This window comes from Falsiruegeria mediterranea M17 (assembly GCF_900302455.1).
In the GTDB taxonomy this organism is placed as follows: domain Bacteria; phylum Pseudomonadota; class Alphaproteobacteria; order Rhodobacterales; family Rhodobacteraceae; genus Falsiruegeria; species Falsiruegeria mediterranea.
The window spans coordinates 1-457,153 of record NZ_ONZG01000001.1 but is presented as its reverse complement, the minus strand read 5'-3'; the positions used below and the strand labels follow the sequence as shown (position 1 = coordinate 457,153).

Below are 457,153 nucleotides of genomic sequence, written 5' to 3'. Positions count from 1 at the left end.
GATTGATTTGGATTGGTTTGTGTTTGTGTTTGGGGTTTTGTTTGAGTTTGGTTTGGTTGTGGTGGTGCGTGGGTTTATTCTAAGGTGTTGATTGCATTGAGTTTTTCATCTTTTTTGTGATTTTTGTGATTTTTGTGAATTTTTGGGTTGCGGGTGTTTGGTGTTGGGACTAGAACCCCCTTCACCGGCGGCGCTGAGGCGCTACGGGGCGGACGGAACGGACTGGACGGAAGGTTCAGGAAGGGAAGTTCGGAGAGAATTCGAGGCAGTATTGACGCGGTTTGCGCCAAGTAAGATTGGCGCTTCGTGTTGGTTTTTGTCTCTGGGGCTTAGGTTCCGACGCTGTTTGACAATAGAATACACTGAAGAGATATGTGGGCGGTTTGGTTCATTTCGATGGATCAACGTCTGTATATCAACGCTCTTAGGCTTCGGCCGATGATGGAGTGTCAGCTTCACTGTTTGTACGGCTTTCGCTACTTTGTAGCTGAAGCACACAAACAGAGAAAACTCATGTTGGTTTCAGTAATGCCAATATGGGTGATGTGCAGAGGTTCGAACGTCAAGGATAAGCATGTAAGTGCTTTTCAACTTGAGAGTTTGATCCTGGCTCAGAACGAACGCTGGCGGCAGGCCTAACACATGCAAGTCGAGCGCGCCCTTCGGGGTGAGCGGCGGACGGGTTAGTAACGCGTGGGAATATACCCAAAGGTAGGGAATAGCCTCTGGAAACGGAGAGTAATACCCTATGAGCCCTTCGGGGGAGAGATTTATCGCCTTTGGATTAGCCCGCGTTAGATTAGGTAGTTGGTGGGGTAATGGCCTACCAAGCCTACGATCTATAGCTGGTTTTAGAGGATGATCAGCAACACTGGGACTGAGACACGGCCCAGACTCCTACGGGAGGCAGCAGTGGGGAATCTTGGACAATGGGCGCAAGCCTGATCCAGCCATGCCGCGTGAGTGATGAAGGCCTTAGGGTCGTAAAGCTCTTTCGCCAGGGATGATAATGACAGTACCTGGTAAAGAAACCCCGGCTAACTCCGTGCCAGCAGCCGCGGTAATACGGAGGGGGTTAGCGTTGTTCGGAATTACTGGGCGTAAAGCGCGCGTAGGCGGATCAGAAAGTTGGGGGTGAAATCCCGGGGCTCAACCCCGGAACTGCCTCCAAAACTCCTGGTCTTGAGTTCGAGAGAGGTGAGTGGAATTCCGAGTGTAGAGGTGAAATTCGTAGATATTCGGAGGAACACCAGTGGCGAAGGCGGCTCACTGGCTCGATACTGACGCTGAGGTGCGAAAGTGTGGGGAGCAAACAGGATTAGATACCCTGGTAGTCCACACCGTAAACGATGAATGCCAGTCGTCAGCAAGCATGCTTGTTGGTGACACACCTAACGGATTAAGCATTCCGCCTGGGGAGTACGGTCGCAAGATTAAAACTCAAAGGAATTGACGGGGGCCCGCACAAGCGGTGGAGCATGTGGTTTAATTCGAAGCAACGCGCAGAACCTTACCAACCCTTGACATCCTAGGACAACTCCAGAGATGGAGCCTTCCTTCGGGACCTAGTGACAGGTGCTGCATGGCTGTCGTCAGCTCGTGTCGTGAGATGTTCGGTTAAGTCCGGCAACGAGCGCAACCCACATCCTTAGTTGCCAGCAGTTCGGCTGGGCACTCTAGGGAAACTGCCCGTGATAAGCGGGAGGAAGGTGTGGATGACGTCAAGTCCTCATGGCCCTTACGGGTTGGGCTACACACGTGCTACAATGGCAACTACAGTGGGTTAATCCCCAAAAGTTGTCTCAGTTCGGATTGGGGTCTGCAACTCGACCCCATGAAGTCGGAATCGCTAGTAATCGCGTAACAGCATGACGCGGTGAATACGTTCCCGGGCCTTGTACACACCGCCCGTCACACCATGGGAGTTGGGTTTACCCGAAGGCCGTGCGCCAACCTTTCGAGGGGGCAGCGGACCACGGTGAGCTCAGCGACTGGGGTGAAGTCGTAACAAGGTAGCCGTAGGGGAACCTGCGGCTGGATCACCTCCTTTCTAAGGATGTTTCTAGTCATCATAGAGTTCGCTCTTGATCGTGAAACACTTAGCAATGATCAGCAATCAAAGCTGGTCGCATCAATCGGACCAGGCCGTCCTCATATCTCTTCAGTCACCGAGCCCTGAATGCAGGGTTCTTCAAGGGGCCTTAGCTCAGCTGGGAGAGCGCCTGATTTGCATTCAGGAGGTCAGGAGTTCGATCCTCCTAGGCTCCACCAGATATACGGCCCTGGATAACCACGAGGGGCTAAACGCCGATTTTGCAAAGCAAAATCAGCTGGGTCGGTAGCTCAGGTGGTTAGAGCGCACGCCTGATAAGCGTGAGGTCGGAGGTTCAAGTCCTCCTCGACCCACCATATCCCTTCGATTTGATCGTTAAGCACCGTTTTTGGTTTTTAACCGTCCAATCGGACGTCGCTTCTTCGGAAGCATTGACATCGTTTAGAGAGAAATCAATCAACACTGTTTGATCGCGCCGAGTGTGGCGTGGATCTCAGTTCGGTTCCATTCTCGTGCTCAAGTAGCCGCAAGGCGGTAGCACACTAAGAGAGTGGAAGGCATTTGACACGAGTGTTTCCTCGCTCCGTCTTATGTATCCCGGCTGAAACGAACAGAGTTGTCCAAGTCAAGTACACTAACCCGAGTGTTCCGCACGGAACACTCAATGTCCGCTTCACCGACATGAAGCGGGCGGGAAAGTATGCTTTTGGTTCAGGAAGATAAGCTGCAGTTACTTACCAGCTACTGCGGTCGAAAGACGTCAGTTTTTCTCTTTCTGGATCAAATCAAGCGCGAGAAGGGCGTTTGGTGAATGCCTTGGCAGTAAGAGGCGATGAAAGACGTGATACTCTGCGATAAGCCATGGGGAGCTGAGAATAAGCTTTGATCCATGGATCTCTGAATGGGGGAACCCACCTGAAAGTTCATTATTATTACTTCGGTAGTTAATAATGTTCTTAACCAGGTACTTAAGACCTGAATACATAGGGTTTTAAGAGCAAACCCGGGGAACTGAAACATCTAAGTACCCGGAGGAAAGGAAATCAATTGATACTCCCCTAGTAGCGGCGAGCGAACGGGGACCAGCCGAGCCGGATGAGTGATTGGAACATGTTGGGAAGCATGGCCATAGCGGGTGACAGCCCCGTACAAGAAGCTCTGATGGACGTATTAAGTAGGGCGGAACACGTGAAATTCTGTCTGAAGATCGGAGGACCACCTTCGAAGGCTAAGTACTCCTTACTGACCGATAGTGAACCAGTACCGTGAGGGAAAGGTGAAAAGCACCCCGACGAGGGGAGTGAAACAGTACCTGAAACCGAACGCCTACAATCAGTCGGAGGCTCCTTGCGAGCTGACGGCGTACCTTTTGTATAATGGGTCATCGACTTGGTCTCACGTGCAAGCTTAAGCCGTTAGGTGTAGGCGCAGCGAAAGCGAGTCTTAATAGGGCGTCGAGTTCGTGGGATCAGACCCGAAACCGAGTGATCTAGGCATGACCAGGCTGAAGGTAAGGTAACACTTACTGGAGGGCCGAACCCACACCTGTTGAAAAAGGTCGGGATGAGTTGTGCCTAGGGGTGAAAGGCCAATCAAACTCGGAGATAGCTGGTTCTCTGCGAAATCTATTTAGGTAGAGCGTCATCCGAATACCCCGGGGGGTAGAGCACTGGATGGGTAATGGGGCCCCACAGGCTTACTGATCCTAACCAAACTCCGAATACCCGGGAGTACTAGATGGCAGACACACTGCGGATGCTAACGTCCGTAGTGGAGAGGGAAACAACCCTGACCTACAGCTAAGGCCCCCAATTCATGGCTAAGTGGGAAAGCAGGTGGGATGTCCAAAACAACCAGGAGGTTGGCTTAGAAGCAGCCATCCTTTAAAGATAGCGTAACAGCTCACTGGTCTAATTAAGACGTCCTGCGGCGAAGATGTAACGGGGCTCAAGCCATGAGCCGAAGCTTAGGATGCCGTAAGGCATGGTAGCAGAGCGTAGTGTGACATAGTTCCATGCGTCTTTAACCTTCTTCGGAAGGTGTTGGACGCAAGGAGCTTTCGATGAAGCGGGCGCGTGAGCGATCCCGTGGAGAGATCACTAGTGAGAATGATGACATGAGTAGCGACAAAGAGTGTGAGAGACACTCTCGCCGAAAGTCCAAGGGTTCCTGCTTAAAGCTAATCTGAGCAGGGTAAGCCGACCCCTAAGGCGAGGCCGAAAGGCGTAGTCGATGGGAACCAGGTTAATATTCCTGGGCCAGGAAGAGGTGACGGATCTCGAAGGTAGTTCATCCTTATCGGATTGAATGGGCTGCTGAGAGGTCCCTGGAAATAGCCCTTCCATGAGATCGTACCCTAAACCGACACAGGTGGACTGGTAGAGAATACCAAGGCGCTTGAGAGAACGATGTTGAAGGAACTCGGCAAAATACCTCCGTAAGTTCGCGAGAAGGAGGCCCGGTTCCTAGGCAACTAGGGGCTGGGGGCACAAACCAGGGGGTGGCGACTGTTTATTAAAAACACAGGGCTCTGCGAAGTCGCAAGACGACGTATAGGGTCTGACGCCTGCCCGGTGCCTGAAGGTTAAAAGGAGGGGTGAGAGCTCTGAATTGAAGCCCAGGTAAACGGCGGCCGTAACTATAACGGTCCTAAGGTAGCGAAATTCCTTGTCGGGTAAGTTCCGACCTGCACGAATGGCGTAACGACTTCCCCGCTGTCTCCAACATCGACTCAGCGAAATTGAATTGCCTGTCAAGATGCAGGCTTCCCGCGGTTAGACGGAAAGACCCCGTGCACCTTTACTACAGCTTCACATTGGCATCAGGCACAACATGTGCAGAATAGGTGGTAGGCTTTGAAGCAGGGACGCCAGTTCCTGTGGAGCCTCCTTTGAGATACCACCCTTGTTCTGCTTGATGTCTAACCGCGGTCCGTTATCCGGATCCGGGACCCTGTGTGGCGGGTAGTTTGACTGGGGCGGTCGCCTCCTAAAGCGTAACGGAGGCGCGCGAAGGTTGGCTCAGAGCGGTCGGAAATCGCTCGTTGAGTGCAATGGCAGAAGCCAGCCTGACTGCAAGACTGACAAGTCGAGCAGAGTCGAAAGACGGCCATAGTGATCCGGTGGTCCCGAGTGGAAGGGCCATCGCTCAACGGATAAAAGGTACGCCGGGGATAACAGGCTGATACTGCCCAAGAGTCCATATCGACGGCAGTGTTTGGCACCTCGATGTCGGCTCATCTCATCCTGGGGCTGGAGCAGGTCCCAAGGGTACGGCTGTTCGCCGTTTAAAGAGGTACGTGAGCTGGGTTTAGAACGTCGTGAGACAGTTCGGTCCCTATCTGCCGTGGGTGTAGGATACTTGAGAGGAGTTGCCCCTAGTACGAGAGGACCGGGGTGAACGATCCACTGGTGGACCTGTTGTTGCGCCAGCAGCAGTGCAGGGTAGCTATGATCGGACAGGATAACCGCTGAAGGCATCTAAGCGGGAAGCCCCCCTCAAAACAAGGTATCCCTGAGGACCGTGGTAGACCACCACGTCGATAGGCCGGAGATGTAAGCATGGTAACATGTTCAGTTGACCGGTACTAATTGTCCGATAGGCTTGATTTGATCCAGTAAAAGAAAAACTGGAACCAAAACAAAAGCATACAACCCCTACAAAACACAAAACTTGGACAGCCCGAGACATTCCAACATGTGTCTCTGTTGATTGATCTTCTTCGATGAACTGGAACAGCCAGCCTGACATAACTCAGGTGCGGCAACCGGTATTTGCTGCGCAAATGCCCTGCCTGCCGCCAAATCCAGTCATCGAAGATAAATGGATTTTTCTTGGTTTGGTGGTCATAGCGCAAGTGAAACACCCGGTCCCATCCCGAACCCGGAAGTTAAGCACTGCTGCGGCAATGGTACTGCGTCTCAAGGCGTGGGAGAGTAGCTCACCGCCAAACCTAGTAAAATCCAATACTCTAATACGATCAAAAATACCCAGACCAGCACAACACGCTAGGTCAACTGTCGCGGGATGGAGCAGCCCGGTAGCTCGTCAGGCTCATAACCTGAAGGTCGTAGGTTCAAATCCTACTCCCGCAACCAAATCCAAAAAGAAACGTCAACTAAGCAATCTTCTGTGGTGTCAATAAAGATTGTTGGCTTAACTGCAGTATGCCGTTTCCTGATCATACCTTCCGATATACGCCCGCCTTGCGCGGTAAAATTATTCCTCCGGACCAATCTGAAATGCGATTTGGACTGGATCGGTTCGATGAACTGGATATTCAGGCAATCGAGGAAGGTTGGCCAACAGGCTGGCGCATGGATCACGAGAAACGCGAGGCCAATCGGCAAGCGGTTCTTGCGGGTCGTTTGGATCAGGACCTCTGGGTCTTTGCCTATGGGTCGCTGATTTGGGATCCGGCAGTGCAAATCGATGAATATCGATACGGGTCTCTGCCAGGGTGGCACCGGAGATTTTGTATGCGTTTGGATGGGGGGCGTGGAACACATGACCAACCTGGTTTAATGGCGGCCTTGGACCAGGGAGGGCATTGCGACGGTGTAGTTTTTCGAATTCCCTCATCGCTTGCCGACCAGGAAACCCAATTCATGTGGCGGCGCGAAATGTTTTCGGGTTCATACCAGCCAGTGTTTCTGGAAGTAGACACGCCACAGGGCGTTGTCGAGGCCTTGGTTTTCCTCATGGACACGACCAACAATCGGTATCTACCGGACGTTTCATTGGAAACCTCGGCTCAGATGATTGCTGTTGCCGAAGGTAATTTGGGACCGAATTTCACCTATCTCGAGTCGCTTGTGCGCCACCTTGATGAGTTAGGGCTAGAAGATCCGGAAATCCGGAAATTGCACGCGCGCGCTAGTGAAATTCGAACCTCACTTTTTCAGTTCTCCAAGTAGTCACTTCACGTTGATACTTCTTGAGGCATTCCATGCGGCCTTTACGCAGAAATTCTTGCACCTAATGGGCAATGGTCAGCGTTTATCGGAATGATGTATGGTTTCAGACAGCTTACTGTTTCAAAGGTCTAAACATGCATGTTGTAGCGGATACTACTGCACTTGTCGAAGATGGTGTTTTGGCCCCGGAGCAGGCCTTGGAGATCGAAACACGCTCGCGTGACGTGATGATCAAGCTTGCGGTCAACGCGATCCTTTGTTTCGGGATTATCGCGGCCACTGCCGGGTTCATTTTCTGGCTGGCAAATGCTGTCGCCGTCTCGATCACCGGGGTCTTGATGCTGGTGTTGGGTCTATTGATCCTGGCAAAAGGCGCCGAAGCCTATCGAATGTTTGGCAATTCTGCGATCTTGATCGGCGCCGGGATGTTGATGGGCGGCGCTTCGATCGAGCTTGTGGACAAATATGAACAGCTTGCGGGATGGATCATGACACCGGCAGGTGCCTTCGTGACTATTCTAGGCGTCTGGCGGTGGCGATCAGGGGCCTTGTCGGCTGCCTTTGTTCTAGGCGCGGTTATCCTGATGGGATTGTCGATGCATCTGATCGGGATTGAGTTGTTGGTGATGCAGCACCAGATCGGGTCGCCGCTCAGAAACCTGATCCTGCTATATTATGCGATCGCGGTCGCAACGATCGGTTGGATGATCGACGTGCGCCTGGTTACGGCGCTGGCGATTGTTCCCTTTGCCCAGATGCTCGAGACGGGCACCGCCTATTTTCATGCTGCGTATGTATTCTACTCTCCGGAACCAACCCTGACCATCGTCCAGATGATAGCACTGATCACAGCGTGTCTTTGGGGGGCCAGAAAGACGGCCGACCGAGATGCGCGTCACCTGCGCATCCTGGCGGTGCTTGGGTTCATTGTCGCCAATCTTTGCGCCTTGGTGGGTTCTCTGTGGGGCGATGTTGTCGGGGAAACTATCTGGGGACCGGGACGATACAGCGATGGATATCCGGATTGGGAAAGCTACCGCGCAGCCCGCGAGGCCTTTCGTGATCAGGCGCTGACCATTCCTGATGGAGCTTATGCGATTTTATGGGCTGTGGTCTTGGCCGCCGTCATTATTTGGTCTGCGCGCCACAGTCAGCGAGGGCTGTTCAACGCAGGGCTGACCTTTGCTGCCATTCATGGCTACACGCAAATGTTCGAGAGCTTTGCGGACCGGCCGCTGGCCTACTTGCTGGGCGGATTGGCGGCAATCCCATTGGCATGGGGCGTGTGGCGTTTGAACCAGCGGATGAGGGCACATCCCAGCTAGCGACGCAAAGCCCTTGGAGACCGTCCAAATTCGGTGCGAAACGCGCGTGTCATGGCGCTTGGATCATCATAGCCAGAGCGCAACGCAATCTCGGCCACGGGCAAATCGGTTTCCATTACCAACTTGCGGGCCAAGTTCAGGCGCAACCGGCGATAAACCGTTGCAGGGGTGGCCCCAAGATCGGCCCGCATTCGGGACTCAAGCACCTTTTGGGTGCGACCAGCGCGCCTTGCCACTTCGGGAACCGAGAGTGGCTGTTCCAGGTTCTCTTGCATAATGGCCAAGGCCTTGTTCACAAACGTGCTGGCGGGCCCTGCACCACCCGTATGAGAGCGTGCAGATTCACGGGTCATGAACAGCTGTGCAACCTCGAGTGCCAGAGCCTGACCTTGATCGCGCCCAATCATGTGCGTCACCAGATCAAACGCTGCCATGGCGCCTGAACACGTGATCCGATTGCGGTCAATGACATAACGCTCGCGCACCACGTCAATCTCGGGGAACCGCTCGGAGAAACCCGTAAGCTCCTCCCAATGGATGGTTGCACGATGGTGATCCAACAGCCCGGCCTCGGCCAGCAACCAACTGCCAGTGTCCATCCCGATCAGAGACTTGAAACGCCGCTTGGCAGCGCGCAATGCGGATTGTGTTTTCCAGCCGCTATGCTCTTGAAACCCATAAGACGGCATGACAACCAACATGTCTCCCTGCGCCTGACTGAGTGCCTGGTGCGGAGCGACCTGTAACCCCGAAGACGACGTCACGACGCCGGACCCCAAGGCGAGGAATTGCCAGTCATACAACGGCCGACCTGACAGCATATTGGCAGCACGCAAGGGTTCGACCGTGTTGGCCAGGCAATGGTTCGAAAACCCATCGAACAGAAGCACGCCAACTTGCTGCGTTGCGGCGGAAGTTTTTGACCAATCTTGCATGATCGATATCTAATTCTGCACAGTAATCTTCGCAAGCTCGATCAGGATACGCGGGAAATTCCCTCTGTCCGGAGCGCAAGAGATGCAGTTTGGCCTGACCGAAGAACAGTCGATGATCATCGACACCACCCGCGCCTTTGTCGAAAACGAGCTTTACCCGCATGAGGCTGAGGTCGAGCGCACTGGCCAACTGCCGATGGAGATCATCAAAGAGGTGCAGGTCAAGGCGATGGAGGCTGGCCTCTACGCCGCCAACATGCCCGAAGAGGTAGGGGGCGCGGGCCTCGATACGCTGACCTGGCTGATGTACGAAAAGGAACTGGGGCGCGCGAACTATGCGCTGCATTGGACCTGTGTTGCGCGCCCCTCGAACATCCTTATGGCGGGCACCGATGAACAGAAGGAAAAGTATCTTTACCCCTGCATGAAGGGGGAGAAGTGGGATTGTCTGGCCATGACCGAACCAGGGGCTGGGTCGGATCTGCGCGGCATGACGGCAACTGCTCGGGCGGATGGCGATGACTTCATCCTGAACGGCACCAAGCATTTCATCAGTCACGCTGACATCGCAGACTTTTCGATCGTGTTCATGGCAACCGGTGAAGAGGAAACACCGCGCGGGCCAAAAAAGCTGATCACTGCCTTTTTCGTGGACAAGGACACGTCGGGTTTCACCGTCCGCGACGGGTACCGAAATGTCAGCCATCGGGGCTATACCAATGCGGTGCTGGAGTTTGACGATTGCCGCATCCCGAAATCGGCGATGCTGGGCGAGTTGCACAAAGGGTTCGATGTGGCCAACACTTGGCTGGGCGCGACCCGCTTGCAAGTTGCGGCTACTTGCCTGGGCCGGGCTGAGCGGGCGATGCAGCACGCGGTTGAATATTCAGCCGAGCGCAAGCAGTTCGGCCAGCAGATTGGCAAGTTTCAGGGCATCTCTTTCAAACTGGCCGACATGGCGACAGAGTTGAAAGCCGCAAACCTGCTGACATGGGAAGCAGGCTGGAAGTTTGATCAGGGCACCGTCACCGAATCCGACATGTCGATGGCTAAGCTCAAGGCGACCGAGATGCTGGCCATGGTCGCGGACGAGGCGATCCAGATCCATGGTGGCATGGGCTTGATGGACGAGTTGCCCCTGGAACGCATCTGGCGTGACGCGCGTGTCGAGCGCATCTGGGAGGGGACAAGCGAGATTCAGCGGCATATCATCAGCCGAGAACTGCTGAGACCGCTAGGAGGCTGACCCCAATGACAAAACCCGCCATTTCGATCACATACTGCATTGGCTGTAACTGGATGCTCCGCGCCGCCTGGATGGCGCAAGAGCTGCTCTCGACCTTTCAAGAGGATCTTGGGTCGGTGACGCTGGTGCCGGGTGAGACGGGTGGCGTGTTTGAGATCACTTTGGACAATGAGGTGATTTGGGAACGCAAGCGGGACGGTGGCTTTCCGGATGTGAAAGAGCTGAAATCGCGCGTGCGGGACCGGATCGACCCGGAACGCGACCTGGGCCATCTGGACAGGGCGGCAGACACTTCACAGGACTAGATGAACACAACCTTGATTACAGCGGCGTCACCGCCGGGCGCGAACACATCCTCTGTTGAAAGCGATGCTGTCACCCGCGATCTGAAACGGGTTCTCAACCCTTCCTCAATCGCCGTGATTGGTGGTGGGGCCTGGTGTGCCTCAATCATCGAGGCCGCGCAGCGCATTGGTTATCAGGGCCAAATTTTACCGGTGCACCCTTCGGGAAAAGAGATCGCGGGTATTAAGGCGATTGAGAAGCTTGAGGATTGGGATGGCCCAATCGACGCTGCCTTCATCGGGGTGAACCGCTTTGCCACGCTCGAGGTCGTATCGACCTTGCGAGAATTGGGCGCGGGCGGTGCGGTGTGCTTTGCCTCCGGCTTTACCGAGGCCCTGGCCGAGGACGCCAGCGGCGCTGAATTGCAAGCAAGGTTGGTGGCTGCTGCGGGCGAAATGCCAATCTTGGGGCCGAACTGTTATGGTTTCGTCAATGCCTTGGATCGGACCGCGATCTGGCCGGATCAGCATGGGATGCAGCCGGTTGAGCGGGGCGTTGCCATTCTGACCCAAAGCTCGAACATTGCCATCAACCTGACTATGCAGCGCCGGGGATTGCCGATTGCTTATATGGTGACCTGCGGGAACATGGCGCAAACGTCTCAGGCTGCGATTGCGATGCAGTTGCTTGACGATGACCGGCTCACAGCGATTGGCCTGCACATTGAAGGTTTTGGAAACCTGCGCGAGTGGGAGGCTCTGGCCACCAAAGCCCATGACCGGGGCGTACCACTGGTGGCACTCAAGGTCGGTGCGTCCGAGCAGGCACAGGCAGCGGCAGTGTCCCACACCGCCTCGCTTGCCGGCAGTGACGCGGGCGCGCAAGCCTTGTTGGATCGGTTGGGTGTCGTGCGGTTGCAGGGGCTGCCCGCGTTCCTCGAGACGTTGAAGCTGCTCCATGCCAATGGCCCGCTGACCTCGAACAAGATCGCGTCGATCAGTTGCTCAGGGGGCGAGGCGAGCTTGATTGCGGACTTATCTACCAAGCGTGATTTGGTATTTCCCCCTTTGTCAGAGCCGCAAAAACACGATCTGAAGGCTGCCCTTGGTCCAATGGTCGCCCTGGCAAATCCGCTGGACTACCACACCTATATCTGGCGCGACACGCAGGCGATGACGCGCGCGTGGAAAGGGATGACGGGCGAGGGGATCGGCATGACCTTTTCCATCGTCGATTATCCGCACACCGACCACACCGACTGGACCTGCGCCACGCAGGCGGCCTTGGCCGTCCGGGCAGAAACAGGCGCGCCTTTTGCTGTCGTCGCAACACTGCCCGAGTTGATGCCTGAACACGTGGCTGACGAATTGATGGCCGGTGGCGTTGTTCCGATCATGGGGCTGGAAGAGGCGCTTGCTGCTGCCGATGCGGCAAGTCATACGAAAAGCCCCTTATTAGAGCCAGTTTGTATTCCCGGTACAGCCGAACCTGATGCGGTTTTGACCGAAGCTGAAGCCAAAGAGGCCTTGTCAAAACACGGCCTGCCAACTCCTCGTAGCGTTGTGGGTTCTGCATCAGATGCGGAGCAAGCTTGTGCCGCATTGAAGCCGCCTTTCGCGGTCAAGGGCATCGGCCTTGCACACAAGTCCGAACATGGCGCGGTTCGCCTTGGTGTGCAGCTATCAAACCTGGCCGAAGCAGCGCAGGCCGTAGGAACAGAAACCGTCCTCGTCGAAGAAATGGCAAATGGAACTGTGGCCGAACTGTTGATCGGCGTGACCCGCGACCCTGCACATGGCTTTGTTCTGACCATCGGGGCAGGCGGCGTGTTAACCGAGGTGCTGCGGGATACGGTATCCTTGCTGGTTCCCTCCAGTGCAGTTCAAATACAAAAGGCTCTAAACCGGCTAAAATGTGCCCCATTGCTTCACGGCTATCGAGGTAAGCCAGCGGCTGATCTGGGGGGCATCGTTGCGGCTGTGGACGCGGTGCAGGCCTATGTGCTTGCCAATGCCGACACCCTGGCCGAAGTTGAAATCAACCCCTTGATCTGCACCGCCGAGGGCGCGGTTGCGGTCGACGCTCTGATCCGAAAGGCAAGCTCATGAACCCGGTAAAGACAAAACGCGACGGTGCGATCCTTGAGGTGACGCTGGACCGACCCAAGGCCAATGCCATTGACCTGGCCACCAGCCGCGTGATGGGCGAGGTTTTTCGCGACTTTCGCGATGATCCCGAACTGCGCGTGGCGATCCTGACAGGTGGCGGCGAAAAGTTCTTTTGCCCCGGCTGGGATCTGAAGGCAGCTGCCGACGGCGATGCGGTCGATGGCGATTATGGCGTTGGCGGATTTGGTGGCCTGCAAGAGTTGCGAGACATGAACAAGCCGGTGATCGCCGCCGTGAACGGCATCGCCTGTGGTGGTGGTCTGGAGCTTATGATCTCGGCCGACATCATCATTTCCGCCGATCACGCCAGCTTTGCCCTGCCGGAAATTCGCTCAGGGACCATCGCGGATGCGGCCAGTGTCAAACTGCCCAAGCGCATTCCATATCACGTGGCGATGGAACTGCTGCTTACGGGTCGGTGGTTCGATGCCGAAGAGGCCAAGCATTGGGGATTGGTGAATGAAATCGTGCGGGGCGATCAATTGATGGATCGTGCATGGGAGGTGGCACGCCTGCTGGCGAGCGGTCCGCCGCTGGTTTATGCGGCGATTAAAGAGGTTGTGCGCGAGGCCGAAGATGCCAATTTCCGCGATATCATGAACCAGATACAGCGCCGACAGTTGGCCACCATCGACACGCTGTATGGGTCCGAGGATAATTTGGAAGGCGCGCGCGCCTTTGCCGAGAAACGCGATCCGGTGTGGAAGGGCAAATAAACCTCAGGACTTTTCGAACAGGGCGATAAAGGCTGTGTCGTCCTTGTTCTCTCCCGCAGCCAAGTCGCCATAAATACGCACCTGAGGCAGGGACAGGTTGTGAATCTTGTCCCCATCCAGAGCCTTTAACGCGTCGGAGAACCCCTGCGCCTCGAAATGCTTGGCGTTGATCGACAGCGCAAACTGGGCGCCGTGACGGGCCACGCGCAACAGGGCGGGGATCACTTCGGGGCCGACATGCCCGTGTGTAAAGGTGCCCGAGGATACGATGCCGGAATAGCTTTCGCGCGGCACCGGGATGCCGTGGTTCAGGTCAGCCTCGATCGCGTCGCGATAGATGTCCTTGCGCATCGCCTGATCCAACATTGCGGCGCTGATATCGGTGGCATCAATCGGTCCGACGCCCAGTCCTGACAGGACGGCACCACACAGGCCCGTGCCTGCGCCCACGTCCAAAACAGGCCCCTGGCCGCCAGCGCCCACAAACGCCCGCGCGGTGTGGATATGCAGTTGATAGTCTTCGCGCGCAGCAAAGCTGTCATCATAATCACCAGCCCATTCGGCATAGAGCCGTTTGTGGTCGTCCGGTGTTTCAAGTGCGTATGCACTGTGCAGATCGGGTTCTTTTTTACTCATATCTCAATGAAACGCTGATGTAGGGATTCGAATCAAGTGAGACGTCTGGAATGCTTGCATCCCGATCCCGCTCGGACCATCTAGGGGACATGACTAAGACGCTTTTCTGCTTTGGCCTTGGATACACTGCCCGCGCTTTGGTGCGCAGTCTGGATGATGGCTGGCGCTGTATCGGCACCAGCCGTGGTGAAGACAGCGCCAAGGTCCCGCCCGGGGTCGAGATGCATCAATGGCCCGGCAGGCGCCCGAGTTTGGACGGAGTGACCCACCTGCTGATCTCGGCAGGACCCAGCGAAGCGGGTGATCCGGTTTTGGCCGATTTCCGCGAGGAGATAGCGGCGAGGGCGGATAAGTTCGATTGGGTTGGTTACCTGTCCACAACGGCGGTCTATGGGGATCGAAACGGTGGATGGGTGGATGAAAACACCGGGGTCGCACCTTCGTCCGTGAGGGGGGATTTGCGGGTTGCAGCGGAACGCGGTTGGCAGTCCATTCCTGGTCTGCCGCTGCACATCTTTCGACTTGCCGGGATCTATGGTCCGGGGCGGGGGCCGTTTTCCAAAGTGCGCGCGGGCACGGCGCGGCGTATCGTGAAGCCTGGTCAGGTGTTCTCGCGCATCCATGTCGATGATATTGCGCAGGTGTTGCGTGCCTCGATCGCGCAGCTACGGCCCGGTGCAGTCTACAACCTGTGTGATGATGATCCCGCGCCGCCACAGGACGTGATCGGGTTGGCGGCGGAACTGCTGGGGTTGCCCCTACCTGCCGAAGTGCCCTTTGACGAGGCGGGGATGAGCGCCATGGCGCGCAGTTTCTATGGCGAGAACAAACGGGTGCGCAATGACCTGATCAAGTCGGAACTTGGGGTAAAGTTGCTCTACCCCTCGTACCGCGAAGGTCTGCGTGCTTTGCTTAAGGTCGAAACCGAAGCCTTGGAACGGAAATCAGACGCTTGGTTCTAAAGCATGTCGCTCAAAAGTGGGAACTGGTTTTGAGCTTCTCGGACACGCGGCTCGCGTGCTAGGCCCGCTTTTCGCCGATTGAGGCGACACCCAACACGTCTAGTACCTTGGCCTCGATCTGTTCGGCACTCATGCCGGCAACCTCATACATCGCGGCAGGGCTGGCCTGGTCAATGAAGATATCAGGCAGGACCATCGAGCGGTACTTCAGCCCGTCGTCAAACACGCCTTCATCGGCCAAAAGCTGGGCCACATGGCTGCCAAAGCCACCCACTGCACCCTCTTCGATAGTGATCAACGCTTCGTGCTCCGCAGCCAGTTGCAGGATCATGTCGCGGTCCAGCGGCTTGGCAAAGCGGGCGTCGGCGATTGTTGGGGTGATGCCTCTGGCCGACAAAGCTTCGGCCGCTTTTTGTACTTCGGCCAAGCGGGTGCCGAACGACAGCAACGCCACGCGCGCACCTGTCTGAATCATACGGCCCTTGCCGATCTCCAGCACATCGCCCTGTTCGGGCAGGTCGACGCCGACCCCTTCGCCCCGCGGATACCGGAATGCGATGGGGCCATCGTCATGCGCCACTGCCGTGGCCACCATGTGCACCAGTTCGGCCTCATCCGCAGCGGCCATCACGACCATGCCGGGCAAGTTGGCCATGTAGGCGATGTCAAACGAACCCGCGTGGGTTGCGCCGTCTGCGCCCACAAGACCCGCGCGGTCGATGGCAAAGCGCACGGGTAGGCGTTGGATGGCCACATCGTGCACAACTTGGTCGTAACCACGCTGCAGAAAGGTCGAATACATCGTGCAAAAGGGCTTCATCCCGCCCGCAGCCAAGGCTGCTGCAAAGGTCACCCCGTGTTGTTCTGCAATGCCGACGTCGAAACACCGCGAGGGGTAGCGTTCAGCGAATAGGTTCAACCCGGTGCCGTCCGGCATCGCTGCGGTGACGGCCACAACTTTGTCGTCCTTGGCCGCTTGGCTCACCAACGCATTGCCAAAGACCGAGGTATAAGAGGGCGCGTTCGAAGGTGCCTTTTTCTGCTTGCCGGTCAGGACGTCGAACTTTGCCGTTGCATGGCCCTTGTCACGGGCAGCTTCGGCAGGAGCGTAGCCCTTGCCCTTTTTGGTCAGCACGTGGATCAGAATCGGACCGGTTGCGCGCGCTTTGACGGTGCGCAGAACCGGCATCAGCTGGTCCATGTCGTGCCCGTCGATAGGGCCGAGGTAAGAAAACCCGAGCTCTTCGAACAAGGTGCCACCAACGGCCATGCCCTTGAGCATTTCCTTGGCGCGCTTGGCCCCTTCGCGGAAGGGTTCGGGCAGCAGCGAGACCGCGCCTTTGGCAGCGGCCTTGAATTCCTGGAACGGCTCTTCGGCGTAAAGACGTGACAGATAGGACGACAGCGCGCCGACGGGCGGGGCAATGCTCATCTCGTTGTCGTTCAGGATCACGATCAGGCGCTTTTTCAGGTGGCCTGCGTTATTCATCGCCTCAAACGCCATGCCTGCCGACATCGATCCGTCACCGATGACAGCAATTGCGTCCCCCAACCCCTCAGGTGTGACACCGCCCAGATCACGGGCCACGGCAAAACCAAGCGCGGCGCTGATCGAGGTTGAGCTGTGCGCCGCGCCAAACGGGTCATAAGGCGATTCTGAGCGTTTGGTGAAGCCGCTCAGACCGCCCTCTTGCCTCAATGTACGAATGCGATCGCGGCGTTCGGTTAGGATCTTGTGGGGATAACACTGATGGCCCACGTCCCAGATTACCTTATCGCGCGGCGTGTCGAACACCGCATGTAGCGCCACGGTCAGTTCGACCACGCCCAGTCCCGCACCCAAATGGCCGCCGGTCTCAGAGACGGCGGACACGGTTTCGGACCGAAGCTCTCCGGCCAATTGGGTCAGCTGCGCATCGGAAAACTGCTTGAGATCCGCAGGGCGGGTCACAAGGTCCAGAAGTGGTGTATTCGGGCGATCAGACATGGCGTCCTCTAACGGCTAGCTGTCGCGGGCAATAACGAAGCGGGCGGCCTCCTTCAAGGTATCGGCCCGCGACCCGTAAGTCTCAAGCGCGGCACAGCCCTGTTCAATCAGGTCCGCAGCACGCAGTTTGGCGGCGTCCAGTCCCAGCAAGGACACGAATGTCGCCTTTCCCGCATCCGCATCTTTCTGCAGCCGTTTCCCGGCCTTCTGGGCGTCACCCTCAACATCCAAGATGTCGTCTGCGATCTGGAAAGCAAGACCCAAGGCTTGGGCATATTGGCGCAACGGGGTGGTGTCGGCTTGGGCAAGACGCGCACCCGCACAGGCAGACCATTCGATCAAAGCGCCTGTTTTGCCAGCTTGCAAACGGGTGATTTCGTCCAGGTTCAGCGGCTCGGCCGCGGATTCAGCGGCAATGTCCAGCGCCTGACCTAGAACCATGCCTTGCGCACCGCTCGCCTGTGCCAGTGTCAGGGCAAGCCCGGCGCGAACTTCCGCCACACCAACCTCGGGTCGGGTACACAGCTCAAACGCCAGTGTTTGCAACGCATCACCCGCCAGAACGGCGGTGGCCTGGTCCCATTTCATGTGGATGGTTGGCTTGCCGCGCCGCAGGTCGTCGTCGTCCATGCAGGGCAGATCGTCGTGCACCAGCGAATAGGCGTGCAGCGCTTCGATCCCGGTGGCAGGCCAGATCGCCTGATCTTCGGCCACGTCATGAAGGCGCGCGCTTTCCAGCACCAGAAACCCACGCAGACGCTTGCCGCCTTGGGTGGTGTAGGCCATCGCCTGTGTCACATCGAGATCATCAAGACCGCCCAGAACCAGGTCAAACTGGTTCTGAATGCGCGCGGCATCCCGCGCCAACTGTTCGCGAAACATTTACAGACCTTCGACAGGTTTCGTCCCGGTCGGCTGACCGTTGGCATCCAAGGTGATCGCAGCGACTTTTTCTTCGGCCCGCTTCAGCTCATCCTCGCAGCGCTTTTTCAGCGCCGCACCGCGTTCATAGAGCGAGATCGACTCGTCCAGCGCGACATCGCCGCGTTCCAGCTTGCCGACAACGGTCTCAAGCTCTTTCATCGCCTGTTCGAACGTCATCTGGTCGACGGGGGTGTCACTCATGTCGCTGCCTTCATCAATTCTTCAACATGCGCCTTGGTTGCGGCACTCAGCGCGTTCAGATCATACCCGCCTTCAAGAGTCGAGACGATACGACCATCGCAAAGCTCACGAGCCAGCGAGCACAGCTCGGCTGTGACCCAGGCGAAATCGCCGGTGGACCAGTTCAGGTTTGCCAGCGGGTCGTCCTGATGGGCGTCAAACCCGGCCGAGATGATGATCAGCTCTGGCTTAAATGCCCGCAATCTCGGAAAGGCCTGCCCTTCGTACGCGGCGCGCATCTCGGCGCTGCCGGAACCCGGCGCAAGCGGGATGTTCAGGATCTGACCGTGTACGCCATCCTCGTCCGGGCGGCCCGAACCGGGCCAAAGCGGCATTTGTTGGCTTGTGATGACCAGCGCGCGCGCCTCGTCCCACAGTAGGTCCTGCGTGCCGTTGCCGTGGTGCACGTCGAAATCGACGACGGCCACGCGATTCAAACCGTGGTGATCCAGCGCGTGTTTCGCCGCCAAAGCAGCGTTGCCGAACAAACAAAATCCCATGGCGGTGCTGGTTTCGGCATGGTGCCCCGGCGGGCGGATCGCACAAAACGCATTCGGCGCCTCGCCACCCATCACCATGTCGACCGCGTGCACAACGGCGCCAGCCGCGCGAAAGGCTGCATCGACCGAGCCGGAGGACATGAAGGTGTCCCCGTCAATCTGTCTGAATCCCTCCGTCGGGCGGGTCGCACGAATGTCGTGCACATAGTCGGCGGGGTGGATGCGCAGAATGTCATCTTCAGCAGCCATGGGGGCCGTGACCCGGTTCAGGTCCAAAGGTTCCAACGCGTGTAGGATATGCTGCAATCGAGCAACCCGTTCGGGATGCCCCTCAGGGGTGACGTGGCCAAGACAATCGGCGTGTGTGATCAAAGCGGTTTTCATGGCGGGCAAGCTATCAATCCGCACGCCGACAGGCAAACGCTCGTTACATGTCAGTTGATCGGTGCAAGCAGCTCTGGCGCAGTGACCAATTGCCGTACACCGTGGCTGTGATCCTCACCAAACACATTTCCCTTTGCCCCCCATTGCTGGACGGATTGGTACGAGACTTTCATGCATTCAGGACGAACACTCCATGTCACTTGCATGGGCGAGCAGATGGCTTGGGTATAGCTTGGTCCGGTGGTCGATCCGGCGAAAACAACAGGGTCCCCGGTGCCAGATGGCAGAGATTTGGGTTGGTGCAACCCGTTGGAGATATTGCCGTCATATGCGAAGTCGCCAAAGTCGGGCGCACCTTCGTCATTCACGACCAGGAAAACCTGACTTTCAACCCGCAAAGCCGGGTTTACGCAGGCGTCCGAGAAGCACGAATTCAAAGTGGGACCGGGAGTGACGTCGCAGGTTGTATAGACCCAATGTACCTCAATCGTGTCGCCGGGCTTTACTCCGTGAAACGCCTCTGATCCGTCAGGCATAGACAATTCGGCTTCGGTCAGGCTGTCGGTTTGGTTGCATTTCCACCCGCCATGTTCCCCAGTGCCGCCTGAAACCGAGAACCCAGGGCCCTTATGTTCGGCATTTGTGTGGGTGTGAATGTCACACAAATTCATCTGATTTGCTTCGGGTGCGCGCGGGAACGTGACACTGTTTGCACCAGCCGCGAGCGCAATGTCGCGAGGGGTCTGGGGACCAAATCCCTGGCACATCTGCGCCTGCGCGGCAGCAGGGATAAGAAAGGCGGTAAAAAAGGCAATTATGCGCATATCGGCGACTCCAATTGAAATGAATTGGAGTCACTCTACCACAGTTTGCGGAGCACGTTCAGCTTGGCTGCATTCTGTGACGGGCCATATTAACTGGATCGATGGTTCGATCAATCGGTGGCCAGCATATACCCCGCACCCCGAACCGTTTGCAGATAACGGGGCTGTTTGGGGTTCGGCTCGATCTTGCGGCGCAGGCGTGTGATCTGGACATCGACAGCGCGTTCTTGCGCCTGTCCTCGATCGCGACCCAGATCCTCGACCAGCTTTGTGCGGCTGACCGGCTCGCCTGGTTGCGCCGAAAAAATCTTCATCAACTGGCTTTCGGTGGCGGTCAAACGTACCAGTTCCTCGCCCTGCCACATCTCACCGCGTTCGATGTCATAACGGATCGGGCCCAGATGCAGCACCTTTGGTGCGGTGTCCTGCGCGGTGGTTTCCGGCATACGCCGCAGGATTGCGTTGATCCTGAGGAGCAACTCCTTGGGCTCGAACGGTTTGGCCAGATAGTCGTCTGCGCCTGCCTCGAGCCCTGCGATCCGGTTTTCGGTTTCTCCCCGCGCGGTCAGCAGCATGATGGGGGTACTGTGAGTTTGACGCAGGGATTTGGTCAGGCTGACCCCATCCTCGCCCGGCATCATCACATCCAAAACGATCAGATCGAAATCCAGCCCCGACAACACCCGCCGCGCATGCGCCGCATCGCGGGCCGCGGTCACCAGGAATCCGTTGCGCATCAGGAATTTCTTGAGCAGATCGCGGATCCGCTCATCGTCGTCGACGATCAAAAGGTGAGCATCAAGTTCACTCATGAGGTACCATCCCGCAACTTTGAATACGCTCGGCGCATATCTGCATCCATCATCGCCTCGAGCACCAGTTTAAACCCGGCGACCGCCTCGGGTCCTGCTTCCTTGTACGCCGCGCGCATCCGCTTGCGCTGGGCGTCCGACAGCGTTGCCTCAAGCGAACGGCCATCTTCAGTCAGGTACAGGTGACGCTCGCGCTTGTCGATCTTGCCGACGCGGCTTTCCACCAGTCCGTCCGTGATCAACGTGCGCAGAACCCGGTTAAGAGACTGTTTCGTGACACCCAGAATGGCCAGCAGATTGTTCACTGTTGTGCCGGGTGCACGGTTGATAAAGTGGATCGCGCGGTGATGCGCACGACCATAAGCCATCTCGGCCAGAATACGGTCTGGATCAGCGGTAAACCCGCGATAGGCAAAGAACATCGCCTCGATCCCCTGCCTGAGCTGTTCGTCGGTCAGAAACAACAAGCCTTCGCTGCCATAGACCGGGGTCGAGCGTCCATCGGACATCCTGAACCTCTTTCTTGCTTTGGCTCACTTTAAGTCAGTCTTATTGACATTCCAATAGTGAACAGCTATCGAGTCGCAGTTTTGGCGTAATATTATGACCGTTTCGGTCGTAAGTTGCGCAATAAGTGCAAAACGGCTCGCTCAGGAGGATGCAGCATGTCGGGTTATGATGATCGCGATGGAGTGATCTGGATGGATGGGGAACTGGTGGATTGGCGCGAGGCCAAGGTCCATGTTCTGACCCACGCAATGCACTATGCCAGCTCGGTTTTTGAAGGTGAGCGGGCATATAACGGCAAGATTTTCAAAAGCCGCGAACATTCCGAGCGTCTGATCGCCTCGGCCGAGGCGCTGGATATGCCGATGCCCTATTCGGTGGATGAGATTGAAGCCGCCAAGGAAGAAACCCTGAAGGCATCCGGCCTGACCGACGCTTACGTCCGTGCTGTTGTTTGGCGCGGGTCGGGCGAAGACATGGGTGTCGCATCCGCCAAGAACCCGGTCCGCATGGCCATCGCCGTTTGGGGCTGGGGCGCCTATTACGGTGACGCCAAGATGCAGGGCGCCAAGCTGGACATCGCGGAATGGAAACGCCCCTCGCCCGAGACCATTCCGGTTCACGCCAAGGCGGCGGGCCTTTACATGATCTGCACCATCTCCAAGCACAAGGCCGAGGCCAAGGGCTGCTCGGATGCGTTGTTCATGGACTGGCGCGGCTATGTGGCCGAGGCAACCGGTGCCAACGTCTTTTTCGTGAAAGATGGCGAGGTTCATACCCCGCTGGCCGATTGCTTCCTCAACGGCATCACCCGTCAAACTGTGATCCAGATGCTCGAAGACAAAGGCATCACTGTCCACGAACGTCGCATCAAGCCCGAAGAGATGGCTGATTTCGAACAGTGCTGGCTGACCGGCACCGCGGCAGAGGTCACTCCGGTTGGTCAGATCGGCGATTACAAATTCGAGGTCGGCGCGCTGACCCGTGAAATCGCGGAAGACTACGAAAAGCTGGTTCGCGCCTAAATCTGGCAAAGCAATCCGATCAAGCCCCTGCATGTGCGGGGGCTTTTTTCGTCGAGGTACCGATCAAACGAAATTCACCCATACTTCCCGACGATCTGCAATAACTTGGGGACGATCTGGTTTCATAAGTTCGAGCGCGTCTTCCTAGCTTGGGGTCACACCAAGTTTGGAAAGGAATTCAAATGTCTCTTCGTTTTTTACCCGCTCGATTCATGCCTACCTGGACTATCTGGTTGCGTTGGCGTTGATGGGCTTACCGTTTCTGCTGGGATTGGGGCAATCCAACCCGCTGGCTTTGTGGTTGTCGGTTGCCACCGGCATGGCCGCTTTGGTCCTGACGGTTTTGACGGATCATCATTTAGGCGTCTGGCGGTTGCTGCCTTACAAATTTCACCTGGCCGTTGACCTGTTTGTCGGTTTGACATTTCTTTTTGCACCCGGCCTGTTCGGCTTTACCGGGCTGGACGCCCTGTTTTATTGGATGAATGGCGCGGCGGTGGTGGCCGTTATCTCGCTCAGCGCGCCCGAGCAGGGCGTTACCGCCTGAGATGACTCCAATGGATGTCACAGTATCATCGTGATACTGTTAGAAAACTGAGCCGCGCCTTTTACAATTGCGCGGCTTTTATCAGCTCACCAATCCCGCGGTCGCACCAAGATCGCAAGACAGGAGAGCCCTATGACCAAGATCCTTCGCCCCCATCGCCGCGCCTTTCTGGCGGGCAGCACCGCCTTTGCCGCCTCGTTGGCCATGCCCGCCATCAGCCGCGCGGCGTCACGTCCTGTGTTCACGCACGGTGTTCAGTCCGGGGACGTCGACACTTCCTCGGGCATGATCTGGACCCGCACGGACCGCCCCTCGCGCGTGATGATGGAGGTGTCGACCACCGAAAGCTTTGCGGACGCCCGCAAGCTGGCACTGATGGATGCCATCCCCACCAGCGACTTGGCTGTCAAACGGCTGGTGGATGGTCTGCCGTCGGATCAGGATATCTTTTACCGCTTCGTCGCCGCCGACTTGAACGACATCAATGTCACGTCCGAGCCCATCGTGGGCCAGTTCCGCACAGCACCCACGTCGCGCCGCAATGTTCGCTTTGCTTGGTCGGGTGACACCGCTGGCCAGGGTTGGGGCATCGACGACGATGGCATGCGCACCTATGCCACCATGGCGCAGCACAAGCCCGATTTCTTTATCCACTCGGGCGACACGGTCTATGCCGATGGTCCGATGCAGGATGAGGTCGAGAAAGACGGGCAGTTGATCTGGAAGAACACCACCCTGATCGACGAGAAACGCAAAGTGGCCGAGACGCTGGATGAATTCCGCGCCCAGTGGAAATACAATCTGATGGACGAGCACGTGCGGGCGATGAACGCTGTCTGCCCAACCTTTTTTCAGTGGGATGACCATGAAGTGGTCAACAACTGGTCAGACGCCAAGGATCTGATCTCGGATGATCGTTATACCGAAAAGTCGGTGCATGTGCTGCAATCGCGTGCTGGTCGTGCGTTCCACGAGATGACCCCGCTGCGGATCACCCCTGCCGAACCGGGCCGTGTTTATCGCAAGATCTCTTACGGGCCGATGCTTGATGTCTTCTTCCTGGATCTGCGCAGCTATCGCGGGCCGAATGGTCCCTCGATGGAGGATGAGATCACCGATCAGGCCCGCATTCTGGGCGCAGAGCAGCTGACTTGGCTCAAGCGTGAATTGGCCGCGTCGCAGGCGACTTGGAAGGTGATCGCGTCCGACATGCCGATCGGCCTGATTGTCTGGGATAACTGGCGCGAACAGGCGGGCGCCGAGGCAATCGCAAACGGGGACAGCGGTCCGGCCAAGGGGCGCGAGTTGGAGATTGCCGATCTGCTGCGGTTCATCAAGACCGGTGGGATCAAGAACACCGTCTGGTTCACGGCCGACGTGCATTATACCGCCGCGCACCATTACGACCCTAACAAAGCGCAATTCCAGGATTTCGAACCATTCTGGGAGTTCGTCTCGGGTCCGCTGCATGCCGGAACTTTTGGCCCCAACAAGCTGGATGGCACATTCGGGCCGGAGGTGAAATTCGTCAAGGCACCTGCCGAGGGACAGGGTGTGAATCTGCCGCCCAGTGAAGGCCTGCAGTTCTTTGGTCTGGTCGATATCGACGGTGCGACCGAACAGATGACGGTTCGCCTGATGGACCGTGCCGACACTGAGTTGTGGTCTGTTACGCTGGACCCAAAAACCGGCGCGATCTAACGGTCATGAAATGGGCGCCCCGGTTCAATTGGTCTGGGGCGCCTACTTCAGCTTTCGATAAGTTTGCCGTTCTTGCTGGACCAGATCAGCAGCACATTGGGAATAGGCCGCGATTTCATTGAGCCCGGGTGGGTTGTTCGTTTCAGACCGGGCCAGTGCTGCGCGGCGTAGCGTCATAAGTTGCGCCCGCTTGCTGTCCAGAAACACCTCTTGAGGGATTAGCTTCTCCAATGGGCTGTCGATGCGGATCACCTCGAAGTACCCGCCAGCCAAGGCCATCATTGCCATCCCGCACGCCGGGGCTTGCGACCCACATTGCGCATTACATAGATTGGCAATCGGACGCGTTTCAGATGCGGTCATGACCCAACCTTGCACCGGCTTGTACCAGCGGTTTGCAGGGGACGCATCGCCAAAGCCAAACCCCAAGGCCAAGAGCCCGGCCATTCCAAGCGTTTCGGCATCACCCGCGTCAATGCCGTCCGTGCGGCCAATAACATGTCGCAGAGCTGCCAGCCCGTCTCCACGCGGTTCCGGCATATCAGACAGATAAGCGACGTAGGGGGCCAATTCGGACAGCAGATGTGGACTGTTTGCCAGCATCTGCCTGTCTTCTGGCGTGCCATAGAGCGAGACAATCCGGCTGGGGTGGTCTGTGGCCTGATGCTCGCCCAATGCAGCAAGTTGCACGATCACTTCGGGATCGGGGTCAGCACTTCGCGCGCGTAAAAGCGCCGCCGCCAATGGATCACCGCTCTGAGCTTCGACCGTCAGCCAGCTGGTCGCAAAAGGCGAAGTTTCGTCCACCTGCCGAAACAAGTCACGCGCCTGCTGTTTGCTCAACGACAAGCGATAGGGCGAGGGGCCTTTGTCTGTCACCTCGATCTGCGCCAACAGCAGGCGCGCGTCGGTGTCGCCGGATTTGGCAAGTTTCGACAGAATTGGCAGGCTTTCGGCGTCGTCGCCGCTTAGCCATAGGTCCACCGCTTCCTGCAAATCCGAACCGGCAGCGGCAAAACCCACACCAAACAGCAGGGCAAGAGAGGCAATGATCTGTTTCATGGCTTGCTCAAACAGTTAGGTGAGGCGATGCTAAACCGCCTTTACCCACAACCACAAGTGGTATTTCGGATCGTTTTGGTCGGATAACAGACCCTAAACCGCATCAAATGACGCGGGTTAGGTCAGAAATCGACGCCACGCTGCGCCTTGATTCCAGCCTTGAAGGGGTGCTTTACCTCGGTCATTTCGGTGACCAGATCGGCATAGTCGCACAAAGCTTCGGGCGCATCACGACCGGTCAGGATCACGCCGGTTTTCTCGGTACGTTTGTCCAGCGCTTCGATCACTTGTTCGACACTCAGATATTCATACCGCAGGGCGATGTTGATCTCGTCCAGCACCACCAGATCGTAGTCCCCGCTGGCGATCAGATCAGCGGCTTTGCCAAAGGCGGCCTGTGCAGCGGCGATATCGCGCTCCTTGTCCTGGGTGTCCCAAGTGAAGCCTTCGCCCATGGTGTGCCAGGTCACTTGACCGTGCTCTTCAAAAAACCGGCGCTCGCCTGTCTTCCACTTACCCTTGATGAACTGAACCACGGCCACCTTCTGGCCCCAGCCCAAGGCGCGAACGACGACGCCAAACGCAGACGAGGACTTGCCCTTGCCCTTGCCAGTGTGGATCAAAACCAGGCCTTGTTCAGGGTCCTGCAGCTGCGAGACCCGTTCTCGGTGCTTGGCCTGCACCTCTTTCATCTTTTCTTTGTGGTTCTCTTCGTCGCTCATGGGAAACCCTTATGTATTGCGCCGCATACCCTAGGGGCTATGGCGCAAAGGTAAAGTCAACTTTTTGGGTCTGTCACCGACCGCGCCTTGCCCCGTTCCAAGCCCAGCTTGTGTTCCCGCCACACGACCAAGGCGTTCGCGGCAATGACCAGCGTGGCACCGGCAATCATCATCCCCGTCGGCAGCTCGCTGAACCAGAAATAGCCGATCAAAACGGCAAAGAGCATTGAGGTGTAATCATACGGCGCCAGCATCGAGGCCGGACCGAAACGATACGAAGATGTCACCAAAATCTGCGCGCACCCCCCGACCAGACCGGCAAGCACAAGCAGAGCCATTTGTTCAGTGGTCGGCATGACCCAACCAAATGGGAGTGTTAGCAGCGACAGAACGGACGCTGTGGCCGAGAAATAGAAGACGATGGCGGCTGTGTGTTCGGTCTGCACCATCTGACGGATATGGATTTGCACAAAAGCCCGCGCAAAGGTCGCAGCCAGCACACAGAGCGCCCCAACAAGGGCCAGATCTTCAGCCTTGGCGTCTCCTCCCAGCCGGGGCCAGAGCATTATGACAACCCCCAGCAGGCCAACTAGTACCGCACCGATGCGAATCATCCGGATGCGTTCGCCCAGAAAGATGGCGGCCAGAACCAGCGTGAAAATTGGAGTAGCAAAGCCGATGGCCGTCACCTCGGGCAGTGGCAGCAGGCCCAGACCGGTAAAGGTAAGCCCCATGGCAGATGTTCCCAGTACGCCGCGCCAGAAATGGTTCATGGGCTTTTTGGCAATCAGCCCGTTGCGCAACTCTCCGCGTGAAATCAGCCAGACGACGATGACCGGGATGGCGAAGAACGAGCGAAAGAACACGGCCTCACCGGCCGGGATGTCCTCGGACAGGTATTTGACCAGTGCGGCCATTGCCGTGAATAGAAAGATCGCGGTGGTCTTGAGGCCGATGGCCAGCAAAGGCCGATGCGATGTTAAGTTTTTTGCCATGGCGCGAACCTGCGCCTTTGTTTGGGAAAGATCAATTGCTTGATTTTCGCCCGTCGGTTCACTCATTGTGCACCCGCAGAAAGAGGAAGAGGCCATGTACGACCGGAACCACCTGATTTCAAAACTCAAAGAGGCTTCTACAGGGCGCGAGGAGGATGTTTTCGCGCATCTGCCAGGCGGCGAAACGGTAAGTTTTGGTGCCTTGTTTGCCGGGGCCGAGCGGATGGCCGCAGCCTTGGTGTCCTGCGGAGTCGAGCCGGGGGACCGGGTCGCTGTTCAGGTCGCCAAAACCATTCAAGCGATTGAGCTTTACCTGGGCACGGTCATGGCAGGCGGTATCTTTCTGCCGCTCAATACGGCCTATACTGGCCCCGAAGTTGCGTATTTCGTTGGCGATGCCAGCCCGCGCGTCGTCGTCTGCGACCCTGATCGGTTGGACGAGATTTCAACCATATCCGGAGAGGCAAAGGTTCTGACACTGAACGCAGCCGGGCAGGGAAGCTTGCGGGATCTGGCTGATGCGCAAGACGGATTCGACGTGGTCGCGCGGGATTCCGGCGATCTGGCTGCGATCCTCTATACCTCTGGCACTACGGGTCGGTCCAAGGGCGCAATGCTGAGCCACGACAACCTTGCTTCGAACTCCGCCGTGCTGCGTGACTACTGGCGGTTCACTGCGGACGACGTGCTGATCCACGCGCTGCCGATCTTTCACACGCACGGACTGTTTGTGGCGACTAACGTGGCGCTGCTGTCGGGCGCGAAGGTGGTGTTTCTACCCGGCTTTGATGCGGATGCAATTCTTGAGGCGATGCCGACCGCGACCGCGCTAATGGGTGTGCCGACCTTTTACACCCGTCTGCTGGCTGATGAGCGCCTGACGCGCGAGCGGGCGGGCAATATGCGGCTCTTCATCTCGGGGTCCGCTCCGTTGCTGGTTGATACACATGAGCAGTGGGAGGCCCGCACGGGCCATCGCATCTTGGAACGCTACGGCATGACCGAAACCAACATGAGCACCTCGAACCCCTATGACGGCGAGCGTCGCGCGGGCACTGTTGGGTTCCCGCTGCCGGGGATCGAAGCGCGCGTGATGGATGAGGGGGCCGAGGTGCCCACAGGCGAGATCGGCGTGTTGGAAGTGCGCGGTGCCAACGTGTTTCAAGGCTATTGGCAGATGCCCGAAAAGACGGCCGAGGAGTTGAAACCGGATGGTTGGTTCATCACCGGTGACATGGCCAAGATTGACGCTGATGGATACGTTACCATCGTGGGCCGCGAGAAAGACTTGATCATTACCGGTGGCTTCAACGTCTATCCTAAAGAGGTCGAAAGCCTGATCGACGACCTGCCCGGCGTTCTGGAAAGCGCCGTCATCGGCGCGCCACATCCCGACTTTGGCGAGGGTGTCGTGGCTATTGTTGTGCCCGAGGGCGATGGAACCTCGGCCCAAGCCATCAGTGGGGCGTTGCAGGGACAGTTGGCCAAGTTCAAGCAGCCCAAGCGCGTGATCGTGTTGGATGCTTTGCCGCGAAACACCATGGGCAAGGTGCAAAAAAAAGCCCTGCGCGAAACCTATGCCGGGATCTTTGCCGATGGATGCGATTAACAACACCTTTGGAACGTCCCCCGCCCATGTGGTCGGAGAGGGCGCTTGGAAATCCTGTTTTGCCGTGACCGAACTGGCCTGTCAGTCGATGGGTGCTGTTGGTGGCGCTGTTGCAGATTTGGTCGAGGCTCTGAACCTTGGTCCAAAATCCGACGTGGCGGTCGACCGTCGGTTGGCGTCGCTCTGGTTCACCTGGTCGATCCACCCGCAAGGCTGGGAAGTGCCACCGTCGTGGGATGCGATCGCGGGTGACTATCAGACCCGCGATGGTTGGATCAAATTGCACACCAACGCCCCTCATCATCGTGCGGCCGCCTTGTCCGTGCTGGAGTGTAAGGCTGACCGGGATGTGGTTGCACAAGCCGTTTCTGGATGGGACGCAAACGCGTTGGAGGCCGCGATTGTTGAGGTTGGCGGTGCCGCTGCTGCCATGCGCAGCCGTGCGGCGTGGCAGGTGCACCCGCAAGGTGTGGCTGTAGCTGCGGAACCTCTGGTGCATTGGGACCAATGTTCTGGCCTGGTTCGCGGGTGGCAGGCAAAGGCGGATCGACCGTTGGCTGGGTTGCGCGTGCTTGACCTGACGCGTGTGTTGGCAGGCCCGGTGGCCACGCGAACGCTGGCGGGTTTTGGGGCTGATGTGCTGCGCGTGGACCCGGCGAGTTGGGGTGAGCCGGGTGTTGTGCCCGATGTAACTCTTGGCAAGCGCTGTTGTCATCTGGATCTGAAAACAGGCTCTGATAAAGAAGTTTTGCACAAACTTCTGACGCAGGCGGATGTATTGGTACATGGCTACAGGCCCGGCGCATTGGACGCGATGATCGGCTCGGACCGTCCTGATAACCTGATCGAAGTTTGCCTGGATGCTTATGGCTGGACAGGCCCTTGGGCCGGGCGACGCGGGTTTGACTCTTTGGTGCAGATGAGCTGCGGCGTTGCCGAGGCCGGTATGGTATGGGCCGGATCGAACAAGCCTCACCCATTACCGGTTCAGGCGCTGGATCACGCGACAGGATACTTTATGGCGGCAGCCGTTGTGTCGGCTTTGACACGCGCTGTTCGGGGCGATGGCATCCACCGCGCGCGGTTGTCTTTGGCACGCACAGCAGAGGTGTTGGCGAAATTAGAGCCTGTTTCTGAGCCAGAAATAACGGGATCAACACCTGCGGATCTGGATGATTGGATCGAAAACTCACCTTGGGGACCGGCCAAGCGATTGAAGCCGGGGATCGAGGTGGTCGGTGCGCCGATGCGGTGGGATCGTCCATCCGCTGAGCTGGGGTCGTCGCCTGCGTCTTGGGGCTAAGTCAGGACACCCAGAAAAACCGACAGAGTGACAAACCCCAAGGCGGTTGCGATCAGCATGGCGATGGAGGCCATGCCCTCGTGCCCAATTTCCTGCGCCAGAACCGAGTAGATGCCGAACATGGGCATGGCGGCGGACAGGATCACGGCTGCGGTCAGCTCGGGCGATAGTGACAGACCCATCGCGGTGACGGCGAGGGCCGCCAATGCGACCAAGCCGGGATGCAGGATCAGTTTACCCAGTGCCACCTGCGCCGCCTTCCAATGGTTGCCCCGCAGCGACAACCCCGCCAGCGATCCGCCGATCACGACCAGCGACAGCGCCGAGGCCGAAGCGGCAAGCATTTGAAACAACTGCGTGACGGGGTCGGGGATTGGGACGCGCGCCACCGATATGGCCAGCCCAAGCAGAAGACCGATCACCATCGGGCGCTTGATGACGCCCCAAAGGATGCCGGTCACGCGTTTTGAGATTGATACCTGTCCCCAACCGCGCGCCAGATCCATCAGGATCAGACAGATCGGGATCAGCAGGATATTTTCCACCAGCATGTTCAGTGCCAGAATCACGCCAGCCAGGTCCGGGAAGGTCAACAACATCACCGGGTAGCCGATGAAGCCCGAGTTAGGGCAGGTTGTGCCCATAACGGCCACCGCGCGGCGTGGCGGTTCCGTCCGGATGGCGGTGAACCACAGGTAACTGATAAGGATCGTCGCTAGTCCACCAAGGGCAAAGACCAGCATGTAACCGGGGTGAAAGACCTCGGCAAAGTCACGGCTGGCCATGGCGTTGAACAAAAGCGCGGGCAGGGCGATGTCCATGACGTATTTGCCCAGTGTGCGCATGTCCGACTGTCCAAACCATCCCAGTTTCACGACCAAGTAGCCAATTGCGATGGCGGCATAGATCGGAAAGGTTATAGCAAGGATATCGGTGCTCAACTGGTCCAGGCCTTGGGTACGGTTGCGCCAATCTCGTCAGCGAAATCATCCAGGAACCGGATCATTAGTGCGGCTCGGGCTTGTGCCAGTTCGCGGCCATTTTCGGTGATCATGCCCTTGGGCAGCGACAGCAACTTAACCCGCCAATGATCGACCGAAAAGCGGATGTCGTTCAGATCGCGGGTTTCGGCAAAGGGATCGGTCGGGTGATACAGCTCCTGCCCCAGGGCACCTGCCACCGCAAAAGTGCGGGCAACCCCAATAGCGCCAAGCGCGTCCAGCCGGTCGGCATCGCGCAGCACCTGCGCCTCAATGGTTTCGGGCGGGATGCCAGCAGAGAAGCTATGTGCCTCGATTGCGTGCTGTGTTGCTTTGACTTCGCTCTCGGATAGCCCCAGATCAGCCAAAATCGGTCCGGCCTCAGTTGCAGCCATGCGCGAGGCTTTGGAGCGGTCGGGGGAATCCTTGGGGAGGTTCACCAGATCGTGCAGGTAAGCCGCGCCAAGGAGAACGGTTTGGTTCGCCTCGGCCGGAGCGATCTTTTGCACATTCAGCCAGACACGGTCGAGATGAGCCAGATCATGGGCGCTGTCGCGGCTCATTCGCTCGGCGACGATGGCGCGCAGCCTTTCGCGCAGCTCAGCTGATTGCGCCACGGTTCTCTCCGATTTGGCCGCGGTGCAGCAGCAAGTGATCCAGAATCACGCAGGCCATCATCGCCTCGCCCACGGGCACTGCGCGGATGCCGACGCAGGGGTCATGGCGGCCCTTGGTTATGATCTCGGTTTCTTCGCCGGACTTGGTGATGGTTTTGCGGGTGGTCAGGATGGACGAGGTTGGTTTAACCGCAAAGCGGACCACAATGTCCTGCCCCGTCGAGATGCCGCCCAAAATGCCGCCCGCGTGGTTCGAGCTGTATTGCGGGCCGTTCTGCCCCATAAAGATTTCGTCTGCATTGGCTTCGCCGGTCAGTTCGGCGGCGGCCATTCCCTCGCCGATCTCGACGCCTTTGACGGCGTTGATCGACATCATCGCGGCGGCCAGATCAGTGTCTAATTTGGCGTAGATGGGCGCACCAAGGCCTGCGGGCACACCGCGGGCCACAACTTCGACCACAGCGCCGACCGAGTTACCGGACTTGCGCAGGTCGTTGAGGTATTCGGCCCACTCGTCCGCTGCTGTCGCGTCGGGGGTCCAGAACGGGTTCTGCTCGATCTGCGACCAGTTAAAGTTTGCACGGTCGATTTTGTTCGGACCGATCTGTGTCATGTAACCGGTGATTTGCACATTGGGCGCGATCTGCTTGATCGCCTCGCGCGCCAACCCTCCGGCAGCTACACGCGATGCGGTTTCGCGCGCCGAGCTGCGCCCACCACCACGATAGTCGCGGATGCCGTATTTCTGCCAATAGGTGATGTCGGCATGACCAGGGCGGAACTTGTCCATGATGTCGCCATAGTCCTTGCTGCGCTGATCGGTGTTTTCGATCATCAGCTGGACCGGCGTGCCGGTGGTCTGCCCTTCGAAGACGCCGGACAGGATCTTGACCTGATCTGGTTCGCGGCGCTGCGTTGTGAACTTGTTCTGACCCGGTTTGCGTTTGTCTAGCCAGTTCTGGATCATCGCCTCGTCGATCGCAACGCCCGGAGGGCAGCCGTCAACCGTGGCACCCAAGGCGGGGCCGTGGCTTTCACCCCAGGTGGTGACGCGGAAAAGGTGTCCAAAGCTGTTCATCGACATGGGGCGTGCTCCTTTGCGACCCCGTGCTTAGCGGGCTGGGCTTTGGGTCTCAAGAGGATTTGCTTTGACGCGGTCGGGGGAGGGGGCGCTGCCCCCGTCGCTTGCGCGACTCCCCCGGAGTATTTTCAAAAGGGTGAAGTGTCAGGCCGCGTTCGCCAATTTGGCGCGGGTCTGGCCGATCATAAGGGCGGCGTTTGCCGCCTCGCGGCCCTTTTCCACAAAATGCGCGCGGTAGATCGCGTTGTGGTGATCGGTTTCCTGATACTGGTGCGGCGTCAGCGAGACTGACAGCACCGGAACGCCGGTGTCCATGCCTGCGCGCATCAGCCCGTCAACCACGGCCTGCGCCACGAAGTCGTGACGATAGATGCCGCCATCTACAACGAAGGCCGCACAGGCAATGGCGGCATATTGACCGGTCTTGGCCAGCTCCTGAGCCAGCAGGGGCATTTCAAACGCGCCGGGGACATCAAAGACGTCAATTTGATCTGCTGGGATCAATTCCTGAAAACCGTCGAGCGCGCGGTCGACGATATCGGCATGCCATTGTGCCTTGATGAAGGCATAGCGGGTGTGTGTCATCGTAATCTCCTTTGGTTCTGACACGTCACCCAAGGCGATCACGAACAGGGCCGGGCCTATCCCCGTCCTGCACGTTCTCTTTCATCCGGACTATGACCGTCGGCTCTGGCATCTCACCAGATCTGCTGACACCCTTGGAAAAGGGCCGCTCGCGGGCTTACGGGTCATGATGCCCGCATACCGCCGGTGGGGAATTTCGCCCCGCCCTGAGAACGACGCAGACCTTGCCAATGGCGCACGGGTTCTGCAAGACCGATTCTGCAAGCCAGAGGGAAAAGTGATGCATCCAAATCCGGTTTTTCGCACCGCTGAACATGAAACCAACCTGCAATTCACCCGCGAGCGGGGATTCGGTGTTCTTGCGGTTTCAGTCGACGGCGCGCCGTTGCTGTCCCATGTGCCGTTTGTTCTGTCGGATGACGGGGCTTGGGCTGATCTGCACCTTGTGCGATCGAACCCGATTGTCAGGGCGCTCAAGCAGCCGCTGCAAACCCGCCTCGCGGTGAGCGGGCCGGATGCCTATGTCTCGCCCGACTGGTACGGAATACCGGATCAGGTGCCCACGTGGAACTACGTTGCGGTGCATCTGATCGGACGGCTTGAACTGCGACCTCAGGAAGAGCTGCGCAGCTTGCTGGATCGCCAGTCAGCCGTGTTCGAGGCGCGTCTTGCCCCGAAACCAGCTTGGACCGCCGACAAGATGGACCCCGAGGCTTTGGGTCGAATGATGCGTCAGATCGTACCGTGCCGTCTGATGATCGAGGACGTTCAAAGTACCTGGAAGTTGAATCAGAACAAAACCACGGACGCGCGACTTGGTGCGGCCAAGGGCATTGAGGCGTCTGGCGTGGGATCAGAGGTTGACGTCTTGGCGCAATGGATGCGGGACGTCGATCACGCCGGTTGAACCTGATCCAGCTGCGCGGCGCGCGCAACATGCTCTGCCACAAAAGCAGGGTCTTGCATGGGCATGAAATGGGACAGGTCCGGGCGATGAACATCCGTCCCGTTTGGCAAGGCGTCAGCCAGTCCAGGCCAAGTTGGTGAACGGGTGAAGTCCGCCAAGCTCTTCAGGTCCATTGTGTGACTGCGCATGACCGTGACCGGGCAAGCGATCTGATCCAACTGATTCAGGATGAACGCGCCGGTCATAGGCAGCATGTACGAGCTCGCCTCGACCTCGGGTGGGCAGGCGAGCGTTAGCCCGTCATCCGACGGCAAAAGCCCGTGTTCGCAGTAATCTTGCAAAGCCTGCGGTGTGAACAGCGAATAGGGGAGGCGGTCGCGGAAACGGTCGACCATCTCTTGGACCGAGGTAAAGTTCCGCTTGCGTTGTGCCGCAGGGTGCTGGGCACCCTTGGGAAACAGGGCTTGGCCGAGGGCATAAATTTCGGGCGGCATGATGACCGGATCAACAAGCACCAGGGCGCGTACGGTTTTCGGTTTTTTAATCGTTGTTTGCGTCAGAACATGGCCGCCAAGGGAATGTCCTATGCAGACCACGTTGGTCAGGTTCAGAGTTTGGATGAATGTGGACAACTCGTCGCCCAACTCGGACCAGTCGGAAAACGGACCTCCGCTGGAATGCCCGTGCCCGTGCAGGTCCACGCAAATAGAATGTGCAGCAGGTAGGTGGCTGATGACCTGATCCCAAACACGTGCGTGAAACCCCGTGGCATGAGCAAAAAGCAGGGTAGGTCCCTGTCCGCGCTTGTCGACGTGCCGTTCAACATAGCTGAGGTCGACATCGCGGATCTGGCAGGTGCCTCGTTGCAAAGTTGATGTTTCGGGCACGCGGGCACCTCGTCAGGTCGATCTAGAACTAAGCCCAAGAGTAGAAGCCTGCCTATCGTCTGCACAAACGCGACGTTGGGGCACGAATGAGTTTTCCTAGCGTGTGCCGATCTGATCCATCGAGATCTGGCGACCAAAGACACGCTCGGCATTGCGAAAGGCGATCTGCTCGGCAATGTCGCGCGGTAGCTGGGCTAGCCAGGCGCGGTTCGATTGAATGATCTCGTCATAATCATCCCATTGACCATTCACCCAGGTGTCGCTGCCCACCATTAGGCGATCCGGGAACGCGAAGATTACCTTTTCCCAATCCGGGTCCAGACCCCGCCCCCAGCCCAGAATCTCATTTTCCCGCAATGAGGTGTCGGCAAGTAGGTCGGGATAGTTGTTCATCAACTCGTAAACCGCCGTTGCGCTGTCCCCTAGACCGGCATGAGCCCAGATGATCTTGACCTTTGAGTCGAGGGAGTAAAGCCAACGAATGGGGTCGGTGCTGGAATGCACATGCAGGTAGATATCGCGCGCGCGGGCCATTTTGATGACAGAACGAAACAGCGGCTCGTCCGAGGTATCAAGGCGGTGAATGTGAAACTCTCCGATTCCTTGGTGCGGATAGCGGGTCAGGCGGTCGGCCAGATAGGCCTCCATATCCGTGGCCTTGGTCCAATTCGATGACCCCGCATTGCCGTGATAGGGGCGCAGTTCGGGAATGATGCGATTGGGGGCATATTCCCACAACATGATGGTGCCCTCGTCCGGAGTGGAAGACACCAGCCCCATTGCCACACCGTTGCGATCCATCATTTCGATGACGCTTTCGACCGGATAGGCGTCCCAGGCAGGTTCCTTGTAGTGGATGTGAGCGTCAAAGATTGGCAAGTCATGCACTGCGTCGCCGATCGGGGTGCGGTCATCTGCCAACACAGCTGTCGTTAGAAGCGATGCTATTAACAGGGCGCTCAAAAGTGTCGGAAATTTTGCCATTCAGGTGACCTCCAATCATACATTGAGCTTATCATGACCCATTTGGACCGCTTTTTGTGAAAGGAAAGCTCCGACGCGCAGAGACCAAGGGTTGATAACGAAAGAAATTGAAACCTTGGCCGTGATGGCTACACATTTGCGCAAGACAATTGGATGGATCAGGGAGCAATCGCCATGAAACTCTACTACAGCCCGACGTCGCCCTATGTGCGCAAAGTCATGGTGCTTTTGCATGAAACCGGCCAGCTGGATGATGTCGAACTGATTGGTGCCAGCGGCACGCCTCTGGACCCGGCTGATCCCTTGATGGGTAAGAATCCCCTGACCAAAGTGCCCGCGCTCGAGCGTCCAGACGGACCGACTCTGTTCGACAGCCGGGTGATTTGCGCGTTTTTGGATGCGCGCGCCCAAGGTGGTTTTTACCCCGACGGCAATGCCCGGTGGGACACGTTGACGCTGGAGGCCCTGGCGGACGGGATATTGGATGCCGCCCTGCTAATTACTTACGAAGGTCGGCTTCGTCCCGAAGGAATGCAATGGGGCAGTTGGGCTGATGCGCAGTGGTTCAAGATCGAACGGGCTTGTGCTGCGTTGAACCAACGTTGGATGGCGCATTTGGCGGGGCCTTTGGACATGGGTCAAATCGCGGTGGCTTGTGCCCTGGGGTATGTGGATTTCCGCCACGATGCGCGCGGATGGCGCAAGGGAAATGATGCCTTGGCCGCATGGTACGCTGGATTCGAATCGCGGCCCAGTTTGGAAGCGACTCGACCACCCGAAGGATGAGAATCGGCTGGAAATTGGAGTTTCGCAGGTGCTGCTGCTTGAAATTATGTGTCCGCACCGCGACATGAAATGCGAATAACTCACTCCTGCGCGCCTATGACCGCTGGACGAACCAATTTCCTGCCGCTAGACACCCGCGATAAGTCACCGCATTCGTGTGGTGCTGATGCATGTTTGCCCGTTCGCCGGGCGCTGGAATCGGAGAAAACCTCGTGTCCCACGCAGAAGACCACGAAGGCACCCGCAGAGATTTCCTCTACTACGCCACCGCTGGCGCAGGTGCTGTAACCGCAGGGGCTGCCGTTTGGCCTCTGGTCAACCAAATGAACCCGTCGGCGGACGTTCAGGCGCTGTCCTCGATTCGCGTGGACGTGAGCGGTGTCGAGGTTGGCACTCAAATCAGTGTTAAGTTTCTGGGCAAGCCGGTGTTCATTCGCCGCCGCACTCAGGAAGAGATCGACGAGGCACGTGCCGTTGACCTGGCCGACCTGATCGACAACGACGATCGCAACGCCAACAAGCCTGGTCTGGACGCATCGGATGAAAACCGCGCGATGGACGAAGCTGGCGAATGGCTGGTGATGATGGGTGTTTGTACCCACCTGGGCTGTGTGCCTTTGGGTGACGGCGCAGGCGAGTTCCACGGTTGGTTCTGCCCCTGCCACGGTTCGCACTATGACACCTCGGGCCGTATCCGTAAGGGTCCCGCGCCTGAAAACCTGCCGGTTCCGATCGCCGAATTCGTCGACGCAACCACACTCAAGCTCGGTTAAGGAGGCTCTTACATGTCCGGAATTCCGCACGATCATTACGAGCCGAAGAGCAATGGCGAAAAGTGGCTGCACAGCCGCCTGCCCATCGTCGGCCTGATTTACGACACCATCATGATCCCCACCCCCAAGAACCTGAACTGGTGGTGGATCTGGGGCATCGTCCTGGCGTTCTGCCTGGTGCTGCAGATTGTCACCGGTATCGTTCTGGTGATGCACTATACCCCGCACGTTGACCTGGCGTTTGCCAGCGTCGAGCACATCATGCGCAACGTGAATGGTGGTTACATGATCCGCTATATTCACATGAACGGCGCTTCGCTGTTCTTTGTCGCGGTCTACATCCACATGTTCCGTGGCCTGTTCTATGGCTCCTACAAGGCGCCGCGTGAAATCACGTGGATCATCGGCATGCTGATCTTTGTCCTGATGATGGGCACCGGTTTCATGGGCTATGTTTTGCCCTGGGGTCAGATGTCGTTCTGGGGCGCAACCGTGATCACCGGCCTGTTTGGCGCGATCCCGTTCATCGGCGAGCCGATCCAGACCCTGCTGCTGGGTGGTCCGGCCGTGGACAACGCGACTCTGAACCGCTTCTTCTCGCTGCACTATCTGCTGCCGTTCGTGATTGCGGCGCTGGTGATCGTGCACATCTGGGCATTCCACACCACGGGCAACAACAACCCCACCGGTGTTGAAGTGCGCCGCACTTCGAAAGAAGATGTCAAGAAAGACACCCTGCCGTTCTGGCCGTACTTCGTGATCAAGGATTTCCTGGGTCTTGCGGTTGTTCTGGTGATCTTCTGGGCCATCGTCGGCTTCATGCCGAACTACCTGGGTCACCCCGACAACTACATCGAAGCCAACGCTCTGGTGACACCTGCACACATCGTGCCCGAATGGTACTTCCTGCCGTTCTACGCGATCCTGCGCGCGTTTACCGCCGACGTTTGGCTGGTGCAGTTGGTCAGCTTTGTGACCGGTGGCATCATCGACGCCAAGTTCTTTGGTGTGATCGCGATGTTTGGTGCGATTGCCGTGATGGCGCTGGCACCTTGGCTGGACACTTCGAACGTGCGTTCGGGTCAGTATCGCCCGATGTTCAAGTGGTGGTTCTACCTGCTGATCGTGGACTTCTTTGTCCTGATGTGGCTGGGTGCCATGCCCGCCGAAGAACCCTATGCGTCCTTCTCACTGATCGGTTCGGCTTACTGGTTCGCCTACTTCCTGGTCATTCTGCCCTTGCTGGGCGTGATCGAGAAACCGCTGCCGCAGCCGGAAACCATCGAAGAAGACTTCAACGCGCATTATGGCAAGGCTGACGCCGACGCCACGCCAGCCGAATAAGAGGGACCGAAACCCATGTTCAAGAAACTTGTACTAGGTGCCGCTCTGGCCTTTGCCCCTGTCGCAGCAATTGCGGCAGGTGGCGGCGACCAGCACATCGAGGACTTTGCGTTCTCGTTCGAAGGTCCCTTTGGCACATTCGACCAAAACCAACTGCAGCGCGGTCTGCAGATCTACACTGAGGTTTGCGCAGCCTGCCACGGCCTGCAGTACGTCCCCTTGCGGACCCTGTCGGACGAAGACGGCCCCGGCATCCCCGAGGATCAGGTGCGTGCTTACGCGGCTGACAACTTCTCGGTCTACGACGAAGAGCTGGACGATGACCGCCCTGCGATCCCATCGGACCACTTCCCAGCTAACACCAATGCTGGTGCACCTGACCTGAGCCTGATGGCCAAGGCGCGTGCCGGTTTCCACGGCCCCTATGGCCTGGGTATCAACCAGCTGGTCAAAGGTATGGGTGGCGCGGAGTACATCGCCTCGCTGCTGTCCGGTTACACTGGCAAGGAAAAAGAAGAAGCAGGCACCATCCTGTACGAAAACACCGCCTTCCCGGGTGGCTGGATTTCGATGGCGCCGCCGCTGTCGGACGAGCAGGTGGAATTCATCGATGGCCACGCCAACGATGTGGTTGCGATGTCCGAAGACGTCTCGGCCTTCCTGATGTGGACGGCTGAGCCAAAGATGATGGCCCGCAAACAGGCCGGTTTTGTTGGTGTGCTGTTCCTGACCTTGCTGTCGGTTCTGCTCTACCTGACCAACAAGCGCCTGTGGGCTCCGGTCAAAGGCAAGAAGAAAGCCTGATCCGGATCAAAGCTCTGGTAATTGAAACCCCCGGCCCGCAAGGTGCCGGGGGTTTTTTTGTTTTGTGGGGTCTGGAATGCCTCTTGTTGTCCGTGGTTTGTTGAACGTGGTCGTGCAGCTGACCGTGCTGTTCGTCGCCCTGATCGGCACGGCAGCGTCAGTCAGCGGGTCATGGATGTGGCCACGAGGGATCGAACTGATCGTGACCTATGGCGCACTTGTCAGCGCTGCAACGGTGATGTTGGCATGGTGGGCTCCAAAGAGCCTCGAGGCGCGCCTGACGCCCCCTTTCAGCGCGGCCCAGCCAACACAGGACTTCTGGGCGACGGTGGCTATCCTCGTTACCCTACTGGTGTCGGTTGTCTTTGTGCCGATCGATGTGTTTGCCTGGCACCTGTTGCCACCGCCTGTACCGTGGGTTGCGTCAATTGGCGGGTGGGTTGCCTTGGTAGGCTTTGCCTTGATCATTTGGGTGATCTTCGCGAACCAGTTTGCAATCCTGAACGTCGAAGACCAATCAAGTTCAGGGCAAAATGTGGTGGATGTTGGCCCTTACGCCTTCGTTCGCCACCCGATGTATCTGTCGGCGTTGATCATGCAGTCGGGGGCGGGCGTCTGGCTTGGCTCAACGGCCAGCCTGATCATGCTGGGTCCGGTGTTTGCAGCCTTGTCGCTGCGAGTAGCCATCGAAGAGCGTGTGTTGCTGGACACCTTGCCAGGCTATGCGGCGTATTGCGAAACGCGCCGGTTTCGCATCCTGCCGGGTGTCTGGTAGGTCTCAGGCGACTAGCTGCACGCCATCTATGCCAATCACAGGCGCTCGCACGATTTGCCCTTCGATCTGGGCAGTATCAAAGCGGACTTCGGTGAATTGTTCGGTCCGGCCCATGTGAGGGTTTTCCATCAGGATATGGTGGGTTTTACCGACCTGTGCCTGTAGGTGTTGAGCAACCTGAGCGTCCCCGGCAGCGCGCAGGCGGGCTGCACGGTCCTTGATGACCTTGCCATTTACCTGGTTGGGGATCTTGGCCGCAGGCGTGCCTTCGCGCTTGGAATAGGGGAAGACATGCAGCCATGTCAGGTCGCAATCGCTCACCAGTTTCAGCGAGTTCTCGAAATGCGCCTCCGTCTCAGTCGGGAAGCCGGCGATGATGTCGGCGCCAAAGGTCATTTCAGGGCGCAGCTTCTTCGCTTCTTCAGTGAACCGGATCGCATCGTCACGCAAATGACGACGCTTCATTCGCTTCAGAATCAGATCGTCACCATGTTGCAGTGACAGATGCAGATGCGGCATCAGGCGCGGTTCGGTGGCGATGGCTTGCATCAGGTTCTCGTCCACCTCGATCGAATCGATCGAGCTGATCCGCAGGCGTGGCAGATCCGGCACCAGTTTCAGGATGCGCATCACCAGATCACCCAGCTTTGGCTCGGCGGGCAGATCAGCACCCCAAGAGGTCAGGTCAACGCCAGTCAACACAACCTCGTTATAGCCCCGGTCCACCAGCCGCTTGATCTGATCCACCACAACGCCCGCAGGCACGCTGCGTGAGTTACCGCGGCCATACGGGATGATGCAGAAGGTGCAGCGGTGGTCACAGCCGTTCTGGACTTGCACGTAGGCGCGCGAGCGGGTGCCAAAGCCGTCGATCAGGTGACCGGCGGTCTCGGTGACGGACATGATGTCGTCGACCTGAACCGTCTCGGTCTCGCCGATGAAATCAGCGGCCATCCCTTTCCAGGTGTCGGGCTGCATCTTTTCGGTGTTGCCGATGACGGCGTCCACCTCTTCCATCGCAGAAAAAGTCTGAGGCTCGGTTTGCGCCGCGCAGCCGGTGACGATCAGCCGGGCGTCCGGGTTTTCCCGCCGCAGTTTTCGAATCTCTTGGCGCGCTTTGCGCACGGCCTCGGCCGTCACGGCGCAGGTATTCACGATCACCGCATCTTTCAGACCTGCCTGCTGCGACAGCTCTTTCATCGCCTCGGTTTCATAGGCGTTCAGGCGGCAGCCGAGTGTGGTGAATTTGGGCGCGCTCATGCGAGGCTCTCCAGAAATTCACGGGTGAAGGTGCCGGTAAAGACATGCATCGTCGGTCCTGTCATCCAGACCCCGTCGTCCCGCCAGTCGACATGCAGCGTGCCGCCATCCAGGTCAATGCGCACGCTGCGCCCCGTCAGGCCGCGTCGGGCCGCTGCAACAGCCGTGGCACAGGACGACGACCCCGAGGCTAGCGTAATGCCCACCCCGCGCTCCCAGACGCGCATACGGATGTGATCGGGGCCCACGATCTGCGCCACCTGCACGTTGGTGCGTTCGGGGTACAGTGGGTGGTGCTCATGCGCCGAACCAAAGGCGGTCAGATCGACAGCCTCGGCGTCGTCGACAAAAAACGTGCAATGCGGATTGCCCATGCCGGTCGCGGTCGGTTCCCCGTCGATGGGCAGACGAAGGGTGTCCATCTCATGCGCCAACGGCACTTCATGCCACTCCAGCTGCGGATGCCCCATGTTTACGGACGTCAGTCCATCACCAGCTTCACGCGCCCACAGATCGCCGCGATCCGTGGTCAGGTGCAGCTTGGTCTTGCCGCTTTCATCCATCAGGTGTCGCGCGATACAGCGGGTGGCGTTACCACACGCGGCCGAGGTCGAACCATCGGCGTTGTAGAACACCAGATGCGCGTCGCCAGCGCCGTTCTCGATCACCGCAAGTTGGTCGAACCCGACGCCGAACTGACGATGCGCGATTCCTTTTGCCATAGCCGGCGTGATGACGATGTCGCCTGAGCGCGCGTCCACAACGACAAAGTCGTTGCCCAGCCCGTGCATCTTCATAAAGGGCAAATTGCTGTCGGTGTTCTGTTGCATGGCGGGCATATAACTGTGGTCTCCGGATGAATCCAGAGTTGAGGCAAGATTCTGGAAAAAAGGGGTTGACCCCCCCGCGCCCTCTCCCTAATTAGGCCGCCTATCGGGTCGCCGGAAACGCCGGAAACAAAGCGACACGATGCGCAAAATAAGGCCTTGAACCTACCTGGTAAAATGTCTTAGAGAGCGCCACGGATCGAAGAGATCCAGAAGAAAAGAGTGGGCCGTTAGCTCAGTTGGTAGAGCAACTGACTTTTAATCAGTGGGTCGCAGGTTCGAATCCTGCACGGCTCACCACTTCTTTCTCAGCCGAACAACATGGCACTACACTGAACCGCTGATCTAGCGCCATGGTGTTTGTGTGCGGTTTCCCTTTCCACAAGACCAATCGGCTTCTGGCGGCGTTCGCGTTTTCTCTCATTGGGTTTCTGCGCACGGACTGATTCCCGAACGGACATCCATGCATTGGTGGTAAATCGCAGGTATTGGGGGTGAGTTATCGGGGTGTCTGCCTGTGTACAGATCGCAGTGGTTCATGGGTGCGGTAGAAGACGCCGATCAGTATCCGCGTGTATGCGGTTTTCTCTAGTAGTGATTTTGAGAAATGGTGCCCAGGAGAGGACTCGAACCTCCACGTCCATACGGACACTAGCACCTGAAGCTAGCGCGTCTACCAATTCCGCCACCTGGGCCGGTGTCGTGGGGCGGGATTTACGCTTAGCTGCGGGAGGCGTCAACCGGATTTTTGAACTTTGTGAAACTTTTTTGATCGCCCTGCCAAAGAGCATCCGGATGCCGTAGACAACATCGCTGGAATTGCTGGCAACGCGTCCCTTTGCGGCATATTAGAACCTTGTTTGCGAAGGCTTGGGGCGGTACATCGAACTGTGTCTCAGTCAACAGGAGCCTCTCATGTCGAAAATGGTCACCATTTATGGCGGGTCTGGATTCGTCGGTCGTTATATTGCACGGCGCATGGCCAATGAGGGGTGGCGTGTTCGCGTCGCAGTTCGGCGCCCGAATGAAGCGATGTATGTCAAAACCTATGGCGTCGTCGGCCAGGTCGAACCCATTTTGTGCAACATCCGTGATGACGCCTCGGTCGCCTTGGCCATGAAAGGTGCGGATGCGGTCGTCAATTGCGTGGGTGTCTTGAACGAGGTGAGCAAAAACACGTTCGACGCGGTTCAGGCCGACGGGGCCGGGCGAGTGGCCCGTTTGGCTGCAGCCGAAGGGATCGAGCGAATGGTTCATGTTTCGGCCATTGGGGCCGATGCGGAATCGAACAGCGAATATGCGCAGACCAAAGCCGCCGGTGAGGCAGCCGTTCTGGAGCATATGCCCAATGCGATGATTCTGCGTCCATCGGTGGTTTTTGGAACCGAGGATCAGTTCTTTAACCGCTTTGCTGGCATGACGCGTCTGAGCCCGTTTCTGCCGTTGGTCGGCGCTGAGACCAAGTTTCAGCCCGTCTTTGTGGATGATGTGGCTAAGGCCGCAGTCAAGGGTGTGTTGGGTGAAGCTGAAGGCGGTGTTTATGAGCTGGGTGGCCCTGAGGTTGCCAGCTTCCGTGACTTGATGAAGGTGATGCTGGACGTGATCCACCGGCGCCGTGTGATCCTGGGCATGCCGATGTTTGCAGCCCGGATCATGGCCGGTGTGCTGGACATCGTGAAGTTTGTCTCTTTCCAGTTGTTCCCCAATAACATCTTGACCCGTGATCAGGTGCGCAATTTGGGGCGCGACAATGTTGTTGCTGAGGACGCCAAAGGCTTTGAAGATCTGGGGATTGAACCTGCGACCTTGGAATCGGTGTTGCCTGACTACCTGTGGAAATTCCGTCCCTCGGGGCAGTACGACGCCATCAAGGATTCGGCCAAGAACCTGCGGGCCTGATCAGGCGTAGGCGTAGACCAACAACACAATACCCAGGATCACCCTGTAGATGACATACGGGGTGAAACTGATGCTGCGCAGCAATCGCATCATCAGGCTGAGCGCCAGCAAGGCCGAGACAAAAGCCATGGCAGCGGCAATCGCTCCGTCCCGCGCCACGGCAGCGTCGGCTTGAATCGCAACCTCAGTGCCCAGCAGTGTGCCAGAAGCAATGATGGTGGGAATGGACATCAGCATGGCGATGCGGGCACCGTCTTCGCGGTTGTAGCCCAAGCGGCGTGCTCCGGTGATCGTGATACCCGAGCGTGAGGTGCCGGGGATCAGTGCGATGGCTTGCCAGAAGCCCATCAGAATCGCATCCTTTACGCCCCAGTCCTGGGCTGTCTTGGTCTCTTTCCCGGTTTGGTCAGCCCAGTAGAGGACAAGGCCAAAGATCAGCATGGTCCAGCCGATAACGGCGACCGAGCGGAGCGAGGCGCTGAGGCCGGTGACATGCAGGAAAAGGCCAAACAGGACAGTGGGGATTGTCGCGATGATCAGCCCGGCGGCCAAACGCGATCCTTCTGTGTCGATGCGTCCAGTCAGGGCGCGGGGTAAGCCCAGAAGACCCAGTTTTACATCTGACCAGAAGTAGAGAACGACCGCGCCCAAGGTGCCGATGTGGACCGCCACGTCGATCACCTGACCTTGGTCCTCCAGGCCGGTCAGTCCCGGCAAGAGAATCAGGTGACCTGAAGAAGATACAGGCAGGAATTCGGTGATTCCCTGAATCAGCGCGATGAGAAGTAGTTGAAACAGAGGCATTTTTGGAAACTCGTTTCAGGCGACGTTGGTTTGAGAGTGGGTATAAGTTCTTTGGTTCAAAAAGAAAGTCGATAATAAGGTCCGACTCGGACCTAAAGTCTTGCCTTTTTTGTTCTGGAATTCTAAACCGATGCCAGAAATCTAGAAAAAAGGTCAGCATAGTTGACTTTTAATGTCGCCGAGCGTCCTGTAGACAATCGCGACGTAGCCAATTCATGGAGTTTGACCCGTGGCCAAGCAACCGATGCTAAAATTTGTCCAGATCGATCGCGACATGCCTGCAAAGCGTGACGCTACTGTACGCAGGGAAGATTTCGACGAAATTTATGCCGAGTACGCTGCGGCCAAGGCCGAGGAGCAGGCGAGCCGGTGCAGCCAATGTGGTGTTCCCTATTGTCAGTCGCACTGCCCGCTGCACAACAATATCCCCGATTGGCTGCACCTGACCGCAACCGGTCGCCTGGAAGAGGCCTATGCCACCAGCCAGGCCACCAACACCTTCCCCGAGATCTGTGGCCGCATCTGTCCGCAGGACCGTCTGTGCGAAGGCAACTGTGTGATTGAACAGTCCGGCCACGGTACAGTGACCATCGGATCTGTCGAGAAATACATCACCGACACCGCCTGGGACAAAGGCTGGGTTCTACCCAATGCCCCCTCACGGGAACGCAGCGAAAGCGTCGGTATCATCGGCGCTGGCCCCGGCGGTTTGGCAGCGGCGGACATGCTGCGCAAAGCCGGTGTACAGGTCACGGTTTATGACCGCTATGACCGCGCGGGCGGGTTGCTGATGTACGGCATTCCGGGCTTCAAGCTGGAAAAAGATGTGGTTCAGCGCCGCAACGATCTGCTCGCAGATGGTGGCGTGACGTTTGAACTGAACTGCGATGTCGATGCCGCCAAATTTGCCGAGATCCGCGAGCAGCACAACGCAGTGGTTATCGCGACAGGCGTCTATAAATCGCGCGATCTGGCCATGCCGGGCAGGGGTTTGGCAGGGATTGAGAAGGCGATTGATTTCCTGACTGCGTCCAACCGCAAAAGCTTTGGTGACGCGGTTGAAGAGTTCGACAATGGTCGCCTGAATGCTGAAGGTAAGAAGGTTGTTGTGATCGGCGGTGGTGATACCGCGATGGACTGTGTGCGCACCTCGATCCGACAGGGCGCGACGTCTGTTAAGTGTCTCTATCGTCGTGACCGCGCCAACATGCCGGGCTCGATGCGTGAAACGCAGAACGCCGAAGAAGAAGGCGTGATCTTTGAGTGGTTGAGTGCGCCCAAAGGGTTCACCGGCGACGACACAGTCAACGGTGTACTGGTGCAAAAGATGCGCCTGGGTCAGCCGGATGCATCCGGTCGCCAAGCGCCCGAGGTGATCGAAGGCGCGGATTACGTCGAAGAGGCCGATCTGGTCATCAAGGCGCTGGGGTTCGAGCCCGAAGATCTGCCGACCCTCTTTGGTCAGCCCGACCTGCCGGTGACCCGTTGGGGCACTGTCAAGGCGGCGTTCCAGAGCGGCGAGACCGAGATGGAAGGTGTCTATGCCGTGGGCGATATCGTGCGCGGTGCGAGCTTGGTGGTTTGGGCGATCAAGGACGGCCGCGACTGTGCCGAAGCGATCCTGAAAAAGCTGGATGCTGCACCTGCAATCGCCGCCGAATAAGGGCCAAAAATCGCCTGTGACATGCGTGCACCAAGCGTGCACTACCCGTACACCGCCGTCGCATACATCTGATGCGGCACTGCAGCCAAAGGGTCACAATCCGTGACCCATAAGCCGAAGGACAGGAAAATGATTGCACGATGGACTGCTGCTCTGACCCTGAGCGTGTTTGGCGGAATGGCTGTGGCCCAGGAGATTTCCGAAGTGCCGGCGGGTTGCACAGCGCTGGCGACTGTGCACAAGAACGAGTGTCGCACGTCGACCCTGTTGATGTGCGGCAAAGATCGCCAAGTTCTGACGTTTGCCAATGGTCGTCCAGATATCGTGCATTTCTATGACGGTGATTGGGGGTTGGGCGGATTTCTGTATCAGGCCAACGCACAAACCCGGTTTGATCGTGATCCGGATGCGGGTGAGTGGCTGAACCTCGGCGATCTTGTCGCCGACAGTCAGGACATTGAGGATGGTATCCTGCTGTTTTCGACCCGTGTGGTGAAGAACCGCGAGTTCATGGTTCAGGGCGCGTACACCCTGAGCGATGAGGTGGTCGAGTTGAGCGGGCATGCGTTTCGCAAGGGTACGTTGCATCGCGAGTTGCAGCGCGAGGGCATCGACAGCAGCTGGCTGGGGTTCGACATCGACATTTATGTGTCCGACGCGCTGGGCCTGTTTGTTGAGGGCAGCCTGACCAGCCACGCGCGCGACCGCGACTCGTTCACCACCGATCACACCCCGCGTGCGATCCGGTTCGAAGGCGAGCCCGGATTTCTGGCAACGCGGTCCGATTTTGGCTGCGACGGGTAAGGGGCGCGATATGACCGAACTGAACGGACAATGCATGTGTGGCGCCGTAAGTGTCACGGCAACCCCGGCAAAGCCCGCGATTGGTGCGTGCCATTGTGACATGTGCCGCCGCTGGACCAGCTCGGCTTTGATGACGTTTCAGGCCGAGCCGGGCTATGCCGCGCTGGGCCCGGTCAAGACATTTGTGTCGTCCGATTGGGCCGAGCGCGCGTTCTGCGAGGAATGCGGATCGGCGCTGTGGTACCGGATGACCGCGCCGGGGCCGATGCACGGCCAGACCCAGATGGCGGCCGGACTTTTTGAGAATGCAGGCGGCAGCAAGCTGAGCCTGGAACTGTTTATCGACAAGAAACCCGAGGGTTATGCATTTGCAGGGGATCGCAAGCAGATCACCGAGGCCGAGATGATGGCCATGTATGCCCCGTCGGAAGAAGGAGACAACCAATGACCAAATATGATGCCGATTGGGTGCGCGCCGAAGAGGCCAAGCGTCAGTGGATGGCCGAGAATGGCCTGTATTCCGAGGAAGAGGAGCACTCGTCCTGCGGTGTGGGCCTTGTGGTGTCCGTTGATGGCAAGAAAAGCCGCAAGGTGGTTGAGGCCGGGATCGACGCGCTGAAAGCGATCTGGCACCGCGGCGCTGTGGATGCCGATGGCAAGACCGGCGACGGCGCGGGCATTCACGTTCAGATCCCGGTGATGTTCTTTTATGATCAGATCCGCCGCACCGGCCATGAACCCCGCATGGACGAGCTGATGGCCGTGGGTCAGGTGTTCCTGCCGCGTACCGACTTTGGCGCGCAGGAAACCTGCCGGACCATTGTTGAAACCGAAGTTCTGAAGATGGGCTATTATATCTATGGCTGGCGTCATGTGCCGGTGGATGTGACCTGCCTGGGGGAAAAGGCCAACGCGACCCGCCCCGAGATTGAGCAGATCCTAATCTCGAATTCCAAGGGTGTCGATGAAGAGACCTTTGAGCGTGAACTGTATGTGATCCGCCGTCGGATCGAAAAGGCGGCCTCGGCTGCGAGTGTGACGGGGTTGTATATTGCGTCGCTGTCGTGCCGGTCGATCATTTACAAGGGCATGATGCTGGCCGAGCAGGTTGCCGTGTTCTACCCCGACCTGGTGGACGAGCGGTTTGAGTCTGCCTTTGCCCTGTATCACCAGCGCTATTCGACCAACACCTTCCCGCAGTGGTGGCTGGCACAGCCGTTCCGCATGTTGGCGCATAACGGCGAGATCAACACGCTGCGCGGCAACCTCAATTGGATGAAGAGCCACGAGATCCGGATGGCGTCGTCCTTTTTTGGCGAGATGGCCGAGGACATCAAGCCGATCGTTTCAGGCGGGTCGTCGGATTCCGCCGCGCTGGATGCGGTGTTTGAGGTTTTGGTGCGTGCGGGCCGCAATGCGCCGATGGCCAAGACGATGCTGGTGCCAGAATCGTGGTCCAAGCAGGCGGTGGATCTGCCGCAGCCGTGGATCGACATGTATTCCTATTGTAACTCGGTGATGGAGCCGTGGGACGGCCCGGCTGCGCTGGCGATGACCGATGGTCGCTGGGTCTGCGCGGGTCTGGACCGCAACGGTCTGCGCCCGATGCGGTACGTAGTGACCGGTGACGGGCTGCTGATCGCGGGGTCCGAGGCGGGCATGGTGCCGATCAACGAGGCCAATGTTGTGGAAAAAGGCGCGCTGGGTCCGGGGCAGATGATCGCTGTGGATATGGCCGAGGGCAAATTGTTCCACGACACCGAGATCAAGGATACGCTGGCGGGCAGCCGTCCGTTTGGTGAATGGGTCGGCAAGATCGTCAACCTTGAGGACAAGCTGAAGGGCGTGACCGAGGCTGCGATGTTCAGCGGTGAAGAACTGCGCAAGCGGCAGATCGCGGCTGGTTATAGCATCGAAGAGCTGGAGCAGATCCTGGCGCCGATGGCTGAGGACGGCAAAGAGTCTCTAGCCTCGATGGGGGATGACACCCCGTCGGCGGTTCTGTCCAAGATGTACCGCCCGCTGAGCCACTTCTTCCGCCAGAACTTCTCTCAGGTGACGAACCCGCCGATCGACTCGTTGCGCGAGTTCCGGGTGATGTCGTTGAAGACACGGTTCGGGAACCTCAAGAACGTGCTGGACGAAGACAGCAGCCAGACTGAGATCGTGGTGCTGGAAAGCCCGTTCATCGGCAACGCCCAGTGGGAAAACCTGGTCGAAGGGTTTGATGCTGCGCTGGTTGAAATCGACTGTTCGTTCGAAGCCGGTCAAGGCGCGCTGAATGCTGCGCTGGCGCGGATCCGGGCCGAAGCAGAAGAGGCTGTGCGTTCGGGCGCGGGGCACATCGTTCTGACAGATCAGCATTCAAACGCCGAAAAGGTGGCGATGCCGATGATCTTGGCGACATCCGCCGTGCACAGCCACCTGACGCGCAAAGGTTTGCGGACCTTCTGCTCGCTCAATGTGCGCGCAGCCGAATGCATCGACCCGCATTACTTTGCGGTGTTGATCGGCTGCGGTGCGACCGTGGTAAACGCCTATCTGGCCGAAGACTCCATCGCTGACCGCATCGAGCGTGGTTTGCTGGACGGTTCGTTGACCGAGAACATCGCGCGGTATCGTGAAGCCATTGACCAGGGTCTGCTCAAGATCATGGCCAAGATGGGCATTTCGGTGATTTCATCTTATCGCGGTGGCCTGAACTTTGAGGCCGTGGGCCTGTCTCGTGCGATGGTTGCCGAGTTCTTCCCTGGCATGACCAGCCGCATCTCGGGCATCGGTGTGACAGGTATCCAGACCAAGGCAGAAGAGGTTCACGCCAAGGGCTGGGGTGAAGTTGCCAACGTTCTGCCCATCGGTGGCTTCTATAAGGCCCGCAAATCGGGTGAGACGCATGCCTGGGAAGCAACCAGCATGCACATGATGCAGATGGCGTGTAACAAAGCGTCGTTCGAGCTGTGGAAGCAGTATTCGGCCAAGATGCAAAGCAATCCGCCGATCCACCTGCGCGACCTGATGGATTTCAAACCGCTGGGCAAGGCGATTCCGCTGGAAGAGGTTGAGTCCATCACCTCGATCCGTAAGCGGTTTGTGACGCCGGGCATGTCGCTGGGGGCGCTGAGCCCTGAGGCACACAAGACGCTGAACGTGGCGATGAACCGGATTGGGGCCAAGTCGGATTCGGGTGAAGGCGGCGAAGATCCCGCACACTTTGTGCCCGAACCCAATGGCGACAACCCGTCGGCCAAGATCAAACAAGTGGCTTCGGGCCGTTTTGGTGTGACTGCGGAATACCTGAACCAGTGTGAAGAGCTGGAAATCAAGGTGGCCCAGGGTGCGAAACCCGGTGAGGGTGGCCAGTTGCCGGGCATGAAGGTCACCGACCTGATTGCGCGTCTGCGCCATTCGACCAAGGGTGTGACCCTGATCTCGCCGCCGCCGCACCACGATATCTATTCGATCGAGGATCTGGCGCAGCTGATCTATGACCTGAAACAGATCAACCCGCGCTGCAAGGTGACGGTGAAGCTGGTGGCGTCTTCGGGCGTTGGCACGATTGCTGCTGGTGTGGCCAAGGCCAAGGCGGACGTGATCCTGATTTCGGGCCACAACGGGGGCACCGGTGCCTCACCCGCGACCTCAATCAAGTACGCCGGTTTGCCGTGGGAGATGGGCCTGACCGAGGCGCATCAGGTTCTGGCGATGAACAACTTGCGCGAGCGGGTCACGCTGCGAACCGATGGTGGTCTGCGCACAGGGCGCGACATCGTGATTGCGGCAATGCTGGGGGCCGAGGAATACGGTATCGGCACCGCGGCGCTGATCGCGATGGGCTGTATCATGGTGCGTCAGTGCCAGAGCAACACCTGCCCGGTTGGGGTCTGTACGCAGGATGAAAGCCTGCGCGCCAAGTTCACCGGCAACGCGGACAAGGTGGTGAACCTGATCACCTTCTACGCGCAGGAAGTGCGTGAGGTTCTGGCCTCGATCGGCGCGCGGTCGATTGAAGAGGTGATTGGGCGTGCGGATCTGCTGGCGCAGGTCAGCCGTGGTTCGGCGCATCTGGATGACCTGGACCTGAACCCGCTGCTGATCACTGTCGATGGCTCGGCCAACATCGTTTACAACCGCGACAAGGACCGCAATGCGGTGCCGGATACACTGGACGCAGAAATCGTGCGCGACGCGGCACGCTTCTTGCAGGACGGTGAAAAGATGCAGCTGTCGTATGCGATCCAGAACACGGATCGGACCGTGGGCACGCGCACATCCAGCCACATTGTGCGGAACTTTGGCATGCGCAACACGCTGCAAGAGGATCACCTGACGGTGAAGCTGCAAGGCTCGGCCGGGCAGTCGTTGGGGGCTTTTGCGGCGCCTGGGCTGAAGCTGGAAGTGTCGGGTGATGCCAACGACTATGTCGCCAAGGGTCTGTCGGGCGGCACCGTTGTGGTACGTCCGCCGCAGGTGAGCCCGCTGAAGGCATCCGAAAACACCATCATCGGCAACACGGTTCTGTATGGCGCGACCGACGGTCACCTGTTTGCGGCGGGTCGCGCAGGCGAGCGCTTTGCGGTTCGGAACTCGGGCGCCAAAGTGGTGATCGAGGGCTGCGGCGCTTGCGGGTGTGAGTACATGACCGGCGGCGTGGCAGTGATCCTGGGCGACATCGGTGCGAACTTTGGCGCGGGTATGACCGGCGGCATGGCGTATCTGTATGATCCCGAAGGCAAGGCCGAGACGGTGATGAACATGGAAACGCTGGTGACCTGTCCGGTGACCGTGGACCACTGGGAAGCGCAGCTGAAAGGTTTGGTCGAGCGTCATCTGGCCGAGACCGGCAGCCGTAAAGCGGCAGATATCCTGCAACACTGGGATGTGGAGAAGGCGAACTTCCTTCAGGTCTGCCCGAAAGAGATGCTGGTGCATCTGCCCGCGCCCTTGAGCACGGAAGAGCAGGCGGTTCCGGCAGAGTAAGCCTGACCAAATGAACATGAAAAGCCCGCGATCAGGATCTGGTCGCGGGCTTTTGACGTTTTGGGGGAGGTAACCTGACCTTGTCCCCTTTTTTTGAACACAGAATGGGCCCATTTTTAGGTTAGTTTTCGTTACGGCTGCTGCCACGGCCGACTGTTTGTTCGCGTTCAAAGTAGGGGGGATATATGCCTACTGACTATATCGATCAGGTGTTTCTGCTTGATCCTGCCAGCCCGCCTGCGGTGGGAACTCAGATTAATTTTCAACAGGTTACCCTGACTGATCAAAACGACAACGGGTTGATCAACCGCTTTGCGGGCGACAACATCAATGGCGTTGATATTGTCAGTTCGTGGCCGGGTGATACGGTGACGATCGATGTGCCGAATGTCGGGCTTGTGACCTATACGGGAATCACTTTTTACCTCGCGGACGGTGGGCGGATGTTCACGCCGACCGACGGTCAGGCCTTGCAGAACGGGACATTTCAGGGCTCGACCTTTGTGAACACCCAAGGGTCGCTGGATGTGAATGACCTGCCGCCGGTGTGTTTCACTGTGGGCACCAAGATCCTGACTCCCGTCGGCGAGCGCCGGATTGAAGAGCTGGAAGCCGGCGATTTGGTGACGACGCGCGAACACGGAGATCAGCCGGTTTTGTGGATCGGACGGACCACGGTCGACGGGCGTGGCGAGATGGGGCCGATCCGGTTCAAGGCGGGTGTGTTGGGGGCCAAGCGACCATTGTTGGTGTCCCCTCAGCATCGCATGGTGATCGACGACTGGCGCGCGCTCTATTTCTTTGGCCACAAGGAGATTCTGGTGGCGGCCAAGGCGCTGGTGAATGGTGATACTGTCAAACAGGTCAAGCGTGACCAAGTTGAATACATTCATCTGTTGTTCGCCTCGCACGAGGTGGTGTTTGCCAATGGCGTACCGTCTGAAAGCTATTTCCCTGGTCACGCGTTGGAACGCTCGGACCGCGAGGCGCAGGCGGAAATCCTGAGACTGTTCCCCCAGTTGAACCATGTGACGGCCCTGCAGAAGAAGACCGCCTTGCCGGTGGTGCGCGCCCGCGATGCGCGGATGATGACACTTTGATCCTTTGATCCCGTGCATGTTCGTTTTGCCAAACCGGTGCCCGGTTTTGCAGGAGCACGCTTTTTAACGCATGGGCGGCGGGGTGTTTGCGCGGCGCAAGATCAGGTTCAGACGATTGAAGCTGGCCTGTACCGTGTCCGGTTCAGGGCGCGCAAAGAAGCCATCCAGCTCATCAAACACCCGCACCGCTTGATCCAGCACAGGGTCGGCCCCTTCGGCATACAGGCCGGCCTTGATCATCACCTCGGACTGCTCATAGGCGCCGATCAGACGGCGGACGTCGTGGATGGCGTCGTTTTCTTCTGCCGTGGCAGCGTCGGGCAGGCTGCGCGAGACCGAGCGGCTGACGTCGATGGCGGGATAGCGGCCGCGTTCAGCGATGTCTCGGTTCAGGACGATGTGTCCGTCCAGTACGCCGCGCAGGATGTCGGCCACCGGCTCGTCCATGTCGGACCCGGCCACGAGAACGCTGAACACGGCTGTGATGTCGCCCTGTGTGTGTGTTCCCGGTCCCGCGCGTTCGCACAGACCGGTGATCAGCGGTGTCACGGACGGGGGATAGCCACGCAGGGCGGGAGCCTCGCCTTGTGAGACCGAAATTTCGCGGTGGGCCTCGGCAAAGCGGGTGATCGAATCGGCCAGGAACAGCACATTCATCCCCTCGTCCCGCAGGGTTTCGGCCACGCTCATCGCCGCCCAGGCGCAGCGGCGGCGCACCAGTGCAGATTGGTCCGAGGTGGCGGCCACGACCACGGCGCGCTCCATCCCTTCGCGGCCTAGTGTTTTTTCAACAAATTCATTCACTTCCCGCCCCCGTTCGCCGATCAGGGCGACCACGACAGCGTCGGCTTGCATTGACTTGGCCAGCATTGCGAGCAGGCTGGATTTACCCACGCCGGACCCGGCAAAAAGCCCGATCCGCTGCCCCCGCACGATGGGCAAAACGGTGTTGAGTACCGACATCCCGGTCGACATGCGCGCGCCCAGTGGCTTGCGTTCTACGGCAGGCGGTGGCGAGGCCATCAGGTTGCGCTTGCCCTCTCCCCTAAGCAGGGGTCGACCATCCAGCGGACGGCCAAAGGGATCGACGACGCGCCCGATCCAGGACGCGCTGGGCGCGAATTCAGGCATCTTTTGCAGGATCACCCTATTGCCCAAGGCAACCCCGTCTGGCGCGGCGTCAGGCAGCATGTTGATGGCATCGGCGTCGACCTGCAAAACCTCGCCATGCAGGGAGGAGACGGTGTTGCGTTTCAACTCCAGCCGGTCGCCGATCCGGGCCGCGTTTGCCAGCCCCTGAATCCGGATTACGCCCCCCTGTACCCCCATCACGCGCCCGACGTGTCGCGACAGGCTGAGGGCTTGGAATTGTGCTTTCAGGTGGGCCGGGTTTGGGGCGGACATAAGGATTCTCCGTTTTGTTCCTGAAAACGGTTTCTAAACGAATCGGGGTTAAGCCTTGATTGAAATTGATCGAGGGAGAAGCCCCGATGTTCTCTGACTTGAACGTCTTTAAGATGGCGTACGCCATGGCAACACATGCCGGTAAACGACAGGCCATCGTGTCGCAAAACATGGCCAATGCCGATACGCCCGGATACCAGGCCCGCGACATCGAATCCTTTTCCAATGCTTATGTGAAAAACGGCGCGCGCATTGAAATGCACGCCAGTCGTGGTGGGCATTTGAACGGCGTGGAACGGGGTACGCCCGATTGGGCAGTGTTCCATCCTGACCTGCCCAACGATCCCAACCAGAACAATGTCGCCATCGAAGAAGAGATGCTGAAAGCCGTTGAGGTCAAGCGCCAGCACGACCGCGCGATCGCGATCTACAAGTCATCGATGGCGGTGCTGCGCGGCACGCTTGGCCGATCGTAAGGAGTGTCGTTATGAGTGAGTTTTCCAAATCCCTTTCGGTCACCGCCAGCGCCCTGCGCGCCCAAGCCGCGCGTCTGCGCCACGTGTCCGAAAACATCTCGAATGCCGATACGCCCGGGTATCGCCGCAAGGTTGTCCCGTTTGAGGTCAATCGTGCCGAAAACGCCGGTGTCGACATGGTCAAGGTCGGGCGAGTCAACCTGGACCGGTCCGAGTTGAACGAGATCTATGATCCGGCCCATCCACTGGCCAATGAGGCCGGCAATTTCAAGGGTTCGAACGTCGATCTGATGATCGAGATTGCCGACGCGCGCGAAGCGCAGCGCAGTTACGAGGCCAACCTCAAGATGTTTGAACAGGTGCGGCAGATGTCGTCGTCCCTGATGGACCTTCTTCGCAAGTAACTCTTTCCCAAAACAAGGACAGCCAGAATGGATATCCGCTCACTTTCCGCCGCCAGCAGCTATGCCTCGGCCCGACCTGCGACGCAGGCAGACCCCAATCATCAGGGGGCCGGGCAGGGCCTGCGCCAGACATTTTCCGACTTTGCGGCGACGTTGCAGCACAGCGAACAAACCGCCCAGGCGGCGATGATCGGGCAGGCCGACCCACATGCCCTGGTGCAGGCGCTGGCGCAAACTGAACTGGCCGTTGAGACGGCCGTGACCGTGCGCAACAAGGTTGTCGAGGCTTATCAGGAAATCCTGAGGATGCCTGTCTGACATGCTGAGTGAGGGTCTTTTCTTTGACGTAGTGCGGCAGGCGCTGTGGATTTCGGTCATCGTTTCGGTGCCGATCCTGACTGTGGCGCTGATCACCGGTCTGGCCGTGGGGCTGTTCCAGGCGCTGACGTCGATCCAGGAAATGACCCTGACGTTTGTCCCCAAATTGGCCGCCATTGTCGTCGTGTTCTGGATCTCGATGGGGTTCATGACCAAGACGCTGGTGTCCTTCTTCACAGCAACGATCATTCCCCTGATTGCCGGAGGTTTATAATGGAAACAGCAGGTTACGCCACGCTATCGCGTCAATCCGGTCTGATGAATGAGATCCGAGTCATCGCGAACAACATCGCCAATGCGGCCACCACCGGGTACCGGCAAGAGGGGCTGGTGTTTTCCGAGTTCATCAAGGACGGCCCCAACCAACCGTCCCTGTCGATGGCACGGGCGCAGGTGCGCAACACGTCGTTTGCCCAAGGCACCCTGACGCAGACCAACGGCAAGTTTGATGTCGCCATCGAGGGAGAGGGGTTTTTCAAGGTCGAGACCGGCGCAGGAGAGCGTCTGACGCGGGCGGGCAGTTTCACCCCCAACGCCCAGGGCGATCTGGTCAACATGGACGGGCATCTGGTGATGGATGTCAGCGGCACCCCGATCTTTATTCCGCCGGACGTGCAGACCATCAAGATCGCTTCTGATGGCACCATCAGCGGCGATGGTCGGTTGCTGGGGCAGGTGGGTGTTTTCACTCCAGTGAACCCCTCGGGCCTGATCCGTGAAGGCGGGGTAGTGTTCCGTGCCGATGACGGATCGGAGCCCACCGAAGAGGCCAAGGTGATGCAGGGGTTCCTGGAGGGATCAAACGTCAACGCAATTGGCCAGGTGGCCCGGCTGGTGGAGATCCAGCGTGGTTATGAACTGGGTCAGAGCTTTTTGGAAACCGAAGATCAACGCATTCGCAGCGCCGTCAAAGCGTTGTCGCGGTAACTTTTCAGACAGGAGAATCTCATGCGTGCCTTGAAGATTGCGGCAACGGGAATGACGGCTCAGCAACTGCGGGTCGAGACGATTTCCAACAACCTCGCCAACATGAACACCACCGGCTACAACGCCCGCCGGGCCGAGTTCGCAGACCTGCACTATCAGCAGGTGTCCCGCGCGGGCACAGTTAATGCATCCGACGGTACTGTGCTGCCGACCGGCGTACAGTTGGGGTTGGGTGTGCGGCCTGCTGCGGTGTCGATCCATCTGGCGCAGGGCGCGCTGTCGGAAACCGGCAATGATCTGGACGTGGCGATCGAGGGTCGCGGATATCTGGAGGTCACCCTGCCGTCCGGTCAATCTGCCTATACGCGCGATGGTAGTCTGAAACGCTCGGCCGAGGGGCTGATCGTCACGTCGGACGGCTATACGGTGACGCCCGAGATCACCATTCCCACGGATGCGCGCAGCATCTCGATCAATGCGGCGGGCGAGGTGTTCGCCTATTTCGACAACGCGGCCGAGGGGCAGCTTTTAGGGCAATTCACATTGGCCAGTTTCGCCAACGCCAAGGGGCTGGAGGCAATTGGCAGCAACATGTTCAAGGAAACCGAGGCCTCTGGCGCGCCGGTTGTGGCTGAACCGGGTGTCGACGGGTTGGGCACGCTGCGACAGGGATACATCGAGGACAGCTCGGTCGATGCCGTGCGCGAAGTGACCGAGCTGATCGAGGCGCAGCGCGGATATGAAATGAATGCCAAGGTCATCTCGGCTGTCGACCAGATGATGAGCGCAACGACGCAGGTGCGCTGATGCGGGTTCTGACTGTCCTGACGCTGGTGCTGTTTGCCACGCCCACCCTGGCCGAGATCCTGGTGCCCGCCCGTACGATCCGCGCAAAGGAGATTATCAGCGCGCAGGATCTGGTGCCGAAATCGGCTGATGTGCCGGGTGCCGTGTCCCACCTCGACGAGGTCATCGGGCAAGAGGCGCGCGTCGCGCTGTACCCCGGACGCCCGATCCGGTTTTCCGACATCGGCCCGCCCGCCATCGTCGATCGCAATGACATCGTGCCGCTGATCTTCACCTACGGCAGTCTGACGATCACCGCCGAGGGGCGCGCAATGGGGCGGGGTGCCACTGGCGAAATCATTCGCGTGATGAACCTGTCATCGCGCTCTACAATCACCGGCCGCATCCGGCCTGACGGTTCAATCGAGGTTCACTGATGCATTTAATGACGAAGAAATCCCTGCTTGTTGGTCTGATTTTCCTGGGCGCCTGCGGGCGGATGGATCATCTGGGCAAGCCGCCCAGCTTTTCGGAAAGCTCGCAGACGCCGGAACATGTGGCGATGCTGTGGCCGGGGTTGCCGCTCAACTCTGTTCCGCAGCGCAGCGTCGATCAGTCCTCGCTCTGGAGCGGGGGGCGCGCGTCGTTGCTGGGCGATCGTCGGGCGATGCAAAAGGGTGACATCATGACCGTCGTCATCGAGATCGACGAAAAGGCTGAGATTTCCAACGACACCAAACGTTCGCGCACCGGGTCCGAGGATCTGGGCGTTCCGAACCTCTTTGGCTTAACGCAGCGGATTGATGAAAAGTTGCCCGAGGGCGCCAGTATGGCGAATGCGGTTGGTGTGACCTCGTCCAGCAAGACCGACGGCAAGGGCTCGGTCAAGCGCAAGGAGAAGCTGACCTTGCGGGTTGCTGCGACGGTGGTGGACGTGCTGCCCAACGGCGTGTTGGCCATTTCCGGGACCCAGGAACTTCGGGTGAATTTCGAACTGCGTGAGCTGTTGGTCACCGGCTATGTGCGTCCCGAAGATATCTCACGCCAGAATGAGATCACCTATGACAAGATCGCTTCGGCGCGGGTGAGCTATGGCGGGCGCGGCCAGATCACGGATGTGCAGCAGCCACGGTATGGCCAGCAAGTCCTTGATGCTGTTCTGCCATTCTAAGGAGCTTGCGACGTGAAGAAACTGCTACCTATTTTGTTCTTGATCGTTGGCCTTGGCGCCGGTGCAGGTGCCGGTGTGTTCCTCGGGCCGACCGGGGCCAAGGGCGACAAGGCCGAGACCGCCGAGACCGAAAACAAGAAGGACGATAAGGGTAAGTCGGAAGCCAAGGCGAAGCCCGAAAAGGCCAAGGACGAGACCCCAACGGGCAGCGAATACGTCAAGCTGCCCAAGCAGTTTGTCATCCCCATCGTGACCAAGGATCATATTTCGGCCCTGGCCACGGTGTCGCTGAGCCTGGAAACGGTCGAAGGCAGCACCGACGCGGTCTATTCCAAAGAGCCCAAGCTGCGCGACATGTTTCTGCAGGTGCTGTTTGATCACGCCAACATGGGTGGGTTCGACGGGGCGTTTACGCGGCCAGACAACCTTGCACCGCTGCGCAAGGCGCTGAACGATGTGGCCCGCAATGAGCTGGGCGATATCGTCAAGGATGTGCTGATCGTGGATATCGCCCGTCAGGACACCTGAACCCTTTGAAGTGCTGAGGAAAACGCCACGCTGATGCGTGGCATTTTTCGTGTCAGAGCTTGGTGAGTATACCGTCGAGCAGATCGTCCTGACGGCGGGCCTGCTGGCGTTGCAGTCGTTTGGTCCTCTCCCGTTTTTGCAGTTTCTCCATTGCATCCTTGCGGCCAAAGGCTGTGCGCAGTTTTTCCATCGCGCTGAGCTTGCGGGCATGAGCCTGCGCCAGGTGCATGTGCAACTGACGGCGCGTCTTGGACTCCCAACCCCGCCACAGAATGTCAGCACCGACCATGCGAACCGAATGGGTCTGCTGCGGTTGGGCAGCGGCCTGAGCCACCTGCGCATCCAGTCGGGCCAATTGCGCGCGGATCTCAGCCTCTTGCTGCAAGACCTCTTTGATCGCCTCGTGCTCGCGCAGGTAAAGCGCTTCGGTCACTTGCACCGTTTGCTCAAGCGTTTCTCGTTTCATCATACACCTTCCTTGGCTTTCTTGCGCATGGTTTCGGCAAATCGGATCGCGGCGGCGACGGGTTTGTAGTGTTCTTCGAGGATCTCGTCGCCAATCTCGACCGAAGCGTGAATCGCCCGCGCCGTGGGGGGATCGGATTGGATCGGCACACCGTTTTCATTGGCGATCTGGCGGATGGTGCCTGCGACTTCGTCAACACCTTTGGCGACACAGATCGGCGCTGCTCCAGGAAGGCGCGACCACTTCAGAACAACCGCGTAATGAGTCGGGTTCACGATCACCACGTCGGCGTCGGGCACGTCGGCCATCATCTGGTTCATCGCGATCTGCTGCCCTTTTTGGCGGCGCTGCTGTTTCATGTGCGGGTCGCCTTCGGCATCCTTGGTCTCGTCGGTGATTTCCTTTCGGCTCATGCGGTTTTTGCGGATGTGCTCAAAGTACTGCCAGATGTAGTCTACCGAGCCGATCATCAGCGCCACGGCGAGCACGATGAACATGAACTGAAACACCAGATCCATCATCATCGGCACCACGATGCGCGGCGCGACCCCGGTGCTTGAGATGATGTCGCTCATGTTTGCATGCAGAAACACGCCCAGGCAGATTGAATAGAGGATCAGTTTGGTGAAGCTTTTGGAAAATTCGAACAGGCCCCCACGGCCAAACTTGTTCTTGGCATTTGAGATCAGCGAGATGCGCGACAGTTTCGGTTGCAGTTTGCTGGGCGTCACCAGAAAGGCGCGCTGGGCGATCACGGACAGGATGATGGCCGCCATGGGAACCAGGAACCAGGGGCCGATGGCCAAGGCGACTGAACCGATCAGGCCCCCGGCCGGACCGGCCGAGGGGCCGTTGACCAGCAGGGTCGACAGCCCCTCGGGCTGATCGAGAAAGATCATCAGCGTGGTGCCGAGCGAGGTGATCGAGGCGTGACCGATGGCCAGAAACACCAACACCAAACCGGCATATGCGGCGACGACGGACAGGTCAGCCGATTTCGCAACCTCGCCCTTTTCTCGCGCCTTCTGAAGCTTCTGCGGTGTCGGGTCAAAGGACTTTTCGGTATCGTCGTCGGCTGCGCTCATCTGGGGCCGCCAAGCGGGTTCATCAGAAAATCATTCACCGCATCAACCCAGATCGTCAGCAGCAGGGGCGTCGCGGCAAAGAGGATGAACAGCCCGCCAAAGGTGATCACCGGGGCGCCAACAAAGGCCACCATCAGCTGCGGCATGGCGCGGTTGATTGCGCCCATCGCCAGGTTGTAGATCAGCGAGGCGATGACAAAGGGCGCTGCCAATGAAAATGCCAGGGCAAAAACCGTGGCGATTTGGCCGACACCCCAGCGGGTCAGATCGCTGGCGTTGGGCAAGGTGCCGGCAGGAAAGAGCTGATAGCTGAGGATGGCATATTCGGCCGCGCGCACATGCAGCCCCGTCATCACCGCCAGGGTCAGACCCGCCATGACAAGAAGGAAGCCCATGGCCGGGACGGGCTCGACCGCGGCGCCGCCCAGGATTTGCGACAGCGATGTGGCCTGTGCGGCGATCGAGCCCGCGGTTTGCAAGCCCAAAACAAACAAGCGCACCATGATACCAAGGACTAGCCCGACCACGATCTCGGTCATTGCCAGCCGGGCAAAGGCGGCAAAATTAACGGGTTCGAACCGTTCACCAAGTGCAGGTGCGACGATGGCGGTAAAGGCGATGGCGATCCCCATCTTGACGCGTGTGGGCACAGTGCGTTCGCCAAAGGCGGGCATGACCGAGACAAAAGCTGAAATCCTGAGCAGCACGGTGAAGGCGTGCCAGAATTCGGAGGTCAGATACTGGGCCAGTGGCTCACTCATGGGTTACGCAGCCACCAAACCAACAAGCGCCGGGCGGGCCTCAAGCCCGATTTCCTCGAATGACAGGACCGGGTTGGAGATACCGCGCGCGCGCATCACCGTGCGCAGGAATCGCCTGCGCCGGGTCGAGGTGACAACCGCCGGATAAATGCCGTTTTCGGCCGTTTGCCCCACTTGTTCGGACACGCCGTCAGCCAGCCGGTTGAACAGATCGGGCGGCAAGGCGATGTCCAGGCCGCTGGCACCGCCGTCGACCTGATAGGTCACAAAGGCGTCTTCCCATTCGGGTGCCAGTTGGACAAGGGGGATCGAGCCATCGGCGCGTTTCATGTCGGCCACCAGCTGGAACCCCAGGCGATGGCGCACGTGTTCGCAGATCGCCTCGGGCTGGGTGGTAATCAGACGGGCTTCGGCGATGGTTTCAAGGATCAGCGGCATGTTGCGGATCGACACCCGTTCCTCCAGAAGCAGGCGCAGAACACTGTGCAGCGTGTCCATTGGCACCTTGTCTGGGATGAGCTCATCCAGCAGTTTGCGGTTTGCCTCGGCCCGGCCCGGATCGCTGAGGCGTTTCATCTCGTCCAGCAGGCGGCGCAGAGATTTCAGGGTCAGAAGGCGGGCAAAATTCTGTTTGATCACCTCAAGCAGATGCGTCGCCAGGATCTCGGGCGGGGAAACGATCGTGGCCCCGGAAATGGCCGCGCCATCCTGATCCTTGGGCGAAATCCATCGCGCGGGCGCACCATAGACAGGTTCGGTCACATCCTGGCCGTCGGGCAGCGCGGTAAAGCTGTCTGGCACCAGTGCCAGCACCAGATCGGGATGCAGCACGCCACGCACCTGTTCGACGCCCTGGACACGGATGATGTAGGTGCCGGGTGTCAGTTCGGCCTGATCGGTCAGGCGAATGTCGGGCAGGATCAGCCCAAACTCGGACGCCACATGGGTGCGCATGTTGGCGATGCGGGCGTCCAGCCCGGTGCCAGGGTCGAGCACCATGCCGACCAGGTCGGGGGCAAATTCCAGATGTACGTCGTCCAGATCCAGAATGTCGCCCAAGCCCCGGTTCTGGACGGGCTCTTCGGGCATGGCGTTGCTGGCGGCTTCCTCCTCGGCCTCTTTGTGTTGTTGCAGGATCATCCAGTAGGCCGCTGCTCCAAGTGCGCCACTGCCCAGGATGAATGGCAGAAACGGCAAACCCGGTACCAATGCAAACACACCCATCAGTACCGCTACGGTGGCCAGAGCGGCGGGGTGTTTGCCCAGCTGATCCAGCAACGCCAGATCGGTGGCCCCCTGCATGCCGCCGCGTGCCAGCAACAGGGCCGAAGCGATCGAGATGATGACGGCCGGGATTTGCGACACCAGGCCGTCACCAACCGTCAGGATCGCATAGGTTTCGAAGGCGGCCGAAATGGGCATCTGGTGAACAACCACGCCCATCACCAGTCCCATGACCAGATTTAGAAGCGTGATCAGCAGACCGGCAATCGCATCGCCCTTGACGAATTTCGATGCGCCATCGAGCGAGCCAAAAAACGTGGTTTCCTGCTGCTCGCGCTCGCGCCGTTCCTTGGCTTGAGCGTGGTCGATGGCACCTGCCGACATGTCGCTGTCGATGGCAAGCTGTTTGCCGGGCATCCCGTCCAGGGCAAACCGCGCACCAACTTCGGCCATGCGGGCCGCACCCTTGGTGATCACCATGAAGTTCACGATCAGTAGCACGCCGAACACCACCAGGCCCAGGAACACACTGCCGCCCATGATGAATTGGGCAAACCCCTCGATCACGTCGCCGGCGGCGTTGGGACCGGTGTGGCCCTGGCCGATGATGAGTTTCGTGGACGAGATGTTGAGCGACAATCGCAGCATCAGCGAGGCCAGTAGGATGGTCGGGAAGGCCGAGAAATCCAGCGGGCGCTCGATGAAAAGCGTGATCGTGAAGATCAGGATCGCCAGGCCAAACGAGGCGGCAAGGCCCACATCCAGAACCCAGGCGGGCACAGGCAGGATCATCATGATGATGATCGTCATCAGGGCAATCGCGAGCAGGACGGTGGGGCTGAAGAGAGAGTTTAGCTGAACTTTGGGCATATCAATTGAAGGCAATCAGAGAGGAAGAGGTCGTGTTTGCGCCGGTCGGCACCAGGGAACCCATACCGCTGGATCCGGACCCGATCAGCGGCTGGCGTGAGGCGTGCCCCAGAATCGGCAAGGGGCCGGTGTCGGGCGCAGGGGCGCCGTTCAGATTTGCGCGTGTGGAGTCAAATCGGGCGATGTAGACGTCGGCATATTGGCGGGTTCGGGAGTGATAGGCGCCCGCTGCCTTGGACCATTCGCCAAATTCATCGTGCAATGTCCTGAGGAACCGGGCGGCATAGGCGGCGTTCAGGTCCGGGTCGAACATCTCGTCAATCGATTCGAACCCGCTGCTGTGCCACTTGTAGTTGATCTGAAAACAGCCAACATCAAAGCTGCGTGCGCCGTCCTTGAATCGCGAAAAAACAAAGGATCGCGCTTCGTCTTCGGTGGAAAACCAGTGACCGGCCCCTTCCATGTTGACGGTCCAGGGCCAGGGGGATGTTTCACCTTGTGATGTGCGTCCCGTTTCGATGCGGGTAATGGCAAGCATCACATCCTCAGGGATGCCGTGGGTGCGCGCGGCCCTCAGGGCGGCCCGGTCGCACAGGTTGCCGGTGGCTCGGAATTGGGTCAGGGCATGAGTCAGAGATGGGGTAAAACTGACCAGAATGAGGGTCAGGAGAAGGGCAGGTCGCCCTTGGTTTGATCTCGCTGAACAGAGCCAGTTCCAGGGTCTGGATTGAAAGGGTCGGGGCATTCTGCCTATCCACACTATGCGTCAAGCAGAGGCTAGGATCCGAGTATTTAGAATTGGTTAGCCGAACCCAAATGTTTGCTTTCGGCGTTCACGGATCAATTGATGGCGTCCAACAGTTCGCCGATCGCAGCCCGGGCGTTTTCGCTTTCCGAGATCAGATTTCGCGCCTCGGACAAACGGCTTGGGATCTCGATGGTGTCAGGGGGCTGTAGATTGATCGACAGCTCGGCCGCGCGTGTATAGTCGCTGTCGACATCTGGCATCTGTTCCCAGTTTTCGGTCAACCACAGGGCGCGGGCGGCGTCGTCCAATTGACCTGATTCGACTAATTGCTCGGCTGCCGCAGTCAATTCGCCCTTCTGTTCAAGCGCCTCGGCTCGCAGACTTGCGGCCTCAGGACCCTTTGTTCCCAACAGCTCCAACTGTGCCCGGTGTGGCAGGTTCATACCCAATGCCGCACGCGCCAAAAGAAACTTGCGGTTTTTGGCCACACGGCCCTTGAGCGGGTCATCCAGGAGGTCCATCGCCTGCTTGTAAAATCCCAGCTGGATCAGACGCTCGGCCAGCAGATCGACGGTCTCACGTACGAGAATTCCCGGGCGCTGGTCGCTGTGTTCCAGCGCAATCTTCAGAAAAGAGACATCATCGGCGCGTTCCGCCAACAGTGTCAGGATACGGTTGAGCGATGCGGGGCGTTGATCTGTCGCCAATTCACCCAATTCCAAAAACCCCTCGTCGAACTGGCCGTTCAGACCCAATGCCAGAACATATGCGCGTTGCAAGTCGGTGCCGAGTTCGGATTTGCGGAACTCATGCGCATGCGCGGCCAACAGTTCCGTATTGGCCTCGGAGAACCCCTGGCGCAATTCCCAGCGATCTTCGAGCAAGGCGATCAAGGCGCGCGGCGCTTGCTCGGAATCACTGGTGTCCTCGACCACGGTTTCAAGCTTTACCTGATATTCCTCATGGTCCCCTTCCAGGCGTGCGACCTCGGCTTCGACCAGGGACACTTCGGGTTTGGGGGCAGGCAGGTTGCGATTCAGGATGCGCAGGACGGCGCGAGTTGATACCTTGTCCCCGGCGCGCGTCAGAACCATGCCCAGCCTTGGGCCCAGTTGAAACTGTAGATGTTCGGGCAATCTGGCAAAGGCGCTTGTGATGGCTTGTGTGTTTGCGTCCTGCGCCAGATCGTCCTGTGCCAGGACGGACCACAAGGAGATCGGGCCATTGCAATGCTGGAAGCCGGTCAGCTCGTCCGCTCCATCTGGGTCTCCTGTGTCCATGAGCCCCGCGAGAATGGGCAATTCCCACGAGATCTTTGACGGGTCCGGGTGGAGTGCCAGTGTATTCAATGCCTCGGTGCCAAAACCGAAGTAGACGTATTTCCTGGCCAACTCCACAACCACGTCGGGGTCGATGTCGCCTGCTTCGGTCACCACGCGATTTCGCAGATCACCAATAAGTTCTCCAAAGCCATCCGGCTCGCCCCATTGAGCAAGTTGCAAGTTGTCGATGGCAGAGCAAGTGCGTTTGGGGGCACCGCTCGACACGTGATCAGAGAGACCATGGAGATCCCGGTCGATCACCGTTGCAATGCGGATGTTTTCGCTTACCCCGAGGGCTTGCGCGAGTATCGGATTTTCCACCCTGTCGGGGTTTTCCGTGTCAATGGCCACCACATCCAGGGCGATGTCCAGAACGTCCTGATCGACAGCTCGGGTGATCTGGGACAACAGTCGGAATTCCGTGTGTCTTTGACCGGGCAGGAGGTGCGTCAGGTCACTTTGAGTGTTGTGTGATGGGAGGTCGAGCGGCAGGGAAACGGGGGGCGTCGCTGCAACCTCGATGTCGGGAACGGCACCGGTCACCGACTCGTCCGAGGTGGTTGGTAAAACAACAGGTAACTTCAGGGCAATGGGCTCTGAGGCTGTCGATTTTCGGATATCCACAACCAGATAGTCATCAGCTTCGACAAAGGCTGTTGCTTCACAAAAACAGCCAAAGGACAACCGAAGGGGATCACCAGGAGCCTCTTGTTTTAGGTCAGCCAACCGATCGCGGGGGATGCGGGCAAATACACCCGCTGTGTCAAATTCCACATCCGGCAGCGCTAGCTTCAGCACGGCCTCGCTGGTGCCAGTTCTCAACGACCATTCTGCACCCTTGGGCAGCTTCATGACCAACCGGGTGAAGTCCGAGTGCTCGCCCGAGCGTACGACCAGCCGCTCGGCCATGGCCGACGTCGCGCAGATAGTCGCAAAAACGAGGAGCAGAAGTACGCGGGTCATGCGGCGTCCTGTTTGATGGCTTTTAGCGCCTCTTCCAGATCGGCGAATTTGGGCCGGATGTGCGAGGGTGTGTTCTGCCTCCCGACCTCGATACAGATGGCAGCTGCATGATTGTGCAGGTTGGCAACCAGAACCTCGCGGATCAGCTGGTAGAAATGTGCATCTTCTTCGACCACGGCTTTGACCTTGGACGCAAAGGGACCAACCAGGCCATAAGCCAGGAAAACGCCCAGGAAGGTCCCGACCAGAGCACCGCCGATCAACTTGCCCAGGACCTCGGGCGGCTGATCGATCGAGCCCATCGTCTTGATCACACCCAGAACCGCCGCAACAATCCCCAGAGCCGGCAGGCCGTCAGCGACGGTTTGCAAGGCGTGGCTGGAATGCAGCGCGTGATGCAGGTTTGCGTCCATGCGTTTTTCCAGCACCTCTTCGACCTGGTGTGGATCGTCGTAGTTCATCGAGGCCGAGCGCATGGTGTCACAGATCAGATCGACCGCCTCTTTGTCAGACTGAATCTTGGGGTATTTGGAAAAAAGGCTCGAATTTTCGGGGTCTTCGATGTGTTGCTCCACCTCAACCGGGTTTTGGCGCGCGATGCGGATCAGGGCAAACAGCAGGCACAGCAGATCTCGATAGTCGTCCGGTTTCCATTTGGCGCCCTTAAAGACCTTGGCCATGTCTTTGGCCGTATGTTTGACGCCACCCATGTCGTTGCTGATCAGAAACGCACCCACGGCTGCGCCGCCAATCATCATCATTTCAAAAGGGAGCGATTTCAGAATGATGGCCATTTTGCCGCCGGCAGCCAGATAGCCGCCGAAAACCATCGCGAAAATGCACACAATCCCGATGATTCCGATCATGTCAGTACTCCGAGTTCAGCTGTTGGGGTGAAAGGATCAAGCAAACGGTCATAACGGTCAGTCGTCCGGCACATTGGCGTTGCGGCCCGCCAGAACCACGCTGATGGTATAAGCCGCGGTTGGGCTGAGCCCGGCCATGATCCCGGCGGCGGCTTCGGGCCGCATGCGGGCCAGGAAACCGGCGGCAAAGTCAGGATCCATCTCTTCGAACAGGGCGGCCGATTCCTTGGGCTTCATCTGCTCATAGACGTCCGTGAGCCGCGTCAGGTCGTCCTCGGCCGCGACATCGGCCAATGCGATGGTCTCGCGCAACGCTTCTTCGGCTTCGGTCAGGGCCGCGAGTTTCTGTTCGATGGCCTCATCTGCAACGGCCAGGGCCTTCGCCCGCTCTTCGATCTGTGATTCGCGGCGAGCCAGATTTTGCTCGCGTTCTTGCAGGGCGGCCAGGAGTTTTTGATATTCGACAGCTGTCTCTGTCACCTTGGGAAACATCTCGTCCTTCAGCGCCTCGGGCTGTTCGGTGTTGATTTCCCGCGCGATGGCCGGTCCGGCCTCGAACCCCACGCGCAGGACCGCTGAGCCGAGCATGAGGACGGCGATGACAGTCAAGGCGCCATTGCGGGCTGTAATCGGTTTGCTCATGTTTCTGCCCTCGCTGCGCCACGATCACGGCGCATGAACATCAACCCCGGGGCTGGTGGTTCGGATTTGCACTCAACCTCGACCGTACCGTGATTTGCGATTTCGTCGGGTCTGTCAGCCGGTTTAGCTTCGGGAGGTTTCACCTCGGGCGCATCGGCAATCGGCACGTCATGCATTGAGGCCATCAACAGTTCGAGCCGTAGAGCCGCAGCTTCGGCTTTGGCCGTCAGTTCACCCAATGCCTCGTTCGAGGTACCTGACGCGGCGCGCGCAGATTCGAGCGTCTTGTTAAGGTCGTCCACCTGCGCAGACAACACCGCGACGGCGCCGCCGACCCCTTTTTCCAAGTCGTTGAACCGGTTCAGACGCCGGGCCAGAACAAAACAGTAAAGGCCTGCACCCAGGGCGCCGGCAACAAGAAGAATATCTGCCACTAGTTCCAATTTATTCTCCTAGTTCAGTACAAATTCGATCACCAGCAGGTCGCGCACGCGCCCCTTGCCAGCGACAATACCAATGCGGCGCAGCATCTGGCCGCGCAGCCGCGTCAGGGCCAGGGGATCACGCAGATCCGACAGCTCGAGCGCCCTGAGATAGCCGTTGAGAACGTCAAGGATCCGGGGGCGGATTTTCTCGACATCCGAGTGGTACTTTGATTCGACTTCAAGCTGGGCGTGGAACCGCAGCTGATGAATGGTCGTTCCGCCGCTCAGCGTGATCATGATCGGGGTCAGATCCACATATTCGATGTCGGGAAGCGCGGCCGGGTATTCGCCAGTGTCCTTGGCATCTGTTTTTTCGTCCTGCGCCTCGGCGGTTTTCCCAATGGGAATCAACCCCGAGGTCGTCGCATAGAATCCTGCACCCGCACCAACCAGACCCAGAACGAGCCCGATAATCAGCGGGAGTTTCCCGTCTTTTTTCTCTGGTTCCAGTTCGTCTGCCGTCGCATCGGCCATGCCGTACCCTCTTCGAAGTTCGAGGACATTCATAGCCGGTCAGGAACTAACCGATTGTTAAGGCCAATCGACCAAAACAGGTGATGTGCCGAACAGAATGTCGGTGAGACGGAGGTTAGCGTGCAGCAGATTAGAAGTGTCTGGGCAAGTTTTGACAAAAGAAAACAGATTATCGTGGTGGGCGCAGCAGTTGCGGTGTTCATTGCGGTCCTGACCATGTCGCGAATCGCGGCAAACCCAAGCATGCAATTGCTCTATGCGGGGTTGGAAAGTGGCTCGGCCGGCGATGTGGTCCGCTCGCTCGAGCAGCGTGGCATTCCCTATGACGTGCGGGGCGGTTCGATATACGTTCCCGCCGCGCAGCGGGATGAGCTGCGCCTGACATTGGCCAGCGAAGGGCTGCCTGCAAATGGCGGAAAAGGGTACGAACTTCTTGATTCGCTGAGCGGATTTGGCACCACCTCGCAAATGTTCGACGCCGCCTATTGGCGCGCGAAAGAGGGCGAATTGGCGCGCACGATCGTGGCGTCGCCTTTTATCGGCCAAGCGCGGGTTCACATCGCCAACAGCGCGTCGTCGCCCTTTCAACGCAGTGCGGAACCCACCGCCTCGGTCTCGGTCATTCCGACCGGCAGCCCGATCACACCGACCCAGGCCAATGCGATTCGATTTTTGGTTTCCAGCGCAATCAGTGGGTTGTCAGTGGACAACGTGGCGATCATCGATGCTAACGGCACGCTGATCGGTTCGCCCGAGGCCACGGCCGCGGCCAGCACGGCTGATGACCGGGCGCAACAGATGCGCGACCGGGTGTTGCGTCTGGTCGAAGCCCGCGTTGGCAAGGGCAATGCGGTGGTCGAAATCAGTGTTGATACCGTGACGGAAACCGAATCTATCCGCGAACGCCGATTTGACCCCAACGGGCGGGTGGCAATCAGCACAGATGTCGAAGAGCGTTCGGACAATTCCAAAAACCAGTCCGGCGATGTGACTGTGGCGTCGAATCTGCCAGATGGGGATGGCGCGACCGGCGACGAATCGAACTCGTCCACCAGTGCGACGCGGGAACGTGTGAACTATGAAGTCTCTGAAACAGAGTTGGAAATTTTGCGTGTGCCCGGTGCGGTCAAGCGTTTGAGCGTCGCGGTTCTGGTCAACGGAACGCCAGCCGAGGCCGCTGGTGGCGCCTTTGTGCCGCGCCCCGAAGAAGAACTGGGCGCGCTGCGAGAGCTGGTTTCGTCTGCCGTTGGGTACGACGCGGAACGGGGTGACGTCATCACGATCAAATCCATGGAGCTGCCCAGCATCGAACCGCTAGGCACAGCGGTCGGCCCGTCGTTGTTCCAGGGCATGCATCTGGATGCGATGTCGCTGATCCAGATGGCTACGCTGGCGCTTGTTGCGCTTGGGCTGGGTCTGTTTGTCGTCCGTCCGATCCTGAGCAACACCGCCCAGCTTGGAGCACCGTCGCTTGCTCTACCGTCTGCTGCGCCAACAGGTGCAGGTCAATCGTCGGACGCGCAACTGGCACTGACCGGAGAAATAGCCACGCGAGACGGCGAAGGGTTTGAGCCTCTCCAGGCGCCCAATGCAGGTGTCCGGCAAATCGCGGGAGCGGGTGTGACCGAAGACCCAGTGGATCGTTTGCGCTCGATGATCGGGGACAAACAGGAAGAAACAGTCGAAATCCTGCGCAGCTGGTTGCAGGAAAGTGAGGAGAAAGCCTGATGTCGATCGCACATTTGCTGGAAGACTTTGAAAAGAACATCTTTCAAGTCGGGCGTGTCCAGATGATGGATGAGGACGCGCTGGAAGAATACCGGCTGACCGCCTTTGAACAAGGCTATGCCGCCGGCTGGGATGATGCAGTGTCGGCCCAAACCGAAGACACCGGGCGCGTGTCCGAAGCCCTGGGCAAATCGCTTGAGGATCTGTCGTTCACCTACCACGAGGCGCTGTCGCAGATGACCTTGTCGCTTGAGCCGATGTTCAGCAGCCTCATGAATACGGTTCTGCCCGACACCATCGAGAAGACCTATAGCCAGCACATTGTGGATGAGCTGAAAGAAATGGCGCGGGATCAGGCGGCGCAGCCGGTTCTGTTGGTGGTTCCATCGGGGGTGAGCGCAGCGCTCAAACCCTCGCTGGATCGGGAGTTTTCTGTTCCGGTTCAGATGGTTGAAGAATCCAGTCTGCCACCAGGTCAGGCGTATCTTCGGGTCGGAACCGCCGAGCGCGAAGTAGATTGCACAGCACTGATGGCCTCCATCTCCGAGGCCGTCGACGCATTCCTGTATCAGGCAAAAGAGGACATCCAACATGGATAACGAGGCCCCCAACACACGCGAGCAAGGCAACCCGTTCACCTCGGTTCCGATCGAAATCATGGTGTCGGTCGGTCACGCCCGACCGTTGATCAAGGATCTGGTGGGGCTGGGTGAAAATGCTGTGCTGACGTTGGACAAACGGGTCGAGGATCCGGTTGAGCTTTATGTCGGGGGCACACTTGTCGCTCGTGGGCAGCTTGAAGAGATGAATGGCGACCAGGCCGGACAGTTGGCCGTCCGTCTGACGGAAATCACCGATCTGCAAAGCGGATTGGGATGAAACACTGGTCTCAATTGGCTCTGGCTGCGCTCATTGCAGGCGTGATTGTAGCCATGGCCGAACCCGTCAGTGCACAGGAGCTGTCGCTGTCTCTGGGCGAAGGTGGCTCCTTGTCGGGGCGCACGATTCAGCTGATTTTGTTGATCACGGTTCTGAGCCTGGCGCCGGGTTTGGCGATCATGATCACATGTTTTCCGTTTCTGGTGACAGTCTTGTCGATCCTGCGCCAAGGCATCGGGCTTCAGCAATCGCCGCCCAACATGCTGATTGTCAGCCTGGCTCTGTTCCTGACCTATTTCATCATGGAGCCTGTGTTCACCGAGGCCTGGGAAACCGGGATCCAGCCGCTGGTCGAAGAAACGCTTGAGGTTGAACCGGCCCTGCAACAGGCAATCATCCCGTTCAAGGGGTTCATGGCCGCACGCGTCGATCCCGACACGTTTGATGCGATGGCATCCCTGCGGCCGCACACACAAGAGGTGGAGTTGTCGCCCAAAGCACCGATTTCGGTTCTGGTCCCTTCGTTCCTGTTGTCCGAGATTTCGCGCGCGTTTCAGATCGGCTTTCTGGTGTTCCTGCCGTTTCTGGTGATTGATCTGGTGGTTGCGGCGGTTTTGATGTCAATGGGCATGATGATGGTGCCGCCAGCAACGGTTTCCTTGCCGTTCAAGCTGGCGTTTTTTGTGATTGCTGACGGCTGGTCCTTGGTCGCGGGAGCGTTGGTTCGAAGCTATAGCCCTTAGGTATAACGCGTTGGCTCATCGAAGCCGAACCCGGCCTTCTCATGAAGCGCCGGGTTTTTGACGTGATGGCGGCACAGTTCAAGATTGACCTTGCGCTTGGCCAACGTTCGTAAATCCGGTGATCCTCTGCGTGCTGGTGGCCGGGGCTTGGTGACCGGTTTGAAGTCTACGCCGATCCGCAGCCTATCCTGGCATTGGCGTGCCTTTGGCCAAGTTCGCGACAACCTCCTCGATCCTAACCGGCCTTATCGCCGGGCAAAGACACAAAAGAAATGGCCCGGGTTGTCTGCCCGGACCGTATCATGACGTGCAGGGGGATCGCGCTTATTGTACCACGAACTCGGCGTGCAGGGCCCCGGCGGCCTTGATCGTTTTGAGGATGTCGATCATGTCGCGTGGCGACACCCCCAACGCGTTGAGGCCCGCAACGACCTGTGACAGAGACGTCCCCTCTGGCACCTCGGCCAAAGCGATGCCGCCATCCTCATCGATCGCCGCGTTGGTTCGGGGCACAACCACCGACCGGCCATTGGCGAAGGGGTTGGGTTGGACCGCCAGCGGCGTTTCTTCGACGCGCAGGGTCAGATTGCCCTGGGACACGGCCACGCGCGAGATGCGCACGTCGTCGCCCATCACGATCGTGCCCGAACGTTGATCCACCACCACGCGGGCCTTGCGCTCGGGCTCGACCAGGATGTTTTCCATCCGGCCAATTGCATGCGCGGTTGAGGCGGCCCGCGTGGCGGGTATGTCGACCTCGACTGTGCCGGAATCGCGCATGACAGCCACGCGGGCGTTGAAGATGCGGTTGACTGCGGTTTCGATCCGGCCTGCGGTCGTGAAGTCCGGCTCGCGCAGGGCCAGCCGGATCTGGGTCAGGTCGCTCAAGGCAAATTCAATCTCGCGTTCGACACGGGCGCCGGACGGGATCACACCGGATGTTGGAACGCCGCGCACCACAGATGCGGCCTCGCCTTCGGCGACGGCCCCGCCGGCCAGTACCGTGCCTTGGGCAACCGCATAGATCTGACCGTCGGCCGCGTTTAGCGGGGTCATCACCAGCGTGCCGCCCATGAGGCTTTTGGAATCACCAATCGCGGAGACAGTGACGTCGATCTGGCTGCCGACGCGGGAGAACGGCGGCAGATTGGCAGTGACAAAAACTGCAGCCACATTTTTGGGGCGGAATTGTTCGCCGGTCACGTTCACGCCCAAACGTTCTAGGATGTTGGACATGATCTCTTCGGTGAAGGGGGCGTTGCGCAGGCCGTCACCGGTGCCGTTCAGGCCAACCACCAGGCCGTAGCCCACCAGATCGTTGCCGCGCACCCCGTCGAAATCAACAAGGTCCTTGAGGCGCACCGCCCCTGCGGACACCATTGACGGGAAGAGCAGACAGAGAAAAACACAGATCAGCTTTTTCATCTCAGGAAATTCACCAGGTTAAGGGAAGAGGTCCGCGCCGTGACCGTGTAAAGGCTTTGCAGTTGCAACTGGACGCTTTGCAGGCGGGTTGTGACCTCAAACGGGTCGGCACCGATCAGATTGTTGCGGGCAAACTCCAGGCTGCTCTTGGTGGCCGAATTGCGCGCCTCGGCCTGATCGATGCGGGCCTCGGCATGGCCGACGTCCGCACGCAGACCGATGATATCATCCTTGGCCTTGGTCAGACCCGCACCGGTTCTCTTGAACAGTTCGGTTTGCTCGGCGTCGTTCAGTCCAACAGCGCCGTCGGAGGCAAGAGCGGCCAGGGTCGTGTTCAACAGGACCTCTCGGATGGCAGGATTGTCGGCCCTGAGCGTCAGCGAAACCTCGTCATTCTTGCCGACCGAAAGCGGGGCCAGGGATTGGTTGGAGCCTTGGTAGATCACCGACTCGAACCCAGCCGGGTCATTGAACCAATTGCGTGCTGCTGTAATGACGTCGTCAGCAGTTGTACTGCCCGCAATGGCGGTGCGCGCCTCTTGCAGTAACGTGTCGGCGGATCCCAGCGGCACCTGATCGGTGGCGACCCCGGCAAACAGGCTGCGACCCGCGACGGATTGGTTCAGAGATCCAATCATCGCTCCAAGCTCTGATTGCGCCTGCGCACTGGCCTGGGTTCGGTTGATGTCCTGTCCGAAACTCCCAATCGTGGTCAGGCTATGCGCCAGATCGCCGGTGCGTTTGTCCAGGTTCTCCAGGCTGCGTTGCATCGTGGAGGCAAAGAGTCCGGCCTCGGCCGTTGCGGTTGAGAAACTATCCAGCCGTTCGAGCGAATGTTCGATGTCGGCAAGATGTGAGAACTCTCCGTTCAAATGTGCGGAAACGTCGGCTACGCGCCCGGTTGCAAGCTCATCGGTGAGGGAGGCAATTTCGTTTCGGAGTTCGGTGCTTCTGTTTTGAAACATCATTGTTCGGGCGAGATCGCCAATCGAAGACATGTTCATAATTTACAACCTCAACAAAGTGTCCATCAGTTCGTCCACCACTTGGATGACGCGCGCGTTCGCGGCATAGGCCTGTTCAACCAGGATCAGGTTCTGAACCTCGGCGTCGGTATCCACCCCGTTTTCTTGTTCGACGCGTGTCATTTCAGCCTTGTTGGCCGAGGCAAAGCTGAGTGCCCGAGACGAGGTGCTGTTGTCCGATGCCACCTTGGACAGCAGGGCGGCAGAGATGCCTGCCGCTGTCATGTCACCCGTGCCAAAGCGGTTGTCGGGCTGGGCGAGTGTGCTGGTCATGGCCGCCTCAAACGCTTTGAGCTGGCGTGCATCGCCTTGCTCACCCGGGGTGGTGGCCCCAAGACCCGTGCGGAGTTTCCAGGTGTCGCCGCCGCGATCGGGATCAACCACTGAGTTGACTTCGATCCGGCCAGCAAGACCGGCGGGCGCTGTGGCTGAAAAGGGGTCGCCGTCGTCGGTAAAGAGACCCGGCTGACCGGCGCCAACGGTACTGTCAAGGCCAGGGGCCGCGAAGCGTTCGATCAGATCGCGAGCGACGGCATCCAGATCTTCTTGTGCCTGCACCGACAGGACATCGCGCACCTCGAACTGGGCGGCAAGCGTGCCGCCGCGGATGGCCGAGGTGGGACCGCTGGTTCGTACCGCGATGCCGTTGATTTCCAGATCCGAGAGCAGGTTGTTCTGCACCGTCATATGGGGTTTGGTTTCCCCGGTCAGGTTGAAGCTGAGTGTGGCGGCCTTGCCATCTACCAGAACGGCGCCGCCGTCGGTGAACAGGGCAATCTGACCATTGCTGCGTTGCGCGATGTTGACGGGCACGATCTTGTTGATCTCGTCGACTGCCTGCTGACGCTGGTCCAGCAAGGCGTTGACGTTACCCCCGGACCCCGAGACATCCTGAATTTTCTTGTTCAGATCCTCGACAGATTTGAGCGTCGCGTTCAGGCGATCGACCTGGCTGTCGATACTGCGATCCGCTGCCGAGCGGGTTTGGCGTAGCTCTTCGGAGGCGTTTGAAATCGAACTTGCCAGATCCTTGGCGCCGGTGACGGCCAACCCCAGGCGCGTGGCGGATTCCGGCATGCTCGCGGCTTGCAACAGCGCGCTTTCAAAATCGGCGATCCGGGACGTGATCGAGGTTGGATCGTCGGTCGTGCCAACGGCCTTTTCCAAAGCTGCGTGGAAACCGGCGATGGTGTTTGTGTATCCGTGCGTCGCATCCGCGTCGCGCCGGTTTGACAGCAACACAGGGTCCGCATGTCGCGTCACGCCGACGACGCGGACCCCGTTGCCTGTGTACCCGTTTGTGGCGACTTCCAATGACCGCCGCGCATACCCCGGAGTGAGCGCATTGGCGATGTTGTCCGACACGATGCCAGTTGCGCGTCCAGCTGCCGAAAGGCCGCTGAGCGCATTGTTGAATGCCGAAGAAATTGTCATGGATGACGTCCTTTGAACGGGTCAATCAAGCGCGGGTTAGCGCTTGATGTTGGTGGTTTCCTGCAGCATCTCGTCCACGGTCGTGATGACCTTGGCGCTGGATGAATACGAACGCTGCGTTTGAATCATTGCCGTCAACTCGTTGGCGATGTCGGTGGTCGATTCCTCGCGCGAGAACCCGGCGATGCTGCCAGTTGGGCCTTCGCCTGCGTTCCACAGGAAGAAGGTGCCGCTTTCGCGGGAGGGTTCATAAGTCTGGCTGTCGAGCGCGACCAACCCGTTGGGATTTGGCAGGTTCACCAGCGGGATCTGAAAGATCTTGCGGCTGGCACCATTGTCAAAGAAGCCGTGGACAAAGCCGTTTTCGTCCACCTCGACCCGGGTCATCGTACCCACGGCAGAGCCGTCTTTGGTGATCGAAACCGGGGCAAAGGTGTCAGAAAGCTGCGTGATTCCATTCGGGTCGTTCGGACGGCCGATGTTGATTTCCATCGGGCCACCGGCCACGTTGACGATCATCGACCCGGTGGTTGCGTCATAGGCTCCACCGGTGGTGCTGGTCACGCTGGCAAGGGTGCCGCCATCGGTTCGACTGTCGTTGAATGTGAGCGTGTATTCACCAACAACGGTGCCACCAGAGGCGGTGTCGCGCATGATCATGGTCCACTGGTTGCTTTCGCCCGTGGCGGGGACAACGGGGACCAGTTCAACCTGCAGATTTTCTGATTTGCCCAAGTTGTCGTAATACTCGACCGACAGCGGCTGTGAATCTCCGGGGGACCCGGCCTCGGTCGCGGTGGCAGGCAAGTTCATGCGCAGGTTCATCTGCGTGGTTGGCGAACCCGAAAGCTGATTGACGCTGAGCTGAACCGGGGTGAGGCCATCCGACGTGTCGCGTGGCAGGTTGGGGATGGTGCCATCCGGGTTTGCGCGCCAACCCATCAGTGTCAGACCGGATTCGGTCACCAGGTAGCCTTCGTCGTTGGTACGAAACGACCCGGTTGTTGTCAGCAACATGTTCGGAGTGCCGTTACTGTTGGCAATCTCGGACGTCTTCACCACAGGAAGCATGCCGCCGCCCCGCACTGACAGGTCTGTGGCATTCGATGTCGAGACCAGCGACCCGCGCTGGTCGATCATTCGCTGGGTCGTGGAACGCACGCCACCAGCAGAATAATTCCCGCCACTCGTCGAGTTCACCAGGGAATGAAAATCGGTTTCAACGCGCTTGTACCCGTAGGTCGAAGAATTCGCGATGTTGTCTGAAATCGACGCCAATCGGCTGGCATTTGCGGTGAGCGCCGCAATGCCCGCATTCAGCGAGGAGGAAATCGTCATGGATACGCCTTTCTGCTGCATCAAGAAACTAATCTTGACGCAACAGCTACCGCACCAGCACTTAACACCCCGCTAACAGCTAAAAACCGATCTATCTTGTTCTACTGATCGCGCAGATAGATGATTTCTATCCGGTCGTTCCGGGCGCCCATCGGGTTCTTGGCCGTCAGTTTGCGATCGGCGTGACCCGTGACCCGCTTGATGCGTTCCTCGTCCAGGCCATACCCTTCGAACAAAGTTCGGGTGCGGGCCGCGCGGGCCGTCGACAGCTCCCACACGGGGCTGTCAGCCAGAACCACCGGATGGGCACGGATATGCCCGCCGATCGCTATGCCGTTGGACACAAGGCCGGAATGGCGCACGACCAATCGTGCCAGCTCTTTCATCAGCGGCGTTGGCCGGTCGGTGTGCTCTTCGAAAAGAGGTTCGCCCTCGGTTGAAAACAGTTCAACAATCAACCCCTCGTCGGTCACCCGCGTGACGATATGTTTGAGCGCTTCTTTACTGACCAGGCTTTCTCCACCGCGCCCCATGAGGGCGGCTTCGATTGTCTTGAACTCTTCGTTGACGGCATTGTCGCCACCCTGTTTGTCAACGCCGGTTGCACCGCGCGCCTTGTCACCGTCAGACCGATAGCGGGTGCTGGCACCCGACCCATTCATGGCCATGGTTTTTTCCGAGAACATGTTGTCCCCACCAAAAGCACCATTGCCGCCACCGGATACCGGATTCAGCGGGACCGTTGGCGAAAAGTAGTCAGCCAGACCCTTTCGCTGTTTTTCAGTTGTTGCATTCAGCAGCCACATCAACATGAAAAAGGCCATCATCGCCGTCACGAAGTCCGCATAAGCGACCTTCCAGGCTCCGCCATGGTGGCCATCGCCACCAACTACCTTTTTCCGTTTGATGATGACTGGCGCCGCATTGGTTTGCGCACCCATCTCCACCACCTATTTCTATCACCCGAGTTAAGAAATATCAGGGGAGGTGTTAAGCGAAGCCTAACAGGTAAAACTGTTGGGAAATTCGGGCCCCCGACGGTTTGGCAGGGGCCCTGTGTCGATCAGCCAGCGTCCAGGAGGATGTCACCGAATTGATCTCGCAGTTTGTTTTTCAGCACTTTTCCGGTTCCGCCCAAGGGTAGTTCATCGACAAAGATCACCTTGTCGGGGATCTGCCAGGACGCAACCTTGCCTGTGTAATGCGCCAGCAGCGCGGCCTCGTCCAGTTCGGTGCCGCCATGTTTGATCGCGATGATCACGGGTCGTTCGTCCCATTTGGCGTGTTTGGCCGCAATGGCGGCGGCGTTGGCTACGGCGTCGTGCGAAATGGCGATGTCTTCCAACTCAACAGTTGAAATCCATTCACCACCCGACTTGATGATGTCCTTGGATCGGTCGCGGATGATCATGTAGCCGTCACTGTCGATCGTGGCGACGTCGCCGGTGTCGAACCAGCCATCCTCAGTCAGCGCCGTGCCGTCCGCCTTGAAGTAGGTATCTACAATCCAATGGCCGCGGATTTGCAGGTTGCCCTGGGTCTCACCATCCTCGGCCAGACGTGTGCCTTCGTCATCGACCAGACGCAGCTCGACACCATAAGGCGGCCGCCCCTGTCCCTCGCGGATCTTGCCTTTTTCGGCGTCCGACAGGCCTTCGTGCTTTTGCAACAGCTGGTTCAACGTACCCAGCGGGCTGGTTTCGGTCATGCCCCAGGCGTGGATCAGTTCCACGCCATATCGGTCGCGGAAGGTGGGGATCATCACCGTGGGCAGGGCCGAACCACCAACAACCGTGCGTTTCAGGCTTTCCGCTTTGGACCCGGTGGATTCCAGCGCCGCCAGCAGACCCATCCAGATGGTTGGCACGCCGAGCGCGACGGTCACCTGTTCACCGTCGATCAGTTTCACCAGGCTTTCGCCATCCAGGTTCGGCCCCGGCAGCACGATTTTGCAACCGATGGCGGCGGCGATATAGGGCACACCCCAAGCGTTGGCGTGGAACATCGGAACAACGGCCATCACAGTATCCTTGGCCGACAGCGCCATACCATCGGGCTGGTTGCCCGCGATTGAATGCAACACGGTGGTGCGGTGGGTGTACTGCACACCCTTGGGGTTGCCGGTGGTGCCGGACGTGTAACACAGGCTCGAGGGCAGGGTTTCGTCCAGCTCGGGCCAGGTGGCGTCGTCGTATTCGCCCTCGATCAGTTCGTCATAGAACAGCAGCCCGTCGACCATGGCTGCGGCTTCTTCATCCCGCGGCCCCATCAGCACGACGTGTTTGAGCGTCTTCAGATGCTCGCCCAGCTTGGCCACCACCGGCAGAAAGGTCCGGTCCAGGAACAGGATCTGATCCTCGGCGTGGTTGATGATGTAGATCAGCTGTTCCGGGAACAGGCGCGGGTTGATCGTGTGGCAAACCATACCCGCACCCGCGACGCCGAAGTAAATCTCCAGATGCCGACGGTTGTTCCAGGCGATGGTGGCGCAGCGGTCGCCGGTTTTCAGACCCAAACGCGCCAGGGCCGACGCCAGCTTGCGGGCGTTGGCCTCGACCTCTCCCCAGGTGCTGTGGATCACCTCGCCCGAGGTTTCCACCGAAACCACCGTCGTGTCACCATGGTATCGACCAGCGTGTTCGATCAGCGAGCTGATGGTCAGCGGCTGATGCATCATTTTGCCAAGCATTATGTCTCTCTCTTTACTCTGCAGCTTGTGAGGCAGCCTGCGCCGCGCGGATCATGTCGGCGGCTCTTTCTGCAATCATGATTGTGGGGGCGTTGGTGTTGCCGCCGATCAGCCGTGGCATGATCGAGGCATCGACAACACGCAGCCCTTGGAGCCCGTGCACACGCAGTTCCGGATCCACAACAGCCATCTCATCAACACCCATCTTGCAGGTGCCGACCGGGTGATAGATCGTATCCGCACGCGAGCGGATGTGATCTTCGAGCTCGGCGTCCGTGGGTTCGTTGTCGATGAACATCTCGGACTTGATGTACCCCTTCAGCGGCGGCGTCTGCATCAGGTCGCGGGTCATCCGCGTTCCCTTCATCAGCACGGCCAGGTCTTCATCATTGCTCAGGAATTTGGGGTCGATCCGGGGGGCATCCATAGGGTCGGCCGAGTTCAACGTGACGTCGCCTCGCGTCTTGGGGCGCAGCACGCAGACGTGGCAGCTGAAGCCGTGACCCAGGTGCAGTTTGCGGGCATGATCGTCGACCACCGAGATCACGAAATGCAACTGCACGTCGGCGCGGTCGAGGTTGGGGTCGGTCTTGAAGAATGCGCCCCCTTCGGCAAAGGGCGTCGCCAACATGCCAGAGCCATCTTTGCGCCAGGCCGCCATGTGTTTGAGCAGGTTGACCGAAGCTGACAGCCCGATCCCGAAGTTATCCTTGTCCGCCGTTTTGTAGCCCAACACGAAATCCAGGTGGTCTTGCAGGTTCTGACCCACGCCCGGCAGCTCGTGCACCATCTGGATGCCGTGGGGTGTGATGTCTTGCGGCCGTCCTACGCCCGACAGCTGTAGCAGTTGGGGCGAATTGAAGGCGCCGCCACACAGGATCACCTCTTTGCTTGCGCGCACCTCGTGGTCGGCCTTGCCACTGAGATAGGTGACGCCAACGGCACGTTTACCTTCGAACACAATGCGTGTCGCGTGGGCATCGGTGATGACCGTCAGGTTGGGGCGATCCATGACTGGGTGTAGATAAGCCGCCGCCGCTGAACAGCGCTCTCCCGCCTTGGCAGGGTCGTGGAACTGCGTCACCTGATAGAGGCCGATGCCCTCGTTGTCGCCGGTGTTGAAATCCTCAACCCGGCGGATTTGCATCGCTTCGCCCGCCTCGACAAAAGCTTGCGAGATTGGGCGGGGGGATTGCTGGTCCGAGACTTGCAGCGGGCCACCGCCACCGTGCATGTCGCTGGCGCCGTGCTGGTTGTTTTCCGCTTTCAGAAAATAGGGCAACACGTCATCCCATGACCAACCGTCACAGCCCAGGTCAGCCCATTCGTCGTAGTCCTTGGAATGGCCACGCACATAGAGCATGGCGTTGATCGCACTCGACCCGCCAAGCGCCTTGCCACGTGGTTGATAGCCCTGACGGCCCTTGAGACCCTCTTGCGGGATGGTCTCAAACGCCCAGTTGTTGATCTTGGGTTTGCCGGGCAGCATCGCCACCACGGCCGCAGGCGCGCGCACCAAGATGCTGTCGCCTTTGCCGCCTGCCTCAAGCAAGCAAACGCTTGTATTCGGGTCTTCGCTCAGGCGTGCGGCCAGCGTCGATCCGCCGGATCCTCCTCCGACGATCACATAGTCATACGACATAGGTCTCTCCCCCCTGTTGTCGTTGTCTGGCGTCATGAAGCCCTGCAAGGGGTGGAAATGTCCACTTTGACCGGGCGTCAGATTGGGTGACCGGCGGGACTTGGCCGACGTACCGTCGCGGGGTCTGTTTGTGTATCAACAGTTGAAGCAGGGGCGCGTTTCGGCAAGGGTTGTGACAGTTTCCGTAGCCGAGCCGAGAGTTGACCGTGCCCCATTCGCCTACCCGCATCACCGCGCCGCAATCCGAAGACATCGCGTTTCTGGATTTCGGAACTGCCTTTTTCCGGCATGCGAAGGAGCGCCCGGATCAGATCGCGGTTGTGGATGAGGTGGTGTCCCTGACCTGGCGCAGCTTTGATCATCACGCGCGCTGTGTGGCGGCAAGATTGCAGGCCGAAGGTGTCGGTCCCGGCACGCCTGTTGCGGCCTTGGCCGACAATTCCGCGGCCTATCTGACGTTTTATGCAGGCGTGATTCTGGCTGGTGGTGCAATGGTGCCCTTGCCCACCAGCGCCACATCGGATGTGTTGACCAAAATGCTGGATGATTGCGGTGCGCGGCTGCGGTTTGCCTCGGACCGACACAGCGGAATGGCGGTGGCACTTGGGTTTGCCGGCGCGGTGCTGGATCGCGATCTGTTCGACTGGGCCGTTGGAGAACCATTGGAGCATCCCGTTTCCGTCCCACCGGACAGCATGTTCGATCTGATCTACAGCTCGGGCACAACCGGAACGCCCAAGGGGATCATTCACGATCACCTGTTTCGCGGGCGGCAGTTGATGCGGATGCCAGTGTTTGGGTTGGATCAGGACGCGCGCCTGCTGATGTCGACGCCGCTCTATTCCAACACCACGCAGGTCGCGGTGCTGCCCGTTCTGGCGCGCGGCGGCACCGTGGTGAGCATGGCCAAGTTCGACACCCTGCGGTTTCTGGAGCTGTCGCAAAATCACGCGATCACCCATGCTATGCTGGTGCCGGTGCAATACATGCGCCTGATGCGCGAGCCGTCGTTTGATGATCATGACCTGTCGAGCTACCAGACCAAACTCTCAACCTCGGCGCCGCTGCCTGCGCCCTTGATCCGGGACATCCTGAACCGCTGGCCCGGAAAGCTGTTCGAGCTTTATGGCATGACCGAAGGTGGAATCAGCACCGTGCTGGATTGCGCCAGCTTTCCCGAAAAGCTCGACACCGTGGGGCGCCCTGTTCAAGGCTGCGATGCGCGGATCATCGATGAGGATAGTCGCGAATTGCCCCCCGGAGAGTTTGGCGAGGTCGTCGGGCGCGCGGGCGCCATGATGCAAGGCTATCTGAACGCCGACGCAAAGACGCAAGAGGCCACATGGCGCAGTCCCGAAGGAGAGGACTTCATCCGGACCGGCGACATGGGCCGGTTTGATGCGGATGGCTTCCTGACGCTGATGGACCGAAAAAAGGACATGATCCTGTCGGGTGGGTTCAACATCTATGCCGCTGATCTGGAACGGGTGCTGCGAGATCATCCCGATGTATCGGATGTCGCCGTGATCGCGGTTCCGTCCGAGGCATGGGGTGAGACGCCCTTGGGTTTGGTGGTGCTAAAACCTGAAGGGCAGGCAACGGGCGCCGAGATCATGGACTGGGCCAACGCTCGGCTTGGCAAGACGCAGCGCCTGTCACGGGTGGAGCTGCGCGATGACTTGCCGCGCAGTTCCATTGGCAAGATCCTGAAGCGCAAGTTGCGCGCGTCCTTTTGGGAACAGCCCTGATTTCTGCGGCGCATGTCGTTTTCAGCAAAGACTTGGACCACAACGACGCCATGATATCCTCATGACAGGGATCATTCCAAAACGCATGGATCGCCGCGCAACGGGCGCGAACCTGGTGCCGCACTGACGGGGCCTACATCCCGTTTGCGACACCAATCCCTGCTTTTTGGAAGACTTCATGACAGCAACAGACATGCTGCGCCTTGCCATTGATATTGGCGGCACATTTACCGACACGGTTCTGGTGGAGGGCGAGGATACGATCCTGGCCTCGACCAAAACCCTTACCACCCACGGAAACCCTGCAGACGGCGCGATGGAAGGTGCCGCGCGGGTGATGGCCCAATCGGGGCGGTCTTTGGATCAAGTGACCGGCTTCATCCACGGCACTACGCTGGCGACCAACGCGCTGATTGAGCGGCGCGGAGCCACGGTTGCAACCGTTACGACCGAAGGGTTCCGGGATATTCTGGAGATCGCCTATGAGCGGCGGTATTCACAGTATGACATCAACCTGGAAAAGCCTGATCTTCTGGTGCCCCGCGAACGGGCCCTGACCGTACGCGAACGCATGTCAGCCGACGGCACGGTGCTGATCGAGATGGAGGAGGCAGCAATTGACGCGCTGTTGGACGACATCGATGCCAGCGGAGCCGAGGCTGTCGCAATCTGCCTGATGCATTCTTATGCCAACCCCACGCATGAACGTCGGCTGCGTGATGTTCTGATCTCGCAATACCCGAATTTGACCGTGTCGATTTCGTCGGATGTCAGCCCCGAGGCTCGCGAGTTTGACCGGCTCTGCACCACTGTCGCCAACGCTTACATCCAGCCACTGATGGAAAGCTATCTCAATCGGTTTGTGGAGCAGTTTGCGGGCGAAGGCGTGACCTGCCCTATCCTTATGATGACCGCAGGCGGTGGCATGTGCACGGTTGAGACAGCAGCCCGCTTCCCGATCCGACTGGTGGAAAGCGGCCCTGCCGGTGGCGCCATCCTCGCGGCTCGCATTGCCGCACGGGCCGGGATCGATCAGGTGCTGTCGTTTGATGTGGGCGGCACCACGGCCAAGCTATGCCTGATTGACAGCGCCCGCCCCCAGACCTCTCGCCAGTTTGAAATCGCCCGCGCGGCGCGTTTCATCAAAGGCTCTGGTATGCCGGTGCGCATTCCGGTGATCGAGATGATCGAGATTGGCGCTGGTGGTGGCTCCATCGCCGGGGTCGATCGGTTGGGCCGTTTGACTGTGGGGCCAAAGTCCGCAGGTTCGGAACCTGGTCCGGTTGCGTTTGGCCGTGGCGGGACCGAGCCCACCGTGACCGACAGTGACATCACCCTTGGCTATATCGTGCCCGATACCTTTGCCGAGGGGCACATCAGCATCGATCCAGAGGCGTCAAAAGCGGCTCTAACACGGCTGATTGGAGCCAAACTGAACACCGGCGCCATGGGGTCTGCCGATGGGGTCAGTCGCATCGTGGATGAAAGCATGGCCAGCGCTGGGCGGATGCATGCGGTTGAATCGGGCAAGGACCTTGGCCCTCGAACGATGATCGCATTCGGAGGCAATGGCCCGCTTCACGCCACCCGTGTCGCGCGTTCTGCCGGCGTCAGCCGCATCGTCATCCCGCCCAATCCAGGCGTCGGCTCGGCGGTCGGCTTCCTCTTTGCGCCGGTGAGCTTTGAGATCGTGCGCTCGCGCTATTCGGTGCTTGACACGTTGGAACTGGATGGGGTGAACGCCCTGTTTGATGAGATGATCGCCGAAGCCAAAGCGGTGGTTGCCCAAGGGGCTGGGGATCGCGTGACCGAGACCCGCCGCAGCGCGTTCATGCGCTACAACGGACAAGGCCATGAAATCGAGATCGCCCTACCGGATCGTGCGCTTGAGATGGACGATATTCAACCTCTAATAAGGGCATTTGAGGAGGAATACCGCAAACAGTTCTCGCGCCCGGTGCCGGGGATGCAGATCGAAATCCTAAATTGGGCGGTGCAGGTGGCCACGCCGGACGATGCAGTTCCACCGACACCCCAAATGCCGGATTTGAACATCGTGAAACCGGGCGAAACCCGTTCGATCCTGTGCGATGTGGAGGGCACGATGAAGCAGGCCGGTTTTGTGTCGCGCGACAGCCTGTCGCCGGGGCAGTGCATTTCTGGTCCTGCGCTCATCACCGAGCCGCAGACCACCACGCTCGTCTCGGCCGATTTTTCGGCTCATGTGGATGCCATCGGCAATCTTGTCCTGAACAAAAACCCCTCAAGTAGCGAAGCGGTAGGGGGAACTGAAGCTGACCAGAAAGGAGGTGCGGCATGACCCAGACCTCTGCTGCCCGTTTGCAAGTGATGTGGAACCGGCTGCTGGCCGTGGTCGAGGAGCAGGGTCAAACCCTGATCCGCGCGGCGTTCAGCCCAATTGTGCGCGAATGCGGCGACATCTCCGCCGGGGTTTTCGATGTGCAGGGCCGGATGCTGGCGCAGGCCGTGACCGGCACACCAGGTCACATCAATACCATGGCCGAGGCCGTGCTGCATCTACGCGAACGCTTCCCGGTTCAGGACATGAAGCCTGGCGACATCTACATGACCAACGATCCTTGGTTGGCGTCCGGGCATCTGAACGACTTTCTGTTGATGATGCCCGCGTTCAAGGATGGCAGGGTTGTGGGCTTCACCTCCTGCACCTCGCATCTGGTCGACTTGGGTGGCCTTGGCATGGGCCCCGAAGGGTCGGATATCTATGACGAAGGGCTGCTGATCCCGCCCTGCAAGCTGGTTGATCAGGGTGAGTTGAATGCCCTGTTGATGGACATTGTCCGCGCCAACTCCCGCGAACCCATCGCCAATGAGGGCGACATCTATGCGCTGGTCGCTTGTTGCGAGGCGGGGGTGAACCGGCTGGTTGCGATGATGGAAGAGTTCGGGATCGACAATCTGGAAGAGCTTGGCAGCTACATTATCGACACCTCACGCCGCGGCACGCTCGAGGCGATCGCCAAAGTGCCCGAAGGCGTCTACAAGAACGTCCTTCGGATGGATGGGTATGAGAATGAGCTGGAGCTGCACGCCACACTGACAGTCTCTAAATCAGGGCTTCACGTAGATTTCACTGGCACCTCAGGTTGTTCCAGAAAGGGCATCAATGTGCCGCTGAACTATGCCACGGCTTATACTGTTTTTGCCCTGCGCTGCATCGTCGGGCCGGATATCCCGAACAACGCGGGCTCGCTGGAACCCTTTACGGTGGATGGACCCAAGGGCTGCATTCTGAACGCGCAGCGCCCCGTTCCAGTCGCGATGCGCCACACGTTGGGCCAGGTGACGCCAGATCTGGTTTTGGGCTGCCTGCATCAGGCGTTGCCGGACCAAGTGCCCGCCGAGGGCGCGTCGTGCATGTTCGACCTGCCCATGCGCCATGCGCCCGAAGTGGCAGCAAGGGGTGGGCGTCAGTTCGCTATCGAGCCGGTCCACAATGGGGGCACCGGCGCGCGACCACACACGGATGGGCTGTCGGCGACGGCCTATCCATCGGGCGTCTTTGGTTCTCAGGTAGAAATCACCGAAGCGGTTGCTCCCGTCGTTATGTGGCGACGAGAGCTGCGGCCGGACTCGGGTGGGGCTGGCAAGTATCGTGGTGGCCTGGGACAGCGGATCGAAATGACGTCGTCCAACGGCGCACCGTTCATTGTGTTCCTGTCGGTTGAACGGCTCAAGTTCCCCGCCTTGGGGCGGATGGGCGGACAGCCCGGTGCGCCTGGGCGTATTCGGTTCCGGGACAGGGATGGCGATCTGCCGGGCAAGGGAGAGTTGCGGGTCGAAGGCGATGACTACCTGATCTTTGAAACGCCCGGCGGCGGCGGGTTCGGGGACGTGTCCGAGCGGGACCCTGATGCTCTGGCGTTAGATCTCAGACGCGGGTTGGTCAGTGTCGATGGGGCCAATGCATATGGAGGTACATCATGATCAAACCTGTTCCGCATGTCGCGGCCATGGGGGCCTATGCTCTGGCTGATCTGGGAGGGGCCGAGACGATCTCTCTGGCGCAGAACGAAAGCGCTTTCCCAGCCAGTCCCGCAGCGATTGCTGCGGGTCAGGCTGCGATGGCTGAGCTGCCGTTGTACCCTGACCCGGAATGGCCTGATTTGCGGGCTGCAATTTCCAAAATTTACGAGTTAGAGCCTGATATGATCCTATGCGGTGCCGGTTCGATGGAGCTGATCGGGTGTCTGATCCGCGCCTATGCAGGGGTAGGGGATCGGGTGTTGGGGACGGATTATGGTTATGCCTTTGTCTCTTCTGCTGCGGCGCAAGTGCAGGCAGATTATGTCAAGGCGCGCGAGGTTGATCTGACCGTATCTGTAGGTGACATCCTGGCTGCTCTGACACCGGAGACTCGCATTGTTTTTGTCTGCAATCCTGGCAACCCAACGGGCACGTTGATCAGTAATGCCGAGATCATAAGCCTGCGCGAGGCGCTACCTGCCCACATCATGCTGGTGGTGGATCAGGCCTACGCCGAGTTTTCGGATGCCGCGAATGATCCTGCACAGATTTTTGCGCTTGTGGATCGCGGCGATACGGTGGTGATGCGGACGCTGTCCAAGGCCTATGGTCTTGCGGGAGCCCGTGTCGGTTGGGGGTATTTCCCGCCTGCGATTGCGAACGAGGTGCGCAAATTGCTGAACCCCAACAACATCTCAATCGCTTCGCAGGCAGCGGCCGCTGCCGCGATGCGCGATCAGGATCATATGCGGGATGTGGTGGCCAAAACGGCTGTAATCCGAGACCAGTTTGCAAGTGATTGCCGAGCGATGGGGCTGCATGTGCCACACAGCCACACCAACTTTGTGCTATTGCGCTTTGCCTCGACTGAACAGGCCCAGGCGGCGGATCAGGCGTTGCGTGACCAAAACCTGTTGATGCGTGGTATGGGCGGCTATGGCTTGTCCGGTTGCCTGCGCGCCACCATTTGCGAGGCGCAGGTCATGGACCGGGCCCGAGAGGTTCTGAAAGGAGTGTTGACATGACCGAAACACGCACTGCGGCAAAGATTGGGGTGCTTGTTCCTTTCACAAACACTAATTTAGAGCCTGATATGGAATTGATGCGGCCGCCTAACACGACGGTTCATTTCCAGCGCATGGGTGGCTATGACGTCGATGAAATCCCGGGCTCGGACCAGATGGCAGGGTTGGGGGCATCCGATATCAGTCACGACCTACGAATGATCTCGGGTGTTCGGCCAGATGTTGTGCTCTATGGTTGTACATCTGCCACGCTGACTCACGGGCCGTCCTTTGACGCCGATCTGGCAGAGCAGATCAAGAGGGGCTCTGGTGCAAAATCCCTGACTGCCGCCGGGTCGCTGATTGCCGGGATCAAGGCGATTGGTGCGACCAAGGTTGGGTTCTCGTCGCCGTATCTGGGTGAGATCAACGAACAAGCCATGGCCTTTATGGCCGAGAATGGCATCCAGACGGTCAAATGCGCAGATGTGGGTCGCGAGCTGGGTAACTACGGTCAGGGAGAGCTGGCCCCGGATGAGGTGTTTGATCTGGCCTGTCAGGCCGATCATCCTGAAGCGCAGGCCATTGTGCTCAGCTGCACCGACATGCGCTCGGTCGAGGCGATTGAACGCATCGAGGCGGCGTTGGACAAGCCGGTGGTCACGTCCAACCAGGCGATGATGTTCTGTCTGATGCGGGCGATGAACCTGCCGCGCCATGACCGGTTGCCGGGGCGGCTCTTTGACCACCTGTAAAACACCATTGGACCGATCTTGTAGGCAGGGCTAGGCTGCCGATATGCGCAGCTTTCTTGCCATCGCTCTCTCCCCTCAGACAAGATCGGTTCTGACCGGCCTGCAGCGCAATCTGCGGGCCGGTCGCCTTGTCGACCCCGACAATTTGCACGTGACGCTAAGCTTTCTGGATGACCAGCCCGAGGAGACGTTGGAGGTGCTGCACGAAGAACTGTCTCTGCTCAACTCCCCGGCCTTTGAACTGTACCTACGGGGCGTCGGGTGCTTTGGCGGCCAAACCCCACGGATCGTTCAAGCCGAGGTTGAACCTTCGGACGCGCTGACAGCCCTGCACCGGGCCATTGCAAAGGCCACGCGGCGTGTCGGCATCGTGTTGCAACGGCGAAAGTTTCACCCGCATGTGACGTTGGCCCGATTGAAGCCCCATGACGCAAGCGCGGTCGGGCCATTCCTGAGCGATGAGGCCGGGTTTTCACACAAGGCTGGCCTCGTGACCCGTTTTGGCCTCTACGAGTCAATCTTGCGCCCTGAAGGGCCAGTCTATCACGTGTTGGCGGAATACGAACTGCTCGATACCTAAGGCTCACCTCCGCCGATCTCTTCCTTGCGCTTGGCGACATAGGCATCCAGTTCTTCGCGAATGGCCGGGTCCATCGCGGGTTCTTCGTAGTCGCGCAAGGCCTGTTGCCAAACCTCTGTGGCGCGCTCGACGGCATTCTTGGCGCCGGCGGCTTCCCAATTTTCATAGTTCTGCCAATCCGACAGGATGGGGCGATAAAAAGCGGTCTCGTACCGTTCCATCGTGTGTTCAGCGCCAAAGAAATGCCCGCCGGTGGGTACCGATTGAATGGCGTCAAAGCCCAGCTCGGCCTCGTCGAATTTCATCGGTTTCAGGAACTCGATCATGTTCTGGATAATTTCCACATCCATGATGAATTTCTCATAGCTCGCAGTCAGGCCGCCTTCGAGCCAACCAGCCGCGTGATAGACGATGTTTGCCCCGCCCAGCACCGCGCCCCAGGTGGCCATCATCGTCTCATAAGCCGCTTGCAGGTCGACCGCGTTCGAGGCGTTGGCGTTTGAGGTGCGGTAAGGAATGCCATAGCGCCGCGCCAATTGCCCTCCGACGATATTGGCTTTGGCATTCTCGGGTGTCCCGAACGCGGGCGCGCCCGAGCGCATGTCGACGTTAGAGGTGAACGAGCCGTACATGACCGGTGTGCCCGGCTGCACCAGCTGGGTCAGCACCACGCCAAACAGCGCCTCGGCGTTCTGTTGCGCCAGGGCAGCGGGTAGGGTCACGGGGGTCATAGCGCCCATCAGCGTAAAGGGCGTCACCGTCACCGGCTGGCCGTATTCGGCCATTGCGATCAGCCCATCGCCCATAGCGTCGTCGAACAGGCGCGGCGAGTTGACCGAGATGATGGTGATCACGCCGGGGTTATCGCGCATGTCCTCGGGTTTCTGCCCGCGTGTGATGGCCATCATGTTGATGCCATCCATGGCGCGACCCCGGCCAATGGCCGTGCAGTGGAACGACAGGTCGGAATAGGCGAGGTTGGCCAGATAGGTGTCTAGATGCCGGTTGTTGGCGGGCATTTCGATCGGGGCCATCACCTGATTGCCGATCAGGTTCACTGCGTTGAAATGATGCGCCAGTTTGATGAAGTTGCAATAGTCGGTGTAGTTCCCCTGACGCCGCCCATTGATGCGGTCGTGCACATTGGGCGGGCCAGCCACCAGACCAAAGTTCACGTTGTTGCCGCCCATGATGATCCGCTTGTCGCGGTTGCGGGCGGTCAGGGTGAACTGTGATGGCACTGTTTTCAGCGCCTCGGTCACGATGCTTTCGTCGATGCGGATCGTCATCGTGTCGCGGTCGACGATGGCGCCTGCGTTCTCAAAGATGTCCATCACGTTGTCGCCCATCACGCGGATGCCTGCCTCGGACAGGATGCGCATCGATGTCGCATGCAGCTGGTCCATCTGGTCGGGGTTCAGCAGCTCGAACGGGGGATAGTGGTTTTGCACCTGCTGCCAAGGCAGTTGATCAATGCTTCCGCCTGCGCGTGTGGATTTCCCGCGGCGGCCGCCGCTGCGTCTGTCTCGTGCCATAAGTGTTTACGCCTCCGGGGCGTCGTAGAGGTGTTGTGCCAGGTCCGAAAGCTTGCTTTCGGGTCGGGTCAGGCCCAGGGCTGCGTCGCGGATCGCGGCGGCGCGGGTCCCTCCCAGCGAAGGGGTTGCGAATTCCATAAACTTGGCGATGACCTCTTCCCGGCTCATGGGGGCTTCGGGTCCGCCGCGTGCGTGGGTGTCGCCAGAGTCCAATGTTCGGCCGTCAGTTGTGGTGATCTGAACGTCGGCCCAACGGCCCACGGGGAAGCGGGTGCTGTGCTCGTCGGTTTCCGCCACCGAGATACGGGACATCACATCGATGACGGTCGCGTCGCTCAGGCCCGCGCCCGAGATCTGCTCGACCCCGATCCGGCCATGAACGATTTGCGCCGCGACCGCGAAGGGAAGCGAATATTGCGCCTTGGACGTGTTGTCGGGTACCTCGCGGAACAGGCAGGCAGCCTCGTGGAAGCTGTTGACCTGCACATGTTGGATGTCCGCGTGGGACAAGTCATGTTCCAGCATGATTGCCCGCGTCCCGTCGATGGCCGCATGGGCCCATCGGCAGATCGGGTAGGGTTTCACATATTGATGCTCCATCTGCCAGAAGCGCCCCAAGTCTTCCCAATGGTCCAGCACGTCATTGGCTTCGATGGTGATCGCGGGGGCGCCGGTGAATCCCTGTTCTGCCAGCACTACTGCCGACAGGCCCACCATTGCACCCCAGCCTGAGCCGTCGTGGAGCATCGTTGGGTTTGCAATCTCGCGCATCATTTGGCTGCGGGGGCCGTGGTATTCGGCGATGCCAAGGGCTTGGCGCAACTGGTCACGGCTCATGCCTTTCAAACGTGCCGCCATTGCAACGGCACCAAGCGCGTTCCAAGCACCCGAAGTGTGATAGTCACTGACGGTGTCATGCAGCGCCAGACCAGCGCGGCCTGCGATTTCGTATCCGATGGTCACCGCGGTCAGCGCCTCTGGCCCCGAGATGTCGGAGACCACCTCAGCCAAAGCAGCAAGCGTCGGGACAACAACGACCCCGATGTGACCCTTGGTGGGGTTGTACCCGTCGTGTCCGTCCAGATTGTCAGTTTGGGTGGCAGAGGCATAGGCGGCTCCGGCGATGCTGACGGGTCGTCCGTCGAACATCATCCGGGCTGTGACCCTTGGATCGCTTGAGCCATAGAGCAGCGCGGCGGTGTCGCGGGCGATTATGCCTGCCTCCATCGGGCCGGATCCGATGGTTATGCCCAACGTGTCGAGCAGCATCAGCGCGGCTGCGTCCTGTGTGGTCTCAGCCAGATCGACGGGAGCCAAGTCAAACGTAAAGTCGGCGATGCGATCAAATGTTGCGGTCATGGGCGATCCTCCGGACGCGCGGATTGGGTTGGATCAAAGCTAGTGGGGTAAGCGCCGGGCAACACGCAAAGAAGCGTGGGGCATTGGGGTGGATAATTTCGCGCATCACAACCGGCGCTATGTCGCGGTTTTGCGACATTTTCCGGCGCGGACAGGACAGTCGCGCGGCATTGAATTGCGCGATAGGGTGAGCACCATGAAAAACCTGCCCCACCTCACCTTTCTGCGCTCGTTCGAGGCCGCAGCCCGGCATCTGAGTTTCACCAGCGCGTCAGAAGAGCTGAACTGCACCCAGTCGGCGGTCAGCAACCATGTCCGTTCGCTTGAGGAATTCATCGGGCGACCGTTGTTCGTGCGGCTGCCCCGGTCGCTGTCTCTGACCGAGGTCGGCGAAGCCTATCTGCCCTCAGTGCGCCACGCGTTGCAGGAGATCGACACGGCGACTGAGAGTTTGATCTCGCAGAAACGCAAGCGTGAAGTGGTTGTGTCTTGCCCCACCAGCCTGGCGTCGATGTGGCTGGCAGGCGTCTTGCGGGACTTCACTGCCGCGCATCCGGATGTACAGGTCAAGGTGCATGGCACGGTCTGGTCGGACGTGGACGAGGATGTCTCGGACATCTCGATCACGATGAATTACGCCGAAGACATTCCGCATGGGGCGGTGCAGTTGTGGGCAGAGCGGCTGGTGCTGGTCTGTGCGCCGGGGTTCGAAGTTGACGGCGAGCCGCTGTCGCGGCCCGAGCAGCTGAGCCAGGCGCAGCGCATTCAGGTGCTGGGTCGACCGGTCTATTGGGAACTGGTGGCGAAACATTTCGATCTGCCGCCACTGGTGTCTGCGGGGCAACATCAGACAGACGTATCGACCTTGGCGCTGGAACTGGCCGCTGAAGGGATGGGGTGCGTTGCACTCCCCCGTGCGGTTGTCCTGCCCTATCTACAACGCGGACTGGTGGTTGAGCCCATGGCGACCGACATCGTCAACCCTTGGGTCTATTGCGCCAAGTTCAAGGACCGGACGCCCGCACCGGCAGTGAAGCTGTTCAAGTCCTGGCTATTGAACGCTGCAACGCGGTTGGAGGGGTAGAGCACCATCCGGTAGCACTCCCGCCCGTCGTCGATGTTTCTGACGAAACACCTCCTCCCGTTGGGCCGGGCCTCGCTGCGCTCGGCGGTTGGTGCCCGGATGCACCCGACGCCGCACCGGGCTCAACGATCGAGCCAAGTTTGTGCCTTTTTCGAGCCACTGGCATCAAACGCAACCGCGCCGGGCAAAGCCCGGCGCTCGACCCAAGGCCGTTCGGGGTGCTGACGCAGTCAGGACCCCGCGGGGGCGGGAGCGCTCCCGAGTCGGGTTTAGCCGCGCAAACGTTTCCCTTTGGGATCAAACGGCGGCTCGGCCAGGAGCACCGCTTTGTGAGGCTTGCCTAGAATGAACACCTCCAATTCGTCACCAGGCTGAGCCACGGACGGGTCGGCATAGCCAATGGCCAGCGACTTTCCGACCGAGTAGCCATAGGCACCAGAGGTCACCCGACCCACCGACTTGCCGTCCTTGGTAAAGATCGGCTCGCCGCCGCTTGCGTCGGCGTCATGCACGGCATCCACTTCGAACACCGACAAAACCTCGCGCGAGGGGTTGTCCTTGACCGCAAGATAGGCGTCCTTGTTCAGGAAATCCTTGTCGAGCTTGATCAGGCGCTCCAGCGCGACCTCTTGCGGCCAGTACTCGGGGCTGTATTCGCGACCCCAGGAACCATAGCCCTTTTCGATCCGAAGTGAGCCAAGAGCACGTCCACCCACCGGGCCGCCATCAAACTCGCGGGCGCGTTCTACCAGCGCGGTGTAAAGGCGTACTTGATCCTCTTCGGCGCAATGCAGTTCCCAGCCGAGATCGCCGGTGAATGACACGCGGATCGCAAGGCACGTCACGCCCGCCACCTCGATCGTGGCCGAGCGCATGAACCGGAATGCTTCGTTCGTCAGATCTGCATTGGTCATCCGCTGCAGCATGTCGCGCGCCTTGGGTCCTGCCACGTTGAAGCCCGCGATGCGGTTGGTGGCGACCTCGAATGCGGTGTCCTGCGGCAGCTCGATCATATTGAAGAAACGTTGGTGATAGCGCTCGGCCATGCCGGAGCCAACCATCATGTATTCGTCATCTGCCACCTTGGTGATGGTGAAATCACCTGCAATCCCGCCACGCACGCCAATGAGCGGTGTCAGGCACGAGCGGCCCACCTCGGATGGCACGCGGTTGGCAACCAGCTTGTCCAGCCACTCCTGTGCGCCGGGACCCTTGATCACGTAGTTGGCAAAGTTCGAGATGTCGATGACGCCCACGTTTTCGCGCAGCATCCGCACCTCATCGCCCACCGGTGCCCACCAGTTTTGGCGAGTGAAGCTGTTGGTGTCGACGACGCCGGGCTTGTCGGCAAACCATAGGGGATGTTCCCAGCCGCAGTTCATGCCAAACACCGCGCCCATCACTTTCTGCATCTCATAGGCGGGACGCACACGGGCCGGACGGCCAGCGCTGCGTTCCTCGTTGGGGAAGTGGATGGCGAAGCGGTGAGTGTACTGATCTTCGACCCTTGCCTTGGTGAACTTTTTGTCGGCCCAATCGCCAAAGCGTGCCAGATCCCAAGCGAACATGTCGTATTGCGGCTCGCCCTCGATCATCCACTGTGCCGCCAAAAGACCCAGACCACCTGATTGCGAGAAGCCGGGGATGATGCCACCACACATGAAATAGTTCTTCAGCTCCGGCACCGGACCCCAGAGCGCATTGCTGTCTGGCGACCAAATCATCGGGCCGTTGATCACCCGTTTCACACCTGCTGTGGCGGCAACCGGAACACGTTCGGTGGCGCGGATGACGTTCTCCATGATCCGGTCCAGATCATCGGGAAACAGGTCATGGGCAAAATCCAGTGGCGTGCCGTTTTCGGCCCAGAACTTCATGTCCTTTTCATAGGCGCCGATCAGCAGCCCGTTGCCTTCCTGGCGGAAGTAATATTCGCCATCCCGGTCGGCGATCGAGGGTAGGCGACGGCCCAAATTGGCGACCTCATCAATGGTTTCGGTCACGAAATACTGGTGCTCGGTGGGTTGTAGCGGAAGTTCCAGACCAGCAAGCGCCGCCACTTCTCGGCCCCAAAGACCGGACGCATTCACCACCCACTGCGTGTGAACATCGCCCTTCTCGGTGCGCACGATCCATGATCCGTCGGCTTGTTGTTCGGTCCCGATCACGGGGCAAAAGCGTTCGATGGTGGCACCCATCTTGCGCGCACCAGCCGCATAGGCGTGGGTCACGCCCGACGGGTCGACGTTGCCGCCGTCGGGTTCATACATGATACAGCGGATGTCATCGAATTGCGCCAGCGGGTGCAATTCCTTGGCCTGCTCCCGGCTGACTTCGTGAAAGTTCAGACCGTAGAACCGCGCCTTGGCCTCTTGCAGACGCAGCTGGTGCTCGCGCTCTTCGGTTTGCGCCAGATAGAGCGAGCCGGGCTGGAACACGCCGCAACCCTGACCGGTTTCCTGCTCCAGCTCCTTATACAGGTTCATCGTATAGTGCTGGATGCGGGTGATGTTGTTGTTGTCGTGCAGCCCGTGAATGTTGGCCGCCGCGTGCCAAGTGGAACCAGACGTCAGCTCGTCCCGCTCCAGCAGGATGCTGTCCGTCCAGCCGAGCTTGGCCAGGTGGTAGAGGATGGAACAACCGGCAAGGCCGCCACCGATAACAACGGCCTGGGCGTGGGTTTTCATGGCGTGGATTCTCCCTCAATACGCTGCAAGCGAAGCTAGCCGGGTCTGTGGCTCAACACCCGTCAAAAAATTGGGGGGCGAGCCACGGATTTCGTTGTGCGAGCAGTTCTTGAATATCGGTTTTGGGCAAGTGAACGCCTGACGAAACTGACCTTCACATCGTTAACTGACCCAAACTTCGAACTACGGACAAACGTCCTGGGCAGGGTAAAGGTCAATTGTGAGCTCATTTTACAGGACACTGCAACACTGCGAACGGATCTTTTGACTGGCCAGTCGTTAAGTGGCGGCTTTGCCGAAAGAGGCGCGGTTCAAAGCATTCACGGCGAATTTTGCAGAAAGAGTCGTGATACAACAGCAGGTCATTCGTCTCCCTCAGGCATACCGGCCAGTCGTAGTCCTTCATAGTATCGGCGGGTGCCGGGGGTGTCGGCGAAAGCGTTGCGCTTCCAGCCCATCTGGATTGTGTCGCCCGGATTGATCCGCTCGTTTTCTCGCAGAGCGTCATAGGCCTCTTCCATCCGTCCAAGATGGGCAGAGGCTGAGGCGATAACCCGATGCAAGGTTGAGAACTCTGTCGTCAGTTCCAGGCCGCGCTTCGCCTCCAATATCGCCTCTTCGTCCTTGCCTGCCTGAAGCAAGGCAAAGGACAGCCCGGCCGCTGCTGCTGCAACGAACGGGCTAAACCGGATGGCTCGGTCATTTTGACGAAAACAATCAATTGCTGGCTCAGGTTCGCCCATCCAAGCATGCCCCCAGCCGCTGAACAAAACGACCTCGATGGTGAACGGGGCCCGTCGCAACGCCGAGCGGATCGCCCGCCGCAGAGCGGTGACGTCGCCTGCACTCCGGAACATGCCAATTCCAAGAGCGAGTTCGATCATCGGTGATGCTTGGATATGTGCCCCGGCCGCAGCCATCCACTGTCCAAACCGTTCGCCATAGAATTCAACCAGGTCCGCATAGCCGATACTGCTTGCCGCAAAATAGTAGACAATTGCGTCCGAGTAAGCCTCTGTAAACGAAGGATCTTTCTCGATGGCAGCAGCGAGGCACTCCAACGCGTTCGACATCGCGTCCCAATCGACAAGCTCAACGCTCATCAATCCTGAGACATAGCATTCCTTCGCTGACATCTCGTCCAGAGTCTTGCCAGCCAACCGCGCGCGTTCGTGGTCCAGTAGTGCTGTCAACGTTTCCGACGCAATCGCGCTGCCAACTTCGTCCTGCCAATCGAAGCTGTCGGCAAGGCTGCCGTCGTATTTACCCGTCCATAGTTGCGCGCCGTCCGGCGCCAACACGCGTGCCTCGAGGCGCAGTCGGTCTCCGCGAGCCCTAAGGACTGTCTCAAGCACATTGGCACTTGGCGACGGAACCTCCTGAACTCTGGACTTCAACCATCGCGCTCCGCCAAGGAAGTTGGCAAAGTCTGCTGTTAAGGCACTGGCGAGTTCACTGATTTCCTCTCGCACGTCTGAAGAGGAAACGGGAAGGACTGCAAGTTGCGGAAACCCGGTTTGAGAGGATAGCGCATTCCCTGAAACACGATCTGCCGAACCTGATGCGCTCTTACCTCGGCCCCAAACCTGAATAGGTCGGCTAATGTTCTTAAGTTCACGCGTACCTAGATCATCGAACGAAGGTTGTAGCGTTCCATCGAGACTGCTAAACACCGCATCCGAGATCGCCACCGTCCCAGGATCAGCTAGTGCTTCGAGCCGGGCAGCGACATTGACCCCATCACCGAACACATCCTCATCCTCATGCACAATGTCGCCAATGTGGATTCCGATCCTCAATCGAATCTTTTCTTGGCCGGCTACTCTGTCCTGGACCTGCATCGCGCAAGTCACGGCATCAGCGCTAGATCCGAATTCGACCAGCCAGCCGTCACCCATCGACTTGACGACTTTCCCCCGATGCCCCGCTACCGTCGGGCTGAAAACCTCTGACCGCAATGATCGGAGTGCTGCCAATGTCCCTTCCTGATCGGCCCCCATCATGGCCGAATAGCCGACAACGTCAGCGGCAAGGATGGCGGCAAGGTGGCGAGTCATTTCGATCTCCCAGGATTGCAGCACTTTAGCAAAGCCGAACTGCTCGTCCAATGGTCATCGCGAGAACGCCGGACATAACAGGTGGCGCAAGAACTTCAAATGGCTCAAGTCGTGAACGGACCCAATTTCAGCTGTCGAGGTCTCGACCAAATACAGATGATTTCGCAAGGCGGTGGAGAAATCCACGTTGCCGATACTGGGTTAAAGATGCTTGACCTGAGATGCGCGGATATGAGCCCGGCAATTTGCCGGGTCGAAACGAAAGAAAAAAACGTTTCATATCAGCAGGTGGGGAGGGGTGCCGCCTGGTTGCTACGCGCCTCTCCCCTTCGTACTTGGACCAAGAAGAGCGGGGCGTCAGGCGGCGATGGTTTTCATTGCGGCCAGGAATTGTGCCACTTCGTGTTCCGAGTTGTAGTGGCACATCGATACGCGCACGCAGCCGTCCAAACCAAGTGGTGTCAGGATATTGCCTGAGTAATGGTCGGCCTTGCGCAAGTGGGTGCGGATGCCTTGGTCGTTGAGCATCTTGACTACATCAACCGATGGCACGCCTTTGACGGTCAGAGACACCAGACCTTCGCGCGCGGGGTTGTCGACTCCGCCGATGATCTGCACCTTTTCCATATCCTTCAGGCCCGCCAGATTGCCGGTGCCGTGGATCATCGCATCGGTGAGCGCCTTTTCTTGGGCATGGATCGCCTCTCCGGCCGCGACGAATTTGGCGCGGCGGTCGGTTTCGTCGCTTACCTGCTCGCCCAGCCATTCGAAATAGGAAACGACATCGGACATGGTGGCATAAGACCCGGTGTCGCGTGTGCCCATTTCCCAGTTGTCTTCTGGACCGTCAATCAACGAATTGTGCGGCAGATGGGTCAGCCGGTCCGAGATCCAGGCGACGCCATAGCCGTGGCGTGAGAACACTTTGTAGGGCGAAATCACATAGCCATCGACGTCATAGGCAGTCAGGTCGATCCGACCGTGGGCGGCGTGCTGGATGCCGTCGACGATGATAAAACAGTCCGGTGCTACGGCACGGATGGCTTTCACGACGCTCTCGACATCGACTCCCATGCCGGTCACGGGCGAAGTGTGCACGATGGTTGCGACCTTGGTGTCGGGGGTTACCCTGGCGGCATAGCCTTCGGCCGTGACGGTGCCGGTCTCGTCGTCATGCTCGACCAGAACATGGGTCTGCCCGGCGACGCGGGCCCAACGGTCACAGGCGCTGCGGGTTGCGGGGTGTTCCAAAGTGGTGCCCAGAACCTGACCTGCGCCGGTGCCCAGGCAGGCGTTCATGATCAGGCGGAACAGCAGTTCGGTGCCGCTTTCACCAACAAAGAACTGGCCCCCCGGCGCGTTCATGAAGACGGCCATGTCTTCCTTGGCTTTGGTGATCACGCGGACCAACTCGTGACTGCCGGGGTTGTCGCGCCCCTGGTTGTCGGGGATCGCGGCGTAAGCCTGCGATGTACCCACCACCGAATTCAACGTCAGCGCGCCGCCTGCGTTTTCAAAGAAGATACGCTCGCCCTGCTGTGGGCAATGGTCGATCTGGGCAAACCGGCCGCGGATATCGGTCAGCAACTCGGGGGTGATATGTGTCATGAGGGCTCCGTCAGGTTGGCGCAGATGGTCGAGCGCAAGCTACGGTCAGATTTATGCAATGACACGCAAAACTTTCTAGGCCTGACGGTGCGATTTGTTATTGAATATAGTGAGCGGTCATCCATCAAATTGTGATGGATATCCGCTGCACCCTCACGAATTATACGCGCCCGAGGAATAGGTCAGCTCGTAGGAATGGCTGTACAGCTCGAACACGATCCCGAACGGATCCTCGACATAGACCATCCGATAGGGCTTTTCCCCGGGATAGTAGTAGCGGATCGGCATTCGCTGTTTTCCGCCCGCCGCCACGATTTTTTGGACCAATCCTTCGACATCCGGGTCTTGGATGCAGAAATGAAAGGTCCCATTACGGCGAAAGTCCATGTTGTTCTCGGGGGGATAATTTCCGTCGAACTCGAAAAGCTCGATGCCCACGCGGTCGCCGGTCGCCATGTGGGCGATGCGCAGCTTGCGCCATTCTGGCCCGAACACATCCGTGCACATGACGCCGATGTCACTGTCATCTTCGGTGACGTCGGTGGGTGGCATGATCACATAGAATCCCATGACCTTGGAATAGAACTCGACCGCGGCGTCGACGTTCGGGACGGACAGGCCGATGTGGGAAAAGGTGCGGGGATATTGTGTCATGGGGGCTCCTGAAATGTTTGAGTTGAAATATTCACCAAACAAGATTTTAGCACGGCCCGGCACTGAGGCGAGAAAAACAAAAGGCCCGACAGAAATCTGCCGGGCCTTGCATTGATCAGGACTTTGTGGCGCTCAGTAGGGCGCTTCGACGTCGTTCATCGAGACATAGACGGTTTTCATCTCGCTGAAGTGGTTGATTGCCAGTTTTGAATTTTCGCGCCCCACACCCGACATCTTGGAACCGCCAAAGGGTGCTTCAACCGGGGCGAGGTTGTAGGTGTTGATGTAGCAGGTGCCCGCTTCGAACCCGGCCACGATCCGGTGCGCGCGAGTCAGGTCGTTGGTGAACACACCTGCGGCAAGGCCGAATTCGGTGTCATTGGCGCGGGTCAGGACTTCTTCTTCGGTTTCGAAATCCAACACCGACATGACCGGGCCAAAGATTTCTTCGCGCGCGATGGTCATGTCGTCGGTGACATCAGCAAAAACGGTGGGCTGCATATAGAACCCGTCGCCATCAATCTGTTCGCCGCCAAAGACCAGGCGGGCACCCTCGGCCTTGCCCTTTTCGATGTAGCCAAGCGCGATGTTCATCTGGTTTTCGCTGACCATCGGGCCAAAGTTCACATCCTCGTCCAGCGGATCGCCGATCTTGGCGGTGGCAAGGCGTTCGGACAGGCGGTTGAGGAAGGCCTCTTTGATACCTTTCTGTACAAACACACGGGTGCCGTTTGAACAGACTTGGCCCGAGGAATAGAAGTTGCCCAGGATCGCGCCGGACACGGCGTTTTCGATATCGGCGTCATCGAAGACGATCATCGGGGATTTACCGCCCAACTCCATCGTCACGTGTTTCATGCCGTCGGCAGCAGCGGCATAGACCTTGCGGCCGGTTGGCACCGAGCCGGTCAGTGAGACTTTGGCGACGCGGTCGTCGGTGATCAGCGAGGCGCCGACGTTGCCGTAGCCTTGCACCACGTTGTAGACGCCTTTGGGTGCGCCCGCCTCGATCAGGATCTCGGCGACTTTCAGGGCGGACAGGGGCGTGGTTTCAGAGGGTTTGAACACCATCGTGTTGCCGCAGGTCAGAGCGGGTGCGCCTTTCCAGCAGGCGATCTGCGTAGGGTAGTTCCAGGCACCGATCCCAACGCAAACGCCCAGGGCCTCGCGTATGGTATAGACAAAGTCACCACCACCCAGCGGGATGTGCTCGCCCGTCAGCGAGGCGGCCAATCCACCGAAGTATTCCAGCGCATCAGCGCCGCTTGTGGCGTCTGCCACCAGAGTTTCTTGCAATGGTTTGCCGGTGTCGTGGGTTTCCAAGATCGACAGCTCGCGGTTGCGGTCGCGCATGATGTCGGCAGCGCGGCGCAATACACGGCCACGCTCGGTGCCTGACATCGCAGCCCATTCGGCTTGCGCGGCTTTGGCAGCATTCAGTGCCCGGTCGATGATTGCGGGCGTGGCCGAGTGCAGCCTGGCGATCACCTCGCCCGTTGCCGGGTAAATCACGTCAATTTGTTCGCCGGCAGTGTCCTCGACATACTCACCATTGATGAAGTGACTGGCGGTGGGTTGAAATTTCATGCCGGGATTCCTTGATTCGTAGTAAGCGTGAAAAACGCAGGTCGGTTACGCCCGACTTATGGTCGCATGACGACGGGACAGGCTGCTTCATAAACGGCGCTCAGCGCGCCTTGAGCGGCGCACACCTTGAAAAAGTTCCATGAATGTTCTATATTTGTTCCATCTGGAGCGGAGGATCATAATCATGGCCCACCTGCCTAAGGCCACAACGCTGGAGAGCCCCAGCAACGACTATCATATTCTGCCGGTTACGCAGAAGCAGTTGCAGTATGCCCTTGCCATTGCAGAGAAATCATCGGTCGATCTGCCGTCCGAGGCGCGCGCCGATCGCCGGGCCATGTCGGCCTGGATTGATGCGCATCGCCCGCGTCGGGCGCCATCGCGGTTCGACAACTACCCGTCGTCCAAGCAGGTCGCCTTTGCCGAACGGATCGCGCGCAAGAAGCGGCGCGAGGTTCCGCGCGAATGCTTCCGCGACCGGATGATGATGTCGCGCTGGATCGACAGCAACCTGTAGCTTCAGTTCTCTTGCAGCGGTGGGTTGAAGTAGCCCAGAAACGTCGTCAGCCCTGCGATGCTGCCTGTGACTTGCATCTCGCCTGCAACAAGCACCTTGGCCGGATTGCGACGCTGAACGGCAATGGCACGGAACACATCCGTTGTGGTGGTCAAACGTCCCACATTGTCGTCGGCCAGCCCATCTTCCAGATAGGCCACGCCGCGATGGATGCGGATGGTATAGTTCTGCGCGTCGGTGAATTCGAACCCGTAGGACAGGCTTTTGTCTACGACAGCTGGTACGTCAACATTTGTGGTCAGGATGCCCAGAAAACGATCAATCGGTATGCCGTTCAACATTCGGTCCGGTGACGCGGAAATAGATGCAAGCGGCAGGGTAAACCCATCGGCTTCGGCTGCGCTGGTCAGGAAATAGTTCCGCACCGAGGATGCTGTTTCTCGGGCTGCCAGTTCCCGCATGGCCGCCGCACGCAACGCGGCGGCTCTGTCGTCGTCAAGGCGCTGCAACTGGCTTCCCAGGATCAGCGCCCATCCCGCGTCGCCATCGGCAAGCGAAGCCTCTCCTGCCGCGAACAAGGCGTCGTTGCCACCCGCCAGATCGGCCATCAGTTGCGCCTGTCGGCCGGGAGTTGGGGGGCGCAAGTCGGCCGGATCGCCCGAGAACCAACCCAGGGTCCCCGAGAAAACGGCCTTGGCGGCAAAATCAACACGTCCATACAGCTCCTTGAGGTAGGGCGCGTTCGCCAGATGCGGCGGCAATTCGATCCGTTCCGCAATCTCATCCGGGGTGAGGCCCGCGTTGATCATCCGGATCGTCTCATCATAAACGAATTGGATCGCATCACGGTAATCGGTCAAACGCTTGTGGATTTCATCGGCCCCCATCACCGGTTGCGAGTGGTGGGGGATCATCGTTTCCGCACCCAACCCGGACATCATATCCAAGCTATGCGCCCATTTTCGCGGATCGCGATAGGGCGTGCCGCGCACCGTGTAGAGGTTCGGGAAGGCATGGTAATAATTGTCCGCGGGAAGGAGCAGAGACCGGCCCGGCAGGTAGATGGCAAGTTGATCACCGGTTTCACCGGGTGCGTGCATCAGGATCAGGTTTTCCCCGGCCATCGTGACCTCTGCATAGTCGTCGATCACATCTGTCGGCGGGATAAAGTCAAAACCGTCGGAATGATTGCTTAGCAGTCGCGGACCGATCCCGTTGTTTTCGAAATTCTCGTCAGGCAGGTAAGTGCCAAACATCCGCATGGCGCGTTTGAAGGTGATGGGAGAAAGTATGCCCACAACTTCATTCACGCGCGCCTCGGTCTCAGCTTGGGTCCAGATACGGGGGACGTGGTCTTGGCCCTCGAGCAGAACGCCTGCGCCAAAGACATGGTCAGCGTGGTTGTGGGTATAGATCACATCCGTCACCGGCTTTCCGGTATTTTCTCGCATCTTGTCCAGCCAGGGTGCCAACCCCTCGGCCGCGCGGATCGACTCCAAAGTATCGATCAGGATCAACCCCTCGGGCGCGTCGATGACAATGACGTTGGCCAGACCATAGCCGATGGCCACGTGAACACCGGGAATTGGCTCCTCGATGCGCTTTTCAAAGATCTTGTTGTGCGTTTTGACGTCGGGCAGCGCGTCCGATCGTGCGACAGCGGCAAAGGTGGTTTCAGTCGCGGTGTCTGACCCTCCTTCATCGGCAGTAAGCCAGATGTACCCACCAATTCCGGTCACGATTGCGATCATCGCTGTGGCCGTGGCTGCGCCTGCAAGAAAAGCTTTCATGGTTGGGGTCCTGTCATCAGGTGAGAGGGCTGCAGCCTCCCAGTGGATTGAGCGCATCAGATTGCGCACGGCTGTCTGCGTCCGGGGCCAGCCTGCGGATCAGGGCGATGCCTGTTTCATCGCTCAAGCGAACGACCGGCAAATCGGTGTTCGGCAGCGTTTGTTGGTCCTGGGTTGCGACGATGACGCCGCTCAGAGAACCATCGCCGCGCAGCGAGGATGCATGCACGTTGCGGGTGTCGTGGTCAAAGATCGACAGTGACCCGTAGCCAGGCCAGGTCGCGGCGGTCACCTTGACCGGCCCACCTGACAGGTCCAGCAGGCAAACGGTGTAGGCCAGATCAGGTGAGGCGCGCACAACGGGCTGGTTTTCTGGTGTGATGGGTGCGGACGGCAGCCATTGGTTGAACGCGTTGTCTTCGCCCTTCAGCAAGTCGATGGCCCTGACCATGACAAATGTCGGGATGTTGAGCAATACGAACAGATGCACCGCCGCAGCAGTCACAAGCGTTGTGATCAAGAAGAGTACGCGCCCGGACATCAAGCGTTCCCCCTGCAGGTCAGGCGTTGCACCATTGGTGGCGTCAAACGCTCGGTCGGAGCGCCCAGAAAGTCATCATGCGGTTCATAGATTCGCAGGGTCAGGTCGAATGTTCCAGCGTTCTCGTTCGAGATCCAGCTTTGTTCGGGATCAGAGGGTTTGGTCGTGGCGACATCAAAGCTCCAGCTTTTACCATCCGTTACATCAGTTGAATCAAACGACAGATGTCCGCCTTGGTTTGATGGCAGATATCCGTCGGCATCATAGAGCGTCACCGACCACCAGAACCCCGGTAGTTCGCCACCGCTGACCCGGTATGTGCAGCCATCCGACAGCGGTTTACCATCGCTGTCGGTGTCGGCAATGAAATATACAGCCTCAGATTTTCGGAGTGCCAGCAACCCAAAGCGGGCAACCCACGCGCGCAGATATGGTCCCGATGCCTCGGACCCGATAGTCCAATCGCTTTCCCATCCGTCGATCTGAACAGGCTTTGCACGTGAAATTGGGCCTGGCAATAATCCAGCACCCATCAAGGCGCTCACGCCTCCGACAAGGACGCCAACACACAGGCCAGCGACAACAATTAGAACTCTCCCCATGGAGACAGGGAACCCGACAACTGGGTGGTCTGTAAATCCTGCCGTGGCGGAAAGTGACGGTGTGCATTTGCTGATTAAAAAACTCAGGATTGACTTAACTGAGTGATTTTGTCAGTTAAGCGGCAGCCACTTCGCCCGACCAAAGTCATTGCGCAGGGCGACAGGTTAAAATTCAACCAAGGACCCAATCCGATGAAATCCCCTTTTCTCGCGGCGACTGCCCTCAGCCTGTCCATGGGCTCCGCAGCTCTGGCGGCCGATAAAGCCGATGTATTGACCAACTATGCCAACATCGCCGAAGCCAAGTACCAGGACAGCTTGATTACGGCGCAGCGATTGCAGACAGCCGTCGGCGCGTTGGTCGCGAACCCTTCTGCCGAAAACCTGCAAGCCGCCAAAGACGCATGGCTGGCCTCGCGCGTGCCTTACCAGCAGACCGAGGTTTACCGTTTTGGCAACGCAATCGTTGACGAATGGGAAGGCAAAGTGAACGCTTGGCCGCTGGACGAAGGCCTGATTGACTATGTTGATGCCAGCTATGGTGGTCTCTCGGATGAAAACGAATATGCGGCGCTGAACATCGTGGCGAACCCGTCGTTCACGCTGTCGGGCGAAACCATCGACGCGGCCAAGATCACGCCGGAACTGCTGGCCGAGACCCTGCACGAAGCAGACGGGATCGAGGCAAACGTGGCGACCGGCTATCACGCCATCGAATTCCTGCTCTGGGGTCAGGACCTGAATGGTCATGGCACAGGTGCGGGCGACCGCCCCTGGACCGATTTCGCCATGGGCGACGATTGCACGGGCGGCAATTGTGATCGCCGCGGTGAATATCTCAAGGCGGCAACCGACCTGCTGGTCAGCGATCTGGAATGGATGACAGCGCAGTGGGCTGACGGTGGTGCCGCACGCAATGCAGTTCTGGTAGACGAGAACGCAGGCATCGTGACCATCGTGACCGGCATGGGAAGCCTGTCCTACGGCGAGCAGGCGGGTGAGCGGATGCGTCTTGGTCTGATGCTGAACGATCCCGAAGAAGAGCACGATTGCTTTTCGGACAACACCCACAACAGCCATTACTACGATGGTCTTGGCGTCCAGAACTTATACCTGGGCGAATACGTCCGCGTGAACGGCGAATTGGTCTCGGGCCCTGCGTTGGCGGATCTCGTTGCTGCGGTAGACGCCGATCTGGACGCCGAAATGCGCGTCAAACTGGCCACGACCATGATGGCTCTGGGTCGGATCAAAACGGCGGCGGAAAGCGGCTTTGCCTATGACCAGATGCTGGAACGCGGCAACGCAGCGGGCGAAGCGCTGGTGATGGGTGGCGTTAACGGCCTGGTCGACCAGACCCGCAGCATCCAGCGCATCACGGCCACCCTGAAGCTCGACAACATAGACTTCGAAGGCTCGGACTCGCTGGATAACCCGGACGCGGTTTTCCACTGATTTCTGCTATCGAATGGAACCGATCTACGGCGCCTTGGGGCGCCGTTTTTCGTACGGCGGGGTCATCAATGATTCCCTCTCGCCGTTCGGCTTGGAGCGCAAAACCGGCCAATCTTCGACAGGTTGGCGGGAGGGGGTGCAAAAATTTCCTTTTACCTGAGTGTTTTACTGCGAAAATCCGCCGAATGAGGAATTTCCGACTGGTTAGATCAATAATACCCGACTATTACACTTGGAAAAGAACGCTTCGCCTCGGACCTCAAACGATGATCGTCTGTCACTGCACCAACATTTCGGACCACGAGATCCGAGCCGCCATCGATTGGATGCGTGCGTCCGATCCAGAGGCAATCATCACCCCCGGCAAGATCTACCACGCTCTTGGAAAAGCGGCGGATTGTGGCGGGTGCATGCCATTGTTCCTCGACACAATGCGGTCGAGTGATAACCTTGAAGTCCCAATGCAACTGCGACGTTTGCGCGTCGCGGCAACACAGGAGAGTGGTTATGAAGGGCGACGCAAAGGTTATCGAGTATCTCAATAAATCCCTGCGACATGAGTTGACGGCCGTCAGTCAGTATTGGTTGCACTACCGGCTGCAAGAGGATTGGGGATTGGCCCATATGGCCAAGAAAAGCCGCGAAGAATCCATCGAAGAGATGGAGCACGCGGACAGCCTGATCGAACGGATCATTTTCCTTGAAGGTCACCCGAATCTTCAAAAACTGGACCCACTGCGCATTGGACAGAACCCACGAGAAACTTTGGAGTGCGATCTGGCCGCTGAGATCGACGCCCGTGCTCTGTATGCCGAGGCCCGCGACTATTGTCGCGAAGCGGGTGACTATGTCTCGATGTCGCTGTTCGAAGGTTTGCTCAAGGATGAAGAGAGCCATATTGACTTCCTTGAAACCCAGCTGGACCTCTACGATCGAATTGGCGCCGAAAACTATGCCATGCTCAACGCAGCAAAAATGGACGAAGGCGAGTAAATCGCTCATCGGGGTTGCCGTTTTGGCGGCGACCCCTGGATTGGCCGATATCCAGTCCGATCCACATCTCAACACCCTTCCACGCACAGAAGAAGAGGTTCGCCGCATTCAAGCGGTAACCGCGCCTGCTCTAGATTTCACCGCGGCAGAGAGGTTCGAGGCACGCCCCGGCGGCGCGGCTTCGGTGTCTGCACGAGCGGACGCGGACGCGTTTTCACAGCCCTCTGGCAATATGGAGTTCGAGCGCGAACTGGATTTCCGGCTGGGCAACGGTCTGTTCAAAAAGCTTTGGGTCTCGTCGCCGTCATCAACGCTGGCGTCCGATGGGTTGGGGCCGCTGTACAACGCCCGCTCGTGTCAGCGCTGCCACGTCAAGGATGGGCGCGGGCATCCACCCAACGGGCCGGAGGACAAGTCGGTGTCGATGTTCCTGCGGATCTCTATCCCTGGCGGCGTGGCACCTGACGGGATTTTGGATTACCTCGCGACACAACCTGACCCGACCTACGGTCAGCAGCTGCAGGATTTTTCACTGCCCGGGCACCGGGCGGAATACAAACTGCAGGTGCGCTACTCTGAGGTTCCGGTTGAGTTGTCGGGTGGAGAAGTGGTCACTTTGCGCAAGCCGGACTACACCGCCGCCAATCTCGGCTATGGGCCGTTGCACCCGGATGCAATGCTCAGCCCTCGTGTCGCGCCGCAGATGATTGGCCTCGGCCTGCTTGAAGCGATCCCGGCCAGTGACATTCTGGCCGGTGTCGACGAGGCTGACGCAGATGGCGACGGCATTTCGGGGCGGGCCAATGTCGTGTGGTCGGCCGAGTTTGATCAGCCGATGTTGGGGCGCTTTGGGCTCAAGGCTGGGTCGCCCACGGTCAATGAACAGTCCTCGGCCGCGTTTTCCGGTGACATCGGCATTTCGACGCCCCTGTTTCCTGATCCGTGGGGTGAATGTACCAAGGCGCAGGCAGCCTGCCGCGCCGCACCGCATGGGGACAACGATGTGCGTGGTCACGAGATTGACCTGGACGCGATGAATCTGGTGACCTTTTACAGCCGCAACCTGGCGGTACCCGAGCGCCGGGATGAGGGCGATCCAAAGGTGTTGCGTGGCAAGCAGGTGTTCTATGACACCGGCTGCATCGCTTGCCACATGCCCAAATTCGTGACCCACCGTTTGACAGATCAGCCCGAACAGAGCTTTCAACTGATTTGGCCCTATTCCGACCTTTTGCTGCACGATATGGGCCCCGGATTGGCCGACAACCGGCCCGAGGCGCGCGCAACCGGTTCGGAATGGCGCACGGCCCCGCTTTGGGGGTTTGGCCTGACCGAGCAAGTCAGCGGTCACACACAATTTTTGCATGACGGGCGCGCGCGGTCGCTGCTGGAGGCCATTTTGTGGCACGGCGGTGAAGCCCAGGCCCAACGTGATGCCGTGGTTGCCATGCCCAAACCCGACCGCGATGCCCTTGTTCGATTTCTGGAGAGCCTTTGATGTTTCGCACCCTTGCCCTGTCGCTCGCCTTTGCCCTTCCCGTCCCGGTTCTGGCGGATCAGACAGGCAAGATCCTGAATGACCACGTTTTGTCGGGATTCGATGAGCTGGCGGTGTCCAGCGCAGCACTGTCCAACGCGGCGCAGGAAAGTTGCGTGGCATCGTCCGAGCCCCTGCGTGCTGCCTATGCGACGGCCTTTGACGCCTGGACCGGCGTCAGTCACTTGCGCTTTGGCCCGACCGAGACCGACAACCGTGGCTTTGCTCTGGCGTTCTGGCCTGACAGCCGCGGCAGCACGCCCAAGACATTGAGCGGATTGATCGCGGATCAGGATCCCGTCGTGGATGACCCCGAGGCGTTTCAATCGGTGTCGATCGCAGGGCGCGGGTTCTACGCGCTGGAGTATCTGCTTTTTGATGACCGGTTAAGCGCATTGGGCGACGCAGATTATCGCTGCGCACTGGTTCAGGCCATCGCACGGGACATTGCAGGCACCAGTCGAGCCATAAATCAAGACTGGCAGACGCACTATGCCGAGCTGATGCAATCGCCGCACAAGGGCGGGGTTTATCAAACGCAGGCAGAGGTGCTGCAAGAGTTCTACAAGGCGCTTGATACAGGGTTGCAGATCAATGCCGACCTACGGTTGGGCCGCCCCTTGGGCACATTCGACAAACCCCGCCCCAAACGGGCCGAGGCGTGGCGATCCGGCCGATCCCTCCGGCATGTGCAGGTGTCGTTGGAGCACCTGCGCACGTTGGCCGCCTTGCTGGCTGCTGGGGATGCCGAGCTGGCCCAATCCTTGGACATTAAATTCGAAGCGGCACTGACCAAGGCTGCCGCGTTGGACGATCCCGATTTCTCGGGTGTGGCGACGCCTGCGGGGCGGTTCCGGGTCGAGACGTTGCAGCAAACGATCAACGACATTCGAACCGAAGTGACCCAATTGCTGGGGCCGACTTTGGGCGTGTCTGTCGGGTTCAACTCCTTGGACGGTGACTAAGATGGCGACACGGCGTGGATTTCTGGCAGGCCTGGCGGCCAGCAGCTTCGCTCCGGTTGCGGGCTGGGCCAAAGTTGGCGCGCCCGAGTTTCTGTCGGCGGCTCGGTCATCCGACGACTCGTATCACCTTTTCGGGTTGACCGGGCAGGGGGCACCCGTTTTTCAGATCCCCCTCCCGGCGCGGGGCCATGCGGCAGCCGCGAACCCCCTGCGGGCCGAAGCGGTGGCCTTTGCCCGCAGGCCAGGGCGTTTTGCCATCGTTCTAAGCTGCGAGACTGGTGTCATTCTGGCCGAGCTTGATGCGCCAGAGGGGCGGCATTTCTATGGGCATGGTGCCTTTTCTTCGGATGGCGCGCTGCTGTTCACTACCGAGAATGACTATGACGCTGCCCGAGGGATCGTTGGCGTTTGGGAGGCGCGGACTTATCAAAGGCTGGGTGAGTTTTCTTCTGGCGGGATTGGGCCTCATGACATCCGTCTCATGCCGGATGGGGGCACGTTGGTCGTTGCCAACGGCGGTATCGAAACGCATCCCGACAGCGGCCGCGCCAAGTTGAACCTACCGTTCATGCAGCCGAACCTGACCTATCTGTCGGTCGAGGGGGATGTGTTGGAGCAGGCGGAATTGGCGCCCGAGATGCATATGAATTCAATCCGCCATCTGGATGTGAGAACAGACGGCTTGGTGGGCTTTGCCACCCAATGGCAGGGCAGCACGGCTGACAGCCCCTCGGTCATCGGCCTGCACCGTCGTGGAGAGGCGCCACAGCTTTTGAGCGCCGCGCGGGCTCAGGCGCGAGCGATGGATGGATATGGCGGCAGCGTCGCGTTTTATGATGAGGGAACACGCATCGCGGTGTCGTCACCGCGCGGCGGGTTGGTGCAACTGGGGGATGTTGCGGCGGGCGCTGTAGTCGGCCAGTTGGATATGCCAGACGTTTGCGGTTTGGGTGTGTCGGGTGGCGCTTTGCGGGCGTCGACCGGAACAGGTGCGTTCTGGGCGGCGACGGCCACGCCCAGGGTCCTGACCCAGCAGCCTGTGGCGTGGGACAACCACCTGGTGCGGGTCAGTTGCGGTTGAAACGGCGCTCTGCACGGTGGGAATAAATCCCTACAGCGGCGGACACAAACAGGCCCAGTAGGATGTAACCTGTCACGGCCTCTGCCACGGCGATCCCGCGGCAAATGCCCGTTGGATGAAGATCTCCGAACCCGACCGTCGTGAAGGTGACGTAAGAGAAGTAGAGCACATCGGCCGCGTTTTCTGCGCCTACGACGCAGAGGTCGTAGTACCCGAAAGAGCCAAAGACGGCGGCAAACAGAAATGGCACCACCTGGATGAACGACACACCCATCAACAGCAATTGATGGTGCGGGGACTTGATTCGTGTGGCGTAGATCCAGATCTGCGAGATCATCCATACCGTGAGCCCGATTGTTGCCCACGTGCCGATGGTATTTCCTGCCGTATCTTCGTGCAGATGGGACAGCGCATAGAAGGCAGCCGAACTGACAACCACCAACCCGGCGGACCCGACCAAGGTCGAGCGCCACCATTCCAGGTTCATTTCCGGTTCAGTCATTGTGCACCCCGTCGTGTAACGCGACTTTCGTACTGAAACATAACGGTTTTGTCCGGTCGAGAGAACGTCAGAATTGTCGATGACCATTTGCCTGATGGCAGGAGGCACTCCCGCCCGTCGTTGATGCCCCTTACGGGACATCGCCTCCCGTTGGGCCGGGCGCCTCGCTACGCTCGGCGGTCTGCGCCAAAGGTGAAACAGATACCCCAAGCGGGACCGCGCTGAGCGATAAGCGAGGCAACTGGCCCAAGGCCGCTAGTGGTGCTGGCGAAGCCAGGATCGCTCGGGTGCGGGAGCGCCCCGTCAACCACCGTACTCTGCAGAGAGTGGTTTAATTCGGGTGCGGTGTCGCGCCCAGGTGCTCTTCGCCGCGTTTGCGAGACAGCGAGATCTGTTTTTGCCGCTCTCGGAACCGGTTCTTGTCCGCTTCGGATGTTTCATCCACACAACGATGGCAGGACACCCCATGTTCGTATTCGGAGCGCTTCATGTCCTCGGGCAGGATCGGGCGTCGACAGCCGTGGCATAGGGCATGAGGCCCCTCAACCAGCCCGTGACCGACCGATACGCGATTGTCGAAGACAAAGCACTCACCCTCCCAGGTGCTGTCTTCGGAGGGCATCTCTTCCAGATATCGCAGGATACCGCCCTTGAGATGGTAGACATCATCGACCCCCTGCCCCAGCAGGTAGTTGGTCGATTTCTCGCAGCGGATGCCGCCGGTACAGAACATTGCCACGCGCTTGTTGTGAAAACGATCCTTGTTTTCTTCCCACCAAGCGGGAAACTCACCAAAGCTTGTCGTCCTGGGGTCGATGGCGCCTTCGAATGTGCCGATCTCAACCTCATAGTCATTGCGCGTGTCGATCACCACCACATCGTCCGAGCGGATCAGGTCGTTCCACGCCTCGGGCTCGACATAATTGCCAACGCGCGCCACCGGGTCGACATCCGGCTGGCCCATGGTCACGATCTCTTTCTTCAGGCGCACCTTCATCTTGCCAAATGGTGGATGGTCGCTGGTGGCTTCCTTCCACTCCAGATCGTCACAACCCGGCAAGGCGCGTACATGTGCGAGAACCGCATCAATGCCTGCGCGCGGCCCTGCGATGGTGCCGTTGATCCCCTCTTGCGCCAACAAGAGCGTGCCTTTGACGTCATTGGCTTGGCACAGCTCAAGGAGAGCAGGCTTGATGACCTCGGGATCGGGGAATCGGGTGAAGTGATAGAGTGCTGCAATCGTGTACATAACAGGGCCTTAGAATCATGTTCCCGTGTGCGCAAGGGGCCCAAACGCCTTATTTCCTTGGCCAAAACCTACAAATTGCAGATATGTTTCCCGGTTTTCAGCAAGCGACCTGTGGTTTGCAAAGCGCTGTCAGCGGGTTACACCAATGATCAGAGAGCAAGGGAGAGAGCGAATGAGCAACGCGCTGATCGTCATTGATGTGCAAATCGACTTTTGCCCGGGCGGCGCGCTGGCCGTGGCCGGGGGGGATCAGATCGTGCCGGGCGTCAACGCCATGATGGTAGATTTCGATGCAGTGATCCTGACGCAGGATTGGCACCCGGCGGGGCATTCGTCCTTTGCCAGCTCGCATCAGGACAAATCCCCGTTTGAGATGATTGAAATGCCCTATGGCCCGCAGGTTCTGTGGCCGGATCACTGCGTTCAAGGCGCAGAGGGAGCCGCGTTTTACCCGGGCCTGGACACGTCCGGAGACCTGATCATCCGCAAGGGGTTTCGCTCTGGCGTCGACAGCTATTCCGCGTTTTTTGAGAATGATCAAACCACGCCAACAGGGCTCGAAGGGTACCTGAGGACACGCGGGATCACGCAGCTTACCATGGTGGGGTTGGCGCTGGATTTCTGTGTGCATTTCTCGGCAGTTGATGCCGCGCGCCTTGGGTTTCAGGTCACGGTGGATCGTACCCAGTGCCGGGCCATCGACATGGATGGATCCTTGGCCGCCGCCGAAGCGGCGATGCGGGATGCGGGGGTGACGCTGATCTGAGAGAACGGTTGCACTTTCTTAACTGACGGGCCGTTAAGCTTGGGTCAATGGTGATCATTATTCCAAGGGCCGGTCATGCCTGAAAATGCCACGTCTGACGTGGGCCGTTTGGCCGCGTACGAACGACAGTTCAGCCGCAGGGGACTGCTGATGCGCTATGCGCGTGGGCGGGTGACGAATTTTTCGTCGCGCCAGATCATGACGTTGATCGGCGGGGTTGTTCTGGGCACCATGAACAGCCCGACGCAAGGCGCGATTGCCATATGTATTGCGCTCTTTGGAGAGGCGGTAGATTGCCTCTATTTGCGAAACGCTGATGGGTTGATCGCCAAGGGGGTTTCGTTTCCCAGAATTCGCTTTGTCAGCACGCTCACAGCGGCTTTTCAGGCTGCGACCATTTCTGTCTGCGTGATCATGGCGTGGTTGGGGCCTGTGACCGGCTTGTCCCCTTTGTTTTCCGCGGCTTTCCTGGCAGGCGCCGCGATCAATGCCGGGTTGGTTTTGCCCTTTCATCGCCCTGCGGCAATTGCACGGCTCACCATCTATGCTGCGACCGGCTTTGCTCTGTTCGCTCATGATGCAATCACCAGTGAAGTGCACAGCTCTGCCTTGGTGATGAACACGTCCGGCGCAATCATGTTGACCTATATGGTCGTGCTGTTTCTGCAGTTCGTCGTCCGCGGTTTTCACCGGCACAAGCATTCGATGTTCGAATTGACGGAAAAAGGGCGCGAGCTGCTCAACAGCCGGAAAGAGGCTGAAAGGCTGTCGTTGGTTGCCCGGAACGCAAACGACAGTGTGATTGTCTCGGGCCCCAAGGGGGAAATCCTGTGGGTAAATGACGCGTTCAGTCGGATCACCGGCTACTCAGCCAAAGAGGCGGTGGGTCGCAGCCCGGGTGAGCTGCTCAACAGTCCGGACACCGACCCAAAGGCGGTTGATGATATTCGCGATGCCATTCTGAGCGGGCAGCCCTACCGGGGCGAGATCTTGAACAGAACGAAAGACGGTCGAGCAATCTGGGTTGAAACCAATCTGGTCCCGGTTCTGGATGACCATGGTCGCGTCGAGGTTGCAGTAGCCGTTGAACGCGACGTCACACAGGCCAAGGTTTATGAGCGTGAGATGGCCGCGGCACGCGAAGCGGCCGTTGAAGGGGCGCGGGCCAAGGCAGAATTCCTTGCGACCATGAGCCATGAGATTCGCACCCCAATGAATGGCGTCATCGGTATGACCGAGGTGCTGTTGGATACGCCTCTGACGCCAGAGCAAAGGGAATACACGGACACGATCCGAAGCTCGGCCCGGTCATTGCTGACCATTATCAACGACATTCTGGATTTGTCGAAACTTGACGCCCAAAAGGTTGTGCTCAGCCTGATCGATTTTGATCTCGAGCGCTGTTTCGAGGAAACGCTCAGGCTGATGCGCCCGCAGGCCAAAAGCAAAGGGCTGACGCTCACCTTGGATGTGTCAGGCGCACTGCCGACGAAGGTCCACTCGGATGACGGGCGATTGCGGCAAATCTTGATCAACTTGATCGGCAACGCAATCAAGTTCACCGAAACAGGTGGGGTCACGGTAACACTGTCGGCGGATCGATGGGGGGACGGGTATCTGCTGCACATTGATGTGATCGACACGGGGATCGGCATCCCGCCAGAGAAGATTCAACAAATATTCGAGCGGTTTTCGCAAGCGGACGCCGCAACCACGCGCCTGTATGGGGGCACGGGGTTGGGGCTGACGATTTCACAAGAGCTGGTACATATCATGGGTGGACAGATCCGGGCCGAATCCACCGATGGGTCTGGCTCGCGCTTTTGTGTCGAACTGCCCGTGGGAGCGTCCGAAGACGTTCAAAGCGGCAACGCCAACGGTGACGACGAGCCTGCGTTGGAGTTAAATCGACTGGCCGGGAAACGAATACTTGTGGCCGAAGACAATCGGGTCAATCGGATGTTGATGCGCAAGTTTCTGGCTGAAACACCCGTTGAGCTGATATTTGCCCATGACGGGCAACAGGCGATCGACTGTGTTCAGGAAGATCCACCCGACCTGATTTTCATGGATATGTCGATGCCATTGATGGGGGGGATCGAAGCAACGCAGAAAATTCGCGAAATGGCGTGCAAGCAACCGGCCATCGTAGCGCTGACCGCCAATGCATTTGACAGCGACAAGGTGGCTTGTCGTCAGGCGGGCATGAATGATTTTCTGAGCAAACCAGTCCGCCGAGCCGACCTGTTGGCCTGCATGATGGCGCAGCTTGCCAGAGACGAAGGGGCAACGTAATCAAATTGCGTTGCCGATGAACGTGGCGTATCCATGCTGGAGTCAAAGGACGAGGACTACCCGTGGACATTGCTACACGCGTCTATAATCACAAGTGGAAAATCGACCCGATTGTCCGCTCGTTGATCGACACTGATTTCTACAAACTGTTGATGTGCCAATCGGTGTTCCGCAACCGCCCGGACACGGATGTCACCTTTTCGCTGATCAACCGTTCGACCCATATCCCGCTGGCGGATCTGATCGACGAGGGGGAGCTGCGCGAGCAGTTGGACCACATCCGGTCTCTGCGTCTGAGCCGGGGTGAAAGCACTTGGCTGCGCGGCAACACCTTTTACGGCAAGCGTCAGATGTTCCGCCCCGATTTCATGGAATGGTTTGAGGGGCTGCAATTGCCGCCCTACCATCTCGAGCGCAAGGGCGATCAGTATGAGCTGACGTTCGAGGGCAAATGGCACGAGGTGATGCTATGGGAAATCCCGGCGCTAGCCGTGCTGATGGAATTGCGCTCGCGTGCTGTCATCAACGACATGCGCCGGTTCGAATTACAGGTGCTCTATGCCCGCGCGATGACCCGCGTCTGGGAAAAGATCGAGCGTTTGCGTGGCGTCCAGGGCCTGAGCATCGCCGACTTCGGCACTCGCCGTCGCCACAGCTTTTTGTGGCAGGACTGGTGTGTCCAGGCCATGATGGAGGGGCTGGGCAGTAGTTTTACAGGCACCTCGAACTGCCTGATCGCCATGCGGCGCGAGGTCGAGGCGATTGGTACAAACGCGCACGAGCTGCCGATGGTCTATTCTGCGCTCGCCAAGGGTGACGCAGCGCTTGCGCAGGCGCCTTATGACGTGCTCAGCGACTGGCATGACGAGCACGAGGGCAATCTGCGCATCATTCTGCCGGACACCTACGGGACCAAGGGTTTCCTGGATCACGCGCCCGATTGGTTGGCGGGCTGGACCGGCATTCGCATCGACAGCGGTGATCCCGCGTCTGGGGCCGAAGTGGCCATTAATTGGTGGAATGACCGTGGCGAAGACCCCAAGACCAAGCGTGTGATCTTCTCGGACGGGCTGGACGTAAACAAAATCGCCGAGCTGCACACGCAGTTTGCCGACCGCGTCAACGTCTCGTTTGGTTGGGGCACGCTGCTCACCAATGACTTTCGCGGTCTGGTGCCCGACGACGGCTTGGCGCCGTTTTCACTGGTCTGCAAGGCAGTGTCGGCCAACGGTAACCCGACGGTCAAACTGTCTGACAACCCGGAAAAAGCGATGGGTCCAAAGGATCAGATCGAGCGCTACAAACGTGTCTTTGGCGTTGGCAGGCAAGAGGCGATCGAGGTGGTGGTTTAACGCCTTAACCGCCGCTCGCGCCAAATCACCAAAAGCCCACCAGCGACAATCAAGAGCGCGCCCGGGAATAGGTCGCTCCATGGTGCCTCGTCGAACACCAACCAGCCGGCAACAAAAGCGATCGGGATGCCGAAATAGCTGAACGGGGCCAGGTTGCTTTGTTCGGTCATCCGGTAGGACACGACCAGGCACAGCACTGCCGTGCCACCAAACATTCCCATAGCCACGATCCAAAGCAGGTCCTTGGTGCTGGCGATTGGGGAAAATCCACCAGCAAAATAGGCCAACGCAAAGGCCCCGAACAGGGCGGCTACCACCGAATAGAGGTTGATCAGGGGCGACGGCACATCCGGGTCCATCTGACGGGCTGTGACACCGGTCAAAGCGTAGAAAAACGCCGCTGCCACTGGCGCCATCGCGTCCAACCCGAACCCATCACCGGTGGGGTTCATGACCAAAACCACGCCGACAAACCCCAAGAGCACGGCAAACCACCGGATCATGCCTACTTTTTCGCCCAGCATCGGTACGGCCAGCGCCGTCATGAAGATGGCGTTTGAGTAGGAGATCGTCGTGGCCGTGGCAAAAGCCATGACGCCAAGCGAATAGTAGAAACAGAACTGGGCAAAGGTCACAATCACGCCGCGCATCAACCCCAGCTTCCATTGGCGCATGCGCCAGGGCCGCCCGCTCTTGTGCCAATTGGGCGAGGACCAGAGGGCGATCACGCTGGGAATGATGCCAAAGAAGTTGCGATAGGCGGACAGCTCGGCTGCCGAATAGCGCGGCGACAGATATTTGATGATCAATCCCATGATGTCGAACAGGGTCAGCGCCAACAGCGACAAGGCAATCGCAAGGATCAGATTGTCCTGATGTTTTGATGTAGCCGACGGCGTGGCCGCATGCTCAGCCATGATAGGCCGCGACGGTTTTCAGTTGTGAAAATCCATACAGTGCCTCGAACCCTTTTTCGCGCCCGTGCCCAGACTTGCCGACGCCACCAAAGGGCAATTCGACCCCGCCGCCCGCGCCGTAGTTGTTGATGAACACCTGGCCGGCATGCAGCTTTTTGGCCAGCCGCATCTGACGGGCTCCATCGCGAGACCAGACGCTGGCGACCAGGCCGTAGTCGGTGGAATTGGCGATGCGCACGGCCTCTTCTTCGGTTTCAAAGGGGATCAACACCTGCACAGGGCCAAATATTTCATCTCGCGCCAGCGTGTGGTCGGCGGGCACATCAGCAAAGAGCGTGGGACGGACATAGGCGCCAGTGTCGGGTGTATGGTCGGCAAGGATACCCTGACCCGCGATGGTCAGATCAGCGCCTTTGTTGAGGAAACCGGTCACGATTTCTTTCTGCCGGTTCGAAATCAGCGGGCCAACCCGCAGGTCATCGCGCGCAGGGCCAACGGTAAGAGCGCCATACGCCTCGGCCATGCGGGATTTGACAGTCTCATACACGCCGCGCTGTACCAGAATACGGGATGAGGCGGAGCATGTCTGACCGGCGTTCTGAATGCCTGCGTTGACCAGAAACGGCAGGGCCGCGTCCAGATCGGCGTCGTCAAACACAAGCTGTGGGGACTTGCCACCCAATTCCAGCGTCACAGGCACCACGTTCTTGCCCGCCGCTTGTTGCACCAGCGCACCCGTCGCCACTGACCCGGTGAACGAGATGTGGTGGATGCCGGGATGCGCTGACAGTGCGGCACCGGCCTCGGCTCCTATGCCGGGCACCACGTTGAGCGCTCCGGCGGGCAGACCGGCCTGCACCGCCAGATCGGCAAAGGCCAATGCTGTCAGGCAGGCCTCTTCTGCCGGTTTCAAAACGGCGGCGTTGCCCATGGTCAAGGCCGCCCCGACCGAACGCCCGATGATCTGCATTGGGTAGTTCCATGGCACGATATGACCGGTCACACCGTGCGGTTCGCGCAAGGAATAGACGGTATAACCATCAAGATAAGGGATCGTCTCGCCATGGATCTTGTCTGCCGCCCCCCCGTAGAACTCGCAGTACCGCGCAAGCGCCAGGGCATCGGCACGGGCTTGGGTCAGCGGCTTTCCTACATCGGCGGCCTCGATCGCGGCCAATTCATCGACCTTGTCCAGAACCAGTCGTCCCAGCCGGGTCAGAAGACGGCCGCGCTCGAATGCGGGCATTCGCCCCCACTCACCGTCCAACGCGGCCTGCGCCGCCGTAACTGCTGCATCGATATCTGCGGCCCCGCCTCGTGCGATCTGGCAGATCTCGGACCCGTCCGAGGGGTTGATCAAGGGCAACGTCCGCCCCGAGGTTGCAGGGCGCCACGTGCCGCCAACCAGGCACTGTGTCGGATCAAACCAGAGATCGGTCGTCATGGCGGGCTCCAATTGTTTTGAAATATGTCGTGCGCGAGTAGGACGCGAGTTGCGCGATCATGCAACCCCTTGCGTGAACTTGGGAAGGCGTGGGGCGGCAGCTAAAAGCGCCTCGGTATATGGATGCTGAGGATCGGAAAACACCTGCTCGGTGTCGCCCTGTTCGACAATCTTGCCTGCTTGCATGACCATCACCCGGTCCGTGATCGTGCGCACCACATTCAGGTCGTGGCTGATGAACAGATAGGTCAAATCATAGGCGTCACAGAGTTCGGCCAACAGATCGAGGATTTGCGCCCGGACCGAGACATCCAAAGCCGAGACCGCCTCGTCAAACAGGATCAGCTCAGGCCTGATGATCAAGGCGCGTGCGATGGCGATACGCTGGCGTTGACCGCCGGAAAACTCGTGGATGTATTTGCCTGCGTCATCTGGGGACAGGCCGACGGCAGTCAGCATCTCGGCGATGCGATCCGCGCGGTCCGTCCCTGTGGGTGGGGTGTCGAGCAGGTGGAACGGTTCGGTGATCAACCGGTCCACCTTGTGGCGGGGGTTGAAGCTGCCGAATGGGTCCTGGAACACGACCTGCATATTGCGCCGCACGGATCGGTCGGGGGTATGCCCGGAAAACACCGGGGTTCCATCCAACAGGATATGCCCACGCTGAACCTTTTCCAGGCCCAAAATAGCCCGCGTCAGGGTCGATTTCCCGCAACCCGATTCCCCCACCAACCCGAGGCGTTCTCCACGATGAAGAGTGAAGCTGACGCCATCGACGGCGCGGTGAAACTCTGGCTTGGAAAAGAGCCGTGTGCGGGGCTTGCGATAGTCGCGCACCACATCGGCAACAGCCAGCAGCGGTTGCAAATCCGGTACCGGGGGCAGTGTAACCTGGTGATCCGAGGCTTCGAACAACATCCGGGTGTAGGGGTGTTGCATGTGGCGCAGCAGGTGCCTGGTGTGCCCGGTTTCGACCACTTCGCCATGGCGCATGACCACGATGTGATCGGCCAGATCGGCGACAACGGCCAGATCATGGGTGATCATCAACATCCCCATGCCGTATTCGGTCACCAGCCCCTGAAGCAGATCGAGGATCTGCGCCTGCGTGGTGACATCAAGTGCCGTAGTTGGCTCATCCGCGATCAACAAGCGCGGGCGCAAGGCGATGGCCATGGCGATGACGACGCGTTGGCGTTGTCCACCCGACAGCTCATGCGGGAACCGTGAGAGGGGGAAGCGTTCAGGGGGCAGGCCGACGCGGGTCAGAACCTCGCGCGCGCGCTCTTCTGCTTGGGCCGGTGGCATGGCCTTGTGTATCAGAATGGTTTCCATCACCTGATCGCCAATGGATTTGACCGGGTTTAGGGCGGTCATCGGCTCCTGAAACACCATACCAATGGATTGTCCGCGCAGGGTGCACTTCTGGCCTTCGGACAGGGTCAACAGCTCTTGCCCCGCAAGCTGGATCGAGCCGGATAGGTGTGCGGATTCGGGCAACAGCTGCATCACCGAAAGCGCAGTCATGGACTTGCCGGATCCGCTCTCGCCAGTCACAGCCACGATTTCACCCGGTCCAAGTGTCAGGTCGACACCCTTGAGGATGTCATGCGCGCCGATCGACAGTGACAGGTTCCGGATCTCAAGCAGGCTCATGTGCGGGCCACCCGGATGCGCGGATCGAGCCAATCGCGCAGCCCGTCGCCCATAAGGTTCAGACCCAACACCGTCAGGATGATCGCACAGCCGGGGATCAGGGCCAGATGTGGCGCAAAGCTGACCATTGTTTGAGCATCCGCCAGCATGCGGCCCCAACTGGGCGTGGGGGGCTGTGCGCCCAGGCCGACGTAGCTGAGGCCTGCCTCGGCCAGAATGCCCAGGCTGAACTGGATAGTGCCTTGCACGATCAGCAAGTTGGCAATGTTTGGCAGGATGTGCTCGGCTGAAATGCGTGCGGTTCCCTTACCTGCAACGCGGGCGGCCATAATGAACTCCCGCTCCCACAAGGACAGCGCAGCGCCGCGGGTGATGCGGGCAAAAACAGGGATGTTGAAGATTCCGATGGCAATGATGGCGTTGATGGCACCTGCGCCAAAAATGGCAGTAATCAGGATCGCGATGACAAGCGAGGGAAAAGCAAAGACCAGATCGTTGCCGCGCATGATCAACTCATCCAGCCAGGAGCCCTTGCGCGCAGCGGCGGTCAGGCCAAGCGGGATGCCAGCGGCCATGCCGATGCCAACGGCGACCAAAGCGACGGCGATAGAGGTACGGGCGCCCACCATGATCATCGACAACATATCGCGGCCAAAATGATCAGTGCCCAACCAGTGGGTCGCGTTTGGCGGTTTCAGTTTGTTGGGGATATCTAAGGCGGCGTGATCGTAAGGCGTCCAAAGGAACGACACCACGGCGGCCAACACGACGATCGACGACAAGGCTGTACCAAGGATCAGATTGCGGCTCATGACGACGCTCCGAGCGGGGAGGTGGCGCCGGGGGCGAGGCCGTATGGGCGCAGCGCGACCATACGGCCTCGCCCCCGGCGCGGTCCCGCGATATGGATAGGGCATCGCATGGCGTAATTGGTCACGTCCGGCTCCTGAGGCGAGGATCGACGGCTGCATAGGCCAGATCGACGACAAAATTCACCATGATCACGGCAAAGACCAAGAGCATCACCACCGATTCCACCACGATCAAGTCGCGAGATGAGATGGCTTGAAACACCAGTCGCCCCAACCCCGGCAGATAAAACACCTGCTCGATGATGATCGATCCGGCCAGCAGGAATGAAAACTGAAGCCCGATGATCGTTAGCACTGGAATGAGCGCATTGCGCAGCCCGTGGCGCCACAGTGCCTGGCGGTGGCTGAGGCCCTTGGCGCGGGCGGTGCGCATGAAGTCCTCTCCCAACACATCCAGCAGGGCCGATCGCATGACACGCGCGAGAATGGCGGCCTGCGGCAGGGCCAATGCGATGGCAGGCAAGGTCAGTGATTGCATTGCTGCGCCAAATCCCTTGTCCCAACCCGCAAAGCCACCGGCGTTGAACCAGCGCAAGTTGATGGCAAAGATCAGCACCAGCATCATCGCAAACCAGAAGTTCGGCACCGCCACGCCCAGCTGTGTGGCCCCCATCACAGCGATATCCCCAGGCTTGCCCCGACGCGAGGCGGCGTAGATGCCCGCAGGAAAGGCAATCAGCGTCGATAGGGTCAGCGCATAAAGCGCCAATGGCAGCGACACCCACATCCGGTCCGCGATCATCTGCGACACCGGCGTGCGATAGGTGTAGGAGGTGCCGAAATCCCCCGTCAACATGCCGCCGACCCAAGTCAGATAGCGTTCGGTTTTAGGTACGTCCAACCCCAGCTCGGCCCGCAAGGCGGCCAGCGTGTCGGGTTGCGCATTTACACCCAACATGAAGGACGCGGGGTCACCCGGCGCTACTTCGATCACGGCAAAGATCACCAGTGAGGCGATCGCTAGGCTGAGGGTCAGCGACAACAGGCGTTTGAGGGCATATCGTAGCATCGGCGCAGGGTCAGGCCACAACCAGATAGTTCATGATGGCAAAGCCAACGATGGCGGCATACCCCAGCGGGTAGATCCATTTGATCGCATAATTGTCGAGCTTGCGTGCCACCTCTTCCCGGCCCGAGGTCTTGAGCCGCCTAAGCAGGACGCTGAATATGATGATCGCCCCTGTGACGACAAACATCCATTGCAGGATGAAATCCAGGAAGGTCAGATACCCCAGCTTCGGCAAGTCATCCGAGATCACCCAGTTGAAGGCCACAAAAACCAGCAGGTTCGCGCCCGCAATCTCGATCCGTTTGCGGTATTCGTCCAGAAAGAACAGCGCCCAACTGCAGGCGATCAGCACCAGCATCGGCATGAAGATGCGGATGGCATAATACATGATATGTCGCCGTCCTTCGAACGCCAAGGCAACCTTGGCACTTGGGGCGCCGGATAGGCCGGTGGTGGTGCTCAGCACCATGTTGGGACGCTCAAGGATCCATTCTTCCTCACCCAACAAATTGCCAAGGCCCGAAAACTCCTCGAGCGCGGTGTATTGTACGACATCTGCCGGAAAGACCGAGACGATTTCGAAAAAGAACTGCTGCTGGTCGAAGGGGTATTTCTTGAAATTGAAATACGGCGCCTGCAGCGTGAGCGAGGATTTTTCGAAATATGTGACCTGCCCGGTGTGCTCGATGGCGACGACGGATTGATGAATCCAGCGGTTTGATTGCTGGTTTTGGATGACAAAGGCCGGTACAATCGTCGGCAGGCTGGAGGCATACTCCACAAAAGCCTCGGGCTTTACGATGCGCGCGTCACGGCCGATCTCGTCGCGATCAAAAGCGAGCGCCGGATCGTGCCATCGCGCACGGATGGTGGCCACGGCACCGTAGTTTTCAGACTTTTGATCCACGAACGAAATCTGGTCGATGTGGATACCGATCCCTACCTGCAGTGGGTTTTCAGGTGTACCAACGGGCCTGTCCATGTCGGACCGAAACAGACCCTGTGCCAAGGCTTGCACAGGCATCAGCAGGATCGTTGCAAGCAGCAAACTGACCAGCAGTGCAAATCGCTTTGAAGGACGTAAGATATTCATATCATGCAAAAAGTAATGAGATCTCCCCACCGGGCCCTGTAGCGGGCACGGCGGGGTGTTGATCATTCGGCCCAGCTAACGGCGGTCAGATCGTTGGCCGCGGTCGGAGCATTGACCCAAAGGCCCTGAACGCCTGCCTTGGCGACGCTCAAAGCGGCCAACTGGAACAGGTAGCCGTTCACGTAATCCTCAGAGATCATGGTCTGCGCCTGACCCAAAAGCTTGGTCCGCTCTTCTGGGTCGGTGGTCGAATTCAGCGTTGTCATCAGCTCTTGGAACGCTGGGTTGTCGTACTGAAAGTAGTATTCGGGTCGGGCATAGATGCCGATGTCCATCGGCTCGGTATGGCTGACGATGGTCAGGCCAAAGTTCTTGCCGCGGAACACAGTTTCCAGCCACTGTGCCCATTCGACGTTGGTAATCTCGGCCTTGATGCCGACCTGGGCCAGTTGCGCAGCGATGATTTCGCCCCCGCGACGGGCATAAGAAGGCGGCGGCAGGTGCAGGGTGGTCTCAAAGCCATCTGCAAAACCAGCTTCGGCCAGCAACGCCTTGGCTTTCTCAGGGTCATAGGCCGAGTTAGCCGTCAGATCGACATAGGCTGGGTGATGTGGGGCAAAGTGGGTTCCAATTGGCGTCCCATATCCGAACATCGCGCCATCCACGATGGCCTGACGGTCGATGGCATGGGCCAGCGCCTGACGCACGCGCACGTCATCAAACGGCGGTTGCTTGTTGTTGGTGGACAGGATGGTCTCACCTTCGGTTGAACCGACCAGAACCTGGAAACGCGGATCCGCTTCGAACTGTGGCAGGTTCTCGGGGGCAGGGAAGCCGCTGAAGACATCCACATCCTCGGCCATCACTGCCGCAAAGGCGGCGGTGGGGTCCGAGATGAACTTGAACGTGGCCTTTTCCAGCGCGGGTTGCTTGCCCCAGTAGTCGGCGTTGCGTTCCAGATCAATCTTGTCGCCCTGCACCCAGCCCGAGAATTTGAAGGCGCCAGTGCCAATGGGGTTGGTCTTGATATTGTCGATGCTCTCGGGCGCGACGATGACCGCATCCCCCCACGCCATGTTAAACAGGAAATTGCCGTTGGGCTCGCTCAAGGTGACTTTGACGGTCAGCGGATCGACCACCTCGACGTCGGTGATCCCGGCAAACAGGGCCTTTTGCGCATTGGCGCTGTCTTCGGCCCGCGCACGGTCCAGGCTGAACTTGACGTCTTCGGCATCCATCGAGGTGCCATCGTGAAAGGTTACGCCGTCATGCAACTTGAAGGTATAGACTGTTCCATCATCCGAGATTTCCCAGCTTTCAGCCAGGCCCGGAACAATGGCGCCATCGCCCATGAAACGGGTCAGCCCCTCGAACACATTGGTATAAACGACCGAGTCGATAGCCTGTGCTGCAGCGCTGGTCGGGTCGAGGTGAGGCGGCTCCAATTGCATTGCGACGGTGATGTCAGACTTGGCAAACGCCTGTGTCGCCAACAGGCTGACGCTTAGCGCCAAAGCCGTTCGAAATGTGTGTTTGAATGCATGTCCCATTATGTTCTCCCCAACAATATGTCGCTTGCCTGATCCGGGAATCTGGCTGCCTAATCAACACTGTTTCCTTAAACCTTGGGTCAATCAAGGAAATGTTGGCGCAACCGGTCTTTATGTGTGCGGTGCAGAAATGCTATGCCGCGCCGCAACATAATACGCCCGCAGGAGGGAACCATGAGTGCCACCGCCCGCAAGCAAGCGCCAAATGCCGAAGATATACGTGCCCGAAAAGGGGGCGAACCGCTGGTCAGTCTGACCGCTTATACTACCCCCATGGCCAAATTCATGGACGCGCATTGCGACTTTGTTCTTGTGGGCGACAGTGTTGGCATGGTGCTGCATGGGCTGACTTCGACCCTGGGTGTGACGATGGACATGATGATCATGCATGGCCAGGCCGTGGCGCGTGGGCTGTCCAGCGCGATGATGGTCATCGACATGCCGTTCGCGTCCTATGAAGAGGGGCCAAGCCAGGCTTTTCGCAACGCTGCACGCCTGATGGCTGAAACAGGTGCCGGGGCCGTAAAGCTCGAAGGCGGGGTCGAGATGGCCGAGACCATCCGCTTTCTGGTCAAACGCGGCATCCCGGTGATGGCGCATGTCGGCCTGACGCCACAGTCGATCAACACCCTTGGTGGATACAAGGTCCAAGGCCGCGATGCGCAGGCCGAGGCGGTATTGGCCGATGCGCATGCCGTAGCGGATGCAGGAGCTTTTTCGGTCGTACTGGAAAAGGTGCCGCAAAAGCTGGCGGATCAGATCACGGGTGAGATTGCTATTCCAACAATTGGCATCGGTGCTTCCGCAGGCTGTGACGGTCAGATTTTGGTGGTTGACGACATGCTGGGCTTTTTCACCGCCTTCAAACCGAAGTTCGTCAAACGCTATGCCGATCTGGGCGACCAGGCCGAGGCCGCCATCGCCGAATACGCCGCCGAGGTGCGCGCGCGCAGCTTTCCAGCTGCAGAACATGTGTTTGCTGACCAGGCACCCGCAAAAGGAAAGACCTGATGACTGCCCCAATTCTGCGCTCTCTGGCCGAGTTGCGTAACTTGACGGCCACTTGGAAACGCGCGGGCGAAAGCATTGGTGTGGTGCCCACCATGGGGGCATTGCATGCAGGCCATCTGTCCCTCGCGCAGGCCGCGCGCACTGGTTGCGATCGGGTGATCGTCACGATCTTTGTGAACCCCAAGCAGTTCAACAACTCCGAAGATCTGGAGAACTATCCCCGGACCGAGCATGAAGACGCGGAGAAGCTCGCGCCTTTGGGTGTCGATGTTATCTATGTGCCTGGCCCGGAAGAGGTTTATCCCAGCGGCTTTGCCACCAATGTCTCTGTCTCGGGCCTGACAGATGTGATGGAGGGCGAGTTTCGACCCGGTCACTTCGACGGCGTGGCGACCGTGGTGGCGAAACTGTTCCTGCAGACCTCCGCCGATCGGGCTTATTTCGGGCAGAAGGATTATCAGCAACTGATGCTGGTCAGCCGCATGGCCCGCGATCTGGATATCCCCACCGAAGTCATCGGCTGCCCAACCGTACGCGAGCCTTCGGGTCTTGCCATGTCCTCGCGCAATCTGCGCCTGTCGGACGAGGGGCTGACCAAGGCCGCGCAACTGAACCCATTCATGCAAGACGTGGCTCAGGCTCTGGCGCAAGGCGCGTCCTTTGCCCCGTTGGCGAAACAGGCGCGGGACCGGTTGGAGCAGGCCGGTTTCACTGGTATCGAATACTTCGATCTGCGTTGCGCAACCTCGTTGGAGGCTCTGGACACCCCTACGCGTCCCGCGCGGATGCTGGCGGCGGCCTGGATGGAGGGCGTGCGCCTGATCGACAACATCGAAGTGCCAAAGGTCTAAATTCTGGGCTGGAACGTCTCCCCGTGCTCGGGCTAACCTCGCCGAAAATAAGGCGGGGAGCACGCGACAATGACTTACATTCTGGCAATCGATCAGGGCACCACCTCTAGTCGGGCGATCCTGTTTGATGGTGACATGACGCGCGTGGGCACTGCGCAGCAGGAGTTCACGCAGCATTTCCCGCGAGCCGGATGGGTAGAGCATGATGCCGAAGAGATTTGGTCGACCACGCTGGCTGTTTGCCAAGAGGTCTTGACCAATCACGGTATCGGTCCGGACCAGATCGCCGGGATTGGCATCACCAACCAGCGCGAAACCACCGTTTTGTGGGACCGCGAAACTGGCAAGCCCCTGCACAATGCCATCGTCTGGCAGGACCGGCGCACCGCGTCGATCTGCGATGCGTTCCGCAGCGAGGGGTGCGAGGATGATATCGTCGCCCAAACCGGCTTGCTGCTGGACCCTTATTTCTCGGGGACCAAAGTCAAATGGGTGCTTGATACAATCCCTGGTGCGCGAGAGCGGGCGGAGCAGGGCGGGGTGCTGTTCGGTACCATCGACAGTTTCCTTATCTGGCGGCTGACCGGGGGCAAGGTGCATGCCACCGATGCCACCAACGCGGCGCGGACCTTGCTGTTCAACATTCACACCGGTGAGTGGAGCCCCGAGATCTGCGATCTGTTGCACGTGCCCATGGCCATGTTGCCCGAAGTGCGCGATTGTGCGGCGAACTTTGGCTCGACCGAACTGTTTGGCGGATCAATCCCCATACTGGGCGTGGCTGGCGATCAGCAGGCGGCGACCATGGGGCAGGCTTGTTTCCAGCCGGGCATGATGAAATCCACCTATGGCACGGGCTGTTTCGCGCTGCTCAACACCGGGCCGGACCCGGTGGCGTCGAACAACCGGCTGCTCACCACCATTGCCTATCAACTGGGTGGGCAGAGGACCTATGCGCTTGAAGGGTCGATCTTTATTGCAGGCGCGGCCGTGCAATGGTTGCGCGATGGCTTGGGTATCATCGAAAGCGCCGCGCAAAGTGGCGAGTTGGCAGCCCAAGCTGATCCGGCACAGAACGTCGTTCTGGTGCCGGCCTTCACCGGGCTGGGTGCGCCCTACTGGAAACCTGATTGCCGGGGCGCTGTCTTTGGCCTGACCCGCAACTCTGGCCCAGCCGAGTTCTCCAAAGCTGCTTTGGAAAGCATCGCCTACCAGACCCGCGATTTGTGGGAGGCGATGCAAGGCGACTGGGGCAGCGACGCAGACGTGACCTTGCGCGTGGACGGGGGCATGAGCGCGTCCAATTGGGCGATGCAGGGGTTGTCGAACCTGCTGGGAGCGTCAGTGGATCGTCCGGTGATGCAGGAAACCACGGCCCTTGGCGCGGCCTGGCTTGCTGGGATGCAGGCAGGGGTTTACCCCGATCAGGCAGGTTTTGCCGAAACCTGGGCGCTGGATCAGCGGTTCGATCCCAGTATGGCAGAGGCAGAACGTGAAGCATCTTACGCCCGCTGGAAGTCTGCAGTGGCAGCGGCCATGGCGTTTTGAGGTTTTCACATCTCAACATCGTGGCGCGCGATGTTGACAGGCTGGCGGAGTTCTATCGGCAGGTCTTTGGTTGCCGCGACTTGCGTGCCCCTCGAACCTTGTCTGGTCAGGACGTCGATCGTGGGATCGAGTTGAGCGGCGTGGAAATCCGTTCGGTCTGGTTGTCCGCGCCAGGGCGTGATGAGGTGTTTCTGGAGCTCTTTCAGTTTGCCTCACCCAGTGATGGGGCCGTCGGTTTCGCCAATACACCGGGCTACGCGCACATGGCGTTTGACGTTTGCGACCTGGAGGCGACGTGCGATGTGATCACCTGGGCCGGAGGGTCCGCCTTGGGCGAGATCACCAACCTTGGTACAGATGAAAATCCCCATCTGGCGGTCTACATGCGCGACCCCGAAGGCAACATCATTGAGCTCGGGCAGCATTGATCAGGGATATTTCGGAAAAAGGGGCGCTCCCGCCTGTCGTCAGTGTTTCTTGCGAAACACATCCTCCCGTTGGGCCAGGCCTCGCTGCGCTCGGCGGTTGGCGCTTTCGGCAAACCAGATGCCCCAAGCGGGATCGCGCCGAGCCGAAGGCGAGGCGCCCGGCCCAAGGCCGTTAGCGGTGCTGACGCAGTCAGGATCGCTCGGGTGCGGGAGTGCTTCCGCCGACGCGTGCGCTTTCGGGAATGACACGAGGTTTGGCGTTCAATGCCTCGATCGAGAAGCCTGCGGTGGTTTTGTATTTCTCTGAATGCGCTGCCAGATCGGCAACGGGAATCACGTCATCAATCTCGTCGAAGTCACCACCACACAAATCCTCGACCCGTTGCAGCACCGCGTCCGGTCCACCGCCTGCGCGGTTGGCCAACCCCACGCCTGTCGTGACCGGGCGGACTTGCGCCTCATAAGCCCCCAGTGCTTGCGCGGTTACCCCGTGTTCGAGCAGACAAGCTCCGATCACACGGGCATCAACGATAGCTTGGCTCGCCCCGTTTGATCCGATGGGATAGGTTGGGTGCGCGGCGTCCCCCATCAGGGTCACGGTACCTTGGGTCCATTTCGGCAATGGATCGCGGTCCACCATCGGGTATTCATACACCACCTGGGCGCCCTTGATCAGAGCAGGCACATCGACCCAGTCGAACCGCCAGTCCTGGAAATCGGGCAAAAAGTCGGTGATGTCGGCGGGACGGTTCCAATCCTCTTTCTTCCAGGCCGCATCCAAAGGAAAGCGCTTTTCTGCGATCCAGTTGATGGTGGCCATTCCGCTGCCCGCGTCGGGCGCCGAAATCGGATATGCCACAATGCGCAAGTCATCGTGACCGATCATCACCATTGCGGCCCCACCGCGGAACTCGGGCGCTTGCGTTGTCGCGCGCCACAACACGCGCCCGTTCCAAATCGGTTCGCCTTCATCCGGGTACATCTGTGCGCGTAGGGCCGAATGGATGCCATCTGCGGCCACGATCAAGGATCCGGTCTCGGCTCGTCCACCTTCCAGCATCAGAGTCGGCGCGCCCGAGAACCCTACGGCCCGCGCACCGGTTTCGATGCAGTCCGGCCCAGCCCTGTCGACCAGAGCGCGATAGAGCATCATCTGCAATTCGCCGCGATGGACCGAGTATTGCGGCCAGGTGTAGCCAGCCCAGGTGCCGCGCGGCTCTTCCCAGATGGTTTTGCCCAGTTTGGAATAGAACCCATACTGCTTTGTTCGCACGCCGATGGCATCCAGCTCGTGCTCCAGCCCCATCTCGAACAGCTCACGCACCGCGTTGGGTTGCAGGTTGATGCCCACGCCCATCGGGCGGATTTCTTGAGTGGCTTCAAAGATACGAAAGGGCACACCGATCTGGTGCAATGTTAGCCCAAGGCTCAGGCCGGCAATACCCCCGCCTGCAATCAAAATGGTCAAAGTCTCTCTCCCTTAATCAGGGCCAGAGAACCAAGTTCAGATGTAACTGACAAGAGGTCGGTGAAAGTCTCAGGCCTTGGCCGAGATAATCAGGTCGGGCCCAAAAATGGTATCGGCATGATGCTGCAGATAGATCTTGAGCCAGGGCGTGAAGCGTTCGGGGTGGCGGCGCACCTCGGCCAGCAGGTCATGATAATCGATCCAGCGGGTCTCCATCACTTCGTCCGGGTTTGGTTCCATCGCCAGATCGCCGCGCGCGTGCGCAAGGAAGACATCTACCACTTCATTCTCGACCATGCCGTTGCCGACGTCCGCGTGATACTCCAGCCGATGCCGGTATTCGGGATACAAGCCGGTAATCCCAAGCTCTTCATTCAGGCGGCGCACGGCGCATGTGCTGGATGTCTCGTCCCAATCGGGATGGGTGCAGCAGGTGTTCGCCCACAGGCCCGGTGTGTGGTATTTGTTCATCGCCCGCCGCTGGATCAGGATATCCATCCCGCGCACGACAAAAACCGACACCGCCTTGTGCTTGAGACCTTTTTCATGAGCCTCCAGCTTGTCGACGGGTGTCAACTCTCCATCCACCCAGGCAGGGATCAGGATACCCATGTCGAAACTCCCAGAATGTGGTGCTGTGTGCTGGTCATGATGGGCCGGTTGGTAATACGTTTGTTTGTCTCGACGGGTGGCGAAGATCGCAATGCGAACGTTCTGACATCAAAGGTGGCGTCGAACGTCAAGCCGATCAATCGCACGAAAGGCCGCAGGGGCTGCGGCCTTTTGTTCCTCATGGCGCAATCCGGGCGAAACTACTGGGCCGCGACGCTTTCCAGATAAGCATAGATGTCTTCCGAGCCCTTCTTGAGCTTGAACGACATCTTGGATTTGGCCGATGTGCTGTCGAGATAGGTTTTCAGGAAGCTCTTGGGATCCTTGGTGTATTCGGCAAAGTTCTCTGCATCCCAGACCAAGCCCTTTTCACCGGCTTCAACCAGGCTTTCGCCATATTTGAACCCGTCGACGGTGCCTGCGGTGCGGCCAACGATGCCATAAAGGTTCGGACCGGTTTTGCCGCCCTTCAGAATGGTTTCACCGTCATCCGACACGATGGTGTGGCAGGCTTTGCATTTGTTGAAGGCCTTCTTGCCTTTCTCGGCGTCGCCCTCGGCCAGGGCAGGCACGGCCAGCAGGCCGACAATCATCGTCGCAACAAGACGTTTCATGGCTATTCTCCATTAAATTGGCTGCCCCTAATGAGAGGTCGCGAGGCCAAAGAGTCAAAACGGCACTTTGACGCGCACCGGCACTGTGTCGCAGTCCCTGAGTTTATTTACTGTTTGCTTGCGACCATGTCGGCAAAAGATCGCCTTTGGCCGGAGTGGCCAGATATACGGCACGCGCAATGGCGCGCGACAGGCAAAGAGCGGCGGCATGACCGATCATTGTCAGATCGCGTTCCGGGTTTGTCATCGGCCGCGCGCCTGTTGACACTGAAAACACCAGATCTCCATCCCCCGGCGAATGCGCAGGCACAGTTGCCCGTGCAATGCCATCGTGGGCGGCAATGGCCATGCGCTGACATTGTGCCTTGGACAGGTCCGCATCGGTTGCCACGATGGCGATGGTTGTATTGGCGCGGTCTTGTGAATGCTGGCGCATCGCCATGAGCTTCCGGCTTTCCTGACTGCGGCCAAGCCCCCCGTTAGGATCAGGGCCCGCGCCGCCGAATTCGCCCTCAATCTCAAAGTTTGCGGCCCAGAAATGCCAATCTCCCGGCGTGGTGACGCTGCCCATCGGATTGACGCCTACCAGCGCGCCGACGGTCGTGCCATCGACCAACACCAGCGACGCAGACCCCAAACCGCCTTTGAGCATCGAGGTCAGCGCGCCCGTGCCCGCACCGGCGGTGCCTAGGTCAAACTCTTCGCCTGCGGCCTCAAACGCCGCACGGCCCAATGCGCGATAAGGATTCTCGGTCCAATCCTTTTGCCCGCCATTGAGCAGGTCAAACAGGATCGCACCCGGCACCAGGGGAATGATCGCCTGGCCAACCTGAAACCCGCGCCCCTGTGTGCGCAACCCGTCCACAACGCCAGAACAGGCGTCCAGCCCATAGGCGGATCCGCCCGACAGCACCAGTGCCTCAACCTTGGCCACGGATTTGTCTGGGGCCAACAGATCGGTCTCGCGCGTGCCGGGCGCGCCACCCATCACATGGACCGAAGCCGTGAAGGGCTCGGCTGACGTCAGGACCGTTGTGCCGGATTTCAGGACGTCGTCTTGGGCGTTGCCGACCATTAGGCCGGACACATCGGTAATCAGGTTTTTGGGACCGGGCTGCATGGCATCAGATCCTGGGTTTCGGGGCCGCCGTGGCGGGATCGCCGGTATTTGGCTCGCCCTTCGGTTCGATCAGCAGAACCTTGCATTCGGCATCAGCACGGGGGCGATGAGTTACACCCTTGGGCACGATATAGAGTTCACCGGCGCGCACAATTTCGGGCGATTGACCTTCGATGTCCATCACCATCTCGCCTTCCAGCACAAGGAAGAAGTCATCGGTGTCATCATGATGGTGATAGGGAAACTCGCCCTGAAACTTGACCACCATCACGTCGTTGTTGTTGTAATCGGCCACCACATGCGGATCCCAATGCGACGAGAACTGCGCCAGCTTTTCGGTCAGGTTCACACGGCTCATATGCAGCGGCCTCCGTCGACTTCCATCGCGACGCCGGTGATCATGCTGGCCTCGTCCGAGCATAGGAAGCAAGCGGCGTTGCCCATGTCTTCGGGTTGCGAAAAGCGGCCGAGGGGAATGGTGGACAGGAATTTGGCGCGCACCTCAGGTGTGTCCTCACCCATGAAGGACTTGAGGAGCGGCGTTTCACCGGCGACCGGGTTCAACGCGTTCACGCGGACGCCCGAGGGGGCAAGCTCCACGGCCATCGTCTTGGTCGCGGTGATCATCCACCCTTTGGAGGCGTTGTACCAATTCAGGTTCGGCCGGGGGGAGACGCCGGCAGTCGAGGCAACGTTGAGGATAGCACCTGTGCCACGTTCCTTCATATGTGGGATTAGGGCGCGGGCGGTCAGGTAGACGGATTTCATGTTCACCTTGAACACCCGATCAAAATCAGCTTCGCTTACGTCTTCGAGTGGGGTCGGCAGATGGGTGACGCCGGCGTTGTTGATCAGGATGTCGAGGTGGCCGAACTTGGCGAGTGCCGCTTCGGCCATGACATCCACCGAATTCGCATCTCCGACATCAACCTGATGGGCAAAGGCGTCGCCATCCATTTGTTTGGCGGTCTCGCGGGCGGTATCCAGATTGATATCCGCGATCATCACGCACGCACCTTCGGATACAAATTTGGCCACGATGCCCGCACCAAACCCCGATCCACCACCGGTGACGATGGCCGTTTTCCCCTGCAGTCTCATGTGCTTCCTCTCCCCTAAAAACGCGGTCTTGGGTGTACACTAACAGCGCCTTCCAAGGACGCCAGCTTAAAGCGGTCTGAGAGGTTTGCTGTGCATTTCGGGGGCGCTCCCGCCCGTCGTCAATTTTTCTTGACATAAAAAACCTCCTCCCGTTGGGCGGGACCTCGCTGCGCTCGGCGGGTGGCGCTTGGTTGCTCCCGGGGCGTGTCCACGTATCCCCGTCATCCGATGGCCGCGCTTCATGTGGAACACCAGCCGGGGATCGGGTCCGCGCCGCGCGCAGCGCGGCGCTACGCCCAAGGCCGTTAGCGGTGCTGGCGCAGCCAGGATCGCTCGGGCGCGGGAGCCCCCCCGAACCCAAGAGCGCATCAGTCGTCCGAGATCTTGCCACGCAAAGTCTTCACCTCGCTGCGGGCCTTTTTGGCCTGCAATCTGCGGCGGACCGATCCCTTGGTGGGTTTTGTGGCGATCCGGCGTTTGGGAGCCACCAGGGCCTTTTGGATCAGCGCCACCAGCCGTTCGCGCGCAATCTCGCGGTTGCGAATTTGCGAGCGGGTCTCGTCGCATTGCAGGATCAACGCGCCGTCCTTGGTCCAGCGGCGGCCCGCCAGACGTCTCAACCGAGTTTTCACCGGTCCGGACAAAGAGGGGGACCGCTCGGCCTCGAACCGCAGCTCGACCGCAGTTGCGACCTTGTTGACGTTCTGCCCGCCGGGGCCCGAGGCGCGCATGAAGCTTTCCGTCAGCTCCCAGTCCTGAATGGATATGTCGTCTGAAATCCGCAGCATGGCGCGACTTTACCTCGGCCCTTTCGCGGCAAACAGGGCAAATTCAAAAAGGGCCGCCCGAATACGGACGGCCCTTCGAAAGTATTAGGAGGTCGGGTCGGTCAGAGCATGCTCACGGACCTGAACTCAGATCGTTTCGGGTGGCGTTGCCGCCAAGGGTTGCCTTAGCAGGCGTGCTCCCGAATTGTTCCGACACCTCTCTCCAATCTCTTTCTCGACACTGGATCACCTCCTTTTCCTTTGTTGAACTCAAGGGGAGCGTGACACGGGTTGCCGAATTCTCCAAACGAAATCGTCAGGCGGTGGTGCCGTTGCGGTCCAAGCGCTGAACAATCATGCGGAAGGGGATCAGGGCGATCAGTGCCAGCGACAGCTTGACCAGCCAGTCCGCAAAGGCCAGCGAGACCCACAGCGGTGCAACTGGTCCCATCCCCAGCATCGGGATCGCCTCATTTGCCCAGGACACATCATTGGCCGGTTCCAACCAGGCCAGCTGTGCCGAAAACGCGATCGAGAAGAACAGCGCGGTATCCACACAGGACCCAACGAGGGTCGAGGCCAGCGGCGCACGCCACCATTTGCCACCGCGCAGGGCGGCAAAGATGCTGACATCCAGCATTTGCGCGGTCAGGAATGCGATGCCTGATCCCATGGCGATACGCAGCGTGACCAGCGGGCCGAACTCGCCCATGATCTGCGTGCCGATCAGCGAGCAAACAACGCCCACGATGAAGCCAACAAAAACCACGCGGCGTGCGGGCCCCGCGCCATAGACGCGGTTCATCACGTCCGTGACCAGGAACGCAAAAGGATAGGTAAAGGCCCCCCATGTCAGCCATTGGCCAAACAGGAATTGAACCAGGATGTTCGAGGCCACAACAATGGCGGCCATGGCAAGAATGCCGGGAAGATGTGCGCGTGTCATATGTCTGAGCCCGTTTTTTTGACAAGGTAGCGGCGACTTGCCCCACCGGATTGGCAGGTAAGCGGCGCGTTTAGCCAACTTGCGGCATCAATGCAAGTCAGTTGGGCAGAGCGTATTCCACCAGCTCGGTGCGTTGGATGAACAGGAAATTGTCGTCAGACACCATCGTCGCCTGCAGGGTGCCGGTTTGATCCCGCCAAACGGAAACACCTTCGAGGTTGTCGTGGGTTCCGGGCCCGGTTCGAAACATCACTTCTTGGTTCGATACCTGACCGTTCCGAAACTCCCATCGCCGCAATTGACTGCGAAACCCCAGTACCCCGGCTGACCGTTCCAACAGGTAAAACCGGCCGTCGGGTCCAATATCGGCACCCACCGGTAAGAAGCTTCCATGAGTTGGCAAGCTAAAGGGTTGCGACCAGTGACGACCGTTCCAGCGGTAAACCGGAATTCGGCCGTCCGCAGTCAGGCCGCTTTCAGGCATGGTGTACAAATGGCCGTTTCGATCGATGGCCAATGGCTCAAACGATCCGTTCTCGGCCAATCCTTTGAAGGCGCCGGGTATTGGAAGGACTTGGGCTTTTGATCTTGGGTTTTGGTACCGGGCAACGCGGTGGACACCTTCGAATGAGATGAAAATGGACCCATCCGGAGCAATGGCCAAACCTTCCGAGTCTCCACCGCGACCTGACAGAGCTTTCCCTTTGCTGGAGTGAATTCGGTTCATCGACGTGATCCGAACGCTCGCGATGGCGTCCGATTGTCGTGTAACTTCTGCCGTCGCTATTTTGGCGCGATCGCTTAGTATCGTCATCCTGCGGCCGTCATCGGACATTTCGATGGCCGAGAACCCACCGAACCACTTGGCCTTGTTGTGCCATGTGTAGCTGCTCAGAAACTGCGCTTTGGAAAGGTCCACGGCCGTTGCGGTGCCGGTTACCACCAATGCAAGAGCTATTGAGACTGCAAGACCGAAACGCATTGGCTTGGCAAATCCGCTAAGACGTATTCACGCCGTTTTTTGGGAGGTGGCGCATTGGGGTCGCGCGGTGTTGGCGGCGGCGGGCTTATGATGTTGTTGACCCAGGTTTGCGCCTCGGCGCAGCCATCGCCCTTGGGCGGAGGATCCTGATTGACGCAGCCTTTGGCGTTGCGGGGGCATTTTAGGCGAACATGGAAATGATAGTGGTGCCCATACCAGGGTCGGATCTTTCGCAGATAAGAGCGGTTGCCCTTCTCATCATTGCACATCTGCACCTTGGCGCCGGGAAAGACAAAAATGCGCGCCGTGCGCTTGTCTTTGGCGGCGGCCTTGATGATCTCGTGATGCTGGCGCGTCCAGTTTCTGTTTACAAACGCGCCTTTGTTGCGGCGCAGTGAAATGGACGAGATGCTCTCGCGCTGTTGGCGCGACATGCGCAGGTTGTTTGCGGGCAACATCCAGATGTCGATATCGAGCCCGATCTGATGGCTGCGGTGACCCGTCAGCATCGGCCCGCCGCGCGGCTGGCTGATGTCCCCGATATACAGCCCGCTCCAGCCGCGCTGCTTGGCAGCACTACGACTGAGTTTTTCGATGAAGTCGATGGTTTCAGGATGGCCCCAGTTGCGGTTGCGCGACAGGCGCATGGCTTGCCAAGTTGGCCCGGTTTCCGGCAATTGCACCAAACCCGATGCGCAGCCTTTGGAGTAGCTTCCAAAAGCACTTGGGCGTTGACGAGAGCCTGTGTCCATTGCCCCAAACAACTGCTTGGCCAAAGGTTCGGCGACAGCAGGAAGAGCCAACCCAATGGCACAGGCTATGACACTTACAACTCGCAACATACGCACTAGGTCCGGTCCCCTTCTGCTTTTACCCAGGTCAACAGGATCAGACCCAGAATAAACAATCCCACCACAGGGGAAACCCCCAAGCGCGCGCTGCCCGTCGCTGTGGTCATGATCGCAATCAAGGCCGGGGCCAGGAAGGCCGTCGCCCGACCCGACAAACCATAAAGACCAAAGCTTTCCGTGGGTGCTTCGGGGTCGGAATGACGCACCATCATCGACCGGCTGGACGCTTGCAAGATTCCGCCCATGCCACCGATCAGGACACCACAGCCAAAGAAAATCAGATCCGGGAGCGTTGATCCCTCGGCCAGGGGGGATGCCGAAAATCTGCGTCCGGTCCATGCCAACGATCGTGGCGCAGACCAGGATCAATACCCAGATCGATGATTTGATCACTGGTTTGGGACCATATTTCTTGTCGGCCTTGCCACCCAGCCAAGCGAAGACAGCCGCCGCCAGCACGCTGATAATGCCAAAGACGCCGATCTTGACGATGTTCCATTCCAGAACCAGCGTGGCATAGACGCCGCCAAATCCGTAGAGGCCGTTCAACGCATCACGATAGAGCATCGATGACCCCAGATAGGCTGCCAGGCTAGACCGGGACAACACCCGCTTGACCGCCTTGCCCAGCATCTTGAGCGCTTGCGACAGCCCGCCGGGCTTGCCCGTGGGGTCGGCGTCGCGAACCCACATGAAATACGGGATCATGAACAGAACATACCAGGCTGCAGTCAGAAGTCCGACGAACCGTGTGCCTTCGCGTGCCCCCGCATCCAGTCCAAAGGCGGGATCAAGCCCGATCAGCGTCTTGCCGTTGGGCTGTTCGACAAACAGCGCCAGCATGATCGCCAAAGACACCAGCCCCCCGAAATAACCAAAAGCAAAGCCGGAACCCGAGATTTTGCCGACGTCCTCTTCCTCGCCAATGTCGGGCAGCTGAGAGTTGATGAAAATCAGCGCATACTCGGCGCCGACAAATCCCAGACCAAACGCAGAAAGCATCCACCACATGTTCGACCCATCGGGCATGGTGTACCACAGCAGGCCCGAACCCACGACATACATGATCGAAAAGCCGAATATCCACGGAATGCGCCGCCCAGTGACATCAGCCAAGGCCCCAATCAATGGGGCGCCAAACCCGATGATCAAACCGGTGATGGTCAAGCACCAGGACCAGACCGTCTGCGCCCGCGCCGCGGCGGCCTGCGTGTCCAGTCCGGTCGACAGAAAGTGCTCGGCCGCGACACTTGCGAAGTACGGACCAAAGATAAAGGTCACAAGCAGCGTGTGGTACGGCTGACTGGCCCAATCAAAAAACCACCAGCCCCAAACGCGCTTGCGCGTAGAAATTTCTGCCATGTTCATCCCCAAAGCAATTGCTTCGATATGACGGGCATTTCTTGAACGAAGCAAGGACTATCGCCGGGGCGCGGCACCGTCGTTGCGGGGGCGGCACAGTCAGGAACTGTCAACCACCCAGGCCTAGTGGCACTTGCCCTTTGGGGCGTGTCTGCTTAGGTGATATGCGATCCGATAATGAGGAAGCCCGATGCAATCGCTGTTCCAAATCCTGATGCTGCTGCTGGACGTTGTCTGGTTCTTCATCATCGCCCACGTGATCATGAGCTGGCTGATCAACTTTCAGGTGCTCAACCTGCATCAGCAACTGGTCGCACAGATCTGGTACGGGCTGAACCGCATTCTGGAACCGCTCTATAGCCCGGTGCGCCGATTGTTGCCGCCGATGTCTGGTATTGATCTGGCACCATTGGTGGTTTTGCTGGGTGTCTTTGCACTCCGGATCATCCTGATCAACAACGCGGCTCTGTTCTACTGACCTCGTAATCCGTGGCCTCTTGTTCACGGAATCTTAGTGTGTGATTGTGCCTGCTAAGAGCAGACACACAAGATACTGACGAGGCACACGCCCAAATGTTCGACGCCGCGCCGCTGTTGCGAGATGTCTTTGGATTCGACGCCTTCCGCCCCGGGCAGGAGGAAATTGTCGACGCCGTGACTTCGGGCGAAAACGTGCTGGCAATCATGCCCACGGGCGGCGGTAAATCCTTGTGTTTCCAACTGCCTGCGCTGCTGCGCGAGGGGGTCACGGTGGTGATCTCTCCGCTGATTGCGCTGATGCGTGACCAGGTGCGGGCACTGCAAGAGGCGGGCGTTGCTGCCGGGGCACTGACATCCGGCAACACGCCGGAAGAAACCGAAGCCGTGTGGGCCGCGCTGGATGTGGGCGATTTGAAGCTTTTGTATATGGCGCCCGAACGTTTGGCCTCGGGTGCTGCAATGGGCATGCTGCGCCGGATTGGGGTCAGCTTGATCGCCGTGGACGAGGCGCATTGCGTCAGCCAGTGGGGCCATGACTTCCGCCCTGATTACCTGCGCATTGGCGAACTGCGTCGCGCCTTGGACGTGCCGTTGGCAGCATTTACCGCAACGGCGGACGCGGAAACGCAGGACGAGATCGTCGAAAAACTCTTCGATGGTGTTCCGCCACGTGCCTTTCTGCGTGGCTTTGACCGGCCCAACATTCACCTTGCCTTTTCTGCCAAGGACAATCCCCGCCGCCAGATCATGGAATTCGCCGCCGCGCGCAAAGGGCAATCCGGCATCGTCTATTGCGGTACCCGCAACAAGACGGAAACCCTGTCGCAGGCGCTGCGCGAGGCCGGGCATTCCGCCTGCTACTACCATGGCGGAATGGAGGCCGAGGATCGGCGCATCGTGGAAACCCGCTTTGCCCGCGAGGATGGGTTGATCGTCGTGGCGACTGTGGCCTTTGGCATGGGCATCGACAAACCGGACATCCGCTGGGTGGCGCATGCTGACCTGCCCAAGTCGATCGAGGCTTACTATCAGGAGATCGGCCGCGCAGGACGTGATGGGGGACCTGCGGAAACCTTGACTCTGTTTGGCCCTGACGACATCCGTCTGCGCCGTTCGCAGATAGACGAGGGGCTGGCCCCGCCCGAACGCCGCGCTGCTGATCATGCGCGGCTGAACTCGCTGCTTGGCTTGGCCGAGGCGTTGGAATGCCGCCGCAAGACGCTGCTTGGGTATTTTGGCGAAGCGGACGTGACCTGTGGCAAATGCGATTTGTGTGACACGCCAGCGGATGTGTTCGACGGCACCACGCCGGTGCGCATGGCGCTCTCGGCGATCCTACGGACCGAGGAATGGTTTGGTTCGGGGCATCTCATCGACATCCTGCTGGGAAATGAAACCGACAAGATCCGCGCGCGTCGCCATGACCAACTTCCCACCTACGGCGTTGGCAAGGAATACAGTAAACCCCAGTGGCAGGCGATCTTCCGTCAAATGATGGGGCATGATCTGGTGCGCCCTGACCCGGAACGCCATGGCGCGTTGCGTATGACCGAAGGGGCCAAACCGATCCTCAAGGGTGAGGCTCTGATCCAACTGCGGCGCGACTCTATCCGAAAGGCCGCGCGCAGACCGGCGGTCAAGGCGATGGTCTCGGATGAGGATGCACCGCTGCTGTCTGCGCTCAAGGCCAAACGTCGTGCGTTGGCTGAGGCGGCCAAAGTACCTGCTTACGTCATTTTCCCTGACCGCACCCTGATTGAGATGGCCGAACGCCGCCCTGCTTCGCTGGATCAGATGGCGCGGGTGGCCGGTGTTGGGGCAAAGAAGCTGGAGCGTTATGGCTCACTCTTTCTTGAAGTGATCACCGGCGCGATCGAAGAGCTTCACCCGGCACGACGCAAGCTGGCGGTTCGGGATCGCGGCGATATCTATGATCAACTGCTTGAAAAACAGACAGAACTGTCGCGCGGTGTCGATGGAATCGACAAGCCGCTGAGCTGTTCAGCCTCGCAATTGGCCAGGGTGGCACAACTGAAACCGGATGATCGTCATGGGTTGGAGCGGGTTTTGGGTGAACGCCGCGCGGAACGTTTTGGCGATGCCTTTCTGGACGTGCTGAGCACTGCGGGCTAAGTCTGCGTGAACCGACAATTTGGGGGCAGAACATGCTTGTGGTGATTTCTCCGGCCAAACGGCTGGATTGGGCAGAACGCGATGTGACGGCGACTGAGCCTGCGTTTCAGGACGACGCGATCCGGCTGGCCAAAACGGCGCGCAATCTGACGTTGGGCGACCTGCAGAAGCTGATGGACATCAGTCCCGATCTGGCACGTCTGAACCGGGATCGGTTCAAGTCTTTTGTCGAGGAACCCAATGCTGATGTGACCCGCCCCGCTGCACTGGCCTTTGCTGGTGACACGTATCAGGGACTCGAGGCTGAGTCGCTGGATGCGGATGAGCTCGCCTGGGCGCAGGATCATCTGCGCATCTTGTCTGGCCTCTATGGTGTGTTGCGCCCGCTGGACCGCATCCAGGCCTACCGTTTGGAGATGGGCAGCAAGTTGAAAACCCGGCGGGGAAAATCGCTGTATGACTATTGGCGCGACCAGCTGAGCAAAGCCCTGAATGCGCAAGCTGAAGAGGTCGGAACGCAGGTGCTGGTGAATTGCGCCAGCCAGGAATATTTCGGCGCGGTGGCCCCCAAGGCGCTGAAACTGCGCGTGGTGACGCCGGTGTTCATGGAAGATAAGGCTGGTACGCCCAAGATTGTCAGCTTCTTTGCCAAAAAGGCTCGTGGTGCGATGGCGCGTTACATCATTCAGCACCGGTTGACCGATCCTCAGAGCATACTGGAGTTCGACACAGGTGGGTATGCCTATCGCGCTGATCTGTCTACGCCGGAAAAACCGGTTTTTGTCCGCCCCTATCAGTCCTGATCCGCATCTGATCTGTTGACCGGCAGAGCATCTGCCGGTTGATGTTCTGCGATGCGTTCGTGAATGAGCCCCTTGCGCAATGGCTTGGTCATGTAAAAATCCAGACCCGCGGCCAGGATCCCCTCGGAATCGCCGTCCATCGCGTGGGCGGTCAACGCCACAATGGGCACGTGGCGGGCAGAGCCGTTCTCCAGTTTGCGAATTTCACCCGTCGCCTCTTTGCCATCCATCTTCGGCATCGAGATGTCCATGAAGATCAAGTCCGGCTCGAAGCTGTCAAACGCTTCGACGGCTTCAAGACCGTTGTTGGCAAACTTCAGATCGATTTCCAACTCTTTGACCATTTTGCGGAACACCAACTGGTTCGTTCGGTTGTCCTCGGCCGCCAAAACCCGCATTCGGCGTTTGTCTGCCCCAGCCTGAGCGGTTTTTTCGCCTTCGGTTGTAGCTTCGGAATGCGCGGTTTCGGGCGCAATCGCCGGTTTCCGTGTCTTTGCCCCCAGATTGGACAGGCGCGAGAATAGCTCTGCTCGGGGAATGGGTTTTTGCAGGATACCCTGCAGCAATTTGCTGGCCGGATCTGCCTGCGCCATGCTGGGGTTGGAGGACAGCAGCACAAAAGGCACCTCGCCCCATCCACGTTCATTCATGTCATAGGCCAATTCCAACCCATCCAGATCGGGCATGTTGTGATCGCTCAGCACCAGATCGACGCTGCTGTCGATGCAGTCCAATGCCTCCTTACCGGATGAACAAGAGGTGACGCTAACGCCCAGTTGGGCAAGCTGTTTCTGCAGGATCGCGCGGTTGACCGGCAGGTCGTCCACGATCATCACATGGTGGATTTCACCCAGGAAATTCGGCGGTGCCGGTTGTGGTCCTTCGGCCATGTCCATGGTCACACGGAACCCAAAACACGAACCGGCGCCCTCTTCGCTTTCGACCCAGACAGACCCATCCATCAGCTCGATCAAGCGCCGCGAAATCGCAAGGCCCAGGCCGGTGCCTTCAAACTTGCGGTTGCGTTCGTCTTCGACCTGATTGAACTCGCCAAAGATGTGGTCGATCTTGTCGGCCGGAATGCCGATGCCGGTGTCCTCGATCGCCACGTGGATGGCGCATTTTTGGGACACCGGATCCGGCACACCTGTGACGCGGATCAACACGTGGCCCTTGGACGTGAATTTGATGGCATTGCCGACCAGATTGGTCAGAACCTGTCGTACGCGTCCCGGATCCCCGATAAACAGCGTTGGCAGGAACAGATCGTAATCGACCAAAAGCGTGAGCCCCTTGTCCCGAACAGTTGGCTGCAGCAGCATCGCAATCTCGTGGATGCACCGTTCCAGATCAAAGGGTTCGGTGTGCAGGATCAGCTTGTCAGCCTCGATCTTGGAATAGTCCAGAACGTCGTTGATGATGACCAGCAGAGCCTCGCCCGAGTTTTTGATCGTGTTGGCGTAAAGCCTTTGCTCTTCATCGAGTGAGGTATCGGTCAACAGCTCGGCCATGCCGACGACGCCGTTCATGGGCGTCCTGATCTCATGGCTCATATTTGCCAAAAAGGCCGACTTTGCACGGTTCGCCGCTTCGGCGCGTTCACGGGCAACACGCAGTTCAGTTTCGTAATGCACGGACGAGGTGATATTCAATGCCAGGCTCACGACATCGCCACCATGCCCGCGTTGGTCAATCAACTTGATGTATTGGTCATTCCACATGCGCATCACGACCGGTTCCGGGTTGGGGGCCATCCAGCGCTCGGTCATCATGTGGCGCCACTCATCAGGAGCAAGGGCTTCCGTATTTACCAGCCCTTCGTCCGTAAAAAGCTGCAGAATCCGCATATAGGATATACCCGGCCCGACCTCTTCCAAACCATCAAAGGCGTTCAGATAAGCGGTGTTTGCCCCGATTAGATTGCTATCGGCGTCGAAGAAAGCAAATCCGTCCTGGATGGTCTGAATCGAATGCCACAACCGACGTTCGGCAATCTCGATCTTGGCGTTGGCAACGGTCAGGTCGGATTTGACCTTTTCGTTTTCATCGCGAACTGTCGCGACCTCGGCTTGCTTTTCGCCAATCTGACGTGTGAGAGCCAAGGCGTGCCGTCCAAGTTTGCGATTGGCCGCGCTCAATTCGGCCTGTTTCAGCTCCAGCAATCGTTCGGCGGCAAGGCGTGCGCGCCGTTCCTCGGCCAATTTGTTGACAAGGCTCATTCCAAACAGTCCCCAGGCGGTTCTTGGCCTGCAGCATCCGACGAGTCGGTGAACAAGTATTTAACCAAGTCTCAATATGGGAATCGTTGCAAAAGCCGCGCAGCCCATGCGACCCTGCCCCAAACAGGGAGGGCATCATGCCACGCTTTGTCACTAAGCTAATTGGTCAAATTCTTTCGATTTTTTTGCTAGCGGGAGGCGCGGCTGCGCAGGATGCAATTCCCGGCTTTCGCTATGTGGTCACGCAAGACATGGACTTTTATGGCGCCGATTTGGATGCGCTGTTTGACACGGACTTGGATTCCTGTGTCCGGGCGTGTTCAGCAAATCGCCAGTGTGCGGCGTTCACCTTCAACACGCGGTCGAATTCCTGTTTCCCCAAAAGCGGTTTAAGCGATCAGACCCCATATGAAGGTGCAATTTCGGCGCAAAAGATCGCAACTCCGGTCGACGTGCTGCAACGCGGGGCTAACCGGCTTCAGGCCTTGGACGTGCTGCGGGACGTTGATTTCGCGCAAGCCGCAGTTCTTGCTCGGGATCTGGGATTGCGCCACCGTGCTGGCGGTCGCGATGTCGAAGCGGTGTTGGGTGCAATGCGGGCATCAGCGTCGGACCCGGTGCGCGCGTTGGGGTGGACCGGCGTGGCCGTATCCCTGACGGATCGCTCCGATCTATGGGGCGAATACGCTCGACGGTTGCTGCAAATCGAACCAGATGCGCGCCGCAGGTCCGAAGTGCGCGCGATGGCGATTTCGGCTGCGCTCAACAGCTATCTGCGCTCTGATAGTGTTGGTGCACAAGTCACTGCATTGGAGCTGCTGTCCCAAGCGTTGGAACGCTCGAGCCGTGGGCGCGATATGGTGGCCGTGCTGCGTCATGCCGCCGAAGTTCAACCGCGCGAGGACATTCTGGCCGCTCTTGAAAGCGCGATCGCCAAACATGGCTTCCGCGTGGTTGACAGCACAGTGGAAAGCGACGCCGCCGCGCCTCGCATCTGTGTGCAATTCTCGGAACCGCTGGAAAAGGCCAGCATCGACTATGATCCTTATGTTCAACTGTCCGCGACGACCCTGTCTGTTCAGGCCGATGAGCAGCAGCTGTGTGTCGACGGTGTCGAGCATGGCGAACGCTATCGGTTCACGCTGCGCAAAGGGTTGCCTGCCGCTTCGGGAGAGACGCTGCACCGCGACGTGACGCTGACACATTATGTGCGCGACCGCTCGCCCTCGGTCCGGTTCCCGGGGCGGTCTTATGTTCTGCCCAAAACGTCCGAGGCTGCTTTGCCGGTGGAAACCGTTAACCTGACACAGATCGATCTACGCCTGCGCCGGGTCAGCGATCGCAATCTGCTGCGGGCGGTGCAGGACGGGTTCTTTGGTCGCCCACTCAGCCAATGGCAGGATCAACAGTTCGCGTCCGAGATCGCGCAAGAGGTCTGGACTGGCACGGCTGAAGTGTCCAGCGAACTGAATCGCGATATGACGGCTCGGCTGCCTCTGGCCGAAGCCATCGCCGGGCAACCCGCTGGCATCTATGCGCTGACCGCGCGGGTTCCGGGGGCCGATCCTTATGACGATCCGGGCGCGACGCAGTGGTTTGTGCTGTCTGATCTGGGGCTGGGCACAGTGTCCGGAACCGACGGCTTGCATGTCTCGGTTCTGGGACTTGGCGATGCCGTGCCGCGCGCGGGGGTCGAGGTCACGTTGATCTCGAAAGCCAATGCGGTCTTGGCCGAGGCTGCAACCGACGAAAATGGTCACGTGCGCTTTGACGCGGGCCTGACACGTGGCACCGGGGCCGCAGCACCCGCGATGGTCTTTGCCCGCCAAGGCGACAGCGACATCGGCTTCCTGTCGCTTACCGATCCGGCGTTCGACCTGTCCGATCGCGGAGTCGAAGGGCGGCCCGCGCCCGGTCCGGTCGACGTGTTCCTGACCACGGACCGTGGCGCCTATCGCGCGGGTGAGGTTATCAATGCTACCGTTCTGGCGCGTGATACCGTGGCGCAGGCCATTGATGGTCTGCCCATGACCGCGATCCTCAGCCGTCCGGATGGCGTGGAATACCTGCGCCGCGTGTCCAACGGCGGTGTCTCGGGCGGCCATGTTTTTGCTCTGCCTGTGGATGCCAGCGTGCCGCGCGGATCCTGGCGGTTGGACATCAAAAGCGACCCCAACGGCGCGGTGCTGGCAAGCCAGACCGTACTGGTCGAGGATTTTCTGCCCGAACGCATCGACTTTGACCAAACCCTGCCCGCAGCGCCCTTGCGTCCCGGTGACAGCGTGCCGCTCAGCATTGACGCGCGTTACCTGTTCGGTGCGCCGGGATCTGATCTGACCACCGATGGGCAGGTGGTGATCCGCACCACGCAAGAGTTGGAGGGTTATCCCGGCTATCGCTTTGGCCGCTATGACAGCTCCGTTACCGCGCAAAGCAGCTATTTCGGCGGCGAGCGCACGGATGCCCAAGGTAAGGTGCAGCTGTTTGTGGACATCCCCCAGATTGACGCTGCCGGTCGCCCGCTAGAGGCGACCGTGATCACCCGGCTTGCTGATGGCTCGGCCCGTCCGGTGGAACGCCGCCTTACTGCAAAGGTCAACCCGCCCATGGATGTGATCGGGATCAAGCCGTTGTTCGAGGATGTGGTGGCCGAAGGATCCGAAGCCGCGTTTCAGGTCATTGGCCTGACACCAGATCTGAACACACAGAACATGCGCGTACGTTGGACCCTGAACCGGGTCGAGACGCGCTATCAGTGGTATCAGCTGTACGGCAACTGGAACTGGGAACCGACCACGCGCCGCACCCGCATTGCAACGGGTGAGGCTGATTTGGGCAGCGACCCCCTGACGGTGTCCCAGCCCGTGGATTGGGGCGAGTACGAACTGGTCGTTGAACGCCTTGATGGCACCTACACCGCGGCTGCGTTTGATTTTTTTGCCGGATGGTATCAGGGCGGGGACTCCTCGGTCACGCCGGACCGGCTGGAGCTGTCGCTGGACAAGGACAGCTATGCCATCGGTGACACCGCGCAACTGCGGATCGTGCCGCGCATGGGCGGAACAGCCCTGATCCAGGTGATGTCGAATGAGGTGATCCACCGCGAGATGGTCGAGGTGACCGCAGGGGACACTCGCATTCCCCTGACCGTGACCGAGGATTGGGGCAGCGGCGCCTATGTCACCGCCACCGTGATCCGTCCGATGGATGTGAGCGCAGGCCAGAACCCGGCCCGTGCGCTTGGGTTGGTGCATGCCATGGTCGAACCTGAGGGCCGCAAGCTGACGGTTTCCATCGACACACCCGAGGTCGTGCGGCCACGTCAGGTGCAAAACGTCAGCGTCTCAGTAGACGGCGCAACCGAGGGTGAGGAAGTCTATCTGACGCTCGCCGCGATTGACGTGGGCATTCTGAACCTCACTGGTTTCCAAAGTCCCGATCCGCAAGGCCATTACTTTGGTCAGCGCCGCCTTGGTGTCGAATTGCGCGACGTCTACGGTCGCCTGATCGACGGTATGAACGGGGCCATGGGGCAGGTGCGCTCGGGCGGCGACGCGGACAACGGCATGCGGATGCAATCGCCGCCGCCCACGCAGGACCTGATGGCTGTGTTCAGCGGTACGGTGAAGCTGGGCCCTGACGGCCAAGCCAAGATCGAAGTGCCGCTGCCTGCCTTCAATGGCACGGTTCGCCTGATGGCTGTGGCTTGGTCTGACCGAGCGGTGGGCCAGGCCGAGCATGACATGCTGGTGCGTGACCCGGTGGTCCTGACTGCCAGCCTGCCGCGCTTTCTGGCGCCAGGGGACAGTAGCCGCATGCTGCTCGAGGCCGTGCATGCCGGTGGCGCGACCGGAGAGATGCAGCTGCGGGTCTCGGCTTCGAATGGCGTGCAGATGGGTGATATCCCCACTGCCTTTGCACTGGAACTCGGTGAAAAGGTATCCTTTGCCATCCCGATCCGTGCGGGCGGCGTCGGCGATCCGACCATTGAACTTGCTCTGACCACACCCGATGGCGTGACGCTGACACAAACCCTGCGGATGCCGGTGCGCGCCAATGATCCGGTGGTTGCACAGACCCGCCGGTTCTCGCTGGCCGGTGGCGATAGTTTCCTGTTCTCGGATGATGTCTTTGCCGGGATGCGACAAGGATCAGCGCGGGCCATCCTGTCGGCCGGGCCGCTGGCCAAGTTCGATGCACCGGGCCTGCTGAGCACGCTTGACCGCTACCCCTATGGCTGCACCGAGCAGATCACGTCGCAAACCATGCCATTGCTGTATCTGTCGTCAGTGGCACAGGTAACGGGGCTGGGCAGCGGGCCCAAGATCTCGGCCCGGATCGACGCGGCGATTTCGCGCGTGTTGACCCGCCAGGCGTCGAACGGAGCCTTTGGTCTGTGGCGCGCCGAGAGCGGAGATTTCTGGCTCGACGCCTATGTCTCGGATTTCCTAAGCCGCGCGCGAGCCGAGGGGTATGTGATCCCCGAGCGCGCCTTTGCCCAGGCGATGGACAACCTGCGCAACCGCATCAACTATGCCCCTGATTTCGATTTCGGGGGCGAGGATGTGGCCTATGCCCTGATGGTGTTGGCCCGCGAAGGGGCAGCCTCGATGGGGGATTTGCGCTACTACGCCGATGTAAAGGCCGAGGCTTTTGCCACTCCGTTGGCAGTCGCGCAACTTGGGGCAGCGTTGGCGATGTATGGCGATCAGACGCGGGCCGATGCTTTGTTTGCGCGGTCCGCCGACCTGTTCGAAGAGCATGGGTTCGGGGACAACGCCTATTGGCGCGCGGATTACGGCACCACGCAACGCGATGCGGCTGGAGTGCTCGCGCTCGCTGCCGAAGCGGGTAGCGTGACGGCACAGAATGCAGCTTTGATTAACCAGGTCAGCCAGACCAGCGATCGCCTGTCTACGCAAGAAGCCGCGTGGACCTTGATGGCCGCGCAGGCGCTGATCAAGTCGCCCGAACACGTCGGCCTGCTGGTCAACGGCGCGCCGGTATCGGGACCGTTTGTGCAAGTGCTGCAAGGCGCGGGCAGTGACAGCTACAACATCACTGCCGCCGACGGAAAGACGACCGAAGTGACGCTGACCACGCTTGGCGTGCCCGAGGTTGCGCGCCCTGCCGGTGGCACGGGCTATGGCATCACACGACAGTACTACTCGATGGAAGGTGCGCCGCTGGAGCGCCGCAGCTTTGCTGTGGGCGAGCGCTTTGTCACCGTTTTGACAGTTGAACCGTTTGAGCCCTCGGGCGCACGGCTGATGATCGACGACCCACTGCCGGCAGGGGTCGAGATCGACAATCCCAGCCTGCTGCAATCGGGTGATGTGCGCTCGTTGGACTGGCTCGATCTGTCCGAGGCAAGGCATGCCGAGTTCCGCTCGGATCGCTTCTTGGCGGCAGTTGATATGGACAACAGCGAACCCGTCACGGTGGCCTATGTGGCGCGCGCCGTGACACCGGGCGAGTTCCATCATCCGGCCGCAGCGGTCGAAGACATGTACCGCCCCCGCTACCGGGCCCGGACCGAGACGGGGCGAGTTGAGGTCACGCAATGACCCACCCCCTTGCCACGGCACACTGGCAGCGCACCGTTGGCGAAGGCACAGACCGTTGCACCCTGTCGCGTGTTGATCAGGGGTGGATTTTGATGGGCTATGCGGTTTGGCGTGTCGATGGTGTTGGCTCGCGCCTGAGCTACGATGTGCGCTGTGATCCGGAATGGCAGAGCCTGTCTGCGGATGTCGCCGGAGAAGTCGAGGGCCGCCCCGTGAAGCTGCGCCTTGCCCACGGTGACGAGGGTTGGTTGCTGAATGATGTGCTGCAACCGGGAACCCAAGGCTGCACCGATCTGGACCTGAGTTTCACGCCTGCGACCAACCTGCTGCCGATCCGTCGGTTGGGTGGGGTACCGGGCGAGCAGATCGCAACTCAGGCTGCCTGGCTCAAACCGGACCTGGATGAGATTGCACGCCTGGATCAAATCTACGAACGGGCACCGGGCGGGCAGGTGCAATACAACTCGCCCAGTTTCTCTGCATTGTTGGATGTGGATGCCAGCGGGTTTGTCACGAGTTACCCCGAAGGCTGGCATGGGTGGGTGGATGAAGGTTAGCGGCGCATTCATCAGTTTTACTTTGGCCGTTGGCCTGTTCCTGACTGCCCTGACGCGTGACGGGTTGGATGCCTGGATCGACCGAACGGAGTTGCCCTTGATCCTGTCGGACACCTCGGTCGAGGTGCGGGATCGGCATGGTCACCTGTTGCGTGCCTATCAGGTTGGCGACGGCATCTGGCGGCTGAAACCGGGGCCCGTGGACGCGACCTATCTAACCATGTTGAAACGGTACGAGGACAAGCGGTTCGAAACCCACACGGGCGTTGACCCGTTGGCGATGCTGCGGGCGGCCGGACAGGCGCTTTGGAATGGCAGGACGGTGTCGGGCGGATCGACCCTGACTATGCAGGTTGCGCGCTTGCTCGAGGATGGATCAACGGGACGGTGGTCCGGCAAGCTGCGCCAGATACGCGTGGCACTGGCGTTGGAACGGCGACTGAACAAGGAGGAAATCCTGGAGCTGTACCTGACCCACGCGCCTTTTGGCGGCAATCTCGAAGGGGTGCGGGCGGCGTCTCTGGCATGGTTCGGCAAAGAGCCGCGCCGATTGACTGCAGCCCAAGGCGCGCTGTTGGTCGCCTTGCCACAATCGCCCGAAGCCCGCCGCCCGGACCGCCACCCAAAGGCCGCCCGCGCAGCGCGGGACCGTGTGCTGGAACGGATGCAGGCCCAAGGTGTATTGCCGCGGGCAGAGGTTCTGGCCGCCACGGCGGAGCGTTTGCCCAAAACGCAGCATGCCTTCCCTGTGCTCGCCCCGCATCTGGCAGATCGCAAGCGTGCGCAATTCCCGGATCGGCTGCGGCATGACGTGACCTTGGACGTCGCAGCGCAGCGTCGATTGGAGCGTCTGGTCGCGCAATCCGCGCGTGAGGCGGGGCGCGATATGTCCGCAGCCTTGGTTGTGGCAGAGGCGCAGACCGGAGAGATTATCGCCTCTGTCGGCTCGCCCGAGTATGCGGCGGACCGGCAGGGTTTCATCGACATGACCCAAGCGATCCGATCGCCCGGATCTACGCTCAAGCCGCTGGTTTACGGGCTGGCCTTTGATCAGGGGCTGGTGCATCCGGAAACACTCATCCACGACGGGCCCATTCAATTCGGCCGCTATGCGCCGCGCAATTTCGACGGGCAGTTCCGTGGCGATGTGCGGGTGCGAGAAGCCTTGCAGATGTCGCTGAACATTCCGGTGGTCAAGCTGACAAACGCGCTTGGCCCTGCGCGCCTGATGTCCGGGTTGCACCGGGCAGGGACCGATCCGAAACTGCCGGCGGGCAAGCCGGGGTTGGCGATTTCACTGGGCGGCATCGGGATGAGTTTGCAGGATCTGGTGCAGCTTTATGCCAGCCTTGCGCGCGGCGGACAGGGGATCACCCTGCGCGATGAGCTGCCGAGCGCTTCAATAGAAACAGGGCGTGTTCTGTCCCCTGTTGCGGCCTGGCATGTGGGCGATATCCTGTCAGGGTTGGCTCCGCCTTCGGGGGCCTCGGCTGGTGTGTTGGCCTACAAGACCGGCACGTCTTATGGTCACCGCGATGCCTGGGCCATCGGCTATGACGGGCACCATGTGATCGGCGTCTGGATGGGGCGGGCGGATGGTACGCCGGTTCCAGGAGTTTTTGGCGGTGACCTTGCGGCTCCGGTTCTGTTTCAGGCCTTTGGCCGATTGAAACCTGCGTTTGATCCTTTGCCCCCGCCCCCGGCGGCCACGCTGATCCTGGGCGCGGCCGAGTTGCCACGCCCCCTGCAGCGGTTCGAGGCGCGCGTCAGTGCCGACAGTGGCAACAGTCCCAACCTGATCTTTCCCCCCAATGGGGCGCGTCTTGACACCCAAGGAGAGGCGTTGGCGATCAAACTGCGCGGCGGTCAGGCGCCTTTTGTTGTGTTGGCCAACGGGGTGCCCGTAGCGCGCGGTATGCAGAGCCGCGAGTTTGAGATTGGCAATCCCGGGCAAGGCTTTTCGCAATTGGTCGTAATTGACAGCACAGGGCGATCCGACCGAGCGGTCATCCGTATTGATTGATCCACAAGGAGTTTGTGACGTGAGATTTGGTTTTTCCCTGCTGGCCGCCCTGACTATGAGCGCGGGCGCCGCCCTGGCCGACTGTTCCAGCGACGACGAAATCGCCGGTTTTGTGGCCGACTATACCTCGAACACGCCAACAGTGGCCTTGTCCAAGGGCGGTACGATGGCGGATGCGCTGTGTACCCAAGCCAAACTGACCCGCGCGCTGGAGGCCCACATGGGGCCGGTCATCGGCTACAAGGCCGGACTGACCAGCAAACCGGCGCAAGAGCGGTTCAAGGTGAGCGAGCCGGTGCAGGGTGTGCTCTACCAGAACATGATGCTGCAGGATGGAGCCGAGGTGCCCGCAAACTGGGGTGCACGTCCGGTGTTCGAGGCGGACTTGATTCTGGTGGTGGGGGATGCGGCCATCAACCAGGCCACAACGCCTGAAGAGGTGTTGGCGCAAGTTTACGCCGTGCATCCCTTTATCGAGCTGCCGGATCTGACCTTGGCGAAAGGTGAGCCAATCACTGGCGTCACGCTGACAGCCATTGGTGTGGCGCCGAAACTGGGCGTTCTGGGGACTGCAATCCCCGTTACGGATGCCGCTGCGATGGCTGACATGTTGGGGCAGATGCAGGTGACCCTGGCCGCGGCGGACGGCGAGGTTTTGGCGCAAGTTCCCGGCAAGGCGGTTTTGGGCCATCCGGCCAATTCGGCCGTATGGCTGATATCAAAGGGGATCGAGTTTGCGCCCGGCGACATGATCTCGGTCGGCTCATTTGGCCCGCTGTTTCCACCGGTCAAAGGCAAAGGCGGGGCCGTCGCGACCTATGCCGGGTTGCCCGGAAATCCAACCGTGCGCGTCACGTTTAAGTAACGTCTGGCGGTGCAAGGAGGGAACAAGCCCTCCCGCCCGTCGTCGATGCCTCTTGCGAGGCATCTCCTCCCGTTGGGCCGCGCGCCTCGCCTTTGGCTCGGCGCGGCATCGCAGAACGCTGGCACAAGAAAAGCCGGGTTAACGCTGTCCTTCGCGCAGCCAGCCGCCGACCAAAAGGGCCGAGGCCAGGAGCAGGACCAACCACCCGGGCAACAGCGCGCTTTGTGTGACATCGCGGGTTTCATACGCGCCGCGCGGGGTCAGGCCCAGCCAACCGCGACCTGCGGCGGGGCGGCCTTCGCGCACGCTGCGGACGGATGGAATGCCGTCCTCGATCCGGAAGACACCGCCGCGCAGGGGTTGGATCAGCGGTTCGAACAACTCAGCACTTGCGATGGTCTGCTCGAACTCGCGCGGTGCGGCGGGGCCCAGGCCAACCACGGCTTCGCGGGAGCCCTCGGTCAGTCGGTAGAGCCCCACCTCTGGGCCATAGTAGGTGGTTTCAAAGCGTCCTGGCGCGACCTCAGTCAGACCGAGATCCAGGATTTCGCCATCTGGCCGCGCTACGGTCACGGGCCCGATCTCTTCGGACAGGGTACGGCGGATGATGGTCATGGTCTGACCCTTGGTTTCGGCAAAGAGCGCCTCTTCCTCAAGCTCGGGTTCCTTCATCATCCAATGCGCCAGCCGCCGCAGCAACTCTAACTGCGGACCGCCGCCTTCGTACCCACGGCTCCAGAGCCAGGCGTGATCGGAAGCCAGCAGTGCAACTCGCCCTTCGCCCACACGGTCAAGCACCAACAGGGGGCGGTCGTCGATGCCGGTCATCACCGTGTGGCCCGAGCGCGGCTCGACATCGACCTGACGCAGCCATGACCCCCAAACATCCGCGCTGTCGAGATCGGTGGTCACCGGATGGCGTTCGCCCAGGTCGGTCACTTGCGGCAGATAGCGATCTTCGATCACGCGGGCGGTGGGTTCGGCGGGCAGGATAGGGGCCAGTGGTGAGCGATAGATACTGTCAGCGGTGGCAAAATCGGGACCGGCCGCGACCAGAACAGCACCGCCATCGGCCACATAGTTGGTGACATTGTCCAGATAGATCGCAGGCAGGATGCCGCGGCGTTTGTATCGATCGAAGATGATGAGATCAAAATCGTCGATCTTTTCCAGAAACAGCTCGCGCGTGGGGAACGCGATCAGCGACAGTTCATCCACGGGCACGCCGTCTTGCTTTTCAGGCGGACGCAGGATCGTGAAATGTACCAGATCGACCGAGCTGTCGGATTTCAGCAGATTGCGCCAAGTGCGCCCTCCGGGGTGCGGCTCGCCCGACACCAGCAACACGCGCAACCGATCGCGCACGCCATTCATCTGGATGAGAGCGCTGTTGTTGCGGTCGGTCAGCTCACCGTCTGCCAAGGGGACTGAAAACTGGATCACGTTGCGCCCGCCGTGCGGCAAGGTCACTGGCAGTTCGAAATCCTGACCGATCGGCACATCGACCGTCTGCGCCTCGGCCCCGTCGACCGAAATGCTCAGTGTGGCGAGGGGCGATACCAGAGGCACAGCGCCGCTGTCTTCGACGCGCACGGTCAGGGTGATCGGCTCGTCAATGATGGCAAAGGCGGGGGCGTTGCGCACGATCAGGCGGCGGTCCCAATCATCGGCGCGTCCGGTGAGCAGCACATGCATCGGGGCGGGCAGGCCCGGCGCGCGGTCGATGTCATGCGTGCGCCCGTCGGTCAGTGCCAGGATACCGGCCACCCGGGCGCGAGGTTCTTCGGCCAGCACGTCGGCCAGGGCTTGCATCATCTGCGTACCCGTGTCGCCGTCGCCATCCGGCACGGTGATCCGGCGCAGTTCGGTGTTGTCGCGGCGTTCGATGGCAGCAGCCAAGGTTTCGGCGGCCTCGGCTGTTTGTTGGTTGCGATCTGACAGGCCCTGGCTGGCGCTCTCATCTTCAAGCATCACGACGATGTCGGTGAGCGGCGCGCGGTCTTCGATCTGATAGACGGGGCCCGACAGGGCCGCGAGCAACACAAGCGCCGCCAACCCGCGCAGGGCCCAACCCGAAAGGCCGCGCCACAGCGCCAATACGACGCCCGCCACAGACAAAACAGCGACCCCGATCAGGATTGGCCAGGGGATCATGGGATCAAACAGAATGGTTCCGGTCATTGGCCCAACCTATCCAGCAGCGCGGGCACATGGACCTGATCGGATTTATAGTTCCCGGTCAGTACATGCATCACTAGGTTCACTCCGAACCGATAGGCCAGCTCACGCTGACGTTCCCCGGCATACCCGCGCCCCACGGGCAGCAAGGTGCGCCCGTCCGGATCGGTGGCCCATGCCCCGGCCCAATCGTTGCCACCGATCACCACCGGGGTTACCCCGTCGTTGAGGTTGCGGAATGGCATCCCCTCGATCTGTTCGGCATCCGGCGGCGCGGCCTCGACCCAGACCGGTGTGTTCTTGTGGCGGCCCGGGAAGTCCTGCAACAGGTAGAACGTCCGCGTCAGAACGTGGTCGCTGGGGACCGGCTCCAGCGGCGGGATGTCCAGTGGCGCCGCCAATTGCTGCAACTTGCGGCCGTTCGGGCTGGACGCGCCGAACCCTGCAATGTCGGCATCGCGGGTGTCGAACAGGATCATGCCGCCCGAGCGCAGGTAGGTGTTCAACTTTGCATATGCCTCGTCCGACGGCAGCGGCTGATCGGGAGTGATCGGCCAGTAGAGCAGCGGGAAAAACGCCAGCTCGTCAACCTCAAGGTTGATGCCGACAGGGTTTGCAGGCTCGATCGAAGTGCGGAAGAACAACGTGTCCGACAGCCCCCGCAAACCGGCATTTGCGACCCGGTCCAGGCCCGCATCACCGGTCAGCACGTGGGCCAGAACCAGCTCGTTGGTCGAAGCAAGGGCGAAATCTGTTTCCTCGGCCGTCTGTGCGGGCAGGTCGGTTGGCAGCATCAGCAACGCCAAAATGGGGGCAATGGTGCGCATGAACCCCAGCCGCCCCGACAGCATCAACGATGCGATGACATCGATCACCAACAGCATCAGCGCAAGGCTGAGCAGAATGCCAGACAGGTCCTGCGCAGGCTCAACGGCAAGGCCGCGCACAGGAACTGAGGCGGGCCAGATGGCGGGGCTCAATTGGGTATCTTCGGTGACCACGTTCATCGCCAGGCTGCGCTTTTCGTTGGTATAGATGCCGGGGCGCAGGTCGGGGCCGATGCCGCTCGATGCCAATTGTTCGCCGGGGATACCAGGCAGGTTTCCGGCATCCGACAAGGTGCCGAACCCGTCTATGATGCGCGTGGGGGTCCAAGTGGTGCCTTCGAGGTTCACAGCTTCGCGGATCTTGGCCGCACTCGACACGGCCAATCGGTCGAGCATTTCAACGAACAGGCCCGACAATGGCAGGTTGGACCACTCTGCATTGGCGGTGACATGGAACAGAACCACTTGCCCCAGCCCCAGCGTTTTGCGTGTGACCAAAGGCGTGCCATCGTTGAGCGAGGCGATCACCCGATCTGCCAGTGTCGGGTCGGGTTGCGCCATGACTTGCGTCGTTACCGTCACTTCGACAGGAACCCGCAGCCCGAAGAAGGGCGAAGTTTCCTCAAATGGGGCCAACGTCTTGGCCTCACCCCAGCTCATTGCCCCACCAACAGAGCGGCCACCGCCGCGCAGGCGCACAGGCATCAGGGTGTTTTCCTCGGCGCGGGCCAAATCGCTTGCAGCCAGTCGGGGACCAGCAAAGCGGAGCAGCAAGCCACCCTTTTCGACCCAAGCCGTGAGTTCGGCCTCTTCCAGTTCGGAAAGCGTGGCGATGTCAGACAGGATGACAACATCAGGATTGGCAGGCAAAACCTCGGCCAATGTTCCGTCGATAAATTCTGCAGTCGGTGCCACGACTTGCGTCAGATAGTGGTGCGGAGACAGTAGGGCCAGGCCTTCGCGGTTCTGACGTCCGGCAAAGATCGCCACCTCGCGGCGGCGCAAGCTGTCGTCGGCCAGGGTCACGGCACCGGCGGAACGTTGGCCTTCGATCTCGAACCGGGTGATCCGCGCGCGCAGTTCCGACGGAAGTGACAGGTCAGCGGTGGCTTCATCTTCACCGGGTGCAAACTGGGTGTCAGCTCGGGCCAGAACGCGCATCGTGCCAGCTGGATCACGTCCCTGAGCCAGCAAAGTGACCTCGCGCAGGTTTTCGGTCTGGGTGCGCGCTACGGTCAAGCGAACAACGCCATCTTCAAAGTTGGCGGGGCGGAGAGCCAGAGCAGGGTCTGCGGATTGATACACAGTCACAGCACCACGAGATTGTAACAATTCAAGCGTCTTGTCACGGCCGGAGAAATCCAAACCATCGCTGAGCCAGAGGGTGTCAAAATCGCCCTGGAAAGTATTCAGGATGTCTGCTGTTCGTTTCAATTGCTGATCAGTGGGCCGCCAGGGTTCTGGTTGCAATCCCGGCAGACGGCTGCTCCAGGCGGCTGCCGATTGGAACACCACCGGCTCGGGATCGTTCAGTCGCAGGACCGCAACTTGCCGTCCAGCGCGGCCTGCTTCGGCCAGTTGAACCGACAGCAATTCGGTTTGGTCGGACCAGTGTGTTGCTCCGGCCCACGTGGCATCCATCACCACCAAGAGCGGGCCAGACCCGGCCTCATCCCGCGAAGGGTTGAGCACGGGTCCAGCCAACCCAATGATAACCGCCGCCACGGCCAACATACGCAAGAGCAGCAGCCACCATGGCGTGCGGTCTGAAACCGTTTCGTCATCCCGAATGCCCAACAACAGCGTGACGGCAGGAAACAACCGCCTGATTGGCGCAGGCGGCACCGCTCTCAGCAAAAGCCAGAGGATGGGCAAGGCCAAAAGCCCCAGCAGCAGCCAGGGCGCCGTAAACCCGATTCCAGCCAATATGGTCATCGACGCCCCCCATCCAGTGCACGATAGAGCCACAACAGTGCCGATTGTGCGCTGTCATTTGTGTGGTGCAGGCCCAATTGCCAGCCTGTCACATGGCACAGTTCTTGAAGCTTGGCCTTGCGCTCGGCCAAGCGTTCCAGATAGCGGCCCCGCAACTCTCCGGCCTTCAGTGTCTCGTGGCGGACGGTGCCGCCGACGCTTTCGAAAATCGTGCGGCCCTGATAGGGAAACAGCTCTTCGCTGGGGTCGAGCACTTGTAGCAACACGCCGCGCACTCCGCGATCCGCGGCCTTGGTCAGGGCTGTTTCCACCTCAGAAAGATCGCCCAGAAAGTCCGAGACAAAAACCGCGCGAGCATAGGGAATCATCGCGCGGTGCTCGGGCGGTTCGTAGTCGGCGTCGGCATCCTCGGTCCAAGCCTCGGCCAGGCGGATGATCTGCGCGTTGCCGCGCCGGGGCGGCAGGCGGGTTCCAGTCAGGCCAACACGTTCCCCGCCGCGCACCAGCAGGATGGCAATCGCCAGCGCCAGCAGCCGGGCGCGTTCCTGTTTCTGTGGCACGCTCTTGTCGGACGCAAACCGCATTGACGCGCCCTGATCGACCCAGAGCATCACCGACTGTGCGATCTGCCATTCCCGTTCGCGGACGAACTGCTGATCGCCGCGGGCTGAGCGGCGATGGTCGATCAACCGCCGACTGTCCCCATGCTGTGCCGGACGGTATTGCCAGAAATCATCGCCCAACCCCGCGCGCCGCCGCCCGTGATCGCCCAGCAGAACGGTGCCTGCCAGTTGCTCGGCATGGGCCAGCAACGGGGGCAGCCGGGACGCCTCGGTCTCGGATCTTTCGCGTAGGGTGAGCGCCGGGGTCACGCCGCCGCCTCGGTCGAGCCCAGGCTGGCCGCTGTGGTTTCGATCAGGTCAGCCAGGCTATCGCCACGTGCGCGCGCCGCAAAGTTCAGCGCCATCCGGTGGCTGAGTACTGGGCGGGCCATGTCGATGACATCCTCGGCGTTCGGCGCAAGACGCCCTTGCAAAAGGGCCCGTGCCCGCACGGTCATCATCAGCGCTTGAGCAGCACGCGGCCCCGGACCCCAGGCCACGGTTTCGGCCACACGGTCGGACACGCCGGGTTCTTCGGGGCGGAAGGCGCGGACCAGATCCAGAATCATCTCGACCACCGACTCGCCCACGGGCATCCGGCGCAGCAGGGTCTGTGCGTCCAGCAGTTCTTGGTGGGTAAAGACCTGATTGGAGTCGTCCTCTTCGATGCCGGTGGTGGCCAGCAGAATATCCCGCTCGGTCGAACGGTCGGGGTAGTTCACGTCGATCTGTACCAGGAAGCGGTCAAGCTGTGCTTCGGGCAGGGGATAGGTGCCTTCTTGTTCGATGGGGTTCTGTGTGGCCAGCACGTGGAACGGCGCGCCAAGGCTGCGATCCTCGCCCGCGACGGTCACGGTTTTTTCCTGCATCGCCTGTAGCAGCGCCGATTGCGTCCGGGGGCTGGCGCGGTTGATCTCATCCGCCATCAGCAGTTGACAGAACACCGGCCCCGGCACAAAGCGGAAATGGCGCGAGCCATCCTCGGCGGTGTCCAAAACCTCGGACCCCAGAATGTCAGCAGGCATCAGGTCGGGTGTGAACTGAATTCGGTTGCCATCCAACCCCATGACCGTCGACAGGGTTTCTACCAGCCGTGTCTTGCCCAACCCCGGCAAGCCGATCAGCAGAGCATGCCCGCCGCACAGAAGTGCGGTCAGTGTCAGGTCGACCACACGCTCTTGCCCGATGAACCGGCGGGTGATCGAGGTCTTGGCCTCTTTCAGCTTGGTTTCCAGACGTTCAATCTCGGCGACCAGATCGGCGGGCTCAGACATGGTTTTCCTCTCGATGAACCTATATAAGTCTAAGTGTATCGCGCTGACAGGAAATGGCAAAAACAATGAGCGGACAAAAAGTCGTGACGCCCTCGGTGGATCACATCGCGCAGGCGGTAAAATCGACCAAAGACAGCGGATTGCCGCCGGTTCATCTGTGGAACCCGCCCTTTTGTGGCGATTTGGACATCCAAATCCTGCGCAACGGCACCTGGATCCACGAAGGGCGGCCCATCACCCGCCCCAAGATGGTGCAGCTGTTTTCGTCGATCCTGAAGCGTGAGGGCGACAAGTATTATCTGGTCACCCCGGTTGAGAAGGTGGGAATCACCGTCGAAGACGCGCCCTTTGTCGCCATCGACGTCGACAGTGAAGGGGAGGAGACGGAGCAGGTGCTGACGTTCACAACCCACGTGGGGGATCAGGTCATGGTAAGCGCGGACAATCCGATCCGCCTGGCCGAGGGCACCGAACCCACACCTTATGTCATGGTGCGTGCCGGGCTTGAGGCGCGGATTGACCGCAAGAGCTTTTACCGGATGGTTGAGCTGGGTGTTCACCACGATGGCTGGTTCGGGGTCTGGTCTGCGGGCTCCTTCTTTGGCCTGATGCCCTCGGAGCAGGTCGAAGGTTAGCGTCGCGGCTGCAGTTGCGAGGCGACAACGCCCAAACCCACGATGGCCGCGCCGATTGCCTGGGTCCAGTTCCACGCCGATCCTAGTATCACCATGATCACCATCACGTAGAAGGGGGCGGTGTTGATGTGGAACGTGGCGACGGCCACCCCCAACTTGTCCACCGCACCAATGAACATGATCTGGCTGACCGACATGGCCACAATCGCATAGATCGCCAGCATACCGATCTGTTCCATGTCGATGGCCACGCGGGGTGCGACTTCGAACCCCAATATCGCCGAGCCCGCGAGCAATGTGGAAACCATGACCAAAGCGCCGGTGAAGGTGATGGTCGACCGCCCCACAGTCCCCAAATCGGGAAAGGCCTGCACGGTTTTCATGCTCGCCCAGGTGAACAGCGTCGTGGCCAGTATTGCACACAGCGCCCCCAAACCCAGTTGCACTGGCGCCAACCCGCTGGTCGCAATAATGCCACCGACGATCGAGGCAATCACGCCAACGGCAAATTGCTTGTTCAGACGGCGGGTCTTGGCGCGCACCTCCAGAATGGCACCGATCAAGGGGGCGCAGGATGCCACCAAAGCGACGGTCACCGGATCAGTGAAAGCCTGCGCAACCAGCAAAAGATAGGTGCCCAGGCCAAAACCAAACCCGCCAATCACCAAGGCGCGCGGCCAATTTGCGCTCAGGATCTTGCTGGGGCCTTCGACCAACAGCCACAGAGGGAAGAGGACGGACAAAGCCATGATCAAACGTGCGGTAATAATCGTCAGCGACGGCCAGTTCTGCAACAATACCTCGGCCGCCGGAAAACCCGCAGCCCATGTCATCATGGCCGCCATGCCCAGCATGTTTCCCGAAGCGATGTTGTGCCGCGCGGCACCGGCGACGGGCGCAGGTATCCGGGCGGGGTCTGGGCTATAAGCCATCCCGTATTGTCCTGTTCGAATGTGGGTCAAGCACCTGATTCGGCGTTGTTCTTCCGGTTTCCTCCAAATTCACAGGGTCATCTGGCCGGTTTTCGACAATGTGTCGTTTTCAGAGACTTGGCGGAATATAGAGCAACAGTTTATGCCTGTGCATGAACCTCAGGAGGGTCCGATGCCCAAGTTTGCCGCCAACATCTCTCTGCTTTTTGCCGAGCTGCCTTATCTGGATCGCTTTCACGCCGCGGCAGAGGCCGGTTTTGAGGCGGTCGAGATCCTCTTTCCCTACGAGATTGCGGCACGTGACACGCGCCGGGCGCTGGTGGCGAACGGCCTGGAGCTGGTGCTTATCAACGCGCCGCCGCCGAACTACACGGGCGGGCAGCCGGGATTTGCGGCTGTGCCGGGGGAAGAGGTGCGATTTCAACGGGATATCACTCGCGTGATGCGCTACGTTGAACAGCTGCGACCGGGGATGGTGCATATCATGGCGGGGTATGAACAAGGCGCACAAGCGCAAGAGACTTTTGTAAGCAACTTGCAATGGGCCGCGGATCATGCCCCGCATCAGCAGTTCACCATCGAGCCGCTCAACGTTGGCGATCAGCCCGGTTATTTCCTGAACGACTATTATCTCGCGGCCGAGGTGCTGGATCTGGTAGCTCGCCCAAACGTGGGCCTGCAATATGACACCTATCACGCAGAGGTGATCCACGGTGATGCGCTTGAAGTTTGGGAACGCTTTCACTCGCGCGCGGTTCATGTCCAGATCGGCGCTGCACCGGACCGGTCTGAACCGGGGCGTGGCACGATGGACTTTCCGGCTCTGTTTCAGGCGTTTGATGATGTCGGGTACAGCGGTTGGGTCAGTGCAGAATACAAACCGTCAAAACCCCGGACCTTAGACACGTTGGGGTGGCGACCTAGCGACTAGAAAGCGACCCAGATGCTGCCCGCCCGATTTGCCCCCGTCCTCTTTGGCTTTTTGGTCTCCGGGATCATGTCCTGCATTGTGACCTGCGTGGCGACGATCAAGGCGGTTGGTCTGGGTGAACATACAATCGGCAAATGGATGGGTGCATGGGCCTTCAGTTGGCCCATTGCTTTTGCGGTCATCCTGGTCGTTGCGCCCGTGGTGCGCCGGTTCGTCGAGCGCCTGGTCAGCCCAAGGGGCTGACACGCTGCAAAGAGGGCCCGTCGGGTCTGATGCGCAGCGTCCTCTGAGGGACCTCAGTGCGCTTCAGCCCAGTTCGCGCCCTGACCGGCATCCACAGTCAGTTTCACATCCAGTTTCACAGCCGGATCTGCGGCGCCTTCCATCACCGCGCGGGCAGCTTCGATGGTTTGATCCACGGCATCCTCGGCCACTTCGAACAGAAGTTCGTCGTGCACCTGCAGCAACATCTTGGCTGGCAAACCTCTGATCGCATCGGGCATCTGCACCATGGCGCGGCGGATCACGTCTGCTGCGGTTCCTTGGATGGGTGCGTTGATCGCGGCGCGTTTGGCAAAGCCCGCGCGCGGGCCTTTGGCGGCAATCTCGGTCGTGTGGATCTTGCGACCGAACAGCGTTTGAACATAGCCGTGTTCCTTGGCGAATTCCACGGTGTTGTCCATGTAGCGGCGGATGCCGGGGAACCGCTCGAAATAGCGGTCGATGAACCCCTGCGCCTCGGCCCGAGGGATGCGCAAGTTGCGGGCCAGTCCAAAGCCCGAGATGCCGTAGATCACACCAAAGTTGATCGCCTTGGCCTGACGTCGGATGTCTGGTGTCATCTCGTCCAGCGGCACATCGAACATCTCGGATGCGGTCATGGCGTGAATGTCGAGCCCGTCGGCAAAGGCCTGTTTCAGCGCGTCGATCTCGGCAATATGCGCCAGAATGCGCAGCTCGATTTGGCTGTAGTCAAGCGAGACAAGAACGTTGCCCGGCTCGGCAATGAACGCCTCGCGAATGCGGCGCCCTTCTTCGGTCCGAACAGGAATGTTCTGCAAGTTCGGATCGGTCGAGGCTAGACGCCCGGTGTTGGCCCCGGTGATCGAATAGGACGTGTGCACCCGACCTGTGTCCGGGTTGATATGGGTTTGCAGCGCGTCCGTATAGGTAGATTTCAGTTTGCTCAGCTGCCGCCAATCCAGTACCCTGCGCGGCAGCTCATGCTCGGTCGCCAAATCTTCTAGGATATCGGCCCCGGTCGAATACTTCCCGGTCTTGCCTTTCTTGCCGCCTTCCAGCCCCATCTTGTCGAACAGAATCTCGCCCAATTGCGCGGGCGAGCCCACATTGAACGTCTCACCCGCCAGCTCGTGAATTTCGGCCTCTAACCCAGCCATCTTTTGGGCAAAGGCATTGGACATGCGGCTGAGCACTTCGCGGTCGACCTTGATGCCGTGCATCTCCATCTCAGCCAGCACAGGCACCAAGGGGCGTTCGAGGGTTTCATAGACCGTCGTCACCTGCACGCGGTGCAGTTGCGGCTTGAACAGTTGCCACAGGCGCAGGGTGATGTCCGCATCTTCGGCGGCATAAGCCGTGGCCTCATCAATCGGCACCTTGTCGAAGGTGATCGCCGATTTGCCCGAGCCCAAGAGCGGTTTGATCGGGATCGGCGTGTGACTCAGATAGCGTTCAGACAGCGTGTCCATCCCATGCCCATGCTCGCCGCCGTGCATCGCATAAGACATCAGCATCGTGTCGTCGATCGGGGCCACGCGCACGCCGTAGCGCTCAAAAATCTTGGCATCGTATTTCATGTTCTGCCCGATCTTCAGGATCGAGGGATCCTCGAGCACCGGCTTCAGCAGGTCGATGGCCTCATTCAGCGGCATTTGCCCTTCGGACAACTCGTCTGAACCAAAGAGGTCATCTGCCGCCGCCGCACGATGGGTCAGCGGGATGTAGCAGGCCGATCCGGCTTCGACACAGAGCGATATGCCCACAAGACCCGCGATCATTTCGTTCAGGCCGGTGGTTTCCGTGTCGACCGCAACCCAGCCCCTGTCCCGGATCAGGTTGATCCACGGCTGCAGGGCTGCCGCGTCGCGGATGCATTCGTATTTCGACGCATCAAAGGGCACGTCCTCGGCCACGACCTCTGCGGCATCAGGCGCTGCTTTTTCAACAATGACCGGAGCCTCGGCCCCAAGCTGATCGGCGATCCGCTTGGTCAGGGTGCGGAATTCCATTTCGGCCAAAAAACCAAGCAAGGTTTCGGGGTCCGGGTCGCGTACTTCGAGATCATCTAGAGTAAACGTCAGAGGTGTCTTTTCATCCAGCTGCACCAACCGTTTCGACAGTTCAATCTGCTCGCGCTTTTCGATCAGAGTCTGGCGGCGCTTGGGTTGCTTAATCTCTTCAGCGCGATCCAGCAGAGTTTCCAGATCGCCGTACTCGTTGATCAGCAGGGCTGCCGTCTTGACCCCGATGCCCGGCGCGCCCGGCACGTTGTCGACGCTGTCGCCGGCCAGGGCCTGTACGTCCACGACCCGTTCGGGAAACACACCAAACTTCTCAAACACGCCATCGCGGTCGATGCGCTTGTTTTTCATAGCATCGTGCATTTCGACCCCGTCGCCCACGAGCTGCATCAGGTCCTTGTCCGAGCTGATGATGGTGCAGCGGCCACCGGCCTCGCGCGCCTGCACGGCAAGGGTGGCGATGATGTCGTCAGCCTCATACCCCTCCATTTCTTCGCAGGCGATATTGAAGGCGCGGGTCGCCTCGCGCGTTAGCGGCATCTGCGGGCGCAGGTCTTCGGGCATCGCTTCGCGGTTGGCCTTGTAGAGGTAATACATATCGTTGCGGAACGTATGGCTGCCTTTGTCAAAGATCACAGCCAGATGGGTTGGCGCGTCAGGACCATGATTGCCGTCGACATAGCGCTGCAACATGTTGCAGAAGCCCGACACGGCCCCAATCGGCAACCCATCGGATTTGCGCGTCAACGGCGGCAGGGCGTGATAGGCGCGAAAGATAAAGGCCGAGCCGTCGATCAGATGCAAATGGCAGCCTTTGCCAAACTCGGTCTTGCTCATGGTGTGCCGCCCTGTACGTTGATGGTCATGATTGGTTTTCGCATTTTATCCGTTATCCCGACCCTGACCGCAATCGCTGTTGTGACCCAAGCCAGTGCCGCTGGCCTGAAACTGCCCGAGGATTGCACGCTTCGCCCAAATGATCTGGCTAGTTGCTCCCCCTTGGTGGCCTGTCTTGGTGGCACGGGCATCTATTTCACCGGTCGCGCGATTGGCTGGAACACCGGCACCCATGCCGGGCGCAGCAGTGCCGGGTTCAGTTGCTACGGCGAATGGACCGTTTCGGGCAGCCTTGGCCTGGGCGAGGCCACCATCGAATGCGACAATGGGCTAACCGGGGCGGCCTATTTCTTTTCTCGTGATCCACAAACAGGTACCGGCATCGGCCTGGGACGTCTAAGCAGCGGACAAGAGTTTCACCTATGGACCGGCCACAACGTCAAACGGTTCCTCTTGAACCAATATGGCGACCTGAGCCCTATCAAGCTGTGCTCAGGATTGTCGAAACCGGTGAGCTGAGTTTTACGGATAGAACTGACACCAAGCGGTGTAGATCCAACCGCGAAACCGGGTTTCAACATTGTTGATTGATCCGTTTTCGACGTAGCACCATTTGCCCTGGCAGGCGCGAATGTATGCCGCGTCGCCATTCCGAAGGCTGCCGATTTGCTGGTGCGAGGACGATGGACCTGCCCGCAGCGCCAGAAAGCCGTCCCCGTTGGGATCAAGCCCCTGCACCAGGCATCCTGTGTCGTTGCTCAGGGGACCGGTAGGTTGGACGATGTTTTGGGAAAACGCGGCGCTGGCGGTGGCAACCGACAGCAAAATGCCAAGGGAAAGCTTCATGAAATAGCCTCGGACAGAATGGGTTCATCAATACTGATGACCTAAGCCTGTGCATACTCCTTTGGCAACAGATCGATGTGAGATCAGTTTTGCCCGGGCCTCGCGCAGAAACACGCGATGCGAAAGCGTCACGGCAAACGGCAGGGGAACCCAAGCGCCAAACGGCAAGCCCGCCTTTCGGATCATTTGACCGACCTAGGTGTTGCAGGTTGCAAACAGGTTGAAGTTGCCCTTGGCCGCAAAGAACCGGTCGGTGTCCGTGAACCCGGGTGTGTCCAGAACGGCCAAAGAACCATCTGAGCGCCGTTCAATCGTGTTGTTCATCGCATGCAATAGTTGGTTGTATTGGGCAGCGTTCATCACGAAGTGCAAGGGGTTTGCGTCTGGGTGCAACTCTCCAAGAACATCCGTTCGGATCACCGCTTTGTCACCGAATACGCCACGCAGAACAGCCCGCAAACTGACGTCAGAATAACTGCCAGTGGTGGTATAGAAATCTCGCGCGCCCCAGCCCAAAAGCAACCAGCGTGCATTTGGGTGTTTCAGCGGCAAGCCGTGGGTTTCCAATTCTGAAAACCGGTCGAGTGTTGCCTCGTTCAATGGCAACAAAAAATCATAGTGGATTGGCCCAGAAATCAGCAGGACCTCTGTGTCGCCCGTTGCGTCCACTTGCCCATCCGAAAGGGAGGTCAGCGCCCCTAAAGTCGCCACCAGCGCATAGAGCAGAGGTCCGCCAAAAACGATCAGGACAAGCCAAAAACCTGCCCTGCGCATTGTTACCCGTCCTCGCGGCCTTTCAGGATGTATTTGCAATCGCAATAGGGACATTCGACCCAACCCTGATCCTCGGGGATCTGCAACCAGACGCGAGGATGCCCCAAGGCACCTTCACCACCATCGCAGGCGACGCGCGTGGTCTCGACGAGTTTGATTTCCGGCGCTTCGATTGTCATCGCTGGCGGTCCTTCTTGAGTTGTAGGCCTCGCGGGCATGGGTTAGCTGCTTTTATGAGCGATCAACCGAGCAGGGGCAAGTGCGGCAGATGACCCAGGATGCAATCCGGATAGAAGGCTTGAAGAAAACCTATCGCGGTGGTCGCGGGGAACCTGAAAAGCAAGCCCTCAAAGGGATTGATCTGGTGGTGCCACGAGGGTCGGTCTTTGGTTTGTTGGGGCCAAACGGGGCGGGCAAGTCGACCCTGATCAACATTCTGGCCGGTCTGGTGGTCAAGTCCGCGGGTCAAGTGACGATCTGGGGCTTTGATCAGGACGCAAACCCGCGCCAATCCCGGGCCTCGATCGGTGTGATGCCGCAAGAGCTGAACCTTGATCCCTTCTTTTCCCCGCGCGGCGCACTGGAGGTTCAAGCAGGGCTGTACGGTGTGCCCAAGGCGCAGCGTCGCAGCGATGAAATTTTGGAGATGGTGGGCCTCACGGACAAGGCCGAGGCCTATGCCCGCACGCTGTCTGGTGGCATGCGGCGGCGGCTTTTGCTGGGCAAGGCGCTGGTGCATCGCCCGCATGTGCTGGTGCTGGACGAACCGACGGCCGGCGTGGACATCGAACTGCGCCAGATGCTTTGGGAAAACGTGCGCAAGCTGAACCAGCAGGGGATGACCATCATCCTGACAACGCACTACTTGGAAGAAGCGCAAGAGATGTGCGATCAGATCGCCATCATCAACCAGGGCGAAAAGATCGTGCAGGACAGCACCGCCAACCTGTTGGGTCGGTTGGACGCGCGCACCATGGTGATCCTTCCGGATGCACCGGTGTCGGAATTGCCCAAAGCCCCGGGGATCGCGGCCACCTTGCGCGACGATGGTGCGGTGGTGATGTCCTATCACAGCCAGCAGACCAACGCCGAACAGGTGCTCGAAGCAGTCCGTGGGGCCGGGATCCGCATTCGCGACGTCAAGACCGAAGAGGCTGACCTTGAGGATGTGTTCCTGGCCCTGACGTCGTCTCGCTGATGCTGCGTTATCTGCGGTCGATCCGCGCCTGATAGCAATTGTTGCGCGAGGACCGGACGTGGATATAGGCCACATCCGACCGGGCAAAAATGCGCTCGACGGCCTCTTTGATCTGCGGGGGGGGCTCGACGGCGCCGGTGCCATAGACGATCCGGTCGTCTGCCCCGTATCCCTTGATCAGATAGTCTGGAGAGGTGATCAGAACTTCGGGCATTTCGTCCCCCGTATGCCGTTCACAGGCATCTGCGCACAAAAAGATCGGCCCGGTCTCGGCGTAAGGGTGCGTCCCGTCAAAAGGAAGATGCGCCAGGATCAATATCGGCGCCCCTTCGGGAATATTGCACAGGCAGTGACGGCAAGGATTGCCCGCTCCGGTGGAAATGGTGCGCTCTGGTGGGTTGCCATAAGCGTCGGGGGCTCCGGCTTGATAAGCGCGGACTTCGGTGGTGGGCAGAGCTTCGATCGTGAACATGGGGTGTCTCCTTTTCTGGACCCAACCTGCCCAAAGCACTGGGTCTGAAACGACCCGTTTCCTGCGCAATGCAGGTTTTGACTCGAAAAAGAACAAAACGTGAATATAATTATGAGTCATCATGTTTGCCGAACTGTCGATCACGTCGAATTTCACCTTCCTCACCGGGGCGTCCCACCCCGAGGAGTACATGGAGCGTGCGGTAACGCTGGGGCTCGAGCAGATTGCGGTTGCAGATGACAACTCGGTGGCCGGAATTGTCCGGGCACACACCCAGGCGCGCGAGATTGCGCGCAAGGTGCGCGAGCGTCGGACGTGGGAAGGGCAGAACACCCCCATCGGGCCACCCTGTCCAGATCACATCACGCGGCCTGCATCCTATCCGGTCTATGCGGTGCCGCGTCTGATCCCGGCGGCGCGGCTGATCTTTACCGATGCGCCGACAATGACGGTACTGCCACAAAACCGGCAGGGTTGGGGCAACCTGTGCCGGATCCTGTCCACCGGACGGCTCAGGGCGGAGAAGGGTGATTGCATCCTCCACCTGTCGGATCTTGAGGATTTTGCCGACGGCCTCCACCTGCTGTTGTGGCCACAAACGACCACAGATCGGCGCGGTGCGGGTGAATGGGGGCCACGGGCGGACCGGTTGACGCGCCGCTTTGAGGGGCGCATGCACATGCTGCTCACCCCTGCCTATGATGGGGCAGACAGGGACCGTTTTGAGCAGACCCAGGCCCAGGCCCGTGCGCTTGGCATTCCTACTCTCGCCAGCGCCGGGCCGCGTATGCACCACGGTGCCCGCCGCAAGCTGGCCGATGTGCTCAGCGCCATTCGCCTGCGCTGCAAGGTCGAGGATCTGGGCCGCGCAGCACTTGCCAACGGCGAGCAGCGCCTGCGCTCTGAAGCGGAAATGCTCCGCCTCTTCAAAGGCCACGAAGGCGCGGTCGCCCGCGCCGGAGATCTGGCCCAAACTCTCACCTTTTCCCTTGATGAGCTGCGCTATGAGTATCCCAGCGAGGTGAGCGAGAACGAGACGTCGGCCGAGCGGTTGCACCGGCTGGCGCATGAGGGGCTGAAGTGGCGCTACCCGGCAGGGGCGTCCGAAAAGGTGCAAAACATGATGGCCCATGAACTCGCCCTCATAGGCAAGCTGAGATACGAACCCTACTTCCTGACCGTCCGCGATATCGTCCATTTCGCCCGCTCGCGCGACATCCTCTGTCAGGGGCGCGGGTCAGCGGCCAATTCAGTGGTCTGCTTCTGTCTCGGCATCACCTCGGTCAGCCCCGAAATGGGCACGATGGTCTTTGAACGTTTCGTGTCCGAGGCGCGGGACGAGCCACCCGATATCGACGTGGATTTCGAACATGAACGCCGCGAAGAGGTGATTCAGTGGATTTATGAACGCTATGGCCGCCACCGCGCAGGCCTCTGTGCGACCGTCATCCACTACCGCGGCAAACGCGCCATCCGCGAGGTCGGCCGCGCCATGGGCCTGACCGAGGACACGATTTCCGGCCTCGCCTCACAGCTCTGGGGGTTTTTCTCGGCCGACGGGCTCGAGGCGCAGCGCATGCGCGAGATCGGCCTCGACCCCACCGACCGCCGCCTGCAACAGACCATGGCATTGGTCTATGAAATCGTGGGCTTCCCCCGGCACCTGAGCCAGCATGTGGGCGGCTTCATCGTGACCGAGGGGCGGCTGGATGAGCTGGTCCCTATCGAAAACGCCACGATGGAGGACAGAACGGTCATCTGCTGGGACAAGGACGACATCGAAAGCCTTGGCATCCTAAAGGTCGATGTGCTGAGCCTTGGGATGCTGACCTGCATCCGCAAGGCTTTTGATCTGATCGGGCAGCACCACGGCACACAATATGCGCTGGCCACGCTGCCGCCCGAGGATCCGCGCGTCTATGACATGCTATGCGAGGCCGACAGTATCGGCGTGTTCCAAGTTGAAAGCCGCGCGCAGATGAACTTTCTACCGCGCATGCGACCGCGCAATTTCTATGATCTGGTGATCGAGGTTGCAATCATCCGCCCCGGTCCCATTCAGGGCGATATGGTCCACCCCTATATCCGCCGCCGGAATGGAGAGGAGGACGTCAGCTTTCCTTCGGACGCGCTGGGCGAGGTGCTGGGCAAGACGCTGGGGGTGCCGCTGTTTCAGGAACAGGCGATGCAGATCGCCATCGTCGGCGCGGGCTTTACCCCCGAACAGGCTGACCGCCTGCGCCGGTCACTGGCGACGTTCAAAAAACACGGCTCGGTCAGCGAGTTCCGTACGCTGTTCCTGCGCGGAATGAAGCGCAACGGCTATGATGACGACTTTGCCGAGCGGTGCTTTTCGCAGATCGAAGGGTTTGGATCATACGGCTTTCCCGAAAGCCATGCCGCCAGTTTTGCGCTGCTGGTCTACGCCTCTGCCTGGATCAAATGCCACCATCCCGGCATCTTTGCTTGCGCCCTGCTAAACTCGCAGCCGATGGGGTTCTATGCGCCTGCGCAGATCGTGCGGGACGCGCGCGAGCATGGTGTGCAGGTGCGTCCGGTCTGCATCAACACCAGCTATTGGGACAATGTGATGGAACCCGATGGGCGCGGTGGCCTGGCCCTGCGGCTGGGGTTTCGCCAGATCAAAGGCTTGAGCGAAGAGGACGCCAGCTGGCTCACGGCGTCGCGTGGCAACGGCTATCACGCGGTCGACGACGTCTGGCGCCGGGCTGGTTTACCACCTTCGGTGATCGAGCGGCTGGCCGAAGCAGATGTTTTTGCCGCCTGCGGTCTGAACCGACGCGAGGCGCTGTGGCAGGCCAAGGCGATCAAGACGGCCAAGCCACTGCCGCTCTTTGCGCTGGATATGGAAGGCGAGGCGCTGGATGAACCTACCGCCCATCTGCCCGAGATGACCTTGGGCGAGCAGGTAGTCGAGGATTACGTTGCCATGCGCCTCAGCCTCAAGGCGCACCCGGTGGGGTTGTTGCGGCATCTTTTGACGCCCGGAGCGGCCCAGGTGCGCGAGGTGCAAAAGAGACCGGCAAAACCTGCCGCTGCGTCACATCCAAAGTCTTGACCTGAGCCCTTACCGCAGCCGAAATCGTAAATATCTGCCATCTGGACATGCACGAAACCTACAGTTCCCGAAGTTGAATACTGGCTTAACCAGAGGATGTTCCCATGATCGCAAGGAATCTGATCGCCGCCACTGCAAGTGTTGCTCTGCTGGCAAGTACAGCTGATGCCTGCACCCGGTTGCTTTATGAAACTGGCAAGGGCGACTACATCGTTGGCCGGACGCTGGATTGGTTCGAAGACACATCAACCGACATGTGGGCCTTTCCCAAAGGCATGCAGCGAGACGGCGGCGTGGGCGAGGGCTCCATCGAATGGACATCGAAATACGGTTCTGTCGTTTCAACGATCTATGACATCGCCTCGGTCGACGGGATGAACGAAGCTGGCCTGGTGGGCAATGTGCTCTACCTAGCCGAAGCCGACTATGGCGACGCCCACGCCAGCGGCAAGCCGCTGCTGTCGATCGGAGCGTGGCTGCAATATGCGCTCGACAATTACGCCACCGTGGCCGAGGCCGTCACAGCGCTTGAGGCTGAACCTTTTGCCGTCATTGCTCCAGAGCTGCCCAACGGTAAGCCGGCAGGCGGGCATCTGGCGCTGTCTGATAACACCGGCGACAGTGCCATCTTCGAATACCTGGACGGCAAGCTGGTGATCCATCACGGTTCTGAACACACAGTGATGACAAACTCGCCCCCGTTCGACGAGCAGATTGCCATTACCACCTATTGGGACAGCGTTGGCGGATTGGCTTTTCTGCCCGGCACTCATCGGGCATCGGATCGGTTTGCACGGATCAGCTGGAACCTGAACGCGACGCCGAAATTCAATGATCACCATGATGCACTGGCAGCCGTCTTTTCATTAGCGCGTGGAATTTCGGTTCCTTACGGCGTCGAAGATCCAGAACGCCCCAACATTGCATCCACCATCTGGCGCACAGTCGCAGACGGGGCAGAGGGCCGCTACTACTATGAGAGCGTCTTCAATCCAGCGCTATTCTGGGTCGATATCGACAATCTCGATCTGTCCAAGGGCGCTGTCACACAAAAGCTTGAACTGGGTCTGAAACCAACGCTCTCTGGAGAGGTCTCGGCAAAATTTGAAGCCGCGGAGCCATTCAAGTTTCTGAGCAACTAACGTGGAAAACACCGGGAGGAGCGGGGGAGGTACCCTCCGCCCGGCCATAACGTCATGTGACCATTCTGGCGCGCGGCGGAGTTGTTTTGACCCCTATGGTCACTGATTGCGCTAAAGGCGGTTCACCCTTGGGCAGGCAAGGGTTAGAAGGCGCGCAAGAGCAGTAACCGGAGATCTAACATGACCGCCCCCAAGCCCGTTGTACTTTGTATTCTCGATGGATGGGGGCTGTCAGACGATACCGAGGCAAACGCACCATATCTGGCCAAAACACCGGCTTTTGACGCGATAATGGCAGATGGTCCACATGCCAAGCTGATCACCCACGGCCCGGATGCCGGGCTGCCGAGTGGACAGATGGGAAACTCGGAGGTCGGGCACACCAATATTGGCGCTGGCCGCGTGGTGGCGATGGATCTGGGGCAGATTGATCTGGCAATCGAGGACGGGTCGTTCTTTGAAAATCAGGCGCTGTTGGACTTCATCGCCAGGCTGAAGGAAACCGGCGGCACGGCCCATATGATGGGGCTGGTGTCGGACGGGGGCGTGCATGGGCATCTGGACCACATCGTGGCGGCGGCTCAGGCGATTACGCGCGCCGGTGTGCCCGTCGCGCTGCACGCGATCACCGACGGTCGCGACGTGGCCCCCAAATCGGCCTACACCTACATTGGTGAGCTGGAAGAGAAGTTGCCCGCTGTGGCCAAGATTGTCACCGTCTGCGGGCGCTATTTTGCAATGGACCGCGACAACCGTTGGGAGCGTGTATCAGAGGCCTATGGCGCGATGATCCGGGCTGAGGGGCGTGAGAGTTCAACGGCACATAACGCAGTGACCCGCGCCTATAACCAGTCGGAAACCGATGAATTTGTCGTGCCGACCGTGCTTGATGGATATCAGGGTGCGCAGGATGGGGATGGACTCTTTTGCCTGAACTTCCGAGCCGACCGGGCGCGCGAGATCCTGGCTGCCATTGGCAAGCCCGGGTTTGATGGGTTCGACACGGGCGAACGGCCAAAACTAGCGGCTTTGTTGGGGATGGTCGAATATTCAGACGATCACAACACCTATATGACAACCGTCTATCCCAAGGCGGAAATCGTCAATACATTGGGCGCTTGGGTGGCCAAACAGGGCAAGCGGCAATTCCGCCTGGCCGAGACCGAGAAATACCCCCATGTCACTTTTTTCCTGAATGGCGGAAAAGAGGTGCCAGAAGAGGGTGAAGACCGCTATATGCCGAAATCGCCCAAGGTGGCGACCTATGACCTGCAGCCCGAGATGTCCTCGGCTGAAGTGACCCAGAAATTCGTCGAGGCGATCGAGGTGGGTTATGATTTGATCGTCACCAACTATGCCAATCCCGACATGGTCGGCCACACCGGTGATCTGGATGCTGCAATCAAGGCCTGCGAAGCGGTGGATCAGGGCCTGGCACAAGTGATTGAGGCGCTGAACAAGGTGGGTGGCGCGATGATCGTCACCGCTGATCACGGAAATTGCGAAAAGATGTTCGACCCGATCACCGGCGGGCCACACACCGCCCATACGCTGAACCCCGTTCCAGTGGCCCTTGTGGGCGGGCCTCAGGACGCTAAGCTGCGCGACGGGCGTCTGTCCGATCTGGCTCCGACAGTGTTGGAGCTGATGGGATTGCCAAAGCCGCCCGAGATGACTGGGGAAAGCCTGCTGGCATGATATTGCGCGCAACACTGTTGGGATTGATGCTCTGGGGAAGCACGGCAACCGCCGAGATCGATCCGGCAGACGCAGCGCAGGATGCGGCACTGTTGTTGGAGCAAGCCGGTATCGCCCTGAGTGAGGCCAACAGCGCCCGTGACCGGGTTCGGGCCCTGACAGCGACAGTACAAGCCTTTGAAGCCGGTCTTGCCGCCATGCGCGATGGCTTGCGCCGCGTGTCCACGCGCGAGGGACAGCTGACCGCACAACTGCGCGCCCGCGAAGATGAGATCGCGCAGCTGTTGGGCGTACTTCAAACCATCGAGACATCTGAACCCCCAGTTCTGTTGTTGCATCCTGCGGGGCCAATGGGTGCGGCCCGATCGGCCATGATGCTGGCCGAGGTCACACCGGGGCTGAATGCGCGGGCGCAACAGCTGGCACGGGACCTGGACGAGGTGACGACCTTACGTACCTTGCAGGAAGACGCGGCGCAAAAGCTGGAGCATGGCTTGGCAGGGGTTCAAAAGGCCCGCTCTGAGTTGAGCCTGGCGATTGCAAACAGAACCGATTTGCCGAAACGATTCACCGAGGACCCGGTGCGCACCGCAATCTTGATCTCGTCCACGGAAACGCTGGATGGATTCGCCAGTGGATTGGCTGAGATGGCGGATGGTGAGATTTCATCCTCATCCGCCGATATCTCGGGCCGCAAAGGTGGCCTGAGCCTGCCGGTGCAGGGCCTGATCCTCCGCCGTTCGGGCGAGGCAGACGCGGCCGGGATCAAACGCGAAGGTGTGATCGTGGCCACAAGGCCTCGTGCTTTGGTGACATCCCCTACGGCGGCAACGATCCGATATCTGGGTCCGCTGCTCGATCTGGGCAACGTTGTCATACTTGAACCGCAGCCCGACACGCTATTTGTTCTTTCGGGCCTGCAAGAGGTCTATGGCGAGGCCGGTCAGGTGCTGCCCGAGGGCGCTCCGGTGGGGTTAATGGGCGGTGCAGCGCCGGAAATTGGAGCAATCTTGTCACTAAGCGGTGATGGCACTGGAACTGACCGCACAGAAACGCTCTATATAGAAGTCAGAGAGGGCGGCAGCCCGGTGGACCCCGATGAGTGGTTCCGAACCGACAAGGATGGATAAACGCACATGAAGAAATTCGTGATGGCCGCGCTGGGCGGCACGTTGGCAGGGATTGTCGCGACCACCCAGATCGCAGGCCCGCTTGTGGCGCAAGAAGCCAAGAACAATGCAAGCGTCTATGAGCAGCTGGATCTGTTTGGCGACATTTTTGAACGCATTCGCGCGCAATATGTCGAAGAGGTCGACGAAGGCGAACTGATCGAGGCCGCCATTGACGGCATGCTGACCTCGCTGGATCCGCACTCCAGCTATCTGTCGCCGGATGACGCGGCGCAGATGCGTGTGCAAACCCGTGGCGAGTTCGGCGGTTTGGGCATCGAAGTCACACAGGAAGAAGGTTTCGTCAAAGTGGTCTCGCCCATAGACGGCACCCCGGCGGACGAAGCCGGTGTCGAGGCGGGTGACTTCATCACGCATGTGGACGGTGAAAGCCTGCTGGGTCTGACCCTGGACAAGGCGGTCGAGCTGATGCGCGGCCCCGTTGGGTCCGAGATCATCATCACCGTTGTACGCGAAGGTGAGCAGGAACCATTCGATGTTTCGATCATCCGCGACACCATCAAGCTGACGGCCGTGCGCGCCCGGACCGAGGGCACCAGCGTTGTACTGCGTGTAACGACTTTCAACGATCAGACCTATCCGAACCTGAAATCGGGATTGGAAGAGCAGATTGAAGAGGCCGGCGGCATCGACAGCGTCAACGGCATCGTTCTGGACCTGCGCAACAACCCCGGTGGCCTGCTGACCCAAGCGATCAAAGTGTCGGATGCCTTCTTGGACGAGGGCGAGATCGTATCGACCCGTGGCCGTGATCCGGCAGATGGTGACCGTTTCAACGCTGAACTGGGTGATCTGGCCCAAGGCAAACCGATTGTTGTTCTGATCAATGGCGGATCTGCATCGGCGTCCGAGATTGTGGCCGGTGCACTGCAGGACCACCGCCGTGCGATCGTTGTCGGCACCAAGAGCTTTGGCAAGGGGTCGGTCCAAACCGTCATGCCGCTGCGGGGCGACGGGGCCATGCGCCTGACGACCGCGCGGTATTACACGCCGTCGGGTCGGTCGATCCAAGCCTTGGGTGTGTCGCCGGACATCGTGGTGGAACAGCCGCGCCGTGCGACCACAGAGGAAGAGGAAGAAGAGAACAACCGCCGTTCGCGCTCCGAAGCTGACCTGCGTGGCAGCCTGAACAACGACAGCCTGTCTGAAGATGAAATTCGTCAGATCGAAGAGGATCGTGCCAAAGCCGAAGCCACTGCGGAACTGCGCGAGCAAGACTACCAGCTCGCATATGCAATCGACATTCTCAAAGGCTTGTCGGCGCTGGCGCCGGGGGATTAATCGTTCTCCACTGCGCGAAGTTTCTCGCGCACTTGCCAACATAAAAGCCTGCCCGACGTGAAGTTGGGCAGGCTTTTCCATTTTTGCGCAGAAGCTGAACTGGTTACATGGTTTCCAGGCAATGCCTGCGAAAGGCGCGTTTGAGCATGTCCAACTCGGCGCGCAGAAGTTCAACCTCGGCCCGCAGATCGTCAGATACGGCTTCTCCCGCAATCAACGAAAAGTCGCCAAGTTTGGTGTCTGTCTCGTGATCCAGGATCAAAAAGGTTTGCACCCCATCAGCAATCGCATGCTGAGGAACTGTGATCTTGATGTCCCAATAGCTGCTATCGCCACCCTCGACCAATTCGACCTCTTCCAGTATCTGATCAAGGTAGGTCACCCGGATGTCGGGGCGTTTTCCCGTCGTCGGTGCGCCAGTTATGCGGCCCTCCCAAGCGCCATTGCGCAGGCGAATTTTGGTCAGCGTGAGATCGCTCATGCAAGGCCCTCCTACAAGGCGGCGCGACGGTGACGACAGAACGTCAGGTCGCGGATGATGACCTGGTTCATGTCGGGCGCTTCAAAGATCAGGTCGAGCCAGACCTTTTCGATACGTTTTTCGTTCAGACGCGAATACGCGAGATCGAATTCGACCATCACGTCCTGTTCGTTCAGTGGCAGTTCGCGGACGATTTGTTCGGTGTTGGGACCGTGTTTGATGTTCAGGCGGGCAAAGATCTCGAGCGGCTTTTCTGTCTCGATGATCGTGTCCACCCTCAACAGATGCGCGCGCGTCATGCCATTTGCAGCCTCAGGTGGGAGGTCTACGACCAAAGACAAGAACGAACCGTCAAACTTAAAAACGTCCATGCGCAAACCAAAGGGGGCCAGATCCGCCTCGCGCGTGTTGCGCAGTTGCCGGAGTGTGAGCTCCGAAAAGTCGCAGTCATGGAACAGCGTGACTTCTTCGCCCAAGGTTGAACGGGACGGCGCTGACGAAATCCCGAGCACGGGCAGGGGGCCGCGCCAGACCTCGGGCCGCCAAGACCAATCGGTTCCGTGCGGTTTGGGGAAATACGACGACCCGATCACGGGCAAGGCCAGGCGCCCATCGGCTTGATGAATCAAACGGTCGAGATGCGCGCGCAGCCCTCGGGCCTGATTGCGCTGGATCCGCAATGTCGACAGTGACGTTGTGGCTGCGCCCCGCGCAGCCCGTCGCCAACGCCGAAGCGACCGCAAGTGAAACAGCTGATCCAGTACCCTGCCCATAATCCATCCATCGCGCGTTAGGCCGCGTTCCAAACCCTGTTTACCCTCAGGTTGTTAACCAAAGAACCCCAATAGCAGGAATTGATGTAATTTTTTCCACGAAAGGGCAACAATCACCCTTGGGGTTTGGTGGCACTTGTCTTGCGGGTTTGGCTGGCAAGTTCGGACAGGACCTGGGCGCCTTCGTCGGTCAGGGCCAAGCTGCCATCGTTGGCATAGAGCGCCAGACCGACCAATTGACCATTCACAACAAAGGCCGATCGCCAATGTTCCATGCTGGCACCATCAACCTCATGCGCGTCGCTGGTCAAACGCAAAAAGGGCAAGCCTTTGTGCGTTTGCTGATCCAGCACTGTCGCAGGTACCGCTGATGCAGCCAGTTCCTTTGTGGTGGGCTGACTGGTGGTGTCCGTGCCGACAGTGGTCACAGTGATCACCGCCAGATCCTGGGCAGAAAAGAACCCGCGCACACCCAGAGTGTCACAGCGCGCCAGCATCGCAAAGCTGCCTGTCGAGCGCACTTTCACCGAGCGTTCATCAACGCAGTAGCCGAATGGAGCCACCAATTGAACATTGCCCGCTGCCAACGAGACCCGGGTGACTTGCTCACTGGGGGCCGCAGCAAAGGACAGTGCGCTCTTGGGCTGACAGGCCGAAGTCAGTGCAAGACTTGCACCGACCAACGCGACCTTAGAGGTCCATGTAGTCATGTTTTTCCGATTTCCCACCGGGGTGCGTCACCGCCCCTTTGTAGGTTTCACCCACAAGCTGTGCGTATTTCCACAGCGCGCCCGAGGCATAGATCGTTTCGCGCGGACCGCTCCACGTTGCCTTGCGAGTGGTCAGTTCTTCGTCGCTCATATCGACCGAAAGCGCACCTGAGATCGCGTTGATGGTGATCATGTCTCCGTCCTGCAGCAGAGCGATGGGGCCGCCGTGTGCGGCTTCGGGGCCGACGTGACCAACACAGAACCCCCGCGTTGCGCCGGAAAAGCGACCATCGGTGATCAGGGCGACCTTCTTGCCCATACCCTGACCGGAGAGCGCAGCCGTAGTCGCCAGCATCTCTCGCATGCCGGGTCCGCCTGACGGGCCTTCGTTGCGGATAACGATCACTTCGCCTTCTTTGTAGGCGCGCTGCTGGACGGCATCAAAGGCGTCCTGCTCGCATTCGAAAACCCGTGCGGGGCCAGTGAACACGATGTCCTCTTCGGCCATACCCGCGATCTTCACGATGGCGCCTTCGGGCGCCAGATTGCCCTTCAGGCCAACGACGCCGCCGGTTGTCGACAGTGGGGTTTCCACGGGATAGATCACCCGCCCGTCAGCGGCGCGATCGATCTGTGCCAACTCTTCGCCCACGGTCTGGCCGGACGCGGTCATGCACTCCTCGTGCAGCAGACCGGCCTTGGACAGCTCTTTCAAAACGACCGGCACGCCGCCCGCCTCGTAAAGGTCCTTGGCCACATATTGCCCGCCCGGTTTCAGGTCGACGAAATAGGGCGTATCGCGGAAGATCTCGCAGACGTCATCCAGGAAAAAGTCGATGCCCGCCTCATGCGCCATTGCAGGCAAATGCAGCCCCGCATTGGTCGACCCGCCTGTGCAGGCCACAATCCGGGCCGCGTTTTCCAGAGACTTGCGCGTGACGATATCGCGCGCGCGGATGTCTTTCTCGATCAGGTTCATCACGGCCTCGCCCGAGGCAATCGAATAGTGATCGCGGCTTTCATAGGGTGCGGGCGCACCTGAGGAATTGAACAGCGCCAGACCGATCGCCTCTGAGACACAGGCCATCGTGTTGGCAGTGAACTGCCCACCACAAGCCCCGGCCGAAGGGCAAGCGACGGCCTCGAGCTTTTCCAGCTCGCAGGTGGTCATGTGTCCGGCCTGATGCTGGCCGACCGCCTCAAACACGTCCTGAATGGTGACGTCTTTACCGTCGATGCGGCCCGGCAGGATCGATCCGCCATAGATGAACACGGATGGCACGTTCAGCCGGATCATCGCCATCATCATGCCCGGCAGGGATTTGTCACAACCCGCCAGCCCGACCAACGCATCATAGCTGTGGCCGCGCATGGTCAGCTCCACCGAGTCCGCAATCGCCTCGCGCGAGGCGAGTGAGCTGCGCATCCCTTCGTGTCCCATTGCGATCCCGTCAGTAACCGTGATCGTGTTGAATTCACGCGGGGTGCCGGACGCGCCTTTGACACCCAGTTTGACAGCCTGCGCCTGACGGCTGAGCGCAATGTTGCAGGGCGCGGCCTCGTTCCAACAGGTGGCGACCCCGACAAGCGGCTGATGGATCTCATCATCGCTCAGGCCCATGGCATACAGAAACGCGCGGTGCGGGGCGCGTTCTGGCCCTTCGGTGACGTGTCGACTTGGCAGTTTGGTCTTGTCGAACTTGCGACGTAGCATGGCTGGCCTCCCTGAATTTTCCCTCAAAATTGAAATACCTGCCTGTGGATAACCGCACAAGGGCACGTTCAAAACTGTTCGTGTGCAATCCTTGTAATTGAAGGGGCCAATGCTTACCGTTCAGAACTCGGTAACAGTGGAATTCCCGCGCCTTGCCGTGGACTATTTCACCTGAGACGAGGGCCGGGTCATGGAACCCACGTTGTTTTCATTTATTTGGAAATATTCGAAAAAACAGCAATTTGTTCTGCTGCTTTTGACAATCGTTTCGTTTCCCTTCCTCTACATCTCGTTGGAACTGCCAAAGCGGATCATCAACGACGCCATAGGCTCGACCACTGATATCGTGACTGTCTGGGGCTATGACGTGACCCAGATCCAGTATCTGCTGGTGTTGTGTTTCGCCTTTCTGGCCACGGTAATCGCCAGCGGCTTCATGAAGATGCGGATCAACACCATGAAGGGCGTGTTGTCCGAACGCATGCTGCGGCGGCTGCGGTTCAAGCTGATCAGCCGGATGATGCGGTTCCCCAAACCCTATTTTGCCACCACCAGCCAGGGTGAGCTGGTGTCGATGATCACGTCAGAGGCCGAGCCGATGGGCGGGCTGATGGGCGACGCCATAGCGCAGCCCGTGTTCCAGCTGGGGCAGATGCTGACCATCGTCACATTTCTGTTCATGCAAAGCGTCTGGTTCGGGCTGGCCTCGGTTGCGCTGATCCCGTTGCAGGCCTGGTTGATCCCGATGCTGCAGCGGCAGATCAACCTGCTGAACAAATCCCGCATCCAAGAGGTGCGCAAGTTGAGTTCGGAAATCGGCGAGAGTGCGGCGGGTATCTCGGACCTGCGGGCCAATGGCGGCTGGCGTTATCGCTTGGCGCAGTTCACCGACCGGCTGGGGCGGCTTTTTGATATCCGGTTCAGGATCTATCAGAAGAAATTCTTCATGAAGTTCCTCAACAACCTGATCACCCAGATGACACCGTTCCTGTTCTATTCGGTGGGTGGTTATCTTGCGATCAAGGGAGAGATCACCGTCGGCGCGCTCGTCGCCGCCCTTGGTGCTTACAAGGACCTGTCGAGCCCGTGGAAAGAGCTGCTGACCTACTACAACCAGGTGCAGGACATGTCGCTCAGGTGGGAAATCGTGACCGAACGTTTTGCGCCGCGCAACATGATCCCGGACGAGCTGTTCGAGGGCGAACCCAAGGACATCCCGCGCCTAACGGGTGATATCGAGTTGAAGAATGTCACCGTGCTGGACAATGACGGCAACACGGTTCTTGAGGACCTGAGCCTGACCATCCCCCCCGGCGCGCGCGTGGCGATCCAGTCGACCAAAGCCAGTGAACGCACCGCGATGGCGCAGTTGCTGACGCGCGAGATTCTTCCCGTGCGTGGCGAAGTTCTGTTGTCTGGTCACAACATTGAAGAACTGCATCAGGCCGTGATTGCTGCTCGTATCGGATATGCCCACTCACGTCCCTATCTGTTTGATGGAACGCTCGGGGACAACCTGTTGATGCCCTTGCGCACACGCCCGCAGTATGACGCCGACGTGTTGCGCCGACCCACACGAAAACAGATCGAGGCGGTTCGCGCGGGCAACAGCGCGGATTCCCTGGACGAGGATTGGCTTGATCCGGGCCTCGCCGGGCTGACCGATGGCGATCAGATCCGCGATTGGTGGTTCAAGCTGGTCGAGGCCATGGGCATTGACGAGTTCATGTTCCGTCGCACCCTGCGTTCGCGGTTTGATCCTAGTTTGCATTCGGCCTTGGCGCATGAAATCGTGGCGATCCGGGGCAAAGTGGCTGAACGGCTCAAGGAACGCGGACTGGATGATGTGGTGTTTCGGTTTTCGCCGGACAAGTTCAATCCGGCGGTGCCGTTGGGGGGTAACCTTCTCTACGCCGCGCCTGCCCGCGAAATCACACAAGAAAAGCTGGCCAAAGACGGCCGGTTCATTGCGATGTTGCGTGATCAGGGGTTGGCAGACGACGCTCAGGCCATCTCGCTTGGGGTTATCGAGATGTTGCGCCAGACTTTTGGCCGGGACGGTATGACTCACCCACTATTCCTACGCCTGGGATTGGATGAGGAAACCTATCTTAAGCTGCTGGAAATTGCCGACCGGATCGAAGCAAAAGGCAAGGAAGTGCTGAGTGCCGAGGATCAGGCATTGGTTGTCACGGTGCCGTTCCTGCTGACAGCGGAACAGATCGGGCCCAGTTTTCCGCAGGAATACAAGGATCGCATTTTGGCCATCCGTCAAAGTAGGGCGTCGGCACTGCGAGATCTGGTCGGTGGGGATTTCGTTCCGGTGTCCGAAGATGCTTACGTCCCCCGTTTGACAGTGGTGGAAAACGCGCTCTTTGGGCGGGTTTCACTGATGGCCGGGGCCAAGGTGGACGAGATCGAGGATCTGGTGGCCGAAGTTTTGGTCGAAGCTGGCCTGCGGCGCCGGATCGCCACGGTCATTTATGATCTGCCCGCGGGTCTTGGTGGCACCAACCTGCCGACTGTATTCCAGGAGCGCGCTGCTTTTTCTCGCGCCGGAATCAAGCGGCCCGATATTCTGGTGCTGGATCAGGCGTTGGCCAGCCACGATAGTCAAAGCCGCCTGCGCACCCGTCAAAAACTGCGTGAGCTACTGCCCAAGTCCATCATGATCTTCATGGAAGACAATTTTGCCCACCCCGAAGCCTATGATCTGTTCATTGAAATCAAGGATGGGCGAATTGACGGTGTATCGCGATCCTTGGGTGAGCTGGATCATGGTGGTGCTGCGGATCTGAGCCGCAAGTTGAACATCATCGCCTCGACCGAATTGTTCGCCAAACTGGACGCCCGGAACCAGCGTCTGCTGGCGTTCTCTGCACAATGGTATGATGTGGCTGCGGGGCAGGTCATCTTTTCCGAAGGGCAAGCCCCTGATGCGGCCTATCTGTGTTTGTCAGGCAAAGCCGAACTACGCTGGCCCGAAGGTGAAGATTATGAGGACCGGGTCATTTCGGTCGTCGAGCCGGGCCGTCTGATCGGTGATCTGTCGATCATCACCCGCGAGCCGCGTCCCTTTGACCTGATCGCGAAGGAAGACAGTAACTTTCTGCGGATCGGTGCCGAAGAATTCCGCGCCGTGATTGAAAGTGATGCCACGGTTGCGGTAAGCCTTCTGGAGACCGTGGCAGATCACCTGGTCGAGGCTGCAGCGTTCATGCGGTCGCAGAACATCAACCTGGCGGATTTCACCAACCCCGACGGTTCGCCGGTTCCGGCGGACCTGATCAACAGGCAACCCAATGCTTGAGCGCGCATACGCCCCGCATGAACAGCTGGTTCGCCCAGGCCGCGCGCATGCGCAGTTGTGGAAGTTGGTGGTGGGCCTGCTCTCAATTGGCCTGTTTGTCTTTGCCCTGAACACGCTGTTGATTGGCGTTATCGCAGGTGCCGGGTCCGAGGCTTGGGCGCAAAGCGTTCTGACCGGTGATTCCCCCGCGGCGATGTATCTGCTGTTGGGCAGTTTCGGGATCGTGATCCTGGCCGTGGCGCTGGCGGCCCGACAGCTCCAGCATCGCAGCCTCAGCAGTATCATCGGTCCTTTTCAACAGACTCTGGTACAGTTTTGGCGCGTTCTGCGCATCCTGGTGATCCTATGGATCGTGGTGTTGATCCTGCCGCCGTATGACATGGGTGCTCCGCTTGAGAGCAATTTGCCCCTGTTCACGTGGTTAATTCTGCTGCCGTTCTCGCTGTTGGCTGTTCTGGTGCAGGTCAGCGCCGAGGAAATCCTGTTTCGTGGCTACATCCAGCAGGCACTGGCCGCACGGTTCCGCAGTCCACTGATCTGGATGGTTTTGCCATCGGCGCTGTTTGCGCTTGGGCATTACCTGCCGGGGCAGGCCGGGGACAATGCGGTTCTGATCGCCCTGTGGTCAGGTGTTTTCGGCATTCTGATGGCGGATCTGACGGCGCGGGCCGGCACTTTGGGTCCTGCCATTGCGCTGCATTTGTTCAACAACATGATCGCGCTGCTGTTTATTTCGCTGCCAGACAGTTTGAACGGCCTCTCGCTGTTCTTGGTCCCGTACGAGATGTCGGACACTGATCAACTGCGATCCTGGCTCATCGCGGATTTTGCCATGATGCTTGTGGCGTGGCTTGCCGCGCGTCTTGCATTGCGCCGCTGATTGCATTTCCTGACGCGGCGTCTTATCTGGGCACAGTGCAGCATCAGAAGGTTCCGACATGAACTGGATCACCAACTACGTCCGGCCCCGGATCAACTCTATCTTTTCGCGCCGCGAAGTGCCCGAAAACCTTTGGCACAAATGCGATGAATGCGGATCGATGCTGTTCCACCGGGAACTGGCAGACAACCTGAACGTCTGCACCGAATGCGGCCACCATATGGGCATCACCCCGCGCGCGCGCTTTAAGGGGTTGTTCGATGGCGGCATCTTCACCGAGATCGACGTGCCGGAACCAACAATCGATCCTTTGCATTTTCGCGATCAAAAGAAATATCCCGACCGGATGAAGTCGGCACAGAAATCCACCGGAGAAAAAGAGGCGATGCTGGTCGCCACCGGCGAGATTGGCCGCACTCCCATCGTGGCCGCTGCGCAAGACTTTTCGTTCATGGGCGGTTCTATGGGCATGTATGTGGGCAACGCGATCATTGCTGCTGCCGAAAAAGCCGTTGAGCTCAAGCGCCCGCTGATCCTGTTTTCCGCCGCTGGTGGAGCCCGCATGCAAGAGGGCATCCTGAGCCTGATGCAGATGCCGCGCACAACCGTCGCCGTGCAGATGCTCAAAGAGGCGGGGCTGCCTTATATCGTCGTGCTGACCCACCCCACCACCGGCGGCGTGACCGCGTCTTACGCGATGCTGGGCGACGTCCATATCTCGGAACCCAACGCGCTGATCTGCTTTGCCGGTCCGCGTGTGATCGAGCAGACCATTCGCGAGAAATTGCCCGAAGGGTTCCAGCGCGCTGAATACTTGCTGGACCACGGAATGCTCGACCGCGTGACCAAGCGAACCGAGATGCGCGAAGAGCTGATCACCATCACCCGCATGCTGATGAACCAGCCCCCCGCCGTCAAAGGCGACCTGCCCGCGCCTGAACCCGAGGCCGAAGAAGCGGCTCCAGACGCGCCGACGGAAGAGGCAGCCAAGGAATGACCGCCCCTACCTCGGACGTCATCCTGGACCGGATGATGGCGCTGCACCCCAAGATCATAGACCTGACCTTGGACCGCGTCTGGCGTCTGCTTGAGGCGCTGGACAATCCGCAGACGAAACTGCCCCCCGTGATCCATATCGCGGGCACCAATGGCAAGGGGTCGACCCAGGCCATGATTCGCGCAGGTCTTGAAGGGGCCGGTCTGACCGCGCACGCCTATACATCGCCGCATCTGGCGCGCTTTCACGAGCGTATCCGCTTGTCCGGAGAGCTGATTTCCGAAGAGCACCTGACGCAGGTGCTGGATGAATGCTATGTTGCCAACGACGGCATCGACATCACCTATTTCGAGATCACCACAGTTGCGGCTCTGCTGGCTTTTGCCCGTACCCAAGCCGATTACACCTTGCTAGAGGTCGGCCTGGGTGGACGCCTCGATGCCACCAACGTGATTGACAAACCGGCTCTGACCCTGATCACGCCGGTCTCGATCGACCATGAACAGTTCCTGGGCAACACCCTGGCCAAGATCGCCGCGGAAAAGGCGGGGATCATCAAACGTGGCGTTCCCGTCATCGTCGGCCCGCAGCCTGACGAGGCGATGGAGGTGATCGAAGACACCGCTGCCCGCTTGGGCGCGCCGCTGATTGCCTATGGCCAGCATTGGCACGTGCAGCGCGAGAACGATCGGCTGATCTATCAGGACGAAACTGGTCTGCGCGATCTGCCGTTGCCCAACCTTTTGGGCGCACACCAAATCCAGAACGCAGGCGCTGCCCTGGCCGCCCTGCGCCACTTGAACCTGAGCGACGCTGCTTATGAAGCTGCTGTGACCCGGGCCGAATGGCCCGCCCGCATGCAGCGCCTGAAAACTGGCCCGCTGGTTGACGCCGCGCCCGAGGCCGAACTGTGGCTGGACGGCGGGCACAATGCGGCTGCTGGCGAGGCGATCGGAGAGCTGCTGCAAACCCTGCCAAACCGCCCGACGCATCTGATTTGCGGTATGCTCAACACCAAAGATGTGACCGGTTATCTGCGCCCCTTGGCGGCACAGGCCAACACTCTGACCGCCGTTTCGATCCCGGGTGAGATGAACACACTATCAGCCGATGATACCGCTGCTGCGGCCACGTCCGTCGACCTGCAAGCCAGCACCGCCGACACGGTGTTGGACGCCCTCAAAGCAATTACGGCCCAAGAACCGCAAGCCCGCGTTCTGATCTGCGGCTCGCTTTACCTGGCCGGTAACATTCTGCGCGAAAACGGCTGATCCCACTCGGGACCAGCCCCTTCTTCTTGTTGTAAATATGACGGGGGCAGAGCCCCCTACGGCCCCCAATCCTTGTCCTGCATTTCCCGCAGGCGCGAAGCTGTACGTTCAAACTCGAACGTGCCTTCGCCTTCCAGATAAAGCATCTCGGGCTGGGCGGCGGCAGAGCAGATCAACCGCACACGCGCCTCATACAGCGCGTCGATCAGGGTCACGAACCGTTTGGCCTCATTGAAATTGTTGCGCGACAGGGCCGGGATGTCATCAAGCATCAATACCTTCACCGCCCCTGCCACGGCCAGGTAATCCCCGGGCCCCAGCATCTTGCCACACAAGTCATAAAACGACGCCCGCGCCACGCCGTTTCGAAACGCAGGCAGCGTCACGTCGCGCCCCTTTACCCGCAGGATTAGTGGCTCCGCCGCACCGCCTGTCAGATCGGTCCAGATCGCGTTCATCTCTGCCCGCGCTTCGGGGCCGATGGGGGAGAAGTAAACCTGTGACCCCTCCAATCGGTTCTGGCGATAGTCGGTTGGGCTTACCATCTCCCAAACCACCACCTTTTCCTTGATCAACTGGATGAAGGGCAGGAACAGCTGGCGGTTCAGCCCGTTCTTGTAGAGGTCATCGGGCACACGGTTCGATGTGGTGATGACAACGACGCCTGCCTCGAACAAAGCCTCAAAAAGGCGACCAACGATCATGGCGTCGGTAATATCGGTGATCTGCATCTCGTCAAAGGCAAGCACGCGCACCGAATTAACGACTTCTTCCACAACCGGTTTCAGCGCGTCTTCGATCCCGTTTTGGCGTGCTTCGTGCATACCAGCGTGGATTTCCTGCATGAAGGCGTGGAAATGCACACGGCGCGAGGGAACATCCCCCAGCGTTTCGACGAACATATCCATCAGCATCGACTTGCCGCGCCCGACTCCGCCCCACAGGTACAGCCCCTTGGGCGGGGGTGGTGCCTTGCGAAAGAGCCCGCGTTTGACCGGTGTCATGACAGCGGTGCGGATACGCTCGAACTCGGGCAAGACGGCCTCTTGTGCAGGGTCCGCGTTCAAGGTCCCGTCGGAGACACGCGCAGCATAGAGCGAAGAAACATCAGTCATTTTGCACCCATAGCGCGCCAGCCTGATCTTTGAAAGAAGCCCGCCGCCGCGAACACATCAAATTTGGTTAACTGTGTGCTCAAATCTCCTGAATTGACTGAGCAGGCGATCCGGCTAACTTGCCCTTTCAAGTCAATCGGAGATCCAGATGACCCGCGCGCCCAGTCTGTTTACCCCCGTGCTGCTCGTCAGCTGTGTCATCATCATCGTCAGCTTTGCTATCCGCGGATCCTTTGGCGTGTTCCAAATCCCGATTGCCGAAGAATTCGGCTGGCTGAGAACGGATTTCTCGCTTGCCATTGCAATTCAGAACCTGGCCTGGGGCATCGGACAGCCAATCTTTGGGGCGATTGCCGAAAAGATCGGGGACCGCAAGGCCATCATTATGGGCGCGATCCTGTACGCCGCCGGTATGGTTTTGTCCGCATGGTCAGTGACGCCGCTGGAGCATCAGATTTATGAATGGCTCGTTGGCTTTGGCATCGCGGGCACCGGGTTCGGTGTTATTCTGGCTGTGGTCGGCCGCGCGTCTTCGGTTGAGAACCGCTCGATGTCGTTGGCGGTTGTGACCGCGGCAGGCAGCATTGGGCAGGTGATCGGCGCACCGACAGCAGAATGGATGCTGGGCTTTCTGACCTGGCAGCAGGTTTTCATTGTCTTCGCCTTTGTGATCTTGTCGATCATTCTGCTCTTGCCGCTGATGCGGTCGCCCGAGCCGGTCAGCAAGCAAGAACTGCAAGAGAGCATGAGTCAGATCCTGACCAAGGCGTTCAAGGATCCATCGTATACGCTGATTTTCTTGGGCTTCTTCAGTTGCGGATATCAACTGTCTTTCATAACGGCGCATTTCCCGGCCTTCGTAACCGAGATGTGCGGGCCGATTGAACCGGGCGGTATCTTGCATGGGCTGGGCATAACAACGACCTCGGGTCTGGGTGCGCTTGCGATCTCACTGGTGGGCCTGGCAAATATCGGCGGCACTCTGATGGCGGGGTGGGCAGGGAACCATTTCCCACGCAAGTACTTGCTGGCGGGCATCTATACGGCGCGTACCTTGATTGGGGCGTTGTTCATCCTGTTGCCGATCACACCGCTGTCGGTCATCGTCTTTTCGATCACCATGGGATCCCTGTGGCTGGCAACTGTGCCGCTGACATCCGGTTTGGTCGCGCATCTGTATGGGGTGCGCTACATGGGGACGCTGTACGGGTTTGTGTTCCTGAGCCACCAGTTGGGTGGTTTTCTGGGCGTGTGGCTGGGTGGCCGGATGTATGACCTCTACGGCGACTACACGATGGTCTGGTGGATTGGCGTCGCAATTGGTGCGTTCAGCGCGATTGTCCACTTGCCCATTCGCGAAAACCGTCCTGTTGTGGCGGCCCAAGCCTAAAGGCCAGCTACAATGCAAAGGTTGAGGGCTTCCAGACATCGGGGCCGCTCCCGCCCGTCGTAAATGCCCCTTGCGGGACATCTCCTCCCGTTGGGCCAGGCTCAGGACGCAAGGCCGATAGGTCGCGCAGGAAATTTGAGACAGTAGGAAAGTGATCAAGACAGGCAGACAACCCGCTCAATTCAGCCCTTCGTTCAAGCGCTCGCCAAGAATCTCCAGAACCTCATCCGTGTGAGTATAGGTCAAGCCGTGGCCCGCATCCGCAATCACCTCTTGGCGGGTCGAGCGACTCCATTCGGTCAGTTTGCCCATAGCCGACAGGGGGATCACTGCATCATTGCGCCCCCAAACCGCCAACACAGGCACACCCGCTCGGTGGATGGCTTGGTGTTCGTCTTTGAGTTCTCGTCCAAGAATGCCCCTGAGGCTGGACAAGACAGCAGATGTGAAGCCTTGATATTCCAACTCGCGCAACTGCAGGTCGGTGATATCCAGTACTGAAGTTGGCAGGTCGCGCTCGGCCTCGACTTCCTTTTGATGCCGTGCCGGGAAGAACGCCATCATCAGCCAATCCCCTACCAAGGGCGTGCGACGAATGATCTGCGCCAGGCGTCCCGTGGTCATAGACATCCCCGCAGGAGCCAACAAAACCAAAAGCCTGACCAAGTCAGGGTGTTTGGCCGCAAAGCAGGTCGAAATCGCGCCCCCCATGGAATAGCCAATCAGGGTGAAATCCTCGGTTACCTCTTGGTCGTTCAAAAGCTCTTCGAGTTGCTGAACGAAAAATGCGTCTGTTTGAGCGCCGGCTGGGCGATCCGAATAGCTCCTGCCGTAAAGGTCATAGGTCAGGACCCGATATCCCATGGCAGACAGCCCTGTCGCTAGCCCCTGCCAGACAAATGAGGGTGTCGTCAGCCCATGGACGCAAACAGCAATGGGGCCGCGCACAGGACCATGCCACTGATAATGGGTGATGCCCTGAGACAGTTCGACGAACGTGCCCGGTGCGTTTTGCCTGTCTTGGGCATCCATAACCTTGCGCCGCGCCTCGATCGCAAAGGGCACGACAATGATCAGAGCAGCAAGGACAATCAGAAATACAATCACGGCGTGGGCCATTTCTCCAGGATGTAGCGGCTTGTCATCAGATCCATATGAGCGCCGCCGCCGTTCTTGAACAGAGTAATCTCATCATTGTTGCTCGAGAAAGCCTTAAGATCATAATAATCCGCGATCAGATCGTCGCGGGTGATCGTCCCTTCGGCCAGCGGGATCTTGATCTCGCCGATATGATCCACCGTGGTGTCAAAGCTGTCGACAAATATCCGCGCCCGGCGCAGGGCTTCGTCATCGGCCTCGCGCATGTCGGGACGATAGGCGCCGATCAGGTTCAAGTGCTGGCCGGGGCGCAGCCACTCTCCCTTGATCACTGGCTCGGTTGACATGGTCGCGCTGACGATGATGTCGGCGCGGTTGACGGCGTCTGCCAGATCATCGGCCACATCGACGCCGTCTATCTGCTTGGCCAGCTCTTCGGCCTTGGCGCGGGTCCGGTTCCACAGACGGATCTTGGCGTCGGGAAAGCCCTGGCCAAATGCTTCGCACAGGGATTGCCCCACAGTTCCCGCACCGACCACCAGAATCTCGCGACTGTCGGGGTTGGCCAGTCGGAGCGCGCCCAGCAGGCTGTCTCCGGCAGTTTTCCACTTGGTCACCAGGTGAAAATCGATCAGCGCGGAAAGCGTACCATTGCGGTCATCGAACAGGGTTACAGCCCCGTTGATCATCGGCTCACCTGCTTGGGGATTACGCGGAAACACGGTGGCCGTTTTCACAGCCATTCCTAACCCGTCGATCCAAGCGGCCCGAGACAGCAACGTATCGGGATCGCGGTACAGAAAGGTGTCGTCAATCTCGGCCTTGGGCAGGCAGTGCCCTTCTACCAGTGCCGTGGTCAGTTCGATCCAATCCAGATTGGCCTCGCCTTCCGCAAAAGGGATATAGGTGATGGTGCTCATGCCGCCTCGCTTTCTTCCAACAGCCCCTCGGCCACCAACCGCGCAGCCCACCCTTGGGGACCATCAAACAGGTGGGTTTGCCAGCCGCGGGCCTGTGCTGCCTCGATATTGTCGATCCGGTCGTCCGCAAACAAGAGCGTATTGGGTGCCAAGCCGCAGTCCTCCTCGACCGCCTGATAGATCGGCGCATGAGGTTTCACCATCCGCATCCGGCCCGACACATAGAGCCGGTCGAACTCGTTCAGGAAAGGGTAGACGGTGGTCGCATAGTCAAAGTTCTGCACGCCAAAGTTGGTCAGGGCAAAAACCGGGACTGCGTGTTTGCGCAAGGCACGCAGCAACCGGACCGATTGGGGAATCTCAGGTGTCGCAAGCTCGATCCACTTGTCGTGCCACATGCGAATTTCATCACGCCATTCGGGGTATTTTTCGGCCCAGTCATAGATGGTATCGGTGAAATGGTGCCCCTGATCCACAAGGTCGTTCATCCCGTGCAGATCAACCTGCGCAAACATGGCGCGGCGGCGATCTTCGCCAATGATCCGATCATAATAGCGCTCGGGTTGCCATTCGATCAGCACGTTGCCGATGTCGAAAATCACTGCGTTTATAGCCACGTATTCGGGTCCTGCTCAATCATCCGCAAATGGCGGGCATGGAAATGTAATTCTTGGCGAGGACTGAACCAAGACGGGTGCCGATGTTCAACCCAAGATATCGAAAAGGTGCGACCGCACCGCCAACGGCGGTGCCCGGCCCAACGTGAAGGGTAGCATCTGTGATGCTGCCTTGACGGGCGGGAGCGCCACCGATTATCTGCGGGCTGCCCTCAACTCGCGTTCTAGGGCATCCAGAAAGCGCGAGCGGTCTGCTTTGGTGAACCCTTTGCCGCTGCCGCCCGCTCCCAACGGGTTGGCGGCGCGCAGGTCGGCCATCAGGTCTCGCATCGCCAATTGTTGACCGATGTTGGCCTGGGTGAAGGCCTCGCCGTTGTGGCGCAGCACCCGCGCGCCTGCCTCGATGCACTTGGCGGCCAAAGGGATGTCCCCGGTCACCACAACGTCGCCAGGGACACAGCGATCTGCGATCCACATGTCAGCCACATCCGAACCCTCGGCCACGATGACCGTCTCGACCAGCGGGTTGGGGGATGGTCGCAACCCGCCGTTCGAGACGACGTACATCTTGACCCGATGCCGGTTCGCGACTTTCTCGGCCTCCGCCTTGACCGGGCAGGCATCGGCATCGATGTAGAGTGCGGTCACGTCTCCGCTTTCTTGTCTTTGGCTTTGGGCGCGCGCTTGACCTTGAACTCTTCCGGAATGGGCATCCGGTTGAAGGCATCAAGCCCAGCCACCTTATAGGCTTCTGCCAAAGTCGGATAGTTGAAGGTGTTCTGGACAAAATAGTCCACCGTCCCCTTCAGGTTCATCACCGCTTGCCCGATGTGAATCAACTCGGTCGCGCCTTCGCCAACGATCTGAACCCCCAGAACGCGCCGTGTCTTGAGGCTGAGGAGCATTTTCAGCATCCCGTGTTCCAGCCCCATGATGTGCCCGCGTGAGGTTTCGCGGAACCGTCCCACGCCAACCTCATAGGGAATGCCACGCTCTTTCAGCTCTTCCTCGGACATGCCGCAGGTGGACATCTCGGGCACCGAATAGATGCCATAGGGATACCAAGGACTCTCCGGCAGGGTCGGCGTTTCCAGCGCATGACAGGCCGCCACACGCCCCTGTTGCAGCGAGGTCGAGGCCAGTGAAGGGTGCCCGATCACATCACCGGTGGCATAAATATGCGGCACAGCGGTCTGATAGGTCTTGCGGTTCACCTCGATCCGGCCGCGATGATCCGTTTCTAGCCCGATTGCATCGAGGTTCAGCGAATCCGTGGCACCCATGCGTCCGGCCGCAAAGAGCAGCATTTCACCACGTACGTGACGCCCGTTTGCAAGGCTGACCTCGACATGGGTTCCTGCGTCTTCGATCTTTTCAACGGGCGATCCAAGGCGCAGATCGACACCGTTTTCTCGGATCTGATGCGTGAACTCGTGGATCAATGTCCGATCGATGAAGTCCAGGAAACTGTCGCGCGGTTCGATCAGGGTCACACGCACGTCAAGCGCCGAAAACATGGTGGCATATTCCACCCCGATCACGCCGGCACCAATCACCACCAACGAGCGCGGGATTTCTTCCATCTCAAGGAAATGATCGCCATCAACCACAGTCTTGCCGTTGAAGGGCACATAGTCCGGGCGATACGTTTTGGTGCCTGTCGCGATCAGAAACTTGGCTGCGGTCAGGCGTGTGGTTTCACCCGCTTCGGTGGCAACTTCAACCTCGTTCGGACCAACAAACTTGGCCCGCCCGTTCAGCGTGTCGACATGGTTGCGGTTGAACTGATGTTCCAGCACGTCGACCTCGTGATCGAGGGTCATGTGCAGGCGCGCCTTCAGGTCTTCGGCGTGAATCTCATCCTTGACCCGATATGACCGGCCATAAAAGCTGCGCTCGCGCCAGCCAGACAGGTTCAGGACGGTCTCACGCAACGTTTTGGATGGGATGGTGCCCGTGTGGACGGAAACACCTCCCAATCGGTCTTTGCGGTCAATCACCAGCACTCGGCGTTTCAGTTTGCCGGCCTGGATCGCGGCGGCCCGACCTGAGGGGCCGGACCCGATGATGATCAGATCATAGTCGAACTCAGCCACGGATCAGGCCCCGTAAAGTGCTTCGGCATGGAAGATCACGTGGTCCTCCATGAAGGTCGAGACAAAGAAATAGCTGTGATCGTATCCAGGCTGTAGGCGTACAGTGGCCTGTTGGCGGCGGGCTGCGATGGCGGTCGACAACGCCTCGGGGCGCAGCAGGTCGATGAACTGGTCGCTGGTGCCGGTGTCGATCAGAATCGGCCCTTCAAAGCCCGTCTCGGCCATCATCAGCGAAGCATCGTGCTTGGCCCACAACGCCTCGTCATCGCCCAAATAAGCAGACAGCTGCTTGCGGCCCCAGTCGGCGCCCGTCGGGTTCGAGATCGGCGCAAAGGCCGAAACCGAGCGGTAACGGCCCGGCAGGTTCATCGCCAATGTCAGTGCACCATGGCCGCCCATGGAATGGCCGGTGATCCCTTGGCGGTCCGCGTCGATGGGAAAGTTCTCAATAATTAGCGCCGGTAGCTCTTCAGCGATGTAGTCCCACATGTTGAAATGCGGCGCCCAGGGCTCTTGCGTGGCGTTGACGTAGAATCCCGCGCCCTGACCCAGGTCATAGTCGTCGTGATCGGCCACGCCTTCACCGCGCGGCGAGGTGTCGGGGAAGACCAGTGCTATGCCATGCTCGGCGGCCCAGGCTTGTGCGCCCGCTTTGGTCATGGCGTTTTCGTGGGTGCAGGTCAGGCCAGAGAGATACCACAGCACCGGCACAGGACCGTCCTTGGCCTCGGCCGGCAGGAACAGACCAAAGGTCATGTCACATTTGCACGCGTCCGAGGCGTGAAGGTACACGCCTTGGGTGCCACCAAAGCAGGTGTTTTCGGAAAGGGTTTCCATGGCTGTGGTCCTTTGCATTGTCGATTGTCCCATCGCTAACGGGCGGGGACGATTGCGTCCAGTGGGCGATACGGGATTTTGTTCAAGCTTATCTTATGGTGTGCCCAACCAGGCAATAAAGAGCGGCACCGAGAGGATGCTGAGCGACGTGGACACCAGTATGGCAGCCGAGGCGCGATGTGGGGCGACACCATAGTGCGCGGCGAGCATGTAGACGTTGCCTGCCACCGGCAGCGCGGCGGCGGCGATGGCCACAGACATTGAAAACTGCGTCGTTGGGAACAGGAAGAAGAGCGACAGGGCCACCAGCACCGGGTGGATAGCCAGCTTGCACAGGCTGAGCCATCCGGCGATGTGAATGCGTTCGGCGGATTTGCTGGCCAGCGATGCGCCGATGGCAAAGAGCGCACCGGGTGTGGCGGCCCCGCCGAGAATGACGAGAAAGTCGTTGAGTGGTGGGGGGGTCGGCACACGGAACGCGGACCAGAGCAGACCCGCTGTGATCGAGACGATCATGGGGTTGCGCAAAAGCCCGGCGCCAATCAGACGAAAGGTCGTGAGCGTAAGCTTTCCGTCGCGGCCACCGTTGATCAGGATGACGATCAGCGAGGAAAACACCACCAGATCGACCGAGAGAACCAGCATCACGGGGCCTATCGCGGCCTCCCCAAACAAGACGGCAAGCATCGGCAAGCCCAGGAAACCCACGTTGCCGATGGCGGCGCATTGCGCCTCGACCGCGGCTGTGGGGATGTCGAGCCCGCGCAAGTAGGCCACAAAGGTTGCAATGGCGTAGACGCCAAGCGTGCCGACCAGGTAGCCTGAGATCAATTGTGCGTCAAAGATGTCTGAGAAGGGCAGGTTGGCGGCAAAGCGGAACAGCATTGCCGAGAGGGCAAAGAAGAAAACGAACTTGGTGAGGTATGCGGTCGCCTCTTCGGTGAAAAACCGTGAGCGCCCGGCCCAGTAGCCCAGGCCGATGATCACGAAGAAGGGAAGGGTGCGCAGGAAAATTTCGCCCATGCGCAAGTGCTAGCGGGTTCTGCGGAAATTGCAATGTTGCGTCGGGGCAGGGGTGCTCCCGTCCGTCGTCGGTGCCCTTTGCGGGGCACCTCCTCCCGTTGGGCCGGGCGCCTCGCCTGCGGCGAGGCGCTACACCGCAGAACGCTAGCCGCTGCCAATCAGGATACCGGCGCCAAGCACAAGAGCCCCACCGAGCACCACTTGGAAGGCGGCGCGAAAAAACGGGGTTTCCATGTATCTGTTCTGAATCCACGCGATGGCCCACAGCTCGACAAAGACGATCAGGATCGCCAGCGTCGTCGCGGTCCAGAACTCGGGGATCAGATAGGGCAGGGCGTGCCCCAGACCGCCAACCGTTGTCATCACACCGGAGGCAACCCCCCGCTTGACCGGAGAACCGCGCCCTGACAGTTCTCCATCGTCCGAGGCCGCTTCGGTGAACCCCATCGAGATCCCGGCCCCAACCGAGGCCGCCACGCCCACCAGAAATGTCGTCCAGGTGTCTTGCGTGGCAAATGCGGTCGCAAAGATCGGTGCCAGCGTCGACACCGAGCCATCCATCAAGCCGGCCAGACCGGGTTGAACCCATGTCAGGATGAATTGTCGCTTGGCCTGTCCCTCTTCGCTGGCGCGACTGTCATCATCCAGCAGAGTATCTTCCAGATCGCTGGCTGTTGTCTGGTGTTGTGCTTCAGCGGCCGCCAAATCACCAAGCAACTTGCGCGTGGCACTGTCTTGCGTGCGCGCTGCTGCGGTCAGGTAAAACTGTTCTGCGGCGGACTCCATCGCCGCCGCCTCTGCACGGATCTTGTCAACGCTCATGTTTTCGATCAGCCAGACCGGCCGTCGGGCGTAGGCACCGGCAACGTGTTCGCGCCTGATCAACGGAATCACCGAACCGAACCGCTGCTCGTGCAGTGCAATAAGGGCCGCGCGGTGGTCGTCCTCTTCCCGGGCCATTCCGTCGAACATCTTGGCGGTGGTCGGAAAATCGGCGCGCAGGGTTTCTGCATACCCGCGATAGATGCGGGCATCATCCTCTTCCGAAGAAATCGCCAAGGCGATGATCTCTTGCTCGGTCAGATCGCCGAACCGTTTACGATGAGGAAAAAAGCGCATGGGTCACCTGGTTTAGAATTATTCTAAATTACGCGTGAAGCAATGAGTTTCAACCCCCTTCGTAATTTAGAATCGTTGAAACTGAACTGAACGGTTTATAAATAGGGGCAGCTACGATCACAGGAGTGCCCATGACCCAAGCCGCCACAATCTTGCGCACCGGCCGCAAATTCGACCAGGTGCTCCGTGGCGCACGCGAGGTTTTCATGGCGGATGGCTTCGAAGGCGCCAGCGTTGACGAGATCGCGCGCGAGGCCGGCGTGTCCAAGGCGACGCTGTACAGTTATTTCCCTGACAAACGCCTGCTGTTCATGGAGGTCGCGCAGACTGAATGCACGCTGATGTCGGAAAAGATCATGTCCATGATCGACGAGAGCCTGCCTGTCCGCGATGTCCTCATGCTGACAGCGGTGCAGGTGATCACATTTCTGACGTCCGAGTTTGCCCAGCAGGTATTCCGCATTTGTGTGGCCGAGCGTGACCGCTTTCCCGAATTGGGTCGTGCATTTTATGCGGCAGGTCCTGAAAACGGGCGGGAACGGATCAGCGAGTACCTTAAAAAGGCCGTCGATGCCGGAGAACTCAAGATCGACAACATTCCGATGGCGGCCGAGCAGTTTTCCGAACTCTGCAAGGTAAAGCTTTGGACCCGCGCGGTTTTTGGCATCCAGAACCAGTTTACCGACGCCGAGATTCGCGATGTGGCGGGGCATGCTGTGGACATGTTTCTAGCTCGCTATGGGGTGTGAGGGCCGCGAGGCGCCTTAAATGCTTTCGTAACAGGCCTGTTGCACCAGCCGGGCCACTGCTGGCACCCCTGCCTCATCCTTGAATTCCACCCCGATCCAGCGGGAGTTTTGTGACCGTTTGGGATGAATGCGGGCCGAGACCTCGCGCGACAGCGCTTCTTGGCGGATGATCTTGGGCGACAGGCGCAGGTCCAGGATGTTCTCAGCGTGGAAATGTGCGACCTCCCTGCCGTGGTAGTTCAGACAGATGAGATGGGTGTCCTTCCACCGATCGATGGTGAGGCTGGGGATTTGGGTCAGCTGCTGTTCCAGCGCGTGGCGTAGTGGGGTCATGATGCCCTCCGCGGGGTCAAGCTAATCCAAAGAATCCACCATCCGGAACAAATAAAGGAGGCCCGTTGCCGAGCCTCCTTACTAATCTTCAGGTCATCGTTGGATCAGTAGAGTACCACCGACCGGATCGACTCGCCCGCGTGCATCAGGTCAAAGCCCTTGTTGATGTCGTCCAGGCCCATGGTGTGGGTGATCATCGGGTCGATTTCGATTTTGCCTTCCATGTACCAGTCGACGATCTTGGGCACGTCGGTCCGGCCGCGTGCGCCGCCGAATGCGGTGCCGCGCCATGACCGGCCGGTGACCAGCTGGAACGGGCGGGTCGAGATTTCGGCCCCTGCGGGCGCCACGCCGATGATGATCGATTCACCCCAGCCCTTGTGCGCCGCTTCCAGCGCAGTGCGCATCACACCCACGTTGCCGGTTGCGTCAAATGTGTAATCTGCGCCGCCCTTGGTCAGGTTAACCAGATAGGGCACCAGATCGCCTTCAACTTCGGACGGGTTGACGAAATCGGTCATGCCGAAACGGGCGGCCATCTCGACTTTGGCGGGGTTAAGGTCGACGCCAACGATCTGATCTGCACCCGCCAGACGCAGGCCCTGGATCACGTTCAGGCCGATGCCACCCAGACCAAAGACGATGGCGCGGCTACCGATTTCTACTTTGGCGGTGTTGATGACCGCGCCGATGCCGGTGGTTACACCACAGCCAATGTAGCAGATCTTGTCGAATGGTGCGTCTTCACGGACCTTGGCCAGCGCGATTTCGGGCAGGACGGTGTGGTTCGAGAAGGTCGAGCAGCCCATGTAGTGCAGGATCGGATCGCCATCGAGTGTCGAAAAGCGTGAGGTGCCGTCAGGCATCAGGCCCTGGCCTTGGGTTTCGCGGATCGCTTGGCACAGGTTGGTCTTGCCGCTCAGGCAATATTCACACTGGCGGCATTCCGGGGTGTAGAGCGGGATCACGTGATCGCCCGGCTTGAGGGAGGTGACGCCTGGGCCAACTTCGACAACAACGCCTGCGCCTTCGTGACCCAGGATTGCGGGGAACAGCCCCTCTGGGTCGGCACCGGACAGGGTGAATTCATCGGTGTGGCAAATGCCGGTGGCCTTGATCTCGACCAGAACCTCGCCCGCTTTGGGGCCTTCGAGGTTTACGTCCATGATTTCGAGCGGTTTACCGGCCTGAACGGCGACGGCGGCGCGGGTACGCATGCTGTAATCTCCCTGCTAGTGTTCTTTTGACCCTGCGTTAATCTGCGGGTGTTTTCAACTGTCGTTTCGTGCCAAGGTTCCGGACAAAAGAACCCGACATTACCGACATTTATATAATGGGAGCGCCAATGAAACGGATTTTGTTTGCCTGCATTCTGGTCTCGGCCTGTGATACCACTCAAGTTCCGGATGACACTGGCGTGGCCGAGGAAGCCCCTGCAATCGATTTGTCGATGTGCAAGATGCAGGACTTGTCAGACCGGATTGGCCAGCCGGTTGCTGATATCCGATCTTTGCTGCCAGAAGGAACTCGTGTTCTCGCGCCAAACAGCGTTGCCACGCAGGACTATCGCCCAACTCGAGCCAATGTCTATGTCGATGACAAGGGAACGATCATGCGGATTGCTTGCGGTTAGGGGTTTTTTCGAAAGCTTTGATGACAGGACAGGCAGGCGTTGATCATGGGAGGCAATGTCTGCCTGAGTTTGTTCAGATTTCGGGTATTCAATCCTTTTGCGGCCTTGCGCGCCTGCTTTGTTTGAATTTTGAACGAACCCCACTGCGTCCAGATGCGCGGACTTGCGTTTGATGCTGGATCATCAGGGTTTCTTCGGAACTTTCCTGCGGTTTGGCGCGTGTTTTCGATCAGGACGCGCCGTGCAATGCCCGCGCGTGCGCGGTCAAATCTTTCCCGCCCCGAAGCCATTGCGCCCAGTGTTCCGATGGCCAGCTTTGAACTGCGCATAAGGGCGATGCGTTCGATGACCTGGGGATGTTCGACTGCGATGATATCCTCGGCGTTTGCGGACCCTAATCCAAGCAAGGACATCATGACCAACGCGGTCAATGTGCGTTGGGTCGGTGTGACTCGACTCGATACGTGATTCCAGATTATAGAACAAAAGTAGAACAAATAACTGCCTGCCCCGTTGTTGCCTGTCCCATGTCCAACCGCCGAATCCTTTCCCTCTGGTTCCCGCGTCTTGGTGCGGAGCGGCTGGTGCGCGCCGCCCGTGGTCTGCACGAGGGGCCGTTGGCCGTCGTCGAAGAACAGTCCAACATGCAGGTTATCACCGCGTTAAATTTGGCCGCGCAGCAGGCAGGTTTGCGTGTGGGACAGCCCGTGCGCGATGCCCATGCCATGTGTGGCGGGCTGATCACGCGCATTCGCAATGTCCCGGCCGAGGCGGCGTTTCTGACTGCGTTGCGACGGTGGGCAGGCAAGTTCAGCCCCTGGGTGGCCGAAGAAGCCCCGGACGCTCTGGTCGTCGATCTGAGCGGCTGCGCACATCTGTTCGGAGGTGAAGCAGCGCTGCTGGATGTCCTGCAGACCGATTGCGCCGACATGGGGCTGTCGGTGCAGATGGGCATTGCCGATACCCTGGGCGCGGCCTGGGCCTTGGCCCGGTTTGCCGGACAAGAGGCCGGATCGGATCGCAATGGTGACGCCATCAGCCAAGAGGCGCGCGCGACCCGGGCGCGGGCAGGTAAACGGCGGCATTGGACCAAGGGTGGCGTCGCTCCGCAAGTGGTCACCGCAGGGGGCGGAGCGCGGATTGCCGGGCCGGGACAGACTTATGGCGCGCTCAGCCCGCTGCCGGTGGCGGCCTTGCGGTTGGATGATGCCACGGTGGCTCAGCTGGGGCGTTTGGGGTTACGCCGGGTCGGGGATTTGCTGGGGCAACCGCGCGCCAGTCTGGCGCGTCGGTTCGGCAAGGGGCTGGTGTTGCGGTTGGATCAGGCTATGGGCAGCGCACCCGAGCCGGTCTCTCCGGCGCGACCGCATGTGCAGTTTGCGGTGCGGATGACCATGCCTGACCCCATCGGGCTGAAAGAGGATCTGATGGCCGGGATCGACCGCATCCTGCCAAACCTTTGTGCCAAGCTCGAGACCAAGGGTATGGGCGCGCGTCAGATCCGGCTTGAGGCGCATCGCACCGATCAGGCGGCAGAGGTGTTGAGCGTGGGGCTTGCCCGACCGTCACACGACCCACACCGCATCCGGCCGCTGTTGGAACTCAAGATCGATCAGATCGACGCAGGCTATGGCATCGACATGCTGCGGCTGATGGCGGTGCAGGTCGAGCCGGTTCATGCCCGCACTCTGGCCGGGCACGCCGATGCCAGTCGTGCGGTGCGTGACCGGCTTGCAGGTAATACCGCGGTGGATGATCTGATCGGCAAGCTGGGCGCTCGAGTGGGGCTGGATGCAATCACGCGCCTGCATCCGGCCTCGTCCCATATCCCCGAGAAAACGGCCCAGACCCTGGCAGCGGCCTGGTCGGAACCGGCGCAGGATTGGCCGCGCCCGCCCACGCCGCGCCCCGTTCTGATGTGGCAGCCCGAGCCGGTCATGGCCCCCGACACGCCCACAGTGCCGGATCGCTTTCGCTGGCGGGGCCGCGACTGGACCCTGGCCGAGGCGCGGGGGCCGGAACGGATCGCACCGGAATGGTGGCTGGACGATCCGAATTGGCGCAGCGGGGTGCGGGATTATTGGGTTGTGGTGACCGAACAGGGGCATCGGTTGTGGCTCTATTTTGGGCATGGCGGGGCGATGTCGTCGGGGTGGTTCTGTCAGGGCAGCTTTGCGTGACAGGGCGCGCTTTGGGTCACAGATACGCGCGGAAAATCGCGACAGGCTTGATTAACAGATCATTTGCGGCGAACGTATAACCATGAACATGCAGCCTCCTAGCCCATTTTCGCCGGGGTCGGCCGACACACAAGTCGCCTTTGACCGGCGCGAACTGTCAGTCATTCTTTCTGTCTATGGTCGGATGGTCGCCGCCGGAGAGTGGCGGGATTACGGTATTTCCAGCCTGCGCGAGATGGCGGTGTTTTCGGTCTTTCGCCGGACAGCTGAGCACCCGCTTTACCGGATCGAAAAACGCCCCAAATTGCGCAACCGGCAGGGGATGTATTCGGTCGTGGCAATGGACGGACAGATCCTGAAACGGGGTCAGGACCTGAAAACGGTTCTACGCGTGCTGGAACGCAAACTGATCCGGGCTGTCAATCTGGATTGACCCCAATCACAACCGTTTATGCGATGTTACAGAGCCATCACCCTGCGCCTCGATCCGCGCAATGGCGGGCCTCAGCGGTTCAAACCGAACCGCCATGTGATGTGCATTTGCGTGCAGCAAGGTTGCCGCGTCATAAACCCAGGCCACATGCCCCTTCCAGAACAACAGATCCCCTTGCTGCGGTGAGGTACCTGCAGGCAGCGCCTGCCCAACAGCGCATTCCTGATCGCCGCTGTCGCCGGGGCAGGGGATACCGCAGGCCAGCAACCCGACCTGGATCAGCCCAGAACAATCGAGCCCCAAGCGGCTGTTGCCGCCCCACAGGTAAGGTGTGCCCAGAAACATCTTGGCCACGGCTATCGGATCGCTTTCCAAACTGTCTGCCGCGACCAGATGCTGTTTTGGAATGTGCCCGAATTCGGTTTCGACAAAGGCGTCGCTCTCACCTTTTGCTGTGATCAGACTGCCAAAACTCAAAGACAGGAGGTCCGGCGATTTCATGTTGGCATCGGCATAAGCATGGGTGGCCAATGTGTTTATTCGATGGGTGGGTACTTGGGCTTTGGCGATCACATCTTGGGGAACAAACCCCTTGTACCCGTCTTTGGCGGCGCGCACATTGATCCACGCGCCGTCATGCCCAATCACTTCGCAGGTGTCACCCAGCAACAGCTGGCGGTCCCGCGGCCCGTCGGGTGCGCGAAGCAGATCAACAACCGGCTTCGCGATCTGGAGACGCTCGGTCATAGGCCCAGCATCTGTGGCAACGCCTCGATCAATGCGCGGGGGCCTTGTCCGAAGCCACCTTTGGAACGGCCCGGCGCCTTGGTTGGTTGCCAGCAGTAGATGTCGAAATGCATGTAGGGTGTTTCCGTCACGAAACGGCGCAGGAACAGCGCCGCCGTGATCGAGCCTGCAAACCCACCGCTGGGCGCATTGTCCAGATCGGCATAAGCCGGTTCGATCATCGTCTCATAGGGCTCATGGAATGGCATGCGCCAGACCGGATCGGCGGCTTTGGTCGCCGCAGCGGACAAGATCTGTGCGGTGGCATCATCGTCGGTGTAGAACGGAGCCAAATCAGGGCCGACTGCGACCCGGGCCGCGCCAGTGAGTGTGGCCATCGACAGGATCAAGTCCGGCGCGTCCTCATCCGCCAGGGCCAGAGCGTCAGCCAGCACCAACCGACCTTCGGCGTCGGTGTTGTTGATCTCGACCGTCAGCCCCTTGCGCGATGTCAGGATGTCGCCAGGGCGAAAGGCATTGCCCGCGACCGCGTTTTCGACCGCTGGGATCAGTACCCGCAGTTGCACCGGCAATTCCAGCGCCATGATCATACGCGCCAGACCCAAGACATTGGCGGACCCGCCCATGTCCTTTTTCATCAAGGCCATCGCAGCGGCAGGCTTCAGGTCCAGTCCGCCGGTATCAAAACAGACCCCTTTGCCGACAAGCGTCAGCCTGGGCCCCTTGGAACCCCATCGCATGTCGATCAGGCGCGGGGCCTGATCCGAGGCACGGCCAACCGCATGGATCATTGGAAAGTTCTGTTCCAGCAGCGCGTCGCCAATGGTTATGTCGCAGCTTGCCCCGAACTCATCCGCCAGCGCTTCAGCCGCCTGCTGCAAGTGCTCAGGCCCCATGTCAGAGGCCGGTGTGTTGACCAGATCGCGGATCAAACCTTCGGCTTGCGCCAATGCTTCGATCCGTTGGGCATCCACCGTGGAGGGCGCGACCAAAGCGGCCTTGGCGCCAGAGACCTGCTTGTACCGGTCAAAGGCATAGCCGGTCATCAGCCAGCCGAAACACTCGGCTGCCAGAGTATCTGCATCCAGACCTGAGATCAGGTCATAGGTGCCTTCAGGCAAGGATTGCGCGGCAGTGGCCAGAACGAACCGTTTGCGGGCTCGTGCCTTGGCCGTGCCAAAGCCTGCAACCGCCATGTCGGCGCGCCCGTCCTCCCCGGGGATCAAAACGGCTTGTCCGATCGCTCCGGTAAAGCCCGAAGTTGCCAACCAGTTCTTGGTCGCATCCGGTTGTTCGGCCACCCAATCCTCGAACCCATCCTGATCCACTACATGCAGTGGCAAGGTTGTTTTGGTGCGGGCGGCAAAACTTAAGGACATGACAGGCTCTTGCGTTGGGGATGGTTCGGGCAGAGTACCTGCCCCACCCCGGTCCGCAAGGTCTGTCAGACCGAAAGATCCTGCAAATCCCACACCGCCGTCAGCGAGCGTTCGCCGACCCGGATCAGGCGGAACAAAGTGGCGCTGGTGGCCACATGGTCCACGGCATCGATGGTTGCAGTCACGTCCCCGGCCACACGGGCCATCGCCGTCATGCCGATCTGCTCCGAGATCGCGATCAGCGAGCGCGCGCTTTTGCGCAGACCTTGCCAATCTTGCTGCCGCCAAAGTCGTTCGCAATGAGACAGGCGCACGGCAAGCTCTTCGATGGCACGGCAGACCACATCTTCGGCCCCGGCATCGCCAAGCTGACGATACAGATGGCCCAGGCTGTCTTGATCCAGGCGCACGGATTCAGTTTGTACAAGCGTTGTAATATTTTCCACCACAGTCACCCTAAAGTCTTTGTACCCCCACGGCACATGACCCATCCTTCGGTGACAGAAGTTTTCAAAAGGTTGCCAAGGCGTTTGTTAATATTTCGAATTTTTGTTCAATTTGAACGCTCAGCGGAGTTTGACATGGTGATGAAACGAACGGCCCTGACGTTGCCCGAAGATTTTGATTCCTGATACTCTGTCAGTATCATTCCCTTAGCGAGTACCCAGAGATGAAACTGATCAAACGCGTTCTTCTAACCCTTGTGGTTGTCATTGCTGCTTTGGTGGCTGTCTCATATCTCTTGCCGGGACAGGCAGTTGTGTCGCGCTCGATCACCGTCAACGCCCCGGCTGATGCCGTCTTTCCACATGTGAACTCGATGCAGGCGACCGAAGCCTGGTCGCCTTGGCTGTCGCGTGATCCCGAAACCAAGTTGACGTATTCCGGGCCCGAGACGGGCTTGGGCAACACGTTGTCCTGGGCGTCCGATCACCCGCAGGTCGGCGCAGGCACGCAAGAGATTGTCGAGAGCGTCGAAAACCAACTGGTCCGCACCGAATTGGATTTCGGTCCAATGGGAACAGCCACCGCCACGTTTGATCTGCAAACCGAAGGGGCTGGCACCACTGTGACTTGGGGCTTCCGGTCAGAGCTGGGTATGAACCCCATCTCGCGTTGGATGGGGCTCATGATGGATGATTGGGTTGGTGGGGACTATGAAACCGGGTTGGCCAATCTAAAGAAACTGGTGGAGATGAAATGAATGAAAAAGGGAAATTGGAGGATCACCTTCGCAACAGCCTATCGCAGTCGGCATATGATCTCTTTGTCGTTTTTGGACGGTTTGAATATGCAATGAAAAGAGGTGGATTTCGAAGACAGAACCATGCCCAAGCGGCTTGGGAAACGTTTGCACGTGACCTGCCAGATCAGTTTTTTGACAGAATGAGGGCCGATGCTCAGACCGAGGCATTTATTGATCGCCCACCAAGAACAACGGGAAGTGATGGTGGAGGAGGGGTCGACTGGTTGGCAAACCTGGACATACCCCAAAATTGCGAAGATCTTTTTGAGTGTGTCAAAACCGTTAGAAACAATCTGGTACATGGCGACAAATGGCGGGACTGTGACAGAGATGAGCGACTGATACAGGCCGCGCTTTTTGTGTTGAATGAAGCCTACCGCGAAATCAGAAAGTGCAGTGAATTTGACCAGTTCCTCGAAAACTTGAACCTGGCGTTCCAGCGGGCGGAAGCCCCAGATTGAAAAAGCCCCGCCTGTTCTGGCGGGGCTTTGTGTTCTCTGAAACTGTTTTGAAAGTGGGGGCTTAGCCCTTTTTCAAGACCTCACGGCCCAGCAGTTCTGCGATCTGTACGGCGTTCAGGGCCGCGCCCTTACGCAGGTTGTCGCTAACACACCACAGGTTGATGCCGTTTTCGATTGTGCTGTCCTGACGGATACGGCTGATGAAGGTGGCAAAGTCGCCCGCGCATTCGATGGGCGAGACGTAGCCGCCGTCTTCGCGCTTGTCGATCACCATGATGCCGGGTGCTTCGCGCAGGATGTCGCGGGCTTCGTCCTCGTCCAGGAACTCTTCGAACTCGATGTTAACGGCCTCGGAGTGGCCAACGAACACGGGAACGCGGACGCAGGTCGCTGTGACCTTGATCGACGGGTCGACGATCTTTTTGGTTTCAACCACCATCTTCCACTCTTCCTTGGTCGAGCCGTCTTCCATGAAGACGTCGATCTGCGGAATGACGTTGAACGCGATCTGCTTTTGGAACTTCTTCGGCGGCACGTCCGATGTGGGGTTGTAGACCGCTTTGGTCTGATCCCACAGCTCGTCCATGCCTTCTTTGCCCGCGCCCGAAACCGATTGATAGGTCGAGACGACAACGCGCTTGATCTTGGCGCGGTCGTGCAGCGGCTTCAGCGCGACAACCATCTGCGCGGTCGAGCAGTTGGGGTTGGCGATGATGTTCTTCTTGGCGTAGTCGTGGATCGCCTGCGGGTTGCACTCGGGTACGATCAGCGGAATGTCCGGGTCGTAGCGATAGAGCGAGCTGTTGTCGATCACGGTACAACCGGCCGCCGCCGCCTTGGGCGCATAGACCTTGGTTGCTTCGGAACCCACGGCGAACAGCGCCATGTCCCAACCAGTAAAATCAAAGGTATCCAGATCCTGAGTCGTGAGTGTCTTATCGCCAAAGCTTACTTCGGTACCCAGCGAACGGCGGCTGGCCAGAACGGCGAGCTCGTCCACGGGAAACTGGCGCTCGGCCAGGATGTTCAGCATTTCGCGGCCCACGTTGCCAGTGGCGCCGACGACGACGATGCGATAACCCATTTTCTTTCTCCAGATATCCCGGTCTTATGACCGGCGGCGGTTCCATACAGCGAAAGTGGCCGGGGGGAAAGAGGTATGGGGGCAAAAGAGCCGTGTCAGTCCACACTGTCGCGGCTGAATAGGTAGATCACCAGACCGGCGGCCAACGTGACGGCAAAGAACCCGAATATGATCACATAAGGTGTTCCGGGTGTGGCGGCTGTGGCGCCCTCGTGCAAGTGCCCCGAGGCGATCTGCATGACCCCAACGCCACCGATACCAAAGAGGTTGAGCAGGGTCACACCGCGCCCGACCAGATGCGCGGGCACAAATGCACGACCATGGGCCATGATGACGGGGAAGGTGGCCCCAGTGAACCCGATTACCGCTAGCAGAACAACCGAGGTCCAGACGCCCTGGTCAATCCACAGGCACAGCACGGCCAAGGCCACGGCGGACAACAGGTTACCGCCAAAGATCACCCATTTGCGTGTACCCAGGATGCGGTCCAGCGGGCCATAGACAAAGGTGCCTGCAATCATCGCGGCCCCCATGACCAGCGTGGCTTGTCCAATCTGCCCGGTCGACAGGCCAAACACGTCGGACAGATACGGACCAGCCCAAAGGCCCCGTATCGCGCCGGATGGGGCGTAGGCCACGAACATCAGCGGTAGAATGGCCCAAAGCGCAGGCAGTTTCAGCAGGTCGAGCAGCGACCCTTTCTCTTCTGTTTCAACGGGTTCAGGGTCCTTGACTGTCAACCAGATGCCCAGGGCAACCAGGCCGGACAAAACCGCCAACCCCATCAGCGTGCTGCGCCAGCCGATCAACTCGACGGCCAGGGCGGTGGGGTAAGAGGCAACCAGATTACCGCTTGAACCTACGCCCAGCATCAGCGCGGCCAGGGTGGCAAAGCGCGCCGGAGGATAGTTGCGGGCAAAGATATAGTAGGACGCCATAAGCACAGGCGAGCATCCGATCCCGATCAGGACCATCGACAGGCTCACGTGAATGGGGGTTGTGGCCAAGGCAAACAAAACTGCACCGCCGCTGCCGCCTGCGAGCAAAAGCACCGCAGCCGTACGTCGCGGACCGATCTTGTCCAGCGCCAAACCCACCGGCAGTTGCATCGCGGCAAAAGTCAGGAACCAGAGGCCGGACGCAAAGGCCAGATCATCGGGACTTGCTCCAATATCCTGGTTCAACACACCGGCAAGCACGGCCAGAAAGGCGCGGAAGAATTGGCTCAGCACGTAAGCCAGACATAATATGATCAACCCTACCTGCATGTGACAGCCCTCTGCATGACTCCTCGGGCAGATGGGTGACATGTTAACCAACCATGCACAAGCCCGTGTGTTTTGTTGCAATAGCGCGACAATGCGACCGCGCGCGTTAACTTCGGCGAATGAACGTGCACGAGCAGATACCCGAAACGCAGGCGCGAACCAGCGCGCGATTCTATGAGGCGCTGGACATAACGGCGAGCTTCGACGTGCTGACCGAGCCGTCGCACTACAAGCCGGTTCCGAATGATTGGTTCGTGGGTACCGCGGACATTGTTAACTCCACAGGCGAAATTGCAAATGGCCGCTACAAAACCGTTAACATGGTGGGTGCTGCTGTGATCTCGGCCATTGCCAATGCCATTGGCAGCAATACGTTTCCGTATGTGTTCGGTGGGGACGGCGCGTCTTTTGCGTTGCACGTTTCACAGCGCGAGATCGCAGAGCGAACGCTGGCTGATCTACGCCGTTGGGCATCGGAAAAGTTTGACATCGAACTGCGCGCGGCGATTGCTCCGGCGCCTGACATTCGTAAGGCTGGTGTCGATGTGCGGGTCGCCCGGTTTGCGGCCTCCAGCGGAGCGGACTATGCGATGTTTGCCGGTGGTGGTCTGGCCTGGGTCGACGAGCAGATGAAGGCCGGGCACATGATGGTTGGCCTTTCTGATCCCGGGGCCGAGCCTGATCTGACCGGATTGTCTTGCCGATGGACCAACGTGCGGGCTGAACAGGGGGAAATCCTGTCCCTGGTGGTTCTGCCAACATCTGGCGCGTCCGAGCGTGACTTTGCCGACATCGCGCAAAGAGTTGTACAGACCATTGGCGGTTTGAACCGGGCAGGTCATCCTGTTCCGGTCAACGGACCGCGGGTTGGTTGGTCTTCACCCGGTCTGAACCTCGAGGCGCATTCGCTGCGGGGGCATATGCCGGTCTGGCTATTCAAATGCAGTTTGTTCTTCAAAACGCTGTTCAGTTGGACCTTGTTCAAGACAGACCTCAACGTGGGTTCGTTCGATCCGATGCACTACAAACGTATGCTCAGCGCCAACGCGGATTATCGCAAGTTCGAAGACGGGCTCAAGATGACGCTGGATTGCGACCCCAATACCCGCGCGAGGATCGAGGCGATCCTATCCAACGCCGAAACACGCGGCAAAGTCCGCTATGGGTTGTTTGCCCAGTCCGAGGCGATGGTTACCTGTTTCGTACCCTCGGCCATGCAAGACGACCACGTGCATTTCATCGACGGGGCGGCTGGCGGCTATGCGCAAGCCGCCGCACAGCTTAAGACTTAGCTTTTTCTTTCCACTGCTTGGCCAGTGCCCGCGCGTGGTTTGCGAGAATGAGCACGTCGATTCCAACCGCCAGAAACTGCGCCCCCATTTCCAGATAAGACTGTGTCGATTCCTCGGCCACACCCAGAATGCCGGGCGCCTTGCCTGCCGCCTTGATCCGTTTTAGCGCGTCGGCGATCGCTGCGCGCACCTCGGGCGCGGTGCTGTCGCCTTGGAACCCCATGTCGGTGGACAGATCCGCCGGTCCGATAAAGACCCCGTCGATGCCGTCAACGGTCAGAATTTCGTCCAGCGCCTCCATCCCGGCGCGGTTTTCGACTTGGACCAACAAGCAGATTTCTTGGTCTGCAGTCTGGATATAGTCAGAGGTCGAGCCGAACATGGTGGCCCGAGCTGCCATCGCGCCGACACCCCGGGTGCCGTGCGGTGGGTACTGACAGGCCCTCACCAATTCGCGCGCTTGGTCTGCGGTTTCGACAATCGGAACCAGGACCGTTTGTGCGCCCGCATCCAGCACCTGTTTGATGATCCAAGTCTCGCCAATGGGCACGCGCACAACCGGGTGCGACGCGCTGGCGGCCAATGCAATCAATTGATCGCGGATCGAGCGGATGTCGTTGGGCCCGTGCTCGCCGTCCACCACCAGCCAATCGAACCCGGCAGTGCCCATTATTTCCGCGCAGGCGGGTTCAGCAAGGCTCATCCAGCATCCGATCTGCGTTTCGCCTCGGGCTAGGGCCTGTTTAAACGGGTTAGCTGGCGCTGACATTGCGGAACCTTTCTGTGGTGTGAGATTTCAGATGCTGTGGGGTAAACATGTCGGATCTTGCGCGACGTTAAACGGGTGGGAAACGCGTTGTCCATAGAGTGTCACTTGTTGTTTCGGAAATGCCCGGATCGCTGCAGGAATTGCGCATAGCGGTGTGTGGAATGCTGCGAAACACTCTACAGTTGAACTGCGGAACCTAATCTGTGACAGTTGGACATGACCAGTTCCGACCGGAAAATTTCGCGTTCTTTGCCGATCATGCTGTTGCGTGGGCGGGAAAAGGTGATGGGGCCGATCCGTGCCATGCTGGCCGATGTGGACATCACAGAACAACAATGGCGTGTGCTCAGGGTGCTGACCGAAGAAGGTGCGCAGGACCCGACGCATATTGCGCAAAAGGCCTGTCTGTTGCTGCCCAGCCTTACCCGTATCCTGCAAAAGTTGGAGGAGAAGGGGCTGATCCATCGACATCCCGACCCCCAAGATGGGCGCAAGCAGATCGTCGAAGTGACCGAGACAGGCGCAAACATCATTCGCGAGAACCTGGGCACCAGCATCGAACTGACCCGGCAGTTGCGCGATCAGATGGGGGAGGATCGGTTCGAATTGCTGCTTGATTTGCTCAATGAGCTTGATGGCCTCAAGGAAACGTGATCGCCACAATTGCACTTGGCAAATGATGTGAAAAACGTGGCCGAGGAGGGCAATTCCGGGCCACGTATTTTTGTTAGCATAGGAATCAATGCCAGGTGATTCCCCAACCCTAGGTCACAGTTTCAGACCGCAGCCTTCGAACGCTTCACGCGTCGCCGCCTTTTCGGCGTCGGTCAGTTGCAATAGGGGCGAGCGCACCGGGCCGCCCACCTGACCCAGCAGTTCTTGCCAGTATTTGCCGTGCGCTTGCGGTTTGCCGCCGGGTTTCGTGCGTTTGATGGCCTCTCGCACGGGCTCCAGGCTGTCGCGCACTTTGCGGGCTTCGGCGAATTTCCCTTCAAACGCCAACCGGGTGTATTGGTTCATCCGCTGATCGTTCTTTGTCTGTATTTGATACGGCGGGGACGAACAGAGGTAGAGCTTCCAATCCAGCTCTTCGATGTTGTCCAGCCATTCGGCCTCGGACGCGGTCGAGACGTGGATCTTGTCACCAACCAGATGGGTCAGTTTCACATACATCTCACGCGGAACCGAGTACTTGATGGCGACGATGTTGGGCAGATCGGCCACCCGCGCGCAAAGCTCGGGCGACATCAGGTAACCGCTGTCTGGGTGGCTCCACATGGCGATCCCGATATCGGCGCGGTCGCAAAGTTCCTTATAGTAGTTGTAAACCGTGTCGTCCTGATCGGTGACAAAATGCAGGATCGGCGCGTGCACCACCACATAGTCGGCGCCGCAATCCTGAGCGTGCTTGGCCAGTTCCACCACGGTGTCAAAGTTTTGGTCCGAGGCAGACATGATCGTGCCAGCCTTGCCGTCACATTCTTCGACGGCGATCTCGAAATTCCGTTTCCGCTCGTCCAGTGACATGGAAAAGAACTCGCCCTGTTTGCCGGCGATGAACAGACCCTGGATGTCCAGATCGTCCACCCAATGGCGGATGTTCGAGCGCAGCCCGGCCTCGTTGAACGACCCGTCCGTGTTAAACGGGTTGAGCGCGGCGGCCCAGATCCCGCGCATGTTCTCGCGGGCGTAATCCTTGGCGTCGAGTTTCGAATACTTCATGGGCTAGGTCCTTCTTTGGCCTCTTGCATCGCCTGCCAGAGGGAATGTGCAGTCAGCGGCATGTTCAGGTCGGTCACGCCCAGCGGGCTGAGCGCGTCGATGGCGGCGTTCAGAATGGCGGGCGGCGCGCCGATGGTTCCGGCCTCGCCTACGCCCTTGGCCCCCAGTGCGTTGAGCGGACTGGGGGTTTCGAACGTGCGCATCGCCAGCGATGGAACGTCATCTGCGCGCGGCATGGCGTAATCCATGAACGATCCGGTCAACAGTTGCCCGTCCTCGTCGAACACCACCTGTTCCATCAGGGCCTCGCCCAGGCCTTGAGCAAAACCGCCCTGAACCTGCCCCTTGACCAGGTCTGGGTTGATGATGCGGCCGGTGTCATCGACGCAGGCGATCTTTTCGACTGTGGGTGTCCCGGTTTCGGCGCAGATCGACAGCATCGCCAGATAGGCGCCATAGCCCCAAGCCTGGCCTTCGTTTTCGTAACGTACTTCGGACGTCAGCGGCAGGGATTGGCCCTGATCAAGGCGCACACGGATGTCTTCGCAGGCCTTCATTACGGCGCTGCCGCCGATGGCGGTTGATCTGCTCGCAAGCGCGCCGATCCCTTCGGGACAAGTACCAGTGTCGCCGCAACGGACAGTGATCTGTTCCATCTCCACCCCAAGCGCATCTGCCGCGATCTGGGCAAAAACCATCTCGCGCTCGTGGCCTTGCGAGGAACTGCCGCTGTCCACCTGCACGGTGCCGTCGGTATTCATCTTGACCCGCGCGCTTTCCCAACCGGCACCCGACGGCTCAACATAGAAACACACGCCAATGCCGACCAATTCGCCAGCAGCGCGGCGGCGGTCGCGCTCCATCTTAAACGCGTCATAGGCGGTGTGATCCCGCAACTGGGTCAAGGCGCTGGGGTAGTCGCCGGAATCGAGCAGGTTTCCAGTGGCCGTGGCATGGGGCAGTTGATCCGAGGGCAAGAGGTTCTGCAGGCGCAGGTCAATTGGATCGCACCCAAGGGCCCTGGCCGCCTTATCCACCAGACGTTCCATCAGGCAGTTCGCTTCGGGCCGCCCGGCGCCGCGGTAGATACCCGTAGGGCCGACCCGCCGCTGGATGGCTTTGGTTTCTATATCCAGCGTCCCGACCTTGTAACCGGTGGGCAGCAATCGCGCCGCATTCCAAGCCGTGATCAAACCGCTGTTTGGCAGCCAAGCGCCAACGGGGGCATCAATGCGCGCGTCGAGTGCAAGGAAGTTGCCCTGATCATCTACAGCCAGCCGCCCGGTGCTGCGCACGCCGCGCCCATGGGTGGCGGACAGGAACTCTTCGGACCGGGTGGCGGTCCATTTCACGTTGCGCTTGTGGGTGAAGGCGGCCCAGACGGCAAAGACCTCTTCGGGGTAGATCGACCCCTTCATTCCAAACGCCCCGCCCACGTGGGTGGCAATGACCCGGATGCGGTTGGGGTCGATGTCCAAAATACGACTGAGCTCTGACCGCGACCGATGCGGCGTCTGGGTCGAATGCCAGGCTGTCACGGTATCTGTCTCAGCATGAAAAGCGACCGAAATTGTGCGCGGTTCCATCGGATTGGGAGCGAGACGCGGGTGCTGCAATGCAACCTCAACCACATGTGCTGCGGTGGCGAAATGGTCCGTCACATTGCCATCGGTCCATTTGTCGGCGGCAATTGTTTGCAGCGGTGTGGGGGCACCCTCGTCCAGATCGGCGAAAATGAGTTCTGCTGCTTCCATCGCCTGAGAAGGGGTGTCTGCCAAAACGGCGGCAATAGGTTGGCCGACGCTTTCAACCTGCGATCTGGCCAGGACAGGATAATCCAACGGATGCAGCAGCGGGATCACCTGATTTACGGCCAAGGTGTCGAAGTCCGAGACATCCGCGCCCGTGTGGACGGCCAAAACCCCCTCGCTCTCGCGGGCGTCTTCCACGTTCAGGGACGTGATCCGACCAAAGGACACCGGGCTGCGGTGAAAGGCAACGTAAAGCGGCGCATCCAGTTTGACGTCATCAGCATATTGACCCTGTCCGCGTAACAGCACTGGGGCTGCGCGGGTAGGGGCCGAGGTTCCGACATGTTTCGACGTAGACGCGGGCATACGCACTATCCGGGTTCATGTTTCGTTACCGAGACCTGACCACGAAGCAGCACGCAGGCAAAATACAAAGATGAAAAACAGATATAACAGGAATGGATAGCAAAGCTCTCTGAGTAAAAGTATATAGGAAAGCGAAAAACAACGAGGGCTTGTCATGAAAGTCGCACTGATCGGGAATGGCGCGATCTCACAATTTGTGCAAGCCGCGTTGCAAAAGAGTGACGTCGCGCTTGCGGCGATGATTTTGCGCCCGGCACGGTTGGGCTCGGTCGATGTATCGGATGTTGCCGTTGTCGCTTCGGTTGATGACTTGCCCGGTGATATCACTCATGTCATCGATTGTGCCGGTCACGCGGGCCTGCGCGCCCACGGGCCACCGGCTTTGGCCAGCGGCCGTGACGTGGTCACCGTCTCGATCGGGGCATTGGCGGATGAGGGGCTGAGGTCTGAATTGGAAGAGGCGGCGCGTGCAGGAGGCAGCCGCCTGCATTTGGCCAGTGGTGCGATTGGTGGGCTTGATGCGCTACGTGCGGCGCGGGCTGGCGACTTGGGCATCGTCCGGTATGTTGGCCGCAAGCCGCCCGAAGGATGGAAGGGATCGCGGGCCGAGGACGTTTTGGACCTTTCCACTCCGCTCACCCATCCGCAGATCCATTTCATGGGCAATGCACGGGATGCAGCGCTGGCCTATCCCAAGAATGCCAATGTCGCCGCCGCCGTTGCACTTGCTGGCGTTGGGTTTGAACGGACCGAGGTCGAGTTGGTGGCTGATCCGGGCACCGACACCAATGTGCATGAAATCCACGCGCAGGGTGATTTTGGCAGCTTCACCTTCATTATCTCGGGCAGGACCTTGCCGGACAATCCGCGCAGCTCGGCACTTGCGGCGATGAGTGTGGTTGCCAGCATCGTGGACGCCAGCCAACCCATCGGCAGTTAGGGGGAAACATGCGCCATTCACGCATCGTGGAACGTGTGCTGACCCGGCTCAAGCTGCGGCAACTGCGGCTGTTGGTGGCCGTGGGGAAACACGGCAACATCCAGAACGCGGCGCGGGAATTAAACGTCTCGCAACCGGCGGCCACCAAGATGATCAAGGATCTGGAGCTTGACTTCGAAGTGCAGCTGTTCACCCGAACCAACCGGGGCGTGGTACCGACGGTTTATGGCGACGCGTTGATCCGGCACGGCAAGCTGATCTTTGCCCAAGTGTCGAATGCGGCCCAAGAGCTGGATGATTTGAACGAGGGCAATAGCGGGCGGGTGGTCGTGGGCACCCTGTTGGCGGCATCTCCGCAACTCCTGCCTGCCGCGATCGAACGCGTGATCCATGCGCGGCCCAATGTGGCGATCAAAGTGGTCGAAGGAACCAATGAGGTGCTGATGCCCGCGCTGCATTCCGGCGAGATTGACCTTGTGGTCGGGCGATTGCCCACCCATCGCTATCGAAATGCTCTGGAGCAACGAACGCTATTTGACGAAAAGATTGTGCTGGTCGTGGGCGCGGGTCACACGCTGGCTGGGCGCGGCGAGCTGACGTTTGACGATCTCAAGGCGTTCGGCTGGATCTTGCCCCCAATCGAAACGACCCTCAGGCGCCAGTTGGATCAGTTCTTTGTCCGCAACGGGCATTTCTCACCCACGATGTCGGTCGAAAGCGTCTCGTACCTGACCAATCGGGCCTTGCTGCAAAGCAACGCTCTGATCGGGCTGATGCCCGCCCATGTCGCGGCACAGGATCTGGCGGCGGGCACGCTGGCCGAGGTGTCTCTGACGCTGCCATTCGGAACCGGACCTGTCGGCGTGTCCTACCGCGCCAAGACGCAGCTTTCGCCAGCGGGGACCGCCTTTCTGGATGCATTGACCGAAGTGGCTGAGACGCTTTAACCGCGCAGCGCCTGATCCAGGTCGTCGATCAAATCGCCCGCATCCTCGATCCCGATGGACAAGCGCAGCAGGTTTTCCGGGATACCTGTGTGCGGCTCGATGGTATGGCGGTGTTCCACCAGGCTTTCGACCCCGCCCAAAGACGTTGCGCGATGGAACAGGTTCAAACGCCCGGCTGCGGCCAAAGCTTCGGCCGCACCACCTTTGACCAGCACAGACATCAGAAACCCGTAACCGCCGGTCATCTGGCGTGCTGCAATCTCATGCCCCGCAAAACCAGGCAGGCCGGGAAAAAACACATCCTCGACCAGGTCATGCGCCAAGAGGAATTCGGCAATTTTCTGGGCGTTCTCGCACATCCGTTCGACCCGCAAAGGCAGCGTGCGCATCCCGCGTACCAAAAGCCAGGCGTCAAACGGGCTCATGACGGCGCCTGCACTCTGGCGATCGGTGGCGATCTCTTGCCAAATCTCATCGTCCCGCGCGGCGGACAAAACGCCGCCCAGAACATCGGAATGTCCGTTCATCGCCTTGGTGACGGAATGCATCACCAGATCGGCACCGTGTTCGATGGGTTTGCAAAGAATGGGTGTTGCGGCTGTGGCGTCCACCAACAGTTTGGCGCCTGCACCATGTGCCTGACTGGCCGCCTGTGCGATATCCACCGTCAACAGCCAGGGGTTTGACGGGGTTTCGATTAACACCAGTTGAGCGGGGGTTGTGCAGGCTTGGGCCAACCCGTCCGGAGTTCTGGCGTCAAACTCATCCAGCGTGATCTGACGGCGCGCGCAAAACTCGCGTACCCATTTCGTGGTGCCCCAATAGATGCCGGATTGTACGATTGCCCGCCCACTATTGGGAATGGTGCGAAAGGCGGCGGCAATTGCGGCCATGCCGGACGGAAACAACAGCGAGGCTTCGGCCCCTTCAAGCCGCGCGATCAGTTTTTCCGCCAGACGTGTACCTTCGTTCTGATCCCGCAGGTAAACGTTGTCAGAATTCAGCGGCTGGTAGTCGCGGTCCCGGGCAAAGGTCGTTGCAGGTTGGATCGGCGGCACCACGCCCCCGCTTTGGTGATCAAGCGCGCCCATGGCCTGAGCAGCCAGCGTTGCGGGTTTCAGCTTGGGGTTATCCATTGCAATTCCTCGGGTTGGATCGTGCGTGCGCCATTGGTGTCTTTTGCATCACGCAATGTCCAGCCCGATTGAGTTTGTCGGATGTGCCCGGTCGCGGTAAGCTCACCGTGAACCCGCGTACGACACAAATGCGATTGAAAAGATGCATGTGTTCCACGGGCAAACGTGTTCCGGTGAAGCCGGACAAAAGACTTTATGGGACCGAATTGAAAGACGACACAAGATTGACTACCGCCCGATTGGATCAAAACGGGGCGAAAATGCATGAATTGAAACCTTCAGAACCAGAGATTTCTGTGACCCGGCGATTGACCGCGACGCAGCTTTTTCTGCGTGGCTTGGGGCGGATAATCATGACTGCTTTCTATAGCCGAATCGAGGTCGTCAACGCCGAGAATTTTCCAACCAGTGGCCCTGTTCTGGTGGTCTCCAATCACGAGAACAGCCTGGTCGATGGGGTCTTGGTCAGTTGCTATTTGCCCCGAATGCCCCGCCTTCTGGCTGCCAGCACGATTTGGGATTACAAACCCCTGACCCCATTGCTGAAGGCGGCCCGGGTGGTGCCGATATACCGACAGCAGGATGTCGGTGTGCAATTGGCCAAGGAAAAACCGCTGTTTGATCGTTCATCCGAAGCTTTGATGGATGACGGGGTTCTTTCCGTGTTTCCCGAAGGTTTGAGCCATAATCATCCGCACCTTCTGCCCCTGAAGAACGGAGCCGCCCGCATTGCGCTTGAGGCAGAAGCAAAGGGGGATCGGTTAGGGATTCAAGTGGTTCCTGTTGGCCTGACATTTGAAGACAAATCGACGTTTCGTTCGAAGGTCTTGTTGCAAGTTGGCGAACCGATCGACATTACCCGCCAAGCCGATGCCTTCAGGGCAACATCGGACGTGGCAGACCGGCGGGGATTGGTGCGGGATTTGACCGACCGCATTCAGCGCTCGTTGTACGACGTCACATTGAACTTTGGGTCCTGGAAAGATGCACAGCTTGTCCGGCAGGCGACCGAACTCTGGCAGAGTACGGATACCTGGGTGGAAAGCGGGGCAGATGCTCAGACGATAGCTGCGATGCAGGACCGGGTCAGGATGCAGCGGACGTTTGCACGGGGCTTTGCCTGGCTGGATCGCAACAGGCCAGATCTTTTGGCGCGTGCGACATCCGATTTGGAGCGGTATCTGGCGGCTCGTGGTGACAGTGGAACCCCGCTCGGTGCCGTACGGTCCCTTACTTTGCGATGGCCGCGCACCACTTTGCTGGCCTTGTACCCAATGTGGTTGATCGGCGCGGCATTGAATTTTTTTCCATTTCACCTGTCCCGCTGGTTCGCGCATGGCAAGGATGAAGACAAGATGGCGACCTGGTCTTTGTTTTCCAGCTTGCTCCTGTTTCCTGGTTTCTGGGGCCTTCAGACACTGGCGCTGGGCGGAATTGTCCCACATGCAGCGCATTCAGGTTTCAATTGGCCGTTGTTCTGGTCGACACTCATCTTGGCGCCTGCGGCCGGATTTTTGTCTTTGACCTATTTGGACCTGCGCAAAGAGGTCCGGGAAAGAAAGAGCGCTCGGGCGGAGTTGGGCGCTGAGCAAGACTTGCAGCATCTGCGATCCAAACTCACGGTGCAGCTTGAGGAAATGGTGCATGCCTATGTGAACCGACCCGAAGCAAAGGTGCGTCGAAGTAAGTCAAAGTGATCTTTGGAAGCGGAATTCCGCCGTGGTGGAAAAAAATCCGTGATAGCGAAAATCCTCTATTTCGGAAAATCATCCGTTATGGTAGAAGGTGACTCGAAATCAGGAGGTCACCCATGTCCCACGCGTTCTTGTCCCACGTCTCCAGCACCCTTGAACAAATCGAGGCCGAGGGCCTGTACAAACGCGAACGAATGATCACCTCCCCACAAGGGGGCGAGATCACTGTGGGCGAACGCGAAGTGATCAACCTGTGCGCCAACAACTATCTTGGCCTTGCCGATCACCCCGCACTTATCGAGGCCGCTCAAGGTGCGATGGGGGACAAGGGGTTCGGCATGGCTTCTGTCCGGTTCATTTGTGGTACGCAGGACATTCACCGCGAGCTGGAACAGCGTCTGGCCAAGTTTTTGAACAAGGATGATGCGATCCTGTTTGCGGCCTGTTTCGATGCCAATGGCGGGCTTTTTGAACCGCTGTTGGGGCCAGAGGATGCGATCATCTCGGACAGCTTGAACCACGCCTCGATCATCGATGGGGTGCGGTTGTGCAAAGCCAAACGCTATCGTTATCTGAACAATGACATGAACGACCTCGAGGCGTGGTTGAAGCAGGCACGCGAGGATGGTGCGCGGCATATCATGATCGCGACCGATGGTGTGTTCTCGATGGATGGTTATCTGGCCAACCTGCCTGCCATTCGCGCGCTGGCAGACAAATATGACGCTGTGGTCATGGTCGATGATTGCCACGCGACCGGCTTCATGGGGCCAAACGGGGCCGGCACGCCGGATCACTTCGGCGTTGATGTGGACATTCTGACGGGAACCTTGGGCAAGGCACTTGGGGGGGCAATCGGCGGTTATATCGCCGGGCCGCAGCCAGTGATCGACCTGCTGCGGCAGCGGGCGCGGCCCTATCTGTTCTCGAATTCGCTGCCGCCAGCCATCGTCGCCGCCGGGATCGAGGCAATCCGCCTGGTCGAAGAGGGGGGCGCCTTGCGCGCGCAACTGTTCGAAAACGCGGCGTACTGGCGCAAAGGACTGTCCGAGCTGGGGTTCGACCTGCTTGAGGGGGAACACCCGATCATCCCTGTGATGCTGGGCGAGGCGACCTTGGCGCAAGAGATGGCCTCCAAGCTGTTTGACGAAGGCGTCTATGTTTCCGGCTTCTTCTTTCCTGTGGTCCCGCGAGGCAAGGCGCGCATCCGGACGCAGATGAATGCGGCCCTGACACGCGAGGATCTGGACCGTGCACTGGCCGCCTTTGGCAAGGTAGGCAAAGAGCTGGGAGTGATCTGATGCGACCAAATACGATGAAGGCTTTGGAAAAGTCCCATCCGCGCGAAGGGCTGTGGCAGGTCCGCGCACCTGTTCCCGAGATTGGCCCGGATGAAGTATTGGTGCGGGTCAACAAGACCGGGATATGCGGCACGGACATTCACATCTGGAACTGGGATGACTGGGCGTCACACACGGTGCCGGTGCCGATGATCACGGGGCACGAGTTCGCCGGTGAGATCGTCGAACTTGGGCGCAACGTGACTGGTCTGAGCGTGGGCCAGCGCTGCTCGGGCGAGGGCCATCTGATCGGCACTGACAGCCGTCAGAGCCGCGCGGGGAAGTTCCACCTTGATCCAGGCACGCGCGGGATCGGCGTGAACGAGCAGGGGGCCTTTGCCGAGTACCTGCGGCTGCCCGCCTTCAACGTGGTGCCCTTGCCGGATGACATTCCTGACGAGATCGGCGCCATTCTGGACCCTCTGGGCAATGCGGTGCACACCGCGCTGAGCTTTGACCTGCTGGGCGAGGATGTGTTGATCACTGGCGCTGGTCCTATCGGGATCATGGCCGCTGCAGTGGCCCGTCACGCGGGTGCGCGCAATGTGGTGATCACCGACATTAACGCGGATCGCTTGAAACTGGCAGAACACGTGGTGCCGACGGTGCGGGCGGTCGATGTGTCGAGCGAGGATTTGAACGACGTGGTCAATGAGCTGGGGCTGACTCAAGGGTTCGACGTTGGCCTTGAAATGTCGGGATCCCAGGCCGCATTGGATCAGATGGTCGAGGCACTGGTGATGGGCGGCAAGATCGCTTTGCTGGGTATTCCACCTGGCAAATCTCCGGTCGATTGGAGCCGGATCGTGTTCAAGGCGATCACGATCAAGGGCGTCTATGGCCGCGAGATGTTTGAAACCTGGTACAAGATGATCGCGATGCTTCAGAACGGGTTGGACGTGAGCCGTGTGATTACGCATCGTTTTGGCGTGGATGACTTTGAGGCCGGATTTGAGGCGATGAAATCCGGGCAGAGCGGTAAGGTTGTTCTGGATTGGAACTGACAGCTGGGGGCGCTGCACGCGACGCTGTGCGACTCCTCAGGAGTATTTGAAAAAGGGTGAAGTTATTGGCGCATAACTCGATTGTCGATGTAATCGGCGGCACGCCATCCGTATGGCTGGACCGGATGGTCGCGGCGCGTGGGTTGCAGGGGCGGATTTTGGCGAAGCTGGATTATCTGAACCCTGGATTTTCCAAGAAGGATCGCGCCGCGAAAGGGATCATCGAGGCGGCCGAGGTTGATGGAAGTTTGGCACCCGGGCAGACCGTGGTGGAACTGACCAGTGGCAACATGGGCACCGGGCTGGCAATTGTTTGCGGGATCAAGGGTTATCCCTTTGTGGCGGTCATGTCGCGCGGCAACTCGGAAGAGCGCGCGAGGATGATGGCGGCCCTGGGCGCCGAGGTGGTATTGGTCGATCAGACGCCGGGTGGCATTCCGGGCGAGGTTTCAGGGGAAGATCTGGCTCTGGTCGAAGCTGAGGCAGCGCGGATCACAGCCGCGCGCGGTGCCTTTCGCGCGGATCAGTTTCACCACGTTGGCAACGCACAGTCTCATGCAGCCACAACAGCGCCCGAGCTTTGGGCGGACTCGGATCACACGCTGACCGCCTTTGCGGATTTCGCAGGATCGGGCGGGACATTTGCGGGAACCATGCAAGGTCTGCACCAAGCGAATGCTGACATACGTGGTTATCTTGTTGAACCTGAAGGTGCGGCTGCCTTGGCAGGACAGGAGATTTCCCAAGCCGGGCACCCAATTCAGGGCGGTGGCTATGCCATGTTTGATTTGACGTTTCTTCAAGGTGTTTCTGTCAATGGGTATTTGACAGTTTCAGGCGACGAAGCACGGCAGACAACACGCGCTTTGGCGCGGGAAGAGGGGATCTTTGCCGGGTTTTCTGCTGGGGCCAATGTGGCCGCGGCTCTGCGTTTGCTGGAGGGGTCAGAGACCGGGGGCGTGATCGGTGTGGTGATCTGCGACAGCGGGCTAAAGTATCTTTCAACCGATCTCTGGGGCTAGTCGCACTCGACCTTGGTCGGTCAGCAGCCAGCAGTCGCCGTTTTCGAACACAGCGGCGGACAAAGGGCCGCCAAACGCGGCACCAGAGTCCAGATTGACGCGGTTGCCCTTGTGTTCGGCCTGTTTGGCAGGCGTATGTCCGTGCACCACCAACCACGGGTGCGGATCTGGGTAGTTCAGAAAGGTTTGCCTGATCCACACCAGATCGTCTTCGACCTGTTCTGTGAGTGGCACTCCGGGTCGGACACCCGCATGAACGAACAACAGCCCGTCTTGTAGATAGGTCGTTGGCAGATCGTTGAGAAATTCCACATGCTCGGCCGGGATGGCCTTGCGCGCGGCGGTGTGGACGTGATGGATACGGGTGCGTTCGGGGACCTCGACGCCATATGAGGCCAGCGTTTCGATCCCACCCAACCTTTCGTGCAGCCAGTGATAGCCGACCAACAGTTGATTGTCGTTTGCTGGGTAGTCCTGCATGAACATGGCAAACATCCGATCGTGATTGCCCTTGATAGGAAACCAATTCCGCCCTTGCGCTTTGCCACGCACCAACAGGTCCAATACGCCGCGACTGTCCGGGCCGCGATCGGTGTAGTCGCCCAGAAACACGACACGTGCGTCCTTGCCGCCGTCTGCCTCGATCCGCTCCAGTGCGGATTCGAGCATCTCAAGCTGGCCGTGCACGTCGCCAATGGCGTAGATCGGGGTGGTCATGAAGTGCTCCGATTTAAATTGCCGCTGCTTCGTCGTCTCAGGCTGGTCGCGACGGCAATGCCTGCAAGGGTTTGCTTAGCAGAGTAATCATATCACGCAACCAGCGATGAGCAGGCGAATTGTTTGTCCGCTGATGCCACGCCATAACAAGGTCGATCGGCTCGAGAACAATTGGTGGTTGAAACAGATCCAAACCGATGCGCGGAGCCATGTACTGGGCCATCTGGTGTGGCATGAGAGCAATCATATCGCTGTGCGCCACAGCGTTGCCGACACCGGAGAAGGTCGGCAATGTCAGGGCAACGGTGCGACTGCGGCCTGTATCAAGAAGGGCAGCATCACTATATCCATGAAATTTCCCTTCGGGGGAAAACAGTACGTGTTGCGCGGCGCAGAACGCATCCAATGATATCCGGTCCGACTTAACTGCGCCTCTGCCTGACAGCATTGGGTTATTGCGACGCGCGATGACAATGAAGTGGGACTGAAACAAGAACTGACTTTCCACCCATTTGGGAAAGGGCGCTGCGGGCAGCAGTGCCAGGTCTGCGCCGTTGATCAAAGGGTCCGCATATGTTTCGGCAACCACGGCCTGCATCCGTATGCGTACCAAAGGTGCATGTTGCGTCATGTGATCGGCGAGGTGTGGTATCAAGAGCTCGCCAAAAAAGTCGCTGCCTGAACACAGAAAATCATAACCGTCTGTTTTGGGATCAAAGGTCTCAGGCCCTTTCAGCAAGATCTCTGTCTGATCCAGTAGATCAATCAGTGGTTCGCGGAGTGTTTCTGCATACTCGGTTGCAATCAGATTGCGTCCTTGTCGAACAAATAATGGATCATTTAGGGCGTGGCGCAGCCGGGCCAAAGCCGCAGAAACCGCGGGTTGGGATAGGCCTATCTGTTGGCCCGCTCGTGTCGTCGAGCCAGTTTTCAACAGGGCAGCCAAGATACGTAAAAGGTTCAGATCGAAGTTTTTGAAATTCATAGATCAGATAGATATCATATTATCTATCAATTTTCGATATGTAAGGGTGTGAGGCAAGATAACCAAATTCATTAGAAAGAGGGGGAATATTATGCGCGGTTTGGCTTTCTGGTTCATGGCTTTGGCTGTGGTGTCGGCTTTGATTGGTATGATCTGGGGTATTCAGATGTCAGCCACACACGATCACACTCTGGCACCAGCCCATGGGCATCTGAACCTGTTAGGGTGGGTAAGCTGTTCTGTGTTCGCGTTTTATTATACTTTGGTACCTGAGGCGGGCGAAGGACTGTTGCCGCGTCTTCATCTGGGACTGACCGTCGTGATGCTTGGGATTTTGCCGGGAGGGATCTCGTTGGCTATCCTTGATCAGAGCGAAGTTTTAGCCAAATTGGGATCCGTTCTGGCGGTGTTGGCGATGTTGGTGTTCGGCGTGATTTTTCTGCGCAGTTCTCGAGCACGTTCCTTGGTGGAAAGTTGAAACAAAAGACGCCGCCCCGGTGAAAGGGCGGCGCTTTGAGCGTCTTCACAGATGTTCGGGTCGTTAGACGACGTCAAATTCCAGCGGTTTGATCTGGGTGAACAGGCCGGTTTCGGCCAGTTTGGCCCGGGCTTCGGCAGGGACAGGCTCGTCTACATATAGCAGAGCAATGGCTTCTTCACCTGCGCCGGCACGGCCCAGGGTAAAGTTGGCGATGTTCACGCCGTTGTCGCCCATGGCCTGACCCAAGGTGCCGATGATGCCCGGCACATCTTCGTTGGTGGTGTAGAGCATGTGACGGCCGATTTCGGCGTCAATGTTGATGCCTTTGATCTGGATGAAACGCGGCTTGCCATCGCTGAACACGGTGCCACCGATCGAACGCTCGCGTTTGTCGGTGACCACGGTGACTTTGATGTAGCCTTCGAATGCACCCGATTTGTCCTGATTGGTGGTCGAGATCTGGATGCCACGTTCTTTGGCCACAACCGGGGCCGAGACCATGTTCACTTCGGGATTGAATTTTTTCATGATCCCCGCGACCACGGCACAGTTGAGCGCGGCCAGGTTCATTTCGGCTGCAACACCGTCATAGAGGATGTTGATCGCTTTGACCGGCTCGTCGGTCATCTGACCCACAAAAGAGCCCAGGTGACCGGCCAACTTGATCCAGGGGCCCATGACCTTGGCCTCTTCCGCGGTGACAGACGGCATGTTCAGCGCGTTTTCAACGGCACCGGTCAGCAGATAATTCGACATCTGCTCGGCGACCTGCAGGGCGACGTTCTCCTGTGCCTCGGTCGTGGCGGCGCCCAAATGGGGTGTGCAGACCACGTTAGGCAGATTGAAGAGCGCATTGTCCTTAGCCGGTTCGACGGCAAAGACGTCGAATGCAGCGCCAGCAACGTGACCCGATTGCAGCATCTCGGCCAGCGCCTCTTCGTCAACCAGACCACCGCGGGCACAGTTGATGATGCGGACGCCCTTTTTGGTCTTGGCCAGGTTTTCGCGGCTCAGGATGTTGGCGGTGGCGTCGGTGAAGGGCACGTGGAGCGTGATGAAATCGGCGCGGGCCAGCAGATCGTCGAGTTCGACCTTTTCAACGCCCATCTTGTCGGCCTTCTCTTCGCTCAGGAAGGGATCATAGGCGACGACTTTCATTTTCAGGCCACGGGCGCGGTCGCAGACGATGCCGCCGATGTTGCCGGCACCAATGACGCCAAGCGTCTTGTTGGTCAGCTCGGTGCCCATGAATTTGGACTTTTCCCATTTGCCCGCGTGGGTGGATTCGCTGGCCTCAGGAATTTGGCGCGCAACTGAGAACATCATGGCGATGGCGTGTTCGGCGGTGGTGATCATGTTGCCAAAGGGTGTGTTCATCACGATCACACCTTTTTTCGACGCCGCATCCTTGTCGATGTTGTCGGTGCCGATGCCGGCGCGCGCGATGACCTTGAGGTTGTCGGCATTGGCCAGGATCTTTTCGGTCACTTTGGTGGCCGATCGGATGGCCAGGCCGTCATACTGGCCGATCACCTCGGCCAGCTTGTCCTTGTCCTTGCCCAGGTCAGGCTGGAAATCCACGTCGATGCCGCGATCGCGAAAGATCTGGACGGCGGTTTCGGATAGCTTGTCGGATACGAGTACTTTGGGAGCCATATGTTCGGTCCTTTGAATTCGGAGAGACATGTGCCCCGGTTCTGTTCCAGGGCCAATTGTTCATGCTGAAGATCCCCAGGTCACTCCTGGGGCAGGGCGTGTCAGGCCGCTACGCTTTGTGCTTCGATCTCGGCCTCAAACGCCCAGGCCAGCCAAGGCAACATTGCCTGAATGTCCGAGGTTTCGACCGTACCGCCACACCAGATCCGCAGACCGGCGGGCGCGTCGCGATAGGCGCCGATGTCGAGCGCGATGTTCTCGGCCTCGAGCCGTTTGGCGACAGCCTTGGCAAAGGCAGCGCCGTCCTGGATGCGGGCGTCGGTGAATTTCAGGCAAACGCTGGTGTTCGAACGTGTTGCGTCATCCTCGGCCAGGTTGGCGATCCAATCGTTGGCGGCGCAGAAGTCGAACACGGCCTGCGCGTTGGCATCCGCGCGGGCGATCAAACCCTGCAGGCCACCAACCGAGCGGGCCCAGTCAAGAGCGAAGAGGTAATCCTCAACTGCCAGCATCGAGGGCGTGTTGATCGTCGCACCTGTAAAGATACCGTCGATCAGCTTGCCGCCCTTGGTCAGGCGGAAGATTTTTGGCAGCGGCCAAGCGGGCGTGTAGCTTTCGAGACGCTCAACGGCGCGGGGGCTGAGGATCAGCATGCCGTGTGCCGCCTCGCCACCCAGCACTTTTTGCCAGCTGAACGTGGTCACATCCAGCTTGTCCCAAGGCAGGTCCATCGCAAAGGCGGCCGAGGTCGCGTCGCAGATGGTCAGGCCGTCGCGGTCATCGGCGATCCAATCAGCGTTCGGGACACGGACACCTGCTGTGGTACCGTTCCAAGTGAAAACGACGTCGTTGTTGCAATCGACCGAGGCGAGATCAACGATCTGACCGTAGTCGGCGGTTTTCACCTCGGCGTCGATCTTCAGCTGTTTCACAACATCCGTGACCCAGCCCGAGCCAAAGCTTTCCCAGGCCAGCATCTCGACCTTGCGCTGACCCAGTAGCGACCAGAGCGCCATTTCCACGGCACCGGTGTCCGAGGCGGGCACAATGCCGATTTTGTAATCCGCGGGGATGCCCAGAACTTCGCGCGTACCTTCGATCGCGGCCTTCAGCTTGTCCTTGCCAACGGCGGCACGGTGCGAGCGGCCCAGAGCGGCGTCGGCGAGTTTGGAAACATCAAATGTGGGGGGTTTGGCACAGGGGCCAGAGGAAAAACGCGGATTGGCCGGGCGCGCTGCCGGTTGCTGAGTAGCCATTGCTGGTATCCTTACAGATATCTGCCCTTCGTTGGGGAAGGGTGTCCCGCCGACAGAGCTAGGCCGCTGCGGCGCGGCGTGCAAGTCGAAAAGAGGTCTGATTTCGACCCTTCGTCACGTGAAGGCGACGTAAATGACCACTATCGGAAACTCTTGTTCCGAGTATGAGCTGTTGTTCCGGTGTGCGTTATTCGGCGGTTTTGGATTTGCCGATGGCAGTAATTATTATTTATTTCAAAAACTTAAGTGTCTTTAAGTTTGTATACTTCAACCTTCGAGGCGGGCAAAGGCGAAAGAAACCTGATCTCTGGTGCATTTTCTGCACCTGCGGTATGCGAAGGGCAAAGGAGATGCCCCCATGTTTGTCGCCACGCTGCTCACGAATCCTGCTCAACCAAACCTGGACCCGGCTTTGGTCGAGTCCCTGCGCAACGCATGGGGCGGCGGCGACGTGCAGTGGCTCAGCCCGGACGAGGCGGCGGAATTCGCGTTGCCAACGCTGCCCGACAATCAGTGGGGCGTGTGGGCCGATTTGCAAGAAACGGGTGTCGATCTGGTGGTGCAACCCTTGGAAGGGCGGCGCAAGAAGATGCTGCTGGCGGATATGGACAGCACCATGATCCAGCAGGAGTGTATCGACGAGCTGGCCGAGGTGGCGGGCGTCGGCGTGCGCGTCAAAGAGATCACCGCGCGCGCGATGAACGGTGAACTGGATTTCGAAGGGGCTCTGACCGAGCGCGTTGGGTTGCTCAAAGGGCTGGACGAGGGCGTCATTCAGCAGGTTTTGGAAGAACGGATCACATTGATGCCGGGTGGCAAGGCTTTGCTTGCGACGATGAAGGCCAATGGCGGCTATGCCGCATTGGTGTCGGGCGGCTTCACTGCGTTTACGTCCTCGGTTGCGGCGACGCTGGGGTTTGACGAGAACCGGGCCAACACGCTGCTGGTCGCAGACGGTAAGCTGACCGGGGAAGCGGGGCGCCCCATTTTGGGCAAGCAGGCCAAGGTCGAAGCACTGGAACAGATCACCGCGCGTTTGGGCATTTCTGAGCATGAGGTGATTGCTGTCGGAGATGGGGCCAATGATCTGGGCATGCTCAAGCGGGCTGGAACAGGTGTGGCACTACACGCCAAACCGACGGTCGCGGCTGAATGCGAAGTGCGGATCAATCACGGCGATCTGACAGCGCTGCTTTATGTGCAGGGCTATGCGCGCAGTGAATTTATTCTGAGTTGAACGCTACGGCATATCGAGGCTTTACATATTTAACGCATGTGTTAAATGTTAATTATGCCCGATCTCGTTACCGCATTTTCTGCCCTCTCTGATTCCACGCGATTGGGAATCGTCGAACAACTTATGTCTGAGGGCGAATTGCCTGCAGGCGATCTGATCGAAGGGCGCGGCATGTCCGGTGCCGCAATCTCGCGCCATCTGAAGGTGTTACGCCAGGCCGGGCTGATCAAACAGCGCGCCAATGGCCCTCAGCGCCTCTATTCCATCCAACCTGACGGGCTGCGCGCCATCGCGGATTGGACCATTTCGAAACGTGAATTTTGGGAAACCAGCCTGGACCGACTGGAAGCCGCTATTTTAGAGGATGATGAACCATGACCGATCTGCGTCTTGAGCGTGAGTTTCCCGTAAGTCCCGACAAGCTTTATGCTTGGGTGACGAACACCGAAAAGCTGCTGAAATGGTGGGGCCCTGAGGGGCTGCATGTGCCGGTTCATGACTTGGATTTCACACGCCTTGGTCCGTGGTATTCGATCATGCAGAATGAAGAGGGTCAGCAGTACAAGGTCTCGGGCCAGGTGACCCATGTGGATGCTCCCAAGTCGGTTGGCTTCACTTGGGGCTGGCACGATGACGACGACAAACGCGGCGCCGAAAGCCATGTGACGTTCACCATCGTCGAAACCGCATCAGGTGCGCGTCTGTTGATTGATCACCGAGAGCTTGGCGATGACGAGATCAGCGCCAACCACGAAAGCGGCTGGACTTCGTCACTGCGCAAGCTGTCCGCTCAATTGAATTAACGATTGCAACAGGAGGAAATTGAAATGCCACAGTTCGTATTTGCCTATCACGGCGGCGCAAAGCCCGAAACTCAGGAAGAGGGCGAGCGGGTCATGGCAGCCTGGGGGGCCTGGTTCGAACAGATGGGCGAGGCGCTGGAAATACCGGGCGCACCCGTCGGCATGTCCAAAACCGTCAGCGCCAGCGGCGTGGCGGACGATGGCGGGGCCAATCCGATTTCCGGCTATACCGTGATCAAGGCCGACAGCATCGATGCCGCCACCAAAATGGCCAAGGGGTGCCCAATGGTCGTGGATGGCACCGGATCGGTCGAAGTCGCCGAAGTGATGGAGATGTAAGCCCGCGGGCCGGCGATCTAAATGAACCCGGCCGCTGGTTTGATTACACCACAATCCACATTGCGTCGGTTCAGGATCGGCGCGTTCATATACTTTCTGGTTGCCGGGTGATCGGCGTCCAGAACCCCAAGTTCGACCAGAATGGCGGCAATCGCGCATTCGCTGGCGCGGGTTGTGCCATCCGCGATTTTTAGCGCAACGCCCATGCGTTTTTCCGGCAGTATGGCGATGAATACTGCTTCGGCCCCAGTCTTGATGGCAACCTTGCCATTCATCGCCCGCATCAACTCGGTACAGGCACGGCCTTCGCCCGCGACCAGTTCCGGGTGCTTGATCATGGCTGCAGTCAGCTGTTCTGCGGCGGCGCTTTGACGATCCGAACGGTCAGCGGCCGAAGCAAACCAGGCCATTGATCGCGCCAGACCTGTCAGCGAGGTTGCGAAATTGGGTGCCGAGCAGCCATCGATGCCATAACCGGGGCTTGTCTCGCCGGTGGTTTCCTCAAACGCTACCAGGCAGGCCTGCTGCACGGGGTGATCGATGTCGATGTACTCAGCGCCTGCATCCATGTGCTGGTTCAGGGTCAGAAACCCCGCGTGCTTGCCCGAGCAGTTGTTGTGCATCTGGCAGGGCGATGTGTGATCAAGGATCAGGCCATTGCGTGCATCCAGATCAGCGGGTTCCTGGGGGCCGCAACGGAAATCGTCATCCCCCATGCCAAGGTGATCCAACCAGGCCGACACCCGATCCGTGTGGATCGCAGCGCCATTGTGCGAGGCGCAGGCCAACGCCATGTGCTCGCTGTTGAGCCCGTACTTGGCCGCAGCGCCAGAACTGAGCAAGGGGAGCGCCTGAATCATCTTGGCGGACGAGCGGGGATAGATACGGGCGTTCGGATCGCCCCAGCTGCGCACGATTTGGCCGGTGTCGTCACAGATCACCGCGTGACCCAAATGTACGCTCTCCAGAAACGGACCCCGCCAGATTTCGGTCATCGGTACCGGATTTGTCATCGTAAACTCCCCTTTTCTGGGCAGATTCCCGCCAATCACTCTTTCAACCATGGCGAAACCTGCGTTAATGTGTCTATGTCGGCAAACGATGGGTTGCGCAAGACAGACAGGTCTTCAAGCCTGCAGGCGCGCCATGGAATTGAGGTTAAGGACAGTCTAGGAGGCTGGACAAATGGGATCGAAACTTGTCCGCATGATCGCGGGCCTGTGTATGGCGGGCATGACCGTCTCGGCAACCAGCGCATATGCTCAGGCGCAAAGCTCGAACCGGGTTGCAGCCAAAACGGATTGGAGCGTCTTTGTCGAAGACGATCCCACCGAATGCTGGAGCGTCTCGGCCCCGAAGGAGACCGTGAACACTCGTGGCGGCCGCGTCGTGGCCGTACGGCGCAGCGATATCTTGCTGTTTGTGTTCTTCCGGCCGAAGGCCGAGGTTAAAGGTCAAGTGACCTTTACCGGTGGTTATCCCTTTGCGCCGGGGTCGACCGTGAACCTGAACGTTGGCGACACCGAGTTTGAGTTGTTCACCGAAGGCGAGTGGGCCTGGCCTGCGACGGCTGCGGATGATGCCAAGATCATCACGGCCATGAAGCGCGGCGCCCAGGCGATTTTGACCGCACGCTCGGCGCGCGGGACACAGACCAAAGACACATTCTCGCTGTTGGGCTTTACCGCTGCGATCGAAGACGCAGAAAAGCGCTGCACCAAATAAACTGGCATTCCAGTGACCCCGGATGGATCCGGGGTCTGTGTGTTCGCATTGTGGTTCATGATTGCCGCAAATCTGCGCATATCTTGTTTTAACAAACCACAATCCCGTGATCTGCTGAGCGTCTTCGCACAGAACGCTCTGCTGTGATCGACGTTTTGTCCGCATCGGTGCGTGACTAGCTTGTGTCGGAAATTCTGACGAAGGACCGCACTCCATGACCGAGACCACCATTCACACCATCGAAACCGCGCCCGATGCCGCCAAACCCTTGCTCGAAGGGTCGGTCAAGGCCTTTGGTTCGATCCCTAATCTTCACGGCGTGATGGCGACCAGCCCTGCTTTGCTGGAAGCGTACAAAGAGCTGTCGCGCCTGGCGGTGACCACCGGCTTTTCGCCCGAGGAGCGCACAGTGATCTGGATGACGGCCAACGTCGCCAACCACTGCCATTACTGCGTGCCGGCCCATACCGGGATTGCCATGCGCGAAAAGGTGTCGAACGACATCATCGATGCCCTGCGCGATGAAACCCCTCTGGCAGATGCCAAGCTGGAGACCCTGCGCAGCTTCACCCTGGCTTTGCGCGACAACCATGGCCGCCCCTCTGCGGACGATCTGGCCGCCTTCCGGGCTGCGGGCTATGACGACAAGGCGCTGCAGGATCTGCTGGTGATTTTTGCGCAAAAGGTGCTGTCGAACTACACCAACGCGCTGTTTGAGACGCCGGTAGATGGGATGTTCCAGCCCTTTGCGTGGCAGCCCCGCGCGGCGGCAGAGTAATAGTATTCGTCACTTTGATTTGCAGCGGTCGACCTGTCGTATGGCGGGTCGACCGTTTTTGTTTGACCACTCAACTTACGATCGGGCAGCATAACGATATTTGAATGTATGAGGCTCAAGATGACTTTTCTCGAAGCTGTTAAGGCTTGTTTCTCAAAGTACGTAACGTTCTCGGGTAGGGCAGGCCGCCCGGAATATTGGTGGTTCCTGCTGTTTGTAGTGTTGATTTCTGCGGTGCTATCGGTCGTTGACCGCATGCTGTTTGGGGTGAACCCCGAAACACTGGAACAGAGCCGCTTGTTGACCGGCCTCTTTCAGATCGCAACATTCCTGCCTTTGCTTGCGGCAGGATGGCGGCGCATGCACGATGGTGGGTATCCGGGATGGTACCTTTTGCTGCCGATGCTTGTTTCCATGACGACCGTATTGTTCCTGTTTTCGGGCATCATGGCGTTTTCCTTTATGGAAGCGCGTGTCGAGGACCCGGATGTTCTGCGCGGTCCAGCCGCAGCCGTTGGCCTGACCGGGCTGTTCGTGGCCGGAACCGTGCAACTTGCATTGGCCGTGCTCATGATCTGGTGGTTGACCCGCCCATCTCAGCCCGAAACAAACGAATATGGAGCACCTTCATGATCAAGAAGATATGTTTGTTCCTTCTGTGCCTTTACCCTTTGCATTCTGCTGCTGACCCTTCGTTGGAATGCAGCGATGCAGGCTCGCAAGTTGAAATCGGAGCTTGTGTCTCGGAAGCGGCGCAGCGCGTGGAGGCTGCAATGGTGCTCGCGCAAGAGATCGCGATGGCATCGGCGCAGGAATTGGATGAGGTCACGGGACGTGTGGTTGCAGTACCTGCGATGGACGCGGCGCAAGAAGCATGGTCAGCCTATCGCGATGCGCAATGCAACGCTGTGGGGGCTTCTTTCGGTGGAGGTTCGGGCACGGGTATCGCCATTCAATCCTGTAGGATTGAATTGGGGCGGGCCCGGATCACAGAGCTTATGAGCATGGCCCAATAACCGCGCCGCTTTGTTCCGCGAAACCTTTTGATCTTTGCTGGAAATCCTATATAGAGGCGCATCCCGCGACAGAATCCGAGCAAAGCCATGTCTGCCAAAGCGCCGATCACCCAAGACGTCATGACGATCCCCCGCAAATTGCCCGAGGGGCCGATCAACCTTGTTGGTCTGACCCGCGCGCAAATGCGCGAGGTTCTGATCGAAAACGGCACGCCTGAAAAGCAGGCCAAGATGCGGGTCGGGCAGATCTGGCAGTGGATCTATCAGTGGGGCGTTCGCGACTTTGCCGAGATGACCAATCTGGCGAAAACCTACCGTGCGGATCTGGCTGAAAAGTTCGTGATCGAAATCCCCGAGGTCGTCTCGCGTCAGGTGTCCGAGGATGGCACCCGCAAGTATCTGGTGCGGATCGCGGGCGGGCATGAGGTCGAGGTGGTGTACATCCCCGAAGAGGGGCGCGGCACGCTTTGTGTATCGTCTCAGGTGGGCTGCACCCTGACCTGTTCATTCTGTCACACGGGCACGCAAAAGCTGGTGCGCAACCTGACTTCAGCTGAAATCGTTGGTCAGATCATGATGGCGCGTGATGATCTTGAGGAGTGGCCCGTTCCGGGCGAACCCAAGGATGAAACCCGCCTGCTGTCAAACATCGTGCTGATGGGCATGGGCGAGCCGCTGTACAATTTTGACAACGTCCGCGACGCGATGAAGATCGCGATGGACCCCGAAGGCATCTCGCTTTCCCGTAGGCGAATTACGCTGTCGACAAGCGGCGTAGTGCCGGAAATTGCCCGGACGGCTGAGGAAATCGGCTGTCTGCTGGCGATTTCGTTCCACGCGACCACCGACGAGACTCGTGACATTCTGGTGCCCATCAACAAGCGGTGGAAGATCAAGGAACTCTTGCAAGCCTTGGCGGATTACCCCCGCGCCAGCAACTCGGAACGGATCACGTTTGAATACGTGATGCTCGAGGGTGTGAACGACACCAAGGAAGACGCACACCGTCTGATCGAGTTGATCAAGGAATACAACATTCCGGCCAAGATCAACCTGATCCCGTTCAACGAATGGCCGGGTGCGCCATACAAACGTAGCTCTGGAAACCGGATTCACGCGTTCGCGGATATCATCTACAAAGCGGGCTATGCCTCGCCGATCCGCACGCCGCGGGGCGAGGATATCATGGCGGCCTGTGGTCAGCTCAAGTCCGCAACCGAGCGCGCGCGCAAGTCGCGCAAACAGATCGAGGCCGAAGCCGGGCTTTGAAATTCTTGATGAATTTCAACTGATGCGGGGGTAGGGTGCATTCACGTTCTGATGAAATTGAATGTGAGGAATTGATCCCATGTCCCGCCGTATCTTGTCGGCTGTCGCATTGTTGATCGGCAACGCCGTCGGTCTTCTGCTGGCAGTTGCTCTGCTGCCCGGTTTTAAAATCGCGCCGCTGTCGATCATTGTTGTCGTTTTGGTTTTCACAGTTGTTCAGGTGATCGCAGATCCGTTGATCACCAAGATCAGCGAAAAGAATGTTCCGGCGCTCAAAGGGGGGGTGGCGTTGGCCGTGACCTTTGTTGGTCTACTGATCACCGACCTGGTTGCATCCGGCCTGACCGTTGGCGGTGTGTCGAACCTGCTGGCCGCAACTTTGCTGGTTTGGCTGGGCGCCGTGATCGCGGGCGTTCTGATCCCCATGTTCCTGTTCAAGGAACTGCAAGACAGCAAAGCCAAGAAGTAATCGGTCCCAAGGCAGCCCCACAGGCTGCCTTAATCTTTCCCCATTTCTGGTAAATTTCAGCCCCGATCAACAGTCAGTTTCCATTCTGTAAACAAACATAACGATTGAGGATGAAAAAATGGCACAGGCAGATATTGGCGGCACGCTGATCGAAGACGGTATTCTGGATTTGCTCCGTCAGGAGCGCACCAAAGCATTGAGCGCACGGGAATGGAAATTCCGGATTGCGGGCTTTGGCTACGCGATCAAGGACGTGCGCGGCTCGCAGATTGTCACCAAGCTCCCCCAAGGGACAGAACTGGGCGTGCTTCCGGCGCAGTTTGCTTAAACCGACACCACCGCTGGCCCTTCGAGCGCGCCGGTGTTGGTGCCGCCCGTTTCGGGGCGCGTATCGGCCCGCATGTGCATGACGGTCTCGCGCACACGGTTCCAAGTCCCCTCGTCGGGGTAGATCAACACGATCATCCCCTCGGTCGGACCAGTGCGGACCAGGTGACCTGAAGTTGCCCCCATGGCCTTGAGCTGGCTGAGCTTTGACTCGGCGCTTTCGATCAATGCGGCTTCGTCGAGCGTTTCGTCATAACGCCAGGTCGAGACGGTTACATATGCCATTGGCCCCTCCTGTGTGGCTGAGGGGCCCAGTCTAGCACAGATTTACCGATTCCCGGATCAACGCCCAGGAATGTCGGTCCGTGGGGCCGCAACACCCCAGCTTTCGATCATCTCCATCGCCTCTTGCGCGGTGTCGACAAAGCGGAACAGGTTCAGATCCTCCTCCGAGATCGTTCCGGCATCCGCCAGAGCCTCCCAGTTGATCACCTTCTCCCAGAACTCACGACCAAAGAGCAGGAACGGAACCCGGTCCATGCGCCCGGTCTGGATCAGAGTGAGCGCCTCGAACATTTCGTCCATCGTGCCGAAGCCGCCAGGGAAGACGGTGATGGCCCGCGCGCGCATCAGGAAATGCATCTTGCGGATCGCAAAGTAGTGAAAGTTGAAACTCAGGTCAGGCGTGACATAAGCATTCGGAGCCTGTTCGTGCGGCAGCACGATGTTCAGACCGATGGAACAACCACCTGCATCTTCGGCGCCACGGTTGCCCGCCTCCATCACGCCGGGACCGCCGCCGGTGACGATCACGTTCTCACGGCAGCCCGATTGCTTGGATTTCTCGGTCATCAGCCGCGCAAACTCACGTGCCTCGTCATAGTATTCGGACAGGTTTGCCAGCGTTTGCGTCCGCGCGGTGTGCTTCTGCGCAGGTTCAGGAATACGCGCGCCGCCAAACATAACGATGGTCGAGGTGATCTCGCGCTCGCCCATTATCAGTTCCGGTTTCAGCAGTTCCAGTTGCAGACGCACGGGCCGCAGTTCGTCCCGGCACAGGAAATCCTCGTCCGCAAAGGCCAGCTTGTAGGCGGGTGAGCGGGTTTGCGGCGTGTCCGGAACCTCACGCGCGGTCGAGCGGTCGGTGCCCGCGTCGCGGAAGGGGCTCAGGCGGTCTTCTTTCATGGCACGGTGTTCCCTGCTTGCGTGTTTTTTCAACAGCTATAGGGTTCGCACCGGCAACACCAGTGACAGGAACGCGACCATGCAATGGAAATCGGACATCAGGGCAGCAGCGGAGAGAATTGCTGGTCATGTGCAAAAGACACCAGTGATGACGGTGAACGGGTTCGGCCTGGATTTTCCGGTCGAGCTGAAGTTGGAACACACCCAGCACACCGGAAGTTTCAAGGCGCGCGGCGCGTTCAATACCTTGCTCAGCAGTGATGTGCCTGAGGCAGGCGTCGTCGCGGCGTCCGGCGGCAACCATGGCGCGGCGGCGGCCTATGCGGCGCGAGCTTTGGGCTATCCGGCGAAGATCTTTGTGCCCGAGATGGCAGGCCCGTCAAAGATTGCCCTGATCGAAGGAATTGGTGCAGATCTGACCGTGGTGCCGGGTGAGTACGCCAATGCTCTGGCGTTGGCGCAAGCCCATGAAACTGACACTGGCGCGATGCAAATCCATGCCTATGACGCGCCCGCTACGGTGGCTGGTCAAGGGACGTGTTTCGCGGAATGGGATGCGCAGGGACTTGAAGCTGACACCGTGTTGATCGCGGTTGGCGGAGGTGGCTTGATCGCGGGTGCTTTGGCGTGGTTTCAAGGCGCGCGCAAGGTTGTGGCGGTTGAGCCCGAGACTTCATGCGCGCTGAACGCGGCATTGAACGCGGGGGAGCCAGTGGATGTCAGCGTGTCCGGCGTGGCGGCCAATGCGCTTGGTGCGCGTCGGATTGGAGACATCTGTTTTGGTCTCGCGCCGGGGATGCCATCGGTGCTGGTAAGCGATGAGGCAATCACTCAAGCGCAACAGGCGCTTTGGCGGGAACATCGACAGCTGGTCGAGCCTGCGGGGGCGACGGCGCTGGCTGCGCTGATGTCGGGTGCGTATGACCCGGAACCGGACGAGCGGGTCGCTGTGCTGGTCTGTGGCGGCAATATCGCGCCCGATCCGTTGGCTGGCGCATGAAAACGCCGCAAAGGGGCGCGGGCGCGTCGGATTGCGCCTTGGCCCGTTGCCCCTTATAGGCCATGTCAACGTGACGAGAATCTCAGGGAGCCCATCCATGTCGAACGCACAACTCGAAGCCGCCATCGAAGCCGCCTGGGAGGCGCGCGACACGATCACCCCCGCCACCACCGGTGAACAACGCGAAGCTATCGAAGACACGCTGAACGCGCTGGACAGCGGTGCGCTGCGCGTTGCCGAAAAGCTGGACAGCGGCGATTGGCACGTGAATCAGTGGGCGAAAAAGGCGGTTCTGCTGGGCTTTCGCATCAAGGACATGGAGCAGCAGGACGGCGGCCCGCAGGGCAGCGGCTGGTGGGACAAGGTTGACAGCAAATTCAAAGGCTGGGGCGACGAGCAGTGGAAAGCGGCAGGTTTCCGTGCCGTGCCCAACTGTGTTGTCCGCAAATCCGCTTACATCGCGCCTGGCGTGGTTCTGATGCCGTCCTTTGTGAACCTGGGCGCCCACGTGGACGAGGGCACCATGGTTGATACCTGGGCCACTGTTGGATCGTGCGCACAGATCGGCAAGAACGTGCACCTGTCGGGTGGCGTCGGCATCGGTGGCGTTCTGGAGCCGATGCAGGCTGGCCCCACCATCATCGAAGACAACTGCTTTATCGGAGCCCGTTCCGAAGTGGTCGAAGGTTGCATCGTGCGCGAAGGTTCGGTTCTGGGCATGGGCGTGTTCATCGGCCAGTCGACCAAGATCGTTGACCGCGAAACCGGCGAAGTCATGTACGGTGAAGTGCCGCCCTATTCAGTGGTTGTTGCAGGCTCGATGCCGTCCAAGAACAACGTTAACCTCTACTGCGCCGTGATCGTGAAGCGCGTGGACGAAAAGACCCGTTCCAAGACAGGGATCAACGAGTTGCTGCGCGACTGATCCCGACCCAGTTCAAAACTTTTTCAAAAACGGCCGCGACGGAAACCCGTCGCGGTCGCGTTGTATCAGGCATCCGACAAAGGTGGAGGAAACCTGATGATACGTTTGCTGGTTCTGGCCGGGTTGATGACCGTGGCCGTATTTTTGAAGAGTTCCCCTGGGCACACGGCCAATTCGGTCAACATCAGCACCAAGGGTGATCAACGTTGCATCAGTTCAAATGGCACGCCCAACCATACCATCGGCACTTTCCCGAACCGGGGTAACCCACATCGGTTCCGCGCGCAAAAGGTGACATATTGCGTGGATGCCATGCCGCGCGACACAGGCCGTATCACGCATCGGACCAACGCGTCCGGCATTTCATTGACAGGCATTCCGTTTCGGCCCGGTACAGCGGATTTCTATGATGCTTCAAGCCCGCGAGGGTTTTCCCGTGACGGCTCCAGTGGGTGGCGGCTTGAGGGGATGGGGGCTGCGGACATGTTGGGCATGGACCGGCAAAACGCCCATGTGGATCATCGTGGGCTTTATCACTATCACGCTCCGGCCCCTGCCTTGATCGCTTCGCTCAAGGGCACATTGATTGGATATGCGGCAGATGGCTTTCCGATCCACTACGTCGGCGACAGCGTCAAGCCGTCCTGGCAACTGAAGCCTGGCAAACGCCCGACCGCGCCCCATGGCCGGTATGATGGCACCTACGAACAGGATTGGCAGCATGTGGCAGGCAGCGGTAACCTGGACGAATGCAACGGGGCTATCGTCGACGGCAATTATGTCTACTTTGCCACCGACAGCTTTCCGTTTTTCCCAAGGTGCTTTCGTGGCACCGTCAGTCAGGACTTCCTGGGCCGTCCCTAACCCCGAATGAGCGCGCGGGTTTCATAACCACGCAAGGACATCCGAGCCGAGGGGCCGTATCCATAGTCCCCTTTTGTCAGATCGGGCATGAGATTGAGGATCTCGTCCCGGGTCTCTGCGTCGAACGAATCGACCGTCATGTCGCCGGGATGGTAGCTTTCGCTTTCCAACCCGTTGCCTCGAACAACTTCGTGCCGATCGAACAGAAGATGGACATAGGTTATGGGCTGACCATCCGCGCATCGTCTGATGGAACGATCGTTGATCAGATGTTTGGCCTGCACCAACACCTCGGACGAACCAAACATCATCTCGGACATGGCCGTGGTCAACAGAATGCGGTGATTGGGAGAGACGGCAACGGCGTCGTGATCGCCAAGCGCGCCACGTGCAAAGAGGATGGGGGCATCTTTGCCACTGGCGATCCGCTCGGTTTTTCCGATCCACCTCAAAGGTTGATGTCCGTGGTCCCGGGTGTGAACCAGATCTCCAGGTTCCAGATCTTCGACTGGAACGCGCCCGCTGGCCGTGTCGATCAGTGTCCCGGCCACAAAACAGGGTGTTGTCCGGACCGTCACGATTGCCGTATCCGTGTTCCCGGCGCCGTCTTCCACCTGATAGGAGAAGGTGTTCGATCCTTCGTCGCCATCGGACGCAACAGTCAGCGTGCCATCCCCGTTGACCGTGATCTCTTCGCCGCTGTTCAGGGTGATCGTATCGCCCGCCGAGACGGCCTGGCCATTGATCATCGTGATCTTCATCACGCCCGTAGCCTGCGACTGGTCGTTGGCAAGCACGTCGACGGTTGCTTCGCCGTCGCCGTTGATATCGACCTCGTCATTGGTTGCAATCAGCGTGGACTGGATGGAGTCGCCTGCGATCAATAGGTTGGAATCATAGCTTGAATCACCACCATCAGCGATTGCGATCTTGATCGTGTTGACTTCGCCAGGATTCACCGGGGCCTTGACCGTCAACGTGACGGTGAAGCCGTCCATTTCGGTGTTGTAGGTGTCTGCGCTGGCAGCATTGTCGACGTACAGGTTGGCATTCGATGTGTCGTTGATGTTGTTGATCGTGACTTCGCCATCTCCGACCATCAATTCGGCCGGCTGACCGTTGACGAAAATTCCCACGGCGTCGTTGAAGCCGGATCCCACGTATTCAAGGTATTCTTCGGATGCGAAGGTGAATTGCATGGTCAGCGTGCTGCCGTCGGGGACAAAGTCGGCCTCGAACACGGCGGCATCATAGGTCTGCGCTCCGGCCATTTCGGTCAGATCGCTGTCACCCGCACGCCAGTGGCTGGTCGAGGTTCCGGAACTGTCGTTCACGTCCCCCGAGCTGTTGGTGACGTCGTTGGCGCGACCGGTGGACAGGATTACACCAGTGTCCGACGGTGTCAGCGCATCGCTGACGCTGTCGCCGTTGCTGTAGATGCCAGAGGCCGAATTTGCCCCGGTGAAATCGGCGCTAACAATCTGGATACCGTCGCCGAACATGGCCTCGGCCATTTCCATGTCAGTGGCTTGGGTATCAACCGGCAGTTTTGAGGCTTGGGGCATTCCGAACTTCCATACGTCTTTCTTTGACGTAGAAGTACCCAGCCAATTCTTCTGATTCCGTTGTCGGCCAATCGCGATTTTTCTCGCATTTTACACAGCGAACGCCCATTGACCCACCAGTGGGCCGCACGGTATGGCGCGCGCATGGAAAAGAAAAAGAAACCCTCCCGCCAGCAAGTCTATACCCTGTTGGTTCAGATCGGCCGCAAAGAAGGCGATGGACTGCCCGAAGGCGCGACCGGCGCTGCGCTGATGTGTTACGCCAGTGGCGTGGACGAGGCCGAAGCCGTGCGCGAGACAGTTGCCATTCTGAAACAGGCCGATACGGCGCCTTTGGATGTGACCGGATACGGTACGTTGGCGGAACGCGAGGCAGAGGGTCACGACATCAGCGACGAAGAGCGTGAGTTGATGGATCGTGCTCTGGCGGAGAACGCGGTTATCGTGGCTCAGATGACGCCCTTCTTTGACGACGGTACGCACGAAGCCTGATCAGTTTCGGATGCCGAACCACTTGCGATAAAGATCGTCGTAGGTGCCGTTCTCGCGCAGGGCCAACAGTGCCTGGTTGACGTCTTCAACCAAGGGTGAACCGGTGGGGAACGCGATGCCATAGTTTTCCCTCAGGAAGATGGCACCGGTCATGGAGGCGTGTTCCATACCTTCGTGTGAGGCGTAGTAGGACAAGATCGGTGCGTCAAAAACAACAGCGTCCAGATTGGCCTGCTCAAAGGCTTGAATCATCGGATCCAACCCTTCGAAAGCAACATAGTTGAGCTCTCTGCGATCAAGAAACCCGGCGGCCGTGGACCCATCGATTGTACCAACGCGTTGCCCATAAAGGTCGTTGACCGAATTGATCGACCCACTGATCGCCTCGACCGTCATGACCGAGGTGATCCGAGCGGTAAAGACCGACACGATGAACAGGGACGAGATCACCAGGATCACACCAAAGACCCGGCCAAAGGCGGTGCGGGGCACGCGCTCTTCGAAACCGCCGTTTACAACCAGATTGAGCGCCCACCAGAAGGATGGGAACCAGGCCTGATTGGCAGGGCGGTCAAAATAAGGCTGGGCGCGGCGCTCAAAGTACCACATCAACATCCCGCCACACATGAGCATCAGAAAGGCAAGGCCGATGGCGATGAACAGATCAAGTGATAGAAGCGCCGACATAAGGGACGGTGAGCGCGCCTGATCGGCCGACACCATCAGTTGCAACCCGGATTCGAAAATTGGCTGGCTGAAATCCATTCGCGTTTCACGGGCCGCCGTGATCGAGATGTTTGCGATGGCCATATCAGCCGATCCATCCTCGACCGAGGACAGCATGTCTGCGAACTGTTCGAACCGTTGAATCCGGATGTCCCAATTCAGTGCTTCGGCCAGAGCCGCCATCAACTCGATCGAGAATCCTTCCTCTGCTCCGTTCTCGGCATACGAGAACGGCGGACGGGAAACCGTAGAGACCGTCAGGGTCTGTGCAATGGTTGCTTGAGCCCAAAGTGTGAGTGTCAGGCACAAGCCGAGGAGAAGGCCGCGCATATTAACCATCAAGATTTTGCGCGTTCCTAGACAGTTTCGACCGACTGGGCAAGCCCGCCTTTAGGTCAAGCAACCCGACGCTCGGCAAGGATGCGGGCGTCAAAGGCGCGCAAGACCGGGAATTTCGACCTTCCATGGTCAGGCAGACCATGGCGATCCAACTGCCCCAACAGGCTTGCAGCCAAGTGGTCAGGTTTGCGGCGCAGGCGACCGATATAGAGGCTTTGGGCAACAGTTCCTGCTGCCAAGATCGGTTCATTTTCAGGCAAAAGCAGTTGCTGATACATAACGGTAAGTCCACACTTCGCAGGCAGGACCGAGGCTCCTCCGGCCAGATGACGAACCGGGGTGGCAACTGCTTCGTGTCCGAACATGTACTCGACCTCACTGCCCGCCAACACCAAGCGTTGGTCCGGAGCTGTCTGGATGTCCTGTTGCAGGCCAAAATACGGCGCACGCAAATGAAGTGGTTTCGCGGTCCCACGCGCCACCATCGTATGGGTGATCTTGTGCAGCACAGGTACGATTTCACGGTCCGCAGTCAGCACCACATCCCCGCGCTTCAACTTGCTGATCGGCCGGTAACCATCAGGGGTTGCGATTGGCGTGTTTGGAAGAAGAGATGGCATCGGTCCTACTGGTTCAATGTCGTTGCTCAACGCCATGTAAATTACATCCGGAGACACAAAACGATGTTCTCCGGGTTCGAATAGAGCACGAATGTCGCCGACCCTAAGGGGACAGGGGCGCGGCGCATTTGCAACAAACAAGGTGTCCTGGTCGTTCTGTTCTACGGCCAGACGTCCCCAGCGGGCCGGCGCGTCCCAGGAATATGTCAGACGCAGGACGTCCAAGCGCCCCATCTCCGAGGGATTCAAGGCTTTGTGCAGGACCGAGTCCCCTTGAAAGAGGATCAGGATCAGGCCACCACCGGGGATTGCCTGCAGCGACAAGTGAAACGGCCAATCTCCACCTCGCTCATAATGTACCAGCGACCTGGGGCGGCTTGTGGTGGGCAGCCGGGTTTCGATGACAAGAGAACCACGGGTCAACAGATCGTCTTCGCGCGATCCGATCAGAGGCAGGTCTTCGGGATGACGGTCCAGGCCTTGCGGCGCGAAATGGTGGCCGTCGGCATCCGAGAGTGCGATCCAGGTCATGCTCAGGCCACCCTTTGCGCAGACATCAGAACCTGCGCTTCGTACTTGCGCAGGGTACGCCGGGCGGCGGGGCTGTATCCCTCGCCAGTGTTCGGGTCCAGTTCCGGGAAGATGGCGCAGATCTCGTCGACGATGGGCTGCTCGAACAGCTCGGTAGTTTGTGGGCCGGGCAGGAAGCTCTCGGTCGGGAGGCCTTCGGAATAGATGACCTGATGTTGGTCGAACATCAGATGCACATAGGTCACTGCACGCCCTTCGATACGGGTGACCGAATGATCGTTGACCAGATCCTTGGCTGCTACCAGAACCTCACCCTCGCCGAATAGAAGCTCGGCCAGACTGTCACGAACCAGAACTCGGTGCTGTGGTGAGACCAATAGATCTCGATGCGCACCGAAGGTACCGGCGAGAATGCGGATCGGTGCCAGATCCCCTTGGGCCCGCACCGTGCGTCGTCCGATCCAGCGCAAGGGTTGGGGTCCGTGATCCTGGGTGTCGACCAGTTGGCCCAAAGCAAGCCGCTCAACAGGTCTCTCGCCGTCTGGTGTACGGATCATGGTGCCTGACACGAAACAGGGGACTGAACTGACGTTGACGATCCCTGTGTCGTCGTTTGTTCCGTTTGAAACCCCGTAGGTGAAGTTGAAGTCTTCGGTATCTCCATCACCGAAAATCGTGATCGTGCCGTCACCATTCAAAAGGATGGTTTGACCTGTATTCAGCGTCACTGTGTCACCGGCGTTGACCGCCACACCATTGAGATGGGTGATCGTTAGCGTGCTGCCAGTGGTGTTCTGGTCATTGGAAAGAACGTCAATCGTTTGCGATCCATCCGGATGGACGGTTGCGTCGTCCGTGTTCGCGACCAAGGCGGTTTGCACACTGTCTGCGGCAATCAGCAGAGAAGAGTCGTAACTGCTGTCTGAAACATCCGCGATGCCGATGCGAAGATTGTTCTCGATGCCGGGGATGATATCGATCGTCAGTGTCATAGTGACCGTCAGGCCATCCATTTCAGTGTTGTAGTCGTCGTTTGTGTTGTCCAGAAATAGATTTTCGTTGTTGGTCGAATTGATGTTTCCCGGGTCCGCATCCCCATCACCAAATTGCGTTTCAACTTGTGCCCCGTTGATCCAGACGCCGACGAAGTCCTGGTAAACCGAGTTCTCAAACTCGGGGTATTCTTCGGATGCGAACACGAATTGAAACGTCATCTGCGTGACGGTCGGATCATCTACAGTGAAACTGATGTCCAGATATGAAGCGTCATAGGTATTTGTACCAGCGGCCGCATTGAAATCGGCATTGTTGTTCTCGCCGGATGTGTTGGTCGATGTGCTGCCCGACCGGTTCGGATCCCCGCCGTTGCGGGTGTAGTGGCTTGCGCGTCCCGTGGACAAGATCACGCCCGAATCTGATGGCGTGGCACCTGGGGCCAGCGCGTCACCGTTCGAGAAGATTGCCGAGGATTGGTTCCATCCCGAATATGAGGCGCCGGTGACAGTTACGCCGTCGCCAAAGATCGTCTCGGCCATTTGAATGGCAGACGCATTTGTTTGATAGTTCAGCTCCGCACCGGTCGCCATATCCTGCCCCAACCCTCAGTCTTCTAGAGGCAGAACACCCGGCCGCAGGGGTTGTCCCCTGTCCATGCAAAACGGGTGGCCGCGGCTGTTCTTTTGACGGCGCGCGGTCGTGTTTAGGTCAGTCTTTTGCGACTGTACTGCTGATTGCCCTGCCTCGGGTCATGTTATTGCTCAAAGGGTTAGCACGGGATTTGCCCACGTGTTAAGCGCATTTCGGCCGAAAGGGGTTGGCAACGCGACCTTTTCGTCACAAGTGTGACCCAACAAAGGCCATGACCCAAGTGAGTGAGACGATGACCCAGACCGACGCCGCCCAACTGACCGCTGACCTGATCCGCTGCCCTTCAGTGACGCCGGACGAGGGCGGGGCACTGGTTTTGCTGGCCGAAAAATTGAGCGCCGCCGGCTTTGAATGCACCCGCGTGGATCGCGGCGCGGTGTCGAACCTTTTTGCCCGTTGGGGCGCCAAGGGCCACACGAGAACCTTCGGGTTCAACGGGCATACGGATGTTGTTCCACTCGGTGATGAAGCGGCCTGGACCATGGCGCCGTTTGGTGCGGATGAGAAAGATGGTTTCATGTACGGACGCGGGGCCACCGACATGAAATCGGGTGTCGCTGCTTTTGCCGCTGCAGCCATCGATTTCGTCACCCAAACCCCGCCTGATGGCGCCGTGATCCTGACCATCACCGGTGACGAAGAAGGCGATGCCATCGACGGCACAACGGCTCTGCTGGATTACATGGATGCTCAAAAAGAGGCGATGTCAGTTTGCCTGGTCGGAGAACCCACCTGTCCCGACACCATGGGGGAGATGATCAAGATCGGGCGGCGCGGGTCGATGACAGCATGGTTCACTGTGACGGGTGTTCAGGGCCACTCCGCCTATCCCCATCGCGCCAAAAACCCGCTGCCAGCATTGGCGCGTCTGATGGACCGGTTGGCGAGCCATGAGTTGGATCAGGGGACCGATCACTTTGATGCATCGACCCTGGCTGTAGTGACCATGGATACCGGCAACCCGGCCACCAATGTAATCCCGGCGCAATGTACCGCCGCGGTGAACATTCGGTTTAACGATACGCACACCGGCGCTGGTCTGACCGACTGGCTGCAAAGCGAGCTCGACCAGGTGGCCGATACGTTCGGTGTCGAGATCGAAATGAAGGTCAAAATCTCGGGCGAAAGCTTTCTGACCCCTCCGGGTGCATTGTCCGATCTGGTGGCGGCCTCGGTCGAGGTGGAAACCGGCGTTAAACCCGAACTGTCGACCACAGGTGGCACGTCGGATGCACGCTTTGTCAAAAACCACTGCCCGGTGGTGGAATTCGGCCTGGTCGGCCGCACCATGCATCAAGTTGATGAACGGGTCGAGGTGGCACAGATCCACCAGCTCAAAGGTATCTACACGCGCATCCTGCGAGACTACTTTGCATGACGCTGAAGATTGAAGTGACTGATGATCGCGACACTTGCTTTGCGTTGCGGCACACGGTCTTTGTCGAGGAGCAGGGCGTTCCGATCGAAGAAGAGATCGATCAGCTTGATAAAGTGGCGACCCATATTCTGGCCACGGCGGACGGCGTGCCGACCGGCGCGGCGCGGATTGTGTTTGATGCAGAGACGGCCAAGATCGGTCGCGTTTGTGTGCTTCCCAAAGGGCGTGGAACCGGCATGGGGGTGGCTTTGATCCAAAAAGGAGTCGAGATCGCGCGGGCCAAACCGGGCGTTACCAAGGTCAAACTGGGCGCGCAGATTCATGCCCTTGGGTTCTATGAAAAGCTGGGGTTTCAGGCCTATGGCCCTGTCTACGACGACGCCGGGATAGACCACCGCGATATGGTGCTGGAGTTGGCATGAGGCGTACGCTTGTCATCATGCTCAAGGAGCCCCGCCCCGGCCGGGTTAAAACGCGCCTGGGGCGTGATATCGGCATGGTTGGCGCGGCTTGGTGGTTTCGCCATCAGATACGCAGCCTGATCCGTCGCCTGCGTGATCCACGCTGGCAGATCGTTCTGGCTGTGGCCCCTGACCGAGAAGGTTTGGAAAGCCGCATCTGGCCCGCTGATCTTCCACGTGCGCCGCAGGGGCGTGGCGATCTGGGGGATCGAATGGGACGTATGCTGCGCGGGATGCCTCCCGGTCCGGTTTGTGTAATCGGAGCGGACATCCCTGATATCACTTGTCCGCGTATTGCTCAGGCTTTCCAAGCGCTTGGATCAAATGAGATGGTGTTTGGTCCGGCCCCGGATGGCGGCTATTGGCTGGTGGGGGCCAAGCGTGCGGCAGCCCTCCCCAACACGCTGTTCAAGGGCGTACGCTGGTCGAGCAAGCATGCCTTGGCTGATACGATGGCCTCTGTTCCCGGTCTCAGGACCGATCTGGTGGATGAGTTGCGTGACGTGGACACCAAGGCGGATTTGTCCCGGCTATGACGTTTTGGTCATGACCTTGTCAAAGGGCCGTGATAGGCCAGAAGTATGACGCGTATTCCCACGAAGGAAGAAATCCTCGACTGGATTTCGGCCAACCCGACCCTCACTTCGAAACGAGACATCGCCAAAGCCTTTGGGATCAAGGGCTCGGACAGGATCGACCTGAAACGGTTGCTCAAAGAGCTTGAGGCCGAGGGCCATCTGGAAAAGCGTAAGCGCAGCTATTCCGATCCGGATCGCCTGCCACCAGTCAGCGTGTTGCAGGTCAAGGCACCCGATGAAAACGGGGATCTTTTTGCCAAGCCGATGGAATGGCATGGCGAGGGGGTCGAGCCTGTGGTGTTGGTCATTCCCCGCGCCTCGGACCCGGCGCTGGGCGAAGGGGATCGCATCCTGGCCCGCCTGACTGTAGTCCACGAAGAAGACCATAATTACGAGGCGCGCCTGATCCGCCGTATCGGAGCGAACCCCAAACGTATCTTGGGTGTGTTCCGCAAGCGAAGCGAAGGTGGGCGGATCGTGCCCATCGATAAATCGGCAGGCACCGAGTGGACAGTGGCCGAGGCCGCTGTACTTGGCGCCAAGGATGGTGAGCTGGTTGAGGCGGAGCAAGCCGGACCCAGAGGCCGCATGGGCCTGCCCAAGGCTCGGATTGTCGAACGGTTGGGTGATCCGTCCGCTCCCAAAGCGGTATCGCTGATCGCGATCCATCAGCACGGCATCCCGGATGATTTCCCCGATCCCGTGATTGCCGAGGCCGACGCCGCAAAACCCATGGGGCTGAGCGGCCGCGAGGACCTGCGCGATCTGCCTTTGTTGACCATCGACCCTTCGGATGCGCGCGATCACGACGACGCTTGTTATGCGCATGCCGATGATGACCCAAAAAACCCGGGCGGGCACATCGTCTGGGTCGCGATTGCGGATGTGGCGGCCTATGTGCGCCCGGGCTCGGCCCTTGACCGTGAGGCGCGCAAGCGCGGCAACTCCAGCTACTTTCCCGACCGTGTCGTGCCGATGTTGCCGGATCGACTGTCGGGCGATCTGTGCTCGTTGCACGAAGGCGTTCCGCGTGCCTGTCTGGCTGTGCGGATGCAGCTTGATGCAGACGGCAACAAACTATCGCACCGCTTTGTGCGCGGGTTGATGCGCTCGGTCGCCTCGCTGCACTATGCCGAGGTGCAGGACGCCATTGACGGCAATCCAAATGACCGAACCGGGCCGCTGCTCGACCCGATCCTGAAACCGCTCTATGCCGCTTACGGTGCTTTGAAGAAGGCGCGTGAGGAGCGGCAGCCGCTTGACCTGGATCTGCCGGAACGCAAGATCGTGCTGGACGACGATGGCACAGTGCAATCGGTGAACTTCCGTGACCGGCTGGATGCGCACCGCCTGATTGAAGAGTTCATGGTGTTGGCCAATGTGGCGGCGGCCGAGACGCTGAATGCCAAGAAATCGCCACTGTTGTTCCGCGTGCACGAAGAGCCTGCGCCTGAGAAGTTGGAGTCGCTGCGCGAGACTGCACAGGCGGCGGGATACAACCTGGCCAAGGGGCAGGTGCTGCAGACCCGTCACCTGAACACGTTGCTGCGAGCAGCAGCGGGCACCGACGATGCAGAGTTGATCAATCTGTCGACCCTGCGGTCGATGGCACAGGCCTATTACTCGCCCGAGAACTTTGGCCATTTCGGCCTGGCTTTGCGGAACTATGCACATTTTACCTCACCCATCCGCCGGTATGCGGACCTGATCGTGCACCGCGCTTTGATCAAGGCGCACGGCTGGGGCGATGATGGGTTGCAGCCCGATGAAATCGACCGGCTGGAAGACACCGCCACCCATATCTCGGACACCGAACGCCGCTCGATGATGGCGGAACGCGACACCACCGATCGTTATCTGGCCGCCTATCTGAGCGAGCGAGTGGGCAACGAATTCTCAGGTCGGATCAGTGGCATGGCCAGGTTCGGGGCCTTTGTGAAGATGGACGAAACCGGGGCTGATGGGCTGGTGCCAGTGCGATCCTTGGGGAGGGAGTTCTTTCATTTTGATCGTGAGGCCGGGACACTGATGGGCTCCGATACGGGGATGGTCCTATCCATCGGTCAGCGGGTCACGGTGCGTCTTGCTCAGGCCACACCCGTCACCGGCGGGCTGGAGTTGGAACTGTTGTCGGTCGAAGACAAGGCTATGCCAAAGCCGGTCAGCCCTGCGGGCCGCACGCAGCGTCGCAAGGCGATCAAGGGCAAGCGCAAGCGGGACAAAATCAAGCGCAAGGTGGAGCGTAAGCGGCGCTAACTCACTTCTTTTGGCGATACGTCAACGCGCGAGCGATGAGCCAGCCGTGGCGCCCCTCGTCGATCTGGTCAGCGTCCTTGAACAGAACGGCCCGCGTGCCCTCGATCCTGTCTGCCTTGGGAAAGGCCATTTCGTAGTCTGGGATCAGGCGGCTTTGGCAATGGACAAACAAGGCGAAACCCCCTGATTTGGGAATGCCCAAACGAATGGTTGATCCTTTGGGTGTCAGATAGGCGGGTTGCCCCCATTTCAGGGTTTCCTCAACCTGTGGCTCATTGGGCAAGTCACCCGCCACGTCAAAGATCAGTTCGCGCAGACGCAACAAGCCTTCACGACGCTCAGATGGGATCGCCGCAAAAGCTGCGGCGACCTGTTCGTTGGCATAGGGTGTCATTTCAAATCAAACGCCTGATCCATTCTTGCGACATAGTCGGTCAGCAACCTGTCATTGGCAATCCGCTGTTGCAGGGATGTTTTGACCGGCGTTGCCGCCATCGCGGCCAGCATCGGAGCGACAGAATAGTCCGCAGAACTCGGCGTGCTGCCCATCAGAAAGGGTGAATGCCACAGAAATGCGGAGATTGCGGTCAGGTCGTTCTCGACCCGCTCCAACCGTTCAGCTTGCGAAAACCGCGATACGCCCTGGATGTCCAACCCGCGCAGAACCGACTTGCGCACCGATTTGGTGATCGGCCCTCGGATCAGACGAGGCACACCGGAAAAGAATGTTTCGCGCAGGACGGGCCAGACTTCGTCGTTGCCCCAGCGGTCCATGACCAATTGAAAATACAGGTGATCCTCGGCCATGCGGATCAGCGCGCGGGACTGGCCCTTTTGTAGATCGCTGAGGCCTTGATCAAAATCTGCTCCGCGTGTCTCCAACCAGCCGCGAATGGCGTCGCTGTCGGGCATCAGCCGCTCTGGTGTGCGCAGCACGGGCAGTTTGCGGTGGGGCATTCTGCGCGGGTCGAGCAAGTCGGACCGCTGCCATTGCTGGCCAGACGCTTCGAGGAGGTAAGCTGCTTTGACGCAAAAGGGACTGCCGCTGAAGAGGCCAAAGGCGGATGGGTAAATGAGAAGGGTCAACATGACTGAACTCCGTGATTTGAATTGAGTCGAACCCTAGAGGTGCTTGATGACAGTTTCTGTCATCAGTGATAGGCAGGATGGAGCCATGTCACGCACCGCCCGCCTGTTCCAATTGATGCAAGCCCTGCGCTCTGGGCCGCAGCCGCGCACCTCGATCCAGTTGGCGCAGGATCTGGGGGTGTCGCCGCGAACGGTACATCGCGACATCGACACTTTGCGGGGATTGGGCGCGGTGATCGATGGTGAGGCCGGGTTTGGCTTTACCTTGATCGAAGACGCGACCCTGCCGCCCTTGGGGTTTTTGGATGATGAACTTGAGGCGTTGGTTCTGGGCCTGCGTGAAGTCGAGTTGATCGGCGATCCGGCCTTGTCCGAAGCGGCCAGTGCGGCCTTGCGCAAACTGCAGGGACGATTACCGCAGCGCCAGTCCCATCGCCTGAGCCACGCTGTGCTCACGGCCACCCGATTTGATCGCCCTCCCAAGCCGGGGATCGAGGTTGCGCGCCTACGTAAGGCGACGTGGGATGAGCAGGCAGTCGAATTCGGATATTCGGACGCCCATGGAGCCGAGACTCATCGTCGGGTGAACCCACTGTCGATTGTCTACATGGACCGAGCCAGCGTTTTGGTCGCCTGGTGTCATCTGAGGCAGGACTTTCGCACCTTTCGCTTGGATCGGATGCGAGAGTTGATCGTGACCGAACAGAGCTTTCGCCCCAATCGGGTGCCGCTGCTGCGTCAGGCCATTGAAGGGCTGCGGGCAGAACGGGCGCGAGCGGAGGATTGCACACCGCCCGAGTGATCCCTTTTGCGAAAGCGGCTTTCACGCTACCCTTGTGCCAGAGCAGACAATCGGGACAACCAAGATGCGTGTATGGCTGAGTGCTGCGGCAGTGACCGCCGCCATGATGCCCGGGGCAAGCACCGGGTCCGAGAACGAAACCGCAGTCAAACTGGCCTCGGCAGAGGTTCTGACCTCGCTGAGACCGCAACTCAGACCTGCGCGCGCGGATGCGATAAAACCCACCGCTGTTGCGTCCGAGGGTGGCTTTCAGAATTGGATCACGGGCTTTGGTCCTCGAGCCGAAGCTGCGGGTATCAAGCGGTCGGTTTGGCAGAAGGCGCTGAGCGGCGTGAGCTATGACGCCGAGGTCATCAAACGCGATCGCAACCAGTCCGAGTTCACCAAGACGGTTTGGGTGTATTTGGACAGTGCAGCCTCGGACCTGCGGGTCAAGAACGGAAAGGCGGCGCTGAAAAAGCGCAACGCCCTGCTGGACCGGATCGAGGCCAAGTATGGCGTCGAGAAAGAGGTCGTGGTGGCGATCTGGGGGCTGGAAAGCGCCTATGGAACGTTCCGGGGTTCCAAGAGTGTGATCCGCTCGCTGGCGACCCTGGCCTACGACGCGCGGCGCAGTGATTTCTTCGAGGAACAGCTGATCGCGGCCCTGCAGATCTTGCAGGCGGGCGATGTGGCCAGCCGAAACATGAATGGCAGTTGGGCGGGGGCGATGGGGCACACGCAGTTCATGCCAACCTCGTTCATGGATTACGCCGTGGATCACTCTGGCGACGGCAAGCGGGATATTTGGTCCGACGATCCGACAGACGCCTTGGCATCCACCGCTGCTTATCTGGCTGCGCATGGCTGGACCAAAGGGCAGCCTTGGGGTGTTGAGGTCACTTTGCCCAAAGGTTTCGACTATACTCTGGCCAATCGCGAGGTCACCAAGAACCCGAAAGAATGGGCCAAGCTTGGGGTGAAGGGTGTGAATGGCACGGCGGTGCGCAACCATGGCGCGGCCTCTATTCTGTTGCCCGGCGGGGCAGGGGGCGTGCCCTTCATGATCTTTGACAACTTCGAAGTTTTGGAGAGCTATAACACCGCCGATGCCTATGTGATCGGGGTGGGGCATCTGAGCGATCGCATTCGCGGCGCCAGCAAGCTGCAAGGCGGTTGGCCGCGTGGGGACCGGGCATTGACCTATGATGAGCGGATTGAGCTGCAGGAGCGTCTGACCGCCAAGGGGTTCGACACGCAAAAGATTGACGCAAAGATTGGCCCGCTGACGATCAATGCTGTCAGGGCCTATCAGGTGGCGAATGGGCTTGTACCGGATGGTTACGCCTCACCCCGCCTGTTGCAGGGCCTGAGATAAAAAAAGAGGGGCGTTGCCCCTCTTGATCCCTTGGATCAATTCACCCCGCCGTATTTTCCAATAGAAGAACGGCGGGGTGATTTTGTTTTAGCCTGGGGACATGCCACGCAGACGTTCCGAACGGCGGCGCAGCAGTTCAACTGTGGTCAGCAGCGCGATCGAGATCACCACGAGGATTGTGGCCACGGCCAGAATGGTCGGCGAGATCTGCTCACGCAGGCCGGTGAACATCTGCCATGGCAGCGTCTTCTGGCTGGCTGAACCAACAAAGAGGACCACAACAACCTCGTCAAACGATGTGATGAAGGCAAAGAGACCGCCCGAGATCACGCCGGGCAGGATCAGCGGCATCTGCACCCGGAAGAAGGTGGTAACCGGATTTGCACCCATGTTTGCAGCCGCGCGAGTCAGTGAACGATCGAAGCCCACCAGTGTCGCCGTCACGGTGATGATCACAAAGGGAATCCCCAGAACCGCGTGCGCCAGAATGACTTTGATGTATCCCACGAAGTTTTTGGAAAGCCCAAGTGTACCTTCCATCCAGTTGCCGATGCTCGAGTAGAAAAAGAACATGCCGGTGGCCGAGATGATCAGCGGCACGATCATCGGTGAAATCATGATGGCCATGATGGCGCGGCGACCGGGAACGTGACTCTGACTCAAGCCGATGGCGGCCAAGGTGCCCAAGCTCACTGAAATGACTGTGGCGATCGGCGCAATGATCAGAGAGTTCTTGAACGACCGCTGCCATTCATTGTTGGTGAAGAAGTCCTGATAATGCTTGAGCGAATAGCCTTCGGCCTCAAACCGGAGCATTTCCGGCGTAAACGTAAAGAAGTCCTGTGAGTTGAAGCTGAGCGGCATGACCACAAGGATTGGAGTGATCAGGAACACAAAGATCGCACCACAGATCACCCGGAAGCCGTAATGCCACAGTACCTGGCCGGGGGTCAGATAGGGCAACAGGCGCTGGCGATAGCGGCCTTCGTACATCCAGTATGTGAACCAATGAAAGAACCAGCCCGCAATTGCACCAAGGATTGCTCCGGGAATGCCACCAAAGACATAGCCCAAGGCAACAAAGACCAGGATCGAAATCCACTTGGCCATCTGCTCGTTCTTGAGCGCAAAGATGTACAGTGCCGCCAGGGCCGTGACGATGGCCGCGCCGATGACGATGCCAAGGAAACCGGAGTTGTTGGCCGTGCCGACGAAGAGCCCCAACAGTCCGCCTGACGCCGCAACTGTTGGCAGCACAAGAGACATTGGTTTGCGCGAGATAGGTGTTAGTGCAGCCATGTCCGTTACCCCAGCTTCACGTTGTCGATGCCCACGATCTTGTCATAGGCCCAGTAGAGGATCAGAACGACCACCAGTAGGATCGTGCCCAATGCGGCCGCAAGGCCCCAGTTCAAAGAGCTCGAGATGTGGTAGGCAATTCGGTTCGAGATGAAGACACCTTTGGTGCCGCCAACGATTTCAGGCGTGATGTAGTAGCCAATCGCCAGAATGAACACGAGGATCGAACCCGCGCCGATGCCGGGGATCGACAGTGGGAAGTAAACGCGCCAGAACGCCGTCCAGTTGGTTGCGCCCATGGATTTCGCCGCACGCAGATAGGTCGGCTGGATGGTCTGCATCACCGAATACATCGGGAGGATCATGAACGGCAGCAGGATGTGGGTCATCGCAATGATCGTGCCGGTTTGGTTGTTGATCATGACCAGTCGGGAGTCATCGGCTACCATGCCCAGCCAGACCAGAACTTCGTTGATGACACCCTGTTGTTGCAGCATGACCTTCCAGGCCGAGGTTCGCACGAGTAGCGATGTCCAGAACGGCAGAAGCACCAGGATCATCAGCACATTTGCAGTTCGCATCGGTAGGTTGGCCAAAATCCAGGCCACCGGATAGCCCAGCAGGATACAAGACCCCGTAATGATCAAGGACATGATCAGCGTGCGGCCAAACAGTTTGACCAGGATCTGTTTGTCCTCAGGCTGTGACTGCGCGCCTTCGGGGGTGCGGCGCATATCTACAGCATTCAGGAAATAGCCGTTGGTGATTGTCGGTGAGTGGGTTTTGATCACGCGCCAAGTTTCAACGTCGCCCCATTTTTTGTCGACGTCGATCAGCTTTTCCTTGAACGGCGCGTCCGCCTCGGGGTCCATCCGCTTGATCTTTCGGCCCGACTTACGAAACAGCGACGACATGCCAGTCTGTTCGTAGTTCAGGCGCGTGCCAAGGCGGGTGTGCCTCTTGGCGTCGATTGCGACGACCATATCGGCGACAAAGGCGGCATAGACGGGTTCATCCGGCAGCTCACCGCTGTCGGCGTTCCAAGCCTGCAACTCTGTCACTGTAAGCGGGAGAGTTTCCACGACAATGCTATTCTCGACCGAACGGGACAGCATCGAAAAGATGGGGATGATGAAAGAAAACAGCACAAAGAGGAGGAGTGGCGCAATAAGCATCAACGCCCTCATCTTTTGCAGTCTCAGCGCGCGGGCCAGGCTTTTCTTTAGCGGCGTGCCGTCAGCGGCAAGCATTGGCCCATCGGAGGTGTTGTCCGTCATGTCTTCCCCGTTGGTCTTGTTTTTATTGGTAAATGTCCAAACGAATGGAGAGGGAAAGGGCCGAACGCGCGGCCCTTTCCGAATTTTGGCCTAGGCGATTATTTCGCCAGCCACGCCTGGAATTTGGCGTCGATGTCGTCGCGGTAGTCAGCCCAGAACTCGTAGTTGTAAAGGAACGTGTTCTGCGCGTTGTTCGGGTCGGTCGGCATGTGCGGTGCCATGTCGATGCCCAGATCGGCGTGCTGACCAACCAGCGGTGCCGACGAAGCACGGGCCGGACCATACGAGATCCACTTGGCCTGATCCGCCAGACGCTGGGTGTCGGTTGCGAAGAAGATGTAGTCCAGAGCCTGCTTCTTGCGCTCGTCGCTCAGACCCGCCGGAATGATCCAGCCGTCCAGATCGAACACCTGAGCGTCCCACAGCATGGCAACCGGCTGCTTCTGCTCTTCGATGACCGAGAACAGGCGACCGTTGTAGGTCGAACCCATGATGACTTCGCCGTCTGCCAGCAGCTGCGGGGTGTCCGCACCGGCCGACCACCAGATCACGTCGTCCTTGATGGTGTCGAGCTTGGCAAGAGCCTTGTCTTGACCTTCGGGAGTGGCCAGAACGTCATAAACGTCATCTTTGGCAACGCCGTCACAGATCAGAGCCCATTCCATGTTGTTGATCGGACGCTTTTCCAGCGAGCGCTTGCCCGGGTATGCATCGGTGTCGAAAACCGCGCAAACGCTGGTGGGGGCAGTGTCGCCAACCAGGTCGGTGCGATAGCCGAAGGTGGTCGAATACACGATCTGCGGGATGAAGCAGTCGGAAACCAGCAGGTCGCCAAAGTCGTCAGCCGCCGAAGTGCCATCAGGCGCAGGTGCCAGCATGGTGTCGGGATCGATTTCCATTGCCAGACCTTCGTCGCACAGACGGATCGCGTCCGCCGCAACAACGTCCACTACGTCCCAGGTCACGTTGCCCGCTTCGTTCATGGCGCGCAGCTTTGCAACCGCTTCGGCCGAGCTGTCGTCGTTGATGATGGTGACACCGGTCTTTTCCGAATAGGGGTCGTGATAGGCGTTCTTTTGCGACTTGGTATACGCGCCACCCCAGGACACGATGGTCATTTCCTGCGCAAATGCAGCAGGCGCCACCAGAGCCGTTGTCACTGCAAGTGCTGTGAGTTTGGTGAATTTCATATTTCTCTCCATTGTTGAACGTATATTTCAGACGGCCCCGATCTGATGTCGGGGTCCGCAAAGGCTTGCGATCAGGCGTCCAGCGCCCGGCAATCTTCGGGCAGCCAACCAATCTCGATCATCGAGCCTGGCTCGTGACGAACCTGATCGGGGGCATTCCGGGTTTTGATGACGAATTCGTCGTTTCCGGCAACACGCAAGCGTGTGCGGAAGATGTCGCCCATATAGATGAACTCCAGCACTTCGGCTTTGATCGTATGGGTGCCTTCTTTCAGGCGGTCCTTGTTGTATTCGACTCGCTCGGGGCGGATCGATACCCGCGTACGGTCGCCCACACCCACGTTGATCGGCTTGGCATCGATCAACTCGCCATCGTCGAGCTTGACCACGGCCACTTCACCGTTGATTTCCTGAACCACACCTTCGAGCGTGTTGTTTTCACCGATGAACTGCGCAACGAAACTGTTTTCAGGCTCTTCATACAGCGTATCGGGCGGCGCCAACTGCTGGATTCGACCATCGTCGAACACGGCAACGCGGTCCGACATGGTCATCGCCTCGGTCTGGTCGTGTGTCACATATACAGTCGTAATACCCAAGCGATGCGCCAGATCGGTGATTTCGAACTGCATCTTTTCCCGCAGCTGCTTGTCGAGCGCGCCAAGCGGTTCATCCATCAGAACCAGTTCAGGTTCAAACACCAATGCGCGCGCCAAGGCGATCCGCTGCTGCTGACCACCCGAAAGTTGTGCCGGGCGGCGGCCGCCAAAGGCGCCCATTTCCACCATGTCCAAAGCGCGCTTTACCTTCTCTTCACGCTCGGACTTGCCGATCTTGCGCACTTCCAGGGGAAAGCTCAGATTTTCGGCAATCGTCATGTGCGGGAACAGGGCATAGTTTTGGAACACCATACCGATGCCGCGCTTGTGCGGCGGAATGTTGTTGATCGATGTGCCGCCCAGACGGATGTCGCCATGTGTAGCGGTTTCGAAACCGGCCAACATCATCAGGCAAGTGGTCTTACCTGAACCCGACGGGCCGAGCATCGTTAGAAACTCGCCTCTTGGCATTGTGAGATTAAGATCTTTGACGACCAGAGTTTCGCCGTCATAACTTTTTTGAACGCGTTCGAATTCTACGAACGCGTCATTGCTGGATGATGCAGTCAACGCCAGCTCCCCGAAGTTTGTTTGCCGCGGTCTGTGCCGCTTTGGATAAAGCTTAAGCGCCGAGTTGGATACAAAGCAACAGAATTACGACGCCCGAGAGACGCTTGCGACCATTTTGGGGGCGGAATCGTCATCCGGGTTGCCAAAAAAAGAGGCGACCACTTGGAATGGTCGCCCCGAGAATCAGATGCTGCAGCTCGTCGAACCTGACGCGGGGTCAGGAAGCAGCCTTCATCATGTCTTTTTCGATGAGTTCCGCATGCGCTTCATCCAGAGATTTGCGAATCCGTTTCATCATCTCGTCAATGTCCGCAGGGGTCAGGATGAGGGGGGGTGAGATGATCATGCGGTCGCCCACATGGCGCATCACCAGATTGTTGGCGAAACAGCGGTCGCGACAGACGTAACCAACGGTGCCCGGCTCGGTTGCGAACTTGGCACGGCTGGCCTTGTCTGGGGTCAGTGCAATCGACGCCATCATGCCGCAAATCTTGGCCTCGCCTACCAGTGGGTGATCCGCCAGAGCTTCCCATTGTTCTTTCAGATAGGGGGCGGCCACGTCGCGGACGTGATCAACGATGCCCTCTTCTTCGAGGATACGCAGGTTTTCCAGTGCGACGGCTGCGGCCACCGGATGACCCGAATAGGTGTAGCCATGGTTGAATTCACCGCCTGCGATCACTTCGGCGACTTCGTCACACACAATCGACCCGCCGATGGGCGCATAGCCCGAGCTGAGGCCCTTGGCGATGGTCATGATGTGAGGTTTGATGCCGACGGTTTGCGAACCAAACCAATCGCCTGTCCGACCAAAGCCGCAGATCACCTCGTCCGCGATCAACAGGATATCATACTTGTCGCAAATACGCTGAACCTCAGGCCAGTAGGTTGCCGGAGGGACAATCACGCCGCCCGCGCCCTGGATGGGCTCACCGATAAAGGCGGCGACGCGGTCTTCGCCCAATTCCAAAATGGCCTTTTCCAGCTCTTGCGCACGAGCAAGACCAAAGTCTTCGGGGGACATATCACCGCCTTCGGCCCACCAGTTGGGCTGGTCGATGTGGTGGATGTCCGGGATCGGCATGCCGCCTTGGGCGTGCATGTGCACCATTCCGCCCAGGCTGCCCGACCCAACGGACGAGCCATGGTAGGCGTTCTTGCGACTGATGATGATATTCTTGTCTGGCTGGCCCTTGTTGGCCCAATAGGTGCGCACCATTCGGATATTGGTGTCGTTGGCTTCAGACCCGCCGGCGGCAAAGAAGACATGGTTCAGGTCACCGGGCGCCAGTTCGGCCAGTTTGTTGGCCAGTGCGATGGCGGGCACGTGGGTGGTCTGGAAGAACGTGTTGTAGTAGGGCAGCTCGCGCATTTGGCGCGCAGCGACTTCGGCCAGCTCGTCCCGACCGTAGCCGATGTTGACGCACCACAGGCCCGCCATGGCATCCAGAATTTCCTCACCCTCGCTGTCGGTCAGGTAGACCCCTTTGGCCCGCGTGATGACGCGTGCGCCTTTTTGGGCCAGTTCACCGTTGGCGGTGAAGGGGTGCATGTGATGGGCGGCATCCAGGGCTTGAAGCTCGGCCGTGGGAAGATGGTTCGTGATCGTAGGCATGATGCGGACTCCTCGCAAAAGGGCTTTGAACGCAGAATATGATCAAATTATCCTAAGTCAATCGGCAAGCTGAGTCACGCGGTGTTTGCCAACATTCCGACCATCAGTTCCATGCCTTGTTCAACGTCCTGTTCCATGGCGCGCCCGGCAGCCTGGGCATCGGCATTGCGCAGGGCGATCAACATGTCCTTGTGCCGGTCGGGCAGGTTTTGCGTTCCAAAACGGCCACATACGACGCGCAGAGAGGGACCGAACCGCAACCACATCCGGTCTGCAAGATCCCGCATGATGGGCGCATCCGCCGCCCCGTACAGGGCCTCGTGAAACGCATGGTTGTGGCGCAAGTAACCGGCAACGTCCCCCACCGAGATGGCGTGATCCAGCGCATTATCAATGGCCTCAAGCGTGTCCACCTGGGCCGATGTGATGCGGATCGCAGCCCTGCGGGCAAGCTCGGATTCGGTTGATTTTCTTACGTAAATCAACTGCTCGACATCATTGGCGGTCAGGACCGGAACGCTCACGCGCCGATTTCCCTGAAAAATCAGTGCCCCGTCCGAGATCAGACGGCGGATCGCTTCGCGCACAGGCGTCATGCCAACACCCAGCGAATCAGTCAGGCCTTGAATGGTCACAGCCTGCCCCGGAGCCATCTCTCCGAACAGAATTTGCGCCTTGAGCGTCTGGTATACCTGCTCGTGTGCCGGGCGTTTTTCGGTTTCCGGGTTTTCAGCCGGTGCCTTATTTTTGATCATATTCAAGGGGATTGACCCAATTTTTCTTACGTTGTTCCGCGCTTGCTTTGGATGAAATCATAAACACTGTTGCCGCAGAAGGCAAAACTTGATCAAATCTAGGCAGGCGGGAGCATACCCGCTGCCACGCAGGGAGACACTCATATGAAATTCAAAACGCTGACGCTGACGGCCGTGATGGCACTCGCGACCTCGGCGGCCTTTGCTGAAGAGGTCCGGGTCTACAACTGGTCCGACTATATCGACGAAGAACTGTTGACCAAGTTCGAAGAAGAAACCGGGATCAATCTGATCTACGACGTGTTCGACAGCAACGAGGTTCTGGAAACCAAAATGCTGGCCGGTGGGTCGGGTTACGACGTCGTGGTCCCGTCTGGCACCTTCCTGCAACGGCAGATTCAAGCTGGGGCGTTCCAGAAGCTGGATATGTCCAAGCTGCCAAACGCCGTTAACCTGTGGGACGTGATCCAGGATCGTACATCCGGCTATGACCCGGAAAATGCCTATTCGATCAACTACATGTGGGGCACAACCGGCCTCGGTGTGAATGTCGGCAAGGTCAAAGAAGTGCTGGGTGATGATGCGCCGATGGGCAGCATGGACCTAGTACTCAAGCCCGAGAACATGGAAAAGCTCGCGTCGTGCGGGGTGCATTTCCTGGACGCGCCGTCGGAAATGATCCCGATGGTGTTGCAGTATCTGGGTGAAGACCCTGACAGCCACGACAAGGACGTGATCGCCAAGGCCGAGCCGATCCTGGCCGCCGTGCGTCCGCATATCCAGAAATTCCACAGCTCGGAATACATCAACGCGCTGGCCAACGGCGACATCTGCGTAGCGGTCGGTTGGTCGGGTGACATCCTGCAAGCCCGTGATCGCGCGGCTGAGGCCGAAAATGGGGTCGAGATTGCCTATAACGCCTTTTCGCAAGGCTCGCTGATGTGGTTCGACCAGATGGCCATTCCTGCGGATGCCCCGAACCCGGATGCAGCGCACAAGTTCCTGAACTTCATCCTGGACGCCGAAAACATGGCGGCGGCATCGAACTATGTCTACTACGCCAACGGCAACAAAGCTTCGCAGCCGCTGTTGGAATCCGATGTGATCGATGATCCTGCGATCTATCCGGATGAGGCGACGATGCAAAACCTGTACATCACTACGCCTTACCCTGCCAAAACCCAGCGGGTTGTGACGCGTCTGTGGACCAAGATCAAATCGGGCACCTGATTTGAAACAGTCAAACGGCCGGGCGCGATTGCCCGGCCGTTTTTTGGTTACACTGCATGACCGTAAATATCGGGACGTATGGGGGATATCGTGAGTTCAACCGTTTTTGAGCCGTGGACAGATCCACAGGCTGAACCGCTGATCCGTTTTCGAAATGTCACCAAAAGGTTCGGATCGTTCACCGCGATCGACGACCTGACTTTGGACATCTACGAAAAAGAATTTTTTGCCCTGCTTGGCCCGTCAGGCTGCGGCAAGACCACGATGATGCGCATGCTGGCGGGGTTCGAAAACCCGACCGAAGGCAGTATCGAGCTGGCCGGTCGGGACATCGCCAACGTCCCCCCCAACAAACGCGCAGTGAACATGATGTTCCAGTCCTATGCGCTGTTTCCGCACCTGAACATCTGGGACAACATCGCCTTTGGCCTGCGTCGCGACAAGATGCCGAAGGTCGACCTAGAGGCGCGGGTCGAAGAAATGCTCAAGCTGACCCGGTTGGAGAAATTCGCGAAGCGCAAGCCGCACCAGATCTCGGGCGGGCAACGCCAGCGGGTGGCCCTTGCGCGGTCATTGGCAAAGGCGCCGAAACTGCTGCTGCTGGACGAACCCTTGGGTGCGCTAGACAAGAAGCTGCGCCAGGACACGCAGTTCGAATTGATGGACATTCAAGAAAAGACCGGCACCACCTTTGTCATCGTGACCCACGACCAGGAAGAGGCGATGACCGTGGCCAGCCGAGTCGCTGTCATGGACGAAGGCCATTTGATGCAGGTGGCCACACCAGACCGGATCTATGAGAACCCAGAGTCAGTATATGTCGCTGACTTCATTGGAGATGTGAACATCATCCAAGGCCGCGCATCCGCTGTTGGCGGCGAAACCTACAGCATCGATTGGGCCGAAGGACAGGGGCAATTGACCGCGACCTCGGCTACCTCTTTCGACAATGGCCAGACTTGCCATTTGGCAATCCGCCCCGAAAAGGTGACCATCACAGCCGACCGACCCGAAGTCGCCGACAACGTGGTGCAAGGCCGGGTGCATGACATCGCCTATCTGGGCAACCTGTCGACCTATCATGTCGAGCTGCCCAACGGCACGATCATCAAGGCGCAGACGGCCAACACCCGCCGTATCTCGCGCCGCAGTTTCACGTGGGAAGACCCGGTCTGGCTGTCGTGGACGGCCACCGCCGGTGTTTTGTTGGCGAACTGATGCGCCGCGCCGTCCTGATCGCCATTCCCTACGCCTGGTTGCTGGCGTTGTTTCTGGTGCCTTTTGGCATCGTCTTGAAAATCTCGCTGAGCGACACGGCCATTGCCATCCCGCCCTATGTCCCAACGCTTGATCTGGCCGAAGGGTGGGCCGGGTTCCGGGCCTTTCTGTCCGAGCTGGATTTTGAAAACTTCGTTTGGCTGACCGAGGACGACCTGTATTGGAAGGCTTATCTGAGCAGCCTCAAGATCGCGCTGATCTCGACGATCTTTACACTGCTGGTCGGATATCCCATGGCCTATGGAATGGCCCGCGCCCCAGAGGAATGGCGCCCGACGCTGATGATGCTGGTCATCTTGCCGTTCTGGACCTCGTTCCTGATCCGGGTTTATGCGTGGATGGGTATCCTAAGCAACGAGGGGTTCCTGAACCAGGCGCTGCTGTGGCTGGGCGTGATTGGCGAACCGCTTGCGCTGCTCAACACCAATACGGCCGTCTACATCGGCATCGTTTACACCTATTTGCCGTTCATGATCCTGCCGATCTATGCCGCGCTCGACCGGCTGGATGGGTCGCTGATCGAGGCTGCCGAGGATCTGGGGTGTTCCCGGTTGCAGGCGTTCTGGCTGGTGACAATTCCGCTGTCGCGTCCGGGGATCATCGCAGGATCGTTCCTGGTCTTCATCCCGGTTCTGGGAGAGTTCGTGATCCCCTCGCTCTTGGGTGGGTCTGGCACGCTGATGATCGGTAAGGTTCTGTGGGAAGAATTCTTCTCGAACCGTGACTGGCCGGTGGCAAGTGCTGTGGCCGTGGTGCTGCTGTTGATCCTGGTGATCCCCATTGTGCTGTTCCAGCGCAACCAGCAAAAACAGGCGGAGGCAGAGCAATGACCAGATTGAGTTGGTTCAATGTCGTCTCGCTGACGCTGGGGTTCGCGTTCCTGTATATCCCGATGCTGATCCTGATCATCTTCAGTTTCAATGAAAGCAAGCTGGTGACCGTCTGGGCCGGGTTTTCGACAAAATGGTATGGCGAGCTGATGCAGAACGAGGCGTTTTTGAACGCTGCCTGGGTCACGGTCAAAGTGGCGGTCATGTCGTCAACCCTGGCGACCGTGCTGGGGACAATGGCGGCTTATGTGATGGTCCGGGGGGGCCGTTTCATGGGGCGCACCCTGTTTTCGGGCATGATCTATGCGCCGCTTGTGATGCCCGAAGTGATCACCGGCCTGTCGCTCTTGCTGTTGTTCATCGGGATCGGATTGGATCGCGGCGTGCTGACCATCGTGCTGGCCCATACGACGTTTTCGATGTGCTATGTCTCGGTGGTGGTATCATCCCGGTTGGTGACTTTTGATCGGTCCCTGGAAGAGGCCGCCCTGGATCTGGGATGTTCCCCGGCCGAGGCGTTTCGCCTTGTGACACTGCCGATCATCGCACCTGCGGTCATCTCTGGTTGGCTTTTGGCCTTCACCCTGTCGTTGGATGACCTGGTGATCGCGTCTTTCACGTCGGGCCCGTCTGCAACCACGCTTCCGATCAAGATCTTTTCGGCCGTGCGCTTGGGTGTCTCACCCGAAATCAACGCGTTGTCGACCATCATGATCGCGATTGTCACGGTTGGCGTGATTACCGCGTCACTGGTCAGCAAACGCGCCATGGTGCGCCAAAAGCAAGAGGAACAAGCTGCGGCTCGGACCACCTGACCGCTAGCACGCGTCGAGCGCCGCCAATTCCAGGTTCAGGGCCTGGGCATAATCGGCGGCGCCACGTTCTTGACGCCACAGACAATAAGCTGCCATGCGCCAATGGAACCAAGGGCACAACTGCGCGTAGCGTTCGACGATTGATCGGTCGGGATACATTGCAAGGAACTGCCGCGTTTCTGCGGGTGTGAGAGGTGCTCCACGGTACAGCAATTGCATCGCGGGCGACAGAAACATCGCCAGATCTTCGCTTGGATCCCCAATCGCCGGGCATTGCCAGTCAATCAGAATCGCCTGCCCGCTGTGCATCAACACGTTCCCCGGAACCGGATCGCCGTGAATCAGCCTGCATTCGGAGAGCGGCGGTACGGTACCTTCGGGTTCGCGGTCATACACAGTGACAAGGGCGTCGGTCTGGCATTCGGACAGGATGGTCGATCCATGGGCTTTCAGGTCCGCGCTACCGTTGCAGCCAACAGGCACATCTGACGGTGACGGGAGCGTATGAAGCCGGTGCAATACCCGCGCAACCGGCGCCGGGTCCGATAGCCAGCAGATGCCTGGCGCGTGGTCATAAAGCACCCAATCCCCGTCATCGAACGGACCACTCGCCAGCAGTTTGGGCGCAATTCCGGTCAGTTCCAGTTCGCGCAGGCACAAGCTTTCCAGCTTTGGGTCATTCCGAAACAAGGGGTTCGGTAAATCGTTGCGGTAAAGCTTCAAAACCGCATGGCGGCGTTGTCCCAAAACCTTCCACACGCGATTCGTGCGCCCACCCAACAACACCTCGAACCGGTCACCGATCTGGGCCAACCCCCGGTCAATCAGGACCGAGATCAGGCCCGGCGGCGGCATTTCATCAAGATCAGACAGCGCGGTGCTCCAGCGGATGGGCTGGATCAACACCAGCGGACTTCAGTACGAGATCCCGCCCATGTTCCGACAGAGGTTATTCCTGCGCGCGCACGGCCGTGACTTTCGAGGCCAAAATCGCCTGTCCGCCCTCCAGGATCAAGGTCACTTCGCCATTCTGAACCTGGGCTTCTATGACATCATTGTACACTGCAGCGGCTTGCTGGCTCAGAACGGTGCCATCCTTGCGACTTTCAACAGCAAAGCTGTAGAGCCCGGACGGGCGCGCGGTGCCCGATTCGTCCAACCCGGTCCATTCAAAGGGGGTGGTGGATACGGGGATGGATTTTCGCTCCACAACGGTTCCTTCGGCATTGCTGACGACCAGAACCGCTTCGGTTGCTTCCGCGTGCAGCGACGGTGAAACGGTGACGGGGTGGCCAGTATAGTTGGCCGGAGCAACGGCTCGCGCCTCTTTGCCGATCCAATTAGACAGTTCGGCAATCGGGTTGCCGCCCAGCTTGTTGACCAGCGCCTCAAGCGTTTGGTTCGTCTTGGTTTGCTGCTCAACCATCGAAAATTGCGCCAGTTGAGCCGCATACTCCGAGGAATCCAAAGGCTCCAGCGGGTCCTGATTCTGTGCTTGAACCGTGAGCATCCGCAGGAAGGTTTCAAAATCCGTCGCAATCTGCGGGGCCTTGCTTGACGAGGACGTGTTGGTGGCCGACGTGTTCGTGCCATTCGACTGTGTGGTTTCGGTGATCATTGTCAAAGCCTCATGTCCACGCCGACCTGTTGGCCTGGGCGATCGGGGTTTTCTTCATTTGGTCCAATTGCGTTGTCTGCCCCGTCCGAAGTGGCCGAAATGACGTTGGATGATGGGGTGTTTTGTGAATCATCGTGCGTAGAACCACCGCCAGAGAAGGCAAGATCAACTCCTTCATAACCCATCTGGCGGAACTCCTCGATCAGTTGGTCAACATGCCGTCGCATCAAATCCAACGTTTCCGGTCGTTCGGCTGTGATTGAAATGGCGACCACCGATTCGCTGGCATTAACGGCCATCTGCACGCGCCCGAGTTCTTCGGGATTCAGCATGATGCCGATCGTTCCCTGGGGTCGCTTTGCCAATTGCTCGGCCAATTGGGCACCAACAGACTGTGCCAGTCCAGGTTTCGAAGCGGCTGGGAATGCGCCGAAAGTAGCGGTTGGCGCGGATGCTGTTGACGCCGCTGCATCTTCGGTTGAAACGGAACTCAAAACCGACGTCGTTTCATCGGCTTTCAAACTTAAGCTCTCAAAATCAATGTCTTTTCGATTCATGCCAATGGTCATCGACGAGGGGGCTTGTACCTGGGGCACTACAGCCGCCCGCGTAACAAATTGTGCTGCAAACGGAGTTTCTGGGTTCGCAACAAGTTTGCCTTCAGGCCGTCCTGGATCGGGTTGAACACCACTGTTTTCAATCTTGAGCTTTGCCGTTTGAACAATGGCCACCGGTTTATCCACAGAGGGTTCTCGGCGAACGTCCACTGCAAAAGTTTGACCTAAGGGAGCGGTCGAATAGCCCTCAGGTTTGGCTGAAGAGAGATCCGTTCGAGTATGTGCCGTATACGAAAGGGCGGGTTCAGATATTGCCTGCACTTTATGCAAGCGGGCATTCTGTCCTTCATTCTTGCTGCCAATGGTTGCAGGGTTGACGCTAGGGCCACCTGTTTTCTGTACCTCGCGTCCGATTTCGTCTGTTTGGCCCGAGATTGTGAACGGCGGGTTCCCATCGACGCGAGTTTCAACTTTGGCTGCGGTCAAGGCTTGCGTGGGCCGATCAGACACCAAGTTTGATTGCGTGGAGAGCGTGGTTGCCTGTTTCACGATGCGGCCAATAGCGGGTGTTTGGGTCGGTTCGGGCCTTGTTTGATGGAAACCAACCAGCGTCGCGTCTGCCGTTTGTTCGGTGTTCCTCATGACGGGCGCTTGGACTGGATCGGGCCTCGTTTTCTGAGAAACAACCTGCGTCGCGTTTGCCTCTCTACCGTTGGTTTCGATGGCGGCTGCCTGAGCCGGGATAGGATTCGTCTGACGTGAAACAACCGATACCGCAGCTGCGTCCTTCGCAACAACTTCAATATCCCGCGTCTGAGGTGCTGGCGGTCTGATCTGATGCGAACCGCCAGGTATCGCAGTGACCTCCTTCGCGAACGGGGCAGTAACGGGCGCCAGGGTTGCGCTTGGTTTCAACTGACGTGCACCATCAGTTGTCGTGGCGGCGTCCTTCACGTTGGATTTAATATCCGATGACTGGATCGGTTCGGGATTCGATTTATGCAAATCAGCTGAAATCGCAGTTGTCTCTTTTCCTCGAAACTCAAAGCTCGACGTCTGTGTTGGCACGTTTCCCTTCTGACGCAGGTCAAAAGGCTCCCCAATTTCCAGTTGTTTTTGGTCGGTCGCAGATGCCGCCACAATTGCACCTGGTGCATCAGTAGACTTGGGCGATTCTTCGGTCGCTCCGCGATGTGGTGGACGCGGATTTGACGCCAATGCGTATTCAACAATATCGCGCGCTTGCCGAGGCAATTGCTCTTCAACCGGAGCTTCTGCACTGATTTGTTTGGTTTCATGCGCGACGGTTTTTAGGTCGTTGTTAGGGTGTTTCTCAAAAGCTCCGTTATCTTCGGACCCTTGAGCCAAAGAACCTTCTGCATCTGTCTCGACGGTTTGATTCAAGCCACCTGAGCCTTGCCGTGAATGTCGCTCTGCGACGGGGTGGGGTATTTTTCCGATGACATCATCAAAGTTTAATTCGGTCGTCTTTTTATCGGCTTTGTCACCCCCTTTGGTGAGGGGGGCAGCAGCAGGCGCAACGGCCTCAGACAGAGAGAGAAGTGACATCCTTTCACACCTCGAAGTTCTTTCGATGACGAACACCCTGCAATCAAACCGGTTACATTTATTTTAACTGGTTTGGTCGCAAGCTCGGAAAATTCGATGCAATTTGAGGACGCACGATGGATCCTTTGTTTCCTTCCGGTCTGCACGTGAACCCGCGATCAGATAAGACCACCGACCATGCGCTTCGTGAGGTCGCGCAAAAACTCGAAGCCACTTTCCTGGCTGAGATGTTGAAATCAGCGGGGCTTGGGAAATCCCGATCCTCGATGGGTGGAGGGGCTGGAGAGGAACAATTCCAGTCGTTTCTCGTACGTCAGCAAGCAGAACAGATTGCAAAGTCCGGCGGGATTGGCCTGTCGGAAACTCTCTTTAATGCACTGAAAGAGGCTCAGAATGAAAAATGAAACACCAACCGAACTGATTGCGGCTCTGGACGAGTTGTTGGACTTGGAGCGGGCGGCATTGGTTGATGGGGAGCTGGAGCGTCTTGGCGTCCTGTTGCCCCAAAAAGAAAAACTGATCGAGCGAATCAACACTCTTGATTCTGTCGAACGAGAGGCCTTGGCAGGTGTGCAAAGCAAAGTGTCGCGAAATCAGTCCCTACTCAATAGCGCGATGGAAGGCATCCAGGCTGTCGCCAATCGGATGGCCGAATTGCGTCGGGTTCGTCGTGGACTTGAAACCTATGATGAAAGCGGTCGCAAGATGCAGCACAACACTCAGGTCAGTAAGCAACTGGAAAAACGCGCTTAGTACGCCGTTGAATAAAATGTGAAAAATCTGGGATTTCGCCTTTAGCACTCCATTAGGACATCCCGGTCAAAGGTGTCCTCGCACCTTGGATGAAGGTGGCGCGATGCCAAGGAACCGGATCTCGCAGTCGTCAGAAAGACGTTTAGGCCGCCACGTTGGCGGAACAACACCGGACGGAAACCGTCCTATGCCTGAAGGAACTTGAATATGACCAGCATTCTGACGAACAACGGCGCAATGGTTGCGCTGCAGACCCTCAAGTCGATCAACAGCGACCTGACCTCGACCCAGAACGCGATCTCGACTGGTAAAGAGGTCGCGATGGCCAAGGACAACTCGGCCATCTGGGCGATTTCCAAGGTTATGGAATCGGACGTGTCCGGTTTCAAAGCCGTGTCCGAGTCGCTCTCTCTGGGTGAATCGACTGTGGCTGTGGCGTCGGCCGGAGCCGAGCAGATCACCAACATCCTGAACGAGATGAAGGAAAAGGTTGTCGCGGCAACTGGTGAGAACGTTGATAACGCCAAGATCACGGCCGATGTCAACGAACTCAAGGCGCAGATCACTTCGATCATCAGCGCGTCGCAGTTCAACGGATCGAATCTGCTCAACACTGCAGGTGGTGACATCACCGTGCTGTCGTCGCTGGATCGTGACGCGGCAGGCGCGGTTACTGCGCAAAACATCACCGTGTCCTCGGTGGATTTTGAAGCCGGTCTCGACCTCACTACTATCGATGTCTCCAGTGCCGCAAACGCTGACGCATCAATCGATGACATGGAGACCTTGATTCAGGCCGCAGTCAACGGGGCGGCCGCCCTTGGTGCTTCGGCAAAGCGCATCAGCGACCAGAACGAGTTTGTAAGCAAAGTGTCGGATGCGATGAAATCCGGTATCGGTTCACTGGTGGATACCGATATGGAGGCTGCGTCGGCACGTCTGAAGGCGCTGCAAACACAGCAGCAGCTGGGTGTGCAGGCTCTCTCGATCGCCAACAGCGCGCCGCAGACCGTTATGTCGCTGTTCCGCTAAAGCAGCCCTGGCCAGGGCTTTCACGGCCCTGGCCAATCTTGTTTCAGGTCTGATCACAGTAAGGATAGAATGTGAACGCGATTTCCGTAGCTCAAAAAGGATATGCCTCGACGTCCGCACCGACGCGCACACCGCGTAGTGTAGAATATGAGGCGGTTGCCCGCATTACCCACCGAATTCGCCTCGCGCAGCAAGAGGGCGAAAAGGGTTTCCCTGCAATGGCCGAGGCGTTGCATGTGAACCGTAAGCTTTGGACCATCTTTGCGGCCGAGGTCGTGGATGCCGACAATACCCTGCCTGCGAAATTGAAAGCGGATCTGTTTTCCTTGGCGGAATTTACCCGTCACTACACCAGCAAGGTGTTGGCACGGCAAGCTCCGGTAGACCCCTTGCTTGAGGTTAACACGGCCATCATGCGTGGCCTGAGGGGTGGGGCATAAAAGAATGAGTGGCTTGGTTTTGAAATTGGCGCCGAAGGAACGGTTGTTGATCAACGGCGCTGTCATCGAAAACGGGGATCGCCGCGGTCGTTTGTCGATCGTCACACCGGATGCCAACATCCTGCGCTTGCGGGATGCCATCCATCCCGAAGATGCAACCACACCTGTTCGGCGTGTTTGCTATGCCGCCCAGTTGGTGCTGTCTGGAGATAGCGACCCGACCGAAGCCCGGATGCCATTGTTGCGCAGGATCGAAGAACTGAGCCAGGTGTTCACGGATCCCGATAGCCGGGCTTCGTTGGCCGAGGCCACAGATGCCCTGGTTCGGGATCATCACTATCGTTGTCTGAAAGCCTTGCGAAGCTTGCTACCGCGAGAGGAACGGCTGCTCGCCGCGCATTCACCATGAGTTTCACAGCTGTTGTTCCGACCACGGGAATTGCAGGGTGGAGCTTCTTGCAGCGCACTTACAACAGCCAGCTGGAAAACTTTTCAACCTCGCAGATGCGTGTCAGGGAGAACCAATATTTTCTGGAAAACATCGGGGACATCACATCCGCAGCCGATCTGGTAGGCAATCGGCGTCTGTTATCGGTCGCCTTGGGGGCCTTTGGGCTGCAGGATGATATCGACAGCAAATTCTTCATTCAAAAAATTCTGCAGGACGGTACGAACAGCGATGACGCCCTGGCCAACCGTCTTGCTGACACACGGTACCAAAAGTTCAGCGAAGCATTTGGGTTTGGACCTGGAGAAGTGCGTAAGACTGGACTGCAGACCAATATGATCGAGGTTGTAAACCGCAACAACCTTGAGGCTTTCGAAGCGTCGGTTGGGGAGCAGGATGGCTCGATGCGTATCGCGCTCTTTGCTCAAAGGGAATTACAAGACCTGGCCAGTCAATCCTTTAGCGATGACGCAAAGTGGTTCAATTTGATGGGGCAGCCGCCGTTGCGACAGATGTTTGAAGTCGCTTTGGGGCTACCGAGCAGCTTTGGGCAGATCAATCTGGACAAGCAGCTCGAAGTGTTTCGCGAGAAACTTCAAGCCGTGACAGGTGATTCCGAATTGACGCAATTCACCGGCTCAGAGGCCTTGGAGCAGATCACCAACCGGTACTTGGCTCGTGCCCAGATAAACGAATTGAGTGCAGGAAGCGATTCATCATCCATTGCTTTGATGTTGCTTCAGACCTGACGGGAAATGGCAGGCCATTGATGTGGTGTTTGGTGCCTTCCAACACGCGATACACCGGAGGGAAAGCCGGAGCCTCCTAGATCGCCAGAAACATATCGTGCCAATCTGCAAACATATCGTGCCATTCGAGAATCTAACGAGCCGAACCACTAGACACCTGAGAATTAGACACGATCTATCGTACATCAGGTTCCCAATCAGTGTTACGTTGAATGTCCAGGCCCTCTCGATACCCGTTCTCAAGGTTTGCTCAAAAACTATGTGCGCATCTCAATGTTCCACAAGAGGTTGCCTTGAAACATGCGGGACTTCCGGCAAACTTCCTGGGCAATAGCAGTTCGGGTTTCTCGGCTGGCCAATTGTTCGCCATGTGGGAGGGCATCATCTCACAGGCTCCTGATTCGGATCTGCTGCAGATGGCACGAGACTCAGCGCGCGGGCCTTTCAACCCTGCCATATTGTCGTTTTCCTGTAGTCCAAACACCGAAGTTGGCTTGCAACGTCTGGGGTTGTTCAAACCTTTGGTTGCGCCGGTGTGTATTAGTGCCAAACGCGAGGATGGCGTTTTGCGCGTGTCGATAAGTTCGGTCGACCCCGGCATCTCATTCCCTTCGAGTTTTGCGACTTTTGAATTGGCATACTTCCTTGAACTTACGCGCGTTCACTCGGCGTGGCCGGTGGTGCCCCTGCGTGCCGGGCTTCCCAGTGTACCCGAGAAACGTGGGCGTCTTCAGGATTTCGTTGGTGTTCACATCGAAAAGACCGACCAGGTCACATTTGACCTGAGCCTGGAGGATGCACATCGGTCATTGATCACCGAGAACGAAGATCTTTGGCCGAGTTTTGAAAAAGGCTTGCGCGCACAAATGTTTGACCGAACAAACCAGATGTCTTTTAGCGCCCGTGTGCGTATGGCGTTGATGGACCTGCTGCCCAGTGGGCAATCCAACGCTTCGGCCATCAGTCGCGAACTCAATGTGTCGAAGCGGAGCCTGTATCGGTACCTGGCTCACGAAGGGCAGAGCTTTCAGGGCATCCTCGACGGGATCCGAACCGAGCTTTCGCTGGAATACCTTCAAGACGACGAATTGAGCGTTGACGAAATTTCGTATCTTTTGGCGTTCAGCGACCCGAATTCATTTTACCGGGCCTTCAAGGGATGGACCGGCTTGACGCCGTTGCAAGCGCGCGCACGTCAGAGGCCGGACCAGATTGGCACGATCTGAATTACATTTGGCACGATTTGTTTTTGGTCAAGCGTCCAGCCGACCCCACGTCAATCTCTCACCGTCAGGCTTTGCGAACGCGTATCGAGCAACTAAGTGAGCGATCGATAACTTTAGCGCCAATATGAAGCGGAGCTTGGCGTCACCGACAGGAGAGAATTGGACAATGACCCTGAACCTCAAGCTGAATGGCCAGACGCATCAGGTCGAAGCAGAACCCGGAACGCCACTACTTTGGGTGATACGGGACGAACTGAAATTGACGGGAACCAAGTTTGGATGCGGTGTCGCATCCTGTGGGGCCTGCACCGTCCATCTGGATGGCGAGCCCGTACGCTCGTGTCAGACTTTCATCGAAGACGTTGAGGACGCAGAAGTGACCACGATTGAAGTGGTCGACCAGAACTCGGTTGGCGCAGCGGTTCAAGCGGCCTGGGCCGAGTTGGACGTTGTGCAATGCGGCTACTGCCAATCGGGGCAGATCATGTCTGCCATTGGCCTGCTGACCGAAAACAGCAAGCCCACGCTGGAAGAGATTGACGACTACATGAGCGGGAACGCCTGCCGTTGTGCAACCTACCAGCGCATTCGCGCAGCAATCGTTCTTGCATCAGAAAAGCTGGAGGCCTGATCATGACCCTGAACACTTCTCGTCGCGGTTTCCTGAAAGGGGCCGCAGCTGCCTCTGCCGTTTTGCTTGTGGGCGCGCGTCCCGATGGCGCATTGGCCGGGGGAGCCTCGCAAGGGGCCAAGTTGAACCCCTTTGTCAAAATCAATGCCGATGGCATGGTGACGGCCATCGTCAAACACTTTGAAAAAGGGCAAGGGCCCGCAACTGGCCTGACCACCCTGATCGCCGAAGAACTGGGCGTCTCGATGGAAGATATCGCCTATGAATTCGCGCCGTCAGATCCAGGCACCTACAACAATCTGCTCTTTGGGCCGGTACAGGGTACGGGTGGTTCGACGGCTTTGGCCAACTCTTACATGCAGTATCGCCAAGCTGGTGCCGCCGCGCGCGAGATGCTGATCCAAGCCGCCGCAAAAGAATGGGGTGTCAAAGCCAGCACACTGGACATTGTGGACGGCCAGGTCACGGATGGAACGAACCAAGCCCCGCTGGCTCAATTTGTTGCGGCGGCTTCGCAGTTGAGTGCGCCCGAAAACCCAAGGCTCAAGGAACCATCAGAATTCCGTTTGATCGGCAATGCCAAGGTGCAGCGCAAGGATACGCCACCCAAAATCAACGGGACGGCAAAATATGCGATGGACCTTCACCTGGACAATCAGATGGTCGCGGTCATCCTGCGTAGTCCACGCAAAGGGGCGTTGGTGACCGGGTTCAATGATGCAGATGCCACAGGGATCAAGGGCTACATCCGCTCGGCCGTGTTGCCGAACAAGGCGGGCGTTGCGGTCTATGCCGAACACACCTGGGCGGCATTTCAGGCGCGCGAGGCGTTGAGCGTCGAGTGGGACAATTCGAACGCGGAAATGCGCAGCTCGGATCAGATCCGCGAGCAGTTGATTGCAGCCGTCAATGCGGACCCGACCTATGAGCTGACCGAAACCTCGGCCGCCAAGGCGCAATTATCGATGGATGGCGCTGCTACGGTTTTGGAGGAAACGTTCTACTTCCCGCTGCTCGCTCATGCCCCGATGGAGCCGCTGACCTGCACGATCGAAGCAGCAGCAGAAGGTGGCGTGATTCTGCACGACGGATGCCAATTCCCGACAGTCCCACATGGAGCGTTGTCGCAGATCTTGGGTCTGCCGATGGACAAGGTGCAGATCAATACGATGTTTGCGGGCGGATCCTTTGGTCGCCGGGCAACTCCGGTTGCGGATTACCAGGTCGAGGCCGCTCTGGCCTTTGCCCTCACCGATCGGTCGCGTCCGGTAAAGCTTGTGTGGTCGCGTGAGGATGACATCACCGGGGGCTTCTATCGTCCGGCAGTGGCGCATCGAGTGCGGGTCGGACTGAACGCGGATGGCGACATCATGGGTTGGGATCACCGGATTGCGGCGCAATCCATCATGAAGGGCACCCCGTTCGAGGCGATGGCTGTTCACAACGGTGTTGATCACTCGTCGGTCGAGGGCGTCACACAGTCGCCCTATGTTATTCCGCAACAACACATTGGTCTTACGGATGTTGCGCCGGCAACGACTGTGTTGTGGTGGCGTTCGGTTGGACACACCCACACCGCATATGTGATGGAAAGCATGATGGATGCTGCCGCCAAGGCCGCGGGCCGTGATCCGGTGGAATTCCGGCTGTCTTATCTGACCGGCGACGGCGCCGATCAAAAACGTATGGCGGACGTTTTGAAACTGGCCGCCGAGAAAGGCAACTGGGGTGCAGCACCGGAAGGGCGCGACCAAGGCATCGCTGTGCACAAATCGTTCAACTCCTACGTGGCCGAAGTGGTCGAGATTTCGCGGGATGAGGACGACTATGTGAAGGTCGAGAAAGTGACCTGTGCCGTCGATTGTGGTGTCGCGGTCAACCCGGATGTGATCAAGGCGCAGATGGAGGGGGGCATTGGCTATGGCATTGGCCACGTCATGCGGGATGAAATTACCCTGACCGAAGGTGTCGTGGATCAGTCCAATTTCCCCGACTACGAGCCCATGAGGATCGGTGACATTGGCGCCATCGATGTTCACATCGTGGCCTCGAATGAGGCGCCGACCGGAGTGGGCGAGCCCGGCACTCCGCCTTCGGCTCCTGCCTTGGCCAATGCGATTGCGGTCAGCGGCCCGCGTGTCACGGCGCTGCCGATGATCAACAACGGTGTCGACTTTGTCTAAGTGAAAAAAGCGCCCGCCTCGATATGGGGCGGGCGTTTGCGTTAGGCAGACCGTACTGCGAAACACGCCACGGGCTGAGAGACATTGTGCAAGTGAACCTCGCCCAAGGGGTCGCAATCACCACACGCGGTCAGGATATCCTTGCTGACAACAATGCGGTGCCCAACGGTTTTACCATAATCCCCCAGTCGCGCCGCGACATTTGCCGCATGTCCGATCACCGTGAAATCCAGCCGCTCGCGCGAGCCGATGTTGCCATAGGTAACGCGCCCGAACGACAGGCCAATCGAACAGTCCAGGCTTTCGTCGGGGCATTCGATTTCCGGCACCCTCTGCACAATCTCGTTTGCGCTGTTGAGAGCATTGGTCCGCGCGGCCATGTCGTCGTTGCCGGCTGGAAAGACAGCCAGAACAGCATCACCAATGAATTTGAGCACCTCGCCACCGTTCTCGTGCACGATGTCCGAGATCGTCTCGAAGAATTCATTCAACAGCACGATGTAACGATCCCGGCCCAGTCGTTCCTCAAGGCGGGTGGAGCCGCGCAGATCGCAGAACATGATCGCCGCATCAATCTCGTCCCCGTCGCCACGGCGGATATCGCCACCCAGCACCCGCGCGCCCGAGCGTTTGCCTACATAGGTCTCTAGCAAGGATTGCGCGTTCTCACGCTGCATGAAGACCTCATAGAACCGCGCGAAAACAACTGCGCATTCAAAGATCAGACCAAGGTTGGCGGTGGTGAACCCGTCAGGATGATCGCTGGTGAGTGTCAAAACATTGGTACGCCCGTCCGAGAATGGCAGCGGCATGGCCACGTAATCCGTGGCGCCTTTGGCGCGCAGGTCTTCCATGATCGGAAAGCTGTTTTCGGGGTGGTCGTCATTCAGCCGCTGGCGCACACCGCCCAACCCATTCGACACATGGCGCAGCGGGCTGTTGGTGAACGCGGGGTGGTCGTGGATTTCGTAGGTCGGGGCAAAGGTCGAAATCTCGTCCTCGCCTTTTTCCCAGATGTAGTGCTTGCCCGCGATCAGGGGATGCAGCGACCAGACCAGCACGCCCAAGCGGGACACAGCGATGCCCTGTTCGGTCATCTTATCGGCCAGGGCGCGGGTGAAATCCTGGGGTGTGTCCAACGTCCAGGTCCCGCGCAACAGCCAGTCGATCATGGGACCGCTGATATTGCCATCACTGGTCGAGCGCAGGACGTTTTCACCCAGATCGATGTGGGTGTAGCCTTGCTGGGTAAACCCGATGTGCCCTTCGATCCCCTCGCTTTCGGGTAGAGCGTTCTCATAGGCCCAGACGGAATTCGACAGCCGTTCGCCGTCGATCTGCATGTCCCGATAAGTGGCTGTTCCCTTGAAGGGGCAAAAGGTCTGCAAGTCGGTCGCATCGCTCAGGTCGACGAGTACATCGTCCTTGGGGAAATAAATCGTGGGTGGCAGGCGCGTTTCGTACATGACTTTGGCTCGCTCGCTGGAGGCCAATTTCTTTCCATTGCGAAACACCTCGACTCGGCCCGCTAGCGGCTCAATATCGATGGAATACCCCTGGACCTGCGGGGACGTGTGGACGTTCATTGGACGACAAGCCTCCGTCTATCTTGCGCAGATGCCTATAAGGATGGGGCGTATGGCGGCGCATTCCAAGAGGGGCGCGCAAATTTGGCCAATTGGCTTACCCGGTTTCAGAAGGCATTCTGGAACGAGCTGATGAGAGGTCGAAATGGTTCGTGTTTTTTGGGTGGTTCTGGTTTTCTGCGCGGTTCCTGCCTGGGGGCAGGGGCAAAAACCATTGACGCGGGACGAATGCATCTGTGTGGCCGCCTGTGCTTTTCAGGGAAAACCAATCAATCCTCCGGGGGCGGCGCAATGTCCGCCGATTCATGATGAGTTGATCTACGACAACATGGCGAGATGCGCCTGTAGTGCGCCAACGCAATCGACCCGGCAAACAAAACAAGATCAGCAACGCACATCCCCAAACCACTGAGCCTTGGTAAGGTTTGTTCAGATTGGCGGGGTGCTCCCGCCGGTCGTCGATGTTTCTGACGAAACACCTCCTCCCGTTGGGCAGAAAGAAATCATGCGCCTCGCTACGCTCGGCAGTTGGCGCGTGATGCAACGGCCCATGCCGTCAAACCATCTGGATCACGTCCTTTTCAATGGCCAACATATAGCCTCGCCGGGCGATGTTCTTGACCAGCAACTCGCTCACCATTTGATTGCCCAACGTGTCGCGCAGCCGTTTGATCCGGGTCGCGCCTGCTGCCTCTTCGCAGTCGGACGCGTCCTTGCCCGAAATAATCGCCTCGATCTGAGATCCTGAAAGCACGTCATCATCCATGCGCGCCTCGGCCAAGACGGATAGTGTTTCGATCGCGGCTGGGGTCAGTTTGAAATCCATGTTGTTGAGATAGACGGTGTTCTCTTCGCGGCTGATCAGCAGCGACGTGACCTGAATGCCCGATCGCTCGATCTGGGCCATGCGGCGGTTCATGGTGACCAGCATCACCAGAAACGCCAGGGCGGCGATCATCATCGCGCTGGCAAAGACCAGCAGCACAAAGATCACCATGCGATAACTGGTCAGCGTGTCGGCAAAGGCCGTGCCGGATTGCGCCAGGATCTCGAGCAGTTTGATTTCGGCCTGGGTGGTCAGGTCGTTTTCGATGAACACCTGCTCCACCCGTGCGTTGAACGCGTTGGCGTCGGGCAGGGTCAGGATCAAAAAGACGGCTGCGGTCGCGAGGATGACGACAATTGCAGCAATCCCAATCCCGACAAGCCGTGTGCCGGACCGGCGCGTGTCAGAAACGGAGATAGTAGGGTCCGGCATCCGCTTTCCTTTCCTGCAGGCCCTCGGGGCCGAAAACCGAGATGACGTTCAGCAAGGTCCAACCAGCCGCCTGCAACCGTGCGGAAATCTCGGTGCTGGCCTGTCCCGCGGAACAGGACGTGACCTGGATCACGCCATAGTGCAGACGCAAAGGGCTGTCCTGTTTGGCCTTGTAATCGGCATAGCAGTCAGCCGCAGCAAGGCCCGGAGAGGCTGCAATCAGGGCGGCCAGTCCTACGATTTTCAAGATCTGTTTCATGGCTCTTATCCTGCGCGCTTGGGCGCGGTTATTCAATAACCACAGGGCTTTGAGGGGCCAGTTATTCGATAACAAGGCGGCGATATTGCCTGTCTGAGCGATGAGCGCCCAGTGTCGGGGCATCCAAGACGCCCAACCTTGTGGGCCACCTCAAGACCTCGAAAGGAAATCACCTATGCACCGCAAGTTTATCGCACTTATCGTTGCCACCGCCGTTGCAATCACCGGTTTGTCTGCCGCCCCTGCTCGGGCGGGTGATGCAGAAAAGATCCTGGGCGGGCTGGCGGCCATCGCTTTGTTTGGCGCCGCCGTGCACCATTATGACAAAAAGAAAAAGCGTGAGCGGGTAGCGCGCCAGCACAACCATTATCAGCCGGTCACCCCACGTCCGCTGCCGCCACGCATTTCGCGGTATGACCTGCCATCGCAGTGTCTGAAACAGATGCGCGGTTATCCCGGCAACCAGCCTTTGCTGAAACCCAACTGCTTGCAGAAGCATTATCGCCATGCAAACAGCCTGCCGCAGATGTGCCGCATCTCCTTCTGGAACGGCAAACGCAACAAACAAGCCTATGAGCCGCGCTGCCTGCGCCAACAGGGCTACCGTGTGTTGCACAACCAATACTGAACCTAAGTCGAGCAGGGAGAGCGTCGGGAAACGGCGTCAGGAGGAGGGAGGGCAACCTCTCTCCTCCTTTTGTCTTGCGTTTGCGGCATGGACAGGCTTTGCCAGTGCTCATGATACAGCCAGATTATGAGATGGAACGGGCACTGCACGCCCAAGGGTTTCTGCGGATTGCGGGTGTGGATGAGGTCGGGCGTGGCCCGCTGGCCGGGCCGGTGACGGCGGCGGCGGTGATACTGAACCCCGGTGACATCCCTGAGGGGTTGAATGACTCCAAAAAGCTGACGGCCAAGAAACGCGAAGTGTTAGAGACTGCAATCCATGCGCAGGCCGAGGTGTCCATCGCCCATGCCACCGTCGAAGAAATTGATCGAATCAACATCCTCAAAGCTTCGCATCTGGCGATGGAGCGAGCGGTGTCGGGGCTGAATCCGCCGCCAGATTATCTGCTGATTGATGGAAATCTGATTCCCCAGGGCCTGCGGACTCGATCCGAGGCTGTGGTCAAGGGCGACGGGCGATCCGTGTCCATTGCGGCGGCTTCAATTGTGGCCAAAATATGTCGAGATCGTGTCATGGTGGATTTGGCGCAACAGCATCCCGGTTATGGATGGGAAACCAACGCGGGATATCCGTCAAAAAAGCACCGCGATGCGCTTCTAAACCTTGGCGTGACCCCACATCATAGACGTTCGTTCAAACCGGTACACAATATCTTGTATCAAGAGTAAATCATAACCTCATGATTCAAAAAAGAAATTGACCCGGAATCCGGTTTGACTCATCTTTAGGTTAACCAAATGAGCGCAAAAATGCGCCGTGGAACCTGAGGCAGAACATGACGACAACCAAAGTAAAGGGCGCAGCTGCGCTCCCTCTAAACACGATTCTATCTGGTGACTGCATCGAGATGATGAACAGTCTGCCGGAGGCGTCCGTTGATCTGATTTTTGCCGATCCCCCATATAACTTGCAGCTCAAAGGTCAGCTGCACCGCCCGGACAACAGCCAGGTGGATGCGGTTGATGACCATTGGGATCAGTTTTCGAGTTTTGCCGTTTACGATCAATTTACCCGCGACTGGCTGAAAGCCGCGCGGCGTCTGCTCAAGCCCAATGGGGCGATCTGGGTGATTGGCTCGTACCACAATATCTTCCGCGTGGGCTCGGCCCTGCAGGACGCAGGATACTGGATCCTGAACGACGTGGTCTGGCGCAAGTCGAACCCGATGCCGAACTTCCGTGGCAAGCGTTTCACCAACGCCCATGAGACGATGATCTGGGCCTCGAAGGAAGAAGGCGCGAAATACACTTTCAATTATGAGGCGCTCAAGGCGCTGAACGAAGGCATCCAGATGCGCAGCGATTGGGTCATGCCGATCTGTACAGGTCATGAGCGGCTCAAGGACGAAAACGGCGACAAGGCGCACCCGACGCAAAAGCCCGAAGCTCTGCTGCACCGCATTCTGGTCGGTTCGACCAAGCCGGGTGATGTGGTTTTGGATCCGTTCTTTGGCACCGGCACCACCGGTGCTGTGGCCAAGATGCTGGGACGTGAATTCATTGGCATCGAGCGGGAAGAAGCCTACCGCAAGGTGGCGCAGAAGCGAATTTCCAAGGTCCGCAAATTCGACCGTGAAGCGCTGGAAGTCAGCGCGTCGAAACGCGCCGAGCCGCGCGTTCCCTTCGGCCAGTTGGTCGAGCGCGGCATGCTGCGCCCGGGCGAAGAGCTCTATTCCATGAACCAGCGCCACAAGGCCAAGGTGCGCGCCGACGGCACGCTCATCGGCGACAATATCAAAGGGTCGATCCATCAGGTGGGCGCGCATTTGGAAAATGCACCCTCTTGCAACGGCTGGACCTATTGGTGCTTCAAGCGCGACGGCAAGACAGTTCCGATCGACGTTCTGCGCCAGCAGATCCGGTCCGAGATGCAGAACTAATCCAACAATAGATCAAGAATACCGCCGGTGCCTGTGGCCTGACACATGGCACTACACCTTGCCCCGCCGAGATCGGCGGGGTTTTTTCTTTTTGTCGCAGGGGGTTTCGGGCGTTAGGTTGCCTTCCTATCTCTGTCCCGGACACGAGGGAAACATGTCATGACCGAAACCGCCGCCCCGTCACCGCGCCGCGAAAGGTTTTTCTTCACCCAGCCAGACGTTCCCGAAGAGGTGAACGAATACACGCAAGCGGTTCTGGAGAACCACAAACGCGAAGGGCTGGAGTTGGCCGTGCGGGCCCGTTGGATCGCGATGGCGATCATTGCGGTGTTCCTGGTTTTCATAAACCCAGCTTGGGACGTGGTCTATTATCACTTCATTCTTGCCTTGGTGGCCCTGAACGGATGGTTCATCCGCCGTGCAGGTCGGGTTGGGCAGTCGAGCCTCGAGCTGTTTTTGCTGTTCATGGATTTGCTGATCATGACGTTGGGGATGCTGATACCCAACCCCTTCAGCGAAGATGTGCGCCCCTTGGCGATGCAGTATCAGTTTGGCAATTTTCAGTACTTCTTCTTGATCCTGGCTGGTGGCACGCTGGCTTATTCATGGCGCACAGTGATCGCGATTGGAACTTGGACGGCGGGAATGTGGACGCTGGGCTGGATTGCGCTTTGGTGGTTTGCCACGCCGATTCCGGGGCTGACGGATCAAGTGACACAGGCCTTTGCGAGATATCCGGATGTGGCCGAATTCATGAACCCCGACAGCGTGATGCCCAGCCTTCGTATTCAAGAGGCGGTGGTGTTCATGATCGTGGCGGTGACATTGGCGTTTTCTGTCCGGCGCTTCAACCGACTGCTATTGAGCAATGCAAGTCTGGAGCGCGAGCGAGCGAACTTGTCGCGGTACTTCTCGCCCAATGTGGTGGACCAGCTGAGCCAGAACGACGAACCACTAAAGCAAGTGCGTAACGAAAACATCGCGGTTCTGTTTATCGACATAGTGGGCTTCACCAAGTTTGCTGCCGACCGCGACCCCTATTCGGTGATCGAACTGCTACGCGGATTCCATTCGCGGATGGAGGCCGAAGTGTTCCGCCACAATGGCACGCTCGACAAATACCTGGGCGACGGTTTGATGGCGACCTTTGGCACACCGATATCCGGGGAGCATGATGCATCCAATGCCATGGCCTGTGCCCGGTCGATGGTGCAAGTGCTGGAACAATGGAACGCGGAGCGCAAACGCGCTGGTGAGCCCGAAATTCAAGCCGGGATCGGGGTGCATTTTGGGCCCGCCCTTTTGGGTGATATTGGCGCGAACCGGCTGGAGTACGCGGTGATCGGCAATGCGGTGAACGTGGCGGCGAAGCTTGAAGGTCTGACCCGTGACTTTGGCGTCAAGCTGGTGGTCAGCAGCGATCTGCGGGATCAAGTCATCCGCGAGCACATCGCCGGGTTGGAGTGTCTGGAAGGGTTGGAGCTGCACTCGGACCAAGGCGTGCGCGGTGTGGATGGTCGTATGGATGTCTGGACCCTGTGACGGGGCTGCTCCCGCCCATCGTTGACACCTGCGGCGTCGCCTCTTGTTGGGCCGGGCAGCGCACCTGCGGTGCGCTGCGGCCGCATTCCCTTTTCAGCGGGGCATTGGGTGGCGGGCTTTGTTGTAATCCAGCCAATCCGTGATCTCGGGGTAGTAGTGCCGCCGCCAACTGCGAACACGCGGGTTCATAACGCGGCGCCAGAGCGGCGGGATCATCGCCGCCACGGTCATCACGGGATAGCCATAGGGCAGTTGCGGCGCGTCTTCTTCTGTGTGGTTTTGCAGCAGCGGAAAGCGGCGGTCGGGTTTGTAGTGGTGGTCTGAATGCCGCTGCAGATTGATCAGAAGCCAATTCGACGCCTTATGTGCTGCATTCCAGGAATGGCGCGGCTGGACCGTCTCGTATTTGCCATCGCCCAGGTGTTTGCGCGTCAGACCGTAGTGTTCGACGTAGTTGACCAGTTCCAACTGCCAAACTGCGACCCCGGCTTGCACCAGAAACAAGAGGACACCACCAAGACCACCCAGCATGAAAGCCAGCAGGATCATCCCGGTTTGCATCGCCCAATAGCGGAAGAAGGGGTTGCGCAGGCTTGTCCAAGGTAGGCCTTTCCGCGCGAGCATGTCCTTTTCCGCCTTGAACGCGCTGCGCAGGCATTGGATCAGGACGCGGGGGTAGAACCGATGGAACCCCTCGTTGTAACGGGCGGTCACCGGATCACGCGGGGTGCCAACATAGCGGTGATGGACCAGCAGATGTTCGGACCGGAAGTGGCTGTAAAGGACCATGGCCAACAGGATATCGCCCAGGGTGCGTTCGACCCGGCTTTTTTGATGCATCAACTCGTGGCTGTAGTTGATGCCGATGGTGCCGGTGATGACGCCGACGCCAAAGAACAGGGCCACATTTTCCAGGCTGCTCAGATGGGCGCTGTGTGTCGCGTACCAGATCAGGCCAAAGAGGGTCAGGAATTGTATCGGCACCCAAAGCTGCGTTAGCCGGATGTACCAGTTCAACTGCCCGTCGGGCGTCTGTGGATCGGCGTTTTCGGTGTTCAACCCGGTCAGCTGATCGAGGATCGCAAAGGCCCACCATGTCGTCAGCGGCACCAGGATCAGGTTCCAGCCACCGGTTGTGGCCGCAAACCAGGCCAAAGGGACCAGCAGGAATGAGATCCAGAAGGGCAGGGCGCTTTGCCAACGGTTGAGGGTTTCAGGTGCGATCATGATGGGCTCCGCATCAGATTTGCGGGCAGTCTAACGCGGATTTTCCTTTGATCACAGACGGCTAATGGTCACGCCACAGATCATATGCTTTACGCATCACAGTGGGCAGGTCCGAGGGGCGAAAGTCGTGTTTGGCGACGATGTGCAGGCCCGCGGGTGCAGCTATGTCAGGCATTGGCGCAGTCAGGACCCGAAGGTGCAGGTGGAAGTGTGTGAAGGTGTGGCGAACCTCGGCCCCAATGTCATGCCAATCTGCCTCAAACGGTGGATTGGGTGAGGGTTTTTCGGACCAATCGGAACCGGGCCAACCCAGCATGCCACCCAGCAACCCCTTGTCGGGGCGCCGTTCCATCAGCCAGCCGCCACCAGCATCGCGCGCAACATAGGCATAGCCGTAGCGGGTCGGTTTGGGTTTCTTGGGCGTTTTCTTTGGCAGCTCTGCAGCCGTGCCTGCCAGCCGTCCCTGGCAGTCGGGCATAAGGGGGCAGATCCCGCAGGCAGGGGACTTGGGCGTACACACCGTCGCACCCAGATCCATCACCGCTTGGGCGTGATCACCAGGGCGCGCTAAAGGTGTGTGCTCCTCTGCCAGGTCGCGCAGCCTGGGCTTGGAGCCGGGTAGGGGGTCATGGATGTCATGAAACCGGGCCATGACCCGCTCGACATTGCCGTCAAGCACGGTCTCGGACCGGTCAAACGCGATCGAGGCGATGGCGGCTGCGGTGTAGGGACCAACGCCGGGAAGGGTCAGCAGCCCATCATGCGTGTCTGGAAAAATGCCGCCATGGGCTTGGGTCACTTGGCGTGCGCATTTCAGCAGATTGCGCGCGCGGGCATAGTACCCTAGCCCGGCCCATTCCCCCATCACATCCTCATCCCGTGCGGCGGCCAGATCCTGTACCGTGGGCCAGCGAGACGTAAAGCGATGAAAGTAGTCTTTGACCGCAGCCACGGTGGTTTGCTGTAACATAATCTCGGACAGCCAAACGCGATACGGGTCAGGAACCACCCCAGCTTGCCGATCCGAGGGTGAGACCCGCCACGGCAATTCGCGCGCATGCACGTCGTACCACGCCAACAGAGCGGTGCTCACAACCTTGTGTTCGTTCTTTTGCAAACAAATTTCCCTTGCTCTACCGGTTTCACTGGCACCTGTCTGAGTGCTCTCTACAATAGCGCCAACAGAGTCGGAAACCAGATGAAGCCCAGACGAACGACAACTTACGGGTTCAAACGCACAGGGACGGTGCTCAGCGACCAAATCAGGCGCGCCGGGGAAAGCCGTGGCTTTGCGGTGTCGCGGGTTCTGACCCATTGGGCCGAGATCGTGGGACAGGACATTGCAGCCATCGCGCGGCCTGTAAACGTAGGCTATGGACGCAATGGCTTTGGTGCGACATTGACGGTTCTGACCACTGGACCGCAGGCGCCGATGCTGGAAATGCAAAAGGAGCGGTTGAGGGAAAAGGTGAACGCGGCCTATGGCTATAACGCGATCAGCCGTATCCGCATCACCCAGACCGCACCCACCGGATTTGCCGAGGGACAGGCCAGTTTCGCGCACAAGCCGAAACAGGCAGAACCAAAGATCAACCCAGAGGTTGCAACTGCCGCGCGCAAGGTAGCCGATGGGGTCGAAAGTGACGATTTGCGGGCTGCTCTTGAACGTCTGGGCCGCAACATCCTATCTAAGAAAAAACACTGAGAAAGGGCGAGGTATGACCCGTTTTGGAACAATCTTTTCTGCTGCCGTAGCACTTGCTGCGGGCGGGTATTGGCTGAGCCAGCCGCAAAGCAGCCTGCCGAGCAACCCGTTGGTCGGCGCGGCCTATGCGCAAGAGACCGAAGTCGACACATCGACCATCATTGAGATGGTGCAAGGCGCCGAAGATGCGCCGGTCGAAATCATCGAATACGCTTCTTACACGTGCCCGCATTGTGCGGCGTTCCACGAAGGGCCGTACAAGCAGCTCAAGAAGGATTTCATCGACACTGGCAAGGTGAAGTTCGTTTACCGCGAAGTATATTTCGACCGCTATGGCCTGTGGGCGTCGATGATTGCCCGCTGTGCAGGGCCCGAGAAGTTCTTTGGTCTCAGCGATCTGATCTATGCGGGACAGTCCGATTGGGCGCGTGCCGGTGGTCCAACCGAAATCGTCGGTGAACTGCGTAAGATCGGTCGTCTGGCCGGGTTGGACAACGACTCGCTCGAGGCTTGCCTGCAGGACGCCAACAAAGCTCAGACGCTGGTGACCTGGTATCAGGAGAACGCCGAAGAGCATGGAATTGAAAGCACCCCCAGCTTCATCGTCAACGGCAAGAAGGTTTCGAACCAGTCTTATGCCGATTTCAAGGCCCTGATCGAAGCCGAGCTGGGCAGCTGATGACGGCACCGCTGGCGGGCCTAAAGGTCATCGAACTGGCGCGTATCCTGGCCGGCCCCTGGGCCGGTCAAACGCTGTCTGATCTGGGCGCCGAAGTCATCAAGGTTGAATCCCCCTCAGGTGACGACACCCGCGCTTGGGGACCACCATTCGTTACCCGAGACGATGACGAGTCGGCGGCCTACTTTCATTCGACGAACCGGGGCAAAGCTTCAGTCACGGTGGATTTCTCGACACCCGAGGGCCAGGCGCGCGTGCGCGAGATGGTGCGGGAGGCAGATATCCTGATCGAGAACTTCAAGGTTGGTGGGCTGGCCAAATACGGGCTGGACTATGACAGCCTGAAAGAGGTCAATCCGCGCTTGATTTACTGTTCGATCACTGGGTTCGGTCAAGACGGGCCTTATGCGCACCGTGCCGGCTATGATTTTATCATCCAAGGCATGTCCGGGCTGATGTCGATCACCGGAGAACCAGACGGTCAGCCGCAGAAGTCAGGCGTTGCGATCACCGATATCTTCACCGGCATCTACGCGGTTTCGGGAATTCTGGCGGCATTGCATCAGCGTGAACGAACTGGACGAGGGCAGCATGTGGACATGGCGTTGCTGGACGTCGCCGTGGCCGTCACAGCCAATCAGGCGCTGAACTACCTGACCACGGGAAAGGCGCCTGAACGGATGGGCAATGCCCACGTCAACCTGACCCCGTATCAGGTGTTTGACTGCGCCGATGGGCACATCATCATCGCGACTGGCAACGACCGGCAGTATCAACGGTTGTGCAAGATCTTGGAGCTTGAGGATATGGCCGAAGCGCCAGAGTTCCTGCGCAACAAGGACCGCATCGCCAATCGGCGGGTCATGATCGCGCGCCTGAACGGAGCAACGGCGCAGCGAAGCAAGGCGGATCTATTGGCCGCTTGCGAGGCTCAGGGCGTGCCAGCGGGCCCGATCAACACGCTGGACGAGGTCATGGCAGACCCCCAGATCGTGGCGCGTGGGATGCAGATCGAGTTGGACGGCGTTCCGGGTGTTCGCGCACCGTTTCGCTTCTCAGACGCTGAATTGGCACTGCACCGTTCTGCGCCAAAGTTAGGCGAGGATAGCTAAGCGGTTGTTGGCCGGGGGTGCTCCCGCGCCCGAGCGATCCTGACTGCGTCAGCACCGCTAACGGCCTTGAGCCGGGCGCCGGGCGTTGCCCGGCGCGGTCGCGCCTGAGGCAGATGATCTTACCAAAAGCGACCCACCAGACGCGCCCATGGCTTCGTAAGCACTTCGGTTGCAATATGGTGCCGACCGCCGAGCGTAGCGAGGCCCGGCCCAACGGGAGGAGGTATCCCGGAAGGGACATCGACGACGGGCGGGAGCGCTTGTGGATTTGTACCCTAAGGTGCGGGGGCTGCACTCAACATCAGATCGGTCATCTGTTCGCTTTCCTTGAGATGCAGCCGGACCGGTAGAGTGATGACCTTGCTGCGAAAGGCAGGTGGCAAGCGCACCGCATCCTTTTCGGTCGTCACCATCTGCGCGCCCAACAGCTTTGCTTCACTTTCAAGCCGCGACATCAGCGCTTGTGTGAGCGGTTGGTGGTCATCCAATGGCTCCGCTCTGCGCAGGTCAGCTCCCTGATCCCGCAGAGTGCGAAAAAACTTTGCTGGATTGCCTATACCTGCAAACGCAAGCACCGGGGTGTCCGCCCAATCCATCCCGGTTTTTAACGGGCAAACCTCACCTGTTACATGGGGCAAGGTGAGCGAGCGCCCCCAAGTGCTCGCGAATGTCTCCTGCGCCTCTGCCTTGCCAAGTGACAAAACCAAATCCGCGCGGGTCAAACCGGCCTCAACCGGTTCGCGCAAGGGGCCTGCCGGCAGGCAGAGCCCGTTGCCGAACCCCTGGGCTGCATCCACCACGATGATCGAAAGATCCTTTTTCACACTGGGGTTCTGGAACCCATCATCCAGCACAATCACCGTTGCCCCAAATTCGGCCGCAGCCTTGGCCCCGGCTGCGCGATCCTTGGCGACCCAGACCTCTGCAAAGGCGGCCAGCAGCAATGGCTCGTCCCCCACCTGATCCGCCCCGTGCTTGCCGGGTTCAACTCGAACCGGCCCTTCAAGCGAACCGCCATAACCCCGGCTCACCACATGCGGTTCATGTCCCGCATTGCGCAATTGCTCGATCACCCAGATCGCCGTGGGTGTCTTGCCGGTGCCACCCGCGTTCAGATTTCCGACGCAGATGACTGGAACGCCGGGATCTTGCGGAGCTCCTTTGGCCACACGTCGCGCGGTTGCCCGGGCATAGAGCGCGCCCAAGGGGCGAAGCAGGCGCGCACGCCAGTCCAATTGGTTGGGGGCTGTGTTCCAGAAATTGGGCGGTCTCATGTTATTGATCCTGCTTGTCCAGTTTGTTCTGTATCAGGTCAATCAACTGATCCGTCAAATGAGCCCCTTCGGTCACCACTTGCCACCCGGCCAAGGCCACAGAAGCGGCTTGATCCGGCGCCAGCAGTTGCACCACACCCGCACCCAGAGCATCTGCATTCCGCACAGCCCGTGCGGCACCTGCCGAGGCCAGCCGCGCATAGGTGTCGATGTGACCCTGCACGTTGGATCCATAAAGAACCGCAGAACCCAAGGAAACGGCGGTCAGCGGGTTCTGACCACCTGCGCCAGGTTCCAGAGAGCTGCCCAGGAACGTCACGGGGGCCACGCGGTACCACAGCTCCAGGTCCTCGGCGACAGTGCTCAGGACCACTTGGGTGCTGTCTTCGATTTCGTCGCCGGCATCCCAATCGGCACAGCGCAGATCCATCGCTTTGAGCCGCGCTTTCAAAGGGTCGGCTTCATTGGGATCGGCGACATGCAGAACCAGCAGCAGCCGGTGAAGAAACCGCAGCGCATGTCGGTGTGCGATCAGGATCGAGATGAATTCGCTGTCTTGTGACCAGGCTGACAGCCAGACGGGGCGGCCAGCCAGGACCTGATTTGTTTCAACCAGCTCTTCTTCGGGCCAGGGGCGCGGGTTGGGGCTGACTTGGAGCGCCGAAGACACCGATACCTTACCCGAACTGATGCCCGAGCGACGTACGTAGCGGGCCGAAGCCTCGCTGTCGGCGAGGATCATGTCAAAGCAATCCAACGTGGTGCGGAGCAGGTCGGGCAACCATCGATGACGGCGCAGGTGGAGTTCGTTCTCCACCGCACCCAAAAGGATCATTGGGATCTGCTGCTCTGATGCCTGGGCGATCAGGTTCGGTTGCAAGGAACCACCCGTCCAGATGCAAACGTCCGGGTGCCAATGGCGCATGAAATCGCGCGTTGCGGCCGGGTGATCCTGCGGCAATTCGATCGCCCCCAGCAAGTGGCGTGGCCAACGCCGGGATTCGGATGCAGGCGGGCGGGTGAACAGCACGTTCAGCTCGGGACTTTGCTGCAACAGTCGACCGCTGAGATCTTGCAGTGCGGACAGACGTTCCGGCGTTGTTGCGTGAAACCAAACCAACTGCCCATCGGGGCGCGCCGCGTGCATATCTCCATGTGCATGCTGGCCGCCCCAGGACAGCGCGCGGTAGGCGGTCAGGCTGAGCGATCGCGCCATCGATCAATCCACCCAATGCGGCACAGTGGGTCGCAAAGCAGAGACACAGGAGGGCACAAAGCGGGCCATTGGACTGATCCTTAGTGCAGAAGGGCGAAAGTTGTCGGCAACCTACGAGTTTCGCGGGTTTGGTCAACTGTTGCCGAACCGGGCCTCAATGTCCTGGAATACCGGCGCTGTCCGGATCCAGTGCGAAACTGATCTGTGTGTGGAACTGCTTGCCACCGGCAACCACGCCGCTCAACTTCGGTTGAGGATTGTTGAACCGCAGGGGCGCCCCAAAGCGATCGGTGCACAGGCCACCGGCCTCGCGGATGATCAGGTCCCCGGCGGCAATGTCCCATTCCCAACTGGGGCGCAGCGTTAGCATTCCATTGAACCGCCCCTGCGCAACCAGGGCCATGCGATAGGCCAGCGAAGGCCGATAGGCACGGCCAAAGTCGGGCACATTGCCGTCGCGCCAATGCGTGCTGTTCAAGTTGGGCTTGGCGGCCAGAACTTCGGCATCGGCGAGCGTGCCGATGTCGGCAACCGAAATCGGATCACCGTTGAGCGTGGCACCCTCTCCGGAAGCTGCAGCGAACAACATGTCCCGCTGGGGCAGGTACACAACCGCGGCGGTGGCGATGCCATCCTCACATACCGCCAACGAGTGCGCCCAAGTGCGTGATCCTTGGGCAAAACTGCGGGTGCCGTCGATCGGATCGATGACAAACACATGAGATCGCGTCAGGCGGTCAGTGGTGTCTTCAGTCTCTTCCGACAACCAGCCATATCCTGGGCGTGCTGCGGGGAGCGTTGCCTCGAGCATCTCGTTCACCGCCAGATCCGCCTCGGTCACGGGGCCTGCCCCGTCAGGTTTTTCCCAGCGTTTGGCCTCTTTCCCGGAATAGCGGGTGGCAATGTCGCCCGCTTTCAGTGCGGCGTCGATCAACAGCGATAGATCAGTTCCCGGCAAGCGTCATCCCTTCGATCAAGAGCGAGGGCACGACACGCGACAGATAGGTGCGCGCGTCATTGCCCGGGATGATCCGCATCAGCATGTCGCGCAGGTTGCCTGCGATTGTGCATTCGTTGACCGGATGGGTGATCTCGCCGTTTTCGACCCAGAACCCCGACGCCCCCCGTGAGTAATCGCCGGTGTTGGGGTTGATGGTCGAACCGATCATCGAGGTGACCAGCAGGCCGGTACCCATGTCGCGCAGCAGATCCTCGCGGCTTTGCTCGCCTTGGGTCAACGCCAGGTTCCAATTGCTGGGTGACGGTGGCGAAGACACGCCACGCGCTGCGTTGGCAGTGGAAACCATGCCCAGCTTGCGCGCACTCGAAAGATCAAGTGTCCACCCGGTCAACATGCCGTTTTCGACAATCGCTCGGCGCTGCGTAGGCAGTCCTTCGGCGTCAAAAGGGCGCGATCCGGCCACGCGGGCACGGTGTGGGTCTTCGACCACGGACAGATGCTTGGGCAATACCTGCTGCCCCATCGCGTCCTTGAGCCAGGAGGAGCCGCGTGCAATTGCGGCACCGTTGCTTGCGGCCATCAGATGTCCGATCAACGACGAGGATATGCGTTCGTCAAAGAGCACCGGGTAAGTGCCGGTTTCCGGCTTGCGGGCGCCCACCAGTTGCACCGCGCGTTCGCCTGCGGTGCGGCCGATCTCGGTCGGGCCGCGCAGGTCACTCTGAAAACAGCGGCTGTCGCCGTCATAATCCCGCTCCATCCCGGTGCCGGTTCCGCTGATTGCAACGCAAGACACCGACCGTCCGGTGCGCGCATAGCCACCGGAAAACCCGTTCGTCGCGGCCATGTGCACGCGGTGTTCGCCGTATCCAGCTCCGGCGTCTGAAACCTGTGAGACGCCTTCAACAGCGGCTGCCGCCGCTTCGGCTGCCAAAGCATCCTGTTTCAGCGCCTCCGGAGTGGGCTCAGGTGTTGGATCGAACAGCTCCAGCGCGTCATAGTTCCAGTCTCGCGCCAACTGCGCCGGATCGGCCAGGCCGGCATAGGGATCTTCTGGAGCCTCTTTCGCCATGGCCACGGCGCGTTCAGCCATCGCTTGCATGGTTTCAGGGCGTGCATCCGAGCTGGAGACGATCGCTTGTCGTTGCCCAAGAAACACCCGCAATCCCAGATCGCTGCCTTCGGATCGTTCAGCCATTTCCAGAGCGCCGTTTCGCACGTCGACAGAAACCGAAGTACCCCGGATCACAATGGCATCTGCCGATTCGGCCCCGGCCTTGCGGGCGGCATCAATCAGGGCGTGGCTCAGCTCTTCGGGTGTCTGCGACATCAGGCCTCTCGTCGTGCTTTTCGGGCTACCCCTTGGACCTAGCCTTGCAGGCAGACCCCTGCAAGCCCTCGGCAAAAAGAAGCGGCAAAAAGAAAAGGGCCGCCCCGTGGCAGCCCTTTTCGTATCTTGAAGGTCAGGTTACTTGATCCGCTGTCCGTTGGCGACGATGTGACCCTGTTTGTTGATCTCGATCGTCGACTTCAGCGTGTCAGGCGCGTCGCCCGGCACCGCCAACAGACCCATCATCATCCGTGCGCCCATGGCGTCCTGGTCCGAGACAAAACCCATGGCGATCAGCTTGTCGATCAGCGCGTTGGCACCGCTGATTTCCAGGTTTGCAACACCAGACGGGGCAGGCATGCCGTCAAAGGCTTCGAGGTTCGAGTTGTCGAATTCGAAATCGCCAGTGCCCATCAGCTTGGCCCCAACAAGCGAGACCAACAGTTGGTTGATCTTGAGCGAGTTCAACTCACCCGGAGCAGCGCCGGTTTTTTCCAAGGTTTCAGCCACGGTCGGATCAAGGAAGTCAACCAGGACCTTGGCGGTACCGGTGGTGTCCAAAGCCACGGTCGCCGGATCACGCGGCAAGGCACCAGCCGGATCAAACATGCCCCAGATCATGTCGGACATGGTGAAATCCGTCAGGTTCATGCCAAAGGCAAACGGCTGGGGTGCATCACCGGCCTGGATCGGCAGGTCCAGTTTGAAACCCGACCCGGCCATTTTCAGGTCGATCGGGAACGGCAGATCCGACACCGTGACAGAGATTTCGGAACCGCTCTGGCTCAGATCATAGAGCAGGTGGCTGCTGTCCATCGCAAAACGGAAATCACCGCCAGTGGATTTCGAGCTCATGGCGAATTCTTCGCCATCACCTGTGCCTTGCATCGCGCCGTTGCCGGATTTGTAGTTAAACCCGCCATCAAACTTGAAGCCCGAGTTCAGGAAGGCGCCGTAGTCCGATGCGTTGACCTTGTTCGGGATAGAGCCTGTGCCGGTATAGCTGACATCGGCAACCGCGCCCGAGAAGTTGCCCGCATCATCCGATTCCGGGTCGTCAAAGGCGATATCATAGGTAATGCTGCCTGCGGTCATGTTCTGGGCGATGTCGCGCATGGTGTCGCCGATTTTCATCTGCGATGTGCCCGCCAGTGCATCCAGGACAATGCTGACGTTCAGCGCGCCTTCAGGGATGGTTTCGCCTTCGGCCTCGATCGAGGCCAGCGTTACTGCATTCTTGTCGGCCGAATAGGTATAGGTCATGTCCGCCGGTGTTCCCGACACGACCATCGCCATGTTGGTCAGCGCGTAATCCAGAACCAGTTTGACCGGGTCTTCCCCTTCAGCCGCGATGTTCACGGTCAACGGGAATTGATCAGGCATGCCGATTGCCACGGTGCCATCACCGTTTTCGGTGAACGTGACCTCGGGCATGATCATCTCAAAGCTCGCTTCGGCATCCGGGACGGCCATCGACATGGTCAAATCCGAAACCGTGGTGACATTGCCCGATGTGCTTTCCCCGCCCGAGATGGAATAGCCCATTCCACCCATGTACGCTTGCCAGTCCGCCCAGACATCATTTGCTGTCAGATCGGCCCATGCGCCTTGGGAAGCAACCGCATAGGCAATGACCGCGCCGCATGAGCGCCGGAAGAAAACAGACATAATAGAACCCTTCTCTATCAAAATTTGCCGTTATCGTCGGCCCTTAGACGACGGTCGTCAAGGGGGGAGGGGCTGGACGCTGCCCCCTTGGCTCGGTACCACTTGCCCCGGATATGGCATCAAAGGGGACAGTGACATGGATATGCAGGGCAAAACGGTTCTTATCACGGGGGCCAGCCGCGGGATCGGCGCCGAAGCTGGGCGGATTTTCGCCGCTGCTGGGGCCAACGTTGTGCTGGTCGCGCGGGGGGGCGATCAAATCACTGCTCTGGCTCAGGAAATCGGGGATCAGGCAGTGGCGGTTCCCTGTGATGTCAGTGATTACGATCAGGTAAAGGGCGCCATTCACGCGGCCATTGATCGATTTGGCGGATTAGATGTGCTGATCGGGAACGCCGGTGTGATCGAACCCATCGCGCGAATGGCCGACAGCGATCCCGAAGGTTGGGGGCAAGCCATCGATATCAACCTCAAGGGTGTTTACTATGGCATGCATGCTGCTCTGTCTGTGATGAAAGAGGCAGGGGGCGGCACCATCATCACGATCAGCTCGGGCGCCGCCCATGGCCCGGTCGAGGCCTGGAGTCACTATTGCTCGTCCAAGGCGGGGGCCGCGATGCTGACCGCCTGTCTGGACAAGGAAGAGCGTGAGAACGGCATCCGTGCCATGGGTCTGTCACCCGGGACCGTCGCAACTCAGATGCAGCGCGAGATCAAGGCCAGCGGCATTAACCCGGTCAGCCAGTTGGATTGGGAGGTTCACGTTCCCGCTGATTGGCCAGCCCGTGCCCTGTTGTGGATGTGTTCGGCGGACGCAGACGAATTTGTGGGCACCGAAATCTCGCTCCGCGACGAAGGCATCCGAGCACGAGTCGGCCTGACATGATCGAACTGGAAAAAGACGGCGGGCTGTGGATCGCAACCATCAACCGCCCCGACAAGGCCAATTCCCTTACCGAAGCCATGCTCGAAGAGCTGTTGGAAATTGCCGAGGCCGCGACCCAAGTCAAGGCGTTGATCCTGACTGGACGGGGCAAGGTGTTCAGCGCCGGTGCCGACCTGGATGAGGCACGCGCGGGCCTTGCGACCTCGGACGTGTGGGAGCGGTTGTCCGGCGCCATCGCGGCGTTGCCGTGCCTTACGATTGCGGCGTTGAACGGCACGCTGGCAGGTGGGGCAAACGGCATGGCGTTGGCCTGCGATTTGCGGATCGCGGTGCCAAGCGCCAAGTTCTTTTATCCCGTCATGAAACTGGGTTTTTTGCCGCAAGCTTCGGACCCGGTGCGCATGAAGGCCTTGATCGGCCCTGCACGGACCAAGATGATCCTGATGGCGGGCCAAAAGATCACGGCGGACGAGGCCTATGCCTATGGCTTGGTGGACCGGGTGGTCGAGCCTGATGCGCTGATGTCCACCGCGCGTGACCTTACGGCAGATGTCGTTGCGGCCAAGCCCGAGATTGCCACCGGCATTGCCGAGATGTGCCGATGAGCCTGAACGCCCTGCGCTTGCGTGTCGCCGATCCCAAGGGGCTGGCGGCATTTTATCGAGATAGCCTTGGAATGCAGGCGTGCGCCGAAGGTGATGTGTGGCGTGTTGGTTATGTTGGTGTGGATGCAGATTTGATGTTGGTGCCGGGTGGCGGGAGGTACACCCACGACCGGCGGCAGCGGTATTGGAAGATCGGGATCACCCTTCCGAATGTCGATCTGGCAGTGGACGCCTTACGCGCCGCTGGTGCCGAGGTGTCAGACCCGCGCCAGTTTCTGGACATTGGATACATGGCCCATCTGTCCGACCCCGAAGGGTTCGTGATCGAGTTGTTGCAACATGATTTTGAAGGCAACCGACCTGACGGAGCAGGCGACGCCAAGGCTCCGTTTGCACAGGCGTGCTTAGGGCAAATCACGCTGAGAACGGGCAACATACAGGCCGAGGATCAGCGGTGCCGCGATCTGGGCATGCGCCTGTTGTCCATGCAGGATGTTGAACCTTACGGGTTCGACCTGCATTTCTACGCTTTCACCAGCGATCAACCCCCAAACTCGGACCTGTGGGCGGTTGAAAACCGCGAATGGCTGTGGAAACGACGCTATACAACGCTTGAGTTTCAGCACATCGCTGAAGCGGCCTTTGCTCGGGTGCCCGACTTTCTTGGAATTGAGATTGGCGGTCAAACGGACCCTTACACATAACGGGCATCACCTTTTCCGGCGCCTCCCCGGAACTTTGGATCGAAAACCGGGGGGTCGTTTTCGCACCCAATTGAGGAATTTTTCCAGGCGTGGATGTGCCCGCAACGCCTCGACCGTGGCATAGGAGCGCGCCAATTCCGCCTCGGTCAATGTGGCGTGAACCTCTTTGTGGCAAATCTGATGCAGCAGCACAGTCGGGCCGCCCTTGCCACCTTTGAGCTTGGGGATCAGATGGTGCAGGCTGCCATCACCTTCGGGGATCGGCCGATCACACAAAGGGCACACCGGCACATCTGCGGGGAAGGTGTCGGGGTTTTTTTCCTTGTTCGGCATCGGTAAGAGGATGCACCACTTTGCAAAAGGATCAACCGGGGGCGAATATGGAATTTGGATCCGATCTGCAAATTCAGGTGCTGGAGCAGGCACAAAGACTGTGGGACATCGCCCTTGGTTGGCTGGTCAGCCCGGCAGCCTGGTCACAGTTTGCACTGCTGGTGATGGCCTATCTGTTGGCCTTGGTCGTGGCGCGCAAGCTGCGCGCACCCCTGACACGGCTGCTGACCCCACCCGAAGACTTGGACAACCCTCTGGCCAAGACCCGGCGATTCGTTCTGATATTTGTGCCGCTGTTGCTGCCACTCATGGCCTATGCCTTTACGGGCATCGGCGAAAGCGTGACGCGCTCGCTCTTTGGCTCCGGCGCGGTGATCGCCTTTGGCAAACGTGTTTTCCTGTTCCTGGCCGTGCGCATACTGGTACGTGAGATCATCGCCGACCCGATGATGAAGCTTTTGGGGCGTTACATCCTGATCCCCGTGGCAGCGCTCTATGCGCTTGGGCTTCTGGAACCGGCGATGGCCAAGCTGGACGAGACGATTGTGCCGCTGGGCAACCTGTCGTTCTCGCTGCTCTTTGCGTTGAGGTTCATTGTTGTGGGCGGAGCCATCTTCTGGATGGGACGCTGGTCCAACGACCAGTCTGCACAGTTCTTGAAAAAACAGGACGACATGCGCCCGGCCATGCGCGAGTTGACCGCCAAGGCCATCGAGATCGGCATATTCGGCGTCGCCTTCCTGCTGGTGATGAACATCATGGGCATCAACCTGACCTCGCTGGCGGTTCTGGGTGGTGCCATCGGTGTTGGTTTGGGCTTTGGCCTGCAAAAGATCGCATCGAACTTCATCTCGGGCCTGATCCTGCTTCTCGAAGGTCAAGCGACCGTGGGTGACTACGTCGAACTTGACGGTGGGGAGGCGGGTACAATCGTCAAGATGGGCGCGCGCGCCGCGATCCTGGAGACATTCGACGGGCGCTGGATCGTTGTCCCGAACGAGGATTTCATCACCACCCGCGTCGTCAACTTCTCGGACAGTGGTTCGGCCAACCGCTATGAAGCGCCGTTTTCGGTGAGCTACGACACCGACATCAACAAGGTGCCCGACCTCATCGAGGCGGCCGTGGCCAAACATCCGCGCGTTCTGTCCGAGCCTTTCCCTCCCGATTGCGAGTTGCGCGGGTTCGGCGACAGTGGCGTTGATTTCGCGGTCGAGTTTTGGATCGAAGGGATAGATGACGGCGCCAACAAGTTCTCCTCCGACGTGTTGTTCCTGATCTGGAACGCACTCAAGGAAAACGAGATCACGATCCCCTATCCGCATCGCGTGATCGAGCTTTCGGGCAGCATTGAGACCCGGTCGCAGTGAGGCGCGCGGTTGTCATAGGGGCAGGGCCAGCCGGGCTGATGGCAGCTCAGGAACTGGCCCAGGCAGGGCTGTCGGTGGTCGTAGTCGAGGCCAAGCCGTCGATTGCACGCAAGTTTCTGATGGCGGGGAAATCGGGGTTGAACCTGACCAAGGATGAGCCGCTCGAGACATTGATGGGAGCTTATGACGAGGCGGCCGATTGGCTGCGACCGATAATTGCCGAGTTCGACGCCAAGGCTGTGCAGGATTGGGCGCGAGAGCTGGGACAGGAGCTGTTTGTCGGCTCGTCCGGGCGGGTGTTTCCTACCGTCATGAAGGCTTCGCCCTTGTTGCGGTCATGGTTGGCCCGGTTGGAGGCGTTGGGGGTAGAGGTCCGGACCCGATATCGTTGGATCGGGTGGCGAGAGGGTCAGCCTGTGTTCACTACGGAGCAGGGCGAGGTCGCGCTGAAGGCCGACGTGTCGGTCCTGGCCATGGGCGGGGCCAGTTGGTCGCGGTTAGGTGCGGACGGCGGCTGGGCAGAGGTTCTGGCAGATCGCGGTGTGTCGCCTGCGCCTTTCAAACCCGCCAATGCGGGGCTGCTGGTGAACTGGTCGGAGCATATGCGGGACTTGTTTGGGCAACCGATCAAAGGCGTGGCTTGGTCTGCAGGGGATTTGATGACGCGCGGCGAGGCGGTGATATCGGCACGGGGGCTGGAAGGCGGCGGTGTCTATGCGATTTGTAAGACGGTGCGCGAAGGCGAGGCATTGCACATTGACTTAATGCCGGATGTGAGCGCCGCTGACGTGGCGAAACGGCTGTCACGCTCTCGCGGCAAGTCGAGCTTGTCGAACCACCTGAGGAAAGTGTTGAGGCTGGGTCCGGTGCGCACGGGGCTTTTGATGGAATTCGGGCGGCCTTTGCCGGGTGATCCCGTGGCCTTGGCGAGGCTGATCAAAGGACTGCCAGTGCAGCACGCGGGCTTGCGTCCGATGGACGAGGCGATCTCGACAGCGGGCGGCGTGCCGCAAGCGGAACTGGATGCGGATCTGATGCTGAAACAACTGCCGGGCGTATTCTGCGCCGGGGAGATGTTGGATTGGGAAGCGCCGACAGGGGGGTATCTGCTGACGGCCTGTCTGGCCACAGGGCGGTGGGCCGGGCGCGCTGCGACGCAGTATGTGACCTGATCCAGAAGCGCTCCCGCCCGTCGTCAATGCCCCATGGGAGGCACCTCCTCCCGTTGGGCCGGGCGCCGCGCTGACGCGCGGCGCGACACCGCAGAACGCTGGCGGTGAAATCGGGGTCGTCCAGACCGCTGTTTCCAGTTGTGGCCTCAGGCTTTTTTGGCCAAGGCACCCATGCGCTGTGCCGCCTCGCGGCTGCGCATCTCTTTGCCGTAAGCACGCAGGTTGTCCGCGTTCACCGGAAATTCAATCCCACGGGCCCAGCTCATGCAATGGGCGCACAGGATGTCGGCAATCGTGATCTTGTCGCCTTGCAGGAACGGCCCCTGGAACCGCTTGCTCAGACGGTCTACGCTGTTTTCAAACTCCCATTTCAAGCTCTCGTAGATTGCCGGAACCCGTTTGTCTTCGGGCAGGATACCCATGTGGCGGGTGGCGGTCCAAAGCAGCGCGTCGAACTCGTCGACCAGCGCGTGAAACAGGGAATCCTGTTGCGCGCGCACGGGTGTGCCGGCCGGATAGGTAAAGGCGCCGTGTTTGTCGGCCAGGTAGGTCATGATTGCCGAACTGTCCGAGATCACGTGATCGCCGTCGACCAGAACTGGGATCTTGCCGGTACCGTTCAGCGCCATCACTTGTGGATCATGTGGGCCAACGTCGATGAATTCGTATTCTTGCCCGAGCTCTTCGAGCAGCCACAGAACCCGCGAGGCGCGGCTTTGAAGGCGACCATAGACTTTGTACATGCTGCAAATTCCCTGTTGATCCGTTTGTTTGCAAATGTGCGGATGGGCGCGAGCAAATCAAGACCTACGCCTCGTCACATCGCCTCAGCGTGAGCGCGAGAGCATCGCCAGACGGATCATCGCGCGTTCCACAAGAGCCATGGCCGGAGCGGTTTGCCCAGCCGAACGCAAGGCAAGATCGGTGTCTGTCAGCACTGTCAGCGCGGTTTCCAGCTTGTAGGGACCCCAGCCCTGCGCCTGTCGCAACACCCGGTCGCGGCGCTTGCCATAGACGGGTGGGCGCAGGCGGTTGACGCCTTCGGACGGGCCACCTGGGGCCGAGGCACAAGCGTAAAGCGTGCGGAAATGACGGGTAGCCCCGATGCACAGGCTGACGGCGTTTGTCCCTTGGGATTGTAGGCGGCGGATCAGTGGACCAATCTCTCCTGCACGACCTTCGGCCACAACATTCAGGACATCATCCAGCGCCGCCTCGGTCGAGCGCGGCGCGCAGGCCTCGATATCGTCGATGCTCAGTTCGCCGCTGTCGCCGCGTTTATAAAGTGCCAGCTTTTCGATGGTCTGGGCAAAGTCTCCCGGTCCCAAGTCGTTCGCCAGATCGGTCAGGGCCGCCATCGACTCGGGGGGGACGCTGCGAATGCCGGCCTCGCCCAAGGTGCGCTCGATCTCGGCGCGCGAAGGGGGTTCGTCATAGATGCCGACTGCATAGGCGTTGGAATGCCCTTCGAATGCTTTGCGGATCTTGGACGTGGGTTTGAGCTGTCCCGCAGTGATCACGATCTGTGCGTCGCCCGGCTCCCAATCCTCTAGCGCGGCCAGAATGGCAGGGTGAGAGGTTTCTGGGCAATCCTCGACAAAGGCCACGCGGGGGCCGGGGAAAAAGCCAACGGCTTTGATCGCATCGACCAATTGCGCCGGGTCCTTGCGCAGCTCTGCACCGGGCATGCGGGTCAGGCGCATTTCTTCTTCGGCGCCGGGGCCAAGCAGCGCCGCGATCACCTGTTGCCGTTTGAGGGCCACGCGCATGGCATCCGCGCCATAAATCAGCAGGCCGGTCTTGCCCGCATCAGGCTTGGCGAAATACCCCTCTGCCTCACGCGGGCTTAGCTTCATGTGGGCAGGTCCGCAGTGGAATACAGCTGTGTGGTGATCTGATCCGCCAGGATGGTCATCAGCCGGTGACGCGCGTCCCGCTCACTGGCCAGGGTTTCCACGGTCGAGCCGGTGGCGGAATAGCCGGTGAAGTTGTCGACCTCGCCAGAAGCCACGATTTGACCCGAGGCCTTGTTCGTCAAGGTGTAGTTGGCAGAACCGATTATTGAATAGCGGGTGATTTCGTTGGACGCGGTGATCGCTTGACCCTGCTCGGCGGTAGCAACGTTAACGGCCAATTCATAATCCGAGGCAGAGGAGGCGCTGCGGCCCAAACGCTCTTCGAGGTTTTGCACCAGCCAATAACTTTCGACGTCATCAGGCGCCGACACTTCAACCTTACCGCGCAAGGCCGAGCCTGTGCCGCCTGTGCCATAGACTGGCTGGAACCCGCAGGCCGAAAGAGCCAGCGGGATCATCAGCAGGAATTTTCTGTTAAACCACGACATTCACGATCCGGCCCGGCACAACGATAACCTTCTTGGGCGCCGACCCATCCAGCGCCTTTTGCACAGCTTCGGTTGCCATGGCGATTTTTTCAACCTCTGCCTTGTCCATATCGGCAGGCACGCTGATTTCCGCGCGGCGCTTGCCGTTGATCTGGATTGGAAGGGTGACGGTGTCATCGACCAGCATCGCCTCATCCGCGACCGGCCATGGGGCAGTTGCGATCAGCCCTTCGCCGCCCTGATGAGCCCAGATGTCTTCGGCCAAGTGCGGGGTCATCGGCGACATCAGCTGGGCCAGCGTCTTGATGGCCTGCTTTTGCGCCGCAGCGCCTGCTTTGCATTTCGCCAGCGTGTTGGTGAAGCCATACAGCTTGGCAATGGAGGCATTAAAGCCAAAGCTTTCCAGCCCCAGTGTCACGTCGCGGATGGCTTTATGCATTTCGCGCAGCAGCTCTTCGTCGCCTTCGCCCTGTGCGTTCGGGTCCATGGCGCCGATCTTGTCGCACAGGTTCCACACCCGGTTCAGGTGCTTATGCGCGGCCTCGGCCCCTGCGGCGGTCCATTCAACGTCGCGTTCGGGGGGCGAGTCGGACAGGACGAACCAGCGCGCGGTATCGGCACCAAAAGCCGAGATGATGCTGACCGGATCGACCACGTTCTTTTTCGATTTGGACATCTTGGCCGATGGGATGATCTCGACCTCTGTGCCGTCGGCCAGTTTGCCGTCCGTCACATCTTCGGGCAGGTGATAGACCGGGCGGCCATTGGCGTCGCGGGTCTGATAAATCTCATGCGTGACCATGCCTTGGGTGAACAGCGCATCAAACGGCTCGATCGCCTTTTCGGGCAGGTGGCCGGTGATGTTCATCGCACGTGCGAAGAAACGGGAATAGAGCAGGTGCAGGATCGCATGCTCGATGCCGCCGATATATTGATCGACGTTCATCCAGTATTCGGCCTCGGCCAGATCGGTCGGCGTTTCAGCCCGTGGGGCGGTGAAACGGGCGAAATACCACGACGAATCGACGAAAGTGTCCATCGTGTCGGTTTCGCGCTTGGCCGGAGCGCCGCAGGACGGGCAGGCGCAGTCGCGCCAGGTCGGGTGACGGTCCAGCGGGTTGCCGGGTTTGTCGAAAGACACATCGTCGGGCAGCTGAACCGGCAGGTTCTCTTTCTTCTCGGGCACGACGCCGCAGGTGTCGCAGTGGACAACCGGAATCGGGCAACCCCAGTAACGCTGGCGGCTCAAGCCCCAGTCGCGCAGGCGGTATTTGGTGACTCCTTTGCCCCAGCCCGCGTTTTCGGCGAAATCGACGGTGGCGTTGATCGCTTCATCACCCGTCGCCTCGGTCAAACCGGCAAAGTGATTCACCCAGCGGACCTTTTCGGTTTTCGGCGGCACAAAGGCGATCTTGTCGACCGGTGTGTCGTCGTCCAGCGCAAAGAAAGTATCTACCACGGGCAAGTCGTACTTGCGGCAGAAATCCAGGTCACGTTGGTCATGCGCGGGGCAGGCAAAGATTGCACCGGTGCCGTAATCCATCAGGATGAAGTTCGCGATCCAGACTGGCAGCTCCCAATTCGGGTCCAGCGGGTGTTTGACGCGGATACCGGTGTCATAGCCCAGCTTTTCTGCGGTCTCGATCGCCTCTTCGGTGGTGCCACCTTTGCGGCATTCGGCCAGGAACTCGGCCAGTTCGGGGTTGTCCTTCTCCATCTCTTTCGAGATCGGATGATCGGGCGAGATACCAACAAATGACGCGCCGAGCAGAGTGTCGGGGCGGGTGGTGTAGACGGTGATTGGCTCGGCATCATCGGTGCGCTCGAACGCAAACTGCAGGCCACGCGACTTGCCGATCCAGTTTTCCTGCATCAATCGGACCTTGGCGGGCCAGTTATCGAGGGTATCCAGTGCGCTCAGCAGCTCTTCGGAATAATCCGAGATCTTAAAGAACCACTGCGTCAACTCGCGGCGTTCCACCAATGCGCCCGAACGCCAGCCGCGACCATTTTCAACCTGTTCGTTGGCCAACACGGTCATGTCGACCGGATCCCAGTTCACGACGGCGTTCTTGCGATAGACCAGACCCTTGCCCAGCATGTCCAGGAACAGCGCCTGCTGCTGGCCATAATATTCCGGGTCGCAGGTGGCGAATTCGCGGGACCAGTCGATGGACAGACCCAGGGGCTTCATCTGACCGCGCATGTCGGCGATGTTGCTGTATGTCCAATCCTTGGGGTGGCCGCCAATGGCCATGGCCGCATTTTCTGCAGGCATCCCAAAGGCATCCCAACCCATCGGGTGCAGAACATTGTGTCCGGTCGCCAATTTGTGCCGCGCGATCACGTCGCCCATGGTGTAGTTGCGCACGTGCCCCATGTGAATGCGCCCCGACGGGTAGGGAAACATCTCAAGCACATAATACTTGGGTTTGTCCGCGCTGCGTTTGGCGGTGAAAATCCCGGCCTTGTCCCAGGCCTCTTGCCATTTGGCTTCGATTTCGTTGGCGGAATAGCGCGACATCAGATGCGGTCCTTGGGTAAATGAAAACGCCGGGCAGGAACCCGGCGTTGTGATAGATGGTATTTCTGCGGGTTTCTAGAGTTTGTCGTCCGCAATGCGTAGCTGTCGCGCGCGCGACAGAATTGCGTCTTCGACGGCGCGCGTGGTTCCTGCGCTGACCGGGCCGCCCTTGCTTTGCAATGCAACGTTAAGGGAGCGTGCCTCCAAAGCGGGATCCTTGATGTGCACAGTTGCCCGATATGAACGTCCGCCGCCGGGCGGGGTGCCGTATCCGGTCACGATGACACCGGTAAAGGGATCGACCGACTGCACGGGCAAAAAGCTCAGGACGTCCAGCGATGCCGCCCAAAGATAGCGGTTCACGTTAGCGGTCTGTTCGCTGTTGTTTGGGCCGAAAACGTCCCAGATCGACGATTTCTCGTAATTTGTCGGCGCAGATTCCCGGTTGGTGGTGATCGCATCATCCGGCCCCAGCGGCCCGACTGAGCTGGTCGTGGCTGCGCGTCTGTTACCGCATGCTGCGACTCCTGCGCACAAAGCCAGGAGCAAAGTCACTTTAATCGTCTTTTGCAGCACCATCAGGCAATCCCACCACTACTTTCTACAGCATGTCCTACCTTTGCCAGCCAAGCTGGGCAAGAGTCTAAGTGCCACGCGCGCACGTACACGGCGTATATGGCGGACGCAAAATTCCGTTATCTGGCGATGATGTGCCGGAATTTCGCCAGTGAGCAGCTTGGACTGTGGCAAAGCTGCACCATCCGTGACGACTTTGCTTAGGACCAGCACCCCAAGCCTTGCAACAAGGGGGGTAAAAGAGCGAAACCCCTCTCCATACCCACGCTGGATTCTCCGGTTTGGGCATGTGAATAGAAAACCGAGGGAAAAACGATGAAAAAAGTTCTCTTCGCAACGACTGCGCTGATCGCTACCGCAAGCGTCGCAGCAGCAGACGTTCGTATCAGCGGCTACGGCCGTTTCGGCTTGGACTACAACGATGCCAACGACAGCAACGTTAACGGTATCTCCAAGACCACCATCACCAGCCGTCTGCGTCTGCAGTTCGACATGTCGGCAGAGTCTGACTCGGGTGTTGGCTTCGACGCTCGTTTCCGTATCCAGGCTGAAAGCCGTGACAACGTTGTTGGCGCGGTCCGCCAGGCAAACGGTGCTCGCTTTGGTGTGACCTACGAAGGCTTCCGCCTGAACGTCGGCAACATCATCGGCGCGGTTGAAAACACCCCCGGCACCTACCTTGAAACCCGTACCGCAGGTACTGGTATCGACGGTGCAGGCTTCGTTTCGCACGTTGGTAACGTCAGCAACGAATACTTCAACTGGGATGCATACTCGTCCGGTGGCGGCGGCGTGAACGGTGTGGAAGCACTGTACTCGGCTGGCGGCTTCACAGGCCACATCTCGTACTCGAAGCGTAACAACAGCACCGTTAACCCGGGCGTTGGCAACGGTTCGCCTAACGCAGCTGCACGTGCGGCAATCATGCTGGCGTACAACTTCGGCGACTTCAACGTTGCTGGTTCGTACCAGGATTCCGACAACATGTGGGAAAAGAAGTACATCCTTACCGGTTCGTATGACGGCGGTAACTGGGGCGTTCGCTTGGCCTATGCTGACAACGAAGGCATCGGCAAAGTTGGCCTGTACGGCAACTACGACATCGGCGCAGCGTCGAACATCCTGGTTTGGGTCACCAACGAAGACGCAGTTTCGGCTGCTGACGTTGCAAACGGCCGTGGCGACAACCGCGACGCAATCGCCGGTTCGAACCAAGGCGAAGGCACCTCGTACGGTATCCACTACTCGTACGACCTGGGTGGCGGCGCGTCCTTCGAAACCGGCTACCGCCGTGCTTCGAACGACAACGACACCTTCCAGGCTGGTGTGTACTTCAGCTTCTAAGCTGTACACCGCTTGACGGTATCGAATTTGGGCGGGTCTTCGGACCTGCCCTTTTCTTTTGCCGCAACATGGTGTTTTCCTGCGGCAAACGCTGATCGAGGAATTCCATGTCGCTGCAAGACATCTCTGCCCGTATTGCCAAAGCCGCCCAAGCCGCCGGACGCGATGCAGATTCTGTGAAATTGATTGCCGTGTCCAAGGTTCAACCCAATGATCGGGTTGAGGCCGTATTGGAGCAAGGGCATCGCTGTTTTGGTGAAAACAGGGTGCAAGAGGCCGCTGGCAAATGGCCCGATTTCATGGAGCGATTTTCAGGCGTCGACCTGCATTTGATCGGCCCGCTGCAAACCAACAAGGCACGCCAAGCGATGGAGCTGTGCCACGCCATTCATTCAGTGGATCGCCCCAAGCTGGCCAAATCGCTGGCGAGACTGGCGCAAGAGATGGGTCATTGCCCGGATCTGTTCATTCAGGTCAACACCGGTGAAGAGCCACAAAAGGCGGGCATCCTGCCCCTGGAAGCTGATGATTTCATTGCGGAATGTCGTTCTTTGGATCTTCCCGTCAAAGGCTTGATGTGCATCCCGCCGGTCGAAGAAGAGCCTGCGTTGCACTTTGCGCTCTTGGCAAAGATAGCAGCACGCAACGAGCTGCGGGGGCTGTCCATGGGCATGAGCAGCGACTTTGAACGGGCGATTGCTTTGGGTGCAACCCACGTGCGCGTTGGCTCAGCGATCTTTGGTGAGCGGGTTAAAACTCCGGCACCATAAGTCGTGTGCCGGGCTGAATGGCGCGCGCGATTTCGTGCAGGTGATCGCGGCGAAAGGCAATGCACCCTTCGGTCGGATACCCCGGTCTGCGCCACTGATGGATAAAAATGGCGGAGCCCTGACCCGGCGTGGCAATGGGCCAGTTCCAATCGGTGATCAGAACCAGATCATAAAGCGGATCGGCGCGGCGCAGCGTTTCATGGCTGTGCGCATAGGGCACTCGAACCTGCAGGTTATAGTCCCGCTCGCCCGAAGCATCCGACCACAGATCACCCGGACCGATTGGGCGGGCCCAGGGCGCAGGGCGCGCGATACGGTCGGGACGATAGAGCATACCCACAATCCGATGCGCTCCGACCGGAGTGGCTCCGTCGCCCTCGCGCTTGTCCTGACGAATGCCGCCCTTGCCAATCGAGCAAGGGTAGAGCCGACCACGAAACCGAACACCACGAGGCGTCAGGACCAAATCGTCAGGTGTCACAGCATATGCCCGGACTTCGCCGCCTTGGTTGCAAGATAGTCGCGGTTGAATGCGGTTTCACCAACCTTCAGGGGGACACGTTCGGTCACGGCGATGCCGGTACGTTCCATCATCGCGATCTTGTTGGGGTTGTTGGTCAGCAGGCGTACCGATTTGAACCCCAGTTCCTTCAAGATGTCCGAACCCAGGCGGAAGTCGCGTTCATCATCCTCAAACCCCAGCCGGTGGTTGGCTTCGACGGTGTCAAACCCTTGATCTTGCAGGAAATAGGCGCGCATCTTGTTGGCCAAGCCAATACCGCGGCCCTCTTGGTTGAGGTAAAGCAGAACACCTGCGCCCTCGGCCCCCATCTGTGCCAAGGCTCCGCGCAACTGCGGGCCGCAATCGCATTTCAGGCTGCCCATGATATCGCCTGTGAAACAGGCCGAATGCAGGCGTGCCAGAACCGGTTTGTCACGATCTGGGCGGCCAATTTCGACAGCATAATGCTCTTCGCCGCCGTCTTCGGGGCGGAAGACATGCAAACGACCCGCCTCGGACACTTCCATCGGCAGGCGTGCAGCCGAGATGGAATGTAGGGGGCTGCGTTCTGTCAGGTGCGGTGCTGCAAGAGCGTGTTCAATCAACGTGAGGCCGTGTGACCCCGCAAAAGCAGCACCATCCTTGATCGGAGCAACCACGGCTGCAGGCAACAGGCGGGCGGATTTGGCCAGAGTAATGGCAATGCGGTGCAAGCTGGCGCTGCCTTGCCGTTCGGTTTTAAGGGGGCCTTTCATCGGAGTGTTCAAGTCGTCCGAGGGGTCAGCAATCGACTGAATCCATTTCAGATCCGCGTAGTCGGGGATCTCGATGCGGGCCAAGTCCCCATCATATGCGCGCGCTTTCAATGTCTCTGCTCGGCGTACGGTCACGGCGACAACGGGATGACCATTTGCCAGATCGCGCAGATCCTGCAGGCGTTGGGCGCTCAGGGTTTCAGCGGAACAGGACAGCACGCTCAGGCCTGCGTCGTCAGTCAGGATCACCGGAACACCCATGCGCAGATCGGACCGCGCACGCGCCAAAAGTTCGGTGATGTCTGGGACAAGGCTCATTGAGGTTACCCTAAAACGTTCGCGGCTCTTCCTATCCTCAATTGTAAGGAATGTGAAACAATTACCCTGCGATAGACACGAGGGCGTGAGACGATTGCAGTAAATCTTGTCGAATGCGTTTATCGGTCTCAAGTGTAGGGCACGGAATTAGGAGGGCGCCACGATGGCTCAGCTGAAAAAGATCTTGCTGGTGGATGACGACGAAGACCTGCGCGAAGCGCTGAGCGAACAGCTCGTGATGACCGAGGATTTCGACGTATTCGAAGCAAACGACGGCCAAAGCGCCATGGAGCGGGTCAAAGAGGCGCTGTATGATCTGGTGATCCTCGACGTTGGCCTGCCCGACACCGACGGGCGCGAGCTGTGTCGCTTGATGCGCAAACAGGGTGTCAAAAGCCCGATCCTTATGCTGACGGGGCATGACGGCGATGCCGACACCATCCTGGGTTTGGACGCGGGCGCCAATGATTATGTCACCAAACCCTTTAAGTTCCCGGTGCTGCTGGCCCGTATCCGTGCACAGCTGCGCCAGCACGAGCAATCTGAGGATGCTGTATTCACGCTGGGGCCGTACACATTCAAACCCGCGATGAAGATGCTGATCACCGATGACGACCGCAAGATCCGCCTGACTGAGAAAGAGACGAACATCCTCAAGTTCCTCTACCGTTCGACGGATGGTGTCGTGGCGCGTGATGTGCTGCTGCACGAGGTTTGGGGCTACAACGCAGGTGTTACAACCCACACGCTGGAAACTCACATCTATCGCCTGCGTCAAAAGATCGAGCCTGATCCGTCGAACGCGCGCCTGCTGGTGACTGAGTCCGGCGGCTACCGTCTGGTGGCCTGAGTATTGACCCAGATCAAAGCAGCACCTGCGCTGCATCTTTAGGGTCGCACTATCCCGCACATGTCCGGGTTATGACATGTACCTCCCTGTTGGACTGGGCCGGGCCTTGTGCCCGGTCTTTTTTTTTGTCCGGTGGGGTGCTGTGACGATTTGAAATTCTGCGCTATCTTTTGAGCATCTGAATTTCACAACACTGGATACCCCCATGAGACTCTTTTCGACGATTACTTTTGTTGGCGCCTTGACGCTTTCTGGTGCTGCTTTTGCCTGCCCGTGGGCCTCGGGTGATTACGCCTTCAGCGAGCACGGTGTTTACGGCGATTTCACTGTGAATGCCGATTGCACCGAAATGGTGTGGAGCCGTTTGAGCGATGGTGCGGAAACCACTGCACTGGAACGCACTAAACATGGTTGGGCTGGCGAGTTGGAAAAAGCGGACGTCGAATTGCTGGACAACGGTAAAAACTTGCGGATTACCGGCACCGGCGGTGCGATGCGACAAGCCAGGGCTGAGCGCAAGAATTAAACAACGCCAGACTGTTTCTTATGGTGCACTTCCCAGTGCGCATTCTGTCTGGGCGGGCTGATGGCGATACTTTCACCTTAGCTGTTCGGTTCATTCGCGTATCGCGGCGTCGGGTATCTTGTTTGCTATTGGGCCAGAGAAGGGAACTTCGAAATAACTTACTGTGCTTTTCGTATCAGAACGCAGTCTTGAAACTGCTTGTTGATCTTACGCCTCCAACCTCCGTTTATGATCAAAGGAGGTTGGCCCCCCAGAGTGTCGAGGTGCGCCAAAAGCTTGCTGCGTGAATGAGCGACGGCTGCATCAGGTACCTCCCTGTTATCAAGTCGTGAATCCTGTGCTTGGTACTTAAAGGAAAAAGCGGCTTCTCCGCTTTTTGTCGCGCGCTCTGCATCGTCGTCCCATAGAAATGCCGTGAAGTAGAAACGACCATTTGGCCTGAGAACTCGCAGAGCTTCATTCACAAAGTGGTAAAAGTCCGGCTCTTGCATGTGCGTAAAAACTGACGTTGCGAACACCAGGTCAAAAGACGCGTCAGGGTACTCAAAATCGTACTCTGAAGGAGCGATTTCCCCCGAAGGGTTATACATTGAATTGGTCATATTTGAATAACGAAAGGAATAGTTGGGTTTGTCAGCACCGAAGTACTTGTTTGACCAGCTGATGCAAAATTTCATGACATCGAATCCTGCGTAAGTAACGCTGTCGCCGAACTTTCGGTGCAAGGCGTACGCGTTTCGCGCAATTCCGCATCCGATCTCAAGAGTATCATCCCCAGCCGACAGATCAGCCAGAGAAACCAACGCCGCGATGTTTGCGTCACCAACGGTTGTGAAATCGCCGCCGCCAGCAAGGTTTAGAACATTGGGCGGAGCGTCTTTGTGGGCAAAGAGTGGAGTGTATCGAATGAGCAGATCTACGGTTCTCAACGCGGTAGCGACTTTCAATGCTCGAAACTTGGAGACCATGTAGATGCCTTGGAAATTGAAGCCATGTAGATTTTTACCTATCTACCCATATCGGTAGCAGTCTTCTTTTCAAAGTATCCATCTGCTTTACCTCACTGCGTGTTTCGGCAAGCCGCACAGCACATCCAGTGTTCAGTCGGGGCATGTTGAGCGGTACTCTGTGGTTTCGGGCACTTCTATGATGTCTCAAAAACACAGCCCGATAGCGCATCATTTCGGATGGTACCTGGTGTCGCTCCGAGTTAGTTTGCGTCTATTGGGACAAAGGAAACAATCTCATGCCCTTTACGCTGGCTACTTGGAACATAAACTCGGTGCGTCTACGCGAGCCGATCGTGCTGAAACTGCTCGAGGAAGAGGCGCCCGATGTGCTGTGCCTGCAAGAGTGCAAAAGCCCGGTGGACAAGATCCCGATGGAGGGTTTTGCCGCGCTTGGTTACACGCATGTGGTTGCGCGCGGGCAAAAGGGTTACAACGGTGTCGCCATTCTGTCTCGCATCCCGATGGTCGAGGCCGGCAGTCAGGATTTTGCCGACCTGGGCCATGCCCGCCATATCGCCGGGACATTGGAAAATGGCGTCACGGTTCACAACTTCTATGTGCCAGCAGGTGGCGACGTGCCCGACCGGGAGAAAAACGAGAAGTTCGGGCAGAAGCTGGACTATCTCACTGACATGCGGGATTGGTTCAAATCTGAGCAGATGAAGAAATCAATCCTGGTTGGCGATCTGAATATCGCCCCGCGCGAAGATGACGTTTGGGACCACAAGAAACTGCTCAAGGTGGTCAGTCACACCCCAATCGAGGTTGAGCATCTCGCCGAAACACAGGATGCAGGCGGTTGGGTTGACATAACCCGACAGGATATTCCTGACGGTAACCTGTACTCTTGGTGGTCGTACCGCGCCCGTGACTGGGACGCGGCCGACAAGGGGCGGCGTCTGGATCACGTCTGGGCCACGGGGGATATCTCGAACGCGGGCCACTCCAGCCGTGTCTTGCGCGGCGCGCGCGGCTGGGAAAAACCCAGCGATCATGCGCCGGTTTTCGCGACTTTCGATCTTTAATACAAAGAGCGCCTGTAATTTGAGCAAACAGGCCTTCCCCCACTTGGTTTCCGGCCCGACTGACGGCATATAAGGCCAAGTTTGAACCCAAAGAGGCACGTCATGGATATTCTCAACGGCGCAGGCGGCGCCCCCGCCGCGGATCTGATCAAAGACGGCTCTGAGGCCACATTCATGGCTGACGTGGTCGAAACTTCGCAAGAGGTGCCGGTCATCGTGGATTTCTGGGCCCCCTGGTGCGGCCCCTGCAAGACGCTTGGTCCGATGCTCGAGGAGGCGGTGACTGCCGCCAAGGGCGCGGTCAAGATGGTCAAGATTAACGTCGACGAGGCGCAGATGATCGCGGGCCAGTTGCAGATCCAGTCGATCCCGACGGTCTATGCGTTCTTCAAGGGGCAGCCGGTCGATGGGTTTCAGGGCGCGCTGCCAGGGTCAGAGATCAAGGCGTTTGTGGACCGTGTCATTGCTGCGGCAGGCGGTGAATCTCCTGGTGGTCAATTGGACGAAGCGGTTGAAGCCGCCGAAGAGATGCTGACCAGCGGTGCGGCCGTGGATGCGGCACAGACATTTGCCGCTATCCTCGGCGAAGATCCCAATCACGCCGCCGCATACGGCGGCTTGGTGCGCGCGCATATCACGCTGGACGATTTGGATCAGGCCGAGGCCATCCTGAATGGTGCCCCAGCCGAAATCTCGGATACGCCCGAGCTGGAAGCCGCGCACGCGCAGCTCGAGCTGGCCAAACAGGCTGCGGATGCTGGCCCTGTGGCCGAGCTGAGTGCGGATGTCGAGGCAGAGCCAGACAATCACCAGGCCCGTTTTGATCTGGCGCTGGCGCTGCATGCAAATGGCAACGTCGAGGAAGCGGTCGCGCAATTGTTGGAGCTCTTCCGCCGGGATCGTGAGTGGAACGATGGCGCGGCCAAGACACAGCTCTTCACGATCTTTGATGCGCTCAAGCCCAATGATCCGGTGGTTTTGAACGGACGGCGCAAGCTCAGCTCGATGATATTTGCCTAAAAATAATTCAGGGCTAGTATCGGTATATGATGCAATCCGCCGATTTGCCGGACACGATCGCGGTGTTTCCACTGCCTGGGGCGCTCTTGTTGCCCCGGTCCCGGCTGCCACTTCATATCTTTGAGCCGCGCTATCTTCAGATGCTGAACGATGCGCTGAAGACGCCTCAGCGCCTGATCGGAATGGTTCAACCAAACCCGAGCCCTGCATGTTCGGATAAATTGCACATGATTGGCTGTGCGGGTCGCGTTACGCAGTTCTCCGAGACAGAGGATGGCCGCTACATGATCACGCTGAGCGGCGTATCGCGCTTCCGGGTCAAGAGCGAGATCGAAGGGTTCACGCCCTACCGCCGCTGTCAGGTGTGCTGGAACGGGTTTGATCGCGACCTGGGGCGCAGCGAGGCCGCCGGCCGTTTTGATCGTTCTGAATTCTTGGACCTGTTGCACCGATTCTTTTCGGCGCGGGATCTGTCTACAGATTGGGAAACGCTCAAGGACGCGGATGACGAATTGCTCGTGAATTCCCTGTCCATGCTGCTGGATTTCGACCCCGAGGAAAAGCAGGCGCTACTTGAGGCACCTTGTTTGACCACACGGCGCGAGACGCTGGTGACACTGATCGAATTTGCCCTGCGGGGAGGAGATGGGAATGAGGAAACACTACAGTGAACGAACAGAACCAGGCGTTTGACCGCCGCATGCTTGAAGTGCTGGTCTGCCCGATGAGCCAGACAACGCTGGAATATGATGCTGAGCGGCAAGAGCTGATCTCGAAATCTGCGGGCCTGGCCTATCCTATCCGCAACGGTATCCCGGTTATGTTGCAGGACGAGGCGCGCGAACTCGACTGAGGGTGCTGCGACTCCGGTGGCGCTCCCGCACCCGCGCGATCCTGACTTCGTCAGCCCCGCTAACGGCCTTGGGCCGTGCCCTGGGCGTTGCCAGGCGCGGTCTTGTTTGGGGCATCTGTTTTACCATGAATCCCAACCGCCGAGCGCAGCGAGGCCCGGCCCAACGGGAGGAGGGCATCTTTGATGTCTGATCGACGGGCGGGAGAGTTCCCGAAAACCAAACGCGCTATGTCGCCTGTCAGATCGCCCGGCCTTGCATCAGTTTTGGCAAGTCTCCGGTCAAACCCGCGGCTTCGCGTACAAAGCCACGTCTTAGTCCGGGCAGTGATCCAATGATCCCCATGCCTATATCGCGCCCAAGTCGCAAAAGCGGGTTGTCGTTTGAAAACAGCCGGTTGAATGTATCCGTGGCCAATGCCAGCGTGGCCGTGTCGAACCGTCGCCACTGTTGATACCGCTCCAGAACCAGCTGCGAGGCCAGATCCTCACCCCGCCGCCCGGCGAGTGTCAGCACCTCGGCCAGGGCAGCCACATCCCGCAGACCTGCGTTCAAACCCTGCCCTGCGATTGGATGCATGCCGTGGGCCGCATCACCAACCAGCGCCAGCCGGTCTCCGACAAATGAGTTCGCCACGGTCAGGTTCAGTGGATAGGTGAACCGGTTGCCTGCTAGTTTGATCTGCCCCAGAAAATTGCCGAACCGCGGGCGCAGCACTTGCATATAGTCTTCGGGCTCCATCGCATTGATGCGATGCGCCATCTCGGTCCGCTCGCTCCATACGATCGAACTGCGGTTGCCTGTCAGTGGCAGGATGGCGAGCGGTCCGGGGGGCATGAAGAACTGGTGCGCGACTCCGTGATGCGGCAGTTCATGCTCGATGGCGCAGACCAGGGCCGTTTGCCCATAGTCCCACCCGGTTCGCTTGATGCCTGCACGCGTGGCGGTGCCGCTTTTGCGACCATCAGACCCCACCAGCAGCTTGCCAGTGACCTCGGTTCCGTCGTCCAGTGTGACCGAAACACCTGCTTGCGAAACCTCTTGCGCAACCACCGATTTGCCGTTGATCTGAGTGATCATCGGATCGGCCGCCATTACATCCATGAACGCACGGCGCAGGTGGCGGTCCTCGACCATGTAGCCCATTGGCCCTTCTTCAAGCTCAGCATGGTCGAAATGCATGAAGAAGGGCGAGGGGCCAGCACCTGCGTGCCCGTCGGTGACCTTGATCTCCAGCATCGGTTGAGCGTGGTCTTCGACAGCCTCCCAAACGCCGATTGCTTGCAACAGCCGCTGCGAGGCCAGGGCCAAAGCATAAGACCGCCCGTCGAAGGCAGCATTCTTGCGTGTCTTGACAGGCAAAGCGTCGATCACGGTCACGCTGTGCCCGGTTGCGGTCAGAGCCAAAGCCAATGCAGGGCCATTCAGACCGCCGCCAACAATCACGATATCCGATGTCATATCCATGAGGTGCAATATGCGCAGCCTTTCGGGATTGTCCATGCGGAACGCTGTCGCTACCGTCGCACCCAAAGCAGTTGGGGAGGATGAGATGGACGACTGGCTGAAAATGACGGCAAGCGATCTGGGGCGTGGAATTGCTGCGGGCGAGATTGATCCGTTTGAGTTGGCGCAAGCCTATCTGGATGCCATCGATACCCACCCCCTGCGCGACCGGATTTATGCCCGCGTGACCCACGACCGCGCGCTGGTCGAGGCCAAGGCGGCCGCAGAACGTGCCAAAGTTGGCCGCCGCCTGTCGTTGCTGGATGGGGTTCCGATCAGTTGGAAAGACCTGTTCGATACGGCCGATGTTGGAACCGAGGCGGGGTCGGCCCTGCTCAAGGGGCGCGTGCCGGACACCGATGCGCTGGTGTTGCAGAACGCAACTGCGGCCGGATCGGTCTGTTTGGGTAAGACGCATATGTCTGAACTGGCGTTTTCCGGCTTGGGCTATAACCCGATCACCGCAACGCCGCCTTGTGTGCATGATGAAGCTGCGGTGCCTGGCGGGTCGTCGTCCGGGGCAGGGGCCTCGGTCGCATTCAATCTGGCGGCCTGCGGGATCGGCTCGGACACGGGTGGGTCGGTTCGCATTCCATCGGCCTGGAACGATTTGGTGGGGCTCAAGACCACGTCGGGGCGCGTCAGCCTGGAAGGCGTTGTGCCGCTTTGCCTGCGGTTTGACACGGTCGGCCCGCTCGCCCGCTCGGTCGAGGACGCAGCGCAGATGTTGGCTATGCTCGAAGGTGGGGTGCCTGCGGACTTGCGTGGTGCGTCGCTCACTGGGCGGCGCTTTGCGGTTCTGAAAACCGTGGCTTTGAACGATTTGCGCGATGTCCCCGGCCAGGCGTTTGATGATGCTGTGCGCCGGTTGGAGGCTGCGGGTGCCTCTATCGATACGATCGAGGTGCCGGAAGTGGAGCAGGCCATGGCGTTGACCGGCGCGCTTTATACGGCCGAGGCTTACGGTCTGTGGCGCGATGTGATCGAGGCCAACCCCGATGCGATGTTTTCGGAGATTCGGGAGCGGTTTCAGGCAGGGCGCAATTTTTCAGGCCCCGATTATGTGGCGGCGTGGGCAGCTTTGGAAAGCTGCCGCGCGGCTTGGGATGCTGCCGTTGCGGGGTATGACGCGGTTCTGGCACCGACCTCTCCGATCCTGCCGCCGAATCTGTCGCGGTTGGAAAGTGACCATGACTATTACGTCACCGAAAATCTGTTGGCGCTCAGGAATACGCGCATTGGCAATCTGATGGGGCTTTCAGCGCTGACATTGCCCACGGGTACGCCGAGCTGCGGTATCATGCTGATGGCGCTGCCTGACTGCGAAGAGGCGCTGCTGCGGGTCGGTGCGGCAGCCGAGGCGGCGCTGACCTGAATGCCACAATTGCCAATCACGGCAATGCTTTGTCTGGACGAAGCGGGGTGTGATCTGTAATTTGGTCTCAAACGGGGCGCGAATGATCCCGGTATTGAGGCAGTTGAGATGAATTTCCCCGAGCGGTTTTCGAACCTTCCGGCTTATGCATTCCCGCGTCTGCGCGCGTTGCTCGATCATCATGATCCGGGCGGCGATGTCGTGCACATGACCATTGGCGAGCCCAAACATGATTTCCCGCAGTGGGTGACGGATGTCATCATGGAAAACGCCGCCGGGTTCCGGGGCTATCCCGACAACAACGGTATGCCCGAGTTGCGCGGCGCCATCGCTGATTGGATTGACCGCCGCTATGGTGTGCAGACGGATGCCGACAGCCAAGTGATGGCGCTCAATGGCACGCGCGAGGGGCTCTACAACGCCGCAATGGCGTTGTGTCCAGAAACGAAGAACGGCCAAAAGCCGGTCATCCTGTGCCCGAATCCGTTTTATCAGGTCTACATGGTGGCGGCGCTTTCGGTCGCGGCCGAGCCTGTGTTTGTCGCCGCTACAGCGGCTACGGGCCATCTGCCCGACTACGCAGGTCTGCCCGACGAGGTGCTCAACCGCACCACTGCGGCTTACATCTGCTCGCCTGCCAACCCGCAGGGCGCGGTGGCAAGTCGGGACTATTGGGCTGAACTGATCGGGCTGGCGGAACGGTTCGATTTCCGCATTTTTGCGGACGAGTGTTATTCCGAGATCTACCGCGACGAGGCTCCGGTGGGCATCCTGACCGTCGCGCAAGAGCTGGGTGCTGATCCGGAACGGATCACGCTGTTCAACTCTCTGTCGAAGCGGTCGAACCTGGCTGGCTTGCGGTCCGGTCTGATTGCAGGCGGGCCTGAGACGATCGCGCGGGTCAAGCAGTTGCGCGCCTATTCGGGTGCACCGCTGCCGATGCCGTTGCAGATGGCGGCAGCAAGGGTCTGGGCGGATGAGGCGCACGTCGCGGAAAACCGCCGCCTCTACCAGGAAAAATACGCCATTGCTGATCAGGTCATGGCCGGTGTGCAAGGCTATCAGTCGCCCGAAGCAGGCTTCTTCCTTTGGTTGCCCGTCGATGACGGAGAGCAGGCGGCGTTGAAGCTGTGGCAACAGACAGGCGTGCGGGTGCTGCCCGGTGCTTATCTGGCGCAAGGCGAACCGGGCCAAAACCCGGGCGAGACATATATTCGGGTCGCAATGGTGGCCCCAAAAACAGAATTGCAGCGCGGGTTGGAAACACTTCGCGACTGCATTTACGGATGAGGTTCGAGGGTAGGCATGGCATCATATAACGCACGCGGTCGCGATCCGTTGTTGGACAGCAACATGCAGGCGGCCATTGAAAGGCGCGGCAAAGAGCTGGCAGGGATCGTTCTGGTTCTGGTCGGATTGGCCTTTGCCGCGATGCTGGGGTCGTACACGCCCGAAGACCCCAATTGGATGGTGTCCACTGACGCGCCGATCCAGAACTGGATGGGCCGCATGGGCGCTTGGATTGCCGGTGTTCTGATGCTGATCATGGGTATGGCCAGTTGGGGCATTCCCGTCTTTGCCATTGCCTGGGGCCTGCGCCTGGCACTGCACAAGGGTGAGGATCGGTTTTTCTGGCCGCTGGTTCTGTCGCCCTTCTGGCTGGTGACCATTGCCATCTATGCTGCCTCTCTGACCCCCAGTGATAAGTGGCTGGCGACGCACCAATACAGCCTGGGTGGCGCTGGCGGCGACTTTTTCCTGAGTGTTTTCTTGCTGCTTTTGCCCGTTGGTCTGCATTTCCTAGTCAAGATCGTGTCGATCTTGGCAGCAATTGCCATGGTCTCCATGGGCGTTTTCGTTCTGGGCTTCAGCCGCAACGATGTGCGGTTCGGCCTGCGCCGGTTCGTGATTGGCATCATCATGGCCTATGGCGCGGTGATGACATTGCTGGGGCAGGGGGCATCCGCCACCGTTCATGCCGCCCGCGAACGTCAGGCCTTGCGCGCTGAACGTAAGGAAGCCGCCCGTGTGGCCGCAGAACAAGCCGCCCTTGCTGCTCAAGCTGCCGAGGCCGAGGCGGTGATCGAGCCTGAACCTTATGTTGAGCCGGAACCCGCGCCTGCTCCCGCAGCCGAGTCGAAGGGCGGGTTGCTGTCGCGCATGCCCAGCCTGATCCGCCGACCCGAACCAATGCCGGAACCCGAGTTGGTTGAGCCGCAGCCCGTTGCGGGCGAGCAGGCCATGCCGGGGGATGACCGGATCAAATCCAAGATTGCTCAGGTCGTGCGCAACCGCAAAGAAGCCGCTGGCGTTGTTCAGCCGCAGCCGGACCCTGCACGCCCCCTGACCAAGGGCCGAGGACGTGGGCCGGACCCGCTGGTTCTGGACCCGACAGCAGGTGGCGATTTCCCAGCCGAACCGCCGCTGACGGCATCACAGACGGTTGCTTCGCCAGTTCACGCTCAGCAGATGCAGCCACAGCCCGTGCAACCACAGCCCGTGCAACCACAGCCGATCCACGTCGAAGAGCCCGCGCTGCAGCCGGTGCCAGACGACTATGTGCCGATGGACTACACGGCCGAGGTTGAACCCGCACCCGTTTCGCAACCCGTACCTGTACCGCAGTCCGTGCCACTTGCCGCGCCTATCGCGGCACCCATTCCCGTGGCCCAACCCCGCAAGGCAGTTGTCGAACAACCCGCGCGCAAAGCACCGCAGCCGTCGCGCCGCGCACAGGCCGAAGCACAGCCCACTCTGGCGTTTGAGGAAGCCGCGACCCAGTTCGAACTGCCGCCGCTCAGCCTGTTGGAAAACCCGGTTGAAATTCAGCGCCATCATCTGAGCGACGAAGCTTTGGAAGAAAACGCTCGGATGCTGGAAAACGTGCTGGACGACTATGGCGTCAAGGGCGAGATCGTAAGTGTCCGCCCCGGCCCTGTCGTCACAATGTACGAGTTGGAACCTGCTCCCGGATTGAAAGCGAGCCGTGTCATCGGCCTGGCCGACGATATCGCACGTTCCATGTCGGCCCTGTCGGCGCGCGTTTCGACCGTGCCGGGACGTTCTGTGATCGGCATTGAACTGCCCAATGAATACCGTGAAAAGGTCGTTCTGCGCGAAATTCTGGCGTCCCGCGATTTCGGCGACAGCAACATGAGCTTGCCGCTGGCCTTGGGCAAGAACATCGGCGGCGATTCTGTGGTCGCCAACCTGGCCAAGATGCCTCACCTGCTGATTGCGGGTACCACTGGTTCGGGTAAGTCGGTGGCGATCAACACCATGATCCTGTCGCTGCTGTATAAGCTGACGCCGGATGAATGCCGCTTGATCATGATCGACCCAAAGATGCTGGAATTGTCGGTCTATGACGGCATCCCGCACCTGCTGTCCCCGGTTGTGACCGACCCCAAAAAGGCGGTTGTGGCACTGAAGTGGACGGTCGGCGAGATGGAAGATCGCTATCGCAAGATGTCCAAGATGGGTGTCCGCAACATCGAAGGCTACAACGGCCGCGTCCGCGAGGCGCTGGCCAAGGGCGAGATGTTCAGCCGCACGGTACAGACCGGATTTGACGATGACACCGGCGAACCCGTGTTCGAGACGGAAGAGTTCGAACCCAAGGCGCTGCCCTATATCGTCGTCATCGTCGATGAGATGGCCGATCTGATGATGGTTGCGGGTAAAGAGATCGAGGCCTGTATTCAACGTCTGGCTCAGATGGCGCGTGCGTCCGGCATCCACCTGATCATGGCGACACAGCGCCCGTCGGTGGACGTGATTACCGGTACGATCAAGGCAAACTTTCCCACCCGGATCTCGTTCCAGGTGACGTCCAAGGTCGACAGCCGAACCATCCTTGGTGAAATGGGCGCTGAACAACTGCTGGGTATGGGCGACATGCTCTACATGGCGGGCGGAGCCAAGATCACCCGTTGCCATGGTCCGTTTGTGTCCGATGAAGAGGTCGAAGAGATCGTCAACCACCTCAAGGCCTTTGGCCCGCCCGAATACATGAGCGGCGTTGTTGATGGTCCGGACGACGAAAAGGCTGACAACATCGACGCAGTTCTGGGTTTGAACACGGGCGGCAACACCAATGGCGAAGATGCATTGTATGACTCTGCGGTGGCCATCGTGATCAAAGACCGCAAATGCTCGACATCCTACATCCAGCGTAAACTGGCGATCGGCTACAACAAAGCCGCGCGTCTGGTCGAACAGATGGAGGAAGAGGGGCTAGTCTCGCCTGCAAACCATGTAGGCAAACGTGAAATCCTGGTGCCCGAACAACAATAAGTTCGGGCTTTTATTCCGGTCTGGGGTGCTTATCTAGGGATCATGAAACAGTTCGCTTTTGCCATTGCGGTGACCCTTGCCGCTCCGGCGGCTTGGGCAGCCGAAAAACTGCCCTTGTCGGATATCTCGACTTATCTGAATGGGCTGAAAACCGTTCAGACCACGATGACCCAAATCAACGACGATGGGTCGCTGTCCACCGGGAAACTGTGGCTTCAGCGTCCCGGTCGGATGCGGTTCGAATATGACCCTCCTGACAGTGCGGTCGTGGTGGCAAAAGGGGGGACGGTGATCATCCACGATCCCAAATCGAACCAACCGCCCGAACAATACCCGCTGAGCAAAACTCCGCTGTCGATCATTCTGGCGCGCAACGTCGATCTGGCACGGGCCGGAATGGTTGTTGGGCATGACTTTGACGGGACATCGACCATCGTGTCGGCACAGGACCCGGAAAACCCAGACTATGGGCGGATCGATCTGCTGTTCACCGGCGATCCGGTCGAGCTGCGCAAATGGGTTGTGCACGATGGCGCAGGGTCACGCACCACGGTCATTCTGGGGCCTTTGACCAAGGGCAACAGCCTGAACCAAAACCTGTTCATCGACGGAGAACCTGGCGTTTCATCAAATCGCTAGATGGATCTGTGCCCCCGTGTTCGCAGGGGCACCTTCATTCTCAGTATTTGAAACGTCCGCAGGTATTGAGCTGCTTGCGGTACATCTCGCCCCGTGCAGCGACTTGGTCGGCAGTGCGTAGAAGCCAGGATTTGCTCCGATAGGTGCCACGCGCATAGCCCGTGTGCCCATCGTGATAGGCCAGATACTGGTTGCGGGTGTCGGTCATGGCAATGCCGTTGCGTGAATTGCTCTTGGCCATGTACCAGCCGATGAAATCTGATGCATCGCGCATCCGGTCGCGGCGGGCCCGGCGATTGCCAGTTTCCTTCTTGTATTGATCCCACGTGCCGTCCAACGCTTGGCTATAGCCATATGCACTGCTTTGACGGCCCATCGGCAGCACGCCCAAAACGTATTTGTGCGGGGTGCGCGCGTCTGACCGATAGCGGCTCTCTTGATAGATCGTCGCCATCTGGACGTGTACGGGCACGCCCCATTTGCGTTCCGTTTTCTTGAACGCCTTTATGTAATCCGGGCGCTGTTTGGCAATGCTGCAGGCATTGTCCAGATTGCGCGGAGGGGACTTTGACCCGCCGCCGCAAGCTGCCACCAGCAACACGACCATCAACACGCAAAGAGATCTGCTCATCTGCCTCTTGCCTTTTTTGCAAGATATTAACTTATTTTAGCAGGTGCGCAAATCACATTCGCGGGTAGATCGTCAGGTCACAGCACAAATGCCAAAACAGCGGGCATCGCCAATATCGACAACACCGTGGACGCCACAGTCATCCCAGCGACAGAGTTGGAATCGGCCCCGAAACGCTCGGCCAATAGGTACGAGGTGACGGCGACGGGCGTTGCGAATTGTACGATCAGGACGCCAGCGGCGACCTTGCCCAGCTCAAAAAACTCAGCCACGCCCCAGCCCAACGCGACACAAACGATCAGCTTGACAACTGACAGGGCAATCGCAGGCCCGATGTTGCCCGGTGTTAGCCGGGCCACGGCCACGCCCAGGGTGATCAGCATCATTGGCACCGCCATCTGCCCCATCAAGCTCAACCCGTTGGTTAGGAAGGTTGGCGTCTCCCACCCCTGCCAAAGGAACAGCGCACCCAGGATCGTCGCCCAGACCATTGGCTCGCGCACGACCTTGCCGAACGAGCCCTGACCGGCGACCAGATAGATCCCATAGGTGAAAGACCACAGCGCGGTCACGGACAGAAAGACGACAGCATATCCCAGCCCCGGATCGCCAAAGGCAAAGATGCACAGCGGTAGGCCCAAGTTGCCGGTGTTACCGAAAACCAAGGGTGACAAATACGTGCGCTGATTCAAGCGCGTGAGTTTTACAAAAACCCAGAACACCACGGACAGGACCAGGTTGCCAACAACGGTCGCCACGGTAAACACGCCCAGATCATCGCCCGAAATCTCGGTCTGCATGAGTGCAACAAAGATCAGACTGGGCACGGCCAGCGTCATGGCAAAGCGCGTGATGAACTGAATCCGGTATTCGAATCCCAGTTTCACCCAAGTAAATCCAACTGCCGCCAGCATAAAAACCGGGGCCACAATTTCCAGGACTGTCAAGGCAAGGTTCACAGACTGTTTCCCTAAATTTCGGTACAATTGTTGGACAAATGTGTCGCGTTAGGGGTAGTAACAGGACACGGGGGCTGAAACTGCAATGCTAAAAACGCGCGCAAAATATCATTTGGGCCAAGTGGTTCGCCATAAGCGTCATCCGTTTCGCGGAGTGATTTTTGATGTCGATCCGGAATTCGCCAATACCGAGGAATGGTATCAGGCGATTCCCGAAGACAGCCGACCGCTGAAGGACCAGCCGTTCTATCACCTTTTGGCTGAAAACGACCAAAGCTATTACGTTGCATACGTGTCTGAACAGAACCTTGTTGCGGATTATTCCGGTGAGCCAGTGGATCATCCGGACATTCCCGACATGTTCGGACCATTTCAAGACGGCGCGTATCCGCTTCACTTTCAGTTGAATTGAGGTGTCCCGCCCGTGACCGGGCGAGACGGACTGTATCAATAGCCCAAAGCACACCCATCCTTGCGGGGATCGCTGGCGCCTTCCAGGACGCCGTCATCGCGGATGCGGATGGCCTGAGCACCGCCGATGGCGGTGTCGGGGATGACGACGGTGTGCCCCATGTCTGCCAATTCCTGCCGCACCTGATCGCTGTACCCACGCTCGACCTTGGTCACCGCGCCATCAGCAAAGGCGCGCGGGGCGTCTACGGCCCGTTGTAGGTCCATCCCAAAATCGACGAGATTGCTGAGGAACCGGGCGTGTCCGTTGGGTTGATAGCCGCCGCCCATGACCCCAAACGGCATGGTGACGTGTCCGTTTTCCGCCAGCATGCCAGGAATGATCGTGTGCATCGGGCGTTTTCCGCCACTCAGTTCGTTGGGGTGTCCGGGCTGCAAGGTGAAACCTGCGCCGCGGTTTTGCAGCAGGATTCCAAACTTATCCGACGCGATACCGGATCCGAAACCGTGGAAGATCGAGTAGATCAACGAAACAGCCATGCCATCCCGATCAACAACCGTGATGTAAATCGTGTCCTTGTGCACTGCTTCGCTGATATCTGCCGGGGCGGCCATTGCGCGGTTCGGATCAATCAGGGCCGCCAGTTTTTTCGCCGTATCCATGGACAGCATATGGTCCAGGCGTGACGTGTGGTCCGGATCGGCTATGAAGCGGTTGCGGGCGTCATAGGCCAGTTTTGCGGCCTCGGCCTCAATATGCACGCGTTCAGTTCCCAGCGGGTCCATGCCTGCGATGTCGAACTGGCTGAGGATGTTGAGCATCAATATCGCCGTTGCGCCTTGGCCATTCGGTGGATGCTCGATCAGGTCTGTGCCCTTGTAAGCGCCGCTGATCGGCGCGGTGGACATGTCACAGGTGGCGGCAAAATCCGCAACCGTGTGGGCCCCGCCAACCGCCTGAAGTGCAGCGACCATGTCATCGGCGATTTCTCCGGTATAAAACGCATCACGCCCCTGTTGAGCGAGTCGGCGTAAAACTCCGGCCTGTCCCGGAGCACGAAAGATCTCTCCGCGTTGGAAAGGTGCACCATTCGACAGGTATTTTGCGCGCGCGCTGCCCTGCAACGTATCGGCATCATTGGCCCAGTCAAAAGCCACGCGTGCCGCCACAGGCACGCCGTGCTCGGCATAATGAATTGCAGGTTGCAGAATGGCGTCCAAACCCAGCGTGCCAACGGTTTCAGACAGGTGGCAGAACGCATCAATTGCGCGTGGAATGGTCACGGCATCCGGGCTGGTGAGGGGAATGGCGCTGTGCCCGGCGTCCCGCAAGCGATCCGCGGATGCTCCGGCGGGCGCATGGCCCGAGCCGTTCAGGGCGTGGACCTTGCCGGACTTTGGGTCCGAATACAAAACAAAGCAATCCCCGCCGATCCCCGTCATCTGCGGTTCGCAAATGCCCAGGACAAGCGCCCCGGCAATGGCCGCATCCATGGCATTGCCGCCGCGCTTGAGCGTGTCGATGGCCACCTGAGCCCCTAGGGGGTGCGATGTTGCACACATCCCGTTTGTCGCCAGAACCTCGGACCGGCCCGGCATGTGAAAATCACGCATGTTTGGATCTCCCTTCTCTCGGGCACGACATTAAATCGCGCGCGGCGAAGGTCAATCACGCTGACATTTTATTGGGGGGTAGTCCTCGGTGTCGCGCACTGGGTGGGGGCTGTTACGCGCAACACCGAGGGAAGCCAATTTGCAGCTACAACTCTGTTATGCTGGCGGTTTGCGGCGCGAGTGCGGAGCGAATAAGGCGTTAATGTGGCGCGCGGCTCTCAGGTCAGGTCAAATCCCATGGACAAGCGATTGTGACCGTTCAGGCGATCATAGCGAATATCGCTGGTCAGTTGCCTGATCAGGAACCAACCGAATCCTCCTTCGGGCAGGTCCTGCTTGTTCTCGGTGATGATCGCCGGGGCCCCTTCAGGCAGCTCACTGGCAGGCAGGGGCACACCCTTGTCGGATATCCTGATATCCAGGCGGCTTTGCTGGAAGGAACAGATCACCCGAATTTGACCTGGTTCGACACCTGCATAGGCGTGTTCCACGATGTTGTTGATGGCTTCTGCCAAGGCAATCTCGATATCGCCTGCTGTTTCTTCGGATACGCCTTGTAGCCGCAGTTCCTGCGCCACTGTGCAGATTCCACTGCGCGCTTCCAGCTCGGTCGCTCGAAAGGATAAGGCAAATTTGCCTCGCTTCCCAGTTTCGGTCACGGTGCCGCCTCCGATCCGTTGAAATTAGTGGTCTGCGGTAGCTGCCAGAGCGTCGTCCAGAGACGGAAACAAGTTGAACACGGTATCCATGCGCGTAAGGCGAAAGACCTTGTCGACCACAGGGGTCAGGCCGGCCAGATCCAGAGAGCGGTTTGCCTCCAGCTGCTTCATCGAAGCTACAATCGCGCCAAGACCGCTGGAATCGATGAAGTTCACCGTGGACAAGTCCAAAATGACCCGATCCGGCCCCCCTTCGGTCTCGGTTCGCATGTCTTCCTTGAACTGGATGGCCATCGCGGCGTCAATGCGATCCGCGTTCACGGTGATGATCCGCACGTGATCGGTTACGGTGCTTGTCAGGCTCATGACTATTCCTCAGGTGGCGTTTGTCGTGGCCGTAGGGTAAGTGACAATTCTTACCAATCAGTATTCATTATCAGGACTTTGGAGGAGGAGTTCATGAAAGAGGTTGTCATCGCCGGGGCCGCACGTACGCCAATGGGTGGTTTTCAGGGCGCATTTGACGGGGTCGAGGCCGCAGAACTGGGTGGAGCAGCGATTCGCGCCGCCTTGTCCGGCGCCGGAGCAGATACGGTGGACGAAGTTCTGATGGGCTGCGTTCTGCCGGCCGGGCAGGGGCAGGCACCCGCACGCCAGGCCGGATTTGCCGGGGGCTTGGGCGAAGAGGTGCCAGCGACAACCCTGAACAAGATGTGCGGATCGGGCATGAAAGCGGCGATGGTGGCCTTTGATCAGATCGCCCTAGGCCACGCGGATACGATGATTGCGGGCGGGATGGAAAGCATGTCCAATGCGCCCTATCTGCTGCCCAAGATGCGCGGCGGTGCCCGCATTGGCCATGGTCAGGTGATCGATCATATGTTCCTTGACGGGCTCGAAGACGCCTATGACAAAGGCCGCCTAATGGGAACCTTTGCCGAGGACTGCGCCGAAACCTATCAGTTCACCCGCGAGGCACAGGACGAATACGCGCTCAAGTCCCTCTCGAATGCACTCGAGGCGCAAGACAGCGGTGCGTTCGATGGGGAAATTGCGCCTATGACACTCAAGTCTCGCAGGGGAGAGGTGATTGTCGACGCGGACGAACAGCCGAAATCGGCACGCCCTGACAAGATCCCCACGTTGAAACCGGCCTTTCGCAAGGACGGAACGGTGACTGCGGCCAACGCCTCTTCGATCTCGGATGGCGCGGCGGCTCTGGTGCTGGCCTCAGCGGAGGCGGCCAAAGAGCAGGGCCTCACCATTCGGGCGCGCATCCTGGGTCATGCCAGTCACGCTCAGGCACCCGGCCTGTTCACGACGGCTCCGGTCCCGGCCGCGCAAAAGCTGCTCGATCGCTTGGGGTGGACGACCGGGGACGTCGATCTGTGGGAGGTCAACGAAGCCTTTGCCGTGGTTCCCATGGCGTTCATGCGCGAAATGGGTCTTTCGCGCGACAAGGTGAATGTGAACGGCGGCGCCTGTGCGCTGGGCCACCCGATCGGTGCCTCGGGCGCGCGGATCATGGTCACGCTACTGAACGCTCTGGAAAAGCGCGGTCTCAAGCGTGGGATCGCAGCGATTTGCATCGGGGGCGGAGAAGGCACGGCGATTGCGATCGAGCGGGTTTGACGCTTCTTCTCGTTTCAAATACGGCGGGGGTGAATTGAGCCTTTGGCTCAAGAGGGGGCAACGGCCCCCGACCCCCTTCAAAAGCGGAGCACGACATGCGCGCGAATTATGACACTCTGGCCACTACAATCGCCTCATTGACTGAGGGTGAAACAGACGAAGTTGCCCTGATGGCCACGGTGACATGCGAGGTGCACCATTCGGACGATCGGTTCGATTGGACCGGTTTTTACCGCGTGACCGAGCCCGAGTTACTCAAGATCGGCCCGTATCAAGGCGGTCACGGGTGCCTGGTCATCCCGTTTGCACGGGGTGTCTGCGGGGCGGCCGCGCGGACGGGCGAGGTTCAGCTGGTTCCGGATGTTGAGGCATTTCCAGGCCACATTGCATGTGCCACCTCGACCCGGTCCGAACTGGTGCTGCCAGTCCTCAATGCCAAGGGCGAGGTGATTGCCGTCTTTGATATCGACAGCGATCAACCGGATGCCTTCACCCAGGAAGATGCGGATGCCCTGACATCCATCCTGTCACAGGTATTTGCCCGCTAAAATCACGCCCGCAGTGATCTGAAACAACAGAATCGAAAGCAGCCATCGTGAAAATGGCCGCTTTTTTGTTTTGTGTCGGAACAGCCAGCGCGCCAGATACGCCGCCGGAGAGCCGCCCAAAACCGCCAACCACAGCAGAAAGTGTTCTGGAACGCGGCGCCACTTCCAACGCGCGCACAGCTTGTCCCAGGCAAAAAGCACCAGGGTCAAGCCATTGACGGCCCAGACATAAATGATGGCGTTCCAGAGGAGTGAGTTCTGTTCCATGTGCCCGCACACATGAGGCAGCAATCAGAAAGTTTCAATCCCCGTGAAAAAACACTTGGATTTTTCATTGATTCGGGTGATCGTGAAAAACGAGAAATAATTTTCACGGACCGTGAGAGGAGCGATTGGTGAACAGTCAGGCCCCGCAAAGCGCCACTTTGGGTGCGGATATTCGTGCGCTTCGCAAGGCGCGGGGGCTGACCCTTACCGATATCGCCGGGCAGCTGGGGCGGTCTGTTGGCTGGTTCAGCCAGGTTGAGCGCGACATGTCGGACCCGTCGATTTCCGATCTGCGTCAGATTGCCGAATGTCTTGGCGTGCCGATGTCGATGCTCTTTGCGCACTCTGCGGCCCCTGCTAGCGAGCAGGGCTACATCGTGCGTGCGGGCACCCGTCGTCCTATGGGGGCAGGCGAAGAGGGTCTGATAGAAGAGTTGCTTTCCCCCGATCTGACCGATGATTTCGAAATGGTGCATTCCACCTTTCGTCCAAAGTCCAGAATGCAGAAACCGGCCAACCGTCCAACACAGGAAGTGGGGTACATGGTGTCAGGCCGTCTGGACCTGATGATCGGCGACCGCACCTTTACAGTTGGTCCGGGCGATAGCTTTCGGATCAAACACGAGCCTTACCAATGGTCCAACCCCTATGACGAGCCTGCCGTGGCCGTCTGGGTCATCGCGCCACCGGTGTACTGATGAGCTTTGAGGCCTGGACCATATTCGCGTTGTTCTGGCTGGTCTTTGTGACCACGCCAGGACCAAACGCGGTGAATTGCATTTCCAACGGGATGAGCCTGCCGTTTGCGCGGGCCATGGTCGGAGTGCTGGCGATCCTCACGCAGGCCTGTGCGTTTCTGGTCCTCTCTGCACTTGGGGTCACTGCCTTGATCGCCACCTCTCCGACCGCCTTTTTTGTGGCCAAGCTGATTGGGGCCGGGTTCCTGATCTACCTGGGCATTCGCGGCTGGATCAATGCCACCAAACCTGCACCGACCGAAGTGCGCCCGGCGCGGCAGGTCTATCTGCACGCTTTGGCCGTGGCGACGATCAACCCAAAGAGCGTTGCTGGCTATCTGGCGGCGTTCTCGCAGTTTGTTCAACCGGAGGTGCCGATCTGGGGCCAGATGACAGTGATCATGCCGACTGCTCTGGCGCTCACGGCACTCAGTTACACAGGTTTCACCGTGTTGGGGGCAATCATGGGGCGGGCCGCGTTGGGGGCCGTGTTCAACACCACGGTGCGCCGCGTCATGGCCGTCTGTTTTATCATCTATGGGGTGCTACTGGGGGCCAGCGGCATGCCGCAAACAGGGGGAACCCGATGATCAAAGGATCGTGCCTGTGCGGAGATATCTGCTTTGAAACCGAGGCCACGCCGCAGGGTACCTCGATGTGCCACTGCGGACAGTGCCGCAAGCAATCGGGTGGCATCTGGTCGTCGGCCTATGTGCTCGACACCGAACTGACGATCACCGGAGATGTCAGCTGGTACCACGCCAGCGATCTGGCCAAACGCGGCAGTTGCCCGCGTTGCGGGTCGTTCCTGTTCTGGAAGGCCCACGACGAAGACACAACAAGCTTTGCGCTTGGCGCAGTGGATGGGCCTACGGGCCTGAAACTGTCCAAGCACATCTTCACCGCCTCCAAAGGCGATTATTACGACATTGCGGACGGTTTGCCGCAAAAGGACTGAATGAGGAGCATCATGTCTGATTTCCCAACCAAGGCCCGTGTGGTCATCATCGGCGGCGGCGTTGTTGGCTGTTCGTCGCTGTATCATCTGGCCAAAAAAGGCTGGACCGACTGCGTTCTGCTCGAAAAGAACGAGTTGACGGCCGGGTCCACCTGGCATGCTGCGGGCAACGTGCCCACGTTCTCGACCTCGTGGTCGATCATGAACATGCAGCGCTATTCGACCGAGCTCTATTCGGGGCTGGCCGAAGAGGTTGATTACCCGATGAACTATCACCAGTCGGGTTCGATCCGTCTGGCGCACACCAAAGAGCGGATGCAGGAATTCGAACGCGCCATGTCGATGGGCCGCTATCAGGGCATCGAGATGGAGATGTGGACGCTGGAAGAGGCGAAAGAGCGTTATCCGTTCCTGGAAACACATGACCTGGCAGGTGTTTTGTGGGATCCGTCCGACGGTGACATCGACCCGGCGCAGGTCACCCAGGCGCTGGCCAAAGGCGCGCGCGACATGGGTCAAAAGATCATCCGCTTCTGCCCGGCAACTGGTGTGACGCAGCACGATGATGGCACCTGGACCGTGCACACCGAAAAGGGCGACATCGATTGCGATTATGTGGTCAACGCAGCCGGTTACTATGCACAGCGTATTGGCGAATGGTTCCTGCCCTTCGGTGGCCGTACTGTTCCGTCAATGGTGATGGAGCACCAATACCTGCTGACCGAGCAGATCCCCGAGGTCGAGGCCTGGTCCAAGGAACACGGCGGCAAGCTGCCCCTGATCCGTGACGTGGATGTGTCGTACTACCTGCGTCAGGAAAAGCACGGCTACAACTTGGGCCCGTATGAGCCGAACTGCAAAGGTCATTGGCTGACCGCCGACGACAAGATGCCCGAGGATTTCAGCTTCCAGCTGTGGCAGGAAGATCTGGACCGGATCGAGGACATCGTGACCGACGCGATGGAGCGGGTTCCGCTGATGCAGACTTCCGGTGTCAGCAGCGTCATCAACGGCCCGATCCCCTATGCGCCCGATGGTCTGCCGATGATCGGCCCAATGCCAGGCGTCAAAAACGCGTTTGAGGCGCACACCTTCACGTTCGGCATTGCTCAGGGTGGTGGTGCTGGCAAGGTGCTGGCGGAATGGATCGTTGACGGTCACACCGAATGGGACATGTGGGCGGTCGACCCACGCCGCTACACCGACTACACCGATCAGGACTATTGCAACCAAAAGGGTATGGAAGTTTACGGCAACGAATACGCCATGCACTTCCCTCACCACGAATGGCCAGCAGCGCGCGACAAAAAGCTGTCGCCGGTTCACGCCAAGGTCAAAGAGCTCGGTGGCGTCATGGGCGCTTACAACGGCTGGGAACGTGCCAACTGGTTCGCGCAGCCGGGCGACGACACTTCGTTGGAAGCAACGCACACCTGGGGCCGCTCGGGTCCGTGGGAGCAGCGCATCAAGGAAGAGTGTGAAGCCGTGCGCGATGGCGTGGGCGTGCTCGACCTGCCGGGCTTCTCGCGGTTCTATCTGAGCGGCGAAGGCGCTGCCGAGGCGCTGCGCGGTCTGGTCACCGGTGGTCTGCCCAAAGTGGGCCGGATCAATCTGGTCTATGTCTCGGACAGCCGCGGCCGCATCCTGACCGAGATGTCGTGCATGCGTCTGGGCGAGGACGAGTTCGTGATGATCACCGCCGCAACCGCACAGTGGCATGACCGCGACCTGCTGGTGAATGCAATGCCCGTCGGTGTGTCGGTTGTTGACGTCACCACCACCCGCGACACCCTGATCGTGACCGGACCGAAATCGCGCGATCTGCTGGCTGGCATGTCGGACGCTGATCTTTCGACCGGTTGGCTGACCCATCAGGCTGCCACCGTGGCGGGCCGTCCCGCGCATCTGGTGCGCGTGTCGTTCGCGGGTGAGCTGGGCTGGGAAGTCCACGCCTTGGTCGAAGACATGCCCGCAATCTACGAAGCCATCCTGGAGGCGGGTGCCAAGCCATTCGGCATGTACGCGCTGAACAGCTTGCGTCTGGAAAAAGGGTACCGTGCGTGGAAAGGTGATCTGAGCACCGATTACTCACTGCTCGAAGGTGGTCTGGGCCGGTTCGTCAAACTCGACAAACCGCAGGATTTCCCCGGCAAGGCTGCAATCCAGAACGAAAAGCAGCAGGGCGTGAAGAAGTCCTTTGTCACACTGACGGTTGAGGCCGGGGATGCTGATGCGCCCTATATGTCATGCGTCTGGTCGGGCGATGAGATCGTTGGCGAAACCACCAGTGGCGGCTGGGGCTACCGCGTTGGCAAGTCCATCGCGCTGGGCATGGTTCGCGCTGAGTTGGCTCAGCCGGGCACCGAGCTGGAGGTCGAAATCTACGGTCAGAAGTGTCGCGCCGTGGTACAAGAAGACCAACCGCTGTGGGATCCCGCAAACGAGCGTCTGCGCGCATGATGCTCTGAGAAAGGACAAGGTATGGCCGAACATTACACTCTGAACCGGGCCGGAGAAGGCCCGAACTATGACTGGGAGAATGACCATACCTTTGTCAAAGTCTCGTCCGAGCAATCGGGTGGGGCGTACACATTGATGGAAGACAACCTCAAGGCTACCTTTGCTTTGGGGTTGCACCGTCACGACACCCACGCCGAGACTTTCTATGTGCTGGAGGGCGAGATCGATTTCTACGTCGATGGCGATTGGCATCGGTGTGGGGCAGGGGCGACGCTGCACGTGCCACCGGGCGTGCCGCATGCGTGCCGGGTAGCTCACGGCGAACCGGCCCGGATGTTGATGATCTTTCAACCATCGGGGTTTGATCTGTTTTTGGCCGAGTTGGCGACAATGACCGAGGCCGATTTTGCTGATGAGGCAAAGATGGCCGCCCTGAACGCCAAGTATGACATCGTCCAGTTGGGTCCGGTCCCAGTTCACCCTGATGACAAGGACTGAGTCGTTGAATTTGCCCGCGACAATGCAAGGCGTGTATCTGACCGGCCACGGCGGGCCAGAGGTGCTGGAATGGCGTACGGATATCCCCGTGCCAACGCCCGGACCTGGTAAAGTTCTGGTGCGCGTCGCCGCAGCAGGCGTGAACAATACGGATATCAATACGCGCGTGGGCTGGTATTCGTCGGATGTGGTCGGGGCCACCTCGGATGTGGATCAGGACGTCGATGCTGGCGGATGGGGCGGCGCACTGGCGTTTCCTCGCATTCAGGGCGGTGATCTGTGCGGCCATGTGGTGGCTGTTGGAGAGGATGCCGGTTTTGAGCCGGGTCAACGCGTCACCTGTCCAATCAACCTGCCGCGCCCGCGTCCGGGACATCCGCAAGGCTTCATTGCTTTGGGGTCCGAGATGGATGGCGCATTTGCGCAGTATTGCCTGGTTGAGGCGGATGACCTTTATGACGTTTCAACCTCGCCTCTGTCAGATCAGGAAATTGCTGCCATTCCATGCGCTTTTGGAACGGCCGAGAACCTGTTGACCCGCGCGGGCGTAACTGCAGGACATCAGGTGCTAATCACCGGGGCGTCGGGTGGTGTTGGGCTGGCAGCCGTTCAACTGGCGGCGCTGCGTGGCGCCACGGTGACGGGTGTGACCAGCGCATCCAAGGCCGAGATTGTTCTGGGGCAGGGGGCATCAAACACGATCGATCGTGGTGCGCCTGTTCCACATGACACCTATGATGTGGTCATTGATGTGGTGGGTGGAACGGCTTGGGCCGATTTGATCCTGGCCTTGAAGCCCGGCGGGCACTATGCCTGCTCTGGTGCCATCGCAGGGCCGATGGTGCAGGCCGATCTGCGCGAGATTTACCTGCGTGACATCACGATCCATGGCTGCACCTATCAACCGGCAGAGGTTTTTGGCCGATTGGTCGGCCTGATGAATGCCGGAAAAATTCGACCCTTGATCTCGAAAACCTATCCGCTTCGCGATATCGCGCAGGCCCAGGCAGATTTTGAAAGCAAGACACTGCCGGGTAAACTGGTGCTGATCCCCTAAGGAGACTGAGAATGGCTGATATTACTCTTCTGGATGGCTCGATCGGGCAAGAGCTGGTCAAGCGCAGTGGTGACCGGGCGACGCCACTCTGGTCCACCCGCGTTATGATCGACCATCCTGAACTGGTGGGCGATGTGCACAAATCTTATTTCGACGTGGGTGCCACGGTCGCCACGACCAACACCTACGCCGTTCATCGCTCGCGCTTGGTGCGTGTCGACATGGAAGACCAGCTGCCCGATCTGATCGAAACCGCTCTGTCCCAGGCCGAGCGCGCCCGACAGGGCAGCGGGCGAATTGCAGCCTCTCTGGGGCCGTTGTTGGCGTCTTACCGACCGGACTTGAAACCTGATCCTGATGACGCTGCAGAAAAATTCGGCGAACTGGCGGACATGATGAAGGACCGCGTGGACCTGTTCCTGTTGGAAACTGTGTGCTCTCTGCAAGAGGCCGAAGGTGCCCTGCGTGGCGTTGAAGGTACGGAAAAACCGGTTTGGTTGTCCTTGTCGGTCATGGATGATGACGGTTCCCATTTGCGCTCGGGTGAGCCGTTGGCAGATATGGCAGCGCTGGTCGAGCGGTTTGATCCGGAGGCGGTGCTTATCAATTGCTCCCGCCCTGAGGCGCTGCCCGCCGCGCTGGATATCGTCAAGGGCTTTGGCCGCCCTTTTGGGGGCTATGCAAATGGTTTTACCCGCATCAGCGAGGGGTTCTTGAAAGATGCCCCAACCGTTGATGCGCTGGAGCAGCGAGCCGACCTTGGACCTGAGGCTTACGCAGAACACGCTATGGGATGGGTCGCGCAGGGGGCGTCGATTGTCGGTGGCTGTTGCGAAGTGGGGCCTGCGCACATTGCAGAATTGGCACGCCAATTGCGGGATGCGGGGCATCGTATCGTTTAGAACGCTTTGAAATTCGTCTGAGGGAAGCGGATCGCAAATGTCCTGAAAGCGCGAAGCGCGGCAAGGTATTTGTGAGGCCACTGCTCTCAAATCGCCAAAGGGAGGCGGCGACATGGGTGGAAAAAACAAACTGCATCTGGTGTCGGACACCAACCGCCAATGGCAATTTGATATTGTCGTGGCGAATGGTTTTGTCCTGACCGAGCTGGCGGGTGTCGTTGACGTCATCCGTTTGGCCAATCGTGTCTGCCCGACGCCACCCTTTGCCTGGACCTATCGTTCGCTGTCGGGCGGGATGATCGAAAGCAGCTCGGGCGCGATTGTGTCGACCGAGCGGATGACCAACCAACCCAATGCGGACTATGTCTTTGTCATCGGCAACGCTGACCCGGACTGTCCCGATCTGGCCTTGGGTCGAAAGGTATCCGACTACACCTATCGCGGCGCGCAAGTGTTCCTGTTGGCCGAGGCCGCCAGCCGTTACATCCACGACAACGGCGAGGTGGAATCCCACACCACCCATTGGGAAAACTCGGCTTTCCTACGCGAGCGGACAGGTGCCTTCGACGCAAATTTTTCAATTGCAACAGAAAATGGCCCGGTCGTGACTTGTGCCGGCATGGGCGCGACAGTGGACGTGACTCTCGAGGTGATCGGGAGGCATATCTCGGGCGCGGCGCGGATGACGGTGGCGGACATCCTGCTGCACGAGAAGATTCGCGACTTTGGCTCGCAGCAGCCATTTTCGGGCGTCAAGACAACGACCACGGGCGACGACAAACTGGATCAATGCATCAAGATCATGCAGGCCAATGTTGAAGATCCCGTTCCGATCAATGAAATCGTCGCCGCGCTGGGCCTGTCGAATCGCTCGTTGGAACGGAAATTCAAGACCTACTTGGGGGCGACACCGAACACCTTCTATCGGGAAATGAGGTTGGCCAAAGCAAACAACCTGCTGCTGAATACCACTATGAGCGTGCGTGAAATCGGCCTGGCTTGTGGTTTTCCCAACGGGTTTTCTGCGGTTTACAAAAGCTTCTACGGCATAACGCCCTTTGTTCTGCGTCGTCAGCGCCGTTCATTGCCCGGGTAATTTGCGGGTGATTTTGGCGGATTCCCTGACGCTTTTTGTGGATTTTTCGTCGCCTCGATGTGCCAATCTTGCGCATCTACAGCGAGCCGCGTTTGGTCAGATCCAAGAACGCAACAGACAACGCGTTCGAGCGTAAGCGAGAGGCAGCGTTCTTCTGTTTCCGATTAGACGTCGGCACGCTCTAATTCTGAGGCGGAGAAAAACATGGCCGATCTTCCCAACAAGGCCCGCGTGGTCATCATCGGCGGCGGTGTCATTGGCTGCTCGGTGGCCTATCACCTGACCAAAAAAGGCTGGAGCGACGTTGTCCTGCTGGAGCGTAAGCAGTTGACCAGCGGCACCACCTGGCATGCAGCCGGTTTGATTGCGCAGCTGCGCGCGACGGCGAATATGACAAAGCTCGCGAAATACAGCCAGGAACTCTACGGAACACTGGAGGAAGAGACCGGCGTTGCCACCGGCTTCAAACGCTGCGGTTCGATCACTGTGGCCCTGACCGAAGAGCGCAAGGAAGAGATTTACCGTCAGGCGGCCATGGCCCGCGCCTTTGGTGTCGAGGTGCACGAGATCTCGAATGAACGCGTGGCCGAACTCTATCCCCACCTGAACGTCGAAGATGTCAAAGGCGCTGTGCACCTGCCGCTTGACGGTCAGGGCGACCCCGCCAACATCGCGCTCGCCCTGGCCAAGGGCGCGCGTCAGCGTGGTGGCGTCGTCAAGGAACGCACCAAGGTCACCAACATCGCGCGTGATGGCCGCAAGGTCACTGGCGTTGATTGGCAGTCGGACGATGGGTCGGAAAGCGGCTACATCGAATGCGACATGATCGTGAACTGTGCGGGCATGTGGGGCCACGAAGTTGGTCGGATGTCCAACACCAACGTACCACTGCACGCGTGCGAGCACTTTTACATCGTGACCGAAAGCATCGACGGTCTGACTCAACTGCCGGTTCTGCGGGTGCCGGATGAATGCGCGTACTACAAAGAAGACGCAGGCAAGATCCTGCTTGGCGCCTTTGAACCCAATGCCAAGCCTTGGGCGATGAAAGGTATCCCCGATACCTTTGAATTCGACCAGCTGCCCGAAGACTTCGATCACTTCGAGCCGATCCTCGAAGCCGCCTGCGAGCGGATGCCGATGCTGGCAGAGGCGGGTATTCACACGTTCTTCAACGGTCCCGAAAGCTTCACCCCAGATGACGCGTATCACTTGGGTCTGGCGCCCGAGATGGACAACGTCTGGGTCGCAGCAGGCTTCAACTCGATCGGTATTCAATCCGCCGGTGGCGCGGGTCATGCGCTGGCCGAATGGATGGACAGCGGCGAAAAACCGTTCGACCTGGGCGATGTGGACATCAGCCGCATGCAGCCGTTCCAGGGCAACAAACAGTATCTGTTCGAACGCTCGAAAGAGACGCTGGGTCTGCTCTATGCCGACCACTTCCCGTTCCGCCAAAAGGCAACCGCCCGTGGCGTGCGCCGCACCCCGTTCCATCACCACCTGAAGGAAAACGGCGCGGTGTTCGGTGAGTTGGCTGGATGGGAACGTGCCAACTGGTTCGCGCGTCAGGGTCAGACGCCCGAGTATGAATACAGCTGGAAGCGCCAGAACTTCTTTGACAACGTAGCTGAAGAGCACAACGCGATCCGCACCAATGTGGGCATGTATGACATGTCGTCCTTTGGGAAAATCCGCGTCGAGGGCCCCGATGCGTGCGCCTTCATGAACTACATAGGCGGTGGCCAGTACGATGTGCCAGTGGGCAAGATCGTCTATACCCAGTTCCTGAACAGCCGCGCCGGGATTGAGGCGGATGTGACCGTCACCCGCATGTCGGAAACCGCCTATCTGGTGGTCACACCGGCAGCGACCCGTCTGGCGGATGAAACCTGGATGCGCCGTCATCAGGGCAACTTCAACGTGGTGATCACCGATGTGACGGCTGGCGAAGGCGTTCTGGCGGTCATGGGCCCCAATGCGCGTAAGCTGTTGCAGATGGTGTCGCCCAACGACTTCTCGAACGAGGTGAACCCGTTTGGCACCGCGCAAGAGATCGAGCTGGGCATGGGCCTGGCCCGCGTGCACCGCGTAACTTATGTGGGTGAGCTGGGTTGGGAGATTTATGTCTCCTCCGACATGGCAGGCCATGCTTTTGAGGTGCTGCACGAAGCGGGTCAGGACCTTGGCCTGAAACTCTGCGGCATGCACATGATGGACACGTGCCGTATCGAAAAGGGGTTCCGTCACTTTGGCCACGATATCACCTCTGAAGATCACGTGCTCGAGGCGGGTCTGGGCTTTGCAGTCAAGACCGACAAGCCCGACTTCATCGGTCGCGATGCTGTGCTGCGCAAGAAAGAAGAAGGTCTCAAGAACCGCCTGCTTCAGTTCAAACTGACCGATGCCGAGCCGCTGCTCTATCACAACGAGCCAGTGATCCGGGATGGCGAGATTGTGGGCTACCTCAGCTCCGGTTCTTACGGTCACCACCTGGGTGCCGCCGTTGGTCTGGGCTACGTGCCCTGCGAAGGCGAAACCGCCGCCGAGGTTCTGGCTTCGACCTATGAGATCGACGTCATGGGAACGCGAGTGAAGGCCGAAGCCTCGCTCAAGCCGATGTACGATCCCAAGTCTGAGCGGGTCAAAGCCTGATCTGACGGATCTGGAAACCACATGGATGGGGCGAAACACTCGCCCCGTCCAAAAAATTTTGCCATTTGGTCAAAAAACGCCCCGTCAAACCCGGCGCGTCGCTTGCCAATATGCCGCACCCATGCGATTTTGCGCCTCTAACTCCTCAGAGGATGCATCAGATGGAATCGCAGAGCACCCAAAGCGCTGAGACACCCGTGCGCACCGCGCATCTGCCGCTTGTCACGGAACCCCGAAACCCAGGCACCGAGCTGGACCTGGATTGGGTGCGGGCCGTGCAGGCCAATACATCGGCCATCGAGCGCCGGGCCGCGACATTGCCCGGACGCCGATCGGTGAAAAAGGATTATCAAGCGGCCTGGCTGCTCAAGGCGATCACCATGATCGACCTGACGACGCTGTCAGGCGATGACACAGTCGGCCGCGTGCGCCGCCTGTGCGCCAAGGCGCGCCAGCCTGTGTCGGGTGCGCTGCTGGATGCGATGGATATGCCCGCGATCACCACCGGCGCTGTCTGTGTCTATCACGACATGATCGAAACGGCCGTGGACGCTTTGAAAGGCACTGGCATCCCGGTTGCAGCGGTTTCCACCGGTTTCCCGGCGGGCCTTTCGCCCTTCCACCTGCGCGTCGCCGAGATCGAAGAGAGCGTGAAGGCAGGCGCCGAGGAGATCGACATTGTGATCTCGCGTCGGCACGTGCTGTCGGGCGATTGGCAAGCCCTCTATGACGAGATGAAGGCCTTTCGCGCGGCCTGTGGCGATGCTCATGTCAAAGCGATCCTGGCCACTGGAGAGTTGGGCAGCCTGCGCAACGTCGCGCGCGCCTCGCTGGTGTGCATGATGGCAGGGGCCGATTTCATCAAGACCTCGACCGGCAAGGAAAGCGTCAACGCCACATTGCCAGTTACGCTGGTGATGATCCGCGCGATCCGCGACTACTATGATCGCACCGGATACCGTGTCGGTTACAAACCCGCCGGTGGTATTTCCAAGGCCAAGGACGCGGTGACCTATCTGTCGCTGATCAAGGACGAGCTGGGCGATCGCTGGCTGCAACCTGACCTGTTCCGTTTTGGCGCTTCCTCCCTGCTGGGCGACATTGAACGTCAGTTGGAACACCATGTCACCGGGGCATACTCCGCCGGTTACCGTCACTCCATGGGGTGAACAATGTGTGGTCGAATTGCCTTTGCTGTCTGTCTGATTTTCATCGGAACTGTGTCGATTGCGTCCGAGGAAGTATACTCGCTGTACCGTAGCTCCTTGGTTCCAGACATCAAGAAAGTTCACATAGCGACATTCGACAGCTTAAATGGCGAAAAGTACAACTTCGAAAACTGTTGGCTGGCTGCCGATTTGTTTCAGAATCAACCCTCGGTAAAGACAAGATTCTGGTGCGAACCAGGGCGAGCGGCGAGTTGAGAGAGAAAACCATGACTGTAAAAGAGATCTTTGAGACCATGGATTATGGCCCCGCCCCCGAAAGTGCCGCCGAGGCTCTGGCTTGGCTGGTGGATCAGGGTGACCGGTTTGGTCACTTCATCAATGGGGCTTTCACCAAACCTGGTGACGGGTTCGAAAGCCGCAATCCCGCGACGGGAGAGGTTTTGGCAACACTGAGCCAAGCGTCTCAGGCGGATGTGGATGCTGCTGTTGATGCCGCCCGTAAAGCCCAACCCAAGTGGGAAGGTCTGGGCGGTGCAGGCCGGGCGCGTTACCTCTATGCGATTGCGCGTCTGCTGCAGAAACATTCGCGCCTGTTTGCCGTGCTGGAGTCGATGGACAACGGCAAGCCGATCCGCGAGAGCCGCGACATCGATATCCCGTTGGCACAGCGGCATTTCTACTATCACGCGGGCATGGCGCAGTTGAAGGAAAGCGAGCTGCCTGATGCGGAAGCTTTGGGTGTTTGCGGTCAGATCATTCCGTGGAATTTCCCTCTGCTGATGCTGGCTTGGAAAATCGCGCCCGCACTGGCCATGGGAAACACTGTGGTTCTGAAGCCTGCCGAATACACCTCGCTGACCGCTCTGCTGTTTGCCGACATCTGCACACAGGCTGGCCTGCCCAAGGGCGTGGTCAACATCGTCACTGGTGACGGTGCCGTGGGCGAAATGATCGTGGCCTCTGACGTGGACAAGATCGCCTTTACCGGCTCGACCTCGGTGGGTCGTCGCATTCGCGAGGCGACCGCAGGTTCCGGTAAAGAACTGACTTTGGAACTGGGCGGCAAATCCGCCTACATCGTCTTTGACGACGCCGACATTGATTCAGCGATCGAGGGTCTGGTTGACGCCATCTGGTTCAACCAGGGTCAGGTCTGCTGCGCCGGATCGCGCCTGTTGGTACAAGAGGGGATCGCAGATCGTTTCCACACCAAACTGCGCGCGCGCATGGACGGGCTGCGCATCGGTAATCCGCTCGACAAATGCATTGATGTGGGTGCGGTGGTGGACCCGGTTCAGTTGCAGACGATCAAGGGCATGGTCGACAACAACACCGCCGGTGAGCTCTATCAAGCTGCTTGCGACATGCCGGAAAACGGCTGCTACTTCCCACCGACCCTGATCACCGGTCTGGAAACCAGCGACCCGCTGATGCAGGAAGAGATCTTTGGCCCAGTGCTGGTCTCGTCGACCTTCCGCACGCCTGCTGAGGCGGTCGAGCTGGCCAACAACACGCGTTATGGTCTGGCAGCCACGGTCTGGACCGAGAACGTGAACCTCGCCCTCGACATCGCACCCAAGCTGGTTGCGGGTGTTGTCTGGGTGAATGCCACGAACCTCTTTGACGCGGCGGCTGGCTTTGGTGGTGTGCGTGAGAGCGGGTTTGGCCGCGAAGGTGGCTGGGAGGGCCTGAGCGCCTATACCAAGCCCAAAGGCAAAACCAAGCCACTGGCCAAGGTTGAAGCTACGGCAGGCGAAGGCGCGCCGGTTGACGCAATCGACCGCACTGCCAAGATGTATGTGGGGGGCAAACAAGCGCGTCCAGACAGCGGTTACTCCAAGCCGATCTGGGGCAAATCGGGCTTGTTGGGTCACGTGGGTCTGGCCAACCGCAAGGACGTGCGCAACGCGGTTGAGGCAGCAGCGGGCGCCAAGGGGTGGGCCAAGGCCAACGGCCATCTTCGGGCGCAGATCCTGTATTACATTGGCGAAAACCTCTCGGCCCGTGCGGGTGAGTTTGCCCATCGTATTGACACGCTGACCGGCAAAAAGACAGGCGCGAAAGAGGTCGAGACCTCGATCCAGCGCTTGTTCACCGCGGCGGCCTGGGCTGACAAATACGACGGTCAGGTGCACGGCGTCCCGATCCGAGGTGTTGCATTGGCGATGAAAGAACCCACCGGCGTGATCGGCGCGCTGTGCGCGGATGAGGCACCTTTGCTGGGTCTGGTCTCGGTCATGGCCCCGGCGATTGCCATGGGCAACCGGGTGGTTCTGGCCGCAAGCGAGCCGTACCCGCTGGCGGCGACCGACTTTTATCAGATCCTGGAAACCTCGGACGTGCCTGCGGGTGTCGTGAACATCCTGACCGGCAGCCATGCCGAATTGGCGAAACCCCTGGCCTCGCATCTGAACGTCGATGCAGTCTGGTCGTTCTCGTCCAGCGATGTGTCTGTGCAGATCGAACAGGCGGCAGCGGGCAACCTGAAACGGACCTGGGTGAATAACGCCACGGCAACCGATTGGAGCGTGGACCACAGCCGCAAGTTCCTTCAGGCTGCGACCGAGATCAAGAACATCTGGGTGCCTTACGGCGAGTAGGGCACCCCGTAAAAACGGGGAGACTCTACATGGACTTTGCAGGTAAGACGGTCGTCGTCATCGGTGGCACCAGCGGGATCAACCGTGGCATCGCCGAGGCTTTTGCGGCCTCGGGCGCAAAGCTGGCCGTCGCCAGCCGGTCGCAGGAAAAGGTAGACGACACGGTTGCGGCGCTGAAAGCTGCGGGCGCGCAGGAGGCAGTTGGCGCTGCATTTGACGTGCGCGATGCCGAAGCTGTGGCGGCAGGCCTCAAAGGGTTTCATGACGCATTTGGCGACTTCGACGTGTTGGTGTCGGGGGCGGCCGGCAACTTTCCGGCTCTTGCCGCCGAGATGTCTATCAATGCCTTTAAAACCGTGATCGACATCGATCTGATGGGCACCATCCACGTGATGAAAGGCGCCTATGAATTCCTGCGTCGTCCTGGTGCAAGCATCATCAACATTTCGGCTCCGCAGTCCTATCTGCCGTATGAGGGGCAGAGCCACGTCTGCGCGGCAAAGGCAGGTGTGGACCAGATCACCCGTACCCTGTCGATGGAATGGGGGCTGGAGGGGATCCGCGTGAACTCGGTCGTGCCGGGGTTCATCGAAGGGACCGAAGGCGCCAAGCGCCTTGCGCCCACACCGGACGCCGAAGAGAAGTTCAAACGCGATGTGCCTTTGGGCCGTTGGGGTCAGCCTCAGGATGTGGCCAACGCCTGCCTGTTTCTCGGGTCGGATCTGGCGGGGTACATCAGTGGGACGGTTCTGGCCGTCGATGGCGCGCTGTATCAGCGCGGGTCTGGTCGACCGGGGCAGATGATCGGGCAAATGCTGCGGTCGATGTCCAAGGGCGGCAGCTAAGATCACCGTCCGGAAAGGGAGCTCTCCCGCCCGTCGTCGATGTCCCTTGCGGGACATGTCCTCCAGTTGGGCTGTGCCTCGCTGCGCTCGGCGGGTGCGTCTTGGTGAGGCCGCGCCGGGCATTGCCCGGCGCTCCGCCCAAAGCCGTTAGCGGTGCCGACAAAGTCGGGATCGCTCGGGTGCGGGAGCGCCCCCGAGCGGTTAGGTGCCTAGTTGGTTGTCTCCAACCCTTCGGGCTTGCCAACCACCACAAAGTGCAGCTCATCGGGTTTCAGCAACTCGCCTGCGACCCGCTTGATGTCTTCAATCGTTACGGCATTCACCTTGTCGTTGCGGGTGGCGATATAGTCGATGGGCAGATCCTGCATCTGCATGCCGACCATGATCCCCGCAATCTGGCCGTTGCCATCAAACCGCAGCGGGTAGGCGCCGGTCAGATAGGTTTTGGCGTCCTGAAGTTCTTTCTCGGTGACGCCCTCCTTGGCCATGCGGGTCCATTCGGCGCGGATCACGTCAATGGCTTCGGCGATACGCGCGTTGCCTGACGCCACGCTGCCCAGATAAATCGAGGCCAGATCCTTGGGCACGAGATAGGAATAAACACCATAGGTAAGGCCGCGTTTTTCACGGACTTCCGACATCAGGCGGCTTTCAAAAGATCCTGCCCCCAGGATGTGGTTCAGGATGTAAGCCGCAAAGAAGTCCTCGTCATCGCGGTCGATGCCACTGTGACCGAACAGTGCCACGGATTGTGGGGTGTTGAAGTCGACCACGGTCACACCGCCGTCGATTGTCACATCTGCCTTGCCGGGGATCGGTGCGCCGGCGGCGGGCAGATCGGCCAACAACTCATCCAGCAACGCGCCCAACTCTTCGGCAGTGATGTCGCCGACGGCCCCAACATAGATGCGATCCAACGCCAGAATATTCTTGTGTGCCGCAACGATATCGTCTCGGGTCAGGGCGGACACGCTGTCCACTGTTCCCTTGCCATCTGTGGCGTAGGGATGGTCACCAAACGCCATCGTCGAAAAGGCTTCGCCCGCGATTGTGTTCGGGTCCTCGGCGTCGGATTTCAACCCCGAGACGACTTGGGCCCGCACACGGTCGATGGCGTCCTGATCAAATCGCGGCTGGTGGAGTGTTGTGCGCAGCAGATCGATCACCTCGTCCCGGTTCTCGGTCAGAAAACGGGCCGAGATCGACACCGAGTCATCATCGGCATTGTAGGAGAACGAGGCCGCGAGAGATTCCAGCTTGCGGGCATAGGCTCGTGCGTCCAGATCACCCGCGCCTTCTTCGATCAGACCCATCATCAGGTTGGTCACCCCACGCTTGCCTGGAGCGTCCAGCGATGTGCCGCCGCGAAAGCGGATTTCAAGCGCGGTAAAGGGGATCGAGTGCTCTTCGACCAGCCAGGCGTCGATGCCGCCGGGTGATGTCACCTCTTGAATTTTGACCTCGGCCCAGACGGGCAGGGCCAAGAATACGGCAGCGAGGGTACTCAGGAACAGTTTCATTGGGTCACCTCCTGCTCGCGCATCAGCCAGCCGGTTACGGATGTTTCAGGTTGGATCACGGATTTTGCGGCCGCGATGATCTGCTCATCAGTGACGGCCTGCAGGATTTCGGGCCAAGCCTGCACATCCTCGACCGTCAGGCCTGAGGTCAACGCTTGACCATAGCGATTGGCAATCCCGTCCACATTGTCACGCGCATAGATCTGCGAGGCGCGAAGCTGCATCTTGATTCGATCCAGGTCGCCTGCGTCGACACCTTCGGCGATGAACTCGGCAATGGTGGCGTCCATGGCATCTTCTGCCTCTTGCAGCGTCACGCCTTCGCTGGGCACAACGATCAGGTCAAAGGTCGTGTCGTCCAGCGACGTGCCATTGTAGAAAGCGCCGACATAGACCACCGTCTGCGTGTCGAATTGCAGTTTTTCGTTCAGGTACGATGTCGTTCCGCCTCCCAGAAGCTGCGCCAACATGAACAGAGCGGCTGCGTCTTCCTGCTCGCCTGGATCACGTTCGGGCGCCAGGTAAGAGCGATGGACATAAGGCTGCGCGACGCGGGCGTCTTCATAGACGATGCGGCGGGCGGCAGTTTGGGGTGGTTCCTGGCTGCGGGTGCGTTCTGGCAAATCCGGGTTGGCCGGAATGACGCCATAGTATTTGTCAGCCAATTGCTTGACCTCGTCCGGCTCCACGTCGCCCGAAACGATTAGGATGGCGTTGTTGGGTGAATAGTAGGTCTGGTAGAAAGACAATGCGTCCTCCATGTCCAGCTCTTCCATCTCGTGTCGCCAACCGATGATGGGCACACCATAGCGGTGGTTGAGGTACTGCGAGGCGTTGAGTTGTTCGCCAAACAATGAACGCGGGTTGCTGTCGGTGCGTTGATTGCGCTCTTCCAGAATCACGTCGCGCTCGGTGGCGATGTCGCGCTCTGTTAGGCGAATGTTGCGCATCCGGTCGCTTTCCATCTGCATCATCAGCTCAAGCCGGTCGGCGGCCACACGTTGAAAGTAGGCGGTGTAGTCATACGATGTAAATGCGTTGTCGCGTCCGCCGTTGGCGGCAACTGTGGCGGAAAATTCACCCGATTCCAGAGTGTCGGTGGCCTTGAACAGCAGATGTTCCAGGAAATGGGCTACGCCGGAAACTCCGACGGGTTCATCGGCTGATCCGGCGCGATACCAGACCATGTGCTGAACAACCGGAGCGCGGTGATCTTCGATCACGACGACATCCATGCCGTTGTCCAGGGTAAAGGTTGTTACTTCTTCGCGTTGCTCTTGCTCGGCCCACAGGGGCGCGGCGGAACAGACTGCGACGGCCAAAGCAAATGCTCGGATCATCAGGCGTCCTCCGTGACGGTTGTGTGTCAACCTACGACAGGACGCTCCATGTTCAAGGAGGGCTGACGCAAAATTAAGAAAACTTCATTCCCGCGTCAGTCCGTGATCACAGCATCATTCACCCGCAGGTGGTGACGAAGGCGTGCCAAAACCGGAATTGCGGAATTGGTCAGTCTGTTGGTACGGGTCCAGCGATTCCTTGCGGTAGACTTGCTCGTAACGATCCACCGGGAACAGCTTGATACGGGTCCAGCGGCCTTGACGTTTGCGGAACTCAGCGTCTTCTTGCGCCAGAGAAGTGCGTGTATTCGCAGGCACGCCATATCGGCTGGTTGCTGCAACCAGGGCGCTGTCTGACGATGGAACGCCGGTATCTTCAAGCGCAGATGCCCGACCACCAAGGGCCACGACGGCATCAGCCGTTGGATTCGGATCGGTAAGATTTGCACCGCCCGGAGTCGGGGCAGGCAGGACGGCATAGTCCGAAGGTGCGGTCAGGGGTTTCACAGGCATGACTGCAAACTCGTCCGGTCCATCCCCTGTGGACCGGATGTCTTTCAAACCGTCGCCCCGGCTGCATCCCGATGCAGCCACAACAGCGATCAATGCAATCATTCCAAGCGGCGTCCGCATGGTTGTCTCCTGCCTGTTTGAGAGGCTTTTAACGCATTTGGCGCGCGCCGTCACGGGGCCTTTTTTGTTGGCGTGTTCTTGCTGTCCAGCAAGATTAGCCCGGCGGCGCCCGCAAAGATGAAAACGTCGGCAACGTTGAACACAAAAGGATTGTTGATGCCGCAGCAGGACATGTTCAGGAAATCGAGCACATAGCCATAAAGCAGACGGTCCACCACGTTGCCCAAAGCCCCACCGATCAGCAGGCCTCCGCTCATCAGCATCCAGCGATTGGGATTTGAGCGCGCCAGCCAAAGAAACACGCCCAGACAGATGGCGACGGACAATCCGATCAGGATCCAGACCGAGGCCGAGCTGTCGCCCTGAAACAGGCCAAAGTTGATGCCGCGGTTTTCGCCATACTTGAACGTCAGCAGTGGCGGCAGCACGTCAATGCCACCGGGTTGATCAGCCACTCGCATGACATGCACGACCAGATACTTGCTGATCTGGTCGAGCAGAAAGGCCCAGAAGGCGGCCCATATGAGGGGACCATAGCGCATCAGTGGCGGAAGTGGCGCATGCCGGTAAAGACCATGGCCAGACCGGCCTCGTCCGCAGCCGCGATTACTTCGTCATCGCGCATCGAACCGCCCGGCTGGATCACGCAAGTGCCACCTGCGGCAGCCGCCTCGAGCAAGCCGTCAGCAAAGGGGAAGAATGCGTCCGAGGCCACTGCCGAGCCTTTGGCAAGGCTCTCGTCCAGGCCCAGTTCGGCGGCCATGCGCCCGGCTTTGGCAGCGGCCACGTTGGCACTGTCCAAACGGCTCATCTGACCTGCACCAACGCCCACGGTGGCGTTGTCCTTGACGTAGACGATGGCGTTTGATTTGACGTGTTTTGCAACTTTCCAGGCAAAGAGCAGATCTTGCAGCTGCTCGTCCGTGGGCGCCTTCTTGGTCACGACTTTCAGGTCATCCAGTCCCACATAGCCAACGTCCTTGTCCTGAACCAGAACACCGCCTGCAACCTGCTTGTAAGCGGTGATGGGCGCGCGCGGGTCGGGCAGGGCGTCGGTCAGCAGCAGGCGTAGGTTTTTCTTGGCGGCGAAAATCTCTTTCGCTTCGTCCGATGCGCCCGGTGCAATCACGACCTCGGTAAAGATCTCGACGATCTTTGCAGCGGTTGCGGCATCCAGCGGCTGGTTCAGCGCGACAATCCCACCAAAGGCTGAGGTGCGGTCGCAGTCAAAGGCCTTCTGATAGGCCTCGACCAGGCTCGCGCCCTTGGCTACGCCGCAGGGGTTGGCGTGTTTGATGATGGCAACCGCGGCGCTTTCGGCCGGGTCAAACTCAGCCACCAGCTCATAGGCGGCGTCGGTGTCGTTGATGTTGTTGTAAGACAGCTCCTTGCCCTGCAGCTGCACGGCAGTCGCAACGCCCGGACGGTTCGAGCCATCGGTGTAGAACGCGGCCTTCTGGTGGCTGTTTTCGCCATAGCGCAGGGTCTGTTTGACCTCGCCTGCAAAGGCGCGGCGGCGTGGAGTTTCTTCGCCAATGGCGCCGGCCATCCAGGTCGACACGGCTGCGTCATAGGCCGCCGTGCGGGCATAGGCGATCTGCGACAGACGCTGGCGGAACGCATAGGACGTCTGACCGTCGTTGGCGTCCAGTTCGGTCAGCAGCGCGTCGTAATCTTCAACGTCGGTCACCACGTTTACGAACAGGTGGTTCTTCGACGCCGCGCGGATCATCGCCGGGCCGCCGATATCGATGTTCTCGATCATTTCGTCATAACCGGCGCCACGGGCCAAGGCCGCCTCGAACGGGTAGAGGTTTACCACCAGCAGGTCGATGGCGCCGATGCCATGTTCGTTCATCGCAGCAACGTGGGCATCGTTGTCACGCAGGGCCAGCAGACCGCCATGCACCATCGGGTGCAGGGTCTTGACGCGACCGTCCATCATCTCGGGGAAGCCGGTCACATCAGACACGTCCTTGACCTCCAGCCCTGCCTCGCGCAGCGCCTTGGCGGTGCCGCCGGTCGACAGCAGCTCGACCCCACGTGCGGTCAGTGCCTGGCCGAGCTCGATCAATCCGGTCTTATCGGAAACGGAAAGCAGCGCGCGGCGCACGGGATGAAGGTCGGTCATGGGCTTGGATCCTTGTCGTGATCAGTCGAATTCGGGTTCGTCCCGGTTCAGATCGCGAATGGCAACCGCAGTGTCCTGCGCCTTGCTCAGCGACCACCGGATGCGCGTCGCATACTCCATTGCGCGCCCGGATAGAACGATCTGTTTTGTCGCGCGCGGCTTCAGACGGTTCTTTTCTAGGTAAACACTTGGTTCCAGTGATAATTTAAATTGACCGTCATGACGGAAAACCCAGATCTCTCCGCTCTTGAGCGCCATCGACACGGCCGCACCGCCCAAATCCACTGCCGCGTCGACGTCGGGATGCAAGTGCAAGCGGATATCGAATCCTATTCCAGCCAGCACCGTTGCATCCATCGCCTTGTTGAACTTGCGCTTGGCGTCGTCTTCAAGAGCGAACAACATGTCTTCGCCAACCATGCCACGACCGTCGAGCGTCAGTTCCAGCGTTCGGGCATGGGTCAGGCCAAAGACAGCGGCATAGCCGTCGTGCCCGCCCTGAAACCGGATGCCATCGGGGGCTTCGGACATTTCGATGGGAACATGTTTGGGGGCGTCGACCAAAGCCTCGTAAGCGGTGCCTTTGATCGGATCGGCCAGGCGGGCGCTGGAATAGCCATCCAGACACAGCGTCGAGTGTGACGGCGTGGCCCGACCAGCGCGGCGCCAATCAATGCCAAAGGTCTCTCCTGAGCCGCAGTTGACGATCAACGGACGACGCCCCGAAGTGAGTTCAAATGCCAGTGTCGATGCATGCGCGTTGAACGACGCCGCGCCCGAAGGCGGTGGGCTGGCGTCGATCACCACGCTGGTGCGGTGGGCTGACAGGCGGGCATAGCCCATGGCCAGCCCTTCGGAGTGCATCGGTTTGACGGGGCTGGCAGCCAAAGCGTGATCCAATCGCCCTTCCAGACCACGACCGCCACCATGAAACCGGGCCAGGCCGCCATCGGCGTGGCGCAGGGTGCGCAGCGTTGGCGTGATCCGCGCAATGGCGGCGGAATGCTCAGGCGGATTGCCACGTCCGGCTTCATGCAGGGCGGCAGAGGCCCATGTGAGCAGGGTGAAGACTTCAAGCAGTTCTTCGGGGTTGCGCGTGGGCAACCCGCCTTGCTCGTCGATCTGAGTTTGGCAGTCCATCGCCAATGCACGCACCGCTGGGTCGGCCAGTTCTTCGCTCCCTTCCAGCGCTAGGCCTGAGTAGATCAATCCGGTGAGTGCTTCGAACCGGGGCAGGCCGGGCGTTGCGGCGGGCCAGCGTTTCGACAGGAACCAGGTTTGCTGCGCCAAAGACAAAAAGAACGCATCGCTTTGCGCGGGTTCCATCCCCCGCAACAGGAACAGCGCGTGGTTGATCCAGCGGATTAGGCGGCGGCCCGCCAGTTCCGGTGTCCAGCCGGGACCGCGCCCGTCGCCATGCACCTTGATCCAGCCCCACAGCCATTTTTGGGCTTTTTCGCGCGCGGCGAAATCCCCTACGGCGGCCAGATCATCCAGCCAGGCAAACCCGTGACGCTCGGCATCGAAGGCGGCGTTGGGGGCTTTGACCTCCCACAATCCGCTTTCTTTGGATTCCACCAGATACCCGGCAAAGAGCAGGTTGCCCGCCACCAACTGACGGCCGCGCGCAAACGAGCCGATGGTGCGCGGTTCGGGCTGTGAGACAAAACCGGTAAGCGATTTTCGCCGCTGGCTCAGACGTGCGTACAGACGGTTCAGGAACCGCGTGCGTCGACTGGCCATGGAATCTGGACTGAACATCGAAGCTGCCTCTTACGCTCTTTGGCGTTTGAGGCAGAGGATAGCGGCACAATCCGTTCAAGTCACCGATGAATAACAAGGCTCATGAAGACTTGCGCAAACAGGCCACATAAAATCCGTCCATGCCACCAAGCTCAGGCCAATAGTCCGGGCGCAGGCGCAAACCGCCTTCTTCCGTGTGCCATGCCGCATTGATGCCGGAACGGTTCAGCGCGGCACGATCGGTTTCCATATCGGGAAACATCTCCAGTGCCTCTTCCACCTGAACCTCGCCCTCATCCGGAAGCAGCGAGCAGGTACAGAACACCAACCGCCCGCCAGGTTTCAAAAGGTTCCAGGCATGGGCCAACATCCGCCCCTGAAGCTCGATCAACTCGCCAAACTGCGTGCCGTCCTTGGCGTGCGGCAAATCGGGGTGGCGGCGAATCGTGCCTGTGGCCGAGCAGGGCGCATCCAGCAGGATCGCGTCATAGCTGCCTTGGTGCTCCAACGCATCGCCGGTGATCAGGTTGGCCGACAATCCGGTGCGGTTCAGGTTTTCCTGTACCCGCTCCATCCGGTTTGCGCTGATGTCCAGCGCTGTGACCTTGGCCCCGGCGGCCGCAATCTGCATGGTCTTACCGCCTGGTGCGGCGCACAGGTCGAGGATCTCTTCGCCTTTTTGCGGGTCCAGAACCTTGACTGGTAGGGCGGCGGCCACGTCTTGGACCCACCAATCGCCAGCGTCAAAGCCGGGCAGGGTCGAGACCTGTTTCGCATCGCGCAGGCGCACCGATCCCGTGGGCAGAACCTCTCCACCCAAAAGCGCAGGATCAACGCCGGGCTTCAGGGTCAAGTCCAGCGGTGCGCCTGACAGATGCGCCAGTTCGATCTGCAGCATCGCCTCGTTCCCCCAGGCTTGTGCCAAGGGGCTGCGCAGCCATTTTGGCAGGCGCGGCGCACGCAATGCGGGCCATGCCTCGGGGCCTTCGGCGGCGATCTTGCGCAGAACCGCATTCACCAACCCCTTGAGCCGACCGTAGCGGCGGTTGCGGGACACGATGTCGACCATCGAGTTCACCACGCCATGGGCCGCTTCGCCCTGACACAGCTCAACGGTGCCAATGCGTAGTGCGTTGTGCACCGACAGCGGTGGCTTCTTTTGCAGGTGTTTTTGCAGCAGGCGATCAGCACGTTCCAATCCACGCAGCGTTTCGACCGCCAGCCGCTGTGCCCGCGCGCGATCTTCGGGCGCCAGTTTGTCCAAAGCACCGGCAGACAGGCATTCGGCCAACAAGCGCTGTTCGCCCAAGACCTGATCAAGCAGGTAGATGGCGCTGCGGCGGGCGCTGGTTGCTGGGTCTGACATGGAACGGCTCCTGCGTGTTGAGACCTTTGGCCACCTTGCCTTGGGTCGACGCGCGCGTATATCACGGATGTACGACAAAGGAACCCGTTCATGACCGAGACGCCTGCCGACCAGAACAAAGATCTGCCCCCCGCCGCGCAGCGTGCGTTGGCTGAGGCCGCAGAACGCCGAAAGGCCGCCGAAGACAAGGTCAAGGCCATGCCCAAAGAACTGGGTGGGCGCGATGGGCCCGAACCTGTGCGCTATGGCGATTGGGAGAAAAAGGGCCTCGCCATCGATTTTTGAGATGGAGGTTTCACAAATCTTGATGAATCATCCGGTCGAATTCCATTCCCTAAACCGGGGCCGGTGACCTAAGGACATTGGGTATCATTCGGAGACCCGTTCATGTCCACCCCAGCCGAACCCGCTCAGAACGTTGACACGCCGCAGGGCCTGGCCTTTGCGATCTCGGCCTATGTGCTGTGGGGGTTTTTGCCTCTCTACCTGAAAGCCGTGTCGCATATTCCAGCGGCCGAGGTTGTAGCGCATCGGGTCATCTGGTCGGTGCCCCTGGCCGGAGTTTTGTTGATCCTGTTGGGGCGCACCAAGGACTTGCAGGTCGCCTTGCGCACGCCGCGGATGCTGGCCATGGGCTGTGTGACGGCGGCGCTGATTTCGATCAATTGGGGGATTTACGTTTGGGCGATTGCCAATGAAAACACGCTGGATGCAGCACTTGGCTATTACATCAACCCGCTCTTCAGCATTGCTCTGGGGGCTTTGCTGTTGCGCGAGGGGCTGACACGCGCGCAATTGGTGGCGATTGCCTTTGCCGGGGCGGGTGTTCTTGTGTTGATCTTTGAATCCGGCAAACTGCCTTGGGTCGCCATCAGCCTGACGCTGAGCTGGGGGTTTTACGCCTTCTTCAAGAAGTCTCTGCCCATTGGACCCAATCAGGGGTTCCTGCTTGAGGTGCTGATCCTGACCATCCCGGCGCTTGGGTATCTGGCGTATCTGGGCTCTCAAGGCGTTTCGAGTTTTGGAGGCAATATCTCTGACACGGCTTTGCTGATCGGGTGCGGTGTGGTGACGGCCGTGCCGCTGATCCTTTATGCCAACGGGGCCAAGCTGTTGCGTTTGTCTACCGTGGGCATCCTGCAGTACATCGCGCCCTCAATGATCTTCATCAACGCCGTGTTTGTGTTCGGGGAAGAGGTCGACCGCGGCCGCATGATTGCCTTTCCGCTGATCTGGGCCGGTTTGGTGATCTACTCGCTGTCGATGATCCGCAGCATGCGTCGCGCGGCTTAACCGAACCGGACAAAAACCTCATCTGCGAGCATTTGCGCCCAGATCCGATAGGCCAAGGCACTGGGATGGTAGCCATCCTGTGCCGCATAAGCAGGTTCGGGCGGAATGGCCAATTTGAAGTGGTGTACGTGCGGGAACTGGCTCGCGACATGGGCAAGACCTGTGTCCAACCGCCGGGCCTGCTCGCCCAACACCCAGGCCAGTGGGTTAGGCAAGGCAGGGAAGAGGTCCATTTGCGGCACACCTGTGGCCAGTACCTGTGAGGCGCCGAGCTGATTGGTAAGCAAGCCCATCAGGTCCGATTGCCGATTGATGAACTGATTGCGGGTCACACATCGCGTGACATCGTTGACGCCAAGCGCGGTGACGACCACGTCGAACGATTCCTCAAGCCGCGACAAATTCTGGATCGCGTCCCGTGTTGTGTGGCCAGTCGTGGCCTCTAGGCGCCAGTCAACCGTGAAGGCCTTGCTCAAAAGGCCGACCAACTGACCACTGAGCGCTTGGGCCTGCTGGTCCACGCCAACTCCGGCGGCCGAGCTGTCGCCTGTGATCAACAGCCTTAGGGTGGGGCCGGTGCCGATACGCCCTGCGCGTGGACCTGAAGGCTCGTCCAGCAATTGCGCCCTGCGTCGCACACCAATCGCCTGCGCCGCCAGCACCGGAACCAGCGGCACACGCAATATTTGATCGATTGCGATCAGGACAGTGCCTCGCGGAACTTGAGGAAGCGGGCGTCGGTCATGACCCGAGCGTTCATCGCATCACGCAGCGCGCCAATGGTCTTGTAGGGGCGCATCACCACCTCGAAGGTTTCGATCAACCCATCGTCGTTCAGCGTGATCAGGTCGACGCCAACAGCGTCCAGATCACCAACCTTGCATTGAAACTCCAGCGCCCAGTCCTTGCCGTCGCCCATCACGCGCCGATAGCGAAAATCGGAAAACACCTGCCCCACATGGCCCAGCACAGCGGCAACCGGTTCGCGCCCCTTCCAGGTCTTGTAGTAGGTGGGCGGCATGAAGCTGACGTCGTCTGCCAGCAGCTCGTGGATCAGGCTTTCGTCGCCTTTGGCCACGACTTCCTGCATCTTGGTGATTGTCGGGTGCATGATGTCTCCTCGCTCTTTCCGCAAAGGTCCGGCATCGTGGACATGGCTGCAAGGGCGACGTTGCGGGAGGCAGCGCTCTGGGGTAGGGACGCGGGCATGAGCGATGATTACAATCCCCCCACCGACCCGCTGAACGTGTTGCACGAAGATGCGCAGGTGATCGTGGTCGACAAACCCTCGGGCCTTTTGTCCGTGCCCGGGAGAGGGGAGCATCTGGCTGATTGCCTGCTGAGCCGCGTGCAGGCGGCATTTCCGCAGGCGCTGCTGGTGCATCGTCTGGATCGGGACACATCGGGCGTGATGATCTTTGCCCAGACGCCGCATGCGCAGCGGCACCTGGGGATGCAGTTTGAAAAACGTCAGACACGCAAGATTTATGTGGCGCGGGTTTGGGGCCGGCTTGAGCCGAAAACGGGCACCGTGGATCTGCCGCTGATCGTCGATTGGCCAAATCGACCACGTCAGATGGTGTGCCACGAGACCGGTAAGCAGGCTGTGACGGATTGGCGGGTTGCCAAGTACGAGGGTCAAACCACACGGGTGAAGCTGAGCCCAAAGACCGGGCGGTCCCACCAGCTGCGCGTGCACATGCTGGCATTGGGCCACCCGATCCTGGGCGATCCGTTCTATGCCGAAGGTCCCGCGCGCGACTTCCCCCGTCTGATGCTGCATTCGGAAGAGCTGCGCCTGAAGCATCCCGAAGGCGGCCTATCGATGAAGTTCCGCGCCAAGGCGCCGTTCTGATCCAGTCCGGGGGTGCTCCCGGCGCGGCATCGCTTGGGGCACTCGGTTCGCGACAAGCGCCAACCGCCGAGCGTAGCGAGGCGCACGACTTCTTTCTGGCCAACGGGAGGAGGGCATCTTTGATGCACGTAAGGCGGGCGGGAGGGCACCGGGAACGAAGCTGTGACGCTCGCAATTTCAATTTGATGTTGGCGGGCTTATGCCTCAATCCGGTGCCAGTCCGGGGGTAGGATATCGGGATTGGACAGGTTTGGATCGCCGAACCATTTGGACGGCCCTGCGACCTGTTTGCCAGGGGTCTGGTTCAGCCAGGCGGCCCACCAACTGAACGACGAGTTGCCAATGATGTTGTGGCGACACAGGCTCATCAAGCGCATGTCCTCGAAATCTGTCTCTGGCCCGTTGAAGTCCACCACCACCTTTTTGACCGGCAGTGGCAGATTGTCCTTGGCCCATTGCGGGTCGTCCGAGAAGACAAAAACAGTTGGCGTGCCTTCTGTCCCTTCCAGAACGCGAGCCAATGCCGCCTCGTAATAATTCTGATCGCAGAGCACATGCGCATTCAGGCTGACATAGTCTCCTCGTCGGACGTGGAGCGAGATGGCCTGTTCTTCGCCAATGCGTGCCGCCATTTCGGCGTTCTGCGTGTTTGAGAATTCGGGAAAGGAAAACGCTGACCGAATATCTTGTGAAATCCGCCCAAAATACTTCTCGCTTTGCCAATACCCATGCAGGTAACTGCCGTCTGCCCACCCCTCGATTTCAGCGTTGTAGCCCAGGCTTCGTTCGCGTTGGAACTTGGGGGCGCTACCGAATTTGCGCCATAGCGCATAGCGCAGCGGGGCCTTGGACTTTAACGGAGGCAAAGGCCCGGGATCGACCAACGGCAAATCAAACACACGTGTCAGCACGCCTTCGCCGCGCAAAATGGCACCGCGAGCATCCAGGGCCACCCGTGTTCCAACCCGCGCGGCCAATCCGGCGGCGGCGGCATATTGGAACATCTGATTGCCGAGGCGGCCGTGCAGGCGAGTGATGATCATTACGAGCGGTCCGTGATGAAGGCGTCTGTGTCTGTTTAGGCGCTCCTGCCGGGCATGGCCAGCCATACCGTTGACATGTGGGTCTGGGCTTCCTATTTCACCGGCTTAGGTTCGGGTCCCCTGCCGCTCGCGGCCATTTGGCTTTGGTGAAACCCGATTTGATACATCTGACGCCCCTTTCACGGCGCGCCCGGATGGCAATGCGAGCCCCGTCCATGTTTTCGCGTGTCCGTTTGAAAGAAACGAGGCAAATGATGACGACTGTTCAAAATATTGCTCCGGTGTCGGAGTTCAAAGCCCAGGCCAAACGCCTGAGGGAAAAACTGCGCGGCACCGGTGTGCAGCTCAGCCATAGTGATGCGCTGGAGCTGGTGGCCACCCAGCATGGCGTGCGGGATTGGAACACCCTGCATGCGATGGCGGGAAACCGGATGTTGCTGCGGGTCGGCGACCGCGTGCGCGGTACGTATCTGGGACAACCGTTCCGGGGAGAAGTGCGCGCGCTATCCACGATGGGGGACGGATCGCATCGCCGCGTGACCTTGCATTTCGATCAGCCCGTGGATGTGGTGACGTTCGACAGTTTCTCGTCTTATCGCCAGCGGGTCAGCGGTGAGATCGGGTGGGATGGGCGTTCGACGCGCAAGACGTCGGACGGTCAGCCGCAACTGGTCGTGATGCCGGAATGACAAGGAAAACGGGCCGGGCAGATTGGAACTGCCCGGCCCGCGCATTTTCAAAGCATCGGGTGCTTACTCAGCCGCCCAACCGCTGACGGCTTTGACTTCCAAAAAGTCCTCGAGCCCCCAAACGCCGCCTTCGCGGCCGTTGCCCGACTGCTTCATGCCGCCAAAGGGTGAGCCTGCGCCACGGCTGGTGCCGTTCATTTCCACCATGCCCGAACGCAGGGTGCGTGCCATGCGGTTCAGGCGCTGAGGATCTTGCGTCTGGACATAGTTGGTCAGGCCATAAGGCGTGTCGTTGGCAATCTCGACCGCTTCCTCTTCGGTGTCGAAGGGGATCATGGTCAGAACCGGGCCAAAGATCTCCTCGCGCGCGATGGTCATCTGGTTGTTGGCGTCGGCAAAGACGGTGGGTTTCACATAGTAACCCTTGTTCAGGCCGTCCGGGCGACCAGTGCCACCAGCCACCAGCTTGGCGCCTTCGTCGATGCCCTTCTGGATCAGGTCCTGGATCTTGTTCCACTGCAGCTCGTTGACGACGGGGCCGATATGGCGACCTTCTTCCAAAGCGTTGCCGACGGACACCATCTGCGCGACCTGACCGGCGGTTTCGACGGCCTGATCATAGACACCGCGCTGCACCAGCATCCGGCTGGGGGCGTTACAGCTTTGGCCGGTGTTGTTCATCATGTGCAAAACACCACGCTTGATCGCCTTTTCGTCGGCGTCGTCAAAGACAACGTTGGCGCCCTTGCCGCCCAGTTCCAGGTGCACCTTCTTGAGCGTGTCGGCGGCGTTCTTGGAAATCGCGGTGCCGGCACGAGTTGAGCCGGTGAAGCTGACCATATCTACGTCCGGATGACCCGACAGTTGCGAGCCGACGCCGACACCGTCGCCGTTCACCAGGTTGAAGACACCGGCAGGGAACCCGGCCTCGTCCATCATCTCGGCAAAGATCATCGCGTTCAGCGGGCTTTGCTCGGATGGTTTCAGAACCATGGTGCACCCTGCAACAGCTGCCGCGCCGACCTTGAGCGTGATCTGGTTCATCGGCCAGTTCCACGGGGTGATCAGGGCCGCGACGCCAACAGCCTCATGAATGATGCGGTCGTTGGGGGCGTGATCGCCGAGCGGTTTTTCGAACTCAAACCTTTTGGCTGCCTTGATGAAGTTCATCAAATGCCATGCACCTGCGCCAACCTGCTGCGTGCGGGACATGTCGATCGGTGCACCCATTTCGGCGGACATGGCTTGAGCCAAGTTTTCAGTGCGGGATTGATAAACTTCGGCCAGCTTTTCGACCAGAGCAATACGCTCTTCGACCGGTGTTGCCATCCAGCCGGGCAGGGCGGCTTTGGCCGCGGCCACGGCTGCGTCCGTGTCAGCCTGTCCCCCCAAAGAGATCACTGCGCAGGGCTCTTCAGTGGAGGGATTGATGACTTCAAAGTCGTTGGTGGCGGCTGGGGCGACCCATGCGCCGTTGATATAAAAGTCGCGTTTTTCGATCATGTCTGACTCTCCTGATCCTGCCAATAAGTCGACCGATTGGTCGAATTTGTGGCCAATGTGTCACCACCCCTGGTTCCGAGCAAGGGGATTTTGAATAATTTGATCAAATTATTCGCGTGAAGCTCCTCCGCTGTCAACGCTGCGCATCGTGCCGGTCTTTGCAAGCAGGATTTGTTTCCCCTTCGTCACTTTGCCCCTGTAACCTTGCGGCAGAAACACTAAGTTGGGCGGGTCAGGACGATCCGACCCGGATTTTCATACCAAAGGAGATGAGCCATGGGTTTGCGTATTAACGATACTGTTCCGAATTTCACTGCAGAGACCGATCACGGCACCATTCAGTTCCACGACTGGATTGGCGACAGCTGGGCGATTCTGTTTTCGCACCCCAAAGACTTCACCCCCGTTTGCACAACCGAGTTTTCGGCCGTGGCACAGCTGGCCGACGAATGGGCAGCGCGCGGCACAAAAGTGATCGGCGTATCCGTTGACGGTGTCGAGGACCACAAGAAGTGGAAGGGCGACATTGAGAAATACGGTAATGCGGCAGCCGGTTTCCCGATTATCGCAGACGATGGCCTGGCTGTGTCCAAAGCCTTCGACATGCTGCCTGCCGAGGCCTATCTGCCCGACGGACGCACCCCGGCCGATAGCGCCACGGTGCGATCGGTTTTCATCATCGGACCTGACAAACAGCTGAAACTGTCGATGACCTACCCGATGACCGTGGGTCGCAACTTTGCCGAGATCCTGCGCGCCCTCGACGGGTTGCAGATGTCGTCCAAGGGGGTAGCAACACCCGCCAACTGGGTGCCGGGCGAAGATGTGATCATCCCGCCGGCCGTCAGCAATGAAGAGGCCAAGGAGAAGTTCGGCGAGTTCGAGACGATCTTCCCTTACCTGCGCAAAACCAAAGCACCGGAATAATCAGGGTTTTTGCGGGCGCAGCGCCAGTTGCGCCCGATAGACACCGCGCTTGCATTCGCGCCCCAGCTTGCCGCTGGGGCGTATTTTTGTCTGGATCGTCGATCCGCCGATTTGGCTCGCGACCTCGCGATTGCCTGCGCCCAAAACGGCGTGAACTGGTTGCCCTGTGACCCAATGCATCTGCAACAGCGTGTCCACTGGTCGGTCGATCTGATCGGTCACGGCCAACAGCCGACGCGCAGCTTCGCGGCCGACAACCTGGCAAATGCATTGCAGGCCGATGACCTTAGGCAGGATCAGTTTCAAGTCGCCCTTTTCTGCAACCACCTGGGCCGGTCGCTCGCGTTGTTTCACAGGCAGGCGAATGTAACTGTCGACCGTCGCGTGGTCCTGCAGCAGGTCCAGCGTCTGGGAAAAGCGATCCGGGTCGATCGCCAGATCATCCTCAGTAATGATGGCGAGGTCGATCTTGTCGTCAACCAACTTGCGCCAGATGCGGCGATGGCTTTGGAACACGCCGATTTCAGCGGGGCGCAGGGCAAAGGGATAATGCGGTTTGAACAGGTTGCCGGGATGGCATTGCACGTCTGCGATCTCGGCTGGGTCGCGACCGTTCACAGCCTCGATCAACTCGGCATCTGGCAGCTGCTCAACCAGTGTCTCGGCGTTGGGACGGCGTGCGGTGCTGGAAGACATGTGAATGACAAATGATCGCATGACCCGATGCATACAGCGCCGGGTCATGCGGGGAAAGCGAAACTGGGGTGGGGGCTGATTTCGCTTTCGCGGCTCAGAACTTGAAGCGGACGCCCAAGTTGACGCTGAAGTTGTCCAGATCATCCTCGACGTTACCGGTGGATACGCCTGCGGGATTGAGCCTGCTGCTCGACGCGCCAAAGGCGCGGGAATATCGGGCGTCTACGGTCAAAGCCGTGTTGCTGTTGAGATCATAGCTGACACCGGCAATCGCTTGGGCGGCAAAGCTGGTATCGCTGTCGCGGATCGCAACGCCGGGGCCATAGACCAGATCATAGCTGGTCCGCTGCGCGCCCAGACCAAAGCCCACAAACGGGGTAAAGGCACCTTGTTGCTTGAAGTCGAACAGAACATTGGCAAAGAGCGAGCTCGACGAGATGTCGCCGCTGGTGTTGACCTCGTTGCCGGGTCCATTGCCGGTGAAATTCAGGGTTTCAACATCGTTGTTGCGATAAGACAGTTCCAGCTCGACCCGGGTGCCGACGTTCGAATTGCTCCACTGCGGGATTTCGCGACCGACGGCGATCCCGATGCCGTAGCCCCCATCAAAGTCGCCAAACACCGATTGCGGTGCGCCGCCGATAGTGCCGGACAGGTTGGTGTCCTGAAGTTGATTGTATCCCAGGAACCCCTGGACGTAGTACCCATCGGGCAGGGCTTGTGCGGAAAGGGTGGTCGCTGACAGTACCAGGGCGGCGGCGGCAATAAGTGGAGGGGGACGCATCGGGTGATCCTTTGTTCAGGCATTTGATGTGGGACCATTTGCCTGTCATTCGCGTGATTGAAAGGGGTGCAGCCGTCACGTCTGTTCACAGATATTTCTGCCTCGGTGAATGAATAAAATTGGATGGGGAAAAATCCCATGATTGCCAAGGGATGCGCTGTCACATGGGTGCGAGCGTCAAATCTGACTTGGTTTGTCCAAAACGGGCTCGGCAATCAGCTCTTCGACGAAATAGCTGAGCAATTGCATCCGACCCGACACACCGGCCTTGCGATAGACGGCGGCGCATTGCGCCTTGATCGTGCCGTCCTTCGTCTGGCGCAGCGCGGCAATATCGGCAACCGACAGCCCTTTGAGCGCCAGCATGGCGACCTCGCGCTCGGCCTTGCTGAGTTGCCATTGGTCAAAGTGATCTTGGATGAGTTGCTCGAACGCGCCAGATGCCATGTCGAGCTGCCTCTGCATTCGAACCTCGCGTTGGTCCTGCGCGCGGATCTGCATCGCTGTTGCGGTGATTCCTGCAAGCAGAGCAAGGCTCAGCACCATTTCGAAGGCATGAAGATCGCGAAAGCCCAAGGGCTCGGGCATCCCGGTCCAATCGAACAGTCCATCGATGACAAAGAAGGCGGCGCAGACAGCCTGCACCACCAACACGAGCCACAACCAAGCCTTGCCGGAATTCTTCAAGTGGCTCCCTTTCCGAGACGCGCTCAGTCGTCCTCTTTTTCCATCTCGATCTCGACTACCGAACCGTCAGCCTGGTTCAGCACCAACTCAGTTTCCACACCATCCTTGAGGACTTCAACCTCGATCTCGTCGTCTTCGAACTCGATCTCTTGCACTTGATACCCTTGCTCTTCGAGCATGGCGCGGATCGCAGCCACTTCGGTGCCCAAGGTATCACCGATGTTGAAGTTGGCCATAGCGATGGCAGGGGCCGCCAGCATTGCGGTGATCAGGGCCAGGGTTTTGATAGTGGTCATTGGGTCTCTCCTTTTCGGTGTTGATGATGGCACCGAGTTGGGAGTCGATGGCCGAGGCTGCGATTGGTTTTTGGTTGATTTGGCCGCTATTGCACCAGGGTTTATGCGGTTTTGGCCCGCTGGCGGACCCAAGCTGCGATCAGCGGCCAGATCTCTTTCCGTGCAGGGGTCGAGGCCAGGATGCGGCCGTGCTCATAATCCTCGGCGAAACCGTGTTCCTGGCTGCAATGGCGGACGGTGTGGTCAGTGCTGCCAAAGGCATTGGCAAAACTCTCGCATCCTGCGCGGGGGGCTACAAAGTGGTCACCGCCTGCGATCAGGCACAGCAGGGGGAAATTCAGCGCCGTCAAGGCGGGCAGATAGTCAAAGCCGTCTGATCCCAGAAACGCGCCGTCGAGGTTCCAACGACACCATTGCCGCATCAGCGCTGCGCTTTCCGGTTCTGACCCGACACCCAACTGGCGTGGCGGGATGATGTCGATCGTTTCCAGATACTGCGCCATCTCGGCAATGCGTTGGCGGTGCTGGGGGCGTTCTGCAGCCAGATGCGCTTGGGCGGCCATTGTGACAAGGCCATGGACGCTATCATTGGCCAGTTCGGGGTTTCGGGCCGCCCACATGCCCACAATCAACCCGCCGCCGGAATGTGTGACAAAAAAGGCCGAGCGTTTGCCGGTCTCGGTCTGAACCAGCTTCAGAACCGCCGGAATGTCGACTTGTGCAACGGTATCAAAATCAAAGGGCCCGTCCGGCATCTCGCTGCCGCCCCGCCCGCGCCAGTCCATGGACCAGACATCCATGCCATCGTCGGCCAGCTGGCGGGCCAAGCCGGTGCACCCCTCGTGACTGGAAAAGGTGCCATGCACCACGATGACTGGAACGCCGCCGGGATTGGCAAAGCGATAACAGGCGATGCCAACATCATCGGCACACCGGGCAGTGTATCGGATCGGAGATACCTGAGGATCGGTTTGCATGACAAAATGCTAGCAGGCGAACGAGCGCCAAAGCAGCCGAAACCCCACGTAACGATTTGCACTGAACCAACGAAAAAGGCCCCGACACTTGGTCAGGGCCTTCTGAAAGAGATTGGACTGGGATCAGTCCTCTTTCTTTTCTTTTTTCTCAGGTGCGATCTCTTCGCCGGTTTCCTGATCGACGATTTTCATCGACAGGCGAACCTTGCCGCGATCGTCAAAGCCCAGAAGCTTGACTTTCACTTCCTGACCTTCCTTCAAAACGTCCGAAGGGTGGTTCAGGCGGCGGTTTTCGATCTGCGACACGTGCACCAGACCGTCGCGCTTGCCAAAGAAGTTCACGAAGGCACCGAAGTCGACGATCTTGACGACTTTACCGGTGTAGATCGCGCCTTCTTCGGGCTCTGCCACGATCGAGTGGATCATGTCGTAGGCCTTCTTGATGGCTTCGCCGTTGGGCGATGCGATCTTGATGATGCCTTCGTCGTTGATGTCGACCTTGGCACCCGACACTTCGACGATCTCGCGGATCACTTTACCACCCGAACCGATTACTTCACGGATCTTGTCGGTGGGGATCTGCATGGTTTCGATGCGCGGAGCGTGGACCGAGAATTCGTTGGTCTCGGACAGCGCCTTGGACATTTCACCCAGGATGTGGATACGGCCGTCTTTGGCTTGTGCCAGGGCTTTTTCCATGATCTCGGGCGTGATGCCTGCAACCTTGATGTCCATCTGCAGCGAGGTGATGCCGTTTTCGGTACCCGCCACTTTGAAGTCCATGTCGCCCAGGTGGTCTTCGTCGCCCAGGATGTCGGACAGGATCGCATACGAACCGTCGTCTTCCAGGATCAGACCCATTGCCACACCAGCAACCGGTGCTTTCAGCGGAACGCCTGCGTCCATCATGGACAGCGAGCCACCACAGACCGACGCCATCGAGCTGGAGCCGTTGGATTCGGTGATTTCCGACACAACGCGGACGGTATAGGGGAAATCGGTTGCTGCGGGCAGAACGGCCTGAAGGGCGCGCCATGCCAGTTTACCGTGACCGATTTCGCGGCGACCCGGAGGGCCCACGCGACCCACTTCGCCAACCGAATAGGGAGGGAAGTTGTAGTGCAGCAGGAAGTTCGATTTGAAGTTGCCGTGCAGGGCGTCGATGAACTGCTCATCATCGCCGGTGCCCAGGGTGGTTACAACCAGACCTTGGGTTTCGCCACGGGTGAACAGGGCCGAACCGTGCGTACGCGGCAGCAGACCGGTTTCCGACACGATGTCGCGGATTTCGTCGGTCCGGCGACCGTCGATACGTTTGCCAGTTTTGACAACGTCACCGCGCAGGATGCCTGCTTCGAGCTTTTTCAGCGCCGAACCCAGGTTCGCGTCTTCCAGTTGCTCTTCGGTCAGGGCTGCCTTGATTGTTTCGCGAGCGGCGGCAACAGCGGCGGTGCGCTCTTGCTTGTCGCTAATCGCAAATGCGGCGCGCATTTCGGTTTCGCCAGCAGCTTTGACCGCGTCGTACAGCTCCGAGTAATCCGGGGGTGTAAAGTCGAACGGCTCGTTTGCAGCTTCTTCGGCCAGCGAGATGATCAGGTCGATAACCGGTTGGATCTGCTCGTGCGCGAATTTGACGGCGCCCAGCATTTCAGCTTCGGTCAGTTCGTAGGCTTCGGATTCGACCATCATCACGGCGTCTTTGGTGCCGGCAACAACCAGGTCCAGACGCTGTTCGGGGTTCAGGCGCAGGTCCTGCATGTCATCGACGGTCGGGTTCAGAACGTATTCACCGTCCTCGAAACCAACCCGCGCACCGGCGATCGGGCCCATGAACGGAGCGCCCGACAGGGTCAGCGCAGCCGAGGCGGCGATCATTGCAACCATGTCCGGGTCGTTGACCAGGTCGTGGCTCAGCACGGTGCACATCACCAGAACTTCGTTTTTGAAGCCGGGCACAAACAGCGGGCGGATCGGGCGGTCGATCAGACGCGCGGTCAACGTCTCTTTCTCGGTCGGGCGCGCCTCGCGCTTGAAGAAGCCACCCGGAACTTTACCGGCGGCATAGTATTTCTCTTGGTAGTGAACGGTCAGCGGGAAAAAGTCCTGGCCGGGCTTTTGCTGACGGGCAAAGGTCACGTTGGCCATGACGCTGGTTTCGCCCAAAGTGGCGATGACCGAGCCGTCGGCCTGACGGGCAACCTTGCCGGTTTCCAGTGTGAGCGTCTCTTCGCCCCACTGCATGGATTTCGTTGTTACGTTAAACATCTAGCGTATCCTAAAAGGGAGCACTCGCGGGCCCTCCCGCGTCTCCCGATTGCATGACGGCCCCATTGCCGCCGACCCCTGTTATCTTCCTTCACGGTGCCAGGGTCCGTGCACCACGTCTCAGATGCTGCCGCCCTTACATCAGTTTGCCCCCAATTGAAAGGGGACTGACCAGGGTTCTGGCTGAATATCCGTCACCGTCCCGGAAATGGGGCGGTGCGCACTTGGTTCTGTGGCGACACGCTACTGCAACTGCAAGATATCGGGCACGCAGAGCTTGCGGTTCTCCGGCATTTTCGATGCCCCGTCCGAGCGTTTTAGGCGGCGGGGACCATCCTTGACCTTGACCTTTGGGTCGTTCAGCGATCCCTTGAGTGTGAAGGGCCAAGGACTGCGCGACAGCGGCTTGCCAATGCGCCGAGGCTGCCCGGTAATGTCCAGCGTCTTGCCTTTCAGATTCACGTTGCCAAAGACCACCACTTGCACCTGATCGGTTTCCACCACGATCTGCTTGGTCGAAACCTGCCCGTTCGAGAAGTACAGCGGAGCGCGGGCACAGACGATGGGGGCGGTTTTGCCGCGCTCCTTCGAGAAAAGCCAGGGCAGAACGCCCAGACCGGCAATATCCAGCAATTGCGTGTCGATGGTCCCGTTGCGCATCGAGACAAAGGCCGAGCCCTGCATTGTGGCCAGGAAATCTTTCACCGATTTGTGGTGCCCTTGCAGCTTGAACTCGCCGTTGACCACTCCGCTGGCGGGCTTCTTGAAGTTGATCGCTTGCATGATCTCGCCAAAGTCCCATCCGTCAGTGGACCCCTCAACCCTTAGGGTGTCGGGATCTTCCTTCATGTCCATCAGGCCTGTGATGTTGAAATGACCGCCGCCATAGCTGAAATCGACCGGCCCCAACTGGGCTTTGCCTTCGGCGAATTCAAACGCGCTTTGCAGGCTGGTGGTGCCTGCGTCGCCTTCAAGTTTTCGCAGATCGATCTGCACGCTCAGGTCCATGCCAGACAGCAGGATGGTTCGGCCGAGCGGTTCCAGCGTCACATCCCGCAACGGTCCGCTTGCGGGCTCTTCCTCGCTCAGCACGAGCGGTTGGATCTCATTTGTTTCGGCAGGCTCTTCTGCGCTCTCAGCCTGTGGGTTGAGCTTTGATAGCTGGAGCGCCGAGGCGGCGATATCGCGTAGGTGATTGATCCGGATCAGATCGCTTTCAACCGTGCCGCGCACCACCGGGTGCGGGTCGGCCATGTCCAAGGACATCGCCAGATCCAGTTCCGAGTCGCCCACGTCTACGGCCATCGCGGTTTCCCAGGCCGTGTCCTGGCTGGTCAAGTCGATGGCCAGCTGCACCTGGCCTGTGTCGATTGGTTTCAACTCCAGCGTTTCGAGCAGCTTGGCGCCTGAGGGGACATCGACCTTAACATGCAGATCGACATCCTCGAATTTGAGCGCATTGTGCACCGAGCCGGTTACATCCAGATGCCACAGGTCGGAGCCTTGCGATTTGGCCTGAAGCTCGCTCAGCGACAGAACCTTCGCGTTGCCCTTCAGGCGAAAACCGCCCACCAACTTGCCCAGATCACCAGCCGCCGCAAACCCCTCGGGCGCAATCAGACTTGAGGCCGAAATCAACAGGTCGGCGCCAAAGTCGATCCCCTCCAGTCGCAGCGCATCCTCGACGGCACCTTCGACAACCAGAAACGGTGCATCAGGAGGGCCAATCCGCAGGACAGCGTTGCCGAGGCGCAGCAACCCGTCGGGCGTGCGTGAGATGCCAGAGACCTCAACCGGGGGCGGGCCTTCGCCGGTTGTGTCCAGAACAAAACCATTGGTGGCGATCACCATACCTCGTTTCGGGATGCCGTTTGGTTGCGCCTCAAGGGTCATGTCGACCCCCACCAGTTTCAAGTCACGCCGCAGTGTTGCGGGGGGCGGCAAGGCGTCATCGGGATAGAGGCGAATGCGGGTGTCGAGCGAGACATCGGCTGCATTTCCCATTTCCCCCAACTCGCCTGTCACCGTCAGGCTTTGACCGGTGTCCAATGCCACTGCAACGTTCACATCCGTTACCCGCGCTGGTCCGTCCGAGGTATGCATCTTGGCGCTGATCTTGCCGTTGCCCGAGATCGGCTTTTGCAACTTCAGAGCATCCAGCAACTGCCCCAGCTCTTGGATCTCGGCGTTGATCGAGGTGACATATCCACCGTCCGTGGGATCCCCAGACAGGTCGACGCGCATCTGGTCAAAACGGATATTGGCGGAAAACGGATCCCCTTTGGCAAATGTGCCGTCCAAGTCGAAAGTCTCACCGTTCAGTGCACCGCTGCCCGATAGGGTCAAGGGCGCCGATGGTGTTTCTTGGGTCAGGCCAAACGTGCTCATCTGAACATCAAGGTCCAGGCCGTTTCGCGCGTCCTGATACAGAACACTGCTGTCGGACAGCTGAATCCCTTGACCGGACAGCAAGCTCAGTGGGTTGAAGGAAACGCTGCCCTGCGGGTTGGTGACCTCGGTGTTGGCAGGCGCATCCGATATCGCGTTTGTCCAACCACTGTGCCCGTTTTCATCTACGACAACTGTGACACGGGCCCCCGTGGCGGTCAGATTGGACAAGGTGACCCGACCTTGCATCAGATCCCGTGCCGCCAGATCGAAGTCGAGGCTCACGAGATCCGCCAGATTGCTGTCGGGATTGGCGTCGTTGAGAAGCACTACGTCCTGCGCGGTGATGTGCAGGACGGACCCCAGATCGACCGTCACGCCGCCATTTATGGCAACGTCTTGTCCCAACTTGTCCTGCAGTGCGCGGGCCACGAGGGCGCCCCGAGGGCCTGCTAACAGCGATGAGGACAACAGCAGCCACAGGCCAACGACGCACAACACCACAAGGCCCAAAAGGAACAGGGCCAGCTTTTTGAAAAGGGATGACACGATAAACTCCGGCGAAAGATCTATGTGACGGACTGTATCACAGGCCGACCTATGCGCAATTTATCATGTGTGGAGTTGTGAAGGTTTCAACAAAAAAGGCGCCCGCCGGGTGGCGAGCGCCAAATACTGACAAAATCCAGGTTGAACCGGTTTTCGTCGATGCCCCGCGGTTAGCGGCGCAGACCCAGGCGTTTGATCAGGTCCTGGTAACGGGCCTCATCCTTGCCTTTCAGGTAGTCCAGCAGCTTGCGGCGCTGAGCAACCATCTTGAGCAGACCACGGCGGCCGTGGTTGTCTTTTTTGTGGGTCTTGAAGTGTTCAGTCAGAGTCGAGATGCGCGAGCTCAGAACAGCAACCTGAACTTCGGGCGAACCTGTGTCGCCTTCTTTGGTTGCGAACTCGGTCATGACGCGTGCTTTTTCTGCAGCAGTGATCGACATCGGGGTCTCCTTTACAAGGTTAGAGTGGATGGCGCAGGCCGGGATGTCGTCCAGCACAGGCCCGTGGAGATGTCTGTCGTAAACCCAGCCAAATGGCCGAATCCCCGACAGATGCGCGGATATAGGCGGTTTTGGTGGAATTGGCAAAAGGTTTGTGATGCGTTGTGCAGGGCCCGGAACCAGCACCCCTGGTTTGGAACCGCCAAGGGATCAACTGGCGAGGCTGAACGCGCTCACTTCGCTTTGGTCCACAATCAGGATGTCCGATGCCAGGACTTCAGCGTCGCCGCGCAGCAGCGCGACCTCTTCGCCGTTGACCGTCACACGGTTGAGATTGGCGTTGTTCGGGTCTGGCTGCACCTCGATCTGCGGATCGGGATCACCTTGCAGGTCCCAGCTGATAAGCAGGCGATCCTGAGTGGGGTCGAAATCCATGATGTCAGCGGCCTCTCCATCCAGGATCCAGTCGCCAAGGATGATCTGATCCGCACCGGACCCGGCGGTCACAATGTCGCCTTCACCCGCGACGATGGTGTCATTGCCTTCGCCACCGTTCAGATAATCCGGCCCGCTTTCTGATCCGTCGTCGTCCTGCCCGTTGATCAGGTCATTGCCTCGGCCACCAAACAGCGTGTCTTCGCCTGCGCCACCAATCAGCGTGTCGTTGCCATAGCCGCCATGCAGGGCGTCGTCACCGTCATCCCCGGCCAGAGAATCGGCATCCTGACCGCCATAGAGCGTGTCGTTTCCGTCGCCGCCCCGCATCTGATCCGAGCCAAAATGGCCGAAAAGCTCGTCATTACCATCGCCGCCGTTCATGATGTCGGCGCCGTCTTCGCCATGCAGCACATCATTATCCGCTCCGCCTTCCATGACATCATCCCCGTCGGCGCCATGAAGTATGTCGTCGCCCAACCCGCCCGATACGGTGTCGTCGCCATCGTAGCCATTGATCTGGTCACTGCCGTCGCCACCGTCGATGGCGTTGTCGTCATCGGTCCCGGCCAGCACCAAACCTGTGTCGTCGGTATCGTCGTCCTGGTTGTCTTGAAGGCTGACTTCTTGTGGCGCGATTTGCTGGTTTTCAGGGTGAGTCGGGTCATTGTCAACGAGGTCGTCATCAGGGCGAATATCGTCATTCGCCTCGGTTTCATTGGCAGTTTCATCTGCAAGAAACACGACGCTACCGGCTGCCACCAGGCCCAGTAATCCTGCTAGTGCCAACATATTAGAACTCCAAGCACACGTCACCCACTGCTGTCATTTAGTCACGGAAGCCGAGGCGGGTCAAAATAGGATTGCGGGAATGGTTAACGCGCGCCCGCGGGAAACCAGCGTTCCGGTTTCTGCGAGTAGGAAATATATAGCGGGTGTTTCGGATGCCCGGCCTTGGTCAAGCCAAGGTGGAACACTGGGTGCTCAGTGCCGCGCAGCAGGTGTTCAACAGCGGACCCTCGGTCCAGATGTTCGCCATGCGTGCCCCAGGCGGCGACCACCTGATCGGCCCAGCCGACACCAGCCAGAATGGTCGCGTCATTCTCGGGGCCAACCGGATCAGCCGCGGCGCGCATCTTGCGCGGGTCGGTGTCGCGCCAGGCAAAGATGTTGGTCACCTGGAACGCGCCAAACCCCAAGGCGCGTGCCCTGCGTTCGCAGCGTTCCACGGTGGGGTCGTTCTGTACCTCGGTCGCGGTTGAGGGGTTCAGCATCACGAACAGCACCTTGCCGCCCGCGGGATCCCAGACCCGGGTCAGGCTGTAGCGATAGCGTTCGCAATCGGAATAAACGGCGGTCGAGGGCGCGTCGCCCTTGGTATGAGTGCGCGTGATCATGAGCGTTGGCTAGCACGTCATGATCGCTCAGGCCACTGGCTTCATTTTGGCTGAACAAAAACCCGACTGGGGTGCAATTCACCCGACTTGTAAGTGCCAACCGCAACTGCCTGACCATCGAGCGAAGCCCAGGCCTCGTCGCCGTATTCCACGTCAGATGCCAGCACCATGCCGGGGTTGCCGTTGCGCAGACGGGCGGCACCTTCGGGGGTGCATTTCAGCTCGGGCAGCTCTGCCAGGCCTTGTTCCAGCGGGTGGAGGAATTCGTCCAGTGCCGGGGTTTTGGCCAATTCGTTGATCTGCTCAAGTGTGATGCCGTCTTGCGCCTCGAACGGGCCAGACCAGATGCGGCGCAGCTCCTTGACGTGACCGTGACAACCCAAAGCCGCACCCAGGTCACGCGCGATCGAGCGGACATAGCCGCCTTTGCCGCAGGTCATCTCCAGCAGCACGTGATCGGCGTCGGGGCGATCCACCAGGATCAGTTCCTCGACCCAGAGGGGGCGGGCAGACAGTTCGAAATCCTCATCCCCGTCACGGGCGAGTTTATAGGCACGCTGCCCGTCGATTTTGACGGCCGAGAATTTGGGCGGCACTTGCATGATGTCACCCAGAAAGGGCTGCAACGCCTCTTTGATGTCGTCATCGCTGGGGCGCGCATCGGACGATGCGATCACTTCGCCTTCGGCATCATCGGTGTTGGTGGCCTGACCCAAACGCACGGTGAAAGTATAGGCCTTCAAAGCGTCCGTGATGTAGGGAACGGTTTTGGTTGCTTCGCCCAGGGCAACGGCCAGCACGCCGGTGGCTTCGGGGTCCAGGGTGCCTGCATGGCCCGCCTTCTTGGCGTCCATCGCCCAACGGACCTTGTTGACCACGGCGGTCGACGTCATGCCTGCAGGCTTGTCGACCACCAGCCAACCGGAAATGTCGCGACCCTTGCGTTTGCGTGCCATGATGCCCCTCGAACATGTTTGAGGCGCGCGACCTAACGGATTGGCCGCGCCCTGTCAAACTCGCATTTTTGCAAGGTTGCGTCAGCCCAACAGGTTCACTCGTGCGGGGCGACGACGCCCACGATCGGACCCATTGAGAACCCGGCGTCGGCTCGGTTCAATTGCGGTGCGTAGAGACGCGAGATATTGCCGTCGAAATAGAGCGCATTTGGGGTCTTGAGCACGTCGCGAAACAGCGAGCCAAACTCGTGAAAGGTGACGGCGTTTTTCGATATGGCAAAGACGGCGCGCTTACCGTCCGCGCTGGTTCCCACGCCGTTGCGCAAATAGCGCGAAGTGCTGTCGGGAAGAAACCGGGGATGAAGGGCACCGTCGATCACCAGCATTGGCCCGGATTGGGTGGCGAAACGGCAATCCGGCTCGGCGGCCTGAAACGCCAGCGTCTCAAATACGCGTGCCTTGCTCGGTTCGATGCAAAGCACACCGTTTGGCAACAGGCCAAAGTTTCCCGGGCCTGCATTGGACACAACCCGCATCTCTTCGGTGCCGTCCTCGACGTAATGACCAACAGGGGAACGGTCCGAGTGATACATGCCCGCGTTCATGGCAAAGGTCAGTTGCTTGCCTTCGCCCTTTAGCTCGGAATCGACGGCGGAAAACTGACCCAGAACCTCGCCCTGCTCATCGCGCAGGAACAAGCGCAGCTCGTCGGTGGTCAGATCGACCTCGCAGATGGAATACCGGTTGCCGTCATGGGACAGGTCCTGACATTCCAGCGCCGCCGCCGGTGCGGCCACCACAGCGGCCAATCCGATCAGCAGCGCCCGGATCACTCGTCCAGATCGCGGCGCACCGCGTCCTGTTCGAACATGCGTCGGGTGTCGTCCATCTGGTCGAATGTCTCGTCCAAGCGGAACCGCAAGTCGGGCGAGAACTTGAGCCCCACCTTCTTGCCGATCACACGACGTAGCTCACCCTTGTTTCGGGCCAGCAATTTGAGCACCTCGTCCTGGCCTTTGCCACCCAGGGGCAGAACATAGGCGGTCGCGATCTTGAGATCGGGTGATGTGCGGACCTCGCCGACAGTGATCGACATGCGGTTGAGGTCGGGATCATGCACGTCGCCGCGTGCCAGCACCTCGGACAAGGTGCGGCGGATAAGTTCGCCGACGCGCAGCTGACGTTGGGACGGGCCTGGCCCGTCGTGGAATTTGTTCTTGGCCATATCTCCGATCTAAGGCCAAAGCCGGGCTTTGCCAAGCGGGCGTGAAGCGGGTAGGAGGCAATGAGCCGACAAAAAGGGAATCGTGCCATGACCCACACACCAGGGATCGTCATTACCGGAGCATCAGGTCGCATGGGCCAGATGCTGATGAAAACCGTGCTGGACAGCGATGCGGCGAAACTGGTGGGCGCGGTTGAGCGCAAGGGGCACGATTGGGTGGGTCGCGACGTGGGTGAGGCCATGGGTGGCCAACCCCTAGGCGTTATCGTCACCGACGACGCATTGGAGGCGTTTTCCCATGCGCAGGCTGTCATCGATTTCACAGCCCCCGAAGCGACATTGGAGTTTGCTGCCTTGGCCGCACAGGCGCGCTGTGTGCATGTGATTGGCACCACAGGTATGTCGGATGAGCAGATTGCTCGGCTTGAACCGGCGTCCCGTCACGCCGTCATTGTGCGGGCAGGCAACATGAGTCTGGGTGTGAACCTGCTGGTGCAGCTGACCAAAAAAGTCGCCGCCGCCCTGGACGAAGATTTCGACATCGAAGTGATCGAGGCGCACCACCACCACAAAGTCGATGCACCCTCGGGCACGGCCCTAATGCTGGGCGAGGCCGCCGCCGAAGGGCGTGGCGTTGATCTGAACGACGTGTCAGACCGGGCGCGGGATGGCATCACCGGCGCGCGCAAGCGGGGCGACATCGGCTTTCACGCCGTTCGCGGAGGTGACATCGTGGGCGAGCATGACGTGCTCTTTGCCGCCCCTGGCGAACGCATCGTTCTGCGTCACCTGGCCACTGATCGCGCAATTTTTGCCCGCGGGGCGCTCAAGGCGGCGCTTTGGGGGCAAGGCAAGGCACCCGGCGAATATGATATGGTTGACGTTCTGGGTCTGTGATCAGCCTGTCCGTCCGGACAGTTGCCTTCGGCGTGTGTAAGTGTCAGGCTGATACCTGAACGCACCACGCCAGAGGTTGAGCTAAGATGGATTGGAAGGCAATTGCGGAGCCTTGGTTAAGGGTCGAGGCGGAAACCGACGCAGCCCACGCTCCGGTGTTGGAGGGGTTGATGGCTCGGGCGGGTCTAAGCGCGGGGCAATCAGTGCTCGATATTGGCCCCGGCGCTGGCATTTCCCTGTTGCACGCGGCCGGGGCTGTCGGGCCAACGGGCCGCGTGACAGGGATCGAGATCGCGCCGCCCTTTGCCGAACGCGCCATCGCCCGGGCACCGAACAATGTGGAACTTCTGATCGGGGATGCGGCGAGCTATCCATTTGCTGGTGAAGGGTTCGATGCGGCCATCTCACTGTTTGGCGTGATGTTCTTTGCCGACCCGGATCAAGCCTTTGCCCACATGCGCACGGCGTTGAAGCCCGGCGCAGCGCTGAACTTTGCCTGCTGGGGACCACCCAAGGCCAACCCCTGGTTCAGCATGCCGGGTCGCATCGCAGCCGAGGTGTTCGGGCCGGGCCCGGGTTTTGATCCCGACGTGCCGGGGCCGATGTCATTGAGTGATCCCAACAAGATCAACCGGATCTTATCCGGCGCAGGGTGGTCCGTGGACATCGACACACAGGATCTGCACCTGACACCGCGCGGCACGCCCGAGGATGTGGGCAAGACGCATTCGATAATCGGGGCTGCTGGCATGCGCATGGGCGTGGAAAAAGCAGCGGGCACGCTAACGCAGGCACATCGCGACGCTGTTCGATCAAAACTTGTTGCCGGTTTCGCTGAGATGGCCCAGGGCGACACGGTTCGCGTCCCCGCCCAAATCCATTTCGTACGCGCCATCGCCTGACGGCGCGCACGGCCCTTGGATCAGAGGTCTTTCATCTTGTCCGCGCGCAGCGGGCAGGACAGGTAGACACCGAACTCTTTGCCGATGTCGGCGCTGACGCGGGCGTGCACCTTGCCTTGGCGATCTAGGAAACGCTGGTTGTCTTCGACCGGGAAAATCCCCTCGTGCCAGATGCCAGGATGGATATAGAGCCCGCGCGATCCGTCACACCAGAACGCCACCACCTTGTCCGGTGTCAGGTTGTCACCGGGAAAGGCGACGGGCACGATGAACGGCTTGTTGTCCAGCGGCCAGAACATTTGCCCCCCGTCAGGGTGGTAGTTCATATGCCACAACAACACCTGATCGCGCGGCGCGGTCTGCTCTTCGGTCTTGGCCTGTTGCGGATCCGCGGACCAGCCGAGAACATAGTGGCCTTTGACCGCCTCGTTCTCGCCATAGAGCACATCACCGTGCCAGTCGCATTTGAACGTGCCCTCGACCCAGCCGGCCTCATCCCCTGTGCCGTCATCAATCGGACGCCAGCCCTGCTGTGGCCAGCGCACAATCTTAATCTCGAAGGTGTCGGGGTCATCGACCAGACAGCCATAATCTTTCACAGACGCGTCGGTGGCCCGAATCAAAGGCACCTCATGCCATGGCAGAGAGGGTTTGGAACTGACCTCGAAGATATATTCGGGCGCGCTCACGCGGCACCCAGGTGACGGTCGACCATACGCTGCACCATCGGGGCGAAATGAGCAAAATCCGGGGTGTCCATGTCTGCCCGTTTGCCCGCCTCGTCCAGATATCGCACCTGAATGATCTCTTTGAGGTTCGGGTTGGCCTCAAATTCGGCAACCTCTTCAGCGCTCATCGGCCCACCTTGTAGCTCCAGAGTATGCACCGAAGCGGTGGACAGGCGGTTGAAGTATTCGGGCTTGGTCGCACACAGATACCGCTTGGCCGCCACATGAAAGCGGCAGCAGTCGGTGATCACTGAGGGAAAGAACTGTTCCAGCACCTCGGCACCGGCATCCTCGTGATGGCGGTCTTCGGTGTCGTCGGGGTGATAGGTCCCGAACTCGGAGGTGAAGTGGCCGATGTCGTGCAGCAGGGCGCCGACGATGATCTCTTCGGGCTGGCCGTTCTGCTCGGCAATCGTGGCGCCTTGCAGCATATGCTCGGCCATGGTCACCGGCTCGCCCAGGTACTCTTCCCCACCGCGCCGCTCAAAGATGTCGGCGATGAAGGCCACGATGTTCGAGCGGTCCAATGTCGAGAAATCGGGTTTCATTCCGCTGCCTCCGGCTGCGCCATATCCATGGCAGCCAATGTCGACAGCAGTCCATCCTTGTCGGCGTAACAACCCTGCAACCAACGCGACCCAGCCCCGGAATAGCCCAGACGCGCGTGCAACACGCGGGTGTTGTCGACGATGAAGCTCTCGCCAGGTTCCAGCTTGAAGGACACACCCATGGCCGGATCGTCGATGATCTCGCCCAACTGGCGATAGGCGGCATAATAGGCCTCCATCTTGTCGTAGGGCACATCAACGATAGGCGCGGAAGAGCGGTTGTTGAACCGGATGCCGACCAGCTCTCCATCAGGCGACAGTTCGATCATCGGACGGCGCGAACGCAGGCAGACCCCGTCCGACCCCTTGTATTCGAAACGCGCTGGGTAACCTGCCAGCAGGGCAAATCCTTCGGGGTTTTCGTCGCGCAGCTTTTCGGCTGCACGGAACCCATCCACAACGATCGAATCCCCGCCCTCGGCCGAGTTCTCCAGGCAATAGAGGATTTGCAGCGTCGGCACCGGATCGCGATAGGGATTGTCGGTGTGTGCTTGCAGACCAAGGCCGGTGTAGGCCAGGTTGGTCGGGTTCACCTCGGTGCGGACCTCGAAATAGGGGCCATAGTTGGTCTCGCGCACATAGCCGAACAGATCAGCGACTTTCAGCAGCGATTCATGCTCGGTCGGGCCGCCGGTCAGCTTGGCAAAGCCGAACTCGGCCACGGCGGCCAGCCAATCGCGTTTGGCGGCATGGGTCGACTGAACGGCGGACCAATCGCCACTTGGCGCTTCAATGCCGCGTTCCCAGGTGGTGATGCCTGGCGCCATGCGACCAAAGTCATTGGCTTGCGCGCGGTCATAGCTATGTTCGGCCAGCCAATCGGCGGGGAATGTGACAGTTTTGTTTTCAGGCGCAAAGGTCACGGACAGATCGCCATTCCCTACCTGTGCCGCGCTGATCGCGATGTCGGCGGGAATGTCGCCAATGGTGATCAGGCGCTGACCGTTGCCCGGCGCGCGGGTCTCGGGGTCCAGCGCATTGTCGCGCAGCCAGATGGCGTGGAAGCGGGTGGTGGTGCCATCATCAAACTCGATCGTGACGACGGACGGATCATGGGTGGCAGAGCGCAGCATGGGGTCTCTCCTTGTGGCGCGAGCTTTCCCTTGAGGAAATAGCCGCTGCATGCCATCACGACAATTAAACCTTATTCTATCTCAGGGTTGGAAAATCTTATGGATGACAAAAAGGTCGGATTGCCGCCGTTGGACTGGCTGCGCGTGTTCGAGGCCGCCGGGCGATTGGGCGGGTTTTCCGCCGCTGCCCGCGAATTCGGGATCTCGCAGGCCGCCGTCAGTCAACGGATGGGTAACCTCGAGGCGTGGCTGGGCCGCAGCCTGTTTGTTCGCGAGGCACGCGGCGTGTCGCTGACCACCGATGGTGAAAGCTATCTGCCGCTGGTGCAGGACAGCCTGACTGCGTTGGAACGCAACACCGAAGACTTGTTTGGAACAGCTCCAAAAGAACTCCGGCTGGCGGCGTTGAGTTCGCACATCGACACGCTGATTCTGCCACGCGTTGGGGCGTTCTGGTCGCAGTACCCCAACGTGCGACTGGTCACGGACTCTGTCGCCAAACGATCCGAGTTTGACGAGGAACGCACCTGGCTGCAACTGCGCTATGGACGCGGAGCTTGGGCGGGGCGCAAGGCACGATTGATCGAACAAGAGGTTTTGGTGCCTATGCTCGCGCCTGACGCACAGGGACAAGACTTGCCCCGGATCGAGGTGCGCGGCGAACGCCCGGGTTGGCAGGATTGGAGCCGTGAGACAGGCGGCACGGTGCCCGGCGGCGCGAGCCTGAGCGTTGATTCCATGGTGCACGGTCTACGCGCCGCCCGCGAAGGTCTGGGCGTTGTCTTAGGCTCTTTGCCCCTGGCGCAACCTGATCTGACCACGGGAAATCTTGTGCAAACATCGGATCAAAAGTTGAAGACGCGGGACGGATATTGGCTGACCTGGCCCGAGGATCGGCTTTATTCCAAGTCATTGCGTCGGCTTGTTTTTGCTCTTTTGGATGATCTGATAGCAGGAACCTTGAACCAAACCCCTTATTTTAGAGGCAACTAAAGACTTTATTGCGAATAATTCTCAATAGCATTGACTTACTTGCGAATTGTTCTCAATTTATGTTGGACGTACAAACCAGAGGTTCGACATGATTCTGCGACGCTCTTTGCTGATTGCTGGTGTACTGCTGGCCCTGCCGTTCACGGCCTGGGCGCAGGACCCGCTCAAGGTGGTGGCCACAACGGGCATGATCGCGGATGCAGCCCGCCAAGTCGGCGGGGATGAGGTTGAGGTGAAGGGCCTGATGGGGCCGGGCGTTGACCCGCATGCCTATCGCCAGACCCGCAGCGACATCGTGGCCATGACCCGCGCCGATCTGATCCTGTGGCATGGGCTGTACCTTGAGGCGCAGATGGAAGGTTTCTTTCACGATCTCGAACGCAAGCGCACCGTTGTGGCTGTGGCCGAGGGCTTGGACAAATCGAAACTGCGTGCCCATGACGACTATGCCGACAAATTTGACCCGCATGTGTGGATGACCCCGGACCTGTGGCGAGATGTGGTGATCGAAGTGCAAAAAGCCTTGACCGACGTACGTCCTGAGGCGGCGGAAGTCTTCGCGGCCAACGCTGAAAAGCATCTGGCCGATCTGGACCGCCTGTCCGCTTACGCGGCCGAAACCCTGATTCAAGTGCCCGAAACCAACCGCGTTTTGCTGACGGCGCATGATGCCTTTGGCTATTTCGGTGGCAGCTATGGGTATGAGGTTTTGGGTATCCAAGGCATCTCGACCCAGTCCGAGGCGGGCCTGAACCGCATCGGTGAACTGGTGGACCTGTTGGTTGATCGCCAGATCACTGCCGTCTTTGTCGAAAGCTCGGTCTCTGATCGGTCCATTCGCGCCCTGATCGAAGGGGCCGCGGCGAAGGGGCACAAAGTGCACGTCGGTGGCGAACTCTTTAGCGATGCTATGGGCGAAGAGGGCACCTATGAGGGAACCTACATCGGCATGCTCGATCACAACATCACGGTCATTGCCGGGGCATTGGGCGCAGAAGTGCCTGCGCGCGGCATGGACGGCAAGCTGTCGGCGGGGTTCTGAGCGATGTTGGAACTGGCAAGCAGCAACGGTATTGCAAACACCAACGAAGCTTTGGCTGAAAGCCCACTAGCGATCCGGGGACTGACTGTCTCTTATGGTCAGAAACCAGCCGTGTTCTCGGTGGATATGACCGTTCAAGCTGGTGCAATGACTGCGGTTATTGGTCCAAATGGCGCGGGCAAGTCGACCATGCTCAAGGCCGCACTGGGTATCGTCAAACCGCTGTCGGGGCAGGTCACAGCTTTTGGAAAACCGCTCGAGGATCAGCGCGCCCGCGTCGCCTATGTCCCGCAGCGCGCAAGCGTTGATTGGGATTTTCCGACCCGCGTGATCGACGTTGTTCTTATGGGGCTATACCGCGAGCTTGGTCTGCTGGGCCGTCTTCGCGGACGACACAAGGCCAAGGCGATGGATTGCCTGAACCGTGTGGGTATGCGCGATTTTGCCGACCGCCAGATTGGTCAACTGTCTGGCGGGCAGCAGCAGCGCGTCTTCCTCGCTCGCTCGCTGGCGCAGGATGCGGACCTGTATCTGCTGGATGAGCCTTTTGCCGGTGTTGACGCTGCAACCGAAAAGGCGATCATCGCAGTGCTGAAATCGCTCAAGGACGCCGGGAAAACAGTGGTTGTGGTGCATCACGACCTCGCAACGGTGACCGACTATTTTGACCACGTGTTCCTGATCAACACTCGCAAAGTGGCCGAAGGACCGGTGGACGTGGCCTTTACCGCTGAAACGCTTCAGGCCGCTTATGGCGGTCGCCTGGCAACCGCGCAGATCGACCAACTGTCGCGCGCGGCCGGCTAGATAGACGGACGCAATCGTTATGCTCAGCGATGCTTTGCTTTTACAGCTTGGCTACAACGCCACCTTGGTTGCCATTGGCGCGGCCCTGTTAGGCGTGTCTGCCGGTGTAACTGGCACCTTTTTGTTCCTGCGAAAACGCGCCCTTGTCAGCGATGCGATCAGTCATGCAACTTTGCCAGGTGTCTGCATCGCCTTCATGGTGATGGTTGCGCTGGGCGGGGACGGCCGCAACCTGATCGGCCTTTTGCTCGGCTCTGCCCTGTCGGCTTGGGTTGGGCTCTTGTGCCTTAACTGGCTGACGCGCCACACCCGATTGGCCGAGGATGCAGCCATCGGTTCTGTCCTGTCGGTGTTCTTTGGCTTTGGCGTCGTATTGCTAACCGTGATCCAAACCATGGGCGTTGGGCGGCAAGCGGGGCTCGAGGGGTTCTTGCTGGGCTCGACCGCGGGCATGCTGTGGGCCGATGCGATGATCATCGCGGTGGGCGGCGGCGCGACGCTGCTGTTGATCCTGCTCTTGCGCCGCCCGATGACGTTGGTGTCGTTTGACCCCGAATATGCCGCCGCACGCGGTCTGCCCGTGGCACGCATCGATCTTGCGATGATGGGGTTGGTGATGGCCGTCACGGTCGTGGGGCTGAAAATCGTTGGTCTGATCCTGATCGTGGCACTGCTGATCATCCCGCCCGTGACGGCACGTTTCTGGACAGAACGCTCGGACCGCGTGGTTCTGCTCAGCGGTCTGGCGGGTGGCGTGTCCGGCTTTGTCGGCGCTGCGATCTCGGCCTCAGCCCCCAATCTGCCAACCGGTCCCATCATTGTCTTGGTGAGTTTTGCGCTCTTTGCGCTGTCGATGCTGTTGGCGCCCAATCGGGGCGTTCTGGCGGCGATCCTGGGGCATCTGCGGTTCCAGCGCCGGGTGCACCTGCGCCAGGGGCTTCTGGCTCTGGCCCAAGGGCAACCGATCTATGAGCGCCTTACGCTGCGTCTGCTCTCGCGTGCCGGTTTCGCCCGCGCCGACGGGGTCGCGACCGAGCTCGGCCGCGCTCGCGCCGCCAAGGCCCTGCGTGACGAGAAGCGATGGGAAGTTGTGCGCGCCGACCAGTCGCATGAGGCTGCGGCGGCGCTTTACGATGGGCTGCGCGACATCGAAACGGTCCTGACCAAGGACCAGATCGTCGACATCGACCGCCGCATCGGTGGCCCGCAGGAGGTGCCCGCATGAGCGGCGAAGAATTTGTCCCGCTGTCTCTGACACCCCTGTTGATCGGGATCTTTGCGGCTGTTGCCTGTGCCTTGCCAGGCAACTTTCTGGTGCTGCGCAAACAGGCCCTGATTGGCGATGCCATTAGCCATGTGGTTCTTCCGGGCATTGTCGTGGCCTTTCTGCTGACCGGAGTGATCTCGGCCTGGCCGATGATGTTGGGTGCCGCCGGAGCCGCCTTATTGGCCGTTGTGATGATCGAAGCCATCCGCCGTCTGGGCCGGATCGAACCAGGTGCGGCCATGGGCGTGGTGTTCACCACCATGTTTGCGGGCGGCGTTCTGCTTTTGGAACAAACAGACACCTCGTCAGTGCATCTGGACGTGGAACATGCGCTTTATGGCAATTTGGAAAGCCTGATCTGGCTGGATGCTGTCGGCTGGTCTTCGCTTCTGGATGCACAGGCTTTGGCAGGGTTGCCCGTGGAACTGGGCCGGATCGCCGCGACTCTGATCGGGGTTATCGCCTTCATTTGGCTGTTCTGGCGACCTCTCAAGATCTCGACCTTTGATGAGGGGTTTGCCCGGACCATGGGCATCCGCACCAATGTTCTGGGATTGGCGCTGGTCGTGGTTGCGGCCATTGCCGCGGTTGCCGCCTTTGACGCTGTGGGGTCGATCATCGTGATCGCCATGTTCATCTGCCCACCCGCGGCTGCGCGGATGATGACCAATCAGTTGGAGCGTCAGATCGCTTGGAGCATCGGGTTCGCCACAACCTCGGCCATCGTGGGGTATGTTTTTGCGGGCTATGGTCCACTGTGGTTGGGTGCGGCAGACGCAGTCAGCGCAGCAGGTATGATTGCGACTGTTTCGGGCGTCATTCTTGCGCTTACCGCATTGTTCGGACCTTGCCGAAAACGAGCCGGTGCCCCGGCACAGGCCTGAGCGTTGCGAGGCCGGGCCAAGCCGTTGCCGAAGTGAGCCACTGGTAAACTCTGCGTGACGCGGGGGTTAAAAACAGCAGGCAAAGTCCCCAGCTTCAATTTATGGCAAGGGCGAATTTCAGCCCTGAGATGACCACCACTCACTCAAGGCCCGGTGCCGCCCACAGGTTTTGTTGATTGTCTTCAAACGTCGCAAAATGGGCGCGCCGGGTCTTTCGCTTTCAGCAGTAAACGGGTGGCAGAATCGCGTGTGACCATGCTAGGTCTAGCGGTATGGCAAGCCTGGACCCCAATATCAGCGGTTTTCGACCGGTTATCCGGCAACTTGACGACGCGGCAATCAACCGGATTGCAGCGGGCGAAGTTGTCGAACGCCCCGCGTCCGCCGTCAAGGAGCTGGTCGAGAACGCCATCGACGCAGGTGCCTCACGGATCAGCGTGGACATCGCCGACGGGGGCAAGACCCTGATCCGGGTCACGGATGACGGTTGCGGGATTTCGCCCGAGCAGCTGCCGCTGGCCTTGTCCCGCCATGCAACGTCGAAAATCGACGGTTCGGACCTGCTGGACATCCATACCTTTGGGTTCCGGGGCGAGGCGCTGCCTTCGCTGGGGGCCGTGGGGCGTCTGACTATCACCAGCCGGGTTCCGGGGGACGAGGCTGCGATGATCCGCGTTGCAGGTGGAAGGGTCGAGCCAGTCAAACCGGCGGCCTTGCGATCTGGAACTGTAGTCGAACTGCGAGATCTCTTCTTTGCGACCCCTGCGCGGCTCAAGTTCATGCGTACCGACCGGGCCGAAGCGCAAGCGATCACCGACACGATCAAGCGGCTGGCGATGGCAGAGCCATCGATCGGGCTGACCTTGCGCGATGTGTCCGGTGGCGGAGAAGGACGGATCGTGTTCCGGGCCGATGCCGAAAGCGGTGATCTGTTTGATGCGCTGCACGCGCGCCTGGCCCGTGTCATTGGGCGTGAGTTTGCTGAAAACGCTTTGCGGATTGAAGCCGAACGTGAGGGCATTCGCCTGTATGGTTATGCAGCTCTGCCGACGTATTCCCGCGGCGCCGCCGTATCTCAGTACCTGTTCGTCAATGGGCGGCCCGTGCGGGACAAGATGCTGACCGGCGCGCTCAGGGCGGCCTATTTCGATTTCCTTAGCCGGGATCGTCACCCGGCGGCGGCCCTGTTCGTGGATTGCGACCCGACTTTGGTCGACGTGAACGTCCACCCCGCCAAATCCGAGGTTCGGTTCCGCGACCCTGGCATCGCGCGCGGGCTGATCATCTCGACCCTGCGCCACGCTTTGGCGGATGCTGGGCATCGTGCGTCGACCACCGTGGCAAATGCCACCCTGGGCGCGATGCGACCCGAGACTGCGCCGCACCCCGGTCCCGCGCGCATCTATCAGATGGACCGACCGTCGATGGGGGCACGTACCGCCGCTTACCGCGCGCAAGCGCCCGAGCCGATGCCAACGCCAGGGTTTGCCGAGCTGTCGCAAAGCTACTCTGGGCAGATGATCGAGCCCGCTGCCGTAGTCGAAGACCAAACTCCCGAGACACCAGTGGAGCAACTGCCGCTTGGGGCCGCGCGCGGGCAGGTGCACGAAAACTACATCATCGCGCAGACCGCCGATGGCATGGTGATCGTGGATCAACACGCTGCGCACGAGCGGCTGGTTTATGAAAAACTCAAAACCCAGATGGCCGAAAACGGGGTCGCTGCACAGGCGCTGCTGATCCCTGAGATTGTTGAGCTGTCCGAGGGCGATCGCGCCAGACTGCTCGACGTTGCGGATCACTTGAGCAAACTTGGTTTGACACTTGAAGCATTCGGCGGCAATGCGGTGGCTGTGCGCGAAACCCCGGCCATCCTGGGCGAGGTAAACGCCCGGGCGATGATTCTGGATATTCTGGATGAGTTGGCCGATCAGGGCGAAAGCCAGATGGTGCAAGCCCGAATCGAGGCGATTCTGAGCCGCGTGGCCTGTCATGGCTCGATCCGGTCAGGTCGCCGGATGCGCGGTGAAGAGATGAACGCGCTGTTGCGCGAGATGGAAGCAACGCCCCATTCCGGCCAATGTAACCATGGGCGGCCGACCTATGTCGAGCTCAAGCTGGCAGACATCGAACGGCTGTTCGGACGCAGTTGATTTTCCCCGGTCCCCTCGCTAGAGATCAGGAAAACAAAAAGAGAACACAGGCGAGGCGACGATGATCGAGATTGCAGGACAGACCTATTCGCTGGAGGACCCGATGGTCCTGATGGCCCTTGGTGCGGCCGCGATCTTGCTGCTTATCGCTTTGATGGTGTTTCTCAGCCTGCGAGCGGCCAACCGCTCGGCCCGGATGGCGGAACCGTTGACGCAGCAGATGGCGATCTTGGGTCAAAACGTACAGCAGTTGGGCGCGGGCCAAGAGCAGTTGCGTGGCGGGTTACAGCATGTGTCGGACACGCAAGCCAATGCACAGGTGCAGGTGATCCAGACGATGGAGGCGCGCCTGGGGGATGTGCAGCAGCACATGAACGATCGATTGGCGGACAATGCCATGCGCTCGGCCCGCGCTTTGGCCGAGATGCAGGAGCGGATGAAAGAGAGCCTGCATGGCTCGTCGAAACAGACCGCAACTTCGCTGACGCAGTTGCAGGAACGGCTCAAGACAATCGACAAGGCGCAGGACAACATCACCAAACTGTCGGGTGATGTTCTGAGTCTGCAGGACATCCTTTCAAACAAGCAAACACGCGGGGCGTTTGGGGAAATTCAGCTGAATGACATCGTGTCCAAGGCGCTGCCGTCCGACAGCTATGCCCTGCAGCACACGCTGTCGAATGGCAAGCGAGCGGACTGTCTGATCCACCTACCCAACCCGCCGGGTCCCATCGTGATCGACAGCAAGTTCCCACTGGAGCCTTACGAGGCGTTGCGCCGGGCCGAGACGCAAAGCGAATTGAACGAGGCCGCGCGGATGATCCGCACGGCGCTGCGGACCCACATCAAGGCAATTTCCGAGAAATACATCATCGAGGGCGAAACCGCGGATGGCGCTTTGATGTTCCTGCCGTCAGAGGCGGTCTATGCCGAACTGCACGCGAACTTTCCCGAGATCGTACGCGAAGGATTTTCGGCGCGGGTGTGGATCGTCTCGCCGACGACCTGTATGGCGACGCTCAACACCATGCGGGCAATTCTCAAAGATGCCCGGATGCGCGAACAGGCGGGCGCAATCCGCAAAGAATTGGGATTGCTGCACAAGGATGTGGAACGTCTAGGCGACCGGGTGGCCAATCTGGACCGGCATTTCGGGCAGGCGGCGAAAGATATCTCGGACATCAAGATCAGCGCCGACAAGGCGGGGCGTCGGGCTCTGCGGTTGGACAATTTTGATTTCGAAGAGTTGGCACCTGAAGACACCGGGTCAGTTGTTCCATTGACCAAGCCAGGTGAGTGAGGAGTTGACCCGACTCTAAGACGTTCTTGGGGTCATATGATTGATAGGTTCAAGTTTTTGGCAAGGGGTTTGGTGAAAAACCTCATTTCTTGGGGTGTATGCTCTGTGCAAAGACAGCCCCAAACGGAATTCCCAAATGTGCCGATTTCTCGCGTGGACAGGTGCGCCGCGCTATTTTGATGAACTGGTCCTCAACCAAGAACAATCGCTGGTCGAACAAAGCCGCAATGCGATGATCGGCAAGACGCCGATCAATGCGGATGGTTTTGGTTTGGCGTGGTATTGCGAGCGTGAGAGCCCTTGTTTCTATAAGGACACCAACCCGGCCTGGTCTGATGCGAACCTTCGCCAACTGGCGCATCACACGCGGTCACGTCTGTTTCTGGCGCATGTGCGGGCCTCGACAGGAACGGCCACGTCGCGCAACAATTGCCACCCCTTTGGGCACAAACGCTGGAGCTTCATGCACAATGGCCAAGCGGGGGGACACGAGCGAATTCGACAAGAGCTGGACGGGATGATCCCGCCTGACTGTTACGAATATCGTCTTGGCGCAACCGAAAGCGAGGCGATCTTTTTGATTGCCCTGGGCGAAGGGTTGGATATCGATCCGATTGGCGCGATGGCTCGCGCGGTTGGCCGGGTTGAGGTGCTGTCGCGCAGACGAGGTGTGTCGCCGTTCATGCGGTTTGCAGCATGTTGGTCCGATGGACAGCGGCTCTTTGCGGCGCGCTATGCTTCGGATGCATTTGCGCCAAGCCTGTTTCACCGCCGCTGTGCCCACGGGATCATCGTGTCGTCTGAGCCGTTGGACGATGAACAGAAAAAGTGGATCGAGGTGCCGGCTGGGGAAGCTATTGAAATCAACGGTGAGCAGATTAAACACCATCGCTTCACCCCGCCATTGGAAGAGGCCGCTGCTGCCTAGGTTCTCTTTGCCTGAAGTGCCCACGAAGCGGGAGGTGCTCCCGCCCGTCGTCGATGTTTCTGACGAAACACCTCCTCCCGTTGGGCCGGGCGCCGCGCTGCGCGCGGCGCGGCCCCGCAGAGCGCCGGTGTTGTTTTAGAGCGCAAGCGCGGCTTTAGCGGCCTCGGTCACGCCTGCCATGGCAGTCAGGTAGGGGGAGGGGCCGTGGCTGATCCTTGCCACCCTAAGGTCGGCGAGAGTTTGGTGATCCGGGGCCTTGCCGGTTTGCATGATGTTTACAGGCAAAGATGTCGCTGCGCAGATCTCATTGATCAGTTCGGGTGTGACCAAACCGGGGACAAAGAGCCCATCCGCTCCGGCATCTGCATAAATCTGCGCGCGTTCGATGGCTTCGGCCATCAACGCGGGATGGGCGTCAGGTTTGGCACCCTGAAAGAAGATGTCGCATCGCGCGTTGATGAAAATGGGCACACCTGTAGATTTCGCGGCTTTACGCAGGGCGGCGATCCGTTCGGCCTGGATCGGGGCGGCCAAGAGTCCGGCACCACCGATGACGCGGTCTTCGAAATTGATCCCGACGGCGCCTGCGGCGATCACGCGCTCCATGTTTGTGGCCAATGTACCAAGGTCATCGGAATAACCGGCTTCGAAGTCGAAGCTTACGGGCAGGTCGACAGATGCGGTGATGCGGGCGAGGATGTGCAAGGCAAATTCCAGTGGCATGTCCTGCCCGTCGTCGAACCCTTGTGCATGCGCGAGCGACCAACTGCCGGTGGCAATCGCGGGCGCGCCTGCCTTTGCGATGGCCTTGGCGCTGCCAGTGTCCCAGGCGTTATAGAGGATCAACGGCGTGCCGGGACGGTGCAGTTCGGCAAAGGTTCGGGCAGTGTCGGATTGGGTCATGCGGGGATGCTTTCGGTTGGGGCGTATTGCCGTTCCAGGTCGATCAGTTTCTGTTTGCGCCACAGTCCACCGCCATATCCGGTGAGCGCGCCATCGGCCCCCATGACACGGTGGCAGGGGATGACGATGGCGATCTGGTTGGCGCCATTGGCGCGGGCAACGGCGCGCGTGGATTCGGGGCGATCCATTCTCCGGGCAATGTCCGAATACGAATGGATGCTGCCTGCGGGTAGCGTTTGCAACATGTCCCAGACGGCACAAGTGAATGGTGTGCCATGCAAGGCCAAGGGCACATTGAACCGGGCGGAGCGCCCTTGGAAATAATCATCCAGCTGCGCCTCGATCTGGTCCGTGGGGGCCAGGCGACCAAAGCCGAGCGAACCTTTGCAGGCCTTGTGCAGACGCTTGAGTTCGGTCGGTAGCGCCTTGCGGTCGGTGAATTCCAGCAGATGCAAATGCGTGGCGTCGCTGACAGCGATCATGGGGCCTAGGGGCGTCTGGAACCAATCGGCCCTGAGCAACGCATCTGACCGAAATGCACCGGGCGGCAGCCCCAGATGCCGAGCAAAGGCGGCTCGGAATGCGGCGCCCGAGGAAAAGCCTGCATCCAGTTGCGCGTCGATCACCCGACCGTCTTGGGCAAGCGTTGTCAGCCCGGTATGCAACCGGGTTTGGCGGGCCATTTCAAGAAAGGTCATGCCAAAATGGCGCTTGAATGCACGGCGGACGGTCGATGGATCGTGTCCCATTGCCACCAGATCCCCCTCGCGCCAACGGCGAGAGGGATCAACCTCAAGCGCCTTGATCAGGGTCTGAACCGTCGGATCTGACTGTGCCGCGGGTTGCATCGGATGGCAGCGTTTGCAAGGGCGAAACCCGGCTTCGATCCCGCCGCCGATGGTTCCGAAGAACACGCAGTTTTCGCGCTTGGGTTTCCGAGCGGGGCAGGTCAGACGGCACAGGATGCCGGTGCTGGTCACGCCAACAAAGGCGCGCCCATCCCAGACCGGATCGCGGGCCAGCAACGCCTTATACAGGGTATCGTCATCAGGTAGGTCGAGTCTCATGCCCAGACCCTAGCGCGATTGCCAACGTTTTGGGCGCCGGTTTTCAGGCGCCGATGTCATTTTTTGGTGAAATCGGCAGGGTGGCGGTTTGCGCAAGATCAAAGACAGGTCACGGGCAGCCCGCGAAAGATCACAGGCAAGACGCGAACAGGAGGATCAGAAGATGCTGGAGATTTCGACACGCAAGGTGGCCCAGGTGGCGATGATGGCGCGTGAATTGAACCGGGCCGAGGGCGAGTTGCGCGCTTTTGTCGACCGAATGAGCGAAGACGAACAGGCGGAGTTGGTTGCGATCATGTGGGTCGGCCGAGAAAGCTTTTTTGCCGAAGACCTGGCCGAGGCGATTGCGACCGCCCGGTCCGAGGCCTCGACGCCCTGTGCGGACTATCTGATCGGCACGCCGCACTTGGCGGATCATCTGGAAAATGGCCTTGATGCCCTGGGGGTGTCGGCTGAAGACGTGGAAAACGATCTGATGTGATCCCGCAAAAAAGCGCCCGCCGAACTTTGACAGGCGCTTTTGCAGTGCGTGAGTGGCGCTCTATTCGGCCCGGTCCATTGCTTGGGCCGCCAATGCACGGTCGCCGAGCTCTTGGGTCATTTCAAACTCCATTCGGGTGACACGCCATGTGTTGTCGATGCGTTCCACATCCCAGTGATAGCTGCCCAAGGGGCGCCACAGATCTTCGCCGATCCAGTGACGGGCGTCGACAAAGGCATGCGCCTTGGCGTTGTTGCCGTCGACCGAGATGGTGACCGGGCCAAGTTCGTGCCAGGTGGTGTCAAAGCCAGGCACAATTCCCTGCCAAGAGATCATCAGTTCCGCAGGGGTCGTGGTGACCGGCTCCCCGCCCCAAACCGAGGTGTAGTCGATCACGACCTGCGGTGCGAATGCCTGTTCAGCCAGGTCATAGGCCCCGCGGTCCGCAGCCAGCGTAATCGAAGAGACCAGGGTACGGTTCTGGGCTTCGACCGGGGTGCTGACAGGGGGGCAGGGGGTGATCTGCAAGAGCGGCGGCGGATGTGGCGGACAAGAGTGCCATGGCAGAGAGTGGCATTTTCATCTTGAGTTTCCTTGTTGAGAGGCAACTGGCTCGGGTGGCCTTTGGATCACGGCTGTCTTCTCAGCCGTTGAAGTGATCGGCCATGGTTTCGGCGGCGCGGGTCACGTCTTCGGGGTTGTCGTAGAAGTCGTACTGGGTCACATCCTCGAGCATCTGAAGGGTGGCATCGCCTGCGAATTGTTCCAGAAACGACCTGACACCTTGCGGGATGGCGGCGGCTTCAGAGTGCACGATGGCCAGAGGTTGGCTCAGGTTGCCGGCGTGATCGGCGGGGTAATAGGTCAGCCAACTTTCCCAGCCTGCGTTGTTCCACTTGTTGTCATACGCCGGGATCGCGCCTCGGTCTGAGTCATAGTAGTAGCCACCGATGGGCATCAAGACACCTGTCGCGCCCTCGGACCCTGCTGCGGGGATGACTTGACCGCCCACTCGTTCGGCGTCTTGCGAGACGCTGATCAGGACCGCAACACTTTCGCTACCGCCATAGACGGCTTCGACCAACTCGGCGTTTTGCAGCCAAGGGGCGACCAGGCCAATGCGATCAACCAGTTCGTTGCCGGATACGGCGTCGACCATGTAACCAGCCGAGGCGCAGATGCCCAAACCGTTGATGCGTGCCGCTTCGACCTCGGGCAGGGTCGAAACGAACTCAAAGGCGGCGCGGATGTCCGATGTCTTGGCGGCAGGGCTTTCGATAAAGCGCACATTGTTTGGCAGATCGCCCGATTTGCCCCAACCGCGGAAGTCAAAGGTAAAGGCAGCAAAGCCGCGTTGGACCATCTCGCGGGCATAGACCGAAGGCATCTGCTCTTCGACCGACGTCCAGGCGCCGGTGACAACAACGGTTGGCAGGGCCGAGCCATCGTGAGCTTCGGGCCAGTAGAGCGTGCCCGACAGGGTGGCGCCTTCGTTTTCAAAGGTGACGCTGCGGGTTTCCACTTGGGCAAAGGCAGCGGTCGAGGCCATCAGTGCGGCGGCGGTTGTGAGTGCAAGTTTGGTCATGTCGAAATCTCCTCTCTTCGTGTGGGCGACAGGGCCCCTTGATGAGACAAGAGATACGGCGGGGGTGGTTCGGGTTATTGAACCGAACCACTTGTTTTTTGCATGATCCTGCGCGGCGGCTCAGGCAGCGCGAAACCGTCGTGGTGTCTGCCCGGTGACCTGTTTGAAGCTGCGCGAGAAATGCGCCTGATCGGCAAAACCGCAGGCCAGGGTAATCTCGCCCAAATGCAGGTGTTTGTCGCGCATCATCTGGGCCGCCTGTTCGATCCGATAGGCCAGCACGTATTGCATCGGTGTCTGCCCCAGGGTTTCTTTGAATACGCGGGCGAAATCCGACGGGCTCATGCCTGCCTGACCTGCGAGATCATCAACGGTTATGGTGCGGTCCAGATGGGCGCGGATATGTTCCAGAACACGTCGGAAATGGTCCGAGGTAAAGCGGGCCGAGGCGGCCAGCTCTTCGGGCGTTGCTGACCGTAGCGTTGCAACAGTTTGACCAGAAACACCCGGCTCATCGCTTCGAACATCACGCCCGACGTCAGGTCGTCTGTTTCAAGTGCATCGCGCAGTATGATGCCGGCGTTGCACAGATCGGCGTCACTGAATTGTGGAAGGTCCACCAGCTGCTGGTGATCCAGGATGATACCAAGTTCTCGATGGGCAAAGGCCTCGACCTGGCCAGGGTCCAAGGTCACCACGATCACGTCTGAGGTGCCGAACCACCGCCAACCTGAGCGGATGCCGGCGGGTGTGACGACGATCTCGTTCTTGTGGAATGTGAAGTCACGCAGCACACCGTCGCGGCGGTTCTGAACCCGGTGCGAAGTGTAATAGAGGTTGAGCAGCACGTTGGTGTTCGGCAAACACCTCTTCCGGCATGCTGTCCGGCTCGGCTTGGAAATAGCGCACTGACATCAGCGCGGCCGCCGACATGTGCCGGGTCTCATCGCTGTTCAGAAACGGCAGCGAGGGGTAGATGTCAGCATAGCGTCGCGGCATGGGGCCGGGGTTTTGTCTATTGCAGAGTTCGGTTCTGCAAAGGGTATGCGACATAGGGGCAAAGGCAAAGCGGGCGGCATTGCGCCGCCCGAGATGCTTTATGAATTGTGATCGACGATCTGCAGATGCTGGGCCAGTTTGTCGATTTCACCCATCCAGGCCTGCACCAGCTTGGGGTCGCTGGGGGCGGCGTGAACCCCGGCGGGGATGGCACGATCCATCACTGCCTCGATGGCGAGCGAGACAGGGATCGACACCAAGCGTGCCATGGCTGTGCCACGCTCGTCACCCCAGGCGTCCATCACATAGGTCTTGTGCCAGACTTCTGCCCCGTCTTTTTCGGCCTTCAGGTCCACACAAAGCACAACGCGGTCCGGTTCGCCCTCGTCATAGGCATTCTCGGCCCAGAACTGATCCGACATCTCTTTCAGACGGGTGTCACCTTCCGGACCAGACAGGGTCTCGACCTCTTTGAACACGCCGTCCCAGGCTTCTGCCCAGCCATTCAAGCGCAAGGTGCCGCGGACGAATTCCTTGACCGGCCAATGCTCTTCGAAATGGTACTGCGCTTGAAACGGCAGCGAGTCGCGGTTCGGATAAACCTCAAAGCTTTCGGGGCTGGGCAAGGGTGCAGTGTAGGTGCTGATTGCGTCCCAGGGACGGGCCACATCCAACGGTGCATAGTTGCGGATTGAACGCGATGGCGAGCGCAGCGCCTTAAGCACACCCAAGGGCGACCAGCTGAATTTGTAGCGGAACGGATTGGCGATCTTGGGAATGCCACCGCAGTAGGATTTGAAGCTCAGGTGGTTGTCGCCATCGAAGGCGTCAGAGGCGCGATAGTCATCGATCAGCGCGTGTGCCATCAGGTGGTCGATACCCGGGTCCAGGCCCACCTCGTTCACGATCACGACACCTGCCTTGCGGGCGCGGTCGTCCAGGGCACGCATTTCCGGCGCGATATAAGACGAACTGACAAAGTTCGCGCCTTTCGCGATGGCCAATTCGGCGAGCGGCACGTGCCAGTCGCCCGGCAGCATCGAGACGATCACGTCGCCCTTGGTCAACTCGGCGCCCAGAACGTCGATGTCGAAGGCTTTGATCTTGTCGGTCAGATCGCCGACCTCGGCTTGGGCCTTTTCGACGGTCCGGTTCCAGACGGTCACGTCATGACCAGCCTCAATCAGGCGTCGCAGTCCGGGGATGGCCGAAAGGCCGGTTCCGCACCAATGGATAGTCATTTGGATCTCTCCCTTATCCGAATTTCAATTTGGCGGTGACGATGAACAGAACCGCCGTGACCGCGCAGACGTTGGCCAGGATCAGCGGCAGGTCGCCCACCATCAGGCCATAGACCAACCACAACGTGACCGTCAGCAGGAACATCAAGTTGGACGGCAGCGAAAGGCCGGATGTGTTGCGGCTGCTCCAGGCTTTCCAAGCCTGCGGGATCCAGCAGATGGTGCCAAAGATCGCTGCCGCGATACCGATGTAGAGTTCCATGTCAGATGTCCTGCATGTGGGTTTTGAACGTATCGCGCGCCCGGCCCCAAACGCCTTTGTCGAGATCGGTTAGCGTCATGAGCGACGGCAGAAGCTGGTCGGCGTAATCCTCGGAGCTTTCGGCGGGAAGCATCGAGGGTAGGTTGTCGATGGCCATCACATCCAGCATCGGGTTGCTTGCCACGCGCAGTGCCGGGGCGTCCCAGGTGGTGGCGCGATCATAAACGGGCACCGGGTTATAGTCGCTGTCCGGGTCGCAAGCGACGTCGCCGATGGCGGTCAACTTGCGGTCCGCGTTCAAGGCGTCACGCGGCACAAACACAGGCGTGCCGGGGCGGGCAAAGATGCAGTTCAGGAACAGATCGTGGTCCAGGATTTCGGGGAATGGCCCGCCGCTTGCGGTTTCCGCCATGTCCCATTTGGTGACGGCGATGTCCATGGCTTCGCACAGGTCTGCCGCACCCGATCCCACGCGGCCAAGCGCACCGATCACGATGGCTTTGGGGCGTGCGACGCCGGTTGCGTCGAGTTCGGCACCCAATTCTGCCAACAAGGCATCCTTGCCCGGATAGGCTCCGACCGGGCCGCATTCTTCGCCCCGCTGTTGCGCTGCCCAGGTCTTGAGCGTCACGGCTGCACCGGCATAACCGGCCCAATAGCCAAATGCGGCGACGCGACGGCCGGAGTCATCCACCAGATATTCAAGATCATAGAGCGTTCCGTCCCCGGCCTTGAACCGCTCCAACAGGGCGCGGCCCGAATGCTGGCCCTTGAAGGCATGGCCGAACATGATGTGTTTGTGAGGCAGGGGCGTGGCATCCTCGGGCAGTTCCTTGAGGCCAAAGATGATGGCTTCTGTTGGGGCCTCTGGCCAGCTGTTTTCGATCGCGATCTCGCACCCCGCATCGCGATAGCCGTCGATGCCGATGGCACGCGAGTTGCTTTCCTCGACCGTGACCTTGATACCCGCTGCGATCAGCTTGGCGGCACCGTCGGGCGTCAGGCCAACGCGGTCTTCGTTTAGGCGCTGTTCGGCCCGAACCCAGAGATGTGTCATGTTACGTCCTTTTCAGAGCATGCCTTGTGCTTTGACGGCTTGAACCGAGGCACGCGCTTCCATCGCGGCGCGGAAGGCCATGATCTTGGGGAAGGCCGAAACATCGACGCCGTCCCCTTCGAGCCAACTGCACACAACATAGAGATAGATGTCGGCCAGGCTGATGCTGTCGCCCAAGACAAACGGCCCGCGCAGGCCATTGCTTTCGATGTAAGCGCAAGAGGCAGTCATGGTCTCGGCCACTTTGCCCTTCATGTCCGCCCAACTGTTTTTCTTGTCCGCCCACCTGTGGCCGCGCATCTTGTGGGCGTGGTTCACATGCATGGTCGAGGCCAGATAATACATCACCTCACGCATGCGCGCCGCCATCACCGGATCGGCGGGCACCAATCCGGCTTTGGGCGCCTGGGCAGCGACGTAGTCCAGCAGCGCCCCGGTTTCCGTCAGAATACCGCCGTTGACCACAAGGGCGGGCACGCGGCCCTTGGGATTGATCTGGGCGTAGGCCGGGGTCGTCTGCTCGCCAGAGGCAAAGTCCAGTTTGACCGGCTCATACTCCAACCCTGCCTCTTCCAGCGCGATGGCGATGGCAATCGAAATGGTTCCGGGGGCGTAATACAGCTGCATCCGTGGTCTCCTAGAGGTGGGTCTGGGCATAATGCCGATCAGGGGCTTCCAGGTGCGGCACCGCATTGAACAGAACCGGGCTGAGATGCTCGCCAATCGGGAACAGACGATGCATCGACGTGTTCATGATGGCAAGAGCCAGCCGCGACATCGACGGTATGTCCAATCCCATCGCCTGCCGCATAACCATCGAGATGAACGCGCCCGAGGTGACCACCACGGCAGGTCCGGCCCCCTTGGCGATTTCGTGAATCACATCATGGGCGCGGGCCTCGAACTCCTGAAAGGTTTCGGGTGGGCCCTCGAGTTCGCCGTTCTGCCATGCGGTAAAGACATGCGGAAGGTGTTGGATGAACCCCTCGCGCTCGACCGGGACTGCGACGCCGTGCTGTTCTTCGAGCAGGGTAGCGAGTGTAAAGTACTCGATCTCGTTCAGGCGCGCGTCCTGTTCTGGTGCGGGCAGGTCCATGCTGGCGGCGGTCTCGATGTGGCGGGTCAGTGTACCGGAATAGACACGCGGGTGGTGGGCCTGAGCGTCCGAAAGGTGCGCACCCAGCCAGGCCGCCTGTTGATGCCCAAGCGGGCTTAGCTTGTCATAGCTGTGTTCGTCCCGGGCCTCGGTGTTGGCCTGACCGTGACGGATAAGAGTGATGTGGGACATGCGCGCGCTCCTGTTCGCGCCAAGTCTTAGGCGAGGTCTCAGTCGGGGACCAGAGGCGTTCGACCGATGCGTGTTGAAAACTGTCATGATGTCTTGTGGCGCGCCGCAGGGTGAATATGTTCGGAACACATCATCAGGAGATCGCGTCATGTCCATCAATCCCGAACGGTTTCTGAAATCCTTGCACGATCTGCGTCAGTTCGGGGCCTCGGGCGTGGGCAAGGGCGTTGTGCGTCCTGCCTTTTCCGACGACGATATCGCGGCGCGTAACTGGCTGGCCGATCAGATGCGTGCCGCCGGGCTGACAGCGCATTTCGACCCGGTGGGTAATCTGTTTGGGCTGGCGGACGGGCCGTCGATCCTGTTGGGGTCCCACAGCGACAGCCAGCCCGAAGGCGGCTGGCTGGATGGGGCGCTTGGCGTGATGGCGGCGCTGGAGGTGGCGCGCGCATCGGATGTGCCGGTATCCGTCGTCAGCTTTCAGGATGAAGAAGGGCGGTTCGGCGTCACGACAGGATCAGCCATCTGGTCAGGGAACCTGCCTTTGGATCAAGCGGATGGGTTGAAGGATCACGCAGGCGTGCCCTTTGCCGAGGCACGGGCGCGCATGGCGGATCTTGCGGGTGATTTTGTCCATCCATCCCGGTTCACGGGCTACGTCGAGATGCATATCGAACAAGGTCCGACGCTGGACACCGACGGTGAGCAGATCGGGGTGGTGACCGAGATCGTCGGCATCCGCGACATGAAGATCACCTTTGATGGACAGCAGAACCATGCCGGCACTACGCCCATGCATCTGCGGCGGGACGCGTTTCAGGCACTATCGGCGTTCAACGCAGAGCTGGAAGAGCGTTTTCGGAACGTGGTCACCCCACGCACGGTCTGGACCATCGGTCACGTCAGCCTGCATCCCAATGCTTCGTCCATTGTGCCGGGGCGCGTGACGTTTTCCATGCAATGGCGAGACGGCGACCCGGACCGGTTGAACCGGATGGAAGAGATCGTACGCGCCACCGCAGGCGACATTGCGTCGGCCAAGGGAATGGAGGTCAGCTTTGGCCCGCTCTTGGGCTTGGAGCCTGTGGCAATGGACACGAAGCTACAGTCGGTTTTGGCGGCTTCCGCTGAACAAGTCGCCCCGAACAAATGGCGCAAAATGCCGTCGGGTGCCTTGCACGACGCGACCAATGTGGCCCAACTGATGCCGGTTGCAATGCTGTTTGTTCCCTCGATCGGCGGCATCAGCCATGCATTCGAAGAGGACACGGATGAGGCTGACTTGGTCGCTGGGGTGCAGGTTCTCTTTGGTGCCGTGAACGCTCTGTTTTAAAGAAATACCTGTCTCTCGCCCTGATTTTGCCACCAAATTCTGCTTAGATTTTCGCCAAAGGATAACGAAGCAGGTTTTGATCGAGATGCGCTTTTTTGGTGTGAAACTAGGTATCATGTTGTTTTTCCTCACAGGTCTTGTTGCGGCCTGTCAGGAGAGCGTCAGTCGAAACGAAGGCGCACGGATTTTGGCGGTCGGCGATTCTCTGATGGCGTGGAACTCGGCTTGGGGCAGTTCCATCCCCCATGTGATGGAAGAGGCCCTGGGCGAACCGGTGGTTGACCGATCCATTCGAGGGGCGTGGATGACTGTGCGTGATCCCAATGATGACAAAGGCGCGATCAACATTCCCAACCAGTATGAGTCGGGAAAATGGGACTGGGTTGTCGTCAATGGTGGTGGCAACGATCTTTTGTTTGGGTGCGGCTGTGGCATGTGCAGCAAGGTGTTGGACCGCATGATTTCAAAGGATGGAATGGACGGCCAAATTCCTGCTTTTGCGCGCCGTGTCAGGGACGACGGCGCGCGGGTTCTATTCACCGGATATTTGCGCAGCCCCGGCCTGTTGACCCCAATCGAGCATTGCAAGAACGAAGGGGACGAACTGGAAGAACGGCTCATTCAACTTGCCAGCAAGGAAGATGGGATCGTCTTTGTATCAAACAAGGATGTGGTTCCCAGCGGGGGTATATCCTATTTCTCCCCTGATCTGATCCACCCGTCTCGCAAAACCAGCCGGATTATCGGCCGGAAGCTGGCCACAGTGATCAAGCAGTTCGAGGGCCGTTGAATTTAGGTCAACAGCAGGATTTCGGTCTCGCCCGCGCTGCGGCGCAGGGCGTGCAGATCGGCCAGCTCGGGATCATCGATCCAGGATTGCGCAGCCTCTGCTGATGGAAAGGACAAGAGCGCGGCCACATCCGGCAGGCTTGGCGCGCCGTCCAGTGCCTGAGCGGACGGGGTAGCGTGTTCAACCTTCCCCCCGTGCTTCGCCAAGGCGGCACCGGCTTGCTCACGGTATTCGCCCAAGGCCTGGGGGTTTTTGATATTGGCTTTGAAAACGGCGTAAATCATCTGTTTCTCCAAAAAGTTGGTGGGTCGGTTGGTGTGAGCAAGACTTAGGTGTCGGGCTTAAGTGCGAAAACGCGTGTATTTTCATGTGCGACATGCGAAAATGCATGTATGAGTGCTGAATGGGATGATCTGAAAACGGTGTTGGCTGTCGCGCGCAGCGGGACACTTGCGGCTGCGGGCGCGGACTTGGGGCTCAATTACACCACAGTGGCGCGTCGCGTCCAACGGGCAGAGGCGGCCTTGGGTGTGAACCTATTCCACCGGTTGCCTGACGGCTACCGTGCCACTGATATCGGGCTACTGGTGGCGCGCCACGCGGCGCTGATGGATCAACAGGCCGACGGTCTTTTTCGCGCCCTTCAAGGGCAGGATCAAACCCTGCGCGGTCGTCTGGTCGTGACGGCCCCTCAGTTGCTGATCGGTCCCCATGTTGCGCCTGTGCTAGAGCAATTTTCCGAGCAACACCCCGAGGTCGAAGTCTTGCTGCGGGCGACCAATGATCTGCTCGATCTGAACCGGCGCGAGGCTGATCTGGCCATTCGGATCAGTCGCACCCCTGGGGACACGCTGATGGGGGTACGGCTGTGCGAGCAGCAAGCCGCAAGTTTTGCGGCGAAATCAGTGGCAAAGCGGCTGAAGGACTATCCCGACGCGCCCGTCGAGTGGATCGTTTATGAGCAAAGCCCCAAGGTGCCCAAAGCTGCGATGGAATTGTATCCCAACAGCAAGGTCAGAATGGTGTTCGACGACATGGCGGCCATGGTCGGTGCGGCGCAAGCCGGGTTGGGCGTCGTGCGGATGCCAATGTTTCTGGGTCGCGCGTCAGAGGGGCTGGAACAGGTGCCGGTCCTTCCGCCGCAACCTTACGCAGACATTTGGGTTGTTGCGCATCGCGACGTTTGGCCATCGGCCAAGGTCAAAACCTTTCGAGAGATGTTGGTACCCTGGTTCAAATCCCACTGGGATTGCTTTGTCAGTTCGTGATCTGGCCTTACTGCCAGGTGACGTCACCCAGAAAGATATAGCCCGCGCCATAGATCGTCTTGATCAAACGAGGGTTCTTGGGGTCTTCTTTCAGCTTTGTGCGCAGCCGCGAAATACGGACATCCATGGCGCGGTCAAAGCTTTCGCCCGCGCCGCCCCCAAGCATCTCTTGCATCTGGGCCCGGCTGATCAAGCGTTTCGGGCTTTCCAGGAAAAGACGCAGAACCTCGCCTTCGGCATGAGAAAATGGGCTTTCGACGCCGTTTTCATCCTCAAGGACATAACGTTCGAAATGGGCGGTCCAGCCGTTGAAGACAGCCGTGTTCCCACCCGATTGCACGACGCGTGTTCCATCGCGCAGCCGGGCGCGGACGCGCGCGACGACCTCGGCAGGGTCAAAGGGCTTGGTGATGTAGTCATCGGCCCCCAACTCGAGCCCGGTCACGCGATCCTGCACTTGGGCCCGGCCGGAAATGATGATCACGGACGCCCCTTGTTCCAAAGCCAGGCGATGAACCAAGGCCAGGCCATCGGTGTCGGGCAGCGAAAGATCAACTAGGCACACATCCGGCGTGACGCGTTTCAACGACGCTTCGAATTCGCGGGCGCGTGAAAAGGCCTGTGTGCGAAAACCGGCATCTTCGAGCACATCGGTCAGGATCTGACGGATTTCGGGTTCGTCGTCGAGAATTGTGACGAGCGGTGCAGTCATGAGTGTGCCTCGGGTCCGAGCAGCGCAGAGAGTTGCGCGCGAGTAAAGGGTTTGCGCAGCACTGGTCCTATCGCCAGTGCCTGACGATGCAAAGGGTCGCTGAGCGGCAGTGATGTCATCAGCACAATCGGCAGATCTTTCTTGAGCCGCTCCGCCAGATCCAATCCGGTGGCGAACCCCTCCAGCCTGATGTCTGACAGAACAAATGTGATGTCGGGCAAATCGGCTGCCAAGGCGCAGGCCTCATCGACCGAGGTTGCCTCGATCACGGTGTGGCCAAGTTCGACCAGCATGTCGCGGAACGTGGCGCGCAGGTCTTCGTTGTCCTCGACCAGCAACGCCAGCCCGCCTTGGGATTGCGGTGCGGGTCGATAGGGCAGGCGCATGACAACCGATGCGCCTGAGGGGGTATTGCGCAAGTGCAAATCTCCCCCCGCCAGTTTGACGGTGTCATAGACCATCGGCAGGCCCAGGCCAGACCCTTCGCTGCCTTTTGATGTGAAGAACGGGTTGAGCGCCTTTTCCAGGGCCTCTGCGGAAAACCCGGGGCCGGTGTCGCTGACAGTAATCTCGATCCAGATATTTCCGATGGTATGGGCGCTGACGGTGATCTGACCGCTGGTGCCACAGGCATCGCGCGCGTTCAGGATCAGGTTCAAGAGCGCGTCCTGCAACATGCCGGGGTCCAGCATCAGCGCCTCATCTGGCGTGTGATCCAGAACGCTCAACCCGATCCCTTGTGGCAGGGATGGCGAGGCCAGCAGCTTGAGATCTTCCAAGACGCCATGCATGTCGGTGGCTATCGGGCGCAGGGTTCGATTGCCGGTCATGTCTGCGATCCGGTTCAACAACCGCCCGCCGCGCTTTGCGGTCTGCTGAGTAGCAGCAACCAATTGCGCTGCTTCTTCGGGCAGGCCCATGCGTTCCAGTTTGGATTGCATGCCCAGGATGATGGTCAGCAGGTTGGAAAAGTCGTGCGCCAATCCGCTGGTCATCTGCGCGGCCATCGCACGGCGGCGCGATTGCTGCAGGGCAACACGGGCCTGGGTTTCTTCGGTGATATCCATCGACAGGATGTAGACGCCGCCGCCTTCCTCGGGGGTAAAGGCCACGCGGATACGGCGGGAATCGTGATTCTCGGTAAACTCAAACACCGAGCTCTTGCCGTCATATGCGGCCTTGAGGTGTGGTTCGATCTTGGCAAAGGCCGGTCCCAAAGCGTCGGAAATATGCATCCGCAAAATGTTGGAAGGACGCCCGGGAATGACCGAACTCAGACGGCGATTCGAATAGGTGTAGTAGCCACGCGCGTCCACATGGGCGATATGGGCGGGCATCATCTCGGTCGTCAGACGGGTGCGCGCCTCTGTCACTGTCAGTTGGCGCTTGGTTTCTTCCAGGGCGCTGTTTGTCGCGGCCAGTTCGCGGTTGGTTGCCGACAACTCCTCGGCGTGGCTGAGCAATTGGTCTGACAGTTCTTCGGATCGGGCACGCAACAATTCCTCGACCCTTTTGGTGCGGGTGATGTCGGTATAGACGGTGACCCAGCCGCCCTCTGCCAGGGGCGCACCTTCGATCGAGATGACCTGACCCGTGGGACGGGTGCGTTCGAAATAATGCGGGACAAAGGCCAGCGCTTGATCGACGCGGCTTTGGACCAGGGCGTCGATATCGACGACTGGGCCGTAATCTCCACGATTGGCGATGAACCGAATGGTTTCATCAAACCGGGCACCGGGTTGCACCAATGCATCCGGCAGAAAGAACATCTCTTGAAACCGGCGGTTGCAGACCGCGAGTTTTAGATCGTCATCATAGATCGAAATGGCCTGCGCGATCAGGTTCAAACCTGCAGAGGTCATCGTCTTGATATATGCGTCGCTGGTGTTCAAATTCGCCCACTCCCCCTTCTGTTCGTAGCACTGCTTTCAGGCAGGCGGTAGCCATGTGGGTGTTTGAATGTAACTGAATTTCGGCGCGTTGGTGCCCGCTGTTACAATTCGTAAGATTTGGGAAAACATCACGAAAAAGTTGACCGTGAACACTGAGCCGGTTCCTAATCGGGACAGAATCGCCTTGGGGTTCTCGAGGTGATCGTTTCCGGCCCACTAGAGGGGGTCGGATTGGGGAGGAGAAAGACATTGGCTCAGACGCAGTCTGGCGCTGAAGGGAAACAATCCCTTCCGGCGCTGCTTCATCGCAATGCGACCCGTTTCGGGTCGTCGCCCGCATACCGGGAAAAAGAATTTGGGATCTGGCAGACCTGGACGTGGTCCCAGACCGAAAAAGAGATTGAAGCGCTGGCCCTGGGGCTGATCAATCTTGGCGTGAACGAAGGCGATTTCATCGCCATCATCGGGCGCAATCGCCCTTACCTGTATTGGGCGATGGTTGCCGCGCAGTCGGTCGGTGCCGTGCCGGTTCCACTGTATCAGGACGCCAATGCCGAAGAGATGGCGTATGTTCTGCAACACTGCGGCGCGCGCTTTGTCATCGTGAGTGATCAGGAACAGGTCGACAAGGTCATCGAGGTGCAGGACCAACTGCATCAGTTCGAGCATCTGATCTATCTCGATCCGCGGGGGCTGCGGAAATACGATCACCACACGCTGCATCAGTACAGCCATGTTCAGGATCAGGGGCGCGCAGCCCGTGATGAGTGGATCACCGACCTGAACGCGCGTCGAGACAAGCTGACTTACGACAGCACCTGCGTGATGCTCTACACGTCCGGAACAACCGGTAAGCCCAAGGGTGTTGTTCTGTCGAACCGAAACGTGATCGAGAGCGCCAAGAATGCGAGTGACTTTGACAAGCTGACGGACAAAGAGGACATCCTGTCCTATCTGCCGATGGCTTGGGTCGGGGATTTCATCTTCTCTGTTGGTCAAGCCTACTGGTGCGGCTTCTGCGTGAACTGCCCAGAAAGCGCCGACACGATGATGACCGACCTGCGCGAGATCGGTCCGACGTATTTCTTTGCCCCGCCACGGGTGTTCGAGACCCAGCTGACCAATGTCATGATCCGGATGGAGGACGCGGGCGCTCTGAAAAAGAACATGTTCCACAAGTACATGGAACACGCCAAGAAGGTTGGTGGTGACATTCTGGACGGCAATCCCGTCAGCACTGCCGATCGCATGAAATACGCAATCGGCAACACTCTGGTCTATGGTCCGCTGAAAGACACGCTTGGTCTGGGTCGAGTGCGTGTGGGATACACTGCGGGTGAGGCGATTGGCCCCGAGATTTTTGAATTCTATCGCTCGCTCGGCATCAACCTTAAGCAGCTTTACGGGCAGACCGAGGCGACCGTGTTCATCACGGTTCAGCCCGATGGCGAAGTGCGGGCCGACACGGTTGGTGTTCCGGCACCGGATGTCGAGATCAAGATCGACGACAGTGGCGAGATCCACTACCGCTCGCCGGGAACTTTTGTAGAGTACTACAAGAACCCGGAATCGACGGCCTCGACCAAGGACGCCGAGGGTTGGGTTGCGACCGGTGACGCGGGCTTTTTCGAGGAAAACTCAGGCCACTTGCGGATCATCGACCGTGCGAAGGATGTCGGCAAAATGGCTGATGGTGCGATGTTTGCGCCCAAATATGTCGAAAACAAGCTGAAGTTCTACCCCGATATCCTTGAGGCGGTTCTGTTTGGCAACGGTAAGGATCGTTGCGTGGCCTTCATCAACATTGACCTTACAGCGGTTGGGAACTGGGCCGAACGCAACAACATTGCTTATGCGTCCTATCAGGAGTTGGCCGGACATCCGAAGGTTCTGGACACGATTCAGAGCCATGTGGAGACGGTTAACAAATCCGTGGCAGAAGACCCGATGTTGTCGGGTTGCCAGGTGCACCGCTTTGTCGTGTTGCACAAGGAGCTGGATGCAGATGACGGCGAGATGACCCGGACCCGCAAGGTGCGCCGCCGGATCGTGGAAGACAAATTCGCCGACATCATCGGAGCGCTTTATGATGGTTCGCCCGAGATCTCGACCACCACGGAAGTGACTTACGAGGATGGACGCAAGGGTTCGATCAGCGCCACGCTGGATATCCGGGATGCGGCTGTGTCGTCAGTTGCAGCAAAATTGGCAGCGGAGTGAGGGTCGGACGGACGACGCTCGTCCCCGTGCCGGGGACATCGCCCGCCCACCGTCCCGTAGGGAGCAGTCCCGCCGAATGAATGAGGGAGAGTTTGATGCTGGATGCATCTGAAGGCTATGTCACCGAGGACGGTCGCCAGATCGGCGGCGTGGTGATGGAGATGAAGAACATCACGCTGCGCTTTGGCGGTGTGGTGGCAATCAAGGACATTTCGTTCGACATTCGCGAAGGCGAGATTCGGGCCATCATTGGTCCGAACGGGGCTGGTAAGTCCTCTATGCTCAACGTGATTTCCGGGTTCTATATTCCGCAGGAAGGCGAAGTTTTCTTTCACGGGAAAAAGCGTCCACAGATGCGCCCCTATGAGGTTGCGCGTCAGGGAATCGCCCGGACCTTTCAGAACATTGCGTTGTTCGAAGGCATGAGCGTTTTGGACAACGTGATGACCGGCCGTCTGAACCACATGAAATCAGGCCTGTTTTCGCAAGCCCTGTGGAGAGGCAAGGCGGAACAGGAAGAAACCGAAAACCGCGAGATTGTGGAAAAGGTCATCGACTTTCTGGAGATCCAGCACATCCGCAAAACGCCGGTGTCGCGCTTGCCTTATGGATTGAAGAAGCGGGTTGAATTGGCGCGTGCTCTGGCGGCGGAACCGAAGCTATTGCTGCTGGACGAACCGATGGCGGGCATGAATGTCGAGGAGAAAGAGGACATGTCCCGGTTTATCCTGGACGTGAACGATGAGTTCGGCACCACCATTGCCCTGATCGAACACGACATGGGCGTTGTGATGGACCTGTCCGACCGCGTGGTTGTTATGGATTACGGCAAGAAGATCGGCGACGGCACCCCGGATGAGGTGCGCACCAATCAGGACGTCATCGATGCCTATCTGGGGGTGTCACATGATTGATCCAGCGATGCAGCTGAAAAAATTCGAGAGGTTTGGGCAGATCTCGGTGACGAGATTTGCAGGGGGAGAGCAGGATGCCTGATTCACTTTTGTTTGGTACCGAGGTTGTTCTGAACGGCCTTATGGCAGGGGTTCTCTATGCGCTTGTGGCATTGGGATTTGTCCTGATCTACAAGGCGTCCGGCATCTTCAACTATGCACAAGGTGTCATGGCGTTGTTTGCAGCGATGACACTCTATGGGATCATGGTTGGGCAGGTGCCGTTTGCGCATCTGATCAACGCGATTTTCGGAACGCACATCCATCATTTTGGGTGGGAGGTGCCTGCAATCATCGCGATTGTTCTGACGATTGCGGTCATGGTGCTTTTTGCCTGGCTGGTTCAACAGTACATCTTTCGTCACCTGGTCGGGCAGGAACCAATCATCCTGTTTATGGCGACCATTGGTCTGGCCTATTTCTTGGAGGGTGTGGCTGACCTGATGTGGGGGTCCGAAATCAAGGCGCTGGATGTGGGTCTGCCGCAGGGTGGCAGCTTCTGGATAGAAGAAAACACACAGTGGATGGGCATGGGGAACGAGAACTTCTATGGGTTCTTCCTGGACCAGCTTGACCTGATTGCGACCGTTATCGCTGCGGTGCTGGTGATCGCGTTGGTGGCGTTCAGCCAGTACACCAAGCAGGGCCGTGCGATGCGCGCTGTGGCGGATGATCACCAGGCGGCACTTTCGGTTGGCATCAATCTGAACTTTATCTGGGTTCTGGTTTGGTCGGTTGCGGGGTTTGTCGCTCTGGTTGCCGGTATCGTCTGGGGCAGCAAGTCGGGCGTGCAGTTCTCGCTGTCGTTGATCGCGCTGAAAGCATTGCCGGTTTTGATGCTGGGCGGCTTTACCTCGATCCCCGGGGCCATCGTGGGCGGTCTGATCATCGGGGTGGGCGAGAAACTCTTTGAGTTTGCCATTGGCCCGTTGGTTGGGGGCGCGACCGAGAACTGGTTCGCCTATGTGCTGGCGCTGCTGTTCCTGGTGTTCCGTCCGCAGGGTCTGTTCGGGGACAAGATTATCGAAAGGGTCTGAAGCCCCGGGGGGCGACCCCGTTGTGCTTTGCGCAACGAGACCCGCCCGCCCGGAACCTTCACCTGATGTGAGAAACGAAAGGGGTATCCGAAGATGAACAAGCTGATCGCCATCATCAATGTGATTGCGTGGTCCGGGTTTTGGGCATTCGGGTATCTTGCCGTCACCGCCGAAGGGTTGACGGAGAGCCAACTGGTGATTGCCGCTCTGCTGGCCTTTGGTGGGCTGGTGACAGGAATCGCTGCTTACATGCGGCTGGTGCGGGCCTCGGAGGTCAGCGGCTATGCCAGGAAATCAAATCAACTCGACGCCGCGGCCCGGAACCGCGCGCAGTCCGAAGGGGGCATCTGAACATGTTCTACCGCGAAGCCGGGGATTTCAAAATCTCCTACACTCAGGACAACCAGACCTTTCCGATCCGGTTTGATCGCTATCGGTACTACGCCGTCATGATCTTTGCCTTTGCAGTGGTCCCGTTCCTGATCAATGACTACTGGGCCAATGCGATCATGCTGCCCTTCCTGATCTATGCGATTGCGGCGATTGGGCTGAACATCCTGACCGGCTATTGCGGCCAGGTGTCGTTGGGTACAGGCGGTTTCATGGCTGTCGGGGCTTATGCCTGTTACAAGCTGATGACCGCGTTCCCGGATGTGAGCATGTTCATCCACGTTCTGCTGGCAGGCGGGATCACGGCCCTGGTGGGCGTGTTGTTCGGTCTGCCGTCTTTGCGGATCAAGGGGTTCTACCTGGCGGTTGCCACGCTTGCGGCGCAGTTCTTTTTGGTCTGGCTCTTCAACCGGGTGCCGTGGTTTTACAACTACTCTGCCTCGGGTCAGATCAACGCGCCCGAGCGTGATGTCTTTGGCATCATCATCACCGGCCCCAACGCGCCGGCCTGGGCAACATACCTGTTCTGCCTGATCTTCCTGACACTGTGTGCTTTGATCGCACGCAACCTGACGCGCGGCACCGTTGGCCGTAAATGGATGGCCATTCGTGACATGGACATCGCGGCCGAGATCATCGGGGTGAACCCGTTGAAGGCCAAGATGACAGCCTTTGCGGTCAGTTCGTTCTTTGTGGGTATCTCGGGTGCGCTGTTCTTTGCGGTCTATCTGGGAGCTGTAGAAGTGGGCGAGGTGTTTGGCATCCAGAAGTCGTTCCTGGTGCTGTTCATGGTGATCATTGGCGGGTTGGGCTCGATCTTTGGATCGTTTGCTGGGGCAGCCTTTCTGGTGCTGCTGCCTGTGGTTTTGAAAGTTGTAGGAGCGGACATGCTGGGGTGGCCCACGGATATCGTGGCACACCTGCAGCTGGTGATTGTTGGCGCCCTGATCATCGTGTTCCTGATCATGGAACCACATGGGCTGGCGCAGCTGTGGCGCGTCGCCAAAGAGAAATTGCGTCTCTGGCCGTTCCCGCACTGACGCGGGGCCGGACTTGAAATTGCGGGGCGGAGGACCTCGTTCACGATCGGATAAAACCTAGGGAGGAATAAAGCCGATGAAAATGAAACTGACCACTCTGGCGCTTGGTGCGCTGATGGCCGCTGGACCGGTGATGGCTGACCTTGTGTTTCCATCACTGAGCTATCGGACCGGACCTTACGCCGCTGGTGGCATTCCGTTTGCAGACGGTTATGCGGACTACTTTACCATGCTCAACGAGCGTGACGGTGGCATCGGTGGCGAGCCGATCCGTCTGGTGGAATGCGAGACCGGCTATAACACCGAAAAAGGTGTGGAATGCTACGAGTCTACCAAGGGCGAAGGCGCGTTGGTGTATCAGCCGCTGTCGACTGGCATCACCTATCAGCTGATCCCCAAAGCAACGGCTGACGGCATTCCGATCCACACCATGGGGTATGGCCGTACATCTGCTGCGAACGGTAATGTCTTCTCGAATGTCTTCAACTATCCGGCCAACTACTGGAATGGTGCGTCGGGGGTTGTGAACTATCTGCTGGAAAGCAACGGTGGTGACATCAACGGCAAGAAGATCGCGCTCGTGTACCACAATTCGGCTTACGGCAAGGAGCCGATCCGGACGCTGGAAGAGCTGTCGAAAAAGCATGGATTTGAACTGAAAGCCTTGCCTGTTGACCATCCCGGTCAGGAGCAGAAATCGCAGTGGCTGCAGATCCGTCGTGACCGTCCGGATTACGTTGTGATCTGGGGCTGGGGCGTAATGAACCAGGTGGCGGTTCAGGAAGCTGCAAACATCCGCTTCCCGATGGAAAACTTCATCGGCGTGTGGTGGTCCGGTGCCGAGCATGACGTGCTGTCCGCGGGCGACGCGGCCAACGGTTACAAGGCGATCACCTTCCACAACGTGGGCAGCGACTTCCCGGTCTTCGACGACATCAAAAAGCACGTTGTCGATGCGGGTAAAGCAGCCGGTGCTGGCGATCAGGTTGGTACGGTTCTGTACAACCGTGGTCTCTACGCTGCGATGCTGGCGGCCGAAGCCGTGAAGACCGCGCAGGATATGCACGGCGTGACCGACATCACCCCGCAGCAGATGCGTGACGGTATGGAAGCTCTGGAAATCACCGAGGAAAAGATGGCCGCGCTTGGCATGCCAAACTTTGGCCCTTCGTTCAAAGTGTCGTGCGAGAACCACGGTGGTCCCGGCCTGGTTGGTGTAAACCAGTGGGATGCGGCATCAAAGACCTGGTCGTTGATCTCGGACTTCAAACCGACCGACGGCGAAGTGATCGGTGCTCTGGTGGCTGAAGATTCCGGTGCCTATGCGGCGGAAAACAAAATCGAGCCGAACTGCTGATCGGCGCGATCTGAAACCAATCGGAACGGCGGGTGCGCCTGCCGTTCCATTCCCCAAAGCCCGGCATGGGAACCGGGCCTGCGTGAGGACAACAACTGATGCTGGATGCAGCCAACACAAACGACGTCGGTGTCGAGACCCTTTTGGAGGTCAACAATATCGAGGTGATCTACAACCACGTGATCCTCGTGCTGAAAGGCGTCAGCCTGAATGTGCCCAAGGGCGGGATCACCGCTCTGTTGGGGGGCAATGGTGCCGGCAAGACCACGACGCTCAAGGCGATCTCGAACCTGCTCCATTCGGAGCGTGGTGAGGTCACCAAAGGGTCGGTGAAGTATCGCGGCACGGACGTGCACGATTTGGACCCTGCAGATCTGGTGCGCAAAGGCGTGATCCAGGTCATGGAAGGGCGCCACTGTTTCGAACACCTGACAGTCGAGGAAAATCTGCTGACGGGCTACTACACCCGTACATCCGGCAAGGCCGAGATGCAGCGTGACCTTGAATTGGTCTACAACTACTTCCCGCGCCTCAAGGAGCGGCGCAAATCTCTGGCGGGCTATACCTCGGGCGGTGAGCAGCAGATGGTGGCCATTGGCCGCGCCCTGATGGCGAACCCTGAAACGATCCTGCTGGATGAACCTTCGATGGGGTTGGCGCCGCAGCTGGTCGAAGAGATCTTTGGCATCGTCAAGGACCTGAACGAGAAAGAAGGCGTGTCCTTCTTGCTGGCCGAACAGAACACCAACGTGGCGCTGCGCTTTGCGCACTATGGCTACATTCTGGAATCGGGGCGCGTCGTGATGGATGGTCCGGCCGCTGACCTTCGCGAAAACCCGGACGTAAAAGAGTTCTACCTCGGCATGTCCGAAGAAGGGCGCAAGAGCTTCCGTGATGTCAGGTCTTATCGCCGCCGCAAGCGGTGGTTGAGCTGATGAGGGATCAGATCATGACGCATTTTGATACCCTTGAGACCCGAAGTGATGAAGAGCGCGCCGCAGACTTGGCGCGGGCACTGCCGGAACAGATCGCCCGTGCGCGGTCGGCCTCTGGTTACGCCGAAAGCCTGGCTGGAGTGGATGCAGCTGCTATCCGCAGCGCGGATGACCTTGTTGGATTGCCCGTTCTTCGCAAATCCGAGCTCAGCCGTGCCCAATCCGAGAATGCGCCTTTTGGTGGTTTCACTGCTAAACCGGCGGCGGGTTTTGCGCATATATTTCAATCGCCGGGCCCAATCTATGAGCCGGGTGGCGTGGACCACGACTGGTGGCGCATGGGGCGGTTCCTGCATGCGGCTGGCATCGGGCAGGGGGACATTGTTCAAAACTGCTTTGGGTACCACCTGACACCTGCGGGCATGATCTTTGAAAATGGCGCACGGGCGGTTGGGGCAGCGGTTCTGCCGGCAGGCACCGGCCAGACCGAGTTGCAAGTCAATGCAGCGCGCGACATCGGTTGCACGGCCTATGCCGGAACGCCGGACTATTTGAAAGTGATCCTGGACAAGGCAGACGAAATGGGGGTCACCCTCAAGATTTCGAAAGCAGCCGTGGGTGGTGGGGCGCTGTTCCCGTCCCTGCGCCAGGAATACGCCGATCGCGGGATCACTTGCCTGCAAAGCTATGCGACGGCTGATCTGGGCAACATCGCCTATGAAAGCCCGGCCATGGAAGGGATGATCGTCGATGAGCACGTCATCGTCGAGATCGTAACACCCGGCACGGGTACGCCGGTGGCGCCGGGCGAGGTGGGCGAGGTCGTTGTAACCTCCCTGAATCCTGACTACCCGCTCATCCGCTTTGCCACCGGTGATTTGTCCGCCATCCTGCCGGGCCTGTCGCCCTGTGGCCGCACCAACATGCGCATCAAGGGATGGATGGGGCGTGCGGATCAGACGACCAAGATCAAGGGCATGTTTGTCCGGCCCGAGCAGGTTGCGGCTTTGGTCGACAAGCATGATGAGATTGTAAAAGCCCGCGTGATCGCCTCGCGTCATGGAGAGATGGACACCATGACCGTTCAGATCGAAAGCCCGGGTGGTGACGACATGAGCTATGCCAAATCGGTGGTCGAGGTGCTTAAGTTGAAGGGCGCAATCGAAGTGGTCGCACCGGGGTCGTTGCCCAAGGACGGCCTGGTGATCGAAGATCAGCGCGTTTACGACTGAGACGCGACTGAAGCGCTGAAATAGAAACCCCGCCGGTCTATCGATCGGCGGGGTTTTTTCAAAGCGGCGGGGATCACATAGTTCATGATGCTCTGCATGCGGATCATCACGCGGCGGATGATATGTGTGGGCTTTACAGCCTCGGTATAGATCGCAGCCGTCCTAACGGCACCCGGGGGGAGCGCCTCGAGCAATGCCGGATCGTCCAGGTCGATCCGTGCCACAAAGGGTTCGGCCTGAATTTGCCCGGCAGTGTATACTGTGCCCGAGACCATAGCCTGCCCTTGGGGCGCAATCTCGGCCACCAGACGGACTTTACCCGTCATGATTTCTCCGGGCTTGGTTTTCAGCGCGATCTCAACCTCTTGCCCGGGTTTCAGGTGCCGCATGTAGATCTGCTGGATGTTCACGACGAGCGTTTTTTCCGAGGTTTCGGCAAACACCATAGTTGGCGCGATTGGAAAGCTGGTGACGCGTTGACCAAAAGCCAAAGCGAGGTTGGTGACATAGCCGTCACTTGACGCAGTGATCGAGGTCTGTGCCAGATTCCAACGGGCCTGGTCCAGATTTGCATGCGCCTCGGCCACCTTTGCAACGATACCGTCGGCGGTCACGGCACCCAGCTCGATCTCGGCCCGCGACACCGCTGCCCGCGCCTGCTTCAACTGCGCTTGGGCATTGCGCAAGGCGTCCTTGTCTTGCTTGGCTTGTGCCTCCACTCGAACAAGCTGCGCTTCAGCCGCGGAAAGTGCGATTTCAAACGGCTCGCGGTGCAGTTGAAAGAGCAGGTCGCCCGCCCTCAGCGCAACATTTGGCTCGGCGGCGATCTCGATAGATCAGCGTCAGAAAGACGATAATGGTTTGGGTGCCTCTGACTGCTGTTTGGCAAAGGCCCAGATCAGGGCCAGGGGCCAAAAAACGCCGACCATCAGCGCGCCCATCCAACCAGCCACGGTGATGATCAGAACGACCAGAACAACCCAGGCAAAGTAATCCAGCGCAGTCATGAACATATTTCCTTTGCAATTCCAAACTGCATTCGGGTTACGGCATGCGACCGCAGCAAGGCAAAGCCGAAGTTACCGCTGCGAGGCGAGCGTTGGATTGGCACTGGAATTACCGACAAAAATGATCGAATAAGGACGAAACGCCTTACACAGACCCAATCATGGCCGACATCGAGTATTCAGATCAGGGCACGCGCCATCGCAATTCCACCGGGACCCGAGTGCTCGGCTGGTTTGCAATGGTCATTGCTGCAACTTGCCTGCTGCCGATGCTGGCCGTTGTGCTGGCCGCGGTCACCGGTGGCACGGATACGGTATCGCACCTGATGTCGACGGTACTGCCACGCTATGCGGGGACCACGTTGATCCTGGTTATCCTGGTCGCTGCCGGCACATTTTGCATCGGCGTCGGGGCGGCTTGGCTGGTCACGATGACCCGCTTTCCCGGATCGCGACTGATGGAGATTGCGCTGGTTCTGCCGCTGGCTTTTCCGGCTTACGTGTTGGCCTATGCCTATACTTTCATCCTGGACCATCCCGGAATCGTGCAAAGCACCCTGCGGGACGTTATGGGGTGGGGACCGCGAGACTATTGGTTCCCCGAAGTCCGCTCGACCGAAGGGGCGGCGGTGATGCTGATCCTGGTGCTTTATCCTTACGTCTATCTGTTGGCACGGGCGGCGTTTCTGCAGCAAAGCGCCACTGCCTTTCTGGCGGCGCGCTCGCTTGGGTCCAGCCCATTTGCGGCGTTCTGGAAAGTATCCTTGCCGATGGCGCGGCCGGCGATCGCCGGGGGCGTGCTGCTGGCCGTGATGGAGACGATCGCCGACTTTGGCACGGTGGCCTATTTCGGTGTGCAGACCTTTGCCACCGGGATTTACACCAGCTGGTTCACCATGGCCGACCGGGCAGCGGCGGCGCAATTGGCGCTGTGTCTGTTGGGCGCTGCGCTTGTGTTGGCCGTAGCCGAGCGCACGCAACGTGGCAAGTCCAAGTATCACCAGGCGGGTCGGCGTCACGCAGCCCTGCCATCAGCGCAATTGCGCGGTTTTGCGGCGGCCGGGGCTTTTGTCCTGTGCGCCATCCCGGTTGTTCTGGGCTTTGCCCTTCCGGTGTTCATCCTGTTCCAGATGGGGCTCGATTCCGAGCAGAACCTGTTGTCGCGCCGCTATGTCGAGTTCATTCAGAACTCGCTCACACTGGCGTCTGTTGCCGCTGTCGTTACGGTCTGTGCCGCGATCTGCGTAGGGTTCTTTCAACGGCTCAAACCCGGGCGGCAATCGATGGCTGCGGTCTATGTATCGAGGCTGGGTTATGCGGTGCCCGGCGGGGTGATCGCTGTGGGTTTGATGGTGCCTTTCGCGAATTTCGACAACCTGCTGGATGGCTGGATGCGGTCCACTTTTGGCGTGTCCACGGGCCTCCTGATCACTGGATCGATCTGGCTGTTGGTGGCGGCCTACATGGTACGTTTCCTGTCAGCAGCGCTGTCAGCCTATGAGGGCGGGCAAAGCATGGTGCATTCCAACATGGACGCCGCTGCTCGGTCTTTGGGCAAGACACCGATGGGTACCCTGCGGCGGGTTCACTTGCCGATCTTGACGCCATCGCTGCTGACCGCGCTGCTCATCGTTTTTGTCGACGTGATGAAGGAGCTGCCCGCGACCCTGATCATGCGCCCGTTCAACTACGACACTTTGGCTGTGCAGGCTTTCCGGCTGGCCTCGGACGAGCGGCTCGAGGGTGCGGCGGTGCCGTCGCTGGTCATTCTGGCGGTTGGGTTGTTGCCGGTGATTTTGATTTGCCGCCAGGTCGGGCGCGGCCACTAGCGCCAGACGGTCAATCCGGCCCCAAGCCCGACGAGGCCGAGGCCAATCAGATTGGCGGTTGAGAAGTCTCGCACGCTCATTCCGAAAGTTCCAACGCGGTCATAGGCGTATCCGGCGGCCAGTTGTCCGACGATCACGCAGACCATGTAAGAGGCGACGCCTAAACGGGGCACGGCCAGGATCGAGACGAGAACCACGTAGACCCCGATCAGCCCTCCGGCCCACATCCACAAGGGAACGATGGCCATGTCAGATTTGCGCGGCAACGGACTGCTTGTTGCCAGTAACAGCATCAGCAACGCCAACGCGCCAAGGCCAAAGGCCAGCGCGGCTGTTTGGATCGGCCCGCCCAACAGCTCGGCCATTCGAGTATAAATGGGACCTTGGGCCGCGATCAGCGCGCCGCCAAGGATCACGGCCAGAACCAACAGCGCGATCATTGTAGGTGCTTGTACATATAGGTGGTGGGTTCGAGCCGGTCGTCAAAGGGATTGCGGCAGAAGTCCGGGATTTCTCCGGCGACCTGAAAACCAAGCGATTGATAGAGTGCCTGTGAAGGGTCGCCGCTGCGTGTATCAAGCACCAAGAGTGACAGACCAAGATCACGGGCCTTGTCCTGAAGGGCGGTCATCAGGGCCCGCCCCAGACCCAACCGGCGAAAACCTGGATGCACCAGAAGCTTTGAGACATCCGCCCGATGAGGCTGGTTGGGCATCGGCGCGGGCACGAGCTGTACGGTGCCCACAACCCGTCCCTCGTGGCGCGCTACAAAGAGAGTCGCGGTCCCATCCGTCACCATAGCGAAGATGCGCTTCTCCCAGAACACTGCTGCGTCCTGTTCAGAGAACGGTAGGACAAACCCGACGCTGGCGCCGTGGTGAACGCAAGCGTGCAGGGTGTCAGCCAAATCCCCAAGGATTGACGGCAGCGAGGATACCGAGACCTCTTCGATCATATCAACACCAGCATGTAGCGCACGCCGCGGTGTTCCGAGGTTTCAAACACCGTGGGGCCCGACAGATGATAGCGCAGGCAGTCCCCGGCGCTCAGGTCATGGCGGGTGTCGTCCACGGTCAGGGACATGGCCCCGTCCAGCAGGAGCACGTGATGTTCCTGCCCTGGTTTGGGTGGACCGTCATAGGCCACGCGTGTTCCAGGCGGCAGATGGCATTCAATCACTTCGCCCGACAGCCCGGGAGCTGGAGGTGAGACGGAGCGGCGGACATATCCAGTTTCCGGATCGGTCCATTCTGTCTGGCGTTCCACCGGAATGCGGGGGGTAAACGTATCCTCGACCATCATCATCAGGCGCGACATTGGCAGGCCGTAGGCGCGGCACAATCGGCCCAGACTTTCGGCCGTTGGGCTGACGTCACCTTTTTCCATCCGGGACAGGGTGGCGCGGCTCAAGCCACTGGCAGTGGCCAGTTCGTCCAGCGACCAGCCACGCCCATGGCGCAGCTCTTTCAAGCGTTCACTCAGGCGGTTTGACAGGTCATTCAGCATGATCACATCCGAGACAGATTCTCAATTATGGAAATGCTGCGCTGAAAAATAATGTGTTTGCAAGAGAAAAGGCGCGAGATTTCTCTCGCGCCTTGAGGGTGGTCGTTTTTTGGGCGGGCTTAGCGCCAGCCAGCCTCGTCAAAGATCTTCTGTGCTGTCGGGATGTTCTTGGCCACGGCCGACAGGCTTACGTCGTCGGGTTTAAAGTGCCCCAACTTGGCAACGGTGTCGGAGAGGCCGACACCCGGAACCGCGGGGTATTCATCGTTGCCGCCCGAGAAATACTGCTGCGCCTGATCCGACGCCAGATACTCGAGAAACTTGATCGCATTTTCCTTGTTCGGGGCATGCGCCGCAACGCCGCCACCAGACAGGTTCATATGCGCGCCTTCGGCATCCTGCGACGGAAAGATCCAGCCGATCATGTCGATGTCGTCACTGACACCCTTGACGTTTTTGCGCAGGGCGCGTGCAAAGTAATAGGTGTTGCCAACGGCAATTTCGCACTCGCCTGAAACAAGGCCGCGCAGCTGGTCAGTGTCGCCGCCCTTGGGGGCGCGCGCCATGTTGGCGACCACGCCATCGGCCCAGGCCAGCGCCGCCTCTTCGCCGTGGTGTTCGATGATCGAGGCCAGCAGCGTCTGGTTGTAGGTGTTGCTGGATGACCGGATGCAAACCTTACCGGCATACTGCGGATCAGCCAGATCCAGATAAGTGCGCGGCGGGTTGTCGACGTCGTTCTTGTCGTAAAAGATCACGCGCCCACGCTGCGAGAAACCGAACCACTGGTTGTTGCTGTCCTGTAGATACGCAGGGACACGAGCCTCGAGAACCTCGCTGTCGATTGACTGAAGCACGCCCGCATCCTTGGCGCGTTCCAAGCGCGAAGTGTCCACGGTCAGCAGGATGTCAGCCGGCGAGTTGGCACCTTCAGCGCTCATCCGGGCAATCAGTTCGTCTGCCTTGCCTTCGATCCGGTTGATGGTGATACCTGTGGCTTCCTCGAAGTCGGAATAGAGGCGCTCGTCGGTGTCATAATGGCGTGACGAGTAGAGATTTACCTCGCCCTCCGCCCAAGCGGCTGTTGTCAGAGTGGTGGCCACGATGGTGGCAAGTGCTGTTGATGCTTTGAACATTTCGATTCCCAAGTGATAACGAATCCAGACAAGAGTCCGGTTGCACCGTGAAATATAGCAATCCTGTCTGAATACAATCAAAATCCGATAAAAACACTCAGGAAGGGAATCAGCCGTCTGCGCTGTCCATGTTCCAGGCTTTTAGGAGCTTGGGCAGAGCGACATCCCAGTCCATGACGCCGGCCATGTCGGCCCAATTCTGATAGCTGCGCCGCATGGCTTTGGCGCGATCAGCCTCACCATGAATCAAGTTGTGTAATTCGGTCCTGTCGGCTTCCATGTCATACAGCTCCCAGTCCTGACCATGCAGGCGGACAAGTTTGAACTGACCCAAGCGGATGGCGGCGTTGCCTTCGTGTTCGAAGAAAATCGGTTGTTCACGGTCCCATTCGCTGCCTCGCAACAAAGACAGAAGGCTTTCGCCCTGAGTGGGCTGGATGTCGTGGCCACCCAGCTCTTGCAAATACGGCGCGCCAGTTGCCTCCAGGATCGTGGGCAGGATGTCGACCACGTGGCACGGGGCGTGGCGCACCGTTTGCGGTTCAAACCCGTTGGGCCAATGCGCGACCAGGGGCGTCGATATCCCACCTTCGTGGACATAGTGTTTGAACAAGCGAAAGGGTGCGTTCGACACGTTGGCCCAAGGCTTGTCGTAGCTTTGAAATGTCTGCGCGTCGCCAGGGGTCAGATTGGGCACGTTGCCCATCGTGATCTTGCGCCCATCCTGCGTGACGTCCGGGTAAAATTGCGCCCACCCGTCTTCGGCCATGAACTCGGCGCAGCCGCCGTTGTCGGACAGAAACAGGATCAGCGTGTTGTCCAACTGACCCAATTTGCGAAGCGCGCCCACCAATGTCCCGATGGATTGATCCATCCGGTCGACCATGGCGGCATAGGTCGCCATTTTGGCGGCTTCCCAGTCGGTGTGCGTCTCTTCGGACCACCGATGCACATCCGGGTCGCGGGGAGAGATGTCCCACTGAGTTTGAAACAGGCCCATGCCGTTCATGGTTTCATGTCGCGCAGTGCGGATCGCATCCCAACCCTTGGCGTAAATCTCATCGTAGCGTGCAATGTCTTCGGGATGGGCATGCAGGGGCCAATGCGGGGCCGTGTGCGCGAGGTAGAGGAAAAAGGGCGTCTCGTCTGTGACCGAGTCCTGGATCATGGTGATGGCTTTGTCCGTGATCGCGTCGGTGAAATAGAAGTCGTCCGGTAGTACCTCGACCCGGCTGTCGTCTTCCATCATGTAATGAGGAGAGAAGAAGTGCGTCGCGCCATCCATGATGCCAAAAAAGCGGTCGAACCCGCGTTGGCGCGGGGTGGGGTGTTCGATGTCGCCGGGGCGCCAGCTGTCATAGTCACGGGATTCGAAATCACCGGCCACATGCCACTTGCCGCTCATCAGAGTACGATATCCGGCGGCTCGCAGGTGCTCGGCGATTGTGGCAGAATCATTGCGCAGAAACCCCTGGTACGCAGGCGTGCCCAGATTGGCCCCCATGTGCCCGATTCCTGCGTTGTGGGGATAAAGCCCGGTCAAAAGAGAGGCCCGGGTGGGGCAGCACCGCGCGCAGTTGTACATCGCACTCAGCAAGGTGCCGCCTTTAGCGAGGGCGTCGATGTTGGGCGTGCGGATTTCCGATCCGGTGCAGCCCAGGTCCGCGAAACCCATATCGTCGGCCAGGATCAGGATTATGTTGGGACGCGACAAGACAGACCTCCGGCGCTGTACGGCCCAGTCAGGCTACCAGCAATCGGTGGATCGCCACAGATTTCTTTGATCGCGTGTTTGATCGGGGGAGGAGGCACAAAAAAACCGCGCTCGAAGGCGCGGTTTCTTTTGATATGCGGTGTGGTTCAGCCCTGGCGAGCTTTGAACCGACGCTGCGTTTTGTTGATCACATAAACGCGGCCTTTGCGACGCACAACACGGCAATCACGGTGCCGGTTCTTGAGCGAGCGGAGCGAGTTCTTGACCTTCATGGCCTGTCTCCTGTGCTGCGGCGCCTTGTGCAAGGTGTGGCCAGCGCCTGGTGTTACGGGTGTCCCGGAAATCCGAAACAGTGAATTCATGGTGGGCGATACAAGGTTCGAACTTGTGACCCCTTCGATGTCAACGAAGTGCTCTACCACTGAGCTAATCGCCCATGAATACCCTTGCGATCCCTGTCCCAGAAAAAACTAGGACGCGGAGAACCGCGCCGGTAGCGGGGTCTATAAAAGGAGTCGTCGGGGGGATCAAGGGCTTTTGATCGAACTATTTTCCGGTCTATGTTTTTCTTTGTAAGGAGATGCCATGCCCCGCGCCGCATATTATTTGTCAGAACCGAAGAAACGCACATCCTGCGTGGTTTTTGCCTCTCCGCACAGCGGCAACGACTATCCGGACAGGTTTTTGCAGCAGACGGTGCTGAATCAAAAGACGATTCGGTCCTCGGAGGACGCGTTTGTGGATCTGCTGTTTCAGGACGCCGCCGATTATGGCGCTCCTTTTCTGAAGGCGGGGGCACCGCGGGCTTTTCTGGATCTCAATCGCAGCCCGGATGAACTGGACCCGGCGTTGATCGAAGGTGTGCGCAAGCCGGGGCACAATCCGCGTGTGGCATCTGGCTTGGGTGTGATCCCTCGCGTCGTCGCAAATGGCCGCGCGATTTATCGCGGCAAGCTGCCGATGAGCGAAGCAAAGCGGCGCATTGATGGGTATTGGCATCCCTATCATGCGCGATTGCAGGCCCTTTTGGGCGAATCGCACGAACTGTTTGGTCAGGCCATCCTGGTGGATTGCCATTCGATGCCGCACGAGGCCCTGGAAAGTGTGTACCGAAAGAACGGCAAATGTCCCGAGATCGTCTTGGGGGACCGTTTCGGGGCCGCCTCATCGCCTGAGGTGATGGAGGCGGTCGAAGCCGCCTTTGTCGAGGTTGGGTTTTCGGTCATGCGCAACACGCCCTTTGCAGGTGCCTATGTCACGCAAGCCTATGGCCGGCCATCGCGCCGACAACACGCCATCCAGATCGAAATCGATCGGTCGATCTACATGGATGAAAGGCGCATCCGACCCAATGCCGAATTTGACCGGGTGCGCGGGCTGCTCGCGCAGGTGGCGTCCCGTATTGCCGTGTTGGGGCAGGGACCGGTGCGACTGGCGGCCGAGTGATCAGCGCAATGTGCGCCCCTTGATGATGGCATCCGTGCCAAAACGCTTCCGAATCGCATCTGTCGCCCGCTCTGCGTTGCTTCGCTGTGTAGCATTCGGGTCAAGAAGGTCACCGCTCTTGTCGGCCGCTTCTTCGGAGCAGAGGTCAGACAACCCGCATCCCAACAGACGATAGGGACCTTGGTCGCCAACCTGATCAAAGAGTGCTCGTGCCGTACGATAAATCGTGTCCGCCATCTGGGTCGCATCGCGCAACGATAGCCGCCGCGTCAGAATCGCGTGATTGGCGCGCTTGAGCTTGAGTGTCACCACACGGCCCGCCAACCGTTTGGCTTTGGCCCGATCCGCCACCTTTTCGGCCATGCGCCACAGATGTCCGTCCAGAATGTCGGGGTTGTTCGTGTCTTCGAAAAACGTGGTTTCGTTCGAGATCGATTTCATCGGTTCGTTGTTGGACACCCGGCGCTTGTCCTGCCCGCGTGCCAGATGCCACAGGCGATATCCCATCGAGCCGAAGCGCTCTGTCAGGGCCTCTTGCTCCCACCGCAGCAGGTCCGAGAAGGTGCGAATGCCCGCTTTGTCCAGCGAGGCCTGTGCCGCCGGGCCGATGCCCCAGATCAGACGCACCGGCTTGTCTGAAAGAAAGGTGGCTGTGCCTTGTCGGTTGATCACGGAAAACCCACGGGGTTTGTCCAGATCCGACGCCACCTTGGCCAGAAATTTGTTGTGGCTGAGGCCGATGGATCCCGTTAACCCCAACTCATCCTTCATCCGTTTCACCAATCGCGCCAGCATGACCGCAGGTGGAGCACCGTGCAGCTTTTGTGTTCCCGACAGATCCAGGAACGCCTCATCCAGCGACAGGGGTTCGATTGCGGGCGTCAGCTCATCCATCATTGCCCTAATATCGCGGCTGACTTCGGCATAGACGCTCATGCGGGGTTTGACGACGACGGCGTCGGGGCACAAATCCAAGGCTTTGAACATGGGCATCGCGGACCTGACGCCCCTGATCCGCGCCACGTAACAGGCGGTTGAGACGACGCCGCGTTTGCCACCGCCGATGATGACCGGCTTGTCCGCCAGTTCCGGATTGTCGCGCTTTTCAACCGAGGCATAGAAGGCATCGCAATCCATATGCGCAATGGACAGGTCGAAAAGCTCGGGGTCGCTGACGACCCGCGGGCTGCCGCAAGCAGGGCAGCGGCGTCCGGCATCAAATTGGGTCAGGCAATCACGACACAAGGAAGGCATCGGGCGGCTCGGCGTTGGGGCATATTGGATCGGCAGGCCACAGTATTCTAAGGGCCAGAACAGAGCAATGACAGAGGGTTCTCTGGGGGCGCTCAGTGTGGAATCTAGGGTGCTTTACCGAGAAAACCCCCGCTTCTCGAGCGGGGGAGGTAACGAACCACAGGAAGATAAGGTTCGTTGGGGAGTGTCTCAATCTTAGACTCGCCCAAAAAGAGGCTTAGGCATAGTCTGGAATTCCAGACATGCAAAATGAATGTGGAATATGTGCTTTAAGGGGCACAGACCTTTTGAACAGGAAACGCCCCGGAAAGCGACGGATTAGTGCCTGTTTCGGTCAGTTGCCTGGGCAGAGTTCAGTTCGGCCAGAATGGCTTGGGCTGCCGCACGTGGGTCTTCTGCGCGATAGATCGGGCGACCAACAACGATGTGATCAGCGCCGTCGGAAACTGCATTTGCCGGGGTGGCAACACGCTTCTGGTCACCCAACTCAGCCCCTGCCGGACGCACGCCCGGGGTAACGATCAGGCGACCTTTGGATTGTGGCAGCGCTCGGATCAACGCGGCCTCTTGCGGGGATGCGATGACACCATCGGCACCTGCTTCAAAGGCCTTGGTGGCGCGCTCGATGACCAGATCCTGCACGTCACCAGCTTTGATCAACCCCGCGTCCAGGTCATCGCGGTTGAGCGAAGTCAGAATGGTCACGGCCAGAATTTTCAGGTCCTTGCCGCTCGCGCCCTCTTTGGCGGCGCGAACCACATGTGGGTCCCCGTGGACGGTCAGAAAATCCAGATCGAACTGCGCCAAGCCTCGAACCGCGTTCTCAACAGTGTTGCCGATGTCAAAAAGCTTCATGTCCAGGAAGATGCGCTTGCCATGTTCCTGCTTCAGCTCGTTTGCCAAGGCCAGACCACCGCCCGTCAGCATACCGAGACCGATCTTGTAAAAGGAAACCGCGTCACCCAGCTGTTCGGTCAAGGCCAGACCTTGCAGGGCGTTTGGAACGTCCAGCGCGACAATCAGGCGGTCGTCGGACGCAGGTGTAGCGGGCGCGGGTGTGGCGGACATGGGCGCGATCCTTGTTTTTGGTGGGGTCGCGCCTCTCTAATTAGCTGCCAGTTTTGATGCAAGGGGCCTTGTCAGCGTCAGGCCAGCATCGGCAGCGGTGCCGTGACATGATCTGACAGTTCAACCGAACTTCTGCCAGAACGGTATTCGGGCATACGGCGCAGCTGGCGCATCGCGTCCCCGACAAATGCTTTTGCACGTGTTTTGGGGCATTCGTTTTCCGGCATGTCCAACGCGCAGAACAGGGTGACGAACATATCGCCTAGCGTCATACTAACGTTCGCAGTGCACCGTTCGGTCCGTTCGCAGTAGGAGTATTCTGAAATCTCAACATTTGTTACGAGCATGGTAGCCTCCACTCTGGACCTAAACTATGCCATCCGAATTATTACTAAAGTGAGGCGCTGTTGAGGTGAAATTCTGAGAATTTAACTCATTTTGAATTTCCGTGATCCAGCCTCTTGAAGACCAGATGGCATTACCCAAATTGAATTGTGAGGCCCAACAGCTGGCGTGCCGATTTCGGGCGCCGACAAGACCGGGCGCTTGGAAAAGGAGAGAGAGATGGACTTGAACAAGTTCACCGAGCGGGCACGAGGATTCGTGCAAGCGGCGCAGACCATTGCGATGCGCGAAGGGCATCAGCGACTGACGCCCGAACACATTCTAAAAGCTTTGATGGACGACGAGCAGGGGCTCGCGAGCAACCTGATCACCCGTGCGGGCGGTGCGCCCGGCCGTGTGGTCGAGGCGCTGGATCTTTCCCTGTCGAAGCAGGCCAAGGTCAGCGGTGACGCAGGCCAGATCTATCTGGATGCGCAAACCGGTAAGGTTTTGGCCGAGGCCGAGAAACTGGCGCACAAGGCGGGTGACAGCTTTGTCCCGGTGGAGCGCGTGTTGATGGCGCTTTGCATGGTGAAATCCAAGGCCAAAGAGGCGCTGGATGCCGGTGCTGTGAGCGCCCAGAAACTCAATGAGGCCATCAATGATATCCGCAAGGGACGGACTGCCGATACGGCGAGTGCCGAGGATGGTTATGATGCGCTCAAGAAATACGCCCACGACCTGACCGAGGCTGCGGCTGCAGGCAAGATCGATCCGATTATTGGCCGCGACGAAGAGATCCGCCGCGCGATGCAGGTGCTCAGCCGTCGGACCAAGAACAACCCGGTTCTGATCGGCGAACCCGGCGTAGGTAAAACCGCGATTGCCGAGGGGATGGCCCTGCGCATCATCAACGGAGATGTGCCTGAATCTTTGCGGGATAAGAAACTTCTGTCGCTGGACATGGGGGCTCTGATCGCGGGCGCGAAGTATCGCGGCGAGTTCGAGGAGCGCCTGAAAGCGATTCTGACCGAGGTGACCGAGGCCGCGGGTGAAATCATCTTGTTCATCGACGAGATGCACACGCTTGTTGGTGCCGGGAAATCCGACGGCGCGATGGATGCCGCCAACTTGATCAAGCCTGCGCTTGCTCGGGGTGAGTTGCACTGTATCGGCGCGACCACGTTGGACGAATACCGCAAGTACGTCGAAAAGGACGCGGCTTTGGCGCGCCGGTTCCAACCGGTGTTGGTCAGCGAGCCGACGGTCGAGGATACAATCAGCATCTTGCGCGGTATCAAGGAGAAGTATGAGCTTCACCACGGCGTCCGTGTCTCGGATTCGGCACTGGTATCGGCGGCGACACTATCGCACCGCTACATTACCGATCGGTTCTTGCCGGACAAGGCAATCGACCTGGTCGATGAAGCCGCCAGCCGTTTGCGGATGGAAGTCGACAGCAAGCCAGAAGAGCTCGATCAACTTGACCGTCAGATCTTGCAATTGCAGATCGAGGAAGAAGCGCTGAAGCTCGAAGATGATGCCGCGTCCAAGGATCGTCTGGAAACACTGCAAAAGGACCTGTCGAACCTGCAGGAAAAATCCGCCGAGATGACGGCGCGATGGCAGGCAGAACGCGACAAGCTAAACGCGGCGCAATCACTGAAGGAACAGCTGGACAAGGCGCGCGCCGATTTGGAGATCGCCAAGCGTGAAGGCAATCTGGCGAAGGCAGGTGAACTGTCTTATGGCGTTATCCCCGAGCTGGAAAAGCAGCTTGGGCAAGCGGAAAACCGCGAAGATGGTGGCATGATGGCCGAAGAGACCGTGCGGCCCGAGCAGATCGCGGCCGTGGTCGAGCGTTGGACGGGCATCCCCACCTCCAAGATGCTGGAAGGTGAGCGCGAGAAGCTGTTGCGGATGGAAGATGAACTGCACCGCCGTGTGATCGGCCAGCATTCGGCCGTCACCGCCGTTGCTAACGCAGTGCGCCGGGCGCGAGCGGGTCTGAACGACGAGGGCCGCCCGCTGGGGTCGTTCCTGTTCCTCGGGCCGACTGGTGTGGGTAAGACCGAGCTGACCAAGGCTGTGGCAGACTTCCTGTTTGACGACGACAGCGCCATGGTTCGGATCGACATGTCCGAGTTCATGGAAAAACACGCGGTTGCCCGCCTGATCGGTGCTCCTCCGGGCTATGTCGGCTATGACGAGGGCGGCGTGTTGACCGAGGCCGTGCGCAGGCGTCCGTATCAGGTTGTCCTGTTTGATGAGGTCGAAAAGGCGCATCCGGATGTGTTCAACGTGCTTTTGCAAGTGCTGGATGATGGCGTGCTGACCGATGGTCAGGGGCGGACGGTCGATTTCAAACAGACGCTGATCGTGTTGACCTCGAACCTGGGCGCTCAAGCGCTGAGTCAGCTACCAGACGGCGCAGATGCGGCGGATGCGCGGCGCGACGTGATGGACGCGGTGCGGGCCCATTTCCGGCCCGAGTTCCTGAACCGTCTGGACGAGACGATCATCTTTGATCGCCTGGCCCGTGCGGATATGGACGGCATCGTTGACATCCAGCTGGGTCGTTTGGCGAAACGTTTGGCTGGCCGCAAGATCGGTCTTGAACTGGACGAGGCCGCCAAGACCTGGCTTGCCGACGAAGGTTATGACCCGGTGTTTGGTGCCCGCCCACTCAAGCGGGTGATCCAACGCGCGTTGCAAAACCCGTTGGCCGAGGCGCTGTTGGCAGGGGACATCAAGGATGGTGAAACTGTTCCCGTCTCGGCAGGCGCGGATGGGTTGATCATCGGCGACCGCCTTGGCACCAGCGAGCGTCCACGACCGGATGATGCGGTTGTGCATTGATCTGAAATAGCTCACAAAAAAAGCCCGCTGTTCGCAGCGGGCTTTTTTCTGGCACTTGCATATGGATCTCAGATTTTGGACTGGCACACCCTCATCAACACCGACCGCGGCAGGGATCACGGCAAGGAAGAAGATCCGCTACGCCGGAATTTCGTGCAGGACGCGGACCGGATCACCTTTTCAGCCCCATTCCGCAGGCTCGCCAACAAGACCCAGGTTCATCCACTCTATGAACATGACCATCTGCGTCACCGCATGATCCATTCGGTCGAGGTGGCCAGCGTTGGGCGCACCCTTGGTATGAAAGTCGGCCATTGGCTCGAGGGGCAAGGGCATCTAGCCCCCGGTGAGGCCAGCAAGGTTGCGGGTATCGTCCACGCGGCCTGTCTTGCGCACGACATCGGGAACCCGCCCTTTGGTCATTCGGGCGAAGAGGCGATGGGCGGCTGGATCGAGGAACAATTTCAGGCCAAGCGCGCGCTGTTCGACGACATCCCAGAAGACAAACGGGTAGAGTTCACCCCGCTAGAGGGCAACGCGCAGGGGTTTCGGATCATCACCCGGCTTGAAATGTATCGCAACCAGGGCGGCATGAACTTGTCCCATGCGGTTTTGGGAGCGTTCACAAAGTACCCGATGACTGCCAGCACGTCCAAGGCGCTCTGCGAGGCCAATGGCGGTAAAGCGCCCTATGTGGGTGCCAAGAAGTTCGGCGTCTTTCAAAGCGAGTTCGATTATCTGCAAACAGCAGCACGCGCACTTGGCTTGCCAGAAGAAACCGCACCAGATGGCAGCGCATGGTGGCGGCGTCATCCACTGGTCTTTCTGGTCGAGGCCGCCGATGACATTTGCTACAATATCGTTGACCTCGAAGATGGGTTCTCTTCCGGTGATCTGAACCTCAAGCAAGTTGAAGATTTGCTCGATCCCATAGCGATCCCGACCAATCGCGATATCACGAGCTATTCGGATTACGAGCGCGTCAGCTATCTGCGCGCCCGCAGCATCGGGGGGGCGATCAATGCGTGTGTTGAGGCTTTCATCGACCACCACACGGCAATTCTTGCAGGTCAGTTTTCCGACGAGTTGATCGCGGTCTCGAATAAGTCCGAGGCATTCGCTGCAATCAAGGACTGCGCGCGCAATCGTCTTTTCACCGCACCGCGCAAGACCAAGCTTGAAATTCAGGGTCGCAATAGCATCCGGCGGGTGCTTCAAGGTGTTTGGCCTGTGTACGAGGCCTTGGCCGCAGCGCAGTGGACGAGGGATAATCTACCCGCCTATGAAACGCAGCTTGCCCGTGCGTTTGCCTTGGATCTGCGCGATGTGACCGACGCTTATTCGGCGCTACATTCACTGACCGACTTCGTCTCGGGCATGACGGACCGCTATGCCGTCAAAACCGCCGAGCTTCTTTGAAGACTTGGATCGGCTCAGGTTGGTAACGTTGAGTAAGCGGGCCACGTAGGGTCTTTCATTGCCCCAAACAGCCGTCACAATGCGGATGCAACCGATCTGGATCGGGAAGGGGAGACAGATGTTGAAATGGGTCAAGCGGATCGCCGCCGTGTTGGGGGTGGCCATCGTGGTTCTGGCGGGGGTTCTGCTGTTCAATACCTTTCGATATGGCCCGCCTCCCATTCCCGCGTCAGACCCGATTGCGGTAGAGGTCGATGTAAACCGGGCCACCGCCCAGCTGTCGCGGGCCATCCAGTTCAAGACGGTCAGCACCAAGCCTGACCATCCGGATTTCGATGCGTTTCTGTCTTTCCTCGAAACCACCTATCCCGCTGTACATGGTGTGACTGAACGGGTCGTTCTGGATCAGAAAACCCCCCTTTATCGCTGGCAGGGCTCCAACCCGGATCTGAAGCCGGTTCTGCTGGCAGCCCATTATGATGTGGTGCCAGTTGCACCGTGGAACCTGGATAAATGGGTGCATGAGCCCTATTCCGGCACGATTGCGGATGGCTTTGTCTGGGGGCGGGGCACTCTGGACAACAAGGGCGCGCTGATCGCCATGCTATCTGCCGCTGAATCCATGATCACGGCTGGGTTCACGCCCGAACGCACCATCTATTTCAGCTTTGGCGGCGATGAAGAGGTGGGCGGCAAGGGGGCAATCTCGGTTGCCAAACACCTGAAAGAGCAGGGCGTGCTGCTGGAATGGTCGCTCGACGAAGGCTCGTTTGTTCTGGACAAGATAATTCCCGGCCTGTCCGAGCCCGTGGCCAGCATCAACCTGTCCGAAAAGGGCTATGTGACCGTGACCCTGATCGCCCGCGCCGAGGGGGGGCATTCGTCCATGCCGCCGCGCGTGACGGCGGTGGGGCGTTTGGCGCGTGCAGTGGATCGGGTGCAGACCAACCCGATGCCTGGTGGTCTGACGGGTGTGTCGGCCGAGTTCTTTGATGCTCTGGGTCGCCACTTCTCGTTTGGTCAGCGCGTGGTCTTTGCGAACCGCTGGCTGTTTGATCCGTTGCTGGAAAACATCCTGTCAGGGGCGCCGTCCACGGATGCGATGCTTCGGACGACAACGGCGCCGACGATGTTGTCGGGATCGACCAAGGAGAATGTGCTGGCGACCGAGGCCCGTGCGGTCATCAATTTCCGCATCCACCCGCGCGACAACATCGACAGCGTGGTCGAGCATGTGCGCACTGTCATTGATGACGATGAGATAGAGATTGTGGCCGACCGGGACAACGGTGGCGATGCCTCACCCGTGTCCAGTTCGACTGCGCCGGGATATCTGGATGTCGAGGCGTCCATTCGCGCGGTCTTTGGGCCCTTGGCAGCTGTGCCGGGGCTAACGATTGCCGCGACGGATGCGCGCCATTATGCCAAGGCCAGCGAAGACACCTATCGCATCAACCCATTCATGATCACTGGCGATGACCTGGTGCGGTTCCACGGATTGAATGAGCGGTTGTCGATCGAGAACCTGGAGCGCGGCATCGGGTTTTATTTGGCGCTGATACAAAAACAGTAGTCAGCCGCTCGCTGTCCGTTCATCGCAGGTTCGTTTGGCCTGTCCGACCGACAGAGAGTTGCCGATCAGGGAAACGTCCGTGGTAAAGGACGCGCCGGTGCTGGCACCCGGTGGTGGTGTGAAGCCAAAAGTTACAGCGCGTTTCCCGGGGCGGGCGGTGCTGGGAGCAGGGCCTTTCCAGACATAAATCCGTGTGTTGCCGCGTTTCGCCAGGCGCAGGAGAGCGTAGTCGCCGACCCCGCACCAATAGATTGCGTTTTCCGAAAAATCGGCGACCACCTCAATAAGGCCGTCGCTGACTTCATAAGCAGCGGATCGGGATTCGTTGCCACCCCACGTCGCCGTGGGCAGAAAGACCAAAGAAGCCAAGAAACAGCTTAGGGAGCGATTTTGCGTCATCAGAGCAGACCTAACAAAGGCGAGTTGTACTGATTGTACTGCGCAGGCTCCGGTTTGGATCACTTTCAGCTGTCAGGTGCTGCGGCCATTTGCAAGAGATTGCCGCCTTGCCCCGTGTAGATCAGCCCGCTAGGTTTTGTCCTGCTACGAAATCCCCGAAATCGGAAAGGCCACATCATGAAGATTTGGACCCTGCTTGCGGCCATTGTGCTCGGAACGGGCCTGGTTTTGGTATTTCTGCAACTGCATCCGCCAAAAACCTTGCGGATCGCGGCGGGACCGGCGGGCGGGGCCTATGACCAAGTGGCCAAGCGCTATGTCGAGGAGTTGGCGAGCGATGGCATCACGCTCGAAGTGATCGAGACCGCGGGGTCGGTCGAGAATGAGCAGCTGCTTGCAGAGCGTCAGGTCGATGCAGCCCTTTTGCAGGGGGGAATTTCGGTTACCGACCCGGAGGTTGAAGCCATTGGTGCGATCTTTTTCGAGCCGATGATCTTTCTGGCCCGCAGCGAATTGACCCTTCCGGGAAATCCAGCTCTGTGGCGCGGGTTGAAGATCAACGGGGGGCGTCCTGGCTCTGGAACTGCGGCGGCCTATGTCGATTTCCTGGCCGCGATTGAGCTTGACCTGTTGGCCAATCAGACCGTTGCCATCGGTTATGACGATGCCATCAGCGCGCTGATCGCGGATGAAATCGACGTGGCGGTCTTTGTCGCCCCGATTGATGCGCCTTATTTGCAGCGTGCCTATGGTCATCCGGACATTCAATTTGTGCCACTGGATCACAGCAACGCAATTGCCCGGCGTTTGGCCTATGCCACCACGGTTACGGTTCCCACCGGGGCGGTCTCGCTGGACCCCGTGATCCCGCCCGAACCGCAATCGATCCTCGCGCTCGAGGCGCGGCTGGCCATTACCCCGGACTTGCACCCGGCTTTGGTCAATCGCCTGACGATGGCTGCCAAGGCACTGCATGCCTCGCGTGATATCATCACCGACCCCGATGCCTTTCCGTCGATCGACGGCACTGATCTGCCGGTGAACAATGCGGCACGGCAATTGATCACCGAAGGGCCATCGACGTGGCACGACTGGCTACCATATTGGATGGCGGCGCAGGTGAACCGGACGTTGCTTCTGCTGCTGCCGATCCTGTTCATCGTGGTCCCAATGCTGCGTGCCTTGCCGGGGATTTACGCCTATATCATGGGCTGGAAGGTCTGGCAGCATTACCCCGACATTCGTGCCATCGAGGATGAGCTGGACGAGAACCCCTCGGCCGAGGATCTTGAGCGTATGGATGCGGAATTGGTCGAGCTGGATGATCGCCTGTCCAAGGTGCGTTTGCCTGCTGCCTATCGTCAGGCCGCTTATCACGCGCGGATGCATGTCGAACTGGTACGCAAGCGGATCGACGGTCTGCGCGCGGCTTAAGCCGTTGCCGGGCTTGAGCGGTGAAACATTTGGTCGTCGCCTGATTTGCATAGGTGATCTAGATGTGGCGCGAATTTCCTTACCGGATCTATATGTGGTGTAAGCCCTCTGATTTCTGTTTCAATCTCCTTCCCGCAACGTGATTGCACGTGGCTTGATCAGCCGCGCCGTTGTGGCCAGTCTCTAAGTTAAACCAGCAACGCAGAAACCGCAGCTAGAACAGATCGGAGGTCCCCAGATGGGATTTGCAATGAACGCCATCGAGTTTATGGCCTTTGGCTTTGTCAGTGTCATCGGAGTGGTGGCCTTGGGCGCGATCGTTCTGTTTTTTATCGACCGGTTCCAGACCCACGATGCCATCCGCCGAAACTATCCCGTCATCGGGCGCTTTCGAAAATTGTTCAGTGGGCTGGGAGAGTTCTTTCGCCAGTACTTCTTTGCTATGGACCGCGAAGAATTGCCGTTCAACCGGGCGCAGCGTGAATGGGTCAACCGCGCCGCCGAGGGCGAGGGGAACACGGTCGCCTTCGGCTCGACACGCAACTTGAGCGTGCCAGGTACGCCAATCTTTGTGAACGCACCTTTCCCGCCGCTTGGGGACCAGTTCACCAAATCCGAGCCGCTAAGGATCGGGCCGACCGCGCGAACGCCCTATGATGCGCCGTCATTCTTCAACATCTCGGGCATGAGCTATGGTGCGATTTCCAAACCAGCGGTGCAGGCGCTGAGCCGTGGCGCTAAAGAGGCGGGCGTTTGGCTCAACACTGGTGAGGGCGCGCTGAGCCCGTTTCATCTTGAGGGCGGTTGCGACATCGTTTTCCAGATAGGCACCGCGAAATACGGTGTCCGGGATGAACATGGCAACATGAGCGACGACAAGCTGCGCGAGGTGGCCGCTCACGAAACCGTACGCATGTTCGAGATCAAACTGGCCCAAGGCGCCAAGCCCGGCAAGGGCGGCATTCTACCTGGAGAGAAGATCACGGATGAGATCGCGGCGATCAGGGGTATCAAGAAAGGCCGCGACAGCCAATCTCCGAACCGGCACCGTGAAGCCGGCAACGTTGAAGAGTTGCTCAACATGATTGCTCACGTGCGTCAGGTCACCGGCAAACCGGTCGGGATCAAAACCGTGGTCGGATCTGAGCAGGTGTTTACCGAGCTCTTTGACGCCATCGTTGCGCGTGGCGACGATTGCGCGCCGGATTTCATCACTTTGGATGGGGGCGAAGGTGGAACCGGGGCGGCCCCCATGCCGCTGATCGACCTTGTTGGCATGTCCGTACGCGAGGCGTTGCCTGTGGTCGCTAACTTGCGTGACCAACATGGGCTAAAGGATCGGATCCGTCTGGTGTCCAGCGGCAAGCTGATCAACCCTGGCGATGTGGCCTGGGCACTGGCGGCTGGGGCGGATTTTGTGACTTCGGCGCGTGGGTTCATGTTCTCGCTCGGCTGCATCCAGGCGCTCAAGTGCAACAAGAACACCTGTCCAACGGGCATCACCACCCATGATCCACGGTTTCAAAAGGGGTTGGTGGTCGAGCACAAGTACAAGCGCGTCGCGCGCTATGCCCAGGAAATCCGGCATGAGGTGGAAACCATCTCTCATTCCGTGGGGGTTCCGGAACCCCGGCAACTGCGCCGTCGCCATGTCCGCATCATGATGGAGAACGGTCGTTCAATACCCATGAACGAAATCCTGCCAAGTTACAGTCCCGTCTCTGAATCGTGAGACAAGTTGGTTTGGCTCGAACGACCTGACCCTCTACCTGATAACAAACGATCAACAACCGGAGACCGAGATGGCCCACCGCTGGAAGAATGACCTGACCCAAGCCGACGTGACACCCGAGGCAGCGTATCTGAACCGCCGTCACTTTATGGCCGGATTGGCGGGCGTTGGCTTGGCGTCGATTGCAAAGCCTGCCTTGGCGGAAGGGCTGGAGCCCAACAGTTGGGAAGAAATCACCAGCTACAACAACTTCTACGAGTTCGGCACAGGCAAAGGCGATCCGGCAGAATACGCCCATCTGATGAAAACCGATCCTTGGACGATCAAGATCGACGGTATGGTCGACCGTCCCGGCGACTACGGCTTTGATCAGGTCATGTCCGAGATGACAGTCGAAGAGCGCATCTATCGCTTTCGCTGTGTCGAGGCGTGGTCGATGGTGATCCCGTGGAACGGGTTCGAGCTGGCCGATCTGCTGAACCTAGCCGGAGTTCAGGAAGGGGCAAAATATGTGGGCTTTGAAACCCTCTATCGTCCCGAAGAAATGCCCGGCACCCAATACCCCGTACTTGAATGGCCCTACAAAGAGGGGCTGCGCCTGGACGAGGCGATGCACCCGCTGACCATCATGGCGACGGGCATCTATGGCAAACCGATCCCGAACCAGAACGGCGCGCCGTTGCGGTTGGTGGTGCCGTGGAAGTACGGCTTCAAATCGATCAAGTCGATCGTGCGCATCACCCTGACGGATAAAGAGCCGCCCACCAGCTGGAACCAGGCCAACGGTCGCGAATATGGGTTCTACAGCAATGTGAACCCCGAGGTGTCGCATCCACGCTGGTCACAAGCCAGCGAGCGCAAGATCGGCGGTGGCCTGTTTGCCAAGCGCGTTCCAACGCTGATGTTCAACGGCTATGAAAACGAGGTCGCGGGCCTCTATGAAGGTATGGATCTCGCCAAGTTCTACTAAGCGAAAGCGGCAGAGGCAGAAACTATCGGAAAGCAGCACATGCCAGTTGTTGATCATCTGAATACGACTTTGAGAAAGCTTCCGAGCTGGGTGCTTTACGCTGTGGGTGCTGTTTATCCAGCCTGGCTGTTGTATCAGGGGCTCATCGGTGGATTGGGCGTGGACCCGGTCAAAGTGCTCGAACATGAAATGGGCGAGCGGGCGTTGCAGCTTTTGATCCTTGGGTTGGCGGTGACGCCGTTGCGCCGGTTCACTGGTCTAAACCTGATGAAATTTCGCCGTGCGATTGGAGTGCTGACGTTTTTCTATGTCCTGCTGCATCTGCTCGTGTGGCTTGTGCTGGATGTGCAGATCCTTAGCCAGGTTTGGGCCGATATTCTCAAACGCCCCTACATTACGATTGGCATGGTGGGCTTTGTCATTCTGCTGCCATTGGCGCTGACCTCGAACAATTGGTCGATTCGCAAGCTTGGGCCAAAGTGGCGCACGCTTCACAAGGGAGCTTATGTCGCGGCGGTCCTGGGAGGGGTCCACTACGTTATGGTTGCCAAGGGGTTTCAGCTTGAGCCGTTGATTTACTTGGCTTTCATTGTTGGACTGCTTGCCGTTCGTGCGATAGGAAGTGGTCGATCCCTTTTGCGTAAATCTGTGCACGGCTGACAAAGGTGCACGCAATCGATGAGTGCACGCCATGAAAGAAATCGCCGCCGTTGTCACCATGGTCAAAGATGACCACGATTTTCTGCGGCGATGGGTGAAATACTACGGCGACATCTTTGGGCGTGAGGCACTGTATGTCTTTGCCCACGGGGGCGAACCAGAAATTTCCGAGATTGCTGCAGGATGCAATGTGATGCGGCTCCCGCCCGGGTACGACCCAAAATGGGCCGGTCGCCGGGCGCGCCTGTTTGGGAACATGGCGCGCGCGCTGCAGAATTATTTTGATTTCGTGCTTGTCACGGATGTGGACGAATTCATTGTCGTTGACCCGGAAACCGGGTTCGATCTGCGCACCTTTCTGACCCGCAGGCGCACCGGCTCGGTGATTTCACCAATCGGCGTCGAGGTTGTTCATCGCCCACAAGAAGAACCCGAACCAATTGACACACATATTCTGGGTCCGCGCCGCTTCGTGCGGTTCAGTTCGTTCTATTGCAAACCCATCATTCTGGGGACACCGCAGGTGAGTTTTGCTCGTGGGCAACACTACTCGACACACCCTGAGTTGCGGATCTTTCAAAGGCTCTATCTGTTCCACATGAAGTTCTGTGATCGTCACGACAGTCAGGCCCTGCTCGAGAGCCGGGCACAAACGATCTCGACTGCTGGCTATGGGGAAGAAAGTGAGACCGAGCTGAGCACACGGTGGAACAAGCTTGACGGCAAGGAAGAGGCGTTTCTGGACCGGCTCGCCAACCTGCCCAAGATCGACGGTTGGGACTTTGGGCCTGAGATGACCCACATGCAGGACACATGGGGGCCCCGGGACAATGAGCTTTATCATTTTGAGAAGTTGATTGGGAAAGAGGTTCGCGAGGTACCGGCGCGGTTTTTTGGAATCGTCTGAGGGGGGTGCTGGGAAACCCTGGGGCGGGATCTTGTTTGCGCCCGACTCGATGGTTTGATTCATGCTTTGTGTTGTGTTTGTTGTTTGGTCTTTCACAAGATGTAGGATTTGTTTGGATTGATTTGGATTGGTTTGTGTTTGTGTTTGGGGTTTTGTTTGAGTTTGGTTTGGTTGTGGTGGTGCGTGGGTTTATTCTAAGGTGTTGATTGCATTGAGTTTTTCATCTTTTTTGTGATTTTTGTGATTTTTGTGAATTTTTGGGTTGCGGGTGTTTGGTGTTGGGACTAGAACCCCCTTCACCGGCGGCGCTGAGGCGCTACGGGGCGGACGGAACGGACTGGACGGAAGGTTCAGGAAGGGAAGTTCGGAGAGAATTCGAGGCAGTATTGACGCGGTTTGCGCCAAGTAAGATTGGCGCTTCGTGTTGGTTTTTGTCTCTGGGGCTTAGGTTCCGACGCTGTTTGACAATAGAATACACTGAAGAGATATGTGGGCGGTTTGGTTCATTTCGATGGATCAACGTCTGTATATCAACGCTCTTAGGCTTCGGCCGATGATGGAGTGTCAGCTTCACTGTTTGTACGGCTTTCGCTACTTTGTAGCTGAAGCACACAAACAGAGAAAACTCATGTTGGTTTCAGTAATGCCAATATGGGTGATGTGCAGAGGTTCGAACGTCAAGGATAAGCATGTAAGTGCTTTTCAACTTGAGAGTTTGATCCTGGCTCAGAACGAACGCTGGCGGCAGGCCTAACACATGCAAGTCGAGCGCGCCCTTCGGGGTGAGCGGCGGACGGGTTAGTAACGCGTGGGAATATACCCAAAGGTAGGGAATAGCCTCTGGAAACGGAGAGTAATACCCTATGGGCCCTTCGGGGGAAAAATTTATCGCCTTTGGATTCGCCCGCGTTAGATTAGGTAGTTGGTGGGGTAATGGCCTACCAAGCCTACGATCTATAGCTGGTTTTAGAGGATGATCAGCAACACTGGGACTGAGACACAGCCCAGACTCCTACGGGAGGCAGCAGTGGGGAATCTTGGACAATGGGCGCAAGCCTGATCCAGCCATGCCGCGTGAGTGATGAAGGCCTTAGGGTCGTAAAGCTCTTTCGCCAGGGATGATAATGACAGTACCTGGTAAAGAAACCCCGGCTAACTCCGTGCCAGCAGCCGCGGTAATACGGAGGGGGTTAGCGTTGTTCGGAATTACTGGGCGTAAAGCGCGCGTAGGCGGATCAGAAAGTTGGGGGTGAAATCCCGGGGCTCAACCCCGGAACTGCCTCCAAAACTCCTGGTCTTGAGTTCGAGAGAGGTGAGTGGAATTCCGAGTGTAGAGGTGAAATTCGTAGATATTCGGAGGAACACCAGTGGCGAAGGCGGCTCACTGGCTCGATACTGACGCTGAGGTGCGAAAGTGTGGGGAGCAAACAGGATTAGATACCCTGGTAGTCCACACCGTAAACGATGAATGCCAGTCGTCAGCAAGCATGCTTGTTGGTGACACACCTAACGGATTAAGCATTCCGCCTGGGGAGTACGGTCGCAAGATTAAAACTCAAAGGAATTGACGGGGGCCCGCACAAGCGGTGGAGCATGTGGTTTAATTCGAAGCAACGCGCAGAACCTTACCAACCCTTGACATCCTAGGACAACTCCAGAGATGGAGCCTTCCTTCGGGACCTAGTGACAGGTGCTGCATGGCTGTCGTCAGCTCGTGTCGTGAGATGTTCGGTTAAGTCCGGCAACGAGCGCAACCCACATCCTTAGTTGCCAGCAGTTCGGCTGGGCACTCTAGGGAAACTGCCCGTGATAAGCGGGAGGAAGGTGTGGATGACGTCAAGTCCTCATGGCCCTTACGGGTTGGGCTACACACGTGCTACAATGGCAACTACAGTGGGTTAATCCCCAAAAGTTGTCTCAGTTCGGATTGGGGTCTGCAACTCGACCCCATGAAGTCGGAATCGCTAGTAATCGCGTAACAGCATGACGCGGTGAATACGTTCCCGGGCCTTGTACACACCGCCCGTCACACCATGGGAGTTGGGTTTACCCGAAGGCCGTGCGCCAACCTTTCGAGGGGGCAGCGGACCACGGTGAGCTCAGCGACTGGGGTGAAGTCGTAACAAGGTAGCCGTAGGGGAACCTGCGGCTGGATCACCTCCTTTCTAAGGATGTTTCTAGTCATCATAGAGTTCGCTCTTGATCGTGAAACACTTAGCAATGATCAGCAATCAAAGCTGGTCGCATCAATCGGACCAGGCCGTCCTCATATCTCTTCAGTCACCGAGCCCTGAATGCAGGGTTCTTCAAGGGGCCTTAGCTCAGCTGGGAGAGCGCCTGATTTGCATTCAGGAGGTCAGGAGTTCGATCCTCCTAGGCTCCACCAGATATACGGCCCTGGATAACCACGAGGGGCTAAACGCCGATTTTGCAAAGCAAAATCAGCTGGGTCGGTAGCTCAGGTGGTTAGAGCGCACGCCTGATAAGCGTGAGGTCGGAGGTTCAAGTCCTCCTCGACCCACCATATCCCTTCGATTTGATCGTTAAGCACCGTTTTTGGTTTTTAACCGTCCAATCGGACGTCGCTTCTTCGGAAGCATTGACATCGTTTAGAGAGAAATCAATCAACACTGTTTGATCGCGCCGAGTGTGGCGTGGATCTCAGTTCGGTTCCATTCTCGTGCTCAAGTAGCCGCAAGGCGGTAGCACACTAAGAGAGTGGAAGGCATTTGACACGAGTGTTTCCTCGCTCCGTCTTATGTATCCCGGCTGAAACGAACAGAGTTGTCCAAGTCAAGTACACTAACCCGAGTGTTCCGCACGGAACACTCAATGTCCGCTTCACCGACATGAAGCGGGCGGGAAAGTATGCTTTTGGTTCAGGAAGATAAGCTGCAGTTACTTACCAGCTACTGCGGTCGAAAGACGTCAGTTTTTCTCTTTCTGGATCAAATCAAGCGCGAGAAGGGCGTTTGGTGAATGCCTTGGCAGTAAGAGGCGATGAAAGACGTGATACTCTGCGATAAGCCATGGGGAGCTGAGAATAAGCTTTGATCCATGGATCTCTGAATGGGGGAACCCACCTGAAAGTTCATTATTATTACTTCGGTAGTTAATAATGTTCTTAACCAGGTACTTAAGACCTGAATACATAGGGTTTTAAGAGCAAACCCGGGGAACTGAAACATCTAAGTACCCGGAGGAAAGGAAATCAATTGATACTCCCCTAGTAGCGGCGAGCGAACGGGGACCAGCCGAGCCGGATGAGTGATTGGAACATGTTGGGAAGCATGGCCATAGCGGGTGACAGCCCCGTACAAGAAGCTCTGATGGACGTATTAAGTAGGGCGGAACACGTGAAATTCTGTCTGAAGATCGGAGGACCACCTTCGAAGGCTAAGTACTCCTTACTGACCGATAGTGAACCAGTACCGTGAGGGAAAGGTGAAAAGCACCCCGACGAGGGGAGTGAAACAGTACCTGAAACCGAACGCCTACAATCAGTCGGAGGCTCCTTGCGAGCTGACGGCGTACCTTTTGTATAATGGGTCATCGACTTGGTCTCACGTGCAAGCTTAAGCCGTTAGGTGTAGGCGCAGCGAAAGCGAGTCTTAATAGGGCGTCGAGTTCGTGGGATCAGACCCGAAACCGAGTGATCTAGGCATGACCAGGCTGAAGGTAAGGTAACACTTACTGGAGGGCCGAACCCACACCTGTTGAAAAAGGTCGGGATGAGTTGTGCCTAGGGGTGAAAGGCCAATCAAACTCGGAGATAGCTGGTTCTCTGCGAAATCTATTTAGGTAGAGCGTCATCCGAATACCCCGGGGGGTAGAGCACTGGATGGGTAATGGGGCCCCACAGGCTTACTGATCCTAACCAAACTCCGAATACCCGGGAGTACTAGATGGCAGACACACTGCGGATGCTAACGTCCGTAGTGGAGAGGGAAACAACCCTGACCTACAGCTAAGGCCCCCAATTCATGGCTAAGTGGGAAAGCAGGTGGGATGTCCAAAACAACCAGGAGGTTGGCTTAGAAGCAGCCATCCTTTAAAGATAGCGTAACAGCTCACTGGTCTAATTAAGACGTCCTGCGGCGAAGATGTAACGGGGCTCAAGCCATGAGCCGAAGCTTAGGATGCCGTAAGGCATGGTAGCAGAGCGTAGTGTGACATAGTTCCATGCGTCTTTAACCTTCTTCGGAAGGTGTTGGACGCAAGGAGCTTTCGATGAAGCGGGCGCGTGAGCGATCCCGTGGAGAGATCACTAGTGAGAATGATGACATGAGTAGCGACAAAGAGTGTGAGAGACACTCTCGCCGAAAGTCCAAGGGTTCCTGCTTAAAGCTAATCTGAGCAGGGTAAGCCGACCCCTAAGGCGAGGCCGAAAGGCGTAGTCGATGGGAACCAGGTTAATATTCCTGGGCCAGGAAGAGGTGACGGATCTCGAAGGTAGTTCATCCTTATCGGATTGAATGGGCTGCTGAGAGGTCCCTGGAAATAGCCCTTCCATGAGATCGTACCCTAAACCGACACAGGTGGACTGGTAGAGAATACCAAGGCGCTTGAGAGAACGATGTTGAAGGAACTCGGCAAAATACCTCCGTAAGTTCGCGAGAAGGAGGCCCGGTTCCTAGGCAACTAGGGGCTGGGGGCACAAACCAGGGGGTGGCGACTGTTTATTAAAAACACAGGGCTCTGCGAAGTCGCAAGACGACGTATAGGGTCTGACGCCTGCCCGGTGCCTGAAGGTTAAAAGGAGGGGTGAGAGCTCTGAATTGAAGCCCAGGTAAACGGCGGCCGTAACTATAACGGTCCTAAGGTAGCGAAATTCCTTGTCGGGTAAGTTCCGACCTGCACGAATGGCGTAACGACTTCCCCGCTGTCTCCAACATCGACTCAGCGAAATTGAATTGCCTGTCAAGATGCAGGCTTCCCGCGGTTAGACGGAAAGACCCCGTGCACCTTTACTACAGCTTCACATTGGCATCAGGCACAACATGTGCAGAATAGGTGGTAGGCTTTGAAGCAGGGACGCCAGTTCCTGTGGAGCCTCCTTTGAGATACCACCCTTGTTCTGCTTGATGTCTAACCGCGGTCCGTTATCCGGATCCGGGACCCTGTGTGGCGGGTAGTTTGACTGGGGCGGTCGCCTCCTAAAGCGTAACGGAGGCGCGCGAAGGTTGGCTCAGAGCGGTCGGAAATCGCTCGTTGAGTGCAATGGCAGAAGCCAGCCTGACTGCAAGACTGACAAGTCGAGCAGAGTCGAAAGACGGCCATAGTGATCCGGTGGTCCCGAGTGGAAGGGCCATCGCTCAACGGATAAAAGGTACGCCGGGGATAACAGGCTGATACTGCCCAAGAGTCCATATCGACGGCAGTGTTTGGCACCTCGATGTCGGCTCATCTCATCCTGGGGCTGGAGCAGGTCCCAAGGGTACGGCTGTTCGCCGTTTAAAGAGGTACGTGAGCTGGGTTTAGAACGTCGTGAGACAGTTCGGTCCCTATCTGCCGTGGGTGTAGGATACTTGAGAGGAGTTGCCCCTAGTACGAGAGGACCGGGGTGAACGATCCACTGGTGGACCTGTTGTTGCGCCAGCAGCAGTGCAGGGTAGCTATGATCGGACAGGATAACCGCTGAAGGCATCTAAGCGGGAAGCCCCCCTCAAAACAAGGTATCCCTGAGGACCGTGGTAGACCACCACGTCGATAGGCCGGAGATGTAAGCATGGTAACATGTTCAGTTGACCGGTACTAATTGTCCGATAGGCTTGATTTGATCCAGTAAAAGAAAAACTGGAACCAAAACAAAAGCATACAACCCCTACAAAACACAAAACTTGGACAGCCCGAGACATTCCAACATGTGTCTCTGTTGATTGATCTTCTTCGATGAACTGGAACAGCCAGCCTGACATAACTCAGGTGCGGCAACCGGTATTTGCTGCGCAAATGCCCTGCCTGCCGCCAAATCCAGTCATCGAAGATAAATGGATTTTTCTTGGTTTGGTGGTCATAGCGCAAGTGAAACACCCGGTCCCATCCCGAACCCGGAAGTTAAGCACTGCTGCGGCAATGGTACTGCGTCTCAAGGCGTGGGAGAGTAGCTCACCGCCAAACCTAGTAAAATCCAATACTCTAATACGATCAAAAATACCCAGACCAGCACAACACGCTAGGTCAACTGTCGCGGGATGGAGCAGCCCGGTAGCTCGTCAGGCTCATAACCTGAAGGTCGTAGGTTCAAATCCTACTCCCGCAACCAAAAACAGCCAATAAATCAAACGCTTAGAACCCTAGTAAAACACTGGGGTACTACGCGTGCGGTTTTACCTCAACGCCACCTCAACGTTTGATGAGTCGTGTGGAAATACCGCATCGAATCAATGCCGTGGAAGTTGTCCCGAACGATTGATTCCTGCCACGCCAGGTCACCGCAGTGGCTTCAAAACTCCAATTGCCCTTTAACCCTTCTCAGACAGCACCCCCACATGCGCTACGAGTCTGTGATCGGAGTCGAACAGCGGACATTCGCCAGGATCATTCGCAGCTGCAGAGAAGCGGGGCTTTGCACACCTTCGCAGCCTTTGACCCAATTGGTGTTTCCGGCCCACATCAGCGGAGGGGTTCATTTGGTCCAGGAGCGGCCAGACGGCGGCGCCAGCAGCCACGGTGCCCGCTCCTGCCGTGGCGTAGAAGATAAAATTCCGGCGTGTTGTGTCCTCGGACATGGTGCTTATGTCGCGATTTCTATGTGGCGAGAGCGCAGGAGGGGCAACGACGCACGTGTAATGTTTGGTAAGCAAGGCCCGCTTTCGCGGCCGCGCAGGAGTGCGATCTCGTTCGACTAGCGATGAGGCGCAGCACCCCTGGCCAACATCAGATGATGTTCCTGATGATGCGCACCAATCGCCATCAGACCAAAGAAGCCAAGCCCTTGGATCTGCGCGGCATCGCCATCGACAGTGAGATTGACACGGTCATCGAACTCCTCGGTTGAAACGTCCCAGCCGGTCTCAGTTGCCAGGAAAGGTGCGTGCGCAGGCACCATGGACCGAACGGCTTCAAGTACGCGCGGAGTTCCGCGTATTTCGAAGCGAGCACCCTCGGGACGGGGCACGGAAATGACCTCGGCCTTGGTCGTCAAAAGATCCATGTCGACAAGATGTCGTCTGAGACTGGCAATATCGACCGAGTCCCAAACCGTTTCGGGGTCTTCTCTGAGGATCATCACGATCTCGGCCAAGGCGGCAAACCCGGATTGACCGGTTTCCTGCGGTCCGCCCATCGCATGTCCTGTGCCGCCATGGCTATGTTGCGCGGATACCTGGCCCGCAAGTGAGAGGGACAGTAGGATGAGGACAAAGCGCATGATCGGATCCTTTGTGCAGATGCATTTTACGAGATCTAGCAGAGGCGCCTGCAGTCAGATATGATTTCAATCATATGCTACCTGATCCATACAATCGTCTGCCGGATATCGCACTGCATCGCGTGAGCGCTGCGTCGCGCGAGACTCTGTTCCTGCAAGGATCGGTCACAAAGGGTCTCTACGTTGTGCTGGCCGGGCGTGTGCATCTTGAACGAATGGGGCCGAACGGCGAGCGTTTCGTCATTCACCGCGCGACCGCAGGCACGAGTTTCGCCGAGGCGTCTATCTTCTCGGACAGGTACCATTGTGACGCGGTCGTCATCGAGGCAGGCGACCTCATTCGGATCGACAAAGCAGCAGTCTTGGCGGCATTTGCGGACGCCGATTTTGCACTGTCCTACGGGCGCCGGGCGTCGCGGCAGATACAGGCCCAGAGGCAACTCCTCGAAATCGTCGGGATCCGGCGCGCCGAGGACCGGGTGTTGGCTGGTCTTGTGGCCGGTTTGCTCGACAGTACTGTTGTAGACTTCGCGGCGTTATTGCAGCTCAGCCCTGAAGCGGCCTACCGCGCCCTTCGTGCGCTCGTGGAGGCAGGACAGGTCATCAACCCGTCACGCGGCGAATATCGGCTCCGGGCCGCCACCTAGCTGTGGCTGGCAAAGACGGAGGTCGCGCCGTCGGATCCCACAAGCAAGGTATCAAAAATGTCACCGGCCCCGGCCCCCCCCATGCCGGGCGAACTCATCGGCATACCTGGGACGGTTAAACCGCGCGCCACCGGTTGTTCTGCCAGCAGCCGCTTGATGTCCGAGGCAGGCACGTGGCCCTCAATGAAATAGTCGCCCACGACTGCAGTGTGACATCCAGCGAGTTCCGGTGCGATTTGTAGCCGGTCTTTGAACGCATAAAGCGCATCCTGATCGATATCCTGGGCCTCGACTGCGAACCCTGCCTGCCGAACATGTTCAACCCAGGCGGTGCAGCACCCACATGTCGGGGATTTCAAAACCTTGATGACCGGGACCGCGTCTGCGAAGATGGGGCGCGCCAGTGCCGCTGCGGTACCGGACATCAGAAAAACTCGTCTGTTCATGCGTCAATCCTTTTCAGTGTTGGTCGGAATAATAGCCTCGCCGGACTTGTCGTCGAGAGTGTTCTCTTCATGCAAAGTCCTTTGCCCGGATATGTCGAGATCTTGCGCATGCGTCTCGTCGAGACAATTGGTCTCCAATTGCAAGGTGACCATGTGAAAGCCGTGCTCGTGGGTCAAGCGGTTGTACGCGTTTTCGAGAACTCCGGAAGCATCCGCGGGATCGGCATGGCGCAGGTGGGCCGAAAATGCGTGTTTTCCGCTTGTTAGGGTCCAGGCATGTACGTGGTGGACATCGAGGACGTGCTCCTGTTCGCGAAGATCTGCGATGACTGCTGGAAGATCTGTATCTTCCGGCGTCCCTTCCATGAGGATGTGAACCGCTTCGCGGATCACGCCGATGGAGGCCCAGAGGAGCACGACGCCGAACGCAGCTCCGAGGATCGGGTCGATTGCGAGAAAGCCGGTGAACTTGATGACCAAGGCGGTCACGATGATCAGAAGGCTACCGACGAAGGTCTGGATGATATGCCAGAGCGCGCCACGGGCGTTCAGATCGTCTTTGCTTGATTGCCACATAAGGCCGAGCGAGATGACCTCGGTGACCAATCCACCGAAGGCCACCCAGAGCATGGGACCCGTCGGCAGATGGATCGGATTGCCGAGCCGCATGACGCCCATCCAGATCACAAGAAGGGCCATGCCCAACAGAAAGCCGCCATTGACGAGCGCACCGATGATCTCGGCGCGATACCAGCCAAAGCTGCGTTCCGGATCAGCAGGCCTGCGAGCGATACGCTGCGCGACAATGGCTACGAGAACCCCACCGACCGCCGAAAGTGTGTGAAATGCATCGGACAGGACAGCAATCGAACCCGTCCATAGGCCAACCATCAGTTCGATGACGAAATAGATACCCGTCAGCCAGGCGGAGATGAACAGCGCCTTGCCTGACGTGGGCATGTGTCCGGTGTGAGAATGGGATGCCATGTCAGCTTTCTTTCCTTGTAGGGCGGCGTTCGCGCCAAATCGCGACAAGCAGGGACAATGCGGTAAAGCCGCCGAGCGCGACTGCCGTCCAGGTGGCGGTGCGGGCATCCCCGTTCATGGCCTCGCTGCCGAGATGCGCGAGAAAAAAACTCGCCGGGATGATTCCGGCCAGGGTCGCAAGCGCGAAGCGCCACAGATGCAGTTTACTCAGCCCGGCCGCATAGCTGATCATGTCGAAGGACAGAAACGGCAACAGCCGGCTTCCGAAAACCAGAAAAGACAGGGTGTTCTGCGACCCGAGAAAGTGCGGGCCTGTCTTTTGGCCAAAGTGGCGTTCGACAAAGGGGCGACCAAGCCCGCGTGCCAACAAAAAGGCGGCGAGTGCCCCCAGTTCCGCTCCGAGAACGACAAGTAGCGTCCCGAACGTGTGACCATAGGCGGCGCCAGCAGCGAGCGCGATCGGGGCGGAGGGCAACGGACTTGCAACGATTGCCGCCGTCATGAGAGCGACCACAAGTACGGGCCCCATAAGTCCCGCGGCATCGATCCAGCGGTCAAGGTCCTCACGTTCGGGGAGATTGATGTCGAAGCCCAGAACATCCGGCAATGCTTGAACGGAAATCGCGAGCACCAGAAGGAGCAGAAGGGCAAGACGGGACATCATGGCCAACCCCACGGCTGCCTGGCGACCTGGTCAGAGTTTTGTTGTATCGCACGTATCATGAGGCGTGACATAGGGATTCCAGTCGCTGGAAGGTCAAGGGCCAACATCGCGTTGATACATTTTGCGACAAAGGAAGTTCGGGTCATTTGGGAAAGATCAATCTATTCTGCGCGTTATGACATGCCGAATAAAAACCAGAGATCGTAGGCGCTCGCAGAGCCTGCAACGCGCGAATACATGGATCGGACTCCTTGGATTGGTGATCGCGGCGATTGGCTTCGTGCTGCCGCAACCCGTAACGGCTGAGATGCGTGCTGCGCTTATTGATCAAGTAGAGGACATTGATCTGCCGTCGCCGCCAGGAGCGCATGAGCCGTCTCTTACGAGCCACAATGGCGTACTCTACACGAGCTGGATCGAACACGAAGGGGATCGAACCAAAGTCATGATGGGCCTCCGGTCCGCTCAGGGCTGGTCCGAACCGCGCCTTGTGCATCAAGGGTCCGATCTCTTCGTGAACTGGGCCGACTTTCCCGGCATTGCCGTCTTCGACGATGGCGCGATCGCGGTTCACTGGCTTCGCGAAATTGGCCCGTCGAGTTTTGACTATCAAGTCGAGGTCGCGTTGTCGCGCGATGGCGGCACGTCCTGGAGCAAACCGCTGATCCCCCATGAAGACAGGTCTTTCGCGCAGCACGGGTTCGTGTCGATGCTGCCTGCGGGTGCGGATGGTCTGGCCGTCATCTGGCTCGATGGACGGGCCTATGGGGCCGATCGCAGTGAAGCGTTCACAGTGCCTGACGCCATGCAGTTGCGGGCAACGACGCTGACAAGCGACGGCTCTCTCGGCCGCGACGTTGCCCTCGATGTGCAGACCTGCTCCTGCTGCCAGACAAATCTCGCCGCGACCGGAAATGGCACCATACTCGCCGCTTACCGAGACCGGACGGATGGAGAGATCCGGGATATCTCCGTCGCGCGGCTGACGGTCGATGGATGGCAAAGGCCCGTGACGGTTCACCATGATGGGTGGGAGTTGGCGGGATGCCCGGTCAATGGTCCGGCAATTGCTGCCGACGGCGATCACGTGGCCGTCGCATGGTTTACAGGGGCAAACGACCTTGCGGCGGTCAAGGTGGCCTTTTCCGGCGACGCGGGCCGCAGCTTCGGCGCGCCGGTCCGGGTCGATCTCGGCAATCCAATGGGCCGGGTCGATGTCGAACTGCTTGAGGACGGGACCGCGTTGGTGTCCTGGGTCGAATGGACCGACGGGAAGGAAGTGCTCATGCTGTGCCGGGCGGAAAAGGAGAGCGGATGTGTGGCGCAGGAGATGCTGGCGACAAATTCGGCAGGTGCGTCCGTGAACTTTCCAACCATGGCTCGACTGGGCCGCGACATCTTCATCGCCTGGACCCAGCCTGACGGGACGGGCGACCGCATTGCCATGCGCCGGATCAGACTGACGGAGATCGACTGATCATGTCCGCCCCGCCACATATCCTGGTGGTCGATGACCATGCCGAAATACGGCAATCGGTCACGCGCTATCTGCAGAAAAATGGGATGCAGGCCACCGGTGCGGGCAACACGTCCGAAATGGATGACCATCTGGGCAAGGAAAATGTCGATCTGATCGTGCTGGATATCATGATGCCCGGAGAAGACGGTCTAGCTGCCTGCGCAAGGTTGCGCCGCGAACATCGGATGACCCCTATACTCATGCTCACCGCTCTCGGCGAAGATGACGATCGCATTCGTGGGCTCGAGACGGGAGCAGATGACTATCTCCCAAAACCTTTCAATCCGCGCGAGCTTCTGGCCAGGATCAATGCCATTCTGCGCCGTGCAGGCGAGACGTCCTCGCCACACGGCGGCACGCTTGCAGGAAAACGCGCGAAATTCGCCGGTGTCACGTTTGACCATGATGCCAGTCAGGTGTCCAAGCAGGACGGCACAGCAAACACGGTGACAACTGCAGAAGCGAAGCTGCTGTCGGTCTTTCTGGAACGTCCACGCGAGGTCATCAGTCGGGATGAACTGCTCGAGTTGAGCGCCGGGCGCATCGCCGGGCCTTTTGATCGGACGATAGACAACCAAGTCTCGAGACTGCGCAGGAAGATCGAACCGGATGTCTTGCGGCCGCGGATCATCACGACCGTGCGCAATGGCGGCTATTGTCTGAATTGCGACGTGGATCTCGAGACTTGATGCGCATGGGATTTCGCACACAGATCGCCATCCTCGTTGTGTCGGTCCTATTCGTCGCGCAGGTCGTCGGGTTTTGGCTATTCGTGGATGAACGGTCTCTGGCAGTGCAGGCCGCCATCGGGAGCGAGGCGGCGGGGCGTGCAGCCAATGTTGCCCGCCTCATCGAAGCCGCGCCGCCCGATTTGCGCGATGAGATCGTCGCGGCGGCGACCTCGCCCCTGGTGCGCTTCGAGCTTGGTGATGGGCCTTCGGTCACCCATACGCATCATGATGAGAACGGTGCCGTGGAGGCTCGAATTCGCGCGCTCTTGAACGATGGTTACAGTCGGGACATCCGAGTTGAAGTCCATGAAATCGAACAGGGTCTTCTCCCGTTGCCGAATCTATCGCCAGAAATGGCCGAGATGCACGCCGAAATGATGCAAGGACGTTTGGCGGCCATTGAAATGGAGGTATCGATCGCAATCGCGGGTGGCCGCTGGTTGAACGTCGCAACAAGGTTCGAGCGTCCGCCGATCCAGTGGTCCTGGGCGTCCACGCTGTCATTTGTGCTGACGTCGGTGGTGCTGCTCCTGGCCGTATTCTGGTTTGTTCTGACGCGCTTGACGCGTCCTTTGAACGAACTCGCGGCGTCTGCGGAGGAATTCGGTCGGGGGGGAGGAGAGGGGCCGATTACGCCTGTCGGTCCGACAGAAGTTCGGGATTTGACGATCGCCTTCAACGACATGCAGGCGCGCCTTGCGCGTTTTGTCACGGACCGCACCCAAATGCTTGCGGCACTTGCACATGACTTGCGTACGCCCCTGACAGCGCTGCGGGTCCGGGCCGAGATGGTGGACGATCCCGAGACCAAAGATGGCATAGCGACATCGCTCGAGGAAATGCAGGAGATGGTCGAAGCCACATTGGCCTACGCACGCGGCGTGGGTCAGGGCGAAGAGTTACAGCGCCTCGACGTGGCGGAATATCTGTCTGAACTCCACAAGGATACACAGGGCGAACTCGATCTGCAAATGGGACCCGAGGCGGTGGTCCAGATCAAGCCTTTGGCCATGCGGCGCGCACTGCGCAACCTGATCGAAAATGCCCAACGTTACGGGCGCAGCCCTGTCCTTTCTTGGGATGCGTCTGATGCTGGTGTCGAAGTACGGATCGACGATTGCGGACCCGGGATCCCTGAAGATCGCATCAGAGACGTGTTCCAGCCCTATCAACGGATCGAACAGTCCCGATCTCTTGAAACAGGCGGCCATGGACTGGGGCTCTCTATCGCGCGCAGTATCGTTCTGGAGCATGGCGGTGCCATAGACTTGTCGAACCGCGATGAGGGTGGGTTGCGCGCGCGCGTGGTGCTGCCTCTGACCGGCACGTCCGACGTCGGCGAGCGCTTGGATCGGGGATATCACGACCTATTGGAGGTGCCAGGACACGGAACCTGACCGGCTTTCCAGCTGCTGCGTTGATACATATCATTACAAAAAACCAAAGCGCCAAACGTTCCTGAAATCTTCCATGTCCGCTAGAAAACAAGGCAATCGACATGGAATGAGGCAGAACCATGCAATCAAGAAACCGATTCCTGATGTCCAGACGCGCGTTCGCGGGCAGTTTGGGTACAACACTCCTATTTGCGCCGTCCGTTGTTACTTCTGAGACCACTGAGCCTGTTCGACGGAACGTTTCGTCCTTTCGTACCCACGCTTGGGAAGACCATTTCGACACTCTCGGGGTTGGGCTGATCATCTCGGATACGTCATCCAAGGTCATCCAGCATTGGACCGCTGAGGGAGAGATGCGTCTCTACCCGACGTCTGTTCCTATCTCGGAAGAATTGACCCGGCGCGGCTACACAGAAGTTGTCGAGAAGCGAAAGAACCCGAGTTGGGCGCCGACGCCATCCATGCGCGAACGCAACCCTGAATGGCCACTGCGCATTCCGGGCGGTGATCCAGCCAATCCGCTCGGCACGCGGGCCCTTTATCTTTCTTGGCAGTATTACCGGATCCACGGCACGCAAGACACGCGCAAGATCGGTCGTCGCTCATCGAATGGCTGCATCGGTCTTTACAATGAACACATTGAAGAGGTGTTCGATCGCGTCCCGGTCGGCACACAGGTCAAGCTGATCTGATGGGACGATACACTCTCATCGCGGTTGCTCTGGCAGCATTGCTGGGCTTGGGCTTTTGGTGGTCGGGACAAGGTGATGTGCCGGATGTTGCGGTTGCCACGCAAAGAAGTGGTCCAGCAATGGTCGATGTCGCAGTGCCGGAGACGCTTTCAGCAAACGCAGAAATCGGCAAAATGGCCTTCGAGGTAAAATGCGCGGCCTGTCATGGCGCGAATGCGGCCGGACAGGATGGAGTCGCACCTCCCCTCGTGCACAAGATTTACGAACCGAGCCACCATGGCGACGCGGCCTTTCTTCTGGCGGCCAAGAATGGTGTCCGGGCACACCATTGGCGTTTTGGCAACATGCCGCCTGTCGAAGGCGTGACCGATGGCGATGTGAAGATGATCGTGGCTTACGTCCGCGAATTGCAGAGAGCGAACGGGATCAATTGAATGAGTTGGACTTCCGTATCACTCGTGCTGACAACATCGGTCGTCGCCTTTGCAGCCGCAGGGTGCACGCCGATGGGGCGAGGCCCGCACCATCAATACGGACCCAACCATGACAGAGGTTCCCACTATGGATACGGCTCGCAATGCGCGGAATACTCAGGTGACTTTGGGCACCGCGGCGCAGGCCGAAACCCCGCACCGGGACCGGGGGCCGGAAGCCATCCGTGTTGGGAAGAAACATAATCCAAGGTTGGAGCCAGAAAACTTTTTGAAACAAGGAGAATCCGATGCGCCTTAGACTTGTAATAGCTGCGTTTTCGCTAACAACACTTGGTTTCGCCGCCTTTGCTCATTCTGGCGCGACCGGTGTGATGAAGGAGCGGATGGATGCAATGGGCGAAATGGGCGACGCCATGAAACGCCTCACTCCCATTATGCGTGGCCAGACCGCGTATGACCCAGACGTTGTGCGAGACACGGCTGACAAGATGATCGGTCACGCCGGCACCCAGATGACCGAGCTGTTCCCGGAAGGTTCAAATGGAGCCCCGTCGGAGGCGCTTGACGCGATCTGGGAGGATTGGGAAGAGTTTGCTTCTCTGGCTGAAGCCCTGCGCACCAGTGCAGAGGGCATGAAGCTGGCTGCAGACAATGGCCTTGCCGGCCCCGGAGACATGCCCGGCGGCGGCATGATGGGGACCGGTCAGACCATGATGGGCGGCGGCCAGGGTGTGATGGGATCGGGTCAAGGCATGATGGGGGGCAAACCAGGAAAGATGATGACTACCGAAATGCTAGCGGAGATGCCGGTAAATGCCGGGTTCATGGCCGTGACGCAGACGTGTTCGGCCTGTCATCAGAAGTTCCGGGCCGAGGATAATTGACGCGTGCGGTTGCTGTTCCGAGGACTCTTGCTGGCTGCGACTGTTGGCGTGACGGGCGCTGTTGCCCTCGTCGCCTGGCCAATCGGGATCGAGCCGCCCGGCACACTCGAGATCCTCGAAGGCAACGTGGATCGCGGGGCCTATCTGGCGCGCGCTTCAGGATGCATTGCGTGCCATAGTAATTTCGAAGTAGGAGGCGCACCGCTGGCCGGGGGCGCGCCGCTTGAGACAGACTTCGGAACCTTCTACCCGCCAAACCTGACAACCGATCCCGATCACGGGATGGGAGCTTGGACGATCTCCGACTTTGCGCGCGCTGTCCGGCAGGGCATTTCGCCAGAGGGCGAGCCGTACTACCCCACTTTCACTTTTCCGTTCTACGCGCGGTTCTCGGATCAGGACATCGCCGATCTCTGGGCGGCTTTTCAGACCGTTCCTGCGGTTCCAGAGCCGTCACCAGCGCACGAGGCCAGTTTCCCATTTGATCAACGCTGGGGGCTGAAGCTTTGGCGGGCGGCCTATTTGTCGGAGCCGGACACCGATGCGGTTGAAGAACGCAGCGATGCCTGGAACCGCGGCAAATGGCTGGTGAGGGGGGCTGCGCATTGCGGCGCTTGTCACACGGACCGAAACTTTGCCGGGGCCCGGATCACGGACCGGATCTTCGCCGGAAACGACAGCCTGCCTGGCGGCAAAAGCGCGCCCTCGATCCTGCCCACCGATTTGCAGGCCGCTGGTTGGGACGCGGACAGCTTGGCCTATGCCTTGCGCACCGGGATCACGCCAGAGGGTGATGTGTTCGGTGGGAGTATGGCGGAAGTCGTGAACGATGGAACGGCGTTTTTGAGCGATGCTGACCTTGCCGCCATGGCAACCTACATCCTGGGCAACGACCTGTCCGAGAATTGAGAGATATTAATGACCCTGAACCTCAGCCGCCGAAAGTTTCTTGCCACTGGTGCCGCGCTGGCAACTCTTGGCACAGGACGAACCTGGGCGGGCGCCACAAGCGACCTGCATACGCGTGTCGCCGATGTCCAGCTTCTACCAGAGAAGTATGGGCAGACCCGCATCTGGGGTTTTGACGGAATGGCGCCGGGTCCGGAAATCCGGGTGGTCCAGGGCGCGCGGGTTCAGAGGCGTCTCATCAATGACTTGCCCAACGCGACCTCCACCCACTGGCACGGAATCCGTATCGACAACGCGATGGACGGTGTTGCAGGTCTCACCCAGGACGCCATCGCGCCTGGATCAACGTTTCAGTACGACTTCGTGGCACCTGATGCGGGCACTTACTGGTACCACGCGCACAACCGGTCGTTCGAACAGGTGGCGCGCGGACTTCATGGCGCGCTGATCGTCGAAGAGCCAGAGCCGATCGATATCGACCGCGAAGAGGTTCTGATCCTTGACGATTGGCTAGTCGACCCAGAGACCGCGCAGATCGCAGATACCTTCGGGGCAATGCATGATTTCAGCCACGCCGGGCGGCTTGGCAACTACATCACCACGAACGGCGCCTATAACCTCTCAATGCCGGTCAAACGGCACGAGCGCCTGCGTGTGCGCATGATCAACGCCGCAAATGCGCGCGTTTTTCAGCTGGCGCTCGATGGTCTCGAAGGCTGGATTGTTGCGCTCGACGGCATGCCGCTCGCCCAACCTAGGCCCATCGATGGGAATATCGTCCTGGCGCCCGCGCAGCGGGTCGATCTGATCGTTGACGTGATCGCGGAAACTGGCGACACCGGACATATCGTGCAGATCGACCGCACCGAGAGTTTCTCGCAGGTGGCATTCGAAGTGACTGGAGACGCTACCCGTGCGCGCCGGGACGCTCCCCGCGCGCTGCCGCCGAACGTCCATGCGATGCCCGATCTGGCCGACGCCACAAACCTTGAATTGCTCATGGAAGGCGGTGCCATGGGCGGCATGCGGGGTGCAATGATGGGCGGGCAGATGTCTTCCATGCGCGACATGATGCAGTCCGGCAATTTCTGGGCTTTCAACGGTGCGGTCGGCGGCATGGACGGCGCGCCTCTCGCGGCCTTGTCGCGCGGCGAGACGGTGCGTCTGAAGATCACCAATGACACTGCGTTCCCCCACGCGATGCACCTGCACGGAATGCATTTTCACGAGATCGCACCGGACGGGAGCCTTGGGGCACTTCGGGATACGACGCTGCTGAATCGTGGCGAGGTCCGCGACATTGCGTTCGTCGCCGACAACCCCGGCAAATGGCTACTGCATTGCCATATGCTGTCGCACGCAGCCTCCGGCATGATGACTTGGATCGACGTGGCATGAACCGTGGTGCCGCAATAATTGGAGCCGCATTTGTCGTCGTAGGTGGAGCCGGGATCTTTTTCTGGATGGCGAATGCGGCAGGCTCCAATAACGGTGTGATGCCGAAAGACGTGGATTTCACGGCGGGCCAAACCCTTTACGTCGAGAATTGTGCGTCCTGCCATGGTGCCAGTCTGGAAGGGCAGGAGAACTGGCAAAGCCCGGGCGAGGACGGTCGCTTGCCGGCACCGCCGCATGACGAGACCGGCCACACCTGGCATCACGGCGATCAAGTTCTTTTTGAGTACACCAAGCTTGGTGGCCGCGCGCTGATGGCAGCTCAGGGCATGGAATTTGACAGCGGTATGCCAGGCTTCGGGGATCAGCTCTCGGATCAGGAGATCTGGAACATTCTTGGATACATCAAGTCGACCTGGCCCGACCGAATACAGGAAATGCAGGCGGTGCGGACCGAAGGCGAGACGCGAAAGAGGGGAAATTGACATGAAATTGGTACGGAAATTGATCACGGCGGCGGTCCTCGTTGTCCCGCTAGCCGCACAGGCCGATGGTCTGAGCGAGGATCGCGTCAAGGAACTCGTGCTTGAGGCCATTCGCGAGAACCCCGAGATCGTATTGGAGGCGGTTCAGATCATTGAGCAACGCGAGCAGCAGCGTCAGGCCGCAGCCGCTGCAACCGTTCTGTCCGAGAACCGCGATATACTGGAAAACGACCCGAATGCACCGGTGCTCGGCAACCCAGAGGGCGATGTGACAGTTGTCGAGTTCTTCGACTACAACTGTCCCTATTGCCGCCGCGTGAAGCCGCATATCGAAGCATTGCTGGAAGAAGACCCGAATGTCCGATTGGTCTATCGGGAGTGGCCAATCCTGGGCGACGGGTCCGTCTTTGCGGCACGGGCAGCGCTCGCCGCACGCGAGCAGGGCAAGTACGAAGAGTTCCATTGGGCGCTCATGGGAATGGCGGGACGCGCCGAGGAGGCCTCTGTAATCCAAGTGGCCGAGCAGGTCGGTCTGGATGTCGCGCAGCTGCGGCGCGACATGGAGTCTTCAGATATTGATGCTCATATCGCAGCGTCGATGGAACTGAGCCGCGCGCTCGGTTTTAATGGAACACCATCCTTCGTGATCGGTGATGCCCTCGTTCCCGGCGTCATCGAGGCAGACCAGATGATTCGTCTCGCAGAGGAAGCGCGCACAGCAGGCCAGTGATCTTAGACCGGAGCCGCCTCGTATCCCGCAGACTTGATTGCTTCGATCACGGCCCCGTCGGTTTGTGATGTTGTGACTTCAACCGTCCGGGCGTCGAGGTCGGTTGAAACCTCCGCTGCGGGATCGAGAATTGCGATTTCTTCGGTGATTGCAGCGGTGCAATGGCCGCAGCTCATGTCTGGGACGTGGAATTTCACATGAGGTCCTTTCCTGACTTGGGCTCAAGATAGAGATTCCAGCGGGTGGAAGGTCAAGTGGAAGTCGGTGGGTAAGGCAACACAAAAAAATTTCATCTGCCCTATTGAGCTTCCAGTCACTGGAAGCCCTATATCAGTCATGAACTCAGATGAGGCGAACCGAAATGACCCAAAACTCGCAAGTCACTCTTAACATCGACGGCATGACCTGCGCGTCTTGCGTTGGACGTGTTGAAAAATCCCTTTCGGCGCTGGAAGGCATCTCCGATGTCTCCGTCAACCTCGCGTCTGAATCGGCGCGGCTGTCCGCCAACGACCCGGCCCGTCTGCAAGACGCTGCTCAGGCGCTGGATACGCTGGGCTACCCTGCGCGGACTGCCAGGGTCACCCTCAACTGAGAACGCCGGTGGAATACTGCACCACGTAAGCGGCGAGATTGTCTTGCTGCAGATGGGCTGATTGGCCTGTCCTGTTAGGCTCTTCGTTTTGACGGAGGGCGGGATTGAAGCACGTGGATTTGTA

427 protein-coding genes, 9 tRNA genes, 6 rRNA genes, 2 pseudogenes and 1 riboswitch are annotated in these 457,153 nt (G+C 59.1%); of the genes and pseudogenes, 230 read left to right on the top strand and 214 right to left on the bottom strand.

Going from position 1 to position 457,153, the window contains the following annotated elements:
• Positions 1-588: 588 nt before the first annotated feature.
• The 8 genes from TRM7615_RS02215 to TRM7615_RS02180 all read left to right on the top strand — a co-directional run bounded on the left by TRM7615_RS02215 (position 589) and on the right by TRM7615_RS02180 (position 8,294).
• Positions 589-2,050, top strand: a 16S ribosomal RNA gene (locus TRM7615_RS02215).
• A gap of 145 nt (positions 2,051-2,195) precedes the next feature.
• Positions 2,196-2,271, top strand: a tRNA-Ala gene (locus TRM7615_RS02210).
• 61 nt (positions 2,272-2,332) lie between these two features.
• Positions 2,333-2,409, top strand: a tRNA-Ile gene (locus tag TRM7615_RS02205).
• 427 nt (positions 2,410-2,836) lie between these two features.
• A 23S ribosomal RNA gene (locus TRM7615_RS02200) occupies positions 2,837-5,664 on the top strand.
• A 226-nt stretch (positions 5,665-5,890) separates the two neighbouring features.
• Positions 5,891-6,005 (top strand): 5S ribosomal RNA (gene rrf / locus TRM7615_RS02195).
• Together the 16S, 23S and 5S rRNA genes with 3 tRNA genes alongside form the textbook arrangement of a ribosomal RNA operon.
• A gap of 68 nt (positions 6,006-6,073) precedes the next feature.
• Positions 6,074-6,150 (top strand) — tRNA-Met (locus tag TRM7615_RS02190).
• A gap of 69 nt (positions 6,151-6,219) precedes the next feature.
• A complete protein-coding gene (locus TRM7615_RS02185; protein ID WP_108785259.1) occupies positions 6,220-6,969 on the top strand; it encodes a gamma-glutamylcyclotransferase in 750 nt (249 codons plus the stop codon).
• A gap of 134 nt (positions 6,970-7,103) precedes the next feature.
• Positions 7,104-8,294, top strand: a complete 1,191-nt coding sequence (locus TRM7615_RS02180; RefSeq protein WP_108785480.1) for a hypothetical protein — start codon at positions 7,104-7,106, stop codon at positions 8,292-8,294.
• Here TRM7615_RS02180 and TRM7615_RS02175 read toward each other — a convergent pair.
• On the bottom strand, positions 8,291-9,229 hold the full coding sequence (locus TRM7615_RS02175; protein WP_108785258.1) for a GlxA family transcriptional regulator: 939 nt from the start codon (positions 9,227-9,229) through the stop codon (positions 8,291-8,293). The genes TRM7615_RS02180 and TRM7615_RS02175 overlap by 4 nt on opposite strands.
• A gap of 82 nt (positions 9,230-9,311) precedes the next feature.
• Between TRM7615_RS02175 and TRM7615_RS02170 the strand changes: the two genes are divergently transcribed.
• Genes TRM7615_RS02170 through TRM7615_RS02155 form a run of 4 tightly spaced genes read left to right on the top strand, consistent with a single transcriptional unit; the run spans position 9,312 to position 13,644 of the window.
• Positions 9,312-10,475 (top strand): acyl-CoA dehydrogenase family protein, encoded by a 1,164-nt coding sequence (locus TRM7615_RS02170; RefSeq protein ID WP_108785257.1) that lies wholly within the window; start codon positions 9,312-9,314, stop codon positions 10,473-10,475.
• A gap of 5 nt (positions 10,476-10,480) precedes the next feature.
• Positions 10,481-10,780 carry an Rdx family protein gene (locus TRM7615_RS02165; RefSeq protein ID WP_108785256.1) on the top strand — a complete coding sequence of 100 codons (300 nt, stop codon included), beginning with the start codon at positions 10,481-10,483 and terminating at the stop codon, positions 10,778-10,780.
• On the top strand, positions 10,781-12,868 hold the full coding sequence (locus TRM7615_RS02160; protein WP_108785255.1) for an acetate--CoA ligase family protein: 2,088 nt from the start codon (positions 10,781-10,783) through the stop codon (positions 12,866-12,868). It begins immediately after the preceding gene.
• Positions 12,865-13,644: a carnitinyl-CoA dehydratase gene (locus tag TRM7615_RS02155; protein WP_108785254.1), complete on the top strand. Its 780-nt coding sequence runs from the start codon at positions 12,865-12,867 to the stop codon at positions 13,642-13,644. The genes TRM7615_RS02160 and TRM7615_RS02155 overlap by 4 nt, the downstream gene beginning before the upstream one ends.
• Before the next feature lie 3 nt (positions 13,645-13,647).
• Here TRM7615_RS02155 and TRM7615_RS02150 read toward each other — a convergent pair whose 3' ends face one another.
• On the bottom strand, positions 13,648-14,280 hold the full coding sequence (locus TRM7615_RS02150; RefSeq protein WP_108785253.1) for a class I SAM-dependent DNA methyltransferase: 633 nt from the start codon (positions 14,278-14,280) through the stop codon (positions 13,648-13,650).
• 89 nt (positions 14,281-14,369) lie between these two features.
• Here TRM7615_RS02150 and TRM7615_RS02145 point away from each other — a divergent pair, with 89 nt between their 5' ends.
• Positions 14,370-15,242, top strand: a complete 873-nt coding sequence (locus TRM7615_RS02145) for an SDR family oxidoreductase (RefSeq protein ID WP_108785252.1) — start codon at positions 14,370-14,372, stop codon at positions 15,240-15,242.
• A 58-nt stretch (positions 15,243-15,300) separates the two neighbouring features.
• Here TRM7615_RS02145 and dxs read toward each other — a convergent pair whose 3' ends face one another.
• The 7 genes from dxs to TRM7615_RS02110 form a co-directional block, all read right to left on the bottom strand.
• A complete protein-coding gene (gene dxs / locus TRM7615_RS02140; RefSeq protein WP_108785251.1) occupies positions 15,301-17,229 on the bottom strand; it encodes a 1-deoxy-D-xylulose-5-phosphate synthase in 1,929 nt (642 codons plus the stop codon).
• A 15-nt stretch (positions 17,230-17,244) separates the two neighbouring features.
• On the bottom strand, positions 17,245-18,111 hold the full coding sequence (locus tag TRM7615_RS02135) for a polyprenyl synthetase family protein (RefSeq protein WP_108785250.1): 867 nt from the start codon (positions 18,109-18,111) through the stop codon (positions 17,245-17,247).
• Positions 18,112-18,354, bottom strand: coding sequence for an exodeoxyribonuclease VII small subunit (locus tag TRM7615_RS02130; RefSeq protein WP_108785249.1), 243 nt, complete (start codon positions 18,352-18,354; stop codon positions 18,112-18,114).
• Positions 18,351-19,277, bottom strand: coding sequence for a histone deacetylase family protein (locus TRM7615_RS02125; protein ID WP_108785248.1), 927 nt, complete (start codon positions 19,275-19,277; stop codon positions 18,351-18,353). Before TRM7615_RS02125 ends, TRM7615_RS02130 begins: the two co-directional genes overlap by 4 nt.
• A 50-nt stretch (positions 19,278-19,327) precedes the next feature.
• A complete protein-coding gene (locus TRM7615_RS02120) occupies positions 19,328-20,101 on the bottom strand; it encodes a delta-class carbonic anhydrase (RefSeq protein WP_108785247.1) in 774 nt (257 codons plus the stop codon).
• Between the two features lie 110 nt (positions 20,102-20,211).
• Positions 20,212-20,913 carry a response regulator gene (locus TRM7615_RS02115; RefSeq protein ID WP_108785246.1) on the bottom strand — a complete coding sequence of 234 codons (702 nt, stop codon included), beginning with the start codon at positions 20,911-20,913 and terminating at the stop codon, positions 20,212-20,214.
• On the bottom strand, positions 20,910-21,422 hold the full coding sequence (locus TRM7615_RS02110) for a MarR family winged helix-turn-helix transcriptional regulator (RefSeq protein WP_108785245.1): 513 nt from the start codon (positions 21,420-21,422) through the stop codon (positions 20,910-20,912). Before TRM7615_RS02110 ends, TRM7615_RS02115 begins: the two co-directional genes overlap by 4 nt.
• Positions 21,423-21,578: 156 nt before the next feature.
• Here TRM7615_RS02110 and TRM7615_RS02105 point away from each other — a divergent pair, with 156 nt between their 5' ends.
• The 3 genes from TRM7615_RS02105 to TRM7615_RS02095 all read left to right on the top strand — a co-directional run bounded on the left by TRM7615_RS02105 (position 21,579) and on the right by TRM7615_RS02095 (position 24,693).
• Positions 21,579-22,445, top strand: coding sequence for a branched-chain amino acid aminotransferase (locus TRM7615_RS02105; RefSeq protein ID WP_108785244.1), 867 nt, complete (start codon positions 21,579-21,581; stop codon positions 22,443-22,445).
• Positions 22,446-22,611: 166 nt separating this feature from the next.
• Positions 22,612-22,992, top strand: a complete 381-nt coding sequence (locus TRM7615_RS02100) for a hypothetical protein (RefSeq protein WP_108785243.1) — start codon at positions 22,612-22,614, stop codon at positions 22,990-22,992.
• 132 nt (positions 22,993-23,124) lie between these two features.
• Positions 23,125-24,693, top strand: coding sequence for an alkaline phosphatase D family protein (locus tag TRM7615_RS02095; protein WP_108785242.1), 1,569 nt, complete (start codon positions 23,125-23,127; stop codon positions 24,691-24,693).
• A gap of 42 nt (positions 24,694-24,735) precedes the next feature.
• On the opposite strand, the gene TRM7615_RS02090 is transcribed toward TRM7615_RS02095, so the two are convergent.
• The 3 genes from TRM7615_RS02090 to TRM7615_RS02080 form a co-directional block, all read right to left on the bottom strand.
• Positions 24,736-25,755, bottom strand: coding sequence for a hypothetical protein (locus TRM7615_RS02090; protein ID WP_108785241.1), 1,020 nt, complete (start codon positions 25,753-25,755; stop codon positions 24,736-24,738).
• A 122-nt stretch (positions 25,756-25,877) separates the two neighbouring features.
• Positions 25,878-26,477, bottom strand: a complete 600-nt coding sequence (gene cobO, locus TRM7615_RS02085) for a cob(I)yrinic acid a,c-diamide adenosyltransferase (protein ID WP_108785240.1) — start codon at positions 26,475-26,477, stop codon at positions 25,878-25,880.
• A gap of 56 nt (positions 26,478-26,533) precedes the next feature.
• Positions 26,534-27,472: a DMT family transporter gene (locus TRM7615_RS02080; RefSeq protein WP_108785479.1), complete on the bottom strand. Its 939-nt coding sequence runs from the start codon at positions 27,470-27,472 to the stop codon at positions 26,534-26,536.
• Positions 27,473-27,566: 94 nt separating this feature from the next.
• On the opposite strand from TRM7615_RS02080, the gene TRM7615_RS02075 reads away from it, so the two are divergent.
• Positions 27,567-29,081: a malonate--CoA ligase gene (locus TRM7615_RS02075; RefSeq protein WP_108785239.1), complete on the top strand. Its 1,515-nt coding sequence runs from the start codon at positions 27,567-27,569 to the stop codon at positions 29,079-29,081.
• Positions 29,068-30,384 carry a CoA transferase gene (locus TRM7615_RS02070; protein WP_108785478.1) on the top strand — a complete coding sequence of 439 codons (1,317 nt, stop codon included), beginning with the start codon at positions 29,068-29,070 and terminating at the stop codon, positions 30,382-30,384. The genes TRM7615_RS02075 and TRM7615_RS02070 overlap by 14 nt, the downstream gene beginning before the upstream one ends.
• On the opposite strand, the gene TRM7615_RS02065 is transcribed toward TRM7615_RS02070, so the two are convergent.
• The 4 genes from TRM7615_RS02065 to TRM7615_RS02050 all read right to left on the bottom strand — a co-directional run bounded on the left by TRM7615_RS02065 (position 30,381) and on the right by TRM7615_RS02050 (position 33,647).
• Entirely contained in the window at positions 30,381-31,325 is a 945-nt protein-coding gene (locus TRM7615_RS02065) for an AEC family transporter (protein WP_235823996.1), read from the bottom strand. The two genes, TRM7615_RS02070 and TRM7615_RS02065, sit on opposite strands and share 4 nt — an antisense overlap.
• Positions 31,322-31,981 (bottom strand): HD domain-containing protein, encoded by a 660-nt coding sequence (locus tag TRM7615_RS02060; RefSeq protein ID WP_108785238.1) that lies wholly within the window; start codon positions 31,979-31,981, stop codon positions 31,322-31,324. Before TRM7615_RS02060 ends, TRM7615_RS02065 begins: the two co-directional genes overlap by 4 nt.
• Entirely contained in the window at positions 31,965-33,065 is a 1,101-nt protein-coding gene (gene aroC / locus TRM7615_RS02055) for a chorismate synthase (RefSeq protein WP_108785237.1), read from the bottom strand. The genes TRM7615_RS02060 and aroC overlap by 17 nt, the downstream gene beginning before the upstream one ends.
• 141 nt (positions 33,066-33,206) lie before the next feature.
• Positions 33,207-33,647 carry a 6,7-dimethyl-8-ribityllumazine synthase gene (locus TRM7615_RS02050; RefSeq protein WP_108785236.1) on the bottom strand — a complete coding sequence of 147 codons (441 nt, stop codon included), beginning with the start codon at positions 33,645-33,647 and terminating at the stop codon, positions 33,207-33,209.
• 69 nt (positions 33,648-33,716) lie between these two features.
• A riboswitch (FMN riboswitch) is annotated at positions 33,717-33,865 on the bottom strand.
• A 62-nt stretch (positions 33,866-33,927) separates the two neighbouring features.
• Here TRM7615_RS02050 and TRM7615_RS02045 point away from each other — a divergent pair.
• Entirely contained in the window at positions 33,928-34,554 is a 627-nt protein-coding gene (locus TRM7615_RS02045) for an FMN-binding negative transcriptional regulator (protein ID WP_108785476.1), read from the top strand.
• Here the strand turns inward: TRM7615_RS02045 and TRM7615_RS02040 are convergent.
• Together TRM7615_RS02040 and TRM7615_RS02035 are read right to left on the bottom strand one after the other, a co-directional pair.
• On the bottom strand, positions 34,542-35,441 hold the full coding sequence (locus tag TRM7615_RS02040) for an alpha/beta fold hydrolase (RefSeq protein WP_108785235.1): 900 nt from the start codon (positions 35,439-35,441) through the stop codon (positions 34,542-34,544). The genes TRM7615_RS02045 and TRM7615_RS02040 overlap by 13 nt on opposite strands.
• A 96-nt stretch (positions 35,442-35,537) precedes the next feature.
• Complete coding sequence (locus TRM7615_RS02035) at positions 35,538-36,425, bottom strand: amidohydrolase family protein (protein WP_108785234.1); 888 nt, start codon at positions 36,423-36,425, stop codon at positions 35,538-35,540.
• Between the two features lie 174 nt (positions 36,426-36,599).
• Here TRM7615_RS02035 and TRM7615_RS02030 point away from each other — a divergent pair, with 174 nt between their 5' ends.
• The 5 genes from TRM7615_RS02030 to TRM7615_RS02010 all read left to right on the top strand — a co-directional run bounded on the left by TRM7615_RS02030 (position 36,600) and on the right by TRM7615_RS02010 (position 40,907).
• Positions 36,600-37,211, top strand: coding sequence for a glutathione S-transferase (locus TRM7615_RS02030; RefSeq protein ID WP_108785475.1), 612 nt, complete (start codon positions 36,600-36,602; stop codon positions 37,209-37,211).
• 212 nt (positions 37,212-37,423) lie between these two features.
• Positions 37,424-37,984, top strand: a complete 561-nt coding sequence (gene petA / locus TRM7615_RS02025) for a ubiquinol-cytochrome c reductase iron-sulfur subunit (protein ID WP_108785233.1) — start codon at positions 37,424-37,426, stop codon at positions 37,982-37,984.
• A gap of 12 nt (positions 37,985-37,996) precedes the next feature.
• Positions 37,997-39,328: a cytochrome b gene (petB, locus tag TRM7615_RS02020; protein ID WP_085793808.1), complete on the top strand. Its 1,332-nt coding sequence runs from the start codon at positions 37,997-37,999 to the stop codon at positions 39,326-39,328.
• 15 nt (positions 39,329-39,343) lie between these two features.
• A complete protein-coding gene (locus TRM7615_RS02015; protein WP_108785232.1) occupies positions 39,344-40,132 on the top strand; it encodes a cytochrome c1 in 789 nt (262 codons plus the stop codon).
• Between the two features lie 76 nt (positions 40,133-40,208).
• Positions 40,209-40,907 (top strand): methyltransferase family protein, encoded by a 699-nt coding sequence (locus TRM7615_RS02010; protein ID WP_108785231.1) that lies wholly within the window; start codon positions 40,209-40,211, stop codon positions 40,905-40,907.
• 3 nt (positions 40,908-40,910) lie between these two features.
• Here TRM7615_RS02010 and mtaB read toward each other — a convergent pair whose 3' ends face one another.
• Both mtaB and dapF read right to left on the bottom strand, forming a co-directional pair.
• Positions 40,911-42,167 carry a tRNA (N(6)-L-threonylcarbamoyladenosine(37)-C(2))-methylthiotransferase MtaB gene (mtaB, locus tag TRM7615_RS02005; protein WP_108785230.1) on the bottom strand — a complete coding sequence of 419 codons (1,257 nt, stop codon included), beginning with the start codon at positions 42,165-42,167 and terminating at the stop codon, positions 40,911-40,913.
• The gene (dapF, locus tag TRM7615_RS02000) at positions 42,164-43,006 is read right to left on the bottom strand and encodes a diaminopimelate epimerase (protein ID WP_181893212.1); all 843 of its coding nucleotides are present in this window, start codon (positions 43,004-43,006) and stop codon (positions 42,164-42,166) included. The genes mtaB and dapF overlap by 4 nt, the downstream gene beginning before the upstream one ends.
• 212 nt (positions 43,007-43,218) lie before the next feature.
• Here dapF and TRM7615_RS01995 point away from each other — a divergent pair.
• Positions 43,219-43,294, top strand: a tRNA-Lys gene (locus TRM7615_RS01995).
• 308 nt (positions 43,295-43,602) lie between these two features.
• Here the strand turns inward: TRM7615_RS01995 and TRM7615_RS01990 are convergent.
• Positions 43,603-43,689, bottom strand: a tRNA-Leu gene (locus TRM7615_RS01990).
• A gap of 220 nt (positions 43,690-43,909) precedes the next feature.
• Between TRM7615_RS01990 and TRM7615_RS01985 the strand changes: the two genes are divergently transcribed.
• On the top strand, positions 43,910-44,893 hold the full coding sequence (locus TRM7615_RS01985; protein ID WP_108785229.1) for a complex I NDUFA9 subunit family protein: 984 nt from the start codon (positions 43,910-43,912) through the stop codon (positions 44,891-44,893).
• Here the strand turns inward: TRM7615_RS01985 and TRM7615_RS01980 are convergent, their stop codons facing one another.
• The gene (locus TRM7615_RS01980) at positions 44,894-45,697 is read right to left on the bottom strand and encodes an undecaprenyl-diphosphate phosphatase (protein ID WP_108785228.1); all 804 of its coding nucleotides are present in this window, start codon (positions 45,695-45,697) and stop codon (positions 44,894-44,896) included.
• Between the two features lie 229 nt (positions 45,698-45,926).
• On the opposite strand from TRM7615_RS01980, the gene TRM7615_RS01975 reads away from it, so the two are divergent.
• From TRM7615_RS01975 to TRM7615_RS01955, 5 genes are all read left to right on the top strand, one after another.
• A complete protein-coding gene (locus TRM7615_RS01975) occupies positions 45,927-47,360 on the top strand; it encodes an NAD(P)-dependent oxidoreductase (RefSeq protein ID WP_108785227.1) in 1,434 nt (477 codons plus the stop codon).
• A 129-nt stretch (positions 47,361-47,489) separates the two neighbouring features.
• Positions 47,490-48,164: a hypothetical protein gene (locus TRM7615_RS01970; RefSeq protein WP_108785226.1), complete on the top strand. Its 675-nt coding sequence runs from the start codon at positions 47,490-47,492 to the stop codon at positions 48,162-48,164.
• Positions 48,165-48,174: 10 nt separating this feature from the next.
• The gene (locus TRM7615_RS01965; RefSeq protein ID WP_108785225.1) at positions 48,175-48,612 is read left to right on the top strand and encodes a GFA family protein; all 438 of its coding nucleotides are present in this window, start codon (positions 48,175-48,177) and stop codon (positions 48,610-48,612) included.
• Positions 48,609-53,141: a glutamate synthase large subunit gene (gltB, locus tag TRM7615_RS01960; protein WP_108785224.1), complete on the top strand. Its 4,533-nt coding sequence runs from the start codon at positions 48,609-48,611 to the stop codon at positions 53,139-53,141. Before TRM7615_RS01965 ends, gltB begins: the two co-directional genes overlap by 4 nt.
• Before the next feature lie 185 nt (positions 53,142-53,326).
• The gene (locus TRM7615_RS01955) at positions 53,327-54,241 is read left to right on the top strand and encodes a Hint domain-containing protein (protein WP_108785223.1); all 915 of its coding nucleotides are present in this window, start codon (positions 53,327-53,329) and stop codon (positions 54,239-54,241) included.
• 63 nt (positions 54,242-54,304) lie between these two features.
• Here TRM7615_RS01955 and TRM7615_RS01950 read toward each other — a convergent pair whose 3' ends face one another.
• Positions 54,305-55,645, bottom strand: a complete 1,341-nt coding sequence (locus tag TRM7615_RS01950; protein WP_207775205.1) for a FliI/YscN family ATPase — start codon at positions 55,643-55,645, stop codon at positions 54,305-54,307.
• Positions 55,646-55,731: 86 nt separating this feature from the next.
• Between TRM7615_RS01950 and TRM7615_RS01945 the strand changes: the two genes are divergently transcribed.
• From TRM7615_RS01945 to TRM7615_RS01905, 9 genes are read left to right on the top strand one after another with little or no spacing between them, the layout of a single operon-like run.
• Positions 55,732-56,121: a FlgB family protein gene (locus TRM7615_RS01945; RefSeq protein WP_108785222.1), complete on the top strand. Its 390-nt coding sequence runs from the start codon at positions 55,732-55,734 to the stop codon at positions 56,119-56,121.
• Positions 56,122-56,132: 11 nt separating this feature from the next.
• Entirely contained in the window at positions 56,133-56,525 is a 393-nt protein-coding gene (gene flgC, locus TRM7615_RS01940) for a flagellar basal body rod protein FlgC (RefSeq protein WP_108785221.1), read from the top strand.
• Between the two features lie 27 nt (positions 56,526-56,552).
• The gene (gene fliE / locus TRM7615_RS01935; protein ID WP_108785220.1) at positions 56,553-56,843 is read left to right on the top strand and encodes a flagellar hook-basal body complex protein FliE; all 291 of its coding nucleotides are present in this window, start codon (positions 56,553-56,555) and stop codon (positions 56,841-56,843) included.
• Position 56,844: 1 nt separating this feature from the next.
• On the top strand, positions 56,845-57,117 hold the full coding sequence (locus TRM7615_RS01930) for a flagellar biosynthetic protein FliQ (protein ID WP_085797234.1): 273 nt from the start codon (positions 56,845-56,847) through the stop codon (positions 57,115-57,117).
• A complete protein-coding gene (locus TRM7615_RS01925) occupies positions 57,117-57,830 on the top strand; it encodes a flagellar hook-basal body complex protein (RefSeq protein WP_108785219.1) in 714 nt (237 codons plus the stop codon). The genes TRM7615_RS01930 and TRM7615_RS01925 overlap by 1 nt, the downstream gene beginning before the upstream one ends.
• 21 nt (positions 57,831-57,851) lie before the next feature.
• Complete coding sequence (gene flgG / locus TRM7615_RS01920) at positions 57,852-58,637, top strand: flagellar basal-body rod protein FlgG (protein WP_108785218.1); 786 nt, start codon at positions 57,852-57,854, stop codon at positions 58,635-58,637.
• Positions 58,637-59,053, top strand: coding sequence for a flagellar basal body P-ring formation chaperone FlgA (gene flgA, locus TRM7615_RS01915; protein ID WP_108785217.1), 417 nt, complete (start codon positions 58,637-58,639; stop codon positions 59,051-59,053). The genes flgG and flgA overlap by 1 nt, the downstream gene beginning before the upstream one ends.
• 8 nt (positions 59,054-59,061) lie before the next feature.
• Positions 59,062-59,787 (top strand): flagellar basal body L-ring protein FlgH, encoded by a 726-nt coding sequence (gene flgH / locus TRM7615_RS01910; RefSeq protein ID WP_108785216.1) that lies wholly within the window; start codon positions 59,062-59,064, stop codon positions 59,785-59,787.
• A 12-nt stretch (positions 59,788-59,799) separates the two neighbouring features.
• Positions 59,800-60,315: a flagellar basal body-associated protein FliL gene (locus TRM7615_RS01905; protein ID WP_108785215.1), complete on the top strand. Its 516-nt coding sequence runs from the start codon at positions 59,800-59,802 to the stop codon at positions 60,313-60,315.
• A 52-nt stretch (positions 60,316-60,367) separates the two neighbouring features.
• On the opposite strand, the gene TRM7615_RS01900 is transcribed toward TRM7615_RS01905, so the two are convergent.
• The 10 genes from TRM7615_RS01900 to TRM7615_RS01855 form a co-directional block, all read right to left on the bottom strand.
• The gene (locus TRM7615_RS01900) at positions 60,368-60,784 is read right to left on the bottom strand and encodes a hypothetical protein (RefSeq protein WP_181893209.1); all 417 of its coding nucleotides are present in this window, start codon (positions 60,782-60,784) and stop codon (positions 60,368-60,370) included.
• Complete coding sequence (flhB, locus tag TRM7615_RS01895) at positions 60,781-61,866, bottom strand: flagellar type III secretion system protein FlhB (RefSeq protein ID WP_108785214.1); 1,086 nt, start codon at positions 61,864-61,866, stop codon at positions 60,781-60,783. The genes TRM7615_RS01900 and flhB overlap by 4 nt, the downstream gene beginning before the upstream one ends.
• Positions 61,863-62,627: a flagellar biosynthetic protein FliR gene (locus tag TRM7615_RS01890; protein ID WP_108785213.1), complete on the bottom strand. Its 765-nt coding sequence runs from the start codon at positions 62,625-62,627 to the stop codon at positions 61,863-61,865. The genes flhB and TRM7615_RS01890 overlap by 4 nt, the downstream gene beginning before the upstream one ends.
• A gap of 3 nt (positions 62,628-62,630) precedes the next feature.
• On the bottom strand, positions 62,631-64,661 hold the full coding sequence (gene flhA, locus TRM7615_RS01885; RefSeq protein ID WP_370739757.1) for a flagellar biosynthesis protein FlhA: 2,031 nt from the start codon (positions 64,659-64,661) through the stop codon (positions 62,631-62,633).
• A gap of 61 nt (positions 64,662-64,722) precedes the next feature.
• On the bottom strand, positions 64,723-65,466 hold the full coding sequence (locus tag TRM7615_RS01880; protein WP_108785211.1) for a transglycosylase SLT domain-containing protein: 744 nt from the start codon (positions 65,464-65,466) through the stop codon (positions 64,723-64,725).
• A gap of 95 nt (positions 65,467-65,561) precedes the next feature.
• Entirely contained in the window at positions 65,562-67,754 is a 2,193-nt protein-coding gene (locus tag TRM7615_RS01875; protein WP_108785210.1) for a hypothetical protein, read from the bottom strand.
• Positions 67,751-68,620: a flagellar motor stator protein MotA gene (gene motA / locus TRM7615_RS01870; protein WP_108785209.1), complete on the bottom strand. Its 870-nt coding sequence runs from the start codon at positions 68,618-68,620 to the stop codon at positions 67,751-67,753. The genes TRM7615_RS01875 and motA overlap by 4 nt, the downstream gene beginning before the upstream one ends.
• 57 nt (positions 68,621-68,677) lie before the next feature.
• A complete protein-coding gene (locus tag TRM7615_RS01865) occupies positions 68,678-69,262 on the bottom strand; it encodes a MotE family protein (RefSeq protein WP_108785208.1) in 585 nt (194 codons plus the stop codon).
• Entirely contained in the window at positions 69,259-69,705 is a 447-nt protein-coding gene (locus TRM7615_RS01860) for a hypothetical protein (RefSeq protein WP_108785207.1), read from the bottom strand. The genes TRM7615_RS01865 and TRM7615_RS01860 overlap by 4 nt, the downstream gene beginning before the upstream one ends.
• 9 nt (positions 69,706-69,714) lie before the next feature.
• Positions 69,715-70,221, bottom strand: coding sequence for a flagellar basal body-associated FliL family protein (locus TRM7615_RS01855; RefSeq protein ID WP_108785206.1), 507 nt, complete (start codon positions 70,219-70,221; stop codon positions 69,715-69,717).
• Between the two features lie 120 nt (positions 70,222-70,341).
• On the opposite strand from TRM7615_RS01855, the gene fliF reads away from it, so the two are divergent.
• The 4 genes from fliF to fliP are packed head-to-tail and all read left to right on the top strand — an operon-like array spanning position 70,342 to position 73,571.
• Positions 70,342-71,949, top strand: a complete 1,608-nt coding sequence (gene fliF, locus TRM7615_RS01850) for a flagellar basal-body MS-ring/collar protein FliF (protein ID WP_108785205.1) — start codon at positions 70,342-70,344, stop codon at positions 71,947-71,949.
• Entirely contained in the window at positions 71,949-72,548 is a 600-nt protein-coding gene (locus TRM7615_RS01845; RefSeq protein WP_108785204.1) for an ABC transporter ATP-binding protein, read from the top strand. The genes fliF and TRM7615_RS01845 overlap by 1 nt, the downstream gene beginning before the upstream one ends.
• Positions 72,541-72,828, top strand: coding sequence for a FliM/FliN family flagellar motor switch protein (locus TRM7615_RS01840; protein WP_108785203.1), 288 nt, complete (start codon positions 72,541-72,543; stop codon positions 72,826-72,828). The genes TRM7615_RS01845 and TRM7615_RS01840 overlap by 8 nt, the downstream gene beginning before the upstream one ends.
• Positions 72,825-73,571: a flagellar type III secretion system pore protein FliP gene (fliP, locus tag TRM7615_RS01835; protein WP_165821342.1), complete on the top strand. Its 747-nt coding sequence runs from the start codon at positions 72,825-72,827 to the stop codon at positions 73,569-73,571. The genes TRM7615_RS01840 and fliP overlap by 4 nt, the downstream gene beginning before the upstream one ends.
• 324 nt (positions 73,572-73,895) lie before the next feature.
• Here fliP and TRM7615_RS01830 read toward each other — a convergent pair whose 3' ends face one another.
• The 7 genes from TRM7615_RS01830 to TRM7615_RS01800 form a co-directional block, all read right to left on the bottom strand.
• Entirely contained in the window at positions 73,896-74,996 is a 1,101-nt protein-coding gene (locus TRM7615_RS01830; protein ID WP_108785202.1) for a flagellar basal body P-ring protein FlgI, read from the bottom strand.
• A complete protein-coding gene (locus TRM7615_RS01825) occupies positions 74,993-76,000 on the bottom strand; it encodes a flagellin (RefSeq protein WP_108785201.1) in 1,008 nt (335 codons plus the stop codon). The genes TRM7615_RS01830 and TRM7615_RS01825 overlap by 4 nt, the downstream gene beginning before the upstream one ends.
• A 3-nt stretch (positions 76,001-76,003) precedes the next feature.
• Entirely contained in the window at positions 76,004-77,455 is a 1,452-nt protein-coding gene (gene flgK, locus TRM7615_RS01820; protein ID WP_108785200.1) for a flagellar hook-associated protein FlgK, read from the bottom strand.
• 36 nt (positions 77,456-77,491) lie between these two features.
• Positions 77,492-78,793 carry a flagellar hook protein FlgE gene (locus tag TRM7615_RS01815; RefSeq protein WP_235823995.1) on the bottom strand — a complete coding sequence of 434 codons (1,302 nt, stop codon included), beginning with the start codon at positions 78,791-78,793 and terminating at the stop codon, positions 77,492-77,494.
• 101 nt (positions 78,794-78,894) lie between these two features.
• Positions 78,895-79,734: a flagellar motor protein MotB gene (locus tag TRM7615_RS01810; protein ID WP_108785198.1), complete on the bottom strand. Its 840-nt coding sequence runs from the start codon at positions 79,732-79,734 to the stop codon at positions 78,895-78,897.
• A gap of 122 nt (positions 79,735-79,856) precedes the next feature.
• On the bottom strand, positions 79,857-81,482 hold the full coding sequence (locus TRM7615_RS01805) for a long-chain-fatty-acid--CoA ligase (RefSeq protein WP_108785197.1): 1,626 nt from the start codon (positions 81,480-81,482) through the stop codon (positions 79,857-79,859).
• Between the two features lie 13 nt (positions 81,483-81,495).
• The gene (locus TRM7615_RS01800; RefSeq protein ID WP_108785196.1) at positions 81,496-83,124 is read right to left on the bottom strand and encodes a GMC family oxidoreductase; all 1,629 of its coding nucleotides are present in this window, start codon (positions 83,122-83,124) and stop codon (positions 81,496-81,498) included.
• A 206-nt stretch (positions 83,125-83,330) separates the two neighbouring features.
• On the opposite strand from TRM7615_RS01800, the gene TRM7615_RS01795 reads away from it, so the two are divergent.
• The 6 genes from TRM7615_RS01795 to thpR all read left to right on the top strand — a co-directional run bounded on the left by TRM7615_RS01795 (position 83,331) and on the right by thpR (position 91,216).
• Positions 83,331-84,872 carry a class I adenylate-forming enzyme family protein gene (locus TRM7615_RS01795; RefSeq protein ID WP_235823994.1) on the top strand — a complete coding sequence of 514 codons (1,542 nt, stop codon included), beginning with the start codon at positions 83,331-83,333 and terminating at the stop codon, positions 84,870-84,872.
• A 178-nt stretch (positions 84,873-85,050) separates the two neighbouring features.
• Positions 85,051-87,192, top strand: a complete 2,142-nt coding sequence (locus TRM7615_RS01790; RefSeq protein ID WP_108785195.1) for a hydantoinase/oxoprolinase family protein — start codon at positions 85,051-85,053, stop codon at positions 87,190-87,192.
• The gene (locus TRM7615_RS01785) at positions 87,189-88,838 is read left to right on the top strand and encodes a hydantoinase B/oxoprolinase family protein (protein WP_108785194.1); all 1,650 of its coding nucleotides are present in this window, start codon (positions 87,189-87,191) and stop codon (positions 88,836-88,838) included. Before TRM7615_RS01790 ends, TRM7615_RS01785 begins: the two co-directional genes overlap by 4 nt.
• On the top strand, positions 88,835-89,902 hold the full coding sequence (locus TRM7615_RS01780) for a pyridoxal phosphate-dependent aminotransferase (protein ID WP_108785193.1): 1,068 nt from the start codon (positions 88,835-88,837) through the stop codon (positions 89,900-89,902). The genes TRM7615_RS01785 and TRM7615_RS01780 overlap by 4 nt, the downstream gene beginning before the upstream one ends.
• Positions 89,899-90,636 (top strand): maleate cis-trans isomerase family protein, encoded by a 738-nt coding sequence (locus TRM7615_RS01775; RefSeq protein WP_108785192.1) that lies wholly within the window; start codon positions 89,899-89,901, stop codon positions 90,634-90,636. Before TRM7615_RS01780 ends, TRM7615_RS01775 begins: the two co-directional genes overlap by 4 nt.
• Positions 90,637-90,679: 43 nt before the next feature.
• Positions 90,680-91,216 carry an RNA 2',3'-cyclic phosphodiesterase gene (gene thpR, locus TRM7615_RS01770; RefSeq protein ID WP_108785191.1) on the top strand — a complete coding sequence of 179 codons (537 nt, stop codon included), beginning with the start codon at positions 90,680-90,682 and terminating at the stop codon, positions 91,214-91,216.
• Here thpR and TRM7615_RS01765 read toward each other — a convergent pair.
• The gene (locus TRM7615_RS01765; RefSeq protein ID WP_108785190.1) at positions 91,213-92,751 is read right to left on the bottom strand and encodes a trimethylamine methyltransferase family protein; all 1,539 of its coding nucleotides are present in this window, start codon (positions 92,749-92,751) and stop codon (positions 91,213-91,215) included. The genes thpR and TRM7615_RS01765 overlap by 4 nt on opposite strands.
• Before the next feature lie 6 nt (positions 92,752-92,757).
• The gene (locus tag TRM7615_RS01760; protein WP_108785189.1) at positions 92,758-94,110 is read right to left on the bottom strand and encodes an MmgE/PrpD family protein; all 1,353 of its coding nucleotides are present in this window, start codon (positions 94,108-94,110) and stop codon (positions 92,758-92,760) included.
• Between the two features lie 196 nt (positions 94,111-94,306).
• Between TRM7615_RS01760 and TRM7615_RS01755 the strand changes: the two genes are divergently transcribed.
• Entirely contained in the window at positions 94,307-95,194 is an 888-nt protein-coding gene (locus TRM7615_RS01755) for a LysR substrate-binding domain-containing protein (RefSeq protein WP_108785470.1), read from the top strand.
• A 269-nt stretch (positions 95,195-95,463) separates the two neighbouring features.
• On the opposite strand, the gene TRM7615_RS01750 is transcribed toward TRM7615_RS01755, so the two are convergent.
• The 5 genes from TRM7615_RS01750 to betB all read right to left on the bottom strand — a co-directional run bounded on the left by TRM7615_RS01750 (position 95,464) and on the right by betB (position 103,787).
• Complete coding sequence (locus TRM7615_RS01750) at positions 95,464-97,881, bottom strand: GcvT family protein (RefSeq protein WP_108785188.1); 2,418 nt, start codon at positions 97,879-97,881, stop codon at positions 95,464-95,466.
• A gap of 362 nt (positions 97,882-98,243) precedes the next feature.
• The gene (locus tag TRM7615_RS01745) at positions 98,244-99,989 is read right to left on the bottom strand and encodes an adenylate/guanylate cyclase domain-containing protein (RefSeq protein ID WP_108785187.1); all 1,746 of its coding nucleotides are present in this window, start codon (positions 99,987-99,989) and stop codon (positions 98,244-98,246) included.
• A gap of 306 nt (positions 99,990-100,295) precedes the next feature.
• Positions 100,296-101,546: an aminotransferase class V-fold PLP-dependent enzyme gene (locus TRM7615_RS01740; protein WP_108785186.1), complete on the bottom strand. Its 1,251-nt coding sequence runs from the start codon at positions 101,544-101,546 to the stop codon at positions 100,296-100,298.
• A gap of 153 nt (positions 101,547-101,699) precedes the next feature.
• The gene (locus TRM7615_RS01735; protein WP_108785185.1) at positions 101,700-102,200 is read right to left on the bottom strand and encodes a lactoylglutathione lyase family protein; all 501 of its coding nucleotides are present in this window, start codon (positions 102,198-102,200) and stop codon (positions 101,700-101,702) included.
• Between the two features lie 132 nt (positions 102,201-102,332).
• Positions 102,333-103,787 carry a betaine-aldehyde dehydrogenase gene (betB, locus tag TRM7615_RS01730; RefSeq protein ID WP_108785184.1) on the bottom strand — a complete coding sequence of 485 codons (1,455 nt, stop codon included), beginning with the start codon at positions 103,785-103,787 and terminating at the stop codon, positions 102,333-102,335.
• Positions 103,788-103,971: 184 nt separating this feature from the next.
• On the opposite strand from betB, the gene TRM7615_RS01725 reads away from it, so the two are divergent.
• Positions 103,972-104,304 (top strand): hypothetical protein, encoded by a 333-nt coding sequence (locus TRM7615_RS01725; RefSeq protein ID WP_108785469.1) that lies wholly within the window; start codon positions 103,972-103,974, stop codon positions 104,302-104,304.
• 2 nt (positions 104,305-104,306) lie between these two features.
• On the opposite strand, the gene TRM7615_RS01720 is transcribed toward TRM7615_RS01725, so the two are convergent.
• From TRM7615_RS01720 to TRM7615_RS01710, 3 genes are read right to left on the bottom strand one after another with little or no spacing between them, the layout of a single operon-like run.
• Positions 104,307-106,094, bottom strand: a complete 1,788-nt coding sequence (locus TRM7615_RS01720; RefSeq protein ID WP_165821341.1) for an alkyl sulfatase dimerization domain-containing protein — start codon at positions 106,092-106,094, stop codon at positions 104,307-104,309.
• A 16-nt stretch (positions 106,095-106,110) separates the two neighbouring features.
• Positions 106,111-106,635 carry a DUF1254 domain-containing protein gene (locus TRM7615_RS01715; RefSeq protein ID WP_108785182.1) on the bottom strand — a complete coding sequence of 175 codons (525 nt, stop codon included), beginning with the start codon at positions 106,633-106,635 and terminating at the stop codon, positions 106,111-106,113.
• Positions 106,635-107,168 carry a DUF1214 domain-containing protein gene (locus TRM7615_RS01710; RefSeq protein WP_165821340.1) on the bottom strand — a complete coding sequence of 178 codons (534 nt, stop codon included), beginning with the start codon at positions 107,166-107,168 and terminating at the stop codon, positions 106,635-106,637. The genes TRM7615_RS01715 and TRM7615_RS01710 overlap by 1 nt, the downstream gene beginning before the upstream one ends.
• A gap of 261 nt (positions 107,169-107,429) precedes the next feature.
• On the opposite strand from TRM7615_RS01710, the gene TRM7615_RS01705 reads away from it, so the two are divergent.
• From TRM7615_RS01705 to TRM7615_RS01680, 6 genes are all read left to right on the top strand, one after another.
• Positions 107,430-108,692 (top strand): imelysin family protein, encoded by a 1,263-nt coding sequence (locus TRM7615_RS01705; protein WP_108785180.1) that lies wholly within the window; start codon positions 107,430-107,432, stop codon positions 108,690-108,692.
• 266 nt (positions 108,693-108,958) lie between these two features.
• Complete coding sequence (locus tag TRM7615_RS01700) at positions 108,959-109,237, top strand: (2Fe-2S)-binding protein (protein ID WP_108785179.1); 279 nt, start codon at positions 108,959-108,961, stop codon at positions 109,235-109,237.
• Positions 109,200-109,685 (top strand): bacterioferritin, encoded by a 486-nt coding sequence (gene bfr, locus TRM7615_RS01695; protein WP_108785178.1) that lies wholly within the window; start codon positions 109,200-109,202, stop codon positions 109,683-109,685. The genes TRM7615_RS01700 and bfr overlap by 38 nt, the downstream gene beginning before the upstream one ends.
• A complete protein-coding gene (locus TRM7615_RS01690) occupies positions 109,645-111,183 on the top strand; it encodes a di-heme oxidoreductase family protein (protein WP_108785177.1) in 1,539 nt (512 codons plus the stop codon). The genes bfr and TRM7615_RS01690 overlap by 41 nt, the downstream gene beginning before the upstream one ends.
• Positions 111,183-112,187 (top strand): imelysin family protein, encoded by a 1,005-nt coding sequence (locus TRM7615_RS01685; protein WP_108785176.1) that lies wholly within the window; start codon positions 111,183-111,185, stop codon positions 112,185-112,187. The genes TRM7615_RS01690 and TRM7615_RS01685 overlap by 1 nt, the downstream gene beginning before the upstream one ends.
• Before the next feature lies 1 nt (position 112,188).
• On the top strand, positions 112,189-113,268 hold the full coding sequence (locus TRM7615_RS01680; protein ID WP_108785175.1) for a DUF1513 domain-containing protein: 1,080 nt from the start codon (positions 112,189-112,191) through the stop codon (positions 113,266-113,268).
• Here TRM7615_RS01680 and TRM7615_RS01675 read toward each other — a convergent pair.
• Both TRM7615_RS01675 and trhO read right to left on the bottom strand, forming a co-directional pair.
• Entirely contained in the window at positions 113,255-113,770 is a 516-nt protein-coding gene (locus tag TRM7615_RS01675; RefSeq protein ID WP_108785174.1) for a potassium channel family protein, read from the bottom strand. The two genes, TRM7615_RS01680 and TRM7615_RS01675, sit on opposite strands and share 14 nt — an antisense overlap.
• 331 nt (positions 113,771-114,101) lie before the next feature.
• Positions 114,102-115,019: an oxygen-dependent tRNA uridine(34) hydroxylase TrhO gene (gene trhO / locus TRM7615_RS01670; RefSeq protein ID WP_108785173.1), complete on the bottom strand. Its 918-nt coding sequence runs from the start codon at positions 115,017-115,019 to the stop codon at positions 114,102-114,104.
• Between the two features lie 172 nt (positions 115,020-115,191).
• Here trhO and pncA point away from each other — a divergent pair, with 172 nt between their 5' ends.
• The 3 genes from pncA to pncB all read left to right on the top strand — a co-directional run bounded on the left by pncA (position 115,192) and on the right by pncB (position 119,432).
• A complete protein-coding gene (gene pncA / locus TRM7615_RS01665; protein WP_108785172.1) occupies positions 115,192-115,785 on the top strand; it encodes a bifunctional nicotinamidase/pyrazinamidase in 594 nt (197 codons plus the stop codon).
• Between the two features lie 75 nt (positions 115,786-115,860).
• Positions 115,861-118,080: a hybrid sensor histidine kinase/response regulator gene (locus tag TRM7615_RS01660; RefSeq protein ID WP_108785171.1), complete on the top strand. Its 2,220-nt coding sequence runs from the start codon at positions 115,861-115,863 to the stop codon at positions 118,078-118,080.
• Positions 118,081-118,142: 62 nt separating this feature from the next.
• Entirely contained in the window at positions 118,143-119,432 is a 1,290-nt protein-coding gene (gene pncB, locus TRM7615_RS01655) for a nicotinate phosphoribosyltransferase (protein ID WP_108785170.1), read from the top strand.
• On the opposite strand, the gene TRM7615_RS01650 is transcribed toward pncB, so the two are convergent.
• The 7 genes from TRM7615_RS01650 to TRM7615_RS01620 all read right to left on the bottom strand — a co-directional run bounded on the left by TRM7615_RS01650 (position 119,429) and on the right by TRM7615_RS01620 (position 127,973).
• Positions 119,429-120,349: a DMT family transporter gene (locus TRM7615_RS01650; protein ID WP_108785169.1), complete on the bottom strand. Its 921-nt coding sequence runs from the start codon at positions 120,347-120,349 to the stop codon at positions 119,429-119,431. The two genes, pncB and TRM7615_RS01650, sit on opposite strands and share 4 nt — an antisense overlap.
• The gene (locus TRM7615_RS01645; protein WP_108785168.1) at positions 120,342-121,793 is read right to left on the bottom strand and encodes an aldehyde dehydrogenase family protein; all 1,452 of its coding nucleotides are present in this window, start codon (positions 121,791-121,793) and stop codon (positions 120,342-120,344) included. The genes TRM7615_RS01650 and TRM7615_RS01645 overlap by 8 nt, the downstream gene beginning before the upstream one ends.
• A gap of 57 nt (positions 121,794-121,850) precedes the next feature.
• Entirely contained in the window at positions 121,851-123,449 is a 1,599-nt protein-coding gene (locus tag TRM7615_RS01640; protein WP_108785167.1) for an ABC transporter ATP-binding protein, read from the bottom strand.
• Positions 123,446-124,261, bottom strand: coding sequence for an ABC transporter permease (locus TRM7615_RS01635; protein WP_108785166.1), 816 nt, complete (start codon positions 124,259-124,261; stop codon positions 123,446-123,448). The genes TRM7615_RS01640 and TRM7615_RS01635 overlap by 4 nt, the downstream gene beginning before the upstream one ends.
• 121 nt (positions 124,262-124,382) lie before the next feature.
• A complete protein-coding gene (locus TRM7615_RS01630) occupies positions 124,383-125,330 on the bottom strand; it encodes an ABC transporter permease (RefSeq protein ID WP_108785165.1) in 948 nt (315 codons plus the stop codon).
• Between the two features lie 10 nt (positions 125,331-125,340).
• Positions 125,341-126,354 (bottom strand): ligand-gated ion channel, encoded by a 1,014-nt coding sequence (locus TRM7615_RS01625; RefSeq protein ID WP_235823993.1) that lies wholly within the window; start codon positions 126,352-126,354, stop codon positions 125,341-125,343.
• 131 nt (positions 126,355-126,485) lie between these two features.
• Positions 126,486-127,973 (bottom strand): ABC transporter substrate-binding protein, encoded by a 1,488-nt coding sequence (locus TRM7615_RS01620; RefSeq protein ID WP_108785163.1) that lies wholly within the window; start codon positions 127,971-127,973, stop codon positions 126,486-126,488.
• 174 nt (positions 127,974-128,147) lie between these two features.
• Here TRM7615_RS01620 and panB point away from each other — a divergent pair, with 174 nt between their 5' ends.
• From panB to TRM7615_RS01600, 4 genes are all read left to right on the top strand, one after another.
• Positions 128,148-128,984 (top strand): 3-methyl-2-oxobutanoate hydroxymethyltransferase, encoded by an 837-nt coding sequence (panB, locus tag TRM7615_RS01615; RefSeq protein WP_108785468.1) that lies wholly within the window; start codon positions 128,148-128,150, stop codon positions 128,982-128,984.
• On the top strand, positions 128,984-129,835 hold the full coding sequence (gene panC, locus TRM7615_RS01610; protein ID WP_108785162.1) for a pantoate--beta-alanine ligase: 852 nt from the start codon (positions 128,984-128,986) through the stop codon (positions 129,833-129,835). The genes panB and panC overlap by 1 nt, the downstream gene beginning before the upstream one ends.
• 69 nt (positions 129,836-129,904) lie before the next feature.
• On the top strand, positions 129,905-131,383 hold the full coding sequence (glpK, locus tag TRM7615_RS01605; RefSeq protein ID WP_108785161.1) for a glycerol kinase GlpK: 1,479 nt from the start codon (positions 129,905-129,907) through the stop codon (positions 131,381-131,383).
• Positions 131,380-131,811: a VOC family protein gene (locus tag TRM7615_RS01600; protein WP_165821339.1), complete on the top strand. Its 432-nt coding sequence runs from the start codon at positions 131,380-131,382 to the stop codon at positions 131,809-131,811. The genes glpK and TRM7615_RS01600 overlap by 4 nt, the downstream gene beginning before the upstream one ends.
• A gap of 190 nt (positions 131,812-132,001) precedes the next feature.
• Here the strand turns inward: TRM7615_RS01600 and TRM7615_RS01595 are convergent, their stop codons facing one another.
• The 11 genes and pseudogenes from TRM7615_RS01595 to TRM7615_RS01545 all read right to left on the bottom strand — a co-directional run bounded on the left by TRM7615_RS01595 (position 132,002) and on the right by TRM7615_RS01545 (position 141,634).
• Complete coding sequence (locus TRM7615_RS01595; RefSeq protein ID WP_108785159.1) at positions 132,002-133,279, bottom strand: flavin-dependent oxidoreductase; 1,278 nt, start codon at positions 133,277-133,279, stop codon at positions 132,002-132,004.
• A gap of 69 nt (positions 133,280-133,348) precedes the next feature.
• Positions 133,349-133,891 carry an isopentenyl-diphosphate Delta-isomerase gene (gene idi, locus TRM7615_RS01590; RefSeq protein ID WP_108785158.1) on the bottom strand — a complete coding sequence of 181 codons (543 nt, stop codon included), beginning with the start codon at positions 133,889-133,891 and terminating at the stop codon, positions 133,349-133,351.
• A 200-nt stretch (positions 133,892-134,091) separates the two neighbouring features.
• Positions 134,092-134,505 carry a c-type cytochrome gene (locus TRM7615_RS01585; RefSeq protein ID WP_108785157.1) on the bottom strand — a complete coding sequence of 138 codons (414 nt, stop codon included), beginning with the start codon at positions 134,503-134,505 and terminating at the stop codon, positions 134,092-134,094.
• A gap of 103 nt (positions 134,506-134,608) precedes the next feature.
• Positions 134,609-135,625 (bottom strand): P1 family peptidase, encoded by a 1,017-nt coding sequence (locus TRM7615_RS01580; protein ID WP_108785156.1) that lies wholly within the window; start codon positions 135,623-135,625, stop codon positions 134,609-134,611.
• A gap of 4 nt (positions 135,626-135,629) precedes the next feature.
• Positions 135,630-135,983, bottom strand: coding sequence for a cupin domain-containing protein (locus TRM7615_RS01575; protein WP_108785155.1), 354 nt, complete (start codon positions 135,981-135,983; stop codon positions 135,630-135,632).
• Positions 135,980-136,726, bottom strand: coding sequence for an SDR family oxidoreductase (locus tag TRM7615_RS01570; RefSeq protein WP_108785154.1), 747 nt, complete (start codon positions 136,724-136,726; stop codon positions 135,980-135,982). Before TRM7615_RS01570 ends, TRM7615_RS01575 begins: the two co-directional genes overlap by 4 nt.
• A 368-nt stretch (positions 136,727-137,094) precedes the next feature.
• Positions 137,095-137,514 carry an alternative ribosome rescue aminoacyl-tRNA hydrolase ArfB gene (arfB, locus tag TRM7615_RS01565; protein ID WP_108785153.1) on the bottom strand — a complete coding sequence of 140 codons (420 nt, stop codon included), beginning with the start codon at positions 137,512-137,514 and terminating at the stop codon, positions 137,095-137,097.
• Positions 137,515-137,809: 295 nt separating this feature from the next.
• A complete protein-coding gene (locus TRM7615_RS01560; protein WP_108785152.1) occupies positions 137,810-138,439 on the bottom strand; it encodes a queuosine precursor transporter in 630 nt (209 codons plus the stop codon).
• A gap of 97 nt (positions 138,440-138,536) precedes the next feature.
• The gene (locus TRM7615_RS01555) at positions 138,537-139,421 is read right to left on the bottom strand and encodes an esterase-like activity of phytase family protein (RefSeq protein ID WP_108785151.1); all 885 of its coding nucleotides are present in this window, start codon (positions 139,419-139,421) and stop codon (positions 138,537-138,539) included.
• Positions 139,394-140,173: a penicillin-insensitive murein endopeptidase gene (gene mepA / locus TRM7615_RS01550; protein WP_370739761.1), complete on the bottom strand. Its 780-nt coding sequence runs from the start codon at positions 140,171-140,173 to the stop codon at positions 139,394-139,396. The genes TRM7615_RS01555 and mepA overlap by 28 nt, the downstream gene beginning before the upstream one ends.
• A 95-nt stretch (positions 140,174-140,268) precedes the next feature.
• Positions 140,269-141,634, bottom strand: a pseudogene (locus tag TRM7615_RS01545) (MFS transporter).
• A gap of 190 nt (positions 141,635-141,824) precedes the next feature.
• Between TRM7615_RS01545 and TRM7615_RS01540 the strand changes: the two are divergent.
• The 3 genes from TRM7615_RS01540 to yaaA all read left to right on the top strand — a co-directional run bounded on the left by TRM7615_RS01540 (position 141,825) and on the right by yaaA (position 145,050).
• Positions 141,825-142,112 carry a YggT family protein gene (locus TRM7615_RS01540; protein ID WP_108785149.1) on the top strand — a complete coding sequence of 96 codons (288 nt, stop codon included), beginning with the start codon at positions 141,825-141,827 and terminating at the stop codon, positions 142,110-142,112.
• Positions 142,113-142,207: 95 nt separating this feature from the next.
• Entirely contained in the window at positions 142,208-144,247 is a 2,040-nt protein-coding gene (recQ, locus tag TRM7615_RS01535; RefSeq protein ID WP_108785148.1) for a DNA helicase RecQ, read from the top strand.
• Positions 144,248-144,279: 32 nt separating this feature from the next.
• A complete protein-coding gene (gene yaaA / locus TRM7615_RS01530) occupies positions 144,280-145,050 on the top strand; it encodes a peroxide stress protein YaaA (protein WP_108785147.1) in 771 nt (256 codons plus the stop codon).
• Here yaaA and TRM7615_RS01525 read toward each other — a convergent pair.
• Positions 145,041-147,269, bottom strand: coding sequence for a response regulator (locus TRM7615_RS01525; protein ID WP_108785146.1), 2,229 nt, complete (start codon positions 147,267-147,269; stop codon positions 145,041-145,043). The two genes, yaaA and TRM7615_RS01525, sit on opposite strands and share 10 nt — an antisense overlap.
• A gap of 137 nt (positions 147,270-147,406) precedes the next feature.
• Between TRM7615_RS01525 and TRM7615_RS01520 the strand changes: the two genes are divergently transcribed.
• The 4 genes from TRM7615_RS01520 to TRM7615_RS01505 are packed head-to-tail and all read left to right on the top strand — an operon-like array spanning position 147,407 to position 156,281.
• A complete protein-coding gene (locus TRM7615_RS01520) occupies positions 147,407-152,836 on the top strand; it encodes an alpha-2-macroglobulin family protein (protein ID WP_108785145.1) in 5,430 nt (1,809 codons plus the stop codon).
• Positions 152,833-153,393 (top strand): putative glycolipid-binding domain-containing protein, encoded by a 561-nt coding sequence (locus tag TRM7615_RS01515; RefSeq protein WP_108785144.1) that lies wholly within the window; start codon positions 152,833-152,835, stop codon positions 153,391-153,393. Before TRM7615_RS01520 ends, TRM7615_RS01515 begins: the two co-directional genes overlap by 4 nt.
• Positions 153,383-155,416 carry a penicillin-binding protein 1C gene (pbpC, locus tag TRM7615_RS01510; protein WP_108785143.1) on the top strand — a complete coding sequence of 678 codons (2,034 nt, stop codon included), beginning with the start codon at positions 153,383-153,385 and terminating at the stop codon, positions 155,414-155,416. The genes TRM7615_RS01515 and pbpC overlap by 11 nt, the downstream gene beginning before the upstream one ends.
• 19 nt (positions 155,417-155,435) lie before the next feature.
• Positions 155,436-156,281, top strand: a complete 846-nt coding sequence (locus tag TRM7615_RS01505) for a 2-keto-4-pentenoate hydratase (RefSeq protein WP_235823992.1) — start codon at positions 155,436-155,438, stop codon at positions 156,279-156,281.
• Between the two features lie 138 nt (positions 156,282-156,419).
• Here TRM7615_RS01505 and TRM7615_RS01500 read toward each other — a convergent pair whose 3' ends face one another.
• The 4 genes from TRM7615_RS01500 to TRM7615_RS01485 are packed head-to-tail and all read right to left on the bottom strand — an operon-like array spanning position 156,420 to position 163,097.
• Positions 156,420-158,462 carry a DUF7408 domain-containing protein gene (locus tag TRM7615_RS01500; RefSeq protein WP_108785141.1) on the bottom strand — a complete coding sequence of 681 codons (2,043 nt, stop codon included), beginning with the start codon at positions 158,460-158,462 and terminating at the stop codon, positions 156,420-156,422.
• On the bottom strand, positions 158,459-161,221 hold the full coding sequence (locus TRM7615_RS01495) for a DUF4159 domain-containing protein (protein WP_108785140.1): 2,763 nt from the start codon (positions 161,219-161,221) through the stop codon (positions 158,459-158,461). The genes TRM7615_RS01500 and TRM7615_RS01495 overlap by 4 nt, the downstream gene beginning before the upstream one ends.
• Positions 161,218-162,093 (bottom strand): DUF58 domain-containing protein, encoded by an 876-nt coding sequence (locus TRM7615_RS01490; RefSeq protein ID WP_108785139.1) that lies wholly within the window; start codon positions 162,091-162,093, stop codon positions 161,218-161,220. The genes TRM7615_RS01495 and TRM7615_RS01490 overlap by 4 nt, the downstream gene beginning before the upstream one ends.
• Positions 162,090-163,097, bottom strand: a complete 1,008-nt coding sequence (locus TRM7615_RS01485; RefSeq protein WP_108785138.1) for an AAA family ATPase — start codon at positions 163,095-163,097, stop codon at positions 162,090-162,092. Before TRM7615_RS01485 ends, TRM7615_RS01490 begins: the two co-directional genes overlap by 4 nt.
• 65 nt (positions 163,098-163,162) lie before the next feature.
• Here TRM7615_RS01485 and TRM7615_RS01480 point away from each other — a divergent pair, with 65 nt between their 5' ends.
• A complete protein-coding gene (locus tag TRM7615_RS01480) occupies positions 163,163-163,732 on the top strand; it encodes a DUF1285 domain-containing protein (protein WP_235823991.1) in 570 nt (189 codons plus the stop codon).
• On the opposite strand, the gene TRM7615_RS01475 is transcribed toward TRM7615_RS01480, so the two are convergent.
• Entirely contained in the window at positions 163,729-164,664 is a 936-nt protein-coding gene (locus tag TRM7615_RS01475) for a DMT family transporter (RefSeq protein WP_235823990.1), read from the bottom strand. The genes TRM7615_RS01480 and TRM7615_RS01475 overlap by 4 nt on opposite strands.
• A gap of 172 nt (positions 164,665-164,836) precedes the next feature.
• On the opposite strand from TRM7615_RS01475, the gene TRM7615_RS01470 reads away from it, so the two are divergent.
• Both TRM7615_RS01470 and TRM7615_RS01465 read left to right on the top strand, forming a co-directional pair.
• Positions 164,837-165,595 carry a hydroxypyruvate isomerase family protein gene (locus TRM7615_RS01470; RefSeq protein ID WP_108785466.1) on the top strand — a complete coding sequence of 253 codons (759 nt, stop codon included), beginning with the start codon at positions 164,837-164,839 and terminating at the stop codon, positions 165,593-165,595.
• Between the two features lie 12 nt (positions 165,596-165,607).
• Complete coding sequence (locus TRM7615_RS01465) at positions 165,608-165,838, top strand: DUF2798 domain-containing protein (RefSeq protein ID WP_108785136.1); 231 nt, start codon at positions 165,608-165,610, stop codon at positions 165,836-165,838.
• A gap of 53 nt (positions 165,839-165,891) precedes the next feature.
• Here TRM7615_RS01465 and polA read toward each other — a convergent pair whose 3' ends face one another.
• Positions 165,892-168,696 carry a DNA polymerase I gene (gene polA, locus TRM7615_RS01460; protein WP_108785135.1) on the bottom strand — a complete coding sequence of 935 codons (2,805 nt, stop codon included), beginning with the start codon at positions 168,694-168,696 and terminating at the stop codon, positions 165,892-165,894.
• Here polA and TRM7615_RS01455 point away from each other — a divergent pair.
• Positions 168,664-169,215: a hypothetical protein gene (locus TRM7615_RS01455; RefSeq protein WP_108785134.1), complete on the top strand. Its 552-nt coding sequence runs from the start codon at positions 168,664-168,666 to the stop codon at positions 169,213-169,215. The genes polA and TRM7615_RS01455 overlap by 33 nt on opposite strands.
• 3 nt (positions 169,216-169,218) lie before the next feature.
• On the opposite strand, the gene TRM7615_RS01450 is transcribed toward TRM7615_RS01455, so the two are convergent.
• The 3 genes from TRM7615_RS01450 to TRM7615_RS01440 form a co-directional block, all read right to left on the bottom strand.
• Positions 169,219-169,542: an SH3 domain-containing protein gene (locus TRM7615_RS01450; protein WP_108785133.1), complete on the bottom strand. Its 324-nt coding sequence runs from the start codon at positions 169,540-169,542 to the stop codon at positions 169,219-169,221.
• A 195-nt stretch (positions 169,543-169,737) separates the two neighbouring features.
• The gene (locus TRM7615_RS01445; RefSeq protein WP_165821338.1) at positions 169,738-170,316 is read right to left on the bottom strand and encodes a DUF2459 domain-containing protein; all 579 of its coding nucleotides are present in this window, start codon (positions 170,314-170,316) and stop codon (positions 169,738-169,740) included.
• A 2-nt stretch (positions 170,317-170,318) separates the two neighbouring features.
• Entirely contained in the window at positions 170,319-170,495 is a 177-nt protein-coding gene (locus TRM7615_RS01440) for a zinc-finger domain-containing protein (protein WP_108785465.1), read from the bottom strand.
• Positions 170,496-170,584: 89 nt separating this feature from the next.
• On the opposite strand from TRM7615_RS01440, the gene TRM7615_RS01435 reads away from it, so the two are divergent.
• Entirely contained in the window at positions 170,585-171,514 is a 930-nt protein-coding gene (locus tag TRM7615_RS01435) for an ABC transporter ATP-binding protein (RefSeq protein WP_108785131.1), read from the top strand.
• A gap of 7 nt (positions 171,515-171,521) precedes the next feature.
• Here TRM7615_RS01435 and TRM7615_RS01430 read toward each other — a convergent pair whose 3' ends face one another.
• Positions 171,522-171,986 carry a DUF1203 domain-containing protein gene (locus TRM7615_RS01430; RefSeq protein ID WP_108785130.1) on the bottom strand — a complete coding sequence of 155 codons (465 nt, stop codon included), beginning with the start codon at positions 171,984-171,986 and terminating at the stop codon, positions 171,522-171,524.
• A 121-nt stretch (positions 171,987-172,107) separates the two neighbouring features.
• Here TRM7615_RS01430 and TRM7615_RS01425 point away from each other — a divergent pair, with 121 nt between their 5' ends.
• The 5 genes from TRM7615_RS01425 to TRM7615_RS01405 all read left to right on the top strand — a co-directional run bounded on the left by TRM7615_RS01425 (position 172,108) and on the right by TRM7615_RS01405 (position 180,376).
• Complete coding sequence (locus tag TRM7615_RS01425; protein ID WP_108785129.1) at positions 172,108-175,065, top strand: error-prone DNA polymerase; 2,958 nt, start codon at positions 172,108-172,110, stop codon at positions 175,063-175,065.
• Positions 175,066-175,169: 104 nt separating this feature from the next.
• Complete coding sequence (locus TRM7615_RS01420) at positions 175,170-176,207, top strand: linear amide C-N hydrolase (protein WP_108785128.1); 1,038 nt, start codon at positions 175,170-175,172, stop codon at positions 176,205-176,207.
• A gap of 180 nt (positions 176,208-176,387) precedes the next feature.
• Positions 176,388-177,905 carry a 2,3-bisphosphoglycerate-independent phosphoglycerate mutase gene (gpmI, locus tag TRM7615_RS01415; RefSeq protein WP_108785127.1) on the top strand — a complete coding sequence of 506 codons (1,518 nt, stop codon included), beginning with the start codon at positions 176,388-176,390 and terminating at the stop codon, positions 177,903-177,905.
• Positions 177,902-179,035: a murein hydrolase activator EnvC family protein gene (locus tag TRM7615_RS01410; protein ID WP_108785126.1), complete on the top strand. Its 1,134-nt coding sequence runs from the start codon at positions 177,902-177,904 to the stop codon at positions 179,033-179,035. The genes gpmI and TRM7615_RS01410 overlap by 4 nt, the downstream gene beginning before the upstream one ends.
• Before the next feature lie 6 nt (positions 179,036-179,041).
• On the top strand, positions 179,042-180,376 hold the full coding sequence (locus tag TRM7615_RS01405) for a S41 family peptidase (RefSeq protein WP_108785125.1): 1,335 nt from the start codon (positions 179,042-179,044) through the stop codon (positions 180,374-180,376).
• 103 nt (positions 180,377-180,479) lie between these two features.
• Here the strand turns inward: TRM7615_RS01405 and TRM7615_RS01400 are convergent, their stop codons facing one another.
• The 4 genes from TRM7615_RS01400 to ilvD all read right to left on the bottom strand — a co-directional run bounded on the left by TRM7615_RS01400 (position 180,480) and on the right by ilvD (position 184,054).
• On the bottom strand, positions 180,480-180,857 hold the full coding sequence (locus TRM7615_RS01400; protein WP_108785124.1) for a hypothetical protein: 378 nt from the start codon (positions 180,855-180,857) through the stop codon (positions 180,480-180,482).
• 11 nt (positions 180,858-180,868) lie between these two features.
• Positions 180,869-181,630, bottom strand: coding sequence for a DUF6478 family protein (locus tag TRM7615_RS01395; protein WP_108785123.1), 762 nt, complete (start codon positions 181,628-181,630; stop codon positions 180,869-180,871).
• 113 nt (positions 181,631-181,743) lie between these two features.
• Positions 181,744-182,340, bottom strand: a complete 597-nt coding sequence (locus tag TRM7615_RS01390) for a hypothetical protein (RefSeq protein WP_125133631.1) — start codon at positions 182,338-182,340, stop codon at positions 181,744-181,746.
• On the bottom strand, positions 182,321-184,054 hold the full coding sequence (gene ilvD, locus TRM7615_RS01385; protein ID WP_108785121.1) for a dihydroxy-acid dehydratase: 1,734 nt from the start codon (positions 184,052-184,054) through the stop codon (positions 182,321-182,323). The genes TRM7615_RS01390 and ilvD overlap by 20 nt, the downstream gene beginning before the upstream one ends.
• A 190-nt stretch (positions 184,055-184,244) precedes the next feature.
• On the opposite strand from ilvD, the gene TRM7615_RS01380 reads away from it, so the two are divergent.
• The 4 genes from TRM7615_RS01380 to TRM7615_RS01365 are packed head-to-tail and all read left to right on the top strand — an operon-like array spanning position 184,245 to position 190,512.
• A complete protein-coding gene (locus tag TRM7615_RS01380; protein ID WP_108785120.1) occupies positions 184,245-187,364 on the top strand; it encodes an ABC transporter transmembrane domain-containing protein in 3,120 nt (1,039 codons plus the stop codon).
• The gene (locus tag TRM7615_RS01375) at positions 187,357-188,244 is read left to right on the top strand and encodes a CPBP family intramembrane glutamic endopeptidase (protein WP_108785119.1); all 888 of its coding nucleotides are present in this window, start codon (positions 187,357-187,359) and stop codon (positions 188,242-188,244) included. The genes TRM7615_RS01380 and TRM7615_RS01375 overlap by 8 nt, the downstream gene beginning before the upstream one ends.
• A 58-nt stretch (positions 188,245-188,302) precedes the next feature.
• Positions 188,303-189,241, top strand: a complete 939-nt coding sequence (accD, locus tag TRM7615_RS01370) for an acetyl-CoA carboxylase, carboxyltransferase subunit beta (protein WP_108785118.1) — start codon at positions 188,303-188,305, stop codon at positions 189,239-189,241.
• A complete protein-coding gene (locus TRM7615_RS01365; protein ID WP_108785117.1) occupies positions 189,238-190,512 on the top strand; it encodes a bifunctional folylpolyglutamate synthase/dihydrofolate synthase in 1,275 nt (424 codons plus the stop codon). Before accD ends, TRM7615_RS01365 begins: the two co-directional genes overlap by 4 nt.
• A gap of 56 nt (positions 190,513-190,568) precedes the next feature.
• On the opposite strand, the gene zapE is transcribed toward TRM7615_RS01365, so the two are convergent.
• Positions 190,569-191,627 carry a cell division protein ZapE gene (gene zapE / locus TRM7615_RS01360; RefSeq protein ID WP_108785116.1) on the bottom strand — a complete coding sequence of 353 codons (1,059 nt, stop codon included), beginning with the start codon at positions 191,625-191,627 and terminating at the stop codon, positions 190,569-190,571.
• A gap of 148 nt (positions 191,628-191,775) precedes the next feature.
• Between zapE and TRM7615_RS01355 the strand changes: the two genes are divergently transcribed.
• A complete protein-coding gene (locus TRM7615_RS01355) occupies positions 191,776-193,017 on the top strand; it encodes an MFS transporter (RefSeq protein WP_108785115.1) in 1,242 nt (413 codons plus the stop codon).
• A gap of 177 nt (positions 193,018-193,194) precedes the next feature.
• On the opposite strand, the gene TRM7615_RS01350 is transcribed toward TRM7615_RS01355, so the two are convergent.
• The 8 genes from TRM7615_RS01350 to mbfA all read right to left on the bottom strand — a co-directional run bounded on the left by TRM7615_RS01350 (position 193,195) and on the right by mbfA (position 200,727).
• Positions 193,195-194,136, bottom strand: a complete 942-nt coding sequence (locus tag TRM7615_RS01350) for an alpha/beta hydrolase (protein WP_181893193.1) — start codon at positions 194,134-194,136, stop codon at positions 193,195-193,197.
• On the bottom strand, positions 194,121-195,035 hold the full coding sequence (locus TRM7615_RS01345; RefSeq protein ID WP_108785114.1) for an ornithine cyclodeaminase family protein: 915 nt from the start codon (positions 195,033-195,035) through the stop codon (positions 194,121-194,123). The genes TRM7615_RS01350 and TRM7615_RS01345 overlap by 16 nt, the downstream gene beginning before the upstream one ends.
• On the bottom strand, positions 195,032-195,652 hold the full coding sequence (locus TRM7615_RS01340) for an HAD family hydrolase (RefSeq protein WP_108785113.1): 621 nt from the start codon (positions 195,650-195,652) through the stop codon (positions 195,032-195,034). Before TRM7615_RS01340 ends, TRM7615_RS01345 begins: the two co-directional genes overlap by 4 nt.
• 195 nt (positions 195,653-195,847) lie before the next feature.
• Positions 195,848-196,300 (bottom strand): YaiI/YqxD family protein, encoded by a 453-nt coding sequence (locus tag TRM7615_RS01335; protein ID WP_108785112.1) that lies wholly within the window; start codon positions 196,298-196,300, stop codon positions 195,848-195,850.
• On the bottom strand, positions 196,297-197,748 hold the full coding sequence (gene sthA / locus TRM7615_RS01330) for a Si-specific NAD(P)(+) transhydrogenase (protein ID WP_108785111.1): 1,452 nt from the start codon (positions 197,746-197,748) through the stop codon (positions 196,297-196,299). Before sthA ends, TRM7615_RS01335 begins: the two co-directional genes overlap by 4 nt.
• Before the next feature lie 3 nt (positions 197,749-197,751).
• Entirely contained in the window at positions 197,752-198,585 is an 834-nt protein-coding gene (gene fghA, locus TRM7615_RS01325; RefSeq protein ID WP_108785110.1) for an S-formylglutathione hydrolase, read from the bottom strand.
• Between the two features lie 93 nt (positions 198,586-198,678).
• Positions 198,679-199,608: an AEC family transporter gene (locus TRM7615_RS01320; RefSeq protein ID WP_108785109.1), complete on the bottom strand. Its 930-nt coding sequence runs from the start codon at positions 199,606-199,608 to the stop codon at positions 198,679-198,681.
• A 144-nt stretch (positions 199,609-199,752) separates the two neighbouring features.
• The gene (gene mbfA, locus TRM7615_RS01315; protein WP_108785108.1) at positions 199,753-200,727 is read right to left on the bottom strand and encodes an iron exporter MbfA; all 975 of its coding nucleotides are present in this window, start codon (positions 200,725-200,727) and stop codon (positions 199,753-199,755) included.
• A 131-nt stretch (positions 200,728-200,858) separates the two neighbouring features.
• On the opposite strand from mbfA, the gene TRM7615_RS01310 reads away from it, so the two are divergent.
• On the top strand, positions 200,859-201,476 hold the full coding sequence (locus TRM7615_RS01310; protein WP_108785107.1) for a TetR/AcrR family transcriptional regulator: 618 nt from the start codon (positions 200,859-200,861) through the stop codon (positions 201,474-201,476).
• Between the two features lie 15 nt (positions 201,477-201,491).
• Here TRM7615_RS01310 and TRM7615_RS01305 read toward each other — a convergent pair whose 3' ends face one another.
• Both TRM7615_RS01305 and TRM7615_RS01300 read right to left on the bottom strand, forming a co-directional pair.
• Positions 201,492-201,809 carry a luciferase domain-containing protein gene (locus tag TRM7615_RS01305; RefSeq protein WP_108785106.1) on the bottom strand — a complete coding sequence of 106 codons (318 nt, stop codon included), beginning with the start codon at positions 201,807-201,809 and terminating at the stop codon, positions 201,492-201,494.
• Between the two features lie 104 nt (positions 201,810-201,913).
• Complete coding sequence (locus TRM7615_RS01300) at positions 201,914-203,026, bottom strand: S-(hydroxymethyl)glutathione dehydrogenase/class III alcohol dehydrogenase (RefSeq protein ID WP_108785105.1); 1,113 nt, start codon at positions 203,024-203,026, stop codon at positions 201,914-201,916.
• Between the two features lie 128 nt (positions 203,027-203,154).
• Between TRM7615_RS01300 and TRM7615_RS01295 the strand changes: the two genes are divergently transcribed.
• The gene (locus TRM7615_RS01295) at positions 203,155-203,442 is read left to right on the top strand and encodes an I78 family peptidase inhibitor (RefSeq protein ID WP_108785104.1); all 288 of its coding nucleotides are present in this window, start codon (positions 203,155-203,157) and stop codon (positions 203,440-203,442) included.
• On the opposite strand, the gene TRM7615_RS01290 is transcribed toward TRM7615_RS01295, so the two are convergent.
• Positions 203,439-204,050 carry a c-type cytochrome gene (locus TRM7615_RS01290; RefSeq protein ID WP_235823989.1) on the bottom strand — a complete coding sequence of 204 codons (612 nt, stop codon included), beginning with the start codon at positions 204,048-204,050 and terminating at the stop codon, positions 203,439-203,441. The two genes, TRM7615_RS01295 and TRM7615_RS01290, sit on opposite strands and share 4 nt — an antisense overlap.
• On the opposite strand from TRM7615_RS01290, the gene TRM7615_RS01285 reads away from it, so the two are divergent.
• Positions 203,970-205,622, top strand: coding sequence for a DUF6504 family protein (locus tag TRM7615_RS01285; protein ID WP_108785102.1), 1,653 nt, complete (start codon positions 203,970-203,972; stop codon positions 205,620-205,622). The genes TRM7615_RS01290 and TRM7615_RS01285 overlap by 81 nt on opposite strands.
• An 82-nt stretch (positions 205,623-205,704) precedes the next feature.
• Positions 205,705-206,055: a DUF2794 domain-containing protein gene (locus TRM7615_RS01280; RefSeq protein ID WP_108785101.1), complete on the top strand. Its 351-nt coding sequence runs from the start codon at positions 205,705-205,707 to the stop codon at positions 206,053-206,055.
• Between the two features lie 6 nt (positions 206,056-206,061).
• On the opposite strand, the gene TRM7615_RS01275 is transcribed toward TRM7615_RS01280, so the two are convergent.
• From TRM7615_RS01275 to TRM7615_RS01265, 3 genes are all read right to left on the bottom strand, one after another.
• Positions 206,062-206,802, bottom strand: coding sequence for a C40 family peptidase (locus TRM7615_RS01275; protein WP_108785100.1), 741 nt, complete (start codon positions 206,800-206,802; stop codon positions 206,062-206,064).
• Positions 206,799-208,181, bottom strand: coding sequence for a leucyl aminopeptidase family protein (locus TRM7615_RS01270; RefSeq protein ID WP_108785099.1), 1,383 nt, complete (start codon positions 208,179-208,181; stop codon positions 206,799-206,801). Before TRM7615_RS01270 ends, TRM7615_RS01275 begins: the two co-directional genes overlap by 4 nt.
• A 65-nt stretch (positions 208,182-208,246) precedes the next feature.
• Positions 208,247-208,636, bottom strand: coding sequence for a hypothetical protein (locus tag TRM7615_RS01265; protein WP_165821337.1), 390 nt, complete (start codon positions 208,634-208,636; stop codon positions 208,247-208,249).
• A gap of 215 nt (positions 208,637-208,851) precedes the next feature.
• Between TRM7615_RS01265 and TRM7615_RS01260 the strand changes: the two genes are divergently transcribed.
• Both TRM7615_RS01260 and TRM7615_RS01255 read left to right on the top strand, forming a co-directional pair.
• Positions 208,852-209,385, top strand: a complete 534-nt coding sequence (locus TRM7615_RS01260) for an SRPBCC family protein (protein ID WP_108785098.1) — start codon at positions 208,852-208,854, stop codon at positions 209,383-209,385.
• Positions 209,382-209,888 carry a hypothetical protein gene (locus TRM7615_RS01255; RefSeq protein ID WP_108785097.1) on the top strand — a complete coding sequence of 169 codons (507 nt, stop codon included), beginning with the start codon at positions 209,382-209,384 and terminating at the stop codon, positions 209,886-209,888. Before TRM7615_RS01260 ends, TRM7615_RS01255 begins: the two co-directional genes overlap by 4 nt.
• Before the next feature lie 61 nt (positions 209,889-209,949).
• On the opposite strand, the gene TRM7615_RS01250 is transcribed toward TRM7615_RS01255, so the two are convergent.
• Positions 209,950-210,972 carry an aspartate-semialdehyde dehydrogenase gene (locus TRM7615_RS01250; RefSeq protein WP_108785096.1) on the bottom strand — a complete coding sequence of 341 codons (1,023 nt, stop codon included), beginning with the start codon at positions 210,970-210,972 and terminating at the stop codon, positions 209,950-209,952.
• Between the two features lie 95 nt (positions 210,973-211,067).
• Complete coding sequence (locus tag TRM7615_RS01245; RefSeq protein ID WP_108785095.1) at positions 211,068-212,240, bottom strand: MFS transporter; 1,173 nt, start codon at positions 212,238-212,240, stop codon at positions 211,068-211,070.
• A gap of 125 nt (positions 212,241-212,365) precedes the next feature.
• On the opposite strand from TRM7615_RS01245, the gene TRM7615_RS01240 reads away from it, so the two are divergent.
• A complete protein-coding gene (locus TRM7615_RS01240) occupies positions 212,366-213,532 on the top strand; it encodes a DUF3095 domain-containing protein (protein ID WP_235823988.1) in 1,167 nt (388 codons plus the stop codon).
• On the opposite strand, the gene TRM7615_RS01235 is transcribed toward TRM7615_RS01240, so the two are convergent.
• A complete protein-coding gene (locus TRM7615_RS01235; RefSeq protein ID WP_108785093.1) occupies positions 213,522-214,301 on the bottom strand; it encodes an HpcH/HpaI aldolase family protein in 780 nt (259 codons plus the stop codon). The two genes, TRM7615_RS01240 and TRM7615_RS01235, sit on opposite strands and share 11 nt — an antisense overlap.
• Before the next feature lie 216 nt (positions 214,302-214,517).
• On the opposite strand from TRM7615_RS01235, the gene hpaR reads away from it, so the two are divergent.
• The gene (gene hpaR / locus TRM7615_RS01230) at positions 214,518-214,955 is read left to right on the top strand and encodes a homoprotocatechuate degradation operon regulator HpaR (RefSeq protein WP_108785092.1); all 438 of its coding nucleotides are present in this window, start codon (positions 214,518-214,520) and stop codon (positions 214,953-214,955) included.
• 114 nt (positions 214,956-215,069) lie between these two features.
• On the opposite strand, the gene TRM7615_RS01225 is transcribed toward hpaR, so the two are convergent.
• Positions 215,070-216,023, bottom strand: coding sequence for a dihydrodipicolinate synthase family protein (locus TRM7615_RS01225; protein WP_108785091.1), 954 nt, complete (start codon positions 216,021-216,023; stop codon positions 215,070-215,072).
• A complete protein-coding gene (locus TRM7615_RS01220; RefSeq protein ID WP_108785090.1) occupies positions 216,020-218,140 on the bottom strand; it encodes a xanthine dehydrogenase family protein molybdopterin-binding subunit in 2,121 nt (706 codons plus the stop codon). Before TRM7615_RS01220 ends, TRM7615_RS01225 begins: the two co-directional genes overlap by 4 nt.
• A 154-nt stretch (positions 218,141-218,294) precedes the next feature.
• On the opposite strand from TRM7615_RS01220, the gene TRM7615_RS01215 reads away from it, so the two are divergent.
• Positions 218,295-219,080 carry an aspartate dehydrogenase gene (locus TRM7615_RS01215; RefSeq protein ID WP_108785089.1) on the top strand — a complete coding sequence of 262 codons (786 nt, stop codon included), beginning with the start codon at positions 218,295-218,297 and terminating at the stop codon, positions 219,078-219,080.
• Positions 219,081-219,088: 8 nt separating this feature from the next.
• The gene (locus tag TRM7615_RS01210; protein ID WP_108785088.1) at positions 219,089-220,027 is read left to right on the top strand and encodes a LysR substrate-binding domain-containing protein; all 939 of its coding nucleotides are present in this window, start codon (positions 219,089-219,091) and stop codon (positions 220,025-220,027) included.
• Here TRM7615_RS01210 and TRM7615_RS01205 read toward each other — a convergent pair.
• Positions 220,024-221,163, bottom strand: coding sequence for a trans-sulfuration enzyme family protein (locus TRM7615_RS01205; RefSeq protein ID WP_108785087.1), 1,140 nt, complete (start codon positions 221,161-221,163; stop codon positions 220,024-220,026). The two genes, TRM7615_RS01210 and TRM7615_RS01205, sit on opposite strands and share 4 nt — an antisense overlap.
• A 353-nt stretch (positions 221,164-221,516) precedes the next feature.
• Between TRM7615_RS01205 and TRM7615_RS01200 the strand changes: the two genes are divergently transcribed.
• From TRM7615_RS01200 to TRM7615_RS01185, 4 genes are all read left to right on the top strand, one after another.
• Complete coding sequence (locus TRM7615_RS01200) at positions 221,517-222,860, top strand: lysophospholipid acyltransferase family protein (protein WP_165821336.1); 1,344 nt, start codon at positions 221,517-221,519, stop codon at positions 222,858-222,860.
• Positions 222,861-222,973: 113 nt separating this feature from the next.
• A complete protein-coding gene (locus TRM7615_RS01195; protein WP_108785085.1) occupies positions 222,974-224,158 on the top strand; it encodes a glycine C-acetyltransferase in 1,185 nt (394 codons plus the stop codon).
• 14 nt (positions 224,159-224,172) lie between these two features.
• Complete coding sequence (gene tdh / locus TRM7615_RS01190) at positions 224,173-225,201, top strand: L-threonine 3-dehydrogenase (protein WP_108785084.1); 1,029 nt, start codon at positions 224,173-224,175, stop codon at positions 225,199-225,201.
• A gap of 65 nt (positions 225,202-225,266) precedes the next feature.
• Positions 225,267-226,223: a PLP-dependent cysteine synthase family protein gene (locus TRM7615_RS01185; RefSeq protein WP_108785083.1), complete on the top strand. Its 957-nt coding sequence runs from the start codon at positions 225,267-225,269 to the stop codon at positions 226,221-226,223.
• Here the strand turns inward: TRM7615_RS01185 and TRM7615_RS01180 are convergent.
• Positions 226,203-226,940 (bottom strand): metallophosphoesterase family protein, encoded by a 738-nt coding sequence (locus tag TRM7615_RS01180; RefSeq protein ID WP_108785082.1) that lies wholly within the window; start codon positions 226,938-226,940, stop codon positions 226,203-226,205. The genes TRM7615_RS01185 and TRM7615_RS01180 overlap by 21 nt on opposite strands.
• Before the next feature lie 37 nt (positions 226,941-226,977).
• On the bottom strand, positions 226,978-227,925 hold the full coding sequence (locus tag TRM7615_RS01175) for a LysR family transcriptional regulator (protein WP_108785081.1): 948 nt from the start codon (positions 227,923-227,925) through the stop codon (positions 226,978-226,980).
• 91 nt (positions 227,926-228,016) lie between these two features.
• Between TRM7615_RS01175 and TRM7615_RS01170 the strand changes: the two genes are divergently transcribed.
• On the top strand, positions 228,017-228,403 hold the full coding sequence (locus TRM7615_RS01170) for a hypothetical protein (RefSeq protein WP_108785080.1): 387 nt from the start codon (positions 228,017-228,019) through the stop codon (positions 228,401-228,403).
• Positions 228,404-228,466: 63 nt separating this feature from the next.
• Here TRM7615_RS01170 and serA read toward each other — a convergent pair whose 3' ends face one another.
• A complete protein-coding gene (serA, locus tag TRM7615_RS01165) occupies positions 228,467-230,062 on the bottom strand; it encodes a phosphoglycerate dehydrogenase (protein ID WP_108785079.1) in 1,596 nt (531 codons plus the stop codon).
• Positions 230,063-230,163: 101 nt separating this feature from the next.
• On the bottom strand, positions 230,164-231,318 hold the full coding sequence (locus tag TRM7615_RS01160) for a phosphoserine transaminase (RefSeq protein ID WP_108785078.1): 1,155 nt from the start codon (positions 231,316-231,318) through the stop codon (positions 230,164-230,166).
• A gap of 358 nt (positions 231,319-231,676) precedes the next feature.
• Here TRM7615_RS01160 and serB point away from each other — a divergent pair, with 358 nt between their 5' ends.
• The 4 genes from serB to TRM7615_RS01140 are packed head-to-tail and all read left to right on the top strand — an operon-like array spanning position 231,677 to position 233,697.
• Positions 231,677-232,555, top strand: coding sequence for a phosphoserine phosphatase SerB (gene serB, locus TRM7615_RS01155; RefSeq protein WP_108785462.1), 879 nt, complete (start codon positions 231,677-231,679; stop codon positions 232,553-232,555).
• A 54-nt stretch (positions 232,556-232,609) separates the two neighbouring features.
• A complete protein-coding gene (locus TRM7615_RS01150; protein ID WP_108785077.1) occupies positions 232,610-232,933 on the top strand; it encodes an ArsR/SmtB family transcription factor in 324 nt (107 codons plus the stop codon).
• The gene (locus TRM7615_RS01145; RefSeq protein WP_108785076.1) at positions 232,930-233,358 is read left to right on the top strand and encodes an SRPBCC family protein; all 429 of its coding nucleotides are present in this window, start codon (positions 232,930-232,932) and stop codon (positions 233,356-233,358) included. The genes TRM7615_RS01150 and TRM7615_RS01145 overlap by 4 nt, the downstream gene beginning before the upstream one ends.
• A gap of 24 nt (positions 233,359-233,382) precedes the next feature.
• Positions 233,383-233,697 carry a YciI family protein gene (locus TRM7615_RS01140; protein ID WP_108785075.1) on the top strand — a complete coding sequence of 105 codons (315 nt, stop codon included), beginning with the start codon at positions 233,383-233,385 and terminating at the stop codon, positions 233,695-233,697.
• Positions 233,698-233,714: 17 nt separating this feature from the next.
• Here the strand turns inward: TRM7615_RS01140 and TRM7615_RS01135 are convergent, their stop codons facing one another.
• A complete protein-coding gene (locus TRM7615_RS01135; protein ID WP_108785461.1) occupies positions 233,715-234,710 on the bottom strand; it encodes an asparaginase in 996 nt (331 codons plus the stop codon).
• 172 nt (positions 234,711-234,882) lie between these two features.
• On the opposite strand from TRM7615_RS01135, the gene TRM7615_RS01130 reads away from it, so the two are divergent.
• From TRM7615_RS01130 to TRM7615_RS01100, 7 genes are all read left to right on the top strand, one after another.
• A complete protein-coding gene (locus tag TRM7615_RS01130; RefSeq protein ID WP_108785074.1) occupies positions 234,883-235,422 on the top strand; it encodes an invasion associated locus B family protein in 540 nt (179 codons plus the stop codon).
• 214 nt (positions 235,423-235,636) lie between these two features.
• Entirely contained in the window at positions 235,637-236,200 is a 564-nt protein-coding gene (locus tag TRM7615_RS01125; RefSeq protein ID WP_108785073.1) for a carboxymuconolactone decarboxylase family protein, read from the top strand.
• Positions 236,201-236,320: 120 nt separating this feature from the next.
• Positions 236,321-236,833 (top strand): DUF805 domain-containing protein, encoded by a 513-nt coding sequence (locus TRM7615_RS01120; RefSeq protein WP_108785072.1) that lies wholly within the window; start codon positions 236,321-236,323, stop codon positions 236,831-236,833.
• Positions 236,830-237,216, top strand: a complete 387-nt coding sequence (locus TRM7615_RS01115; RefSeq protein WP_165821335.1) for a lysozyme inhibitor LprI family protein — start codon at positions 236,830-236,832, stop codon at positions 237,214-237,216. The genes TRM7615_RS01120 and TRM7615_RS01115 overlap by 4 nt, the downstream gene beginning before the upstream one ends.
• Before the next feature lie 87 nt (positions 237,217-237,303).
• Positions 237,304-238,485, top strand: a complete 1,182-nt coding sequence (rlmN, locus tag TRM7615_RS01110; protein ID WP_108785071.1) for a dual-specificity RNA methyltransferase RlmN — start codon at positions 237,304-237,306, stop codon at positions 238,483-238,485.
• 79 nt (positions 238,486-238,564) lie between these two features.
• Complete coding sequence (locus TRM7615_RS01105) at positions 238,565-238,954, top strand: hypothetical protein (protein ID WP_108785070.1); 390 nt, start codon at positions 238,565-238,567, stop codon at positions 238,952-238,954.
• A 118-nt stretch (positions 238,955-239,072) separates the two neighbouring features.
• Complete coding sequence (locus TRM7615_RS01100; RefSeq protein WP_108785069.1) at positions 239,073-239,282, top strand: hypothetical protein; 210 nt, start codon at positions 239,073-239,075, stop codon at positions 239,280-239,282.
• On the opposite strand, the gene TRM7615_RS01095 is transcribed toward TRM7615_RS01100, so the two are convergent.
• Both TRM7615_RS01095 and TRM7615_RS01090 read right to left on the bottom strand, forming a co-directional pair.
• Positions 239,279-239,566 (bottom strand): hypothetical protein, encoded by a 288-nt coding sequence (locus TRM7615_RS01095; protein WP_108785068.1) that lies wholly within the window; start codon positions 239,564-239,566, stop codon positions 239,279-239,281. The two genes, TRM7615_RS01100 and TRM7615_RS01095, sit on opposite strands and share 4 nt — an antisense overlap.
• 57 nt (positions 239,567-239,623) lie before the next feature.
• Positions 239,624-240,466, bottom strand: a complete 843-nt coding sequence (locus tag TRM7615_RS01090) for an LOG family protein (RefSeq protein WP_108785067.1) — start codon at positions 240,464-240,466, stop codon at positions 239,624-239,626.
• Between the two features lie 79 nt (positions 240,467-240,545).
• Between TRM7615_RS01090 and TRM7615_RS01085 the strand changes: the two genes are divergently transcribed.
• The 3 genes from TRM7615_RS01085 (at position 240,546) to TRM7615_RS01075 (ending at position 243,255) form a co-directional block, all read left to right on the top strand.
• Positions 240,546-241,466, top strand: a complete 921-nt coding sequence (locus TRM7615_RS01085) for a threonine/serine dehydratase (RefSeq protein WP_108785066.1) — start codon at positions 240,546-240,548, stop codon at positions 241,464-241,466.
• 97 nt (positions 241,467-241,563) lie between these two features.
• Positions 241,564-242,391, top strand: a complete 828-nt coding sequence (dapD, locus tag TRM7615_RS01080; protein WP_108785065.1) for a 2,3,4,5-tetrahydropyridine-2,6-dicarboxylate N-succinyltransferase — start codon at positions 241,564-241,566, stop codon at positions 242,389-242,391.
• Positions 242,392-242,487: 96 nt separating this feature from the next.
• Positions 242,488-243,255: a YHYH protein gene (locus TRM7615_RS01075; protein WP_235823987.1), complete on the top strand. Its 768-nt coding sequence runs from the start codon at positions 242,488-242,490 to the stop codon at positions 243,253-243,255.
• Here TRM7615_RS01075 and TRM7615_RS01070 read toward each other — a convergent pair.
• Positions 243,252-244,820: a choice-of-anchor L domain-containing protein gene (locus TRM7615_RS01070; protein ID WP_108785064.1), complete on the bottom strand. Its 1,569-nt coding sequence runs from the start codon at positions 244,818-244,820 to the stop codon at positions 243,252-243,254. The two genes, TRM7615_RS01075 and TRM7615_RS01070, sit on opposite strands and share 4 nt — an antisense overlap.
• Before the next feature lie 144 nt (positions 244,821-244,964).
• Between TRM7615_RS01070 and TRM7615_RS01065 the strand changes: the two genes are divergently transcribed.
• Positions 244,965-245,312, top strand: coding sequence for a DUF8846 family protein (locus tag TRM7615_RS01065; protein ID WP_108785063.1), 348 nt, complete (start codon positions 244,965-244,967; stop codon positions 245,310-245,312).
• On the opposite strand, the gene TRM7615_RS01060 is transcribed toward TRM7615_RS01065, so the two are convergent.
• From TRM7615_RS01060 to TRM7615_RS01050, 3 genes are all read right to left on the bottom strand, one after another.
• Positions 245,313-246,368, bottom strand: a complete 1,056-nt coding sequence (locus TRM7615_RS01060; RefSeq protein WP_108785062.1) for a transporter substrate-binding domain-containing protein — start codon at positions 246,366-246,368, stop codon at positions 245,313-245,315. It abuts the gene before it with no gap.
• Between the two features lie 65 nt (positions 246,369-246,433).
• The gene (locus tag TRM7615_RS01055) at positions 246,434-247,528 is read right to left on the bottom strand and encodes a Hint domain-containing protein (protein WP_108785061.1); all 1,095 of its coding nucleotides are present in this window, start codon (positions 247,526-247,528) and stop codon (positions 246,434-246,436) included.
• Between the two features lie 2 nt (positions 247,529-247,530).
• Positions 247,531-249,114 carry a Hint domain-containing protein gene (locus TRM7615_RS01050; protein WP_108785060.1) on the bottom strand — a complete coding sequence of 528 codons (1,584 nt, stop codon included), beginning with the start codon at positions 249,112-249,114 and terminating at the stop codon, positions 247,531-247,533.
• Between the two features lie 293 nt (positions 249,115-249,407).
• Here TRM7615_RS01050 and dapE point away from each other — a divergent pair, with 293 nt between their 5' ends.
• From dapE to rnr, 4 genes are read left to right on the top strand one after another with little or no spacing between them, the layout of a single operon-like run.
• Positions 249,408-250,553 carry a succinyl-diaminopimelate desuccinylase gene (dapE, locus tag TRM7615_RS01045; RefSeq protein WP_108785059.1) on the top strand — a complete coding sequence of 382 codons (1,146 nt, stop codon included), beginning with the start codon at positions 249,408-249,410 and terminating at the stop codon, positions 250,551-250,553.
• A complete protein-coding gene (locus TRM7615_RS01040; RefSeq protein ID WP_108785058.1) occupies positions 250,550-250,975 on the top strand; it encodes a GNAT family N-acetyltransferase in 426 nt (141 codons plus the stop codon). The genes dapE and TRM7615_RS01040 overlap by 4 nt, the downstream gene beginning before the upstream one ends.
• Positions 250,972-251,550 carry a TIGR04282 family arsenosugar biosynthesis glycosyltransferase gene (locus tag TRM7615_RS01035; protein ID WP_108785057.1) on the top strand — a complete coding sequence of 193 codons (579 nt, stop codon included), beginning with the start codon at positions 250,972-250,974 and terminating at the stop codon, positions 251,548-251,550. Before TRM7615_RS01040 ends, TRM7615_RS01035 begins: the two co-directional genes overlap by 4 nt.
• A gap of 45 nt (positions 251,551-251,595) precedes the next feature.
• Positions 251,596-253,848, top strand: a complete 2,253-nt coding sequence (gene rnr, locus TRM7615_RS01030; RefSeq protein ID WP_108785056.1) for a ribonuclease R — start codon at positions 251,596-251,598, stop codon at positions 253,846-253,848.
• A 1-nt stretch (position 253,849) separates the two neighbouring features.
• On the opposite strand, the gene TRM7615_RS01025 is transcribed toward rnr, so the two are convergent.
• Entirely contained in the window at positions 253,850-254,242 is a 393-nt protein-coding gene (locus tag TRM7615_RS01025; protein ID WP_108785055.1) for a DUF1801 domain-containing protein, read from the bottom strand.
• Positions 254,239-254,937 carry a glutathione S-transferase family protein gene (locus TRM7615_RS01020; protein ID WP_108785054.1) on the bottom strand — a complete coding sequence of 233 codons (699 nt, stop codon included), beginning with the start codon at positions 254,935-254,937 and terminating at the stop codon, positions 254,239-254,241. Before TRM7615_RS01020 ends, TRM7615_RS01025 begins: the two co-directional genes overlap by 4 nt.
• An 85-nt stretch (positions 254,938-255,022) precedes the next feature.
• On the opposite strand from TRM7615_RS01020, the gene TRM7615_RS01015 reads away from it, so the two are divergent.
• Both TRM7615_RS01015 and TRM7615_RS01010 read left to right on the top strand, forming a co-directional pair.
• Positions 255,023-255,739: a helix-turn-helix transcriptional regulator gene (locus TRM7615_RS01015; protein WP_108785053.1), complete on the top strand. Its 717-nt coding sequence runs from the start codon at positions 255,023-255,025 to the stop codon at positions 255,737-255,739.
• Positions 255,740-255,803: 64 nt separating this feature from the next.
• On the top strand, positions 255,804-257,096 hold the full coding sequence (locus TRM7615_RS01010; protein WP_108785052.1) for a lytic murein transglycosylase: 1,293 nt from the start codon (positions 255,804-255,806) through the stop codon (positions 257,094-257,096).
• Positions 257,097-257,183: 87 nt separating this feature from the next.
• On the opposite strand, the gene TRM7615_RS01005 is transcribed toward TRM7615_RS01010, so the two are convergent.
• The 6 genes from TRM7615_RS01005 to TRM7615_RS00980 form a co-directional block, all read right to left on the bottom strand.
• A complete protein-coding gene (locus TRM7615_RS01005; RefSeq protein ID WP_108785051.1) occupies positions 257,184-258,395 on the bottom strand; it encodes an ABC transporter permease in 1,212 nt (403 codons plus the stop codon).
• A 5-nt stretch (positions 258,396-258,400) separates the two neighbouring features.
• Positions 258,401-259,672: an ABC transporter permease gene (locus TRM7615_RS01000; protein ID WP_108785050.1), complete on the bottom strand. Its 1,272-nt coding sequence runs from the start codon at positions 259,670-259,672 to the stop codon at positions 258,401-258,403.
• A 98-nt stretch (positions 259,673-259,770) separates the two neighbouring features.
• A complete protein-coding gene (locus TRM7615_RS00995) occupies positions 259,771-260,862 on the bottom strand; it encodes an extracellular solute-binding protein (RefSeq protein ID WP_108785049.1) in 1,092 nt (363 codons plus the stop codon).
• A gap of 71 nt (positions 260,863-260,933) precedes the next feature.
• Positions 260,934-262,031: an ABC transporter ATP-binding protein gene (locus TRM7615_RS00990; RefSeq protein WP_108785048.1), complete on the bottom strand. Its 1,098-nt coding sequence runs from the start codon at positions 262,029-262,031 to the stop codon at positions 260,934-260,936.
• A 217-nt stretch (positions 262,032-262,248) separates the two neighbouring features.
• Entirely contained in the window at positions 262,249-263,646 is a 1,398-nt protein-coding gene (locus TRM7615_RS00985) for an aspartate aminotransferase family protein (RefSeq protein ID WP_108785047.1), read from the bottom strand.
• A gap of 74 nt (positions 263,647-263,720) precedes the next feature.
• Complete coding sequence (locus tag TRM7615_RS00980) at positions 263,721-264,401, bottom strand: GntR family transcriptional regulator (protein ID WP_108785046.1); 681 nt, start codon at positions 264,399-264,401, stop codon at positions 263,721-263,723.
• 144 nt (positions 264,402-264,545) lie between these two features.
• Here TRM7615_RS00980 and TRM7615_RS00975 point away from each other — a divergent pair, with 144 nt between their 5' ends.
• The 4 genes from TRM7615_RS00975 (at position 264,546) to TRM7615_RS00960 (ending at position 268,554) form a co-directional block, all read left to right on the top strand.
• Positions 264,546-265,631 carry a polyamine ABC transporter substrate-binding protein gene (locus TRM7615_RS00975; protein WP_108785045.1) on the top strand — a complete coding sequence of 362 codons (1,086 nt, stop codon included), beginning with the start codon at positions 264,546-264,548 and terminating at the stop codon, positions 265,629-265,631.
• A gap of 90 nt (positions 265,632-265,721) precedes the next feature.
• Positions 265,722-266,849 (top strand): ABC transporter ATP-binding protein, encoded by a 1,128-nt coding sequence (locus TRM7615_RS00970; protein WP_108785457.1) that lies wholly within the window; start codon positions 265,722-265,724, stop codon positions 266,847-266,849.
• Positions 266,849-267,739, top strand: coding sequence for an ABC transporter permease subunit (locus TRM7615_RS00965; RefSeq protein ID WP_108785458.1), 891 nt, complete (start codon positions 266,849-266,851; stop codon positions 267,737-267,739). Before TRM7615_RS00970 ends, TRM7615_RS00965 begins: the two co-directional genes overlap by 1 nt.
• Positions 267,736-268,554: an ABC transporter permease gene (locus TRM7615_RS00960; protein ID WP_108785044.1), complete on the top strand. Its 819-nt coding sequence runs from the start codon at positions 267,736-267,738 to the stop codon at positions 268,552-268,554. The genes TRM7615_RS00965 and TRM7615_RS00960 overlap by 4 nt, the downstream gene beginning before the upstream one ends.
• Before the next feature lie 3 nt (positions 268,555-268,557).
• Here TRM7615_RS00960 and TRM7615_RS00955 read toward each other — a convergent pair whose 3' ends face one another.
• The 3 genes from TRM7615_RS00955 to fliK are packed head-to-tail and all read right to left on the bottom strand — an operon-like array spanning position 268,558 to position 272,298.
• Entirely contained in the window at positions 268,558-269,460 is a 903-nt protein-coding gene (locus tag TRM7615_RS00955) for a phosphotransferase (protein WP_235823986.1), read from the bottom strand.
• A gap of 43 nt (positions 269,461-269,503) precedes the next feature.
• Entirely contained in the window at positions 269,504-270,172 is a 669-nt protein-coding gene (locus tag TRM7615_RS00950) for a flagellar hook capping FlgD N-terminal domain-containing protein (RefSeq protein WP_108785043.1), read from the bottom strand.
• 2 nt (positions 270,173-270,174) lie between these two features.
• Positions 270,175-272,298 carry a flagellar hook-length control protein FliK gene (fliK, locus tag TRM7615_RS00945; RefSeq protein ID WP_108785042.1) on the bottom strand — a complete coding sequence of 708 codons (2,124 nt, stop codon included), beginning with the start codon at positions 272,296-272,298 and terminating at the stop codon, positions 270,175-270,177.
• A gap of 116 nt (positions 272,299-272,414) precedes the next feature.
• Between fliK and TRM7615_RS00940 the strand changes: the two genes are divergently transcribed.
• The 9 genes from TRM7615_RS00940 to TRM7615_RS00900 all read left to right on the top strand — a co-directional run bounded on the left by TRM7615_RS00940 (position 272,415) and on the right by TRM7615_RS00900 (position 279,760).
• On the top strand, positions 272,415-272,702 hold the full coding sequence (locus TRM7615_RS00940; RefSeq protein ID WP_108785041.1) for a rod-binding protein: 288 nt from the start codon (positions 272,415-272,417) through the stop codon (positions 272,700-272,702).
• Entirely contained in the window at positions 272,692-273,051 is a 360-nt protein-coding gene (locus TRM7615_RS00935; RefSeq protein ID WP_108785040.1) for a flagellar export chaperone FlgN, read from the top strand. Before TRM7615_RS00940 ends, TRM7615_RS00935 begins: the two co-directional genes overlap by 11 nt.
• A gap of 207 nt (positions 273,052-273,258) precedes the next feature.
• A complete protein-coding gene (locus TRM7615_RS00930; RefSeq protein WP_108785039.1) occupies positions 273,259-274,083 on the top strand; it encodes a flagellin N-terminal helical domain-containing protein in 825 nt (274 codons plus the stop codon).
• A gap of 71 nt (positions 274,084-274,154) precedes the next feature.
• Positions 274,155-274,523 carry a flagellar biosynthesis regulator FlaF gene (flaF, locus tag TRM7615_RS00925; RefSeq protein WP_108785038.1) on the top strand — a complete coding sequence of 123 codons (369 nt, stop codon included), beginning with the start codon at positions 274,155-274,157 and terminating at the stop codon, positions 274,521-274,523.
• 4 nt (positions 274,524-274,527) lie between these two features.
• Complete coding sequence (flbT, locus tag TRM7615_RS00920) at positions 274,528-274,932, top strand: flagellar biosynthesis repressor FlbT (RefSeq protein WP_108785037.1); 405 nt, start codon at positions 274,528-274,530, stop codon at positions 274,930-274,932.
• Between the two features lie 47 nt (positions 274,933-274,979).
• Positions 274,980-275,720, top strand: coding sequence for a DUF1217 domain-containing protein (locus tag TRM7615_RS00915; protein WP_235823985.1), 741 nt, complete (start codon positions 274,980-274,982; stop codon positions 275,718-275,720).
• Between the two features lie 212 nt (positions 275,721-275,932).
• Positions 275,933-276,946: an AraC family transcriptional regulator gene (locus TRM7615_RS00910; protein WP_108785035.1), complete on the top strand. Its 1,014-nt coding sequence runs from the start codon at positions 275,933-275,935 to the stop codon at positions 276,944-276,946.
• A gap of 166 nt (positions 276,947-277,112) precedes the next feature.
• Entirely contained in the window at positions 277,113-277,577 is a 465-nt protein-coding gene (locus TRM7615_RS00905) for a (2Fe-2S)-binding protein (protein ID WP_108785034.1), read from the top strand.
• A gap of 2 nt (positions 277,578-277,579) precedes the next feature.
• Positions 277,580-279,760, top strand: coding sequence for a xanthine dehydrogenase family protein molybdopterin-binding subunit (locus TRM7615_RS00900; RefSeq protein WP_108785033.1), 2,181 nt, complete (start codon positions 277,580-277,582; stop codon positions 279,758-279,760).
• A 41-nt stretch (positions 279,761-279,801) separates the two neighbouring features.
• Here the strand turns inward: TRM7615_RS00900 and TRM7615_RS00895 are convergent, their stop codons facing one another.
• From TRM7615_RS00895 to TRM7615_RS00880, 3 genes are all read right to left on the bottom strand, one after another.
• Positions 279,802-281,346 (bottom strand): DUF427 domain-containing protein, encoded by a 1,545-nt coding sequence (locus tag TRM7615_RS00895; RefSeq protein ID WP_108785032.1) that lies wholly within the window; start codon positions 281,344-281,346, stop codon positions 279,802-279,804.
• Positions 281,347-281,902: 556 nt separating this feature from the next.
• Complete coding sequence (locus TRM7615_RS00885; RefSeq protein WP_108785030.1) at positions 281,903-282,604, bottom strand: winged helix-turn-helix domain-containing protein; 702 nt, start codon at positions 282,602-282,604, stop codon at positions 281,903-281,905.
• The gene (locus tag TRM7615_RS00880) at positions 282,576-282,863 is read right to left on the bottom strand and encodes a hypothetical protein (RefSeq protein ID WP_108785029.1); all 288 of its coding nucleotides are present in this window, start codon (positions 282,861-282,863) and stop codon (positions 282,576-282,578) included. Before TRM7615_RS00880 ends, TRM7615_RS00885 begins: the two co-directional genes overlap by 29 nt.
• Before the next feature lie 175 nt (positions 282,864-283,038).
• Here TRM7615_RS00880 and TRM7615_RS00875 point away from each other — a divergent pair, with 175 nt between their 5' ends.
• From TRM7615_RS00875 to TRM7615_RS00860, 4 genes are all read left to right on the top strand, one after another.
• Entirely contained in the window at positions 283,039-283,491 is a 453-nt protein-coding gene (locus TRM7615_RS00875) for a hypothetical protein (RefSeq protein WP_108785028.1), read from the top strand.
• Positions 283,492-283,601: 110 nt separating this feature from the next.
• Entirely contained in the window at positions 283,602-284,219 is a 618-nt protein-coding gene (rnhB, locus tag TRM7615_RS00870) for a ribonuclease HII (protein WP_108785027.1), read from the top strand.
• Positions 284,220-284,326: 107 nt separating this feature from the next.
• Positions 284,327-285,430, top strand: a complete 1,104-nt coding sequence (locus tag TRM7615_RS00865) for a site-specific DNA-methyltransferase (protein WP_108785026.1) — start codon at positions 284,327-284,329, stop codon at positions 285,428-285,430.
• A 159-nt stretch (positions 285,431-285,589) separates the two neighbouring features.
• The gene (locus TRM7615_RS00860; RefSeq protein ID WP_108785025.1) at positions 285,590-286,972 is read left to right on the top strand and encodes an adenylate/guanylate cyclase domain-containing protein; all 1,383 of its coding nucleotides are present in this window, start codon (positions 285,590-285,592) and stop codon (positions 286,970-286,972) included.
• Between the two features lie 93 nt (positions 286,973-287,065).
• Here TRM7615_RS00860 and TRM7615_RS00855 read toward each other — a convergent pair whose 3' ends face one another.
• Together TRM7615_RS00855 and mutY are read right to left on the bottom strand one after the other, a co-directional pair.
• On the bottom strand, positions 287,066-288,199 hold the full coding sequence (locus TRM7615_RS00855) for an alkane 1-monooxygenase (RefSeq protein ID WP_108785024.1): 1,134 nt from the start codon (positions 288,197-288,199) through the stop codon (positions 287,066-287,068).
• 61 nt (positions 288,200-288,260) lie between these two features.
• The gene (gene mutY / locus TRM7615_RS00850; protein ID WP_235823984.1) at positions 288,261-289,316 is read right to left on the bottom strand and encodes an A/G-specific adenine glycosylase; all 1,056 of its coding nucleotides are present in this window, start codon (positions 289,314-289,316) and stop codon (positions 288,261-288,263) included.
• 81 nt (positions 289,317-289,397) lie between these two features.
• Between mutY and TRM7615_RS00845 the strand changes: the two genes are divergently transcribed.
• The 3 genes from TRM7615_RS00845 to TRM7615_RS00835 are packed head-to-tail and all read left to right on the top strand — an operon-like array spanning position 289,398 to position 291,695.
• Positions 289,398-289,904 carry a DUF721 domain-containing protein gene (locus TRM7615_RS00845; protein WP_108785023.1) on the top strand — a complete coding sequence of 169 codons (507 nt, stop codon included), beginning with the start codon at positions 289,398-289,400 and terminating at the stop codon, positions 289,902-289,904.
• 13 nt (positions 289,905-289,917) lie between these two features.
• Positions 289,918-290,583: a DsbA family protein gene (locus TRM7615_RS00840; protein ID WP_108785022.1), complete on the top strand. Its 666-nt coding sequence runs from the start codon at positions 289,918-289,920 to the stop codon at positions 290,581-290,583.
• Entirely contained in the window at positions 290,583-291,695 is a 1,113-nt protein-coding gene (locus tag TRM7615_RS00835) for a CaiB/BaiF CoA transferase family protein (RefSeq protein WP_108785021.1), read from the top strand. The genes TRM7615_RS00840 and TRM7615_RS00835 overlap by 1 nt, the downstream gene beginning before the upstream one ends.
• 275 nt (positions 291,696-291,970) lie before the next feature.
• Here TRM7615_RS00835 and lpxK read toward each other — a convergent pair whose 3' ends face one another.
• From lpxK to TRM7615_RS00810, 5 genes are all read right to left on the bottom strand, one after another.
• Entirely contained in the window at positions 291,971-292,969 is a 999-nt protein-coding gene (gene lpxK, locus TRM7615_RS00830) for a tetraacyldisaccharide 4'-kinase (RefSeq protein ID WP_108785020.1), read from the bottom strand.
• A 1-nt stretch (position 292,970) separates the two neighbouring features.
• Positions 292,971-294,185 (bottom strand): 3-deoxy-D-manno-octulosonic acid transferase, encoded by a 1,215-nt coding sequence (locus TRM7615_RS00825; protein WP_108785019.1) that lies wholly within the window; start codon positions 294,183-294,185, stop codon positions 292,971-292,973.
• A 154-nt stretch (positions 294,186-294,339) separates the two neighbouring features.
• Positions 294,340-295,143: an inositol monophosphatase family protein gene (locus TRM7615_RS00820; RefSeq protein WP_108785018.1), complete on the bottom strand. Its 804-nt coding sequence runs from the start codon at positions 295,141-295,143 to the stop codon at positions 294,340-294,342.
• Positions 295,130-296,476: a TldD/PmbA family protein gene (locus tag TRM7615_RS00815; RefSeq protein ID WP_108785017.1), complete on the bottom strand. Its 1,347-nt coding sequence runs from the start codon at positions 296,474-296,476 to the stop codon at positions 295,130-295,132. The genes TRM7615_RS00820 and TRM7615_RS00815 overlap by 14 nt, the downstream gene beginning before the upstream one ends.
• A 138-nt stretch (positions 296,477-296,614) precedes the next feature.
• The gene (locus TRM7615_RS00810; protein ID WP_108785016.1) at positions 296,615-298,144 is read right to left on the bottom strand and encodes a DUF2125 domain-containing protein; all 1,530 of its coding nucleotides are present in this window, start codon (positions 298,142-298,144) and stop codon (positions 296,615-296,617) included.
• A 136-nt stretch (positions 298,145-298,280) separates the two neighbouring features.
• Here TRM7615_RS00810 and TRM7615_RS00805 point away from each other — a divergent pair, with 136 nt between their 5' ends.
• The 3 genes from TRM7615_RS00805 to TRM7615_RS00795 are packed head-to-tail and all read left to right on the top strand — an operon-like array spanning position 298,281 to position 300,339.
• Positions 298,281-299,030 carry an SDR family oxidoreductase gene (locus TRM7615_RS00805; RefSeq protein ID WP_108785015.1) on the top strand — a complete coding sequence of 250 codons (750 nt, stop codon included), beginning with the start codon at positions 298,281-298,283 and terminating at the stop codon, positions 299,028-299,030.
• Positions 299,027-299,635: an enoyl-CoA hydratase/isomerase family protein gene (locus TRM7615_RS00800; protein ID WP_108785014.1), complete on the top strand. Its 609-nt coding sequence runs from the start codon at positions 299,027-299,029 to the stop codon at positions 299,633-299,635. Before TRM7615_RS00805 ends, TRM7615_RS00800 begins: the two co-directional genes overlap by 4 nt.
• The gene (locus TRM7615_RS00795; RefSeq protein ID WP_108785013.1) at positions 299,632-300,339 is read left to right on the top strand and encodes a VOC family protein; all 708 of its coding nucleotides are present in this window, start codon (positions 299,632-299,634) and stop codon (positions 300,337-300,339) included. Before TRM7615_RS00800 ends, TRM7615_RS00795 begins: the two co-directional genes overlap by 4 nt.
• A 6-nt stretch (positions 300,340-300,345) precedes the next feature.
• Here TRM7615_RS00795 and TRM7615_RS00790 read toward each other — a convergent pair whose 3' ends face one another.
• Positions 300,346-300,672 carry an HNH endonuclease gene (locus TRM7615_RS00790; protein WP_108785012.1) on the bottom strand — a complete coding sequence of 109 codons (327 nt, stop codon included), beginning with the start codon at positions 300,670-300,672 and terminating at the stop codon, positions 300,346-300,348.
• A 47-nt stretch (positions 300,673-300,719) separates the two neighbouring features.
• Here TRM7615_RS00790 and TRM7615_RS00785 point away from each other — a divergent pair, with 47 nt between their 5' ends.
• Together TRM7615_RS00785 and TRM7615_RS00780 are read left to right on the top strand one after the other, a co-directional pair.
• Positions 300,720-302,042 (top strand): mechanosensitive ion channel family protein, encoded by a 1,323-nt coding sequence (locus TRM7615_RS00785; protein WP_108785011.1) that lies wholly within the window; start codon positions 300,720-300,722, stop codon positions 302,040-302,042.
• Entirely contained in the window at positions 302,039-303,214 is a 1,176-nt protein-coding gene (locus TRM7615_RS00780) for a TIGR03862 family flavoprotein (protein ID WP_108785010.1), read from the top strand. Before TRM7615_RS00785 ends, TRM7615_RS00780 begins: the two co-directional genes overlap by 4 nt.
• A gap of 146 nt (positions 303,215-303,360) precedes the next feature.
• Here TRM7615_RS00780 and TRM7615_RS00775 read toward each other — a convergent pair whose 3' ends face one another.
• The 5 genes from TRM7615_RS00775 to TRM7615_RS00755 all read right to left on the bottom strand — a co-directional run bounded on the left by TRM7615_RS00775 (position 303,361) and on the right by TRM7615_RS00755 (position 308,661).
• Positions 303,361-303,957: a glutathione S-transferase family protein gene (locus TRM7615_RS00775; RefSeq protein ID WP_108785009.1), complete on the bottom strand. Its 597-nt coding sequence runs from the start codon at positions 303,955-303,957 to the stop codon at positions 303,361-303,363.
• Positions 303,958-304,041: 84 nt separating this feature from the next.
• Positions 304,042-305,070 carry a DNA polymerase III subunit delta gene (gene holA, locus TRM7615_RS00770; protein ID WP_108785008.1) on the bottom strand — a complete coding sequence of 343 codons (1,029 nt, stop codon included), beginning with the start codon at positions 305,068-305,070 and terminating at the stop codon, positions 304,042-304,044.
• Positions 305,067-305,558 carry an LPS assembly lipoprotein LptE gene (gene lptE / locus TRM7615_RS00765; RefSeq protein ID WP_108785007.1) on the bottom strand — a complete coding sequence of 164 codons (492 nt, stop codon included), beginning with the start codon at positions 305,556-305,558 and terminating at the stop codon, positions 305,067-305,069. The genes holA and lptE overlap by 4 nt, the downstream gene beginning before the upstream one ends.
• Positions 305,545-308,082: a leucine--tRNA ligase gene (gene leuS, locus TRM7615_RS00760; RefSeq protein ID WP_108785006.1), complete on the bottom strand. Its 2,538-nt coding sequence runs from the start codon at positions 308,080-308,082 to the stop codon at positions 305,545-305,547. The genes lptE and leuS overlap by 14 nt, the downstream gene beginning before the upstream one ends.
• Positions 308,083-308,157: 75 nt before the next feature.
• On the bottom strand, positions 308,158-308,661 hold the full coding sequence (locus tag TRM7615_RS00755; protein ID WP_108785005.1) for a DUF3576 domain-containing protein: 504 nt from the start codon (positions 308,659-308,661) through the stop codon (positions 308,158-308,160).
• Positions 308,662-308,973: 312 nt separating this feature from the next.
• Between TRM7615_RS00755 and TRM7615_RS00750 the strand changes: the two genes are divergently transcribed.
• Together TRM7615_RS00750 and TRM7615_RS00745 are read left to right on the top strand one after the other, a co-directional pair.
• Positions 308,974-310,002 carry a porin gene (locus TRM7615_RS00750; protein WP_108785004.1) on the top strand — a complete coding sequence of 343 codons (1,029 nt, stop codon included), beginning with the start codon at positions 308,974-308,976 and terminating at the stop codon, positions 310,000-310,002.
• Positions 310,003-310,109: 107 nt separating this feature from the next.
• Positions 310,110-310,772, top strand: a complete 663-nt coding sequence (locus TRM7615_RS00745) for a YggS family pyridoxal phosphate-dependent enzyme (protein ID WP_108785003.1) — start codon at positions 310,110-310,112, stop codon at positions 310,770-310,772.
• Here the strand turns inward: TRM7615_RS00745 and TRM7615_RS00740 are convergent.
• Positions 310,753-311,253 carry a L,D-transpeptidase family protein gene (locus TRM7615_RS00740; RefSeq protein ID WP_108785002.1) on the bottom strand — a complete coding sequence of 167 codons (501 nt, stop codon included), beginning with the start codon at positions 311,251-311,253 and terminating at the stop codon, positions 310,753-310,755. The two genes, TRM7615_RS00745 and TRM7615_RS00740, sit on opposite strands and share 20 nt — an antisense overlap.
• Positions 311,250-312,347: a GTP cyclohydrolase II gene (gene ribA / locus TRM7615_RS00735; RefSeq protein WP_108785001.1), complete on the bottom strand. Its 1,098-nt coding sequence runs from the start codon at positions 312,345-312,347 to the stop codon at positions 311,250-311,252. The genes TRM7615_RS00740 and ribA overlap by 4 nt, the downstream gene beginning before the upstream one ends.
• Before the next feature lie 163 nt (positions 312,348-312,510).
• Between ribA and TRM7615_RS00730 the strand changes: the two genes are divergently transcribed.
• Both TRM7615_RS00730 and TRM7615_RS00725 read left to right on the top strand, forming a co-directional pair.
• Positions 312,511-313,197: a response regulator transcription factor gene (locus TRM7615_RS00730; protein WP_108785000.1), complete on the top strand. Its 687-nt coding sequence runs from the start codon at positions 312,511-312,513 to the stop codon at positions 313,195-313,197.
• Positions 313,198-313,402: 205 nt separating this feature from the next.
• The gene (locus TRM7615_RS00725; RefSeq protein WP_108784999.1) at positions 313,403-313,723 is read left to right on the top strand and encodes a hypothetical protein; all 321 of its coding nucleotides are present in this window, start codon (positions 313,403-313,405) and stop codon (positions 313,721-313,723) included.
• Between the two features lie 158 nt (positions 313,724-313,881).
• On the opposite strand, the gene TRM7615_RS00720 is transcribed toward TRM7615_RS00725, so the two are convergent.
• Entirely contained in the window at positions 313,882-314,691 is an 810-nt protein-coding gene (locus TRM7615_RS00720; protein WP_108784998.1) for a class I SAM-dependent methyltransferase, read from the bottom strand.
• 278 nt (positions 314,692-314,969) lie between these two features.
• Here TRM7615_RS00720 and TRM7615_RS00715 point away from each other — a divergent pair, with 278 nt between their 5' ends.
• The 4 genes from TRM7615_RS00715 (at position 314,970) to TRM7615_RS00700 (ending at position 317,631) form a co-directional block, all read left to right on the top strand.
• Positions 314,970-315,758, top strand: a complete 789-nt coding sequence (locus tag TRM7615_RS00715; RefSeq protein ID WP_108784997.1) for an exodeoxyribonuclease III — start codon at positions 314,970-314,972, stop codon at positions 315,756-315,758.
• Positions 315,759-315,860: 102 nt separating this feature from the next.
• On the top strand, positions 315,861-316,778 hold the full coding sequence (trxA, locus tag TRM7615_RS00710) for a thioredoxin (protein ID WP_108784996.1): 918 nt from the start codon (positions 315,861-315,863) through the stop codon (positions 316,776-316,778).
• Between the two features lie 26 nt (positions 316,779-316,804).
• The gene (locus TRM7615_RS00705; protein WP_108784995.1) at positions 316,805-317,449 is read left to right on the top strand and encodes an LON peptidase substrate-binding domain-containing protein; all 645 of its coding nucleotides are present in this window, start codon (positions 316,805-316,807) and stop codon (positions 317,447-317,449) included.
• Between the two features lie 29 nt (positions 317,450-317,478).
• Positions 317,479-317,631, top strand: a complete 153-nt coding sequence (locus TRM7615_RS00700; protein WP_181893217.1) for a Trm112 family protein — start codon at positions 317,479-317,481, stop codon at positions 317,629-317,631.
• Between the two features lie 238 nt (positions 317,632-317,869).
• Here TRM7615_RS00700 and TRM7615_RS00695 read toward each other — a convergent pair whose 3' ends face one another.
• Positions 317,870-319,096, bottom strand: coding sequence for an FAD-dependent monooxygenase (locus tag TRM7615_RS00695; RefSeq protein WP_108784993.1), 1,227 nt, complete (start codon positions 319,094-319,096; stop codon positions 317,870-317,872).
• A gap of 85 nt (positions 319,097-319,181) precedes the next feature.
• Between TRM7615_RS00695 and TRM7615_RS00690 the strand changes: the two genes are divergently transcribed.
• From TRM7615_RS00690 to TRM7615_RS00675, 4 genes are all read left to right on the top strand, one after another.
• Complete coding sequence (locus TRM7615_RS00690) at positions 319,182-320,510, top strand: amidase (RefSeq protein WP_108784992.1); 1,329 nt, start codon at positions 319,182-319,184, stop codon at positions 320,508-320,510.
• 108 nt (positions 320,511-320,618) lie between these two features.
• Entirely contained in the window at positions 320,619-321,800 is a 1,182-nt protein-coding gene (locus TRM7615_RS00685) for an aminotransferase class I/II-fold pyridoxal phosphate-dependent enzyme (protein WP_108784991.1), read from the top strand.
• A 15-nt stretch (positions 321,801-321,815) separates the two neighbouring features.
• On the top strand, positions 321,816-324,806 hold the full coding sequence (locus tag TRM7615_RS00680) for a DNA translocase FtsK (RefSeq protein WP_108784990.1): 2,991 nt from the start codon (positions 321,816-321,818) through the stop codon (positions 324,804-324,806).
• Between the two features lie 42 nt (positions 324,807-324,848).
• Positions 324,849-325,445, top strand: a complete 597-nt coding sequence (locus TRM7615_RS00675) for a LolA family protein (RefSeq protein ID WP_108784989.1) — start codon at positions 324,849-324,851, stop codon at positions 325,443-325,445.
• Between the two features lie 40 nt (positions 325,446-325,485).
• Here the strand turns inward: TRM7615_RS00675 and TRM7615_RS00670 are convergent, their stop codons facing one another.
• Positions 325,486-326,076 (bottom strand): transglycosylase SLT domain-containing protein, encoded by a 591-nt coding sequence (locus TRM7615_RS00670; protein WP_108784988.1) that lies wholly within the window; start codon positions 326,074-326,076, stop codon positions 325,486-325,488.
• A 77-nt stretch (positions 326,077-326,153) separates the two neighbouring features.
• Positions 326,154-327,035: an AEC family transporter gene (locus TRM7615_RS00665; protein ID WP_108784987.1), complete on the bottom strand. Its 882-nt coding sequence runs from the start codon at positions 327,033-327,035 to the stop codon at positions 326,154-326,156.
• An 85-nt stretch (positions 327,036-327,120) separates the two neighbouring features.
• Between TRM7615_RS00665 and hspQ the strand changes: the two genes are divergently transcribed.
• On the top strand, positions 327,121-327,447 hold the full coding sequence (gene hspQ, locus TRM7615_RS00660) for a heat shock protein HspQ (protein ID WP_085797034.1): 327 nt from the start codon (positions 327,121-327,123) through the stop codon (positions 327,445-327,447).
• 35 nt (positions 327,448-327,482) lie between these two features.
• Here hspQ and TRM7615_RS00655 read toward each other — a convergent pair whose 3' ends face one another.
• From TRM7615_RS00655 to TRM7615_RS00645, 3 genes are all read right to left on the bottom strand, one after another.
• Positions 327,483-329,060, bottom strand: coding sequence for a gamma-glutamyltransferase family protein (locus TRM7615_RS00655; RefSeq protein WP_108784986.1), 1,578 nt, complete (start codon positions 329,058-329,060; stop codon positions 327,483-327,485).
• A gap of 218 nt (positions 329,061-329,278) precedes the next feature.
• On the bottom strand, positions 329,279-329,719 hold the full coding sequence (locus tag TRM7615_RS00650) for an ATP-binding protein (protein WP_108784985.1): 441 nt from the start codon (positions 329,717-329,719) through the stop codon (positions 329,279-329,281).
• 24 nt (positions 329,720-329,743) lie between these two features.
• Positions 329,744-330,085, bottom strand: coding sequence for an STAS domain-containing protein (locus TRM7615_RS00645; protein ID WP_108784984.1), 342 nt, complete (start codon positions 330,083-330,085; stop codon positions 329,744-329,746).
• Positions 330,086-330,178: 93 nt separating this feature from the next.
• Here TRM7615_RS00645 and TRM7615_RS00640 point away from each other — a divergent pair, with 93 nt between their 5' ends.
• On the top strand, positions 330,179-331,351 hold the full coding sequence (locus TRM7615_RS00640) for a thiolase family protein (RefSeq protein WP_108784983.1): 1,173 nt from the start codon (positions 330,179-330,181) through the stop codon (positions 331,349-331,351).
• 95 nt (positions 331,352-331,446) lie between these two features.
• Positions 331,447-331,899, top strand: coding sequence for a free L-methionine (R)-S-oxide reductase MsrC (gene msrC, locus TRM7615_RS00635; protein WP_108784982.1), 453 nt, complete (start codon positions 331,447-331,449; stop codon positions 331,897-331,899).
• Here msrC and TRM7615_RS00630 read toward each other — a convergent pair.
• Positions 331,879-332,166, bottom strand: coding sequence for a DUF1294 domain-containing protein (locus TRM7615_RS00630; RefSeq protein WP_108784981.1), 288 nt, complete (start codon positions 332,164-332,166; stop codon positions 331,879-331,881). The genes msrC and TRM7615_RS00630 overlap by 21 nt on opposite strands.
• Positions 332,167-332,294: 128 nt before the next feature.
• Between TRM7615_RS00630 and TRM7615_RS00625 the strand changes: the two genes are divergently transcribed.
• The 12 genes from TRM7615_RS00625 to TRM7615_RS00570 all read left to right on the top strand — a co-directional run bounded on the left by TRM7615_RS00625 (position 332,295) and on the right by TRM7615_RS00570 (position 347,143).
• Entirely contained in the window at positions 332,295-332,864 is a 570-nt protein-coding gene (locus TRM7615_RS00625) for a helix-turn-helix domain-containing protein (RefSeq protein WP_108785454.1), read from the top strand.
• Complete coding sequence (locus TRM7615_RS00620; protein WP_108784980.1) at positions 332,864-333,493, top strand: LysE family translocator; 630 nt, start codon at positions 332,864-332,866, stop codon at positions 333,491-333,493. The genes TRM7615_RS00625 and TRM7615_RS00620 overlap by 1 nt, the downstream gene beginning before the upstream one ends.
• A complete protein-coding gene (locus TRM7615_RS00615; RefSeq protein ID WP_108784979.1) occupies positions 333,490-333,861 on the top strand; it encodes a GFA family protein in 372 nt (123 codons plus the stop codon). Before TRM7615_RS00620 ends, TRM7615_RS00615 begins: the two co-directional genes overlap by 4 nt.
• Before the next feature lie 12 nt (positions 333,862-333,873).
• Positions 333,874-336,321 carry a GcvT family protein gene (locus TRM7615_RS00610; RefSeq protein WP_108785453.1) on the top strand — a complete coding sequence of 816 codons (2,448 nt, stop codon included), beginning with the start codon at positions 333,874-333,876 and terminating at the stop codon, positions 336,319-336,321.
• A gap of 21 nt (positions 336,322-336,342) precedes the next feature.
• Positions 336,343-336,819: a cupin domain-containing protein gene (locus tag TRM7615_RS00605; RefSeq protein ID WP_108784978.1), complete on the top strand. Its 477-nt coding sequence runs from the start codon at positions 336,343-336,345 to the stop codon at positions 336,817-336,819.
• A gap of 10 nt (positions 336,820-336,829) precedes the next feature.
• Positions 336,830-337,876: an alcohol dehydrogenase family protein gene (locus TRM7615_RS00600; RefSeq protein WP_108785452.1), complete on the top strand. Its 1,047-nt coding sequence runs from the start codon at positions 336,830-336,832 to the stop codon at positions 337,874-337,876.
• Between the two features lie 11 nt (positions 337,877-337,887).
• Entirely contained in the window at positions 337,888-338,778 is an 891-nt protein-coding gene (locus TRM7615_RS00595) for a homocysteine S-methyltransferase family protein (RefSeq protein ID WP_108784977.1), read from the top strand.
• Positions 338,779-338,890: 112 nt separating this feature from the next.
• The gene (locus tag TRM7615_RS00590; protein WP_108784976.1) at positions 338,891-339,874 is read left to right on the top strand and encodes a GlxA family transcriptional regulator; all 984 of its coding nucleotides are present in this window, start codon (positions 338,891-338,893) and stop codon (positions 339,872-339,874) included.
• 204 nt (positions 339,875-340,078) lie between these two features.
• A complete protein-coding gene (locus TRM7615_RS00585; RefSeq protein ID WP_108784975.1) occupies positions 340,079-342,529 on the top strand; it encodes a GcvT family protein in 2,451 nt (816 codons plus the stop codon).
• A gap of 161 nt (positions 342,530-342,690) precedes the next feature.
• A complete protein-coding gene (deoC, locus tag TRM7615_RS00580) occupies positions 342,691-343,698 on the top strand; it encodes a deoxyribose-phosphate aldolase (protein ID WP_108785451.1) in 1,008 nt (335 codons plus the stop codon).
• 266 nt (positions 343,699-343,964) lie between these two features.
• Complete coding sequence (locus tag TRM7615_RS00575; RefSeq protein ID WP_108784974.1) at positions 343,965-346,298, top strand: aldehyde dehydrogenase family protein; 2,334 nt, start codon at positions 343,965-343,967, stop codon at positions 346,296-346,298.
• Positions 346,299-346,327: 29 nt separating this feature from the next.
• A complete protein-coding gene (locus TRM7615_RS00570) occupies positions 346,328-347,143 on the top strand; it encodes an SDR family oxidoreductase (protein ID WP_108784973.1) in 816 nt (271 codons plus the stop codon).
• A gap of 209 nt (positions 347,144-347,352) precedes the next feature.
• Here the strand turns inward: TRM7615_RS00570 and TRM7615_RS00565 are convergent, their stop codons facing one another.
• The 7 genes from TRM7615_RS00565 to TRM7615_RS00535 all read right to left on the bottom strand — a co-directional run bounded on the left by TRM7615_RS00565 (position 347,353) and on the right by TRM7615_RS00535 (position 355,876).
• Positions 347,353-348,663, bottom strand: coding sequence for a M16 family metallopeptidase (locus TRM7615_RS00565; protein WP_108784972.1), 1,311 nt, complete (start codon positions 348,661-348,663; stop codon positions 347,353-347,355).
• Complete coding sequence (locus TRM7615_RS00560) at positions 348,660-350,003, bottom strand: M16 family metallopeptidase (protein WP_108784971.1); 1,344 nt, start codon at positions 350,001-350,003, stop codon at positions 348,660-348,662. The genes TRM7615_RS00565 and TRM7615_RS00560 overlap by 4 nt, the downstream gene beginning before the upstream one ends.
• A gap of 114 nt (positions 350,004-350,117) precedes the next feature.
• Positions 350,118-350,636 carry a DUF3035 domain-containing protein gene (locus TRM7615_RS00555; RefSeq protein ID WP_108784970.1) on the bottom strand — a complete coding sequence of 173 codons (519 nt, stop codon included), beginning with the start codon at positions 350,634-350,636 and terminating at the stop codon, positions 350,118-350,120.
• 50 nt (positions 350,637-350,686) lie between these two features.
• Complete coding sequence (gene lspA / locus TRM7615_RS00550) at positions 350,687-351,178, bottom strand: signal peptidase II (RefSeq protein ID WP_108784969.1); 492 nt, start codon at positions 351,176-351,178, stop codon at positions 350,687-350,689.
• Positions 351,178-352,767, bottom strand: a complete 1,590-nt coding sequence (purH, locus tag TRM7615_RS00545; protein WP_108784968.1) for a bifunctional phosphoribosylaminoimidazolecarboxamide formyltransferase/IMP cyclohydrolase — start codon at positions 352,765-352,767, stop codon at positions 351,178-351,180. The genes lspA and purH overlap by 1 nt, the downstream gene beginning before the upstream one ends.
• A 21-nt stretch (positions 352,768-352,788) precedes the next feature.
• Positions 352,789-354,528: a heparinase II/III family protein gene (locus TRM7615_RS00540; RefSeq protein WP_108784967.1), complete on the bottom strand. Its 1,740-nt coding sequence runs from the start codon at positions 354,526-354,528 to the stop codon at positions 352,789-352,791.
• 82 nt (positions 354,529-354,610) lie between these two features.
• A complete protein-coding gene (locus TRM7615_RS00535) occupies positions 354,611-355,876 on the bottom strand; it encodes an RsmB/NOP family class I SAM-dependent RNA methyltransferase (RefSeq protein ID WP_108784966.1) in 1,266 nt (421 codons plus the stop codon).
• A 90-nt stretch (positions 355,877-355,966) separates the two neighbouring features.
• On the opposite strand from TRM7615_RS00535, the gene TRM7615_RS00530 reads away from it, so the two are divergent.
• Entirely contained in the window at positions 355,967-356,161 is a 195-nt protein-coding gene (locus TRM7615_RS00530; protein WP_108784965.1) for a DUF1674 domain-containing protein, read from the top strand.
• A 102-nt stretch (positions 356,162-356,263) separates the two neighbouring features.
• Positions 356,264-357,169: an EamA family transporter RarD gene (gene rarD, locus TRM7615_RS00525; RefSeq protein WP_108784964.1), complete on the top strand. Its 906-nt coding sequence runs from the start codon at positions 356,264-356,266 to the stop codon at positions 357,167-357,169.
• Here the strand turns inward: rarD and TRM7615_RS00520 are convergent.
• Together TRM7615_RS00520 and TRM7615_RS00515 are read right to left on the bottom strand one after the other, a co-directional pair.
• Positions 357,166-357,846, bottom strand: coding sequence for an SGNH/GDSL hydrolase family protein (locus TRM7615_RS00520; protein WP_235824006.1), 681 nt, complete (start codon positions 357,844-357,846; stop codon positions 357,166-357,168). The two genes, rarD and TRM7615_RS00520, sit on opposite strands and share 4 nt — an antisense overlap.
• A gap of 23 nt (positions 357,847-357,869) precedes the next feature.
• Positions 357,870-358,280 (bottom strand): nuclear transport factor 2 family protein, encoded by a 411-nt coding sequence (locus TRM7615_RS00515; protein WP_108784962.1) that lies wholly within the window; start codon positions 358,278-358,280, stop codon positions 357,870-357,872.
• 96 nt (positions 358,281-358,376) lie between these two features.
• On the opposite strand from TRM7615_RS00515, the gene TRM7615_RS00510 reads away from it, so the two are divergent.
• The gene (locus tag TRM7615_RS00510) at positions 358,377-359,024 is read left to right on the top strand and encodes an RluA family pseudouridine synthase (protein ID WP_108784961.1); all 648 of its coding nucleotides are present in this window, start codon (positions 358,377-358,379) and stop codon (positions 359,022-359,024) included.
• A 197-nt stretch (positions 359,025-359,221) separates the two neighbouring features.
• Here TRM7615_RS00510 and TRM7615_RS00505 read toward each other — a convergent pair whose 3' ends face one another.
• Positions 359,222-360,067: an alpha-1,2-fucosyltransferase gene (locus tag TRM7615_RS00505; protein WP_108784960.1), complete on the bottom strand. Its 846-nt coding sequence runs from the start codon at positions 360,065-360,067 to the stop codon at positions 359,222-359,224.
• A gap of 254 nt (positions 360,068-360,321) precedes the next feature.
• On the opposite strand from TRM7615_RS00505, the gene TRM7615_RS00500 reads away from it, so the two are divergent.
• Positions 360,322-360,756, top strand: coding sequence for a glyoxalase superfamily protein (locus TRM7615_RS00500; protein ID WP_181893214.1), 435 nt, complete (start codon positions 360,322-360,324; stop codon positions 360,754-360,756).
• A gap of 63 nt (positions 360,757-360,819) precedes the next feature.
• Here TRM7615_RS00500 and TRM7615_RS00495 read toward each other — a convergent pair whose 3' ends face one another.
• Entirely contained in the window at positions 360,820-362,259 is a 1,440-nt protein-coding gene (locus TRM7615_RS00495; protein ID WP_108784958.1) for an aldehyde dehydrogenase family protein, read from the bottom strand.
• 276 nt (positions 362,260-362,535) lie between these two features.
• On the opposite strand from TRM7615_RS00495, the gene TRM7615_RS00490 reads away from it, so the two are divergent.
• The gene (locus tag TRM7615_RS00490; RefSeq protein ID WP_108784957.1) at positions 362,536-363,186 is read left to right on the top strand and encodes a peroxiredoxin; all 651 of its coding nucleotides are present in this window, start codon (positions 362,536-362,538) and stop codon (positions 363,184-363,186) included.
• Here the strand turns inward: TRM7615_RS00490 and TRM7615_RS00485 are convergent, their stop codons facing one another.
• The 13 genes from TRM7615_RS00485 to rbfA form a co-directional block, all read right to left on the bottom strand.
• Positions 363,187-363,903: a glycosyltransferase family 25 protein gene (locus tag TRM7615_RS00485; protein ID WP_108785450.1), complete on the bottom strand. Its 717-nt coding sequence runs from the start codon at positions 363,901-363,903 to the stop codon at positions 363,187-363,189.
• Between the two features lie 73 nt (positions 363,904-363,976).
• Complete coding sequence (locus tag TRM7615_RS00480; protein ID WP_108784956.1) at positions 363,977-364,666, bottom strand: outer membrane protein; 690 nt, start codon at positions 364,664-364,666, stop codon at positions 363,977-363,979.
• A gap of 177 nt (positions 364,667-364,843) precedes the next feature.
• Positions 364,844-365,353 carry a helix-turn-helix transcriptional regulator gene (locus TRM7615_RS00475; RefSeq protein WP_108784955.1) on the bottom strand — a complete coding sequence of 170 codons (510 nt, stop codon included), beginning with the start codon at positions 365,351-365,353 and terminating at the stop codon, positions 364,844-364,846.
• A gap of 23 nt (positions 365,354-365,376) precedes the next feature.
• Entirely contained in the window at positions 365,377-365,649 is a 273-nt protein-coding gene (locus tag TRM7615_RS00470) for a PepSY domain-containing protein (protein WP_108784954.1), read from the bottom strand.
• A 101-nt stretch (positions 365,650-365,750) separates the two neighbouring features.
• Entirely contained in the window at positions 365,751-366,626 is an 876-nt protein-coding gene (locus TRM7615_RS00465; RefSeq protein WP_108784953.1) for an alpha/beta fold hydrolase, read from the bottom strand.
• 123 nt (positions 366,627-366,749) lie between these two features.
• Positions 366,750-368,891: a polyribonucleotide nucleotidyltransferase gene (gene pnp, locus TRM7615_RS00460; protein WP_108784952.1), complete on the bottom strand. Its 2,142-nt coding sequence runs from the start codon at positions 368,889-368,891 to the stop codon at positions 366,750-366,752.
• Positions 368,892-369,134: 243 nt separating this feature from the next.
• On the bottom strand, positions 369,135-371,828 hold the full coding sequence (locus TRM7615_RS00455; protein ID WP_108784951.1) for an AsmA family protein: 2,694 nt from the start codon (positions 371,826-371,828) through the stop codon (positions 369,135-369,137).
• A gap of 170 nt (positions 371,829-371,998) precedes the next feature.
• On the bottom strand, positions 371,999-372,268 hold the full coding sequence (gene rpsO / locus TRM7615_RS00450; RefSeq protein ID WP_085796999.1) for a 30S ribosomal protein S15: 270 nt from the start codon (positions 372,266-372,268) through the stop codon (positions 371,999-372,001).
• A 210-nt stretch (positions 372,269-372,478) separates the two neighbouring features.
• Positions 372,479-373,495, bottom strand: a complete 1,017-nt coding sequence (locus TRM7615_RS00445) for a calcium-binding protein (RefSeq protein ID WP_108784950.1) — start codon at positions 373,493-373,495, stop codon at positions 372,479-372,481.
• 83 nt (positions 373,496-373,578) lie between these two features.
• Positions 373,579-374,100 (bottom strand): DUF1643 domain-containing protein, encoded by a 522-nt coding sequence (locus tag TRM7615_RS00440; protein WP_108784949.1) that lies wholly within the window; start codon positions 374,098-374,100, stop codon positions 373,579-373,581.
• 41 nt (positions 374,101-374,141) lie between these two features.
• Positions 374,142-375,056 (bottom strand): tRNA pseudouridine(55) synthase TruB, encoded by a 915-nt coding sequence (gene truB, locus TRM7615_RS00435; RefSeq protein ID WP_108784948.1) that lies wholly within the window; start codon positions 375,054-375,056, stop codon positions 374,142-374,144.
• A 95-nt stretch (positions 375,057-375,151) separates the two neighbouring features.
• Complete coding sequence (locus TRM7615_RS00430) at positions 375,152-375,889, bottom strand: phosphodiester glycosidase family protein (protein WP_108784947.1); 738 nt, start codon at positions 375,887-375,889, stop codon at positions 375,152-375,154.
• Positions 375,886-376,281 carry a 30S ribosome-binding factor RbfA gene (rbfA, locus tag TRM7615_RS00425; RefSeq protein ID WP_108784946.1) on the bottom strand — a complete coding sequence of 132 codons (396 nt, stop codon included), beginning with the start codon at positions 376,279-376,281 and terminating at the stop codon, positions 375,886-375,888. The genes TRM7615_RS00430 and rbfA overlap by 4 nt, the downstream gene beginning before the upstream one ends.
• Positions 376,282-376,368: 87 nt before the next feature.
• On the opposite strand from rbfA, the gene dapB reads away from it, so the two are divergent.
• Positions 376,369-377,178, top strand: a complete 810-nt coding sequence (dapB, locus tag TRM7615_RS00420) for a 4-hydroxy-tetrahydrodipicolinate reductase (protein WP_108784945.1) — start codon at positions 376,369-376,371, stop codon at positions 377,176-377,178.
• An 86-nt stretch (positions 377,179-377,264) separates the two neighbouring features.
• On the top strand, positions 377,265-378,080 hold the full coding sequence (locus tag TRM7615_RS00415) for a class I SAM-dependent methyltransferase (RefSeq protein ID WP_108784944.1): 816 nt from the start codon (positions 377,265-377,267) through the stop codon (positions 378,078-378,080).
• Between the two features lie 20 nt (positions 378,081-378,100).
• Here TRM7615_RS00415 and TRM7615_RS00410 read toward each other — a convergent pair whose 3' ends face one another.
• Genes TRM7615_RS00410 through tmpA form a run of 3 tightly spaced genes read right to left on the bottom strand, consistent with a single transcriptional unit; the run spans position 378,101 to position 380,489 of the window.
• Positions 378,101-378,769, bottom strand: coding sequence for an ureidoglycolate lyase (locus TRM7615_RS00410; protein ID WP_108784943.1), 669 nt, complete (start codon positions 378,767-378,769; stop codon positions 378,101-378,103).
• On the bottom strand, positions 378,766-379,356 hold the full coding sequence (tmpB, locus tag TRM7615_RS00405; RefSeq protein ID WP_108784942.1) for a (R)-1-hydroxy-2-trimethylaminoethylphosphonate oxygenase: 591 nt from the start codon (positions 379,354-379,356) through the stop codon (positions 378,766-378,768). The genes TRM7615_RS00410 and tmpB overlap by 4 nt, the downstream gene beginning before the upstream one ends.
• The gene (gene tmpA, locus TRM7615_RS00400; RefSeq protein ID WP_108784941.1) at positions 379,353-380,489 is read right to left on the bottom strand and encodes a 2-trimethylaminoethylphosphonate dioxygenase; all 1,137 of its coding nucleotides are present in this window, start codon (positions 380,487-380,489) and stop codon (positions 379,353-379,355) included. The genes tmpB and tmpA overlap by 4 nt, the downstream gene beginning before the upstream one ends.
• A gap of 99 nt (positions 380,490-380,588) precedes the next feature.
• On the opposite strand from tmpA, the gene TRM7615_RS00395 reads away from it, so the two are divergent.
• The 8 genes from TRM7615_RS00395 (at position 380,589) to TRM7615_RS00360 (ending at position 389,863) form a co-directional block, all read left to right on the top strand.
• Complete coding sequence (locus TRM7615_RS00395; protein WP_108784940.1) at positions 380,589-381,482, top strand: LysR family transcriptional regulator; 894 nt, start codon at positions 380,589-380,591, stop codon at positions 381,480-381,482.
• Positions 381,483-381,570: 88 nt separating this feature from the next.
• Positions 381,571-382,524: a metal ABC transporter solute-binding protein, Zn/Mn family gene (locus TRM7615_RS00390; protein WP_108784939.1), complete on the top strand. Its 954-nt coding sequence runs from the start codon at positions 381,571-381,573 to the stop codon at positions 382,522-382,524.
• A gap of 3 nt (positions 382,525-382,527) precedes the next feature.
• Positions 382,528-383,331, top strand: a complete 804-nt coding sequence (locus TRM7615_RS00385; RefSeq protein WP_108784938.1) for a metal ABC transporter ATP-binding protein — start codon at positions 382,528-382,530, stop codon at positions 383,329-383,331.
• Between the two features lie 19 nt (positions 383,332-383,350).
• Positions 383,351-384,556, top strand: coding sequence for a metal ABC transporter permease (locus TRM7615_RS00380; protein ID WP_108784937.1), 1,206 nt, complete (start codon positions 383,351-383,353; stop codon positions 384,554-384,556).
• A complete protein-coding gene (locus TRM7615_RS00375; RefSeq protein WP_108784936.1) occupies positions 384,553-385,482 on the top strand; it encodes a metal ABC transporter permease in 930 nt (309 codons plus the stop codon). Before TRM7615_RS00380 ends, TRM7615_RS00375 begins: the two co-directional genes overlap by 4 nt.
• A 272-nt stretch (positions 385,483-385,754) precedes the next feature.
• Entirely contained in the window at positions 385,755-387,635 is a 1,881-nt protein-coding gene (gene mutL, locus TRM7615_RS00370) for a DNA mismatch repair endonuclease MutL (RefSeq protein WP_108784935.1), read from the top strand.
• A 61-nt stretch (positions 387,636-387,696) separates the two neighbouring features.
• The gene (locus TRM7615_RS00365) at positions 387,697-388,935 is read left to right on the top strand and encodes a DNA recombination protein RmuC (RefSeq protein WP_108784934.1); all 1,239 of its coding nucleotides are present in this window, start codon (positions 387,697-387,699) and stop codon (positions 388,933-388,935) included.
• A 136-nt stretch (positions 388,936-389,071) separates the two neighbouring features.
• Entirely contained in the window at positions 389,072-389,863 is a 792-nt protein-coding gene (locus TRM7615_RS00360; protein WP_108784933.1) for a class II glutamine amidotransferase, read from the top strand.
• A gap of 135 nt (positions 389,864-389,998) precedes the next feature.
• Here TRM7615_RS00360 and TRM7615_RS00355 read toward each other — a convergent pair whose 3' ends face one another.
• Together TRM7615_RS00355 and TRM7615_RS00350 are read right to left on the bottom strand one after the other, a co-directional pair.
• Complete coding sequence (locus tag TRM7615_RS00355) at positions 389,999-390,766, bottom strand: isocitrate lyase/PEP mutase family protein (RefSeq protein WP_108784932.1); 768 nt, start codon at positions 390,764-390,766, stop codon at positions 389,999-390,001.
• Positions 390,763-391,833, bottom strand: coding sequence for a bifunctional transcriptional activator/DNA repair enzyme AdaA (locus tag TRM7615_RS00350; RefSeq protein ID WP_108784931.1), 1,071 nt, complete (start codon positions 391,831-391,833; stop codon positions 390,763-390,765). The genes TRM7615_RS00355 and TRM7615_RS00350 overlap by 4 nt, the downstream gene beginning before the upstream one ends.
• A 163-nt stretch (positions 391,834-391,996) precedes the next feature.
• Here TRM7615_RS00350 and TRM7615_RS00345 point away from each other — a divergent pair, with 163 nt between their 5' ends.
• Positions 391,997-392,314, top strand: coding sequence for a DUF3775 domain-containing protein (locus TRM7615_RS00345; RefSeq protein WP_108784930.1), 318 nt, complete (start codon positions 391,997-391,999; stop codon positions 392,312-392,314).
• A gap of 60 nt (positions 392,315-392,374) precedes the next feature.
• Here TRM7615_RS00345 and TRM7615_RS00340 read toward each other — a convergent pair whose 3' ends face one another.
• The 9 genes from TRM7615_RS00340 to TRM7615_RS00305 form a co-directional block, all read right to left on the bottom strand.
• Complete coding sequence (locus tag TRM7615_RS00340) at positions 392,375-392,842, bottom strand: nuclear transport factor 2 family protein (RefSeq protein WP_165821333.1); 468 nt, start codon at positions 392,840-392,842, stop codon at positions 392,375-392,377.
• Between the two features lie 115 nt (positions 392,843-392,957).
• Positions 392,958-393,899: an alpha/beta hydrolase gene (locus tag TRM7615_RS00335; protein ID WP_108784928.1), complete on the bottom strand. Its 942-nt coding sequence runs from the start codon at positions 393,897-393,899 to the stop codon at positions 392,958-392,960.
• Between the two features lie 120 nt (positions 393,900-394,019).
• Positions 394,020-394,277, bottom strand: a complete 258-nt coding sequence (locus tag TRM7615_RS25855; protein ID WP_268877541.1) for a helix-turn-helix transcriptional regulator — start codon at positions 394,275-394,277, stop codon at positions 394,020-394,022.
• Entirely contained in the window at positions 394,274-394,762 is a 489-nt protein-coding gene (locus tag TRM7615_RS25850; RefSeq protein WP_235823981.1) for a hypothetical protein, read from the bottom strand. Before TRM7615_RS25850 ends, TRM7615_RS25855 begins: the two co-directional genes overlap by 4 nt.
• 234 nt (positions 394,763-394,996) lie before the next feature.
• A complete protein-coding gene (locus TRM7615_RS00325) occupies positions 394,997-396,139 on the bottom strand; it encodes a saccharopine dehydrogenase family protein (protein WP_108784927.1) in 1,143 nt (380 codons plus the stop codon).
• A 13-nt stretch (positions 396,140-396,152) separates the two neighbouring features.
• Positions 396,153-396,401 carry a SemiSWEET family sugar transporter gene (locus TRM7615_RS00320; protein WP_108784926.1) on the bottom strand — a complete coding sequence of 83 codons (249 nt, stop codon included), beginning with the start codon at positions 396,399-396,401 and terminating at the stop codon, positions 396,153-396,155.
• 1 nt (position 396,402) lies between these two features.
• On the bottom strand, positions 396,403-397,458 hold the full coding sequence (locus tag TRM7615_RS00315; protein ID WP_108784925.1) for a saccharopine dehydrogenase: 1,056 nt from the start codon (positions 397,456-397,458) through the stop codon (positions 396,403-396,405).
• A gap of 12 nt (positions 397,459-397,470) precedes the next feature.
• Positions 397,471-398,085 carry a glutathione S-transferase family protein gene (locus TRM7615_RS00310; protein WP_108784924.1) on the bottom strand — a complete coding sequence of 205 codons (615 nt, stop codon included), beginning with the start codon at positions 398,083-398,085 and terminating at the stop codon, positions 397,471-397,473.
• A gap of 10 nt (positions 398,086-398,095) precedes the next feature.
• Positions 398,096-398,746, bottom strand: coding sequence for a histidine phosphatase family protein (locus TRM7615_RS00305; RefSeq protein ID WP_108784923.1), 651 nt, complete (start codon positions 398,744-398,746; stop codon positions 398,096-398,098).
• A gap of 148 nt (positions 398,747-398,894) precedes the next feature.
• On the opposite strand from TRM7615_RS00305, the gene TRM7615_RS00300 reads away from it, so the two are divergent.
• Both TRM7615_RS00300 and TRM7615_RS00295 read left to right on the top strand, forming a co-directional pair.
• Positions 398,895-400,079 carry a Zn-dependent hydrolase gene (locus tag TRM7615_RS00300; RefSeq protein ID WP_108785449.1) on the top strand — a complete coding sequence of 395 codons (1,185 nt, stop codon included), beginning with the start codon at positions 398,895-398,897 and terminating at the stop codon, positions 400,077-400,079.
• A gap of 115 nt (positions 400,080-400,194) precedes the next feature.
• Entirely contained in the window at positions 400,195-400,869 is a 675-nt protein-coding gene (locus TRM7615_RS00295; RefSeq protein ID WP_235823980.1) for an SGNH/GDSL hydrolase family protein, read from the top strand.
• Between the two features lie 2 nt (positions 400,870-400,871).
• Here the strand turns inward: TRM7615_RS00295 and TRM7615_RS00290 are convergent, their stop codons facing one another.
• Positions 400,872-401,153: a DUF1330 domain-containing protein gene (locus tag TRM7615_RS00290; protein WP_108784922.1), complete on the bottom strand. Its 282-nt coding sequence runs from the start codon at positions 401,151-401,153 to the stop codon at positions 400,872-400,874.
• A gap of 108 nt (positions 401,154-401,261) precedes the next feature.
• On the opposite strand from TRM7615_RS00290, the gene TRM7615_RS00285 reads away from it, so the two are divergent.
• On the top strand, positions 401,262-402,137 hold the full coding sequence (locus TRM7615_RS00285; protein WP_108784921.1) for a LysR family transcriptional regulator: 876 nt from the start codon (positions 401,262-401,264) through the stop codon (positions 402,135-402,137).
• Between the two features lie 7 nt (positions 402,138-402,144).
• Here TRM7615_RS00285 and TRM7615_RS00280 read toward each other — a convergent pair whose 3' ends face one another.
• Positions 402,145-402,849: a response regulator transcription factor gene (locus TRM7615_RS00280; RefSeq protein ID WP_108784920.1), complete on the bottom strand. Its 705-nt coding sequence runs from the start codon at positions 402,847-402,849 to the stop codon at positions 402,145-402,147.
• Positions 402,846-404,711, bottom strand: a complete 1,866-nt coding sequence (locus TRM7615_RS00275) for a PAS-domain containing protein (protein ID WP_370739760.1) — start codon at positions 404,709-404,711, stop codon at positions 402,846-402,848. Before TRM7615_RS00275 ends, TRM7615_RS00280 begins: the two co-directional genes overlap by 4 nt.
• Before the next feature lie 279 nt (positions 404,712-404,990).
• On the opposite strand from TRM7615_RS00275, the gene TRM7615_RS00270 reads away from it, so the two are divergent.
• From TRM7615_RS00270 to TRM7615_RS00235, 8 genes are all read left to right on the top strand, one after another.
• A complete protein-coding gene (locus TRM7615_RS00270; RefSeq protein ID WP_108784918.1) occupies positions 404,991-406,961 on the top strand; it encodes an AMP-binding protein in 1,971 nt (656 codons plus the stop codon).
• Between the two features lie 95 nt (positions 406,962-407,056).
• On the top strand, positions 407,057-407,875 hold the full coding sequence (locus TRM7615_RS00265) for an ABC transporter ATP-binding protein (RefSeq protein WP_108784917.1): 819 nt from the start codon (positions 407,057-407,059) through the stop codon (positions 407,873-407,875).
• 74 nt (positions 407,876-407,949) lie between these two features.
• The gene (locus TRM7615_RS00260; protein ID WP_108784916.1) at positions 407,950-408,951 is read left to right on the top strand and encodes a branched-chain amino acid ABC transporter permease; all 1,002 of its coding nucleotides are present in this window, start codon (positions 407,950-407,952) and stop codon (positions 408,949-408,951) included.
• A gap of 93 nt (positions 408,952-409,044) precedes the next feature.
• Positions 409,045-409,302 carry a hypothetical protein gene (locus TRM7615_RS00255; RefSeq protein ID WP_108784915.1) on the top strand — a complete coding sequence of 86 codons (258 nt, stop codon included), beginning with the start codon at positions 409,045-409,047 and terminating at the stop codon, positions 409,300-409,302.
• Positions 409,303-409,304: 2 nt separating this feature from the next.
• The gene (locus tag TRM7615_RS00250) at positions 409,305-410,381 is read left to right on the top strand and encodes a branched-chain amino acid ABC transporter permease (protein WP_108784914.1); all 1,077 of its coding nucleotides are present in this window, start codon (positions 409,305-409,307) and stop codon (positions 410,379-410,381) included.
• Positions 410,382-410,457: 76 nt separating this feature from the next.
• Positions 410,458-411,738 (top strand): ABC transporter substrate-binding protein, encoded by a 1,281-nt coding sequence (locus tag TRM7615_RS00245; RefSeq protein WP_108784913.1) that lies wholly within the window; start codon positions 410,458-410,460, stop codon positions 411,736-411,738.
• Between the two features lie 98 nt (positions 411,739-411,836).
• Positions 411,837-412,673 carry an ABC transporter ATP-binding protein gene (locus TRM7615_RS00240; RefSeq protein WP_108784912.1) on the top strand — a complete coding sequence of 279 codons (837 nt, stop codon included), beginning with the start codon at positions 411,837-411,839 and terminating at the stop codon, positions 412,671-412,673.
• Between the two features lie 14 nt (positions 412,674-412,687).
• Positions 412,688-413,905 carry a phenylacetate--CoA ligase family protein gene (locus TRM7615_RS00235; protein WP_108785447.1) on the top strand — a complete coding sequence of 406 codons (1,218 nt, stop codon included), beginning with the start codon at positions 412,688-412,690 and terminating at the stop codon, positions 413,903-413,905.
• Here the strand turns inward: TRM7615_RS00235 and TRM7615_RS00230 are convergent.
• Together TRM7615_RS00230 and TRM7615_RS25410 are read right to left on the bottom strand one after the other, a co-directional pair.
• Positions 413,896-414,624 (bottom strand): HlyD family secretion protein, encoded by a 729-nt coding sequence (locus tag TRM7615_RS00230; protein ID WP_108784911.1) that lies wholly within the window; start codon positions 414,622-414,624, stop codon positions 413,896-413,898. The two genes, TRM7615_RS00235 and TRM7615_RS00230, sit on opposite strands and share 10 nt — an antisense overlap.
• Before the next feature lie 123 nt (positions 414,625-414,747).
• Entirely contained in the window at positions 414,748-414,912 is a 165-nt protein-coding gene (locus TRM7615_RS25410; RefSeq protein ID WP_165821332.1) for a hypothetical protein, read from the bottom strand.
• 161 nt (positions 414,913-415,073) lie between these two features.
• On the opposite strand from TRM7615_RS25410, the gene TRM7615_RS00225 reads away from it, so the two are divergent.
• Positions 415,074-416,741 (top strand): ABC transporter permease, encoded by a 1,668-nt coding sequence (locus TRM7615_RS00225; protein WP_108784910.1) that lies wholly within the window; start codon positions 415,074-415,076, stop codon positions 416,739-416,741.
• Here TRM7615_RS00225 and TRM7615_RS00220 read toward each other — a convergent pair.
• The 7 genes from TRM7615_RS00220 to TRM7615_RS00190 form a co-directional block, all read right to left on the bottom strand.
• Positions 416,738-417,181 (bottom strand): DMT family transporter, encoded by a 444-nt coding sequence (locus TRM7615_RS00220; RefSeq protein WP_108784909.1) that lies wholly within the window; start codon positions 417,179-417,181, stop codon positions 416,738-416,740. The genes TRM7615_RS00225 and TRM7615_RS00220 overlap by 4 nt on opposite strands.
• A complete protein-coding gene (locus tag TRM7615_RS00215) occupies positions 417,178-417,696 on the bottom strand; it encodes a GNAT family N-acetyltransferase (protein ID WP_108784908.1) in 519 nt (172 codons plus the stop codon). Before TRM7615_RS00215 ends, TRM7615_RS00220 begins: the two co-directional genes overlap by 4 nt.
• Positions 417,693-418,247 carry a helix-turn-helix domain-containing protein gene (locus TRM7615_RS00210; protein WP_108784907.1) on the bottom strand — a complete coding sequence of 185 codons (555 nt, stop codon included), beginning with the start codon at positions 418,245-418,247 and terminating at the stop codon, positions 417,693-417,695. The genes TRM7615_RS00215 and TRM7615_RS00210 overlap by 4 nt, the downstream gene beginning before the upstream one ends.
• 119 nt (positions 418,248-418,366) lie before the next feature.
• Positions 418,367-419,383 carry a Fe(3+) ABC transporter substrate-binding protein gene (locus TRM7615_RS00205; RefSeq protein WP_108784906.1) on the bottom strand — a complete coding sequence of 339 codons (1,017 nt, stop codon included), beginning with the start codon at positions 419,381-419,383 and terminating at the stop codon, positions 418,367-418,369.
• Between the two features lie 109 nt (positions 419,384-419,492).
• Positions 419,493-421,097, bottom strand: coding sequence for an arylsulfatase (locus tag TRM7615_RS00200; protein ID WP_235823979.1), 1,605 nt, complete (start codon positions 421,095-421,097; stop codon positions 419,493-419,495).
• A gap of 146 nt (positions 421,098-421,243) precedes the next feature.
• Positions 421,244-421,369 (bottom strand): type B 50S ribosomal protein L36, encoded by a 126-nt coding sequence (gene ykgO, locus TRM7615_RS00195; RefSeq protein ID WP_008562923.1) that lies wholly within the window; start codon positions 421,367-421,369, stop codon positions 421,244-421,246.
• An 89-nt stretch (positions 421,370-421,458) separates the two neighbouring features.
• Positions 421,459-421,533, bottom strand: a tRNA-Val gene (locus TRM7615_RS00190).
• A 149-nt stretch (positions 421,534-421,682) separates the two neighbouring features.
• Here TRM7615_RS00190 and TRM7615_RS00185 point away from each other — a divergent pair.
• On the top strand, positions 421,683-422,543 hold the full coding sequence (locus tag TRM7615_RS00185; protein WP_108784905.1) for an N-formylglutamate amidohydrolase: 861 nt from the start codon (positions 421,683-421,685) through the stop codon (positions 422,541-422,543).
• Here the strand turns inward: TRM7615_RS00185 and TRM7615_RS00180 are convergent, their stop codons facing one another.
• From TRM7615_RS00180 to TRM7615_RS00170, 3 genes are all read right to left on the bottom strand, one after another.
• Positions 422,544-423,797, bottom strand: coding sequence for a DNA polymerase IV (locus tag TRM7615_RS00180; protein ID WP_108784904.1), 1,254 nt, complete (start codon positions 423,795-423,797; stop codon positions 422,544-422,546).
• Between the two features lie 318 nt (positions 423,798-424,115).
• Positions 424,116-424,865: an orotidine-5'-phosphate decarboxylase gene (gene pyrF, locus TRM7615_RS00175; protein WP_108784903.1), complete on the bottom strand. Its 750-nt coding sequence runs from the start codon at positions 424,863-424,865 to the stop codon at positions 424,116-424,118.
• Positions 424,866-424,942: 77 nt separating this feature from the next.
• Positions 424,943-425,212 (bottom strand): hypothetical protein, encoded by a 270-nt coding sequence (locus TRM7615_RS00170; protein ID WP_125133628.1) that lies wholly within the window; start codon positions 425,210-425,212, stop codon positions 424,943-424,945.
• A gap of 217 nt (positions 425,213-425,429) precedes the next feature.
• Between TRM7615_RS00170 and clpB the strand changes: the two genes are divergently transcribed.
• The 3 genes from clpB (at position 425,430) to TRM7615_RS00155 (ending at position 431,040) form a co-directional block, all read left to right on the top strand.
• Complete coding sequence (gene clpB, locus TRM7615_RS00165) at positions 425,430-428,048, top strand: ATP-dependent chaperone ClpB (protein WP_108784901.1); 2,619 nt, start codon at positions 425,430-425,432, stop codon at positions 428,046-428,048.
• A 75-nt stretch (positions 428,049-428,123) separates the two neighbouring features.
• Positions 428,124-429,467: a dGTP triphosphohydrolase gene (gene dgt, locus TRM7615_RS00160; protein ID WP_207775204.1), complete on the top strand. Its 1,344-nt coding sequence runs from the start codon at positions 428,124-428,126 to the stop codon at positions 429,465-429,467.
• A gap of 118 nt (positions 429,468-429,585) precedes the next feature.
• Positions 429,586-431,040 (top strand): M20 family peptidase, encoded by a 1,455-nt coding sequence (locus TRM7615_RS00155; protein WP_108785445.1) that lies wholly within the window; start codon positions 429,586-429,588, stop codon positions 431,038-431,040.
• On the opposite strand, the gene TRM7615_RS00150 is transcribed toward TRM7615_RS00155, so the two are convergent.
• On the bottom strand, positions 431,041-431,439 hold the full coding sequence (locus tag TRM7615_RS00150; protein ID WP_125133627.1) for a hypothetical protein: 399 nt from the start codon (positions 431,437-431,439) through the stop codon (positions 431,041-431,043).
• Positions 431,440-431,616: 177 nt separating this feature from the next.
• Here TRM7615_RS00150 and TRM7615_RS00145 point away from each other — a divergent pair, with 177 nt between their 5' ends.
• The 11 genes from TRM7615_RS00145 (at position 431,617) to TRM7615_RS00095 (ending at position 443,407) form a co-directional block, all read left to right on the top strand.
• The gene (locus TRM7615_RS00145; protein WP_108784898.1) at positions 431,617-432,873 is read left to right on the top strand and encodes a TAXI family TRAP transporter solute-binding subunit; all 1,257 of its coding nucleotides are present in this window, start codon (positions 431,617-431,619) and stop codon (positions 432,871-432,873) included.
• Between the two features lie 238 nt (positions 432,874-433,111).
• A complete protein-coding gene (locus TRM7615_RS00140; protein WP_108784897.1) occupies positions 433,112-434,605 on the top strand; it encodes an FMN-binding glutamate synthase family protein in 1,494 nt (497 codons plus the stop codon).
• Between the two features lie 70 nt (positions 434,606-434,675).
• On the top strand, positions 434,676-435,575 hold the full coding sequence (gene msrP, locus TRM7615_RS00135) for a protein-methionine-sulfoxide reductase catalytic subunit MsrP (protein ID WP_108784896.1): 900 nt from the start codon (positions 434,676-434,678) through the stop codon (positions 435,573-435,575).
• A 39-nt stretch (positions 435,576-435,614) separates the two neighbouring features.
• Positions 435,615-436,235, top strand: a complete 621-nt coding sequence (gene msrQ / locus TRM7615_RS00130) for a protein-methionine-sulfoxide reductase heme-binding subunit MsrQ (RefSeq protein WP_108784895.1) — start codon at positions 435,615-435,617, stop codon at positions 436,233-436,235.
• A 31-nt stretch (positions 436,236-436,266) separates the two neighbouring features.
• A complete protein-coding gene (locus TRM7615_RS00125) occupies positions 436,267-437,142 on the top strand; it encodes a glycosyltransferase family 2 protein (RefSeq protein ID WP_108784894.1) in 876 nt (291 codons plus the stop codon).
• A gap of 703 nt (positions 437,143-437,845) precedes the next feature.
• Positions 437,846-439,307, top strand: a 16S ribosomal RNA gene (locus TRM7615_RS00120).
• 145 nt (positions 439,308-439,452) lie between these two features.
• A tRNA-Ala gene (locus tag TRM7615_RS00115) sits at positions 439,453-439,528 on the top strand.
• Positions 439,529-439,589: 61 nt separating this feature from the next.
• Positions 439,590-439,666: transfer RNA gene (locus TRM7615_RS00110), tRNA-Ile, on the top strand.
• Positions 439,667-440,093: 427 nt separating this feature from the next.
• Positions 440,094-442,921: ribosomal RNA gene (locus TRM7615_RS00105) — 23S ribosomal RNA — on the top strand.
• Between the two features lie 226 nt (positions 442,922-443,147).
• A 5S ribosomal RNA gene (gene rrf, locus TRM7615_RS00100) occupies positions 443,148-443,262 on the top strand.
• Positions 443,263-443,330: 68 nt separating this feature from the next.
• Positions 443,331-443,407 (top strand) — tRNA-Met (locus TRM7615_RS00095).
• A 346-nt stretch (positions 443,408-443,753) separates the two neighbouring features.
• Here the strand turns inward: TRM7615_RS00095 and TRM7615_RS25845 are convergent.
• Together TRM7615_RS25845 and TRM7615_RS00085 are read right to left on the bottom strand one after the other, a co-directional pair.
• Positions 443,754-443,873, bottom strand: a pseudogene (locus tag TRM7615_RS25845) (ubiquinol-cytochrome c reductase iron-sulfur subunit N-terminal domain-containing protein); the annotation flags it as partial.
• 116 nt (positions 443,874-443,989) lie between these two features.
• Positions 443,990-444,514 carry a hypothetical protein gene (locus tag TRM7615_RS00085; protein WP_108784892.1) on the bottom strand — a complete coding sequence of 175 codons (525 nt, stop codon included), beginning with the start codon at positions 444,512-444,514 and terminating at the stop codon, positions 443,990-443,992.
• 74 nt (positions 444,515-444,588) lie between these two features.
• Here TRM7615_RS00085 and TRM7615_RS00080 point away from each other — a divergent pair, with 74 nt between their 5' ends.
• The gene (locus tag TRM7615_RS00080) at positions 444,589-445,161 is read left to right on the top strand and encodes a Crp/Fnr family transcriptional regulator (RefSeq protein ID WP_108784891.1); all 573 of its coding nucleotides are present in this window, start codon (positions 444,589-444,591) and stop codon (positions 445,159-445,161) included.
• Here TRM7615_RS00080 and TRM7615_RS00075 read toward each other — a convergent pair.
• The 3 genes from TRM7615_RS00075 to TRM7615_RS00065 are packed head-to-tail and all read right to left on the bottom strand — an operon-like array spanning position 445,158 to position 447,258.
• Positions 445,158-445,607, bottom strand: a complete 450-nt coding sequence (locus TRM7615_RS00075; RefSeq protein WP_108784890.1) for a DUF411 domain-containing protein — start codon at positions 445,605-445,607, stop codon at positions 445,158-445,160. The two genes, TRM7615_RS00080 and TRM7615_RS00075, sit on opposite strands and share 4 nt — an antisense overlap.
• 3 nt (positions 445,608-445,610) lie before the next feature.
• Positions 445,611-446,594 carry a cation diffusion facilitator family transporter gene (locus TRM7615_RS00070; RefSeq protein WP_108784889.1) on the bottom strand — a complete coding sequence of 328 codons (984 nt, stop codon included), beginning with the start codon at positions 446,592-446,594 and terminating at the stop codon, positions 445,611-445,613.
• 1 nt (position 446,595) lies between these two features.
• Positions 446,596-447,258, bottom strand: a complete 663-nt coding sequence (locus TRM7615_RS00065; RefSeq protein WP_108784888.1) for a TVP38/TMEM64 family protein — start codon at positions 447,256-447,258, stop codon at positions 446,596-446,598.
• Positions 447,259-447,517: 259 nt separating this feature from the next.
• On the opposite strand from TRM7615_RS00065, the gene TRM7615_RS00060 reads away from it, so the two are divergent.
• From TRM7615_RS00060 to TRM7615_RS00015, 10 genes are all read left to right on the top strand, one after another.
• Positions 447,518-448,735: an exo-alpha-sialidase gene (locus tag TRM7615_RS00060; protein ID WP_165821331.1), complete on the top strand. Its 1,218-nt coding sequence runs from the start codon at positions 447,518-447,520 to the stop codon at positions 448,733-448,735.
• A gap of 2 nt (positions 448,736-448,737) precedes the next feature.
• On the top strand, positions 448,738-449,466 hold the full coding sequence (locus TRM7615_RS00055) for a response regulator (protein WP_108784886.1): 729 nt from the start codon (positions 448,738-448,740) through the stop codon (positions 449,464-449,466).
• Positions 449,466-450,905 (top strand): ATP-binding protein, encoded by a 1,440-nt coding sequence (locus tag TRM7615_RS00050; RefSeq protein ID WP_108784885.1) that lies wholly within the window; start codon positions 449,466-449,468, stop codon positions 450,903-450,905. Before TRM7615_RS00055 ends, TRM7615_RS00050 begins: the two co-directional genes overlap by 1 nt.
• A 143-nt stretch (positions 450,906-451,048) precedes the next feature.
• Positions 451,049-451,597, top strand: a complete 549-nt coding sequence (locus TRM7615_RS00045) for a L,D-transpeptidase (protein WP_235823977.1) — start codon at positions 451,049-451,051, stop codon at positions 451,595-451,597.
• A gap of 119 nt (positions 451,598-451,716) precedes the next feature.
• Positions 451,717-452,031, top strand: a complete 315-nt coding sequence (locus TRM7615_RS00040; protein WP_235823976.1) for a c-type cytochrome — start codon at positions 451,717-451,719, stop codon at positions 452,029-452,031.
• A gap of 287 nt (positions 452,032-452,318) precedes the next feature.
• Positions 452,319-452,915, top strand: coding sequence for a c-type cytochrome (locus tag TRM7615_RS00035; protein ID WP_108784882.1), 597 nt, complete (start codon positions 452,319-452,321; stop codon positions 452,913-452,915).
• Between the two features lie 12 nt (positions 452,916-452,927).
• Positions 452,928-453,824 (top strand): c-type cytochrome, encoded by an 897-nt coding sequence (locus TRM7615_RS00030; protein ID WP_108785444.1) that lies wholly within the window; start codon positions 452,928-452,930, stop codon positions 453,822-453,824.
• 9 nt (positions 453,825-453,833) lie between these two features.
• Positions 453,834-455,222, top strand: coding sequence for a multicopper oxidase family protein (locus tag TRM7615_RS00025; protein ID WP_108784881.1), 1,389 nt, complete (start codon positions 453,834-453,836; stop codon positions 455,220-455,222).
• 65 nt (positions 455,223-455,287) lie between these two features.
• On the top strand, positions 455,288-455,704 hold the full coding sequence (locus TRM7615_RS00020; RefSeq protein ID WP_108785443.1) for a c-type cytochrome: 417 nt from the start codon (positions 455,288-455,290) through the stop codon (positions 455,702-455,704).
• A 1-nt stretch (position 455,705) separates the two neighbouring features.
• On the top strand, positions 455,706-456,434 hold the full coding sequence (locus TRM7615_RS00015; protein ID WP_108784880.1) for a DsbA family protein: 729 nt from the start codon (positions 455,706-455,708) through the stop codon (positions 456,432-456,434).
• Positions 456,435-456,436: 2 nt separating this feature from the next.
• Here TRM7615_RS00015 and TRM7615_RS00010 read toward each other — a convergent pair whose 3' ends face one another.
• A complete protein-coding gene (locus TRM7615_RS00010) occupies positions 456,437-456,631 on the bottom strand; it encodes a heavy-metal-associated domain-containing protein (protein ID WP_207775203.1) in 195 nt (64 codons plus the stop codon).
• Positions 456,632-456,795: 164 nt separating this feature from the next.
• Between TRM7615_RS00010 and TRM7615_RS26100 the strand changes: the two genes are divergently transcribed.
• Positions 456,796-457,029 (top strand): heavy-metal-associated domain-containing protein, encoded by a 234-nt coding sequence (locus TRM7615_RS26100; protein WP_108784878.1) that lies wholly within the window; start codon positions 456,796-456,798, stop codon positions 457,027-457,029.
• Positions 457,030-457,153 lie beyond the last annotated feature (124 nt).

Bases quoted from the DNA above. Each gene is read 5' to 3' on its own strand.
- TRM7615_RS02185 (WP_108785259.1), top strand. From the start codon at position 6,220: ATGCCGTTTCCTGATCATACCTTCCGATATACGCCCGCCTTGCGCGGT.
- TRM7615_RS02180 (WP_108785480.1), top strand. From the start codon at position 7,104: ATGCATGTTGTAGCGGATACTACTGCACTTGTCGAAGATGGTGTTTTG.
- TRM7615_RS02175 (WP_108785258.1), bottom strand. From the start codon at position 9,229: ATGCAAGATTGGTCAAAAACTTCCGCCGCAACGCAGCAAGTTGGCGTG.
- TRM7615_RS02170 (WP_108785257.1), top strand. From the start codon at position 9,312: ATGCAGTTTGGCCTGACCGAAGAACAGTCGATGATCATCGACACCACC.
- TRM7615_RS02165 (WP_108785256.1), top strand. From the start codon at position 10,481: ATGACAAAACCCGCCATTTCGATCACATACTGCATTGGCTGTAACTGG.
- TRM7615_RS02160 (WP_108785255.1), top strand. From the start codon at position 10,781: ATGAACACAACCTTGATTACAGCGGCGTCACCGCCGGGCGCGAACACA.
- TRM7615_RS02155 (WP_108785254.1), top strand. From the start codon at position 12,865: ATGAACCCGGTAAAGACAAAACGCGACGGTGCGATCCTTGAGGTGACG.
- TRM7615_RS02150 (WP_108785253.1), bottom strand. From the start codon at position 14,280: ATGAGTAAAAAAGAACCCGATCTGCACAGTGCATACGCACTTGAAACA.
- TRM7615_RS02145 (WP_108785252.1), top strand. From the start codon at position 14,370: ATGACTAAGACGCTTTTCTGCTTTGGCCTTGGATACACTGCCCGCGCT.
- dxs (WP_108785251.1), bottom strand. From the start codon at position 17,229: ATGTCTGATCGCCCGAATACACCACTTCTGGACCTTGTGACCCGCCCT.
- TRM7615_RS02135 (WP_108785250.1), bottom strand. From the start codon at position 18,111: ATGTTTCGCGAACAGTTGGCGCGGGATGCCGCGCGCATTCAGAACCAG.
- TRM7615_RS02130 (WP_108785249.1), bottom strand. From the start codon at position 18,354: ATGAGTGACACCCCCGTCGACCAGATGACGTTCGAACAGGCGATGAAA.
- TRM7615_RS02125 (WP_108785248.1), bottom strand. From the start codon at position 19,277: ATGAAAACCGCTTTGATCACACACGCCGATTGTCTTGGCCACGTCACC.
- TRM7615_RS02120 (WP_108785247.1), bottom strand. From the start codon at position 20,101: ATGCGCATAATTGCCTTTTTTACCGCCTTTCTTATCCCTGCTGCCGCG.
- TRM7615_RS02115 (WP_108785246.1), bottom strand. From the start codon at position 20,913: ATGAGTGAACTTGATGCTCACCTTTTGATCGTCGACGACGATGAGCGG.
- TRM7615_RS02110 (WP_108785245.1), bottom strand. From the start codon at position 21,422: ATGTCCGATGGACGCTCGACCCCGGTCTATGGCAGCGAAGGCTTGTTG.
- TRM7615_RS02105 (WP_108785244.1), top strand. From the start codon at position 21,579: ATGTCGGGTTATGATGATCGCGATGGAGTGATCTGGATGGATGGGGAA.
- TRM7615_RS02095 (WP_108785242.1), top strand. From the start codon at position 23,125: ATGACCAAGATCCTTCGCCCCCATCGCCGCGCCTTTCTGGCGGGCAGC.
- TRM7615_RS02090 (WP_108785241.1), bottom strand. From the start codon at position 25,755: ATGAAACAGATCATTGCCTCTCTTGCCCTGCTGTTTGGTGTGGGTTTT.
- cobO (WP_108785240.1), bottom strand. From the start codon at position 26,477: ATGAGCGACGAAGAGAACCACAAAGAAAAGATGAAAGAGGTGCAGGCC.
- TRM7615_RS02080 (WP_108785479.1), bottom strand. From the start codon at position 27,472: ATGGCAAAAAACTTAACATCGCATCGGCCTTTGCTGGCCATCGGCCTC.
- TRM7615_RS02075 (WP_108785239.1), top strand. From the start codon at position 27,567: ATGTACGACCGGAACCACCTGATTTCAAAACTCAAAGAGGCTTCTACA.
- TRM7615_RS02070 (WP_108785478.1), top strand. From the start codon at position 29,068: ATGGATGCGATTAACAACACCTTTGGAACGTCCCCCGCCCATGTGGTC.
- aroC (WP_108785237.1), bottom strand. From the start codon at position 33,065: ATGTCGATGAACAGCTTTGGACACCTTTTCCGCGTCACCACCTGGGGT.
- TRM7615_RS02050 (WP_108785236.1), bottom strand. From the start codon at position 33,647: ATGACACACACCCGCTATGCCTTCATCAAGGCACAATGGCATGCCGAT.
- TRM7615_RS02045 (WP_108785476.1), top strand. From the start codon at position 33,928: ATGCATCCAAATCCGGTTTTTCGCACCGCTGAACATGAAACCAACCTG.
- TRM7615_RS02035 (WP_108785234.1), bottom strand. From the start codon at position 36,425: ATGGCAAAATTTCCGACACTTTTGAGCGCCCTGTTAATAGCATCGCTT.
- TRM7615_RS02030 (WP_108785475.1), top strand. From the start codon at position 36,600: ATGAAACTCTACTACAGCCCGACGTCGCCCTATGTGCGCAAAGTCATG.
- petB (WP_085793808.1), top strand. From the start codon at position 37,997: ATGTCCGGAATTCCGCACGATCATTACGAGCCGAAGAGCAATGGCGAA.
- TRM7615_RS02015 (WP_108785232.1), top strand. From the start codon at position 39,344: ATGTTCAAGAAACTTGTACTAGGTGCCGCTCTGGCCTTTGCCCCTGTC.
- TRM7615_RS02010 (WP_108785231.1), top strand. From the start codon at position 40,209: ATGCCTCTTGTTGTCCGTGGTTTGTTGAACGTGGTCGTGCAGCTGACC.
- mtaB (WP_108785230.1), bottom strand. From the start codon at position 42,167: ATGAGCGCGCCCAAATTCACCACACTCGGCTGCCGCCTGAACGCCTAT.
- dapF (WP_181893212.1), bottom strand. From the start codon at position 43,006: ATGCCCGCCATGCAACAGAACACCGACAGCAATTTGCCCTTTATGAAG.
- TRM7615_RS01985 (WP_108785229.1), top strand. From the start codon at position 43,910: ATGTCGAAAATGGTCACCATTTATGGCGGGTCTGGATTCGTCGGTCGT.
- TRM7615_RS01980 (WP_108785228.1), bottom strand. From the start codon at position 45,697: ATGCCTCTGTTTCAACTACTTCTCATCGCGCTGATTCAGGGAATCACC.
- TRM7615_RS01970 (WP_108785226.1), top strand. From the start codon at position 47,490: ATGATTGCACGATGGACTGCTGCTCTGACCCTGAGCGTGTTTGGCGGA.
- TRM7615_RS01965 (WP_108785225.1), top strand. From the start codon at position 48,175: ATGACCGAACTGAACGGACAATGCATGTGTGGCGCCGTAAGTGTCACG.
- gltB (WP_108785224.1), top strand. From the start codon at position 48,609: ATGACCAAATATGATGCCGATTGGGTGCGCGCCGAAGAGGCCAAGCGT.
- TRM7615_RS01955 (WP_108785223.1), top strand. From the start codon at position 53,327: ATGCCTACTGACTATATCGATCAGGTGTTTCTGCTTGATCCTGCCAGC.
- TRM7615_RS01950 (WP_207775205.1), bottom strand. From the start codon at position 55,645: ATGTCCGCCCCAAACCCGGCCCACCTGAAAGCACAATTCCAAGCCCTC.
- TRM7615_RS01945 (WP_108785222.1), top strand. From the start codon at position 55,732: ATGTTCTCTGACTTGAACGTCTTTAAGATGGCGTACGCCATGGCAACA.
- flgC (WP_108785221.1), top strand. From the start codon at position 56,133: ATGAGTGAGTTTTCCAAATCCCTTTCGGTCACCGCCAGCGCCCTGCGC.
- fliE (WP_108785220.1), top strand. From the start codon at position 56,553: ATGGATATCCGCTCACTTTCCGCCGCCAGCAGCTATGCCTCGGCCCGA.
- TRM7615_RS01930 (WP_085797234.1), top strand. From the start codon at position 56,845: ATGCTGAGTGAGGGTCTTTTCTTTGACGTAGTGCGGCAGGCGCTGTGG.
- TRM7615_RS01925 (WP_108785219.1), top strand. From the start codon at position 57,117: ATGGAAACAGCAGGTTACGCCACGCTATCGCGTCAATCCGGTCTGATG.
- flgG (WP_108785218.1), top strand. From the start codon at position 57,852: ATGCGTGCCTTGAAGATTGCGGCAACGGGAATGACGGCTCAGCAACTG.
- flgA (WP_108785217.1), top strand. From the start codon at position 58,637: ATGCGGGTTCTGACTGTCCTGACGCTGGTGCTGTTTGCCACGCCCACC.
- flgH (WP_108785216.1), top strand. From the start codon at position 59,062: ATGACGAAGAAATCCCTGCTTGTTGGTCTGATTTTCCTGGGCGCCTGC.
- TRM7615_RS01900 (WP_181893209.1), bottom strand. From the start codon at position 60,784: ATGATGAAACGAGAAACGCTTGAGCAAACGGTGCAAGTGACCGAAGCG.
- flhB (WP_108785214.1), bottom strand. From the start codon at position 61,866: ATGAGCGCAGCCGACGACGATACCGAAAAGTCCTTTGACCCGACACCG.
- TRM7615_RS01890 (WP_108785213.1), bottom strand. From the start codon at position 62,627: ATGAGTGAGCCACTGGCCCAGTATCTGACCTCCGAATTCTGGCACGCC.
- flhA (WP_370739757.1), bottom strand. From the start codon at position 64,661: ATGACGATCATCATCATGATGATCCTGCCTGTGCCCGCCTGGGTTCTG.
- TRM7615_RS01880 (WP_108785211.1), bottom strand. From the start codon at position 65,466: ATGCCCCGACCCTTTCAATCCAGACCCTGGAACTGGCTCTGTTCAGCG.
- TRM7615_RS01875 (WP_108785210.1), bottom strand. From the start codon at position 67,754: ATGACCCGCGTACTTCTGCTCCTCGTTTTTGCGACTATCTGCGCGACG.
- motA (WP_108785209.1), bottom strand. From the start codon at position 68,620: ATGATCGGAATCATCGGGATTGTGTGCATTTTCGCGATGGTTTTCGGC.
- TRM7615_RS01865 (WP_108785208.1), bottom strand. From the start codon at position 69,262: ATGAGCAAACCGATTACAGCCCGCAATGGCGCCTTGACTGTCATCGCC.
- TRM7615_RS01855 (WP_108785206.1), bottom strand. From the start codon at position 70,221: ATGGCCGATGCGACGGCAGACGAACTGGAACCAGAGAAAAAAGACGGG.
- TRM7615_RS01845 (WP_108785204.1), top strand. From the start codon at position 71,949: ATGTCGATCGCACATTTGCTGGAAGACTTTGAAAAGAACATCTTTCAA.
- TRM7615_RS01840 (WP_108785203.1), top strand. From the start codon at position 72,541: ATGGATAACGAGGCCCCCAACACACGCGAGCAAGGCAACCCGTTCACC.
- fliP (WP_165821342.1), top strand. From the start codon at position 72,825: ATGAAACACTGGTCTCAATTGGCTCTGGCTGCGCTCATTGCAGGCGTG.
- TRM7615_RS01830 (WP_108785202.1), bottom strand. From the start codon at position 74,996: ATGAAAAAGCTGATCTGTGTTTTTCTCTGTCTGCTCTTCCCGTCAATG.
- TRM7615_RS01825 (WP_108785201.1), bottom strand. From the start codon at position 76,000: ATGAACATGTCTTCGATTGGCGATCTCGCCCGAACAATGATGTTTCAA.
- flgK (WP_108785200.1), bottom strand. From the start codon at position 77,455: ATGACAATTTCTTCGGCATTCAACAATGCGCTCAGCGGCCTTTCGGCA.
- TRM7615_RS01815 (WP_235823995.1), bottom strand. From the start codon at position 78,793: ATGACGATTTCCTCCTCGCTGAATGCGGGCATTGCGGCGCTCACCGCA.
- TRM7615_RS01810 (WP_108785198.1), bottom strand. From the start codon at position 79,734: ATGGGTGCGCAAACCAATGCGGCGCCAGTCATCATCAAACGGAAAAAG.
- TRM7615_RS01805 (WP_108785197.1), bottom strand. From the start codon at position 81,482: ATGCTTGGCAAAATGATGCATCAGCCGCTGACCATCAGCTCGCTGATC.
- TRM7615_RS01800 (WP_108785196.1), bottom strand. From the start codon at position 83,124: ATGTCGTATGACTATGTGATCGTCGGAGGAGGATCCGGCGGATCGACG.
- TRM7615_RS01790 (WP_108785195.1), top strand. From the start codon at position 85,051: ATGACAGCAACAGACATGCTGCGCCTTGCCATTGATATTGGCGGCACA.
- TRM7615_RS01785 (WP_108785194.1), top strand. From the start codon at position 87,189: ATGACCCAGACCTCTGCTGCCCGTTTGCAAGTGATGTGGAACCGGCTG.
- TRM7615_RS01780 (WP_108785193.1), top strand. From the start codon at position 88,835: ATGATCAAACCTGTTCCGCATGTCGCGGCCATGGGGGCCTATGCTCTG.
- TRM7615_RS01775 (WP_108785192.1), top strand. From the start codon at position 89,899: ATGACCGAAACACGCACTGCGGCAAAGATTGGGGTGCTTGTTCCTTTC.
- thpR (WP_108785191.1), top strand. From the start codon at position 90,680: ATGCGCAGCTTTCTTGCCATCGCTCTCTCCCCTCAGACAAGATCGGTT.
- TRM7615_RS01765 (WP_108785190.1), bottom strand. From the start codon at position 92,751: ATGGCACGAGACAGACGCAGCGGCGGCCGCCGCGGGAAATCCACACGC.
- TRM7615_RS01760 (WP_108785189.1), bottom strand. From the start codon at position 94,110: ATGACCGCAACATTTGATCGCATCGCCGACTTTACGTTTGACTTGGCT.
- TRM7615_RS01755 (WP_108785470.1), top strand. From the start codon at position 94,307: ATGAAAAACCTGCCCCACCTCACCTTTCTGCGCTCGTTCGAGGCCGCA.
- TRM7615_RS01750 (WP_108785188.1), bottom strand. From the start codon at position 97,881: ATGAAAACCCACGCCCAGGCCGTTGTTATCGGTGGCGGCCTTGCCGGT.
- TRM7615_RS01740 (WP_108785186.1), bottom strand. From the start codon at position 101,546: ATGACACATATCACCCCCGAGTTGCTGACCGATATCCGCGGCCGGTTT.
- TRM7615_RS01735 (WP_108785185.1), bottom strand. From the start codon at position 102,200: ATGACACAATATCCCCGCACCTTTTCCCACATCGGCCTGTCCGTCCCG.
- betB (WP_108785184.1), bottom strand. From the start codon at position 103,787: ATGAAATTTCAACCCACCGCCAGTCACTTCATCAATGGTGAGTATGTC.
- TRM7615_RS01725 (WP_108785469.1), top strand. From the start codon at position 103,972: ATGGCCCACCTGCCTAAGGCCACAACGCTGGAGAGCCCCAGCAACGAC.
- TRM7615_RS01720 (WP_165821341.1), bottom strand. From the start codon at position 106,094: ATGAAAGCTTTTCTTGCAGGCGCAGCCACGGCCACAGCGATGATCGCA.
- TRM7615_RS01715 (WP_108785182.1), bottom strand. From the start codon at position 106,635: ATGTCCGGGCGCGTACTCTTCTTGATCACAACGCTTGTGACTGCTGCG.
- TRM7615_RS01710 (WP_165821340.1), bottom strand. From the start codon at position 107,168: ATGGGTGCTGGATTATTGCCAGGCCCAATTTCACGTGCAAAGCCTGTT.
- TRM7615_RS01705 (WP_108785180.1), top strand. From the start codon at position 107,430: ATGAAATCCCCTTTTCTCGCGGCGACTGCCCTCAGCCTGTCCATGGGC.
- TRM7615_RS01700 (WP_108785179.1), top strand. From the start codon at position 108,959: ATGATCGTCTGTCACTGCACCAACATTTCGGACCACGAGATCCGAGCC.
- bfr (WP_108785178.1), top strand. From the start codon at position 109,200: ATGAAGGGCGACGCAAAGGTTATCGAGTATCTCAATAAATCCCTGCGA.
- TRM7615_RS01690 (WP_108785177.1), top strand. From the start codon at position 109,645: ATGCCATGCTCAACGCAGCAAAAATGGACGAAGGCGAGTAAATCGCTC.
- TRM7615_RS01685 (WP_108785176.1), top strand. From the start codon at position 111,183: ATGTTTCGCACCCTTGCCCTGTCGCTCGCCTTTGCCCTTCCCGTCCCG.
- TRM7615_RS01680 (WP_108785175.1), top strand. From the start codon at position 112,189: ATGGCGACACGGCGTGGATTTCTGGCAGGCCTGGCGGCCAGCAGCTTC.
- TRM7615_RS01675 (WP_108785174.1), bottom strand. From the start codon at position 113,770: ATGACTGAACCGGAAATGAACCTGGAATGGTGGCGCTCGACCTTGGTC.
- trhO (WP_108785173.1), bottom strand. From the start codon at position 115,019: ATGTACACGATTGCAGCACTCTATCACTTCACCCGATTCCCCGATCCC.
- pncA (WP_108785172.1), top strand. From the start codon at position 115,192: ATGAGCAACGCGCTGATCGTCATTGATGTGCAAATCGACTTTTGCCCG.
- TRM7615_RS01660 (WP_108785171.1), top strand. From the start codon at position 115,861: ATGCCTGAAAATGCCACGTCTGACGTGGGCCGTTTGGCCGCGTACGAA.
- TRM7615_RS01650 (WP_108785169.1), bottom strand. From the start codon at position 120,349: ATGGCTGAGCATGCGGCCACGCCGTCGGCTACATCAAAACATCAGGAC.
- TRM7615_RS01645 (WP_108785168.1), bottom strand. From the start codon at position 121,793: ATGACGACCGATCTCTGGTTTGATCCGACACAGTGCCTGGTTGGCGGC.
- TRM7615_RS01640 (WP_108785167.1), bottom strand. From the start codon at position 123,449: ATGAGCCTGCTTGAGATCCGGAACCTGTCACTGTCGATCGGCGCGCAT.
- TRM7615_RS01635 (WP_108785166.1), bottom strand. From the start codon at position 124,261: ATGAGCCGCAATCTGATCCTTGGTACAGCCTTGTCGTCGATCGTCGTG.
- TRM7615_RS01630 (WP_108785165.1), bottom strand. From the start codon at position 125,330: ATGCTACGATATGCCCTCAAACGCCTGTTGTCGCTGACCCTCAGCCTA.
- TRM7615_RS01625 (WP_235823993.1), bottom strand. From the start codon at position 126,354: ATGCCTGTGCAAGCCTTGGCACAGGGTCTGTTTCGGTCCGACATGGAC.
- TRM7615_RS01620 (WP_108785163.1), bottom strand. From the start codon at position 127,973: ATGGGACATGCATTCAAACACACATTTCGAACGGCTTTGGCGCTAAGC.
- panB (WP_108785468.1), top strand. From the start codon at position 128,148: ATGAGTGCCACCGCCCGCAAGCAAGCGCCAAATGCCGAAGATATACGT.
- panC (WP_108785162.1), top strand. From the start codon at position 128,984: ATGACTGCCCCAATTCTGCGCTCTCTGGCCGAGTTGCGTAACTTGACG.
- glpK (WP_108785161.1), top strand. From the start codon at position 129,905: ATGACTTACATTCTGGCAATCGATCAGGGCACCACCTCTAGTCGGGCG.
- idi (WP_108785158.1), bottom strand. From the start codon at position 133,891: ATGGGTATCCTGATCCCTGCCTGGGTGGATGGAGAGTTGACACCCGTC.
- TRM7615_RS01585 (WP_108785157.1), bottom strand. From the start codon at position 134,505: ATGAAACGTCTTGTTGCGACGATGATTGTCGGCCTGCTGGCCGTGCCT.
- TRM7615_RS01580 (WP_108785156.1), bottom strand. From the start codon at position 135,625: ATGCAGCCCGGTCCCAAAAACCTGATTACCGATGTGTCCGGCCTAATG.
- TRM7615_RS01575 (WP_108785155.1), bottom strand. From the start codon at position 135,983: ATGAGCCGTGTGAACCTGACCGAAAAGCTGGCGCAGTTCTCGTCGCAT.
- TRM7615_RS01570 (WP_108785154.1), bottom strand. From the start codon at position 136,726: ATGAGACTGCAGGGGAAAACGGCCATCGTCACCGGTGGTGGATCGGGG.
- arfB (WP_108785153.1), bottom strand. From the start codon at position 137,514: ATGCTGCGGATTTCAGACGACATATCCATTCAGGACTGGGAGCTGACG.
- TRM7615_RS01560 (WP_108785152.1), bottom strand. From the start codon at position 138,439: ATGACACGCGCACATCTTCCCGGCATTCTTGCCATGGCCGCCATTGTT.
- TRM7615_RS01555 (WP_108785151.1), bottom strand. From the start codon at position 139,421: ATGCGTTTCGGTCTTGCAGTCTCAATAGCTCTTGCATTGGTGGTAACC.
- mepA (WP_370739761.1), bottom strand. From the start codon at position 140,173: ATGGACACAGGCTCTCGTCAACGCCCAAGTGCTTTTGGAAGCTACTCC.
- TRM7615_RS01540 (WP_108785149.1), top strand. From the start codon at position 141,825: ATGCAATCGCTGTTCCAAATCCTGATGCTGCTGCTGGACGTTGTCTGG.
- recQ (WP_108785148.1), top strand. From the start codon at position 142,208: ATGTTCGACGCCGCGCCGCTGTTGCGAGATGTCTTTGGATTCGACGCC.
- yaaA (WP_108785147.1), top strand. From the start codon at position 144,280: ATGCTTGTGGTGATTTCTCCGGCCAAACGGCTGGATTGGGCAGAACGC.
- TRM7615_RS01525 (WP_108785146.1), bottom strand. From the start codon at position 147,269: ATGAGCCTTGTCAACAAATTGGCCGAGGAACGGCGCGCACGCCTTGCC.
- TRM7615_RS01520 (WP_108785145.1), top strand. From the start codon at position 147,407: ATGCCACGCTTTGTCACTAAGCTAATTGGTCAAATTCTTTCGATTTTT.
- TRM7615_RS01515 (WP_108785144.1), top strand. From the start codon at position 152,833: ATGACCCACCCCCTTGCCACGGCACACTGGCAGCGCACCGTTGGCGAA.
- pbpC (WP_108785143.1), top strand. From the start codon at position 153,383: ATGAAGGTTAGCGGCGCATTCATCAGTTTTACTTTGGCCGTTGGCCTG.
- TRM7615_RS01500 (WP_108785141.1), bottom strand. From the start codon at position 158,462: ATGACCGGAACCATTCTGTTTGATCCCATGATCCCCTGGCCAATCCTG.
- TRM7615_RS01495 (WP_108785140.1), bottom strand. From the start codon at position 161,221: ATGACCATATTGGCTGGAATCGGGTTTACGGCGCCCTGGCTGCTGCTG.
- TRM7615_RS01485 (WP_108785138.1), bottom strand. From the start codon at position 163,097: ATGTCTGAGCCCGCCGATCTGGTCGCCGAGATTGAACGTCTGGAAACC.
- TRM7615_RS01480 (WP_235823991.1), top strand. From the start codon at position 163,163: ATGAGCGGACAAAAAGTCGTGACGCCCTCGGTGGATCACATCGCGCAG.
- TRM7615_RS01475 (WP_235823990.1), bottom strand. From the start codon at position 164,664: ATGGCTTATAGCCCAGACCCCGCCCGGATACCTGCGCCCGTCGCCGGT.
- TRM7615_RS01470 (WP_108785466.1), top strand. From the start codon at position 164,837: ATGCCCAAGTTTGCCGCCAACATCTCTCTGCTTTTTGCCGAGCTGCCT.
- TRM7615_RS01465 (WP_108785136.1), top strand. From the start codon at position 165,608: ATGCTGCCCGCCCGATTTGCCCCCGTCCTCTTTGGCTTTTTGGTCTCC.
- TRM7615_RS01455 (WP_108785134.1), top strand. From the start codon at position 168,664: ATGGCAGCCTTTGCCAAACTCGGTCTTGCTCATGGTGTGCCGCCCTGT.
- polA (WP_108785135.1), bottom strand. From the start codon at position 168,696: ATGAGCAAGACCGAGTTTGGCAAAGGCTGCCATTTGCATCTGATCGAC.
- TRM7615_RS01450 (WP_108785133.1), bottom strand. From the start codon at position 169,542: ATGAAGCTTTCCCTTGGCATTTTGCTGTCGGTTGCCACCGCCAGCGCC.
- TRM7615_RS01445 (WP_165821338.1), bottom strand. From the start codon at position 170,316: ATGCGCAGGGCAGGTTTTTGGCTTGTCCTGATCGTTTTTGGCGGACCT.
- TRM7615_RS01440 (WP_108785465.1), bottom strand. From the start codon at position 170,495: ATGACAATCGAAGCGCCGGAAATCAAACTCGTCGAGACCACGCGCGTC.
- TRM7615_RS01435 (WP_108785131.1), top strand. From the start codon at position 170,585: ATGACCCAGGATGCAATCCGGATAGAAGGCTTGAAGAAAACCTATCGC.
- TRM7615_RS01430 (WP_108785130.1), bottom strand. From the start codon at position 171,986: ATGTTCACGATCGAAGCTCTGCCCACCACCGAAGTCCGCGCTTATCAA.
- TRM7615_RS01425 (WP_108785129.1), top strand. From the start codon at position 172,108: ATGTTTGCCGAACTGTCGATCACGTCGAATTTCACCTTCCTCACCGGG.
- TRM7615_RS01420 (WP_108785128.1), top strand. From the start codon at position 175,170: ATGATCGCAAGGAATCTGATCGCCGCCACTGCAAGTGTTGCTCTGCTG.
- gpmI (WP_108785127.1), top strand. From the start codon at position 176,388: ATGACCGCCCCCAAGCCCGTTGTACTTTGTATTCTCGATGGATGGGGG.
- TRM7615_RS01410 (WP_108785126.1), top strand. From the start codon at position 177,902: ATGATATTGCGCGCAACACTGTTGGGATTGATGCTCTGGGGAAGCACG.
- TRM7615_RS01405 (WP_108785125.1), top strand. From the start codon at position 179,042: ATGAAGAAATTCGTGATGGCCGCGCTGGGCGGCACGTTGGCAGGGATT.
- TRM7615_RS01400 (WP_108785124.1), bottom strand. From the start codon at position 180,857: ATGAGCGATCTCACGCTGACCAAAATTCGCCTGCGCAATGGCGCTTGG.
- TRM7615_RS01395 (WP_108785123.1), bottom strand. From the start codon at position 181,630: ATGGGCAGGGTACTGGATCAGCTGTTTCACTTGCGGTCGCTTCGGCGT.
- TRM7615_RS01390 (WP_125133631.1), bottom strand. From the start codon at position 182,340: ATGACTACATGGACCTCTAAGGTCGCGTTGGTCGGTGCAAGTCTTGCA.
- ilvD (WP_108785121.1), bottom strand. From the start codon at position 184,054: ATGCTACGTCGCAAGTTCGACAAGACCAAACTGCCAAGTCGACACGTC.
- TRM7615_RS01380 (WP_108785120.1), top strand. From the start codon at position 184,245: ATGGAACCCACGTTGTTTTCATTTATTTGGAAATATTCGAAAAAACAG.
- TRM7615_RS01375 (WP_108785119.1), top strand. From the start codon at position 187,357: ATGCTTGAGCGCGCATACGCCCCGCATGAACAGCTGGTTCGCCCAGGC.
- accD (WP_108785118.1), top strand. From the start codon at position 188,303: ATGAACTGGATCACCAACTACGTCCGGCCCCGGATCAACTCTATCTTT.
- TRM7615_RS01365 (WP_108785117.1), top strand. From the start codon at position 189,238: ATGACCGCCCCTACCTCGGACGTCATCCTGGACCGGATGATGGCGCTG.
- zapE (WP_108785116.1), bottom strand. From the start codon at position 191,627: ATGACTGATGTTTCTTCGCTCTATGCTGCGCGTGTCTCCGACGGGACC.
- TRM7615_RS01355 (WP_108785115.1), top strand. From the start codon at position 191,776: ATGACCCGCGCGCCCAGTCTGTTTACCCCCGTGCTGCTCGTCAGCTGT.
- TRM7615_RS01350 (WP_181893193.1), bottom strand. From the start codon at position 194,136: ATGGCCCACGCCGTGATTGTATTTCTGATTGTCCTTGCTGCTCTGATC.
- TRM7615_RS01345 (WP_108785114.1), bottom strand. From the start codon at position 195,035: ATGAGCACCATCACCTATATCCCTTTTGCGGAAGGCGAGGCCAATCTG.
- fghA (WP_108785110.1), bottom strand. From the start codon at position 198,585: ATGGAAACCCTTTCCGAAAACACCTGCTTTGGTGGCACCCAAGGCGTG.
- TRM7615_RS01320 (WP_108785109.1), bottom strand. From the start codon at position 199,608: ATGGGCGAAATTTTCCTGCGCACCCTTCCCTTCTTCGTGATCATCGGC.
- mbfA (WP_108785108.1), bottom strand. From the start codon at position 200,727: ATGCGCTTTTTTCCTCATCGTAAACGGTTCGGCGATCTGACCGAGCAA.
- TRM7615_RS01310 (WP_108785107.1), top strand. From the start codon at position 200,859: ATGACCCAAGCCGCCACAATCTTGCGCACCGGCCGCAAATTCGACCAG.
- TRM7615_RS01305 (WP_108785106.1), bottom strand. From the start codon at position 201,809: ATGACCCCACTACGCCACGCGCTGGAACAGCAGCTGACCCAAATCCCC.
- TRM7615_RS01300 (WP_108785105.1), bottom strand. From the start codon at position 203,026: ATGCGTACCCGCGCCGCCGTCGCCGTTCAGGCCGGTAAACCGCTCGAA.
- TRM7615_RS01295 (WP_108785104.1), top strand. From the start codon at position 203,155: ATGAAACGGATTTTGTTTGCCTGCATTCTGGTCTCGGCCTGTGATACC.
- TRM7615_RS01285 (WP_108785102.1), top strand. From the start codon at position 203,970: ATGTCCAACCGCCGAATCCTTTCCCTCTGGTTCCCGCGTCTTGGTGCG.
- TRM7615_RS01280 (WP_108785101.1), top strand. From the start codon at position 205,705: ATGAACATGCAGCCTCCTAGCCCATTTTCGCCGGGGTCGGCCGACACA.
- TRM7615_RS01275 (WP_108785100.1), bottom strand. From the start codon at position 206,802: ATGACCGAGCGTCTCCAGATCGCGAAGCCGGTTGTTGATCTGCTTCGC.
- TRM7615_RS01270 (WP_108785099.1), bottom strand. From the start codon at position 208,181: ATGTCCTTAAGTTTTGCCGCCCGCACCAAAACAACCTTGCCACTGCAT.
- TRM7615_RS01260 (WP_108785098.1), top strand. From the start codon at position 208,852: ATGAAACTGATCAAACGCGTTCTTCTAACCCTTGTGGTTGTCATTGCT.
- TRM7615_RS01255 (WP_108785097.1), top strand. From the start codon at position 209,382: ATGAATGAAAAAGGGAAATTGGAGGATCACCTTCGCAACAGCCTATCG.
- TRM7615_RS01250 (WP_108785096.1), bottom strand. From the start codon at position 210,972: ATGGGTTATCGCATCGTCGTCGTCGGCGCCACTGGCAACGTGGGCCGC.
- TRM7615_RS01245 (WP_108785095.1), bottom strand. From the start codon at position 212,240: ATGCAGGTAGGGTTGATCATATTATGTCTGGCTTACGTGCTGAGCCAA.
- TRM7615_RS01235 (WP_108785093.1), bottom strand. From the start codon at position 214,301: ATGTCAGCGCCAGCTAACCCGTTTAAACAGGCCCTAGCCCGAGGCGAA.
- hpaR (WP_108785092.1), top strand. From the start codon at position 214,518: ATGACCAGTTCCGACCGGAAAATTTCGCGTTCTTTGCCGATCATGCTG.
- TRM7615_RS01225 (WP_108785091.1), bottom strand. From the start codon at position 216,023: ATGAAGTATTCGAAACTCGACGCCAAGGATTACGCCCGCGAGAACATG.
- TRM7615_RS01220 (WP_108785090.1), bottom strand. From the start codon at position 218,140: ATGCCCGCGTCTACGTCGAAACATGTCGGAACCTCGGCCCCTACCCGC.
- TRM7615_RS01215 (WP_108785089.1), top strand. From the start codon at position 218,295: ATGAAAGTCGCACTGATCGGGAATGGCGCGATCTCACAATTTGTGCAA.
- TRM7615_RS01210 (WP_108785088.1), top strand. From the start codon at position 219,089: ATGCGCCATTCACGCATCGTGGAACGTGTGCTGACCCGGCTCAAGCTG.
- TRM7615_RS01205 (WP_108785087.1), bottom strand. From the start codon at position 221,163: ATGGATAACCCCAAGCTGAAACCCGCAACGCTGGCTGCTCAGGCCATG.
- TRM7615_RS01200 (WP_165821336.1), top strand. From the start codon at position 221,517: ATGACTGCTTTCTATAGCCGAATCGAGGTCGTCAACGCCGAGAATTTT.
- TRM7615_RS01195 (WP_108785085.1), top strand. From the start codon at position 222,974: ATGTCCCACGCGTTCTTGTCCCACGTCTCCAGCACCCTTGAACAAATC.
- tdh (WP_108785084.1), top strand. From the start codon at position 224,173: ATGAAGGCTTTGGAAAAGTCCCATCCGCGCGAAGGGCTGTGGCAGGTC.
- TRM7615_RS01180 (WP_108785082.1), bottom strand. From the start codon at position 226,940: ATGACCACCCCGATCTACGCCATTGGCGACGTGCACGGCCAGCTTGAG.
- TRM7615_RS01175 (WP_108785081.1), bottom strand. From the start codon at position 227,925: ATGAATTTCAAAAACTTCGATCTGAACCTTTTACGTATCTTGGCTGCC.
- TRM7615_RS01170 (WP_108785080.1), top strand. From the start codon at position 228,017: ATGCGCGGTTTGGCTTTCTGGTTCATGGCTTTGGCTGTGGTGTCGGCT.
- serA (WP_108785079.1), bottom strand. From the start codon at position 230,062: ATGGCTCCCAAAGTACTCGTATCCGACAAGCTATCCGAAACCGCCGTC.
- TRM7615_RS01160 (WP_108785078.1), bottom strand. From the start codon at position 231,318: ATGGCTACTCAGCAACCGGCAGCGCGCCCGGCCAATCCGCGTTTTTCC.
- serB (WP_108785462.1), top strand. From the start codon at position 231,677: ATGTTTGTCGCCACGCTGCTCACGAATCCTGCTCAACCAAACCTGGAC.
- TRM7615_RS01150 (WP_108785077.1), top strand. From the start codon at position 232,610: ATGCCCGATCTCGTTACCGCATTTTCTGCCCTCTCTGATTCCACGCGA.
- TRM7615_RS01145 (WP_108785076.1), top strand. From the start codon at position 232,930: ATGACCGATCTGCGTCTTGAGCGTGAGTTTCCCGTAAGTCCCGACAAG.
- TRM7615_RS01140 (WP_108785075.1), top strand. From the start codon at position 233,383: ATGCCACAGTTCGTATTTGCCTATCACGGCGGCGCAAAGCCCGAAACT.
- TRM7615_RS01135 (WP_108785461.1), bottom strand. From the start codon at position 234,710: ATGACAAATCCGGTACCGATGACCGAAATCTGGCGGGGTCCGTTTCTG.
- TRM7615_RS01130 (WP_108785074.1), top strand. From the start codon at position 234,883: ATGGGATCGAAACTTGTCCGCATGATCGCGGGCCTGTGTATGGCGGGC.
- TRM7615_RS01125 (WP_108785073.1), top strand. From the start codon at position 235,637: ATGACCGAGACCACCATTCACACCATCGAAACCGCGCCCGATGCCGCC.
- TRM7615_RS01120 (WP_108785072.1), top strand. From the start codon at position 236,321: ATGACTTTTCTCGAAGCTGTTAAGGCTTGTTTCTCAAAGTACGTAACG.
- TRM7615_RS01115 (WP_165821335.1), top strand. From the start codon at position 236,830: ATGATCAAGAAGATATGTTTGTTCCTTCTGTGCCTTTACCCTTTGCAT.
- rlmN (WP_108785071.1), top strand. From the start codon at position 237,304: ATGTCTGCCAAAGCGCCGATCACCCAAGACGTCATGACGATCCCCCGC.
- TRM7615_RS01105 (WP_108785070.1), top strand. From the start codon at position 238,565: ATGTCCCGCCGTATCTTGTCGGCTGTCGCATTGTTGATCGGCAACGCC.
- TRM7615_RS01100 (WP_108785069.1), top strand. From the start codon at position 239,073: ATGGCACAGGCAGATATTGGCGGCACGCTGATCGAAGACGGTATTCTG.
- TRM7615_RS01095 (WP_108785068.1), bottom strand. From the start codon at position 239,566: ATGGCATATGTAACCGTCTCGACCTGGCGTTATGACGAAACGCTCGAC.
- TRM7615_RS01090 (WP_108785067.1), bottom strand. From the start codon at position 240,466: ATGAAAGAAGACCGCCTGAGCCCCTTCCGCGACGCGGGCACCGACCGC.
- TRM7615_RS01085 (WP_108785066.1), top strand. From the start codon at position 240,546: ATGCAATGGAAATCGGACATCAGGGCAGCAGCGGAGAGAATTGCTGGT.
- dapD (WP_108785065.1), top strand. From the start codon at position 241,564: ATGTCGAACGCACAACTCGAAGCCGCCATCGAAGCCGCCTGGGAGGCG.
- TRM7615_RS01075 (WP_235823987.1), top strand. From the start codon at position 242,488: ATGATACGTTTGCTGGTTCTGGCCGGGTTGATGACCGTGGCCGTATTT.
- TRM7615_RS01070 (WP_108785064.1), bottom strand. From the start codon at position 244,820: ATGCCCCAAGCCTCAAAACTGCCGGTTGATACCCAAGCCACTGACATG.
- TRM7615_RS01065 (WP_108785063.1), top strand. From the start codon at position 244,965: ATGGAAAAGAAAAAGAAACCCTCCCGCCAGCAAGTCTATACCCTGTTG.
- TRM7615_RS01060 (WP_108785062.1), bottom strand. From the start codon at position 246,368: ATGCGCGGCCTTCTCCTCGGCTTGTGCCTGACACTCACACTTTGGGCT.
- TRM7615_RS01055 (WP_108785061.1), bottom strand. From the start codon at position 247,528: ATGACCTGGATCGCACTCTCGGATGCCGACGGCCACCATTTCGCGCCG.
- TRM7615_RS01050 (WP_108785060.1), bottom strand. From the start codon at position 249,114: ATGGCGACCGGTGCGGAGCTGAACTATCAAACAAATGCGTCTGCCATT.
- dapE (WP_108785059.1), top strand. From the start codon at position 249,408: ATGACCCAGACCGACGCCGCCCAACTGACCGCTGACCTGATCCGCTGC.
- TRM7615_RS01040 (WP_108785058.1), top strand. From the start codon at position 250,550: ATGACGCTGAAGATTGAAGTGACTGATGATCGCGACACTTGCTTTGCG.
- TRM7615_RS01035 (WP_108785057.1), top strand. From the start codon at position 250,972: ATGAGGCGTACGCTTGTCATCATGCTCAAGGAGCCCCGCCCCGGCCGG.
- rnr (WP_108785056.1), top strand. From the start codon at position 251,596: ATGACGCGTATTCCCACGAAGGAAGAAATCCTCGACTGGATTTCGGCC.
- TRM7615_RS01025 (WP_108785055.1), bottom strand. From the start codon at position 254,242: ATGACACCCTATGCCAACGAACAGGTCGCCGCAGCTTTTGCGGCGATC.
- TRM7615_RS01020 (WP_108785054.1), bottom strand. From the start codon at position 254,937: ATGTTGACCCTTCTCATTTACCCATCCGCCTTTGGCCTCTTCAGCGGC.
- TRM7615_RS01015 (WP_108785053.1), top strand. From the start codon at position 255,023: ATGTCACGCACCGCCCGCCTGTTCCAATTGATGCAAGCCCTGCGCTCT.
- TRM7615_RS01010 (WP_108785052.1), top strand. From the start codon at position 255,804: ATGCGTGTATGGCTGAGTGCTGCGGCAGTGACCGCCGCCATGATGCCC.
- TRM7615_RS01005 (WP_108785051.1), bottom strand. From the start codon at position 258,395: ATGGCTGCACTAACACCTATCTCGCGCAAACCAATGTCTCTTGTGCTG.
- TRM7615_RS01000 (WP_108785050.1), bottom strand. From the start codon at position 259,672: ATGACGGACAACACCTCCGATGGGCCAATGCTTGCCGCTGACGGCACG.
- TRM7615_RS00995 (WP_108785049.1), bottom strand. From the start codon at position 260,862: ATGAAATTCACCAAACTCACAGCACTTGCAGTGACAACGGCTCTGGTG.
- TRM7615_RS00985 (WP_108785047.1), bottom strand. From the start codon at position 263,646: ATGCCTACGATCACGAACCATCTTCCCACGGCCGAGCTTCAAGCCCTG.
- TRM7615_RS00980 (WP_108785046.1), bottom strand. From the start codon at position 264,401: ATGATCAAAAATAAGGCACCGGCTGAAAACCCGGAAACCGAAAAACGC.
- TRM7615_RS00975 (WP_108785045.1), top strand. From the start codon at position 264,546: ATGAAATTCAAAACGCTGACGCTGACGGCCGTGATGGCACTCGCGACC.
- TRM7615_RS00965 (WP_108785458.1), top strand. From the start codon at position 266,849: ATGCGCCGCGCCGTCCTGATCGCCATTCCCTACGCCTGGTTGCTGGCG.
- TRM7615_RS00960 (WP_108785044.1), top strand. From the start codon at position 267,736: ATGACCAGATTGAGTTGGTTCAATGTCGTCTCGCTGACGCTGGGGTTC.
- TRM7615_RS00950 (WP_108785043.1), bottom strand. From the start codon at position 270,172: ATGATCACCGAAACCACACAGTCGAATGGCACGAACACGTCGGCCACC.
- fliK (WP_108785042.1), bottom strand. From the start codon at position 272,298: ATGTCACTTCTCTCTCTGTCTGAGGCCGTTGCGCCTGCTGCTGCCCCC.
- TRM7615_RS00940 (WP_108785041.1), top strand. From the start codon at position 272,415: ATGGATCCTTTGTTTCCTTCCGGTCTGCACGTGAACCCGCGATCAGAT.
- TRM7615_RS00935 (WP_108785040.1), top strand. From the start codon at position 272,692: ATGAAAAATGAAACACCAACCGAACTGATTGCGGCTCTGGACGAGTTG.
- TRM7615_RS00930 (WP_108785039.1), top strand. From the start codon at position 273,259: ATGACCAGCATTCTGACGAACAACGGCGCAATGGTTGCGCTGCAGACC.
- flbT (WP_108785037.1), top strand. From the start codon at position 274,528: ATGAGTGGCTTGGTTTTGAAATTGGCGCCGAAGGAACGGTTGTTGATC.
- TRM7615_RS00910 (WP_108785035.1), top strand. From the start codon at position 275,933: ATGTCCAGGCCCTCTCGATACCCGTTCTCAAGGTTTGCTCAAAAACTA.
- TRM7615_RS00905 (WP_108785034.1), top strand. From the start codon at position 277,113: ATGACCCTGAACCTCAAGCTGAATGGCCAGACGCATCAGGTCGAAGCA.
- TRM7615_RS00900 (WP_108785033.1), top strand. From the start codon at position 277,580: ATGACCCTGAACACTTCTCGTCGCGGTTTCCTGAAAGGGGCCGCAGCT.
- TRM7615_RS00895 (WP_108785032.1), bottom strand. From the start codon at position 281,346: ATGAACGTCCACACGTCCCCGCAGGTCCAGGGGTATTCCATCGATATT.
- TRM7615_RS00885 (WP_108785030.1), bottom strand. From the start codon at position 282,604: ATGCCGGACCCTACTATCTCCGTTTCTGACACGCGCCGGTCCGGCACA.
- TRM7615_RS00880 (WP_108785029.1), bottom strand. From the start codon at position 282,863: ATGAAACAGATCTTGAAAATCGTAGGACTGGCCGCCCTGATTGCAGCC.
- TRM7615_RS00875 (WP_108785028.1), top strand. From the start codon at position 283,039: ATGCACCGCAAGTTTATCGCACTTATCGTTGCCACCGCCGTTGCAATC.
- rnhB (WP_108785027.1), top strand. From the start codon at position 283,602: ATGATACAGCCAGATTATGAGATGGAACGGGCACTGCACGCCCAAGGG.
- TRM7615_RS00865 (WP_108785026.1), top strand. From the start codon at position 284,327: ATGACGACAACCAAAGTAAAGGGCGCAGCTGCGCTCCCTCTAAACACG.
- TRM7615_RS00860 (WP_108785025.1), top strand. From the start codon at position 285,590: ATGACCGAAACCGCCGCCCCGTCACCGCGCCGCGAAAGGTTTTTCTTC.
- TRM7615_RS00855 (WP_108785024.1), bottom strand. From the start codon at position 288,199: ATGATCGCACCTGAAACCCTCAACCGTTGGCAAAGCGCCCTGCCCTTC.
- TRM7615_RS00845 (WP_108785023.1), top strand. From the start codon at position 289,398: ATGAAGCCCAGACGAACGACAACTTACGGGTTCAAACGCACAGGGACG.
- TRM7615_RS00840 (WP_108785022.1), top strand. From the start codon at position 289,918: ATGACCCGTTTTGGAACAATCTTTTCTGCTGCCGTAGCACTTGCTGCG.
- TRM7615_RS00835 (WP_108785021.1), top strand. From the start codon at position 290,583: ATGACGGCACCGCTGGCGGGCCTAAAGGTCATCGAACTGGCGCGTATC.
- lpxK (WP_108785020.1), bottom strand. From the start codon at position 292,969: ATGAGACCGCCCAATTTCTGGAACACAGCCCCCAACCAATTGGACTGG.
- TRM7615_RS00825 (WP_108785019.1), bottom strand. From the start codon at position 294,185: ATGGCGCGATCGCTCAGCCTGACCGCCTACCGCGCGCTGTCCTGGGGC.
- TRM7615_RS00815 (WP_108785017.1), bottom strand. From the start codon at position 296,476: ATGTCGCAGACACCCGAAGAGCTGAGCCACGCCCTGATTGATGCCGCC.
- TRM7615_RS00810 (WP_108785016.1), bottom strand. From the start codon at position 298,144: ATGTCTGTTTTCTTCCGGCGCTCATGCGGCGCGGTCATTGCCTATGCG.
- TRM7615_RS00805 (WP_108785015.1), top strand. From the start codon at position 298,281: ATGGATATGCAGGGCAAAACGGTTCTTATCACGGGGGCCAGCCGCGGG.
- TRM7615_RS00800 (WP_108785014.1), top strand. From the start codon at position 299,027: ATGATCGAACTGGAAAAAGACGGCGGGCTGTGGATCGCAACCATCAAC.
- TRM7615_RS00795 (WP_108785013.1), top strand. From the start codon at position 299,632: ATGAGCCTGAACGCCCTGCGCTTGCGTGTCGCCGATCCCAAGGGGCTG.
- TRM7615_RS00790 (WP_108785012.1), bottom strand. From the start codon at position 300,672: ATGCCGAACAAGGAAAAAAACCCCGACACCTTCCCCGCAGATGTGCCG.
- TRM7615_RS00785 (WP_108785011.1), top strand. From the start codon at position 300,720: ATGGAATTTGGATCCGATCTGCAAATTCAGGTGCTGGAGCAGGCACAA.
- TRM7615_RS00775 (WP_108785009.1), bottom strand. From the start codon at position 303,957: ATGTACAAAGTCTATGGTCGCCTTCAAAGCCGCGCCTCGCGGGTTCTG.
- holA (WP_108785008.1), bottom strand. From the start codon at position 305,070: ATGAAGCTAAGCCCGCGTGAGGCAGAGGGGTATTTCGCCAAGCCTGAT.
- lptE (WP_108785007.1), bottom strand. From the start codon at position 305,558: ATGTCGTGGTTTAACAGAAAATTCCTGCTGATGATCCCGCTGGCTCTT.
- leuS (WP_108785006.1), bottom strand. From the start codon at position 308,082: ATGTCGCGCTATTCCGCCAACGAAATCGAAGCCAAATGGCAAGAGGCC.
- TRM7615_RS00755 (WP_108785005.1), bottom strand. From the start codon at position 308,661: ATGGTGCTGCAAAAGACGATTAAAGTGACTTTGCTCCTGGCTTTGTGC.
- TRM7615_RS00750 (WP_108785004.1), top strand. From the start codon at position 308,974: ATGAAAAAAGTTCTCTTCGCAACGACTGCGCTGATCGCTACCGCAAGC.
- TRM7615_RS00745 (WP_108785003.1), top strand. From the start codon at position 310,110: ATGTCGCTGCAAGACATCTCTGCCCGTATTGCCAAAGCCGCCCAAGCC.
- ribA (WP_108785001.1), bottom strand. From the start codon at position 312,347: ATGAGCCTTGTCCCAGACATCACCGAACTTTTGGCGCGTGCGCGGTCC.
- TRM7615_RS00730 (WP_108785000.1), top strand. From the start codon at position 312,511: ATGGCTCAGCTGAAAAAGATCTTGCTGGTGGATGACGACGAAGACCTG.
- TRM7615_RS00725 (WP_108784999.1), top strand. From the start codon at position 313,403: ATGAGACTCTTTTCGACGATTACTTTTGTTGGCGCCTTGACGCTTTCT.
- TRM7615_RS00720 (WP_108784998.1), bottom strand. From the start codon at position 314,691: ATGGTCTCCAAGTTTCGAGCATTGAAAGTCGCTACCGCGTTGAGAACC.
- TRM7615_RS00715 (WP_108784997.1), top strand. From the start codon at position 314,970: ATGCCCTTTACGCTGGCTACTTGGAACATAAACTCGGTGCGTCTACGC.
- trxA (WP_108784996.1), top strand. From the start codon at position 315,861: ATGGATATTCTCAACGGCGCAGGCGGCGCCCCCGCCGCGGATCTGATC.
- TRM7615_RS00705 (WP_108784995.1), top strand. From the start codon at position 316,805: ATGATGCAATCCGCCGATTTGCCGGACACGATCGCGGTGTTTCCACTG.
- TRM7615_RS00700 (WP_181893217.1), top strand. From the start codon at position 317,479: ATGCTTGAAGTGCTGGTCTGCCCGATGAGCCAGACAACGCTGGAATAT.
- TRM7615_RS00695 (WP_108784993.1), bottom strand. From the start codon at position 319,096: ATGGATATGACATCGGATATCGTGATTGTTGGCGGCGGTCTGAATGGC.
- TRM7615_RS00690 (WP_108784992.1), top strand. From the start codon at position 319,182: ATGGACGACTGGCTGAAAATGACGGCAAGCGATCTGGGGCGTGGAATT.
- TRM7615_RS00685 (WP_108784991.1), top strand. From the start codon at position 320,619: ATGAATTTCCCCGAGCGGTTTTCGAACCTTCCGGCTTATGCATTCCCG.
- TRM7615_RS00680 (WP_108784990.1), top strand. From the start codon at position 321,816: ATGGCATCATATAACGCACGCGGTCGCGATCCGTTGTTGGACAGCAAC.
- TRM7615_RS00675 (WP_108784989.1), top strand. From the start codon at position 324,849: ATGAAACAGTTCGCTTTTGCCATTGCGGTGACCCTTGCCGCTCCGGCG.
- TRM7615_RS00670 (WP_108784988.1), bottom strand. From the start codon at position 326,076: ATGAGCAGATCTCTTTGCGTGTTGATGGTCGTGTTGCTGGTGGCAGCT.
- hspQ (WP_085797034.1), top strand. From the start codon at position 327,121: ATGCTAAAAACGCGCGCAAAATATCATTTGGGCCAAGTGGTTCGCCAT.
- TRM7615_RS00655 (WP_108784986.1), bottom strand. From the start codon at position 329,060: ATGCGTGATTTTCACATGCCGGGCCGGTCCGAGGTTCTGGCGACAAAC.
- TRM7615_RS00645 (WP_108784984.1), bottom strand. From the start codon at position 330,085: ATGAGCCTGACAAGCACCGTAACCGATCACGTGCGGATCATCACCGTG.
- TRM7615_RS00640 (WP_108784983.1), top strand. From the start codon at position 330,179: ATGAAAGAGGTTGTCATCGCCGGGGCCGCACGTACGCCAATGGGTGGT.
- msrC (WP_108784982.1), top strand. From the start codon at position 331,447: ATGCGCGCGAATTATGACACTCTGGCCACTACAATCGCCTCATTGACT.
- TRM7615_RS00630 (WP_108784981.1), bottom strand. From the start codon at position 332,166: ATGGAACAGAACTCACTCCTCTGGAACGCCATCATTTATGTCTGGGCC.
- TRM7615_RS00620 (WP_108784980.1), top strand. From the start codon at position 332,864: ATGAGCTTTGAGGCCTGGACCATATTCGCGTTGTTCTGGCTGGTCTTT.
- TRM7615_RS00615 (WP_108784979.1), top strand. From the start codon at position 333,490: ATGATCAAAGGATCGTGCCTGTGCGGAGATATCTGCTTTGAAACCGAG.
- TRM7615_RS00610 (WP_108785453.1), top strand. From the start codon at position 333,874: ATGTCTGATTTCCCAACCAAGGCCCGTGTGGTCATCATCGGCGGCGGC.
- TRM7615_RS00605 (WP_108784978.1), top strand. From the start codon at position 336,343: ATGGCCGAACATTACACTCTGAACCGGGCCGGAGAAGGCCCGAACTAT.
- TRM7615_RS00595 (WP_108784977.1), top strand. From the start codon at position 337,888: ATGGCTGATATTACTCTTCTGGATGGCTCGATCGGGCAAGAGCTGGTC.
- TRM7615_RS00590 (WP_108784976.1), top strand. From the start codon at position 338,891: ATGGGTGGAAAAAACAAACTGCATCTGGTGTCGGACACCAACCGCCAA.
- TRM7615_RS00585 (WP_108784975.1), top strand. From the start codon at position 340,079: ATGGCCGATCTTCCCAACAAGGCCCGCGTGGTCATCATCGGCGGCGGT.
- deoC (WP_108785451.1), top strand. From the start codon at position 342,691: ATGGAATCGCAGAGCACCCAAAGCGCTGAGACACCCGTGCGCACCGCG.
- TRM7615_RS00575 (WP_108784974.1), top strand. From the start codon at position 343,965: ATGACTGTAAAAGAGATCTTTGAGACCATGGATTATGGCCCCGCCCCC.
- TRM7615_RS00570 (WP_108784973.1), top strand. From the start codon at position 346,328: ATGGACTTTGCAGGTAAGACGGTCGTCGTCATCGGTGGCACCAGCGGG.
- TRM7615_RS00565 (WP_108784972.1), bottom strand. From the start codon at position 348,663: ATGAAACTGTTCCTGAGTACCCTCGCTGCCGTATTCTTGGCCCTGCCC.
- TRM7615_RS00560 (WP_108784971.1), bottom strand. From the start codon at position 350,003: ATGATCCGAGCATTTGCTTTGGCCGTCGCAGTCTGTTCCGCCGCGCCC.
- TRM7615_RS00555 (WP_108784970.1), bottom strand. From the start codon at position 350,636: ATGCGGACGCCGCTTGGAATGATTGCATTGATCGCTGTTGTGGCTGCA.
- lspA (WP_108784969.1), bottom strand. From the start codon at position 351,178: ATGCGCTATGGTCCCCTCATATGGGCCGCCTTCTGGGCCTTTCTGCTC.
- purH (WP_108784968.1), bottom strand. From the start codon at position 352,767: ATGACCGACCTTCATCCCGTGCGCCGCGCGCTGCTTTCCGTTTCCGAT.
- TRM7615_RS00540 (WP_108784967.1), bottom strand. From the start codon at position 354,528: ATGTTCAGTCCAGATTCCATGGCCAGTCGACGCACGCGGTTCCTGAAC.
- TRM7615_RS00535 (WP_108784966.1), bottom strand. From the start codon at position 355,876: ATGTCAGACCCAGCAACCAGCGCCCGCCGCAGCGCCATCTACCTGCTT.
- TRM7615_RS00530 (WP_108784965.1), top strand. From the start codon at position 355,967: ATGACCGAGACGCCTGCCGACCAGAACAAAGATCTGCCCCCCGCCGCG.
- rarD (WP_108784964.1), top strand. From the start codon at position 356,264: ATGTCCACCCCAGCCGAACCCGCTCAGAACGTTGACACGCCGCAGGGC.
- TRM7615_RS00515 (WP_108784962.1), bottom strand. From the start codon at position 358,280: ATGCACCCGACAATCACCAAGATGCAGGAAGTCGTGGCCAAAGGCGAC.
- TRM7615_RS00510 (WP_108784961.1), top strand. From the start codon at position 358,377: ATGAGCGATGATTACAATCCCCCCACCGACCCGCTGAACGTGTTGCAC.
- TRM7615_RS00505 (WP_108784960.1), bottom strand. From the start codon at position 360,067: ATGATCATCACTCGCCTGCACGGCCGCCTCGGCAATCAGATGTTCCAA.
- TRM7615_RS00500 (WP_181893214.1), top strand. From the start codon at position 360,322: ATGACGACTGTTCAAAATATTGCTCCGGTGTCGGAGTTCAAAGCCCAG.
- TRM7615_RS00495 (WP_108784958.1), bottom strand. From the start codon at position 362,259: ATGATCGAAAAACGCGACTTTTATATCAACGGCGCATGGGTCGCCCCA.
- TRM7615_RS00490 (WP_108784957.1), top strand. From the start codon at position 362,536: ATGGGTTTGCGTATTAACGATACTGTTCCGAATTTCACTGCAGAGACC.
- TRM7615_RS00485 (WP_108785450.1), bottom strand. From the start codon at position 363,903: ATGCGATCATTTGTCATTCACATGTCTTCCAGCACCGCACGCCGTCCC.
- TRM7615_RS00480 (WP_108784956.1), bottom strand. From the start codon at position 364,666: ATGCGTCCCCCTCCACTTATTGCCGCCGCCGCCCTGGTACTGTCAGCG.
- TRM7615_RS00470 (WP_108784954.1), bottom strand. From the start codon at position 365,649: ATGACCACTATCAAAACCCTGGCCCTGATCACCGCAATGCTGGCGGCC.
- TRM7615_RS00465 (WP_108784953.1), bottom strand. From the start codon at position 366,626: ATGCAAACCGATCCTCAGGTATCTCCGATCCGATACACTGCCCGGTGT.
- pnp (WP_108784952.1), bottom strand. From the start codon at position 368,891: ATGTTTAACGTAACAACGAAATCCATGCAGTGGGGCGAAGAGACGCTC.
- rpsO (WP_085796999.1), bottom strand. From the start codon at position 372,268: ATGTCGATCACTGCTGCAGAAAAAGCACGCGTCATGACCGAGTTCGCA.
- TRM7615_RS00445 (WP_108784950.1), bottom strand. From the start codon at position 373,495: ATGTTGGCACTAGCAGGATTACTGGGCCTGGTGGCAGCCGGTAGCGTC.
- TRM7615_RS00440 (WP_108784949.1), bottom strand. From the start codon at position 374,100: ATGATCACGCGCACTCATACCAAGGGCGACGCGCCCTCGACCGCCGTT.
- truB (WP_108784948.1), bottom strand. From the start codon at position 375,056: ATGGCACGCAAACGCAAGGGTCGCGACATTTCCGGTTGGCTGGTGGTC.
- rbfA (WP_108784946.1), bottom strand. From the start codon at position 376,281: ATGGCCAAGAACAAATTCCACGACGGGCCAGGCCCGTCCCAACGTCAG.
- dapB (WP_108784945.1), top strand. From the start codon at position 376,369: ATGACCCACACACCAGGGATCGTCATTACCGGAGCATCAGGTCGCATG.
- TRM7615_RS00415 (WP_108784944.1), top strand. From the start codon at position 377,265: ATGGATTGGAAGGCAATTGCGGAGCCTTGGTTAAGGGTCGAGGCGGAA.
- tmpB (WP_108784942.1), bottom strand. From the start codon at position 379,356: ATGAAACCCGATTTCTCGACATTGGACCGCTCGAACATCGTGGCCTTC.
- tmpA (WP_108784941.1), bottom strand. From the start codon at position 380,489: ATGCTGCGCTCTGCCACCCATGATCCGTCCGTCGTCACGATCGAGTTT.
- TRM7615_RS00395 (WP_108784940.1), top strand. From the start codon at position 380,589: ATGGATGACAAAAAGGTCGGATTGCCGCCGTTGGACTGGCTGCGCGTG.
- TRM7615_RS00390 (WP_108784939.1), top strand. From the start codon at position 381,571: ATGATTCTGCGACGCTCTTTGCTGATTGCTGGTGTACTGCTGGCCCTG.
- TRM7615_RS00385 (WP_108784938.1), top strand. From the start codon at position 382,528: ATGTTGGAACTGGCAAGCAGCAACGGTATTGCAAACACCAACGAAGCT.
- TRM7615_RS00380 (WP_108784937.1), top strand. From the start codon at position 383,351: ATGCTCAGCGATGCTTTGCTTTTACAGCTTGGCTACAACGCCACCTTG.
- TRM7615_RS00375 (WP_108784936.1), top strand. From the start codon at position 384,553: ATGAGCGGCGAAGAATTTGTCCCGCTGTCTCTGACACCCCTGTTGATC.
- mutL (WP_108784935.1), top strand. From the start codon at position 385,755: ATGGCAAGCCTGGACCCCAATATCAGCGGTTTTCGACCGGTTATCCGG.
- TRM7615_RS00365 (WP_108784934.1), top strand. From the start codon at position 387,697: ATGATCGAGATTGCAGGACAGACCTATTCGCTGGAGGACCCGATGGTC.
- TRM7615_RS00360 (WP_108784933.1), top strand. From the start codon at position 389,072: ATGTGCCGATTTCTCGCGTGGACAGGTGCGCCGCGCTATTTTGATGAA.
- TRM7615_RS00355 (WP_108784932.1), bottom strand. From the start codon at position 390,766: ATGACCCAATCCGACACTGCCCGAACCTTTGCCGAACTGCACCGTCCC.
- TRM7615_RS00350 (WP_108784931.1), bottom strand. From the start codon at position 391,833: ATGAGACTCGACCTACCTGATGACGATACCCTGTATAAGGCGTTGCTG.
- TRM7615_RS00345 (WP_108784930.1), top strand. From the start codon at position 391,997: ATGCTGGAGATTTCGACACGCAAGGTGGCCCAGGTGGCGATGATGGCG.
- TRM7615_RS00335 (WP_108784928.1), bottom strand. From the start codon at position 393,899: ATGACCAAACTTGCACTCACAACCGCCGCCGCACTGATGGCCTCGACC.
- TRM7615_RS00325 (WP_108784927.1), bottom strand. From the start codon at position 396,139: ATGACTATCCATTGGTGCGGAACCGGCCTTTCGGCCATCCCCGGACTG.
- TRM7615_RS00320 (WP_108784926.1), bottom strand. From the start codon at position 396,401: ATGGAACTCTACATCGGTATCGCGGCAGCGATCTTTGGCACCATCTGC.
- TRM7615_RS00315 (WP_108784925.1), bottom strand. From the start codon at position 397,458: ATGACACATCTCTGGGTTCGGGCCGAACAGCGCCTAAACGAAGACCGC.
- TRM7615_RS00310 (WP_108784924.1), bottom strand. From the start codon at position 398,085: ATGCAGCTGTATTACGCCCCCGGAACCATTTCGATTGCCATCGCCATC.
- TRM7615_RS00305 (WP_108784923.1), bottom strand. From the start codon at position 398,746: ATGTCCCACATCACTCTTATCCGTCACGGTCAGGCCAACACCGAGGCC.
- TRM7615_RS00300 (WP_108785449.1), top strand. From the start codon at position 398,895: ATGTCCATCAATCCCGAACGGTTTCTGAAATCCTTGCACGATCTGCGT.
- TRM7615_RS00295 (WP_235823980.1), top strand. From the start codon at position 400,195: ATGTTGTTTTTCCTCACAGGTCTTGTTGCGGCCTGTCAGGAGAGCGTC.
- TRM7615_RS00290 (WP_108784922.1), bottom strand. From the start codon at position 401,153: ATGATTTACGCCGTTTTCAAAGCCAATATCAAAAACCCCCAGGCCTTG.
- TRM7615_RS00285 (WP_108784921.1), top strand. From the start codon at position 401,262: ATGAGTGCTGAATGGGATGATCTGAAAACGGTGTTGGCTGTCGCGCGC.
- TRM7615_RS00280 (WP_108784920.1), bottom strand. From the start codon at position 402,849: ATGACTGCACCGCTCGTCACAATTCTCGACGACGAACCCGAAATCCGT.
- TRM7615_RS00275 (WP_370739760.1), bottom strand. From the start codon at position 404,711: ATGACCTCTGCAGGTTTGAACCTGATCGCGCAGGCCATTTCGATCTAT.
- TRM7615_RS00265 (WP_108784917.1), top strand. From the start codon at position 407,057: ATGCTGGATGCATCTGAAGGCTATGTCACCGAGGACGGTCGCCAGATC.
- TRM7615_RS00260 (WP_108784916.1), top strand. From the start codon at position 407,950: ATGCCTGATTCACTTTTGTTTGGTACCGAGGTTGTTCTGAACGGCCTT.
- TRM7615_RS00255 (WP_108784915.1), top strand. From the start codon at position 409,045: ATGAACAAGCTGATCGCCATCATCAATGTGATTGCGTGGTCCGGGTTT.
- TRM7615_RS00250 (WP_108784914.1), top strand. From the start codon at position 409,305: ATGTTCTACCGCGAAGCCGGGGATTTCAAAATCTCCTACACTCAGGAC.
- TRM7615_RS00245 (WP_108784913.1), top strand. From the start codon at position 410,458: ATGAAAATGAAACTGACCACTCTGGCGCTTGGTGCGCTGATGGCCGCT.
- TRM7615_RS00240 (WP_108784912.1), top strand. From the start codon at position 411,837: ATGCTGGATGCAGCCAACACAAACGACGTCGGTGTCGAGACCCTTTTG.
- TRM7615_RS00235 (WP_108785447.1), top strand. From the start codon at position 412,688: ATGACGCATTTTGATACCCTTGAGACCCGAAGTGATGAAGAGCGCGCC.
- TRM7615_RS25410 (WP_165821332.1), bottom strand. From the start codon at position 414,912: ATGACTGCGCTGGATTACTTTGCCTGGGTTGTTCTGGTCGTTCTGATC.
- TRM7615_RS00225 (WP_108784910.1), top strand. From the start codon at position 415,074: ATGGCCGACATCGAGTATTCAGATCAGGGCACGCGCCATCGCAATTCC.
- TRM7615_RS00220 (WP_108784909.1), bottom strand. From the start codon at position 417,181: ATGATCGCGCTGTTGGTTCTGGCCGTGATCCTTGGCGGCGCGCTGATC.
- TRM7615_RS00215 (WP_108784908.1), bottom strand. From the start codon at position 417,696: ATGATCGAAGAGGTCTCGGTATCCTCGCTGCCGTCAATCCTTGGGGAT.
- TRM7615_RS00210 (WP_108784907.1), bottom strand. From the start codon at position 418,247: ATGCTGAATGACCTGTCAAACCGCCTGAGTGAACGCTTGAAAGAGCTG.
- TRM7615_RS00205 (WP_108784906.1), bottom strand. From the start codon at position 419,383: ATGTTCAAAGCATCAACAGCACTTGCCACCATCGTGGCCACCACTCTG.
- ykgO (WP_008562923.1), bottom strand. From the start codon at position 421,369: ATGAAGGTCAAGAACTCGCTCCGCTCGCTCAAGAACCGGCACCGTGAT.
- TRM7615_RS00185 (WP_108784905.1), top strand. From the start codon at position 421,683: ATGCCCCGCGCCGCATATTATTTGTCAGAACCGAAGAAACGCACATCC.
- TRM7615_RS00180 (WP_108784904.1), bottom strand. From the start codon at position 423,797: ATGCCTTCCTTGTGTCGTGATTGCCTGACCCAATTTGATGCCGGACGC.
- pyrF (WP_108784903.1), bottom strand. From the start codon at position 424,865: ATGTCCGCCACACCCGCGCCCGCTACACCTGCGTCCGACGACCGCCTG.
- TRM7615_RS00170 (WP_125133628.1), bottom strand. From the start codon at position 425,212: ATGCTCGTAACAAATGTTGAGATTTCAGAATACTCCTACTGCGAACGG.
- clpB (WP_108784901.1), top strand. From the start codon at position 425,430: ATGGACTTGAACAAGTTCACCGAGCGGGCACGAGGATTCGTGCAAGCG.
- TRM7615_RS00155 (WP_108785445.1), top strand. From the start codon at position 429,586: ATGTTGAAATGGGTCAAGCGGATCGCCGCCGTGTTGGGGGTGGCCATC.
- TRM7615_RS00150 (WP_125133627.1), bottom strand. From the start codon at position 431,439: ATGACGCAAAATCGCTCCCTAAGCTGTTTCTTGGCTTCTTTGGTCTTT.
- TRM7615_RS00145 (WP_108784898.1), top strand. From the start codon at position 431,617: ATGAAGATTTGGACCCTGCTTGCGGCCATTGTGCTCGGAACGGGCCTG.
- TRM7615_RS00140 (WP_108784897.1), top strand. From the start codon at position 433,112: ATGGGATTTGCAATGAACGCCATCGAGTTTATGGCCTTTGGCTTTGTC.
- msrP (WP_108784896.1), top strand. From the start codon at position 434,676: ATGGCCCACCGCTGGAAGAATGACCTGACCCAAGCCGACGTGACACCC.
- msrQ (WP_108784895.1), top strand. From the start codon at position 435,615: ATGCCAGTTGTTGATCATCTGAATACGACTTTGAGAAAGCTTCCGAGC.
- TRM7615_RS00125 (WP_108784894.1), top strand. From the start codon at position 436,267: ATGAAAGAAATCGCCGCCGTTGTCACCATGGTCAAAGATGACCACGAT.
- TRM7615_RS00085 (WP_108784892.1), bottom strand. From the start codon at position 444,514: ATGCGCTTTGTCCTCATCCTACTGTCCCTCTCACTTGCGGGCCAGGTA.
- TRM7615_RS00080 (WP_108784891.1), top strand. From the start codon at position 444,589: ATGCTACCTGATCCATACAATCGTCTGCCGGATATCGCACTGCATCGC.
- TRM7615_RS00075 (WP_108784890.1), bottom strand. From the start codon at position 445,607: ATGAACAGACGAGTTTTTCTGATGTCCGGTACCGCAGCGGCACTGGCG.
- TRM7615_RS00070 (WP_108784889.1), bottom strand. From the start codon at position 446,594: ATGGCATCCCATTCTCACACCGGACACATGCCCACGTCAGGCAAGGCG.
- TRM7615_RS00065 (WP_108784888.1), bottom strand. From the start codon at position 447,258: ATGATGTCCCGTCTTGCCCTTCTGCTCCTTCTGGTGCTCGCGATTTCC.
- TRM7615_RS00055 (WP_108784886.1), top strand. From the start codon at position 448,738: ATGTCCGCCCCGCCACATATCCTGGTGGTCGATGACCATGCCGAAATA.
- TRM7615_RS00050 (WP_108784885.1), top strand. From the start codon at position 449,466: ATGCGCATGGGATTTCGCACACAGATCGCCATCCTCGTTGTGTCGGTC.
- TRM7615_RS00045 (WP_235823977.1), top strand. From the start codon at position 451,049: ATGTCCAGACGCGCGTTCGCGGGCAGTTTGGGTACAACACTCCTATTT.
- TRM7615_RS00040 (WP_235823976.1), top strand. From the start codon at position 451,717: ATGGTCGATGTCGCAGTGCCGGAGACGCTTTCAGCAAACGCAGAAATC.
- TRM7615_RS00035 (WP_108784882.1), top strand. From the start codon at position 452,319: ATGCGCCTTAGACTTGTAATAGCTGCGTTTTCGCTAACAACACTTGGT.
- TRM7615_RS00025 (WP_108784881.1), top strand. From the start codon at position 453,834: ATGACCCTGAACCTCAGCCGCCGAAAGTTTCTTGCCACTGGTGCCGCG.
- TRM7615_RS00020 (WP_108785443.1), top strand. From the start codon at position 455,288: ATGGCGAATGCGGCAGGCTCCAATAACGGTGTGATGCCGAAAGACGTG.
- TRM7615_RS00015 (WP_108784880.1), top strand. From the start codon at position 455,706: ATGAAATTGGTACGGAAATTGATCACGGCGGCGGTCCTCGTTGTCCCG.
- TRM7615_RS26100 (WP_108784878.1), top strand. From the start codon at position 456,796: ATGACCCAAAACTCGCAAGTCACTCTTAACATCGACGGCATGACCTGC.